Genomic DNA, 461,373 nt, shown 5'->3' on the forward strand with positions numbered 1-461,373 from the left:
TGAAGAAGGTTGCCTATTTTTTTTTATAGGAGTTCGAAAGATCCAATCCTCTTATTGCAACCGTTTTCAAACCTGGAGTAGGATAAGGAATGAGGTGAAGGAGCATGGACAAAAAAATGGCTGGCCGGTGCAGCGGTTTTATTGGTTTTATTGACTTATTTGTTTATCAGCTTTGCTCATCATTCCAGCAAAATGGGCAGTATCGTCAAAAAATTGGAGGGGCGTCCCGGGACCGGGGAACACCGTTATCATATCGTCCTGATCGAACAGGAGCGCTATAATCCGTATTGGGTCAGAGTAGAGAAAGGGGCGGATCAAGCCGCCAGTCAGCTCGGCATGGATATCGAATTTGCCGGAGCGATCCGCAACAACATGGAAGAGCAGCTCAGCCTGCTGGAAAAGGCGATCGCCGCCCGGGTCGATGCGATCATTGTACAAGGCTTAAATGAGGAGAATTTTACGCCGGTAATTGATAAAGCCGTCAGACGAGGCATACCGGTGATCACCATCGACACGGATGCCCCAGGCAGCAAACGGCTGGCTTACGTGGGCACGGACAATGAAGCAGCAGGAGAACGCCTTGGCCGGCTGATCGTGGAAACGAGCGGCGGCGCAGGTAAAGTCGGCGTCATCATCGGCAGCGATCAGGCCGAAAGCCAGCTGCAGCGGCTGAACGGGTTGAAGAAAGTAGTCGCCGACTACAAGGGGCTTGAGGTCGTTGAGGTGCGGAGCTCAAATATTTCACATATGCAGGCGATTCAGCAGGCGGCCAATATGCTGATGCGGCATCCTGACATTACCATTATGGTCGGAACGAGCGCAACGGATGCCATGGGAGTGCTGCAGGCGACGCAAAGCCTCAAGCGGGATTCGGTCAAAATTATCGGCTTTGATAACCAGAAAGAGACGCTGGATGCGATCAGCCGCGGCCAGATTGAAGCGAGTGTGGCGCAGCAGCCTTTTCTGATGGGCCAAATGGCAGTGCAGCTGCTGCACGAGCATTTTGAGGGTAAACAGCTGCAATCCGATTATTTTACCGATGTCAAAGTGCTGGACAAAAGCAATGCGCAGGAAGGAGAAAGCCTGTGACGATCCGTAAAAAGCTGTTTATTTTTATTCCGTTGATGGTGCTTCTCATGAGCTCGGTTTCTTTTTTTCTCTTTGAAAGTGGTAAAAATGTGCAGGAAAGCTATCACCTGATGATGAACCGGATTTTGCTGTATAAGGAAGTATCCAATGAGGTCGGGCTTAACATGCAGTCCTTGAACCGCTATATCATGCAGATGGATACGGACAGCCTGCCGGGCGTTGTGCAGCATCTGGATGCCGTAAAGCGGCTCCGCAAGGAGCTGGACAGTCTGGAGACGATCGGCAGCAGCGATCTGCCGCTCGTAAATTACCGCAACATCATTGATACCTTTCTGGAGCAGGTGGAAGGGATGATCGACCAGATTGAATATCAGGACTACAACACGATCGCCGGGGAATACATTGAAGCGGAGAAGTCGGAGCGTTTCATCCGGGAGGAAGCCCAAGAGCTGGTGGATATCGAACTTGAGCAGTACAAACCGATTTACCAGGAGATGATGGTGACGACCGAGAAATTGAACCGATACGGGATTCTTATGGTGATTAACGTAGCAGCGCTCAGCATCATGCTGGCCATGTGGCTGTCGAGCAGCATTATCGGACCGATTCGCCGCCTCGTCTCGACGGCCAAACAAATTGCCAAGGGACGTATGGATACGAAAGCGCCGGAAAGCGATAAAAACGATGAAATCAGCATCCTGTGCCGGGCTTTTAACGGAATGATCGACAATATTCAAAGGCTGATGGCGGAAAATATTCAAAGCCTGGAGAAGGACCGGCTTGTCAAAGAGCTCGAATTGAAAGCGTTGCAAAGTCAAATTAATCCCCATTTTTTGTTTAATACGCTAAATTCGATTTCCAGGCTTGCCTACATAGAAGGGGCTTCAAAAACGAGCGATCTGACCGTATCCGTCTCCCGGCTTCTCAGATACAATCTGCAGAAGCTAAATCAGGCGGTGCCGCTGCGTGAAGAGGTGGAGCATGTCACTGAATATATGAAGATCCAGAAAGCGAGGTTCCGAGACCGGATCGAATTTGTCATGGACATCGACGAACCGGCGCTCGTCGGCTTAATTCCCTGCTTAACGCTGCAGCCGATTCTTGAAAACGCCTTTGTGCATGGCATCGAACAAATGGAGGAAGGTGCGGTGCTGAAGCTCAGCATCAACTGCAGCGGGGATGCGGTACGCATCGAAATCAGGGACAACGGCGTTGGCATGAGCCGGGAAACGGCGGACATGCTGCTGAAATCCATCCGGGAAGATGCGCCCCGCATTGGCGGCGGCAAAAGCAAATCAACCGGGCTCGGAACACATAATGTGTTTAAGAGACTGCATTTATTTTTCGACGGGAAGGAACAAATTGAAATTGACAGTGCGGAGGGCGAAGGGACAGCGGTTATGTTCAAGCTGCCGTTTGTGACCATAGCTCCGTAGGCCGCAAAAAAGAGAAGGGGGAATAAGCATGTACAGCCTGCTGATCGCCGACGATGAAGCGCTGGAAAGGGAAGGCCTTGAGCTTATGATCCGGCACATGATGCCGGACACGTTTACGTTCCTGCATGCCGAGAACGGCCGGCGGGCGATCCAGATCGCCGAAGAGGAGCGGCCGGACTTTATTTTTATGGATATCAAAATGCCGGGCATTCAGGGCCTTGAGGCTGTCCGAGAAATTATGTCCAGATATCCGTCCACTAAAATCGTCATTATTACAGCACATGACTATTTTTCATATGCGAAGGAAGGTCTGGCGCTGGGTGTGCGCGGTTACCTGCTGAAGCCCGCAAGTCTGGCGGAAGTCCAGAATACGCTGACGATGCTGATTGCAGAGTCGGAAGAAGAGAAACGGGCGCGAAACGATCAGCTGGCCCTGCGGGAAAAGCTGTCCCAGCTGATGCCTCTGGCCGAAAATGAGCTGTCGCTGATGCTGATGCTGGAATGTGTCCAGGAAGTGGAGCTGGAGCAGCTGGCCGGATTGCTGAATTTGCAGTGGGAAAAAGGGTACGCCATGGCGCTTTCCTTCTCCCGCCGCTCCAGGAAGGAGCTGGAGACGTTCCAGCTCGTCAAGAAAGAGATTTACGAAGCCGTCAAGCAGCTGGCCAAACCGAATTTGTCCTGCCTGGTCAGCCCGGTGGTCGGCTATCAGATGGCGCTTTTCATTCCGTTTCCTTCCGGCAAACCGGGGTATTCACAGCGCGTCATCTCCTTGGAATGGGGAGAGAAGATCCGCGGGTTCATCGAAGAGCGGTTTCAGGTTCCGCTTTCCGTGGGCATCGGATCGATCCGCGAAGGTTGGGACGGCATGACCCGTTCCTACCGGGAGGCTGTGCGCGTCTGCGCGGATGACAGCGACATCGTCAGCGTTCGGCATTACGACGATATTACGCACAGCTCGGGCCAGAAAATCATTTCGCTGGATGATGAGAAAAAGCTGCTGGATGCTTTGCTGCGGCATGACAAGCAGGAAACGACGGAGCGTTTCAGTCTGCTGTTCGAGCGGCTTGAGCAAAGTGAACCCCGCTCGTTTCAGCGTCTGCGCGGGGAAGTGGTGGGCCTGCTGCTGTTCCTGAGCCGGGGGGTGCGCTACGGAGATAGCGCCGAGCTGATCTCCTCCCTCGGGGCAGCGGAGGATGCCGAAGCGCTTCACAGCGGTGCGCTGGTCTGGCTGAACGGATGGATCGACGGCATGAAGCAAGAGAAGGAGCAAAGCCGCTCCAGCGTGCTGCAGCGGGCGCTGCTTTATATCGGCGAGAAATACAAAGAAGATATTTCGATGGAAAGCAGCGCGGAATATGTGAACTTGAGTCCTTATTATTTCAGCAAGCTGTTTAAGCTGCAGACCGGCGAAACCTTTATCGATTATGTGACACGGCTGCGCATTGACGAAGCGAAGAGGCTGATTGCTGAGCAGAATCTCAGTCTGAAGGAAATTTGCTACGAGGTCGGGTACAACGATCCAAACTATTTCAGCCGCGTGTTCAAAAAGACAACGGGGATTACCCCAAGCGAATACCGCCAGCAGGCATGCGCCAAGTCCTTGTTAACTTAACAAGGACTTTTTTGTGCTGGAGCACTAAAAAATCCAGCAAAATCCAGTAATGGTATTTTCATTTCATTTAGGATCAAACAAGTGCAGGTGGAGAGCAAAGAAATGCGGGCATTTACGGCCCCTTTATCCTGCCGGCGGTGCTAAGATCATCAATGTGAAAGCGCAATCAATCCTATGATTTGGAAAAGGGGCGAAGGAACAGTGAGAAATTTCGGGTCTACTTTACGGTTAAGCTTGGCGTCCATTTTGCTCGCAACTACCCTGGCGGCATGCGGCGTTGTGTCAGACGGCAACAGTAAAAACTCCGCGAGCAGCGGGAACGGCGGGAATGCCAAAGACGATAAAATCGTCATCGGCTTGTCGCTGGACACTTTGAAAGAGGAACGCTGGCAGAAAGACCGCGACCTTTTTTCGGCAAAAGTCCAGGAACTGGGCGGAGAAGTCAAGGTGCTGGCCGCTAACGGCGATGACGCGGTGCAAATGAGCCAGGCGGAACAGCTGATCTCGCAAGGTGTAGACGTGCTGGTTGTCGTGGCCCACAATGCGGAAGCTACCGCGCCGATCGTGGAGAAAGCGCACAAGGAAGGCATCAAGGTCATTGCCTATGACCGTTTGATCAACAATGCGGACGTGGACTACTACATCTCCTTTGACAACGTCCGGGTTGGCGAGCTTCAAGCCCAGGCTGTTACCGAAGCTGCACCAAAAGGCAATATTGTCTATATCGGCGGGGCCGATACGGATAACAACGCGCACATGTTCAAAGAAGGTGCGATGAACGTGCTCAAACCGCTTGTAGATAAAGGCGACATCAAAATCGTATACGACCAGTTCTCTAAGGACTGGAAACCGGAAGAAGCTCTGAAAAACATGGAAAATGCGCTTACCGCCAATAAAAACGACATTCAAGGCGTGGTTGCTGCAAACGACGGCACTGCTGGCGGCGTGGTCCAAGCGTTGACCGCACAAGGCATGGCCGGCAAAATTCCGGTATCCGGACAAGACGCCGACCTGGCGGGCGTACAGCGGATCGCCGAAGGCAAACAGCTGATGACCGTTTACAAACCGATCAACCTGATTGCAACAACGGCCGCCGAAATGGCTGTATCCGCAGCAAAAGGTGAAGAGGTAAAAGCGGACAAAACCGTAAACAACGGAAAAATCGACGTCCCTTCTGTGCTGCTGGACCCGATTGCGGTAAACAAAGACAACCTGGATGTGGTCATCAAAGACGGCTTCCACAAGCTGGAAGAGGTTTATAAGAACGTTCCGAAGGACCAATGGCCAAAAGAATAAACCCAGCATAACAACGGTGCGGGCGCGGGTCCTATGCGAATCTCTTCATGAACCCAGGCGGTTTCAGAGGAGGATGGCGGCGGGTACGCGCCCTGCCGAATTACCGGGCCGGAAGGGGAGCTAAACCTATGCATGTGTTAGAAATGGTTAACATCACCAAAGAATTTCCCGGCGTGAAGGCTCTTGACCGCGTGAACTTCAAAGTGAAAAAAGGCGAAATTCACGCCCTGTGCGGCGAAAACGGAGCCGGTAAATCCACGCTGATGAAGGTGCTGAGCGGGCTTTATCCGTCGGGGACCTACAGCGGCGACATCGTCATCGGCGGGGAGAAAAAGCAGTTTCACAATATTACCGACGCCGAAAAAGCCGGAATCGCCATCATCCACCAGGAGCTGGCGCTCGTCAAGGAAATGACGGTCGGCGAAAATATTTTTCTGGGCTCCGAGCCTACGAAACATGGGGTCATCCAATGGGATGAACTCTATCACAACGCTTCGATCTGGCTGAAAAGAGTCGGGCTGAACCTTTCCCCGGATACGAAGATTGGCAGCCTGGGAATCGGGCAGCAGCAGCTGGTGGAAATCGCCAAAGCGCTGTCCAAACATACAAAAATCCTGATTCTGGACGAACCGACGGCCGCTCTCACGGAGAGCGAAGTCGCTATTTTGATGGATATTCTGAACCAGCTCCGTCGTGAGGAGGTGTCCTGTGTGTACATCTCGCATAAAATGCCGGAGGTTTTTGCGCTCGCGGATTCCATTACAGTTCTCCGGGACGGGCACACGGTGAAAACCCTGGACCGCCAGGAAACGAACGACGACCAGGTCGTATCTCTCATGGTTGGCCGCGAATTAACGGAGCGTTATCCAAGGGTAGAGCACGCCCCGGCGGAAACGGTGCTGGAAGTGCGGAATTATAACGTCTGGCATCCGGAAAAGCGCAGCCAAAAAGTCATCAAGGATGTGAACTTCGAGCTTCGCAAGGGCGAAATCCTCGGGATTGCCGGACTTATGGGGGCAGGACGGACCGAGCTTGTAAGCAGCCTGTTTGGGGCTTATCCGGGACGTTCCAGCGGCGAAGTGCGGATTAACGGCAAACCGGCCAAAATCCGTTCGGTGGCGGACGCCATCAAGTCGGGGATTGCGCTGGTCAGCGAGGACCGCAAACGCCAGGGGCTCGTGATGGGGATGGACGTCAAAACCAACACTACGCTGGCGACTATGCGCAAGGTGTCCAAAATGGGCGTCATCAATGTCAATGAGGAAATTAAATGGGGCCTTCAGTACGTGCAGGATTTGAAGACGAAAACCGCATCGCTGGAGACGCTGGTCGGTACGCTTTCAGGGGGGAACCAGCAAAAGGTAGTCATCGGCAAATGGCTGATGTCCGATCCTAAAATCCTGATCATGGACGAACCGACCCGCGGCATCGACGTCGGGGCGAAATATGAAATCTATCATTTAATGAACCGGCTGGTGGCGCAGGGCGTTGCCATTATTATGATTTCTTCGGAGCTGCCCGAGGTGCTTGGCATGAGCGACCGGATTCTGGTGATGAGCGAAGGGGAATTCGTCCGCGAATTCGATTGGCGGGAAGCGACGCAAGAAAATATTATGCAAGCCGCAACGGGAGGGAAATAAACATGATGCTTCAAAAGGATCTTCAAACACAGCAAAATGTCCCGGCAGCCAAAACGTCGCTCTGGAGCAGCCTGTTCGGGAAAATGGACGTGCGCGCTTATACTATGGTCGGTGCGCTTATCCTGATTTGGGCGCTTTTCGGCATTCTGGATCCTACGTTTTTGACTTCACGGAACTTGTCCAACCTGTTTACACAGATGTCCGTGACCTCCATTTTGGCTATCGGAATGGTGCTAGTGATCGTGGCGGGGCATATCGACCTTTCGGTAGGCTCCATCGTTGGTTTGACGGGCGGGATTGCCGCGATTTTCAGCAACTGGCTGGAGCTGCCGGCGTACCTTGTTATTCTTGTCACATTGGCAGCCGGTCTGGTGCTTGGACTAGTCCAAGGCTGGCTTGTTGCATATAAAATGATTCCGGCCTTTATCGTCACCCTGGGCGGCATGCTCGTCTTCCGCGGTATTTTGATGGGCGTTACCAAATCCACGACGATTCCGGTATCGGATTCTTTTATCGAAATGCTGGGCAACGCGTATTTTGCCTCCGGCTTTGGCATCATTCTTGGCCTGATCGCCGTGGCTTTTATTTTGTGGTCCACCTTCCGCAAACGCCGTTCTCGGCAGAAATACGGGTTTGAAGTGTCCCCGATCAGTGTGGATATTATCAAAGTTGTCGTATTGTCCCTGCTGGTGATTACGTTCGTACTGGTGATGAACGCCTATAAAGGAATTCCTTTCCCGATCATTTTTGTGATCGTGCTTGCGATCATCTTTTTCTTCCTGTCCACCAAAACCACATTCGGGCGCCATATTTACGCTTTGGGCGGCAACCCGGAAGCGGCCCGTTTGTCCGGCATCAATATCCGGTTCAAAACGATGATGATCTTTATGCTCAGCGGCCTGCTGGCTTCCATCGCGTCGATTGTCCTGACTTCCCGTCTCGCGTCCGCGACGATTACGGCCGGGAACATGGCCGAAATGGATGCGATCGCCGCTTGTGTAATCGGCGGAACTTCATTGATGGGCGGCGCGGGTACCGTTATCGGTGCGCTGATCGGCGCTTTGGTGATGACTTCGCTGGATAACGGGATGTCTTTGATGGGAATGGAATCGTTCTGGCAGTACGTGGTGAAAGGTTCAATTCTCGTCTTCGCCGTATGGCTCGACATTTCGAACCGCCGCAAGGGCGTAAGATAATTGCAAGTTGCTTGTTATAGTAAAGGATAAGACGGCATCTGAGGAGAGGATTCTCTTCAGATGCCGTTTTTGCTGTTCTTCTGCGCGAAACGAGCCGCTGCGGTGAGAGAAGTAAGGAAGGATACAACCCTCTGCCGGTCTAAAAAAGAAGCCGCTCACGGTTAAATTCGCTCTAGGCTTTCGATGCGAACCCACACGAACAGTGTGAATAGCCGAGAATATCCGTATTAGCCGCGAACGGCCTTAATAGCCGCGAATGGCTCTAAACGGCCAGAATGACTCGGACCTAGGCCAGCCTCCGCTGGACAGCCTGCAAGTCGGACCAGCGGATCACCCGGATGCCCTCCGCTTTGATTTTGTCCCAGGTTTGGGGATCCGTTAATAAGCCCATCTCGATACCGCGCCAGCGCCAATGCGGCGTAATCGCTTTAAGCTCGTCATTAACGGCGGAAGGGTGCATGATCAGCTCCGAGATGCCGGCAGACATTTGTTCGAGCGCGGCGAACAGCCTGGTCTTGGCTTCCGCATAGGAGGCGGTTTCCGGAGCATAAGGCCAATTAAGCAGATCGTCCGGGATCAGTACACCGTGATGATCGGCAAATTGGACGCTGCTTTCAGCCAGTTCGGCCAAAGCCGGGTCGGTGAAAGCTGCGGCGGCAGATCTGGGCAGACGCAGCGGGAGTCCATGTTTCGCTGCGGCCTCTATCAGGATTTGAACAAAATTGCGGCCGGTGGCCAGGCCAAACAAGCTGCCCATGTGGTTATCCAAATGAGTAGGGGCAATGCCCCAGGCCAAAGCTTTTGTGATCTGTGCGTTGATTTCGGCTTTTACTTCTTCCGGGTCGGCTTGAGCTTCAAAGGTTGGACAGTCAGAAGGGAAGAACCCGTCTTCGCCCCGCAGGGATGCAGACCGGCAGATATCGTTGAGCGGTCCCCATTTGTACGTTTCCCATTCACTGGTTAGGGTTAAATGAACGCCAACATCGCTATGGGCAAGCTGTCTGCCAAGTCTGGAAGCGTCAAGCGCCCACGGGCAGGTCATCATTACACTGGTTGAGACTGGCAAACCGCTTCGCAATAAACTGGCAATCCCGGCATTTGTGGCCTGACACATGCCGAAATCGTCGGCATTGATCAATAACAGACGGTCGGTTGGGTTAAAGCCTAACAGTTCGGAGGTTTTCATCTGGAATGGCTCCTTAAGTGGATTTCTCTTGATATATTTATGGACTTTTCCGCAGGGACATAACCTTTAAGTGGTATCCCAGCCTATACCCCATTTCTGAAGCCAGCCGCCCTGGCTGATGCTCAAGCTTTCATGTATCAGGATTTCAGTAAGACAAAACACCTTCAAGAAACGCGCCGTTTCGAAAGAAAGCAGCGGCGGACGACTTGAAGGTGTTTTTTTGGGGGAGCTGTGATCAAGAGATCAGTTCTATAAATTTGGCTGCCGCATTGGAAAGCGGGAGGCTGTGTTTGATCATGATCCCGACCTGGGAAGGCGGCATTTCCACATCGAGCTTGACCTCGAACAGCGAACCTTCCGCCAGTTCTCTGGCGATAAACTCCCGGGTGACATAAGAAATGCCCAGTCCTCTGCGGGCAAATTCAATCAGCAGGTCAACGCTGCCGACCTCGATTTCCGGTTTAATGCTGTAGCCGTACCTTTCAAAGAGTTCAGTAATGGCCATTCGAACCCGGCTGTTGCGGGAGAACAGAATAATCGGGTACTGCAGCAGCTCATCAATGCTGAGCACTTTGTCCTTCAGCTCGGCATATTGCTCCCCTGCGACAAAACAATCGTTCAGCTGGAAGCTTTCTTTGACCTCAAGCTGCGGATCAACAATTGGCATCCGCACGACGCCGAAATCAATTTTGCCTTCCTTCAGCACCGAAATGATCTCCGGGGTGGTGCCATGGTTTAAATGCAGCTTCACATTCGGGTACATGCGGTGAAAGTTCTCCAGATATGGCAGCAAATAATGTTTGAACAGCGAATCGCTGCCGCCGATCCGCAGCTCTCCGCTTTCCAGATTTTTTAGAGCTGCCATTTTCTCTTCCGCCAATGAAATCAGGATTTGAGACTGCTCGATATAAGAGTAGAGCATGGAGCCCTCCTGGGTGAGGATAACGCCTTTGGCGTTCCGGTGGAACAAGGGGATTCCAAAGCTGTCCTCCAGCTGTTTGATGGCATGGCTGACGCTTGGCTGGGTCAGAAACAACGCTTTGGCTGCTTGTGTGAGACTGCCTGTCTTGGCGGCCCAATAAAACACCTTGTATAACTCATAATTGTTAGTCATAGACACGATCTATATCTCCTGTGAAATATATTAATTACTTATATGGCATCTAAAAGTATTATAGTGGAGCTACAAACAAGAAACCAGAGCCTCATGGAGAAATTTATCCAAGCATACTCCGAGCTCATCAATGTATATACAGTCACCGTAGGAGTGTCCAACCAAGCTCTGCCGATATTGAAAGGAGTAAGAAGATGGAACCCGTAACCCTTGTTTTATTTGGAGCAACCGGCGATCTCGCCAAAAGAAAAATTTATCCGGCCCTTTATAATTTATACCTTGAACATAAGCTGCCGAACACCTTTTCCCTGGTAGGTCTCGGGAGAAGAGAATGGAGCGACGTGAAGTTCCGCCAGCAGGTCGAGCAATCGCTTCGTGAATTCTCCAGAAGCGGAGTCAAGGAAGGCGCCAACCTGGAAGCTTTTCTGCAGGCATTCCGCTACAGCGTCTTGAACATTGACCGCATGGAGGATTATTCAAAGCTTCTGTCGCTGGTGGAAGAGCGGGAACAAGCTTTGCAGCTGCCGCCAAACCGCTTGTTCTACCTGTCGGTAGGCCCGGAATATTTTGAAACGATTGCCGCCAATATTCATCAGAGCGGACTTGGTTCCGCCAAAGGCTGGAAACGGCTGGTCATTGAGAAACCGTTTGGTCATGACTTGCAGTCGGCAAGAGAATTAAATCAATATTTAAGCCATTTCTTTAAAGAAGAAGAAATTTACCGCATTGACCATTATCTCGGCAAACCGATGGTTCAGGGACTGGAGGCACTGTGGCAAGCCAATCCGGCCATTCAGGGGCTGCTTAAGAAGCAATACATCTCCAATGTGCAGATTACGGCAAGCGAAACTGTCGGCGTAGAGGAAAGAGCCGGATATTACGATCACGTAGGCGCACTGCGGGATATGGTCCAAAACCATATGCTCCAGCTGCTCATGATGACCGCCACCCAGCTGTCCGGAAAAAGCACGCCGGATCAAGTCAGCCTGAAGAAAAAGCTGGCCATGGAAGCTCTTGATCCGCTCCGCAAGCAGGACGTAAGCCAGCATGTGGTCCGTGGCCAATATGCCGCCGGCAGCCAGCGGGGGCTCCCGGTTCCCGGCTACAAAGCCGAACCCGGCATTCCGGCAGGTTCCACCAATGAAACGTTTGTGGCTGTGCGGATGCTGATCAACGATTTCTTCTGGCGCGGGGTGCCGTTCTATATTCGCACCGGCAAACGTATGGGAGAGAAAGCCACTCGGATTGTTATTGAGTTCAAAGAGCCGCTGGCCCAGCCCGCAGGCGAACAGAACGACAAGGCGAAACCCAACCTGCTGATCATTGAATTGGGCCCGAAAGAGCGGATCACAATGCAGCTTAATATGATGGATCTTGCCCATAAAGGAGGGCTAAAGCCGGTGGAAGTGGAGCTTTTGGCCGGTCAAACCGGTCTTCCGGAAGCGTATGAGAACCTGATTCATGATGCTTTGAATGGGGATTCCACTTATTTTGCGCATTGGGACGAGGTGGAGCTGTCCTGGAAATGGGTACAGCCTATTTTGGAGGCCTTTGAAGAGAATCTGATCCCTCTTTATGCTTATCCGGCCGGTTCCAGCGGGCCCCGGCAGGCTCATGAGCTGCTGGCTCAGGACGGCAACCGCTGGTGGCTGGACGCGGAAGAACCGGAGTTTGCCGAAGAGGAACCCGTTCAAGCCCGGGAGTATGCACAAAGCGTCAATCAATAAACATTAATCATATATCGACTAATAACATTGGAGGATTAGAGAAGTGAACAAACAGCAAATCGGAGTAGTTGGCCTGGCCGTTATGGGCAAAAATCTGGCCTTGAATATTGAAAGCAAAGGTTTTTCGGTAGCCTTGTACAATCGTTCCCCGGAGAAAACGAAAGAACTGCTGGCCGAAGCACCAGGCAGAAACTTTGTCGGTACCTACAGTATTGAAGAATTTGTGCAGTCCCTGGAAACGCCGCGCAAAATCCTGATCATGGTCAAAGCGGGCGCACCGACGGATGACACGATCAATCAGCTGGTTCCATTCTTGAGCAAAGGCGACATTCTGATCGACGGCGGCAATGCGCATTTCCCGGATACACAACGCCGAAATCAGGAGCTGGAAGCCCAAGGCATCCGTTTCATCGGGGCCGGCGTATCCGGCGGTGAAGAAGGAGCGCTTAAAGGACCGGCTATTATGCCTGGCGGCCAGCGTGATGCGTATGAGCTGGTTGAGCCTATCCTGACGGCTATTTCCGCTAAAGTAAATGGAGATCCTTGCTCGACTTATATCGGAGAGGGCGGAGCCGGACATTATGTGAAGATGGTGCATAACGGCATCGAATACGGCGACATGCAGCTGATCGGAGAAGCGTACCATTTGCTGAGAGATGTGCTGAACGTAAGTACCGATGAACTGCACAGCATTTTCAGCGAATGGAACAACGGCGAGCTCGACAGCTATCTGATCGAGATTACGGCAGACATTTTCTCCAAACAGGATCCATCCACCGGCAAACCGATGGTCGACATGATTCTGGATTCCGCCGGCCAGAAAGGAACGGGCAAATGGACCAGTGAAAGCGCTCTGGATCTCGGCGTTCCGCTCTCCATTATTACGGAGTCCGTCTTCGCCCGCTTTATTTCGGCCATGAAAGAGGAACGTGTGGCCGCCAGCAAGAAGCTGAACGGTCCGGCAGCGAAGGCATATGAAGGAGACCGCGCGGAATTTATCGAAGCGGTGCGCAAGGCTCTTTATGCAAGTAAAATTGCCTCCTATGCACAAGGTTTTGCTCAGATGAAGGCCGCTTCCGAGCACTATGGCTGGGGCTTGAATTACGGCAACATTGCGATGATTTTCCGCGGCGGCTGTATCATTCGCGCCCGTTTCCTGCAGAACATCAAAGACGCTTATGACCGTGATCCGGCGCTTAACAACCTGTTCCTGGACGAATATTTCGGTGGCGTGATCGAGAACTATCAGGAGGCCTGGCGTAAAGTCGTGGCCGTTGCCGTAACCCGGGGCATTCCGGTTCCGGCTTTCTCTTCGGCACTGGCTTATTATGACAGCTACCGGACGGAACGGCTGCCAGCCAACCTGCTGCAGGCGCAAAGAGACTATTTCGGCGCTCATACGTTTGAACGGGTAGACCAGCCGGGCAGCTTCCATTTTCAATGGATGCAAAATAACGAATAAAGAATGACAAATAACGAACAAGCCGTATATTCCGCTTGAAATGCGTTACTCAACAAGGCTTCTGAATGGCTTTCCGCCGTTTCAGGAGCCTTTTTTATTTTTTCGAATCAATCTTAATATGACAGCTTGTGTCCTATTAAGGCTGCTATATTAATCCCGTAAGCCAAACTTATTACAAGGAGAATGACAATGGAACATGTACAGAACAAAGTCGTTATCATTACAGGAGCCTCCAGCGGGATTGGAAAAGCCACTGCCTCATTACTGGCCCAATACGGGGCAAAAGTGGTGCTTGCCGCCAGACGGGAAGAGCGGCTGCTAGAGCTTGCAAATGAAATTAACACAAAGGGCGGAATCGCTGCTTATCTAAAGACCAACGTTTCGTCAGCAGAAGAGATGAACAAGCTGGTTCAGTTCGCAATTGCCCAATATGGACGTGTTGACGTATTGGTGAATAACGCAGGCATCATGCCCTTGTCTTCACTGAGCGAACTTAAGATCGAAGAATGGGACAAGATGATTGACGTGAACATTAAAGGCGTATTGTACGGAATCGCTGCCGTGCTGCCGGTTATGAGGGAGCAGAAATCAGGACATGTTGTGAACCTGTCGTCCATCTCCGGTTATCGGGTCGATCCGACGGCTGCCGTTTACTCGGGCACTAAATTTGCAGTCCGGGCAACAACTGAAGGCTTAAGACAGGAGGAATCTCCTGCTTCAGGCATTCGTACCACCCTTATTTCTCCAGGGGTGACAAACACAGAATTGGCAGAATCGATCAGTAGTCCCGAGATCAAAAGCTGGGTAGCAGAGATGAACAAAGTGGCCATTTCCCCTGACAGCATTGCCAGAGCAATCGCTTTTGCCATTAACGAACCGCAGGATGCAAGCGTGAATGAAATCATCATCCGGCCTACGGTTCAGCCCACTTAACGGATTATGCAGCGGCGAATTACCGAAGCTGGATGGATAAGTTTGAGAGGATAGAGAGGATAGCTAAGGTTCCGGCATGAGGGCGGCAAGGTGCATGGCTTGAAGTTTATGGTCTATACTCATAATGAGGTGAACCGAATTGCCGATCAGCCGACATTTTGAGATTATATATATTCTTCTTCAGAAAAAGACGGCCACCGCCGCTGAACTCGCCGAACGTCTTGAGGTTTCTACGAGAACGATCTACAGAGACATTGATCTGCTCAGCGCGGCCGGTATTCCGATATACAGCAGTAAAGGAAAAGGCGGCGGGATTTCGTTGATGGAAGGCTACGCTTTTCAAGCTTCCTTGCTGTCCAGCCGTGAACAAAATGATATTTTAATGGGTTTGCAGACCTTAAAGCTTATGCCGCTCTCTGGTACAGAGGAAGTGCTGGAGAAGCTGGCAGGGCTGTTTTGGAGAAAAAATCATAGCTGGCTTGAGGTGGACTTCACTCCTTGGGGGAGTGAAGATGACCGGCGCCAGATGTTCGAGCGGCTTCGTGATGCGATTGCCGAGAACCGTGTGATCAGGTTCCGCTATTATAATTCCGCCGGTAAAGAAAGCTCCAGGAAAGTGGAAGCCTTTCAGCTGATTTTTAAATCGAACGCCTGGTATTTGTCAGGTTATTGCTTGACGAGCGAAGATTTTCGCCTGTTTAAAATCAGCCGGATGAGGGACATCGTCGTTACGGATCAGACGTCTGAACCCAGGGCAGGAATATCGGCCGTCGAACATATCGAGGAACAGGTTGGAAGCGATATGACGGCTGTAACCCTGCGAATCTCCGCCCGCGGAGCTTACCGCATCTATGATGAATTTCCGGATGACGTCATTACGAAAAATGAAGACGGTTCTTATACGATACGAACCTATTTCCCGGTCAACGACTGGCTCGAAAGTTACCTGCTTTCTTATGGAACGCTTCTTGAGGAGATCCATCCCGAATCCCTGAGATCCAGACTCTTAAGCCGGCTGGATGAATTAAAAAGGAAATGGGCTTCGAATCCATAAAGATACAAACGGAGGGATTAATTTTGAAGACAGAAACGCTGCCGGAGGCCGTGCAAAGCTACATTGACGCCTCCAATGCCCATCATATCCAACATTACATTGATACCTTTTCGGAACATGCCGTTCTAATAGAAGAATCTATCGGCCGGGATTTGGCTGGCAAAGAAGAGATTAAAGATTATTTTGTCACCTATTTCGTAAAAACCTCGACGAATACCGAGATTCTTGAATATACGATCAACGGCCATACAGTGGACATGAAAGTCATGTTTAAAGGAAATTTCGCCGGAGGAGAGATCAGGGGATTATACCGGTTTGAATTAGCGGGAGGAAAGATTATTAAACTGACGGCCGATCTGGAATAGAATACGGGAGCAAACGAGCTGGTATCTGCCAGCTCGTTTTGTTAGTGTGCCACGCATGGCGATTAACTAGGTGGTGAAAGTCCACTGTGGGGGTTTGTAGTTACCAACCACTAGCCAAGAGCAAGGGTGTCCACCGCGAGGTGGAATCCAAAGGAAGCTGGAGGCAAACTTCCGGCCCAAGGAACACGAACATCATCAGGCATAGGATACGGGATGAGTCTGCTAAACAAGACGAAGTCCAATTAACTACACGGACGTACCAATGTAAATGATGTGGGTATATGGAAGGAAAGTGAATCGTCTTACCGTGGGAGGTCTCATGGACGTGAGGAGATGCACTTCGAATCACGGTTGAAACAAGATTTATCATGAGAAGTCAGCAGACGCCATAGTACCGCGAACAGTCGACGGTTCGAGGGAAGGGCTGAACCTTAGGAGGTGAAGTCAATGAAAGTTACCGAAACAGGAGCCAAGGGCAGCCAACTTCTAACGGAAGACTCTTTGCAAAAGAATAGTGCGGAACACGAAGGATATGCGGGAGTGCACAGTCCTGCGAGGATAACCGAAACCGACGACACCAACGCAACCGAGTCGAAGGACCGGTTGCTTGAGAAAATCGTTAGCAGGGACAACTTGAACGAAGCATTCAAGAGAGTCAAAGCGAACAAGGGATCGCACGGAATCGACGGGATGGGAGTAGATGAACTTCTACAATATCTCAGAGACAACGGCGAGACCATCAAGCAACTGATCTTGGGCGGCAAGTACCGCCCGAATCCCGTTCGAAGGGTAGAGATTCCCAAAGAGAACGGAAAGAAGAGAAACCTTGGCATCCCAACAGTGGTTGACCGAGTCATCCAGCAGGCAATCGCCCAAGTGCTTACGCCAATTTATGAGAGGCAGTTTTCAGACAACAGCTACGGATTCCGACCCAAACGGAGCGCACACCACGCGATGAAACGAAGCCAACAATACGTGCAAGAGGGATATCGTTACGTGGTGGATATGGACTTGGAGAAATACTTTGACACCGTCAACCAAAGCAAGCTTATCGAGGTGCTTTCAAGAACGATCAAAGACGGACGAGTGATCTCGCTCATCCATAAGTATCTCCGGGCGGGAGTCGTCGTGAAGCATAAGTTTGAGGACACGGAAATCGGCGTACCGCAGGGAGGGAACCTAAGTCCGATTCTCAGCAATATCATGCTGAATGAATTGGACAAGGAACTGGAAGCAAGAGGACATCGATTCGTGCGATACGCAGACGATATGCTCATATTCTGCCGGAGCAGGAGGAGTGCGGAGCGTACCCTGACGAAAATTCTCCCTTACATCGAGAAGAAGTTGTTTCTCAAGGTAAACCGGGAGAAAACGATTGTGGACGATGCGACAAAAGTTAAATTTCTTGGCTTCTCATTCTACCAGAGCAAAGGGGAAACGCGGGTCAGAATCCATCCCAAATCCGTATCCAAGATGAAAGCTAAAGTGAAAGAGCTAACGTCGAGAAGCAACGGAATGGGCAACACCGACCGGGCGCTGAAGCTTAGGCGTTACATCATGGGATGGGTAAATTATTTCAAGCTTGCTGACATGAAACAACTACTCCAAACCACTGATAAATGGATGAGAAGGCGTATCCGAATGGTCTTCTGGAAGCAATGGAAACGAGTGAGGACGAAACTCGAAAGGCTTATATCGCTCGGAATTCATGAACAGAAGGCGTGGGAATACGCAAACACAAGAAAGGGCTATTGGAGAATCTCCAATAGCCCAATCCTCTCGAAGTCCCTCGGTAACAATAGGCTGAAGAACCTCGGATTCCTTTTCTTTTCTGATTATTATCGACAAGTTACTGCGCATTCCTAATGGAACCGCCGTATACCGAACGGTACGTACGGTGGTGTGGGAGGTCGGCTGCCCAATTAATGGGTAGCCTCCTACCCGATTCGAAGAAACCCCCTAGTTGGACTAGGGGTTCAGGAAAGCTTATAGCTATGAGTAAAATTGGGAAAATCATTCGAGAGCTATGTGAGCGAAAAGGTGTGGAGATTCACGAAGCAGAGGCGTGCCCGGATCATATTCACATGTTGGTGAGCATCCCTCCAAAATTAAGTGTGTCGGAATTTATGGGATACTTAAAGGGGAAAAGTCCGCATATGATCTTCGATAAATTTGCCAATTTGAAGTATCGCTACGGCAATCGACAGTTTTGGTGTAGAGGATATTTTGTGGATACGGCAGAACGTAACAGGAAAGTGATCGCCGAATACATCCGGAATCAGCTAACGGAAGATAAGAACTACGAACAACTCACAATGAAAGAACTGTTCGACCCGTTTACGGGTGAGTCGGTAGGAAAGGGCAAGTAAAAAGCCCCTTTAGGGGTATGCCCGAGACCGCTCGCGGTTGGCAGACTTTCAGTACGCCTTTTAGGCACTTGCTAGCAATCATGCCCTTATAGGGTTGATGGAAGCCACCGGCTAAGCCGGTGGTTATGACTTTGAACGCTCCGGTCAAGCGCGGATTTACCTCCTTTGTCCTTCTTATAAAAATCTTGTCATTCCTTTTTAACTTTATTGAGATCGATGCCCAAGAAAGCTTTTATATAATGAACTCACGGATAAAAAAGGTGAAAGGATCGAGGGCATTGAAGAGGACAGAAGATTTTAAAGCGCAGGATGTGAGCTCCGATCGTTTCCTGCTGCCAAAGCGGCGGTATATGACAGGACTTGATGGATTAAGGGCGCTGGCCATATTGGCCGTCTTGATTTATCATCTCCGGCAGGAATGGCTTCCCGGAGGATTTCTTGGGGTAGCGGTATTTTTTACTTTGTCCGGTTATTTAATTACGGATATTCTGGCAAACGGCAAGGCAGCGGAGGATGGCGGCGGCACTCTCCGTTTATCGCTCAAAGAGTTCTGGATCCGGCGCGCAAGGAGGCTTCTGCCTGCTATGCTGATCGTAGTGTCAGCTGTAGTGGCAGGGGCCTGGCTTGGGGCTTCCTCTCCGTTACCAGAGCTTCGCGGCGATGTGCCTGCTGCTCTCCTTTACATAAGCAACTGGTGGTTTATCTTTCATAAAGTCTCCTATTTTGAATCCTTTGGTCCTCCTTCCCCATTAGGACATCTATGGTCTCTTGCGGTGGAAGAACAGTTCTATATCGTTTGGCCGATTATGCTTGCTGCCGGGCTCAAGTGGATTCGAAGCCGGATCTCGCTTGCAGGATGGGTACTGGGGCTCGCTGCCGTGTCGGCCGCGCTGATGGCGTTCTTGTATGAGCAGGGAACCGATCCGAGCCGTGTCTATTACGGTACGGATACACGCGGATTTGCGCTGTTAATCGGCGCAGCTTTGGCGCTGGTCTGGCCAAGCGGGAAGTTAAAACTGCAGGTTTCCCGGCGGGCCAGTCTTCTGCTGGATTCAGCCGGTATGATTAGTTTGGTGCTGCTTGGGTTTTGGACATATAACTCGGATCCCTATGATGATTTTCTTTATCGAGGCGGTTTGTTTGGAATTGCGTTTGTAAGTGCCGTTTTGATTGCCGTTTTAGCACATCCGGGAAGCCGGATTGGCGGCTGGTTCTCGGCCAGACCTCTGGTGTGGGTGGGCAGACGGGCTTACGGCTTATATCTCTGGCATTACCCGGTCATGATGCTGACCACTCCGCAGCTGGACAGCGGAGGCAGTCATTGGCTTAGATTGTTTCTGCAGCTGCTGGCAACTTTCCTGCTCGCCGCGGCGTCTTACCGATGGGTAGAGGACCCGATTCGGCAATCCGGATTTCGAGGCTGGCTTGCGGGCCTTTCCACCACAATGAACGTTTGGGGGAGATGGAAGCGGCTGCCGGCAGCTTCACTTTTATTTATCCTGTTTCTGGTTTTATTCAGCTTCATCCATTTATATTTGCCCCCGACCTTATTGGGATCAACGGATGCATCCGGGAAGTCTGGCTCCTCGACAACGGTGCTGCCGGTGTTTCAGAATAAACCCGAGCAGACCGGCAGTCATGAGGGAAAAGCCCCGTCCGAAACTGGCCCAACCGTCCCAACCAGCCAACAAACTACGGGCGGCGAAGGAGCGGGCACGGAGACAGCTTTGCCTCCAACCGTTGACGGACACTCACCGGAAGGGTCCCAAACCGCTGAGAACTCATCGGCAGTACAATCGTCGGAAGAACACTCATCGGAAGCAGGCCGTCCGCAAGAAGATACTTCCGATCAGCTGCAGGCTCCACAATCGGCGAACCAGCCGGATGATTCGGCTAAACCATCCAATGGGAAGCCTTCTAAAGAGAACCCTCATGGCACCGGCGGTGACATCACGGCCATCGGGGATTCCGTTATGCTGGATATTGAGGGCGATCTGCAGAAAATGTATCCGGACGCCGTTATAGACGGCAAAATCGGTCGCCAGATGGCGGATGTGCCGGCGGTTTTGCAGCGGTTAGCCGAAGAAGGACGACTAAGGGAGACGGTCGTTCTGGAGCTCGGCACAAACGGAGCTTTTTCAAACAAACAGATGAAGAAGGTTCTTGCCGCATTAAAAGATGCCAAGCGGATTTTGCTGGTGAATACACGTGTGCCGAGACCGTGGGAATCGGCTGTGAATCAAGCGCTTGATAAAATTTCGTCGACCGATGACCGGATACAAATCGTTGATTGGTATCAGGCGAGCGGTGGCCAAACCTCTTATTTTGAACAGGACGGTGTCCATTTAAAGCCTGAAGGGGCGGCTGCTTATACCCTGCTGTTAAACCAAGCTCTATCAGACAAATAGAATTGGTAGGAGAGGGAGATTTTACAAATAGTTAGAGAGATGGGATAATAAGATTTTAGTAGAGTAAAGGAGGGGTTTGTAGGAAATGAGGAAATGGAAATCGAGTTTAAAATGGCTGCTTCCTGCAGCAGCTTTGCTGCTGGTGCTGGCGGGCTGTCAGCCGGTCGGCGGGTTTGACGTAGACAAGATGCTCCTTGGCAATGCGGAGGTCAAGTCTGCCGAGTCTAATTTGAACCTTTCGCTGCATTTCGAGCCAAACAGCTCAGCAACGAAAGAAGATCAAGAGTGTATTGAACTTATTAATTCTTTGTCCCTCAAATTAGACAATGTCAAAATCCAGAATGCTTCTAAGCTGTCCGCGACAGGAGAACTGGACAGCAGCAAATTCCGTATTCCATTCAAGATTTCTTTGAATGAAGATGCCCTGGCTGTACAGCTGGAGGGAGCAAAAGAACCGTTCTATCTTCCTTTGACAGATGAAATGGCGAATACGGGCTTTAGCGGGCTGAACCCTGAGAAATCGCAGGAATTAGCCAAACAGATTCAGTCTTTTGTCATCAAACACCTGCCGAATCCATCCGTGATCGGTGTGTCCAAGGTGAACGAAACCATTCATGGGGAGCAGCTAAGCTTGACCAAACTTCATGCCGAGGTTTCTGGTGATGAGCTGACAGGGCTGCTTAAGACCTTCCTTGAAGCACTTTCCAATGACCAGGAAGGCCTCAAAACGCTGATCGGCGGCCTTTATGATAACCTGCTGCCGGTTCTGAAAGAAGAAGGTCTCACCAATCTTCAGAATCTGGATAGCGGACTTGGCAATGTTTCGCTGGATGATCGTGACGCTGTCATAGCCGAAACCTTCACTAAACTTCAAAAGGCGCTTGATCTTGTTGTGCTGAGCTATGACGAAACGGTCAATCAAATGTTTAAAGAACAGCCGGAGGCTGCAGCTGTCCTCAGCAAAGATACGAAATTAACAACGGATATTTATGTAGACAACAGCTACAAGCTCCGCAAACAGGACCTGGAGCTGAAGGTGAACCTGCCGCAATCGGGCGAGGTGCCTTTCAAGAGCTTTAGTTATAAGGTGTCCAGTGAGCAGTGGAATGTAAATGAAACCATTCAGGCGGATTTGTTAAACACGGATAACGGTGTTGACCTGTCGGGTGACTCGGTGACTCCGGGGACGATTCTCCGAAATCTGGACGCTCAATCGGAAATTTACAAGCTGTTCAGAAATGAATTGGGACTTACGAAAAGGCTGATCCCGATCGATCCGGAATATGATGATATCATCGTCAAACAAAATACAACCATGATTCCGCTTCGTTATCTGGCAGAAGATCTGGACGCAACGGTTCAGGTCAAGGACGGCAGCATAGTGGTTACTGAAGATCTTGACGGAGGTCAGTTGATCTTTAAGCCGGGGGCCGCAACTGCCGTTGTCAACGGAAACAATGTGAGCCTCCCGCAGCCGGTATTTGTCGATGCTTACGGCCGGGCTTACGCACCGCTGCGTGTATTGGCAGAGGGACTCCAAGCGCGTGTTGAATGGGATAACGAAGGCTCCCTCCACGTCGTTCGTAACTAAGCACCGAATAAATAAACAAACGAAAAACGGCACACCCCTGTCCAGGAAGCTCTGCAGGGAGTGTGCCGTTTTTGTATTGACCAGCCGCGGCTATAGGAGCATAATGAAACCTGAATGTTAAGGTCGGGAAGTCAGTCGGAATCGTTCCGGCAAATCTAAATAGCAAAAGATGTGATTTCATGTCCCAGGCTCTCGTGAAGCTGAAACCTGCTGCATTGTTAACGAAATATTTCTCCGGCAAGTCGATCAGCTATCCGCAGATGATTGCCCTTTTCATTCCGCTGCTTGTGGATCAAGCCTTTATAGTTGGTCTTAATTTGATTAATACAGCCATGATCAGTTCGTCGGGAGTTGCCGCTGTCAGCGCGGTAAACATGGTGGATTCCCTGAACATCTTTCTGATCAGCGTATTTGTTGCCGTGGCTACCGGCGGAACGGTGGTTGTCGCCCAATATAAGGGCAGCAACAACCCGAACATGGTCTCCAAATCTACGGCTGGAACCATTTCCTCCGTGGCTGTTCTGTCGCTGGGAATTGGTGTCTTGCTGGGCGTATTCCATATGCCTGCTCTGAATTTGCTCTTTGGTTCGGCCGAACAGGAGGTCTTTGATAACGCCAGGATTTATTTAATCGGCAGCAGCGCTTCGTATCTCGGCATCGGGATTGTGGAGGCGGTCTGCGGTGCGCTGCGGGGGATCGGCAGAAGCCGTGCGTCCCTTTTTTTGTCGCTGATCATGAATTTGTCTTATGTACTTTTGAATATTGTCTTTATTAATTTCCTGCATATGGGCGTAACAGGCCTGTCAGTCGCTATGAATGTGTCCCGTTATTTGGCTGCAGCCTGCGCCATTCTTTATCTGGTCAGAGTGGATACCAATCTGCAGGTGCGGATTATGGATATGATCCGGGTCAACTGGTCCATGTTTAAAAAGATTATGTTTATAGGTCTGCCGTTCGCGGCTGAACAGATGTTTTTTAACGGCGGAAAAATCCTGACCCAAATCTTTATTGTCAGCTTGGGCACCAACGCCATTGCAACCAATGCGATTTGCGGAACCTTGGCGAATGTGGTGCAGATTCCGGCCAACGCCTTGTCTCTTACTGTTATTACGGTTGTGGGGCAATGCATCGGCAGTAAAAACATTGATGACGCCAGAAAGTTCACGAAATCTTTCGTGTGGCTGTCATCCTTCTCATTTGTCCTGACTGGTGTGATCGTGATGTCCCTGTTTCATCCGCTTGTCTCAATGTTTCACCCGCCGCAGGAAATCGTGCATGATATCTTTGTTATAATGCTGATTAATTCCCTGATTCAGATCCCGCTATGGTCGATCAGTTTTATAGCGCCTTCTGCCCTGCGTGCGGCCGGAGACTCCAAATATACCTCCATCGTCTCCATGCTTTCCATGTGGCTGTTCCGTGTCGTGCTTGGCTATATCCTGGGTGTGATTTCACCGCTTGGCATTCTTGGGGTTTGGCTGGCCATGGAACTGGAATGGGGAATCCGCGGCTTCATCTTCATGCGTCGTTTTGCTGGCAACAAATGGTATCAGCATAAATTGATTGATTAAATTAGGCTTGATTTACCTGTACTAATCCACCCTCAACCGTCAAACAATGTAGGTACCGACAACGCTGAGTGGAGGGGACTGAGATGGGTACAGTGAAAAAACAAGGATTAAGCCGAACGGCAGGCTGGCTGGTTTTGGCTGCTTTAGGGGCCGCTTTGTTCATCCAGCCGGGCCCGGCCGGAGCGGCCGCGGCTGAAGCAGGAGAGCGGGTAAGACTTCCAGCTGGCATGCAGGTAGAACACGCGGTGCCTGCTCCTAAGGCATCCAAGAAGCTGGCCATCGTCATTGACGATCTGGGCAACGACATGGACGGAACGCAGGAAATCATGAACATGCCGATCAAATTGACGGTTGCAGTTATGCCTTTCATGCGGACTACGGAGCGGGATGCTCGAATGGCTCATGAACGCGGGTTTGATGTGCTGGTGCATCTGCCGATGGAACCTAATCACGGGAAGCCGGAATGGCTGGGCCCGGGCGCCATCATGAGTTCTTTAAGCGACAGTGAAGTCCGGACCCGTGTGGAACAGGCGATTGATAACGTTCCCTACGCGGTAGGCATCAACAACCATATGGGCTCCAAAATAACCGCCGATCCCCGAATCATGTCCATTGTGCTGGACGTTTGCCGGGAACGCGGTTTATTTTTCCTGGACAGCCGTACGAATTACAAAACGGTTGTGGGCAAGCTTTGCAAGGAGAAAGGCATGCCGGACATCGGCAATCAATTTTTTCTGGACGACCAATATAATCAGCAGCATATCAGCAAACAGATGGGCAAGGTGATGAACTGGATGAGAGATCATGACAGCTGCATCATCATCGGACACGTTGGTGTTCCGGGAACCAAAACAGCGGGGGTCATCCGCGGCTCAATCAAGCAGATGCCGCAGGATGTTGAATATGTAACGCTGAGCGAATTTGTCCGGAACCAAAGCGGCAATCCCATTTTGCGCGGATTATGGCCGTAACAGCTTATGATTCGAAGAAGTATCGGGCAATCCCCGACTCAATAGCTTGTGCCACCTTTGTTTTTCCCTGGGAAGAGTTTAGAAAGCTGCGGTCTTCCTCATTGCTGATAAAGCCGGTTTCGACGATAACGGCAGGGACCTCGGTATGATTCAGCAGATAAAAAGGTTTTCCGACTTCCGACTTCCGGGAACTATGATAGAGGTCGTTTAAGGGCTCCTGAATACAGGCAGCCAGCAGGGCGCTGCGTCCTTCATCCTGATGAAGAACGATTGGGCCCTTTCTTGCTTTGTTTTTGGACCAATTGACATGCAGGCTGACCACAATTGAAGTTTTCACTTCCTCACTGATTCGCTCCCTTTGAGCCAGATCTCGCATATGGCGGGACCGGCTGGCGTGCCAGCGGTTCTCATCGCTGAGCGCATAATCCCCGCTGCGGTTCAGGATAGCTCTGTAGCCCTCGCTGCGCAGCAGCATATACAGGCGCTGGGCGATTTCCAAATTGATATTTTTCTCCAGTATGTCACCGTGGGACGTCCCGCCGTCAATACCGCCATGCCCGGCATCAATCAGAATGACTGGTTTTGGGAAAGCATGGTGCGCGGGGTTGTCCTCCGTCTTGTCATCCGCTCGAACTGGAAGCGGCAGCAAGAGTGCAGAAGAAACCGACACCAGAAGCAGAATGGGAAGCCATTTGCTTTTACAACCTTTATTCATACCGTCCACCCTTTACAAGGATTTATTTGCCTTTAGCGTAAACAAACTATTGCTTGCTTATGCATCGGTTTAAACGACTTCTTTTTGTACACAATAAGAATAACGGCGGGGGCGGAATTCAAGTGATCGGGAAAGGAGGGTTTCAACATGGCTAAAGGAGACGAGCTGGTTCGTTATATAACCGAAAGGGTTGTTCATTATGTGGAAACGCCAAAGGAAGTGCGCAGAGTGCGCAAGCAAGTTAAAGAACCCTGGAGCACTAAATGGTTTGGCATGATCCCGGCTTCCTTGTCGATGTGGGGACAAGACGTATTCAAACGGAAACGGAGAAACATTCGCTGAGAAGATTACATGGGAAGTTAGATGAGAAAATGGCTTGAGGAGATTATAAATAGTTAAAGAGCTGTTTCCCGGACCAGGGGACTGACCCCCGTTTGTGAGACAGGGATCAAAACACCTTACAAGTTAAGCAGCCAGTTGTCGATAATTAATCGGTGACTGGTTGTTTAGTTTTGTTTGAATGCGAATTGAGTTATAGTAGGTAATGTAATCTCGAACGACCCTTTCAACGATTGCCGTCGTTGTACTCGTCAAACCTTCGAGATAGAACGTTTCAGACTTCAGCGTGGAATGAAACGATTCAATGGGGGCATTATCAGCGGGCGTTCCTTTGCGGGACATGCTCATGATAATGCCTTTTCCCTTTACAGCTTCCTGATACGCCAGAGAGGTGTAGACGCTGCCCTGATCGCTATGGAGCATCGCACCATGGGTGGGAGGAAGCTGATTCAGTGTATCTAGTACAAGTGCTGTATCTTGTTTGTCTGCTATACTGTACGCCACGATCTCCCCGTTATACAAGTCCAAAATGCTCGACAGATACAACAATTTTCCACCAAACGGCAAATAGGCGATATCCGTTACGAGTTTTTGCATCGGTGCGTCGGCCTGGAACTGCCGCTTTAATTGATGTTCTGCTACATGTGTTGGCTGTCCTGTTGGTTTTCGTCTCTTCATCCTGACTTGACACTGTAACCCCTCAAGCTGCATGATTCGCTGCACCCGTTTGTGATTGATAGATTGTTCCTTTTGAAGCAGTGCAGTAATCTTACGGTAGCCGTAACGGAATTTATGTTGGGCGCAAAGTTGACGAATCTTTTCGGTAAGCACACCTTCCCTCTTGGTGAGAAGAATTGTTTTCCAGCGATAGTATGTTGCGCGAGCAATTCCTAGCAGTTCACAAGCTTGCTTTACAGACACTTCTCCTCGAATAGATTCCATCCAGGCCACTACGGCCTTGGGTGACACCTCCTCTCCAAGTCCTTGTACTTTTTTAGCAGGTCCAGCTGTTGTCTTAGAAACCGATTTTCCGCCTTTACTTGTGCGAGCTCTGAGGTGTGCTCCGGGCCTTTTCCAAAGCTATACTGCTTACCGACAGGCTGCTCAAGCCGGTGGAGTTCCCCATTACGGTACCACGACATCCATACTTTAAGTTGAGTTACATTCCTAATTCCTAGCTTATCCATGACCTCTTTAACCGGAACCCCTGCCAATCTCATTTCAATGGCTTTCATCTTAACTTCTACCGGGTAGCTAACTCTTGTTGCCAACGAAAAAACACCTCCAAGCTTGTCTCCATATCTTACGACATGGTTGCATTCTCTTGAAGGTGTTTTTATTTGTCTCACGTTATGGGGTCAGTCCCCCAGACCGATCCGCCGGAAACAGCTCTTTTTATTTGGGAAGCCTATCACCTAAAAGCTGCAGTTTAATGGCCTGTCCAGGCTCTAAACTCGCCGGCTTTGGTTAAGGCGTCCAGCGAGATATAACGGGCCAGGTTCTCAGACTGGCTGATGCAGTACACGATCGGACGCGCTTTGGTCTCGTTGGCGGTCCCCGTCTGCCATAGCTGGTATCCGGAAATGGGAAGAGACTGGGCATAAGTTCGTGAAGCTCCCGAGGAGAAAAATACCCATTTGTCCGGCTGGTTCGGTACATCCGGTGAAACTTCCGTGCTGCCGGGGGCAGCAAACTGGGACGGGGAAAGCTTAAGGGGCTCGCCAGTCATCCATAACAGATTATCGTCCGGACGAAATAATCCGGTACTTTGCCGAGCAGGGACAGGGAAAGGGAGATGAACAACCTGTTTATTCTTTAAGCCGACACGTTCCAAAGCGACGGTTCCGCTTGATTCAGGAACCGGGAAGCCGTTTCTGCGTCCCAACCAGTCCGCATCAGTATCCGGCAGCGGCTCGCCGCCGGCTGCTTCATAATAGACAGCCGGCGTCTTGCCCTGTTTGTTGAAAACTCTCCACTGAGTGAGCGTAGGCCCGCCGTACATCGGCACCAAATTGTTCTGGCCGCTCAGGGAAAGCCGTTTTGGATTGTACAGGGGATCGGAACCATTGCCGTATTCGATGAGCGCCAATCCGCCTTCCGGTTTAGCGCCAATGATCAAATAACCTACGGGCGTACGGTCAGAGGACATGAGGCTGACCAGCCAGCCGTGGGTACCCGGTCCGAGCGGGTCGATGGCGACGACGCTTTGTTTCCATGCGCCGAAGCCCTCCTGCTCGCCCAGCGTCTGAATAAGCTCGCGGGCAAACAGCTGAACTTCAGCGGGAGCTGCTTTTGAACCGGATCCCGGTTCATTTAAACTGGAAGACAAAACCGCAGCAGCGGCAGGGGCAGCAACCTTTCCCACGACAGCGGGAGCAAGAAGCAAAGCTCCGAGCAGGAACAGCGATATTTTTTGGGCTAAGGCAAAACCTTTCATGACATCATCACCTGCACTTTTTTTAAGGATGGGTGAGACTTGTCCTTTAATAGGGATATGTTTCATTGTAGTTAAACGCAGCAAAAAAGGGTGTAAGACCCTGTCGGGAGCTGCGCTGCGCCGGCTTCTATTTTTGCTGTCTTTTAGCGACAGAAGTCAGGTTGTAGGCAGCAGGCTGGAACGGAGATGAAAGATGCCGCAGTTTACCGCGGAAACCTGGATACGGGGCTCAAACTGCCACCTGATTTCCTCGCGTCTGGCTTCATACTGCTGCTTCGCGCCCAATCGGGTCTCTTCGTTCTCGTCCTCGAGCAGATGGCTGTAATAGCTGTCCAGAATGTTCAGCTCCTCCTCCAGCCTTGCCCGTGCTTCTGCTGCCCAGCTGTCATCCAACTGCCGCAGATAAGCTTCAAGCTGCTGCTCGAGCCGGATTTTGCCTTCCTTAAGGGACAGGGAGGTGGGGATGATGCTGATGTTCTCAGGAAGCCGGCTCTGCAAAGGAAGGCGGGATACCCTGTCTCCAAAACGGGTATCCACGGTTCCGCTGGTCAGCGATATCCCGTAGTAGTGCAATTCTTCCCGTTTCATATCGCAAGCAAATTCGGCTTTAAAGCAAACGGCCAGCCACGGTTCATAGGCCGCTGGAAGCAGCGTTCTCCGCTGCAGCTGACCCGGATCTTCAAAGACATAAATGAAACTGCCTCCGCGCTTGGCTGCTTCGAACAGCTGCTGAAGCCGGGGGCTGCCAAACGACAAGTCTTCGCGCTGAATCCGGCCCGGCCCCAGAATCGGCAGAGGCCGGACAGCACCGAAATGGCGGCTCATAACCGAGTCCACTTCCGGCGCTGCCGCAGGGGTAATAGAATCGTACTGCTCCGGGTCAAAGACAAACGTGTAGGACATCGTTTCCGGTTCAACCCCGCAGCGGTCCACATACGCCCAGTAATAAGGCCGATTCGTGAGCTCGCGGTCCGCTTGGGGAGAGAGCTTGACGGTTACGTGATAAGCCGACTCCTCGCGGATCTCGCATTCCGTCGCTTCCAGATAAGCGCGGACATAATTCCGAATCTCCTTGGCTGTCATAGTCATGATTACGAACCTCCCAGCAATTCCTGCACCGGCGGCGTTTCGGCTTCTTCCTCCTGAACGGCCTCCAGCTCTTGTTTGATGGCGATCATCGACGAAGCCAGCGATTCGACTCCTTGTTTTATCTGCTCTTCGCTGTCCGCTTCAAGCAGAATTTTATAGAGACTTTTCTCCAGAGAACCTTGCTTCTCCAGCCGTTCCAGAATAACGTCGAGCCCGCCGATGACCATTTCGAACATGTTGATCTTCTCGTGCAGCAGGTTCAGGATATGCTCTTCGATGGTGCCGGTGGTGGATAAGTTGTAAATTTTGACGTCATTTTTCTGCCCGAGCCGATGAACACGTCCGATCCGCTGCTCGACCCGCATGGGATTCCACGGCAGATCGAAATTGATCATATGGTGGCAGAACTGCAGGTTGATGCCTTCGCCGCCGGCTTCGGTGGCGATCATGACCTGGGCGCGGCCGCGGAACAGGTCCATCATCCAGTCTTTTTTGCCCCGGTTCATATTCCCGCTATAAGGAACGGCGATCATCCCGCGGTCGCGGAAATATTTCAGCAGCGATTCCTGGGTCGCTCGGTATTCGGTAAAAATAATGACCTTTTCGCCCGGATCGATGCTCTGGATCAGCTCAAAGGTTTTTTTCGGCTTTCGTATTTGCCTTAATTGCTTTGATCGCATGAACGAGCTCCCATATCTTGTCGCGAAGCGGAGAGTCGGGAGCCAGCTTTTTCGACAGATTCACCAGCGTTACGAACACGGCATCCCGGCTGCTGCATACCTCGCGCTGCAGGGTGATTAGGGAGAACAGGCTGTTCAGATCGCCGCCGGCCGCCGTGTACTGCTCTTTAACGAATGCTGTCACGCCGTCATACAGCGCTTTTTCTTCGGCTGACAAGTCGAGATGAATATTGCGGACGATCCGTTTGGTGAAATCAAGCTGTCCGTCGCTGCGCCGGTTGCGGATCATAACCTTGGACAGCTCGCCGCGCAGCGCGTCTTCATTTTTCGGCTTCCGTTTATCCACTACAAAGTTGGCTGCAAATTCGTTCTGCTTGCCAAGCTGTCCCGGCTTGAGCAGGGTGATGAGATTAAACAGCTCGTCCAGATTGTTCTGTACAGGCGTGGCGGTCAGCAGCAGACAATATTTCTTGCGCAGGCCTAGCATGAATTGGTAGTTGGTCGTCTTTTTGTTCTTCAGCTTATGGGCTTCATCCACGATGACGAGATCATAGATTCCATTGTGCAAAATATCTTTATGCGGGTCCCGCTTGGCCGTATCCATGGAGGCCACGACGATGTCGGACTGCCAGGAATGCTCCTTCTTCTGGGCAATGGCAGGTATGCCGAATTTCTGATTCAGCTCCCGGACCCATTGCAGCACGAGAGAAGCAGGAACCAGAATCAATACTTTGCGGACCAGCCCGCGGATTAAATATTCCTTCAGAATAAGGCCGGCTTCAATCGTTTTCCCCAGACCGACTTCATCGGCCAAGATGGCCCGGCCGCGCATTTCAAACAACACTTTACGCGCCGTATCGACCTGGTGCGGCATTGGTTGAACGGCGGATAGGTGCTTTAGACACTGAAGTTCCTCGAAATGGGTGACAAGACCGGCTTGCTCCGCCTGCAGGGAAAGCCGCTGCAAACGGACATCGTCCCACGGCCCTCCTTTATCGAGGCGGGTCTGCAAATTCTCGTGCCAGCTTGGATCAAAAGTGATAGGCACACCGCTGTTTAGTGCCGGGATGTCCTGCACGCTCACTGTCTTAACAACCTCCTTTGTCTGCGAAACAAGAAACTTTGTAGAAGTAGTATGGACGAAATGGAAGAAGTTCATAACCGAAACTCGGGAAGGGCGGGCACGCCAAGCCGGCATAGCGGGTTTACCCGGCGCTGACGATGTTAACACCCGGTTAATATAACAGCGTTTTCCTCAGGTTCCTCCTTGGTCAGAACACGAAATGAACGTAAAGCGCCCGAATCGGCTTCATGATGATTTACAAATCTGATCAGCCGGATTAATACGGAACTTACATTTGAACGTTATTCTGTTTGATGTGGGAACGGTCTCACGTGGGAACGGTCTCATAGGAAAGCGAGGGTAAACGGTGAGCAACATTAAAGAGATTGCCCAATTGTCGGGCGTATCGAAATCTACGGTTTCAAGAGTTATCTCCGGCCGCGGCTATACGAGCCAGGAGGCCAGGGAGAAGGTTCTTAAAGTGATTCAAGAGCTGCAGTACAAACCAAACGCAGTAGCGCGGGCCATGGTGTCGCAGCGGACGAACAATATCGGCGTCCTAATTTACCGCAGTCAATATCCGGTAGCATCCCACCCCTTCTACGGAAAAATACTTGATGCCATCCTGGCCGCCTCGGCGCAGATGAATTATTCGGTATTCGTGACGACCGACCAGGAAATGTCGCTCCGGTCCGCTGATTTTATGCTCGAGAAAAGAGTGGACGGACTGATCCTGATCAGCCGGCTGGAACAAAACGTGATTGACCATATCGGCAAATTCGGCGTGCCTTATATCATGGTCAACGGCTCCACCGACGTTCCCGGCGTTATCCATATCGTCAACCGCGATCAGGACGGCGGGCGCGAGGCCGCCCGGCATTTGACAGGCCTCGGGCACAAACGGATCTTTATGCTGGCCGGTCCGCAGTCCCACCGGAGCCATCATTTCCGGCTGGAAGGCTTCAGGGCTTACCTGCATGAGCAGCGGTTTGATTGTCCGGAATCCTCGATCGCTTATGCCGGAGCTTCTACTTTTGCAGAAGGTTATCGAAGGATGGAAGAGAGCTGGGAGTTTTTTCAGGCAGAGGGATATACAGCTGTATTCGGCACCAACGATATGCTTGCGCTCGGCGCGATGAAGTTTCTGATGGAACGTTCCGTGAACGTGCCGGGACAAGTGGCCGTCATGGGCTTTGACGATATTGATATGGCTTCCCTGTTAACCCCTTCCCTGACCACAGTCAGAGTGGATACCGCTAAAATGGGACAGCTGGCCTGCCTGATGCTGGACAAGCTGATCCGGCAGGAAGCCGTCAAGGATACGTCCATTGAACTCGGACCCGAGCTGATCATCCGGTCTTCTACTTGGTCAGATAGAAGTCGGTCAGATAGAAGTTTATAGAAGAAAGGAGCGCTTTAAGAATGAGGTGGTATTTGAAAGCGGTAGGACCCAAAAAAATCCTTGAGTTTTTGCTGCTGGTCGTATTCGTCATTTTCTTCATGGGTCCTTTATTAAACCTGGCGATACTGGCGTTTACGGGGAAATGGAATTACCCGGACATGCTCCCACGGGAGTGGTCGCTGAAATGGTGGAGTTTTGTGCTTTCGCAGGACGGGATCGCCAAATCGATCGGGCTTTCCTTCGGAATAGCGGCCATTGTAACCGCTCTGTCAATTATTTTGTGTATCCCGGCCGCCTATGCGTTTGCAAGGATCCGGTTTCCGCTCAGCAGGTTTTTCTTGTTCTCGTTCCTGCTGACGCATGCCTTCCCGAAAATGGGACTTTACGTGTCGATCGCCGTGCTGTTCTACAAGGTTGGATTGATGAACACGCTGGCTGGTGTGGTGCTGATTCATATCATTAACGTCCTGATGTTCATGACCTGGATTCCGACCTCTTCCTTCCGGAACGTGCATACCGCCCAGGAGGAATCGGCGAGGGACGTAGGGGCAGGGCCGTTCCGCGTGTTTCGCAGCATTACGCTGCCTATGGCTATGCCGGGCATTATCGTCGCTTCGATATTCACTTTTCTGAACTCTCTGGATGAGGCGCAGGGAACCTATCTGGTCGGCGTGCCGAATTTTCGGACGATGCCCGTTGTCATGTATGGCATTATTACCGATTACCCGGCTTACGCAGGCGCAGTCTTTTCAATTATTTTGACCGCTCCTACGATTATCCTGCTGTTCGCCGCACAGAAATTCGTAAGCGCGGACGTGCTTTCAAGCGGTTTTCAAATCAAATAGGAAGTTTTGCAGGGCCTTATCCTGCCTACACAGCGTTCATTCCATTTTATAAACAGGAGGTCTTTATGCAGGCTCAATTATCGATCCAGAGATTGACCAAACGTTATAAAACCGGCGACGGCGTATCCGATATTTCGCTGGATGTGGCCAAAGGCGAGATGATTACGCTGCTCGGTCCCTCGGGCTGCGGAAAAACAACGGTGCTGCGCAGCATCGGCGGATTTCTGGATCCGGACTCCGGCGACATTTTGATCGAAGGCAAAAGCGTACTGTCCGCTCCACCGGAAAAACGCCCTACGTCCATGGTTTTCCAGGGTTATAACCTTTGGCCCCATATGACGGTTTATGACAACCTTGCTTTCGGCCTGAAAATCCGCAAGGTCAAAAAAGCGGAACGCGATAAAGCGATCTCCGAGGTGCTGGAGCTGGTTCGTCTGCCGGGAGCGGGGAATAAATACCCGGCCCAGCTGTCCGGCGGCCAGCAGCAGCGGATTGCCGTCGCGCGGTCGCTCCTGCTCAAGCCGTCCGTGCTGCTGCTCGATGAACCTTTCTCCGCGCTGGATGCCAAACTCCGCCACGAGATGCGCGAGGAGCTCCGCGAGATTCAGGCCGAGCTGGGGCTGACCATGGTTTTTGTCACCCATGATCAGGAAGAGGCCTTGTCTATTTCCGATCGGATCGTGGTCATGAATCATGGCCATATCGAGCAGATCGCAACACCGCAGGAAATTTACGATGCCCCGAAATCTCTGTACGTCGCTCAGTTTATAGGCAAAATGAACTTTTTGAAGGGGGTGGTCGCCGGAGGCGCAATTACGGCAGGTACATTAAATTTTCCCAATCCTCATTCGCTTTCAGGTCCCGTGACCGTTGCAATCCGGCCGGAGGATGTGGTGCTGGAGGTTGCGGAAGATAACAGGCTTGGGCTTATAGGGATCATCAAACAGATTATGGTGCTTGGACATTATGCCGAGGTTTCCGTTGATGTCCGGGAACAGGGTACAATCCGGGCGTTTCTGGCGCGCGACGACGTCAAAGAGCTGCTTCCCGGCCAGGAGGTTTCCGTTAAGTATTCTAAGATTCTGGCTTATCCCGAAGCATGAATTCAGTTCTCATCTCAAGATGAAATCTAATTTCCCCATTATGAGGAGGTATTCATTCCATGTTCAACAAGAAAACCGCTTTTACGCTGCTGACGAGTTTGGTTCTGGCCGGCTCCCTGCTTGCAGGCTGCGGCGATAAGAAAACGGCTGAATCAGCTCCGGCAGGCAGTGCAAGTGCAGGGGCGGGGACTCCGTCGGCAGCCCAGTCTTCAGATTTTTCTTTCTACTATACAGGTTCGCAGAATGTGGATGATTTGTGGAAGGCGCTTATTCCGATGTTTGAAGAGAAAAATCCGGACATCAAAGTAAAACCCGTTTACGTCGCTTCAGGCACGGCGGCCCAGCCTACCTACGATAAAATTCTGGCCGCCAGGCAGGCCGGCAAAGGTTCCGGCGGTGTTGACCTGTATGAAAGCGGGATTGATGACGTGACTAAAGGACAGAAAGATGACCTTTGGGATACTCTCGGCGCCGATCAAATCGCTAACCTGAACAATGTCGACCAGCAGACGCTGCAGGACGTTTCCAATCTGGCGATTCCATACCGTTCTTCCGCAGTTCTGCTTGCTTATAACAGCGACAAAGTCTCCAACCCGCCGAAAACATTGGACGAGCTGTACGACTGGATCCGCAGCAACCCGGAGAAATTTGCTTATAACGATCCTTCCACGGGCGGAGCAGGCAGCTCTTTCGTAACGACATCCATTTATAAATTCCTGCCTGAGGAGGCGATCCACAATTCTGACCCAAGCATTGAAAGCCAGTGGACGCAAGGTTTTGATCTTTTGAAAGACCTCGGCAAATATGTTTACGGCAAAGGCATCTATCCTAAGAAAAACCAGGGCACGCTTGACCTGCTGGCCAGCGGCGAAGTGGACATGATCCCGGCCTGGTCCGATATGGTGCTCGACCAGCTCGACAAAGGACAGCTTCCCTCCTCCATCAAAATGCAGCAGGTTACGCCCGGCTTTAACGGCGGCCCGACTTATCTGATGGTTCCTAAAGAGTCCACCAAGAAAGACGCCGTCTACAAATTCCTGGACTTTGTTTTGTCGCCGGAAGCTCAAGAAGTAGTGGTTAACAAAATGCACGGCTTCCCGGGCATCAAGCTGTCCAGTATGCCGCAGGAGATTCAGGATTCGTTTAAAGGCGCCTCCGAAGGCTTCCGGACCTTCAGCCTGGGCGATTTGGGCACGGAAATCAACAAAAGATGGCAAAGCGAAGTTGCTGCCCAATGAGCAAACCGTTCAAAAGGGGGATGCTGGGGTTAGCCTTGGTGCTCCCTTCCTTTCTAATCTTGGTGTTTATCGTCGTGCTGCCGATCATCGGTTCTTTGAAAGTAAGCCTTACGAATGAACAGGGCGGCTATGATTTCTCTAACTACCGCTACCTGTTCACCGATAAGCTGATGCGCTCCAACATTATTTTTACGCTTGAGGTGACTTTAGTCTCCTCGGTGCTTGTCCTGCTGATCAGTTACGCGCTCGCCGTCTATATGAGGTTTAATGACGGTTTGGCTGTTCGCTGGATACGCCGGATGTATATGATCCCGATATTTATACCGGCGGTAATCGCAACCTACGGCATGATTCAGCTGCTTGGCAATCACGGCTGGGCCGCCCGAATTTTGTACCATATGGGGGACGATAGTTTCCCTCGGATTATTTTTGATATGAAAGGCATCATCATCGCCAATTTGTGGTTCAACATTCCCTTTACAACCATGCTGCTCGGCTCCGCGTTATCTGGCGTTCCCGATGCCGTGATCGAAAGCGCAAAGGACGTAGGGGCGGGCAAGCTGCGGATCTTTTTCAAGCTGATTATCCCGCTGACTTATAAAACGCTTCTTGTAGCCGCTACTTTTGTATTTATGGGTGTCATCGGTTCGTTTACAGCGCCTTTCCTGGTCGGACCCAACGCGCCGCAAATGCTCGGAGTTTCGATGGAGCAGGTCTTCGGCGTCTTTCAGGACCGCCAGCTTGCAGCGGCTATGGCCTTTTTCACCTTCCTGCTCTGTTCGTTTATCGGTTATTTCTATATTCGATCGATGATCAAAGAAGAAGGGATGCGCCAGTCATGAGAACTTTATTGTTGGACGTGCAGGGCAAAGCGGCTCCCTGCTGCAGCAAATCGCATATCGCTTACCGCTTTTTCCTTCCCCGTCCCGGGGGCAGGCTGCTTCTGGATTTTGCCTATGGCCCCAACAATCTGGAGGACCCGGTGAAAGCTAAAGCTTTGATTGAAGAAAGTTTACGGACATACGTGGAAGAGGAGCTCCAGGATCAGGCGAAAGCCCGCTGGGAATCTTATCTTCCGCTCAAAAACCTGATCACCGTATCCGTGGACGGACCTGGTGGGCATCGCGGGGCTGCTCACCGGCATGATCCGGAGCAGCATTTATTTTTAAGCCGGAATGAGGCATCGCCGGGACTGGAACACGGAGAGTTAAGGCAGGGAATGTGGGAAGTGACTTTAAGTTTGCATGCCATTCTCACCGACTGGTGTGCCTATTCACTGCAAATTTGGCAGGAAGAGGAGGTTGCCCGATGAGCTGGCTGGCTTGCGAGCTGCATACGCATACGTTTCACAGCGATGGAAAACAATCTTTGCAGGAGCTTGCCGCAGGCGCCAAGTCGCTTGGTTTTGACTGTATCGCCCTGACGGATCACAACACCATGACGGGACTTGCGGACAAAGAGGAAGTCGAACGGGCAACCGGGATTTCCATTATTCCAGGGATGGAGTGGACGACGTTTTTCGGGCATATGGTCACGATCGGGCTTGACCGGTACGTCGATTGGCGGCCGGTGGGTCCGGGGGATCTGCACGCAGGACTCGCCAAGGTTCATGACCAAGGCGGGATTGCCGGCATGGCGCATCCTTTTCGACCGGGGAGCCCGATGTGCACGGGCTGTTATTGGGAATTCGAGGTCAGCGACTGGAACGATATCGATTATATTGAAGTCTGGTCAACCACTTTTGCACCGCTCAAAAACAACAACGCCAGAGCCTACCGGTTCTGGACGGACAAGTTAAACGAAGGATTTCGTTTGGCGGCCACTTCCGGTCGGGACTGGCATCATCAGGAGCCAACGGATGAGCCGTTGTCCGTCACCTACCTGCACCTTGAAGACAGCGATGCTCCCCTGAGAGACCGGGCGATCCGCGCCTTGTCGTCAGGAAGAGCTTCCGTGACGCTGGGACCGCGGCTTGATCTTCAAATCAGCCGGGACGGGAGGTCTTTCGGGATAGGCGACATAGTCCCCAGGTTTGACAGCAGCCGGCAACCGAATGACCAGCGGGACGCCCCCGTTTTGTCCTCCTCTGGTTTTTTCCCGGACCTGCCTTCACGGGTTCAAGTCCGGGCCGCTGCTGATTTTGCTGCGAGAAGCGGACATTGGGAGCTGCCGGAGCAGACCTTCACGATTAAGCTGGACAGTAATACAGGCGTTTTGTTTGAAGGTTCGCTGGATCGGGACAAACCGCTAACTACGGCTGAAATTTCACCGAACCAGCTGACATGGCTTCGCGCTGAATTATGGGGCATCATCCGCGGCGTAAGAACTTTAATTGCGTTTACGAACGCCGTTTATTTTGAGTAGAAGAAGGAGAGGGCCGGAATGAATCTTTATGCCGCAGGCAACACTTCTTTTCCTTTAATTACGGCTCATACAGGCTGTATGGGCACCTTGGACAATACGCTTGAATCCGTACGCAGAGGCATAGAGCTCGGCGCCGACGTGATCGAAGAGGATATACGGGTGACCCAAGACGGGGTTGCCGTTTTGGCGCATGATGATCTATGGACCGGAGCGGGCGGAGGACAAATCCGTATTTCGCAAACCCGCTATGCCGAACTTCGGAAGCTGGAGGTGGTGGCCCATCACGCCGGGAAAAAAGGGAGCATGTCCTTCAGCACGCTTGAGGACCTGTTAAGGATCATCCGATCATCCGGAAGAATGGCCAATCTCGATCTGAAAACCGATGAAGCCGTTGAAGCCGCAGCGGAGCTTGTCCGCAGACTGGACATGTTCGACCAGGTATTTTTGTCCGGGTGCGAAGCAGAGCGCGCCCGGCTTGCCGAAAGTCGGCAGCCTAAGCTGAATAAACTCCTGAATGCTGACGCCAAACTTTTTATGGCTGTGGCTTATGATCAGGCAGTCAAGCAAACCTGTCAGGATGCTCTGGCCGCCTCATGTTTCGGGATCAACATTTATCATGAATTTATAACCCCGGCGCTTGTGGAGCAAGCTGAGGTTTCGGGACTTGCGGTGTATGCCTGGACTGTAAACGAACCGGTGCTCATGGAGCTGTACGCCGATATGGGGGTAGCTTCCATAACCGCAAGGAATGTGGAAGCTCTGGTGCAGCTCAAGCTTAAGCGGTCCCCATAAGCAAAAGGGCTTGGCGCTTTGAACAAGAGCTGAAGTACGCGTATACACGCGTGCTTTTTTTTTGCAAGGATATGAATTTTTTTAGCTTAAAAATCAGATTGACAGAATTGCCATAATCTAACTATAATCTTAGCGAACAGATGGATGTAAGCGTTTTAACGTAAAGGGAATAGATTCTAAAGAATTCTAAAGCTCCAGTCTTCGCAGCTCCTGCTGGAAGGAAACCTTTTGGATGAGGATTTTTGGTTGGATTGAAATCGATTTCAGAAATCTCAATAAAAGGAGGTGAGGCGGACTGTAACCTCGGATCGTCTCCGTACCCCAGTTAAACATTTAAAGGAGGAACTGATCTTGAAAGTCAAAAAAGCCTTTTCGTTCATTTTCGCCTTCACCTTGATCTTCGGTTTGCTGCAATTTGGCAACCAGCCCAAAGCCGAAGCAGCAGCGATTGGAGCAAGCGACTTTTTGAAGACAAGCGGTACACTCGTTAAAAATAACTATGGGAACGGCAGCGTCGTCAGTCTTCACGGAACGAACCTGGGCGGTTGGCTGCTTGGGGAGAACTGGATGTCGCCGCTTGGCGGGACGGATGAGTGGACAGTCCGCTCCACGCTGATCAACCGTTTCGGCGAAGCCGCAACGGACAGTATTATCACAAGTTATCAGGATACCTGGATTCAGGCCGGCGATCTGGACAATATCAAGAACCTGGGGTTAAACCTCGTCCGTGTTCCGATCTATTGGGAGAATCTGATGAACCGGGACGGCTCCATGAAATCGGACAGCGTTTCGTTCCGGAAGCTGGATTGGCTCGTGTCTGAAGCGGGTGCCCGGGGGATTTATGTCATGCTGGACCTGCATGGCGTGCCGGGGAACATGAACGGCTGGCAAAGCGGGGGACGTGACGGGGCAAACGAGCTGTGGAGCAACCCGACCTATCAGGATTGGACGGTCAAAATCTGGCAGCGTCTCGCGAACCACTACAAAGGCAACCCGGTCATCGCCGGTTACGATCTGCTGAATGAGCCGGTGAGCAACAATTCCAGCCTCTCCATCAGCCAAATGTACGACCGGTTATACAAAGCGGTCCGAGCCATCGACCCTGACCATATCATCGTAGTGGAAGCTTTCGGTTACTGGAATAATATCGTAGCTCCTTCTACCTACGGCTGGACCAATACCGTTTATGAGCTCCACAACTACGATTGGAACGACAAGGACTATAACAGCCAGAACAACAGCATCAACCAATGGTTTGCGGATATCGCCTCGCATCAGCAGAGCTGGAATGTTCCTGTTTTTGCCGGTGAATTCACGTTGTTCGAGTTTAATGACTTATGGGAAAAATATCTGTCCGGTTTGGACGCGCTGAATGTCTCCTGGACGAATTGGACTTACAAAATTACGGGCGGCGGCAATTGGGGCCTGTATAACAACAACTCTAACCCGTTCCCGAATATCAACAGCGACAGTGTGGACACGATCAAAAGTAAATACGCCAAATTTGCGACGAGCTTTCATCAGAAGAATACCGCTCTGCAAAATATCGTAAAGGCCTATGCACAGCTGAACACGCCTTCCAGCATCAAAGCCGTAGCCAACGGCAAATACGTAACGGCTGAAAATTCCGGCAATGAGCCGCTGGTTGCGAACCGTGACTCGGTGGATGCGTGGGAGAAGTTCATCATGATTGCCAATGCGGACGGAACGGTCTCCTTTTTATCCATGGCCAACAATAAATATGTAACGGCAGACTTGAACCAGGGCGGCAGGCTGATTGCCAGAGCACAAGGGATTGCGGCCTGGGAGAAGTTCCGCAAGACCACCAATGCGGACGGAACCGTATCGTTCCAGGCGGTAGCCAATAACAAGTACGTTACCTGCGATCTGAACGCCGCAACACCGGTGCTTGTGGCAAGCCGAGACAGCGTTGGCGGCGCATGGGAGGCTTTTACGGTAACCACGGCTCCATAAGCCCGAGAGTCTGCAAGGCATCTTTCCCTTTCCTTTCCAGGGGAAGATGCCTTTTCTTTGGCGTTAGGTGTTGGACACTGGCACAAATATGAGGAGAGTCTACATAATTTTTAGGCTTAAGCCGAAAATAAAGACATCATACTATTTTGAACAAGAGGAAGAGGATGTTATGCAAAAGCTTGGTCGTAAACTTGTCTTTATTCTCGCGCTTGCTGCTTTGGCCACCATTCCAGTCCTAGGCGCTACCTCCGAGGCTCCAATCTATATGAAAAACAAAACGTATCTCCTGCAGTTAGCCAATCAGTCTCATTATAAGGTGCAGCATGCCGACATCGTGATGCTTGGTGATTCGCTGACCTTTAACGTACAGTGGAATGAACTGCTGGGGAGGAATGTTGCCAACCGGGGAATCGGCGGGGATTTCACCTCCGGTATGCTTAATCGGCTGGATTATGTCACCAATTTGACCCCTTATATGGTCTTTGTTATGGCGGGCATTAATGATATCACCAGCGGGAAAGTAACTCCGGAGGAGGCGTTTAACAACTATACCAGGATCCTTAATCGCCTTGAGGAGGAACAGATCACGCCTGCGATTACCCTTACTTTATATGTGGGGAAAGAAGTCAAGGACTACATAACGGTTAATCAAAATGTCCGCAAGCTGAACGACTACCTGAAGAATTATGCCAATGCCCACAAAATCCCCTATATTGACTTAAATGCAGTCCTAGCCCCGAACGGTTATTTGCTTTCTAATTATTCGATTGACGGCATTCATATTAATGGGGATGGCTATAATATTTGGGGAAATAAAGTAAACGCTTTGATTGATCAGGTCTTGAATTCGGAGCAGCACACCGCTGTGCAAAAATAACACAGGCCCCGGGGCAACCCGGGCTTGTGTTATTCTCTGATATCCTTTTTTTACTTAAATTAAAGAAATAGCTAATAAACTAAACAAACTTAAAGTCAACAGACCAGTTCCAAATCCCGGATAGCCAAAGTAGGGGAAAAAGGCAGAAGTAGTAACGCTGCCGCCCTCGGGACGCAAATAAACGTTATTTCGATCCACATCTACGATTGTCCCCCGATATTCCTTGCCGTCTCGGGTCAGGATTCTGACTTTTTTGTTTTTGTATCTCAAACAATGATAATACATCTGATCCAACATGAATGGCACCTCCTGTTTCTGTCAATGTATGAGGAATTCAGCTAATCGCCACGGCGGATAACGTAGGATAGATATAAATGTCTCAAATTTAGGTAGGTAGCATATTAGAAGAATAGGGCAGCTAGGGCAGCTTAGAATAAAATGAAATTGGAAAATTATGAGGGTTGCCAATCGCTTTGAGATCATGGTATATTCTTATTCCAGCCGCTTGAAGCAAATGGTTAAACAACCATGGTTGGCAGCCAATGATAAGATGCTTTTCTATTGAAAGTTTTAAATAAGCTGACTAAGCTTCAAAACTTTCAAGAAAAAAAGTGCTTGCCAAAATGCTGGAGAGATGATAAGATATAAGAGTTGCTGCTGAGAACGAAAGCGGCGACGGAATGACAAGTTTGATCTTTGAAAACTGAACAACGAGTGAGAAATAAATGAGATATTTTGGGACGAATTTGAAATCCATGTGGATTTCAAATTCGCTCCAATCTCGTCAGATTCAAAATGAGCTAAACAAACACTTTGAATGGAAAACCTACCGCCTTCGGGTGGCAGGGACCTTCCATCTTTATTGGAGAGTTTGATCCTGGCTCAGGACGAACGCTGGCGGCGTGCCTAATACATGCAAGTCGAGCGGAGTGGATCGGGAGCTTGCTCCTGATTCGCTTAGCGGCGGACGGGTGAGTAACACGTAGGCAACCTGCCTGCAAGACTGGGATAACTACCGGAAACGGTAGCTAATACCGGATACGCAAGAGAGTCGCATGACTTTCTTGGGAAAGACGGAGCAATCTGTCACTTGCGGATGGGCCTGCGGCGCATTAGCTAGTTGGTGAGGTAACGGCTCACCAAGGCGACGATGCGTAGCCGACCTGAGAGGGTGAACGGCCACACTGGGACTGAGACACGGCCCAGACTCCTACGGGAGGCAGCAGTAGGGAATCTTCCGCAATGGACGAAAGTCTGACGGAGCAACGCCGCGTGAGTGATGAAGGTTTTCGGATCGTAAAGCTCTGTTGCCAGGGAAGAACGTCGGGTAGAGTAACTGCTATCCGAGTGACGGTACCTGAGAAGAAAGCCCCGGCTAACTACGTGCCAGCAGCCGCGGTAATACGTAGGGGGCAAGCGTTGTCCGGAATTATTGGGCGTAAAGCGCGCGCAGGCGGCCATTTAAGTCTGGTGTTTAATCCCGGGGCTCAACTCCGGGTCGCACTGGAAACTGGGTGACTTGAGTGCAGAAGAGGAAAGTGGAATTCCACGTGTAGCGGTGAAATGCGTAGAGATGTGGAGGAACACCAGTGGCGAAGGCGACTTTCTGGGCTGTAACTGACGCTGAGGCGCGAAAGCGTGGGGAGCAAACAGGATTAGATACCCTGGTAGTCCACGCCGTAAACGATGAATGCTAGGTGTTAGGGGTTTCGATACCCTTGGTGCCGAAGTTAACACATTAAGCATTCCGCCTGGGGAGTACGGTCGCAAGACTGAAACTCAAAGGAATTGACGGGGACCCGCACAAGCAGTGGAGTATGTGGTTTAATTCGAAGCAACGCGAAGAACCTTACCAGGTCTTGACATCCCCCTGACCGGTCTAGAGATAGGCCTTTCCTTCGGGACAGGGGAGACAGGTGGTGCATGGTTGTCGTCAGCTCGTGTCGTGAGATGTTGGGTTAAGTCCCGCAACGAGCGCAACCCTTGACTTTAGTTGCCAGCAGGTAAGGCTGGGCACTCTAGAGTGACTGCCGGTGACAAACCGGAGGAAGGTGGGGATGACGTCAAATCATCATGCCCCTTATGACCTGGGCTACACACGTACTACAATGGCCGGTACAACGGGAAGCGAAAGAGCGATCTGGAGCGAATCTTTAGAAGCCGGTCTCAGTTCGGATTGCAGGCTGCAACTCGCCTGCATGAAGTCGGAATTGCTAGTAATCGCGGATCAGCATGCCGCGGTGAATACGTTCCCGGGTCTTGTACACACCGCCCGTCACACCACGAGAGTTTACAACACCCGAAGTCGGTGGGGTAACCCGCAAGGGAGCCAGCCGCCGAAGGTGGGGTAGACGATTGGGGTGAAGTCGTAACAAGGTAGCCGTATCGGAAGGTGCGGCTGGATCACCTCCTTTCTATGGAGTACCTCGCTTCCGCAGCGAAGCGGTACAAATATCGGTTAACCATGAGTTAACCAAAATATTCTCACTCGTTGGTCAGTTTTGAGAGCTCAAACTCTCAAAAACCGCAGTTTTCCGAAACTGCCTTGATCCTTGAAAACTGGATAACGAAACAACAAATGCGAATTAGAACATTCTTTTTTAGCTGAAACTTGTGATCTTAGAGAACAAGTGAAGTGCTAACTGTAGAGCGAGGCATTTTGGAGGCAATCGATCCTTTGTGAGTCGGTTTCACCCTTGATTCATTTCAAATAAGAAACCGGGGAACAACAGAGCGTGTTGACCCAAAATCCGAGCGATTTGGTTAAGCTACTAAGAGCACACGGAGGATGCCTAGGCGCTAGGAGCCGAAGAAGGACGTGGCGAACAACGATAAGGCCTCGGGGAGCTGTAAGCAAGCTTTGATCCGGGGATGTCCGAATGGGGAAACCCGGCTGGTGTAATAGCCAGTCACTCGTAACTGAATACATAGGTTGCGAAGAGGCAGACCAGGGGAACTGAAACATCTAAGTACCTTGAGGAAGAGAAAACAAGTAGTGATTCCGTCAGTAGCGGCGAGCGAACGCGGAAGAGCCTAAACCAAGAGGCTTGCCTCTTGGGGTTGTGGGACGTCTCACATGGAGTTACAAAGGAATAGGGTAGGCGAAGAGGTCTGGAAAGGCCCGCTAGAAGAGGTAAAAGCCCTGTAACCGAAAGTCTGTTCCCTCCGAGACGGATCCCGAGTAGTGCGGGGCACGTGAAACCCCGTATGAATCTGCCAGGACCATCTGGTAAGGCTAAATACTCCCTAGTGACCGATAGCGAAGCAGTACCGTGAGGGAAAGGTGAAAAGCACCCCGGAAGGGGAGTGAAAGAGAACCTGAAACCGTGTGCTTACAAGAAGTCAGAGCCCTATGATATTTTCCTTCGGAAAAATCACGGGTGATGGCGTGCCTTTTGTAGAATGAACCGGCGAGTTACGTTCCCGTGCAAGGTTAAGGTGAGAAGCCGTAGCCGCAGCGAAAGCGAGTCTGAATAGGGCGAGTATAGTACGTGGGCGTAGACCCGAAACCGTGTGATCTACCCCTGTCCAGGGTGAAGGTGCGGTAACACGCACTGGAGGCCCGAACCCACGAACGTTGAAAAGTTCGGGGATGAGGTGGGGGTAGCGGAGAAATTCCAATCGAACTCGGAGATAGCTGGTTCTCCCCGAAATAGCTTTAGGGCTAGCCTCGGTGGTACAGTCGTGGAGGTAGAGCACTGATTGGGTGCGGGGCCCGCAAGGGTTACCAAGCTCAGTCAAACTCCGAATGCCATAGACTGATTAACCGGGAGTCAGACAGTGAGTGCTAAGATCCATTGTCAAAAGGGAAACAGCCCAGACCATCAGCTAAGGTCCCCAAGTGTGTGTTAAGTGGGAAAGGATGTGGAGTTGCCCAGACAACCAGGATGTTGGCTTAGAAGCAGCCACCATTTAAAGAGTGCGTAATAGCTCACTGGTCGAGTGACTCTGCGCCGAAAATGTAACGGGGCTAAACACACCACCGAAGCTATGGCTTGATGCATTGCATCAGGGGTAGGGGAGCGTTGTATGTAGGTTGAAGGTGTACCGTAAGGAGCGCTGGACAGCATACAAGTGAGAATGCCGGTATGAGTAACGAAAAGATCAGTGAGAATCTGATCCGCCGAAAGCCTAAGGGTTCCTGAGGAAGGTTCGTCCGCTCAGGGTAAGTCGGGACCTAAGGCGAGGCCGACAGGCGTAGTCGAAGGACAACAGGTGGAAATTCCTGTACCACCGTAAACCGTTATGAGCGATGGGGTGACGCAGCAGGGTAGTGACGCGGACTGATGGATGTCCGTCCAAGCAGTGAGAGGGTAGCATAGGCAAATCCGTGCTACATAACCTTGGGCTGTGATGGGGAGCGAAAATTGCAGTAGCGAAGGTCATGATCTCACACTGCCAAGAAAAGCCTCTAGCCAGGTGAAGGTGCCCGTACCGTAAACCGACACAGGTAGGCGAGAAGAGAATTCTAAGGCGCGCGGAAGAACTCTCGTTAAGGAACTCGGCAAAATGACCCCGTAACTTCGGGAGAAGGGGTGCCTCGGTAGGGTGAATAGCCCGAGGGGGCCGCAGTGAAAAGGCCCAAGCGACTGTTTAGCAAAAACACAGGTCTGTGCGAAGCCGCAAGGCGAAGTATACGGGCTGACGCCTGCCCGGTGCTGGAAGGTTAAGGGGAGTGGTTAGGAGGTAACTCCGAAGCTATGAACTGAAGCCCCAGTAAACGGCGGCCGTAACTATAACGGTCCTAAGGTAGCGAAATTCCTTGTCAGGTAAATTCTGACCCGCACGAATGGCGTAACGACTTGGGCGCTGTCTCAACGAGAGATCCGGTGAAATTTTAATACCTGTGAAGATGCAGGTTACCCGCGACAAGACGGAAAGACCCCATGGAGCTTTACTGCAGCTTGATATTGGACTTTGATACGATTTGTACAGGATAGGTGGGAGCCTAGGAAGAGGGAGCGCAAGCTTCCTTGGAGGCGCCGTTGGGATACCACCCTGATCGTATCGGAGTTCTAACCTAGTACCGTGAACCGGTATGGGGACAGTGTCAGGTGGGCAGTTTGACTGGGGCGGTCGCCTCCTAAAGAGTAACGGAGGCGCCCCAAGGTTCCCTCAGAATGGTTGGAAATCATTCGAAGAGTGCAAAGGCAAAAGGGAGCTTGACTGCGAGACTGACAAGTCGAGCAGGGACGAAAGTCGGGCTTAGTGATCCGGTGGTACCGCATGGAAGGGCCATCGCTCAACGGATAAAAGCTACCCTGGGGATAACAGGCTTATCTCCCCCAAGAGTCCACATCGACGGGGAGGTTTGGCACCTCGATGTCGGCTCATCGCATCCTGGGGCTGAAGTAGGTCCCAAGGGTTGGGCTGTTCGCCCATTAAAGCGGTACGCGAGCTGGGTTCAGAACGTCGTGAGACAGTTCGGTCCCTATCTGTCGTGGGCGTAGGAAATTTGAGAGGAGCTGTCCTTAGTACGAGAGGACCGGGATGGACGCACCGCTGGTGCACCAGTTGTTCCGCCAGGAGCACAGCTGGGTAGCTAAGTGCGGAAGGGATAAGCGCTGAAAGCATCTAAGCGTGAAGCCCCCCTCAAGATGAGATTTCCCAATTAGTAAGACCCCTTGAAGACGACGAGGTAGATAGGCTGGAGGTGGAAGTGCAGCAATGCATGGAGCTGACCAGTACTAATCGGTCGAGGGCTTATCCAAAAAAGTACCCCACAAAGTGAAGAACAGCTTCGGTGCTGATTCCGAGTACTTTGGCGGGGACCCCGAGAACAACTAAATCGCAATTGATTGTTTCGTATCCAGTTTTCAGGTGATCAAACATCTGAACCGATTTTAAGCTGCATGTCCTTTCTAAGGTTTGATCTTTTGCTGAAGCGAAAGACGCGGAAGAGAAGCAGCGCAAAAATCATGTTTGGTGGCGATGGCGGAGGGGTTCCACACGTACCCATCCCGAACACGACCGTTAAGCCCTCCAGCGCCGATGGTACTTGGACCGCAGGGTCCTGGGAGAGTAGGACGCCGCCAAGCAAACCCTATATGGGTGTACATATAATAGCATGGCCCGTTGGTCAAGGGGTTAAGACACCTCCCTTTCACGGAGGTAACAGGGGTTCGAATCCCCTACGGGTCACCATTCTTCTCTTGGAACCGTGGTGTAGAGGCCTAACATGCCTGCCTGTCACGCAGGAGATCGCGGGTTCGAATCCCGTCGGTTCCGCCATTTATAAATAAATGGCAGCAGCAATTGAATATGCGGTCGTGGCGGAATTGGCAGACGCGCACGGTTCAGGTCCGTGTGGGCTAACCCCCGTGGAGGTTCGAGTCCTCTCGACCGCATACCTAATTTCGGGATGTAGCTCAGCTTGGTAGAGCACCTGGTTTGGGACCAGGGGGTCGCATGTTCGAATCGTGTCATCCCGACCATTTATAATGCGGGTGTAGTTCAATGGTAGAACTCCAGCCTTCCAAGCTGGTAGCGTGGGTTCGATTCCCATCACCCGCTCCAAATTTTAATCACTTAAAGCCTTTGCAGCGCAAAGGTTTTTTTGTTGCTTCAAATTGCTACAATAACTGAATGGCGTTTCAGCAGGGAGCGAACTTTTGTCTACTCAAAACCAAACAGACTTTTATCTTCAAAATTCTACATAGTTTGGCCAGTCAACAAACTAAGTTTTTATGTTATAATGACTCCAGAATCATCTGTCTGTTAAATACTCCTTTTTGTAAACGGTTACACTGGGGCAAAAAGGAAAGCAGATCAAGTCAGTTCAAGCAAACTCAATGAATAAAATGGGAGGGAACACGAAGATGGAGAAGAGGTTGGGGGCATTTGACTCCGGTATTTACCGGAATGTTTTTAAGGAGATGGGATTCTCTGAAGAGGAAATTGCCGCTCGGGTTGAGGATACCTGGACAAAGTTGTTTGAAGGTCCTGAGGAGACCCGGATCTACTATGAAGCAGGGGAAGACATGGGTTATCTGCTGGATACGGGAAACCTGGACGTTCGTACGGAAGGGATGTCCTACGGCATGATGATGGCGGTGCAGCTGGACCGCAAAGAGGTGTTCGACCGGATCTGGAAATGGACGCACACGTATATGTTTATGACGGAAGGGGAAAATGCCGGTTATTTCGCCTGGTCCTGCAATCCCGATGGTACACGGAGGTCTGATGGCCCTGCACCGGATGGCGAAGAGTATTTTGCGTTAGCTCTACTGTTTGCCTCACATCGCTGGGGGGATGGCTTCGCACCGTTTGATTACGGTAAGCAGGCGCGCGACCTGCTTCGGACTTGCCTGCACAAAGGCGAGAACGGAATCGGACAGCCGATGTGGAATCCGGATAATAAGCTGATTAAATTTATTCCGAATTGTGATTTTTCTGATCCTTCTTATCATCTTCCGCATTTCTATGAGCTGTTTGCTTTGTGGGCGTACCCCGAGGATCAGGCGTTCTGGAAGGAAGCCGTCACGGCGAGCCGGGCTTATCTTCATACGGCCTGCCATCCGGTCACCGGTCTGGCGCCCGAATATGCTTATTATGACGGGACGCCTAATGACACGCAGGGGTACGGGAAATTTTTCAGCGATGCTTACCGGGTGGCAGCCAACATCGGGTTGGATTATGAATGGTTTCGTGCAGATGAATGGCAGGTAGGGGAAGCGGACCGTATCCAGGCTTTTTTTGCGGATATTCAGCCCGATGACTACCGGAGATATACTATAGACGGGGAAGCTTTGGAGGAAAAATCATTGCACCCGGTAGGCCTGCTGGCCACCAATGCGATGGCTTCGCTGGCAGCAGCCGGCCCGCATGCTGAGAACGCTGTAAAATTACTATGGAACACCCCGGTGCGGACCGGCAGCCGCAGATATTATGACAACTGCCTTTATATGTTTGCCATTTTGGCTTTAAGCGGGAGTTATCGGATCTTTAAACCTTCAGCGGCTTCGAACTAACAGCAGAGCGGGTATTGGATTGCAGCGGGCTTGGACAGTTTGGTCGGATATGAGGAGATGACTGCCTGCAAAACCAACTGACGGAAGGAGGGGCATGGATGTATAAAGTCATTTTGGTGGAGGACGAGATTTTTGCCAGACAGGGACTGCGAAATCTGATTGATTGGAACAGCTGTGGGTACGAAGTCGTTGAAGAGGCGGACAACGGTGAAGAAGCGCTCGGAATGATCGAACTTATCAAGCCGGAGCTGGTTATTACCGACATCCGTATGCCGGTGCTCGACGGACTGGGATTGATCCAGGCGGTAAGGGATGCGGGCGATGCCGAAACCAAATTTATGATTATCAGTGGTTATGGTGATTTCCAATACGCCCAGAAAGCCATCAAATTCGGGGTAAAGGACTTTATCCTCAAACCGATCGACGAACAGGAGTTGACGGATTCACTGTCGCGTTTGTCCGCGGAGATCGGGAAAGAGAAGCAGAAGCGATCCGTCGGCCAAGAACAGAAAGCGCTTACTAAACTGCTTCGCGGAGAAGCAGCCCTGGAGGAAGTTGAGGAGATCGCCCGGATGGTGGCCCTGCCGCCGGACCGGCAGTACGGTTATCTGATTGCGGAGATGAACGATCTGGTCAACCCGCTGAAACGAGATGACGAAGCCAAGCAGCTTCGGGCGTTCCATCATGCGATTATCAACGAGTTCGCCGTATGGAACCCAGTGATTCAACCTCTACATCTGCATGAGCATCGGGTTGGGGTATACGGCTTTCCCGTGTGTCTGGATCCTGCTGCTCTTCCCGCCGGACAGCAGTCGCTCGTCCTTGAGGAGTTGGCTGCACGTTTGGCAGATCGCCTGAATGACAGTTTTCCTCAGCCCATTTATTGTTATGCCGGGGATGGAGTCCAGCCTCTGGCAGCAATCAACCACTGCTATTTAACGGCTATTGAAACAATGCAGTATAAATATGCTGCCCCAAATCTTCACGTTTTTACTTACGGGCAGATGAAGAAACTGACTTTACGTTATATGGAACTCGAATCGGGAGTTTACGCACATCTGCTTGAGCAGATAGAGGAGGGCAACCGGGAAGCGATGCTTGAAGCGGCCGACTCTATTTTTGCAGAGATCCAGCAGCGTGCATTTGCGCCCGAAGCCGTCCACAACGTCATTGCCAGGCTTGTATTTGGTGTTATCGGTTCCATCTCAGCTATGCAGGGCAACGAGCGGGAGCTTCATTCCCTGGAAGCAACGCTGCAGTGGCGAAATTACCCGGTAACTTTGCAAGGGCTTCAGGAACGCTTCCGTCATTTTATTGTGGAAAGTGCTGAAATGGCGGCTCGGCTGCGCAGGAATTATGTAAAGGGGGACATCATGAAGATCAAAAGCTATATCGAGCGGCATTACAATGAGGACATCAGCCTGAAGAGCATCGCAGCCCGCTTCTACATGAACCCCGTTTATTTAGGGCAGCTGTTCAAGAAAACATTTGGCGTTTATTTCAATGACTTCCTGCTGCAAATCCGTGTGGACAATGCCAAACGGCTGCTCCGTCAGACCGAGATGCGGGTATACGAAGTGGCCCGTCACGTTGGGTTTGACAATGCCGATTATTTTGTCTGCAAATTTGAAAAAGTAGAAGGCCGGACGCCTACTGCTTACCGGAATCAACTCTCCGCCAAATAAACGTACGGGGCCTGATTATGAAATTTAATTTTAACCATGTCCGTCTGAGGGGTAAAATGCTAATCCTTTACACGGTGGCCGTGTTTATCCCGATTGTGGTGACCAATATCGTGTTTTATCAGGTGACGACGCACAACGTCAAACAGCAGAAGATCAATGACATGTCGAAGGCGATGGAGCAGATCAGGAACGACTTTTTGGCCCAGATTGATGTGGCCGTAGGCATCTCTTCCGTCCTTTATGCGGATAACCTGCTGAACGATGCAGTTGAACAAACCTATGAAACGCCGTCTGAATACATCGATTCTTATTATGCTACCATCAGTCCGACCTTGTACCGTTATTCTCCGATCTACAAAGCTATTCAAAATATCTCGATTTACACCAACAATAATTCTGTCATCGGAGGCGGAGGCATACTTCCAATCACAGCCGGTGTCCGTCAGGAACCCTGGTTCCGGGCCGTCATGCAGACCACGGCTTCCTCGCCTGTTGTTGTCCGAAGCGTAAACTATACCTACAAAGGACCGGAAACAACTTATACGGTTGTCCGTAAGCTGAATTATTACAAATATCAGAATCTCCGAACCAAAGTATTAAAAATCGACATCAGCCTGGATACCGTCAGCGGCCTGTTCCGCAATTCGACGCTTCAAGGCAACCTGTATCTGGTCAACGACACAGGTATTATCGACTACGCCACCGATCCAGAGCTGAATTGGCAAGCAAGGAGAGTGTCGCTGAAGCAGCTCCCGGTTCCTTCCCACACGATTATCTTCAAAGAAGAATTCAATAATGTTAATTATTTGCGAGGTTGGCGCATTGAGGGGCATTTCCCTGAAAATGAACTGCTGAAGGACGTTTATCGTTCCCGGAACTTTGTCCTCTACCTGGCCATTCCGAACCTGCTTGTGCCTACCTTGTTCATCATCTGGTTCACTCGTTCCTTTAACAGACGGATTGTCCGCATTCTGAAGCATATGAAGAAAGTCAAAAACCATCATTTCGAAACGATCAAACATGAGCAATATCCGGATGAGATCGGACAGCTGACCGATGAATTCAACCGAATGACCCTGCAAATCCGAAAGCTCATTGACGATGTCTATATCGCGGACATTCAGCGCAAGGATTTGGAAATCAAACGCAAGCAGGCCCAGCTTCATGCGCTGCAGAGCCAGATTAATCCCCATTTCCTGTTTAATGCGCTGGAGACGATCCGGATGCGAAGTTTACTCAAGAAAGAGACGGAGACGGCCAAAATCATCCACAACATGGCAAAAATATTCCGCAAATCTTTGACTTGGGGCCGGGATCTTGTATTTGTGCGGGAGGAGCTGGAATTGATACATTGCTTTCTTGAAATCCAGAAATACCGGTTTGGCGACAAACTTCAATACGAGGTGGACATTGACGAAGCGGCTTACGGGTGCCTGATTCCGAAAATGACCATTTTGCCGTTTGTCGAAAATGCCAGCATCCATGGGATAGAGCCGCTCAAGGAAGGTGGACGAATTACGCTGCGCATCTGGTTGGAGGACGCCAAATTGATTGCTGAAGTGAAGGACAACGGAGCGGGGATTGAACAGGACCAGCTGTCCGAAATCAGGCATTCTTTGGCCAATGAGGAAGCAATGGGTGAACATATCGGCATCCGCAACGCTTATTATCGGCTGAAGCTCAATTATCGGGAGCAGCTGCATTTTGTACTTGGCAGCTCAGCCGGCGAAGGCACAACCGTACGGATCGAGCTGCCGGTCGAACAGGAAGGGATGTACAAAGAGGAGACGGACTGAAACGGCCGGGGAAATATCAAAAATCAGGGTACACCCTGATTCAGTAATTGTCCTCTCTGCCAAACGAAGAAAACCAAAGGTTTGGGCGAAAGCCCGGCTAAACAACCGAGCAAACATCTATGGTTTTCAAAGTACAGTATAAAGTTTGTCGGGTTATCAGAATATCCCCCGTTCTTTACAATGAAAGTGCTTACAATAAATAAATGAGCGAAAGGGGATAAAGACATTCATGGTCAGAAAGAAGCTTGCAATGTTAGGTTTGGCCCTTCTGATGACGGCCTCCTTGACTGCCTGCGGCGGTGGAGGAAACGGCGGGAAAAACAACGCCTCTTCGGCGGAGCCGTCCGGAAATGCCGGTGCTTCCAACTCGGCGAACAATACGGCACAGGAGGATAAGACGCCTGTAACCTTTACTTATTTTAATGCCAACTCCCAGGTACCTGACATTGACTCCAACAAGACTGAAATTGGCAAGAAGCTGGAGGAGCAAACGGGTGTCAACTTTAAGCTGCAGTTCCCGGTAGGGGATGTGAACACCAAAATCGGCACGATGATTGCGAGCGGCGATTATCCGGACGTACTCGCTCCGGATACGGCGATCGACAAGATTTTGGATGCCAAGGCTTTTATCCCGTTAAATGACCTGATCGAGCAATATGGTCCCAACATTAAAAGGGTATATGGCCCTTATTTTAACCAAATGAAGCAGGCGGACGGCAACATTTATTTCCTGCCGTTTTCCGCAGTTGTAGGTGATTACCTGCCTGCACCGACAATTGGTCAGGGAGCCTTTTTTATTCAGCGCCGTGTCCTGAAAGAGTTCGGTTATCCTAAAATCAAAACGCTGGATGAATACTTTGATTTAATCAAGAAATACAATGACGCACATAAAAGTGAAGGCCTCACAGGTTTTACCTCGCTTACTTACGACTGGCGGACGATGGGAATCTTTAATGCACCTATGCATCTCGCCGGCTACCCGAACGACGGGGACGTGATCGTGGATATGGCCACCCATAAAGCAAATGTATATGCGGACGACGATTACACCAAGCGGTGGCTTAAGAAGCTGAACGAAATCAACAACGAAGGCCTTTACGACAAGTCTTCTTTCGTTAATAACTATGACCAGTATCTGGCTAAAGTCTCATCCGGCAAAGTGCTCGGCTTCTTCGATTACGAATGGGAAGTGGACCAGGCGATTCAAAACATCCGCAAAACCGGCAATGACGACCTGGATTACATGCCTCTGCCGATCGTATTCGATCAAAATACAAAAGATCAGTATCTCGATCCTAACTCCTTTGTTGATAACCGTGGTGTAGGTATCACGACGAGCGCCAAAGACCCGGTTCGAATTATCAAGTTTTTCGATAACATGCTGAAGGAAGAGAATCAAATCATGATTCAGTGGGGCTTCAAAGGTGAAACCTACGAAGTGAACGATCAAGGCCGATTCTATCTGACTCCGGAGCAAATCGAAGCGCGCAAGGACAATGCGACCAATCAGAAGGTAGGTTTTACTTACTTTAATTACAGCTGGCCGATGTATGGTACAGCTTCTACGCTCAGTGACGGCAATGCTTACGCGGTCAATAGCCAGCCTGAAGTAGCCCAGGCTTCTTTTACGGAAGGCGACCGGAATATTCTTGAAAAATACGGCGTCAGAACGTTCTCCGAGCTGTTTGCAGCTCCGGATGATCGTCCTTGGTACCCAGCCTGGAGTATTTCTATAGAGCAGGGCTCTCCTGCGGAAATATTCCAGCAGAAGTCCAAGGATGTCAAACTCAAATATTTCCCGAAACTTGTGCTTGCCAAACCGGATCAGTTTGATGCGATCTGGGAGGAATATCTTAAGGAATTCGGCAAACTGGACGTCAAAGGTTTCGAGAGCACCATGGATGAACTGATCGCGGCCAAAATCGCCAAGGTGACGGGCACCGGGAACTAATCATCAGCCCGTTTCAACTTCTTGTCCGGCGGCTGCAAGTTGAAGGGTGGGCCTGGCTTCGGCCGGGCCCTGCCTTTCGAACTGCTCGGGTTCTATCTGAACTGGCCCGCACGCCAGCCGGCTTGATGACAGATTCGCATGCGATTGGGGGAGGAGAGAAGCCATGGATAATCAAACTGCCGCTGCGGCGGCTGGCACTCCTGTTGTGCCGAAACCTAGCCAACCTAAGGTTAAGGGAGCCAAACGATTTTTTAAGCTGCTGCTCAAGCAGAAGGCGCTGATTTGTATGTCTGTGCCTTTTGTCATCTGGATTTTTGTGTTCAAATATCTTCCGCTGTGGGGCTGGACGATCGCTTTCCAGCATTACCGGCCGAACCTCGGCATGTTCCAGCAGGAATGGGTCGGCTTGTCGCAGTTCAAATTTTTGTTCTCCGACGACTCTTTCATCCGTGTCATGCGCAATACGCTGGCTATGGCAGTCATCAAGCTGGTGCTTGGTTTCGTGACGGCTATCACGCTGGCGGTTCTGCTCAATGAACTGCGGCTCATTTTCTTCAAACGTTTTGTACAGACGATCAGCTATCTGCCGCATTTTATTTCCTGGGTTGTAGCGGCCAATCTGATTTCAACGGCGCTGTCCATCGACGGCGACGGAATCATCAATAAAGTGCTGGTGGGGCTGCATATTATCCCCGAGCCTATTATGTGGCTGGGAATCGGACCTTATTTCTGGGGAATACTCGGGATTTCCGAAGTCTGGAAGGATGTCGGCTGGAATACGATTGTATATCTGGCGGCGATGACGATGATCGACCCGTCGCAATATGAAGCGGCCGAGATTGATGGCGCGAACCGCTTCCAGCGGATTCTCAGAGTTACACTTCCGGGCTTGAAGCCGGTTATTATCATTTTGCTGATTATGAACCTGGGGAGCATTCTGGAAACGGGATTTGAACCTCAGTATTTGCTGGGCAACGGCATGAATGCGGAATACTCCGAGAACCTGGAGATCTTTGTACTGAAGTACGGGATTTCAATGGGCAATTTCTCGCTCGCCACAGCAGCCGGCATATTCAAGACAGTGGTCAGCTTTATTCTTCTATTCTCTGCTAATGCGCTGGCCAAACGAATGGGCGAGGAAAGATTGTTCTAGGAAAGGAGAGAAGGCTGATGGCTCAAACCATGCCTGCAAAAAAAGTGTATAAACGGTTCCGCTCACCCAGCGACCTTATTTTTGATACATTAAATATTATTTTCCTGGTTGGACTCGCTGTTGTTACGCTGTATCCCTTCATTAATACGTTAGCCGTTTCACTGAATGATGCGAGTGATTCCATTCGCGGCGGCATCTTCCTGTGGCCCCGTCAGTTCAGTCTGGAAAGCTACCAGTATGTATTTAAGGAAGCAACAATCTTTCATGCTACCTTGATTTCGATTCTCCGCACCGTGCTTGGTACGGTCATTACTGTATTTTCATCAGCAATGGTAGCTTATACGATCAGCCGTCCTGAGTTTGTCCTGCGCAAATTCGTAACGGTTATGTTCGTGCTCACGATGTACCTAAACGGCGGGCTGATTCCCAACTACCTGCTGATCCGCGATCTGCATCTGATCGGCAGCTTCTGGGTATACATTGTGCCAGGCATTATAGGCGTATTTAATATGATCGTCATCCGCTCCTTTATCGAAGGGCTGCCAGAAGGCATCATCGAATCTGCGCGAATAGACGGGGCGGGGGATTTCCGGACGTTTATGCAGATTGTGCTGCCGCTGTCTCTGCCCGCTTTGGCAACGGTAGCATTGTTTACGGGAGTTTACCAATGGAATTCCTGGTTTGATGTGTTCCTTTACAACTCCCAAGTGCCAAATCTGAGCACTCTGCAGTACGAGCTGATGCGGATGCTGGCCAACTCGAATTCCAACTCTTCGATGACCTCGGCTTCTGCTTTTGCCAACAGCGGCAACACTAACGCCAACTTTGTGACGCCGACCTCCATTCGGGCTACGATGACGATCGTGGCCAGCGTGCCGATGATCATCGTATATCCGTTCCTGCAAAAATACTTCGTTAAAGGCATGACACTCGGAGGGGTAAAAGGCTGAGAGCAGAAAATAAAAATAGCCGAACGTCAAGGCAGGTTAGCCCGGCGTCCGGCTATTCATGTTAAGCTTGCTGCTCTTTCGCGCTTTGCTGACGGGAGATGGCGAACAGGACCAGCCAAATCAGCAGAAAGCCTGTTAACTGGACAAGCGTAATCCGCTGATTGTAAACGATCCAGTTAATAATAACGCTGACCATCGGGAAGCTGAGCTCTGCCAAAGTAGCGATAGATGCTTTGGTGTTCTGCAGTCCTTTGTAATAAAGCAGCAAGCTGAGCAGGCCAGGCAGTACGGCCTGAAGAACAATATTAATGACAATACCGGCTACTGCGCCTTTATCGGCAGGAATATTCCAGGCATCGCCTTGATTTAAAGTAATGATGAACAGCAAGGGCAAGGCCAGAATAAAGCGTAGAGATGTGACCGTTTCGTATTGCATTTTGCCGACCATCAAACGGCCCATAACCGTGGAGCCTCCCCACAAAGCAGCGGCGCCCAAAGACAGCAGGCTTCCAACCTCAACAAATTCGCTGACATGATTAAAAGGGACGTGGAGTCCAAAAGTAAGCAGATAAGTACCGATTAAAGCCAGCAGCAGTAAAGGTCCAAAGCGTTTCGGAAGCGTCTCCCTCAAGAGAAGTCTTGCCAGGAGGATAGCGAACAGCGGCTGCAGCTTTTGCAGCAGCAGAACCGAGTTGAAGTTGACGGCTGTCGCCAAAGCCTGTGTGAATAAAATGGTAGCCAGTGCAGAGCCGCCCCAGGAGATAAACAGCAGGGCACCGATATGGCGGGCCTTCAGCCCTTTCATTTCAGAGCGGTGCGCCCATAGGACCGGGGCGGCGAACAGGAACAAAATAAGGTGCTCCAGAAGAACAATCTGCGAAGAAGTCAAATATTTGGACAACAGTATCCGGAAGATCGGGTCAACCCCCCAAAGGGCGGCCCCCAGAACAACCAGCCAGAAGCCGGTTCTGACACCGCGTCCACTGCGTAAGGGTAATGCTTGGTCAATACTAGACATAATAGCCTCCTGCGGATCTTAAAAAAGGAAAACCCCCGGCCGCCATACAGGCAAACGGGGGTTGATCAAATAAACATGTGATGAGCAGGTGAAATAAACCATGCCCAACATGATTATTGATGATCTTCTTCCATCCGGACTTTACCGTCGGCCTTGGATTTGCACCAAGTCAGTCGCTGCTGCCAGTTCGGCAGCAGCGAGTCGCGGGCTGAGCTCTGTAGGTGAGCATCACCGCCGGTTAGGAATTTCACCTTACCCCGAAGATCCTTAATAAATTTTTGTATTATACTTAATTTAAATATAAACGAAATCAAAAATGGAATATGTCAACTATATCATTGACAGGTTCAAATGCAAGTCATTTTTTAAAGTTCGCGTCCAATCCAGTCTGAAAGCTGCTGAATTGCCGTTTCGTTACGCCGGTAATAGGTCCATTGCCCACAACGTTTGGCTTCAAGCAAACCTGCACGCTGCAGCAAGGACAAGTATTGTGAAGTGGTTGACTGCGAAAGGCCGGCTTTATCCTGAAGAGACCCTACGCAAATACCGCCTGTAAAATCCAAATCGTGCAAATGTGCGGACTGGGCGGGAAAATGCTGCTCAGGATTCTTCAGCCACTGCAGCATTTGCAGTCTTGTCTCATTAGAGAGTGCTTTAAAGATTAATGTATAGTCCATAGATCCATTATATCGGTTCTTTTCGATATGTCAATTCGAAACGAAGGAAGAAAACAAGAGGCCTTATTTTAAGCTTCAAGGCACCTTTATTTATGGCTTATTGGCGCTGCTTGATTGGAGGCCATATAAAAACCCGGCATTTGCCGGGTTTTCGCCGTTGTATTTTTGTTGTGCTGGCTGGTCATATAGATGAGGCTAGCAGCCGCAGGTCAAATCTTGAATACTTGAATGGTCTTCTGCAGCTGGAAGACAGCTTGAGTCATCGCTTCCGTCTCCCGGGCCACATTCTCAATAGAAGATATTTGTTCATTCATGGCTGCGGATACCTGCTCGGTGCCGGCGGCGGACTGCTCGGTAATGGATGAAATGTTCTGAATGGACGATGAAATTTTATGAGAAGCTTCCAGCATCGATTCGCTCTCCTGGCTGAAGACGGCAATTTGTTCGGAAATATAAGCAACGCTGTCTACGATCTGGGCGAAAATCCGTTCGGCCTCCCGGATCATTTCATTTTGCATCCGGACGATTTCCTCGTTGGTATGTATATTAACGGTAGCCTGCTTGACATCCTGCTCAATGCTTTTCACCAGTTCAAACACCTTTTGCGTGGACGTAGTGGATTCCTCAGCCAGCTTGCGCACCTCCTGGGCTACTACGGCAAAACCCCGTCCATGCTCTCCGGCGCGGGCAGCCTCGATGGATGCGTTCAAAGACAGAAGATTGGTTTGTTCAGCGAGCTCGGAAATGGTTTTGGTAATCAGGGTAATACCTTGAGCATTTTGCGACAGCTTGTTGATGGATTGGGCTACCTGGCTGGTTGCTTCAACATTCCGTTTCATGCCTTCCGCTTGCTTCTCGACGGATTGGCGGCCTTCCTCAACAAGCTTCAGCGTTTGGGAAGATCGCTCGTTCATTTGACGTGCGGAGGTGGTATAATTGCCTACCTTGCTTTCGATCGACTGAATCGAATCCATCATATCGCTGACATCTTCAGAGATTTGGCTGGCGCCAACGGCAAGCTCGCTCGAGGACTTGGCCACCTGGTTCATCACCGTCTTCAGCTCCTGATGTTTATCGGCGAGTCCGCTGCTCGTATCCATGACCTGGCGGGTAATGGAGCTGACGTCGCCGAGCAGCTTTTTGAGCTTGTCCGTCATGCTGTTGAAGGTGCGGCTGATGTCGCCCATGGCGCCCGACTCCGGCACGGTTGCTGTAAAATCCCCTTTGGCAATCCGGGCCGTAACATTGGAGATATTGTCAAAAGTTGAAGAAAGCGTTCTCTCGAACAAGCGTGATAAAGGATAAGTGAGCGCGGACAGTACGACAACCAGGATGATGCCCAGCAGCCAATGCCCGGTCAGAATTAGTGCAATTAGAAAGGGAATGGAGAAGAGAACAGCGACAGCAAAGAAACCGGTTACAATTTTCTGTGACATGGATAGTTTCTGGAACCAGGACATAGAACGAATGACCCCCTCATAAAATAGATAGATTTTCCTATATTATACACTTGCCAGCCCTTTTGGTCTATGGATGTCGGCAGGTTCAGTTTTTCAATGAAAACGCTGTAAATAAGGTGAAACGGAGTTTTTTTTTCTGAAAAATCAATTGACTTTTGGATTGAAAAGAGTTTTAATATTTCGTGTGCGAAATGTTAAAGAGACTAAATATTCGAGTGGGAAAGGAATATGTCTTTGGAACAAGGGAACCAACTTCACGAGCTGGTCCAAGGGTTTCGTGAATTAAAGAGAGCCTTTCACCAGGTTGTATCAAAACAAGCTGAGAAGCTGGGCATCACGGGCATCCAGTTTTACGTGTTGTCCGCGCTTCGAGAGCAGCCCGAGCTTAGTATGTCCGATCTGGCCGAGCGGGTCCATTTGGGAAACAGTACACTCAGCGGTGTCATCGACCGGATGGAGAAAGCAGGTTATGTAGAGCGGAAGCGCTCCGATCTGGACCGCAGGACGGTCACCTTGCACTTGACCAATGAAGGAAGGGAGATTGAGGAGCGGACCAACCTTTTATATCAAAAGGCGATGGGCAAGATCAGCGACATACCGCAGGAAGAAATCACTCATTTAATAAGAACGTTTCGTTCTATTATAAATTTATTAGAAACAGAGAAAGAAGGAGAATAAACTACGATGAATGCAACACATCCTAGTGGAGCTTCGGTTCCGGTACTGAAAAAGGGTCCGATTGTTGCTGCGATTCTGATTGCAGCATTTGTGGCCTTGTTGAACCAAACCTTGATGAACGTGGCCTTGCCTCAAATGATGGGCGATCTGGGAGTAGGAGCAACTACGATCCAATGGCTCACTACCGGCTTTATGCTGGTGAACGGCGTTCTTGTCCCATTAAGTGCTTATCTGGTTCAAAGATTTACGACAAGACACCTGTTCCTGACGGCAACGATTTTATTCTCGATCGGTACGCTGATATGTGCTTTAGGCAACGATTTCTCGATGGTTATGGTCGGACGTATTGTTCAAGCGCTTGGCGCAGGCATTTTGCTTCCGCTGATGAACGTTATTTTCCTGACCATCTTCCCGATTGAGAAACGCGGTCAAGCGATGGGGATGATGGGGGTAGCGATGATCTTCGCCCCTGCCATTGGTCCTACTTTGTCCGGTTGGATCATTGAACATCATTCCTGGCATGTTCTCTTCTGGATTATCCTGCCGCTCGGCCTGATTTCGGTTCTGCTGGGTCTGCTGTTCATGAAAAATGTACTGCCCAACTCCAAAGCTAAACTGGAGTACCTGTCCGTAGTTCTTTCTACGCTGGGATTTGGCGGCATTTTGTACGGCTTCAGTGAAGCTGGCAGCAATGGCTGGGATTCCACTGAAGTTATTGTAAGTATTGTTGTTGGCGCTATAGCTTTGATCCTGTTTGTATGGCGCCAGTTTGTGGCTGAGAAGCCGCTGCTGGAAATGCGCGTATTCAAATACAACATGTACTCCCTAACAACAGTGATTAACGTCATTGTTACGATGGCGATGTATGCAGGCATGATCCTCTTGCCGATTTACCTGCAGACGATCCGCGGCTTTTCGCCGCTGGAATCCGGTTTGCTGCTCCTGCCAGGCTCGATTCTGATGGGGATCATGTCTCCAATCACCGGTATCATTTTCGATAAGATCGGTGCGAGATGGCTGGTTGTTATCGGTCTGATCATTACAGCAATTACTACCTACGAATTCAGTGACCTGACACAGAGCACCACTTATGGACATTTGATCTTTGTCTATACAGCCCGTATGTTCGGCATGTCCATGATCATGATGCCGGTTCAAACAGCGGGGCTGAACCAGCTGCCGGCCAAAATGAATGCGCACGGCGCAGCCATGTCCAACACACTGCGTACCATTGCCGGTGCGCTGGGAACGGCGTTCCTGGTAACCATCATGAACAGCCGGGCTACGCACCGCGGAACCGAACTGATTCAAGCCAGCGGTTTGAATCCTAAGGACCCGGCCAATGCTGAAGCCATCGGCAAGCTGACTCAGGATGCTACGATTTACGGCATCGACCAGGCGTTTATTGTCGCTACCTGGATTACGGTTGCTGCGCTGGTGTTGGCCTTCTTTATCAAGAGAGTGAACGTCAACAAGGAAGCCACTCCGCTGGAAACCAAAACGGTAGCTGCACCTTCCAAAGGCTGAGGCGTCACACAGTTTAATTTATAAAAAATAACAGCCGGCTCAGGAGCGTTTCCTGAGCCGGCTGTTATTTTGTTTTATGGAATCAATGCGGGATTCACAAGCTTAATGAAATTATTTTCCTGCTGCGGCTTCCAGATAACGTTTGATAAATTCAAGGGATTTGCCCGATAGCTCAGTTCCGCCGCGGATCCCTGCGATCATATCGGTTTTGCCCAAAGCCAGGTTGGCTGAAAGCGGACTGCTTGAAAGGTCGATGCCATATACATGAGAAGAGGTGTCGTCTTCCGTCTTCTGCTTTAATGCGGTTTCGCCGGTCAGCAGGGATTTTAATTCGCCGTTTGCGTAATCATCAAGCTTCTGCAGCGCTCCGCCTTGAGCCAGCCAGTCGAAAGTCGATTTATCCATGATATAAAGATCCGGTTTCTCGGTCATGACATCAATTTGGGCTTTCTGCTGCAAAGCTATCGCCATTTGCCCGGCATTTGTATTATCCATGGGCAGATAGGTTACATGGGCGGTTACCCGTTTCCAATCCGGGAAGGGAGCGAGGATGGACTGCTCCAAAGCTTCGCCAGCTTTGCTTCCGTCAGGCAAAACGAAGTTGCCGATAAACATGACCGAAAGATCAACCGGAGGGAGGCTTGCCAGTCTTTCCTGCTCTTGCTTATGATTGACGTATGTGGTGATGGCAACGATAATGACGACCAATGCCAGCAGCGACAACCAGATTTTGGTCCGGTGAAGCCGGAGGAAATCGTCGGTTTTCTCAGCGGCCCCAGCCCATTTGCCCCATTTGCGGAACCGCTCCTGCCGTTTCTGCTCGATGATCTTGTTGTCTTCGTAGTCGATGATGAAACGATAAGCACGGTTAATGGCTTCGAAGTCCTCCTCCGGCTCGGTTCCTTCCTGGGATCGGCCTCGGGAACGGGACCTTCGGACATACAGATCGTATTTCTTGTTCACTTCCTCCCGCGGTGCCCCTTCTTCGAGCCCAAGGGTTTGGTAGGCCTTTCTCAACTCGTCCATGTTTCTGCTCTCCTCTGTCTATTAAAAATGTTGCCTTAGCTTTATTATAATAGCTGTTATTTTTAAATGAAAACCCGGAAGCCGGGCTTTAAATCTTTGGATTCAGCTATTTACCATTTAGGCTCCTGGTATTATCATAAACAATTGAGAATGCGTTTACAAATAACCGGGGAAGAGGGGTTAGGCATGAGCATACTGGAAGAGCGCACGAAAGTGCTGTTTATTGGCGACAGCGTAACGGACTGCGGCAGGAATTACGAGGATCAGGCCAGTTTAGGTGCCGGATATGCTTTTCTGGCAGCGGCCGAATTTGGGCGGCGCTATCCGGAGAAGCAGGTGACTTTCCTTAATAGAGGAATAAGCGGACATCGGGTCAAGGATCTGGAAGAAAGATGGGATAGGGACTGCCTCCAGCTGAAGCCGGATTATGTTTCCATTCTGATCGGAATAAATGATACCTGGCGCAGATACGATCAAAATGATCCAACCTCCGTGGATAACTTTAAGGACGGTTACCGCCGTTTGATCGAGCGGACGCTCAACCAGGGCGTGAAGAAACTTATATTGATGGAACCCTTTGTTGTCCCCGTCCATGAAGAGCAGCAGGGCTGGTACGAAGATCTGAATCCGAAAATTCAGGCCGTACGGTCGCTGGCTAAGGAATTTGGAACGCTGTATGTACCGCTGGACGGATTAATTAATGCCGCAAGCACGGGGACAGGGGCAGCTTATTGGGCGGAAGATGGCGTTCATCCTTCCACAGCCGGACATGGCCTGATTGCCGATGCCTGGTTAAGCGTGGTTGGGGCCAAATAAGAGAGCTAATCCGGTGAAAAAAAGGAGCCGAAAAGTCAGATGACTCTTCTAGCCCCAAGATACATGCCGCTCCAATAACTGGAATCGAGATCACTGATCTGTACGCCCGGGTCCCCGTAGGTATGGATGAAGCTGCCGTTGCCGATGTAGATGCCGACGTGTCCGGCGATTTTATCGTCCTGGAAACGTCCGGGAACGGTGAAGAAGACGAGGTCGCCTGGCTGAAGCTCCGATTTCTTGACCGGAGTGCCGGTGTTTGCCTGATCTTTGGCCACCCTTGGCAGCTGGACGTTAAATTTGGCGAATACATGCTGAGTAAAGGACGAGCAGTCGAAGGTTCCGGTATCCTCATAATCATCGGAGCCAAACACATATTTTGTACCCATAAACGTTTTGGCGAAAGCAATCAGCTTGTCTACATCGGCAGTGCTCTGGATATGGATGCGAGGTGTTCTTCCGGGAATTACACGGTCGTCCGCAAGCCGTCCGGGGAACGGGGCAAAAATAATTTCCTGCTTGGGGCCGTTCCAGCCAATCTGGGTGCCGAGCAAGTCGCTCATGGCATTTCGTGTAAAATACAAATCGTCATTTCTGGCCTCAGGAGCATGGCTTAGAATCACGGGATGATTCATCGACATAGCCTCGGCCTGTCCGGCTTTGGCCCGGTAGAGGACGTCGGTAAAGCCGACCAGAAATTCATCGCCACGCCGGATGACATTTAATCCAAGCTGCTTGGCCGCAAGGGAAAGCGGAATTTGCTTCAATGTTGTAGAGCTGTCGTGGTACCCCTGCTTATTGTCAAAAGAGAGGGTTCTAGGACTGCTGCCTTTATCGGAGGCCGTTTTGTTGCCGGGATTGGAATGGCTGCAGGAGGTGGTCGAAAGGGCGATCAGCGCAGCCAGAGCTGCGGCGGATATTTTTTTTAGGGAAAAGGGTAATGTCATAAAGGTGCACTCCATTTCTAGAGAATAAGCTACTCCAGAAGTTTGTGATAATTAACCCGGAATTATGTAAGCAATGGACAAACGACTTGACTTGGAAGGAGCCAATTGAAATGAACCAATACCAGGCATATGAAGGAACCTATCAGGGGGAGAAAGCAGTTTGGCTGAAGGCGGGGCGTTATGAAGCGGTGCTGCTGCCCGAGACCGGCGGCAATCTGATTGCTTTCAAGGATGTCGAGAAGGGGTACAGCTTTCTGAGAGAACCCGAGGTAGGGAAGATCGAGGAATTTAAAACGTCTCCAGGCGTTTATGGCATTCCCGTATTATTCCCGCCAAACCGCTATGAAGACGGCAAGTTCCCTTGGAACGGGCAGACCCTTCAATTTCCGGTGAATGAAGAAGCTACAGGCAATCATTTGCATGGATTTCTACATACGGTTCCGTGGGAAGTAGAAGAGTTAGGGACAACCGAACAGGAAAGCTTCGTTACGGCTAAAATTCAGGTGGACGAGAACAGCAGGGTGTACGGCCATTTTCCGTTTGTATTTACGATGAAGCTGCGTTATTCGCTCAGCCAAGATGGCTTAAGCCAACATGTATTCATCAAAAACGACGGACAGCAGACCATGCCTCGTCTTCTCGCCTTCCACACGGCCATTAACGCTCCTTTCGCGAAAGAAAGCGATAGCAGCGACTATAAGGTGAAGCTGACCCTCGGAGATCGCTGGGAGCTGTCAGAACGGATGCTGCCGACAGGGCGTTATCAGAACTTGTCTGCTTTTGACCAGGGGCTCAAAGGAGAGGGCGTCTATCCGTTTGCAGAATCCATGGATAACCATTATACTGCCGTGCCGCAGCAGGGCCGCAACCGGATGGAGCTGACGGACAGCAGACTGAAGCTGACGCTCGTATATGATGTCGGTACTTCTTATAAACAGTGGATGATCTGGAATAACGGCGGGACACCGGGTTTCTTCTGTCCGGAACCGCAGATGAATCTGGTGAATGCACCCAATGTGGATCTTCCGGCTGAGGAGATTGGATTGTTTGGTCTTGAACCCGGGGAAATTTGGGAAGAAACGAGCCGTTTGTACGTGAAGGAAGCCAGATAACCAAAGCCTAATAATCAAAGACAAACAAGGCAAACAAAAAGACGTTCTCTACGCGGAGGACGTCTTTTGTGCGTATATGGGGATGGTCAACTAAAAGTGACGGGACGGACAACACAACTAGTAACGTTGACCTGCCGGGGAGGCTGCTCGAGTAAGCGGATTCTCCGTGGTGAGTAGATTCGAGCAAATAAAATCAGTGCGACAGCTGTTTCTTCACGTAACGCTGCAGCCAGGGAGCGACATTTAAAGTCTTCGGATAAGATTCCTTATCCTCAAAGCGCAGCATTTGATTCTCAATAGCGGACACTTTCTCTTTGTTCGCATAACATTGGTGAGCAACGCGGACAAAACAAGGATGGGTCAGCAGGCTGTTCTGTTCTTCGGCGGACAACTTCTTCTTTATGGTATAGTTTCGTCCGTAAAAGCTGACAAGTCCTTTGCTGCCCACCTTAAAGAAATAAGCATCTTCAACCGGTTCGAAATTTTCGTAAACATCCCTTTCCGGATAGGCTACATTCATCTTAAGAAAACCCCCTTCACAAGATGTGCTGTTAGCGCTTACAATTATAACATATTCGGTAGGCGGAAATAAGGTGTTTACAAATTTTTTTTGTGAAAAATGCTAAAAAATTTTATAAAGAAATCTGGGTTTTGGCGAAAAAGGCCTGCAGCGCAAACGAAGCTGCTCCCAGCACGCCGGAATCCAGCTTAAGGCGGGAGATTTCCAGGCTTACTCTCGCGTAATGAAAAGATAAAGATCTCTCTTTAACCGTGTCATACAGCGGTTTGGCAATCCAAGGTTCGATTAAAGCGATCCGGTTGCCGATAATGACGCGCTGAGGATTAAACAGATTGATTAAATTGGAGATGCCGATGCCCAGATGGCGGCCGACATGCTCCATAACGGCAATCACCTGAGGATCGCCGTCTTCGGCAAGCCGGATCAGATCCTCTAGGGCAGGCGGGTTGCCCCCCGTGTGCTTGCGCACGCTGTCAAGCTTGGCTGCTTCAAGCAGCAGCGCATTCTCTGAGGCATAAAGCTCCCAGCAGCCCTTGTTGCCGCAAGAGCAGGGTTCGCCGTCCAGCTTGATGGAGAAATGGCCGGCTTCTCCGGCAAATCCGGACGAACCCCGGTACAGGTGTCCTCCTAATAAGATGCCGGTTCCGATCCCGTGGCTGACACTGACGTATAAAAGATTGTCGGTATCCTGGGCCGCCCCGTATTTGTGTTCACCGACAGCGCCGGCATTGGCCTCATTGTCAATGACTACAGAAAGCTGCAGCTCCTCGGTCAGCATTTGCTGGAGGGGAACGCCCGACCAATGCAGGTTGGGGGCGAACAGGACGGAGCCCTGCTCATCCACGATGCCGGGCACACCAACGCCTACACCGATAATCCCGTAAGGGCTTTCCGGCGCACGTGCAGACAGCTCCCTGACGGCCCGAACAACAACCCCGCAAATATGTTCAGCCGAATTGGATTCCAGCTGAAACCAGCAGTGGTCCTTGATCGCTCCGCCGAGGTCGGTCAAAACGGCTGTCACCGAGTCGATCCGCACGTCTACGCCGATGGCATAACCGGCCTGCTCGTTAAACAGCAGCATAAGCGGCTTGCGTCCGCCGCTGGATTTGCCGGGTCCCATTTCGTGAACCAGATGTTCATCGATCAGTTCGTTGACGAGGCTGGAGACCGTTGTTTTATTAAGGCCGGTCAATTCTGAAACCTTGGCTCTGGAAATGGGGGAACGGCTGCGTATCATATCCAGCACAATTGACTTATTAATTTTCTTAACTAGGAACAAATCTCCGGTTTGCTTCATAAAATCCCCCTGAAGAGCATAAATAGTATAGGTTTGCAGCCGGTTACCCCCAGCGGGGGCGCCATGCAGGCAGCTATCCGATTATCGTTGTATAGTAAGTGTAAGGCTGCTGACGTTTTTTTTCAAATACTTTGTTTATCCAATAGACAAACTAACGATCCTGTATTATGATAATAAACGAAATCAGTTCAACATTTAATCTGGGAGGTTTTGAAATGAGTCATTTTTCTGATATTAATGTAATCGCTTACGAAGGTCCGTCCTCCAAAAACCCGCTTGCATTCAAACATTATAATCCTAAAGAAGTAGTAGCCGGCAAAACGATGGAAGAGCATCTGCGTTTCGCAACCGCTTACTGGCATACTTTTGTAGCTGACGGTACGGATATGTTCGGCCGCGGTACAGCGCTTCGTCCATGGGACAGCTACAGTGGCCTGGATCAAGCAAAATTCCGTGTGGAAGCTTCTTTTGAATTCTATGAGAAATTAGGCGTTCCATACTTCTGCTTCCACGATGTCGATATCGCACCGGAAGGCGATACCCTTCAGGAAACGAACAAAAACCTGGATGTTATCGTTGCGATGATGAAGGATTACATGAAGACCAGCAAAGCCAAACTGCTGTGGAATACGGCTAACATGTTCACCAATCCGCGTTACACGCATGGCGCCGGTACGTCCAGCAATGCTGTCGTTTATGCCCGTGCTGCTGCTCAAGTGAAAAAAGGCCTGGAAGTCGGCAAAGAGCTTGGCGCACAAAACTATGTATTCTGGGGCGGCCGCGAAGGTTATGAAACCCTGCTGAACACCGACATGGCGTTTGAGCTTGACAACCTGGCGCGCCTCTACCGCATGGCGATTGACTATGCGAAAGAAATCGGCTTTGATGCTCAATTCCTGATCGAACCAAAACCAAAAGAGCCAACCAAGCACCAATATGATTTCGATGCGGCCACAACGATTGCTTTCTTGTATCGCTACGATCTGAAAGATCATTTCAAACTGAACCTGGAAGCCAACCATGCTACGCTTGCCGGACATACGTTTGAGCATGAGCTGCGTGTTGCCCGCGACAACGGCGTGCTCGGTTCCCTTGACGCCAACCAAGGCGATGTGCTGCTCGGCTGGGATACGGACGAATTCCCGTACGATCTGTACACCACCACTTTGACTATGCATGAAGTGCTGAAGAACGGCGGCTTGGGTAAAGGCGGCGTAAACTTCGACGCTAAAGTGCGCCGCGGTTCCTTCGAGCCGGTTGACCTGTTCTATGCTCATATTGCGGGAATGGACGCTTATGCGAAAGGATTAAAAGTGGCTGCCAAAATGATCGAAGACAACTACTTCGAGAACATTGTTGCTGACCGCTACTCCAGCTTCAAGAGCGAAGTGGGCGAGTCCATCGTTTCCGGTAAAGCAACGTTGAAATCCTTGGAAGAATTTGCGCTGCAAAATAACCCTGTCAACAACAAATCCGGCCGTCTTGAGCTGATCCGCGCTACGCTGAACCAATACATCCTTGGAGATCTGTAAGCCGACAAGAGGCCGCTCTAAGGCTTGCAAAGGAGAAGGACTATGGAGTATGTAATAGGCATCGATTTGGGAACCAGCTCGGTCAAAGCCCTGCTGGTGAACCGCGAAGGCAAGGTTTGCGGCGAAGCATCGGAATCCTACCCGCTCATTACGCCTAAATCAGGCTATAGCGAGCAGGAGCCGGAGCAGTGGGTGGAGAAAAGCCTCTCCGCCCTCCGCAAGCTTGTCACGGACAGCGGAATTGAAGCAGGAGCCGTCAAGGGCATCAGCTTCTCGGGCCAGATGCACGGCCTTGTGCTGCTGGATGAGCAGCACAAGGTGCTGCGCAATGCCATTCTCTGGAATGATACCCGCACAACCAAGCAGTGCCGCCAGATTGAAGAGAAGCTTGGGGAGCAGCTGTTATCCGTCACCCGGAATCCGGCGCTTGAAGGCTTTACGCTGCCCAAAATCCTCTGGGTGCAGCAGCATGAACCGGAGCTGTTTGCGAAAGCTTCTGTGTTCCTGCTGCCGAAAGATTATTTGCGCTACCGCCTGACGGGCGAGCTGGGCATGGATTATTCGGATGCAGCGGGCACCTTGCTGCTGGACGTGGCCGGACGACGCTGGAGTCCGGAAGTGCTTGAGGCTTTTGGTTTGGACGAAAGCTTCTGTCCAAAGCTGGTTGCTTCGACGGAATGTGTAGGCACGCTGCTGCCTGAGATGGCGGAGCAAAGCGGGCTGACCACAGACGTCAAGGTGTTCGGCGGCGGGGCCGACAATGCCTGCGGCGCCACTGGCGCGGGTATTCTGGGGCCGGGCGAAACGCTGTGCAGCATCGGCACCTCCGGCGTGATCCTCTCCTACGAGGAGAATGCGTCGGCTGACTATGCAGGCAAGGTCCATTTCTTTAACCATGCGGAGCCGGATGCTTTTTACGCCATGGGAGTAACCCTGGCGGCCGGAAGCAGCCTTAGCTGGTTCCGGGATACATTTGCGTCGGGCATCTCGTTCGATGAGCTGCTGGCGGGTGCGGCCACGGTTCCGGCCGGAGCGGACGGTCTGCTGTTTACGCCGTATCTGTCCGGCGAACGTACACCGCATGCGGATTCTGCGATCCGAGGCAGCTTTATCGGCATGGACCTGCGCCATAAGAAAGAGCATTTTACCCGGGCGGTGATTGAGGGAATTACGTTCTCCTTGCGCGAGTCTATCGAAATCTTGCGCAGCGCCGGCAAACAGATCGATACGATCGTGTCGATCGGCGGAGGCGCCCGCAGCGAGCTGTGGCTGCAAATGCAGGCCGACATCTTCAACGCCGAGGTGGTCCGTCTGGAAAGCGAGCAGGGTCCGGCCATGGGAGCGGCTATGCTGGCCGCTGCCGGCCTGAACTGGTTCAGCTCCTTGAAGGAATGCGCCGGCCAATTTATCGGCAAAGCGGCCAGCTATCAGCCTTCAGGAGAACAGGTTAAGCTGTATAACGACTTATATCCTTTGTATAAAGACGTGTATACCAGCACCCAATCACTGAACCGCAAGCTGGGGCCGTTCCGCTCGTAGATAAGAATGCAAGATAAGAGGTCCAACCTTTTTCCACCTTTTTCCACCCCCCTTTCGTGTTATGAAGGCATTCATACAACGAAAGGGGGGTTTTTATGATTATGGCCATAAACCGGGCTGGGATTCAAACCGCCGCCTGCCGTTTAAGGCTTAATAAAGGAGAAATAATGGATCTCAGGGGAGGTGCTGTGCGATGAGAAAGCTGAGATGGGGGATTATGGGCACTGCCAGCGTGGCCCGCGATTCCGTAATTCCGGCGATTCGTGAATCCGAAACGGGGATTGTAGGAGCAGTGGCCAGCCGGGATTTGAGGAAGAGCAGAAAGCTGGCACAGGAGTTGGGCGGAGCCATCAAAGCGTACGGGCATTACGAAGAGCTGTTTGAAGACCCGGAAATAGAGGCCGTCTATATCCCGCTGCCCAATCATTTGCATGCTGAATGGAGCATCGCTGCCATGCAGGCCGGCAAACATGTCTTATGCGAGAAACCGGGCGCTTTGACCGCCGGTCAGTTCGCGGAGGTCCTGTCTGTTTCCGAGACGACAGGCAAACATTATGCAGAGGCGCTGATGTACCGCCATCACCCGCAGTTTAAGGAAGTCAGGCAGCGTATCCGGCAGGGGGCGATTGGCGAACTGCGGCTGATCCGGGGCTGCTTTACCTGCAGCAGCTCGGAAGCACAGGGCAACATCCGCTTTCGTCAGGAGTGGGGCGGAGGAGCGCTGTATGATCTTGCCGAGTATCCGCTCAGCGCAGCCCGCTGGCTGACCGGCAGGGAGCCGGAGGCCGTGACCGTACATGCCGTATATTCGGACGCGCATGGCGGTGTCGATATGACGGCTTCCGGGCTTGTGGAATTTCCGGACGGGGTTTCTTTGCTGTTCGACTGCGGTTTATGGAGCGAGGAGAGACGTTGTCTAGAAATTGTAGGGAGTGAGGGACGCATTGAAATCCCCCATGCTTTCTCGGGCAAGGAACAATCCGGTTATTTCTTGTATAAAGGCATGGAGACGAGTGAAAGCCGGGAACGTCCCTTAAACGCATATGTACTTGAAATCGACCATTTTGGCCGGATCGTGCTGGAGGGGAAGCAGCCGGATTTCACGGCGGCGGATGCGCTGGCGAATCTCCGTTTGCTGGACGCCTGCCGTCGGTCGGCCCGCGAGAAACGGCGGATCGTGCTGGAAACCGCTGCACAGCAAGGCGCCTCTTTGGCTCAAGGCATCTAAATATCAAGTTTGGGTTTGGTCTCAATGAAAACGAAGTGATATGATAAGATTAAGATGTAAATAAAGTCATATACTTATCATTTCGAGGAGGACATCTTGTGGCAAATTCCAACCCAAACCTATACTTGTTCATTGGTTCATATGCGGAGGCCGATGGACCTGGTGTATACGTGTACAAATTTAATGAAAGCACCGGCGAGCTGGCTCAGATTCAGGAGATTTCCGGCTTAAAAAATCCAACCTTCCTGAATGTGGATCCTTCGGCACATAAGCTTTACAGCATTGCGGAGACGGTCAACGCAGAAGGGAAAAAAGCCGGCGAAGCCGTTGCTTTCTCTATAGACCCGGCTACCGGCAGACTTGCCGAGCTGAACCGCAATATCAATATGGACAATACGCTCTGCCATATCCAGCGGGTGGATGAGTTCGGTTATGCCTTCGTTTCCAGCTACCACGGGGGGAAAGTCGGAGCTGTCAAACTGAATGAGGATGGGACCGTGGGAAAGCTGACGGACGAGAAACATCACGAGCCTTTGGAAGGTCAGCCCGCCGATGCGGTTTCCCATGTTCATTCGGCCTTCTTCAGCCCGGATAAAAAATATTTGTTGGTGAACGATCTTGGTCTGGATCTGATCCGCACCTATAAATTCGACGCGGCGTCCGGCACGCTGACGTTCCATGGAGATACCCGCACTGCCCAAGGCGCTGGCCCTCGTCATTTGGCCTTTCACCCTTCCAAGCCTTACGTCTTTGTGATCCATGAATTGAACTCTACCATCGTGTCCTACCGTTATGAGGCTGAAAGCGGAGCATTAACCGAAATTCAGTCCGTCTCTACGCTTCCGGCAGGCTTCGAGGGATCCAACGGAACAGCGGAAATCGCCGTTTCCAAGGATGGACGATTTGTTTACGGCTCCAACCGTGGACATGACAGCATCGTGATTATGGCTGTTGATCAGGCTACTGGCGAACTGAGCGTTGTGGATTATGTTTCGACAGAAGGCGGACACCCTCGCCATTTTGCCTTGACGCCAAGCGGGGATTATTTGATTGCCGCCAACCGGGACGGGAATAATCTTGTTGTCTTCAGCGTCAATAAGGAGACGGGGCTGATTCAGGCCACAGGGGTTACGGCTGCTGTATCCAAACCCGTTTGTGTGCAGCCTTTTTATCTGTAAGGTAAATACTGCTAGGTACTACCAAAAGCGGAAGCGGCGGAGGGATAACCCTGAGAGATGAACAAACAATGATGGAGCTGATTCTCGGCATTGCGGGCCGGGATGAGCGCGTGAGAGCAGCAGCATTAAACGGATCGCGGAGCAATCCAGCTGCTCCAAAGGATATTTTTCAAGATTATGATGTAGTCTATCTGGTTACAGAGGTCCAGTCCTTTATCCAGGATCCGGGCTGGATTGATGCGTTCGGAGAACGGATTATATCGCAGTGTCCTGAGCTGATGACGTTAGTTCCGCCTGAAGCCAACGGAAGATTTGTTTATTTGATGCTGCTGGCTGACGGCAATCGGATTGATCTGCGGCTGATTCCCGTTGAACAAGCGGAGGCTTATCTGCTGGAGGACAAGCTTACGGTTGTTTTGCTGGACAAGGATAACAGACTACCGGAACTGGCCATGCCATCGGATGAAGATTATCGGGTTCAACCTCCAACAGCCGAACTGTTCGCTGACTGCTGCAATGAGTTTTGGTGGGTGTCCACTTACGTAGCCAAGGGATTGTGGAGACGGGAAATACTTTATGCCCAGGACCATCTGAACGCTCATGTCCGGCCGATGCTGCTAAAAATGCTAAACTGGCAGGCAGGCATCCGGACGGATTTCTCTGTCAATACAGGCAAAAGCAGCAAATATCTGCAAGCTTACCTGCCTGAATCAGACTGGGAACAGCTGCTGGATACCTATGCCGGTGCCCATGAGGAGGACGTGTGGGAGGCTCTGTTTGCCATGACGGAGCTGTTTCGAAGCACGGCTAAACAAGTGGCTGAACATATGCAATATGGCTATCCGGAGGAGGACGACAGGAAAGTAACTGCTTATTTACGGCGAGTGTCGGAGCTTCCAAGGGATGCGGACCAGTTCACATGGGAATAAAAAGCAGCAAAGGAGCGCCAAGCGGCGCTCCTTTGTTTATATTGCTTAAAGTGACTATTATCAGCTTTATGGCGATTTGGCTTGATCTAGGAGAGTGTTACTGCTGCTCCTTCAGGAGACCGGATTCACGCACACCGTTCATAAAAGCCATAAACTGCGGGATATCCAGCTGCTGCGCTGCATCGGACAACGCTGTCTGCGGGTCCGGATGCACTTCAAGCATTACGCCGTCCGCTCCGGCAGCCAGGGCGGCTTTGGCGCATGGGAGCATAATGTCCTTGCGTCCGGTGGAGTGGGTAACGTCAACCATGACTGGCAGATGAGTTTCCTGTTTAAGGATCGGTACTGCGGAAATGTCGAGCGTATTGCGGGTCCATTTTTCATACGTGCGAATGCCCCGTTCAATCAGCATCAGATTGGAATTGCCGCTGACGGCAATGTATTCCGCAGCATGAACAAATTCCTCCAGCGTAGCTGCAATTCCGCGTTTAAGCAGTACAGGAATTTTGGCTTGGCCGGCTTCCTTCAGAAGCTCGAAGTTCTGCATATTGCGCGCGCCGATTTGAATGACGTCGATATAGTCGGCAGCAAGTTCGATATGCGCAGGATGGACGATTTCGCTGATCGTGACCAGCCCGAATTCATTGGCGACTTCCTTAAGCATTTTTAAACCTTCGATGCCAAGACCCTGGAAATCGTAAGGCGAGGTTCTTGGCTTGAAAGCTCCGCCGCGCATGACCTTGACACCGGCTTCTTTGAGAGCGGCAGCTACTGTGCGGAGCTGGTCATAAGACTCAACCGAGCACGGGCCGGCTACCATAACCTGCGTAGGTCCGCCGATCGTAATGCCTTTAAGGTCGATGATGGTGTTCTCCGGCTGGTTCTTGCGGCTGACGAGCAGCTGGCGTTTATGTTCTTCTTCCTGCAGATTCAGGGAAGCTTTGAAGATTTCCTTGAACAGCTGTTTGATTTCGGCATCTTTGAAGGGGCCTGGGTTGTGTTTGACCAGCTCCTCGAGCATTTCGCGTTCGCGTACCGGATCAAATTTGGGCACGCCTTGTTTTTCCTTGATTTCTCCGATGCTCCGGGCAACTTCGGCGCGGGCGTTAAGCAGGCGCAGAAGCTCCATGTTAATCTCGTCAAGCCGGGTGCGAAGCAGTTCCAGCGTTTCATTCATCCTAATCTCTCCTCTGTACATGAAAATATAATAACAGGCGTCAATCAAACTTGTAGGAAAATAAAAAAGCCGCCCATCAAGGGACGGCTGAAGCCGTGGTACCACCCTTGTTGGACAACTTGTGAAGTTTCCCGCTCAAATCACGATAACGGCGTGACCCCGGGCGATTCTACTAGGGAAGAGCCCATTCTAAGGGCTTCCGTTCAAAAAGCCTGCTCTGGAGTGAATTGGCGCATGGCATCCTCAGAGGGCTCTCAATCTGCGGCTCCTCATTCCCTGTTCAGGAAGCAAATTTTGCGTTACTAGTCTCCGTCAAAGCATTTATCAATGTTAACTCGGATTATAGGACGTTGCCGAATTGATGTCAAGGTTATCCTGGCCCAAAATTCATACGGAAAGAAAAACTGCCAGAAAAAAGTTGAGACCTTTTTGCGTTTAATGCGTAAAATAGGCTAAGACCTATTTTGATTCGAAGGAGCACACCCACGCATGACTTTTAAACAATTTTTCTACATACCTGGCGTTAGGCGGGTCATCGCTCTAATCTTTGTACTGCTTGCGCTCTACCTATTCAAAAGTATGCTCAACATTATTCTGCTGACCTTTATATTCACCTATTTAATCAACAGGCTGCATGGTTTTGTTATGAAGTTTGGAGGGCCTCGGTTAAAGTTAAGCAGGAAACTGGCTGTCATTGTCATTTATTTGGTATTAGTCGGCTTGCTGGCCAGCGGAATTTATAAATATTTGCCTCTCTTTATTAACGAGCTGAGCGATTTGGTCAATCAGGTGATTTCCTTCTATAACAAACCTCCGATTGATTTGCCGGACAATGTTGTCGTTAACTACTTAATGGAATCGCTGAAGGATATTGATCTGGCGAGTTACATTTCCGGCGGCTTTAATTTTCTATTGCATACGTTGTCCGACATTGGCAAGCTGAGCCTTAATTTATTTATAGCGCTAATTCTGAGTTTGTTCTTTATGCTTGAAAAAGAGAAGGTTACCCGTTTTACAGCCAATTTCCGTTCGAGTAAAGCGGCTTACATTTTTGAAGAGCTTGAATATTTCGGCAGCAAATTTGTCCATTCCTTCGGTAAAGTCATTGAGGTTCAATTTCTGATTGCGCTGGTGAATGCGACGCTGTCCACCTTGTTCCTGTGGATTCTCGGTTTTCCCAACCTGCTTGCTTTGGGCATCATGATTCTGCTGCTTGGTTTCGTGCCGGTTATGGGGGTGATCGTTTCCCTGATTCCGCTTTGCGCGATAGCGTTTAAGATTGGCGGGGCGGTCAAAATTATATATGTCCTGATTATGATTATTGTTCTTCATGCAATTGAGTCCTACGTGCTGAATCCGAAGTTCATGTCCAACAAAACGCATTTGCCGATCTTCTATACCTTTATGATCCTGATTGTTTCGGAGCATTTTTATGGCGTATGGGGATTGATTGTCGGCGTACCGGTCTTCATGTTCCTGCTGGATATTCTGGAGGTGCCGATTTCCGTTTCGCCGCCGCCAGCGGCAGAGCTTAAGACAGAACCAGCTAAAAGCCCGGATGAACCGGAAAGAAATGAATAATATTTCTCCCGCAGCTTCATCGTAAGACATTGTCTGAACGAAGGGGCGGGAGCTTATAACCATAGGGAAAGGCTGCCTAAGCAAGAAGACGGGCAGCTTTTTGTTTGCCGGAATGTCTCGCGGATGTTTTGCGTGATTGTTCGCTGGCTTTTTTATTGGAACCGTCATCTTTGTTCCTGTAAAATGAGACCAGGATGCAAGTGGCAGGGGAACGGGTAAGAATATTTAAGGATAAGAAAAATGAAAACGGACAACTTTAGGTTTATTACAAATAAAAGGAGCTGAGGATGATGAAGCAGGATGAAAGGGTGCTGGGCTTGGATATCGGTACTACAAGCCTTAAAGCCGTATTGTTTGGGCCAAACGGAACGATGATGGCCAAACACAGCTCGGAATACCCGCTGTATCAGCCGCAGCAGGATTGGGCCGAGCAGGATCCGGAGGAAATTCTGCAGGCGCTTGTAGATGCCGTTCGTCATGTGCTGCTTAAGAGCAAAGCCGATCCCAAGAAGATCATAGCCATTGGCTTCAGCGCAGCCATGCATTCGCTCATCGCCCTGGACGCTGACGGACAGCCGCTTACCCGTTCGCTCGTTTGGACGGATAACAGAAGCACCAGTCAAGCTGAGCGGTTAAAACAGCACGGCGGCCATGACATTTATCTGCGCACGGGCACACCGATTCATCCCATGTCTCCTCTATGCAAGCTGTTATGGATGAAGGAGGAAGACCCGGAGACCTTCCAGAAGTCGGCCATGTTCGTGGGGATCAAGGAATATTTGCTGTTCCGGTTATTCGGTACATATATCATGGATTATTCGATGGCTTCGGCTACAGGAATGTTTGAACTGTCAAAGCTTGATTGGGATGAGGGGGCGCTTAAGCTGCTTGAATTGGAGCGTTCCCGTCTGCCGCAGCCGGTTCCGACCACCCATATCCTTGAGGGCATGAACCAGACGCTGGCCGGCCATATGGGGCTGGATCCACAAACGCCGGTGGTCGTCGGGGCTAGTGACGGCGTTTTGGCGAACCTGGGGGTTGGCGCGATGGGTGAAGGGGAAGTAGCGGTCACGATCGGAACTAGCGGAGCCGTACGAATGATGACGGATAAGCCGCTGACGGATGGTCAGCAGAGGACTTTTTGTTATGCTTTGACCGAGAGGCATTGGGTGGTGGGAGGCCCTACCAATAACGGAGGCATCATGCTCAGATGGCTTCGCGACCAGTTTGGCTCGCCTGAAGTGGAGGTAGCCAAAAGGCTGAATATCGACCCTTACGATTTGATGATCCAATATGCTGAGAAGGTGCCGGCAGGTGCGGAGGGACTGCTGTTTCTGCCGTTTCTTACGGGGGAAAGAGCGCCAATCTGGAATCCGGACGCGAGGGGGTTGTTTTTCGGGATCAGCCTGCGGCATCAGAGGGAGCATTTTATCCGGGCTGTGCTTGAAGGCGTTATTTTCAGCATCTTCTCGATTGGTGTTGCCCTGCGGGACCTGGCCGGTCCGGCCACAAAAATTATCGCTTCCGGAGGTTTTGCCCGCTCAGCTGTATGGCGCCAGATTTTGTCCGACGTGATGGGCAAGGAGCTGCTGGTGCCGGAAGTGGAGGAGGCTTCGGCGCTTGGCGCCGCAGCTATCGCGTTATATGGCGTTAAGGATCTTGAGGCGCTGGAGGACGTGAAACATTGGGTCCGCATTTCGGAGACCCACAAACCGAATCTTCAGAACAGCGAGGTTTATCTGCAGCTCTTTGACATGTATGAACGGTTATACAGCAAGCTGAAATCCGAGTTTCAAGTTATGGCTGAATTCCAGCGCACAGGTGGTTTTATGCCGACGCCGGATCAATAAGGGGAAAATAAACAAGCCGCTGATTTCAAGCGGCTTGTTTAGAAGGCTGGGGGAGCAGGCTTAAGGCCTAACTCCTCCTAATTATCTTGGACGGCTGTCCAGGAGCGTTGTCACCGTTAGTTCGATTCCTGCATTTTGACTTCGTGTTGACGGAATATGCCGTCCGGAGCGCCGGTTTTGGAATCGCGTTGCTCGAGCTGTTTGCTCCAGTCGCGGTTAACGATTTCCTTGAATTTGGCAGGCAGGGCAGCTTTGAGTTTACCTGCCCGCTCGGCATCGATTTTGCCGTTTTGGACGGCCGAATCAATCCTTTTTGAGGTAGCTTCGGTCAATTTGCCGATATATTCGCTCTCCGACCAGCCTTTCTTCTCTTTCACGATCTGCATCAGGGTATGTCCGGCTTTCAGCTGGTTCACCAGCTCGGCTTTCTCCACTCCGATCAAGTCGGCTGTTGTCCGGACCGCATAGCCGGCAAAAAAAGGCTTGTGGTGATGCCGCTTATGCCCATGATCTTCACCGTCCTTCGGTGAAGCCTTGCTGGCATCCCAGTCAGCCGGAGGTGTTGCCGCGGTCTGGAGGGAAGCAGGAGCCTGTCCAAAAGCCTTTTGAGGCGCCGGCAGCAGTGCGGCCATCAGGGTAAGGCTGACGACTCCGGCTGCTAGGGCGGTTGCTTTCAGGTTCATCATGTTTTGTTCCACCTCTGTCATTAATTTTGTTCGCTCCATCCTTTATTGTTGACAAAAACCAACTTTTTACCTAAAAATCACCTTAAAATTAGATAAATTTTGTTTTTGGGATCTGAGCAGGGTAAGAGGTAAAATGATTTTTTAGGTGTGTCGGGAGGGTTACATTTGAATTTTGGCGCCAGAATGTTCAAAACTGGATTAGCGGTAACGCTGGCTTTATATGCATCGCTTTGGCTGCAAATGGGTTCGCCGGTCATTGCGGCTATTGCCGCTATTTTTGCGATGCAGCCCTCGATCTATCGTTCATGGAGGTATTTGATCGACCAGCTGCAGACCAATACGCTGGGGGCAGTTCTTGCGCTGCTGGCCGGCATGGTTTTCTCCTCAGAGCCGTTTGCGATTGGGATTGTATGTATACTTGTTATTATGATTTGTCTTAAGTTCAAAATGGGGGATACCATCGGCATTACTTTAGTAACCGTGGTGGCGGTTATGGAAGCTTCGGGGCAATGGGATTTTGCCGTGACCCGTTTTGTACTGAGCTTGATCGGCATCGTCTCGGCTTTTCTGATTAATGTCTTTGTTTTTCCGCCAAAGCCGAAGGTTCAATTCGTGTCGGAGGTGCGGAAAACCTTTGACCGTCTCTCTCTATTAATGCGGACAGCGGTATCGGATGAGATGAAGGATAATATTTTTAAAGATGAGCAGCGTGCCTTGGAGAACGATATCAATTCGATCAACGGGAAATACAAGCTGATGGAAGAGGATCAGAAGAAGCTGAAGAAGCCGAAGTTCGGCGTAAGCCGCCAGCTGGTCGTCTACAAGCAGATGCTTAATACACTGCGCAAAGGCTATGAAGTGATTGAGGCGACCCAGGAGCATTATTTCCAAGTCGGCCGGTCCAAAGAAATTGACCTTAAATTTGATCAGCAAATGGAGAAGCTGATTAAATTCCATGAACAAATCATGCTCAAATTCGATCATAAATTAAAGCCGGGATCGGTCGATTCGGATTGTATTCAGCAGGAGAACGATTTGTTCCTGAAAGAGATGCTGAGGTTATATAAAGAGGATGAGGATGGAACGCTTCGGCTTGCTATTGTGACCGCAGCGCTTTATGATTACGGACATCAGCTTGAACGTCTGAACCGGCTGGCCGGACATTCACCCGAGCATGCTGAGGCCTGAAGAACTACGCGCTTCGCCATAGATAGCTATCAGCCCGCCGCTATAATTAAAAAAAGTCCCGCCTATTGGCGGGACTTTAAAATTCATATTTGAATTCGAATGGAATTGATTAGACTGCCGTAAACTGATACAATAAAGAATGGACTGAAGAAATAAATTTTATGTGAAAATACTTCTGTTAGAATTTTATCACATAAATATATATTTGTCAATAGGCAACCTGGAGAAGAGGGGATGAATGGTTTGGATATGACCGAACAGACTCGGAAGGATGAACAAAACCGGGTTAATCACGTGGTGGAAGTGATCGATAAAAGAATTCAAGGATTGGAAAGTGAAGTGGGAAACGTCCGGACCGACGTGGTGGAGATGCGCCGTGATTTCTGGGACGATGTCACCATCAACTTTAGTGAAGCGGATGATGTGGGCGAGACCTCGACCAGCTTGCGTCAGCAGTCGGAGGTGCTGTCCGAACGGGAGAGAAGCCACAAGCATTCCTACGCGGCTTTGTCCAAGATGAAACGTCTGCGCCAATCCCCCTATTTCGGACGGATCGACTTTGCGGAGCGCGGAGAACCGGCAGATCAAATTTATTTAGGCATTGCCTCCTTGCTTGATCAGGACGACCAGACGTTTCTGGTTTATGACTGGCGTGCGCCGATCTCCAACTTGTATTATGACAGTACGCCAGGGCCGGCTTCTTATAAGACCCCTGTAGGGGAAATTGAGGGTGAAATGCTGCTGAAGCGTCAATTTGTGATCCGGGACGCTCAAATCAAGCTAATGTTTGATACAGGGGTGACAATTGGAGACGAACTGCTGCAGGAGGTGCTGGGAAGAAGCTCGGATGCCCAGATGAAAAGCATTGTAGCAACGATCCAGCGGGAGCAGAACCGGATCATCCGCAATGATCGCAGCCGGATGCTTATTGTTCAGGGAGCGGCTGGCAGCGGTAAAACTTCGGCAGCGCTGCAGCGGGTTGCTTATCTGTTGTACAAGTACCGCGAGCACCTGCAGGCGGATCAGGTCATTTTATTTTCCCCGAATCCTATGTTTAACAGTTATGTATCAACGGTGCTGCCGGAGCTTGGCGAGGAAAATATGCTGCAAACGACCTTCCAGGAGTATCTGGAGCATCGAATCGGCCGGGAATTCCAGTTGGAGGACCCGTTCGTACAGATGGAATATGTGCTGTCAGGAGAAAGCGGCAGCCCGGGATATGACGCTAGGATAGAAGGCATTCGCTACAAATCTTCGTCGCTGTATCTTCAGGCGATGAACGGCTACCGGAGCATGCTTGAAACCGAAGGAATGCTGTTCAGGCCGCTTCGCTTTCAGGGCAAAGAAATCATCAGCCGGGACCAGATCCGCGAGCGGTTCTACGCTTACGATTCCAGCATTACTTTGGCGAACCGCTGCGATTTGCTGCGGGAATGGCTGCTTAAGGAACTGGCTGATTTCAGCAAACGAGAGGTTGGGGAGCCTTGGGTAGAAGAGCAAATGCAGCTGCTGGACAGTGAAGATTATCAGATCGCTTATCAGCGCATGCGGCGGCAAAATCGCAAAAAAAAACCGTTCCTTCACCGACTATGAAGATGAAAAGCTGATTTTGGCCCGCATGGTCGTCAGCGATCGTTTGAAGCCGCTGCGAAGATGGGTGAAGGCGTTGCGTTTTGTGGATGTCAAAGGGCTGTATGCGCAGCTGTTTGCCAATAAAGCCGTTATGGAGCGGGCAAGCGGCGGCGATTTGCCGGCTTCCTGGGATGAGATCTGCCAATTCACCCTGGACAATTTGGAGAAAGGCGAGCTTGCCTACGAAGATGCAACTCCTTATCTTTATTTGCGGGAACAATTGCTGGGGTTCCGTTCCAACGGCAATATCCGTCATGTATTTATTGATGAGGCGCAGGATTATTCGCCTTTTCAGCTGTTTTTCCTGAAGCGATTGTTCCCGAGAGCGCGCATGACCGCGCTTGGCGACCTCAATCAGGCGATTTATGCCCATGGTTCCATCCTGCAGCAGACCTCCACGTTATTCCAGCTGTATGGAGAGGAAGAAACCGAGCAAATTACGCTGACTCAAAGCTACCGTTCAACCCGCCAAATCGTTGATTTCACGCGGCAAATGATCGAAGGCGGGGAGCAGATTGTTCCATTTAACCGGGATGGAGAGCTGCCGGAGGTCAGAATTGCGCACCAGCCGGATCACCTGAAAGCCGCGCTCTCGGCCGATCTGGACCGTTTGAAAGCGGAAGGCTACGAAACGATTGCCATTATTTGCAAAACGGCTGAAGAAAGCCGGATAACGTATGAATGGCTGAAGGAAGAGCATGCGCTGAAGCTGATCAAGAAAACAACGCTTTCCTTTGAGAAAGGCATCCATGTGATTCCGGCTTATCTGGCTAAGGGCGTGGAGTTTGATGCTGTGCTGATTTACGATGCCTCTGAGGAGCGGTACCGCCGTGAATCGGAAAGGAAGCTTTTTTATACGGCTTGTACGAGAGCCATGCACCTGCTTCATGTGTACAGTCTGGGAGAGCCGTCGCCGTTCATCCGATCTGTTAAACCTGCAGCTTATCGGACTGTTGAACTTGAGGCGACCCGGATAAACGGATAAACGGATAATAATGAGCGGAATGAACCACACTAACACGGATGTGTTCTTCACACATTTGAAAGGTGGTCTATTCAGTGGGCAACAATAAAGGGGCACTAATTGCGTTGGCTTCCATTCCGTTCATTATGACGCTCGGCAACTCGATGCTAATCCCGATTCTTCCGCAGATTTCGCAGGAACTCCGGATTAGTTCGTTCCAGGCAAGCATGTTGATTACGGTGTATGGGATCGTTGCCATTTTGCTCATTCCGGTAGCCGGTTATCTTTCGGATCGTCTGGGACGCAAGGCGGTGATTGTTCCCAGTCTGATTTTGGCCGGGGCTGGAGGAGCGGTGTGTGGAGCAGCAGTCTGGTTTGGAAGCGGCAAGCTGGTTTATTGGATTATTCTGGCGGGCCGGCTCATTCAGGGAATAGGCGCTGCCGGCGCTTTTCCAATCGTGATTCCATTCGTCGGTGATTTATTTAAAGATGATAAAGAAGTCAGTAAAGGTCTTGGCATAATCGAAACCTCGAATACATTCGGCAAGGTGATCAGCCCGATACTCGGAGCGGCGCTGGGCATGGTGTTATGGTACCTGCCTTTTATATCCATTCCGGTGTTATGCCTGATTTCGCTGCTTCTTGTTCTGTTTCTCGTGAAAAAACCAAAGAAAGCGAAAGAGGAGCCGAAGAGCCTTCGAGAGGTGCTTCATGCCGTCGGCGGGATTCTGAAAAAAGAAGGCCGCTGGCTTTATGCCATATTCGCCATTGGCGGCATCTGTATGTTCCTGCTGTTCGGGGTGCTTTCTTATTTGTCAGAGCAGCTTGAAGTGAAACATCATCTGCATGGGGTAGTCAAAGGCCTTGTTCTGGCCATCCCGCTGGCTGTTTTGTGTTTGGCTTCTTATATCACCGGGAAGAAGATTGGGAAAAACAAAACTGTAATGAAATGGTCCGGCGTCTCCGGCATGGTCTTGTCCACGGTTTCGTTGTTTGGCATCGGGCTGTTTAATAACATTTATTTTGTTATTGGCTGTCTGATTATTTGCGGTTCGGGGATAGGCGTTGTGCTGCCATGTACGGATTCTCTGATCACGGAAGGAATTGATCAGGAGATAAGGGGAACCGTGACTTCTTTGTACAACAGCATGCGGTTTATAGGGGTATCGTTTGGGCCTCCGGCTGTATCGCTGCTTGTAAATACGAGTCACAGGGTGATGTTTTTTGTGATTGCAGGTATTTCTTTGGTCGCGTTTGTGCTTATTCTGTTTGCGGTTAGACCCAAACCGGAGAAGAAGGAAGGCGGAGGACAAATCCCGCGCCCCGCTCCTTCGGGTTAATCTTAAACAGCTGGATGAGAGATCAGCCAGCTGTTTTTCTTTGTCCGCCCGGGATTAAAATCGTTAAGGCATAAAAAAACAGTTTTGCGGCCCGTCTGCTTTTGGTATGATAATACAGGCAAGTTTATTCTACGGCTCCGCTTCAATTTCGGCAGACGGCTGCCCTACATATGGTAGCTCCCGGAGGGAGCGTTAAGTACCCATTCCAGCATCAGTATCATATCGTCCAGACGTTCCAGCTGAGATTGCAAAGAAGGACGCTGGGATTCCTGGTCCGGCTGCAGCTGTGCAAGCCGGTCTTCTAGACGTTTCTTTTGCATAGCGAGTTCGTTGATTTTGGATTTAATTTGTTGTTCGGTTCTCATGGGTCACCTCATCGTTTCATTATCATCAATGATTATATCAATTGGCGGGCGAAAATAACATGGACCTGCAAGTATCGTGGAGGGTAAAAGACATGAATGGAAAACAAGCGGCGGGTTATCGCGCAGTCGAATGGGTGAAACCAGGCATGACGGTCGGGCTCGGAACGGGCTCTACGGCCTACTGGGCCATCCAGCGTATTGGAGAACGCGTAAAGGAAGGTTTGGAGATCAAGGCAATCGCCACTTCCAAGGCTTCCGAGAAGCTGGCCAGAGAATTAAATATTCCTTTGTTCGAAGCAGCGGATATTCCGCATATTGATCTAACGATTGACGGCGCGGATGAGGTGGATCCGCAAATGTGCCTGATCAAGGGCGGCGGCGGCGCGCTGCTTCGCGAGAAGATGGTCGCCTTGAAGAGCGACAAGCTGATCGTTGTTGCCGATGCCAGCAAAGATGTCCCCGTGCTGGGGATCTTTAAGCTGCCGATCGAGGTGGTTCCGTTCGCCTGCGAATGGACCTTAGAACATTTACGGAAGCAATATGACGTCCCTATGGAGTTCCGCCAACAGGACGGAAGTATTTATGTTACGGATAACGGCAACTATATTGTGGATGCTTCTTTTGGTAGAATTACAGATCCGGAGAAGCTGGCAGCTGAATTGAAGGCCATGACCGGTGTAGTTGACCATGGTCTGTTCGTCGGCATAGCCGAAACGGTAGTGCTTGGCAACGAAGACGGAACGGTAACCGTTCGCACCAGATAAAGGGAGACGGAAGAGTTTTTCTTCGTTCCGGGTAACATGATAAAATGAATAAGTAGTTTGCAATTTGCCATGAAGGATTAAAAAAACAGGGGGGATTCTTGTGCTGATTGATGCGAAACGAGACTTTGGTCTTGATCATTCCGAGGTCACGGAACTTCTGGAATTGGCTGTGCATGAGGACGAAGAAGCTTTGGCGGCTGCCAAGGCCCTGTATCAAGCCGAGGATAACGGTTATCTACTTCGCCTGTATCAGGAAGAAGGGGAAACGCTGGGTTTGATCGGGTTTCATATGGATCCGGAATCAGGCACGCTGACCATTCAGCACATCTGCGTCTTTCCCGAATATCGCAACCAGGGTTTTGGCCGTGGTTTAATATTGGAAGCTTTGATGGAGCAGTCGCCTGATACCATTAAAGCTGTAGTGGATGAAGAAGCAGCTGATTTTTATCGCAATATCGGATTTATTGTTACCAGCCATGGCGTCACTGCCTCGGGAGATGAACAGTTCTTGTGTGTCTACCATGCGGTGGAAAGGGAAGACGAGTTTTAAATTCCTGACAGGATTTATATCTAGGCAGGTATTATATAAGAAGCCGGCGGAGAGAACCGCCGGCTTCTTTGTCAGTACGCCCAGTATGGGCGCCATCTCTTGGGTGAATTGAAGTTTGATTATGAAGTTCGATGGGTTTCGTTCTACTGCAATTCCGTTTGCAATTCCGATTCCAATTGCACTTCTATTGTATTTCTGCGGCGCTTCTATAACGAGATTTTCTTGAGGTAGCTTCGCAGAGCAAACCCGCGTTCCTGGCGTTTCTTGTATTTCGGAAGCTGTCTATAAATCAGCAGGGCTTCCTCATAAGCGGATTTGGCGTCTTCCTTCCGTTCTAATCCCTGATAAAGCCGGCCGAGCAAATAATAAGCTTCAATGGAAGAGGATTGGATGCCCCGGAACTGTTCCGCATAATGCAGCGCTTTGGCCGGAGCTTCATTTCGAAAAGCCGATGCGAGCTTCAGATAGGGCTGGCCATACTGGACGCGCTCATTGAGTCCAAAAGCTTTCAGAATTCGCTGCTCTCCCTCCTCCAGCTGTCCCACTCCCAGTGAAGCCAGGCCGTAATCCGCCCAGAACTCCGCAGATTCCTCCGAATAAGCCAGGCTTTCGTCCAGGAGACGCATAGCTTCCCTGTATCGTTTCTGTTCTATCAGCAGGCGGGCTAGCTCGCGTTTGGAAGAGACGTCAAACGGGCTGGCTGCGATTTGTTGACGGAGCTTGGTTATATGGCGCCGCCGTTTGAACGGCTTGGTCAGACTGGGGAAGATGCCGACAAACCGTCTGTCCAGCAAATATACAACGATAAGAAGCACTAAAATAGCGAGCAAAGGATTACCTAATATTCGCCATAAAATAAAAAAAATAAACAGCTTGCCCATGACGACCTCCAAACTGACACATTTGGGGCCATTATACCATATTTTGAAAGCTGGCACCCGGCGAACGCACAAAATCCGGATCGTTGGATCGGGCAAGCTCGTTTTATGAAGAATAAAATTCTTCCTGTCATGGAAGATTAAACGAAATCCATGCATTTGTAGTGTCTCCTTTGTCTTCATTTTGAAATAACTTGATTATTTTAAAGGAAAGCTTTTTATTGTGTATAATATATAAATAACTTTAAAACGATAGCTGCCTAGCTATGATTAGCGGTCCAGGAAGAGAAATCCAATGGATTTCTTGCAGCTGCAGCATGTTCAAACCGCGGCCAGGCTTGAGCATATGACCAAAGCAGCAGAGGTGCTGCACGGCCTTTTGAAGGAGATGAACCGGCGGTCATCGCAGTCTGGTGGTGAATAGGGATTAAGGGTTGCTTGTGTACCGGCCATGTCGGTAGAGGAGATTATGCTCCAGTCCACCGCAAGGCTGTGTATCTCCTCTCCCCAGCCTCGGCGGGCGATCCGGCTGGTTTAAAGGCAGCGGTTCGGTATAAAAGAATAAGAATGTTGCAGGCAGGGTAATAACATAAGGGCTAGGTTCGAAAGGAGTGTAAAGCATACCAATGTACACTTTGGTTTTGTTAAGACATGGGGAAAGCGTATATAACCAGGGGAACCTGTTCACCGGCTGGACGGACGTAGATCTTTCGGAGAAAGGGATTCATGAAGCCCACGAAGCGGGCAAATTGATGCAGCGGGAAGGGCTGACCTTTGATGTGGCGTACACATCGTATCTGAAAAGAGCGATCAAAACGTTGTTTTTTGCACTTGAGGAGATGGATCTGCTGTGGATTCCCGTATATAAAACCTGGCAGCTGAACGAACGCCACTACGGGGCCCTTCAGGGACTCAGCAAGCTGGATACAGCCAAAAAATACGGCGATGAGCAGGTGATGTTATGGCGCCGAAGCTATGACGTGCTCCCTCCTTCGCTGACAAAAGACGACGAACGTTACCCGCGGAACGATATCCGCTACAAGGACGTGGAGGACAAATACATCCCGCTCACGGAAAGCCTGAAGGAAACGGTGGTCCGGGTTGAAGATTATTGGAACCGGGAGATTGCACCGCAGATCAAGGACGGCAAAAAAGTAATTATCGCCGCACATGGCAACAGTCTGAGAGCATTGATTAAATATTTGGAGAACATTGGCAACCAGGAAATTCTGGATTTGAACATTCCAACGGGAACGCCGCTTGTTTATAAGCTGGATGACGACTTGAAGCCAATAGATAAATATTACCTGGGCAGTGAAGAACGCACGGAACAGAAAATCGAGAAAGTGGCCGATCCGGGAAAAATCATGGAATAAAAGCTATGTCTGTTATGGCTTCCGTTCTTAGATCTCCCCAAGACTGGGGATATCTGCAGATAACGCCGGGAATTGAACATCTGCTGCTTTCTTGTCGGCCTTTGTTCCGGTATGCAGCAGTTGCTCATAATAAGAAATACGCGAAAATGAACAGGGCCCCCTCAGCGGGAGCCCTGTATTTTTATTATTGTGTTCCTTTAAGAGGGGGAGAACAGGCATTTAAATCATGATCGGAGTTGACCTCTCTACAGCGTGAGGGTCAGTACGCCGGCACAGCCTGAAACCTGGCGGTAGCTGGCTTTAAATCCAGCTTTGTTCAGCTTTGGCAGAAATTCATCAGCGGCTATATACCATTCTTCTTCATCCCAGCGATCGCCGGCTGCCAATCGGCAGCGCTCGCGATCCTGGGAGGTCCGGAATCCGATATCGCCGATCGCGATCACCCCGTCCTGCCGAAGACGTCCGGCGAATAGTCTGAGCAGCTGAATTTTTCGATCGTCGTCGACATGATGAAAAGCGTAAGTGGACAAGATGCAGGAGAAGGTAACCCCCATAATCGGCCCGGGAATCCCCTCCGCAAAATCAGCTTTATAGAATCGCCCTTTAGGCATACGTTCTGCAGCAATACGGAGCATTTCCTCGGAAAAGTCCAAACCTGTAATTTCATGGCCCTGCTCATATAACTCCTGACTTAACCGCCCTGTACCGATGCCGATATCCAAGATCGATAATGTGCTTCCCGCAGGGCGCTGATTTCTGCAATATTTCAACACTTCATCATAACCTTCAAAAGGGTATCCTTGCGTCCGGTCTACCGTTTGCTCATATTCCGGGGCCCATTGATTAAAACCTTGTTTGTCCATCGAACAGCACCTCGCCTTGTCTTTTGCTTCTCTATGAAATATAACATGGTAGTGCACGGAATGACGGGGAGAAAATGATTATAGCTAAACTCGAAAAAACCAAAGGGCAAAATAGACAAAAAAAGGACAAAAACCCTCGTAAAAAGCATGCTACAAGGGCTTTTGTCCGGGTGCCCATTCTCAGGACACCCATCATGGGAGAGGAGAAACCGGATGAAGATCTTATGGGGAAACGTAAGTCTTCTCCGCGGTTGTCTACGACATTTGGTGATGTCGATATCTTCATTATGTCCGGCGGATGCCGGAATATACATCGCCGCCCAAAAAAAGCCTGCGGCGGATCTCGGCTATTTTTCAAGCGGCCGTTGTTGTGGTACGATAACGACATAAATTGAGGACACGGCATGGCATGTGTGGATAGACAAGGAGAGAAGAAATGTGCGTGTAATTTCGGGAAGCGCCCGCGGAAGGGCGCTTAAAGCCGTTCCCGGTATGGGAACGAGGCCTACGACCGATAAGGTGAAGGAGGCTATCTTCAGCATCATCGGTCCTTATTTTGACGGGGGAAACGTGCTGGATTTGTTCGCCGGAACCGGCGGACTTGGCATTGAGGCGCTCAGCCGCGGCATGGACAAAGGTGTGTTTATCGACATGGATTATAAAGCACTCGAGACGATTAAAGCCAATCTAAAGCAGACCGGGTTGACTGCTCAAGCCGAGGTTTATAAAAATGACGCCGAACGGGCTTTAAAGGCTTTGGCCAAAAGAGAGATATGTTTTGATCTTGTTTTTCTTGATCCGCCTTATCGGTTGAAACACGGCACCGAGCTGATGCTGAAGCTGGAGGAATTGGGATTGGTGTCCGAGAACGCGGTGGTGATGCTCGAATATGAATCTTCCTATGAATACCCGGAAGAAGCAGGCGGTTTTCGCCTAACCAGAAAAGCCGTTTACGGCGAGACAGCCGTCTCCATTTACCGGAGGGAAACCGGACAAGCCCGGGTTCAGCCGGCGGTTCAGGGAGAAGATGCCGATCAGGATGAGACGAGCAGTGGAGAGGAGATTTTATGAGCACCGAGGAAAGAAACCTGTCTGATACAACCAGACCCCTTAGAGTAGCCGTATACCCCGGCAGCTTTGATCCGGTAACGATGGGGCATATCGATATTATCCAGCGGGCGGCGCGTCAGTTTGACATATTGATTGTGGCTGTCCTGAATAATTTAAGCAAGAAACCGCTGTTTACCGTCGAAGAGCGCAAGGATTTGTTGAGGCAGTCCACCCGGCATCTTCCCAATGTCGAGGTGGACAGCTTCCGTGACCTGCTTGTGAATTATATGAGAAACAAACAGGCTGACGTTATTGTAAGAGGTATCCGTTCTGTAACGGATTTTGAATATGAACTGCAAATGGCTTCAACAAACCAAAAGCTCAGCAGCGAGGTTGAGACGATTTTTATGATGACCAACCCCAAATATTCTTATCTAAGCTCCAGTGTAGTCAAAGAAATTGCCATGTTCCATGGGGACGTATCCACTTTGGTCCCGCCCGAGGTGGAAGCGGCATTAAAGGTTAAAACGGCAGAAAGAGCCTCGGATTCAAAGGTTTGATGGCTCAAAGGTCTGACGGCTCAAACCAGTGCCCGGATGAAATCCGGTCAGACTTGATGGCGCATCTTGCGTCTCCAAATGAAGGTGAACAGGATCATGGAGCCAAGCAGCAGGGCGAACAGAGCCGTTTGCCAGCCCAGCAATCCCCACAGGGGGAGCCCACCTGACAGTAAAAGATCCGATTGTGTCTTAAAGTCCGCCAGGCTGTCGCGGTAAGCGGGGACGGTATGCGGAAAGAGGCTGGTCACCGGGTTCCAGATAAGCAAAGTAATCAGATAGGCATAAGCGCCGTGCAGCAGTCTGGTGAGCAGAAATCCCCTGCTGCCGATGCCAGCCGGCTTGAGAACGGCCCTCACCTGAAAATAGCTGCATAAACCGCCCCAGCCCAGACCGGCTCCGATCAGGGCAGCCTGAAGCGCAGGGGAGCCTGGGCCGGATTCGGCCAGCCGGAAGCTGCCCAGATGGACTTCGAGCAGGCCAGGTATGATATAGTCGGGGAAACCTTTTGGCAGGACGCGGGAGATAACCTGTATGATCAAAGCAAAGATCAGCATGTAACCGCCTACGCTGAGCAGGGTCTGCACGGCAACAGATACGGTATCTCCAAGCAGTCTGCCGAAGCTGCGGCCGTCGAGGCGGCGCGCATTTTCAGTGCTGCGGATCACTTGACGGATTAGGGAGGTTTTCGTCGTCTGTCCGGCGGGTTTGCCTGGTGAAGCCGATGCGGATGTCGACACTGTTGCTGATGCTGTTGCGGTTGCGGAATCATGTGGTCGCCGCAGCCAGCCCATAGTGAGGCCTGCCGTAAGTCCTGCGGCAATATGAATGGCGGCCAGAAGCACGCCAAGCGCCGGAGTGTGCATAAATCCCGTACCGACAACAACAACAATCAGCATCGGATTGCAGAAATGAGCTGCCGCGGAAAGCCTGGCGGCTTCTCCTGCTGTCAGCTTATGCTGTCCGTGCAGCCTGGCAGCCGATTCAGCGGCAGCCGGGAAGCCGGCAATGAGGCCAAGGGGGAGCAGAAAGCCGCTTTCTCCAGGAATGCGGAATAACCGACGGGTCAAGGGATCAAACAAGGTTCCCAGGCCGTGGACCAGCCCGTAAGCTATCATCATTTCCGACAGGACAAGGAAGGGCAGCAAGGCGGGAAACACAATATGCCACCAGACCGTCAGCCCCTGCAAGGTGGCATCGAAAGCTTTGCCGGGATCATAAATGACGCAGACCACCAGGGTAACGGCGCATAAACCGAGCCAGAAGGTTGTCCATAGAGAGCCCTTGCTGCCCGGAGGCGTTTCAGGGGAAGTATTGTTCATGGGTTCAGCACCTCTTGAATAAAGGATGTTCATCCTAAATATAACGATATAAAGGTTGCAGGATTAAGCTATAGCAGCAGGAGAACGGGCTGCCTTAACGGCTGGTCCTAAATTAGATTATGCGGTTTGTCCATGGAACAGACCTAGCTGACGTCAGAGGAGTGAGAAGCGGCATGAAGAGAAAAGGATGGAGAGTGCTTCGCCCCGCGCTTGCCGGGGTTGTTTTTATCTTGATTGTGTATGTGCTGGTGTTTATGCCGCTGCCGTATATCATTTACCAGCCGGGAACGGCTGAGCAGGTAGGGCCGATGGTGTCGATCCCGGACGGGGACAAAGAAGAGAAAGGAACCTTCATGCTGACGACCGTCTCGTCCAGGTACGCTAATGTGGTTTACTATCTGGCTGCCAAGCTGGACAAAAATGCGGAGGTAGATCCAAAGCCCAAAAGGAACGAAGCCGAATATAACGCCCTGCAGGTCTCCTATATGACTGGTTCGCAATCAAGCGCCATTGAAGCCGCATATAAAAAAGCAGGCGTTCCTTATACCAATGAACCGCAGTATATTATGGTTCTGGGGCATGTGGACGGCGTAACGTCCAAAGGGGATTTCCAGGCGAACGACATCCTTGCCAGCGTGGACGGGAAAGAGGTAAAAACCTTTGAAGCGCTGTCGGCCATTCTGTCGGCCAAGAAGCCCGGAGAGCATGTGGACGTGAAGCTGATGAGAAACGGCAAAGAAATGGATCAGGACGTCGAGCTGGTGGAGCTTAAGGACGCTGAAACCGGGAAGATTCGCGCCGGTCTTGGCATTTCCATCGGTCAAAGAATCGATATCGTCAGTGCGGATGAGGGGAAAGCGGTCCATTTCGCAAAAACCGATATCGGCGGCCCGTCGGCCGGCCTGATGTTTACGCTCGAGATTTATAACCAGCTGACACCGGGGGATTTGAGCAAAGGGCACCGTATTGCCGGAACCGGCACGATTGATGCGGACGGCAATGTCGGGGAAATCGGCGGCGTCCAGTTCAAAATCGTCGCGGCGAACCGGGAGAAAGCGGAGGTGTTCTTCGTGCCGGAAGGCAATTATGCCGACGCGGAGAAAAAAGCGAAAAGCATCGGGACTTCGATGAAGCTGGTGCCGGTCAAAACGCTGGACGATGCTTTAAACTATCTCGATCAAATGAAAGCTGTAGGCGAATAAGGAAAATAAAATAAGCCGATCTGTTAAACAGCCGCCGCTAAAGGAGCATGGCTTAAAAGCTCAGCTCCTGAGCGGCGGCTGTTTATAATCGCGGAACCAATGGTCTGCGCCGGTTGCGGGCAGCAGGCTTTCATAGAGGGAGGCAGCCCGAATGTCGAGCTGCAAGCCGGGATAAGGTTGCGCCGGTGTCCGCGTGAGGACCGGCAGGGCTGCCGTTTGTTTCATCCTGGCGAGCAGCTGCCGGCCGGTCGGGCTAAAGCCGAGCACGCGGAGATATTCCGGCCCTTGGCCCAGCCTGGCCGGTGAAAGCTCCTCTTTGCGGTGGCCAAGCAAGAGGTGGACCAGCATGCGCTGCAGCTTCGTGCGCGTGTAACGGCGCGTCTTCAGCGCGTCCAGCAGCGCATCCACGGAGACGGCGCTCAGGCCCTGCAGGCTTCGCTGCAGCCTGTATTCCAAGCCTTCCGTCACCTCGTGGTATTGGGCGAGCTCCTGGGGGCTTTGCAGCAGGAGCTGCCGGAACAAGGGAGCACGGAAATGCTCCCAGTTGACCGGACCGCGCCCGGCCGCGAACTCGCGGGCGAGCAAATCCGCGGTCCAGGCGGGGATGTAAGGCCGGGCGGCGTCCAGCCCGCCCGGGCCGGCAAGCAGCCGGCGGACAGCGGTCGCGCTTGCGACAGCGCCTTCGCCGGGCTGTTCGTCGTGATACCCGGCGCCCTGGCGCGGGATCGACGACGGCCTGATCGCGCTGCCGAGCCGGCGCAGCGCGATCAGATAATGCAGCCCCAAACTGTTGTTGGGCTGCATCAGGATTTCGCGCGCCGCCGCCTGGCCCGGCGCGCCATCTCCGCGCGCGGCAAGCCGTGCCGCCGCGGCTGCGAAAGCGGCGGGGTAGCTGGCCCCGCCGCCCAGCTCCTCGGCGAGCGCGGATTTCAGCTCGCCGCTCTCGCCGTGCAGCAGCTCCGCCAGCGGCAGGAGCTGCGCCAAATCGCCCGCCTCGGTCCCGAAGCACAGGTCGGTGACGACGCCGGTTGCGTCAAGCAGCTTGACGGCACCGTACGCGAACCACTCGGCGGGCTGCACCGCATAAGCCACAGGCAGCTCCAGCACCAGGTCTGCGCCCGTGCGGAGCGCCATCTCCGCCCGTGTCCATTTGTCCACGACGGCCGGTTCTCCCCGCTGCAGGAAGCAGCCGCTCATGACGGCCACCGAAGCTTCGGCTCCGGTGATCCGTTTGGCTTCCCGGAAGTGATGGACATGCCCATTGTGCAGTGGGTTATATTCAACGATAAGACCAACGGTTCTCACGGCGGTAATCTCCTTTTTTGAACAGGGTTAAATCGAAACTTGCCTGCAGGGCGTCTTGCCCTGTTGAAGTATTTGTACTATAACATGATTAAACGGCGGTTTAAAACACGTCTAGAATAGACGGGTTTGCGGCATGCTAGCTTGAAGAACATATCAAGAGAATTCCTTGACAAATCTTTGATATGATCGGTATAATTATTTTTGTTTGTTTGGAGTGATGATCATGCACTTTCAATTTCGCAAAGTAGCATCCGCCGAAGGGCCGACAAAGTTTCACGAGTCTTTGGATGTATCGGATTTGATCAAGGGCCGCAAGGACGTTTCCTCGATTGCTCCGCTGGTGTCCGACCTGCAGCTGTATGCTGCCGGAGAGGATATGGTGGATGTTACAGGGACGCTGAAGACAGAGCTGCACGTAGCCTGCTCCAGATGCCTTACGCCCGTCGCCCGTGTCATTGATATCGACTTTAAGGAACGGTTTATACATGGACAGGAACCCGAGCAGGAACAAGACCTGGATGACAATGCCATCTATGTTGAAGACGAGAGTGTGGATCTCGTCCCCTACTTGGAGGAGAGTTTGATGCTGAATCTTCCGTTTGCGGTAGTCTGCAAGGACGATTGCAAGGGACTTTGCCCGGCATGCGGGACCAATCTCAACGAGCATGATTGCGGCTGCGATACAACTGCCGTTGATCCGCGCCTTGCGGCACTCAAAGATTTCTTTAAATGATAATTGCTGAAACACGCCTATAGGGTTGACTTAAATAAGGAGGTGGGAATCATGGCAGTACCTCAACGGAGAACGTCCAAAACGCGCCGCGACAAACGCCGCACGCATTTCAAATTGGCTGTACCGGGTATGGTAAAATGCGAACAATGTGGAGAATTGAAACTTGCTCACCACGTATGCAAAGTTTGCGGAACATACAAATCGAGAGAAATCATCAAAGCTTAGTTTTAAAGCTAAAGCTTCGTGAAGATCAGATTTAAGCCTGCGGGCGGTCCGATTCGGTGAAGACCGGTTTGGCCGCTGCTGGATAAGAAGAACAGCGCTTCACCTGACGGTGAAGTGCTGTTCTTTTGTTTGTTCAGCAAACGGTATGCGGGTTACTTCATATGGGGCGCTGCGCTGCCAAGGAAGCTGGGGAGTCGAAGTGATCATGAGGGGGCAGCCGGGAAACGGAAATTGCCGGGCGTTCCCTTTCTTTTTGCCGGAGGATGCTTTATACTGGTATTAGTACCTGGTTCTAACCAAGGGATGCGATGCGTGAAGATGATCAAAAATATAAGGCTGACAGCATGCCGGAGCAAAGGCGCTTAACGCCTTTTTGCCAAGAAGGAGGCGGCACCCATAGAACGTTTGCCAAAGAAGGCTCGGCAGCAGAAGCTTGCTTCAATTATAGAAGAAAATCCTTTTGTTACCGATCAGGAGTTGACCAGGCAGCTTAAGGTCAGTATCCAGACAATCCGGCTGGACCGGATGGAGCTCGGAATTCCGGAGCTGAGGGAAAGGCTCAAGCTGATGGCTGAGCGCTCGTACGACACCGTACGTTCGTTGTCGCTGGACGAGGTCATCGGTGAGGTGATTGATCTCCAGCTCGATAAAAGCGGGATTTCCATTTTCGAAATTCGGGAAGAGCATGTCTTCTCGCGGACAGGGATTGCCCGGGGGCATCATGTATTTGCCCAGGCCAACTCTCTGGCTGTTGCTGTGATTAATGATGAGATTGCTTTGACCTCGTCTGCCGACATCCGGTTTGTCCGTTCGGTTCATCTGGGTGAGAAGTGCATTGCCAAAGCTTATGTGCGCTCAGGCCAGGAGAATAAGGCGAAAGCCAAAGTCGAGGTTTTTACTTATGTAGGTGAAGAAATGGTGTTCCACGGTAACTTTATCATTTACCGTTCAGCGACAGGCGAACGGAGTGAAAGGGGGGCCTTGCATGCGGATAGCCATTGATGCGATGGGAGGAGATCATGCTCCTGCAAGCACGGTGGAAGGGGCGCTTGCCGCGGCCAATCAATGGAAAGATGTTGAAATCATTCTCGTAGGCGACCAGGCCGTGCTTGAGCCTTTGCTCAAGGAACGTCCTGCGAATCTGCTGATTCATCATGCCGGCGAAGTGATCGAAAGCGAAGATGAGCCGGTAAAGGCCGTCCGTAGGAAGAAAGACGCTTCTATGGTGGTTGCCGGGCGGATGGTGCGGGAAGGTGCTGCGGAAGCGATGATTTCCGCGGGCAACACTGGGGCGCTTATGACGACCGGTCTGCTTGTAGTTGGGCGCATGGAAGGCATTGAGCGTCCGGGGCTTGCTCCGATGCTGCCGACCATGGACGACAAAGGTGTGCTTGCTCTCGATCTGGGGGCGAACATGGATGCCAAACCCGAACATCTGGTTCAATATGCCCTGATGGGCAGCATTTACCGCCAGAAGGTTCATGGCATGCCTTCGCCGAGAGTAGGGCTGCTCAATGTCGGCACGGAAGAGATGAAGGGGAATGAGCTGACCAAAGCGGCGTACCCTCTGCTTAAGGAGCTTCCTATTCATTTTGTCGGCAATGTCGAATCCAGAGATGTGCTGAGCGGTGCCTGCGACGTGCTGGTGTGCGACGGATTTGCGGGGAATATTCTGCTGAAGGCTCTTGAAGGAACCGCAGGCGCTTTGTTCTCGGTACTCAAGCAGGAATTCAGCAAAAATCTCAAGACCAAGCTGGCGGCAGCGGTCATGATGCCTTCCCTTCGCAATTTGAAGGATAAAATGGACTACAAGGAGCATGGCGGCGCACCTCTGCTTGGGCTAAGCGGACTGGTCATCAAAGGCCACGGCTCGTCTGACGCCGGAGCGATCAAAAATGCGGTGCGCCAGGCTCGCGCAGCACTCCAGAGCAAGCTGACTGAAAGTATTACAAAGGAAATAACCGGGAGAGTGATACAGGGATGAATTTAAGGCCGGTAGGGATTGTCGGAACAGGCATGTATGTGCCCGAGAAGGTATTGACGAACGCCGACTTGGAAAAGATGGTGGAAACAAACGACGAATGGATTGTATCCCGGACCGGGATTCGTGAACGGCATATCGCTGCTCCTGAACAAGCGACATCGGACATGGCTTATGAAGCGGCTGTCCGCGCTTTGGACAAAGCGGGACTGGCTGCGGAAGAGCTGGATTTGATTATCGTGGCCACCATTACTCCGGATATGGCTTTTCCTTCCACGGCCTGCATTCTGCAGGAGAAGCTGGGGGCAAAAAAAGCGGCGGCTTTTGACCTGTCCGCGGCGTGCTCGGGGTTTGTCTATAGTCTGGCAACAGCCGTTAATTTCATCGGAAGCGGCATGTACGGCAATGCGCTGGTGATCGGTGCGGATACATTGTCCCGCATCACAGACTACACGGACCGGAACACATGCGTGCTGTTTGGTGACGGCGCGGGTGCAGTTGTGCTTGCACCGGTTCCTGAAGGCCGAGGGTTTAAATCTTTTGACCTGGGGGCAGAAGGAGCGGGAGGTCCTTTGCTGAATCTGGAGGCAGGCGGTTCCAGACTTCCTGCATCGGAGGATACCGTTAAGAATGGTAAACATTTTATTTATATGAACGGCCGGGAAGTGTTCAAATTTGCGGTACGCGTGATGAGCACGGCCACTGACGAAGTGCTTCGCAAAGCGGGTTTCAGCAAAGAGGACATTGACTTGTTCGTTCCTCATCAGGCGAATATCCGGATCATTCAATCTGCTATGCAGCGTCTCAATCTGCCCGAGGAGAAATGTGTGATCAACGTGGATAAATACGCCAATACTTCAGCGGCTTCGATTCCGCTTGCTCTGGTTGAGGCTGCTGAAGCGGGACGAATCAAGGAAGGCGACAAGGTGCTGCTGGTTGGCTTCGGCGGCGGTTTGACCTGGGGGGCGGCAACCATCGTCTGGTAAACCGGCCAACTCGATACAAGGGAGTAAAGGAGTAGACGAAATGGGGAAAATCGCATTTGTTTTTCCGGGACAGGGTTCCCAAACGGTTGGAATGGGCAAAGATATGTATGATGCTTCCGAGGTCTCAAAAGCATGGTTTGAGAAAGCGGACGACGTTCTTGGGTTCCGGTTGTCCAATTTGATCTTTGGAGGTCCTGAACAGGAGCTCAAAAAAAACGGCCAACACGCAGCCTGCGCTCTTGACAACCAGCTATGTGCTGCTGCAAGCTTTATTGGCGGAAGGTGTGAAAGCCGATTATGCGGCCGGTCACAGCCTCGGCGAATATACAGCCTTAACGGCTGCAGGGGTATTGTCCTTTGAAGACGCTGTAGCGCTGGTTCGGGCAAGAGGCGAGTTTATGGAGCAGGCGGTGCCAAGCGGCCAAGGAGCAATGGCGGCTGTGCTTGGCGGAGAACGCGAAGCGCTTGCCGGGCTTTGTGCCGATATTAGCGCCACAGGCGAACCGGTAGAGCTGGCCAATGTGAACTGTCCGGGACAAATCGTCGTTTCCGGCAGTGCGGCCGGTGTAGGCGCCGTCGTTGAGCGAGTGAAGGAAATCGGCGCAAAACGGGCTATCCCGCTGGAAGTAAGCGGTCCGTTCCATTCTTCTTTGATGAAAGAAGCCTCGCTCAAACTCGGGGACAAGCTTGCAGCGGTTCAGATGAAGGAAGTTCAGCTCCCGGTTGTGTTTAACGTAACTGCCGCACCGCTGGCAGAAGGACAGGAGATTGCCTCGCTGCTGGTAGAACAGGTTTATTCTCCGGTTCTATGGGAAGACAGCGTTCGTTATTTGATCGGGCAAGGAGTAGATACGTTCGTTGAAATCGGTCCGGGCAGTGTTCTGGCCGGCTTGATCAAGAAGATCGATAAATCTGTGCGCACCGTGAATGTCAACAGTCTGGAGAGCGTCAAGCAGGCGGTAGAAGCGCTGAATTCATAATTCATAATCATAATTCATAGTTAACCTCGTCCCTTCTTGACCATGGATTAAATGTCCTGCGTAAGCTTGAAGCGGCAATCCCGCCTGACGGCGGCTTAGCCTTGGCTGGCGGGCGTTTCAGGCTGCAGCAGCACCTTGGCCGATCGAGGCCGAAGGAGCAGGCTGACCGATTGTCCTGTACATACGGCAGCGATTAGGCGATAATATTTAAGTTCACGAAAGGAGACCCTATTTCATGACGAAGTCTCTTGAAGGCAAGTCGGCGCTTGTGACTGGCGCTTCCCGCGGGATTGGGCGCAGCATCGCTTTGGCGCTTGCCGAAGCAGGTGCGAATGTGGCAGTCAATTATGCGGGGAATGAAGCGGCGGCAGCCGGCGTAGTCAGCGAAATTGAGGCGATGGGCGTCAAGGCGTTTGCGGTTCAAGGCCATGTCGGAGACAGCAAGCAGTTTGAAGAAATGGTCAGCCGTACGCTTGAAACGTTTGGCAGCATTGACATTTTGGTCAATAACGCCGGAATTACCCGTGACAATCTCATTATGAGAATGAAGGAAGAGGATTTCGACAAGGTGATCGAAACGAATCTGAAAGGCGTGTTTAACGGCGTAAAAGCCGTAACCCGTCCGATGATGAAGCAGCGTTCCGGCCGGATTATCAACATTTCTTCGGTTGTCGGCTCCACCGGCAATCCGGGACAGGCGAATTACGTTGCCGCCAAAGCCGGTGTTATCGGCCTGACCAAGACGGCAGCTCAGGAGCTGGCTTCCCGAGGCATTACCGTGAACTGCGTATCTCCGGGTTTTATCGGTACCGATATGACCGATGAACTGCCGGAAGAGATCCGGACCAAGATTCTGGGCCAGATTCCGTTGTCGCGTCTCGGCAGACCAGAGGAAGTAGCCAGGGTTGTTTTATTCCTGGCTTCGGACGATGCCAGCTATATGACTGGACAAACCCTCCATGTGGACGGCGGAATGTACATGTAATCTCGCTTCGTCACATGAGTTTCACAGACTATGGCATTTTAACTTCAATTCTCGTATAATACCATGGAGGAGGTGAACCGGATGTCCGATGTATTTGAACGCGTAAAACGCATCGTTGTGGACCGTTTGGGTGCCGACGAGGCTGAAGTTACGCTTGAAGCGTCTTTTAAAGACGATTTGGGTGCTGATTCTCTCGACGTAGTTGAATTGGTTATGGAACTCGAAGACGAATTCGATCTGGAAATTTCAGATGAAGATGCAGAGAAGATTACGACCGTAGGTGAAGTTGTAAATTACATACAATCTCATACCTAAGTCATCTAAAAGTCCCGTACCTCCTTTTTAGCAGGCGGGACTTCTCCTCATTTTTATCGCCTTTTCAAGAGAATCACAGCAAATGACTATAATAATGACGACAATATTGCACATGACGTCTATACGAGGTGAGTGTGTTTGAAACATAGAGTAGTAGTAACGGGCATGGGAGTTGTAACGGCCCTTGGAGAAGATTTGAATACCTTGTGGGACAACCTGATGGCAGGCAAGTCGGGCGTCAGCCTGATCGAAGCCTTTGACGTCAGCGAGTATCCTACTCGTATTGCTGCTTCCGCCAAAGATTTTAACCCTGAGAATTATATGGACCGCAAGGAAGCCCGCAAGATGGATCGTTTCGTTCAATTTGCGGTAGCAGCCGGCTCCATGGCTCTGAAAGACAGCGGCCTTGAAATCGGCGGCAACGTTGACGCAGAACGGATCGGAGTTTCGATTGGTTCCGGCATCGGTGGTCTGGGTACTTGGGAAGATCAGCACAATATTTTGCTTGAAAAAGGCCCGAAACGGGTCAGCCCGTTCTTTATTCCGATGATGATCGCCAACATGGCGTCCGGCCAAATGTCGATCATGTTCGGAGCTAAAGGACCAAATACAACGCAGGTAACGGCCTGTGCAACCGGCAGCCATGCGATTGGCGACTCCATGCGCCTGATTCAGCGCGGGGATGCGGATGTGATGATCTGCGGCGGAGCGGAAGCAACGATCCGTCCAACGGGTCTCGCTGGCTTCTGTTCGATGCGCGCAATGTCTACCCGCAATGATGAGCCGGCGAAAGCCAGCCGCCCGTTTGATACGGACCGCGACGGTTTTGTTATGGGCGAAGGCTCCGGGGTACTGGTGTTGGAATCGCTGGAGCATGCCGAGGCCCGCGGAGCCAAGATTTATGCTGAAGTCATCGGCTACGGCTTGAGCGGGGACGCCCATCATATGACGGAGCCCGATCCGGACGGTGCGGCACGCTGCATGAAGATGGCGATCCGCGATGCCGGCATCGAGCCTAGCGAGATTGATTATATCAATGCCCATGGCACATCGACGCCAGTAGGCGACCGTTCTGAAACGAAAGCGGTTAAAGCGGCTCTTGGCGATCATGCTTATAAAGTAGCTGTAAGCTCAACGAAGTCGATGACGGGTCACTTGCTTGGTGCTGCCGGCGGTGTTGAGGCGGTCATTTGCGGATTGGCATTAAACCATGGCGTAATCCCTCCAACGATCAACCTGGACAACCAGGATCCGGAATGCGATCTGGATTATGTCCCTAACACACCAAGACAAGCGGATCTAAAGGTGGTTATGTCGAACTCCTTCGGTTTTGGCGGCCACAATGCCACCATTATTCTGAAGAAATTTGAAGCGTAAGGGAGTTTAGTCTGTTGAATGGAGATCTGAAGCAATTACAGCATAAACTTCATATTCAGTTCCACGACCGGCTGCTGCTGAAACAGGCTTTTACCCATGCGTCTTACGTAAATGAACATCGGTTCAGCCAGCATGCCGATAATGAACGGCTTGAATTTCTGGGTGATGCTGTGCTGGAGCTAACCGTTTCGGAATATCTGTATAGACTGTTTCCGGATCGTCCGGAAGGCGAGTTAACCAAACTCCGGGCGGCCATTGTCTGCGAGCCTTCGCTGGTGAAGCTGGCGGAGAGTCTCGAATTCGGACAATATGTGCTGCTAGGCAAAGGAGAAGAGCTGACCGGCGGCCGAACAAGACCCGCGCTGCTTGCGGACGTATTTGAATCGTTTGTGGGGGCGCTGTATCTCGATCAGGGGCTTGAGAGAGTTAAGGTTTTTCTGGATCAGCATGTGTTTCCGAAACTGGAGCTCGGCGGTGGCAAAATGCAAATTACCGACTACAAAACGGAGTTGCAGGAGCTTACTCAGCATCATAATCTGGGAGCGCTCGAATACCGGATTGTAGAGGAACGAGGGCCGGCTCATGAGCGGGAATTTGTATCTGAGGTGTTTATGGAAGGACGGAGTCTCGGCCGGGGAACCGGACGCTCGAAGAAGGAAGCGGAGCAGCAAGCTGCTGCGGTCGCCCTAAGAGAGCTTAGCTCGATTGAACAATAATTTGGAAGGCGCCTTCTCTTAGGAGAGGCGTCTTTTTCGTCCAGCACCGATTGCGGACCACGGGGTTTCTATTTTGATGATCCGTGGTGGAAACGGGTCGGCAGCCCTGTATTTGATCTGCAGCCGATTTTCTTGCAGCGAATGTCCAAAAGTGGTGGAAACCTGTGGTACAATAGGCTTTAGAGGTGATAGGGGACGTATGTTTTTGAAGAGGATAGAATTGGCCGGTTTTAAATCGTTCGCCGATAAAACGGAAATGGAATTTGTACGCGGCATTACGGCCGTAGTTGGACCCAATGGGAGCGGAAAAAGCAACATTTCCGACGGCATCCGCTGGGTGCTGGGCGAGCAAAGCGCCAAGTCGCTGCGCGGCGGCAAAATGGAGGATATTATTTTTGCCGGAAGCGACGCCCGCAAAGCGGTCAATTATGGAGAAGTATCCCTGACGCTGGACAACAGCGATCAGGCGCTTCCGCTGGATTTCAGCGAAGTAACGGTGACCCGCCGTGTTCACCGCAGCGGGGACAGCGAATATTTGATCAACAAACAGCCTTGCCGCCTGAAGGATATTACGGAGCTGTTTATGGATACCGGCATCGGCAAGGAAGCTTATTCGATTATCGGACAAGGCCGGATCGAAGAAATTCTGAGTACCCGTTCAGAAGACCGGCGGGGCATCTTTGAAGAGGCCTCGGGGATCGTGAAATACAAGTCCCGCAAGAGGGAAGCCCGCAAGAAGCTTGATGATACCGAGCAGAACCTGCTGCGGATTCATGACCTTGTTACCGAGCTTGAGGACCAGATCGGACCACTCAAGGAGCAGTCGGAGAAGGCGCTGCATTATAAAGAGCTGCGCAGCCAGCTCAAGGATAAAGAGATTTCGCTTTATATCCATCAAATCGAGCAGATTCACAAGTCTTGGAGCGAAGCGAACAGCAAGCTGGAGTCGCTGCGTGAAGAGCAGGCGGGGCTGGCGGCGATCGTTTCGGCGCATGATGCCAAGCTGGAGACGGAACGCTCCGCTCTTCGCAAGGTGGAGGAAGAGCTGGAAGCGCTGCAGCACAATTTGCTGGAGTACAGCCAAAACTTTGAGAAAAGCGAAGGCTACCGCGAGGTCCTGAAAGAGCGGCATAAGAACCTTACACAAAATCGCCAGCAGCTGTTGGAAACGCTGGGCGCCAGCGAAGAGATTTTCAAACGGCGGATGGAAGAGTTCGAATATGTGAAGCAGAAATATGAAACGGCCAAAGCGAATCTGGAAGAAGTACGGGCCATTCTTTCCGCCGAGGAGGCCAAGCTTGTCGGCGTCACCGGGGGAATCAGCAGCGCCCAGGAAGAGACGCTGAAAGGCGACCTGCTGCGGATTATGAACGACATGGCGCAGGCGCGAAATGACATTCGCAGTGGAGAACAGCAGAAGGAAGCGATCCAGCGCCGAATGTCCCGCTCCGAACAGGACGGCACCAAATGGCGCGAAGAGCAGGCCAGACTGCTGGCGGCCAAGCAGGAGCTTGAGAAGGTGCTCGAGCGTCATGCGAAAGAAATTGCCGAGCTGCGCAGCGGTTATATCACAGGCAGCGAGAAGGTCAATTCCCTGCAGAAGCTGCTGGAGGAAAGCCGCGAGAATTTGCGGCGCTGGGAGCAGAAACGCGAAGCCCTGGTATCCCGCCGCGACACGATGAAGGAAATGCAGGATGATTATGACGGCTTTCAGCACGGCGTTAAAGAGGTGCTCAAGGCCGCGCGCAAATCGGTTCTCCATGGGGTACATGGCGCAGTAGCCGAGCTGATGAACGTACCGGAGAGAATCGAACTTGCGGTGGAAACAGCGCTTGGCGCAGCCATGCAGCACATTGTCATGGAGAATGAGCAGGTATCCCGGCAGGCCATTACGTTTCTGAAGCAGCGCCAGCTGGGCCGTGCTACATTCCTGCCGCTGGATGTTATCAGACCGCGGCATATTTCGGAGAGCGATAAACGAAACGTGGAACAAATAGAAGGGTTTGTGGGCGTAGGCGCTGACTTGGTCGGCTTTGAACCCAAATACGCTTCCATCATCGGCAGTTTGCTGGGCAGCGTGATTATCGCCGAGAATCTGGAGAACGCCAACAAGATGGCTGCCCGTCTTCAATACCGTTTCCGGGTAGTTACGCTGGAAGGCGATGTCGTCAATGCCGGCGGCTCGATGACCGGGGGCAGCCAGCATCGCAAGAACAGCAATCTGCTGGGCCGGAATCGTCATTTGGAGCAGCTGGATGCCGACATCAAGCAGGGCGAAGCGATGATAGCCCAGCTGCGTCAAAGCCTGACCGAGCTGCGGAGCCAAATCCAGGAGGCTGAAGGCGAGCTGGAGCGGCTTCGCGAGGCCGGAGACCGCAAGCGCAGCGAAGAGCAGACGGCGGCAGGCGATCTTAAACAGCTTGAGCACGAATATCGCCACGTGACAGAGCAGTTTGAGCTTTACGGCCGGGAGCAGGGCGATTACGTGAAGGAGATGGAAGAGCTGGATCTGGCCGTGAAAGCGGCGGCGGAGAAGCTGACGCAGCTGGAGGCCGAGGAGCGGAAGGTTCAGCAGTCGATCGAGGCTGCCGAATTTGCCCGCAAGGCCAGCGAATCGGCCAAAGAGGAACTCCAGTCTCAGTTGACGGATTTGAAGATCCGTGAAGGCAAGCTGGAGCAGGAGACATTAGCGCTTCAAGACCGGTTCACACGGCTTGAAGAAGAGGTCACCTCACGCAAACGCGAGCTGGAGCAGAACCGCCGGATTTTGAAGTCGATTGAAGAGGATCTGAAACATAACGAGGAAGAAAGCGTTCGTCAGACCGAGCAGCTGAACGTGAATAAAATCAAGAAGCAGAGCACGAGTGAAGAGCTGGAGCTCAAGCGGGCTTCTAGAGCTGCTTTATCCCGCAAGCTGGAGGAAGGCGAAAGCGAAACGAAGGAGCAGCGGGCCGCTCTGAAGAGCGTAGACGAGAAGCTGCTGCAAACGGAAATCCAGGCCAACCGTCTCGACGTGGAGCTTGACAACATTTTGAAGAAACTTCTGGATGATTACGAGCTGACCTACGAGCGTGCGAAGCAGCTGTACGCCGTGCCGGAGGATGCGGAGCAGACCCAGGCAGCCGTCAGGGAACTCAAGCGGGCCATTTCCGCTTTGGGCGAAGTCAACCTGGGAGCCATCGAAGAATACGAACGGGTGTCCGAGCGGTATGAATTCCTGAATGAACAGAAAAATGATCTGGTCGAAGCGAAAGCCGCTTTGTACCAGGTGATCAAAGAAATGGACGAAGAGATGGCCAAGCGGTTTAAATCGACGTTTGATGCCATACGCAAGGAATTTGTGATCGTGTTCGCCAAGCTGTTTGGCGGCGGACGCGCCGACCTGGTGCTGATGGACCCTGAGAACCTGCTGGAGACGGGAATAGATATCGTTGCTCAGCCTCCAGGCAAGAAGCTGCAGAACCTGCAGCTTCTGTCCGGCGGGGAACGGGCCTTGACGGCGATGGCGCTTCTGTTCGCCATCTTGCAGGTCAAGCCGGTGCCATTCTGCGTGCTGGATGAGGTGGAAGCCGCCCTGGACGAAGCCAACGTGGTTCGTTTCGCCGAATATTTGCGCGAGTTCTCCGAACAGACCCAGTTTATTGTGGTTACCCACCGCAAAGGTACGATGGAGGAAGCGGATGTCCTTTACGGTGTGACGATGGAGGAAGGCGGCGTATCGAAGCTTGTCTCCGTCAAGCTGGAGGACGAAGAAGCAGAAATTGCTTAAGGGCTTGGGGAATGTCATAATATAGGCAGGAACCTATTTCAGATAAAGCAGATACAATAATATGGTACTCAGCTCCCTGTCTCTCGCAGCAGCTGCGGGAGTGGAGCGGAGATATGTAGGAGGATATAAATGAGTTTCTTCAAGAAACTGAAAGAAAGCATTGCATCCAAGACAGAATCCGTAACCCGGCAGTTTAAAGAGGGGCTGGAGAAAAGCCGTAAAGGATTCGTCGAGAAAGTAGCGGAGCTCGTTACCCGCCGCAAAAAGATTGATGAGGATTTCTTCGAAGAGCTGGAGGAAATTTTGATTGGCGCGGACGTAGGCGTGAATACGGTCATGGAGCTGATTGACGATCTGCGCAAGGAAGTGAAGCAGCGCAAAATCGAAGAAGCAGCGGAGCTTCAGCCGATCTTGTCGGAGAAGATCCGGGAACTGCTGCGCGGGGACGAAGACAATTCTATCCGGATGAACCCGGACGGCATTACGGTCATCTTGTTTGTCGGCGTCAACGGCGTCGGCAAAACGACCACGATCGGCAAGCTCGCGCACCGCTACAAGCAGCAGGGCAAAAAAGTGCTTATGGCGGCGGGCGATACGTTCCGTGCAGGCGCCATCGAGCAGCTTGAGGTTTGGGGGCAGCGGGTAGGCGTCGACGTGATCAAACAGCAAGCCGGTTCCGATCCGGCTGCAGTTATGTTTGATGCGGTGCAGGCGGCGAAGCAGCGCGGCGCGGATATTTTGCTGTGTGATACGGCTGGACGTCTGCAGAACAAAACAAACCTGATGGAAGAGCTGAACAAAATTTACCGCGTTATTCAGCGCGAAATTCCGGGTGCCCCGCATGAAGTGCTGATGGTGCTGGACGCTACAACCGGACAGAATGCGCTGAGCCAGGCGAAGCTGTTCGGGGAAAAAAGCGGCGTGACCGGTCTGGTGCTTACCAAGCTGGACGGAACCGCCAAAGGCGGCATCGTGGTGGCGATCCGCCAGGAGCTGAGCCTGCCGGTCAAATTCGTCGGTTTGGGTGAGAAGATGGACGATCTGCAGGAATTTGATTCGGAGCAGTTTGTTCATGGCCTGTTCTCCGGACTGATTGACGAGTCGGAACAAGATGAAAATGAAGAAGAGGCTGCGAATACCAACGTTTAATACAGGGTTGTCTTGCTGGTAAGGTAATCCCGGTCATCACCGGGATTACCTTTAATCATTTTGATGCCGTCACAAACGTCCAAGCAGCATAAGGGAAGGGAGTCGAAAATATGGCCAATACGCATACATTTTCAAGGCGGGAGGAAATGGCCAACGCGGTTACGCATGGCGTTGGTGCATTGCTTAGTGTGGCCGCGCTGGTCCTGCTGATCGTTTTTGCAAGCATGAAAGGGACGGCCTGGCATGTGGTCAGCTTTACGGTTTACGGGGTGAGCATGCTTCTGCTGTATTCCTGCTCAACACTTGTTCACGGCTTGAAAGAGGGCCGGGCCAAGGATTTATTTGAAATCTTTGACCATTCTTCGATCTATTTATTTATTGCTGGTACCTACACGCCTTTCCTTCTAGTAGCGACCCGGGGGCCGCTGAGCTGGACCTTGTTCGGAATCGTTTGGGGGATCGCCGCTGTAGGCGTTGTGTTCAAGGCCTTTTTTGTAAAAAAATTCCTGTTCATGTCTACGTTGTTCTACCTTGGCATGGGCTGGCTGATTGTGCTGATATGGCCGGAGCTTACGGCTGCGGTGCCGACGGCTGGCATGATGCTCTTGATGGTGGGAGGCGCACTATACACGCTCGGAACTTTGTTTTATGTATGGCGGGGTTTCCCTTATCACCATGCGGTTTGGCATCTGTTTGTGCTTGGCGGAAGCGTGCTGCATTTCCTCGCGATTTTGCTGTACCTGCTTCCGTGGCATTGAGGAAAAGTCCTGTTTTGCATCTTGATCGTAACAGCTGCTGGTTCCGAAAAACTGCATATTGATCAGCGAAAGAAGATGTTAAGGTTATTCGCTTGACATCTTCTTTGCTGTTCGGTATGATTAGTAACGTTGATTGCCTATGTAAAGTGATTTTCCTTGACGGAGGGAGTGCCCGAAATGAGTCAGGAGAATAGGCTGGAGAAGACGAACAGAGTCAATTTGTTATTTGACTTTTATGAACTTCTGCTGACAGAGAAGCAGCAGACCTTCCTTAAATATTATTTCCATGACGATTTCTCGCTTGGAGAAATCGCCGCTGAATTCGAGATTAGCCGCCAGGCGGTATACGAACATATCAAGCGGGCCGAACAGATGCTGGAAGCTTACGAGCAGAAGCTGGGACTGCTGGCCAAACAGCAGAAAGCGGATGAGGATCTCATCCGGCTTGAGAAGCTGCTTGAGGGCAGCGAGCTTTCGTCCGCCGATAAAGAACAGGCGCTTGCGATCGTCAAAGAGCTGCAGTCTTTATAGTTTGAAGCTGCAGTCTTAAGAAATTGGCCTGTTAACAAGCATTAAGTTACAATAAGAGGCATGAACAGCAGAAACAGATAGCAAACAGGAAAGTGAGGTGACCGGAAATGGCATTTGAAGGCTTAACAACACGTCTGCAGAATGTATTCAGCAAGCTGAGGGGCAAAGGCAAGGTTTCGGAGGAAGACGTCAACGAAGCGATGCGCGAAGTGCGGCTTGCCCTGCTGGAAGCGGACGTTAACTTTAAAGTCGTTAAGGAGTTCATATCCAAGGTCAAAGAGAAAGCTGTCGGCAGCGAGGTTATGGGCAGCTTTACTCCAGGCATGGTCATCATCGATATCGTCAACAAGGAATTGACCGAGCTGATGGGCGGCACGCAGGCGAAGCTGGCCCGCAGCAATAAACCGCCAACCGTCATCATGATGGCTGGCCTGCAGGGGGCCGGTAAGACCACCACCTCTGCCAAACTGGCCAAGATGCTGCTCAAAGGCAATCACCGGCCGCTGCTGGTAGCCGGCGATATTTATCGTCCTGCGGCCATCAAACAGCTCCAGGTGCTTGGAGAGCAGATTAAAGTCCCCGTGTTCTCCTTGGGCGACGGCATCAGTCCGGTTGAAATCGCCAGACAAGCTTTGGAACAGGCCAAAGAGAACGGCAACGATTATCTGATTATTGATACCGCCGGTCGTCTGCATGTGGACGAAGAGCTGATGGAAGAGCTCAAGCAGATCCATGCTACGGTAACGCCGGATGAGGTGCTGCTGGTGGTCGATGCGATGACCGGTCAGGATGCGGTAAATGTGGCGGAGAGCTTCCACGCCCAGCTTGAATTGACAGGGGTCGTATTGACGAAGCTGGACGGCGATACCCGCGGCGGTGCAGCGTTGTCCGTCAAAGCCGTTACAGGCTGTCCGATCAAGTTCGCATCGCTTGGTGAGAAGATTGACGCGCTTGAGCCGTTCCATCCGGAGCGGATGGCTTCCCGGATTCTCGGCATGGGCGATATGCTCTCCCTGATCGAGAAAGCTCAGTCGAGCATTGACGCAGACAAAGCTAAGGAAATGGAACGCAAGATGCGCAATGCCGAATTTACGTTCGATGATTTCCTAGAGCAGATGGATCAGGTGAAGAAGCTTGGACCGATTGACCAGATCATGGACATGATCCCGGGCATGGGCAAAGTGAAGCAGATGAAAGATGTGAAGGTTGACGAGAAACAAATGGGACGCGTCGAAGCCATCGTTCGTTCGATGACGAAGGAAGAGAAGCAGAATCCGGATCTGATCAACCACAGCCGGCGCAAGCGGATTGCGGCGGGCAGCGGCTCCAATTTGGCCGATGTCAACCGTCTGATCAAGCAGTTCGACGAGATGCGCCGGATGATGAAGCAGCTTTCAGACATGATGGGCGGTCCTAAATCCGGCAAAGCGGCGAAGATGCTGCGCGGCATGCAGGGCAAAGCAGGCAAGGGTATGAAGTTCCCTTTCCGTTAAACCGGCAGGGGAAGGAAATAGATAAACTCAGCTAGTGCTGAAGTGTTGATTCTTGTAAGGAGGTGAATGTTGAAATGGCAGTTCGTATTCGTTTGAAACGTATGGGTGCTCACAAAGCTCCTTTCTACCGTGTGGTGGTTTCGAATTCCCGTTCCCCACGTGACGGCCGCTTTATCGAAGAAATCGGTTACTACAACCCGACTACAGTACCGGCAGTAGTGAATATCGATGAAGAGAAAGCTCTGAAATGGTTGCAGGATGGCGCACAAGCTTCCGATACTGTTCGCAACTTGCTCAGCAAAGCGGGCGTTATGAAGAAGTTCCATGAGTCCAAATTGCAAAAATAATGGCTGATTTGGAGGGTCCTTTGTGGAGCAATTAGTCGGCGTTATTGCGAAGGCTTTAGTTGATCATCCGGAGGATGTCCGTGTAAGCGTCGTGGAGAAAGAGAATCTGATTGTTTATGAACTGACCGTACATCCTGATGATGTGGGGAAAGTGATCGGCAAGCAGGGCCGAATCGCCAAGGCGCTTCGCACGGTAGTGACTTCAGCAGCTGTAAAGATGGACAAACGGGTTACCGTGGACATCATATCTTAAGATATACGAAAGAGGGTTAGGATGTATGTCCTAGCCCTTTTTCGTACAAACATAAGAACGTATAACGTCGAGTCGTTTTAAATTTTGGACCTTATACTTTTTATATTTGCAGGGGGATGCCCGGTGTCTGGCAGCATCATTGCTGCGAGCCGCCTGTGTATCTCCGAATGAGAATGATGACTGCGAATTATCGAAAGCTATTTTTAGGAGGGTATTATGTCAGAAGCTTTATTATCGGTTGGCAAAATTGTCAATACACACGGCATTCGCGGTGAGCTTAAAATACTGTCCAGCACGGATTTTCCAGATGTCCGCTTTGCGGAAGGAAACCGCCTGCTGTTCGTAAATCCTGAGACCGGCCAGCAGGTACCGGTTACGGTGCAAATGTCCCGCCCCAATAAAGGGACCTTCATTCTGAAGTTCAAGGAATTCGGCAACATTAATGAAGTCGAGAAATATAAAGGCTGGGATCTCAAGGTAACCAAAGATCAGACCATTGAGCTTGAGCCGGACGAATATTATTTCCATGAAATCATTGGCTGTGAGGTCATTACAGAAGAAGGCGAAGCACTGGGGAGTATTACGGAGATTTTGCGGCCGGGCGCCAACGATGTCTGGGTAGTCAAAATGAAAAACGGCAAGCAGCTGCTGCTGCCGGTTATTGATGATGTAGTGCTCGACGTGGACGTACAAGCCAAACAGGTGAAAATCCATCTGATGGAAGGGTTGCTGTAAACGATGCGGGTAGATGTGCTGACGCTTTTTCCGGAAATGTTCACCGGCGTATTTGGCACGAGCATTTTGGGCAAAGCGCAGGAGAAGGGGATCGTTTCCCTAAATGCTATCAATTTCAGAGACTACTCTGAAAGCAAACACGGCACCGTTGACGATACTCCCTATGGCGGAGGAGGAGGCATGGTGCTGAAGCCGGAACCGATCTTCCGGGCGGTCGAAGCGCTGCTGAGCGAGCAGGCGGGGGAGAAAGTGAGCTTGGAGCAGAGGCCGGAGGGAGAGGTGCCTGATCCGGCAGGAACGCTGGCGGAAGCTGTCGATTCTTCTCTAGGCCAGGCGCGACAACGCGAGAGCGGGTCCAAGCGGCCGCCAAGGGTGATTTTGCTTTGTCCGCAGGGTGAGCCTTTTACGCAAGCGAAAGCGGAGGAGTTGGCCCGTGAGGACCATCTGATCATGATCTGCGGCCATTACGAAGGATATGATGAACGAATCCGCGAGCATCTGGTAACGGATGAAATCTCCGTCGGCGATTATGTGCTGACAGGCGGGGAGCTCCCAGCCATGGTGGTGACGGACAGCGTCATCCGTTTGCTCCCGGGCGTGCTCGGCAATGAGACCAGCGCGGTAACGGATTCGTTCAGCACGGGACTGCTGGAGTACCCGCATTATACCCGTCCGGTGGAATTCCGCGGCTGGAAGGTGCCGGATATTTTGCTCAGCGGCCATCACAGCAATATTGACGCCTGGCGCCGCAAAGAGGCTTTGAGACGTACCTGGAAGCGCCGCCCCGACCTGCTGGATAAGCTGGAGCTGACCCAGCAGGACAAGCTTTGGCTGAAGGAAATCCAAGCGTCTGAAGAGCCATAAGCACCGGCCTAGATAAAAGAGGACACCAGCGGGTGCCGGTGCGATTCTGGCCGCCATCAAGGTGATGGGCAATCAGATTACGGATGAGCATAGGGAGAAAGCGGACCAATTTTTTAACGGACACCGGTCCTATAACAACCATTAAACCAGCCGATTTATCGGTTGGTTTTTTGCGTTTCTGGAAGATGAGTGAAGACGCGATTTGGCAAGAAAGCTTGTGCGGCGTTTTAGGTTGGCCGGAATCGGGTAATGACATAAGGTCAGCGAATAAAGCAAGCAGTTGAGAGCAACAGGAGCAAGAAAGGATGGAATAGCAATGGCAGCACAGACAGAAGATTTTGAGACCGCAGGAAATCCGATTTCCGTGAACGAACTGGCCGACGCCTCCGATTTCTTTCAAACGGTGGACGATGTATTGGCCTATTACGCCAAAGAGCAGGATAAAGAAGACAAATGATCAATGTTGACTTTACCGGGCTTTAAAAAGCCTGCGGAATAGCTCAAACTTGGAACCAGTTGGATCTGAGGAAAAAGTTCAATCCAGAGTGAAGCATATGTGATGATGTCGAGGCTGCGCCAGTAGAGCAGTCCTACCCAACCAAAAGCTTTCTTAATCATGTGTAGAGAAAGAACCCCGCTGCTCCTAACGGATCAGTGGGGTTCTGCATGTTTTGTAAGCTGAAATCCAATTATATGGTTTGAAACATCGTTGTTTCGCGGGCATAATACGATTTGCGGCCTGTTTCGATATTCCGGATGCGTACATAGGTTTCGGTGTATTTCTCGACGACCCCTCGGCCTACTTCACAGTAGACGCCGGCAGGATCCTCCTGCCAGGCGGAGATGACTTTCTGGGAGAGGGCAGCGGCAAAAAAACTCTATATTAGCAATAATTGTATTAGGCATGGATAACTCCTTTTTTAGCTTGAAAATGGAATAAAATCAGGAATCACTTAAATAGATTGGACCGTTGTTAATTGTAACATTAAATCTTTATTCGGAAAACAGAAATCGTAGACCAAATTTATAGATTTTCTTTGTGAGAAAATTCATTTACAATTACTATAAAAAAGATAAGGAGAAAGGTTTACTATGTGGAAGGAATTTAAGGCGTTTGCCTTTAAAGGAAATGTGCTCGATTTGGCGATCGGCGTGGTGATCGGAGCGGCCTTTGGCAAAATCGTGACTTCGATCGTAAACGATCTGATTACCCCGATTATCGGTATTATCATTGGCGGGCTCAACTTCTCGGGTTTGGCTCTGGAGGTTGGCGACTCCAAAATTACATACGGCAACCTGATTCAAACAATCATTGATTTTCTGCTGACGGCAGCGTCTATTTTTCTATTCATCAAGCTGCTTGGCAGATTTAAAAAGAAAGAAGAGGAAAAACCGGCAGCTCCCCCTGTGCCAAGCCGTGAAGAAATGCTGCTGACGGAAATCCGGGATCTGCTGAAGCAGCAGCGGCAGGAATCTTAGAAGACTGATTATGTCTGAATCTGATCCCGAATAGCAAAAAAAGGATCTTCTCACTCGAGAACGATCCTTTTTTCTATTCCAGCATAGAAGGTAGTATTGATTTACTGAATCTCTCATAAAGTAAAGTGTTCATTTGCTAGACGCTCAGGTGAAACAAATAAAATATCAATACTGCCTTGAGACAAGTCTTCTTCAATTTCTGCTAACTCTTGTGCATTAAGTGAACTATCAATCGAAGCGGGCCTTTGCATTTATACTTTACCTAAAACTAGTAACATGGAAATGTGGTGAACGTTACACCTTTGAGGCAGCTAATCAAGACATAAAACAATACACTCGCATTGCTGATAATAAGACAATAAAAAAATCATTAAAAAATCTATACGTACATAACTACTTGCTATACAGAAGAGATCCAACAATTTATTGATGCTGAAAAGGCTAAATGGGAAGAAGAGGTTTTATCTCCTGTCATTGCTGAGCGTGACAGCTTGCTCCAATTTAAGCCCAAGTGGGGGAAGCTCTTCTTCTAGTTCTAGTAAATCCTCTTCTTCATCTTCTTCTAAGAACTCTTCGAGCCGCTCTTCCAAAGGTTCCTCTGCCCCCAAATCCACAGAGCCAACCTACAAAAAATCTAAGCTGAGTGTATTTATTAATGGGAAAAGAGCCGATTTCAATAGCGATTTAATCATTTATCAAAATACGAACATGGTTCCTCTTCGCGAAATAGCTGATCTGTTAGGAGCAACTTTCAGTTATGATCCAAGCAGCGGTGTCATTAGTGTAAGCAAAAATAACAACAAGGTCACATTTACAATGGGAAGCAAGAAAGTATATTACAATGGGGAAGCTGAAACCCTTAACGTGGCTCCAATGATTGTAAAAGGTGTCGCATATGTTCCCTTGCAAAGCCTTGTTAAAGGTCTTGGAGCTAGCTTAAAAGCTGATAGTTCCAACCAAACCCTTAGTATCTGCTTCTTTATTTATAGCTTTTGCAAAATCTGTCCCCTTAGCAGACAGAGTGAACTTCCCTGTAGATTCACTAAATGAGATTAGTTTATTCTAGGTCAAGATCAAATATGCTGGTGTTTTCCAAAAGATAATCCCATTGCTGCATGGTATACCTACTTAATTACACAAGTTGGAAACCCTAAAATCATTCGTAAGAATACAGAGTTAGCAGAATACGCGATATTGCACAGAGTAACTTACGAAATGGTGACTGATAAGGAGATTAAACCTGTTTGGAGTAACAGTAGCTTTTCACATCTTACAGAGAAATATATAAATGAAGATGAACTGTTATCTCTTCTGTCAAATGAAGATAATAGCGCTCGGGTAAAGGGCAAAATTTTACGAGCGCATGGAACATGTAACATGTATCTCAGAATTGAGAAGCGAAAGAATGGCATAGTAACAATTGATCTAAATAACCCAGGAAGTTACTATGTGGAGTATCTAACCCAACTGCTAAAAAGAACAAGTATGAGTTGGAGTTGTTTCACATACCCTACGATTGACCCCTACCACAATATTAAGGTCTTTATTAATACCAATGATGATAACGATTTAAAAAGTTTGGTTAAATCTGATTTTAGATGGATAACTATGAAGAAAATAAGAAAATTATAAATTGCGAAAACCTTCACAGAGAATATCTGATGAAGGTTTTTTCTGTTTTCGGGGCTAAGGACATAGGACAAGTCTTATTCCAATATAAATCACTAAAAAGAGTTAAAGGAGGAATAACTGTTGAAATTCACAGTTACTGAAGTTTACGGTAGTAAACCGATTTCAAATTGGATAGCCATAAAATTAACGGAGTTTGTGAAGCAAAAGTATGGCTTGGATATACAAGTGACAGTTAATACAAATACTGCAGAGAAATCGTCTCAGTTAGAATCTGCACAAAATCAATTAAGTCAAAGCTAACTGAATAATTTCAAGAGTATTTATTAACAACATATAACCCGTATAAAGCAAACTGAGGTTGTATATAAATGAGTAGTAACAGCGGTTTTTTTATAGGGGTGAGAGCATGCATCTTGAAAAGATTAGATGTGCAATCTATGCACGGGTCTCGACTGATCAGCAGGGGGATTCAATTGAAAATCAAGTAAGTCAATGTCAGGAATATATAAGCAGACTTGGGCAGCAGTACGATTACACTAATGTCATAATTTATAAAGATGAGGCCGTATCCGGCTACTACACGAGCGTATTTGACCGTGTTGAAATGAAAAAGGCAATTCAGGATGCTAAAAATAATCAGTTTAAATTGCTTGTTTTTAAAGAAGTAAGTCGGGTTGGACGTGATAAACAAGAAAATCCAGCCATTATCGGTATGTTTGAACAATATGGTGTAAGGGTTGTAGCCATCAATGATAACTATGATTCTTTAAACAAGGATAACATTACCTTTGACATATTATCCGTTCTCTCTGAGCAAGAATCCAAAAAGATATCATCTCGTGTAAGCAGCGCCAGAAAGCAAAAGGCACGCAGAGGACAATGGGGGGGAGAACCCCCCATTGGGTATAAAGTGAATCGTGAATCCAAACGACTTGAGATCGATCCGGATTTTAAGGATATTCCAATAAAAATATTTGAGCTCTATGTAGAAAAAGGAATGGGTACCTTTAAGGTAGCCGAATACTTAAATAATAAAGGCATAAAAACAAAAAATGGGAACCGTTGGAGCCGAGAGACAATTAATAAATTGCTTCGCAACCAGGCTTACATTGGAAGTGTAGTGTATGGGACAAGGAAAAATCAATTGCAGAGAGAATACGATGACCATGGAAAAATGTCAAAGAAGAAAGTTCAAATCAAGATAAACAAGACTGAATGGCAGATTGTGGAGGATGCTCATGAACCTCTAATTAAAAAGGACGTCTTTTATGCTGCCCAGCGAATCCTTTTATCTAAAAGTCATAATCGGGCTCCGCGAAGAGCCTATCACCCCCTGACTGGAATATTAAAATGTGGCAAATGTAACGAAGGCATGGTGTGCCAGAAAAGAACGTACAACTCCAAGGAATATAGGTATTATATCTGCAAAACTTACCATAAATATGGAAGGGATGTTTGTTCTCAGACGAACGTGAATGCTGATGAACTTGAGCGTGTAATCCTTGACTCTGTACGACAACGTTTGGACAAGCTTCCCAACGATCCCTTTGTGATGGTAGCGAACAAAAGTAAAGATATCGAGCGGATACAGAAAGAGATCAAAGTTAAACAACAAAACAAAGATAAGTGGAAAAAAGATCAGATCGATATTTTTAAACAACGGGATCTTTTCGATGAAGAAACATATCAACAGCAAATGCTTGATATTAAACGGCATATCCTTCTGCTTGATGAGGAAATTACAGTGATGGAAAAACAAATCGAAAGTTTAATGGACCAAATCGCTGAATCATCATCTTTAGAACATTATTTGGAGGAATTCAGGAAATTGGACATCGGTGGTCCAGGATCTATGTGTACCTCTGTCAATAGAGTAGACACAAAGAATCGAGAAAATTATGCGGCAGATCGGTACATACGTTCGCACTCATTGGGCGTAGAATACCCAATCGCGGAATGGATTCGTTTTCCATTGTAGAAGCAGGTAATATATTCAAAAATGCGTTTCTTGGCTTGCTTGCGTGTTTTGAACTTCTCCAAGTAGACAAGTTCTTTCTTAAGCACACTGTGGAACGATTCAATACACGCATTATCGTAGCAGTTCCCTTTGCGGCTCATACTGCCTTTCATCTTGTAGGTGCGCAGCCGCGCCTGGTAGTCATGAGAAGCGTACTGGCTGCCGCGATCCGAATGATGCAGAACCTCTTCGCACGGTCGCTGCTGGCTGTGGGCGCGGTCCAGCGCCGTTAACACGAGTTCTTTCGTCATTCGCTCATCCATGTGAAATCCAACGATTTTACGACTGTACAGGTCCATGATGCTTGCCAGGTATAGCCACCCCTCATCGGTCGGGATATACGTAATATCAGCCACCCAGGCCTTGTTTGGAGCGGACGGATTAAACTCGCGGTTCAACACGTTCTCTTGGACAGGCAGGTTGTGCTTCGAGTTGGTTGTGGCCTTGTATTTCTTCACCGTGCGAGAACGTAAACCCAGCTCCTTCATGATCCGAGCGACTGTTTTCTCGGACACTCGTATGCCCTGCTTGTGCAGTTCTTTTGCTACTTTGGGGCTTCCATATAATCGACGGGATTCTAGAAAGATACGACGGATCCGCCGCTCCAGCTTGCGACGTCGCTTTTCACGTTTGCTGGCTTTTCGCTGGGTCCATTTGTAATAGCCGCTTCGGGATACTTCAAAGGCTTCGCACATCTTCGAGACTCGGCACTTGAAGCGATGATCGTGGATGAAGGCATAGATCAGCGCCGGTCTTTGGCGAAGTAGTGCATCGCCTTTTTTAAGATGTCGTTCTCCTCTTCCAGATCACGAAGGCGTTTCTGAAGATCTCTCATTGCTTTATCGTCGGCTTTCAGTTGCCCACTGCCTGGAAAGGCCTGTGCGCCGTCTTTCTTGTATTCCGCCATCCAACGATACAGGGTGTTGTCGCTGATCCCCAGTTCGCGGGCGACCTGCGCCACCGCTTTCCCTTCTTCCTGGATCATCTGAATCGTTTGCAGTTTAAATTCTTTATCGTATTTTTTCGTCATGGTAGCACCTCGAATTTGGATAGATTCATTTTACCCGATTCTCGGTTCTCCATGTCTACTTTTTAGTCTAGCAGCAATGCGTGTGCTTTTGCATGATCTAATTAAGAGTATTAAGTTAACTGATCAACAAGTAGAGATAGAGTATAATTATGATTTTGAAAGCTAATTAGCATGTCTTTGTTAAAAAAATACTAAATGTCTTTGCAGCCATCCGAAGATGTCTGACTCGATAACTCGGCTGTAAAGACTTTCATATTATAGGCATCCCTTTTTCATTTTCATACTATATAGTTTATTCGAAATCAGTATTTGATAAAGGAGAGCTCATTTAAATATAATTATAAATTAGGAGTGGAAGGATGCTTTTTGAAATTACTGAAGAAATGGAGCAAAAGATAAATGAATGGGATTCCTGTAAAGCTACTGATGCTACAGGAGCAAAGTTTGCATATATTTTTATTCCAACAGGTGTAGGACTAGTGGTTAAAGTAAAATGTGATGTTTGTGATAGAGAGCTAGACCTGACAGAAGAGTAAGACTAGTATGAGCCTAGGAATTATGCTTTTCTGTATCGGAACTAGAAAGAGGTCCTATTATTGATATATAATCTTGACTAATATCCCGTAATACATAAATTGGGTTCCTTTTTTTAGCCGATAAACAATTGGCAATTTTAGAGAACAATCGGCAGTTTTATTTTTTTGAGTCCTATTCTCGATCAGGTAGGAGAGCTGTAAAATGAAAAAACGTCCTAAGGGAAAGGGCAGTAAAATGGGAGCTAATCATGTTCAACAGATTCCCCAAGCTGGCTGCTTCAAAGAAGTTGCTAAATCATCACAAAAACAGTTAAACGAACGTATTTATTGGGGACCTTCAGAGGATGGAGAAGACGTTGAGTACATTGAAACCCTGAGTGGTAAAGTTTCTAATCGAAAGCCTTCATTCTTACGTGAGCGTTTTGCAGTAATCTGAGGCCTTGAGCCGTAAGGATTTTCGGACATAAAAAAGGGACTTCACCCCAACTTGGAGAAGTTTTCAAGTGACCAAACCCAAAAACCTCAAGGATGGAGGAAGTCACTTTGTATATTCTCCAAGAATGTCTGTTTTCCTTCGAAGAACTTTTAAAAATTCAACCCAAGGAGAGATTGCCGATCTTCTTCAGCTCTCTCGATCTGAGACCGTATGCCAAGGAACTGAGAAGCCGTTCACCCCGAGGCGCTGAGGGATACTGCAGACAAGGTATTCTACGAGCACTCTTGGCTGCGCCGCTTGAAGGAATAAGTACCTTTTCAGGGTTGCATAAGCGTTTGGATACGGATCTCCGGTTTCGTTATCAGTGTGGTCTTCCGCTGGATCGAGAAGCTCCTTCCATATCCACATTAAGCCGAGTTTTCTCAGAACTGACGAGAAAGGACTTGGCAAAACGGCTTTTTGAGGATTTGGTCACACGCTGTCAGCAGGAAGGTATCATAGAAGGCAGTAACGTCGCCATAGACAGCGCCGCTCTCCGCGCTTACGAGAAAAAGCAGCCCAAACGCAAAAGCGAGCAAACGGGTAATGCGAACTGGGGCGCAAAAATTGATTCCTTCGGCAATAAAATCACATGGTTTGGTTACAAAATTCATCTGGCGGTCGATACGAAAAGTGAATTGCCGATCGCCTTGGAAGTAACGCCGGCGCATGTCAATGATGGAGAAATGGCGCCGGGCCTGATCGAGAAAACAGCGTCCAGGACGAGCACACGATTTTTCATACTCGATGCGGGCTACGACCAAATGAAAGTTTATGAGGCCGCCCGCAACGTCAAGGCACAAGCCATCATTCCCCTTAATCTTCGGGGGGAGAAGGAACCGCCTGCTGGCATGACCTCGAACGGAACACCGTGCTGTTCCATGGGTTATGCGATGACATACTGGGGAGTTGACGGCGATATGCATAAATTTCGCTGCCCGCATGCCACGGGTAAAGTCGACTGTCCGCTTGGCATGGCTGCCTGCTCGTCTTCAAACTATGGAATGGTCGTCAAAGTAAATGCGAAGGATGATCTCCGGCGATACAGCATCCCTCATCGGGATACAAAGCGTTGGAAGGAACTTTACAATGAACGAACCAGCGTAGAACGCTGCAACTCCCGATTGAAAACCTATTTGACGGCAGACGCCGCACATGTCCGGGGCATTCAGAAAGTCACAACTCACCAGTATTTGAATGCCATTGTTCTGCTTGCATCTGCGCTCGCCGTTTCTCATCATTCAAAACGGGCTGCCGCTTAAAAAACGAGCTGTTCTAAAATTCTGCAAGTCTGCCCTTTTCTTCATCCATATAATACCATTTTCGAAAATTACCCCTTAACGACAGTGAATATGCTATCGCTTCTTCTCTGAAACGGAATTATGCAAAACACTCACGTAAATAAAATGAGTACCTAGCTTCAGTTTTGTGTCTTTTTTATTGTAACACCCCCTAACTCGATTCTCAAAATACCCCATACGTTCACGGATTCAATTGGCTGTAAGAACTAGTTTATATCGAAAATGTAATTACCGCAGCTTTAGCCTTAGAATTAATTCGTTCTAGGACTAAAGCTGCTTTTTTATTACAATCCAATAATAATAGAATTAACGAAAGAGTCATTTACCATTTGTAAAATATGGTTATCTACTAAACTAGCATATCCACGATAAGAAAAGGCTGCATTAAGCAAATAAAAATCCCAATTCATTTATACCCATAGCAGGATAATGAGGAACATATTACCTATATGAGGTACAATAAATATAATATACCCTGATTCATAAGTACTAGAGATACATTGATTTCTTCATTTATTTAACTAAATCTAACGATTAAAGTTGAAAGGGGATATCCCAATTGCAAGATCTGTTACACAAGTTTCAAGACCGATTAACCGATTTAACAGCGAAGAATACCAGCTTTCGTCTCTAAAAATTACAAAAAAGTCATTTTGATGCTTTTCACTTTGCTAATTTGCCCGATGAGCAGGGATTCATGATATTAGATCAACTTAAGAATGAGAACATGATTCTAATGCCTGTCACATCTGTAGATGAAAAATTGAGTATTCATAGTCGATCATTGGCAAGCCTAAAACTGGAGATTGATTTAATTGAGCAAGAAACGGGAGCCAATGTATTTCATGTGGCATATGGCTTCCTAGAGGAATATTTAAATCCAGACTTTTATTTACGATCTCCAATCCTTTTTGTATCCAACTAAACTTGTTCGGGTGCAGGTAAATAAAGTGCTTCATTGGCCTTTGGAACTCGATGAGGAGGGAGCTCCATTTATTAATCGTTCTCTTGAGTTAGCTTTAAGGCGCTTAGGCAATGTAGATTTGTCCGAGTTATCTGTAGATTTGGAAATATCTGAACCTAGAGAACTATTGGATAAAGTCATTGAATAGGTTAAAAAAATAATTAGAAATAGATTGGGAGTCTAGTTAAACATGATTCCCTTCAAGATATGTGTCGTGCCGATATCCCCAATTATGGTACTGGTTTTGTTGTAAAACCATTCGTTATTATGGGTAAATTCCGGCAAAGCACGAGTCCTCTGTTGCTGGATTACGATTATTTATTTCAAAACCCACCCAAAGAGGGGATATTATCTACCATGTTGGGAGGTCAAGTAAACGACCTCATTAGAAGGAACAGCAATAATAAGTTAGAGGGATAAAAAAGTGCATATGAGGACAAAAGAACGCAATATATTACCATCTTCTCGACTACTTAATGTATTATTAGGTTGATATACTCAAATTATGATGGATAGATTTAGGAGTTTAATGTTAATATTACTTGAGAATTAGTTCTTTTTGTGGAAGGAGCACGAAACATGTACTGTACAAATTGTGGAAAAAAATTAAACTCTAAAAACTTATTTTGCGGTGAATGTGGACAAAAAGTAATTCAAACCGAATCGGGTTTGGTTGAAGAACAGGTATCCCAAATTCCCCCCATTGGAGAAAATGGCATAGCTAAAGATGTATCATCTGAGGATAGGCAAGATTCCATGGAATCCAAGAATACCAAAAATAGAAAGAATTCAAAGATGACTTATCCAAAATGGGTAATGATTTCGGCAGCAGTTTTAGTTCTTATAGGAGGAATATCAGGAGTATGGTATTGGAATTCATCTAAAGGTCCTTCCGATGTACAGGTTGTAACCGGTGCAAATCAAAATTCAAGTTCCAATAATGCCCCATCATTTAGCGAATCACCTAAGGAATCAACTAGCGAACCAACTGCTGAACCGAAAAATGTGGAATTAGAACCTGCGTTTATCCAAGTGAACCAAGTCGATTCATCTAATTATGAAAATGGCCAAGTCGATGTGTACTTTTCTCTTTTTTCTGATGATGCTTACTCTAATGCATTAGATTCAGAGAATTTGACTCGAGAAATGTTCAAAGTGAATGGTTCACCGGTAACTCAAGTTTCCAAGGTTAACGATATTGATACCGTTAGTGTGGATTTAGTAATAGACAAGAGCGGCAGTATGATGGACCCGCCAAATGAAATGACTGAACAATCCAAAATGGATCTAGTTCGGGGTGCTGCAATAGAATTTCTACATAATGTTCCTAGTAATAGCCGAGGACAATTTGGTTTATTAACCTTCTCTAGTTTCGCACCTGATGTTGCAGACATCTCATTTAATCCTAATCGAAAATATATTACCTCCTATTTAAGCACATTAGAGTCTGATAACGGCAAGACAGCTTTGTACGATTCGTTAACTAAAGCTTTATATGATACGAATTTACAAGATGGGCCAAAATACATAATAGCGTTTACTGACGGTGAAAATACGGAAGTTTCCGACTACGGTTCTTCAGCACAATCTGTTATCGACCTGTCAAAACAATTGGGTATACCTATCTATACGATTGGTTTTGGAGGTACTTCTTCAGATCTACAATGGATTTCTAATGAAACTGGAGGCAGCTATTTTTCAATCGATGAACAAGATGATCTTCAGTCAGAACTACAGAATATATATCAGAATGTATTTCAGAAGTATGTGAAGCAATATAAATTAACCTTTAAGCCGGCGCAAAACATCGGCCCAGGAGAGGATTTCCCAATTACAGTTGAGATGACTTCAAATACTTATACTGCGAAAACCTCGACATTAGAATATACACGTAAAATTGATGCAGAATCAATTCAAGTTATGAATGGATTGTTTGAATACCAAGTTAATTATGCTAATGCAGTGAACAATCTTGATTTTAGTTTGGTTAGCGATAATGTGATGAATAATTCGAATTTTTACCAGAATTTAAGAAATAGGATAGAAATAGATTATGTCAACTTAAGTAATCAGGGCATTCCGAAGATAATAGACCCCCTTGAGAATTACAGAACAGAGTCTATTGAGCAACAGCCTGATGGTAGATATAAAGTTAAATTTTTCAAGCTGTTTCCATTAGAATTAAATCAGGAACGGGTATATGAAGCAGATTTGAATACGTATACCTTAGTCCAAGATCCCCAATCCAGCAAATGGAAAGTTGGAGATTTTGGTAGAAGTGAATGTTCAATTTATAAAAACGAAACAGATCCAGGTTCAACATGCAAAAATGTAAACGGAACATCAGCATTGTATAGTGGTGATCCTTGGCCTAATAACTAGTTGTAAATAACAAGTATTCATAAACTATTGGAGTGATTAATCCATAATGAGATTATTCAGATTCTGCTTCATAGGGTGCTTATTAATAAGTATAACAGCGTGTAGTATCAATGATATTAAACCTGATGAGTCAGCATCTTTAGTGTTGAGACAGTCAACAGCCTCGGCTGAATTAGGGGATACAAATGTATCCCCTAGCAATACATTTGAAAATAACGCAGACTTAGTTCGACCCAAACAAAATACAACCAAAGAAACGGTTGAGAAACCAATTATTTGCATTGAAGCAGGCCATCAAAAAAAGGCGAATTTGAGTTTGGAGCCAAATGCCCCCGGCAGTAATAAAATGAAGGAAAAAGTAAGTGGAGGAACACAAGGAGTACAAACTAAAAAACCAGAGTATCAATTAAACTTGGAAGTTGCGAAGAAATTAGAGAGTGCTCTTACTGGGGACTTTGATGTTATTATGGTACGCGAAACAAACGAAGTCGACATTTCTAATAGCGAGCGAGCAATAATATGCAATAAAGCACAAGCAGACGTAATGATACGATTACATGCAGATGGGAGCGAGAATAGCAAAGTTAAAGGCATGACCTTTTTCTATCCGTCAATAGAAAACAAATATACAAAATCTATTTCAGAGGAAAGTAAAGAAATAGCTGAGGTTGTTTCAGGCCAAGTCGTTAGCAAAACCGGGGTTAAATTTAAAGGGGTTAAATCACGTGATAATCTTACCGGTTTCAACTGGTTAAAGGTGCCATCAATCCTTATTGAAATGGGTTTTATGACTAATAAAGACGAAGATGTCTTGCTTAGTACTTCAGATTACCAGGATAAAATTGTTTCAGGGATTAAACTAGGATTAATTGATTATTATTTTCATAAATAACAAGTCTAACGAAATTAGAAACAGTGATCTTGCATTTATATTATCAAAAGGGTGTGGCTATATTGAACAATTTCCAAAATCTACTGGGAGAAGGGTTATCGAAGCTCCAGGGTGGCATTGAGAACGGAAAACAGAAACTGCAGACGGTTCAAGAGATAAACGCATTAAACAAAAGCGCCAATGACCTTGTTAAAACAAAAAGTAAAATACTATCTGAACTTGGGCAGTTAGCTTACTTTAAAATAAGGGCAGGGCAAATCTCCGATTCTGAGATGCTTGAACTTATCCAAAATTTAGCCCAAATAGATCAAAAAATTTATACGTCTCTTAAACAATTAACAGAGTTGAAGGCATTAAAGCAACAAAATAATACTTGCGGTAACTGTGGAAACATAACAGATAGTACGGATAAATACTGTGGAACTTGCGGCTCAAAGATGGATATACAGGATGAGGTGCATAATTCTGTTGATCGGGTGTGCAATAATTGTGGTGAGTTTATTCCCCTCAATGCAAAATATTGCCCATGTTGTGGCATTAAAGTATTGGAACTAAAATCCCCATTCAAGGAAGTGTGAAGATGTATTGTAAGCACTGTGGTGCCAAGACAATGGATGGCGCATTATATTGTTATAACGATGGAAGTCCCTTGTTAGCGTTAAATGAAGAATTTATAATTCAGAAAGATTTAACTATTCATTATTGTAGTAAGTGCAGTTGTGAGAATGATAACCATAGTTTGTACTGTGTATCTTGCGGATCATCGCTGGAAAAAATAACTGATAGTTTTAAAACACACAGTTCTAATGTATTTGAATCTACAGCTCAGATAATTAGAGTAGATAAACGTACACTAGACACGTCGGGAAAGTTTTCGGTAATGAGAAAAATATGGAGCCCATTCTTATATTCAATAGTTGCATTGATTTTTTCATCATTTCTTTCTTGGACTCTCAGCACTGTATTAAACAATAAGCTTAGAACAATAATTATGTCCGAGCTGGACTATGGCCTTTCATCCGTCGTCCCGACAGAGATCACCAATAAACTAAAGCTGATCTCAACTACGGATATACTAATGCTTACTCATATGGTTGGGATTAGGTTAGACTTTGGTTCTTCGTTGTTTAATGTACATATTAAGACAAGTGGCGGATTGCTATTATTAATGATTATTCCGATGGTCACTTTGTTAATCGTAGGATATTGGTCGGGACGAAAATTGCCTAATAGCTCTCCGGCTGAAAGAGTAGCTTCATCTATCGTAGTCGCTATCGTCTATTCATTGTTATTTTCATTGGTCTCTCTATTAGCTGGTGCATCTGTGAATCAATATATATATGGTGAGAGGGTTTCTTTGACAACAAATTATAGCTTTGGTAGTGCATTACTACATGGCTTTATTATTAGCTTTGTATTTGTATCGTTAGGATCTCTATTAAGTTTACCCAAAGAATTAAAGAGCCTGGGTTCAAATCGTTCTTTTGGTATCTCCATAGCTAGGGCTCTTATAACAACATTTTTAGGTGTCATCGTATGTGCCTTTCTTTCTCTTGTTCTTCTCTCTTCAGATGAAGATTTTAGAAGTGATGAGTTGTCTGCATCTGAAAGATTAACTATCTCAACTGAATTTGGCGGATATTTTTGGGAAATGGCACATTTAAATAGTACCTCATTTACTGCAGAAGAAGGAGAAGGGGGGACTAGTCTTAAGTATTCTATATTAAAAGGATTTAAACTAACAGATTACCCTCATTATTTTTCTGATGATGAAAGTGATGAGGAAGGTCCTTTGACTATAAAGTTTGCATGGATTGTATATCTTGTCCCTGTATTTCTTCACATTTGGTCAGGAAGACAGCTAAGAAGGACAACCAGTGGTAAAGCAATACTCGAAGTGGCAGCCTATGCAGTTGGTATGGGGATTCTGACATTCATGCTAGCATATATTTTAAATTTCTCCCTCTATTCAGAGATATATGATTTTTTCAGTGTAACTATGGGTGTTTCGCTCATCAAGTCATTTTTTACGAGCGGTTTTATAGCATTACTAGGAGCAACCATAGGTTGGTTAGTCTTTGGTAGACTAAGTAAAATGGAGGATAGAACTATCAAAAATCAATTTATTTGATTTTCAGTCCAAATAGATAAATTTTAAGTGTTACAGATCTTTCTAAGAACTTTGTGAGTAGATCTCAGCCCAAACATTACGAGGACGGTGTGGGCTGTAGGTGAAATTTTCAACTCAAAGTAAATAATTCTCATGGGGGCGCTTCTGGAAATGACTGTTCTTACTTTCAATAGCTATTTTTCCAGGAAGATTTTAAGAAGCGGACATAAACATTATATAAACATTCAAATATAAGACAGAGAAGCACTCCAAAGAGCTGTTAATACAGTTTCAACGGAGTGCTTTTGATTTGAAAAGATTTAAACTGCGGAAGTTAGTAACCATCCTTGGGAATCAACTAAGAACTGCAGGAGGAAACGGTTGTGATACAATCTCTTCTTACTAATGTAAATATTTGGTTTCAGTTTTAAAGACCATAGCAGTACAATAGAACTAACTAAATGGTAAAGGAGTCTATTCTGTATGAGGTTTCAGAATTCTAATTTATTTAGACGTACTAAGCTAATTATTTTTACCTTACTTACTATAATAGTAAGCTTCCCAGCAATAACTACCTCCTCTACGGCTCAAGAACAGCCAGAAAGGTATAGGTATATGGTGGATATGGACGTTATTAACAAGTCTATAGTTAAAGTTCAAGCTAGTAAAGTGGATTATAATACCGGTTTGGCTAAGGTTGACAATTTAGAGTTTGATGACCCATCTCTAACAAAACATTTTTCACCTTCAGAGTATGTAGATACCTTTTATTCAACAGTAGTATCCACTCCTAAAGGAATAAAGGCCTACTCAGTAATGTATCAATCAATTGGTGGAAAAAGAATTAATACTATTTATGAGTTTGATTTTGATAATCAGACTCTCAGAAAGGTTAAAGATTCACTTAGCGATGTAACATTATATCCTGACTTGGGGATATATTTAGTTAGTGATAAAAATAGAAACTACTATTCATTAATAGATAATAAGTTGCTTTTTTCGGGTGGTACGATTCTTCGGCAACAAGAATTTACTAACATGGAATATTATATAGATCCTGCTCCCAAATCCATGAATTTCGCCATATATTACCCAGGAACTTGGTTTCAAAAACCCGATCCAAACAAGCAGTCATATTATCTGAATTATGGTGGCTTAAAAGGAGCAACAGTAAAGGTTAAAGCATTCAGTTCTTCTATAAGTACAGTTGATACCAAGGGGGTCGAGACATATAAAAGCTTTTACGGTGATCTTACACTTAAATTGATAGTGCCTCCCAGTAAAAATAGAAGTTATTATGCCATTAAAGGCGGGAAAAAAACATTATTAGTATCGGGAGAGTATGATCATATAAGGCCATATGTCTCCCCGAATCAGAAATATCTATTAATTATAGCTGAAAAAACTAAAGGCTTTACTGTTACATCTTCTAGAGTATATTTATATGATATGAAAACTTTAAAAAGTATTAGATCTTACGATTCCGAAGATCAATCTAGCGCAACTAAAGTTTACTGGATAACAAATGATATATATTTTATTGATTATTACAATTCGATAAATGATCGTAAACCAAATTATCTCCACGATGCTTCCAGTGGGGCGCTCCAACTAGTAAAGAACTCATCTGCTAGTGATCATTATTATTTTTATTATTGGGATAGCTTTCAAGATATAAAGATGGGTTATTTCCCGGATGTGCCTACATCTGTATCAGTAAATAAAGTCATTTTAAATTACACTAATTATCCTACATTCAAATTAAATGGCAAATATTATATACCTTTAGATGACTTTACCAGCACTTATAATATTAATTACATTATAAATGACAAAGACGTAAAGCTTCTTCGAAACGAAAGGGAGACAACTATTCCAAGAGATAGCATTTATTCACTCTGGGGAGAACAATTTATTCCTCTAGGTGATTGGAACAAAGAGCTTGGATTAAAAGTAATTAATGTTCAAATGTTTGTATCACATAATGAAATAACCATAAATGATGAGGACAAATAAGGTTTAGAAAGGATAACCGTTTATAAAAAAAGAGAGAGGTTTTAACTTGATGAAAAACACCAAAATACTATTTAAAATCGGAATTTCTTTTGTAATTACTATTTTTTTACAGGCCTGTTGATTAACCAAAATATGTAACTGAACTAACGTCATGATTCACTTGAATCCGTCGATGTAAACCAATGATCCATTCAACCGGCAATATTCCGAGCAGAAGGAAGCGAGTGAACTGAATAAAAGAAAGTGCTGGATGACGAGGAATCGTATGCTTCAGACCGTCGAACAGCCACTTCAGTAGGACAAAGACGATCAATGCGCAGAATAATTGACCGTAGACGGCATTCTCCGTCGTGCCAAATAACTTTGGGATGTTTAGATGTTGCTTGATCCAGCGAAAGAAGACCTCGATTTGCCAACGAGCTTTATAAATCAGTGCGATTTGTTCAGCCGTTATGCCCATCAAATCCGTCACGACGCGAATTTCTCTCCCCTCAAAATCTCGAAAGATGACTACACGGTGACGCTTCTCGGACCGACATTGCGTCGTGCCTAATTGACAGGTAATATCACGAATGACGGAAGAACCTTCGGAGAGTTCGCGTCGTAAGGCGCGTGGTTTCTCCAAATGAACGTTGTCACGCAATCGAATGACAAAGGATTGTCCTTCTTGCTTATAGCGATCCAATCGCTCCAGTTTGCCATAAGCCCGGTCCATGACCATAATATGAGCCTTGTTTTCGAGAAGTTCACCTATCGGTCCATCATGCTTAGAGCCTATGGTTTCCGTAACGTTAAGCGGTTGCATATTTCGATCCTGCAGGGCTACATGCAGTTTCACTCCAGCGCGTTCGCCGTGGTAAGGAGCCCACGGTAACCGTGTCTTTCCTACCGTTATGGTAGTAGAGTCAATGAGCAGCAATTCTTTGGGGAAGGCCAGTTTTCTCCGAGTTTCTCGATTACATTTGCGAACAAGGAGATGAAAAATCTCTTTAAACACAGCAAACGGAACCTCGGCAGCTTTGCCAGAAAAGCTAGAATAGTGGACTTTAGGCAACCCACTACGGCCTGCACAATCTGCACCGAAACGGTAGCCCGACCATTCCTCGCTTGCTGCGGCGCACCAGTATTGCAGTAAATGATAGACCGTGAATTTTCGAGCTTTGTCCGTGTATCCTACGGTTTTAACTACAAGCGCGACTTCTTCGGGAGTGAGTACGGATTGAAGGATTGTAGCAATCGTGATAGACTTTTTCATGGAGTCGTCACCTTTCGGTTGGTTTGTAGGGGTACAAACATTTTACCGAGTTGACGACTCTTTTTCTACCATTTAGTGGTTAATCAACAGGCTTGATTTTTTAGAGGAATAGTTCCTGGAGGTCTGATTTCAGTATTTTACTGAAGTAGACCTTTTTTTGTGTTTTTGCATATAACCAGGAAGGCTATACTTAAGCGCAGATATGGTGGAAAACTTACGGATAAACAAAAAAATTAGTCAATCTATTTTGAGGATTTGTAAGTGTTAATGAGAAAAGTGTTTTATGACTATGATTTTTAATGTTTAATTTTTAATTAATTCCTCAACTTTCGCAGCTCAAATCTCCAAACAATCCCTTGATATATCTGGGTAAACCGGAGATCCAATCCTGTAGTTGACAAAAAACAGATGCTTTATCTTTCTTCGTCTTCGCTTGGGACATGTCAAGAAATAAACGCATGAGCTGCTCAAGAGCAGTCTGGTAATCCAGATCACGGACTTCATCGGCAAAGAGGAAAAAGAGTCCTCCCAGTGTCCGGTCATCACTCGATTGACGTCGTTCGAATTCCATCGCCAAATAACGGCTAAATACAATCGTGGTATGGCTAATCAGTTGGTCAAAAGAGCGTCCTTGAAATTCCGTCCCTAGTTTTAAATAGCTTTTTGTGACTTTGAAAAAGGTCTCAATACTCCAGCGCATGCCATAAATTCGCACCATTTCAGCAGCATCCAGTGTGACATCTGTACTCAAAATCGCAAGCCATTCCCGTTTTTTATTCCGGTTGGCGACAAAAACAAGCTTCACGGGCAAACCGCAGGTCGTATGTACGATGGCAGAATCTTTGATATCTTTGGCATGCGATGGAGAGAGACTTTGAAAGACTTCGCGCAGGGTCATTCGCTTTCCCTGAACCAGATAGCGCTGCTTCATTTCTTTCACCATGCCAATTACGGGAAGGCCTTTGGCGGTAAGTTGACGAAGCAAGGGGGCCTGTGTAAACCAGCTATCCATAAGCACGTAGTTGGCGGTGAATCCTGCACTAAGCGCATGATCCAACAAAGCAACAACGGCATCCGGCTTCCGGGAAAAGGCCTCCATCCGGCGTTTGTACCCATGACTGCGTTTGGAGAGATTCGTGGCCATTTCGCATAACCGATTGGCCACTTTAGCGGAAGACAGCATGACAAAGTCGAGCGGCGCAAAGCTAAAACCGTCCGACCAGCCGAGCGTGAGCATCGTGTAGCCTTTGATGTATTTACCTGCGGCATGGTCAAACACACGGGCCAGCAGCTCTGCTTTTTTACTCCGGTTTCGGCTGAGCACCGAATCGTCTACGATAATCCTTACGCACTCAAGGGTTTAAGCCATTTTTCTAGGTGCGAAAGTTGAGTTAATTCCTAACTCTATATAGTTACTCCAACATTGAACCGGATAACCTGAAGACGAATGAGCGAAGTCGAAGGAGACGATAAATGTATCTAAAGGAGAAGAAGAGAATTCACTTGCTGTAAAACAGGAGTACTGAATATTGTGATAATTGTTGACGTATCTATAAAGCAACCTTAGTTATTTATGAAATACCCATGGACATGGGTATAACCATCAAAGCCGAAAGTAATGGCGATATTACCATTGAGGGGAAAAATATTAATGTGCGGGCTACTGGTGATGTCAAATTTGAGGGCTTAGAGTATGATTTTGCGTGAGCGGCTACTTTAGTCCTTCTAATTTATGTTAGGGAGAAGTGAAAATGAATATCTATGAAGCATTAAAAGGCGTTCCCAATAAAAAACGCCTTTATTTTTTGTGGAAATTTAGTTTACATTGGGATCAAACAAAGCGACCCAAAAGCGAAAAAGAATTTTTAAAAACTGTTGGAAATAAGACGCTGAATGGGTTCCTATCTTGGGAAAAAACGGAAGAATATAGGAATCTAGTGGCTATCTTACTTAATACACGCTTCGACAGCGATCTGGAAGATATTTATAACTCGCTTTCCGATAAGGCGAAAGAGGGCGACGAAAAAAGTATTAAGTTGCTTCTGCAGATTGGTAAGGAAATTAAAGGATTTGCCAGGGAAGCGGTAAGGCAACTAAAACAAGAAGACGATGACGAGGATGATTTAGTGTTGTAAGACAAAATGTAAGGAAATTTTGGTTTACAAAGTAAAACGAATTATGGTATCGCCCTTGTGGCCAATCTATTACTTGTACAAGCAATACCATATATTGTAGATGAGTGGCGTTTCCCGTCACTCTTTTTATCTTTTCGAAAGGATAATGTAAATGGCGTTAACCAAAAGGCAAAAAATTGATAAGATTATGAGTTCGTTTCCTCTATTTTGCAAGAATTTTGTCAAAATAGTAAATAATGATGGCGAACTTGTACCGTTTATATTAAATGACCAGCAACAATATTTTATTGACAATGCTGGCAAATATAATCTAATACTAAAGCCGAGACAGTTGGGATTTACAACGGCTTCGCTGGCCTACTGTCTGTGGATGGCAATCACAAATCCCAATACAAACTATTTAATTGTGTCTTATAAAGGTGATAGTGCAAAGGATTTGTTTGCGAAACTCAAACGAATGAACCAACATCTACCGAGAGATAAATACAATAATATTTTTCCCTCAACTGTGAGAGATAATCGCGACGAACTGGTTTTGAGCAATGGTAGTACAATCCGCAGCACAACAACGGGACATAAAGACCTAGGACGCGGGATGAATCTGATGATTGTGCTCCTGTCTGAGGCGGCTTTTTACGGTGATTTAGATGAGGTCTTACTATCGTTGGAGCCAGCCCTTCAAAAAACGGAAAAAAGCAAAATTGTATTGGAATCCACGGCAAATGGATTTAATCAATTCCAACAGCTATATGATCGGGCAACAAAAGGATTGAGTAAGTACAAAGCGTTCTTCTTCCCCTTTTACGCTTCGGCGTACGAAAAGCAATTCGCTTTTGATATCAAGGAAGCTGTAAACTGGTACAAATCCACAAATAGAGGACAACGGCTAAGTACAAGAGATTTAAGCCCCGAACAGAAGCAACTACATGATGCTGGATGCTCCCTCAATATGCTCATGTGGCGCGAATACATATTGCAAGATAAAGATAAGAATCAATTTTATCAAGAATACCCCGCTACAGATATCCAAGCGTTTATTAATACTGGTAGATCAATATTTGACCAAACTAGAATAGCAGATGCCATAAACTATATACTTCCCCCAATTACCAAAGAAGAAATCCTAAAACATGAGAATTTTCCAGATATTTTAAGACAATATATAGAAAAAGGATTGGAAATATATCATCTACCAAGACCGAAACAACGTATGTTTGCCGGAGTTGACGTTGCATCTGGTAGCGGTAATGACTATTCGACGATTAGCGTCTTTGGTGCGGATGGTCAACAATACGCATCATTTTTTAGGAATGATATCCCTGTATATAAGTTTACGGAGATCGTCCGAGAAATAGGGCTGTTTTTTAACTATGCCTTTCTGGTCATTGAGCGTAATGGATTTGGTACAAGTATTTTGGAACGCCTGAGAGAGGTAGAAAGTCCATACCTTAATTTATTTAAACATCGTCATTTTGACAAAGGTAAAACAAGGCTCCAACTGGGTTGGAATAGTAATAGCGTCACCAAAAATAAAGCAGTAACGGACGCAAAAGAGATGTTTGAGTGTCAATTAGTGCAAATTAATTGTAGAGAGACGTTAAAACAGATGCAGACTTTTGTAGATAAAGATGGCAAAGCAGAAAATAAATCCCGTACCCAACATGACGATTTAGTCATTTCGTTTATGCTTGCGATTCAAGGGATTAAAGCGAATAAATACTATGTTGAGGTGGGTTAATTGAGTAAAGATTATTGGTTTCTCGAGGAAGTTAATAGAGTTGATAATCAGCAAAGAGTAAATACAATCTTAAATATCAAAGAGTATCTAAGCGGCTATCATAAAATTTTAAACAAGCCTAACTACAGTTACAATGGCAAGGTATACGAACCGCGTAAAATCGTATTGCAATATGCTAAGACCATCCTTAATTTTAGCGTTGGCTATGTGATAGCTAATCCTATTACTCTAACAGGTGATAAGGCTGTGACTGATGCAATTAAGAGAGTCTATAAGCGTGGCAAGTATAATCAGGTTGACTATGATATATTGGACAAAATGACAAAATATGGGTTTGTTGCAGAATATATTTATATCGATAAGGGGCAAATCAAATCAAAATTGCTTGATCCTGCTGACTGCTATCCGGTGTATGATCATCACGGGGAGTATATCTCAATGATCGAGCACTATTGTGTGGACAATGTTAGCTATTATAATTTATACTATTCCGACAAACTAGAAAGGCATAGCGACGATGGCGGCGACATAAGACAGATCGGAAGCTATAGCAATCCTGCTGGCTTGCCTATTATCTATTGTAATCAAAGCGAGATAGGATATCTGGGACGATCAGATTTATTAGACATTTTGCCTATCCTTGACAATATGGAGGATTTACTAAGTAAGGCAATCAATAGCTATGATCATTATATAACAGGGATTCCGGTATTGCGGGGTCAACAACTTAAGGGTGATGGAATACCTAAGGATATTGTAGGTGGTGGAATTGTCCTGGATGATAATGCAGACTTCTTCTTTGCGCAGAACAAATTTGACCACCAAGCCTTTGAAACACTGTACAAGACGCTAACTAGTGCATTATTAGATATAGCGCATGTGCCAGCAATCAGTATGAGTAAGACGGATGTCAGCAATTTAAGCGAAGTTTCAATTCGTTTACTCTTTTCATTAGCGGATATGAAAGGTGCTTTGAATAGTAAATTCTTACGTGAAGGTATTGAGCAAAGATTTGATAAATTTAGAGTATTACTTGCTAGTATGGGGACAAAGTTTACTGATGAGCAATTTGACACATTGGGTATTGTATTCCAGTTTGCTAGACCGTCGAACGACAAGGAGATTGTCGAAAACCTAAAGACATTATACGAGATGCGGGGGATTAGCCTAGAAACGCTGCTAGAGTATAATCCATATGTGACAGACGTACAAGGAGAGCTAGATAAGATAACAAAAAATGGTAATCATGTAGAGGAACAATTATAATATTTGCATTGATTTATATAATTAAGCCCAAAAAGGTATATAGCTAAATTTTGCGCGCCTGTTACTATAAAGATTTAATATCTGGTACTAATGATAAAAAACAGGCGTAAAGTCTAAAAAACGTTCAAATTTTATATACTATTTGTAATTTTATGGTATTCTAGCTTATTTTTCTGTTGTCTTGGGATATCTACTATATAAGGTTTGTTGTGTAGTATTTGGAACACAATCTGGTGTAGTTAGTGGTCAGATTTTTGCGTATTTTCTGGAATTTTTACTGTTTTTGCTGCTGATTTGCACTATCTGTATGATCTGATGGAATGAAGGCTAGAATTGCTGGAGATTAAATTGGTAGGGTATATATAAATTAACAAATATATCCAGATACCCCTATCCCAAAAGTTGGGGGCTGAGCAGACCTAAATACACACCCCCGGAGAAAATCAGAAAAGGATAGATAAAAAGACTAGTATACATAGACCACTAACTATTTTTTTCATCTGATCCCATAGACTCATTTTGTCGAAAATGGTATCATGATGTGGAAAATATTAGGTTTGGAGGAATTGGGAAGTGAATAATAAAATCAAAATTGTTTCGGCTTTTCTCTGTGGTGCAGTTTTCTTTAGCGGGGTTTCTTATGCTGCAGAAAGTTTAAAAGCTATTCCAAAGAGTTTTAAATTTGTCGTTAATGGTGTAGAAAAAAAGCTGACTAATACACCAGTTGTGATAAATAACACTACATATCTTCCTGTTAGGGAAGTTGCAAACAGTTTAGGTTATAGTGTAAATCTCCAGCGCGATACGATCAGTTTTAATACCTCTAGCGGTACAACCGGTAATGTGGACTCTTCAAGTTTATATGACTATGAAAAAACAAAACTTGGGGGAATTAAGGGCACTATAACATGGCAATACAATAAATTTATTGGAACAAAAGCAGATGTCGGAGCTAATATTGCATTAATACCTGTAATACATAATGATAAATTAAGGGATTCACTTTTTACTTTAACTTTGTCCTCAATTCCCCAAGGTACTGATGGTATTTATACTGGAAAGGCAGACGGAAATGGAAACTATATTATTGAGGATATCCCAGCTGGAATGTACTATTTATTAATTGTTTCTAAAAATACTACAAGCGATGGAACAATATATGATTACGATAAGGAACTTCTGCAGTCAATTTTTGCTGGAGATTCTTGGACACAATTAGAATCAAAATTAAAGTTTTATAAATATAATTTAAAACTTGTCACAATTAAGGAAAATAAAATAATTACTGAGAGCAATGACTTTGGTTATTCTTATTTCTAAAACTTAATTTTTCGAGCCGCCAATCTTGGCGGTTTTTTTCTTTTCTAAAACGTTTTTGAACTAAAGGAGTATTCAAAATGACAAATATCGAACGTTTGCAACTCGAAACAAAAGGAATTTCTTTGACACCAGATCAACTATCCGTCTATCTTGTCGAAGAAGGGATTACGAATCCTGATGATGAATATGACGCTTCATCTAATACAGCAAAGCGAAAAATCTATTCTTCAGCGTTGGCGATATTAAATAGTGTTGCCAACAACCCAACGCTCATGAAGTCATATAAGCAAGACGATATTACTGTTTCTGATTTTGCCGATTCATTGCAAAACAGAATAGATCAGTTAGAGCGTAAAATTAGAACAATGACAATCAACGAATCCGATCATGGAAGTAATACGTTTATGCTGTTTGGCAATTAAGGAGTAGTATAATGATAAATCTATTTGATAATAATATAGATGATTTTACTTTCTTGCTGGATCAAATGGGCAGCGATGTATTAATTAATGATAATCCAGTTAAGGCCTTAATCACTAACACAAACCTAGAGCAAAACTATGATGATCGACGTATTTCTTCCTTATCGCCCCTTAAACGTGGTGATATTGTTGTTTATAGCGGCAAAAAATATATGATTATCAGCGAAGTCAATGGACAGAGATACAACAAATATAAGGGAATTATGAGGCATCTACCGCATCACATCATAGTCAATTCAAAATGTCGATTTTATTACCTAGATTGTTATATTAATACAAGCAATTTAGGTGTAATTGATGGGCGTGTACTGTCTATGCCAGATGGGGACATAACTGTAATTTCTAATGATGCAATTAAGGATTTTGACTTTAAAATTGATGCCAGGTTTCTTTTGTACGGTCAAGCGTTTAAAGTAACCGGCATTGACCGATTTAGCAAGCCGGGGATGCTCATACTCACTTGCGAGAAGGATTTAATCGATGAACAAGCGGATGATCTCATTAATGGCATTGCAGGAGGGTTAAGTTGTCCAGTTGATTTTGTGAGCAACGGCATTGAACTAACAGTAGGTAATACACATCAACTCAATTGGACAAGCGCAGAGGATGCACCTGTGAAGTTCTCTTCGTCAGACATAACCATTGCAACCGTAGACGCTAACGGCATTGTAACAGGAATTACAGCAGGTCAAGCGACAATTACTGTTGCTAACGCCACAAACGAGCGTATACGCGATACAGTAACGGTAACAGTCAAGGATACACCTGCGGGATATACAATTAGCCTGACAAGTACAGGCGATTTGGAGCAAATCAATAAGGGATACACAAGAACCTATAACGCCGTTGTAGCGGAGAGCAATAATGTAGTAAACGAACCGGTAAAGTGGGAACTGTTTGCTGATGATCAAGTATCAACAACAACGTTAGCGGAAATTACAAGTCAAACGGGTACATCATGCGTTGTTAAGGGCATAGCACTTGGTTATGTACAATTAAAGGTTAGTTTGGTTAGTGACCCAGTAGTGTACATTTGGCAACGGATTCGGGTGAAGAGTTTGATCTGAGAATAAAAAATACATTACTGTCTATTTAAATAATGAACACTATCTTCAAAATTAACTTGACCACTTTACTCTTCATTTTGAACCCTCTATAATTTTATTTAGTGGAATGAAAAGTTAGTGGTCATTTCCTTCTTAATAATGGAGAAATTCATCTTTCTGGGGCATAATCAGGATGCACATTTTATCTTGCTTTTGCCTCTCTAAATGTGATAAAATTCATTTGTTGTGAATTCGGTGGTCCTCTGCGGATAATGAGGGAGACATGGGAGTCTCCGGAAGAGGCAAGAACACCTGAGTGGAAGGAGGGAGTCATAGATGAATATCGTTCAAGCGATTACGCAGGAACAACTTCGCAAGGATATCCCGAGCTTTCGTCCTGGTGACACTTTGAAAGTGCACGTTAAGGTTATCGAGGGATCTCGTGAGCGTATCCAGTTGTTTGAAGGTGTTGTTATCAAGCGTCGCGGTGGTGGAATCAGCGAAACTTTTACAGTTCGTAAAATTTCCAATGGTGTAGGTGTGGAAAGAACTTTCCCGCTTCATTCCCCAAAACTCGATAAAATCGAAGTGGCTCGCCGTGGTAAAGTGCGTCGTGCGAAGCTGTACTATCTTCGTGAACTTCGTGGTAAAGCAGCGAGAATTAAAGAAGTGCGTCGTTAATTTATATTTACGACCAACAGGGGGCTTGTTTATCAAGCCCCCTTGCTTTATCTAAAAATAAACGTCAAACCGGCCGAACCCGGCTGTTTTGCATTTAATTGGATAAATGGGGGCGTGATTTTGATGGAGCAGTCATACCAGGAGCAGAAGCAATCCGGGCAGGTTCCGGATCAAAGGAAAAATGAAGCGGCCGAGTGGCTGAAAGCCATCATCATCGCCGTTGTGCTGGTTCTCCTGATCCGCTGGGTTCTGTTTACGCCCTTTATTGTAGACGGTCCTTCCATGCAGCCAAACTTTCATACCGGCGAAAGAATTATCGTCAATAAAGTCATTTATCATATAAGAAAGCCGAAACAAGGGGATGTCATCGTCTTCCATGTTCCGACTGAAGGACGAGACTTTATTAAACGGGTGATTGCAGTACCCGGTGATACGGTGAAGGTGGACGGCGATACAGTAACGGTCAACGGTAAAGTGCTGGATGAACCTTATTTGAAGGATGCGATTGCAGCGGCTCATCAGGAGAACAGGTTATATAATGACGATACTCAGGATCCGCGGCGTCACTTCCCAAATGAGCAGTTTACGGAAGGCACGGTGCCGAAGGGCCATTTGTTTGTTATGGGCGACAACCGCTCTGACAGCGAAGACAGCCGTATGATCGGTTACATACCGTACAAGGATATTGTGGGGCGCGCCGATCTTGTTTTCTGGCCGTTCAAGGATATACATTTTATAAGGCTTTAAGGGAAAAGTAAAAGGGAACTAGAGGTGAATAATCATGACAATCCAGTGGTTCCCCGGGCATATGACCAAGGCGCGGCGGCAGATTCAGGAGAAACTGGGGCTCATTGATGTAGTGATCGAGCTCGTGGATGCCAGACTGCCGCTCTCAAGCCGTAATCCGATGGTTGATGAAATTTTAAGCGGCAAGCCGAGAATGATCGTCTTGAACAAATCGGACTTGGCTGATCCGCAAATGACGAAGGAATGGCTGAATTATTTTACGGCAGAAGGTCATACGGCTCTGGAAGTAAATGCTTCAACCGGGCAAGGGACAAAAGATATTCCGAATAAAGCCAGAGAGCTGTTTAAGGAAAAAATTGAACGGCAAATCGCCAAAGGGATCAAACCGCGGCCTGTACGGGCGTTAATCGTAGGGATTCCCAATGTGGGCAAATCAACGCTGATTAACCGGCTTGCCGGCAGAAACATAGCGGTTACGGGCGACCGCCCGGGCGTAACCAAAGGCCAGCAGTGGATTAAGGTAGGTACCGAAATGGAACTCCTGGATACACCGGGAATTTTATGGCCTAAATTCGAGGATCAAAACGTAGGTTACCGCCTGGCGGTGACGGGTGCGATCAAAGAAGAAATCCTTAATGTGGAGGATATCGCATTTTTTGCAGTCAAATATTTGGCCCGTTATTATTGGGAGCCGCTTAAGGAACGTTATGGCCTGGAGCAGGCGCAGCCGCAGGATTTTGAGAATCCGGATGAAATCGTGGCAATCATGGAGGCGATCGGCCGGAAGAGGGGCTGCATTGTCAGCGGAGGCCGGGTCGATCTCGCGAAAGCCTCCGGCATTATTTTGCGTGAGCTGCGGGCTGGAAAGACAGGCCGTTATACGATGGAGTCTCCGTTCTGAAGACAGGCAGGATGATAGAGAAACATGCAGTCCCAAGCCGCCGGCTATGCCGGCGGCTTTTTGTGTGTGATCAAAAAACTGCAGGAACGGTCTTGCGTAACCGATATATAACTAGGAGTATTGGTAATGCTGAGCGGATTCGGCAAGGGCTAGGCCGGGTCGTTTCCATGTGTTAATCTAGTAATTAGTAAACGAGGAGAGTTTCGTTCAACGCGAAAGATAGGGGAAATCATGAGAAGAAAGTCGGGGATTATCGCTGCCGTGGCCATACTGGTTCTATTTGCAATTTTGGGTGGAGCTGTGACCCAGCAAAGAACCATTTTGAAAAACGACGTTCGTTTAATGTTAGTCAAGCTGAAGCTAATGCCGAATACCGGACAAAGCCCGGAGCTTCCTATTAAACACAAGCCTTCTGACGTGCCCACACCAAATGCGGTATATTACCGTGACGGAGTTATTGTTCTAATGTACCATGAGGTGACGAAAACACAAACGGATCCGAAGGCACTGCTGGCAAGCAAGTTCAAAGAACAGCTGGAACTGATGAAGGCCAATGGTTTTCATTGGATTACGATGGGTCAATATAGAGATTTTATTTTGCATCATGCCCCGGTGCCTGATAATGCCGTGCTGATGACTTTTGATGACGGTTATGAATCTTTTTATCAGGATGCCTACCCTTTGCTGCAGCAATACCAGGTTCCGGCGACCAATTTTGTCATTGTAAATACGATTGATAATCCGAAGCATCCCGGGATTCCCAAGCTGAATTGGAAACAGATTCAGGAGATGCACCGGCATGGGGTGGACTTTTTTAATCATACTTACGACTCTCACAGCTATGCTTATGCAGATGCCAAACACCGGGAAATCAGGGCGCTGCTGGCTGGGCCCGTCTATCAGGGGAAGGCTGACAAAGAGTCAACGGCACAGTTCGAAAGCCGGATTTATAAGGATTTGTTAAAAGCGCAAGTGAAGCTCCATGAAGAGGTAGGCAATACGTATGACGTGGTCGCTTTCCCGTATGGCGTTTTTTTCGGAAAATACGATCAAGATTTGCAGGAGCCTGGGCATTGATATTACGTTTACGGTTAAGCGGGGCATGAACCATGCCGGACAGCTAAACGGCTACCGGGTTAACGCCGGAGGGGCGGACAATGATCCTGCAGTTCTTGTGGAATATATGAAAGAAGGAGCCCCGGAACCGAAGCGGACGCAGACGCTGAACCGTCCCTATGATGTGCTTGGACCGGACGATAAGCTGAACCAGATGCTGACGAAACGGCCAAAAACCATTGTAAAACGAACAAAAGCAGCCGGTTGACCGGCTGCTGCTTCAGATTGAACCAAGAGGAGCTGCCGATGGAAGATTTACTGGTATATGAGAAAGAGTATTGGGGGAAATCCTACCGGCATATCGCCGGGATCGATGAGGTTGGAAGAGGTTGTTTGTTCGGGGATGTAGTTGCGGCTGCGGTTATTTTGCCGGAAGGTGTAATCCTGGACGGGGTCAACGATTCCAAGAAATTAAGCGCCAAAAAAAGGGAGCAGCTGTTTGAAGAAATCATGCAGACGGCTCTTGCGGTAGGAATCGGCTTCGTAGACGCGGCCACGATAGATAAGATCAACATTAAACAGGCGGCGCGGCTGGCGATGAAGCAGGCGGTTGAAGGCATGAAGGTAAGGCCGGATTTCCTGCTGGTGGACGCGGAAAAAGTAGATTTGCCGATCCCGCAAATGGCCATTATTAAAGGAGATGCGAACAGCCAGTCCATTGCTGCGGCATCCATTATTGCCAAGGTGACGAGAGACCGGTTGTGCCAAGGGGAATGGGAGGCCAGGTATCCTGAATATGGAATTGCTGTACATAAAGGTTATGCGACCAAGCTGCACAGGGAACAGCTGCTGCTGCTTGGACCAACGCCGATGCACCGGAGAAGTTTCTTGACGAATTTGTTCACTAAGCAGCAGGAGTTGTTCTGAGGGAATAGGGAGAGTGAGCAAATTCGGAAATAAGTCAGGAAAGGGGGAGAAAAGATGAATATCGGCCCAATAGTGAAGGGAGTTTTGGGCAAAAGCCAGCCTTCCGAAGCCAAAACGCTTGAGCTGCGGACAGGCCAGGTCGTGAGAGGGACGGTTCTCAGCGTATCCGACGATGGTACAGAGGCAGTCGTCGAGGTTCAGGGCGTCCGTTTAAAAGCGGCTCTTGAAACGCCTCTCCAGCAGGGTCAATCCATGATGATGCAGGTCCAGCCTCCCGGACAGGACGGTCTGACGGTGTTTAAGCCACTGCTGTCCGGAACTGCAGCGCCTGGCCAGGACGGCAATATGGAACAGCTGCTGAAGCTTGCGGGGCTGAGCGACAGCGGCGACAACCGGGAGCTCGTTCGGCTGATGCAGCAAGCAGGACTGCCTATTACAAGGGAGCAGGTGGAAGCTTTGGTCAGAACGCTGTCGGCCAGACCGGATGCCGTTCCTTTGCCGGAATGGGTCAATGCCGCAGCGGTAGCGGTCCAGCGTGGTCTTCCCTTAAGCGGTGAAGTGGTGGCCGGACTTCGCCAGGCTATATTTGGTCCGCCTGCTCATCAGCTGCTTGCTGCCTTGGAGGAGCAGCTTGCTTCGCTGCTGGATAGCCAGCCCGTTAAGGAAGGCGGACAGACGGCTCAAGGAGCCGGCGTCAAGGCGGAGGATGCAGCTGCATCCTCCCTGCGTCCATCTGCGGTGCAGACCGAAGGAACAAAGGCTGCGAGCGCTGTCCCGGCAGCGGGACAAGGCGAAGCGATGCCGGAAAGCGGGCCGGCCGGCGGAGCGTCTGCGGGCACCGCCAGAGCTGGGGTGGACGCTCTGCTGAATAAGCTGCAGAGCGTGCTCAGCGAGCTGCGCAGCGAGCTCGCAGCTGGAAAGGGCGACGTCCGCCCGGATCAGGCGGGAGTCGCCCGGGGAGCCGCAGCCGTAGCTGGGACGGCTGCGGGAGGAACAGCCGCGCCAGGCGAAGCGGCGCAGGCAGGTGCGCAGCCCGCGCCCGGCGGGGCTGCGGCAACCGGGTCCGCCCACGGCACGGAGTCGTGGGTGGCCCGGGTGCTGAAGCTGCTCGGTGCGGAGCACGAGCAGCAAGCGGGCCGGGCGCTGCTGCAGCAGGCAGCGCCGAAAGCGGCGGCGGCGGAATCCGCGCCGCCGGGCGGAGCGCCGTCCTTGCGCAGCGCGGACGGCGGCAGGGCAGCAGCAGGCGGCGAAGCCGCGCCTGCTGCTGCCGGGACAGCGCCGCCGGCCGCTGGCAGCGGCGCGCAGAGCCCCGGGGCGGCTGTGCCGGCCCCGGGGGCACCCGCCCTTGCCCCGGCGACGGCCGGGCAGGGCGGCCCTTCGCCTGCCGCCGCCGGAGCAGGCGATCCCGCGGGCGCGCCTGAGGCAGCGCCCGCAAACCCGCCGGCAGCGCAAAGCCCTACTGCCGGCCGCAGCGAACCAGCTCCGGGGACAGCGCCTTCCCCGGCAGAGCCTGCCGGCTCCCGGACTGCTCCAGCTCCGGCCCCTCTGCATGTGGCCGGCGACATTCCTGCGGGAGCCTCCGGACTGGGTTCCGGCTCGCCAAACGCAAGCGGCTCGCCGGCACAGACGCCAGCACAGGGAGATTCATCCGTGCTGGCCTTAAAGGACAATTTGAAAAGCATTCTGCTTCAAATTATAGATACCCCTGACGCGCCGCCGCAGCTGCAGGAGGCCGCAAAACAGATGGTGCAGCAGCTCACCGGCCAGCAGCTGCTGCTGAATACCGACCGCACGGCTCCTTTTGCCCAGGTCACGATGTTTTTGCCCTTTGAAGGGCCGGACGGCGGAGAAACCGCAACCATTCAGATTCAGTCGCGCAGAGGAAAAAAAGGCGAGCTGGACCCGGACAACTGCCGGTTATGGTTTGATTTGAACATGTCTGCGCTTGGCAAACTGATGGTGGACGTTCAGGTGGCCGACAAAAAAGTCATTCTGCAAATTCATAGTGAAGGCGAAGCCGTCGGAGCTTTTTTGGAAGGCAGGCAGGAGGAAATCGGGACGGCTATTCAGGAAGCCGGTTACCGCTTGGTGGCACTGAGAACCGCCTCCTATGTTACAGAGGAGGATAAGCCGGAGAATCCGGTGTCCCAGACAGGAGCCGCTTCCTATGCGCCTCCCGTTTATAGAGGGGTGGATTACCGGATATGAGCCATTTTGAACCCAAACCGGAAGAACCGCTTTACCGGAAGAAAGCTGTTGCTCTTAAATACGATCCTGCGGTTAATGATGCGCCTACCGTAGCAGCCAAAGGGCAAGGCTATATGGCGCAGCAGATCCTGGAACGCGCCGAAGAATTCGGCATACCGGTGCAGGAAGACGCCAATTTGGTAGAGGTTCTGTCCAAACTGGATCTGGATCAGCAGATCCCACCGGAGCTGTACACGCTTGTGGCGGAAATATTAAGTTTTATTTACCGGACCGATCGGGCGGCCAAAGAGGGTTCCGGTTATGGCTTATAAGGATCTGCGCAAAACGACTGGAGCGGCAGGCGAACAGGCGGCTGTGGAGCTGCTGCTTGCGGAGAATTACCGGATTCTCGCGCGCAACTGGCGCTGCCGAAGCGGAGAGCTGGATATTATTGCACTCAAGGACGGAGTCCTTGTCATTGTTGAGGTCCGGAGCCGAAGCGCGGGGGCTTTAAGGTTCGGTAGTCCGGCGGAATCGGTGAACCTCCGGAAGATCAGGCAGGTCCGGGACACGGCAGCCGTTTATCTGCACCAGACCGGACAATCACATTCTTCTGTCCGTTTTGATGTTGTGGCGGTGATTCTGGACAAAGCCGGTCAGCCGGTCAGCACGGAGCATATTATCGCCGCTTTCTAGCTTGTTAGGGACACGCTTGACTTTCCTGATATAGGAAGCTACAATCAAGTTGATAATGAATTGTGCGGAAGAATAAGGAAGCACCTTTTCTTGCAGCCATGTGCAGATACATGAATGCGGAAGGGGTGTTTTTTGTTATGTATGGCAAATTGTACAGCGCTTGCTTGTACGGCATCGACGGCGTTTTGATCGAGGTGGAGACCGACTTAAGCAGCGGACTGCCGATGGTGTCGATTATCGGACTGCCGGATACGGCGGTGCGGGAGGCGGTAGAACGTGTCAGATCTGCGGTCAAGAACTGCGGGTATACCTTCCCGCTGCAGAGGATTACGATCAACCTGGCTCCTGCTGATCTGCGAAAGGAAGGTTCGGCTTTTGATTTGGCAATTGCGCTTGGTCTGCTGCAGGCCAGCGGGCAAATTCAGCTCCCTGCCCCCGGGAAACTGATGATGATCGGGGAGCTGTCGCTGGATGGAGGACTCCGTCCGGTGACCGGCGTTCTGCCGATGGTCGATTTGGCGCGCAGGAAAGGTTTCGACTCTGTGCTGCTGCCGGCGGAGAATGCTGCAGAGGCCTTGCTGCTCGAGGGAATGAAGGTCTATGGCATTCAACATATGAGAGAGCTGGCTTTTCTGAACGAAGGAGCTCAAGCGAGTTCGGCCGATCCCGCTCATCCGTCCGTCTCATCGGTTTTAGAGGCCATGGACCCGTGGGATAAGCTGGAATATACGCGGGAGAGTCTGGCCCATGCGGCTCAGGGCCGGGAGCCGAGCCAAGCTGCGACGGCAGAGAATTTTAGCGATGTCATCGGTCAGAGACAGGTCAAACGAGCACTGGTCATTGCTGCTGCAGGCATGCACAATCTTATTTTGATCGGTCCGCCGGGCACGGGAAAAACGATGCTGATCCGCCGCTTGCCGGGAATCTTACCCGACTTGTCCGAGGAAGAAGCGCTGGAAGTGACCAAGATATACAGTGCGGCTGGAAAATTCAAGGAAGTTTCTCACGGTCTGCTGCGCAGGAGAGCCTTTCGGGCTCCCCACCACACCATTTCGGCGGGGGGATTGATCGGAGGCGGCGGAATTCCAAAGCCGGGGGAGGTCAGTCTTGCCCATAAAGGGGTTTTATTTCTGGATGAGCTGCCGGAATTTTCCCGCAATGTGCTCGAAGTGCTCCGCCAGCCGCTGGAGGAGCGGACAGTGACGATCAGCCGCTCCAGGGCGGCATTTACGTATCCGGCGCATTTTTTTGCTCGCTTCTTCGATGAATCCGTGCCACTGCGGCTTCTTCGGCAGCGAGCCCCCGCTCCCAGCCTGTACCTGTACGCCATGGCGGATCCGGCAGTATCGGTCGCGAATTTCGGGTCCGCTGCTGGATCGGATTGATCTACAGCTGGAGGTGTCCCGTCCTAAGGAACTGCTGGCAGAGGAACGTCCCATTTCCTCGGAGATGATGAAACAGCAGGTGCTGTTTGCCCAGGAAAGGCAGAGCCACAGGCTGCGCGATACAGGCCTCAGCTGGAACAGCGAGCTCACTGGAGCGAGACTCAGAAGGACCGTGAATCTTCACCGGGACGCCGAGCTGTTGATGAAATCGGCTTTTGAGCAGTTGGGACTCAGCATGCGGGCTTACGACCGGATCATCAAATTGGGGCGTACGATCGCGGATCTGGAGGATCGCGAGCAGGTGCATGCCGAGCATATTGCCGAAGCCATTCAGTATCGGCAGCTGGACAAAAAGCTGGTTCTTCCGGTTGGCGAATAGGCGGCGGTTTTTTTGCCGGAAAATAACGAATTCCAGCTTCAAGGAAAATGGCTTTGTATAAGCGTTGTAATCGTTCTCAAAACGGAATAGGTTTCATATCAAAAAGATTTGTATAATTCTTGAACTTTTTGAGGAAAGCGTTTTAAAAACGTGCTAAAATAAGTTGGGTTTATATTGATTACCCTCATAACCGTCCGTTGATAGGAGGATTCAAACCAGATGAATATCCATGAATATCAAGGAAAACAAGTATTGAAACAGTACGGTGTAGCCGTTCCGGAAGGCCATGTGGCTTTTACGGTCGAAGAAGCCGTCCAGGCGGCCGAGAAGCTGGGCACCCCGGTAGTGGTGGTCAAAGCCCAGATCCATGCAGGCGGCCGCGGCAAAGCGGGCGGAGTTAAAGTAGCCAAAGGACTCGACGAGGTAAGAAGTTATGCGCAGGAGCTGCTGGGCAAAGTGCTTGTTACCCATCAGACCGGCCCTGAAGGCAAAGAAGTGAAGCGACTGCTGATTGAGCAGGGCTGCGACATCAAGAAAGAATATTATATCGGCGTAGTGGTTGACCGTTCTACAGGGCGTGTGGTCATGATGGGCTCTGAAGAAGGCGGTACGGAAATTGAAGAAGTAGCCGCACAAAGTCCGGAGAAAATTTTTAAAGAAGTCATTGATCCGGCGATCGGCCTGCAAGGGTTCCAGGCTCGCCGTTTGGCTTTTGCCATTAACATTCCGAAAGAACTGGTGAACAAAGCCGTCAAGTTCATGCAGGCGCTCTATCAGGCCTTTGTGGACAAAGACTGCTCCATTGCCGAAATTAACCCGCTTGTGGTTACGGGAGACGGCGAAGTGCTGGCGCTGGATGCCAAATTGAATTTTGATTCCAATGCGCTGTTCCGCCATAAAGATATTTTGGCTTTGCGGGACCTGGAAGAAGAAGACGAGAAGGAAATCGAAGCCTCCAAATTCGACCTGAGTTATATAGCCCTTGACGGCAATATCGGCTGTATGGTGAACGGTGCAGGTCTGGCGATGGCAACGATGGATATTATTAAATATTACGGCGGCGAACCGGCCAACTTCCTCGATGTAGGGGGCGGTGCGACAGCTGAGAAGGTTACAGAGGCATTCAAAATCATTTTGTCCGACCAGCAGGTTAAAGGCATCTTCGTTAATATTTTTGGCGGCATTATGCGCTGTGACGTTATTGCCTCCGGTATTGTGGAAGCTGCGAAGCAGGTAGGGCTCAGCCGTCCGCTCGTTGTTCGCCTTGAAGGCACGAACGTAGCGCTTGGCAAGGATATTCTGGCCGATTCGGGCCTCGACATTGTGCCAGCGGATTCCATGGCGGATGGCGCGCGCAAAATCGTTGAACTGGTCTCGTAGGTTTATAAGTCATACCGGCCGGATTCGTGAAAGTTTCCTGGTTTAACTACGTTGAATTTGAAGGAGGCCTTTGATATGAGCATTTTGATTGACAAACATACGAAAGTCATCACCCAGGGGATAACGGGAGCTACAGGCTTGTTTCATACAAGAGGCGCTTTGGAATACGGAACGCAAATGGTCGGAGGCGTCACTCCGGGCAAAGGCGGAACGAACCTCGACATTGAGCTTGAAGGCGGTAAAGTTGTTACGCTGCCTATCTTTAACTCGGTTATCGAAGCCAAAGAGGCAACAGGCGCTACAGCGAGCGTGATCTATGTGCCGCCGGCTTTTGCCGCCGATTCGATCATTGAAGCCGTTGATGCCGAAATGGAGCTCGTGATATGTATTACGGAAGGAATCCCGGTACTCGACATGGTGAAGGTCAAACGGTTTATGGAAGGTAAAAATACCGTCCTGATCGGGCCTAACTGCCCTGGCGTGATTACGCCCGGAGCATGCAAAATCGGCATTATGCCGGGTTATATTCATCAACCGGGACATGTAGGTGTCGTTTCCCGGAGCGGAACTCTGACATATGAAGCGGTTCATCAGCTGTCAACGCGCGGATTGGGACAATCTACGGCAGTTGGTATCGGCGGGGACCCGGTGAAAGGCTCTGAGTTTATCGACATTTTGTCCCGTTTCAATGACGACCCGGACACCCATGCGGTGATTATGATCGGGGAAATCGGCGGTACAGCGGAAGAGGAAGCAGCCGAATGGGTCCGCGACCATATGACGAAACCTGTCGTAGGATTTATCGGCGGCGTTACCGCACCTCCTGGAAAAAGAATGGGTCACGCCGGCGCTATTATTTCCGGTGGTAAAGGTACGGCGAAAGAGAAAATCGAAAAGCTGGAATCGTGCGGCATTAAGGTCGCTCCTACACCAGCTGAAATGGGTTCGACGCTGATTGAGGTGCTGGAAGCGAAAGGGCTGCTCGAAGGCTGCACAACACATTAATCTCTGGCTGGATATCCCCTAGCATCCAAACAGCGGCTAGGATTTATGGTTATCGGCTCTCAAATAGGCATAAACAGGTAAAGGTAAGCAACCTTCCAACCGAATCCGGGTGGAGGGTTGCTTATTTGTGTCTGTCCAGGGGAATAAAGATGCAGGAAAGGTGCTGAAGCAAATGGAGAAAAGGGAACTCCTGATTGCGCTGGATGGAACCAGAGGAATCGGCTGGAAAACGATCGCGAAATTGTTGGAGCAGCCGGGGGATCTGTACAAGGCGGAATATTTTGACGGGGCCGAATGGGAACGCCGGGGATTGAAGCCGGCTGCTGCCCGGAATTTAAAGCAGGAGCTGGCTGCCGGGAAGCGGCAGGAGCGTTTAGAAACCATGCAGGCCAAAGGAATCGTTCCGGTTACGGTTTGGGACAGTGAATACCCCTTATTATTGAAGGAAATTTCTCAGCCGCCTTGGGTGCTGTATGCCATGGGTCAAATAGAACTGCTTAACGCCTTCTCCGTTGCCATGGTGGGCACCCGTGTTCCTACTGCTTATGGCCGCAAAATAGGCGAAATGCTGGCAGGTGCGCTGGCCGAGCAGGGGGTAAATGTGGTCAGCGGTTTGGCGCGGGGAATTGACGGCATATGCCATCAGGCAGCATTAAGAGCGGCAGGAGCTACGACCGCGGTCTTGGGAACGGCCATTGATCAGCCGTATCCTCCAGAGAACCGGTTTCTATATAAGGAGATTGCCGAAAAAGGTCTGATTGTGTCTGAATATCCGATAGGTACGCCGCCTCATCCCGGTCTGTTTCCACAGCGCAACCGGATCATTGCCGGATTAACCCGGGGAACGGTTGTGGTAGAGGCGGATGAGCGGAGCGGCTCCTTGATTACAGCCGATGCGGCGCTGGAGGCGAACCGGGATGTTTTTGCCGTACCGGGACCCGTCACTTCTCCAAAAAGCAGGGGGGCTTTGAACCTGATTAAACAAGGGGCGAAGCTGATCACACAAGCCGGCGATATTTTGGAGGAATACGGCTTTGCCCCAGCCGATAGGCTGTCCGAGGATGGAAACAAGTTGACAGATGATGAACGCCGCATATACCATATGTTGGAGCAGGGAAACCGAAGTTTTGATGAGCTGTTAGCCCTGAGCGGATGGGAGTTTGGACTTTTGCATTCAGTTCTGTTATCTTTAATCATAAAAAAGCAGGCAGCACAACTGCCGGGCTCTATTTATAAATTAATTTAAACGGATAATGCCAAACAAACGGAAGATATCAAGTATTTTTGCAAGGAAGAGAGGAGGGTTCTCCCATGGCGGATTCATTGGTTATCGTGGAATCACCGGCGAAAGCGAAAACGATCGGCAAATATTTGGGCAGTAAATTTATCGTGAAAGCTTCGATGGGCCATGTACGAGATTTGCCTAAAAGCCAAATCGGGGTTGAGGTTGAAAATGATTTTAATCCCAAATATATAACCATTCGCGGAAAAGGTTCCGTACTCAAGGAATTAAAGGACGCCAGAAAAAAAGTCAAAAAAGTTTATCTGGCGGCTGACCCCGATCGTGAAGGGGAGGCAATCGCCTGGCATTTGGCCCATGTGCTCGATTTGGAGGAGGGCGAAAGCTGCCGGGTCGTTTTCAATGAAATTACGAAGCAGGCCGTTAAAGATGCCTTCAAGACGCCGCGCAAGATCAACATGGATCTGGTAAACGCTCAGCAGGCCCGCCGTATTCTCGACCGGCTGGTGGGTTACAAGATCAGTCCTCTTTTATGGAAGAAAGTCAAAAAGGGACTGTCCGCCGGCCGCGTTCAATCGGTCGCCGTAAAAATCATTTTGGATCGCGAAAATGAAATTTCAGAGTTTGTGCCTGAAGAATACTGGAGTATTACCGCCGGATTAAAGACGGGCAGCACAGCTTTTGAAGCCAAGTTCCACAAGCTGGCTGGAGAGAAAAAGGAGCTTCGCAGCGAAGCGGATGTACAGGAAGTGCTTAAGGCGATTGAAAATGCCGAATATACGGTGGGAACCGTTAAGGAGAAAGAACGCCAAAGACACCCGGCTCCGCCTTTTACAACAAGTTCGCTTCAGCAGGAGGCGGCCCGCAAGCTGAATTTCCGTGCAGCCAAAACGATGTCCGTTGCCCAGCAGCTGTATGAGGGGGTTGACCTCGGCAAAGAAGGCACGGTTGGTCTTATTACCTACATGCGTACCGACTCTACCCGGATCGCCGAATCGGCGCAAGGAGAAGCCAAAGCTTATATCGTGGAAAAGTACGGAGAAACCTTTGCTCCGGAAACCCCGCGCCAATACTCCAAAAGAGCGGCCAACGCTCAAGATGCGCATGAGGCGATTCGGCCAACCTCGATTGAGCGGGATCCCGAGTCTGTCAAAGCTTTTATGAGCAAAGACCAATTCAAGCTCTATAAACTGGTTTGGGAACGGTTTATGGCGAGCCAAATGTCTTCGGCGATTTTAGATACGATGTCCGTGGACATTAAAGCCGGGGATGTGGTTTTCCGCGCGGTCGGCTCCAAAATCCGCTTTCAGGGGTTTATGAAGGTATATGTAGAAGGCAGCGATGACGGAACCGCTTCAGACGACGATAAATTTCTGCCGCCGCTTCATGAAGGTGACAAGCTGTCCCTGGAGAACATAGAGCCGAAACAGCATTTCACACAGCCGCCTCCAAGATACACGGAAGCCCGTCTGGTCAAGACGCTTGAGGAACTGGGCATAGGCAGGCCGAGTACGTATGCGCCTACGCTGGAAACGATCCAGAAGCGGGGTTACGTAGCCATCGAAGAGAAGAAGTTTGTGCCAACCGAGCTTGGTGAACTGGTCATTGAGCAGATGGAGCAGTTCTTCCCGGAAATTCTGGATGTTGAATTTACCGCCAATATGGAAGAGGATCTGGATCACGTTGAAGAAGGTTCCGAGGACTGGGTCCGCGTATTGGGAGAGTTCTATGAGTCTTTCGAGAAACGGCTTGAGGTTGCGGAAGAAGAAATGAAGGAAATCGAGATCGAAGATGAGGTTTCCGATGAGGTTTGTGAGAAATGCGGCAAACCGATGGTTTACAAACTGGGCCGCTTCGGTAAATTTCTGGCCTGCTCCGGGTTCCCGGACTGCCGGAATACGAAACCGATCGTGAAGGAAATCGGCGTCACCTGTCCGAAATGCAAGGAAGGGCATGTGGTGGAACGCCGCAGCAAGAAAGGCCGTGTCTTCTACGGTTGTAACCGTTATCCGGAGTGCGATTATGTTTCTTGGGATAAACCATCGGCCAAACCTTGTCCGGTTTGCGGCTCGCTCATGATCGAGAAACGCAATAAGCAGGGGATTAAGCTGCAGTGTACTTCCTGCGACCATACGGAAATGGTGGAAGAAGATAACGAAGAGGCAGCCGAGCTTTAACATAATGGGGGTTGTAACAATTGACAGAGACAAATAGGGTTACCGTGATTGGCGCAGGTTTGGCGGGCAGTGAAGCTGCCTGGCAGATTGCAAGCCGCGGTGTTCCCGTCACTTTATACGAGATGCGTCCGGTAGTGAAGACGCCGGCGCATCATACCAATCAATTTGCCGAGCTGGTTTGCAGTAATTCGCTTAGGGCTAACGGGCTGACAAATGCGGTGGGCGTACTTAAGGAAGAGATGCGTATGCTGAATTCGCTGGTGCTGGGAGCAGCGGATCGCAACGCGGTTCCGGCGGGTGGCGCGCTGGCTGTCGACCGGGAAGGTTTCTCGGGAGAAATCACCAGGACACTTCATGATCATCCGTTGGTAACGGTCATCAATGAAGAAATCCAGGAGATTCCCCGGGACGGGGTTGTCGTGATTGCGACAGGACCGTTGACCTCTCCGGCTTTATCCGAGAAGATCAAAGCGCTGATGGGCGAGGAATATTTTTATTTCTACGATGCGGCCGCTCCGATTATAGAAAAAGATTCCATCGACATGAACAAGGTGTACCTGGCTTCCCGTTATGATAAAGGGGAAGCTGCTTACCTCAATTGTCCGATGAATGAAGAGGAATTTAACGCTTTTTATGATGCGCTGATTTCAGCTGAAGTAGCCCAACTCAAGGAATTTGAGAAAGAGGTTTATTTCGAAGGCTGCATGCCGATCGAAGTGATGATGAAGCGCGGGAAACAGACCGCTTTGTTTGGCCCAATGAAGCCTGTAGGTTTGATTAACCCGCACACCGGAACTCTTCCTTACGCCGTTGTGCAGCTGCGTCAGGATAACGCAGCAGGCACATTGTACAACATGGTCGGTTTCCAGACCCACTTGAAATGGGGCGAACAGAAACGGGTCTTCTCGATGATCCCGGGACTTGAGAATGCTGAGTTTGTCCGTTATGGCGTCATGCATCGAAACACCTTTATTAATTCGCCAAAACTGATGCAGCCGACTTACCAGTTCAAGAGCCGTCCGACGTTGTTTTTTGCCGGGCAGATGACCGGGGTAGAGGGTTATGTGGAATCGGCTGCATCCGGACTTATAGCCGGCATTAATGCGGCTCGTGTAGCTTCCGGTCAGGATGGCATCGTGTTTCCGGAGGAAACTACATTAGGCAGTATGGCGCGTTATATTACGACTGCGGATTTCAAACATTTCCAGCCGATGAATGCCAACTTTGGCTTGTTCCCTAAGCTGGATACACGAATCAAACAAAAGAAAGAAAAATATGAAGCGCTGGCTCACCGCGCACTAAATACTTTACAAACGTTTATCACGGCTTCCGGACTTAAATAATCATAAGGAAGGTGCTTACGGATGGATTTATCTTTTCATGCCACAACGATTTGCGCTGTCCGGCATAACGGGCAATGCGCGATTGCAGGCGACGGTCAGGTGACGTTTGGCGAGAACGTCATCATGAAGCATACGGCCAAAAAGGTCCGCCGTTTATACCGCGGTCAGGTTTTGGCCGGCTTTGCCGGTTCAGTTGCGGATGCGATCACGCTTTTTGAAAAGTTTGAAGGCAAGCTGGAAGAGCACCATGGCAACCTGCAGCGGGCGGCTGTCGAGCTGGCGAAGGAATGGCGGCAGGACCGCGTACTGCGCAAGCTTGAAGCGCTTCTGATCGTCATGGATAAAAGCGGCATGCTGCTGATCTCCGGAGGCGGCGAAATTATCGAACCGGATGATGATGTACTGGCCATCGGCTCTGGCGGGAACTATGCTTTGTCCGCAGCGCGGGCGCTGAAGCGTCATGCCCAGAGTTTGAGCGCAAAAGAAATGGCCTTTGAAGCCCTGAAAGTCGCTGCAGATATATGCGTTTATACAAACCATAACATTATTGTTGAAGAGCTGTAATAGAATGAGAGATAAGGCGGTCTTTTAGACTGTCAAACTGGGGCCGGCTTTTTTCTGGTGGATTAGACTTCCTTACGAGAGAAGCCGGTCTTATTTTTCAGGAGGCACGAGGTATGAGAAATCAATCGCTAACGCCAAGAGAAATTGTGACCGAGCTGGATAAATATATTGTTGGACAGAAACAGGCCAAGAAGTCCGTAGCCGTTGCCCTTCGCAACCGTTATCGCCGGAGCCTGCTTCATGACGATGTAAGAGATGAAATTGTTCCGAAAAATATTTTGATGATTGGACCTACAGGCGTCGGGAAGACGGAAATCGCCCGCCGATTGGCCAAACTGGTAGGTGCCCCGTTTGTTAAGGTCGAAGCCACGAAATTCACAGAGGTGGGTTACGTAGGCCGGGATGTCGAATCCATGATACGTGATCTGATTGAAACCTCCATCCGAATGGTGAAAGCCGAGCGTACCGAACAAGTACAGGATAAGGCGGAAGAGCTTGCCAACGAACGTTTGATTCAGCTGCTGGCTCCTTCTACAGCCCAGAACAAGCAGCAGCGCAATCCATTTGAAATGCTGTTTGGCGGCGGATCGGGACAAACCCAGGAGCCGAATTCCGGAAAAGCTGAGGAAGAGAAAGACAGCCAGCTTGCAGAGAAACGGCGCCAAATCCGGTTTAAACTGCTATCGGGCAGCCTGGAAGATGAGATTGTTGAAATTGATGTGGAGGATACCACCCCTACGATGCTGGATATGCTGTCCGGTCAAGGCGGCGATCAAATGGGCATGAACATGCAGGAGATGCTGGGCAGCTTTATGCCGAAACGGACCAGAAAACGTAAGCTCAGCGTAAAGGAAGCCCGCAAGGTGTTGACCCAGGAAGAAGCCAACAAACTGATTGATCATGATGATCTGGTCCAGGAGGCGGTCGGCCGGGCGGAGCAGTCCGGGATTATTTTTATAGACGAGATCGACAAGGTGGCCAGCAAAGGGCAGGGATCCGGACCGGACGTTTCTAGAGAAGGCGTACAGCGGGACATTTTACCTATTGTTGAAGGTTCCACGGTTATGACCAAATACGGCCCGGTCAAGACGGATTATATCTTGTTCATAGCGGCCGGCGCTTTCCACGTCTCGAAACCTTCTGATCTGATTCCCGAGCTGCAGGGACGATTCCCGATTCGCGTTGAGCTCAGCAGTTTAAGTTTGGACGATTTTGTGTCTATTTTGACTGAACCACAGAATGCTTTGACGAAGCAATATGCTGACTTGCTGGCTACAGAAAATATCCAGATCGAATTCTCACCGGAGGCCATTCGAGAAATTGCATCAATTGCCGCTACGGTAAATGCCAATAATGAAAATATCGGCGCCCGCCGGCTTCATACTATATTGGAGAAGCTGCTGGAGGATTTGTCCTTCGAAGCGCCGGAGCTGACTTTGGAGCAATTTGTGATTACCCCTCAGTATGTGAGAGGCAAACTGGGGGATATTGCTGAGGATCGTGATCTGAGTCAATACATTTTGTAGGTGTCAAGCGTTCATAGAATATAAAAAAAGGAAAGAGACCGACCCATGTCCTGATGATCTAGGACGATGGTCGGTCTCTTGTTTTGTTTGACATGGTTTGGTCCTAACTGTGTCGGTTTATGGAAAAATATATAAGCAATTATTCAAAAATAATGATAAAATATACAAGATTGTGCCGGTTTTTCGCAAAAGATAGTCCTTTTTTCTTATTGTATTATATTACAAACAATAAGAAACTTAGGTTATAGGTAGTTGATCAATATTTTTCTATAATAGGACATAAGGAATAAATCAAATTTGTCCTAATTGTCGAGAAAAAGAGGAAAATATCGAAAAATGTTGAAATGTTAATAAGGGCCTAAAAAGATAGGGACATAGGAGGAGAGTGAAGAGATGCAGCTGCTGAATGGAGCAAACTTTGACCGCCTGCAAAATGCGATTCAAGCTTCCGATTTGAGGCAAAATGTAATCGCAAATAATATTGCCAATGTAGACACCCCAAAGTTTAAACGGTCGGATGTCTCTTTTGAGTCTTTGCTTCAGAACGAAATGAACAACGGGACGAAGCAATTGTCGGGACTGCGGACAGATCCCAGACATTTTGTAATAGGAGCTTCAACAAAAGTACCATCAGCTAAAGTAACAACAGATAACTCGACGACCATGAACAACAATCTGAACAATGTAGATATAGATCGTGAGATGTCCTTATTAGCGGAGAACCAATTGCGTTATAACTCTTACATAGAGGAGCTTAATTATCAGATTAAAATGATGAAGACAGCAGTGGGAGGCAATGTTTAATTATGAACATTAGCAACAGCTTTGGTATTAGTTCGTCAGCTCTGACCGCTCAGCGTTTGCGTATGGACGTTATTTCCTCCAACATTGCAAATGCAGAAACGACACGTGCTTCCGTGGTGAACGGAAAAGCAGTGCCTTACCGCCGGAAAATGGTGGTTCTTTCTTCGGATCAAACCCCTTTCAGTAACGTTCTGAACCAGGCAATGAATGGACAATCCTCGGCGGGGCAGGGGGTTAAGGTCAAAGCCATCGAGGAGGACCAATCTCCGTTCAAGCCGGTGTATGACCCTAATCATCCTGATGCGGATAGTGAAGGGTACGTGTATATGCCGAATGTCGATACGGTGAAAGAAATGGTCGATATGATTTCGGCATCCCGTTCTTATGAAGCTAACGTAACAGCTTTAAATGCATCGAAGAGCATGCTCACCAAAGCACTGCAAATCGGAAAATAATTCAAGACTTAGAGATTAGGAGGATTATATAAATGATTCAGAATATCAGCATACCTGCCGTACAGCAGCTTGAATTGATCAAACCACAGCCCGTTACAGACACTCCTACTCCGGCAGAGAGTCTTAACAGCTTTGGTTCCTATTTGAAGAATGCCATTGACGGTGTAGCGGCCCAGGAACAGAACGTTCAAACGCTTAATAACCAGTTTATGGCTGGTAAAGTTAATGTGGATCAGGTGATGATCGGATCGGAACAGGCTTTGCTTAGTTTACAGCTTACTACTCAAGTTCGTAACAAGGTAATTGAAGCCTATCAGGAAATTATGCGAACCCAAATGTAAGCACGAACAGTTAAGCCAAGTTTCGGATGAGGTGACAATGTGAATGAGAGAATCGCCCAGTATAGGGATAAGATTATCCAGTACTGGAACAATTTCAGCAAAAAGCAGAAAACGTTATTCCTATCTACGGCAGGGATTATCCTGCTGGCTATCATTCTTTTGACTGTACAATTCTCAAAGACGGAATATGAGGTTGCTTTTACCGGGCTTGATTCCACGGATGCGGCAGGAATTATGTCCTACTTGGATACAAAGGGGACGCCTTATAAACTCAGCAGCGATGGAAAAAGTATCTCCGTCCCAAGTACGGATGCCTCGCGGCTTAAAGTCGACATTGGTTCGCAGGGGATTATCCAAAGCGGGTCCATTGGTTTTGATAAGGCATTTGGCGGGAGCTCGAGTGTAATCGGGATGACTGACGAAGAGTTTAATGTCAAATATAAAAGCGCCTTGAACGGTGAGGTTGAACAGCTGCTAAAAAGAACGGGCGGCGTTCAAAATGCGAAGGTCCTGATCAACCTCCCGACTCAAAACGTGTTTGCAAGTGCGGACGAACAAGAAAAGGCCTCGGCATCGGTGGTCCTCGATTTCAAGCCTGGCTTTCGTCCTACACAAGATAATATCGACGGATACTTCAATTTAGTTAAGACCGCAGTACCAAATCTTCCGGTAGAAAATATTACAATCACCGGGGGCGACACCGAATTGCTTCCTTCAGGTCAAGGAGGAACATCCGGAACCCTCACGGGAGCCGTGCAGGAAAACCTGAACTTGCAGAAAAAATTTGAGAACGACGTAAGACAAAGCGTTAAACAATTTTTAAGCAAACTGACAGGTCCGGATAAAATCGAGGTGCTTGTTGCCTCCAAGTTGAACTTTGACCAAGTAAGCTCGAAGGAACAGCTGGTGACTCCGGTTGACGAAGAGAACATGAAAGGTATTGCGATCAGTGCCCAAACCGTTCAGAACACTTATTCCGGTTCGGGAAGCACGGATGGCGGAGTAGCAGGAACAGGGGGCAGCGATGTGCCGGGTTATCCTTCTTCAGCCTCAGGCAACAATACCAATTCGGAAGAGAACTCATCAACCATTAACTATGAAGTGAACCATATTACCAAGGATATCGTAGCAAGTCCCTATGTTGTAAAAGATTTAACCATTAATGTGCTGGTTGAACCACCAAATGGACAAACTTCTTTGGATAAAACCACACAAGACGCCATAGATAAAATTTTGAAGAATATAGTCGCTTCTTATTTGGCCGATTCAGGAACTACTTATACAGACGAGCAACTCAGTCAAAAAGTTTCGGTTTATGGACAAGCTTTTGAAGGAAGCAGTACGGCAGACAGCAAAACGGGTCTTTCCAGCTTGTGGATGTGGGGGCTTGGAGCCGTGGCGCTCCTCGCAGTCGGCGTAGCGGGTGTTCTCATCTTCAGAAACCGCAGACGTGCGCGGCTGGAGGCGGAAGTGGAGGATGTTCCGCTTCCGGTGGCGACGGAATACCCATCGATCAATCTGGAGAGCGTTACAAACGAGAACCAAGTCAGAAAGCAATTGGAGAATCTGGCCAAAAAGAAACCAGACGAGTTCGTCAATCTGCTCCGTACTTGGCTTGCTGAGGAATAGAGGTGATTTTCATTGTCTAAGTTGAGCACCCAGGGGTTGACGGGGAAGCAGAAAGCGGCAATCCTGCTGATTACATTAGGGCCGGAGGTTTCGGCCCAGATTTTCAAACATCTGAGAGACGAGGAAATTGAGCAGCTGACACTGGAAATCGCAAATGTGCGGAAAGTGGATTCAGTGGAAAAAGATATGGTTATGGCTGAGTTCCACCAAATCTGTTTGGCTCAGGAATATATTTCGCAGGGCGGCATCAACTACGCCAAAGATATTTTGGAGAAAGCGCTGGGCCAGCAGAAAGCGATGGATATCATCAATCGCCTGACGGCCACCTTGCAGGTTAGACCGTTCGATTTTGCGAGAAAAGCCGATCCGAATCAGATTCTGAATTTCATTCAGAACGAAAATGCACAGACAATCGCCCTTGTTCTATCCTATTTGCAGTTTGAGCAGGCAGCGGCGATTCTCTCTTCTCTTCCGCAAGAGAAGCAGGCTGAAGTGGCCAGAAGAATTGCGGTAATGGACAGCACGTCTCCGGAAGTTATCGCCCAGGTCGAACGTGTGCTTGAGCAAAAGCTTTCTTCAACAGTAACTCAGGACTACACATCGGCGGGCGGCATCGAATCGATTGTTCAGATTCTGAACGGCGTAGACCGCGGTACAGAAAGAACGATTCTGGATTCTCTGGAAATACAGGATCCCGAGCTGGCCGAGGAAATCAAGAAGCGGATGTTTGTATTCGAGGATATCGTCAATGTGGATAACCGCTCCATTCAGCGGATCATCCGGGATATTGACAATGCCGATCTGCAGCTTGCGCTCAAAGTGGCCAGCGAAGAGGTGCGGGAGGCGGTTTTCCGCAACATGTCCAAACGGATGTCGGAAACCTTCAAAGAAGAAATGGAATATATGGGTCCGGTGCGGCTGCGTGACGTTGAGGAAGCTCAGACCCGCATCGTAGCTACAATCAGAAGACTTGAGGAAGCCGGTGAAATTATCATCGCTCGCGGCGGAGGAGATGACATCATTGTCTAAATTGATCAAAGCTACCCAATATGTCCCACTGGATAACTTGAAGCAATTGGACCTCTCCAAACATTATGAATCAACTGCGCCTGAGCAGGCGGACCATGAACATTCGGAGCATGAAGCTGCTTATAGGCAAAGGGTCGAGGAAGCGGAACAGACCCGCGCGGAAATTTTGCAAGATGCCAAGGAGTTTGCCGAACGTCAGGTTCGTGAAGCTTCGGAGGAAGCGGAGCGGCTTATGGAAGAAGCCAAACAGCAGATTGAAGCCTGGTGGCAGGAGAGGAGGCAGCAGGATGAACAGCTGATCGAAGCTTCGAAGGCCGAAGGGTTTCACCAGGGCTATGAAGAAGGCCGTCAGCAGGTTGAACTCGAGCTGCAGCAGCAGATTGACCGGATGATGGGCGAAGCGCAAGCCGTGCTGACAGAAGCGCAGAGAAATAAAGAACAGATCATCCAGGAAGCAGAACCTTTTGTTGTTGCTCTCAGCTGTGAAATTGCCAGAAAAATCATTGATAAACAGCTGACGCTTGAACCCGAATATGCTCTGGACCTTATTGAACGGAGCCTGGCCCGCAAAAAAGAGCAGGGAACGTTAACGCTTTGCGTTTCACCTTCCCATTATTCTTTTGTTCAAGCGGCCAAAGAAGAACTATCGCTTGTTATTGACTCGCAGGCGGAGCTGCTGATTATTCCGGATTCCAGTGTAAAGGATCATGGCTGCGTCATCCGCTCTTCTTTCGGAAGCATTGATGCGAGAATCGATACGCAGTTGACAGAGATCAAAAAAGAATTGCTGCGAATCTCCCAGCACGCCGAAGATCAAAGAATGGATGATGACCATGTTTAATCTCGAGACCTACCTGGAGCATTTGAGAGAAATCGACCCTGTCCGGGTAAACGGCAAAGTGACGCAGGTTATCGGTTTGATGGTGGAGTCGGAAGGCCCGGATGCTAGCATCGGCGACGTTTGCGAAATCTATCCCGGCAAATCGGCTGCCCCGCTCAAAGCGGAGGTGGTTGGATTCCGTGACAATAAGGTGCTGCTGATGCCGCTTGGCGAGCTTCATTCCATTGGGCCGGGCTGCGATGTCGTCGGTACGGGCAAACCGCTTACCGTTCAAGTGGGATCGGAGCTGCTCGGCAAAGTGCTGGACGGGCTTGGCCAGCCTCTGGACGGTTCGCTGCTGCCATCGAGAATAGGACACTTCTCGACGCTGAACAAGCCGGTGAATCCGCTGGCGAAACCGCGTGTCAAGGACCCGATCAGCATTGGGGTCCGGGCCATCGACGGCTTGCTGACGATTGGCAAAGGCCAGCGGGTGGGGATTTTTGCCGGCTCCGGGGTTGGGAAAAGCACGCTGATGGGTATGATTGCCCGCAACACCTCGGCTGACGTCAACGTCATCGCCCTGATCGGGGAACGCGGAAGAGAAGTGCTTGATTTTATCGAGCGCGACCTGGGGCCGGAAGGTTTGGCTAGATCTGTAGTGATTGTGGCTACATCGGATCAGCCGGCATTGATCCGGATGAAGGGGGCGCTTATCGCAACAACGATTGCTGAATTTTTCCGGGATCGCGGTATGAATGTCATGCTTATGATGGACTCGGTTACCCGTTATGCGATGGCGCTCCGCGAGGTGGGGTTGGCCGTTGGAGAGCCGCCGGCGATGCGCGGCTATACGCCTTCGGTTTTTGCCGCTTTGCCAAAGCTGCTTGAACGGGCGGGAACCGGGAAGACGGGTTCCATTACCGCCTTTTATACCGTGCTGGTGGATGGAGACGACATGAATGAACCGATCGCCGATGCGGTTCGCGGGATTTTGGATGGCCATATCGTCCTGAACCGGAATATCGCCAACAAAGGTCATTTTCCGGCCATTGATATTTTGGCCAGCATCAGCCGGGTCATGAAGGATATTACGTCCGAAGAACAAATGGATGCAGCCAACAATTTGAAACGGATTATGTCGGTGTACAAGGAATCCGAAGATCTGATTAATATTGGGGCTTATCAAAAAGGTTCTAATGCGCAAATCGATGAAGCTATCGACTCTATTGAAAGAGTTTGGGAGTTTACGAAACAAAAGGTGAACGAGAAGGTCACGCTTGAGGAAGCAACGCAGCGTTTGATTGCCGAATTTTCAGGAGGATGATTGAATCGTGAAATTTAATTACGCCTTTCAAAAAATAGTTGACTTGAAGACCAACGAAAAAAACACAGGCGGAATGGATGCTTTCTGCGGCAATAGGCGTTCTGCAAAACGAAATGAGCAGTCTCGAGCAGCTGATGGAGGATAAACGGAAGCTGACAGCGGCCATTCAGGAGGAAGCTCAGAAGTCCTCCTCTTGTTTGAAACTTCAGGCCTTACAGCAATACTCCGATCATCTGGAGCGCTGCATTGCCCTGAAATCCAAAGATGTTGATTATGCTGAACAGAACGTGGAGAAAAACAAAGCCCATTTAAGCAGCAGAATGCTGGACGAGAAGGTTTGGCTAAAGGCAAAAGACAAGGCGCTTGACGCGTTCCGCCAGCAGATGCTTCTCAGGGAACAAAACGAGCTGGACGAGGTGGCGACCGTCCGGTTTGCCATGAGAGCCCGGTAATGTTGGTTCCGAGCTTTTTGGAGAGGAGGATTTCATTTTGGCGCAAGCAGAAATAGAAGAGAGAGAAACAAGCGGGGGATTTGGACGGTTTTTGTTTTTTGTTACACCTATCTTGTTTACGATAGTGCTGCTGGGCGTGCTGCTGACGCTGTTAAATAAGGATGTACAGAATAAGGCGTTAACGGCGCTTAACAAAGTTCCGTTCGTTAACCAGTGGGTGCCAGAACCGGTTAAGACGGAAGCTAAAGGGACAGCGGGAGCCGCCGAACAGGAGAAGAGCTCCGAAGCCACTATCAAAGAGCTTAAAAATCAGCTGGCGGAGCAGCAAAAGCAAATTCAGAAAGCGAATGAGCAGACTGCTGAACAAACGGAGAAGGTCAACGACCTGCAAGCCAAGCTGGATGAAGCTACAGAGCAAAAAAATGAGCAGGCTCAGCAGACCGCCAATGAAGCAGCTGATAACTATCAAAAGGAAGTCAAAAAGCTTGCCCAGCTTTATGGAGAAATGAATGCAGGCAAGGCGGCTAGCATCATGAGCAATTTGACGACCGAAGAGAACGTACTGCTGTTCAAAGCGATGAGCAATGAAAGCAAATCAGCCATTCTTGAGAAGATGGATCCGAAGCAGGCTGCTGAAATATCCATCCGACTGAAGGATGCGGAAACCTCGGAGGATTTGGCGATAGCCGCCCTTCAGTCAAGATTGAAAAAAGAGGAGAGCACCGGCGGTAAGAGCAGCTCGGGATCCACTGCGGCAACGGGACTGGACACTACACAGCTAAGCCAAACTTTTGCGACCATGGATCCGACCAAAGCGGCAAAGCTGCTGCTCCAGACCAATACGATTAGTCCTGATAAAACACTTTCGATCCTTCATGCCGTGGACGATGCGACCCGTTCGCGGATCCTGGCGGCGATGTCTGATGAAGATGATGCGGCTACAGCAAAAATTTTGAACCGGCTGGTCAGCAGCAAATAATAGCCGGTATTCCTTGAAAGGAGGTGATAACAATATGAGTTCGATTCAAAACACACCAGCCGCTTCGACAGCCGCGGCAGCATCCGGTGGTTCAACAGGAACAGCGGGGGCAGCAGCTTCTGCGGGTTCTGGAGCTGCTTCGGCTTCTGGCGCAGCAGCCGGGGCTTCCGGGACTGCAGCGGGCAGCAAAGCCGCGCAGGGAGCTACATTCAGCGGGACACTTATTCAGTTCATGGCAGGTATTCCGGCTGAAGCTGGCGACTCTACGCAGAAAGCCGGCAACCTTTCGGATGAAAACGCCGGTCTGCAGCTGGCAGCTTCTATCTTGGCTCTGCTGAACGGGGGGAAGCCGGCAGCTTCTGGAGAGGCGGAGACAAGCAGTCCAGGCACTAACGCAAGCGGGTTGTCCAAGGCGCTTGATGCTCTTGCCGACTTGCTGCAAAACTCCAAAGATCTTCAAGACTTGATAACAGCCGATCCGCAGCTCATGACGCAGCTTCAGCTGTGGATTCAGCAGGCGATGCAGCTGCTTCAAGGAATGGGCGATTTGCAGGCAGGAACAGCAAAAGGGGAATTACCTGCCGCAGCCGCTTCCACCCCGGGTTCTGGACTTTCCGAGTTGCCTCTGCTAGCCAAACAGCCGGATACCATTAAGTTTGCTTTGCTGGATATGATTCAATCTTTGAAGGAGCTTGCAGGTAACGCTGGTTCAGCAGGGATGACGTCCCAACTGAAAGGTTCGTTCGACCAGCTGGTGTCTTCTTTGCAGAAAACGCTGGGAATGCTGCAGAACCCTAATGTTCAAGCACAAAATCCGCAGCTGACTGTTCAAGCAGACAATGGGTTTGCTCCAGCCGATCCAACAACGGTCCAAGGCGATAAAACGGCAGATCGGCAGATACAGCCTGCCCAGCTTCTGTCCGTACAAACGGCTCAAACTACGGAGAACAACGCTTCTTCGCAAAACCAGTCTTCTGATCAGCCGCCTTTCTCGGGAACTAATGTGGTAACCGCCGGGCAGCTCCAGCTCAGAGACGGTATGGCTGCTGTGCAGAAAGCGCCAGCGCCTGTGCCGGTTGAACAGTTTGCCCAAGAAATGACGCGGTTTGTAGTGAGCAAACTTGATATCGTCAAGCTGCAGGGCGTTTCGGAAGCTAAGATCTCTTTAACTCCGGAGCATCTGGGACAAGTAGATATCCGCATTACTTTGCATAATGGACAGCTTGTGGCCCAGTTTGTAACTGAGCATGCTTTCGCCAAAGATTCGCTTGAACAGCAGATGTCTCAGCTTCGGACGGCGCTTCAATCCCAGGGGCTGCAGGTAGAGAAGCTTGAGGTGACGCAGAACAGTTCTTTATCTTCCCACATGTATCAAGACGGCAAGCAGTCGGGAAACGGCTCGCAGCAGCGTCAGAACAACCGCCGCCGTACAGGCGAGGAGGATGACGGATTAACAAGTCTCGATTCGATTGAGGAATGGAATGATTGGGTTAGAGAAGTGCAGGCCAAACAGGAGAACTACGGAAGTTCCTTTGTAGCTAAGGCCTAATCCAGTGATTCAGGCAAGGAGTATCGAAGGAAGGAGGAAACGATAATGGCAGACAGTATTCCTACAAATGTAAGCTGGCCGAATTATTCAGCTTCGAATGTTCAAACTGCGGCAGCCAAAGACACACAATCCTTAGGCAAAGACCAGTTCCTGAAAATTCTGATCACACAGCTGCAGAATCAGGATCCTATGCAGCCTATGGAAGACAAAGAGTTTATAGCGCAGATGGCTCAGTTTACTTCGGTAGAGCAGCTTGTCAATATTTCAAGCCAGCTGAACACCATGAGTTTGTCGCTGGGCAGCGTATCCAGTCTGATTGGCAAGGAAGCGACCTGGATGCAGGACAATTCCGATTCTTCGAAAGCTTACGTCATTGATGGCGATACAGCCAGTGACGATGGTTATACCTTAAAAGGCATCATTGATGGAATTGTGGTTCGCTCGGGCATTCAATACGCCAAAATTGGCAGCAATGAAGTTCCTGTAACCAAAATTCTGCAAATCGACAATCCTGACGATGCGGCCCCTTCGGGTGAAGACAACAGTAAGACGGGGGATCAGAGTGAGCAGAACCCGGCGGGGAGCGGCTTATGAGTGACTCCTTTACAGTAGGCCGGCTGTACCCCGGACGATTACAGCCAGGCTCGTTAACCCAGCCGGCAGTCAAGTCCAATTCCTCCGCTGCGGAAAGCTCTGCTTCCTTTCAGAACGTTCTGAATCAGGAGATGGTGCGGTTCAGCAATCATGCTGCCAAAAGACTGGAGCAGCGCGGCATTCAGCTGAGGCCGGAACAGCTTGGCCAAATCGGACAAGCCATTGATGACGCCGCAGCCAAAGGTTCAAAGGATTCGCTGATCTTAATGAAGGATATGGCTTTCATCGTAAATGTCGGGAATCGAACCGTTGTAACGGCCATGGATGGAAAAAGTATGAAAAACAATGTATTTACGCAGATCGACAGTGCCGTCATCATCCATTAATTTTAGCTGGCCCGGTTACGGAGAGCTAAACCATAGTTTGCTGATCGACTGATGCAAACTTCATCAACCTTTTTTAGGGAGGAAACAAAACAATGTTAAGATCCATGTATTCGGGCGTTTCGGGCATGCGGGGATTTCAAACCAAACTGGACGTTATCGGCAACAACATTGCCAATGTAAATACAGTTGGCTTTAAATCCGGCCGTGTAATGTTTAAAGATATTATGAGCCAAACCGTTTCGGGGGTTACAGCACCAGTTGATGGGGAATCCGCCGGCGTCAATGCAAAACAGATCGGCTTAGGTGTATCTATCGGTTCTATCGATACCCTACACACGGCCGGCAGTGCACAGACAACTAATAATCCGTTGGATCTTCGTCTGGATGGCGATGGATTTTTCCTGGTAAAAATGACGCCCGATCAAGATATGCCTTATTTAACACGGGCAGGAGACTTTCATATGGATGCGGCAGGCAACCTTGTCACTTCCGATGGATTGTTTGTTTGTGATTCTGCTGGGGATCCCATTACGATCGACACAGAGAATGTTACGGCGTTCACTATTTCCCAGGACGGCACAATTGTTCAAAAACTGGCTGATGGCACTACGGAAAATGGTGTTCAAGTTGGAGTGGGAAAGGTCGTCAACCCGGAAGGTCTTGAAAAAATTGGCGGCAACCTGTACCGGATGACGCTCAACGCTAACCCTGATGGTGAACTTGAGCCGACAACAGCAAATAATGCGGAAGTGGGCACGGGTGCCATTATCTCCGGACAGCTGGAAATGTCCAACGTCGACCTGACGGGCGAGTTTACGGAAATGATCGTAGCTCAACGTGGATTCCAGGCCAATTCCCGTATTATTACAACTTCTGACGAGGTACTGCAGGAAGTTGTAAACCTGAAACGGTAGTTTAACTAAATAGTCGGGGAGGGGAACCCCCCTTCCCCGCATTTTCGGGAGGCGCCATGATTTCAGTTACCAGAATTAACGGAACATCATTTTGGGTAAATGCCATTATGATTGAATCCGTGGAAGAAACACCGGACACTTACATAACTCTAGTGACCGGTAAGCGTTTGATCGTGTTGGAGAAAGCGGCGGAGGTACTGCAGAAAATCCAGGATTATTATAAGGAAATTGGTATGCATGCAGCTGCTATTAAAGTGCAACAAACGGAGGAATTATCATGAAAAAAATGTTTCCTTGGCTGATCACGATGCTGTTGTCGATAACGCTGATCGCGCTGGCAGCATTCCTGATCGTCAAACCCGGAACCAGCCCGGCAGGGGGAGATGCTTCGGCCAAAAAAACGGAAGCTGCCCACAAATTATCGGCTGACGAGATTGTGAAATTGACTTCCGTCATCGACGGCATTAAAACCAATTTGTCGGATCCCAGCTATATTCTGAGCATTAACTTTGCGTTTCAGCTGAACAATGAGAAGGCCAAAGCAGCTTTCGACAAAGTTGCAGAATATAAAGTGAAGCCGATCATTATTAAGACGCTGGCAGAGAAAAAGCCGGAGGAGCTGACGGGAGCTAAAGGAAAAGACCAACTTTGCACGGAGCTGCTGAACAAAATCGATCAAGTGCTGCCGGAAGGAAGCTTGTCCCAGATTGAAGTCACGGATTTCGTTATGTCCGCCATTTAGCATCAAGATAGGAGCTGCAAGTTTTGAAGGGGGTGAGATATTTTGGTAGACGTGTTATCGCAGAATGAAATTGACGCCTTGCTGGCGGCGCTCTCCTCGGGGGAAATGGATGCGGAGGAGCTTAAGAAGGAAGAAACTCAAAGAAAGATTCGCTCTTATGATTTTAAGCGTGCTGTTAGATTTTCCAAAGATCATATTCGTAGCTTGACTAGAATTCATGAGAATTTTGCGCGTTATTTAACCACTTATTTCTCGGCCCAGCTTCGGACTTTTGTTCAGATTAATGTCGTTCAGGTAGAACAGCTGCCTTATGATGAATTTATCCGCTCGATCCCTAAAATGACGATACTGAACATCTTTGAAGCAGAGCCGTTGGAAGGCCGGATGGTGCTTGAGGTTCATCCCAACGTGGCATATGCCATGGTAGACAGGCTTCTTGGCGGCACCGGAACCGCTCCTTCGAAAATCAATTCCTTGACGGAGATTGAAACCATTATTATGGAACGGATCTTTAGCCGGGCGTTTGAGAGTCTGCAGGAAGCATGGAAGACGGTCATTGACATCAGCCCCAGAATGGAAGGGCTGGAGACGAACCCGCAGTTTATGCAGATCGTTTCCCCCAACGAGACGATTGCGCTTATTTCGCTGAGCACCAAAATCGGGGATACAACCGGCATGATCAACCTTTGTATACCTCATGTCGTGATTGAACCCATAATGCCAAAGCTCTCGGTCCATCACTGGTTTGTCTCTCAGAAGAAATCCAGGGCGCCTGAAGAAGTAGAGGCTCTTCAATCCAGAGTCAGTAAGGCGAATTTGCCGATCGTTGCAGAATTAGGAGAGTCAAAGCTTACGATTCGGGAATTCCTTGGTTTGACAGTAGGCGATGTTATTTCTCTGGATAAGCCTGTTAATGAAGGCCTTTCTATTCGTGTAGGGGATCGGCTGAAATACAGAGGCAGTCCTGGTACGCTCAAAGATCGGGTTGCTGTTCAAATTGATGAGATTCTCAGTGAAGGAGTTGAAGAACTTGACGAGTAAAGATTATTTGTCCCAGGAAGAAATAGATGCGCTGCTGAAACAAGCCAGTCAGGAGACTCTTGAACCTACGGTTGATGATTATTTGACGGCGCTTGAGCAGGATGCGCTGGGGGAAATCGGGAACATTACTTTCGGCAGTGCAGCAACGGCCCTCTCGGCTTTGCTCAACCGGAAAGTGGACATCACCACACCAAAGGTGTCCATAATCAAACGCTCCGATTTTGATGAGGTATTTCCCAAACCACATGTAGCGGTTCACGTAACTTATGTAGATGGATTTGAGGGAATCAACTCACTCGTCATTAAAAAACGGGATGCACAAATCATCGCCGATTTAATGCTTGGGGGAGAAGGGAACCCGGCGGATGAAGAATTGAATGAAATTCACGTCAGTGCTGTGCAAGAAGCAATGAATCAAATGATGGGTTCGTCCGCAACGTCGATGTCTACAATTTTCAACCGATTTGTAAACATCTCTCCGCCTGCTATCGATATTTTGAATGTGGAGAACGGAGAAGGCGTTTCGAACCTTCCGCCCGATGAAGTTCTAATCAAAATCTCTTTCCGTCTGACTATCGGGGATTTGATTGATTCGACGATCATGCAGCTTCTTCCGGTGCAGTTCGCCAAAGAGATGGTGAGAAACCTGATTGGAGGCTCAGAACCGGAGCCGGCATCTTCTGCGAGCGAAACCGCCGCGGCTGTTGAAGCTCCTGAACGCTCTGCGCAAGCGTCAGCACCTGAGCAGGCTGCACCTGCACAACCTCAGGCGCATGCGCCTGCTCAGTCTCAGGCCCAGCAGATACCGCCGCAAATGCCGCAGCAGCAGGGGTACTATGATCCTAATGGGATGCCGCCGAATTACGGATATGCACAACCTCAGCATTATGGTGCACCTGCGGGACGAAATATCAATGTCCAGCCGGTACAGTTTTCCAATTTGCAGGCGCCGTCTTTCGATCATATCGATGAAAATAATTTAAACTTATTGATGGACATACCCCTTAAAGTCACCGTAGAATTAGGAAGAACCCAAAAGCAAATCAAAGATATCCTGGAACTGTCGCAGGGGTCCATCATCGAGCTGGACAAGCTGGCCGGCGAACCTGTCGACATTCTGGTAAATAACAAGTTGATCGCAAAAGGTGAGGTAGTCGTAATTGACGAAAACTTCGGCGTCCGTGTTACCGATATCGTCAGCCAATGGGACCGTATACAAAAATTACAATAGAGAAGATCTCAGGAGGGACTATTTTCCATGGCAAACCGAATTTTGATTGTAGACGATGCAGCATTTATGAGAATGATGATCCGCGACATTTTGACTAAAAACGGCTTTGAGGTCGTAGGTGAAGCGCAGGACGGATCTCAGGCGATTGAGAAATATAAAGAACTGCGTCCCGATTTGATTACAATGGACATCACGATGCCTGAAATGGACGGCATTGCCGCTTTGAAAGAAATCAAGAAAATCGACGCTTCCGCGAAAGTGATCATGTGTTCCGCGATGGGGCAGCAAGCGATGGTTATTGATGCGATTCAAGCAGGCGCCAAAGACTTTATCGTCAAACCATTCCAATCTGACCGGGTTATTGAAGCAATCAATAAAACATTGGGCGCTTAGGACTAAAGGTCATGTTTATTGGACTAGCAGCATCAGAAAACAACGGCATCGATGGTTATTCAAGCCCGATAGGCAATGTGTTTACAGTTATTGCGGTTCTGGCTGTCATTATTGTCCTCATCGTGCTGCTGATCCGGTTTCTAGGCAACCGAAATTTAGCCATGTCCAAAAGCCGTTCCATCCGAACGCTTGGTGCGGTGGGATTGGGTCCGAACAAATCGGTTCAGGTACTGGAAATTGGCGGTCGTATTTATGTCGTGGGTGTTGGGGAAGACGTAACGGTACTCGATAAAATTCTGGATCCGGCAGAAGCTGCTCTGCTTCTCCAGAGCTTTGAAGAAGCAAGTCCCGATTTCAAGAATTGGACTTCTGCCGTTTCTTCTTTCGCCGCCCGCTTTCGGAAAGAAGAGCCTCCTGTGGAGGAAGAAATAGACGAAGCTGCTTTTCACGAGGTGTTTGAGTCAAAGCTGAGAAAGCTGCCGAATCGCAAACAGCAGGTGAAGGATATCCTTCAGGAGGATCAATCTACAGATCGGTCGAGGGACTCATGAAAAAGAAGTTAGCTATCATTGCTTTGTTTATTATGCTTTTCAGTGTTGTTTCGGTAACGGCTTCTGCGGCCGATCCGATACCGAACATTAATATACAAGTCGGCGATTCTGACGGAAAGCCGGGCACCAGCTCGCTTTCCATTCTGCTGCTTGTAACGGTGCTCAGCGTAGCGCCGGCCATTTTGGTCCTGATGACGAGTTTTACCCGAATTGTGGTGGTGCTTGGGTTTGTTAGAAGTTCGCTGGGCACGCAGCAGGCCCCGCCCAATCAGGTTCTGGTAGGGCTTGCCCTCTTTATGACCTTGTTCATCATGAGTCCAACCTTGTCGGAGGTCAACCAGGTAGCTCTCCAGCCCTATCTGAAGGGGGAAATTAGTCAGACGGACGCGCTGGAGAAAGCCGCTGTTCCTATGAAGCAGTTTATGTATAAACATACCCGCGACAAGGATCTGCAGCTGTTTCTGAGCTACAGCAAGATGGAGCGGCCGAAAGAGGTCGAAGACATTCCGATTACGGTACTGGTTCCGGCTTACGCGATCAGTGAACTGAAGACGGCGTTTCAAATGGGATTTATGATTTATATTCCTTTTCTAATTATCGATATTGTCGTGTCCAGCACCTTGATGGCGATGGGGATGATGATGCTTCCACCGGTTATGATCTCGCTTCCGTTCAAAATATTGCTTTTTGTTCTGGTCGATGGATGGTATCTGGTCGTGAAGTCACTGCTTGAAAGCTTCGGCACTTCATAGCGAATCGACAGCAAGTCAAGGAAAGAAGCGAACTGGGGGTAACAAAGATGAATTCGCAATTTGTCATTGGACTGGCGGGGCAGGCCATTTATACGGTTCTTAAAGCCAGCGCGCCAATGCTCATTATTGCTCTGGTTGTCGGATTGATCATCAGTATTTTTCAGGCAACAACCCAAATTCAGGAGCAGACACTGGCATTCGTTCCTAAAATTGTAGCCGTTCTTGTCGCTATGCTTCTGTTTGGCCCCTGGATTCTGACCACCTTAGTGGATTTTACTTATAGCATTTTGAATAATTTGTCCCGCTATATCGGATAGGAACAATGACCTATGGAGATTATGCAGGCCTTACCTGTTTTTATGCTTATTTTTTGTCGAATCACCGCTTTTTTTGTTGTCGCACCTGTCTTTAGTGCGAGAACGGTGCCGAACACGTTTAAAGTGGGATTCTCAGGCATCTTGGCTGTATTGATTTTTTTGATCTATGGGACCAAACAAACGGTTCCTACGGATCTAACTTATATTCTGTTTATTTTACGGGAGATTTTGATCGGCCTGCTCATGGGGTACGTGGCAACCTTAATGTTCACGGTGATTACTATGGCGGGCGCTTTCCTGGATATTCAAATCGGTTTTGGCATCGCCAACGTGCTGGACCCGATGACAGGAGCCTCGGCACCCATTACGGGGAATTTCAAATATGCGATTGCTACTTTGTTTTTCCTGGGAATGAACGGTCATCATTATTTGATCCAGGCCATGCTGAAGAGCTATGATTGGATTCCTCTTTCCAATGACGTCTTTGCACGGACAGCGAGCGGGAGCATCAATGAGTTCTTGGTTAGCGCGTTCAGCCATTCCTTTATGCTGGCGTTTCAGATCGCTTCTCCGATTATCGTGGCTTTGTTCCTGACAGATGTTGCCCTTGGCTTTCTGGCCAAAACGGCACCGCAGTATAACATCTTTGTCATCGGTGTTCCGCTGAAAATCCTTGTCGGACTGGTTCTTCTGCTGGTATTCATGCCAAGTCTGGTGTATTCCTTCCAGCAGTTGTTTGAAACCTTGTTTAAGGCGCTGGAGAATCTGATGGGGACAATGGGAAGTAGGCCGTAAGAAGGAGAAAGGAAGGAATGGCCTTGGCACTCCGGTATACGCTTGATCTTCAGCTGTTTGCAGGGGAGAAAACGGAAAAAGCAACGCCAAAGAAAAAGCAGGATGCAAGGAAAAAAGGGCAGGTTGCCAAAAGCAACGATGTTTCAGCGGCGTTGGTTTTACTTTCTTCCTTTTTTGCTCTGCTGATGTTCGGCGGTTATTACAAACAGCATTTGGTCGATCTGTTTAAGGATTTTTTCCTGAACCGGCTTACTTTCGATGTGACCTCGCAAAGCGTGATGACCATGTTTGGCAATTTGGCGGTCCAGGTTGCGCTTATGCTTGCGCCGATCTTTGGTGTCGTCATGGTGGTTGGCATCCTGGCTAACTACATCCAGGTCGGTTTTTTACTGACAGGAGAATCTCTTAAGCCGAAGTTCAGCAAAATTGATCCGATCAAAGGGTTCAAAAATATTTTTTCGATGAGAAGTGTTATCGAGCTGCTTAAATCGATTTTTAAGCTGCTGGTCATCTTTGTTGTAGTTTATATCACCTTGTCCGGCTCAAGAGATGAAATTTCCAAGCTTGGAAATGTAAGCGTAGAGGCTGCTTTTAATTATACGGCCAAACTTGCTGTTGATCTTGGCATCAAAATTGGTGCGGCTTTATTGCTGCTCGCTTTTGCCGACTATATGTACCAGCGTTATTCCCATGCCAAAAGCTTGCGGATGAGCAAACAGGATATTAAAGACGAATATAAGAAAATGGAAGGCGATCCGCTTATTAAAGGCAAAATCCGCGAACGACAGCGCAGAATGGCCCTGCAGCGCATGATGCAGGAAATTCCGAAAGCGGATGTCATCATTACGAACCCTACACATTTTGCTGTAGCGCTTAAATATGACGGAAGTGAAATGGAGGCTCCTCAGGTGATCGCAAAAGGCCAGGATTACGTGGCTCTGCGAATTAAGGAAATAGCCAAGGAGCACGGCATTATAACGATGGAAAATAAGCCGCTCGCCCGCGCGCTGTTTCAAAGGACGGAAATCGGCGATTCGATTCCGGCGGATTTGTTCCAGGCGGTGGCCGAGGTTCTGGCCTATGTATATAAATTAAAAGGCAAAGTGAGATAGAAAGGGATCGGAGGCGATACAAATGAAAATTAAAGATATTTCGATTTTGGTAGGAATCATTGGCATCGTCCTGATGATGATTCTTCCGATCCCGAAGACGCTGCTTGACATTCTTCTGGTCATAAATATATCCATAGCCATGATGATCTTGCTCGTAGCCATGAATACCAAGGAAGCTTTGCAGTTTTCCATCTTCCCTTCCTTGCTGCTGATCACAACCATGTTCCGGCTGGCCCTTAACATCTCCACGACCAAACTGATTTTGGGACAAGCGGATGCAGGACATGTAGTGCGCACGTTCGGCAGCTGGATTTCCAGCGGGCAGCCCGTTATTGGATTCATAGTGTTTCTAATCCTGGTTGTGGTTCAGTTTATTGTGATCACAAGGGGCTCGGAGCGCGTAGCGGAAGTTGCCGCCAGATTCACCTTGGACGCTATGCCCGGCAAGCAGATGAGTATTGACGCCGATCTGAACGCAGGGCTAATTAACGAGCAGCAGGCGAAAGAGCGCCGTTCCAAAATCGAACGTGAAGCTGACTTCTACGGAGCTATGGATGGGGCAAGTAAATTCGTAAAAGGCGACGCCATCGCTTCGATTATTATTTTGTTCATCAACCTGATCGGCGGTTTCATCATTGGTATGGTCATGCACGGAATGGCCTTTTCCGACGCGCTGTCGACTTATTCGCTGCTGACGATTGGCGACGGTCTTGTCAGTCAGATCCCTGCGCTGCTGATTTCAACCTCCGCGGGTTTGATTGTGACTAGAGCATCCTCAGAGGGGAATTTGGCTGACGATATTACAGGCCAGTTGTTTGCTTTCCCCAAGCTGATTTATATCGTTGCCGTCATGATTGCGCTGCTCGGCCTCTTTACGCCAATTGGACCGATAGCTACCCTTCCGCTGGCCGGACTGCTTGCTTTTGCCGCGCGGCGGATGCAGACCAATTTCAGCAAGAAGGCTATCGAGCAGGAACAGCAGGAAGAAGAGCAGCAGATCGAAGAGGTTCGGAGCCCGGAGAGTGTGATCAACCTGCTGCAGGTGGATCCGATCGAATTCGAGTTCGGTTATGGACTGATTCCTTTGGCGGATACTTCCCAAGGGGGAGACCTGCTGGACCGGATCATCATGATCCGCAGACAATGTGCGCTTGAACTTGGACTTGTGGTGCCCGTGATCCGAATCCGCGACAATATTCAACTAAAACCGAATGAATATGTCATAAAAATTAAAGGGAATACCGTCGGTCGCGGGGAATTATTACTTAATCATTACCTGGCGATGAGTCCTGGATTTGACGATGATTCGATTACCGGGATTGATACTTTAGAACCGGCATTTGGTCTTCCGGCCCTATGGATCGACGAACCTACCAAAGAACGGGCCGAAATGTTGGGATATACGGTTGTGGATCCGCCGTCCGTTGTGGCGACCCATTTGACGGAGACGATCAAGAAACATGCCCATGAGCTGCTTGGCCGTCAGGAAACGAAAGCTCTTATCGACAATCTCAGAGAGAACTACCCGGTATTGGTGGACGATCTTATACCTTCTGTTCTGTCTATTGGGGACGTGCAGAAGGTGCTGGCAAAGCTGCTGCGGGAGAAAATTTCGATCCGCGATATGGTAACGATATTCGAAACGCTTGCCGATTACGGGCAGTATACGAAAGATCCCGATGTGCTGACGGAATATGTCCGGCAGGCATTATCCCGTCAAATTACCCAGCAGTTCACGAACCAGGGAGAAACGATGCAGGTGATCACTGTAGGGCCGTCCTTGGAGAAGAAAATAGCCGAAAGCGTTCAGCAGACGGATCAGGGCAGCTATGTTGCGCTTGACCCGGTGTCGACCCAGACGGTCTATCAGAAGCTGAACGAGCAGATTAACCGGCTGATCCAGTCCGGCCAGCAGCCTATCGTATTAACTTCGCCGACGATCCGGATGTACTTGAGGCAGGTCATGGAACGAACTTTGCAGGATGTTCCGGTGCTCTCCTATAGCGAACTGGAGCCTAATGTAGAGATTCAAAGTGTGGGAGTGGTCAACCTGTGAGAGTAAAACGTTATATCGTAGAGACCATGCCGGATGCCATGCTCAAAATCCGAAAGGACTTAGGCGGAGACGCCGTTATCCTCAGTACCAAAAAAATCAAGGTCGGCGGGTTTCTTGGCATGTTCGGCAAGGTGAAGCTGGAAGTGATCGCCGGGGTTGACGAGATGGAAGAGACGGAATCCCTGCCGCGAAGCAATCCGCCTGCTGCGAAACTTGACCCCATACAGCCGGCCAACCGCATGGCGGCTTCCTCTCCGCCCGGCGCTGTTCGTCAAGCGAATGGACGGGAACGGGAGGCAAGGGCCGCCGCTTCAGCCGCTGCCCAGCAAACAGCTGCCGGCCAAGCTTCTACTTCGGGGCGGGTAGGCGCGCAGGCATACCGCCGGGCCGCGGATTTGGCAGCGGGGGCAGCTTCTGGAGAAACGCCCCAAGCTCAAAGCAATATCCAAGTCCAAAACGTGCTGGAGGAGGCGCTGCCGGAAGCTGGGCTGGAAGTACAGAATGAGCGGCGTCCGAGCGGGCCGCGGACAAAAGAGCAGCAGGAGGGTGAAAGAGCTAGCTTCTTCCCGACTGAGCTGGCTGCGCCTTTAGAAACATTAACGGCTCAGCCAAGGGTTAAAGGGAAAGAAACCTCCGGTCCTGCTGCAGATGATTTGTTCAGAAAGCTGCTGCTAAATGATATTCAGCAAATGAAAGCAATGATGAACAAGCTGGCTAAGGAACAAAGTGATGAACGCATCCTTCCGGGCCCGCTGGATCAGCTCCTGAACCGCCTTAAAGCGCAGGAGGTAGAACCGGAGTTGGCGGAAAGCTGGATCGAACCGGTTTATGAGGCCTGGGAGGCTTCGGGCGAAAGCTTAGGAGAGCTTGAGCTGAAACAGAAGGTTCGTCGGGAAATCAGCCGTTTTCTTGAAACCCGGTTATCCGAAGGGATTTCCGATACGGCAAGAATGGTATATGTAGCGGGACCGACAGGCGTCGGCAAAACCACGACGATTGCCAAAATGGCTGCCGATCAAATTTTCCGCAAGCAGAAAAAAGTCGGTTTCATCACGGCGGATACTTACCGGATTTCTGCCGTAGAGCAGCTTAGGACATATGCGTCCATTCTGAATGTTCCGCTTGAGGTCGTGCAGTCGCCAGGCGACATGAAGAGAGCGGCCGCCCGATTGGAGAACTGCGATCTGATCTTTATGGATACAGCCGGAAGAAATTATCTGAACGAGCTTTATGTAGCAGAACTGCATAGTCTCTTAGCGGTGAAAGAACAGAGCGAAACCTGTCTGGTGTTGAGTCTGACCTCGAAGTCCAAGGATATGAAGACAATTTCAGAGCACTTCTCCAAATACGGTCTGGACAAGGTGATCTTCACCAAGCTGGATGAAACGGAGAGTTGCGGCAGCATGTTTAATCTGTTATCCCAGTATCCGCTGAAGCTGCTTTTCCTGACCAACGGCCAAAACGTGCCGGATGATCTCGTTTCGGTTGACCAGGAAATGTTGATCCATATGCTCCTGGGAGATGAAGGCGTATGAGTGATCAGGCAGAATCCTTAAGAGCCATGATTCAGTCGCGGGCGCTGCGGGAGAAGCAGGATGGGCCTGAAGTTCAGGCCAAATCCGCTAAAATCATTACGGTCAGCAGTGGAAAAGGTGGCGTCGGCAAGTCCAACTTCACTTTGAATCTGGCTTTAGGACTGCAAGCTCTGGGCAAAAAGGTGCTGCTCTTCGACGCAGATATCGGCATGGCCAATATTGATGTTTTGATGGGTGTACGGCCCAGGTATAGCCTCTATCATTTGCTCAAGGGCGAGAAGAAGATTTCAGAGATTGTGGAATACGGGCAAAACGGGCTGCCTTTTATTGCTGGCGGTTCGGGTTTGGCCGACTTGTTTTCCTTATCGGAGCAGGATCTAGAGTATTTCACTTCTCAAATCGAGGCGATTGCCGGGGAAATGGATTTTATCCTGTTTGATACGGGAGCAGGTTTATCCAAGGAAACGTTCAATTTTATCACGGCTGCGGATGAATGCCTGGTTGTTACGACACCCGAGCCTACTTCGATAACGGATGCCTACGCTTTGATCAAGGTGGTCAGCAGTACTCGTCCCGATGTGAAATTCCGGCTGGTCATCAACCGGGCGGAAGGGGAAAAAGAAGCGCGGTTTGTAGCGGATAAAATTACGCTGGTCGCGGAGCGTTTTCTGGATTTGAGCATTCCTTTGCTCGGCTATATTCACGATGAGCCATACGTCGTAAACGCCGTCAAACGGCAAATTCCATTTCTGGTAGCTTATCCACACTGCTCGGCTTCCAAGGATATCCGGCAGATAGCTCAAGCTTTTGCGGAAGACAAACAAGAAGTTAGGCAGGAAGGCGCTTTGACGGGAATCAAGGGTTTTTTACACAAGTGGCTGCGTACAAAATGATTCTTACAAGAACAGAGGTGGACTTATGAAACCTTATCGGATCTTGGTTGTCGATGATTCGCCTTTTATGCGTAAAATTATCACCGATCTTATTGAACAAGACCCTGCTTTCTGGGTGGAACGGACTGCAGCCAACGGTTTGGAAGCTGTGAAGCTGATTAAGGAGCTGTCCCCGGACCTCGTCACTATGGATGTCGAGATGCCGGAGATGAACGGTCTTGAAGCGCTGAAAAGCATTATGCATGAACATCCGGTTCCGGTTATCATGCTTTCCGGTATCAATGAACAGGGGATGCGGGAAACGATTATGGCGTTGGAGCTTGGCGCTTTTGATTTTATCCGCAAACCTTCCATCACCGGCAATTCGCAGAGCATCGCCGAAATCGGGGAAGCGCTCCGCATGCAAATCCAAGCTGCAATGGCCAGCCGGGAAAGACGCCTTGCCAGAGAAGAGGCGCTGCGAAAGCGGGCGGAGGAGCCGAAGGTGCCTCCGCAACCCCATATTGAATCTGCCGCAAAGACCACAAAATCAGCCAAATCTGAGCAGCTCCCCGGTTTATCGGCAGAGAGCGTCGGAAAAGTTAAAAACTCGGCCGCAACAAGCAAAGGACGAAGTCAAGCTCCAGAACCAAACAGCATGGCTGAGTCCAAAGTTGATCGCCGTGCTGTGGCGAAACCCAAAGGAACCGCTCCGGCTCCAGGGAAGGAAGCGCCGGTCAAACCAGCCCAATTCCCAAAGGTTTTGCCAAAGGAACGCTCAAAACCTAGTGTACCGGATCTTGAACCTTTGACAGCGCCAGCGGCTGCTCCGGATAAGGGGGCAAACATGCCAAGAAGGGCAGTTTCCTCAGGAGGGTACCAGCACATTGTGGCGGTCGGCTGCTCGACAGGAGGACCCAAAGCGCTTAAAGTGCTGCTTGAATCCATACCGGCAGAGTTCCCGGCTCCAATCGTGATTGTCCAGCACATGCCGCCGAACTTTACCAAATCTTTGGCCCAGCGCTTGAATAGTCTCAGCCCGATTACCGTGGTAGAGGCCGAAGAGGGAATGGTGCTGGAGAAAGGCACGGCCTACATTGCGCCAGGCGGGAAACATACGCGTGTTAAGCTGGGCGACGACGGCGTCTGCCGAATTGCTTTGGGCAATGATGAGCTGAGAAGCGGGCATCGCCCATCGGTGGATGTGTTGTTTGAATCCTTGCTGCCCCTCGGAGTGCTGCAGAGACATGTGGTGCTGATGACGGGCATGGGCAGTGATGGAGCCAAATCGATGAAACTGCTTTATGACAAAGGAGTAACCTCAACGATTGCAGAAAGTGAAGAAACCTGCGTCGTTTACGGGATGCCCCGTTCTGCTGTTGAACTCGGCTGCGTCACTTCGGTGCTGCCGCTTCAAGATATTGCACAAAAATTGGTTCAAATCGTGAAATAACAACTGATCCCTTGAGGAGGTGCTCGCTATGGACATGAATCAGTATTTATCCATGTTTATTGATGAGTCGAATGATCACTTGCAGTCCCTAAACGAAAACATGCTCGAGCTTGAGAACAACCCGGAAGACATTTCAATCGTTCAGGTTATTTTCCGATCAGCCCATACCCTTAAAGGCATGGCGGCGACAATGGGTTTCGAAGATTTGGCGTCCCTGACGCACCAAATGGAGAATGTCCTGGACTTGGTCCGCAACGACAAGCTGAAGATGCAGGATTTTATTTTTGACACCTTGTTTAAGAGCTTGGATGCCCTGCAATCGATGGTACAGGACATTATGGAAGGCGGCGAAGGCAAAGCCGATGTGACTTCCATTGTCAGCAATCTCCAGGCGATTGTCCGCGGAGAGAAGCCGGGAGAGGCTGCGGCGGCAAGTCCGGCTGGCGTTTCGTCCGCAGATAGCACGATGAAAGCAGCACTTGAGCTTGACGAGTTCCAGCAGTCGATATTGGAGCAGTCCATGGGTGAAGGCCATAAAGCTCATTACATCGAAGTAACGATTCGTGAAGATTGTCAATTGAAAGCAGTACGTGCATATATGGTGTTTGATCTTCTGGAACGTTTCGGGGAAGTAGTTAAATCTTATCCGACGGTACAGGACATTGAGCAAGAAAAGTTTGATAAAAGCTTCTCCTTGTATTACATAACCCAGAAGGAAGCGGCTGACCTCGAAAACATGATCATGAATGTTTCGGAGATCGGCTCTGCTGTTGTAACTCCTTTGGACAAGGAATCCTTGGCCCAGCTGGTCTCTTCGGCAAGCAGCCAGGCAGCAGCAGCAGTAGAAGCACCTGAAGCGCCAGCAGCACCGCAAGCAGCGGAGCCGGCTGTGGTTTCGAAACCTGCGGCGGCACCTGCCCAGTCTTCTAAAGAGGCCCCGGCGAGGAAACCGGCAGCGGGCGGAACGCCAGCGCCTTCTCGAACCATCCGGGTTGATATTGAACGTCTGGATGTACTGATGAACCTGTTCAGCGAACTTCTGATTGACCGCGTTCGGCTGGAGCAGCTGGCGGGAGAAATCAAACGCAATGACTTGACAGAAACGGTTGAGCATATGACACGGGTCAGCGGAGATTTGCAAAACGTTGTTTTGAAACTGCGCATGGTTCCGGTGGATACGGTATTTAACCGGTTCCCGCGTATGGTCCGTGACCTGGCCAAATCGCTGAACAAAAAAATCGATCTGGTCATTACGGGAGCAGAAACCGAGCTGGACCGTACGGTTATTGATGAAATCGGTGATCCGCTGGTCCATTTGCTACGAAATGCGGTTGACCATGGGGTAGAAACCATTGAAGAACGTGTGGCAGCCGGCAAACCGGACACCGGCACGATCCAGCTGAAGGCTTTCCACAGCGGCAACCATGTCTTTATTGAAATCACCGACGATGGACATGGCATTGACCGGGAGCGCGTAGCCGCCAAAGCCATTAAGAACGGCATCCTGACAAAAGAACAAGCTGACGCGATGAGCGATGATGAAGTGGCGCTGCTGCTGTTCGCACCGGGTTTTAGTACAGCCGAGAAAATTTCCGATATTTCCGGACGCGGGGTCGGCCTGGATGTCGTAAAATCCAAGATCGAGTCTTTGGGCGGCACCGTGCTGGTTACGTCGACGCTTGGACAAGGCTCCAAATTCTCCGTGCAGCTTCCGCTGACCTTGTCGATCATTGCGGCTATGCTGATCAAGACAGGAGACGAGAAGTATGCGATTCCGCTGTCTTCGATCGTGGAGACGGGTTTGATCAAACGTTCGCAAATCCGCGAAGTTCATGGCTACAAGATGATTCCTTACCGGAATTCCAATATTCCGATTATGTCTTTGAAACAGATTTTCGATATTCCTGGATTTGACGAAGAGAACGAAGAAGAAAGCGAAATTGTTGTCATCCGCAAAGGGGATCGTGTTGCCGCTTTGACGGTCGAAGAGTTTATCGGCCAAAGTGAAATTGTCATCAAGAACTTGGGGAAATACCTGCCTGCGGTTGAAGGCGTTGCCGGCGGAACGATTCTCGGTGACGGTCAGGTCGCTTTGATCATTGATCCGAACGCTTTTATCAAGTAGCAGGAATTGTTGAAATGCAGCATTTGAAGGATAAGATGAGGAGGAATTAATCATGGGACAGGAATTGAAAGTAATTGTATTTAAACTGGGTTCAGAAGAGTACGGAATTGATGTGGACAAGGTAGAAACAATTGAGCGGATGCTGCCGATTACGCGTGTGCCTAAAACCTATTCGTTTGTAAAAGGGGTAGTAAATCTGCGCGGCGTGGTGATTCCTGTTATTGATCTGCGCGGTCGTTTTGGACTGCCTGAAACCGAGGCAACCGACCAAACACGTATTGTCATTGTAAATGTAGAAGAGATGCAGGTCGGCTTTATCGTAGATTCGGCGAACGATGTTATTGATCTGGATACAGACGTTATTGATACGCCGCCGGAAGTGGTTGGCGGAGTCAAGGCGAAATATCTGGACGGAGTTGCCCGTATTTCGGATGATCGTCTGTTGATCATGCTGAACCTGTCCGAAGTGTTGAACAAAAGCGAAATTATTCAGCTCGAAGGCCTCGAGGCTTAAAGATTGAAAGATTTGTTTAAAGGTTTTGCCGATTTTAAAATGGACGTGCTGAAGGAAGTCGGTAATATCGGCGCGGGCAACGCCGCTACCGCCCTTTCACGTCTGCTGGACAAACCGATTGATATGGCTGTGCCGAAAGTGCAAATGCTCCCGTTTGACGCGATCGCGGACAAAGTGGGCGGGGCTGAAAATATCGTCCTGGCCGTCTTTTTCCGGGTTGAGGGCGAGGCCCCCGGCAATCTGTTTTTTATCCTGACTCCGGAGGCGGCCAAGAAACTGCTGCACCGGCTTGCTGCAATTGAAATTTCGGAGGACGATGGGTTCTCAGAGATGGAGTGGTCAGCTATCTCCGAGATCGGCAATATTCTGGCCGGCTCTTATCTGTCTTCTCTGGCTGACTTTACGAAGCTGAGCATGAGCCCTACCGTTCCTGCGGTTGCGACGGATATGGCTGGCGCAATTCTGAGCTATGGCTTGCTTCAATTTGGTCAGATGGGCAATGACGCGTTGTTGATTGATACTACCTTCATTGAAGGACAGCACGAAGTGGAGGGACAGTTTTTCCTTATACCGGATCCTGAATCATTCGACCAAATTTTTTCTGCTTTAGGAGTACCGTCGGAACATGATTGAAGAGCAGCCTATCGTTAAAGTCGGAATGGCTGAGATGGGAACCATCCGGTCGCATGGTTTGATCCGGACCACCGGGCTGGGTTCCTGTGTCGGCCTCACGTTATTTGATCCGGAGCTGCATCTGGCGGGGCTGGCTCATGTTATGCTTCCTTCGTCGGATATCGCCAAAGAGGGTTCCCTGAACCTGGCGAAATATGCGGACACTGCCATTCCGGCCCTGTACCAGCAGCTTCTGCAGATGGGAGCTTCGGCCCGGCGCCTCGTCGCCAAAATGGCGGGAGGTGCGCAAATGTTTGCTTTTGCAGGCGGAAATGATACGATGCGCATTGGTCCGCGGAATGTGGAATCCTGCAAGGCATGCCTGGACGGGCTTGGAATACCGCTTCTCGGAGAGGATACCGGCGGGAATTTTGGACGAACTATAGAGCTCGACTGTCAAACGGGTATATTATTTATACGCAGTGTACAAATGGGGATAAAGGAATTGTAGTTATGGCAGGAAAAATGCTTTTTAACTGGTTGTTTGGCGGCGTTGGTTTGATACTAACGTTTCTCGTTTCTTCATCTCATAACTTATTCATCACTTCATTGATACGGAGCCTTATTGCTTTCGTAATATGGTTCCTTCTGGCTTTCGCCATTCGCTGGATGTTGGGTCTGTCCAAAGCAGACCCCGTTTCCTTGGAAGAAAGGGCATCCGGAAGTGAAGAGGCAGAAAAAGGACTCCGAGTAGATTTGACTACACCGGACGAGCAGGAAGCTATAAACGACATGCTGAAACCCTCTGGAACCAAGGCATCCGAGAACAGCCAGGGAACGGCGGCGTTTGAGCCTCTGAAACCTCCGCGTCTGGTTAAAACGGCTGATCGGGATCCTGAAGAGTTGGCCAAAGCTGTCCGTCACCTGACAGAAGACTAGAGAGGGTGAAATTAAGTGAGCGAACGCAAAAATTCTCCTCTCGGCTACGCCGATTTGTGGGAGAGATGGAAGGAAAATGGCGATCTAGAAGCGAAGAAAGAACTGATAGAAAAGTATTTAAATATCGTAGATTATGTATCCGGCCGTTTGGCTGTTGGTCTTCCGAGGAATATTTCCAAGGATGACCTGTTCAGCAACGGAGTTATGGGACTTATGGATGCTATTGAAAAGTTTGATTATAAGAGAGGCCTCCAGTTTGAAACTTATGCTTCATGGAGAGTCAGAGGAGCCATTTTGGACGGTCTCCGTCAAGGAGACTGGGTTCCACGTTCGGTCAGAGAGAAAGCCAAAAGAATTGAAGAAGGTTATCAAAAGCTGGAACAGAAATATTTGCGGAGCGTCACCGATGAGGAAATGAGCCAGTACCTGGAAGTTTCTGAGCGGGAATTTCAGCAAATGCTCCAGGATGTAGCGGTTATGACGCTTTGCTCCTTGGAGGATCCCATTCGCGAGGAAGAATCTGAAACCCGGATGTCGATGCTGATCGACGATAAAGCCAAGAATCCGGATCATAAAGTACGCGAATTTTTTTTACAGGAATCATTAACTAAAGGAATCGAGAAGCTGACGGAGAAAGAACGTACCGTTGTCTCTTTATTATATTATGAGGACCTTTCCCTGAGTGAAATTGCCGAAGTCATGTCCCTGTCTCCTTCTCGGATTTCACAGCTTCATTCGAAAGCGATTTTGCGGCTTCGGGCTACTCTGGAGAAAAGCAGAAATTTGTTGATGCAGGAGGATTAAATTCACGTATCGAGAGTCATTGAGAGGGGGAATGGGTAATGAAGGAGCTTGCGGATCTGGAAAAGTTGGTAAATATAACCATTTCCGATGATAAGATGAATGCTTATCTGGAATTATTCGACACGAGCAGCGAGACGAATATCAGCGAAGATCAACTCCTAGCATTCATTAAAGCTAATGGCATCCATTTTGGAATACAACTAGAAAATGTCCAGCGGATTGTGCGCAATCCGGAGGACTATTCTCGCAGCCGTACCCCTATTGCTTTTGGTGAGGCCCCCCAGGACGGAGTGGACGGGAGAATTCAATATGCCTTCGATCTGGACAGCAAAGGTCTCCGTCCTTTGGAGACAGAGGATGGCAAAGTGGATTACAAGGAAGTCACTCGGCTTAACAACGTGACCCGGGGCCAGCTTATTGCTACGCGTGTATCCTCGCTGCCAGGCAGGCCGGGAATGGATGTTACCGGACAGGAAGTTCCTTTTAAACCCGGTAAGGAGGCTCGTTTTAAAGTTGGCAAAAATGTCGTTGTTACCGGAGAAGAAGAAGCCATGTATGCAGCGATCGACGGGCTTGTTACTTTGACTGACAAAGGAAAAATCAACGTTTTCCCCGTTTATGAAATTAATGGAGACGTGGATTACAGCATCGGCAATATTAATTTCGTGGGAACGGTGGTTGTCCGCGGAAATGTGCTGACCGGATTTAAAATCGTAGCCTCCGGAGATATCCGGGTTACGGGAGGCGTCGAAGGCGCCGAGCTGGAGGCCGGGGGATCGATTGAGATTGCCGGCGGCATTATCGGCTACCACAAAGGTCTGGTCAAAGCAGGTCACCATGTAAAAAGCTCGTTTATTCAGGACGGCAACGTGGAGGCCGGAGAAAATGTGGTGGTGTCGCAAAGCATCATGCATTCGAATGTAAGAGCCGGAACAGGCGTGCACTGCAGCGGCGCAAAAGGTTTGATTGTCGGCGGACATATACAGGCGGGAGAAACGGTAGAAGCCAGAACCATCGGCAATCCTATGTCTACTAATACGGTGATTGAAGTAGGTGTGCTTCCGGAGCTTCGGAATGAATTGTCCCAGCTGCGCGAGCAGCTGAAAGAACTGACCGCATCGCTGGACAAAACCGAAAAAGCTCTGGTGCTGCTTGATCAGCTGGCCTCGCAAGGAAAACTTACCAATGATAAATTGGCGATGCGTTCAAAGCTGATTTTATCCAAAAAGTCCTCTATGAGAGAACAATCCGAACTCAAGGAACGTATTCTTGACATCGAGAAGACGCTTGAGGATACCGGCAAAGCTAAAGTGAAGGTAATCAAAACGATTTATGGCGGCTCGAAAATCGTAATCGGAAGATATACCAAATTTATCAAAGATCCGATCACAAATATGAGTTTTTCGTATAGTGACGGCGATATTAGTATGACGGCTAATATTTAGGGTGTTTAATTTCAATTTGCAATCTTTCTATGTACCTAACTTTGTAAGCGTTGCAGCTCCAAAATCTAAACTTCTCTTTTTGGGGTGAAAGTGATGGATTTAAAACCGGTAGAATTGCAAATTGCAGTACCGCGGACTAGCGAAGCGGGCCGGATTCAGCAGGAGCAGCAGTTCAGGCCGACGGTTGATCAGCAGCAGCTGGCCGCTCAGAATGTAAAAGACAGCGAGCTGCAGAGAACAAGAAGCAGTGAGGTTGACGATTCTGCCAAATCCGAGCGGCGGGAACGCGAAAGCTCGGATTCTGCTGACCGTGATGAACGTCAGACCAGCCGGAACCGGGTCGAAGAGAAACAGGGCCAGCAGCCTGAGCCGCATTTGGCAGAGCATCCTTACAAGGGAAAACATATTGATTTCTCTTTCTAATTTGAAATACAAAGGTGAGAATATTGTCTTGGAGCCCTTGGGTTTATATTGTTTTGTTAGGGGCTGCAGCGATCCTGTACGGATGGATGCAGCCCAAAATCAGGAAGCAGCCAACCGCGGTGGGCGGACAAGCTGCTGATGTGGAAGAAACGCTGGAGCAGTATATGGCGGAAATGGAGCGGGATAATGAGGAAATTATTAGCCTGATCGCCGACATGAAGCAGGAGACGCTCTCCAAACAGCTGTCCCAGCAGGAACAGATTGTGGAACTTCGCCAAAGGCTGCAAAACTATGAACGCCAGCATCTGGTGCTTGAAACGCGTTTGGAGCAGCTGGAGAAATCGGCTGCAGGAGTCGCGGGTACAAGCGGGGGCAGAAACGTTGCCGAGGGTCTTAAGCCTGCAGCCGGCATCGTTCCTCAGCCCGAACCGCAAGCTATTGAGCAGCCTGCCGAAACACAGCCGCCGCAGCCAACCGTCCGGGAGCGTTATCCTGAATTGTTTGACCTGTATGATCAAGGGAAATCCATTGACACGGTGGCGAAAGCAACAGGAATGGCGCGCGGCGAAGTCCAGTTGATTCTGCAGCTCGCCAAAAGAGAGGAGTCCTCTCTATGATGCGTAATCGTCATTTTTTATTTGGGTTAGGAGCTGGACTGATTATCGGTGCCCTGCTGCTGCAGTTAATGAACGTTGCCCAAACACAGCCGCAAATGCTGAATACGGAAGAAGAAGTTCGGAATGCGGCCAAAGCTCTAGGGCTTAAGGTTTATGACAGCAGTGAACAGGTATACAGCGAACAGGAATGGAAAGAACGGGAGAACGGCGAACCTGCAGGGACGACTGCGTCGGCTCCTCCAAGTCCTAGTTCGCCTGAAGAACCTTCCGAACCGTCTACTCCTGCTGAACCTTCTACTCCTTCCAAGGCTGAAGCTCCCGCACCTTCTCCGGCGCCTGCAGAGATGGTGGATATCCGCATTCCGGCCGGTAGCACGCTTAGCCAGGTGGCTGACAGGCTGAAATCAGCCGGAGTAATTACGGATAAAGAGGCTTTTGTGCAGCTGGCTAAAAAATGGAATGCGACCCGCATAATCCAAACCGGCACCTTTACGTTTACCAAAGGAGAATCCTTTAAAAGCATCACCAACAAAATCACTAAAAAGAAATGATCCCTGAGGTTTTCAGATCATTTTGTTGGATTTTGTTGCAACGCCTATATTGTTATGATATATTAATTGATGGTGTTAAAACACACGGTGGACAGATTCCGTTAAGGGTGCTTTTCAGAACCGTCTGGAGAGTCTTGGCGGGAAATGAAGTCGCCGGAGGGGCATCAAATAAAACCAATTAGGAGGTGTGTGAAGATGGCAGTAATCTCCATGAAACAACTGCTTGAAGCAGGTGTTCATTTCGGTCACCAAACTCGTCGTTGGAACCCGAAAATGGATCGTTATATCTTCACTGAAAGAAACGGTATTTATATCATTGACCTGCAAAAAACGGTCAAAAAAGTTGAGGAAGCTTACAACTTTGTGAAAAGCATTGCTGAAGAGAACGGTACAATCCTGTTCGTCGGCACTAAGAAACAAGCACAAGATTCCGTTAAAGAAGAAGCTGAACGCGCTGGTCAATACTACATTAACCAACGTTGGCTCGGCGGTACTCTGACTAACTTCTCCACAATTCAAAAACGTATCGATCGTTTGAAAACTTTGGAGAAATGGGAAGAGGACGGCACTTTTGCAGTACTGCCTAAGAAAGAAGTCATCATTCTCCGCAAAGAGAAAGATCGTCTTGAGAAATTCCTCGGCGGTATCAAGAACATGAAAGGCCTGCCTAGCGCCTTGTTCGTAATCGACCCTCGTAAAGAGCGTATCGCAGTTGCGGAAGCTCGTAAATTGGGTATCCCAATCGTAGGTATCGTAGATACAAACTGCGATCCGGACGAAATCGATTATGTAATTCCAGGCAATGACGACGCTATCCGTGCCGTTAAATTGCTGACTGGCAAAATGGCAGATGCCGTAATCGAAGCTCATCAAGGCGAGCAAACAACTGCTTAATCTTGGCTTCGCCTATAAACCGATAAATTAAATGAAAAAGGGTGGTTGGTAGGTGCGAAAAACCTTTCACTACCCTTTTTTTAAAGCAAAAAATATATACACATTTTGGAGGTAATTTAAAATGGCAGTTGACGCAAAATCCGTAAAAGAACTTCGCGAAAAAACGGGCGCAGGTATGCTGGATTGTAAAAAAGCTTTGGAAGAAGCAGCTGGCGATCTGACAAAAGCAGCAGAAATTCTGCGCGAGAAAGGTCTGGCTGCAGCAGCAAACAAAGCTGGACGTATTGCTACTGAAGGTGTTGTTGAATCTTACATTCATGCCGGCGGACGTATCGGCGTGCTTGTGGAAATCAACTGCGAAACGGACTTCGTTGCCAAAACCGATCAATTCAAAGAATTTGCTCGTGACATCGCCATGCATATTGCGGCTGTAAGCCCTAAATATGTACGTCGTGAAGAAGTTCCAACCGAAGAGCTGGAGAAGGAAAAAGAAATCCTGAAAGCTCAAGCTTTGAACGAAGGCAAACCTGAGAAAATCGTTGAAAAAATGGTTGAAGGCCGTATCGGCAAGTTCTACGAAGAAATCTGCTTGCTGGATCAGCAGTTCGTTAAAGATCCGGACAAAACCATCGCTACACTGTTGAACGAAAAAATCAGCACAATCGGCGAAAATATCTCGATCCGTCGTTTTGTTCGTTACGAGCTGGGCGAAGGTTTGGAGAAAAAAGTCGATAACTTTGTTGAAGAAGTTATGGCTCAAGTTAAAAACTAATTGTAACTTTACATTTGTTTACTTACGAGATGGAACACGATGTGTTCCTTCTTTTTTAAAAACATAGAAAGCTTTGGGGTCCTGCGAAGCAAGTGATCCTGGGCATAGCCCTCCTAGCAGGGCGTTATAGAATATGATGTTGATCTGTTTAAGATCCCCACAAAGTAGTCTGCATAAGCTGAAGGGCATTTGCGCCATTTTGTGGGGTTATTTTAACCTGGGGCGGGTGTTGAGTCCGTCTTGTTGGAAAGTGGAGGGTATGCATTGGAACAGCCTATATTTAAACGCGTTGTACTTAAAGTAAGCGGGGAATCCCTCGCCGGTCAGAACGGTTACGGAATTGACGCAGAGACCATAACATCGATTGCGCAGCAGGTTAAAGATGTGGTAGAACTTGGCGTTCAGGTCGCTATCGTATGCGGCGGGGGCAATATTTGGCGCGGGATTGCTGGAAGCGCCAAAGGCATCGACCGCGCTACGGCCGACTATATGGGCATGCTTGCCACTCTGATGAATTCGCTTGCTCTGCAGGATGCGCTTGAGCAAATTGATGTGCCGACTCGTGTACAAACCTCAATTGCCATGCAGCAAATTGCTGAACCTTATATTCGCCGCCGGGCGATCCGGCATCTGGAGAAAGGCCGCGTCGTGATTTTTGCAGCCGGAACAGGAAATCCTTTCTTCTCCACGGATACTACCGCAGCACTGCGGGCCGCCGAGATTGAAGCAGAAGTCATCCTGATGGCCAAAAACAAAGTCGACGGCGTATACTCCGCAGATCCGTTTGTAGATCCGACGGCCGAGAAATACGAACAATTGACTTACCTTGAAGTCCTTAACAAAAACCTTGGAGTTATGGATTCCACCGCATCTTCTCTCTGTATGGACAACAACATTCCGCTGATTGTGTTCGCGATTACGGAACAAGGCAACATTAAACGGGTTGTGCTCGGAGAGAAAATCGGTACGATCGTAAAAGGGAGTGTAGACTAATGCCTCAATCGATTAAAAAAAGCGCTGAGGAACGGATGGAAAAAGCGATCCAGGCTTTGAAAAGAGACCTGGCAACCCTTCGGGCCGGCAGAGCAACCCCGTCGCTGCTTGACCGCATTCAGGTTGAATATTATGGAGCTCCAACTCCTGTGAATCAGCTTGCCAACATCAACACACCGGATTCCCGGACCCTGCTGATCCAGCCTTGGGATAAATCCTCGCTTGCGGATATCGAACGCGCCATTATGAAATCCGATCTTGGTTTAACGCCGGCGAATGACGGCACTTCGATCCGCCTTGTGATTCCAGCCCTGACAGAAGAACGCCGTCTGGAGCTAGTGAAAACGACCAAGAAATTCGGCGAAGAAGCCAAGGTGGCGATCCGGAACATCCGCCGCGACGCTAACGACGATATCAAAAAGTTGGAGAAGACGGATATTTCTGAAGACGAATCGCGTCGTCATCAGGAGGATATTCAGAAAACGACCGATAAGTTTATTGCAGAAGTAGATAAAGTTCTCGCTGCAAAAGAAAAAGAAATTATGGAAGTGTAAGAGACCAAACCGCCCCTCCTATTATGGTGGGGTTTTGTCTCTTTTTCGATGATACTGGAACGGTTGCCCAGCCCTTTAACGCCGCAAGAGTGCTAGAATGGCAGAAGAACGCTGCGGCTCAACAGGCGTAAGCGCCTGCCGTACTACTTGTCACCTTATGGAGGATTACAATGAAGAAATTATTTCGGCCAAGGTGGAAGCAAGATCAACAGGACACGCCTGTAATCCTGGACCCAGCCAACATTCCGGCGCATGTTGCCATTATCATGGACGGCAACGGCCGCTGGGCGAACCGGCGAGGAATGCCAAGAATTGTTGGACACCAGACAGGTATGAAGGCCGTGAAAAGAACCACAATTGCTGCCGATGAGCTGGGCATCAAATATTTGACCCTGTACGCTTTCTCGACAGAGAACTGGAAACGACCGAAAGATGAAGTGGACTTTCTGATGAAGCTTCCGCAGGAATTTCTGGCTCTTGAGCTGGATGAGCTGGTCGAGAAGAACGTGCAGGTCAAAATGATGGGCCATACAGACGGCCTTCCCAAATACACCATTGATGCGATGGAAGAAGCGGTCAGCCGGACCCGGGATAATACGGGGCTTGTTCTGAATTTTGCGCTGAATTACGGAAGCCGGAGAGAGATCGCGGAAAGCATCCGCAAAGCAGCGGAGGAAGTAGCGGAAGGCAAGCTGCTGCTGGAGGATTTGAACGAAGACTGGGTTTCATCCAGACTGCTGACGGCAGGCATGCCGGATCCGGATCTGCTGATCCGCACGGGCGGAGAAATTCGTCTCAGCAATTATATGCTCTGGCAGCTGGCTTACAGCGAATTATGGTTTACCGATGTCTATTGGCCTGAATTTGGCAAAGAGCATCTTGTTGCGGCGGTTGCTGAATACCAGCGGCGCACACGCCGGTACGGCGGTTTAACTTAAGCCTGGAGAAAGGAGGGACGGGATTGAAACAACGTTTGATCACAGGAATTATCGCAGGCGCCTTTTTTCTGGGATTATGTCTGGTTGGTGGAACACCTTTTAAATTGCTGATTCTGCTGATGGCACTTATCGGATATTATGAATTTGTCAAAATGACGGGAGAATCGCCTTGGAGTATTGCCTCATTTATCGGTTATATTGGGGTGGCCTTGTTTTTTCTGCCTTGGGGCAAGCTGCATCTGCCTCTGGATTGGGATTCGTCCGCTTTAATTTGGCTGCTGCTCCTGCTGTTTGTGTCAATCACGGTGTTCAGCAAAAACCGCTTTTCGATCAAGCAAGCCGCTTTGATGCTGTTAGGCGTCGTTTATGTCGGAGTTGGATTTTCCGCCATTTCCGGTATGCGCGGCTCTGAGGATGGACACGGCCTGTTTTGGACCTTTCTGCTCCTCTGCTCCATTTGGGCAAGCGATGCAGGGGCTTATTTCGTCGGAAAGGCTATTGGCAGAACAAAGCTGTGGCCGGCAATCAGTCCTAACAAAACCGTAGAAGGAGCTTTAGGCGGTGTTGTCATCGCGATTGTGGTGTCGGTTCTTTTTGCCATAAGCTCAGGCGGGCTGCTGGATTTTCCAAGAGCGGTTCTGATAGGGGCATGCGCGGCTGTGGTCGGACAGATTGGAGATCTTGTCCAATCCGCTTACAAACGAGTATACAGCATTAAAGATTCCGGAAATCTGCTGCCCGGACACGGGGGAATTCTGGATCGATGCGACAGCTGGATTATTGTTTTTTCCGTTTGTCCATTTCTTGACGCTGCTGCCCAGCTAGTACATATTCTCCAAACTAGGATATAGAGGTTATACAGATGAAAAAAATTGCAATTATTGGCTCAACCGGCTCCATTGGGACGCAAACGCTGGATGTGGCTGCGGCCCATCCTGATCAGTTTCAAGTCGAAGCGCTTGCGGGAGGCAGCAACATCCAACTTCTGCTGGAGCAGGTGCGGCAGTTCAGGCCGCGGATCGTTTCGGTTGGAACGGCTGGTCTGGCCGAGGAAATCAAACCCCATCTGCCGGCTGGAACCCGGCTTTATTGCGGGGGTGAAGGGTTGATCGAAGTTGCCGCCGGCTCCGATGCGGACATGGTCGTCACGGCGGTTGTGGGCAGCGTAGGACTGCGTTCCACCCTGGCGGCGATTGAAGCGGGCAAGCAGATTGGCCTGGCCAATAAAGAAACGCTGGTCACGGCTGGTCATTTGGTGATGGAACGGGCTGCGGCTAAAGGAGTGGCCATCCTGCCGGTCGACAGTGAGCATTCGGCCGTATTTCAGTGTCTGAACGGCGAGCGCAGAGCCGAAATTTCCAATATTACGCTGACGGCTTCCGGCGGCTCCTTCCGTGATTTAACCCGAGATCAGCTCAGCCACGTAACGGTGGAAGATGCTTTAAAGCATCCCAATTGGTCTATGGGCGCCAAGATTACTATTGATTCGGCGACTATGGTCAACAAAGGGCTGGAGGTCATCGAAGCCCACTGGCTGTTCGGCACGCCTTATGAACAAATCAAGGTGCTGCTGCATCCGGAGAGCATCGTTCATTCATATGTGGAGTTTGTGGATGGAAGCATCATGGCCCAGCTTGGCACCCCGGATATGCGGGTCCCTATCCAGTACGCCTTAACTTATCCGCAGCGGATGTCGGCACCGGGCAAAAGGTTATCCCTCGCTGAAGTTGGACAGCTGCATTTCCGTGAGATGGACTACGAACGTTTCCCATGTTTAAGACTAGCCTTTGAATGTGGTAAAATAGGGGGGACAGCTCCAACGGCTTACAACGCTGCCAATGAAATTGCGGTTGCCCGCTTTCTGAACAAAGAGATTTCCTTCCTGCAGATCGAGATGATCCTGGAACGTGTGCTTGAAGAGCACCAGGCGGCAGCGCACCCGGATTTGGACACCATTGAGGCGGTAGATGCGTGGGCCAGAAAGCAGGCTCGCCAATTGTCCTTCTAAACTTCTTTGGCGTTTCCCCGGCTTTAGCTGCCTGAGGCTGAAAGTTATTCTCTGAAAGTCATCGGCCGTTTGGACAGCCGGATGGGTATATCCGGGCTGTCACCATGATACACTTTTATAGACAAGGACGGTTTAGTGAGCTGACCTGGTTGCTGCAGAAAAATTACGCAGGTCGAACAGGAACGAGACCCGAAGGAGGATGCTTTCGATTGGAAATGCTGCAGATCATTATATTGACGGTGCTGATGTTTTTTCTCATCGTAACCGTTCATGAATGGGGACATTATTATTTCGCCAAACGCGCCGGGATTTTGGTGCGCGAGTTTGCGATCGGCTTCGGCCCAAAAATTTTTTCATACAAAAGAAACGAAACCCAGTTTACGCTGCGGCTGCTGCCTTTTGGCGGCTATGCCCGAATGGCGGGGGAAGATCCTGAATTGATTGAAATTGAGCCGGGTCAAACGGTAGCTGTCCGGCTGACCGGTAATGAAGTAACGAAAATCTACCTGGATCGTTTGGATACGCGGAAGAACGTCATTCGCGGCGAAGTATTGTCCGTCGATCTGGAAGAGAAGCTGAGCATCGAGCTTGATGTGGACGGCGAAAGTCAACGTTATCCGGTGCACAGACAAGCCATGCTTACAGTTAAAGGCAAAGATACGCAAATTGCGCCAAAAGACCGGCAGTATGGAAGCAAAACGGTGGGACAACGGGCCTTGGCGATATTCGCAGGTCCGGCGATGAACTTCATTTTGGCTTTCATTCTGTTTGCGCTCCACATTCAAATGGCAGGTATTCCTATGGACCCGACTCATCTGGAGATTGGTGAGGTATCCGAAGGAATGCCGGCCGCGGAGACCGGTTTGAAGAAAGGCGATATTATAGAAACCATCAATGGGGTAGCTGTTGGAACCGATGCGGAGAAGATGGTCGGCCTGATCAGCGCATCCCAGGATAAACAGATGACCTGGAAGATCCGCCGCGGCGATCAGGAGCTTGAGGTGAAAATAACCCCTCGCGCCATGGCGGGTCAGCAGGGCGGAAAGGTTGGCACAACGATCGTCAGCTATCAGCCTACCCGCAAGGCCGGTTTTGGCGAAACCTTCAGCACCGCCGGCGTTCAAATGGTAGATACGACGAAGATGATCTTCCAGGGCTTCCGCCAGCTGATCAATAAATTTTCGATGGATGATTTGGGAGGACCGGTGCGGACGGCTCAAGTAACTGGACAAATCGCCAAGCAGGGGATCGCCCAGCTGACACAGTGGGCGGGAATTCTAAGTTTGTATCTGGGGCTGTTTAACCTGTTCCCGATCCCGGCGCTTGATGGAAGCCGGCTTGTGTTCCTCGGTGTTGAGGCGCTGCGCGGCAAACCAATCGATCCGAACCGGGAAGGCATGGTCCACTTTATAGGGTTTGCGATGCTGTTCCTGTTGATGATTGCTGTAACTTACAATGATATATTAAGATTGATCAGCGGCTGATTCTAAGCTTTCGGGAGTCCGCGGCTGCGAAATAAAGCGCAGGGAAAAGCGGGATTGCAGCAGGAGAGTGCTGCGATCCCTGCCGCAAATCGGGCTTTCGGCAACAAACGGCCTTAAGGCAAGACACAAGGCGTGTGCCGGAAGCCTTTTTTAAATTACAGAATAGGTTGTTTGGTTTTATTGTTCAGGGGAGCTTGTGGCAATAAGGGGGAAGAGAAGTGAGCGGAGTGAACGACAAGAGAACACGACTGGAGCTGCTGATGAAGCAGGCCGATCTTTCAAGCGGCGTCATTGATCCTTATTTTCTGGATGGATTTATCGAGCAGGTTGAGGTCAGCCGGTCCAATAAAGAATGGAGAATCATAATTGCCAAAGAAACCTTGGTTCCGGCCCAGGTTTACCGGACCTTTTGCCTGCAAATCCGTGACCGGATGGAGCATATTGCCAAGATTACTTTCCAGTTCCGGTACGGTTCAAACCTGACGGCCAAAGAGGTAGTCGAGGAATATTGGAAGCTGTTTATTGAATGGGTGCAGCGTGAAATCCCTTCGGTAAACGGATGGATGGTTAGAGCCGTATTTGAAGTTGATGATGACCTTGTAACCGTGCAGCTCACGGATTCGATGTCGCTGGAGCTGGCGCGCAAGAAAGCCATTGACCGGGCCATTGTCGCTTTTTACGAAAGATATTTTGGATTGCCGCTGCGGGTGAAGCTGCAAACGGGTGAAAATAGCGCAGAAGCTTTCGAAGAATTCCAGCAGCGGGTGATGGAAGAGAACCGCGAAGCGATTCAGCAGCTGATGGAGAGCGTTGAGCAGGAGATTGCCCTGGAATCTGCGGAAGAAGACGGGGAAGAAGTCAAGCTGCAGATCGGATATGAGATCAAGGATCAGCCGGTTCCGCTGCAGAACATTCAGGATGAAGAGAAAAAAGCGACCATTCAAGGGACCATTTTTGGCCTGGACAGCAAAGAACTGCGCAATGGCAGCACGTTGTTTACCTTCTATTTGACCGATTTCACCGATTCCCTGCAGATGAAGATGTTTGCCAAAAACAAAGAGGATCTTAAAGTGATGGGCAAGCTTGCTAATGGCAAGTGGGTCAAAGCCCGCGGCCGCATCGAATATGACCGGTTCATGCAGGTGCCGGAGCTGGTTATGATCCCGTCTGATCTGCATGAGGTTGGTGCTCCTGCAGGACGTAAGGATCAGGCGGTCGAGAAGAGGGTTGAGTTCCATCTGCATACCACGATGAGTGCAATGGACGCGGTAACACCGATCGACCAATACGTCAAAATGGCGGCCAAATGGGGCCACAAAGCGATTGCCGTTACCGACCACGGCGGCGTGCAGAGCTTTCCGGATGCGGCGAAGGCCGCCAAGAAAAACGGGATTAAAATGATCTACGGCGTTGAAGCCAATGTAGTTAATGACGATGTTGCCGTCGTACTCAATCCAGAACCCCGCGAGCTTAAAACGGCGACTTATATCGTATTCGACATCGAAACCACCGGCTTGTCCGTTACGCAGAATAAAATCATTGAAGTAGCGGCGGTAAAAATGTTCGAGGGCAAGGAAATTGACCGGTATACGACTTTCGTGAACCCGCATGTCCGCATTCCTTACCATATTCAGCAGCTGACGAATATCAATGATGAGATGGTGCGGGATGCGCCGGATGCAGAGCCAGTGCTCAGAAAATTTGTCGAGTTTGCCGGAGACAGCATTCTGGTCGCGCATAACGCGCGGTTCGACGTCGGATTCATCAATGCCAAACTCAAGGAGCTTGGACTGAAGGAAATGGACAATCCGGTTCTGGATACGCTGGAGCTTGCGAGAATGCTGTTCCCTTCCATGAAGAACCACCGGCTCAATACGCTGGCCAACAAATATAAAGTTTCGTTGGAGAACCATCACCGCGCGATCGACGATACCCTTGCTTTGTGTGAGATTTTGAACAACCTGCTGTCGGACGCCGAGAAAATTCAGGGCCTTACGATGCTGGACCGTTTAAACGATTACGTCGGCAAGGACTTGTCCAATGTGCGGCCGTTCCACTGCGGGATCTACGCCTTAAACCAAGTCGGCAAAAAAAATCTGTTCAAGCTGGTTTCGCTTTCTCACACCGAACACTTTAACCGGGTGCCGACCATTCCGAGAACGCTGCTCCAGGAGCTGCGCGAAGGGCTGCTCGTCATTTCCGGCTGTGAGAAAGGAGAACTCTTCGAAACGGTGCTGAACAAGTCGGTTGAGGAAGCCGAGGCGGTAGCGGAGTTCTACGATGTGCTGGAGATTCAGCCGCTTACGATGTATATGCACCTGGTCGACAAGGGGCTGGTCGGCAGCGTGGAGGAGCTGGAGACGGCGATCCGCAAGGTTTGCGAGATCGGCGCCAAGCTGGGCAAACCGGTTATTGCCACCGGCAACGTGCATTATCTGGAGCCGCGCGACAAGCTGTTCCGCGACATTACGATCCACGGCATTACCGGCTTCAGCCCGCTGAAGGATATTCGCAAGCCGGATGCCCATTTCCGCACGACGGATGAAATGCTGGCCGAATTCAGCTTCCTGGGCGAAGAGAAAGCCATGGAGGTTGTCGTGACTAATACCTCGGAGCTGGCTGACCGCTTTGAGGAAATCCAGCTGTTCCCGGACAAGCTGTTTACGCCGATTATCGACGGGGCGGATGAGGAGATCCGCAATAAATGTTATGACACGGCAAGGTCCATTTACGGCGAGGATCTGCCGGAGGTCGTGGTAGCCCGGCTGGAGAAAGAGCTGGAGCCGATTATTAAATACGGTTTCTCGGCCAACTATCTGATCTCCGAACGTCTCGTTAAGAAATCCAACCAAGACGGCTATCTGGTTGGTTCCCGGGGTTCCGTCGGCTCGTCCGTCGTAGCTACTTTCCTGGGAATTTCGGAAGTTAATCCGCTGCCTGCCCATTACATTTGCCAGAATCCAGACTGCAGACACAGCGAGTGGTTCCTGGACGGCAGCGTACCCAGCGGATTCGACCTTCCAGACAAGGATTGCCCGAAATGCGGGAACAAGCTGAAAGGCGAAGGACAGGACATCCCGTTCGAAACGTTCCTGGGCTTTAAAGGCGACAAGGTTCCCGATATCGACTTGAACTTTTCTGGGGAATACCAGCCGCATGCGCATAATTATACGAAGGTGCTGTTCGGTGAAAAAAGCGTGTTCCGGGCCGGAACGATCGGTACGGTCGCCGAGAAGACCGCGTTTGGTTTCGCCAAGAAATACGAAGAGGAGCACGGCAAGAAGTGGCGCGGCGCCGAGCTGAACCGGCTTGCTGCCGGCTGTACGGGCGTTAAACGCAGTACCGGCCAGCATCCCGGCGGGATCGTGGTAGTCCCGGATTACATGGAAGTTGACGATATTACGCCGGTGCAGTATCCGGCCGATGATACAAGCTCGGAATGGAAAACGACCCACTTTGATTACCACGCTTTCGACGCCAACCTGCTCAAACTTGATATTCTGGGACACGATGATCCGACCATGATGCGGATGCTTCAGGATTTGACGGGTGTCGACCCGACAACGATTCCCATGAATGATCCGAAGGTTATGAGCATGTTCAACTCAACGGAAGCGCTTGGCGTTCGGCCGGATCAGATCCGCACGCCGGTAGCGACCTACGGCATTCCGGAGATGGGCACCAAATTTGTGCGTCAGATGCTGATCGAATCGCAGCCGTCCTCTTTTGCCGACTTGCTGCAGATTTCAGGATTGTCGCACGGGACGGGCGTTTGGCTCGGCAACGCCCAGGAATTGATCAAGAACGGGACTTGCAACATCAAAACCGTAATCGGCTGTCGTGACGATATTATGCTGTTCCTGATTTATAAAGCAGGCATGGATGCCAGCCTGGCCTTTAAAATTACGGAAAGCGTACGTAAAGGCAAAGGCCTGACACCGGAGTGGATTGAAGAAATGAAGCGCTGCAAGGTGCCGAACTGGTACATTGATTCCTGCCTCAAGATTCAGTACATGTTCCCGAAAGCCCACGCCGCAGCTTATGTTATCTCTGCTGTGCGTACAGCATATTTCAAGCTTTATCATCCAATTGAATATTATGCGACCTACTTCTCGGTCCGCGGTGAAGATTTTGATATTGAGCTATTCTGCCAAGGTTATGAAGCGATCAACCGGAAAATCGACGAAATCGAGCAAAAGGGCTTCCAGGCGCTGCCTAAGGAAAAAAGCATGCTGCCGATTTTGGAAATGGCGCTGGAAATGACGGCCCGGGGCTTCAGCTTCAAGAGCATTGATCTGTACCGTTCTGACGCTACAAAGTTTATCGTAGACGGGGATTCATTAATTCCTCCGTTTTCCGCACTGGCGGGAATCGGGGAGAACGCCGCCAAAAATATCGCGGCCGCCAAAGAGCAAGGCGAATTTTTGTCCATTGAGGATTTCCAGCAGAAATCCAAAGCGAGTAAAACGATTATTGAGCTGCTCGGACAGCTGGGCTGCTTCCGCGGCCTGCCGGAAAGCAATCAGCTTTCCTTGTTTTAACAATCTGCTGTAGTCCGGCAGAGCGCGAAACGGGCGTGGCATAAGGCTTTGCGGCTTTCCGGCCTGGCTCATTCACTTGTCACTATTTACGGAATATGTTATAATTCCATTGTCAATCATGAAGATAGAACCGTTGTTTAAAGAGTGGGGAAACCCACTCTTTAATCTTTGGTATAGATGAATGAGGGTATGGAGGTTGAAAGCTTGAGCACACCGAAGATCAAAGCGGCTGTGGAAGAAATGATTTTGCCCTATTTGGAGGATAACGGATTCGAGCTGGTCGATGTCGAGTACGTGAAGGAAGGCAGCAACTGGTTTCTTCGCGTCTTTGTTGACAAGGAAGGCGGCATTGATATCGATGACTGCGGTCGAATCAGCGAGGTTCTGAGCGAGAAGCTGGACAAGAACGACCCGATTCCTTCGGCTTATTTCCTGGAGGTTTCCTCTCCCGGCGCGGAGCGTCCGTTGAAGAAAGCGGAGGATGTCAAGAAGGCCGTCGGCAAAGACGTGTTTGTGACTACATACGAACCCGTGAACGGCCAGAAGGAATTCGAGGGACGCCTTCTTTCGTTTGAGCAGGAGGAGCTGCTGATTCAAGTCGGCAAGAAGGAGTACAGCATCCCATACGGCAAAGTCGCCAGTGCACGACTGGCTATTATTTTTTAAGGCGATCAGGTTAAACGGGGTATATTTTGAAAGGGGGAGCTTGAGGCAAATGAGTATGGATTTTATTGAAGCCTTAAATGAGTTGGAAAGAGAGAAAGGGATCAGCAAGGACATTCTGTTCGAAGCGATTGAAGCCGCGTTGATTTCTAGTTATAAGCGTAATTTCAATACGGCTCAGAATGTTCGTGTTGATATGAACCGCAACACCGGCGGTATCAAAGTGTTTGCACGCAAGCTGGTCGTTGAAGAAGTGCTGGATCCCCGCACGGAGATTTCGCTGCCGGCTGCGCGTGAAATCCATCCCGGATTTCAAATTGATGATGTAGCTGAAATTGAGGTTACCCCTCGCGATTTCGGACGTATCGCCGCGCAAACCGCCAAGCAGGTCGTGACCCAGCGTATCCGTGAAGCGGAACGCGGGCTGATTTATAACGCCTTCGTGGACAAAGAGGAAGATATCGTAACCGGTATCGTCCAGCGCCAGGATCTTCGCAATATTTACGTGGATCTCGGCAAAGTGGAAGCGCATCTTCCGCTCAACGAACTGATGCCGAATGAGAAATTCAAACACAACGACCGCATCAAAGCTTACATTACAAAAGTTGAGAATACGACAAAAGGTCCTCAAATCCTGTTATCCCGCAGTCATCCGGGCCTGCTAAAACGTTTGTTCGAGCTGGAGGTTCCGGAAATTTACGACGGTGTTGTGGAGATTAAATCGGTTGCACGCGAGGCGGGGTTCCGTTCCAAAATCGCCGTTTATTCCCGCAATGCTGAGGTTGATCCGGTGGGCTCGTGTGTAGGTCCCAAAGGCCAGCGCGTGCAAACGATCGTCAATGAGCTGCGCGGCGAGAAGATTGATATCGTGCGCTACTCCGATAATGTGGAGGAATATGTAGCAAATGCGCTCAGCCCGTCCAAGGTGCTGGAGGTACAGGTTTTTGAAGCCGAGAAGATGGCCCGCGTAATCGTGCCTGATTATCAGCTTTCCCTGGCCATCGGCATCAAAGGCCAGAACGCGCGCCTGGCTGCCAAGTTAACCGGCTGGAAGATTGATATCAAAAGTGAAACCCAGGCGGAAGAAGAATTTGGCAGACCGATTTCGGATGGCGAAGAAATGCCGCAGGATTCCGTCTCAGTTGATTAAGTTTGAGTAGGACGGGGGGCTAGGTCATGAAGACAAGAAAAGTGCCGCTGCGCAAATGTGTGGCATGCCAGCAGATGATGCCTAAGAAAGAGCTGATTCGGGTAGTCAAGACTCCTGAAGGCGAGATTATGATCGACCTCACCGGCAAGAAGTCAGGACGCGGAGCTTATTTGTGCGGAAGTGTAGCTTGCTTCAAGCTGGCGCACAAGAACCGTTCGCTCGACCGTGCACTGAAATCGCCGGTGCATTCGGACATTTATGAGCAGCTTGCTAAAGATTTCGTCGCCGTGGAAGAAGAGTTTATCAACTCCCGGAACGGGAGCGAAGATGATGAGTAGCAAAGCTTTGTCGCAGCTTGGGCTGGCTATGCGCGCCGGCAAAGTGATCACCGGGGATGAGATCGTGACTAAATCCATCCGCTCATCGGAAGCCAAGCTGGTCATTGTGGCTGGCGATGCTTCACTCAATACACGTAAGAAATTCCGCGACAAATGCGGAACTTATCAAGTTCCTTTGCTGATTGGATTTGATCGGGAAAGCCTTGGAGCCAGTGTGGGCAAGCCGGAAAGGGTGGTGCTCGCGCTGACGGATCAAGGATTCGCAAACCTATTGCGTAAAACCGTGAGTATGACGTCGGAGGTGGAGTATATTGAGTAAACAAGAGAACAAAGATAAACTGAGAGTGTACGAATATGCCAAGTCGCTAAATATGAGCAGTAAGGAAATTATCACCATTCTTAAACGCCTGGACATTCCTGTGAACAACCACATGAGTGTTATGGAGAATGACGCGGTCTCCAAGGTGGAACAATTTTTTAAAGATATTAAAAACAATGCAGCAGCCAAACGCGATAGTGCTGCCGCTTCGGGCGGAGGACAGGCGAAAGCGGCTTCTGTTTCTTCCTCGGGGAACGGAAGAACCCCGGAATCGAAGTCTCAAACGCAGGCAGGTCAAGACAATTCCGCTATAAGAAGCACCAGCAACAACAAAAATCAATCAGAAAAGCAGGTAAGCATGAATAACAATAAAACGACGAACCAAACGAAGAGCGCCGGAGTGGCGACACAAACCAGAAGCAATCAATCCAACGGCAGCAGTCAGAATAACAGCGGAAGTCGACCATCTTCCCAAGGGGGAGATCGTCAAGGTTCTGGACGTCCGCAAGGCCAGAACAACCGTCCCAACCCAAGCGGCGGTCCAAAACGTGGACCGCAGAACAGCGGCAGCCGTCCATCCCAGGGCGGAGGCCAAGGAGGAAATCGTCCGGCCCAAGGAGGCGGACAGGGCGGTGCGAACCGACCTCAGTCTTCAGCGAACCGCAGCGGCGGCGACTCAGGTCGTCCGGGCTCTACGCAGGACAGAGCAAGACGCGATGGCGGCGGCAACAACCGCGGCGGACAGAAACGTTTTGAAGATGGCAACAGAGGTGGTTTCCGCGGCGGCAACAATAATCGCGGTGGCAGAGGGGGCCGCGGCGGCAAAGGCGGTCAACAGCAGGAACGCCGGGAGAAAATTGACAATACGCCTAAGAAAATTATTGTCCGCGGCGAAATGACCGTCGGTGAAACAGCCAAACTGCTCCATAAAGATGCTTCTGAAGTGATTAAGAAGCTGATCTCTTTGGGAGTTATGGCGACGATCAACCAAGAGCTGGATATGGATACGATCCTGCTGCTTGCCGGTGATTTCGGTGTGGAAGTTGAAGTGAAGATACCGGTTGAAGATGACCGCTTTGAAACCTTGGAGGAAAATGACGATCCGGCCGATCTGGAAGTCCGTCCGCCGGTCGTTACGATCATGGGCCACGTTGACCATGGTAAAACGACATTGCTTGATACGATCCGCTCAACCAGCGTAACTGCTGGCGAAGCCGGCGGTATCACCCAGCATATCGGCGCTTACCAGGTTGAAATTAATCATAAGAAAATCACGTTCCTCGATACGCCGGGCCACGAAGCCTTTACAGCTATGCGTGCGCGCGGCGCTCAGGTAACAGATATGACGATAATTGTGGTAGCAGCCGATGACGGCGTTATGCCGCAGACGGTAGAGGCCATCAACCATGCCAAAGCGGCTGGCCTGCCGATCATTGTAGCGGTCAACAAAATCGACAAACCGGGTGCCAATCCGGACAAAGTCAAACAAGAGCTTACGGAATATGAACTGGTTCCGGAAGAATGGGGCGGGGATACGATCTTCGTTAACGTTTCAGCGAAACAGAAGCTCGGCATCGAAGAACTGCTCGAAATGATTCTGCTGGTCGCTGAAGTGAATGAATATAAAGCCAACCCGAATAAACGGGCCAGAGGTACGGTTATTGAAGCCGAGCTCGATAAAGGCCGCGGTCCTGTTGCCCGCGTACTCGTACAGCACGGTACGCTGAAGATCGGCGACGCGTTTGTAGCCGGCAACTGCTTCGGCCGCGTGCGTGCCATGGTGAACGACAAAGGCCGCCGCTTGAAGGAAGCAGGTCCTTCCACACCGGTAGAGATCACCGGGTTGACCGAGGTTCCAGGCGCGGGCGATCCGTTTATGGTGTTCGAGGACGAGCGCAAAGCCCGTTCCATCGCCGATAAACGTTCGATCACCCATCGTCAGTCCGAGCTTAACAGCAACACGCGTGTTACGCTGGATGATCTGTTTAATGCGATCAAAGAAGGCGAAATCAAAGACCTCAACGTGATTATCAAAGGTGACGTTCAAGGCTCCGTAGAAGCTTTGAAGAGCTCGCTGGCGAAGATCGAGGTTGAAGGCGTACGCGTTAAGATCATTCACAGCGGCGCTGGCGCTATCACCGAATCCGATATCATCCTGGCGGCGGCTTCGAATGCCATCGTAATCGGCTTTAACGTTCGTCCTGAAGCCCAGGCGAAATTGACAGCCGAGCAGGAGAAAGTAGACATCCGCTTGCATCGCGTTATCTATAACGTGATCGAAGAGATCGAACAGGCGATGAAAGGGATGCTTGATCCGGTCTTCAAGGAATCGGTTATCGGCCATGCCGAAGTGCGGAATACCTTTAAGATCAGTAAAGTCGGCACGATTGCCGGTTGTATGGTTACCTCCGGTAAAATTTCCCGCTCTGCTGAAGCGCGCCTGATCCGTGACGGCATCGTCATCTTTGAAGGCAAAATCGATTCCCTGAAACGCTTCAAAGACGACGCTAAAGAGGTTGCACAAGGCTACGAGTGCGGCATTACGCTTGACGGCTACAATGACCTTAAAGAGGGCGACACAATCGAAGCGTTCATTATGGAAGAGGTTAAACATTAATCTCAGCTATGTTCTTAGGAACGCCTGGACATGATAATTGAAAATGCGGTCTGACCGCTTTGATGAGCACCGGCTGGCAGTACGGCCGGTGCTTTCAAGATAGATAAAGAGGTGTTATTGATGGCAAATAATCGTCCTGGCCGAGTTGGCGAACAAATCAAAAAGGAACTCAGCCTGCTGATTCAAAATGAGCTGAAGGACCCGCGCATCGGTTTCGTAACCGTGACGGGCGTTGATGTGACCAACGATTTGTCCCAAGCCAAAGTTTATCTCAGCGTATTTGGCAGCGAGGAAGAGAAACAGGCTTCTCTGAAAGGTATTGAAAGAGCAAGCGGATTTCTGCGCAGTGAGCTCGGCAAATTAATCCGTTTGCGCCATACGCCGGAGCTGATCTTCAAATTCGACGAGTCCATCGAATACGGCAGTCATATTGAGAAGCTGCTCGGCGAGATTACGAAAGAAGATAAATAAGGAACTAAAGGAGAGGGCTATGCAGATTAGCGAACCGGAATTCCAGAGTGCTGTCGATTATATTAAGAAGCACGACGATTTTCTTATCGTATCGCATGTGCAGCCCGACGGAGACGCAGTCAGCTCTACCCTTGCGGTAGGCTGGCTTCTCTCATGTCTGGGCAAAAAATACGTTATGGTGAATGAAGGGCCTATCCCACGCCGCATGTCTTTCCTGTGGCATGCCGATCAAATTGTGGATCTGTCCGCCCTGCCTCTTTCGCGGACATATCAACATGTGATTTGCGTTGATTGCGCAGATTTCAAGAGAGTGGGCACAACCAAACAATATTTTGCGGAAGACGCCGTATTGCTGAATATTGACCACCATCCAACCAATGACGCCTATGGTGCGGTGAATGTCATCGTTCCGGGGGCAGCGGCTACGGCCGAAATTTTATTCGACCTTATAGCCCGCGTGGGAGTGGAATTGGATCAGGACGCTGCAACTGCAATCTACACCGGCATGTTGACCGATACTGGCGGATTCCGTTATTCGAATACTTCGCCGAAGGTGATGTCGATTGCTTCGAAGCTGCTGGAATACGGGATCGACGGCCCGTGGATTTCGGAGCACCTGCTGGAGCAGATGACTTATCCGCAGCTTCGAATTTTATCGATCGCTTTAAACAAATTGCAGCTTAGTGAAGACGGCAAATTGGCCTGGGTCAGCATTACAGATGCCGATATGCAGGCAGCCGGGGCGATCCATGAAGACCTTGAAGGCATCGTTAATTATCCGCGCAACATTACCGGCGTAGAGGTCGGCATGCTGTTTAAAGTCATTAACGACCAGGCTGTCAAGGTCAGCATGCGCTCGGCCGGCAAGGTTGACGTAGCTGCCGTGGCTCAAAGCTTCGGCGGGGGCGGGCATGTGCGCGCAGCTGGCGCCCGGCTTGAGGCTTCGCTGGAGGAAGCCGTTGCAGCAGTTGTAGAGCGGGTGAAGCAGGAGTTATGATGGAATACGAAGGTATTTTACCGGTTCTCAAGCCGGCTGGTTTCACCTCGCATGATGTAGTGGCCAAAACACGGGGCATTTTGAAAATGAAGCGGATCGGCCATACCGGAACGCTGGATCCTCAGGTTACCGGCGTACTGCCGCTTTGTCTGGGCAGGGCGACCCGGATGGTCGAATATTTACAGGAGCTGCCCAAAGAATATGAAGCTACTCTGGTGCTCGGTCTTGCAACGGATACGGAGGACATGACAGGAACCGTTACCCGGCAGCTTGACGAAGGTGTTCAAGTCAGCCTGGAGCAGGTTCAGCAGGCTTTGGGCTTATTCCGTGGAACCATCTCCCAGGTGCCTCCGATGTATTCGGCGCTGAAGCAGGACGGCAAACGGCTGTACGAGCTGGCCCGCGAAGGCAAAACGGTTGAACGCAAAGCGCGTGAGGTAACGATTCATGAGCTGGAGCTGACCGGGTTTAAGCCGGACCTTCCCTTTCCGGAGATTTCGATCCGCGTATTATGCTCAAAAGGAACCTACATCCGTACCTTGTGCGTGGATATCGGGGAGGCGCTTGGCATGCCGGCCGCCATGTCCGTGCTCAAAAGGACGATTTCGGCGGGGATTACGGATGAACGCTGCCTGACTTTTGAGGAGATTTCACGTTATGCAGCCGAAGGAACGCTGCAGCAGCATTTGATTCCGGTGGACGAGGCCGTAAGTCATTTGACGGCGGTGCAGGTTGCGGAAGAGAAAGTGAGAGCGGCGCTGCAGGGACAACGGTTGTCCCCATCGGTCGTTCAGCCGCTTCCGGAACGGGACGAGGTCATTCGGCTGTATGGTCCGGACCGGCGTTTTCTTGGCATCTATAAACGCGAAGCCGAATCGGGAGCGATTGCTCCGGTGAAGGTATTCGCCCAGAATCAATAGATAGAGTTTGTATGCCGGTTTGCCGGGACAATTTATTGGAATGCAGGTGAGAGGTTATGGAAACCGTAAATTTGTCTTATCCGTTAGCGGAGAAAGTGGTGGAACGTTTTGCGGTTCCGCAGGTGCTGGCCCTGGGCCAGTTCGACGGACTTCATTTGGGTCATATGAGCGTCATCAAGGCTGCGATTGCTTTAGCCAGGGAGGCTGGCATGCCTGCCGCGGTCATGACGTTTTATCCGCACCCCAAAGAAGTAATGAAAAAAGGGGATTACGACGGCTACTTGACCCCCCCGGCCGAGAAGGAGCGTCTACTCCGTGAGCTTGGCATCGATTATTTTTATGTCGTGGAATTTAATGAGACCTTCTCCAAGATAAGCCCGGAGCAATTTGTGGCCGGCATGCTGCTGCCGCTGCACATTCAAACGGCGGTGGTGGGTTTTGATTTTCATTTTGGACATAAAGGCGCAGGTGATGCGGATAAGCTCCGTGAGCTTGGCAAACCGCAGTTTAACGTACATACCGTGCCGCCTTTTTTAATAGAAGGGGAGAAGGTCAGCAGCTCCGGCATCCGCAAATGGCTGCATGAAGGACGGGTTGATCTTGCAGCGAACTGGTTCGGCCGTCCTTATGTTGTAAGGGGGAACGTCATCAACGGAGAGAAGAGAGGACGCACCATCGGCTTTCCGACAGCTAACGTTGAGCCTTCTGAACACTTTGTCCTGCCGGTGAAAGGCGTTTATGCGGTCAAGGCTCAGCTGAAGGGCGAGGATCGCTGGCTGCCGGGGGTTATGAACCTTGGAGTTAAACCTACCTTTCATGAAGGGGTGACCAAGCCATCGCTGGAGGTCCATCTCTTTGATTTCAGTCAGGATATTTACGGGCAGGAGCTCGCCATTGAACTGATCTCTTATATCCGGCCTGAACGGAAATTCTCCTCGATTGATGAATTGATTGCCCAGATCGGCCGCGATGCGGACACGGCTCGGGAATGGCTGTCATAGATAAAACTTCCATTCCCTGCAAGGAGAAACTTCCAATTCTTTAGGGTTACAAGTTTACTTTTATACTTGAAATGTGGTATACTTTTCGAAGTGTTCTTATGGAGCACATAACCTTAGCTTGGTTGTCCGTTCTCACCGGCGGCTACGAGGCTAACGGCGATTATAATGAAGGAGGTGAACAGGATGGCATTGACTCAAGAACGTAAAACTCAACTGATCGAAGCGCACAAAACTCACGAGTCCGATACAGGATCTCCAGAGGTGCAAATTGCTATCCTTACTGAGAACATCGTTAACTTGACTGACCACTTGCGTACACACAAGAAAGATCATCACTCCCGCCGTGGATTGCTGAAAATGGTCGGACAACGTCGTAAGCTTCTGGCTTACCTGAAAAACAAAGACGTTAAACGTTACAGTGCTTTGATCGAAAAACTCGGTCTGCGCCGCTAATTTTTAACCTTACTTTGGAAGCAGCCTGGTTGCCGCTGTTACCGCTCGTATGAAAGCGAACGGCGGCCTGCCTGGTTGCTTTTTAGCGTAGCCATGAATTACGCGATGTTTGCAGGAAATAATGGTATAGAACCGAATATAAAAGGTAACCTTTGAAGGAGGGATTTCATGGAGAAGCAAGTGAAAATGCAGCTTGGAGGAAGACCTCTTGTGCTGGAAACCGGCCGATTGGCCAAGCAGGCTAACGCGGCTGTCATGGTGCGCTACGGTGAAACGGCCGTGCTTTGTACGGTAACGGCGTCTTCGGAGCCGAAAGACCTCGACTTTTTCCCGCTTACGGTCAACTATGAAGAGAAGCTGTATGCGGTCGGCAAAATTCCAGGGGGCTTTATTAAACGCGAAGGACGTCCAAGCGAAAAAGCCATTCTGGCCAGCCGTTTGACAGACCGTCCGATTCGTCCGCTGTTTCCGGAAGGATTCCGCAATGACGTACAAATCGTGAATCTGGTCATGAGCGTGGATCAGGACTGTGAGCCTGAAATCGCCGCCATGATCGGTACTTCGGCAGCGCTGAGTATTTCCGATGTTCCATTTAACGGGCCGATCGGCGGCGTTGCGGTAGGACGCGTGAACGGCGAGTTTGTTATCAACCCGGACATCGCCCAGCAGGAAGCCAGCGACATGTATCTTGTGGTTGCAGGAACCAAAGATGCGATCATGATGGTAGAAGCGGAAGCCAATGAGGTTCCGGAAGAAGTGATGCTGGAAGCGATCATGTTTGGCCATGACGAAATCAAGAACATCGTAGCTGTCATCGAAGAGTTCGTACAGATTGCCGGCAAGGAGAAGATGGAAGTCAAACTCCATGCGGTGGATCCTGAAGTGAATCGTGCGGTTCGCGAATTTGCGGCGGAACGTTTGGTACAAGCGGTGAGAATCGCCGAGAAGCATGCCAGACAGGATGCGATCGACGCCATTAACGATGATGCCGTTACTTTCTTTGAGCAAGAGTACATAGAGACTCCAGAGCTCTTAAGCGATGTCAAAGAAGTGCTGCATGATATTGTCAAAGAAGAAGTGCGCCGTCTGATTACGCATGATAAAGTGCGTCCGGACGGTCGTAAGCTGAACGAAATCCGCCCGATTGAATGCGACATCAACCTGCTGCCGCGTACGCATGGCTCCGGCTTGTTCACACGTGGACAAACTCAGGCTCTCAGTATTTGTACGCTTGGCGCGCTTGGCGATGTACAGATTCTGGATGGTATCGATCTGGAAGAAACCAAACGGTTTATGCACCACTATAATTTCCCGCCGTTCAGCGTAGGCGAAGCTCGTCCGCTCCGCGCTCCTGGCCGCCGCGAAATCGGTCATGGCGCTTTGGGGGAACGTGCCCTTTCCAAGGTCATTCCTTCCGAAACGGAATTCCCTTACACGATTCGTCTGGTCTCCGAGGTACTCGAATCCAACGGTTCGACTTCCCAGGCTAGTATCTGCGCCAGTACGCTGGCCATGATGGATGCAGGCGTGCCGATTAAAGCTCCGGTAGCGGGTGTAGCAATGGGTCTGATCAAAGATAAAGACCATGTCTCCATCTTGACCGACATTCAAGGCATGGAAGACCATCTTGGCGACATGGACTTTAAAGTGGCCGGTACCAGAGAAGGCGTAACCGCCATTCAAATGGATATCAAAATCGACGGCATCGACCGCAAGATTTTGAATGAGGCGCTGGAGCAGGCAAGAGAAGGCCGGATGTTTATTTTGGATAAAATGACGGAAGTCATTTCCAAACCAAAAGAAAATCTGTCCCCTTATGCGCCTAAGATTATGGTTATGCAGATCAATCCGGACAAAATCCGCGATGTCATCGGCGCAGGCGGTAAAGTCATCAATAAAATCATTGAGGACACCGGCGTGAAGATTGATATCGAGCAGGATGGCCGTGTATTTATCGCTTCCTCCAACCCGGAAATGAACGATAAAGCCCGTGCGATCATCGAAGGTATCGTGAAGGAAGTAGTAGTCGGCGAAATTTATACCGGTACGGTTAAACGGATTGAGAAGTTTGGCGCGTTTGTGGAAATTTTGCCGGGTAAAGATGGTTTGGTGCACATTTCTCAATTGTCCACGGAACGTGTAGGCAAGGTAGAGGATGTGGTGGCCATCGGTGACGTAATCACAGTAAAAGTTACGGAAATCGATCAGCAGGGCCGGGTCAACCTTTCCCGCAAAGCTACCTTGACACCGGAAGCGGTTAAACAAGACTAAATTCAGCACACCAGTTATCCGCAGGGTGACCGGGAAAGAAAGAGACAGAACAACGATTCTGGCTCTTTTTTTGCGTTCTTTTGCCCGATTCATAATCCTTGGACCATCGTCATAATAATGGGACATACAGGTGAAAGGGAGAATGATCGGTGAATCCAAAGAGGGGTAAGGCGATAGCGGTCGTAGCGGGAGCTGGAGCGATTCTTCTGCTCGGACAAGCAGGAGGGCTGCGCGATTATATTCAGGAAAGCTGGTATCAAGGCGGACAGCCGCAGGCTGAAGCCGTGTTCGCTATGCAAGCGGATGATGAGTCGGGCCAGGAGGCCAATCTGAGGAAAGAAATTGAAGCTGAGGCGCTGAAATTAAATGAGCAGCCGATTGACGCTGTCGTTGACCGGGTCTGGAAGGCGGTACCAGGCTATAATGGCCGCGAAGTAGACGCCCAGGCCACCTATTTAAGAACGGTTGAGAAACGGAAGCTCGCTGAACCCGGCAGTGCCGAAGTGTCCAAAATCTATTATGTCTACCGGGAAATCAAACCGAAGATCTCGCTGGAGGATTTGGGGCCTCAGCCGATCTACAAAGGGAACCCGCATAAAAAAATGGCGGCTCTGATGATTAACGTTGCCTGGGGCAACGAGTACATAAAGCCGATGCTGGATACGCTTGATCAGGAGGGCGTTAAAGCAACTTTTTTCCTGGATGGAAGCTGGCTGAAAAAAAATCCCGAGATGGCCAAAGAAATTCAGGCGCGGGGACACGAAATCGAAAATCACGCCTATTCGCATCCGAACATGAGCCAGCTCAGCAAGGAACGGGCGACACTGGAAATCGTCAAAACCAAGCAGCTGCTCAAGGATACGCTCGGCGTCAATAATACCTGGTTCGCCCCGCCTTCAGGCGACTTCAATCAGCGTACGGTAGAAATTGCGGCAGCGCAGGGGCTGAAAACCGTCCTTTGGACGGTCGATACCGTAGATTGGAAAAACCCCGATCCGGCTTCGGTCATCGCTAAGATTTCCAGAAAAGCAGAGGCCGGTTCACTGATTCTGATGCACCCAACCGCCTCTTCCAAGGCTTCGCTGAAAGGCATCATCCAGGCGCTGAAAGCAAAGGGACTTAAGCCGGGAACCGTGGCCGAAACGTTGTCTTCCGACCGGTTAGACGATCCGGAAGGTTGAGTGCATCGCCTTTTTTTGGTACGATCAGTAAGACTCGCATCGGAAGATGCAATCATAACCCTGTTTATAATTTTGCCGCTGGCGACAGCAGGCAAGGAACTCTAGGAGGTCCTTTCGTGATCAAGACGCAGTTAAACAACGGCCTTAGAGTCGTGATGGAGAAAATTCCGACTTTTCGCTCCGTTTCCTTCGGCATCTGGGTGAAAACAGGATCCAGGAACGAAAAGATCGAGGAGAACGGCATTTCCCATTTTATCGAGCACATGCTCTTTAAAGGCACAGAACGTTTCAGCGCCAAAGACATTGCGGAGCAGTTCGACGCGATCGGCGGGAATGTGAACGCCTTTACTTCCAAAGAATATACGTGTTATTACTTCAAAGTGCTGGATCAGCATCTGGAGATTGCCATGGACGTGCTGGCGGACATGTTTTTCCATTCCCAGTTTGACGAGGAAGAGCTGAGAAAAGAGAAAAATGTTATCCTCGAAGAAATCTCCATGTATGAAGACACGCCGGATGATATGGTGCATGATCTTCTGGCTGAAGCAGCGTACGGCGGCCATTCTTTGGCTTTCCCGATTCTGGGTACGGAAGAACGTCTGCAGCCTATGGATTCGGCCAAGCTGCACCGGTATATGAAGGAGCATTATACGCTGGACAATACCGTGATCAGCATTGCCGGCAATTATGATGAGGGGATAATCGACCTGCTGGAGAAATATTTCGGCGGCTTCAACATCACTGGAGGCGAGCAGCAGCTGGTTGAGCCTGACTTTGTAGGCGACCTGCGATTTTACAGGAAAAAAACCGAACAGAATCATATCTGTCTAACCTTTCCGGGACTGCCAAGCGGCCATGACAAGCAGTATGCGATGCTGCTGCTCAACAATGCGCTCGGAGGCGGCATGAGCTCCAGACTGTTCCAGGAAATCCGGGAGAAACGCGGGCTTGCTTATTCCGTGTACTCCTATCATAGTTCCTATGCGGACAGCGGTTTATTTTCGATCTATGCGGGAACGGCCCCTAAGCAGACCAAAGAGGTTCTGGAATTGACGAAAGAGCTGCTGCTTGAGGTTCGTGACAAGGGTTTGACCGAAGATGAGCTGCATAAAGGCAAAGAGCAGATGAAAGGCAGCCTGATTCTGGGCTCGGAGGGCACGGGCAGCCGGATGAACCGTCTCGGCAAAAATGAACTGATGCTCGGCAAACACTACACGCTTGATGAAATCATCAGCCGGATCGAAGCGGTGAAGATGGAGGATATCGAGGACGTGATCGCCCGGATGTTCAAGCAGCCTTTTGCGCTAGCGATGGTGGGTGCTTCAGATAAAGTAATATCAGGATTAAGGAGAGATGAGCTTGTCGTATCTAGTACAAATTAATCGCCTTCCGGGAAATGAAGATATTGAACTTCCCCGTAAAATGTCCGAGCTGGCTTCCGGATTCGATCTTTATGCCGCTGTAGAGGAAGACTTCGTTCTGAAACCAGGGGAACGCGGGCTTGTGCCTACCGGCTTTGCGCTGGCGATGCCGGCAGGCCTCGAGGCTCAGATCCGGCCAAGAAGCGGCCTGGCGCTTAAAGCAGGCCTTACCTGCCTGAATACGCCGGGAACTATTGACGCGGATTATCGCGGCGAAATCAAGGTTCTGCTGATCAATCTCGGGCAGGAGCCGTTTACGATCAAACGCAACGAGCGGATCGCGCAGATGGTCTTCCAGGCGGTGCCGGCTGTTGAACTGCAGCAGGTAGACGTCTTGTCCGAAACGGTGCGCGGAAGCGGCGGCTTTGGCCATACCGGCCGGAATTAATTCATTTGCCTATCTTCCATATCTTGAACCACGATTAACCAAACCGTTTGTGTGCCGAGGGAACCTCTTGGCTGCACAAGCGGTTTTTTGCTGAGTGCGCCTGCCTCTCCGCCGGAGAAATCTGGCCTTCCTTCCGACCTTTGCGCAGGGCCCTCACCCCCGGCTCCTCCCCTGCATAAGATACATGGATAAAAGTTAGTCTGAAGGGAGTGACATCCAATAATGCTTACCGGACTGACGATTGTATTTCTGGGTGGCGATGCGCGCCAGCTGGAGGTAATCGGTAAGTGTGCCGAACTGGATGCTGCCGTCAAGCTTGCGGGGTTTGATCAGCTGAAGCCGCTGCCTCATGGGGTCTCGGGGGAGAAGCTGACCGAAGATCTGATGTCGGAAGCGGATGTGCTCATTTTGCCTGTACTCAGCTGCAGTGACACCGGAGTTGTAAGCACCTCATTCTCGGAAGAGAAGCCGGTGCTTAAAGAGGAGCTGATCGCTGCGCTGCCCAAGCATGCTTTGATCTACACAGGTGTGGCGAAGCCTTACCTGCTTAAACTGTGCGAGAAGTACGGCATAAAGGTCATTCAGGTGCTGGACCGGGACGATGTTGCCATTTACAATTCCATTCCTACCGCTGAAGGCGCGCTGATGCTGGCGATACAAAACACCGACATCACTATACATGGATCTACCTGCGCGGTGCTGGGCATGGGCAGGACGGGATTCACCATGGCAAGAACGCTGCAGGGGATCGGCGCTAAGGTGAAGATGGGCGTTAGAAGGAAAGAGCAGTTTGCCAGAGCGGAGGAACTCGGCTGGAACCCTTTTCTGACGCAGGATTTGGCCAATGAGGCGAGCGGTGTTGACTTGATTTTTAATACAATTCCGAATATGATTATCACAGCACAAGTCCTATCAAAATTATCGCCAAAGGCGGTTATTATCGATCTTGCTTCTGCCCCGGGCGGCACCGATTTCCGGTTTGCCGAGAAACGGGGCATCAAGGCGATTTTGGCGCCAGGTCTACCCGGAATTGTCGCTCCCCGCACGGCCGGAATCATTATGGCCAATTGTATTTGTCAATCATTGGAAGAGGAGTTAACGACACGGGGGGATGAACGGTGAATTTTGAAGGCAAAACGGTAGGCTATGCGCTTACGGGTTCACATTGTACGCTTGAAGAGGTTATGGAGCAGGTTTCACGATTTGTGCAGCTCGGGGCCAAGGTCATTCCAATCGCTTCGCCATCCGTAATGACTACGGATACGCGGTTTGGCACCTCCTTACACTGGCAAAAGCAGTTGAAAGAATTGACAGGGAATGATATCATTTCTTCAATTGTAGATGCAGAGCCGCTTGGACCCAAGAATATGCTGGATATTATTGTGATAGCTCCATGCACGGGGAATACGACAAGCAAGCTGGCCAACGCCATGACAGACAGTCCTGTCCTGATGGCGGCCAAAGGAATGCTGCGCAACCATAAACCGGTGGTCATTGCCATTTCCACGAATGACGGGCTTGGCTTAAACGCAGCGAATATCGCTAAATTGCTGGCGGCCAAAAATTTCTATTTTGTGCCGTTTGGCCAAGATAATCCGACCGGCAAGCCAAATTCGCTTGTGGCCGATATGAGTTTGATTCCTGAAGCTTGCTATGCCGCTTTGCAGGGCAAACAAATTCAGCCGATGCTGGTTCAGCGCGTTCAGGGCTGATCAATTTTTGCAGCCCTGCGAAACTGCAATTATATGTTATATAATAATTATTAGATAGTTGAGGGGAGACGCACCAGATGAGCAAAACGAGATGGAATGTCGCTGTAGTAGGAGCGACGGGAGCCGTTGGAGAACAAATCATAAAACTACTAGAGAAACGGGATTTTCCGGTAGGAAAGCTTAAGCTGCTGTCCTCCGCCCGTTCAGCGGGAACTGTCGTTACCTTTAAGGGACAGGAAATTGTCGTTGAGGAAGCTCGTCCGGATAGTTTTGAGGGCATCGACATTGCGCTGTTCAGCGCAGGCGGCGATGTCTCCAAGGAGCTTGCCCCTCATGCGGTTCGCCATGGCGCTGTATGTATTGACAACACCAACGCTTTTCGGATGGATGAAAATACACCGCTTGTTGTTCCCGAAGTCAACGCAGAGAAGATTTGGGAGCATAAAGGGATTATAGCCAACCCGAACTGCTCTACCATTCAAATGGTTGCGGCGCTTAAGCCGCTTTATGATAAGTTTGGCATTGACCGCATTATCGTATCGACCTATCAGGCCGTATCTGGTGCAGGAGCTCGCGCCATCGACGAAATGCGCCGTCAAACCAAAGAAATTCTGGAGAACGGCGCCACAACGCCTGACATTCTTCCGGTAGGCTCGCTGCCGGTGAAACATCAGATCGCGTTTAACGCCATTCCTCAAATCGATAAATTCCAGGACAACGGATATACCTTGGAAGAGATGAAAATGGTACGTGAAACCAAAAAAATCTTCGGTGATGATTCGGTACAAGTGACGGCAACCTGCGTTCGGATTCCTGTAGTATACGGTCACTCAGAATCGGTATACGTGGAACTCAAGCAGGATTTCGATCTGGAGGAAGTGAAGCAGCTGCTTTCGGAAGCGCCGGGCGTCGTGCTGGTGGATGATCCTTCCCAGCAGGCTTACCCGCTGGCTTCTGAAGCCGCCGGCAAAAATGAAGTGTTCGTCGGCCGCATTCGTCGCGATTTGACGAACAGCCGAGGCCTCAATCTTTGGATCGTGTCGGATAACCTCCTTAAAGGAGCCGCTTGGAACGCCGTTCAAATCGCCGAACAATTTGTAGCCAAATCTTAATTTGGGATATACAGGACCGGCCGAGAAATCGGCCGTTCTTTTCTTCATAACGATAAAAAAATAATACATCCATTCCTGACCCGGAATGAAAGTTGGTTCATCTAAGTTGGAGGTTGAGTTCCATGCGTGTTTTGGTGCAAAAGTTTGGCGGCACCTCTTTGGCTACGTCGGAAGCGAGAGAACATGTGCTTAAGCATATAACAAGAGAATTGGCGGACGGGTACCGCCTAGTGGTCGTTGTTTCGGCCATGGGCCGCAAAGGAGACCCTTATGCTACGGATACCCTGCTCGATTTAGCCGCGGCAAACGGCAACGCACTTCCGGCCAGGGAAAAGGATTTGTTGATGTGCTGCGGCGAAATCATATCAGCCGCTACCCTGTGCAGCCTGCTTGAAGCGAAAGGCATTTCGTCCACGGTATTAACCGGCGCTCAAGCCGGCTTCAGAACGGATGCGCATTTTGGCAGCGCCCGGATTCTGGACGTTGTGCCGGACCGGATTTTTAAAGAATTTGAAGACAAAAGCGTGGTGATCGTGACCGGGTTTCAGGGCGAAAGCGCCAGCGGCGATTTTACCACCCTTGGCCGGGGAGGAAGCGATACTTCGGCTACGGCGCTTGGAGCGGCTTTGCATGCCGAAATCGTAGATATCTACACAGACGTAAACGGTATTCTTACTGCAGACCCGCGGCTTGTCGAAGATGCCAAACCATTGGCTTATGTCAGCTATGCCGAAATTTGCAATATGGCCCATCAGGGAGCCAAGGTCATTCATCCGCGGGCTGTTGAAATTGCCATGCAGGCCGGTGTACCGGTGCGCGTCCGGTCGACGTTCAGTGACGAAAAAGGTACGCTTGTTGCGAATCCGGAAGGCTTCAAAGATGTCCAGGCGGGTGTGGTGGACCGCTTTGTAACGGGAATTGCTTATGTCGGCAATGTCACACAGATCATGGTGGAATCCGGCGAAGGAAGTTACAAGCTTCAATTGCAGGTGTTTAAAGCCATGGCAGAGAATGATATAAGTGTAGACTTTATTAACGTAACCCCAACTGGGGTCGTTTATACGGTTTTTGATTATGAAGCGGACAGAGCCGCCGACAAGCTCAGAGAGCTGGGGTTAAGTCCGAAGATCTTGACCGGCTGCGCCAAAGTATCCGTTATAGGCGGGGGAATTAACGGCGTTCCCGGGATTATGGCCAAAATCGTCGAAGCGCTGGCCGAGAAGGATATTCAGATTCTGCAGTCCGCGGACTCGAACACGACGATCTGGGTGTTGGTTCATAAGGAAGATATGGTGCAGGCCTTAAGGGCTCTTCATAAAAAATTTGAGCTTCATATCTAAAGCCGATTCATCGGCAGCTTAAAGAAAGTCAAACACAGATGAGGAGGACGAATTGTGGATTTCGGAAGATTAGTGACTGCGATGGTCACCCCCTTTGATGAAGCTGGGCAAATCGATTGGGACCAGACCGCAAAGCTTATAGATTATTTAGTGGAAAATCAGAAATCCGACACGCTTGTGATCAGCGGGACCACGGGCGAATCGCCAACACTGTCGACCGAGGAGAAGCTGCTTTTATTTGATTTTGCGGTCAAACATGCCGCAGGCCGCTGCAAAATTATCGCCGGTACCGGCACCAACTCCACCGAAGCTTCGATCAAGATGACCAAAGAGGCGGAAAAGCTTGGGGTGGACGGGGCTTTATTGGTGGTGCCTTATTACAATAAACCAAATCAGGAAGGCATGTTCCGCCATTTTGAAGCTATTGCAACCTCAACGACCCTGCCGATCATGCTGTATAACGTTCCAAGCCGGACGGTTGCCTGCTTAAGCACGGAAACCATTCTTCGCCTGGCTGAAATCCATAACATAGTAGCTGTTAAGGAGTGCGCCCCGCTTGAGCAGGTGGCTCAAGTGGTCTCGGCAGCGCCTGCCGGGTTTAGAGTCTATTCCGGAGAAGATGCCGCAACGCTGCCTGCCCTGGCGGTCGGAGGACACGGCATCGTTAGTGTTGCCAGCCATATTGCCGGTGCCGAGATGAAGGACATGATCGAAGCTTATCTGGGCGGCGAGGTGGCCAAAGCGGCGAAACTGCACCAGAGGCTGCTGCCGCTCTTTAAAGGGCTATTCGAGGCTCCGCACCCGGTTCCGAATCCGGTTGCCGTTAAGTTTGCCTTGAATGAACGCGGTATTTCAGTAGGTTCGGTCAGACTGCCTCTGGTTCCGGCGACGGAAGAAGAACAGCAATTTATCCGTTCGCTGCTTGCTGAACGAGTTTAAGGATTTATCCAAACTTTGGTTAATTAAAGTCCAAATAAAGGTCATGCTGTTAAAAACCGATGCTCCCTGCGGGGCATCGGTTTTTCTGTATCGAGACAAGGTAAGCAGGAATGGGAAGGAAGGCCGACTTGTGTTTTGACAAATTAATCATGTATAATGAGTTCAAGTGACTGGGTGCGGTATATTTTAGAAATTTAGTATAAGAACAAACTTCCACAGAAAATTCTACATGCGCATTGGGGCCGCCGGCAACGGAAGTTTATTCTTCAACTGCGTTTATGTTGTCTTTTAAGGGGAGTAGGTCCTTTTCTTATATCGTTTAACAAAATATGACGTCCAAATTTATAGGAGGGTTAGATCGTCTTGTCCAAAAAAAATAATAATGACAAACTAAGCATCTTCTCGCTCGGCGGCGTAGCCGAAATTGGGAAGAACATGTACGTAATTCAGTACGCCAATGACATCGTTGTCATTGATGCGGGCCTTAAGTTCCCTGAGGAGGACATGCTCGGCATCGACATCGTCATTCCCGATATCTCTTATTTGACTGAGAATCGCGATAAAGTCAGAGGGATCGTATTGACGCACGGGCACGAAGACCATATCGGCGGATTGCCGTACGTACTTAAAAATTTGAATGTTCCGGTTTACGGAACTAAGCTGACACTCGGACTAGTTGAGAACAAATTGAAAGAAGCCAACCTGTTGGGAGAAACCAAACGGATTCTGATTGATGCCGATTCGGAAATCCAGCTGGGAAGTACGCTGAAAGCAACGTTTTTTGCTACAAACCATAGTATTCCGGACTCGGTTGGCGTATGCGTAGAGACGCCGGAAGGCAATGTGGTCCACACGGGTGACTTTAAATTTGACCATACTCCAGTTAACGGTCAATTTGCGGATTTGCAGCGGATGGCTCAAATCGGCGCACGGGGCGTGCTTGCCCTGCTTTCTGACAGTACGAATGCTGAGAAGCCGGGCTTTACGCCATCGGAGAAGAGTGTCGGCGAAGTGCTCGATGATATCTTCAGCAAAGCCGAGCAACGGGTTGTCGTGGCAACCTTTGCGTCCAACGTACACCGGATCCAGCAGGTAATGAATGCCGCTTACAATACGGGGCGTAAAGTAACGATTATCGGCCGCAGTATGGTTAACGTAGTAGGAATCGCATCCGATCTGGGTTATCTTGAGGTACCGGACGGCTTGATTATCGAACCTGAAGAAGTCAATAAAATGGCTGCTGATCGTGTTGTGATTTTGTGCACGGGTTCTCAGGGCGAACCGATGTCCGCTTTGACACGAATGGCTCGTTCCACTCACCGTAAGGTGGATATTTTGCCGGGAGATACCGTTATCATTGCAGCTACTCCGGTTCCAGGCAACGAGAAATATGTAGGCCGTACCATTGACGAATTGTTCCGCCTTGGCGCAAATGTAATTTACAGCCGTTCCAATTCCGGCGTTCACGTATCCGGTCACGGCAGCCAGGAAGAATTGAAGCTGATGCTGAACCTGATGAAGCCAAAATATTTTATTCCGATTCACGGTGAACACCGGATGCTTCGCAGACACGCTTTGCTTGGCGAAAGCGTAGGCGTGGAGCATGAGAACATCTTCCTCATCGACATCGGCGATGTTGTTGAAATCCAAAACGGGGTTGCCCGCAAGGCAGGCAAAGTGCAGTCGGGCATCGTCCTGATTGACGGACTGGGCGTTGGTGATGTAGGAAACATCGTATTGCGTGACCGTAAGCTGCTGAGCCAGGATGGTATCCTTGTTGTAGTAGTTACGCTGAGCAAACAAGATGGCAAAATCGTCTCTGGTCCGGATATTATTTCCAGAGGTTTCGTATATGTTCGGGAATCCGAAGGTTTGCTGGATGAAGCGAACCGCATTGTAAGCAGCACGCTTGAGAAGCTGATGAGCGAGAAAGTCAACGAATGGGCATCGCTGAAAACCAATGTCAAGGATTCGCTTGGACGTTTCCTTTACGAGCAAACCCGCCGCAGACCGATGATTCTTCCAATTATTATGGAAGTTAATTAATGATCGGCTGCCAGCGTTATCACAGACCTCATTCTGCATAACCAGGCACACAGCCTCTTCTCCACCTTGAAGCATTGGATGGCTTCGGGGGAGAGGGGGCTTTTTTGCATGGCAACCTAAATTTGTCGGCATACTAAGCGGCGTAACGAAGCCGAAAGGAATGAGGACATGAGCGAACGATTTGTTATGAAAGATACAGAGAACGAAACTCCCGAACCGTCTCCGTCCCCTTCCCCTGCGCCTGCAGGGCCAGAGGGAACCGGTTCTCAAGTCATGGAAGCGATTCAGCAGCTGGGGCAAACCGCCGTCCCTGCAGCGGAAGCCTCCAATATATACTGCCTGACCATCATCGGCCAGATTGAAGGCCATATTATGCTGCCGCCGCAAAATAAAACAACCAAATATGAGCATCTGATTCCCCAGCTGGTAGCGGCCGAACAAAATCCGAAAATCGAAGGTATTCTGGTGATGCTGAACACGGTGGGCGGAGATGTCGAAGCCGGATTGGCGATTGCGGAAATGATCTCTTCGCTGACAAAACCGACCGTAACCGTAGTCATTGGCGGGGGGCACAGCATAGGGGTTCCGATTGCCGTCTCCTCCGACTATTCGCTGATTGCGGAAAGCGCTACGATGACCATTCACCCGATTCGCATGACAGGGCTTGTAATCGGGGTGCCGCAAACCTTTGAGTACATCGAGAAAATGCAGGAACGAGTCGTCAAATTCGTCACAAGCCACTCGGCGATTACGGAGAAGAAGTTCAAGGAGCTGATGTTCAAAACCGGCGAATTGAATCGGGATATCGGAACGGCCGTAGGCGGCTCGGATGCTGTGAAATACGGACTGATTGATGCGCTCGGCGGAATTGGAGACGCGATGCTTAAGCTGAACAGTTTGATCCAAGCCAAAAAGACACTTTCCGCTCAAGGGGGACTGCAGCAATGAGTATTTATACGATTGTGCCGGAAGAAGCGTTGTGGGAAGGGTATGAAACGCAAGAAAATTATGTGGAGCTGGAGCTTGGCGGTGTGCTTATGCAGGTGCGGTTGGAGGCGGATCATAAAGCGACCATCGTCCGGCTGCTGCGATGCGGTTTGGAGGATTATTTGAATCCGGCTTACGCGCCGGGACAAGAGATCGCCTTTATGCCTGTTTTGATGAAAAAGCCGTAACGGGCGCGGGATTCCTCTAGGTACCCTCCAGAGAATATGGTATAATATTCATCTGGAGGTGTTCCTGTGGCCGGTAAGAAACGCAAGAGAAAAAAGACAGCTTTAACCCGCATTTTAAAATATGAAATCTACGGGATCATCCTGATTACTTTGTCCATTATTGCCTTGTCAGGGGAAGCAGCGGTTGGCAGATCGCTGTCTAAAATGGCGGCCCTGATGTTGGGCAAATTTTATTTTGTCATTCCGCTTATCGGCATTTATGCCGGACTTACGGTGATGATTCAGCGCCATTGGCCCAATAAATGGACCAGCAGAAAAAGCGGCCTGGTATTGGTCGTGTTGTCTTTTGCGCTGATGAGCACGATTTCCGCCATGGAATTAAAGCTGACGCCTGTCGGGGCTTTAACGCCAAACCATATTTTTAACCAAACCCGGATTGATTTGCAGCAAGCGTTAAGTATGCCCGGGTATGGCGGGGCGGTATCTATCTTTAAATTGGATATCAGCGGCGGATACATAGGAGCGGCCGAATTTGCGCTGCTCAGCATGCTTTTTGGCCTGACCGGCAGCAAACTGATTTTAATTGTGATGTTTGCCATCAGTTTTATGCTTATTACGAATCTATCATTTGTAGAACTGGGAAGGCTGGTTCGGACCCGGGTGTTTAATCTGGGAGAAGTAATTTCCCGCAAATTGCGGACGCTCCGAGCGGTTCCCGCCGGGCAGAAGCGAAAGGCAAAGCCGGCTGCGGTCAAGGCGTCTGCTGCTCCGGCCTTTGATCCGGACGACGATGACGAGGATTACGATCCGGAGTCTGAAATTCCGTCTGGCCCGGCAGCTCCGAAGAAGCCGGTTTTCTTTCAGCTTCTTGGTTTTAAAGGCAATCGTCAGGAGCGGCAGCCATTGATGGATGAAGCCGATTTGGACGCTCCTTTTGAAGACAATGCCTCCCCGGCGATTATTACAGGGCCTGCTTCGGATACTGCTGATTCGGTAGACTGGAACGAGGTTAAGTTTAGCGGCGGGTTTGACCGTACTGAACCTGCGGCCGAGCTGAATCCGCGGCAGGAAGAAGAGCGGGGGTTGATTATTCGCGATTTCTTCGATCATATTCGCAAGGAGAATGGGGATTACGAGGATGATCATGAAGAGACATTTTATTCTTCTGTTGCGGAACATGGGAACCGAGTGGGACAAGACTATGGAGCGGGGGACGAATCAGGTTATGAAGGCCCTCAAGCTAACAGTCCGGTGAACCAGGAGCAGGAAGAAGTGTTCGGACAGCATGGGGAAGGTGCCTCTGGCATGGATCTTGAAGAAGAGGATACTCTGAATCCAGGGTCGGCAGCCATAAAGGAAGAGGGAACAGCAGGAGGCGCTGGAAGCGGTGAACATGCTGAGCAGCCGGCTCAGGCAGAACCGCCCAAACCCAAGCCTAAACCTTATAAGCTGCCGCCTTTCCGTCTGCTGGAGAGACCAAGCGACGGGAATAAAGGCGGAGATCAGGCCGATTATATGAATACGGCACGTAAGCTGGAGGCCACGCTGGAAAGCTTTGGAGTCAGAGCGCGGGTGCTTGAGGTTGTACGCGGACCTGCGGTGACGCGGTATGAAATCCAGCCGGATATCGGGGTCAAGGTCAGCCGGATTGTCAATTTGACCGACGATATTGCGCTTGCTTTGGCGGCCAAGGATATTCGGATGGAGGCGCCGATTCCCGGCAAGTCCGCTATCGGCATCGAGGTGCCGAACAGCGAGGTTTCAATCGTGACGATGCGGGAGGTAATGGAAACAGCGACCTTCCAGAAAGCCGAGTCCAAGCTGTCGATCGCTTTTGGCCGTGATATATCAGGGCAGACGATTGTGGGCAACCTGGCCAAGATGCCCCATTTGCTTGTAGCGGGTGCGACCGGTTCGGGGAAATCCGTATGTATTAACGGGATTATTACGAGTATTTTGTTTAAAGCCAAGCCGGATGAAGTGAAATTTATGATGGTCGATCCTAAAATGGTCGAGCTTAATGTATATAACGGCATTCCGCATCTGCTGGCACCGGTTGTGACCGATCCGAAGCGAGCCTCGCTGGCGCTCAAGAAAATTGTTGTCGAGATGGAGAAACGATATGAGAAGTTCTCCAAATCGGGCACCAGAAACATTGAAGGATACAACAATTTAATGAAAGACAATCCGGATGCCATCCTTCCTTATATCGTCGTTATTGTGGATGAGCTGGCCGATTTGATGATGGTTGCCGCAAATGACGTCGAGGATGCGATCGCACGTCTGGCGCAGATGGCGCGGGCTGCCGGCATTCATTTGATCATTGCCACCCAGCGCCCGTCTGTAGACGTTATTACCGGGGTGATTAAAGCCAACATTCCTTCGCGGATTGCGTTTGGGGTATCCTCGCAGGTCGATTCGCGCACCATCCTTGATATGGCCGGAGCCGAGAAGCTGCTGGGCCGCGGGGATATGCTGTTTATGCCGATGGGAGCGTCCAAGCCGGTCCGCGTTCAAGGGGCCTTCATGAGCGACCAGGAGGTGGAGACAATCGTCCAGTATGTCAGCAGCCAGGGTCAAGCCGAATATGACGAAAGTCTGGTGCCGGAAGTGGACGATACCCAGCAGGAGATGGAAGAAGTGTTGGATGAGCTTTATGATCAGGCAGTCCAGATTATTCTGGAGGCGAAGCAGGCCTCCGTTTCTCTGCTGCAGCGGAGAATGCGGATCGGGTATACCCGGGCCGCCCGCTTGATTGATTCCATGGAAGCCCGCGGCATAGTAGGCCCTTATGAGGGCAGCAAACCAAGGGAAGTGCTGGTGTCTGCCGAGCAGTATAATCAAAACCGCATAAGCTCCTGAGGATGCATGCATCAGCCTGGACAAAGGCCGCTTCAGCTTAAAGCTGGACGGCCTTTTTGCTTCGGCAAAAAGATGCATAGGAACCTGAACCTGTTGTCATACTAAAGTTACCCACACTTGGTTAAACCACAGAGAAAGGTAGAGCTAAAGCGTATGACAAATATGAAAAACTGGATTTCAGCCGGTTTGATGCTTACTCTTGTCGGCATGGTTTTGGGATCGTTATACTTCCATAAGCCGGAGAACAACGTTCCGCAAAACGGTCAGCCCGCTTCCGAATTGTCCAAACCCGCCTTCACTTCACAAGTGATGCAGGTTGGCGCATTTGGCCAGGATGTTTATGAATTGCAGGGACGTTTGAAATTCCTGGGTTTCTACAAGGGCAGCCTGGACAGCTATTATGGAACAGTAACCCGGGATGCTGTCTATACGTTCCAGAAGCAGTTTGGCATGAAGCCCGATGGTGTCGCCGGGGACAAAACGAAATTAAAGCTTTATAATGCTACAAAGAATTGGAAGCCGGAAGCTTCCTCTTATAACCCGAACCCGAATCATGGCGCTGCATCCGGAGCCGGTCAATCCGGCGGCGCGGGGGATGCAGCCAATGGAGGGGCACAAGAATCGGATAACGACTCTTCATTGGGTTCGGCCAACGCTTTGAATCTGACGGAAAATGACCTTAAAATTATGGCCAATGCCGTCAACGGCGAAGCCCGGGGCGAGCCGTTCGAAGGCCAGGTAGCAGTAGCGGCCGTTATTTTGAACCGGGTGAAATCGCCGAGTTTTCCAAACACGGTTTCCGGCGTTATTTTTCAACCGGGTGCATTTACCGCGGTAGCGGATGGGCAAATCTGGCTTACGCCTAACGAATCGTCCCGGAAAGCCGTCCGACAGGCACTTAACGGCTGGGATCCCTCCGGCGGATGTTTGTATTACTTCAACCCGGAAACGGCCACCTCGAAATGGATTTGGAGCCGTCCTCAAGTGAAGACGATCGGAAAACATATTTTTTGCATGTAACCATGCTTGGGCAGAAGCAGCCGGGAGTTCATCTTGGTTGCTTCTTTCCTGTTAATTGGTATAGAATGGAACTACATTTTCGGGACCATCTTAAATCAGTCTTTTGAAAAGGGGTTTTGACTCTTGACAACGATGCAGTTTGAACGAGGCGAAGTGAATCATATCCGGATTCATGTGCTGCCAACCAAACGTTTCAAAACTTTTGCCGTTTCGCTTTACGCCGGCATTCCACTGAAGGAAGAACAAGTGACGCCTACGGCCTTAACACCGTTTGTGCTGCGCAGAGGTACAGCTTCTTATCCGGAAACAACTCAGTTCCGCGAACAGCTAGAGCATATGTACGGCGCCGGGTTTGGCTTTGACGTATATAAGAGAGGTAATTATCAGCTGATTACGTTTCGTATGGATACGATTAATGACTCATTTGTGAAATCAGAGGATTCCCTTCTGGAGCAAACCTTTTCGTTCCTGGGTGAAGTCGTCACTAGGCCGCTTACAGAGAACGGAGCTTTCAAAGCATCTTATGTGAAAGCAGAGAAAGACAATGTGCGCAAGAAGCTGGAATCGATCATCAACGACAAGGCTAGATACGCGGCTGAACGTTGTATGGAGGAGATGTTTAAACAGGATGTTTACCGTCTAAATCCTCTGGGCAGCCGGGAGCAGCTGGAGAGCATTACCGAACAGAGCCTGTACCAGGCTTACGAAAAATGGCTGCAGCAGGCTCACCTGGATCTTTACGTGGTGGGGGATACTTCCCTGGAAGAAGTCTCAGCTTTGGTTAAGAAACATTTTCCGCTGAGTCGTTCCGCTTCCCCTTCTTATATCCCTGAAGAGGTGGAGTTTGAGCCAAGGGGAGTCAATAGTGTCACCGAGCGTTTGAATGTTAACCAGGGCAAACTGAACATGGGGCTCCGGACGCCGATCACTTATGGGGATGACCGTTATGCTTCGGCTTTGATGTACAGCGGAATCCTCGGGAGTTATCCGCATTCCAAGCTGTTCGTTAATGTACGGGAGAAAGCCAGCCTCGCTTATTACGCTTCTTCACGGTACGACGGGCATAAAGGATTGGCTACCATCCAGTCGGGGATTGAAATCCAGAATTATGAGAAAGCGCTGACCATCATTAAAGAGCAGCTTGAGAGCTTGCGGCAAGGCGAAATCAGCGAGCTTGAAATGAGCCAGACCAAAGCAATGATCCGCAACCAGCTGCGGGAAATGCAGGATTCGGCGTTCGAGATGATCGCTTATGATTTCAACCGTGTTTTGTCAGGCAAAGACCGTCCGGCGGAGCAGCTGCTGGAGCAGGTCGAAGCCGTTACCAAGCAGGATATCGTCAAGGCGGCGGAAACCTTCCATTTGGACACGATTTATTTCCTGACAGGACAGAAGGAGGAATAACCGGTGGAGAAGATTACTTACGATAAACTTCAGGAAACGCTCTATCATGAGAAAATGGAGAACGGGCTTGAGGTGTATGTACTGCCGAAACCCGGTTTCTCAAAAACATACGCCACCTTCTCAACCAAATACGGCTCGATCGACAATCATTTTAAAGTCGAAGGACAGGATGAAGTTAAGGTTCCCGACGGGATTGCTCATTTCCTGGAGCATAAAATGTTCGAGGAGCCGGAGGGGGATATTTTCTCCACCTTTGCTTCCCATGGTGCTTCCGCCAACGCGTTTACGAGCTTTAATCAAACCGTGTATTTGTTCTCGGCGACCGATTACGTATACGAGAACATTGAAACGCTGGTGAATTTCGTACAGAACCCCTATTTTACCGATCAGAACGTGGAGAAGGAGAAAGGCATTATCGGCCAGGAAATCAACATGTACCAGGACAATCCGGACTGGCGTGTTTACTTCGGATTGATCGAAGCTTTCTATAAGGTTCACCCGGTTCATATTGATATTGCCGGAACGGTTGAGTCCATCGGCACCATTACAAAGGAAACCTTGTACACCTGTTACAACGCTTTCTACCATCCTAGCAATATGCTGCTGTTTGTTGTGGGCGGAGTTGATCCGGAGCAGGTACTCAAGCGGGTCCGGGACAATCAGGCCGGCAAAAATTACAAGCCGCAGGGGAATATCGAACGTTTGTTTGATCAGGAACCTCATGCCGTAGCGGAAGCCAAAAAAGTCATCAAACTTCCGGTTTCTCTGCCGAAATGTCTGTTCGGCTTCAAGGATACCAAGGTCGGCTTGACGGGAGAGGCTTTGATCCGGCGCGACCTGGTCACCAAGCTGATGCTGGATCTGCTGTTTGGCTCGAGCACCAAGCTGTATCAGAAGCTGTATGATATGGAACTGATTTCGGACAGCTTCGGCCATGAATATAACAGTGATGAAAATTATTCGTTCTCGGCCGTCGGCGGAGATACACGCGATCCGGATTTGCTGCTGTCAACGGTGAAGGAAGAAGTAACCAAACTGGCAGGAAGCGGCTTTGAACGAACAGACTTTGAGCGGGCTGTGAAAAAGAAGATCGGCGGTCACCTGCGCATGCTGAATTCGCCGGAAAATATTGCCCATGAATTTACCCGCTACCGCTTCCGCGGAGGAGATTTGTTCTCCGTGGTTCAGCTGTACGAATCCATTACGCTGGATGAGGTGAATGAACGCCTGCGCGAGCACGCGGATTGGAACCAGCTGGCGGTATCGCTTGTGGTGAGTCCGGAGTGATTAACGGGGGAGAGAAGAACATCGGTGAAATGACCGTTCTGGTCACAGGCGGAAGCAGGGGGATTGGCGCCAAAATCGCCGAACGTTTCGCCGCGGTTGGCATGAATATCGTCATTCATTACAGCAAGTCGCACGAAGCGGCCAATGAAGTGGCCAGACGTTGCTTGGAGCTGGGGGCTAAAGTGTATACCGTATCCGCCGATTTGCGGAACAAGGAAGAGATTGCCCGAATGAAAAGCCGGCTCGAGGATCATGGCTTGCATCCGGATATTCTGGTCAACAATGCGGGTGTTGCCAAATACGGCATGCTGGCTGACGTGACGGAAGATGATTGGGATGAAGTGATGGATGTCAACCTTAAGGGGGTCTTCCTGTGCAGTCAGGCTTTTATGCCTTATATGGTAGGCCAGAAATACGGGCGGATTATTAATGTCAGCTCGATTTGGGGCATCTCTGGCGCTTCCTGCGAAGTCGTTTATTCGGCAGCCAAAGGCGGGGTAAATGCCTTTACGAAGGCGCTGGCCAAAGAGCTTGCTCCGTCCGGAGTAACGGTGAACGCCGTGGCTCCCGGTGCGGTGCAAACCGAGATGATGAGCGGCTTCTCGGAGGAAGAGATCAGGCAGCTGGAGGAAGAAATACCTGCGGGCAGACTGGCGACGGCCGAGGAAATCTCCTCGCTTGTGTATTTCCTGGCGCTGCCCGAGTCTGGGTATATCACGGGTCAGATCATCAGCCCAAACGGGGGCTGGATCACCTGATAGCTGCCGGGTTTAGACGCTTCTCGGCCCAACCCGGCAGGGGCCGATTTAAAAATCGCAGCCTGCGCCTGTTTATTTTACCACCTGCCTTGACCGTGTGGAGGCTGCATAAATAAGCTCCTTTTATCACATATTACGAGTGTTGACCCATTCCATTCGCTCAAGTGATAGGAGGAGTAAAACAATGTCATCTGTACTGAATAATTTCGATTCCTGGAAAAAGTTCCTTGGCGAGCGCATCAAACATGCCGAAAATTCCGGCATGAGTGAAGAAACGATTGCGAATCTGGCTTTTGAAATCGGGGGCTTCCTTGAAGATAAAGTTGATCCGCAAAATGCTTCCAACCGTGCGCTGAAAGAACTTTGGGAAGTCGGAGACGAAGAAGAGCGCAGAACCATTGCCCGTTTGATGGTGAAGCTGGCCAAGAAAAACGCATAACAAGCGGTTGGGTGATAAGCTACACGACTTCCGCTTTCATTCGGCTTTGGTCCCGAATCGTATACGGTCTGATATGCGGCGGAAAGCTCCCGGGAGGGAGCTTTTCGTATGTCTTGATTTTTATACCTCTGCTTGCCTTTCAATACCGTTTTCTATATCATTAAAAATGATGTGTTGTTCGTGAGTTATGGCGAGTTTGATCGGATGGGAAGGAATCATGTCCTCCATTGTCGAATGAAGTATGAGCAGGGGAAAGGGTGTAGGGTTTTGGGAGAACAACAACAGTGGTATCTAGAATATACCATACATAAGAATCGTCCAGGTCTTTTGGGGGATATTGCTTCCATGCTGGGGATGCTGGAGGTCAACATTTTAACCATCAATGGTGTCGAAGGAAAAACCCGGGGAATGCTGCTGGAAACGGATGATGAACGGAAAATCGCGCTGCTTGGCGACATGTTGAAAACCGTCGGCAGCGTTACTGTTTCAGCACTAAGACATCCTAAACTTGTAGATATTCTTGCTGTTCGCCACGGCCGGTATATAGACCGAGATTCCGATGATTTGAAAACTTTCCGGTTTACCCGCGACGAACTTGGGTTGCTTGTTGACTTTTTGGGTGAATTATTTAAAAGAGAAGGTCATCAAGTCATCGGCTTACGCGGAATGCCGAGAGTGGGCAAAACGGAATCGATTATTGCCGGCAGCGTCTGCGCCATGAAACACTGGACTTTTGTATCTTCAACTCTTCTGCGCCAAACGGTGCGTAGTCAGCTTTCGGAAGAAGAATGCAATCCATCAAATGTATTCATTATTGACGGGATTGTGAGTACTTTGCGTTCTAATGAGAAACACTACCAGTTACTGCAGCAGATTATGTCCATGCCTTCCACCAAGGTGGTTGAGCATCCGGACGTTTTTATGAAAGAATCCGAATACAATTATGACGATTTTGACATTATTATTGAATTGCGAAACAATCCGGATGAGGAAATCGTTTATGATACGTTTGTAACCATTTATAACGAAGAAATCTAGGGGCAGATTGAGCCATATTAAAAGCAGGAGGTGATGGTAAATGTCAGATTTAGGCCAGCAGCTTAAAGAAGCGCGTTTGGCACGCGGCTTATCGCTGGATGATGTTCAGGAAATGACAAAAATTAGAAAACGATATTTAGAGGCCATCGAGGCCGGTGATTATAAAGTTCTTCCAGGAAGTTTCTATGTTAGAGCGTTTATAAAAACATATGCAGAGGCTGTAGGCGTCAGCTCGGAGGAGCTGCTGAATGAACATCAGCAGACCGTTCCTTCCGCTGAGCCCGAACCGGTTATGGAGCCTGTCTTGCAGCGGAGAAGAACCAAAGCGTCTTCCGAAGGAAATTCCAAGTGGCTTTCCACCGTTCTTATGTGGTCCTTCCTGGTGATTATTGTTGCGGTTATTTATTTAGTGGTGATCAACAATAACAAAGGAGACAGCAATAAAACAGCAGACCCTACTCCGGTTACAAGCGGCGAAGTGTCGCCAAGCGACGCGGCAGCCGGGGTACCGTCGGCAAGCCCTGATCCGTCCGGTGCGGCAGGCGGCGGTCAGGCTTCGGTTCCGCCGACAGCTCCTCCTTCATCAGATCCCGCTTCCTCGGATGCAGCGGGGAATCCGGAAGGTTCGACTCCTCCGGCAACAGACGGTGTTGTCGTGACGCCGGACGGCAAAAAGGGCAGTGCTGTGCAGTTCCAGGTACAAAGCCCGAACGGGGCGCCTGTTCCCGTGCAGATCACGGCAAGCGGAGGCAAAAGCTGGGTGGAGGTTCGCCGGGTAGACAAAGACGGAGAGAAACTCTATTACCAAAACCTTGAAGATGGTCAAACCATTACTTATGATTTGGACAGCCAAGGCATGTTTGTCAAATCGGGCGCTTCTCCTTATACGACCATTACGGTTGGAGGGCAGCCGGTGGTGGATGAGCGAAATACGGCTAAAATCCAGTTGAACCTAGTATCTCCGGAAGATGCAGGGTCTGCTGGAGGCACAACGGATAACGCCGAGGGAACCGAAGGAACGTCCGCTCCATAAGGTCTTATCGCATAACCGTTTTCTTCATAGGAAAGAATAACATTGCAACTGCTTGGGTCAGCCGGCAATGATCTTGACTATGAAGAGAGGTGGGCATTGTGATAACAAGCTGGATTGTAGCAGGGATCGGGATCATCGTATCGCTGATCGGCTACTACCTCACGCCAAATGCTTGGGGATACGGAATATTGGGATTCGGGTTGGCTCATATTGTGCTTGGCGTTTTGAACATGTTCCGAACGCCGGAAAGAAGCACACATTAAACTGAAGGACTCCGGACAGGCGCTTTTCTAAAGGGAAAAGCGCCTGTTTTGTGTTTATGAAGCCGGTGAGGTGAGCTTGCCCGCATCCCGCTTTGTTTTTAATGAGGCGGGTTTCAAGAAAATGGACTTGCAACGTTGTTTTTCCTATAATAGATAACACAAAACAGAGAAAAGGATAGTGATTTTATGGCTTCAGAAAGCTCATTTGATATTGTCTCCAAATTTGATATGCAGGAGCTAACCAACGCGATTAATCAGACGGAACGCGAAATTGATAACCGCTTTGACTTCAAGAACAGCAAAAGCAGCCTGACGCTGGAGAAGGATGCCCTGGTGATTGCATCGGATGATGAATATAAGCTGGGGGCAGTCATTGATATTTTACAGTCCAAAATGATTAAACGCGGTTTGCCGATCAAAAATCTCGATTACGGCAAGGTTGAACCGGCGTCCCTCGGGACGGTCCGCCAGCGCATCAAACTGAAACAGGGGATTGAACAGGATGTGGCTAGAAAAATCAATACGCTCATCCGGGATTCGAAGCTGAAAGTAAAAAGCCAGATCCAAGGGGACTCGATTCGGGTCACCGGTAAAAGCAAAGACGATCTTCAATCGGTGATGGCTCTGCTTAGAAATGCCGACATCCAGCTGGATCTTCAATTTACAAACTTTAAGTAATCGGCAGACTCAAGTAGTCACAGCCCCCGAATGGGGTTAATGATGTGATGTAATGCTGTAATGATCTTCTCCGAGGGATATTTTGACTCTGATTTTGCCGTATATTATACTTGTTAAGATATATTTTGGGTGTTCTTAGTCTGCATCTTTGGGGGAAATTATCATGAACGGCTTAGGGTCGAAAGAAGCAAGGACAAATAAGATCCGGAACTTGTACGGGGAGGATGAGTTGTGAATTTACCGAATAAAATAACGTTGTCCCGGATTTTTTTAATTCCGCTGATGCTGGTGTTTCTGCTGATCGATGAGAAGAACTTCAGCAGCCTGCATTGGGGGAACTATAGCCTGCCGCTGAATCAGCTGATTGCAGCGCTGCTGTTTATTGTGGCCGCGAGCACGGACGGAATTGACGGCTATTTGGCTCGCAAAAATAATATGGTCACGAATCTTGGGAAATTGCTGGACCCTCTTGCCGATAAGCTTTTGGTTGCGGCGGTTCTGGTATCCTTGACTGCCATGGGCAAATGCAGCGCGTGGATTTCGGTTATTATTATCAGCCGGGAGTTCGCGGTAACCGGACTTCGCGAGGTTGCCCTGCTGGAGGGTTCGGTCATTGCGGCGAGCAAATGGGGCAAAGCCAAAACGATTACCCAAATTATTGCGATCAGCGCATTGCTGCTGAATAATTTCCCGTTTGAATGGATCAACATTCCGTTTGACGATATCGCGATTTGGCTTGCAGCCGTTATTACTATCTACTCCGGCATTGATTATTTTGTGAAGAATAAAAGCATCCTTTCTTTATCTAAAGTTTAAGCATTAAGGACAGCTTCACTATTTGCAGCAAAGGGGTTGGACAGAAGTGAAAGCCGAAATTATCGCTGTCGGAACCGAGCTTCTGCTTGGTCAAATTGTAAATACAAATGCACAGTATTTGTCACAGGAATTGGCCGCTCTCGGTATTGATGTTTATTTTCAGACCGTGGTCGGCGACAATATGGACCGCCTTCAGGAAGCGATTCGCACAGCGCAGAAGCGGGCGGACGTTTTGATCTTTACAGGAGGTCTGGGACCTACGCAGGACGATTTGACCAAAGATGCCCTTGCCGCCGTGCTCGGACGTTCCTTGCATTTGGACAGGCTGGCTATGGATCATGTTGAGCAGTTCTTTAAAGACCGTTCCCGTCCTATGACCGAAAATAATAAACGCCAGGCTTTGTCGATTGACGGGGCTTCGCCGCTTCCCAATTCGACCGGTCTTGCGATCGGCAATGCTTTATCGGAAGACGGCAAACATTACATACTGCTGCCAGGTCCGCCTAAGGAACTGATGCCGATGTTTGAAGAGCAGGTTAAAAACTGGATTCTTCAGCATGTGCTTACCGAGGAGAAACCCCTGTACTCCAGGATGCTGAAGTTTGCCGGAATTGGAGAATCCGCTCTTGAAACGGAATTGCTTGATCTGATTGAAGGCCAAAGCGATCCGACTCTGGCTCCTTATGCGAAAGAAAGCGAAGTGACGGTGCGGGTTTCTACCAAGGCTTTATCGGTTACAGAGGCAGAGGAGAAGCTGGATGCGCTTGAAGCTCAGATTCGTGCGCGGCTTCCCGAGAATCTTTATGCCAATGAAGATGTGCCGATTGAGAAAGTAATTGTCGATCTGCTTACAGAACACCATTTGACCGTGGCTGTTGCGGAAAGCTGTACAGGCGGCTTGCTGATGGGGAATCTGACGGCTATTCCCGGATGTGCAACGGTCTTTAAAGGCGGAATCGTTTGTTATTCCAACGACATGAAAGAGAAACTCCTGAATGTTCCTCATGATTTGCTGGAAGGGGAAGAGGCACCGGGGGCGGTCAGTAAGGAAACAGCCGAGGTGCTGGCCGAGCAGGTGCGGATGGTTATGGATGCCGATTTTGGTTTGTCGGTAACCGGCGTAGCCGGCCCGGCTTATTCCGAACGGAAACCCGTGGGTCTCGTTTATATCGGACTTTCCGAACGGGGCAAACCGACAACCACTTTCCAATTGAATTTGAAAGGCAATCGTGAGACGATCCGGCTCCGTTCGGCCAAGTCGATTCTTTACCAGCTTTGGCGCAGGCTGAACGAACGGGCTTTGGTTTGAACATGGAATAAGGAAAGTATTCCTGTTTTGCAATATGCAGGAGTTTCCTTTATAATGGTTTTAGCGGAAGAACCGCAGCAACTTTCCTTAAGATTGCTGCGGTTCTTTTTTATGGCACTGACAAACGTACCGGATTCAGGGCAAGGGTGCAATGCGGGCGAGCAAATGAAGGCAGGAGGCGAGCAACTTCAAAAAAACGAATGTATGTTCGAAAAATGCTTGGCAAAAGCTCTAAAACAAGGTATAATTTATGTAGGAAGAACGTTTGTATTTATTCTCATTAAGGATGTGAGCTGATTGTCAGATCGTCGTGCAGCGTTGGAAATGGCGCTTCGTCAAATAGAAAAACAATTCGGTAAAGGTTCCATTATGAAATTGGGAGAATCGACCCACATGCAAGTGGAAATCGTTCCCAGTGGCTCCTTGGCTTTAGATATTGCACTCGGCACCGGCGGGTTTCCCCGCGGCCGTATTATTGAAGTATATGGACCGGAATCCTCCGGTAAAACAACGGTAGCACTTCATGCTATTGCGGAAGTACAAAAGATTGGCGGACAAGCCGCTTTTATTGATGCGGAGCATGCGCTTGACCCTTCTTATGCCAACAAGCTTGGCGTAAATATTGATGAATTGCTGCTGTCTCAGCCGGATACGGGCGAGCAGGCACTGGAAATCGCCGAAGCGCTTGTACGCAGCGGTGCCGTTGATATCATTGTTATCGACTCCGTTGCGGCATTGGTGCCTAAAGCGGAAATTGAAGGCGAAATGGGCGACTCCCATGTTGGTCTTCAAGCAAGACTGATGTCCCAGGCTTTGCGTAAGTTGTCCGGGGCAATCAGCAAATCGAAGACGATCGCTATCTTTATTAACCAGTTGCGGGAGAAGGTTGGCGTTATGTTCGGCAATCCGGAGACCACTCCAGGCGGCCGGGCTTTGAAATTCTACTCCACGGTACGTCTTGATGTCCGCCGTATTGAGACGATTAAAATGGGCAACGACATGGTGGGGAACCGTACCCGGGTTAAAGTCGTGAAGAACAAGGTAGCTCCTCCTTTCAAACAAGCTGAGCTTGACATTATGTACGGCGAAGGTATTTCAAGAGAAGGAAGCATTGTCGACATTGGGGTCGAATTGGATATCGTAGACAAGAGTGGTGCCTGGTACTCCTATGCTGGCGAACGTTTGGGCCAAGGCCGGGAGAATGCCAAGCAGTTTTTGAAAGAGCATAAGGAGATTGCTGATGCCATCGAGCTTAAAATTCGTGAGGCAAGCAGCTTGACCACGGTTGTTCCTGCGGTTTCTGCAGAAGATGATGAAGCGGACCGACTGGAAGAACAGGCGCTTTTTGAAGCTGAATAAGACGTTTTCAATCCAGCGCTCTGTGGAAATCCCAGAGCGCTTTTTTGCATGCAATCAAATGGGAAACCAAGGGAGACGATCCGATGCCGGAACAGCAGGAAGAGCAAGCAGCTGACGTGTTGGCTTCTTTTCCGGAGCGCGAGCAGTTGGAAATTACCAGTGTGAAGCAGCTGCAAGGCTGGAAAAATAGACAAAGGTATCGCATTTGTTTTATGGAGCACTGTCTGGAAGTGCATGAGAATACGATGATCAAATTCCGCATGCTCAAAGGGGGGCTGTTCACCCGGACCGAGCTGGAAGAGATAGTTAAGGCCGATGAGAAACAACAGGCTTATGCGGCGGGGCTTGCTTATTTAGGAAGGAAACCCCGTACCAGGCATGAAGTGACGGTACGGCTTCAAGAGAAGGGCTGGAGCGAAAGGGTCGCCGTGCAAACGGCAGACCGGCTGGAGCGGGAAGGTTATCTGAATGATGCTGAGTACGCTGTAGAATGGGCTCAGCAGCGGCTTGAGGGCCAAGGCAAGGGTAAGCTGTGGATCAGGCAGGAACTGCGTCAGAAAGGCATCTCCAAGCCGTATATCGAAGCTGCACTGGAGCAGGTGGATGAAGAGGCCGAATTCGAAGCCGCACGGACGCTGGCCGAGAAGCGCTGGCAGCGGACGAATGGGGAACCGCAAGAGCGGAAACGTAAAATCGGAGCTTTCCTGATGCGCCGAGGATTTAAAGGAGGCGTCGTATCGAGGGTGATACGGGGCTTAGGCGAAACAGATGATGAATGGATGATTAACGAGGAGGAGGATTTCTGATCCTTCGCTCCCAAACAAAGGCGCGGCAACATGTCACAGCTTGACAATTTCTTTCGCGGAATAATAAAATGAACAAGAATCCTATAGACATTTTTCTTTCCAAAATGTAATTTCTATAATGATTCCTATCGTGTGTATCCTGTATTTGCCAATCTTCCGCGGGATATAGCCGAAGAAGCACATGGGCAGCATGTGCGACTTACTGAATCGTCTTGTTTTTCGATTCTTTGTATGAGAAGACTAAAGGGAAAAGTAATTTGACAACTGCACTCTCCCAAGGAATGCCTTGGAGAAAACAACGGGGAGGTGAAAGACATGATGCAAGTGTGGCTTTCGATCATTCTCGTTGTCGTCGCATTAATCTTTGGGTTCGGGATCGGATATTTTATCCGCAAATCTCTTGCAGAAGCTAAAATTTCCAGTGCAGAACATGCTGCGCTTCAGATCGTAGAAAACGCGAAGAAAGAAGCAGAAGCACTGAAGAAGGAAACGGTACTGGAAGCCAAGGATGAAATCCATAAGCTCCGGACCGAAGCTGATAAAGACATTCGTGAACGTCGGAATGAAGCCCAACGACAGGAAAGACGATTGTTGCAAAAAGAAGAGTCGCTGGATAAGAAAATTGAATCATTAGAACGCAAAGAAGAGCAAATGGTCGGCAAGGAGAAACGTATCGAAGAAACGCAGCAGCAGATTGAAATGCTGTACAAGAAACAGGTAGCTGAGCTGGAACGGATCTCCAACCTTACGATGGAAGATGCTCGCAGCATTATCCTGAACAATGTGGAGCAGGAAGTTCGCCATGAGACAGCCCAGATGATCAAAGACATCGAGCAGCAGGCCAAAGAGGAAGCGGACAAGAAATCCCGTGAAATCATCACGCTCGCGATTCAGCGCTGCGCGGCTGATCATGTAGCCGAAACCACGGTATCTGTGGTAACATTGCCGAACGAAGAAATGAAAGGCCGGATTATCGGTCGTGAGGGCCGCAACATCAGAGCCCTTGAAACGTTGACCGGTATTGATCTTATCATTGATGATACGCCGGAAGCGGTTATTTTGTCCGGATTTGATCCAATCCGCCGTGAGATTGCCCGCAATGCTCTTGAGAAGCTGGTTGCCGATGGACGGATCCATCCGGCCCGCATCGAAGAGATGGTGGAGAAATCCCGCCGCGAGGTAGACGAGCGGATTCGCGAATACGGCGAACAGGCAACGTTCGAGGTTGGTGTTCATGGTCTTCATCCGGATTTGATCAAAATCCTGGGACGTCTGAAGTTCCGGACAAGCTATGGCCAGAACGTGCTCAAGCATTCGATGGAAGTCGCTTATTTGGCCGGCCTTATGGCCGGAGAGCTTGGCGAAGACATCGTATTGGCCAAACGCGCAGGTCTGTTGCACGATATCGGCAAAGCGCTTGACCATGAGGTGGAAGGCTCCCACGTCGAGATCGGCGTAGAGCTTGCGAAGAAATACAAAGAGCATCCAGTGGTCATCAACAGTATCGCTTCCCACCATGGGGACGAAGAAGCGACCTCTGTGATTGCAATGCTTGTAGGCGCTGCTGACGCCTTGTCTGCAGCCCGTCCAGGAGCTCGCCGTGAAACGCTTGAAACGTATATCCGGCGGCTTGAGAAATTGGAGGAAATTTCCGAATCGTTTGAGGGCGTTGAGAAATCCTATGCAATCCAGGCTGGCCGTGAGGTACGGGTTATGGTGCAGCCGGAGAAGATCGACGACGCCGAAAGCTTCCGTCTTGCCCGCGACATTACGAAGACGATTGAGAATGAACTGGATTATCCGGGACATATTAAGGTCACCGTTATTCGCGAAACACGAGCGGTTGAATACGCCAAGTAAAGGAAATTGCCCAGGCGGCCCTTCAGGGCCGCCTGTTTCTTTTTTGTAAAAGCAAACGGCTCTTAGCCAAATGGAGAATCAGAGGAGGACTTAACGTTGAAGGTGCTGTTTATCGGAGACATCGTGGGGCAAACAGGACGCAAGGCACTTAAAGAAACGCTGCCTCAGCTCAAAAGCAAATACAACCCTGATATTATTATTGCGAACGGTGAAAATGCCGCTTCGGGAAGAGGGATTACGAAGTCGATAGCCAAGGATTTTTTTGAAATGGGCATTCATGGCTTGACCATGGGCAATCATACCTGGGATAACAAGGAGATCTTTGAATTTATAGACGATGAGCCGCGGATGATCAGACCGGCCAATTATCCGCCGGGAACTCCAGGCAGAGGATATACGGTTATCAGGAACGGCAATAAAGAGCTGGCGCTCATAAACCTGATGGGCCGTACCTTCCTGCCGCCGCTGGACTGCCCGTTCCGCGCAGCAGATGAAATTGTGGATCAGCTGAAGAAGAAACACAAGTTTATTTTTGTGGACTTCCATGCTGAAGCTACTTCAGAGAAAATTGCGATGGGCTGGCATCTGGACGGACGCGCCTCCGTAGTCGTAGGTACGCATACGCATGTGCAAAGCAATGACGACATCGTGCTGCCGGAAGGCACGGCTTATATTACCGATGTGGGTATGGTCGGCTCCAGAGAGGGCATCCTCGGCATGGAACGTGAAGCGGTGCTGCGCAAGTTCAAAACCCAGCTTCCTGTTCGTTTCCAGGTGTGCAATGGCAAATGGCAATTCCACGCTATTGTTGCCGATCTGGATGACCAGACTGGCAAAGCGAAGTCTATCCGCAAAATAAGGCTGCTCGAAGACGAATGGACGATGGATTAACAAGCCTGAGCGTGCTGTCAACCGGGTGGCCAAGGGTGTTGCTTGACTAACCGGCTCTGTGGAGTCTATAGCCGTGAACTGTAGATTCACGGCGCTGGGACGGGGCAGTGAGCGGAGACTCTTTTTTATCTGATCGCTTCCAAAAAGAAGGAATTATTCCAAATCTCCCGAATATGATCTAACAGATCATCTGTCAAGGTAGTGGAAACCAAACTATTAATCACAGGGAGGTACTTACCATGGAAGTATTAAAGGTTTCAGCAAAATCCAACCCCAACTCCGTTGCCGGTGCACTTGCGGGTGTGCTGAGAGAACGAGGCGCTGCTGAACTTCAGGCGATCGGTGCAGGTGCGCTTAATCAGGCCATCAAGGCGGTGGCCATTGCCCGTGGGTTTGTGGCTCCCAGCGGAGTCGATCTGATTTGTGTCCCTGCTTTTACGGATATTGTGATAGACGGAGAAGACCGGACAGCCATCAAGCTGATTGTGGAGCCGAGATGAAACCTTTTTAATCAACCTGTTTGCCGGGGGCAGACAGGTTTTTTGCATTTTCAACTATAATTTTTACTATAATGGAACTTAACACCGCTGGATGAGGGAGAGTTCAACCTGAATTTTGATGAAGGGTAGTGAAGGGATTGAAGTGGGGAATTATTGATTTTCATTGTGATGCCTTAAGCAAGCTGCAGGAGAACCCTAACATTCGGTTTGAGGAGGATGAGAGGCTGGATGTATCAGCCAAGAAACTTCGGCAGGGCGGAGTGGGCCTGCAGTGTTTTGCCGTATTCATCGACGATGAACAGGAGAAAGCCCGGATTGGGCGGGTGCTGGAGCAGATCAGCTTATACCGCACGGAGGTGGAGAAAGCCGGAATTCCGCTGATAACAAGCCGGCAGGAGCTGGCTTCCTTAAACGCCGCCGGAGGGGGAACCGGGGGGATGCTTTCACTGGAGGGCGCGCATGGACTTGAGGGCAACCTGAAATATGTGCAGAATTGCTATGATCTTGGCGTGCGGTTTCTGGGCATTACATGGAACCATGCCAACTGGGCTGCGGACGGCATTATGGAGCCGCGGGGCGGCGGCTTTACACAGAAGGGCCTTGAACTGATCAAGCTGTGCCATGAGCTGGGCATTATTTTGGATGTGTCCCATTTGTCGCTTAAAGGATTCTGGGAGCTGACCGAAGCGGCGGAGAAGGCCGGCAAGCCGTTTATCGCCTCGCATTCCAACAGCATTAACATTTGCGATCATCCGCGGAACCTGTCCGATGAGCAGATACGGACGATAGTCCGTCTCGGCGGAAGAATCGGCCTGACCTTTGTGCCTCCATTCGTCAAAGCTTCCGGTCCCGTCAAAATGACCGACCTTCTTCCGCATCTGGAGCATATGTGTTCCCTCGGGGCCGAAAATCATCTCATGTTTGGATCGGACTTCGACGGCATCGACGAACATATTGAAGGTTTGGAAAATGCCGCCTGCTACGTCAAATGGAAAGAGCTGCTGCTCAAATACTACGCAGAGCCGCTCGTAGACAAGTGGCTGAGCCTCAATGCGATGCGGTTTTTGCAAACCTGGCTCCCAGCAACAAAGAAAGCGCTTTAATCTATAACGAACCGAGAACGGTTTAATCGAAAACTACTATATGAATTAGGCGCGAAAACGCTTGCTTTTTACACCCCGCCGACATAAAATTGACATGATTATGAAACAGATATTTCATATTTTGGAGGGGGATGACCCCTCAGCAGCCTTGATTTTTGTGAAATAGTCATGCACTTATTAAATTCTTCTGATGCGATACGATTAAAGGGGTGGGCGGTTTGATTAGTCAATTGTCATGGAAAATCGGCGGGCAGCAGGGTGAAGGCGTAGAAAGTACGGATCGGATTTTTTCAACAGCTTTGAATCGTTTGGGGTATTATTTGTACGGCTACAGACATTTTTCATCCCGTATCAAAGGCGGACATACCAACAACAAGATCAGAATCAGCACCAGTCCGATCCGGGCCATTTCCGATGACTTGGACATTTTGGTGGCTTTCGACCAAGAAAGCATCGACCTCAATGCCCATGAGCTTTGTCAGGACGGGGTTATTGTGGCGGACGCCAAATTCAATCCAACCGTTCCTGATGGCAGCAGCGCCAAGCTGTTTGCAGTTCCTATTACAGCTATTGCAGAAGAACTTGGCACTTCCTTAATGAAAAACATGGTTGCTTCCGGAGCATCCTGGGCACTGCTCGGATTGCCGCTGGAGGTATTCAATAAAGCGGTTGAAGAAGAATTCGGCCGCAAAGGCCAAGCGATCGTCGACAAGAACGTTGAAGCGGTCAAACGCGGCGCCGAATACGTGCTTGAGCTGGCTGGCGGTCCGCTGGAGCGCTTCCAGCTGGAGCCGGCTGACGGCAAAGAGAAATTGTTTATGATCGGCAACGATGCCATCGGCCTTGGCGCCGTTGCGGCGGGCTGCCGGATCATGAGCGCGTATCCGATTACGCCCGCTTCGGAAATCATGGAATACCTGATCAAGAAGCTTCCGAAGTTTGGCGGCACCGTCGTGCAAACCGAAGACGAAATTGCAGCGATTACGATGGCGATTGGCGCCAACTATGCCGGGGTAAGAACGATGACGGCTTCCGCAGGTCCTGGTTTGTCCTTGATGATGGAAGCAATCGGCCTTGCGGGCATGACGGAAACGCCGGTTGTCATTGTTGACACTCAGCGCGGTGGACCGTCAACCGGTCTTCCGACCAAGCAGGAGCAGAGTGATATCAATGCGCTGATCTACGGCACGCATGGTGAAATTCCGAAGATTGTACTTGCACCAAGCTCGATCGAAGAATGTTTCTATGATACGATCCAGGCCTTTAATTTGGCTGAAAAATATCAAGTGCCGGTTATTCTGGCGACCGACCTGCAGCTTTCGCTTGGCAAGCAGTCTTGTGAGCTGCTTGATTACAGCAAAATCAAAATCGATCGCGGCGCGCTGGTGGAGGAAACGCCAGAACGTGAAGACGGCAGCTTGTTCAAACGTTATGAGCTGACCAACAGCGGCGTATCGCCGCGGATTATTCCAGGCAAGAAAAACGGCATTCATCACGTAACCGGCGTTGAGCATGACGAATCCGGCCGGCCATCTGAAAGCCCGGTGAACCGCCAGAATATGATGGATAAACGCCTTCGGAAGCTGGACGGCATTCAAGTCGACAATCCGATTCATGTACAGGCTCCGCACGAGAATCCGGACCTGTTGATTATCGGCATGGGTTCGACCGGCGGCACAATCGACCAAGCTCGCGTAAGACTGGAAGAAGACGGCATTACTACGAATCATATTACCGTTCGTTTGATGCACCCGTTCCCGGTTAATGAAATCACACCTTATCTGGAGAAAGCAAAAAAAGTGATTGTTCTCGAAAATAACGCAACCGGACAACTAGCCGGACTGATCAAGCTGAATGTCGGCTTCCGCGACAAAATCGTGAACATGCTCAAATATGACGGCACACCGTTCCTGCCGTCCGAAGTGTACAGCAAATGTTTGAAGGTCAATGAACAGTCAGCAGCAGAGAAACAAAGCGGGGAGTTGGTTAAAAATGGCAACTTTTAAAGAATTCCGCAACAACGTCAAGCCGAACTGGTGTCCCGGCTGCGGAGACTTCTCCGTACAGGCGGCTATCCAGCGTGCAGCAGCGAATGTCGGACTCGAGCCTGAGCAGCTGGCAGTCATTTCGGGAATCGGATGCTCCGGCCGGATTTCCGGTTACATCAACGCTTACGGCCTGCATGGCATCCATGGCCGTGCTCTTCCGATCGCCCAAGGCGTTAAGCTGGCGAACCGCGATCTGACGGTTATCGCCTCCGGCGGCGACGGCGACGGCTTTGCTATCGGGATGGGGCATACGATTCATGCGATCCGCCGCAACATCAATATCACTTACATCGTTATGGATAACCAGATTTACGGCCTGACGAAAGGCCAAACCTCCCCGCGCAGCGCAGAGGGCTTCAAAACAAAAAGCACCCCTGAAGGTTCGATTGAATCGGCGCTGTCACCGCTGGAGCTGGCTTTGTCCTCCGGAGCCACGTTTGTGGCCCAGTCGTTCTCAAGCGACCTCAAGCAGCTGACCGCTTTGATCGAGGAAGGCATCAAACACGAAGGTTTCTCTTTAATCAACGTCTTCAGCCCTTGCGTTACTTTCAATAAAGTAAACACTTACGACTGGTTTAAAGAGAACATCACCAATTTGGATACGGTAGAAGGTTATGATTCCAGCAACCGCATCCAAGCCATGACCAAACTGATGGAAACGGGAGGGCTGCTGACAGGGCTCATTTATCAGAATAAGGAACGGAAGAGCTACGAGGACCTCGTTCCGGGCTTCCGCCAAGAGCCGCTTGCAGCTCAAAACCCGGAAATTACCGCCGAAGAGTTTGATAAACTGGTGGCGGAGTTTAAATAAGAATATCGGGTTGGTTGATTAAAACCTAACCAAATTGTCACAAGGCACCCGAAGCGGGTGCCTTTGCCTTTTGTGTCGAAAGATGTATAATGGGTAAGGATGTTTTTTGTTGTGAAAAAAAGTACAGTAAAAAAGTACAGTAGGAGTGAACCCCACCATGAGTAAAATCGTATCTGTTGGCGTTTCCGGACGTCATGTCCACTTGACTCAGGAACATATTGAAATGTTGTTCGGCGAAGGTTATCAGCTGACTGAATTCAAACCTTTGTCCCAGCCCGGCCAATTTGCTGCAAATGAACAAGTTGCCGTGGTTGGACCTAAAGGCGAATTCGCTAAAGTCCGGATCCTTGGACCAGCCCGTCCTGCTTCCCAGGTTGAAATTTCCCGTACCGACTCCTTTGCAATCGGCGTACCTGCTCCGGTTCGTGAATCCGGCAACATTGAAGGTACCCCAGGCATTAAAATTAAAGGGCCAAAAGGTGAAATTGAACTGGATAAAGGAGTAATCGTGGCAGCTCGTCATATTCATTTCCATACTTCCGATGCCGCTAAATGGGGGATTGCGGACAAGCAGCTGCTTAAAGTGCGTGTAGGCGGCGAACGCGGCGTTGTGTTCGAGAACGTAATTGCCCGTGTTTCCGATTCTTTTGCCCTCGATATGCACATTGATACGGACGAAGCAAATGCAGCCGGCGTCAAAAACGGCGACAGCGCTGAAATCGTAGAATAAAAGCGTTAAATGGTCTGATAAACAGCAGCTCCGGAATTTTTCCGGGCTGCTGTTTTTGTTTTTTACAAAACGCCTGCAAAGACAGGATATGGATAAACACGGTGATGCGGCTAGAAATAGCAGTCCGTGCATGTTATAATTTGATGTAATGCATTTTTAAATAATTGTCCCGCGGGGATAAAGATAGACAGTAAGGAGTGAGCCGTTAATGGCTAAGGAGACAAAGGATTACTCCAAATATTTTGATTTCTCGGATGCCAAGATCATCTCTGAAGATGAGAACGGGAAAAAGATCCGGATTCGCGGCCGGGAAATCCATATTTTCTCCGAACCGAACCAGAAGCAGGAGAAGCAGCGCGGCAAGGAAGCGGTTCAGGTTCATTACGATACGGCTGTGCCTGAGGAGCTGAGCAGGCTGGGGGCGGGCAAACACTATATCGTATACACCTTCGGCTGCCAGATGAACGAACATGACTCGGAGACCATCAAAGGTCTGCTTGAGCAGATGGGTTATCAGCCGACCGAGGATCGTAAAGAAGCCGATATCATTCTGCTGAATACGTGCGCTATTCGCGAGAATGCGGAAGATAAAGTGTTTGGCGAACTGGGCCACCTCAAGCATCTGAAGACCGAAAAACCAGACATGCTGCTTGGCGTGTGCGGCTGTATGTCCCAGGAAGAGAACGTGGTTAACCGGATTCTTCAGAAGCACGGTTTCGTAGACATGATCTTCGGTACGCATAATATTCACCGCCTGCCTTTCCTGATTCAGGAATCGCTGATGAGCAAGGAAATGGTCGTGGACGTATGGTCCAAGGAAGGCGACATTATCGAAAATCTGCCTAAGAAACGCGAAGGCATGCGTGCATGGGTAAATATTATGTATGGCTGCGATAAGTTTTGCACGTACTGCATCGTGCCGTTTACCCGGGGCAAGGAGCGCAGCCGCCGTCCGGAGGACGTCATTGCCGAGGTTCGCGAGCTGGCGCGTCAGGGCTTCAAGGAAATTACGCTGCTGGGACAGAACGTGAATGCGTACGGCAAGGATTTTACCGATATGACGTATTCTTTCGCCGATTTGATGGATGATATCCATAAGATTGACATTCCGCGAATCCGCTTCACGACTTCTCATCCGCGTGATTTCGACGATGAGCTGGTGGCGGTTCTCGCCAAAGGCGGCAACCTGGTCGAGCATATCCATCTGCCGGTGCAGTCGGGCAGCACGGAAATGCTGAAAATGATGGGCCGGAAATATTCGCGCGAACATTATCTGGAGCTGGTGCGCAAGATCAAAGCCGCGATTCCGAACGTTTCCTTAACGACGGACATTATCGTAGGTTTCCCTGGCGAAACAGACGAGCAGTTTGAAGAAACGTTGTCGCTTGTCCGGGAAGTCGGCTATGACTCTGCTTATACGTTTATTTATTCCCCGCGTGAAGGAACACCTGCGGCTTCCATGAAGGATGACATTCCCATGCAGGTCAAGAAGGAACGCCTGTACCGGCTGAATCGCGCGATCGAAGAAAGCAGCCGCGCCATCAATGAACAGTTCAAAGGACAAATCGTTGAGGTGCTTGTTGAAGGCGAAAGCAAAAATAACGCCAAGGTGCTTGCGGGAAGAACCCGTACCAATAAACTGGTTCATTTTGAAGGGGGTCCGGAATTGATCGGCACTTTCGTTCATGTGGAAATTACCGATCCGATGACCTGGTACATCAAAGGTAAAATTGTCAGCAGCCCGGTGGCTGCCGTTTAATAAAGGATATACAAAGCAATATAAAGGGTTCAAAACGATTAACCCAAGATGCGAAAGGGAGGAATTCAAAGTGGCAGGATTGCAGGATATGTCTGACGCCCAAGGCGGAATTCCGGATTCCGCTTCGCGTATGTTTACCCGTAATGAAATTATGGAGAAATCGAGGGAGCTGGCAGAGCTGATCCGCGGAAGCGAGGAAGCGCAAATCTTCAAGCAGGCGGAGCAGCAAATCCAGGGCCATCAACGGGTCCAGTCGCTGATTGCGCAAATGAAGAAAAAGCAGAAGGAGATCGTGGCTTTCGAAAGCATGCGCAACCAGGAGATGGTGAGTCGGATCGAGAAAGAGATTGACGAACTGCAGGCCGAGATCGACGCGATTCCGCTTGTGACTGAATATCAGCAAAGTCAAGCGGACATGAACTATTTGCTTCAATTTGTAATGTCCGCGATCCAGGATACAGTCTCACAAAAGATTAACGTAGAATCCGGTAAGGAGGCTCCTCCAAGCCGGTGCGATTAAAGCAGCAGGCGAAGTGCGGGAGATAGCCTTCCGCACTTTTTGCTGTATGCAACCGTACAAACTTAATGCCATAAACTAATAGAACCTTACATACCCGCTGCGAGCTAAGCGGGGACTCAACAAGACAAACTTCAGGATTCAGGGGGAAAGCGGGACATGGACTGGACAGATATTTTAAATCGCAACAGCAAAACGTTTTGGGGATTTCTTGGCATGGAGCTGCTGCATGCGGACGCTGCAAGGGTAGATCTCGGCCTCGAGGTCAAAGAAAATCACTTGAATTCTATGGGCATCGTACATGGAGGCGTATTGTCTTCTTTGATGGACCAGGCGATGGGGATCCTCGTTACGGCCGCAAAAGGCGGAGTTGAGGGAGTAACAACTCATCTGAATGTGAATTTCCTTTCGGCCATGGGGACAGGCAAACTGATTGCCAGTGCTTATCCCGTGCACGAAACGTTCCGTACAATGACTATGCGAGCTGAGGTCCGTGACGAACAGGGACAGCTTGGCTGTGTGGCGACATCCACCTTCCGGCTTCCAAAAGCAAAAGCTTAAAATTAATCCGACAGTGTGGGTGATGGATAATGAACGATGACCAGGAGAAAGCCAAAAATTATAATCCTAAAAAATACCGGACACCGGATGGAATTCCTGCGGATATCGTCATGTTTACTTTAACCAAGCAGGAACGGCGTTCCTCAACCAAATCCTTGCCGCTTTTTGAGCTTAAGGTCATGCTCGTCCGCAGACGAAGCTGGCCTTTCGCAGGGGCTTACGCGCTGCCCGGCGGTTTCTCGCAGGAGAACGAATCGCTGTATGAGACCGCGAGCCGGGAGCTGCAGGAGGAGACAGGCGTCGACGGCGGCCATTTGGAATATTTAGGGGTTTACAGCACTCCGGGGCGAGATCCGCGCGGATGGATCATCTCGCATGCTTTTTATGCCCTGGTAGAAGAATGGGTGCTGGAGAAGCGCAAAGCGGCTGATGATGCTCAGGCGGTTGGCTTGTTTACCATCCAGCAGGCGCTTGAAGAGCTGGAGCTTGCCTTTGATCACAGGGAGATCATTAAAGATGCTTACCGGAGAATCCAGGAGCAGATGCTGCAGACGACGATAGCCAAGCAGTTTTTGCCTCCGCACTTTACGCTGAGCGAGCTTTATCAGGTCATTCGCACGGTTGTGCCTGATTTCGAAGAGCTGAACTTTATTCGTAAAGTGACGTCAACCCGAAGCAGACAAGGTATCCTGGAGGAAGTGGTGGACGATAACGGCAAACGGCTGGTGTCCAATCAATATTCCCAGCGCCCGGCTCAGCTCTACCGGTTTACGGATTTTACACCGCGCTTGAGTATTTATACTTAAACTGATTAAATATACAAGAGTACATTACGGCAGCCAATCCTGGACAGTGAGGAGCTGAGGGAAGATGAAAGCATTAATCGTGATTGATTTCACGAATGATTTTGTCGATGGAAGTTTGCCGGTGGGAGAACCTGCGATTGCGATTACTCCGGTCATAGCCCGGGTAACGGAGGCATTCGCAGCTAACGGCGATTATGTAGTGATGGCGGTGGATCTTCATGAGCAGAACGATAGCTATCACCCGGAAACCAAACTTTTTCCTCCCCATAATCTTAGGGGGACAGAAGGCCGGGAGCTGTATGGAGAATTAAAGGCGGTTTATGAGAAATACAAGGACCGGATTGAATGGATGGACAAAACGAGATACAGTGCTTTTTGCGGGACGGATCTGGAGCTGAAGCTCCGGGCCAGAGGAATTACGGAGGTTCATTTGATCGGCGTCTGCACGGATATTTGTGTGCTCCATACGGCCGTAGATGCTTATAATAAAGGATTTGCCATTACCGTGTATGAAGATGCGGTAGCCAGCTTTAACCAGGCCGGTCATGAATGGGCGCTTGGCCATTTTGCCGGCAGCTTGGGAGCGAAGGTGACAACAAGCTCGGAAGAGGTGAAGTAAGGATGGCGGCAGCAGAGAGAGGAAGAAATCAGATGCAAACAACAGGTTTGGCGCTGCATACGGATAAATACCAGATCAATATGCTTTATGCGCACTGGATGAATGGAAGCCATTTAAGAAAGGCCGTGTTTGAAGCTTATTTTCGCAAGCTTCCGTTCGGCAATGGCTACGCCGTATTTGCGGGGCTGGAACGGATTGTGAACTATCTGGTGAACCTTCGATTCACCGAAGAGGATCTGGCTTATTTGGCCAAACAGGAGGAAAATTATAAACCCGAGTTTCTGGAGATGCTGAGGGACTTCCGGTTTGGCGGCACCTTGCTGTCCATGAAGGAGGGCGCTTTGGTATTTCCGAATGAACCGTTGATCCGTGTAGAAGGCACCATTATGGAAGCCCAGCTCATTGAAACTGCGCTGCTGAATTTTATGAACTTCCAAACGCTGATCGCTACTAAAGCCTCCAGAATCAAGCAGGTGGCGCCTGATGACATTCTGCTGGAGTTCGGCACCAGACGGGCACAGGAAGCCGATGCAGCCATCTGGGGAGCAAGAGCGGCGTACATCGCCGGATTTGATGCTACGTCCAACATGCTGGCCGGGGAATATTTCGGGATCCCGACAAAAGGAACGCATGCCCACTCCTGGGTGCAAGGTTTCGAATCCGAAGAAGAGGCATTTGAGCTTTACGCCAAAGCGCTGCCGGACCAGGTGACACTGCTGGTTGATACGTATGATACGCTCAAAAGCGGTGTGCCTAATGCCATCAAAACAGCAAAATGGCTGGCTTCGCAGGGCAAAAGGATGAGCTCGATCCGGCTGGACAGCGGCGATTTGGCTTATTTATCGATTCAGGCCCGTAAAATGCTGGATGATGCCGGGCTCTCTTACGTCAAAATTGTCGCTTCCAACGACCTCGATGAGAACACCATCTTCAACCTGAAGGCTCAAGGCGCCCGGATTGATATATGGGGGATTGGAACTCAGCTGATTACGGCTGCGGACCAGCCTGCGCTGGGGGGCGTCTACAAGCTTGTAGAACGTCAAAAGGGCGATACGATGGTGCCTACGATCAAAATTTCAGCCAATCCGGAGAAAATCAGCACGCCAGGGAAAAAAGAAGTGTACCGGCTGCTCAGCCGCAGCGACAAAAAAGCTCTCGGCGATTATATCACCTACCCGTCCGAAACCATCCCGGAAGAGCGGAATAACAAACTTCGTTTGAAACACCCGCTGAATTCCACGCTGCAGAAGACGGTCAAGAACTTTGAGGTTATGCGGATGCTGGAGCCTATCTTTGAGCATGGACAGCTCGTCTACGAGCTGCCAAGTCTGGATCAGGTCCGGGATTACCATAAACAGCAGCTTTCGCTGTTCTGGCCGGAATATCTGCGCAAGCTCAACCCGGAAATCTACCGGATCAGCTTGAGCGAAGAGGTCTGGAATCAGCGTCAGTCGATGATTGAAGCTTATTTGGAGCAGCATGATGAATAAACGGGTTAGATGCAGATGAAGATGAAGATGAAACGGCTGGAGCCTATATGGGGCTGCGGCCGTTTTTCTTTTAACGATTCATTTGATTATTTCTCGGGAAAGCGCAGAAATCGCTAAGATCAGACGCTGCAGGAAGGGATTCGACAGAAGAGGCAAAACGAGCATAGTTTATGACGTAAAATAAAGCATGCTTAGCAGGTATAAATCCAGCTTATGGAAGGAAAACTGAGGTTATAAGCGGTATAAGCTTGCTGAACTTGATAGTCATGAAGTTTTATTAGGAAAGGATGATGTGCATGGGCAGCCAGAAACGATTTGACAAATGGACGGCCGGTCTGTTAGGTGCAGGAGTAATTGTCTCTGCCTGGTTCGTCCATGTGCCGCGAACGGAAGCCAGCCAGCCGCTGGCGGTATACGCTGAGCCTGTATACAGCAGCCTAATCCTCGTCAAGCAAGGGGCTTTGGAGGAACAGTCGGCAGACGGTTTCATGAGCAGTGAATTCTACGGCGGCAGTGAAACCTTGGATTTGTTGAAACAGCTAAGACAGGCATGCGCTCGCAGCGATTTGCGTCTGACTCATGAAACGAATTCCGAGGACCTGGACGGGAACCGGAGCACGAGCTTTTACGTGAATGGAGATTCCCATCACTATGTCGTTTTTTACCGTTATAACAGGGAAAGTACCCGATTGTCGAAAATTCGCAGCCTATACGGCACCGACAAAGACAGCCATAGCCCTTTGATTCGAACAGCCGGCAAGCTTGCACTGGTTTATGTATCAAGCGGCAGCGATAAGGACAAATACAACGACCGGCTGGAACCGATTTTTGACAGCTTGCTCAAAGAGATGAAATAAACTAAAAGCGTCCTCCGAACAAAAGGTTCGGAAGGCGCTTTTTTGATGTGCCCATTTTGTGTGCATCGTGAATGAAGTTATTTCTTATAAATCTCGCGCATGACGTGCCTTAGTTCCGGAAGGATGATCCGCTCCATGGCAAGCTTCACGGCGCCGGTTGAGCCGGGCATCGAGAATACAGCGGTTCCGTTTATGACACCGGCAACGGCCCGGCTTAAGATCGCTGCCGGCCCGATATCCTCGGTAAAGCTGAGATAACGGAAAATTTCGCCGAAACCGGGCAGTTCTTTCCCAAGCATGCTGCTAACGGCTTCATAGGTCGTATCGCGAGGAGCAATTCCGGTGCCTCCGCTTAAGAGAACCGCTTCAATCCGGTTGTCTTCTGCGGATTCGTGAAGCAGGTTGCGCAGCTCATCATATTCGTCTTTGACAATTCTATAATCGACGACAGCATAACCGTGTTCTTCAAGCAGCTTAAGCATCAGCTTGCCGCTGGCGTCATTTCCCTGGGTACGTGTATCCGACACCGTGATGACTTGGCAGGAGACGGAAGCAGGGGCTTCTGATTTGTGTTCATCTACTGATCTCATTTCGGTTACCTCTTTCTCTTGATTTCCGCAAATTTGGATTCCCGTCTATTTTAGCACAAGCCTTCCGTCAGCCGAAGCGGGTTTCTTGGCACGAAGCCGGTACTCCCGTTTGTTGCAATGTTCCGGCTGCTGTAGTAAACTCCGTGTCAGATCAAATAAAGGTTCAGCATTTGGAGGAGAAGTTGAAAATGAAAGCATCGGACGATACTTATGTAACCCCGATTTACATATTGTCAGGATTTCTGGGCAGCGGCAAAACAACGCTGCTGGCCCGATTGATCGATTACTGGCAGGAGGCCGGACTTAAGCCTGCAGTAATTATGAACGAGCTGGGAGACGTTAATCTGGACGGTCTGCTAGTCAAACAGGAGGTGCCGATGGAAGAAATGCTGGGCGGCTGTATCTGCTGCTCCATCCGCGGGGATCTTGGCGTAACCATCCATGAGCTGATCCAGCAGGAGCATCCGGATTTGATCGTTGTAGAGGCGACTGGAGCAGCCAATCCGATGGAGCTTCTGGACGGGGTGACGGAGACAGCGCTGTACATGAAGCTGGACATTAAACCGCTGATTACGGTAGTCGATTCCGCTTATCTGATGGAGCTGTTCGACCGCCAGCAAGGTAAAACCTATCGGCTTATGCAGGAGCAAATTCGCTGTGCATCCGTCCTGATTCTGAACAAAACGGATCGGCTTGAAAGCTCGCGGATGCAGGAGCTGGTGAAGCTGCTGAACCAATCCAATCCTTATGCCAGCAAGATCCCGGCTGTAAAATGCGAGGTGGATCTGAGGGAATTGCTGATTGAAGGTGAGGGGACTCAGCGTGCATTCGACCACGCCGGCGAAAGTCAGCATGCTCATCGTCATAATCAAAGCCACAGCCGCTTCCGTGGTCCTAGCCACCACGATCCTGCACATCCCTCTGAGCCCGGACAAGCCTCGGAAGAGCATGACCATCATCACACGCATAGTCATGTGATGGTCCATACGCATTACTTAAGCGGCCCAGTGAACAGTGAAGCCTTTGAACGGCTGGTTGCCGATTTGCCCCGGGATGTGTACCGGGCTAAGGGCGTACTCACTTTCTCCGATACCAACAACAGCCGCTTCTTATTTCAATATGCTTACAGGGAACCGGACTTTATGAAAATTACGCCGCAGGGCGACATTCCGGATGTCGTTGTTTTTATAGGCGAGCATTTTGATAAAGAAGAGTTGTCCCGAAAGCTGCATGCTCTTGAGGCCGGCACCCTTTCTATGGAATAGGCGCTGGTTGTCCATTTGTTTCAAAAAAGCTCTAACAAGGTAATAACACTACGTTGAAGTTAAAGGTTCAGCCTTATCAAGAATCCAAATCCAGAATGCTGCAGGAGGAGAACACGATGATGAATTCAAACCCTTATCGAGAGTGTATCGAAGCATGCCTGGAGTGCATGAATGCTTGTAATTATTGTTACATATCCAATTTGAAGGAATATGAGCTTGCCATGCTTAGAGATTGCATTCGCATGGATCGTGAATGTGCGGAAATCTGCATGTTTGCGGCTGATGCTTTGTCCCGCGAATCCGTTTTTGCGGCCGAGATCTGTCAGCTCTGTGCTAAAGTATGTATGGCTTGCGCCGAAGAATGCAGTAAACATGAACATGAACACTGTCAACAATGTGCCGAGGCATGCCGCCGCTGTGCGGATGCTTGCCTGTCCATGGCAGCTTAATGTTTTGGCTGCCTGGCAGGCAGGCCGCTTGTCAGGGCTCTTATGATCATGGGGCTAAATTCGCCAATTGGATAAATCCGGTTATTATCTGGTGAGAACTAGGAATGGACCGGGTTTATTTTTTTGCCTCCTACCGTTTAGAAACTCCCGAAAACGCTGCTCTATCAAGGGAAAATTTAACTCAGTAATTATGATAAAAGTTGTCAACAATATTCATGACGAAAGTGAATTTTCATTTGATTGAGAAAGAAAGCGCTTTGAATTAACATGGAATCAAGGATAAGACCTAATGAATTCTATCCTACCTAGTTTGATTTAAGGGGAGGCTCCTAAAATGGCAACATCTGCAGTAAGCGAAACTAAATCCAGAGGATTGAGGGTTGGCGTTCAAAAGTTCGGCCGTTTGCTGAGCGGTATGGTTATGCCGAATATCGGCGCTTTTATCGCTTGGGGTTTAATTACGGCCCTGTTCATCCCTACGGGCTGGATTCCGAATGAATATCTGGCAAAACTGGTTGATCCGACGATCAAATATTTGCTTCCACTCCTGATCGGTTATACCGGCGGGGAAATGATCCACGGGAAACGCGGTGCCGTAATCGGCGCGATTGCGACCATGGGCGTCATCATCGGTTCCGACATTCCGATGTTCCTTGGTGCGATGCTGGTCGGTCCGATTGCCGCCTGGATCCTGAAACAGTTCGACCGTGCGATTGAAGGCAAAATCCGTGCCGGCTTCGAAATGCTGGTCAACAACTTCTCGATCGGTATTATCGGCGGTTTGATCATGCTGGGCACGTATTCCGGTATCGGTCCTGCCGTAGAAGCCTTGACTACGCTTCTGTCAAACGGCGTGGAATTCCTGGTGAACAGAAACCTGCTTCCGCTGGTCAACATTATCATTGAACCTGCGAAAGTGCTGTTCTTGAACAATGCAATCAACCACGGCATCTTGAGTCCAATTGCCGTAGAAGAATCTGTACGTACGGGCAAATCGATTCTGTTTATGCTCGAATCGAACCCAGGACCTGGTCTTGGCGTACTGCTGGCCTACTGCTTGGTTGGCAGAGGTTCGGCCAAACAATCTGCTCCAGGCGCTGTGATTATTCACTTCCTGGGCGGTATTCATGAAATCTATTTCCCTTACATCTTGATGAACCCTCGCCTGATCCTGGCTGTTATGGCCGGCGGCGTATCCGGTACCTTTATGTTCCAACTGCTCGGTGCAGGTTTGACTGGCCCGGCTTCTCCAGGCAGTATCATCGCTTATTTCCTGGTAACGCCAAAAGGCGGTTACCTGCCGATGCTTGCCGGTGTAATTGTAGCAGCAGTCGTATCGTTCCTTCTGTCGGTATTGCTGCTTAAAACAACGAAACAGAAAGAGAACGACAACATTGAAGAAGCGGCAGCCAAAATGAAAGACATGAAAGCTGCCGGCGTAACTAAAACAGCTGCCGAAACAACTGGCGCAGACCAAGCGATCAGCGATGCTGCGGTTCAATTGGATCCTGAGGATGTTCATAAAATCGTATTTGCCTGCGACGCAGGTATGGGTTCAAGTGCGATGGGCGCTTCGGTGCTTAGAAAGAAAATGCAGCAGGCAGGTGTGGATGTAACGGTTGTAAACTCAGCTATCAGTGAAATCCCTTCTGATGCGGATATCGTCATCACACAGAAAACGTTGACAGACCGGGCGAAAGCAAAAATTCCTACAGCTGAACATATTTCCATCGACAACTTCCTGAAGAGTCCTGAATATGACAAGCTTGTAGATCGCCTTAAAGGTTAATGAGATGAACAAGAGAAAGCGCCGGCGGAAGCCGGCGTTATTCTCCATTTTTACAGGAGGTGCGGCGTGAACAAACTCACCGCAAGGCAAAGGCAGATTGTGACGTTTTTGCTTGAAAGGAAAGAGGAAACGACAGCCGCCGAAATTGCCGAAACAGCTCGGGTGAGTGTCAGAACCGTTCACCGGGAGATGGAGGGGCTGGAGCAGTTTCTGGCCGACTTTGATCTCCACCTTAAGAAGAAGTCAGGCAAAGGAATTGAGCTTGAAGGGGCTCAGGCGTCCATGGATAAGCTCGCCGCTATGCTAAAAGAAGAAAAACCTTCTGAATATACGGTAGAGGAACGAAAGATTTATATTCTGGTTTCCCTGCTTCATGCCGATGAGCCTGTCAAGCTGTTTACACTGGCTCATGCCTTAAAAGTAACGGTTCCCACAGTGACCAATGATCTCAATGAGCTTGAGCTCTGGATCAAAAGGTTTCGGCTGGAGCTGATCCGCCGGCGCGGATACGGCGTGGAGATCGAAGGCCGGGAGGAAGACAAACGAAGAGCGATCTGCCATTTGGCCGAAGAAAATCTAGATCCTTCCGATTTGGTAGGCGCAGGCGACAATCATCCCCCGCTGCTGCAGAAGCTGCTGAATCTGGCGGGCAAAGAATATTTTATGTTCGTGGAAAGCGCCTTGTGGAACAGAGGTTCAAAATGGCTGGATGAATTAAGCGAGAAGGCTTATACCCATCTGCTTATTTCCTTGTCCGTAGCCGTGTCCAGAATTCTTCAGGACAAAAAAGTGGAAGATAACAACGGCGGTTCAGGGTTTTACGGCTTCCGGCCAAGAAATTTGGAGGATGCCCAGGCCATTGTCAAAGAGCTGTCGGAAGTGCTGGATATTCCATTCTGCAGCTTTGAGACCAATTATATTGCCCTTCTGCTGGATGCCCTTCAGGATTCGGCTGCTTCGGAATATTTGACGCAGGCTGATCTTCTTCATATGGAAATTGTTCAGCAGCTTATTATGCGTGTGGCCGAGAAAACCGGTTATCCGCTGCAAGGCGACAAGTCCCTGCGGGAAGGACTGCTCCAGCATATCGATCCAGCGCTCAAAAGACTTCAGGAAGGCTCGAGAATCCGAAATCCGCTGCTGGCCTCCATAAGAAAGGACTACGAACCTTTGTTTCAGACGGTTAAAGAGGCTGTATCCGATCTGGATTCGGCCCTGGATGTCCCTGATGAAGAAATCGGCTTTCTGGTGATGCATTTTGGCGCTTCAATTGAACGGCTGAAAAGACTTCAGCAGGATGTCAGGGCCATCCTCGTATGCAGCAGCGGAATCGGCTCGGCTAAACTGCTCGCCACAAGGCTGGCCAAAGAAATTCCGCAAATCGAAATCGTTAGAAACAGCTCCTGGTATGAAGCGGCCAGAATTCCCGAAGAAGATTATGATCTCATCATTTCAACCATTGATTTGCCGCTTCCGCAAAACCGTTACATTCGGCTTAGTCCTCTGCTTACCCGGGAAGACATCGAGAAGCTGATTGACTACATCAAAAACACAACCTTCAAGCAAATGGATTCCGGACGTAAGGCCGGGCGCCCTGAAGAGAGGTCGGAGGAGAATTCCAGCTGGGCAGTGGGACGGATTAAATCGCTCCAAACCACACTGACTGAGATTCTGGTCCTGCTCGAGCAATTTCGGCTTGGTGCTATTGATACAACAGGTCAAGATTTGCGTTATGCCCTGCTGGAAGCATGCCGGGCGCTTGCGGAGGATTCGATCCTGGATGATCCCGACGAGGTGACCAATCTTCTGCTGGAGAGAGAATTACTGGGCAGTTTGATAATTCCCGACAGCTCTCTTGCGCTGTTCCATACGCGCAGCGCCCACATTTTGCAGCCTTCCTTGTCCCTGTACAGACTGAGTCAGCCTGTTCAAATGGACGGAGAAACCGATATTCAGGTCATGTTGATCATGCTGGGACCTCGGGAGCTGCCGAAAGAATCGCTTGAGATCTTGAGCGAAATCAGCGCTCTTCTGCTCTGGCCGGATTTAATCCGGCTGATGGAGCAGGGGAGCGAGCAAGACATCAAACAGTTCCTAGGAACTGAGCTGATGGAATTCTTCAAAAACAAAGTATAGACAAAGGTGGAGTTAAACATGAGTATACTGTCAAAAGAGAAAATTTTGTTGTCTGCAGCAGCAAAAGATAAATATGAAGCTATTCGCATTGCCGGCGAACTGCTGGTCAAAGCTGGCCATGTCGAACCGGCTTATGTGGATCGTATGATCGACCGTGAAAATATTGTATCGACCTATATGGGCAATGGTCTGGCAATCCCTCATGGAACTAAAGAAGGCAAAGACCTGATTCATTCGACCGGCTTGTCGATCGTTCGTTTCCCGGATGGCGTTGACTTTGACGGAGATGAACCGGCTTTTGTGGTTATCGGCATCGCAGGTGCCGGCGGCGACCATATGCAAATTCTGACCAACGTGGCTATGATCTTCAGTGAAGATGAAAGCTTGGAGCAGGTCATGAATGCTCCTACTGAAGAAGCCATCATGGCGATCTTTGAAGGAGGCCTTGAAGACTGATGAAAGCCGTACATTTTGGAGCAGGCAATATCGGACGCGGTTTTATCGGACTGCTGCTATCCCAGGCAGGTTATGAAGTAACGTTTCTGGACGTTAACGAAAATTTGGTGAGCCATCTCAAGCAGAAACGCGAATATCCGGTTGTGCTGGCCAGCGATCAGCGCGAAACGATCATCGTTCGCAACGTAACGGGCATCAACAGTGCCACGGAAACAGAAGCGGCGGTTCAAGCCGTGGCTGAAGCTGACATCATTACAACGGCGGTGGGCGTTAACATTCTGAAGTTTATTGCTCCGACCATTGCGGAAGGTTTGAAAAAACGTCTGTCCAGCGGTTCTCCGGCTCCGCTGCATATCATTGCCTGTGAAAATGCCATCGGAGGCAGCACCCAGCTTAAAGAGCATGTGTATGGTCTGCTTGACGAAGCTACACGCAGCAAGGCGGACAGTCTAGTAGCTTTCCCGGATGCGGCTGTTGACCGGATCGTTCCGCTCCAGCAGCACGACAATCCGCTTGAAGTGGAAGTGGAACCTTTTTACGAATGGGCTGTTGACACGTCCCAAATGATTCCAGGCTATACGCCGATTGAAGGCGTACATTATGTGGACCGGCTTGAGCCTTACATCGAACGTAAATTGTTCACAGTTAATACCGGTCACTGTTCAGCAGCTTACCGCGGTTATCTGAAGGGGTATGAACTGATCCAGGAAGCGATGGACGATCAGCAAATCGCGGATGAGCTGTACGGAGTTCTGAAAGAAACAGGCGCCGTGATGGTAGCTAAACATGGCTTTGACGCAGCGGAACATGAAGCCTATATTCAAAAAATTATGGAGCGCTTCCGCAATCCGGCGCTCAAAGATGAAGTGACGCGGATCGGCAGATCGCCAATCCGCAAGCTGTCGCCGAACGACCGTCTGGTGTCTCCGGCGCTGCAGGCTTTTGACCGCGGTTTGTCTTATGACGGATTAGCCAAATCCATGGCAACTGCCCTGCTGTTTGACGTTCAGGAGGACCCGGAAGCTGTGCAGATCCAGCAGACGCTGAACGAACGAGGGGCCTCCGAAACCTTGACTCATTTTACCGGAATCCCGGCAGATCATCCGGTGCATCAGGCGGCCATCAAGCATTATGAGCAGCTGAAGCAAGCCGTTAAATAAGGCTGGCTAAGAATAGAATAGAAATTTCGTTTTAAACGGAGACGAAGCCTCCGCGCGGCAGCGCAGGGGCTTCTTGTTTTTTCGGGGAGGACTATGCACTTTAGTCTATGTTATGATAGATGCAGCTATAAGAAGAAGCAAGGCATACATTCGTTGAACTTAGGGATACAATGATTCATTTTGACGAGTTGTGGGATTATAATCAGCCTGAACAAACAGAGCAGAAATTTATTGGGATTGCGGAGCAGGTTAAGGATAACGGGAATCTTGGATACATAGCGGAATTATGGACTCAGATCGCCAGGGCGCAAGGTCTTCAAGGCAGGTTTGAAACCGCCAACGCTTCACTGGACCGGGTCCTTTCCCTACTGAAGGAAAAAGAGCTTCCGAGAGCCCACATTCGTTACTTGCTGGAAAGGGGAAGGGTGTTTAACTCTTCAGGCCATCCAGCCCAAGCTGTGCCTTTATTCGAAGAGGCCTGGCTCCTGGCCCGTTTCCATGCTGAGCCTGATTATGCGGTGGATGCCGCCCACATGCTGGGTATTGCAGAAGCGGATGCTGCCGCAAGAATGGCGTGGAATTTACGGGCCTTAGACTATGCGGAGAAACATCCGGAAGCAGAGCGCTGGTTAGGTTCCCTATACAATAATATCGGCTGGGCTCAAGTAGAGGCGGGACAGCTCGAGCAGGCTTATGCTATGTTTGGCAGGGCTCTTGCATTCAGGGAGCAGCAGGGGAACGAAGAATTGATAAACATCGCCAAGTGGTGTCGGGCAAAAGTATTGCGATTAATGGGGCGGGTAGCGGAAGCGCTTGAGATCCAAATCTCCTTGTACCATGACGCCATGCAGCATAAAGGACCCAGCGGGTATAATTGCGAAGAGATCGCGGAGTGCCTTCTAGCGGCTGGCAGACGGGATGAATCACGCGAGTATTTCAGGAAAGCGTATGAACTTCTTTCGCAGGATGTATGGTTGGCCGGGCATGAAGCTGAACGGCTGGCAAGGATCGGAGAACTGGCCCAATAGACCAATAAGTCATGGTTGTCATTAGGAATTTCTGGTTTCAGGGAGGGGGAGGTTTATGCCTTATCGCAGCAGTCGTCAGCAGCTTATGGAGCAGCAGCAGTCTAAAGAATTGTTTTCTTATTTCGGTCTGGCCGTCTATTATGGACAGGCTTTGGAGCAGCAGCTGGTCAACCTGATTATGATGATGAAGCTGGCGGAAGGAAAGGTGCCTGCCGAAGAGGATTTGGAGGAGCTGTATCACCGCAAGCTCGGCAATTCCCTCGGCCAGCTGGTGAATGAGATCCGGCACCATTTTACTTTCACGGAGGAAGAGACGGAAGAGCTGGTGTCCATCTGGAAAGACCGCAACCGGATTGTCCATGACTATTTCAAGGAACGGATACTTGAAACCTTCAGCGAAGAAGGCCGGAAAGCGATGATTCAGGAGCTGAAGCAGTTCAAAGACCGGGCCAAACGGCTGGAGGACAAGCTCCAGCATTACACGCAGCAGCTGTATGAGCAGGTGGAAGGGCTGGACCACATTCAAACATAAAAAGGCTGATCCCTCGAAGGGTTCAGCCTTTTTGATATGAAAGAAAAAATCGGGGGAGGAACGGATTCGAACTTTCCTGTTGTATAACTGTGCTTAGTTCGGATTCTTAGGATAAATTCGGCAGCGGCGAAGCTGTTGGCCGTTTGGATTCATCGGCTGCTCCGGCGGAGCCGGCGGCAGGTGCAGACGATCCCTGAGCTTCCGGATTGCTGGAGCCGGAGCTGCCTTCCTGAACTTGCCCGGAACCATTCTCGGCAGCATCCGTAATGCCGCCCTGCAGGCGATACATCTGATAATAACGTCCGCCGAGGGCAAGAAGCTCATCGTGGGAGCCTCGTTCCACGACTTCACCTTTGTGCAGCACCAGAATCTGGTCGGCGCTGCGGATGGTGGAGAGGCGGTGGGCGATGATAAACGTCGTGCGCCCTTTCTTCAGCACCTCAAGCGCGGATTGGATCAGCGCTTCGGTTTCGGTATCGATGTTGGCCGTAGCTTCATCGAGAATCAGGATGGCTGGGTCGAAAGCCAGCGCCCGGGCAAAGGAAATCAGCTGACGTTCGCCTGCGGAGAGCGTGCTGCCTTTCTCCACGACCGGTTCGTCAAGTCCGCCCGGCAAATGGGCCAGGATGCGGTCGGCGCCTACATCCTTCAGCGCTTTCTCGACCGTTTCGCGGGAGATCCGGCCGTCGCCTAAGCTGACGTTGCTGGCGATCGTTCCGGTGAACAGATAAGGATCCTGCAGGACGATGCCCATATGCTGGCGGATCCACTGCTTCGGCAGGCTGGTGACCTCCTGTCCGTCGATGCGGATGGAGCCTTTCTGCGGATCATAGAACCGGAACAGCAGGTTGATGATCGAACTTTTTCCTGAACCGGTGTGGCCGACCAGCGCTACGGTTTCTCCCTGCTTGGCGGTGAAGCTGATATGCTTCAGCACATAATCTTTTTTATAGGCAAAAGAAACGTCATCGAATTCCACATTCCCTTTGTAACGCGGCATGCCGCCGTCCGTCACATCCACGCCAGGCTGATCCATCAGCTCGAATACCCGGCCTGCAGATACGAGAGAGGAGTCAAGCGCTGCCAGTTGATTGACCATGCCAGTAATCGGCTGGAACAAACGGCCGAGAACGTCTACAAACGCATACAATACGCCCAGCGATACAATGCCGGTTGCGGATAAATAACCGCCTCCGAAATACCAGAGTACAACCGCAAACGCCAGATTTCGGATCACGTTAACCAGGTTGTGCGAGGTCAAGGCGTTCAGGTTCAGCATTTTATTCTGGTGTTTCATATAATCGTCGTTTAAGGCCTCGAATTCATCGCTTGTTTGCTCCTGGCGGCGGAATACGCGGATTACCGGCATGCCCTGGATGGACTCGTTGATAATCGCGTTGATTTCGCTCAGCCGTGAGCGGATGATCGTGTTGTACCGGGTCGCGAACTTGCGGTACAGCACTACCCAGGCCGCGATGATCGGAATGACAAACAAACAGATGAGGCCAAGCCGGAAATCGAGCAGGAACAGGGCCACATATACGCCGAGCATATTGATGATGCCGGAGAAGAAGTTGGATAATACGGCGATAAACAAATCTTTGACGGCTTCTGTATCGTTCGTCACCCGGGAGACGACTTTACCGGCGGGAAGATTATCGAAATAATTGACCGGCAGCTTTTGGATATGTTTGTACACGTCGATACGCAGCTTCTGGATGACTTTGTTGGCGGATGACTGCAGCCAGTAGGTCTTCCCGAACTCCATGATGATGGAGATGAGCAGGAAGCCGAAATAAGCGAGAACCAGTGTCCGAATGCCCGGCAGCTCAGGTTTGTAGAAGGCATACAGCTCTTTGGCCGAGAGCTTTACAGCCGGATACTGCAGGGTTTCGCCGCCTTTGGAAATGGTCAGCACGCCGCCCTCAAAGGAACGTTCGCCCGTCGTGTCCGGGACTGCTCCTTCAACGAAATAAAACGGCCGGCCGGCTTGGAGCAGGTGCACCTCGCCGCCTTTGGTTTCGTCCGCGGCAAAACGGTCGCCGCGTTTATACAGCTTGCCGTTGTAGCTGACCGTTTCGCTGGAAGCCGTGTTGGTTTCGTAAAAAGGTTTCTCAATCGCCAGCATATGATTGTCGATCATGTTCCTGGCGATAAACGGGCCTGCCAAGTCGGCAGCCACACCAATCGCCAGCATGACCAGCGCCAAAATAAACGTCCTTTTGGCGGTTAAAGCGTATTTAAACAAGGCCTTGCCTGTTTTGGTTTTCATGTGGGGAAACACCTCTCTAGTCTGTCAGGTTCGATTCAACCTGCTGCCGTTCATATTGTTCGCGGTACCAGCCGCCTTTGGCCAGCAGCTCTTCATGGGTTCCTTCCTCGACGATCCGGCCTTTCTCGAGCACAACAATGTGGTCGGCGTGTTCAATCGCGGAGAGCCGGTGCGTGGCGATCAAGGTTGTTTTGCCGGAGCGTTTGCTGCGGATATTCTCAATGATCCGTGCTTCGGTTCGGGCATCGACGGCGGATAAAGCATCGTCAAGGATCAGAATTTCCGGGTCGGCGATAAAGGCCCGGGCCAGCGAGACGCGCTGCTTCTGCCCGCCGGAAAGGGCTACGCCTTTCTCGCCGACCAGCGTCTCCAGGCCGTCGGACAACGTATGCAGGTCGCCGTCGAAGGAGGCGGTGCGGATGGCGTCCATGATCAGCTCGTCATCGGCATTAGGCCGTCCGTACTGGATATTCTGGCGGACCGTCTTGGAGAAAAGAATCTGCTCCTGCGGCACGTAGCCGATCCAGCTGTGCAGCTGATCTTTGGCGATCGACGGCATCGGAACGCCGGAGATGAGCAACTCGCCGGTGCCCAGCGGGTATTCGTGCAGCAGCTGCTTCAGCAGCGTCGATTTGCCGGCACCGGTCCGTCCGACAACGCCCAGCGTTTCGCCGCGCTTCAGGTTCAGCCGGATCTGCTCCAGGTTGTTTACAGTCGAAGTCGGATAACGGAACGTCACGTCACGAAATTCAATGGAATCCGGAGCAGCCACAGGTACGGGATGTTCGGCGTCTTCCACGTCCGGCTTCACGCTGAGCGTTTCGTTGACGCGGTCCAGCGAAGCCCCGCCGCGCTGCATGATGTTGATCAATTCGCCGATGGCGAACATCGGCCAGATCATCATCCCTAGATACATATTAAAAGAGACAAGGTTGCCCAGCGTCAGCTCATTGTGGAACACAAGATACATGCCGTACGTCAAGCTGATTACATAACTCAGGCCTACGCAGAGGCGGATTGTCGGCTCGAAATAAGCGTCGACTTTGGCCACGGCCAGATTTTTCTGGTAAACGTCATTGGTGATGTTCTCAAACCGGGCTTCATCGTTGCGCTCCTGCACATAAGCTCGGATAACGCGTACGCCGGCTACCGATTCAAGCACCTGATCGTTCATATCGCCAAAGGCATCTTGGGCAAGCGTATATCGCTCGTGAATGATTTTGCCGTAGATTTTCATTGCGAGAGCAATGAAAGGAAGCGGAATTATCGCTGCGAGCGTCAGCTTCCAGCTGATCAGTGTAGCCATCGCCACGAAGATCGTCGCCAGATAAGCGGTCGAATCGGTTAGGGTCAGCATGCCAAAGCCGGCCGTCTGGGCCACGGAACGCAAGTCGTTGGTGGCGCGGGCCATCAGGTCGCCGGTCCGGCTCCGTTCGAAGAACGGCGGCGTCATCCGCAGCAGATGGTTCATAAACCGGGTGCGCAGCAGCCGTTCCACCAGATTAGAGCCGCCGAACAGCTTGTGCATCCAAACATAAGTAATCAGATAGATCAGAACCAGCAGGCCCACGATCGATAAAATGTACATCGTCAGCAAATTCCACGTGATAGAGCCGCTGACGATGTCGTCAATAGCGCTGCCGAGCAGCCGTGGGGGGGCCAGCTCCAATACGCCGACCACAATCAGGAAGATAAGCCCGATCGTGTAGCGTTGTTTCTCCCGGCGGAAGAACCAGCCCAAATTTTTTAATACCGAGAACATGAATCAAAACCCTCCTCTTGAGTCTTCTCCGTCTGTCTAACCTTTTCATCATCAGATACGGATTACGGTGTTTAATCGGGCCTGCAGCTGTTCTTTGTGGTCTGCCTGCAGAACCCTGAAAAATAAAAAGGGACACATCGTCCTATGACGATATGTCCCTGGATAACCTAAACATATGCCGGATTACGATTGTAAGCAACCGTATCCGCATGCCTCGGCCTAGAAAGGCCGGTCTTGGGTCGAGACGTGCAGCTCTTCTGATAAATTCCCTGAACCTCGCTTGCGGGATTGCTTCGGTATTTAATTGTTTCAGCCGATCGGCCATATCATGTTTATCGTAAACAATATGATTAAACATCGAGCGCACCCTTTCTTCCACATGGGAATTTTTGATAAATTAGTCTGACACAAGAATCTTAACACCGCATTTTCCAAATTGTCAAACGTAAAAAATAATTATAATAAAATTCCCCGGTTTGGCAAACAGGAGCGTCATGGGCTAAAATAAGGGTACAAATAGAAAAGACAGCCTGTTTAAGGAAGTGCAAAACGGGTTGATTGAGAAGGAGAGACTCGCATGATTCATGTTGCTGAGGATGCAGCCAGATGGTATAAGAAAGAACTGAATCTTGCCGAAGGGCAATCAGTCCGCTTCTTTGCCCGTTACAGCGCAGGCGGACACATTCATCCCGGATTTTCACTTGGCATTGATACGGAGGAGCCTAAGAAGCCTGGCATATCTACAAATGTAGACGGTATTCGTTTCTATATGGAAGAGCAGGATTTGTGGTATTTAGACGGCTACGATTTGAAAGTCAGCTATGATGCCGAAAGTGACGATATCATTTACGAATACGTGCAGTGACCTGTAGAATAGAGAGTTACGAGGGACAGGTACGGCCCAAAAAAGCCCGCGCACACGCGGGCTTTTTCATGGCTTTTTACAGGATGAAAGAATGTTAACGTCTATAACCTGCGCCTAGCTGAAGACATTGTCTTCCATGGCGAATTCGAAATCCTGAATATCAAAAACCTGAACAGGCACTTCGGCTTCAATAATCCGGCGGATCAGCTCGAACTGGTCCGTCAGAATCGGGGCGTTCTCCTTTTGGGCCGTCAGGATGATTTCCGTTTCAATGGGGTCGAGGTATTCGCCGTATTGTTCGTTGTCCACCGCATTAACAACCGTCCAAGTTATATGCTCATCGAGCAGGATGGACGCGGTTTTTCCCCAGGGCATGACCAGGATCTTCTCCAGCCTTTTGCGGTTCAAGGGTTCTTCCATATAGGCGATCAGCTCATTGATCTTGTCTTTCACGTAACGGTCGTCTTCCGGATCATTCATGAGCGGTTCGGTGCTGTCTCGGAATTCATACAATTCCATGATCGTGTTGTAAGGCACAATATATTCTACGGGGCTGGAAGGTGCCAAAAGTTCACCGTATATCGCGACCATTACAGCTTCAATGACAAATCGGCGTGTCATGGTTACCCTCCTAAAGCGATTACATCAGAATTCGGCTTGGGCCGTACAAGCAGAGCATAACTGCAAGTTTTACTAAGGAGTATAACATACAAGGGAAGTGCACTCAATTGAATCCGTTTAAAGCTTATTTTGTTTTTGTAAAACCTTATTGGAAATGGATATTACTTACGCTGCTGATCGGACTGCTGAAATTTGGGATTCCGTCGCTGCTGCCTCTATTATTAAAATATGTGGTCGATGATCTGCTCATGAATGCGCAGCTGACGCCGGCGGAAAGGATTCGCGGGCTGGGAATGGCGCTGGGCGCGGCGATGTTCCTGTTTGTTGTGGTCAGGGGGCCGGTCGAATACCTGCGCCAATATTTTGCCCAGTTTATAACCGCCAGGATCTTGTTTGATCTGCGCAGCCGGCTTTATGATCACCTGCAGAAGCTGTCGCTCCGTTATTACCAGAATACGAAGGTTGGTGAAATCATTTCGCGGTTCATCAACGATGCCGAGCAGACCAAAAACATCGTTGAAGTCGGCATGATGAACGTGTGGCTGGATTTGTTCACCTTGACTTTTGTGCTTGGTTTTATGCTTTATCTGGACCCAATCCTGACGCTCGTTTCGATTTCGGTCCTGCCGCTGTATGCCCTATCCGTAAATCTGCTCTATAAACGGCTGAAAAAGCTTACCAAAGACCGCTCCGCTGCGCTTGCGGGCATCCAGGCTTATCTGCACGAGCGGATGCAGGGCATCACCGTGATCCGCAGCTTTGCACTGGAACGTCATGAAGACCAGCGGTTCCGCGGCATCAACGGACGTTATCTGGACAAGGCGCTCAATCAAAGCCGCTGGAATGCCTGGACATTTGCGATTACCAATACGCTGACCGATATTGCCCCGCTGCTCGTCATCGGGTATGGCGGCTACCATGTTATTCAAGGCGGGCTGACGCTGGGCACGTTTGTGGCATTTTTTGGTTATCTCGACCGTTTGTACGCGCCGCTTAGACGTCTGATCAACTCTTCAACCGTGCTGACCCAAGCCTCGGCGTCCTGGGAACGGGTTAAAGAGCTGCTGGATCAACCGTATGATATGGTGGATGCCAAGGAAGCCAAGAGGCTTCCGGACGGGCAGACGAGCCTTGTCTTTGACAAGGTCTGGTTTAAATATCAGCCGGATCAGGATTGGGTGCTGAGGGATATTACCTTGGAGATTAAACCTGGGCAGACCGTCGCTTTCGTCGGGATGAGCGGGGGCGGCAAATCGTCTCTGGTCGGCCTAATTCCAAGGTTTTATGATGTTCAGGAAGGGGCGATTTATGTTGGCGGAACCGACGTAAAGCAGCTGACCATGCACAGCCTGCGCAGCCGGATCGGCATGGTGCTGCAGGAGAATTTCCTGTTCAGTGGTTCGGTCAAGGACAATATTTTGCTTGGCAGGCCGGGGGCCGGCGAAGAGGAAATCGTGGATGCAGCGAAGGCGGCTAACGCACATGATTTCATCATGCAGCTGCCAGCCGGTTATGACACGGAGGTCGGAGAGCGGGGCGTGAAGCTTTCGGGCGGTCAGAAGCAGCGGATTGCGATAGCCCGGGTATTCCTAAAGAACCCGTCGGTGCTGATTCTGGACGAAGCAACTTCGGCGCTGGATCTGGAGTCCGAGAATCTTATCCAGCAGTCGCTGCAGAGCTTGTCCGAGAGCCGGACTACGCTGATCGTGGCTCACCGGCTGTCCACGATCACGCATGCGGACCGGATTTATGTGATGAACCATGGCGAGATTGCCGAAAGCGGCACCCATGCCGAGCTGATGGAGCAGGGCGGCATTTATAGCCGGCTTTATAATATCCAGCATTTGAATCTGAATGAACAAGAGAGCAGCCTGCAGCTGGCTTCCACAGCAAATGAACAAAGCTAGAGTAAAGAAAAGAAGATCAAGTAAAGAGGATCCAGGAGTCCCCTCCTGACAAAATAAAAACCGGAACCTCCCCTGATCGAATCAGGCGGGTGCTTCCGGTTTTTTGATAGGAATCGTTTTGAAATGAATCGTTTGGCCGTCCGTCAGCAGTTAAAGAATCATCCCCGTCCGATCAAAAGGGACAGAATACCGGCGGCGATCAGCGGACCGACAGGTACCCCTTTGAAGAAAGCAACCCCCAGCACAGTACCGATCAGCAGGCCCGTCACAAGGATCGGCTGGCCGGCCATCAGGCTGGCGCCGCGGCCGCCCAGATAAGCGACGAGCATGCCGACAGCAATGGCCAGCAGCGACTTCCAGTTCAGGAAGGACTGCCAGACCGCATCAAGCGGAATTTTGCCGCTGGCCAGCGGGGTCATGACACCGATCGTAAGGATCAGAATGCCGATGGTCAGGCCGTATTTCTCCAGAAACGGGAATGCGGACTGAAGTTTGGTGACCCGCAGAAACAGCAGCACCAGCACCGCTACCGTAATCGGCATGTTGCTGCTGAAGATGCCGAGTGCGGCCAGAGCCAGCAGCAGCAGGGCCGTGACGTCAATTTGCGCCATAAGGAGCCTCCGCCGTATTGCGGATGCGGACCGCTTCCGCACGCCGGGCGGCAATATGGGCAGCGATCAGCTTGCCGTGTCCGCGGCCGGTTTCAATGAAAACTTCATTGGCATTCCGTCCGGAAGCGACAACGCCCGCCACATACAGGCCGGGCACATTGCTCTCCATGGTGGCCGGATCAAAGACCGGCTTATCCTGATCTTCGGACATCTCGATGCCCGAGGCGGACAGCAGGCCGCGGTCGGGACGGAAGCCGGTCATCGCTACGACAAAGTCATTGGCTAGTTGCTCGTGGCTTCCATTCTCCAGCGATTCTACGACAACGTGGTCAGCCTGAATCTCTACTACGCGGGACCGGGTGATTGTGCGGATTTTGCCCTTATTCACCAGCCCGTCGAACAAAGGTCGGACCCACGGCTTGATGTTGCCGGACAAATCGTCGCCCCGGTAAATGACGGTAACGTCCGCGCCAACCCGCTCCAGTTCCATGGCAGCATCCACCGCTGAATTGCTGCCGCCGATGACGGCGACCTTCATGCCTGCATAAGGATGGGCCTCCCGGAAATAATGGGTCACCTTGTCGCTGTTTTCCCCGGGGATTCCCAGCATATTCGGATGATCGAAATAGCCGGAGGAGACAACCACGTTCCGGGCTTTCAGAACGCGGCTTTCGCCAAATCGCCGCCGGGTTTTGATCGTGAAGGTGCCGTCCTGTTCCCTGGCAATGGATTCGGCTTCTTCATATGTAGCAATGCGCAGTCCATAATGATCCGCAACCTTGCGGTAATAAACAAGCGCTTCGTGGCGATACGGCTTCTCATTGGAGCAAGGGAACGGAATATCGCCAATCTCCAGCAGCTCGGCTGTGCTGAAGAACTGCATGTTAACCGGATATAAGAAAATGGAATGAACAATGTTGTGTTTCTCTACAATAAGAGCCGACAGCCCCTGCTTCTGGCACTCAATAGCCGCAGACAGACCGCAGGGCCCCGCTCCGATAATAATTACGTCTTCCATGTTAGAAATCCTCCTTGTGCACAGGCTGCTTGGCAGCTTTGAAAATTAAGCATGTAACCATTCTAGCTTATTACTGTATATTTTCAAACCGTATCGGCTTGACACTGCGGTGGATTTTCTCTAAAATCTGATTAGATGATTATCTAATCAATTTGATTCTAAGGGGTTTTGTGTGATGCAGCTTGAGAAGATAGTAGCTTACCATAAAGCGATGGGTGATCCGACGCGGATTCGGATGCTGATGCTGCTGGCCGAGCAGGAGCGGAGCGGGCAGGAGCTTGCCGAGCTGCTTCATCTGTCACAGCCCACGATCACTCACCATGCGGCTAAACTGCGCGAAGCGGCGCTGATCAAGGAACGCAGGGACAGAAATACGGTTTATTTCCAGGTGAACCCTTATTTCATAGAGCAGGGAGCTGCGGCGTCAGTGGCCAATATTTTAAATCGAACAGGAGGAGGGCAAGCCATGGAAGATACAACACAGCAATCGGATCAGGAGACACTCAAACAGTCGGTTTTGCGCAATTTTTTCGCCAAAGACGGCCGTTTGAAGCAGATTCCGGCTCAGCTTAAGAAGAAGGTTATTGTACTGGAACATTTGGCTGAGCAGCTTACGCCGGGACGCAAATACGAAGAGAAAGAAATCAACGAATTTATCAAGCAGTACCATGAGGATTTCGCAACGCTGCGCAGAGAATTCATTATGCATCAGTTCATGTACCGGGAGGAGGGGGTCTATGAACTGAACCCAAAAACGATGTGGACCTCCTGGCAGCAGCTCCGCTAGAAAGCTTTCATCGGCCGTTCTATGAACGTTTTATGGCGGTTGCTTTAAAGAGGGACTTTCGGCGAAAAACAGGGTATAATATAAGTGTAAGCGTTTTCTATTAACGGTTTGGCAAAGGAGGTTAAGGTCATGCTGTTTTGGAAGAAGACTAAGAAAGCTGCGGAACCGGTTGAAGTAACGCTGGAGCAGGTCCGCAGAGCCGTTCTGCAGTACGAGGATGACACACCGGAGACGATCAACCGGCTGACGCTGGTTCAGCCCGACGGCAGTCTCGATACGAACCGGCTGGCTCGTTATTTGGGCGGTCCAAGCAAACACAAATTTTATTTATCCCGTGAAACATTTGAAATATTTGAAGAAGCCGAACGCCACATTCCTTATTATCTGGACCTGGTGCAGATGGCGGTGGACGATTACGTAAACGAAACCGGTAAACTTCCGCTGGTGAAAGGCTCCATGGAAGGAGAAGTCGATTACCGGGCGCTGATGCAGGATCATTATCTAAAAGAGCTGCCGCCGCTGCCGCTCTATTTAACGGATCAAGAGCTGATGCTCAGCCGGCATCCGGTTTCAATCGAATAAAGGTCTGGAGAACTCCCGCGAGACGCTGCCCGTCTTTCGGGAGTTTTTTTACGTGTGCTGCTTACTAAACGAAAAAATATGTATATTTGTACATATAAAATGACCTATGTTACATCCTTTTGCCTTCCATATGGTGATATAATCAAAAAACGGGTAATTTCTTCATGGAACGGAAGCTAACAAACAGGGAGGTGGCACCATGAATTTGCCCTGGAAAAAGAACCTCTATGTGCTTTGGTGCGGCGTCTTCTGCACAAGTACGGCTTATTCAATGGTCATCCCTTTTCTGACGTTGTTTATCAATAAGGATTTGGGGGTAGAATCGAATGTGTCATTTTGGTCGGGCCTGCTATTTGGCGTAACCTTTTTGGCAAGTGCGCTGATCGCGCCCTTTTGGGGTTCGCTCGCTGACAAATACGGCCGCAAACCGATGCTGCTGCGTTCGGGTTTCAGCTTGTGTGCGGTTTATCTGCTGATGGCGGTCGTCCAGAATCCTTATGAGCTGCTGGTCGTCCGCATTTTGTCGGGTTTGCTTGCCGGTTACGTTCCCTCGGCCATTGCTCTGGTGGGAACCAACACGCCGGAGAAGCATGTCGGCTACGCACTCGGCATTATGGCAACGGCCGGGGCGTCGGGCAGCATTGTAGGCCCGCTGCTGGGCGGTGTGCTGAGCAAATTTATCGGCTACAGGGAATGTTTCCTGGTTGCCGCATTTGTGGTACTCCTGTCTGCAATCATTGCCTGGATCGGAGCGAAGGAAGAGAACTTCGACCGCAATCGGACACGGTCGCATGTGAGGGATGATTTGAAGGAGGCTTCCGCTAACCGTCCATTGATGCGCCAGCTTGGTGTAGTCTTGATTGTAACGGCTTCGGTCATGGTGCTTGAGCCGCTGCTGACGCTTTATGTGCTGGAGCTTGGCTCCTCGCATGACAATGCTTCGTTAAGCTCCGGCGTGATTTTCTCTGCAGTGGGCGTAGCCACGGTGGTTGCCGCTCCGATCTGGGGGAAAATCGGCCAGAAGATCGGTTACGAACGGACCTTGATGATCGGCCTTCTTGGCGGCGGCCTGGGCAATGTGCTGCAGCTGCTGTTCCACAATCTGGTCGGCTTCGGCATTTTGCGGTTTGTTTACGGGCTTTTCTTTGCCGCGGTATATCCGGGTCTGAATGCTTTGATCGTCAAGGCGACAACACCGGAATTTCGCGGACGCGCCTTTAGCCTGAATCAGTCGTCCAGCCAGCTGGGCAATATGGTCGGTCCGATTGCGGGCGGCACGTTAGGGGCTTATATCCCGATTCCGATAGTTTTCCTGCTCAACGGGGTGCTGCTTACGGCAACGGCCGGTACGCTAAAGCTAAAGCAGCTTAAAGGGCGCAGAACCAAAGATGAGGCGGCGGACATTTAATTTACGATAAAAATTTTCCTTGAGCGTTTGACAGCAAGCGCCATCCTTCGATACGGCGAGGGATGGCGCTTTTGCCTGGTCATTGGGAATGCCGTCGATTGGTCTCGCAAAGGCCGGTTGGCGCAGGAGAAGGACGGCAGGAGAGGGCGTTTTAAAACGATCTGAACGGTTAAATAAGAAATACCAGAAGGACAGGAAAATTGTTCCTGCTGGGCAGGTATATATCAGGATGAGGGGGGCTTACTATGGCCATTGACCGTTTTATTCTGAGAAAGCTCGAACAATGCGAGGAAGAAAAGATCAGACGCAATCTGCTGAACCTGTTTCTGATCCGGATCGAACAAGCCTGGCATAAAGAAGAAGCCCACAGAACGGCAGTGTAACCGTAAGCTGCGGGCTTCCTCAAACTCCTAACAGAATGCAATCAAATCTGCTTTCCAAGTCTACTTTCCCTATTTAATGAAGAAAGATTAGTAAAGCGATAGCGCCAAGGAATCAAATTCGCTTTTGCTGTGCAGAATGGCTTCCGAACCTTCGATTTCAATGCTAATCAAAGAAGTCAAACACTTTTTCAGCGCTTGCTTGCCGTTGCGAATTTTATGATCGAGCGCGTTTGTCAGCAATTTAAGAGTACGTTGCATAGGTTGTTTGTTCTCGGAGCTGAAATAGACGGGAATGAGTTTGTTATCAAAATGAATGACCGTTTTCACTCTAATCACCTCTATAGTTTTAATTTCATTAATTAAATTGTAAAACCTTTTGCTTAAAACTAGCTTAAGAAAATATAACAAATTGATTAAATACTAGAAGGAGACGGCGCTGGGTCGTCTCTTCTTGCTGTTTGTTTACCCTTTGCCGAGGGCAACGACACTTTTTTTCAGCTCGCTATACTTTAGTAACGAATGAAGCTGCCGCTTGGTTTCGTTTTTTTTAGAAGATTAGGTGAAAAAATAGTGAACGAGGGAAAGAACATTCTTCATAGAATTAGTCTGCGTCTTGAGCTGTTTCTCCCCCAAAAAAAGAAGAAGCCCGCAGCTTCAGCTTTCAATCGCTGAACTGCAGGCCTCCCGGGGTAAATCAATCAGATGGTTTCGGTTGTTTAAGGCTTGACAGGAAGTCCGTTCGCTTCGCGAATGAGGGAGAAATATTGATCGCCCCTTACAATTTCGAATTCCGGTCCCAGCTCTTTAGTCATGGCGGCGACATCCGATGGTGTCAGGCTCCAGGCCAGCAGTCCGAGCGAGACGAACAATGGGGATTTGCCATCCCAGCCGGCTTTGGCTTGCTCCAGAATGCGGAGGCCATCCTGAACGGTGCTGATGCCCTGAATGGTTGATACCGGCAGGGACTGATTCAGAATATCAACTCCATAGCGATCTTCCCAGCTCAGGAACAGTCCTGGCGCCTTGTAATACTGCTCATAGTCCTTGGCGTAGGAGGAGCCTAGCGGCACGTTCTCCCCGTTGATCCGGTTAAGCACATACGTGAGATTCATACCGGATTTCTGCAGATATTTGTAGGATTGCTTCAGAAAATCATCAAAGCTCGCTTGAGGCCAGGCTGACGGATAAAAATATCCTGCTCCGGAAGGTCCAGCCATCATGAAATCGTTCGCGGTAGCCGTCTTCTGGTAATAGTTGAGAATGGCTGGAGCCGCGTCATACAGCAGCGGGCTAGAGGTCCAGTTGATCGGAACCTGGCCGCGGGCCGGATCGTCCCATAAAATACGCATGCGATGCTGATTGTATTGGAAATTGTCGCCTTCGCTGAACGTGTAGGTCACATAGATTTTATTGTCCAATTTAGGGTTGGCTGGCGTTTGCGGACGGGTTGGCTGTATTTGGGTGCCGGAGAAGACGGTCATGTTGGAGAACCAGTCGGCGGCCAGCACATAAACGCCGTGATTGGAGGTCACCTCCACAGAGTTGAACTCGCCGGCTGTATCATTGCTGAACCAGCCGAGATAAGGTGTGCCCGGTTTAACGCTGGAAAGGATTTTTTCAAACAAAGCTTTCTGCTTCGGATCGTTCACTTCCAGCCAGAATACCATCGCTTTGTTGGCAACCGCGTAGTCGCGCAGGTAGCCGTAAGGCTCCTTCTGTTCGGAGGAGAGCGGCTGAACGTTGCCGGCGGACACTTTATATTGGTTCCACATAACAACGGAAGCCGTCAGCTCCTGAGTTCCAGCCGGAGGTGTGAACCGGTAAACAAAATAATTTCCGCCATCGGCAAAACGGTGCCCGCCATCCCCGGCGGAAATCTGCGAGCCTTGACGGTCGTACAGGAAGGGTTCTTCTTCCGGCGTGCCCGGAACAAATTGAGCAATGATCTTGCCGTCCGCTTTGACGGTAATCTCATGTACGGCCGATCCCCAGCCATCCTGCGTAAAGGCATCGTCAAAACGCAGATATACGGAATCATTACCTAAGAAGCGGGTCAGATCCAGATCATAGGAAGCCTTGTTGCTGGCATCGCGGATTTGCTCCGTTTCCTGGGCGATTGTCTCAAACGATTCGGGCAGGCCCGGCGGAATTTTGATGGAGGTGTCGGGGCTTAAGCCGACCAGCATCCGATGGGTTGTCTGGTTCCACAGATGTTCGTATTGCCAGGTGTAAGCGTCCAGCCGGTCCTTGAATTTGCCGCGTAAATCTTCAAGCACCTTCAGCTTATAGGGAGCGGCTTGCAGCTTGGCAGCCAGTTCAGGTCCGGCGACGACAGCGTCTTTCAGCCCTGCCAGGGTTGTCGCCACGTTGATGGAGTCCGGAACCTGCGGATCATAAATAATCAGGCCTTTGACTTCGTTTTTGTATTTCTTAACAAGCTGCCATGGATCCTTGTGCAGAACATAAGGAACGTGGAGATCGTTCAGCCAGGTTGTTTTGCCCTCTTCTTCGTTCTCCAGCAAATAAATCCGAGGTTCCGCACGGTTTACGATGCCCTGCAAGGTACTCAGCAGCAGCCGGATATCGCCGGTTTCATCGATCACATCGGCAACATCTAGATGTTTTACGTCTGCAAAGTTTGGAAGCGCTTGCGATAATGGCCAGCTAATTTGATTTTTTTTCGATAAAAGGGTAGAGGATTGTGCAGATGTTGAGGTGTTGCCAAAGGTTAAAGACAATGTACAACAGATAACGAAACATGCAAACGCGATTTTTCGAATCAAGTTCGTTCACCTCATGTCCTCGTATTGGGGGCCATCGTTTGGAGATTTCCGTCAGCCAGGCACAAGTTCCCTCCTTTCCGGCCGTCATTTACAGGTACAAACGACAACGCCTGATGAATATGTTAAATATATCTAATATGTATTGTCAAGTAAGTGTCCAAGCTTTCAAGTCATTGACTAAATGACATAAATGATATAACGTAAAGACAGGAAAGAGAGAAACAAGTGAGGAGATCCATATGATGCGAAACGAACGAAAACCGTTATATATGCAGATTCAGCAGTATTTTAAAGACTTGATCCTCAGCGGAAAGCTGAAAGAAGACGATAAAATCCCTTCAGAGAAGGAATTGATGGACCAGTTTGATGTCAGCCGGATCACCGTAGCGAACGCGCTGACGCAGCTGGCGAAGGACGGGTGGATTTACCGTATTCCGGGCAAAGGCAGCTTTGTCAGCGAAGGCATCGGCGAGCTGGTGCCCCGTCACAGCCAGCAAGAGGCAGGAGCCGTGGGGCATCCGGAAGGCGTTGGAGCGGGCTTTTCGCAGCCCGAGGGAACATTTGCCGCGAACGGAGAACACACGCTGCTTGGAGCCGAGACCTATCCTTATACGGGCGAGACCTCCAAAACGATCGGACTGGTTATGCCGCAGCTCGTAGATTATTTCGCCATTCGTCTGCTGCAGGGGATCAATAACATTATTGAAAACAGTCCATACACCCTCCAGATCGTGTTGACGTACAATTCCATCGACCGGGAGAAAGCGGCGATACGCGATCTGATTCGCAAAGGCGCCTCCGGATTGATCATTTTTCCCTCGGATGCGGAAATGTACAACGAGGAGATTTTGTCCCTGAAGCTGCAAGGATTCCCGTTTGTGCTGATTGACCGTTATCTGCCAGGCGTAGCCACTAACGTGGCGCGCAGCGACGGATTGATTGGCGGACAGCTGGCCGTTGATTATTTGTGGGAGCTTGGACACCGCGACATCGCTATCTGCTCCGATTCCCCGCTGCCGACCATTACGGTTGAGGACCGGATCAACGGTTATATGGAGGCCTTGAAGCAGAAAGAAGCGATGATTAATCCCGCTTTGATCTTAACCGATTTCAAAGTGGATTACAGCGGAATCGACAAGAAGCACCCTTTGTACCGTTTTATCAAAAATCAAATCGCTACCGCCTATATTACGCTGAACGGCCGGCTTGGCCTGCACATTTATTCCATATGCAAGGAGCTTGGCCTCAAGGTGCCGGAGGATGTCTCCATCCTGACGTTTGATGATCCGTCTCCAGGCTTGCACGAGTGGATTTATTTCTCGCATATCTCGCAGTCGGAAATCGAGATGGGAGAGGCGGCGGCCAACCTTTTGCTGGAGCTGTTCGAGAACAACGAACCTAAAGATCAAGGTTATACCAAGGTAATCCTCCAGCCTAAATTGATCGAAAGTCAATCGACGGGGCCGCTGCGAAGACAACAATAATTTCGCGGACGGCAAGCTGCGCCGGGAAGAAATCCTTCAATGCTTGATTAATCGCAAAGACACTTGCCCTCCAGGAGCAGGTGTCTTTTTTTTGAAAAAAATCAGCAATAAATGACATATATTATCTTGACTTAAATGACATAAATAATTATATTTAATAATACAATTTGATTAGTTGTTTCACACAGGCTCTTACAGAAATGAAATCAGTAGGGAGGTTGCTTGGACTATGGAGAAAACGGCAGGACGGGAGGGAAGGCCCTCTTTCAACCGGCGTATGGGCAGACATAAGGATGCCTGGATCGCAGCCGTAATTCTGGTTCCGATGTTTCTGTTTTGGCTGGTGGTATCGGGTTTTCCAACCTTGTTTGGTTTTGCGCTCGGCTTTTTTGAGTGGATCGGGCTGGCGGATACGCCCAACTTTATCTGGTTTGACAATTTTATCGACTTCTTCAAAAACCCGGTCTATACGGATGCCTTATGGAGGTCGATATGGCTTGGCGGCCTCGTCACATTCATCACGCTGGCTGCGGGTTTCGGGGCGGCGCTGCTGATGAATATGCCGCTTTTCGGCAAAGGCTTCTATCGCTCGATTTGGTACATTCCGGCAGTTACGGCGACGGTGGCCACCACGCAGGTATTTAACATTTTTCTGGATACCAATAACGGCGTGATCAACAACATCCTTAAAGCGATGGGCAAAGAACCGATCGTGTGGCAGTATTCCGTTGGCTGGGGCATTTTCTGGATCGTGGTTTATTCGGTCTGGAAAGGCGTGGGAGGAGCGGCGCTGATCTGGCTGGCGGGACTGCAATCCGTCGACGTCTCGCTTTATGAAGCGGCCGAAATCGACGGGGCTGGTCGTCTTAACAAGCTGCGGTATGTCACCTTGCCAGGCTTGAAGCCGATCGCGACCTATATCGTGATCACCAGCCTGATCGGCGCGATTCAAATTTATGAACAGGTGCTGTTTATTACCAACGGCGGGCCATACGGGCAGACGGAAGTGCTGGTCTTCCGGATTTACCGCGACGGGTTCTGGGATTTCAATCTCGGCATGGCCGGAGCGTCTTCTCTGATTATGGCTTTGATCGTCATGGTGGCCACCGTACTGTATTACAATTGGTCAACCAAATCCGACAAACGGACGACGATACCGATTAAGCCGGTAATACGCAAAGGAAAGAGGGGGGAGAGCCATGTCCGCAACGCGAAAGGAGAATTTTAAAAATCAGTTCAAACCCGCTTACCTCATTGGACATATTCTGCTGCTTGGCATTGGCCTTATTTTGCTCTACCCATTGATCTTTATGGTGCTAGCCGGGTTCTTTACGAAAACGGAGTTTACATCCACTGTACTAAGCATATTTCCGATTCCCAAGCAACCGACTCTGGAAAACTTCAAAGAGCTCATTATAGGCTCGGCGGATTCCTCGGTGGCCATGTATTTCAGAAATTCAGTCATCCGGACTGTTTACAATACGCTGTGGGCTATATTGACTTCGTTCCTGGCCGGTTACGTATTTGCCCGCTTGAAATTCAAAGGGCGTGAAGCGATCTTCCTGATTCTGCTGGCGACACAAATGATTCCGGGCACGCTGGCCATTATCCCGACTTATCTGGAGTTCGCCAGATTTCCGTTTGCCGGGGGGAATAACCCGTTTACCGGAGGAACAGGGATACTCAACTCTTGGTGGGTTTATTTGATTGGCGGCCCTAGCATCAATATAATGGGCACCTTCCTGGTGAAGCAGTCGCTGGAGAAAGTGCCGCTGGAGATCGACGAGGCGGCGATTATGGACGGGGCCGGCACTTTCCGGCTGATCTTTCAAATTCTGTTCCCGCTGCAGCTCCCGATTATGGCTTTTATCGCGATCACGACGGCGCTGGGAACCTGGAATGACTTCATTACCCCTTTCTTTTATACAACCAGCGATAACTTGCAAACGCTTCCAGCAGCCATTACGCGGATTTCATCCGTTGGGGCCAGCCCGGGTGCTGTAATCGATTATCCGATGATCATCACCTTAAGCATGGGGATCACGATTCCGGCCCTGCTTATCTTCGCTTTTTTCCAAAAATACATCGTCCAAGGCTTGGCCAATACCGGTATCAAAGGATAATGATCCTTTTGCATACACATTCAAAATGTCAGGGAGGGTTCAGCATGTTAAAGAAAAAAATGTCCTTGATTATTCTTTCGTTTATGCTCACTGTTGGTTTGACCGCTTGCGGAGGAGGAGGGGGCGGTGGCGGAAATGCCCAAGGCAGTGACCAGCCGGCGGACAGCCAGAGCGCGGACAGCTCCGGAAAGGATACTTCTTCGCCAGGAGGCACAACGATCACTGTGCTGAACGAAGGTGCGGTCGCCGTCGGCGTGGGTGCGCTGAGCGATTTGCTGGAGAAGAAAAAGAAGTCGCTCATCGCTGATGAAGCGCAGAATCCGCGAGTTGTAGCGGAAGATTTCAGCTATACGCCCGGAAGTCCGCTCAAGGCAGCCGTCTTCCCGTATTTCTACCAGTCGATCATGCTCAAGAAAATGCAGGAGCAAAACGTCACGGTGAAGATGGAGGATTGGGGCTGGGGCGAACAGCTGATTCAAAAAGAAACGGCCGGTTTCCTGGCGAAAAACATACCGGATATTATCGTCGGGGAAACCCAAATGCCGGGTTTTGCCCAGCAGGGCCTGCTTGAGCCGTTCCCGGACGATATGGCGCAGGAAATCCGCGACAACGTGGCGCCGGCAGCCTGGAAACCGATGGAGTACGACGGAAAGATTTACGGCTTTGCTTCCCAGCCGGGCGTAAGCAGCCTGTTCTGGAACAAAAAGCTGGTTAAGGAAGCAGGGCTTGACTCGGACAAAGCACCGACCACCTGGGATGAACTGCTTGCGGACGTGCAGAAAGTAACAGAGGCCGGGAAGGGCAAATTTTACGGCGGGGGCGTCTACGCCGGACCAAACGCAGGCGGCTATTTGCGATACGGAACGCTTATAGTCATCAATGGCGGCGGCTTTGCGGATGATCAAGGCCAGCCGACCTTTAACTCCGATGCCAATGTAGAAACCGTTAAATTCCTGAAGCAGCTGAACGCGGCCCATCCGGCTGGCCTCATGGCCAACACGAATGAAGGAACGTATTTCGATGCGTTCAAAAAAGGGCAAATTGCTTATTTGATCGACGGACCTTGGCGTGCGGTTGAAAGCTCGCAAATCGGCATTGATTACGGCATGGCTCAAATCCCGCTTTCACCAAAGGGCAAGCCGGGCAACCTTACGATCGGCGCGGCCTTCCATTCGGTGCCGAAGGATGCCAAAAACAAAGAAGCCGCTTTTGCTTATATCCGTGCGATGTACAGCGAGGATATCCAGCAGCTGATCGCCGATACGGGCGTCCGTTCGCCGGTGCTCAAATCCGTTGCCGAGAAGGATGAATACAAGACTGACCATCCTGAAATGTACCAGCACTATTTGGCCATGTCCGGCAATGTGCAGGGACTGCCGACTTTTGCCAAGGAAGACTCCAAAGTCTGGCAGCTGTTTGGTGACGCGGTAACCAAATCGCTGATGACGAACGGCGATATCAAGTCGATTCTGGACGATGCGCAGAAGAGAGCGGAGGCCATAACGAAATAAATTTCATTGAAAGAGTGATGCAGCATGCCTTATGAAACAAATCCGATCATGACCCAGAAAGCGAAGGGACGGCTGTCCAGACTCCGGGATTACATTTATGAGCCGATAGCCTCTTTGACTGTCAACGCTTGGGTAACGAAAGAACCGGTGACCTATGACCAGCGAATGTCAGGCAGACCGCTTGAACTTAAGCCCGGCGACAGGTGGGGAGAGCTTTGGGACTGCGCCTGGTTTCATTTCCGGGGACAGGTGCCAGGTTCGGCCCAAGGCTGCAAAGTAGTGCTGCTTATCGACATCAACGGGGAATTATGCCTGGTGGACGAAGCCGGAACCCCGCGCCAAGGTTTAACCAATGTGAGCTCCGAATTCGATTACAGCTTGGGAATGCCCGGCAAACGGGTTGTGGATATCAGCGCTGCGGCTCAAGGCGGGGAAGTCATCGATTTGTGGGGAGACGGCGGCTGCAACGATTTGTTTGGCCGCTTCCGCAGCGGAACGTTGAAAGAAGCTTGTATAGCCATATGCCATGAAGAAGCACGCCTTTTGTATTACGACCTGGAGGTGCTGATCGAGCTGGCCGAGCAGCTGCCGGATTCGAGCGCCAGAAAGGCGCGGGTGCTGCAAAACGTATATGAGGCAGCGAATCTGCTCGCCGAGATTACCGAAGATACCGTACAGCTGGCCAGAGCCAAGCTGGCGCCGGAACTTGCGAAGCAGGGCGGCGATCCCGTCTTAACCGTCAGCGCAATCGGGCACGCGCATATCGATCTTGCCTGGCTGTGGCCGATCCGCGAAACGATCCGCAAGGGTGCCAGAACCTTCTCCACCGCGCTGCGCAATATGGAGAAATACCCGGATTACATGTTCGGCGCCAGCCAGCCGCAGCTGTATGCGTGGATGAAGGAGCATTACCCGCAGCTATATGCAGAGGTGCAGGAACGTGTCAAGGAAGGGCGCTGGGAGGCACAGGGCGCCATGTGGGTAGAGCCGGATACCAATATATCCGGCGGTGAAGCGCTTGTGCGGCAAATCCTGTACGGGAAACGTTTTTTTAAGCAGGAATTCGGCAAGGACATGAAGGTGTTGTGGCTGCCTGATGTATTCGGTTATACGGGAAGCCTGCCGCAGCTGCTCAAGAAATCCGGAGTGGACTATATGATGACCCAAAAGCTGTCATGGAGCGTCTATAATACCCATCCGCATCACAGCTTCCTATGGGAAGGCATCGATGGCACGAAGGTGTTGACTCATCTGCCGCCGGAGGACACTTACAACGGTCCTGCGGCTCCGCGGTCGCTTGCCAAAATCGAGCAAAGCTACCTCGATCGCGGTGTTTCGGAGCATGCGCTCATGCTGTTCGGCATCGGCGATGGCGGCGGCGGTCCGGGAGAAGAACATTTGGAACGGCTGGCCCGGGAGCGGAATTTGCTGGGGCTGCTGCCGGTGGTGCAGGAACCTGCGGTCACTTTTTTTCATCGGCTGGAGCGGGAAACTTCCCGCTTCCAGACCTACCGCGGGGAGCTGTATCTGGAGAAACACCAAGGGACGCTGACTACTCAAGCCCGCAACAAATGGTACAACCGCAAGCTGGAGAAAGCATTGCGGGAGCTGGAGTTCGCGGCTTCATTGCTTTGGTCTCTGGGCGGCGGGGAAGACGTTTATCCGGCCGAACGGCTTGAGGCGGTCTGGAAGGAAATGCTATTGTACCAATTCCACGATATTTTGCCCGGCTCCTCGATCACAAGAGTGTATGACGAGTCGCTGGAGCGTTACGGCAAGCTGCTGGCAGAAGTGCAAGCGATGATTGCCGATATTTACGGGCGATTGGCCGGTTTGTCCGGCGGAGCGGCCGGAACGCCTATCCTGTTCAACTCCTTGCCGTGGGTGCGGCGGGAATGGGTGCAATACGGTGGCAGTTGGCATTTCGTGCAGGTGCCGGGCATGGGCTGGCATTCGCTTGCGGCAGCTAAAACGGAGCAGCCAGACGCCCCGCTTATCGCGGAGGATTTCAGGCTGGAGAACGAGCGGCTGTCGGTCCGATTTGCTGAAGACGGCAGCATCGTATCGCTGTACGATAAGGCGGCCGCACGGGAAACGCTGCAGCCGGGTGCGAAGGCCAATGTGTTTACGCTTTACCATGATGACGGGGATGCCTGGGATTTCCCGCGCGATTACCGCGAGATGTTCGCCGGCACGATGAAGCTGGAGCGGGTGCAGGGTTTCGTGTCCGGACCTCGCGCTGTAGTCGAGCAGGAGTATCGGTTCGGGGAATCGACCCTGAAGCAGATCATTAGTTTGGAGCAAAACGGGGAGTTGCTGAGGTTCGATACCGAAGCGGACTGGCGCGAAGCGGGCAAAATGCTGCGGGTCGCTTTTCCCGTGCAGGTGGCGGCCGATCAAGTGAACTGTGAAATTCAGTTCGGGGTGCTAAAGCGGCCGACGACCCGCAACAATGCGATCGAGTTTGCACGCGATGAAATATGTGCCCATCATTACATCGACTTGTCGCAGCCGGATTACGGCGTAGCGCTGCTAAACGACAGCAAATACGGACACAGCGCGGAGAACGGTGTTCTGGACCTGAACCTGCTGCGCAGTCCGTCTTACCCTGATCCGAAAGCGGATCAGGCCGAGCACAAATTTACTTATGCCGTATATCCGCATTCGGGCGATTTCATTCAGGCTGGCGTTTACCGCAAAGGGTACGAGCTGAACATTCCGCTCACTGTAGCTGAAGCGCAGGAATCAAGCGCGCAAGAAGCGGAATTTATTCAACCGTTTAGCCTGGTGCGGCTTGATCATCCCAACCTTATGCTGGAGGCCGTCAAAAAAGCCGAAGACAGCGATCATTTGATTCTGCGGCTGTATGAGACGGCAGGTGCCGGAGCCGAAACCAGCTTGTCTATGGGACTGAATTGCCGGACGATTGAGGAGGCTGATTTGCTGGAGAATCCGGTAGGACTGCTGGCGGAACAGACGAATGAAATAAAATTGTCCTTTACGCCGTTTGAAATTAAGACAATTCGTGTGGCATTTGCCTAAAGGAAGGAGGAGTTCAGGCAGTGACAGGGAGAACACGGAAGGAAGAACGAACCGGATTTCAAGAGGGCAGTACCTTCGGACCTGCGTATGATCTGCAGGTGGATTTCGTGATGGTATACGGCATTAACGAATCCATGCCGCGGCGGATCCGCGAATGGGCGGAGCGGGGTTACCGGGTTCACCTGATGACCGGGGTATCCTGGGGCGGCTACCAGGATTATCTAAACGGCAAGGTGGACGGCCGTCCGCACTGGGATGAAGCGCAGAAATACCATGACGGTGAAACGATTATCCATGGGACTTCAGCGGACATTCCTTATATGGTGCCAACGATAAGTTATGCCGACTTTCTGGTGGAACGGATTCGTCCCGCCGTGGATGCGGGCGTGGAGGCCATCCATTTGGAAGAGCCGGAATTCTGGGTGGAGGGCGGTTACTCCGAGGCCTTTAAACGCGAATGGCAAAATTACTACAACGAGCCTTGGATTCCGCCCCATGCTTCAGAGGATGCGCAGTACCGCGCTTCCAAGCTCAAGGCTTATTTGTATACCCGCTGCCTCGACCGCATCTGCTCAGCGCTCAAGGAATATTCATTAGTCCGGTATAATCGGCCGCTGCGATTTTTTGTCCCGACACACAGCTTGATCAACTATACCCAATGGCGGATTGTCAGCCCGGAATCGAGGCTGCTCGATTTGCCTTCGGTTAACGGCTATATCGCTCAAATTTGGACGGGAACGTCGCGCACGGCTAATGTCTACGAAGGCAAACGCGCGGAACGGACGTTTGAGACGGCATTTTTGGAGTACGGCATCATGCAGGAGCTGGTGCGGGGAACCGACCGAAGCATGTGGTTTCTCCATGATCCGATCGAAGACGATCCGAAACGGACCTGGGCGGATTACCGGGAGAATTACATCAAGACGCTGACAGCCTCGCTGCTTCATCCCGGAATTGCCCGGTATGAGGTGGCCCCTTGGCCTAGGAGAATCTTCGAAGGGCAGTATCCTTCGGAAGACGGCAACGGCAGGGAAGGCATCCCGGAGGATTACGCAAGCGTGCTGCTTACCGTCATGCATACTTTAGGCTACATGGAGCAGGAAGACGTTCAGGTCTATGGCAATCCCGCCGTTACCGGCGTATTTCTGGCCGATTCGGCGATGTTTCAGCGCAAGCAAATCGGGACGGAGACGGCCGGCTTCATGATGAAATACGACGGCACCAATGAAGTGGAGCTTACGGATGAAGCTGCTGTGGAGCTGCTCAATCTTTCGGAATTTTACGGCTTGACCTTGCCGCTGATCAAGCATGGCCTGCCGGTAAGGCCGGTGCAGCTTGATAACGTGCGACGGTTTCCGGGGTATCTGGACGACTATCGTGTACTCATATTGAGTTATGAATTCATGAAACCGGAATATCCGGATCTGCATAATGCTTTGGCCCAGTGGGTGCAAGAAGGCGGCGCGCTGGTCTATGTCGGCGATGACAGCGATCCATACCACGGAGTCCGGGAATGGTGGAACCAGGGGAAACGCCGATACGCCACGCCAAGAGAGCATTTGTTCGAATGCCTGGGCTTGAGCCCGGCCCACACCCCGGAAGGCATCACCCGAGTAGGAAGCGGCCTTGTCTCTTATATGCGTGTGCGGCCGGAACGGCTCGCGCAAAGCGCCGAAGAAGCGGAACGCCTGCGGACTGCGGTGCGGGAGGCGATGGCGGCCCTGGAGAGTACCTCCGAAACGGAGGAAGCGGACCCAAGCGGGCAAGACCGGATTGTACACTGGAACTGGGAGGCGCTGAATTATTACCGGATTCGCCGCGGGCCCTATGTGATTGCATCGGTAATGAGCGAATCGGTAAGCGATACGCCGCTTACGCTGAAGGGCCAATACGTAGATTTGCTCGAAGCGGGATTGCCCGTGAAAGAGCAGGTGACCATCCTGCCGGGGAAGCAGGCTTTCTTGTACGACCTGGAATACGCCGGGCAGCCAAGCAGCGCGATCATCGCCGCATCTTCAAGGATCGTAGATTATTTCGAGGATAAACATCACCTTTCATTTACGGCTAAGGGGCCGCGTCCGCTGAAAGCGGCCGCGAGAATTCGCTGCGAAGCAGAGCCGGCAGCCGTCAAAGCAGGAGCGGCTGAACTGAAATACGAATATGATCCGGCGTCGCAAACCCTGCTGATTGCTTACGAGCATGGGGATGAAGGCACACGCATTACCATTACAAAATAAGTTTATGGCCCGGCACATAACCGGGTCCATTCTTTGGAGGCAGATCTCTTATGACAATCACTTTACGCCCACCCGCAGTCCCGTTAGTTACCATTGATCCTTATTTCAGCGTCTGGTCGATGGCCGACCGTCTAACCGGCGACTTCACCCGGCATTGGACGGGTAAGCGGAATGCGCTGACCGGGCTGATCCGCATCGATGGAACACCTTGGAGGTTCGCCGGTTTAACTGAGCCGAATCCGGAAAATTATTATGCGGAGCCGGAAGCTATGCAGCAAACGGAACTTCAGGTTACCCCGCTGTCCACCTCTTACACCTTTGAGGCGGGAGGCATTGCGCTGGAGGTTGTATTTACCAGCCCGCTGCTGCCCGATTCCTTGGAGCTTCTGTCGCGGCCGGCGTCTTATGTATCCTTTCGGGTACGTTCCCTGGATGGTAATCCGCATGCCGTGCAGCTTTATATCGACGTGACCGGAGAATGGTGCGTGAACACCAGCGAGCAAAAGGTTGTACTGGGGCAGGAGCAAAATGAATATTTGACGATTATGGCGGCGAGCAACGCGGAGCAGCAGGTTTTGAACGCTTCGGGAGACGATCTGCGGATCGACTGGGGCCGCTTGATGCTGGCGGTGAAGCAGGCGCCTGACATGCAGACATGGATAGGACCGGCGGAAGTCCGCAAGTCGTTTGTACGCACCGGTGAGCTCAAGGCAGGCAGCAAGACACCTTCACCGAATGAGGCGCAGACGGTTCGCGATACCCAGCCGGTGCTGGCAGCCGTTTGGAATTGCGGCGAGGTTGACGGCAAGGCAGGGAAATCGCAGCTGATTGTGCTTGCGTATGACGATGTTTATTCGATCGAATATTTTGGGCGCAGGCTTGAGGCGTATTGGAAGAAAGACGGCCAAACCACGATGGGAATGATTGAACACGCATTTCGGGAGTATTCGGACATCCTTCTGCGCTGCGAAGCGTTTGACCGGCAGCTGCAGGCGGATGCCGTGCGTTCCGGTGGAGAGAAATACGCCGACATTTTGTCCCTGTCCTACCGGCAGGCGATCGCAGCGCATAAGCTTGTGCTTGATCCGGAAGGCCAGCCGCTGTTCATGTCCAAAGAATGCTTCAGCAACGGTTGTATCGCTACGGTCGATGTCAGCTATCCTTCGATTCCGCTTTTTCTGCTGTACCAGCCGGAGCTTGTCCGCGGAATGATGCGGCCTATCTTAAAATATGCGGCAAGCGAAGCTTGGCCGTTTGAATTTGCTCCCCATGACGTCGGCCAATATCCGCTCGCTAACGGTCAGGTGTACGGGGAGAATGCGCGAGAGGCCCAAATGCCGGTCGAGGAATGCGGCAATATGCTGGTGATGGCAGCGGCGGTCAGCCTGGCCGACGGACAATGGGAGTTTGCGGCGGAGCACCGCGAGCTGTTGTCCCGGTGGGCGGATTATTTGCTCGAATACGGGCTTGATCCGGAGAATCAGCTGTGCACCGATGATTTCGCCGGCCATTTGGCCCGCAATGCCAACCTGTCGGCCAAAGCGATCATGGGAGTGGCCAGCTACTCCTTATTGTGCAGGCAGCTGGGCGATTCTGCCGAAGCGGACCGTTACCTGCAGGCGGCTAGGGACATGGCCAGCCAGTGGACGAAACTTGCGGAGGATCAAAGCGAGGGAAGCACGCATACCAAATTGGTATTTGGCGAGGAAGGGGAAGGCACCTGGAGCTTGAAATACAATCTGGTATGGGATCTTATTTTCGGAACGAATCTCTTTGATCCATCCCTTGTTCGCCGGGAAACGGCCTGGTATTTGGAGAAGCAAAACCGCTACGGCGTGCCGCTGGATAACCGTGAAGCTTACACCAAAGGGGACTGGCTCGTCTGGGCTGCTTCGCTGGCGGAGGAGCGGAAGGACTTCGAGCAGATCATTGCGCCGCTTTGGGACTTTCTGAATGAAACCCCGGACCGCGTACCGTTCTCGGACTGGTACGATACGATTACGGCCCGGCAGATCGGTTTCCAGCACCGCAGCGTGGTCGGCGGGATGTTTATCAAGCTGCTGAAGGACCAAGGAATTTCTAAGAAGTGAATAGGCAAGAACGGGGTGGGGGGCAGCCTTCACCCCTACTTTCATTCGTTCCACCATTCCTAGGAGCCGTTGCAACCGGAGCTGTAGGACTAAAGCCGCCAATAGAGCCCAAGCTGAAGGGCTTTTTTTATTAGCGTGCCTAAAGATAGGGATGTCTAGGGCTTGGAACGCTTTCATGAACAGGTGTTGCGCCCAAGAGACTATTTTTGTGGGCCGTTTGTAATGGATTTACAAATTTGACTGCCCTTTAGCAGGAAAAACAATGGTATGATGATAGAGAAATTCAGAAGGAACAGGTGCACTAGATTATGATATTAACTTTAATAGATGGAAGAACAAATTCTCAGGTATGCGATGTAGATGTCCCGGAGGGATTGAGCGCTGACGGCTTCTTGAAACAGTGGATGCTGGAATGGGCTCCCGAGGAGGCTCGGCAAGCGGACATTTATTTATTAGAAGGAAAAGAATCAGGAGGAAACTGGTTCCCGATTCCAAGCGGCATGCTGCTTGCAGACAGTGGGTTGCAGGAAGGGGCATTTCTGCGGGTGAAAAATATTTATAGCACGGTTCCCGTTTCTGTCCCGGAAGAAAGCAGCCTGCCCCTGTTTCGGGAACGGGACGTGTAGGAGGGCGAGCTATGGGCATTGTTTATCAAAGATCCCCCCGGATCAGACAGGAAATAGAACCAAGCAGGCAGCAGCTGCCGGCTCCGTCTCAGGTAACGGCTAAACCGGCTGTAGGTCTTCCGTGGTTGGTTCTGTCGACACTCGCGCTTTTAAGCGGATTCGGTATACTGATCTACGTACTGGCTAAAGGAGATGCAGCCGAAGGGGCAAGCCGCTTTATTTTGTGGATGTCCAGCCTGGTGCTGGTGTTAGCAGGAGCCGTCCCGGCGGGGTACCTGTTTTATGCCAGGAAGAAATATGCCTGGGCGCTGCATCAAAAGGAACAAGTGTATGCTGAGCTGCTAAACCGGTTTGAATCGGAATGGCGCACTAAAGCAAATGAGCAGCGGGAAGTCCTGGAACAAATTCACGGGGATTTTGTACGGTCTGAAAGCATCGTAAGAAGAAGAGCGCCGTCCCTGTGGGAAAGATCTTTAACCGAGCCGGACTTCCTGCATCTGCGGGTCGGTACGGGCGAAGTTCCGGCCGCCTGTACGTTCTCGCTTCCGAGTACGGAACCTCAAGGAGATCCGCAGCGATGGTATGAACAAGCCCGCAGGCTGGTCGAGCGGACAGGCTCTATTTCGGACAGTCCGGTTGCCGTTCCGCTGTCAGGGGCGGGCGTGATCGGCATTGTGGGAGATTTGGCGTCCTGTCTTCAGGTTCTGCGGAATCTCCTTGTCCAGCTGACCGTACGCCACTCGCCGGATGAGGTGAGAGTTTCGGCCTTTTTCAGGGAAGAGCAGCTGGGCCGCTGGGAGTGGATGCGCTGGTTCCCGCACTTATGGGAGGTAGACGGCCATTTCAGGCGTATGGCTTGTACATCTGGGGATAAGCAGCAATTAGCCGACTATTTGCAAAGGGAATTAAGAAGGCGTTTTGACCGTTCTGCAGGCTCTGTGAGTTCCAAAGGGGCGGAAGAACCCGCAAAAGATATTGTGCTGCTGTCCGACCCCGAGGTCCTGGACCATAAACTGCTTTATGCCATGCTGACGGAGACGGGGGAACTGGCCGGGGCGCATACCGTTATTTTGGCCCGTTCCGTGGATCAGCTTCCGAGACAATGCCGGCTGATTGTGGAATGCGAAGCTGAGCAGGGCAGTTATTTATGGAAAAAAGAAGACGGGCAAGTGGAAAGCCGCACGTTCCAGCTGGACCGGATTTCTACCGAGCAAAGCGAACATCTGGCCCGGCTGATGGCCCGAATCAAGCTGAAAAGCGCTAAAGCGGACCTGCTGCCGGAACGGATTGGCCTGCTGGGATTGCTTGGACTGGAAGAGCTTTCTTCCGGTTCCATCGCAGAGGCCTGGAGGTCGGGCAGACTGCCGATAGGACTTCCGGTTCCGCTTGGAGTAAGGACTGGCGGCGAAATCTTCAGCTTAAATCTGCATGACCGGATCGATTTGGGCGGACAAGGACCGCACGGTTTGATCGCGGGAACGACCGGGTCGGGGAAAAGCGCGCTGCTGCAGTCGCTTGTAGCTTCGGCCGCCGTCAACTATCATCCGCATGATGCCGCGTTCCTGCTGATCGACTACAAGGGCGGCGGAATGTCGGGAGCTTTGCGGGACCTGCCGCATGTCGTCGGTTCTTTAACCAATCTGGATGGACGGCTGGTCGAAAGGGCCAAAGCGGCCTTGAGGGCGGAGCTTGTGTCCAGGCAGAAGAAGCTGAAGGCGGCTGGAGGACTGGAGCATATTGACGAATATTATAGGCTGGGAGCGCCCGAGGGGCCTCTGCCTCATCTTTTTGTCATCGTCGATGAGTTTGCGGAGCTCAAGATGGATTATCCGGATTTTATTGACGAGCTCATCAGCGTAGCCTCCATCGGACGGACGCTGGGACTTCATTTGATTCTGGCGACCCAGAAGCCTGGCGGAGTGGTTGACGACAAGATATGGAGCAATGCCCGCTTCCGGATCTGCTTGCGGGTAGAGTCCGAAAGCGACAGCCGGGAAATGCTCAAAATGCCGGATGCGGCTCATCTGACCGTATCGGGCCGGGGATTTGTGCAGGTTGGCCCGGATTGGACTGAAGAGGTGCAGTTTGCCTGGCCGGGAGCCGTTTATGCGGCTCACTCCGATCGGACTCCTGACCTGGACGCCGGACTCCGGATGCATAAGGTTCTGCTAAACGGTGTCCGTCAGCCGGTTGGCCACGCAGGAACACCGGAGGCAAGCCAGGCAGCGCCGGCTCTGTCCCGCAGACGTGAGCTGGACGTTCTCGCCGAGACACTAGAGCGGGCTGCAGCGGACCAAGGCATCCAACGTTTGCAAGGTCCTTGGCTGCCGCCTTTGCCTGAGCAGCTTGATTTGGACAAGCTGGATTTGCAGGTTCAGGCCAGGGAGCCGCTGGTGGCAGTTGTTGGTCTTGCCGACGATGTGTCCGGGCAGCGTCAATTTGCAGCGGCTCTTTCGTTGAAAGCCGGTCACACAGCGATTTACGGGATGCCGGGTTCAGGCAAGACAACGCTGCTGCAAACGCTCCTGTTGTCTTTGCTGCATGATTCGAATAACGGCTGGCATGGATATTTGATAGATATGGGAAGAATGCTGGGCGATTTTGCGGTTCTGCCCCAGGTGGGAGCGGTTATCGCTCCGGACGAAAGCGACCGGCTGCCGAGGTTGTTTCGTTATCTCAAACGAACGGCAGCAGAGCGGCGCGAGCTGCTGGCAAGCGCCGGCCTGAAGCGCGCGGATCAATACCGGGGTGTTTTTGGCAGGAAGCTGGAGGATATCGTGCTGGTTATCGACGATTATCGTTTGTTTCATACCCGTTTCCTGGGGGAAACGGAAGGGCTTGATGAATTGCTGAGAGAAGGTCCGGCTGCGGGGATCTATGTCGTCCTCACGGCAAGCCGCGTCGGGGATATCCCGGAGAAGACGCGCAGTCTGATTTCGCAGGCGGCTGCGCTGGAGCTTGCCGATCCAGGCGATTATTATTTCGTGGTCGGCAAAACGGCGGGCCGGGCCGCTTCGATTCGCGGCCGGGGGTATTTGAAAGGTTACCCTCCGCTCGAATTCCAGACCGCGCTGCCGGTACCCGGAGCGGATGAATATGAACGGGCGGAGCGGCTGCGGGCGGAGCTTAGCCGGATTGCGGAAGACTGGAAAGGCAGCAGGGCCCCGCGGATTCCTTCCACCCCTTCAAAGGTGAATTTAAGGGAACTGCTGCCGATTGGCAGACAGTTTGGCTTGAATCCGGCAGCGGTAGCCGTGCCGGTTGGTCTTGAAGCGGAGGACTTGACTCCGGTGGCTGTCCAGCTCGGCAGCGGCCCGCATTTTATCGTAGGGGCTCCGATAGGGGGAGGCAAAACGACCTTCCTGCAAAGCTGGATTCTTTCGTTAGCCTGGCATGCTGCTCCCGAGCAGCTGGCCGTTTATATTTTGGAAGCCAGACCGGCTCAGCCGGACAGCCCGCACCTATCCCTGTTATCCCGTCTGCCGCATGTGCGGGGAATCGGTGTGGGCGAAAGCGGGGCTGCTGAAATTATCAGCCGGATTCAGGAGGATATCCAAGCTTCGGCGCAAGGCGGTCAGCCGCGTCCGGCAACGCTGCTCGTCATCGACGATGCCGATTGGCTGGCGCGCAGAATCAATGATTTTACGGTGAAAGAGGGGTTGACGGAACTCGTAAGGGGAAGCCGGGATAGCGGCCTGCACGTGGTGCTCTCCGGAGTCCCGGGAGATTTTCCAACCTTTGGAGCTGATTGGTTCACCGAAGTGAAAGCCTGTCAAACCGGCTTTATGTTTGGAACCAAAGATCCTGCAGACTTGGCATTCATGCGGATTCCGATCAAGGAATCGGCGTCAGGGCCGGGTGAACTGCCTGTGCTTCCGCCGGGAGAAGGGTTTTACGTGAACCGCAGGTATCGGAGAATGAAAGCTGCAGTGCCTTTTGATAAAGTTTGGACGCCGGAGAAATGGGTGGACCGGGTTTGTGACCAATGGGAGGTAAGCGTATGAAGGGAGGTGACCTCATGCTGGCTGCAAACGAAATACGCAAAGCTGCGATCAACCTCGAAACGAAAGAGCTGTTTTTCCTTGCCGGAATATTAGGGTCGGATCGTCTGCTCGGGGTGGAAGATCCTTTTCTGGGCTATTTGACCGACGAAATTGCGGCTGAATGGGAGAACGTGAAGCGGGCCCTTTTGACCAAAGGGTATTTGACTCTCGGCGATTCGGAAGATGAATTAACCATGGCGCCCGAAGTGTTCGCCAGAGTGGCCATTGCCGGCTTTGCAGAGCGGGCCTGCTGGGTGAGGTATGAGCATGCTTCGGAATCGTTTGAAGGCTACCTGCATATTACGAATGAGAAAGTGGTAGAGGTAGCCCGAGGCGATGAATCCGATTCCTTCTATACTTTGAAGGAGCTCGGCAATGTGCAGGCGGCTGCGGATTTGCTGGTAGAAAGGATGAAGTGGAAAGAGGAGTCTTTGTCCGACTTGCCAGCGCTGCTGCTTTCGCGCAGAAAATTTAACGACCTTTACGAGAGCAGCAAAACGATGGATATTGAAGAGCTGAGCCATGAGCTGTCTCAATCTACAGGCGATATTGAAGCCTCCTGGGCGCTCGCAAAATGTTTGAAGGACCGGGTATGTGAAGGGGAGCTCCAGCTTTCCATCTGGAATGAAGATGGCTGGGAAAGTCAAGGGGCCGCCTTTATTGTAGGTCAGACGATGAACTGGCTGATCCGGATGAGCTTGCGGGACGAAGAGGATTGGCTGGTGGCGACGCCGGCCACAAAGAAACAATTTCAGGACATGCTGCTGCTGTGGTTGGAACAGCCGCCAGAAACCGATGAAAGGGGATAATTATGCGTATTAGTATAGAACCCGAACAGCTCCGTTCTGCAGGCAGCGGCCTGCAGCGCTCCGCCGAGCAGCTGCATACGATTGCCGAGCATTTGAACCGGATGCTGTATTCGTTCAGTCAGGAAAATGAATCGGCATGGGCAGCCGTCATGGCCAAATGGGAACAGGCCCGCCTGTTATCCGAACAGTTTGGACAAGAGCTGTTCCGTTTAGGGCAAGGGCTGCAGGTTCGTTCCGCTGCCTATGACGAAGAGGACCGGCATTTCGGCAGCACCTTCGCAAGAGGGACCGGCTCCTACGGACAGGCCGCCAGCTTGTACCGGACGCTCCGGCTGGGGACGGACTCGCTGATCCTGCCTTCGGCCAAATTTTCCCCGGGAGTGATCAGCAATCCAAGGTCGGCTGTTGATGCCGTACGCAGGGAATGGCATGAAACGAGATACGGCCATCAAGAGCTTAAAGGTACTTGGGACAGCGGCGAACCGGCGGACTCGGGGCAGCCAGACACTCTTAGATGGTCTTCGGGGAACCACACTACTCCATTCTCAGGTCTGACCCGTAAAAAAATGGCGGAAAAAATGATCCTGAATGAAGCCGCCTTAAATCCACAGCCGTGGGTGTTTACGAACCCGGCTTCCGGTTTGTAGCGGACAAGCGGCGCAAGCGCTGCTGATTCAGTTAGAGCCAAGGTGGGTAAAAAGCAATAAAAAAAGGTTTTGTGCCTTGTCCAAAGGATTCTAAGGAAGGGAGAAAGTCAATGGCAGGCAGAATCATGGTGAATCCGGAACAAATTGAAGAGATGGCGCGTCAATTTCTTCAGGGAGGCGAGCAAAGCCGCCAGATCATTGCCGGTTTAACCCAAATGGTCAACAGCTTGGAACAGGAATGGGAAGGATTATCCAAGCAGCGTTTCTTCCATGAGTTCCAGGAAGCGGACAAACAAATGCAAGCTTTTGTGTCTATGCTGGAATCGATCGGCGAAGAGCTGGCAGCGATGTCAAACAAGTTCAGGGCTCTGGATCAGACACGTTTCTAAAACAGCAGCAAGCGGGCGCGCAGCCCGGTACATATAAATCAAGCAATAACGCCAGTCCGTTATTTTCAAATTGGCAGGCGAAAGGGAAGAAAGAGGGAAACAGGAATGGCTTTTCATCCGAATCCGGGAGACCGACTTCAAATTGGCGGTGTAAATTACATAATTGGAACGCATCCGGTTGCGCCGGGCATGGCGTATGCCCAGGCCGGACGCCAGGGCGTCGTCTACCAGCTGATCCCGGAGAACGGTGAAGCCCGCCTGACGATGGCGCTGAAAATCTTTCTGCCCAAATTCAGGCTGCCTTCCCGCGTCCATTTGTCGCAGACAATGGAGGAGTTCAGCCAGCTGCAGGGCTTGAAGGTTTGCAAGCGGGAAGTCTTGACCCCGGAGCGTAACGGGGAGCTGATAGCGGAATATCCGGATCTGCTTTACGCCGTCCTTATGCCGTGGATTCATGGCGGGACCTGGATGGATGTGCTGGGGGGACGAGAGACGATGTCACCTGCCGACAGTCTGCATGCGGCCCGTCTCCTGTCATCGGTAGGATCGGCTATGGAACAAAGAGGTATTGCCCACTGCGATCTCTCCGCTCCAAACGTGATGTTCACTGGAAGCGGACCGTTCGACATCGAGCTGGTGGATGTGGAGCAGATGTTCAGTCCGCGTCTGGACCCGCCCGATCTGCTGCTCGGCGGATCGCCGGGGTATGCATCCGCCCGCGTCTCTGCTCATCATCCGCAGGCGGCCTGGAATGCTTATGCGGACAGGTTTCCGGGAGCGGTCATGATGGCTGAGATGCTGGGCTGGTGCGATCCGGAAGTCCGTGGCCAGGCTTGGGGTGAAAGCTATTTCGATCCGGAAGAGATGCAGCGGCCCTGCGAACGATACCAGCTGCTGAACCGCACCCTTGAGGACAAATGGGGGAAGGAAATAGCCGAGCTGTTTGCCAGAGCGTGGGGCAGCGGTGATTCCAGGTTCTGTCCGACCTTTGGCGAGTGGGTGATCGCGTTAACGAAGGCGGCCGGGCGTCTGCAGGAGCTGGAACAGAAAGCAGCGGTTGTTCCGCACCAGGAGGCTGCCAAACAACAGGGCTCCAGGGATGGGCTGCGCGCCATGCAGCTTTTGCCGGAAGCGAATGAAACGGACAGCCGGGATCATGAACAGGAACTGGCCGCAGTCTCCCGGTTTGGGACGGAGCAGCAGGCTGCCCTGCTGACGGTACAAGCCAGGAAGCAGGAGCAGGAAGGGAAAACGGCGGAAGCGCTGAATCTGTATTTACAAGCCCAAAAGGCTGCTTCACAAGGCAGCCATCTTTACGTCGAAGTTACCGCCGCAGTAGAAGGTTTGCTGCAGGTTCTGAAGAACCAGGCTCTGAATCACCAAGCCGGGCAAGATCTGGAGCAGGTTTCGCAGGCTGAGAACCTTGGGCAAGGCGAAGCTGAACAACAAGGCGGCCGTTGGAAAATCACTGGAGCACCAAAGGCGGCCGCCAGGGAGAAGTCCGCTCCTATGCGCATTCGCTCCCGCCGGTTATTGTGGTGGGGAAGCGGGATCGCAGCAGCGGTTCTGGTTCTGGTACTGGGATTGCTGCTGACGGATCACGAGTCCTCAGGACATCAGCCGTCGATGGCGGATTCACCGGCTGCATCGCCGTTGCCGACGGCCGGTGCTTCTACCTCTTCGGGGACTGCGCAGGTTTCCGCTTCACCGGATGATGAAGGCAAGGATGAGGCCCAGGAAGAAGCGGAACGTTTAGCGGCTGCCAAAGCGGAGCAGGAGAGACAGGCCAAAATCAAGGCGGCCCTCCAGAAGCAATATGACCAGCAGGCGGCCTATAACAAATATCTGGAATGGAAAAAAAAGAAAGAGCTTCTTCAGGCTCAAGAGAAAGCTGCTGCTGAAGAAGCGGCCCGCAAGGCGGCTGAGAAAAAGGCCGCAGAAGAAGAGGAGCGCAAGAAACGGGAGGCCCAGCAGGCCAAACAGGCTGCGCAGCTTAAAGCGGTTCGCGATCAAAAAGCCATGAAGATGATCGCTTATTACAACTCGGCGTACAATGCCCAGATGGGCGGACACCGCGATATGGCCGAGAAATATTGCCGTGACTTCCTTGAGATTTATAACACGGACGCCCAGTATTTTGTGAAGACAGGTGCGATCGGCAAACGTGTCGGCCATATCTATAAATATCTGCAAAACACGGCTTACACCCTGCCGGATGTATAGGGAGCCGAGCCGAGTCAAATCAAGACAGAAAGCACAATGAAGAAGGGGACAAGCATGACCTATACCGTACAAGCCTCACAGCGCACACCCGCTTTGATCATTTATCTGATTGATATCAGCGCCTCCATGAACATGATGATGGAAGGAACAAGAAGAATGGATATCGTCTACGAGGCGCTTTCCATGGCCATCCGCCAAATGGTGTTCCGTTCCACCAAAGGAAACAGACTGACTCCCAGATACCGGGTAGCCATGCTTGCGTACAGCGATGAGGTGTATGATCTGCTTGGAGGCGTGAAAGGGATCGATGAAATTGCCGCGCTCGGGACGCTTCCCTGGATGTCGCCCAAGCGGTTCTCGGACAGCGCCAAAGCTTTCCTGCAGGCCGAAAAAATTCTACGGGACGAGCTGCCTTATATGCAGGATTGTCCGGCCCCTTTAATTTGTCATATGACTGATGGCGTGCATACCGGTGCTGACCCGCTGCCGGTTGCCCGCCGAATTATGGATATGGCTGTGCCCGACGGGAAGGTGCTGATCGAAAATATATTTATCACCGATCATCTCCTGGAGGAACCGATCACGGAGCCGAGAAGGTGGGGCGGGATCACCGCTCAGACGAAGCTGAAGGATGATCATGCTGAGCTGCTCAGGCAGATGTCTTCGCCCCTGCCGCCGAGTTATCGGGAAATGCTGCTTGAAGCAGACTATCAGCTGTCCGAAGAGGCTCTGATGCTCCTGCCCGGAACCTGTGCCGAGCTGGTGTCCGTCGGGTTTCAAATGTCCGCGGCCACGCCGGTCAGATAGGAGGAGCGCATGAGACAGTCATCCCGGGGAAAAAGCGCAGACGGCTGCAGCCAGCCCTCCGAGCTGTTTGCATGGATCAGCAGCCAGGATAAAGTGCAGCCGGTTGCTTCATGGACGGACAGGCGGCTCACCTGCCGCTACAGCTACAGCCCTTCCTCCGAAAGCAGCAGCTACGGGGAGCCGGGCCAGGATTTTGGCGCGGTGGCGGTTCACGGGGATGCCGTACGCTTTGTTTTATGCGACGGCGTTTCGTTGAGCTATAGAGGTGATTTTGGCGCAAAGCTGCTGGGTGAAGGTTTGTTTGAATGGCTCCGCGGGTTTCCAGGCATGGAGATCGAGCCGGCCGTCCGGCTGCTCAAGGAATTGTCCTACAAGGCTGGTAAAGCTTTGGAACGTCTGGAGCTGCCAGCAGAGCTGCCGCCAATGCTGAAGGATGTCTTGCTGGAGAAGCGAAGCCGGGGCACGGCGGCCATGTTTGCCTGCGGTTACCTGATTAGGCCGACCCGTGAGCGGGAAGGAAAATTGTGGCTGATGTGGCAGGGGGATTTGCGGATCCGCTTTTGGCTGGCTGGACAGGAACAACGCCTGCTTCCCGAGACCAGCTTCCGAACGGAGGAAAGATGGACCAGCCTTAATCCCGGGTGCGGCTCAGAGCTTTTGGCAGCGGCAAAATCTCCCCATATGGCGGCCCTTCCGCTTTCGGCTAAGGAAAGCGGCGGACTGCTGCTTTATACGGACGGACTCCAGGTATTGGATGCAGCCGGGCTGCCCTTATCCGGCAGCGAGCTGACGTCTGCTCTGAACGGCGGAGCAGCAGGCTGGCTGGAGGATGACGCTTCGCTGCTGGAAGTGAGCTGGAGCGGGACAGAGCCGGACGGAAAGAACGGCAAACGATTTCAAAAACATTAAAAAAGGGAAACAGGCAGACCTTGAATACCGGGATTCCTGACGGCGTTGTACCGGAGGAAACCGCGGACAAGGTCTGCATATTTTTTATTAGATCGATTGTAAAGGGAATTGCGACGGAAAACTTGTGCTCAAGACAGCGCAAAACAAAAGAAACTGGTGGCCCTAAAACAGCAACACACCAGCTTTTCGGCATTCGGTTGTCCTTTATTCTTTCGCTGTCCCAAACGATTCTGCAGCTGCCGATAGATAATAAGCTAAACCGGTTTGCTGACTTTCGAGCATTTGAAGATGAAAGTCATCACTTAGAAAAAATCGAGTCTGTACTGAAAAATCTTGAGCAGATATTTTATGGCCATGCTCATTCATAAATTCAAGATGGCATCGGATCAAATTTCTTATTTTCTCGTCATTATATTTTACGCCTTCTCTTAATGAGTCAGCCATTTGGTTCATGAATGTCATAGCTTCAACTGCTTGTTCATTCATTTCCTGAACCTCCGCCGGTGCAACCTCAATAGGCCCCACTCCATAAGATTCCTTTAAAGATTGATTTTGCTCGGCAAGCGCTTTGTTCCATTCTTCCGCGTTCTCAAAACCCTTGAACATTTCTTTGTTATCCATGGTTCTCCCCTCCCGTATGCTTCCGATGGATTTTCGCAAGGTTTGAATGATGGCATCCAGCCTATGTTGGCGACTGAGAAGCAGCTCCTCCTGCTGGGAAAGAATGGATAGCCGATCCGAATGATGTTGCAAAATGTCCTTAATTTGATCCAAGGAAAAATCCAATTCTCTGAAAAATAAAATTTCTTGCAAACGTTCCAACTCTTTCGTTCCATATAATCGGTATCCTGCTTCGCTTATCTTGCTTGGATTGAGGAGACCGATCTTGTGATAATGATGCAGCGTTTTGATCGTAACCTTGGATAGCTCCGACACTTCTTTTACCGTATACAGCATTTCACCGCTCCTTTCCTTACACAGCTTAAAGTCTCCCCTAAGAGGAAAGTCAAGATGAAATTATTTTAGAAAATAGTATGGACCCTCCCCTTCCAGAAGGCCTTAAGATGCATTCAGTTAAATGACAAGGGAGGGAACTATACATTTCAGGACTTAATCAACTGCTACGTAATGGATTTGTTCGAGCTGTTATCGCTTCCACGCTGTTTTCTCAAATGGGGTCAGCCTTCCGGTATGAAGCTGTTTAAAATTCATGTACGGGACGAGGATGCGCAAGCCTGTATGTCTTTGCTGCAATCCTTAACTTCTGCCTTTATGGTTCTTGGCCCAATTCTGGGAACTTTGGTGTATGAGCAATTCGGAATTGAAATTTCAATATTTGCGACTTGCATTTGCTTTCTTATATCCGCATTGGCCTTAGTCTTCATCCCATCCGATCAAAAGCAGCCAAAAAATCTAGAGTCCAAATCATCTTCCCTATTGCGAGAGATGGGGGATGGGGTTCGGTTTGTGCTCCTAAACAAGCTACTCTTAAAGCTCAGTATGTTTCATGTTGGTGGGGCTAGGGGTGGGGTTAATTTCGTCGCTGGCTGTCTTCCTAGTTACCGAGAAGTTGGACTTGCCTGCCGAAGCTTTGAAATGGATAAGCCTACCGTATGGATTAGGCGCAATTATAGGAGGGATCGCAACTTTTGCCCTCGCAACCAAGATCACCCCGCGGCGCCTACTCCAGACGGGTCTACTTGTCAACGGTATGGGGATCATCCTAGCGGGACTGTCTACCAAGCTATGGATAACAATGACGGCCCAATTTATCATTGCCCTCCTGCAACCGGCTATATTTGTCGGGAATAACGCCCTGGTCATGCAGCATACCGACCAGAACTTTATAGGTCGGGTGATGGGAATCCGCACTCCGCTTATGACTGGAGCAATGCTTCTTATGATGAGTGCTGCAGGTGTTTTGAAAAATACGCTTTCTCTTATCCTAGTGTACTTGTTAGCTGGACTCTGTTTTTTTGCAGGACTACTAATTACTGTTCCGAAAGGGTCCCGGTAGTTTCCGTTTGAATCTTTTATAGAAGCTCTGCCGCATTTTAGCATTTTAGCCTGGCCATCCATCATTAGAAAAAAACTCCTTTATTTAGGCCTTGTGATTTAGCAGCCATTCCTTTTGGGTAATACTGAGTTACCAGGAAAGCGATCTGAAAGTCATCGTGATCAACAATATAGGAATAAAATCAACAAGATAAAAAAAGGAGCGTGCGTCCATGACAGGAACAAACCAGACAGTTCAACGCTTTAGCGGCAAAACAGCGATTGTGACTGGCGCGGGTTCGGGAATCGGGAAAGCAACAGCCATCCAGCTGGCAAGGGAAGGAGCGAAGGTGGCGCTTTTTGATCTGAACGATCAGCGGATTGCGGAGACTGAAAATGAGATCAATCAAATTTTCCAGGGGGTATCCCGTGCGTTTGACGTGGACGTCTCCGATGAAGCCCGAGTGGCGAAAGCGATCAAGGAAGCTGCGGCTTATTTTGGCGGGGTGGACATTTTGTTTGCCAATGCGGGGATTAACGGGGCCTGGGGACCGATTGAGGATATGCGTCTAGAAGATTGGGAGCAAACGCTGCGGATCAACTTAAACGGCACCTTCCTTTCCGTCAAACATACAATTCCTTATATGAAAAAGAAAGGAGCCGGCAGCATTATCATTACCAGCTCCATCAACGGACTTGACCGTTTTGCCGGCTGGGGCGCCTCGGCTTACAGCACTACCAAAGCAGGACAGGTGGCTTTTGCCAAAATGGCGGCGCTGGAGCTGGCTAAATTCAAAATCCGCGTCAATGTCATCAGCCCGGGGGCAATCGCGACCAATGTCGACGAATCAACCAAAATCAGCGACGAGCTGAAAGAGATCGTTATTCCGGTCGAATATCCAGAGGGCAGCCAGCCGCTTGCCGACGGTCCGGGCCAGCCGGAGGATGTTGCTGAACTGGTCTGCTTCCTTGCCTCGGATGCCTCCAAACATATTACGGGGGCACGGGTGCGGATTGATGGGGCGGAAGCGTTGTTATAGAACTGTGCTCTGCTGCGCAGCCATACACGGGTAATGAATTTAAAAGCCGGGTAAGGGAATTTACATCATTCCTTTATCCGGCTTTTTTTGAATGTTGTAGAAACACAGTGCTAGGGAGTATGGGCCAGCAGCTGCTGAACCATCTGCGAGGTCAACGTAAAGGGCGATTTCGAGATTAGGTCCAGCGTAAATCCTGTAACCAGCTCTGAGGCCTGAACGGGCTCGGGCCGGTCGATCAGCCCGCTGATATAAGCCAGCCAGCCGATAACCCTCTCTGCGGGAAGGCCGGAACGGCGAAGCTGGACCAGGCTGAGATCGCCATGGCGTTTGGCGAGCCGCCGCCCGTCTTCCCCCATAAGCAAAGGCGCATGGGCAAACTGCGGCGGCGGCCAGCCAAAGGCCTCATAAAGAGCCAGCTGCCGGGGGGTTGAATCGAGAAGATCGCTGCCGCGCAGCACATGGGTAATGCCCATCGCAGCGTCGTCTACGGTCACGGCGAGCTGGTAAGAATACATGCCGTCCGCTCTTTTTACGATAAAATCTCCGCCGCTGGCCTCAGGAAAAAGCTGAACCCCGGCAATGCCGTCTTGGACCTCATATTGCTCGTCCTGGAGTGCAAACCGGATCGAAGGCCTTTTATAAAGGGCCCGTTCCTCGCGTTCCTGGGGTGTCAGCTTTCGGCAGGTTCCCGGATAAACAGGGCCTTCCGAGGCCAGGCCATGAGGAGCCCCGGCAATTTGCAGCAGCTCGGCCCGGCTGCAGTAGCAGGGATACAGGCGCCCTTTATGCTCCAGCTCCTGCAGGGCCTGCTCATACCGGTCCAGCCGTTCGCTTTGCGTATAAGGTCCGTAATTTCCTCCCTGACCGGGTCCTTCATCCCAATTCAGGCCAAGCCACTTCATATCGGCGATAATTTGCTCGACTAATTCGGGTTTGGAGCGCTGCAGGTCAATATCTTCTATCCGCAGCACAAATGCGCCGTTCGCAGCGCGGACCTGGAGCCAGGACAGCAGAGCGATTTTGGCATTGCCCAAATGCATCGTTCCCGATGGCGTAGGGGCAAAACGTCCTCTTATCATGGTGCGATCACTTCCTAATATAGCTTTACTCTAAAGTCGAATCATGGCTTTCAACCGGAGCTGCTGCCGCGGCTTCGCCGTCCCGGCTCCAGCTGTTCACGTCTTTCTATCATATCAAATCAAGGATCGCCCTGCATGGCTTGGTTTCCGGTTTTGACAGGTTCAGAGCCCCCGCTTATGATTAGGGATTAGGAAAGTGGATATGGAAACAGCAAGCACAGGAAGAAGAGGAGAAACAAGAAATGAGATTACCGGTTGATGAATGTCTGCCCGAACTGGCCCTGGTGCTTGAGAAAGGCGAAAATGCCGTTCTGATCGCCGAACCTGGTGCGGGCAAAACAACGAGAACGCCGCTTGCCCTGTTAAAGGAATCCTGGCTGGACGGCCAGGGCATTCTGATGCTGGAGCCGCGGCGTCTGGCGGCGCGGTCCGCCGCCGCTTATATGGCCCGCGAGCTGGGAGAGCAGGTTGGCGAAACGGTTGGCTACCGCATCCGCATGGAGAGCCGGACCAGCCCTCAAACCCGCATTACGGTAGTTACCGAAGGGATTTTAACATTAATGCTGCAAAATGATCCGGCTTTGATTGGCACCGGACTGATTATATTTGATGAATTTCATGAGCGGAATCTGCACTCCGATCTTGGGCTGGCGCTCGCCAGACAAAGCCAGCAGCTGCTGCGCGAGGATCTGCGAATTTTGGTCATGTCGGCCACGCTGAAGGAAGGGCCGGTTTCGGCGTTGCTGGGCGGAGCCCCGGTCATCCGCAGTCAGGGCCGGGTTTATCCGGTGGAGACCCGCTACCTGACAGAACGGAACGAAACCCCGCTTGAGGTTTTGGTGCAGCGCACCGTTCTCGGGGCTCTTCAGGAGCACACAGGGAATATGCTGGTCTTTCTGCCCGGCATCCGCGAAATTCGCAGGGCGGAGCAGAAGCTCGCGGCCGTTGATCTAGCTGGTGCCCAAGTGGTCCCGCTGTACGGAGCGATGACGCAGGAGCAGCAGCAGGAAGCGATTAAAGCTTTGCCGGACGGACAGCGAAAGATCGTGCTGGCTACGTCGATTGCGGAGTCCAGCTTGACCGTGGAAGGCATCACGGTCGTCATCGACAGCGGCCTGCGGCGGACGGAGCTGTTCTCGCCCCGAACCGGGATGGGGCGGCTGACCACGGTGCGGGCGGCCCGGGATTCGGCCGACCAGCGCCGTGGACGCGCGGGCCGGACCGCGCCCGGCGTGTGTTACCGCCTGTGGACGGAAGAGGACGACAGGCAGCTCAAGGAAGAGACGCCTCCGGAGATGCTGGAGGCGGATCTGGCACCGCTTGCGTTAGCGCTTGCGGTGTGGGGTTCGCCCCCGTCCGAGCTGGATTGGCTGACTCCGCCCCCGGCAGGAGGGTATGCCGGGGCGGTCCAGCTGCTCCAGGCGCTTGGCGCGCTGGACGAGGACGGGAGGCTCACCGGGGCCGGCCGGGAAATGGCCGGCCTCGGCCTGCATCCGCGCCTTGGCCGGATGCTGCTGGAAACCAGACGCCTCGGGTACGGGCGTCTGGCCTGCCTGCTCGCCGCGCTGCTCGAGGATTCCCGCCAGCTTCGCCTGGGCGGGAATGACGCCGACGTGCGGCGGGCCCTTGCCGCGCTGCTGGCTGCAGAGCGCGGCGCGGCAGGGCCAGGCGCGGGGCTGGACGCGCCTGGGGGAACCGCAGCGGCGGCGGAGCTGCAGCCGCTGCTGCGCCAAAGCCGGCGCTGGGCGAAGCAGCTGGGCGCCGGCCCAGGGCCGCTTCCGCAGGTTCCGGAAGCGGAAGCGGTCTGCGGACTCCTGCTGTCGTTCGCCTTCCCTGACCGGATCGGCCAGCTCCGTCCCGGCGGCCGTTATCTGCTGAGCGGCGGCCGCGGCGCCGCTCTGCCCGCCGCTTCGCCGCTGGCCGGCAGCCCATACCTTGTGGCCGCCGAAGTGGATGACGAAGGGACGGAAGGCCGCATCGTCTGGGCTGCCCCGCTGGAGGCGGATCACATGGAAACCTACTGGCGTCCACAGATGAAGGAATTCAAACGGGTCGTCTGGGGCGAGGCTACCGAATCGGTCAGAGCCTGGCGCACGGTGATGCTGGGTGCGGTTGTTTACCAGAAGACGCCCGATCCGAAGCCTTCCAGAGAGGATGTGCTGCAAGCGCTGCTGGGGACTATTGCCGGCGGCGGAATAGGCCTGTTGCCGTGGAACGCCAAATCTCGCCAGCTGCAGGCGCGCATTCAGTTTCTGGCTCGTTACGCCCCCTCCGGCGATTGGCCGGATGTCTCCGACGAGTCGCTGCAGCGTCAGGCCGCTGAATGGATCGGACCTTATGCCGCCGGCTTCAGGCGCAAAGCGGATCTGCAGAAGCTGAATCTGGTGCAGATGCTGGAAAGCCTATTGACTTGGGAGCAGAAGCGCCAGCTGGACCAGGAAGCTCCTGCCTGGATTCAGGTGCCGAGCGGCTCGAGGATCGCCGTGGTTTACGAAGGCCCGCAGGCTCCTTATATTTCGGTCAAGCTTCAGGAGATGTTTGGGCAGCTGGATACGCCGAGACTGGCCTTTGGGCGGGTTCCCTTGACCCTCCATCTGCTGTCGCCGGCGGCTCGTCCGGTTCAGGTCACCTCGGATCTGCGCAGCTTCTGGGAGCATACCTATTTCGAGGTCAAAAAAGACCTGAAAGGCCGTTACCCCAAACATTATTGGCCGGACGACCCGTTTGCGGCGGAAGCCACCCGAAGAGTTCGGCCAGGCGGCGGCAAATAACCTCGTTTAGGCCAATAAAACGTTTAATCTTGTTCCTCCGGGGTAAAAGTAGGATGTACGACCTACTTTTAGGGAGGCGATTCATATGGCTAAAAAAATCGTAGGTGTGTTTGAAACGGAAAGAGAAGCTACTGCTGCCATTTCGGCACTGCAGCAGGAAGGATATAACGCGGAAGGCATTTCCGTCATAACCCGGGACCGCCGGGACAGCGAAGCGATTGCCGAAGATACGGGTACCAAAGCCCCCGAAGGCGTAACCGCGGGAGCGGCGACCGGCGGTGTTCTGGGCGGAGTAACCGGTCTGCTGGCGGGTTTGGGTCTGCTTGCTATTCCGGGAATCGGCCCGATTCTGGCGGCAGGCCCTATAGCGGCGACCTTAACCGGAGCGGTAGTCGGCGCAGGTGCAGGCGGTTTGGTAGGCGGTCTTGTTGGGCTGGGCATTCCGGAGGAGGAAGCCCGGGAATACGAGAACTATATCAATGAAGGGAAGATACTTGTTCTGGTTGATGAAGACGAAGCAGAACGCCAGACCCGGGTTTATGATGCCTTCAGAGACAACCGGGCCATCAATGCCCACAGGTTTGATAACGTCGATCCGCGTCAAATCGGGGCCAATGCCCAAGCTGGCGTTAACGATTACAGAACCGACGGCTATACACATAAATAACGGGTTTGTCCGATCCAGTCAAAAGGCTGCCCTCCGCGTTTTTCTGCTGCGGAGGGCAGCCTTTTGCGGTCTGGAATGCCTTTATAACTAACGCTTTTCACGCTCTAATGCTCTTAATGAATCAATTTGCTTCTTTTCGCTTTTTTGACGAAATTCGAAGAAACGGAGTTAATGATCTCCTTTAACCCGATCCCTATCGCAAGAGCGCTGGCTGCGAACAATAGCAGCATCAAAGCGGAGGAGCCGACGATATCCCACAGGATGCCGCCGACCGCTTCCCGCATCATCCGGATCGCATAAGTGAAAGGCAGGAAGGGATAAACCGCCTGAAAGAAAGGCGGGGTGACCTGAATCGGGAAAGTTCCGCCCGACCCGGCAAGCTGAAGCACCAGCAGGACAATCGCCATCGCTTTGCCGACGTTGCCGAAGACGGAGACCAGCGTATAGATCATCAGCATAAACACGCTGCTGAGCAGGATGCCAAAGACGACAAACCAGACCGGTTCTGCTGCATAAGTGCCCAGCAGGAGCAGATCGCCGGCCGTCACAAACAGGGACTGCAGCACAGCAAGCGTCCAAAAGGTAAGGAACCGTCCGAAATAAACCTCGTAGCTCCGGTAAGTGAGCCCGGGTTCATGCACTTCGACAGTCAGCAATGAAACCAGCAGCAGTCCGCCGACCCAAAGGGAAAGCGTGGAGAAGAAAGGCGACATCGCCGACCCGTAATTTGGAATAGGAAACAGCTGATGTTCGGATAACGTGACAGGCTGGGCAAAAAACTCGCTTTCCTTCTGGAAATTCAGCTTCAGCAGATCGATCAGGCTTTGCAGGTCGCCTTCCGTCTCAAGGGAGCGCAGCCGGTCCGCCAGCTCATGGACCTTCTGCTCGGCTTCCGGAAGCTGCCGGCTCAGCATGGACAACTCCTTGCTGCCGAGACGAATGCCCTGTGCGGCATCGGTCAGGATATGGCTGACTTCAGGCAGGGTGGACTTGGCGTCCTTGAGCAGGTCTCCGGCTTCTTTAGCAGAAGCCCGGGCGTTGTCTACGGCCCCGAGCAAAGCAGGCTGAATCTCGCCCTCAAAGCGGTCCAGCAGATCCTTTGCGGCTGCTGCCGTTTCACGGGATAGCGCTGCAAAGGAATCCAGCTCTTCCGGAGAAAGGGCGTTTCCGGCTTTGGCGGCTTCAAGCAGCGAACGATTTAGCTGTTCCAGCCGGGTCAATTTTCCGATCATTTGGTCGACCTTGTCCGCAGTCCGCCCTAAGGTAGAGGAAGCTGCCGAGGATTGGCCGCGGCTTGACAGGCTCCAGCTTTTTAGCTGGGTCAGCAGCTCGGACAAACTTTCCGAGGCCTGACGGACGGCGGCTAAGGCGGTTTGGTTTTGCTCCAGCCGGGAGACGGCTTCGGTAACGGCACCTGATTCATTAGCTTCCTTCAGCATTTCCGCCAGGGCAGCAGCATTCGTAGCCGTCTGCTCCACCTGCGACAAAACGGATTTGGCCGCCGGTCCGGAGGATGCGATGACGTTTTGGCTGTTGTCCAGAAACGCGGACAAGGCCGAAGTGACCTTAAGTCCTTGATCGGCCAGGTGTTTGGCCTGAGGCAGCGCCTGCTGGACGCGGGTGACGATGCCTCCCGCTTCGTTTAAATCGGAAGACGCCGTTTTGGCCGCCTGGTTGATTTCCGGGAAACGGCTTTCCAGCTTGAGAACCAGCGAAGTAAGCTTATGAATGAACGGCAGCTGCTCCTGAAGCTCGGCGCCAAGCTGGTTAAACACCTTAAAGATCGCGCCGTTAGCCGTTTGTACGAAATTTCGGCTGACCTCCTCCACAATTGAACTGGCGCCTTGGGAGGTGATTTTAGGCGCTACGGCGTTTATTTTCTCGTTCACCGTATATTGGATTTCCGCTTTCTGCGGGTTCTCCGTTAATACCGAAGCGATCCGCTGGGAGAAATCGGACGGAATTTCGATCGAGGCGTAGAATTCGCCCCGTTTAACGCCGCTGAGCGCGGCTTCCGGCGTGGTGAACACCCAGCCGATGCTGTGATTCTCTTTCAGGGAGCTGATAATTTCGTTTCCCGCGTTAATCGATTTTCCCTGAACGGTTGCCCCTTTATCCACGCTGGCAACGGCCACGCTGAGCCCTTTGGTTTGACCGTAAGGGTCCCAAGAGGCCAGGATATTAAACCAGGCGTAAAGGGACGGCAGAAGCACAAGCCCTCCGATAACCAGAGCGGCTGCCCAATTGCCGGTGATTCTGCGAATGTCCCGGGCATATAGGGAAAATATTTTATTCATAAGGACCTCCGGCTATTTTTTCCTTATTGTTTGTGAGCGCGGCGAATTGTATGCCTGATAGTACCGGGAGAAAACAGCGAAAAAGGAAAGAAGGTCGGGAGGCCCGATTTTTTGTATTGACGAATACAAATGCCTGTTTTATGATGGACACAACAAAAGCAAATCTTTCTGACGGCGTGTTACCATGACGTATAAATGGGCATGAGCCAAGGAAAACTTCCCTTTAATTCCAAAGGCGTAAGTTTATCCTTGGCTCTTTTTGTTTTGCTGTAGGGAAGGATAGAAGAAGATCCGGGGTTTTTACCTTAAAAGGGGGCGGTGGCGATGAAGGAAGCTGAAATATTACAGGTCCAGCGGATCATCGGCAACAATGTCGTCATGGCAAACACGGTAAACACCAACAAGGAATATGTACTGCTGGGAAAAGGCATCGGGTTTATCGTAAAAAACGAAGGCACGATTGACGTTAACGATCCAAGAATCGAGAAGAGGTTCCGTCTGGAGGACCGCGAGCAGTGGAGTCAATATCAAAGCATTCTGGAAGATTTTGATCCAAAGGTCATAGAGATTACGGATAAAATCATCGAACATATTTCCAGGGAATTTCCGGGCAAACTGAATGACAAGGTGTATTTGGCGCTTCCAAGCCATCTTCAGTTTACGATTTACCGGATCCGGCACGGGATGGATATCATCAACCCCTTTTTGCTTGAAACCAAGCTTTCTTTTCCCAAAGAATATGAGATCGCTTCCAAGATTGCGGATATGATCGGACAGGAATTTGAGCTGGAAATTCCGGAAGATGAAATCGGCTTCCTGACTTACCATGTTTATTCGGCGGCCAGCGATGTTCCGGTCGGACAGCTCGTTAAAGCATCGAATATTGTTGGAAGGCTGATTGAAGCGATTCAGCAGGAGAAGAACATCCATTTCGATCAAGGCAGCTTAAGCCATGTGCGCCTGATGCTGCATCTTCGTTATTCGATCGAGCGGATTCTGCAGGGGACCTCGGTTGATAATCCCTTTGTTAATCACATCCGATTTGAATACCGGGAAGAATATGCCCTTGCCCAGAAGCTGGGCCGGATTATGGCCGAGGAGCTGGATAAGAAGGTGCCGGAAGAAGAGATTTGCTACATGGCGATGCATTTATACCGGCTGTTCCAAAGAATCCGCCGATAGAATTTGCTTAAGCCGTCTATCAAAAAAATTCAACCTAGTTATTGGAAACAGGAGGAGCAAAGATGTTCTCAAAATGGAGAAAAAAAAGTAATAGTAACCAAGCTGTTGAAATCGTGGCTCCCGTAAGCGGCGAAGCTGTCGCTTTATCCGCCGTGCCGGACGAAGCGTTTGCCGCCGGGCATATGGGCCAGGGGATCGCTATCGAGCCAAACGAAGGCAAGCTGATTGCTCCCTTTAATGGTACTGTAGCGCATGTGATCAAGTCAAATCACGCGCTTATCCTCGAGCAGGAAGGCACAGGACTGCAATTCCTGTTTCATATAGGCATTAACACCGTTGCCCTGAAGGGCGAAGGGTTTACCAGCCATGTTGCGGCCTCCGATAAGGTGAAGCAGGGCCAGCTGTTGATCGAATTCGATCTTGAGCAGATCAAAGCTGCGGGTTATCCGGTGATCACTCCGGTTATAGTCACCAATGCGGACGAATTGACCGAAAGCATGGAAACCAATACGGGTACGGTGACAGCCGGCCAGGATGTCCTTTTAAAACTGGTTTTACGAAAATAATATAGATGAAAGGGTGTTGAACACATGTTGGCTTTTCTCCAGAAAATCGGGAAATCCCTCATGCTTCCGGTTGCCACGCTGCCGGCGGCGGCAATTCTGCTGCGTTTTGGCAACATCGATTACGTCAAGGATTTCCATTTTGGCGAGATAGGCAAATTTTTAAACCAATACGTCGCGCCTTTCCTGGCTGCCGGCGGGGGGACGATTTTTGACAACCTGCCGATGATTTTTGCCATCGGGGTTGCCATCGGTTTGGCCGGAGATGCGGTAGCCGCCTTGTCTGCGGCGATCGGTTATCTGATCCTGCTGCAGGTACTGGCCAAAGTCCCTACAGTATTTACCGGTATCATGAGCGCCGATGCCAAACTCGACATGGGCGTACTCGGCGGTATCTTTACCGGCTGTATTGCAGCTTTCTTGTACAAAAAATACTACAATATCAAGCTTCCCGACTGGCTCGGCTTCTTCGGAGGCAAACGTTTTGTTCCGATGGTTACCTCAGCGGCAATGGTGGTATCGGGCATTATTTTCGGTCTGATCTGGGGACCGGTTCAAGAGGCGCTGGATACGTTCGGCAACTGGATTGTGGATCTTGGCGGTGTTGGAGCAGGCATTTACATGCTGGCCAACCGTCTGCTTGTTCCTTTTGGCCTTCATCATATCATCAACTCGATCGCTTGGTTCCAAATCGGCGACTTTACGGATGCGGCAGGCAAAGTCATTCATGGCGACCTGAACCGTTTCTTTGCAGGAGACAAAACGGCGGGTATGTTTATGACCGGGTTCTTCCCGATCATGATGTTTGCGCTGCCTGGTGCCGCGCTGGCCATCATTCATACGGCAAGACCGGAAAGAAGAAAAGCGGTTGCCTCGATCTTTATTGGAGCAGCCGTGGCTTCCTTCCTGACAGGGATCACAGAACCGCTTGAGTTCTCCTTTATGTTTGTTGCGCCGTTTCTGTATGTGATCCATGCGATTCTGACCGGCGTTGCCGGATTCGTTATGTACACGCTTGGCGTGAAGCTGGGCTTCGGGTTCTCAGCCGGATTTATCGACTATGCGCTGAACTTCCCGCTTTCCACGAAGCCATGGGTGCTGATTCCGGTAGGACTTGTGTTTGCGGTTGTTTATTACTTCTTGTTCCGGATCATCATTGTCAAAATGAACCTGAAGACGCCAGGAAGAGAAGACGACGTCGAGTTGTCCGCAACGGGCGAAACGGCTTTGGCCGATGCAGTAGCTTCTGCGGACAGCCAAGCAGCCAAAATTTTGGCGGCGATCGGCGGGGCGGACAATGTGGAATCCGTGGATGCATGTATTACCCGTCTTCGTCTGGTTGTTAAAGACGATCAAGCCGTCAGCGATCCAACGCTGCGCGGATTGGGCGCTTCCGGTGTCATGCGTCTTGGCAAAGGTGCAGTCCAGGTCGTCTTTGGCCCTAAATCCGAAGCGATCAAGGATGAAATCAAGAAACTTCTATAAAATAACCTTTGCTGCACTCGGCTTATGGAGAGTGCAGCTTCCTCGACCGGCGCTCGCATGAGCGCCGGTTTTTTTACGGGGGAGAACGGCTGCTTCTGCCTCATCTTTTTGCCATAAAGCTATTATTGTCGTATATTCGTTAAGAACGGACCATCTGGTCACGAACGGAAATGTTGTAAAGATTGCCAGCTGGAGGATTTGTTCTTATGTCCTATAAACTAACCAAATGGTTGATTCTGCTGTTCCCCCCGCTGCTGGTCGGATTATGGGAGCTTGTGCGTCATACGCTGCTGATGCCTTATTTTTCGATGAGTGCGGGCAATGTGGTGACGCCGATTCTGCTCTTTCTGATCAGCTTGATGCTGCTGCTTCCGCTGTTCTCGCGGATGGAGAGGTTTCAGGAGGAGCTGCAGCAGGAACGCGCCGTTAAAGCTAAACTTGAGGCTCGGGAGCAGCTTGCCAGTGAGCTTCATGACGGCATTGCCCAGTCGTTGTTTCTTTTGGCGGTCAAGCTGGAGAAAGCGGAGAAGCAGCAGCTCCGCGGTGAAGAAATCCCGCTGGACGAGCTGCGCAAAACGGTTCATACCGTCAATGATTATGTCCGGCAGTCCATCTCCAATCTACGGTATTCGGTTGATGAAATGCTGGATGAAGGGGAGACGCTGCCCGGCTTGATCGCGGGTCTGGGCAAAGAAATTCAGATGAAGGTGCACATGCAGTGGCGGCTGGCCGAAGGCCGGTTGACGGTCCAGGAGAAGATTGAACTGCTGGCCTGTGTCCGCGAAGCGGTCATGAACGCCCGGAAGCACTCCGGCCAAGCCGAGGTATACATAGAAGCGGCGGCTGAGGATACAGGCTGGAAAGTTGAGATCCGGGACCAGGGGAAAGGTATCGCGCCCGGCGAAATGGACAAGTCCGGTACATACGGACTGAGAATTGTACGCGAACGCGCAGCAAAGATGGGCTGGCAGGTCCAGCTGGACAGCAGGGAAGGATCAACAAGCGTCATCCTATATAAGCCGTAATAAGTGATTGCTAAAGGAGAGCCAGTAACATGAAAGCAAGAATTCTTGTGGTTGACGATCATGCGCATGCAAGGGAAGGAATCTGTGAAATTCTGGCCGAGGATTCGGCTTTTGAAGTGATCGGCACGGCATCAGGCGGCCGGGAAGCCATCGCATTAACCGAGCAGTACATGCCGGACTTGATTATTATGGATATCGGCATGCCGGATATGGACGGTCTGGAGGCCACCAGGACGATCAAGCTGCGATTCCCGTATATCAAAATCGTACTCGTAACAGTGTCTGACGACGCAGCTTATTTATTTGAGGCCTTAAAGCAGGGGGCGCAGGGATTTTTGCTTAAAAATCTGTCTCCGTCCACCTGGATCGAATATCTGCATGCCGTTCTAAACGACGAGGCGATGTTTTCAAGCGAGCTGGCCCTGCAGATTCTGCGTGAAATTCCGGCAGCAGCCCGGTCCGAGATAGAGGGAGAACACCCGCTTACCGTACGCGAACGGGAAATTTTGCAGTGGGTAGCGCAAGGCATGACCAACCGCGAGGTAGCGCAGGTACTGGAAATTTCCGACCAAACGGTTAAAAATCATCTGAAAAACATCATGCACAAGCTGCAGCTGGAGAACCGGGTCCAGCTAACCCGGTATGCCGTGGAGCGGGGCTGGGTCAAAGCCAGACGGGACGGCAAGGAGCAGCGGCGGAAGCGGTAAAGCATTCATCAAACCCATAACGACCATCCCTTTCATCGGCGGGAGGGTCGTTATTTTTTAAACGAGCCGATTACCGAAAGCCTCCTAATTCTATTATTACAACATATGAAAAATTCACAACAAGAACCCCGATTTTCTCACCCCATCTAGTTTCTGCGATTCTCATCCTCTTCAGCTCCCTTGATTCTAAAACCTAGGAACAAGGACCGAATTGCGCCTGTTTCGAAAGTTTCATATAATTATAGAGATGGAAAATTTTTCACGGCAAAAAGGAGGATGGAACATGGCTTTTATGATCGCCCAGCGGGCTTTCCTGAAATTGTATCTATTAAAGCTGGTAGAAGAGCACCGAGGTTACGGGTATCAGATGCTGGAAGAGCTGAAGACGGAATTCGCCCCTCAGGGCTACGTTCCTCCTCAAAGCGAAATTTACCGGGCTCTGCATGAACTGGTGCAGGAAGGGATTTTATACCGGACGAAGAAGCTGAAGGGCGGAGATCCCGGCGTCGACTTTCAAGAAATCGTGTTATATCATTTCACGGATGTCGGGATGGAGAAAGCACAGCTGTACCGCAAGCAGGTTAAAACGGATTTGGACCGGTGCCTGGGCATTTTGAACAAGGCGGCTCGCGATCATTTTTCCTGAGCAAAAAATATAGGTTGACAAGTGACGAATAACCACTTACTATACTAATGAAAGTTATAAAATAAAATTTAGTTATTTCCAGGAGGGAAATCATGTCACACGTTTTGTTTATTAAAGCTAACGGTCGTCCGGCCGAGCAATCCGTTTCCGTTAAACTGTATGAAAGCTTCCTGCACAGCTACAAAGCTGCACATCCAGAAGATGCAGTGACTGAGCTTGACCTGTTTGCTGCTGATCTTCCATACTATGATAACGACATGCTGACTGGTTTGTACAAGCTGGGCAACGATATCCCGGCGACTCATGCCGAGCAAAAAGCCGCTGACCTGGCGAACACTTACCTGGATCAGTTCCTGGCTGCTGACAAAGTAGTTATCGCGTTCCCGCTCTGGAACTTCACGATTCCTGCTCAATTGCTTACTTACCTGTTCTACCTGAACCAAGCTGGCAAAACGTTCAAATATACAGCTGAAGGTCCTGTAGGCTTGGTAGGCGAGAAAAAAGTTGTCCTGCTCAACGCACGCGGTGGCGTTTATTCCGAAGGCCCTATGGCCGGTCTGGAAATGTCCCTGAACTATGTGAAGAACGTTCTTGCTTTCTGGGGTATTCAAAACCCTGAAACTGTAGTGGTTGAAGGCCACAACCAATTTGCCGACCGTGCTGAAGCCATCATCGGCGAAGGCGTTAAACAAGCAGCTGAACTGGCTTCCAAGTTCTAATAGAACGAAGTTAAGCTGGATCTGCGTTGCCTGTATAATAACGGGCGCAGCTAATTAAAATAGGGAGAGAGTTGTCTTCGGACGGCTCTCTTTTTTTGTTTTTCCGGACGGCTTACGGCGCTTTGTGGACTTCCTGAAAAAGAATCAACTTGTCAATACATGGTGAATACAATTATACTCAGTTATATTTTAGAAGGAGCTGCAGACATCATGGACATGAACTGGGAAATCGTCTTGAAAATGGGGATTGCGCTTCTGTTCGGCTTATTGATCGGAATAGACCGGCAGCTCAAACAGAAGCCGCTTGGCATCAAAACAAGTATGGTGATTTCGATTGCCAGCTGCTTGATTACGATCGTGTCGATCGAATCCTTTCATAAATTTGCCGGACCGGAGCATCCGAATATGGATCCGATGCGCCTGGCGGCCCAGATTGTCAGCGGAATCGGCTTTCTGGGTGCGGGCGTCATTCTGCGCAGAAACAACGATGCCATATCCGGCTTAACTTCTGCTGCATTGATCTGGGCCGCCTCGGGACTGGGCATAGCCGTCGGCGCCGGCTTCTATGAGGAAGCGGCCGTTGCGGTGGTGCTGCTGATCATTTCGGTCAACTTTGTCCCTTATATGATCAAAATGGTAGGCCCAAACAAGCTGAACAAGCGGGACGTCAATATTAAAATCGTGCTTAAAACCAACGAGGCTTTGAGCGATATGATCCGGAGAATCGAAAATACTCATTTCGTCAAGCTGGAGGACAAAACGACGGAGCACCGGATTCGTCATTTGAAGATCAAGGACCTGGACGGCGAGCGCCAACAGGTAAGTATGGTTTTATCGGCACAGCGCAAGGAATTTGCTACGGAGATTTATTATTTTATCCGTCATCTCGATTATGTAATTAGTGTAGAAGTGGAACAATTATAGATTGACAACCGGCCCCTCCGAAATTATACTTACTTACAAAAGGTAACAAACTATATGGAGGTGTGCGGTTACTATGCTTTCCCCTTTATTCCTGGCCCACGGGTCACCGATGCTGGCGATTGAAGATAAGCCTTATACCCGTTTCCTGAAGCAGCTGGGCAGCGGAATAAAACCTGATTTTGTGGTGATCTTTACCGCTCATTGGGAAGAGGACAAGGTTACGGTTTCTTCTCACAACGGCGTCTATGATACGATTTATGATTTCTATGGTTTCCCGGATGAATTGTACAAGGTCCAATATCCGGCTAAAGGAAGCGTCGAAGCGGCTTCCCAGGTGACTGACAAGCTGACCCAGCAGGGAATTGCCTGGACAACGGACGAACAGCGGGGACTCGATCATGGCTCCTGGACCATGCTCCATCATATGTTCCCGGCGGCAGATGTGCCTGTCGTCCAGGTTTCAGTCAACCCGTATCTGCCTCCTGCCGCGCAGCATCAGATCGGGGCGGCGCTTCGCGAGCTGGCGCAGCAGAACGTTCTGATCATCGGCAGCGGCGTGACGGTGCACAATTTGAGAGCCGTCAACTGGGGAGCGTCCAAGCCGGACCCTTGGGCTGTGGAATTCGACGACTGGCTGATCCAGCAAATAAAGGCCGGAGACCTCCAGCAATTATTCCGTTACCGCTCTGAAGCTCCTCATGCCGAGCTGGCAGTTCCCCGGGCCGAGCATTTTGTGCCCCTGTACATTGCCATGGGGGCAGGGGATTTGTCCCGGACGGAAGTCATTTACCGCGACTACGAATTTGGCAATTTGAGCTATATGTGCTTGAAGTTCTAAACGCATATAAGAAATCTGCACGGCAGCCGATCCATTGGCTGCCGTGTTCTTTTTTTGGGGGAGGGAGGAACAGACCAGGCTGGGAATAGAAGCCGAATTTCCTGGCCAGCGGGAACGTGTTAGAATAGAAGCTATCAAAGAACTAAAGGATGGTTGTTTCCGTTGGATAAACAAATTCTGATTGTGGATGATGACGATAAAATTGCGAGATTGATTGAAATTTATCTGGTCAATGAAGGGTTCACGGTTGCTAAAGCTGCCGACGGCTACCGTGCGCTTGAGATTATGGAGAAGGAAGAGGTCCAGCTGATCATTCTCGACGTGATGATGCCCGGCCTGGACGGAATCGACGTATGTATCCGGATCCGCGAGAATCATACAACGCCAATTCTGATGCTGAGCGCCAAAGACAGCGACATGGATAAAATCAACGGGCTGATGACGGGGGCAGACGACTATATGGTCAAGCCGTTTAATCCGCTCGAGCTGGTAGCCCGGGTGAAGTCGCTGCTGCGCCGTTCCTCCTATCAAAGCGCGGCGGCACCGGCTTCAGAGCATATTATTAAAATCGGACCTTTGCATTGCGACAAGGAGACCCATACGGCAACGGTGTACGGTTCTCCGGTCAAGCTGACGCCTATAGAGTTCGGGATCCTGTATTTGCTGGCCAGCCATCCGGGGAGGGTGTTCAGTTCTGAAGAAATTTTTGAGCTGATCTGGAAGGATAAATATTTTGATTCCAACAACTCGGTTACCGTGCATATCAGCCGTCTTCGGGACAAGCTCGAGAAAGAGATGGAAGGCGAGAAGCTGATTCATACGGTATGGGGGGTAGGTTATAAACTTGAAGGCTAGCTTACGTGTGCTTGCATGGCTGTTCTGGACTGCTATTACGTCCGTAATCGCCTTTCTGCTATTCATCCTGCTGGCGAAATCGGTTTTTATGTTCTATCCTTCGATCAACGTTCAGTCGATCCTGGTTTGGGTCAACCGTTACATCGGTTATCCGGAGGCTTATTATTACGCCGCTGTTCCGATCGTACTTCTGTTCTCGATTTATTTCTTCCGGCGTGAAATGCGGCGCAGGGAGCGGAGTTATCTGGATCAGCTGATTGAAGAAGTGCATTTGATCGGCCATGTGGGCCCGGATCATAAAATTACGGTTCGATCGATCGGCCAGCTCGGGCAGCTGGCAGCGGACATCAACAGCATGCTGGAGCGTCTGAAGCTGTCTGTGGAAGAAGAGCGGCGCGCCGAACAAACCAAAAACGAGCTGATCACGAATATTTCGCATGATTTGCGGACTCCGCTCACGACAATTACCGGTTATCTGGGACTGGTCGATCAGGATAAATACAGAGATGAAGTTGAACTGCGTTATTACATGAATATGGCTTACGAAGAATCGATCCGTTTGAAAAAGCTGATGGAGGACCTGTTCGAATATACCCGCCTCAGCAACAAAGGCAACAACATGCAGTGGACCCGCATTAACGTTGCGGAAATGCTGAACCAGCTGGTTGCACAATTCGGCTGGCAGCTTCATGAGCACGGCATGGAAGCTAGACTGGCCATTGAAGGCCAATTGGTTATCTGGGCGGACGGCGACAAGCTGAGAAGGGTTTACGAGAATTTGATTACCAATGCGATTCGTTATGGACAGGACGGATATTACCTGGATATCCGCGGCCGCGTGCAGGGCGATGAAATCGTCACCGAGGTGGTCAACTATGGAGAGCCGATTCCGCAGCGGGATTTGCCGTATTTGTTCGAGCGTTTCTACCGGGTCGAGAAATCCAGGGCCCAGCATACGGGCGGATCGGGCATTGGACTGGCCATTGCCAAAAATATCGTCGAGCTTCATCACGGCAGCATTTCGGCTGACAGCGACGAGGAGCGGACGATCTTTACGGTCCGTCTGCCTCAGAAGTTTAACCGCCCGGAGCCCGAGAACACGTAGAAGTGGGGCGGAATGTTACGGATTTGAGCAAATCTTAATAAATTCTTTATAATTTCTTAGCGGTACAGTAAGCTCTGATCCTCATAATAGAAGCTGAGCCTGGGGCAACCTGGGGCAAGCGGCGCCAGTGCGGCGCCTGGATTGGATCAGAGGAGGAAATCGTATGAAATCTGACAGTCTGGATAAAATCTACAGGGAATATCAGATGGACGTATACCGTTATTTATTAGGATTATGCAAAGATCATTTTACAGCCGAAGATTTGATGCAGGAGACATTTTGCCGTGCTTTTATACATTTGGACCAAACACAGAACGAGAAGGTAAAACCTTGGCTGATCCGCGTGGCTTACCATGCTTTTATAGATAAAACGCGCAAAGACAGCCGTATGAAAACCTATGACTCCGACTATTTCCGCTCGCTGCCGGATTTGGACACGCCGGAAGCGCAGCTTATGCAGTCGGAGAATAAAGAGCAGCTGTATGCACGGCTTGGACGCCTTTCCGAGCAGCAGCAGGAGGCCATTCATCTCTACGATATTCAGGGTTATTCCTACCGTGAGGCCTCGGAGATGATGGGCATGAAGCTATCGCGTTACAAAATTGTTTTGTACAGGGCCCGGCAGCGGCTTAAGCAGGACTGCATGAACGGTGGACAGTCTTTTCTGGAGGTTATATAGTTTTTAATATAGGGGTACGGATTCTGGCAGAGAAAGGGGCGAACAGCTGTGAGCAGGCATTATGCCGTGGAGTCGCTGAATGTAGGCAAACCCCGGCTGCTGAAAGCAAACGCAAAGGAAGTTATGTCCGGGTTTAACAAACAGGCCACCGAGGAACCGCTGTATTTGTCAGCGACCCAGCTGGAAGGGGACGGGCAAGGCGACACGGTACACCATGGCGGGGCCGATAAAGCGGTGTGCGTATACTGCTTCAAGCATTACCCGTATTGGGAAGAACGGCTTGGCCTGACTTTGCAGCCTGGGGCGTTCGGCGAGAACGTCACGCTTCATGATTTGACCGAAGAAGAGATCCATATCGGCGATATTTTCAAATGGGGAGAAGCGGTCGTCCAGGTCAGTCAGCCCAGACAACCCTGTTATAAAATTGCCGCTTTCCACGGCATTCCGGAATTGACCGTTTATGTGGAACAAACCGGCTATACCGGATTTTATCTGCGGGTTCTGGAGCCGGGCACAGTGAGCCGAAAAGACGGCTTGCTTTTATTGGACAAGGCCCCGCAGGAAATAACGGTGGCCTATGCTAATCATATTAAATACCGCAGCAAGACGGACAAGGAAGGAATTGAACGGATTCTGGCCGTCCAGGCTTTGTCGGACAGCTGGCGAAGCTCGCTGGCGAAGCGGCTGGAGAAGCTTGGATAATCGGCCGCCCCGATTTATTTTTTAATCTTATTTTTTACACTTGAAAGCAACGTAAATAGAAGAGGGTGCCTTTACCAATCTGGTAAGGGCGCCCTTTCTTTTTTATAAAAAAGCCATGATAAACGAGGTTTGAACAAGGTTGGACGTTAGCCTATAATGATGGATGATTTTGGAATCCCCTTTGAAAAAAGGGGCAAAATGAATAAAAGGAGGAAATGAAAAGGTGGAGCAAACAGATGGCCAAATAGGCGGGGAGTCAGCGATAGAAGAAACGGATTCCCTGTATTGGATCAAGAGGCTGAGACAAACAAGCGAGGAGATTTTTCTGCACAGCTACAGGGTGGCAACGGTCGCGGAGCTGATTGGAGAAAAGCTGGGGCTGTCGGATGCCGAGCTGGGGGATCTTCGCAGAGGATGTTTTCTGCATGATATTGGAAAGGTGATGATCCCTGGGGACGTGCTTTACAAAGCCGGACCGCTAAGCGAAATGGAGCGCAAGATGCTGAATCTTCATCCTGTGCTTGGAGAGCTGATTGTCTCGACGATTCAGGGACTGGGTCCAGCTGTTGCAGCGACGGTAGCTTCCCACCACGAAAGATGGGACGGGGAGGGGTATCCGAATCAATTGAAGGGAGATCATATCCCGCTTTATGCGCGTATTTGCAGTATTGCCGATGCGTTTGACCATTTACTTCAAGAACGTACCGTACATAAGAGGAAAGCGTTAGAGGAAGCAAAAAGCAGATTGGAGCAAGGACGCAATCAGGAATTTGACGCAGCGTTAATTTCGATCTTTGTAAACCTACCGAACGAGATGCTTAGCATTTATTCTTTATGACGGTAAGACAAACATCAGCTGCGTCTATAAGACCCCTGCTTCACTTTAGCACCAAAAAGGTTCATAATAGGTAAAGTAAACCATATCAACAAGGAGGATTTGTTAAATGGCTAATTCACTTCAGGACAGAGTTGCACTAAATAACGGCGTACAAATGCCTTGGTTTGGTCTTGGCGTCTTTAAGGTGAAGGAAGGCAGCGAAGTGGTGGAATCGGTGAAAGCGGCGATTAAAAATGGTTACCGCAGCATCGATACAGCGGCCGTTTACAAAAATGAAGAAGGCGTTGGACAAGGTGTTGCTGAAGCGATGAAAGAATACGGCGTTTCGCGGGAAGAGCTGTTCATCACTTCAAAGGTATGGAACTCGGATCAGGGGTACCAAAGCACACTCGATGCTTTTGAGCTTTCTTTGAAGAAATTAGGGCTGGATTATCTGGATCTTTATTTGATCCATTGGCCGGTGAAAGACAAATACAAAGAGACCTGGAAAGCACTCGAGAAAATTTATAAAGACGGGAAAGTGCGGGCTATCGGCGTAAGTAATTTCCATGTTCATCATCTGGAGGACCTGCTGAGCGAAGCGTCTATCGTGCCGGCCGTAGACCAAATTGAATTCCATCCGTATTTGTCCCAGCCGGAGCTGCGCGAATATGCGCCAAAGAAAGGCATCCGCCTGGAAGCTTGGTCGCCGCTCGCCCAAGGGCATATTCTGAAAGACGAGGTCATTGGCAAAATCGCTGCAAATCACGGGAAAACGCCGGCACAAGTGGTGCTTCGCTGGGATCTGCATCATGAGGTGGTTACGATTCCTAAATCGGTACACGAAGAGCGGATCATCGAAAATGCGAATATTTTTGATTTCGCGCTGAGCGACAGCGAGATGGAAGCGATTGATGCTCTGAACAAAAATGAACGGGTAGGTTCAGACCCGGATAACTTTAATTTTTAAGCTCTCAGAACAAATGGAATAACAGCGGCTTCAAGCTGTACAGCGAACCGGTGCGGAGAATGTCTTCCGCCCGGTTCGTTGTTGTTTTATACTGCTGAATTCCAAACAAAATGGTATATTTAAGAAAGAAAATAAGCCGAAGGTTTAAAAGATCCGCTGCCGGACGGCTGCATATCCTGTAACCAGCAGGCAAACGACATATGGGGAGGCAAAGGGCATAAGTTATCATTTATATTTAGAACAGCGGTTAAAAGCATTTCCGAATTTGGTTTGAATGAAGCCAAGCCGAGAGGCTTGATCTGTATGGATCTATCAAACCAAATGGAGGAATAATTACATGATTAACATCAGAAAAATGAATTTGGAACAATCCGGTATGCTGGCGCAAATTGACCGCTCCGAATATATTCGCAAGATCTACAGACAAACAGCGAATGGGCTTGAAGAAGAGAATGCGGGCCATGATTGCGCAAGCTGGGATGAATCCTCTTTGAGAAAGCTGGAGCAGCGTTTTCAAGAGGAATTGCGGTCCGGAGGAGCGGGGTTTGGAGCTTTTGAAGGCGAGCGCTTGGTCGGCTTTGCTGTGCTTGCGCATCAATTCCGCGGCCCCAACAGGGACAGGCTGCAGCTGGATCTGATGTATGTGACCCGTTCCCACCGCAGACAGGGGCTTGGCCGCAGGTTAATGGACGAAGTGAAGAAGGAAGCAGTCCGGCGTGGAGCCCGTTATCTGTATATATCGTCTACGGAAACTGATTCGGCCGTGAACTTCTACCGGAGTTCGGGCAGTGAACCCGTGGAGTCAGTCGATAAAGAATTGTTTGCGTTGGAGCCGGAGGACATCCATATGATCATCGAATTGGACAAAAACGAAACAAAGCTGCCCGGTGCCGGATTTGGAGGAGACGATATTGAGAAGCAATAAAGGGTATTTTTATTTCTTGGTTTGGATTGTGGTTGCAGTTCTGCTGCTTTATTATGGGAATTCCTGGCTGACGCAAATGAAGCACCGGACGAATGTTACCGGCGACAGCAATTTCGCCGTTATCGGTGAAACGGCTTATGCTTTGGTGCTCGGCGCGTGCCTGAGCCTGCTCGTAGGGCTGCCCGGCCGCTTCAAGCCGCACAAGCCGCTGCTGCTGGCTTTGTTTGCGCCATGCTTTGTTCTGTTTATTTATGCTGTAGCGGGACAATACATCAAATTGCCGGAAATTCCCTGGTATGAGGAGGTCACCCGGTACGAGGGACGATTCTTGTTCGGCGTCGTAAGCGGGTTCTCGCTGATTCATGGTTTATTTGAAAGCAGGAGAAGATAAACAGACAGGAGGCGATGAACATGTCATTTGCGAACAAGAAGGTAGTGGTGACAGGAGCAGGGCAAGGGATCGGCAAAGGAGTTGCCGAGGCTTATGCCAAAGCGGGAGCTTATGTCATACTGGCTGACATCGATGCAGAGCTTGGGGCAGCTGCTGCGGCGGCCATCCGGCAGGAGGGCGGCCAAGCCGAGTTTGTTGTATGTGACGTTAAATCCGAGGTTTCGGTCCAAGCGCTGATGGAACAGGCGGCCGGTGAAGACGAGGCTTTGGACATTCTGATCAATAACGCCGGGTTGGGCATTTGGAAATCGCCGCTGGAGCTGGAACTAGACGAATGGGATCATGTCTTGAACACCAATGCCCGGGGCTGCTTCCTTTGTGCCCGTGAAGCGGCCAAATATATGAGGAAATCCGGGGGAGGTTCGATTGTGAATCTCGCTTCGACCCGGGCGCTTATGTCGGAACCGAACAGCGAAGCTTATGCGGCTTCCAAAGGCGCTATCGTCGCATTGAGTCATGCGCTTGCGGTTTCGCTGGGTCCGGACGGCATTACGGTCAACTGCATCAGTCCGGGGTGGATTGAGAACGGGGATTATGAAGCCCTGCGTCCGGAGGACCATCAGCAGCATCCGGCCGGACGGGTCGGCAAAGCGGACGATATTGCCCGCGCCTGCCTCTATTTGACTTCCCCGGATAACGACTTTGTCACCGGCGTAAATCTCGTTGTTGACGGCGGCATGACACGTAAAATGATTTATGAGGAGTAGCAAACACTGAGCGGCTCAAAAGCAACAAGCTGGCACCGGGATGACCGGGCCAGCTTTTTTTAGTGTGCCACGCATGGCGATTAACTAGGTGGTGAAAGTCCACTGTGGGGGTTTGTAGTTACCAACCACTAGCCAAGAGCAAGGGTGTCCACCGCGAGGTGGAATCCAAAGGAAGCTGGAGGCAAACTTCCGGCCCAAGGAACACGAACATCATCAGGCATAGGATACGGGATGAGTCTGCTAAACAAGACGAAGTCCAATTAACTACACGGACGTACCAATGTAAATGATGTGGGTATATGGAAGGAAAGTGAATCGTCTTACCGTGGGAGGTCTCATGGACGTGAGGAGATGCACTTCGAATCACGGTTGAAACAAGATTTATCATGAGAAGTCAGCAGACGCCATAGTACCGCGAACAGTCGACGGTTCGAGGGAAGGGCTGAACCTTAGGAGGTGAAGTCAATGAAAGTTACCGAAACAGGAGCCAAGGGCAGCCAACTTCTAACGGAAGACTCTTTGCAAAAGAATAGTGCGGAACACGAAGGATATGCGGGAGTGCACAGTCCTGCGAGGATAACCGAAACCGACGACACCAACGCAACCGAGTCGAAGGACCGGTTGCTTGAGAAAATCGTTAGCAGGGACAACTTGAACGAAGCATTCAAGAGAGTCAAAGCGAACAAGGGATCGCACGGAATCGACGGGATGGGAGTAGATGAACTTCTACAATATCTCAGAGACAACGGCGAGACCATCAAGCAACTGATCTTGGGCGGCAAGTACCGCCCGAATCCCGTTCGAAGGGTAGAGATTCCCAAAGAGAACGGAAAGAAGAGAAACCTTGGCATCCCAACAGTGGTTGACCGAGTCATCCAGCAGGCAATCGCCCAAGTGCTTACGCCAATTTATGAGAGGCAGTTTTCAGACAACAGCTACGGATTCCGACCCAAACGGAGCGCACACCACGCGATGAAACGAAGCCAACAATACGTGCAAGAGGGATATCGTTACGTGGTGGATATGGACTTGGAGAAATACTTTGACACCGTCAACCAAAGCAAGCTTATCGAGGTGCTTTCAAGAACGATCAAAGACGGACGAGTGATCTCGCTCATCCATAAGTATCTCCGGGCGGGAGTCGTCGTGAAGCATAAGTTTGAGGACACGGAAATCGGCGTACCGCAGGGAGGGAACCTAAGTCCGATTCTCAGCAATATCATGCTGAATGAATTGGACAAGGAACTGGAAGCAAGAGGACATCGATTCGTGCGATACGCAGACGATATGCTCATATTCTGCCGGAGCAGGAGGAGTGCGGAGCGTACCCTGACGAAAATTCTCCCTTACATCGAGAAGAAGTTGTTTCTCAAGGTAAACCGGGAGAAAACGATTGTGGACGATGCGACAAAAGTTAAATTTCTTGGCTTCTCATTCTACCAGAGCAAAGGGGAAACGCGGGTCAGAATCCATCCCAAATCCGTATCCAAGATGAAAGCTAAAGTGAAAGAGCTAACGTCGAGAAGCAACGGAATGGGCAACACCGACCGGGCGCTGAAGCTTAGGCGTTACATCATGGGATGGGTAAATTATTTCAAGCTTGCTGACATGAAACAACTACTCCAAACCACTGATAAATGGATGAGAAGGCGTATCCGAATGGTCTTCTGGAAGCAATGGAAACGAGTGAGGACGAAACTCGAAAGGCTTATATCGCTCGGAATTCATGAACAGAAGGCGTGGGAATACGCAAACACAAGAAAGGGCTATTGGAGAATCTCCAATAGCCCAATCCTCTCGAAGTCCCTCGGTAACAATAGGCTGAAGAACCTCGGATTCCTTTTCTTTTCTGATTATTATCGACAAGTTACTGCGCATTCCTAATGGAACCGCCGTATACCGAACGGTACGTACGGTGGTGTGGGAGGTCGGCTGCCCAATTAATGGGTAGCCTCCTACCCGATTTGAAACGAATCAGGATAAAGGCATTTGGACTGCCCGGATGCGGCTTCCATTTGGCCTTGCGCCCAAAGACCTGATGAAATTAGAGAAGAAGATGATCAGCTTGAATGTTAACCCTTGCAGAAAAGGTCTAGACTTGGCTTAAGGCCGTTATTAACGAGAGGGAGGTGGTTCCTATGACAGAGCAGCTATACGTTGGCAGTGTATTCGCTGCAGGTTTGTTATCTTTTTTCTCGCCCTGCATATTGCCTCTGCTTCCGGTCTATCTGGCTTACCTGGGCAGCTCGGGGACGGAAGGCGCCAGCCATAACGGTGCAAAGCCAGGAGCTTCCAGCTTTTCTCCTTTGCTGGCCCTTAGAACCTTGGTGTTTATTCTCGGGTTGTCCACCGTTTTTGTGCTGCTCGGGTTTGGAGCCGGGGCGCTTGGCAGCGTACTGAACAGCTCCGTTTTCATTACGGTCTGCGGCATCGTAGTCATTCTCTTTGGTTTTTATCAAACCGGTGTGGTCCAACTTCCTTTTCTGGAGCGGGAGAAAAAAATCCAGGCCGATTTGCAAAAGACGCGCGGATGGGCGGGAGCCTACATGCTAGGCTTTACGTTCAGCTTTGGCTGGACGCCTTGCATCGGGCCGGTACTGGCTGCGGTGATCAGCTTGTCCGCCAGCGGAGGGTCCTGGCTGCCCGGAGTAACCTATATGGGGATTTATGCCTTGGGTCTGGCCGTTCCTTTCCTGATCCTGTCGTTGTTCTCCAGTCTGCTGCTGACCCGGATACGCGCGGTTTATAAGCATATGAACAAACTGAAGATCCTGTCCGGGGTTGTTTTGATGATTATGGGACTGCTGCTGGTAACGAACAAGCTGAATGCGATTACCGCTTATTTTCAATTTTAGAAGGAGTGAAGACAGATGAACGGCAAACGGAAGAGATGGATATGGGGAGCGGCGGCAGCGGCGGCATTAATCCTTGTGGCCCTGGGCAGCCAGAGCTTGGGTAAGCCGGGAGGAATCTCCCTGAACCGGTCGGTGAGCGCTGCGGAGACGAGCGGCCAAACGGTGAATCAAGGACGGCCCGCCCCCAATTTTAATCTAAAGGATACAAAAGGCAACGCCGTGTCTCTGGCCGATTTTAAGGGCGAGAAGGTTTATGTGAAATTCTGGGCCTCCTGGTGTCCGATCTGCCTGGCCGGTTTGGATGAAATCAACCAGCTGTCGGGCCAGCAGCATGATTACAAAGTGCTGACCATCGTCAGTCCCGGCTATAACGGGGAGCAGTCTGAAGCCGATTTTGTCAGCTGGTTCTCCAAACGGGGATACGACAACATGGAGGTGCTGCTGGACGAAGGCGGCTCTTTAGCCAAACAATTTGGCGTCCGCGGTTATCCAACTTCCTTTTACATCGGTTCAGACGGCGTGCTTGCTAAAAGTGTTCCGGGACATAACCCGAACGACCTGATTGCCCAAACGATTGATTCCATTCACTAATGGACTGTTAATGGGTCGAGATGAACTATAAATGTTGAAGGAGGATTACGATGAAACGAATGAGGCTGGGTTTTGGTTTGGCAAGTGCTTTGTTTCTGATCATGGCGATTACGGCTTGTTCCCCTTATAATCAAATTAACGGGGCTGCTGAAAGCGTTGCGGCTGCGGCCGGAAGCGCTTTTGAAAGCAGTCCCCGGGTGACGACGGTTTCGCTGCCTAACCCGAACAAGGATGTGGACTATTCCCACAGCGAGCTGCGTCAAATCTATTTGGCCGGCGGCTGCTTCTGGGGAGTGGAGGCTTATATTTCTCGGATTTACGGCGTAAGCGATGCTGTCAATGGTTATGCCAACGGTACGGGGGAGAATCCGACCTATGAGGATGTGGTGAGAGGGGACCGCGGATTTGCGGAAACTGTCAAAGTCACGTATGACCCGTCCCGTGTATCGCTAAAAATGCTGCTGGAGGATTACTTTAAAGTTATTGACCCTACCAGCGTGAATAAACAGGGCAACGACCGCGGCGTCAATTACCGCACGGGTGTTTATTATGAAGATCAACAGGATCTGCCGGTTATTCAAGAGGTTGTTGCTGCTGAGCAAGCCAAATACGACAAGAAGATTGTGACAGAGGTTCTGCCGCTGAGCAATTTCTATATGGCGGAGGAATACCATCAGGACTATTTGGAGAAACATCCTGACGGCTACTGTCATATCGACCTCGGAATCCTGAAAGATCAAAAGGTAGAGATCGATCCCGCCAAGTATCCAAGACCAAGCAACGAGGAATTGAAGCAAAAGCTGACGAAGGAGCAATATCAGGTAGCGGTGCTGGGAGATACGGAACACGCTTTCTCCAATGCTTATTGGGATAACTACGATCCCGGTATTTACGTGGATGTTGTGACCGGGGAGCCGCTGTTCTCCAGTGCCGACAAATACGATTCGGGCTGCGGCTGGCCGAGCTTCACGAAACCGATCATTCCGGAGGTTGTGAATTATAAGGAAGATACCAGCTTTGGTCTGGTCCGCACAGAAGTAAGAAGCCGCGCGGGAAATACCCATCTGGGTCACGTCTTTGACGACGGACCTGCGGATAAAGGCGGCAAGAGATACTGCATCGACAGCGCGTCGATCCGTTTCGTGCCTGAAGCTGATATGGATAAAGAGGGATACGGCGATTTGATTAGCCTTGTAAAATGAAGTTAAGGAGTCTGCTGGGGCATGTACAAACTGCTGATCGTGGAGGATGAAGAACTCATCCGGAGCGGAATTAAACGTTTTGTCCCGTTCGAGGAATTAAACATTGCCGAGATTTATGAGGCGGAGAACGGGGAGGAGGGGCTGGTTATTTTTCAGGAGCGCAAGCCCGATCTTGTGCTCCTTGACATTAATATGCCCCGGATGAACGGATTGGATTTTGCCGCAAAAATCAAAGAATGGAAACCCGGGGTCAAGATCGCGATCATTACCGGGTACGATTATTATGATTATGCGGTAGCCGCGCTGAAATTGGGCGTTGATGACTATGTGCTTAAGCCGGTATCGCGTGGCGATGTTTTTGAAGTGTTAGGCAAATTGGTGCAGAAATTCAAAGATGAAGTACAGCAGGCGGAAGTTCTGGCCCTGCTGAAGGAACTCCAATCAAACGGCAGCCAGCAGGAGGAAGCAGAAACGGGCGGCGAGAAGAAGCTGATCGCGCAAGTGATAGGAGAGCATTTGGCTAACCCGGAGTTTTCATTAACGATGCTGGCTGAACAGATCGGGTACAGCCCGGGGTATATGAGTACGCTGTTTAAAAGACTTTATAATGTATCTTTTCAGGATTATATGGCCCATGAGAGGCTGGAGCGCGCCAAGCTCCAGCTTTTGACTTCAAACAAAAAAATTTACGAAATCTCCGAGGAGGTTGGCTTTGACAATCCCAACTATTTCAGCTCCTCGTTCAAGAAGAAATTCGGCATGTCGCCGCTTCAATATCGCGAAAGGATTAAAGAAGGATGAGGCTGTTCGTTCGCTCGCTTCAATTTCGTATCTCCTGGATTTATATCCTGATCAGCATTCTTGGCATAGGAGTTACCGGTTCCGTGCTGTATGCAGGTATTTCTCGCGTTGTACTGCAGGAATCGGTAGACTCCAGCCAAATGGCTATTTCCAAGGGCGGGACCTATATCGTCATGTATCTCGACCGTTTGGAGGTGCTTGCCAAGACGCTGGCTGATAACCCGCAAACCAAGCGTACCTTGGCTTCCAAGGACAAAACCGGTGAGCAGGATGTGCTCATTTCCATCGACAATGTTAGGAAGACGGACCCTTTTATCAAATCGATTATTGTCATTGGCAAAGACGGCTATGTGCTGTCCAACGAAAAAAGTTTGAATATGACACGTTCATCCAATATGATGAAAGAGCCATGGTATGCAGCAGCCGTTCACAGCAGGGTTCCTGCTTTGACTTCCGCACGGATGCAGAATTTTTCGATGAACAAAACGGATTGGGTAATCTCGATGAGCCAGGAAATCCGTGATGACTCAGGTCGAAATCTGGGCGTTGTTCTGCTGGACGTGGAATACAAAGGGTTTGAAGATTATCTGAACAAGCTGAATCTGGGAAACGAAGGTTATGTCTATATTCTGAACGATCAGAATGAAGTGGTCTATAACAAGGATGTCTCCTATTATACCGATCCTGCCAAACGTCAGCGGTTAATTGCTTTGAAAGAGGGTCCCCAGGGTTACGATAAAGAACAAAACAGGCTTGTTTATCAAACCAGGCTGGAAGGGACGGACTGGACTCTGGTAGGCGTGAGCTCCTTGGACGGACTTCGGCAGGTCCGAGTTCAGCTGCAGCGGACTTTTCTGATGATAGCTGCTGCTCTGCTGGTATTGATTCTCCTTACATCCCCTTGGATTGCCAAGGGAATTACTCGTCCTGTCCGGAGACTGGAGTCCGCCATGCAGCAGGTGCAGGGAGGGCTTCTGGCGATCCGTGTTCCCGAAACGGGAGTCACGGAAGTACAGGGGCTGGCCCGCCATTTCAACGTGATGGTCCAGGAAATCAGGCAGCTGCTGAAGGATAAGGAAGCTAAAGAGCAGGCATTGCGGCTTCATGAACTGAGCGTCCTGCACAGTCAAATCAATCCGCATTTTCTTTATAATACGCTGGACACAATCGTCTGGATGGCTGAATTTCAGGACATGGACAGAGTCATTGCTACAACTAAAGCCTTGGCGGAATTTTTTCAATTGTCCTTGAGCGGGGGCAGTGAATTTACCACCATCGAGAAAGAGCTGGCCCATGTCTCGCAGTATCTGTTCATTCAGAAGGAACGATACGGAGACAAGCTTTCCTATGAGATCAGCAGTGACTCCTCGGTGAAAGAAATCACAATCCCTAAACTTATTCTTCAGCCCTTGGCAGAAAATGCGTTATACCATGGGATCAGGGAAAAGAGCGGCCCTGGTCAGATAGAAATCCGGTGCGGGAAGACGGAAGATGGAAGAATCGAATTCATCGTCAAGGACGACGGAGCGGGATTCGATCCGGCCCGGCTTGGACAGATTTCCGGAAGCTCCAGGCTGGGCGGCGTTGGCATCCGAAATGTGGATGAACGCTTGAAGCTTTATTATGGTCCCCATTATGGCATTGAATTGCATTCCTCTCCAGGGAAGGGGACAGAAGTTACCATAAGTATCCCAGATCCGCAAAATAAGAAAGGAGAACTAGAATTATGAACGTGAAATCGATTTCTACAACTTTAGATAGCTCTTCTGCCTTGAACCGTGTCAAGCTTCCTTTCTGGAGTCTTCCGCGAAAGATTTTATTGATCCTGTTGGCCATGTTTATTGTCATGGTTGCTGTTCTGAGCACGGTGGTCCACCGCCAGGACCGGGCGCTTATTATGGATCAAAGCCTGGAGCGTGCCGAAACGATTATCCGTACTCTGGACGCGTTAATCAGCGACAGCAGCCAGGTTGATATGCTCCAGCCGTATATTCTGGAACAGCTTAAAATGCAGCCCGATATTCGAACGATGTCCATCTATGAAGCAGCAGAAGACGGCAAGGTGATTGCGGCTAAGGAGCAAGCCATGCTGGGCACTCCGATTTCACCTGAAATTCTGAATGCTGCAACAGCAGATCAGCAAATCCAGAATTACCATTCAAAAGAATTGGAACTTATAGCCCCAATACATATTGGCAGTATGCCGGCATATGTCATCCAAGTTCTCTTTTCTTTAGAAAAAGAGTTCAAATCCGCTAATGATTTGTTGGTGGACACCATCGTAACAGGTCTTGTAGTGCTGGCTATTTTCGGCCTCTTATTGTTCCTTCTGGTTAAACAGATGGTATCCAATCCGATTCGCCAGGTTATGGTCGTGGCCCAGGAGATCTCCGAAGGAAATCTGCTGGCTGAAATACCGGACACCCGCAGGAAAGACGAAATCGGCATGCTGTTCCAAACCTTTACGAAAATGACGGACAGTCTCCGTTATTTGATCGGAAACGTTCGTTTTGGAACCTCACAGGTCAGCTTGGCGGTGAATCGCCTGGTTGAGAGAGCAGAGACAACCGAAACAGCTGCGCTTGAAATCTCCGCTAACGTCAAGGAGCTTTCTGCCGGCAGCGATATGCAGCTGGGATTAGCGGAAGACAATGCAGAAGCTATGGAGGAAATGGCGTCCGGAGTGCTGCGGATTGCCGACTCCTCGCTGCGGGTGGCCGATACAAGCGAAGAGGCAAGCCGGCTGGCCCATAGAGGGGACGAGTCGCTGCAGCACAATGTGGAGCAGATGAAACGGATTGGACAAACGGTACAAATGCTGAACCAGGCGCTCCATTCCCTGACTGGCAAAACGCAGAAAATCGAAGAAATCGTGCAGTTAATCAATGAAATATCCGCTCAAACCAACCTGCTGGCCTTAAATGCGGCAATAGAAGCCGCAAGAGCAGGCGATGCGGGCAGAGGGTTCGGGGTGGTAGCCGATGAAATTCGCAAGCTGGCTGAACAAACCGAGAACTCGACTCATGAAATCTCCGGGCTGGTTCAATCGATCCGGGACGATTCCGTATCATCCCTGAATTCGATGGAAGCCGTAAACGGCGAGGTAGGAGACGGAATTAAGCTGACGGAAGAAGCCGGTGTAATTTTTAAACATATTTTAGAGAAAATTGAAGAGGTCACGGCCCACATTCAGGAAGTTTCTTCAGCTTCCCAGCAGATTTCCGCCGGAACTGAAGAGACGGCAGCCGCTACCTCCGAAACCTCCAGAATTGCCCGCGCTGCTTCCGAGAAAGCCCATGTGTCCTCGGACAATGTAGCGGACCAGCTGAACCAAATTAATGAGATCAAGAAATTAACCGACCAAGTTAAAATGCTTATGAATAATTTGCGAGAATCAGAGTCTGCATTTAAAATTTGATGCAGCTTCTGCGGCCTGCGGAATCCCGAAACGTTTGGGGACTTCCACAGGTCTTTTTTTATTTCGTTATTAGCTTTCCGAGATCTGGTTAAAAATAAAGAAGGATGAGAATCTTAACTCTTTAGGTTGTCAGATTCCGGAGCTCGCGGCTAGAAGGAGGCGAAAGACATGAAGGAGCGATGGTGGAAAGAAAGTGTAGTTTATCAGATTTATCCGGTCAGCTTTCGGGATACCAACGGCGACGGCATTGGCGATCTGCGCGGCATCACGTCCAAATTGGACTATTTGAAGGACCTTGGCGTCGATGTGATCTGGGTATGCCCGATTTATAAATCGCCCAATCATGATAATGGCTACGATATAAGCGATTATTGTGACATTATGAAAGAGTTTGGCACTATGGAGGATTTCGACCGGATGCTGCGTGAAATTCATGCCCGCGGCATGAAACTTATGATGGATCTGGTCTTGAATCATACCTCCGACGAACATCCGTGGTTTCTGGAATCCGCTTCCTCCACAGATAATGCGAAACGGGATTATTATATTTGGCGCAAAGGCAAAAATGATGGGCCGCCAAACAACTGGGAGTCTTATTTCAGCGGCTCGGTGTGGGAATATGACGACAAGACGGATGAATATTACCTTCATCTCTACTCGAAACACCAGCCGGATCTCAATTGGGAGAATCAGACCGTAATCGACGAGCTGCACAATATGGTGCATTGGTGGCTGAAAAAAGGGGTGGACGGCTTCCGGTTTGATGCGATTGCCCATATCGTCAAAGCGCAAGGTTTCCCAGACGCCTTTAATCCGTATAACACCAAAACCGTACGGGCGTACGAGCTTTTTTCCAATTTGGAGAAAGTACACACGCTGCTTCAGAACCTGAATGATAAGGTGCTCTATTTCTACGATATTATGACGGTTGGCGAAACTTCAGGTCTTGGGCCGGAACAGGCGCTCGATTATGTGGGGGATACACGGCGGGAGCTCAATATGGTTTTTCAGTTTGAACATATGTTTCTGGACGCCATGTCGGCCGGAAGCGGGAAATGGGATTATAAACCCTGGAACCTGCTGGATTTGAAGAAAGTCATGAGTCTTTGGCAGACGGTTCTTCATAATAAGGGCTGGAATGCCAACTATCTGAATAATCACGATCAGCCCAGATCGGTAAGCCGTTTTGGCAATGACGGGGAATTTCGGGTGGAATCGGCCAAAATGCTGGCGACGTTTATCCATACGCTTGAAGGTACGCCTTACATTTACCAGGGGGAAGAGATCGGCATGACGAATGCTGATTTCACCTCCATTGAGGATTACAGGGATGTGGAGACCCTCAACTTCTATCAGGAACAGCAGCTGGAGGGCATACCTGAAGAGGAACTGCTGCAGAAGATCAAACGAAAAAGCCGCGATAATGCAAGAACGCCGATGCAGTGGGATGACAGCGAACATGGCGGCTTCACGACCGGGACACCTTGGATCAAGGTGAACGGCAATTATAAGGAGATCAACGTAGCCAAGGCCGTTAAGGACCCGGATTCCATTTACCATTATTACCGCAAGCTGATTGCTTTGCGCAAGGAGCATAAAGTGATCGTTTATGGCGAATACAGACTTTTGCTGCCGCTGCATCCGGAGATTTACGCTTATACCCGGACGCTGGAGGAGGATGGACTGCTGGTGCTGCTGAACTTCTTTGACGGAGAGCCAGTGTGTGAACTGCCAGGCGATATCCGGGGTAAGCAGCTGGAGCTGCTGATATCCAATTACCAGCCGCAGCCGGGAGAGTCTATCGATAAGCTGAGGCTCCGTCCCTATGAAGCCCGAGTCTATAAGTTTAAAGTATGAGGATGGAAATGAATGCCGGATACAGGAGCGAGGGAGAAATGATGTATGATTGCTTGATCATAGGAGGAGGTATGGCAGGGCTGCAGGCGGCCATCCAGCTAGGCCGCTATTCCGTCCATCGGATTCTTGTGGTAGATGCGGGAAAAGGCCGCTCTACGTTGTGCCGGGAGTATCACAACCTGCTTGGTTTCCCGGACGGGATTTCCGGCGAGGAGCTGCGGAGCAGGGGCAGACGGCAGGCCGAGTCATTTGGGGTTGAGTTTGCGGAAGATCGGATTGTGCAGGCCGAGAAGGCCGGGGAAGGCTTCCGGTTCACCGGGGCTGCAGGCCGCCGCTATGAATCCCGTACCGTACTGCTGGCCACCGGTCTGTTGGACCGTTATCCGGACATTCCTGGGCTGGAGACAACCTTCGGGCGCAGCGTCTATGTGTGCCCGGATTGTGACGGCTATGAAATTCAGGATCGGGACACGCTGGTTATCGGATCGGGCAATCCAGGCGCCGACATGGCGCTGCTCATGGCTGAACGGGCCAGAAGCCTGATCTACATTAATCATGAGAAAACCCATGTGGATGAGGAGAAACACCGTCTGATGCATCAAGCCGGTATTCGTTACATGGAGCAGGAAGTGACCGAGATTATTCATGAAAATGATGGATACATCCAGGGCGCCATGCTGGAAGACGGCTCCTTGGTGGAGGCCGAGCGGGGGTTCATCGCTTTTGGCGGCAACCATGTCCATTCGGAGTTGGCAGAGCAGCTTGGGGTTGAACTCCATCACAATCGGCACGTGGAGGCGAATCCCCGTTCCAAAATGACGAATGTGGAACACGTGTGGGCTGCCGGCGATCTTGGCGTCCATTCCGAGCTCGTTACGGCAGCCATGGGAGACGGGGCTATTGCGGCGGTCTGGATCAACAAAACGCTTCGCAAGCTGAAGCAGGAACAAACAGGCAGCTGAAGGGAGAAACGCCCCATAGAAAATATACAAAAAGCCGGAAACCGCAAGCACTGCGGTCCGGCTTTTGTTTATAGCAGACTGGTTATCTCGGTTATCGATGAATATCAACTTCAGCCTCGGACCATTAACCTCAGGGTCCGCCGATCAGGTTCTGCGGTTCTCTACGCTTTTCATCCGGTTCTGGTCATCATCCTGACGATCGGTACTGAACTCTTGTCCGGCCTCCACTTCTCCGTCTTCTGAGACGGCCCTGGCAAAGTTGGCAAATTCCTGTTTCTGCTGAATCAATTCCTGCTTGTGCTTGAGCAACTCATTCGGATCTTGAGTAGTCATTTAGAACTCCTCCTTTGAAGTTTCGGTGCACTTTTATTATTACCCGGGGAAGGGCGGGACAAACTTTTCCGGGTGCAGAATGAACGTTTTATGATATATTGGTGATATTTAAACCAGCAGCAGGCAAGAGGCCTTACCCCTTGCTTTGACGTGTAGCGGAGGAGAGAAGAAATGTCAGAACTTATTTATGAAATCAAAGACGCTGAGCTCAGCGATCTGGGGAGAATCGTCGAGATCTACAATTCGACAATTGAGGGGCGTCAGGTTACAGCCGATCTGGAGACGATTACGACCGAGAGCCGGGTTCCCTGGTTCGAGCAGCACAGTCCGGAACACCGTCCGTTATGGGTGCTGACGATTGACGGGCATATCGCGGCCTGGCTCAGCTTCCAGTCTTTCTATGGAAGACCGGCGTATCTGGGAACGGCGGAGATCAGCATATATATTGCCGAAGAATACCGTTCAAAGGGGCTTGGCAGCGTTCTCGTACGTCATGCGATTAACAAATGCCCGGAGATCGGCGTACATACCCTGCTCGGATTTGTGTTCGGCCATAACGAGCCAAGCCTGCGGCTGCTTCGCAAATTCGGCTTTGAAACCTGGGGCCATTTGCCGAGGGTGGCGAATATGGACGGTATTGAAAGAGATTTGATCATCGTAGGGCTGCGGGTAGCAGAATAAAAAAAGAAAACCGTCCGGACCTCTCCGGACGGTTATTTTTAGTGTGACACGCATGGCGATTAACTAGGTGGTGAAAGTCCACTGTGGGGGTTTGTAGTTACCAACCACTAGCCAAGAGCAAGGGTGTCCACCGCGAGGTGGAATCCAAAGGAAGCTGGAGGCAAACTTCCGGCCCAAGGAACACGAACATCATCAGGCATAGGATACGGGATGAGTCTGCTAAACAAGACGAAGTCCAATTAACTACACGGACGTACCAATGTAAATGATGTGGGTATATGGAAGGAAAGTGAATCGTCTTACCGTGGGAGGTCTCATGGACGTGAGGAGATGCACTTCGAATCACGGTTGAAACAAGATTTATCATGAGAAGTCAGCAGACGCCATAGTACCGCGAACAGTCGACGGTTCGAGGGAAGGGCTGAACCTTAGGAGGTGAAGTCAATGAAAGTTACCGAAACAGGAGCCAAGGGCAGCCAACTTCTAACGGAAGACTCTTTGCAAAAGAATAGTGCGGAACACGAAGGATATGCGGGAGTGCACAGTCCTGCGAGGATAACCGAAACCGACGACACCAACGCAACCGAGTCGAAGGACCGGTTGCTTGAGAAAATCGTTAGCAGGGACAACTTGAACGAAGCATTCAAGAGAGTCAAAGCGAACAAGGGATCGCACGGAATCGACGGGATGGGAGTAGATGAACTTCTACAATATCTCAGAGACAACGGCGAGACCATCAAGCAACTGATCTTGGGCGGCAAGTACCGCCCGAATCCCGTTCGAAGGGTAGAGATTCCCAAAGAGAACGGAAAGAAGAGAAACCTTGGCATCCCAACAGTGGTTGACCGAGTCATCCAGCAGGCAATCGCCCAAGTGCTTACGCCAATTTATGAGAGGCAGTTTTCAGACAACAGCTACGGATTCCGACCCAAACGGAGCGCACACCACGCGATGAAACGAAGCCAACAATACGTGCAAGAGGGATATCGTTACGTGGTGGATATGGACTTGGAGAAATACTTTGACACCGTCAACCAAAGCAAGCTTATCGAGGTGCTTTCAAGAACGATCAAAGACGGACGAGTGATCTCGCTCATCCATAAGTATCTCCGGGCGGGAGTCGTCGTGAAGCATAAGTTTGAGGACACGGAAATCGGCGTACCGCAGGGAGGGAACCTAAGTCCGATTCTCAGCAATATCATGCTGAATGAATTGGACAAGGAACTGGAAGCAAGAGGACATCGATTCGTGCGATACGCAGACGATATGCTCATATTCTGCCGGAGCAGGAGGAGTGCGGAGCGTACCCTGACGAAAATTCTCCCTTACATCGAGAAGAAGTTGTTTCTCAAGGTAAACCGGGAGAAAACGATTGTGGACGATGCGACAAAAGTTAAATTTCTTGGCTTCTCATTCTACCAGAGCAAAGGGGAAACGCGGGTCAGAATCCATCCCAAATCCGTATCCAAGATGAAAGCTAAAGTGAAAGAGCTAACGTCGAGAAGCAACGGAATGGGCAACACCGACCGGGCGCTGAAGCTTAGGCGTTACATCATGGGATGGGTAAATTATTTCAAGCTTGCTGACATGAAACAACTACTCCAAACCACTGATAAATGGATGAGAAGGCGTATCCGAATGGTCTTCTGGAAGCAATGGAAACGAGTGAGGACGAAACTCGAAAGGCTTATATCGCTCGGAATTCATGAACAGAAGGCGTGGGAATACGCAAACACAAGAAAGGGCTATTGGAGAATCTCCAATAGCCCAATCCTCTCGAAGTCCCTCGGTAACAATAGGCTGAAGAACCTCGGATTCCTTTTCTTTTCTGATTATTATCGACAAGTTACTGCGCATTCCTAATGGAACCGCCGTATACCGAACGGTACGTACGGTGGTGTGGGAGGTCGGCTGCCCAATTAATGGGTAGCCTCCTACCCGATTCTTAAGCGGCAGAATTTGCCGATTCCGCTTTTTTTTCCTCTCCTGTACAGCATAATAAGTAGAGCGGAGCCGGCAAAAGCGGCGCTTACCAGCCAAAGCGGGATACGCGGATCAATCGTATAAGCCCAGCCGCCAATAATACCGGCAGGAGAGGTGAGCAGCAAAATAAACACAGAAAGCATGGAGAACATCTTGGCCCTCTTCTCATCGTCAATCGCATTCTGGACAGCCGCTTCCAGATAAGGCGAACTGATCATTAGCCCGACTGCCGACAGCACGGTGCTGATGCCCACCCAAACCAGGCTGCCGGTCGGATAAACCACCAGCATGACATTGGACGCAACGGACAACAAGAAGCCGGCAGTCATGGCCCGCGTCTCCGCTGAGGATGAAATCTTCGGCATGATCAGCCATAAGGCCAGCAGCATGACGGCCGAAGAAACGGCCGGGAACAGAGATATAATGCCACTTCCAATATGTAGATAGTCTGCAAGATACAGGGATAGGTAAGTCGTTTTAAGTGTAGCCTGGAAATTAAACAGGATATAAACCCCGAAGATCAGCAGCAGGCTTCTGCTGCGCAGAATTTCCCCAATCGATCCCCAGTAATCCATCAGGATTTCTTTGAATCCCAGCTCCCGGGTTTCCTTCATCTTCCGAAGACCGATTTCTGTCTCCCGGGTCGTCAAATGACGGCCGATAAATTGAATTGTCATCAGGATGCAGGCCAGCACGTACATGATCCGTACGCCGCTCACCAATCCGTAATGGGCGACAAGAAGTCCGCCCAGCGGAGCAAACAATCCTCCGATTACACTAATAATCTGCAGCAGCGTAAATACATAAGTCCGTTCATGTGGTTTGGAATCCTCGACGATCAGGCAGTAGAAAGCCGTATTCGGGACACGCTGGAATCCATTCAGCAGTGCAGCAGTGACAAACAGCCAGAAGTTATGCGAGACGGCCCATAGCAGCGTGGCCAATGTCCAGCTGAGCAGGTCGAAATACAGAATTGCCCCTTTTCTGCCCATCCGGTCCGTCAAATAACCGCTGATCAGAGAGGAGAAAACCTGCACGATCAAACCGATCGTCGTAATTAAACCGATGGCGGTCTCCGTTAATCCCAACTCGTACATATACAAAGTAGCGTAGGTGGTAAACATGCTGTAAGGAATCAGAAAAAGCGGCTCGAAGGCCAGACTTCCCCGGCTGTTCCCTTTAAGCCGGGTAAAAATAGGTCTCATTCGTTAAATCCCCCGGTCAATGAAAGCTGAATTGGTCTAAGCTGGCAAAACTATGTAAATGTTACTATAGTCTCTCCAAAAGTACAACCAGCATTTTTAGACATGTTTCCTAAGAAGCCAAAGTTGTTATTGGCCCGTAACCGGGTAATGTATAACACAGACGAGGAGCCAAGAACAGAAGATGCTGGACGGGAGGTGTTCCTCGGGGCCTGCGTGGAATTAAGGCCCTTGAGGAGAATAAATGGACATCATCAAACTAATCACGGTCATTTTGCTTATTTTATGTACGGCTTTTTTTGTAGCATCCGAATATTCGGTCATCCGGGTGCGAATATCGCGAATCGATCAGCTGGCGGCAGCGGGGAACAAGAAAGCGGCGGCCGTTCAAAACATTCTAAGCAAGCTGGACGAATATCTGTCAGCCTGTCAGCTGGGCAACACCTTAACCGCCCTGGCTTTGGGCTGGCTCGGGGAATCTACGATTGAGCATTTGCTTGCGCCGGTCTTCGAGCTGCTGCACGTCCCGGCATCCATTGAATCCGTGCTTTCCTTTCTTATAGCGTTTATGCTGCTGACTTTCTTTGAGGTGGTGGTCGGCGAGCTTGTGCCAAAATCTTTTGCGATTCAGATGGCTGAGCCGATGGCGATGTTTTTCAGCCGGCCGCTCATTATTTTCTATAAAATCACTTATCCGATCAACTGGTTTCTAAGCCGTTCATCCCGCCTGATTACCGGCTGGTTCGGGGTTAAGCCGGCCGGAGAACACGAAACGGTGCAGACGGAAGCGGAGCTGCGGCTGGCGCTATCTGAGGGCTACAAAAGCGGACAGATCAATCCCTTTGAATACCGTTATCTGAACAACATATTTGAACTGGACAAACTGGCCGTGCAGGGCATTATGGTTCCGAGAACCGAGATCAAGTCGGTTCCCCGGGATATGCGGCTGGCGGATTTCCTGGAAAATGAGAATAGCTCGCGTTTTGCTTATTATCCGGTTACCCTCAATCATGACAAGGACCGGATTGTAGGGATCGTGGATACACGCGAGCTGCTCGGAAGTTTTATTCGCAGGCAGTCGGTCGGTTCCGAACTGGTCGGCCAATTCTCCAAACCTGTCATTCATGTGATTGACACAATTAGAGCCCAGAATTTGCTGCTGAAGATGCAGCAAGAAGGCATCAAAATGGCGGTGCTGCAGGACGAGTTTGGCGGAACGACAGGGATCGTCACCATTGAGGATATCATCGAAAGCATTATCGGCGAGATTGGGGACGAGCCTTATTCGCCCGATCAGGAAGATGAGATCATCAAGCTGGAAGAAGGCTTATACCGAATCAATCCCAAAGTCCCGCTGCATGAAATCAATAACCGGCTGCATGCAGAACTGGAAACCGGCGAGGCCCATACGCTCGGGGGCTGGATGCTGACCCGGAAATACGATATTGCAGCGGGCGGCAGTCTCCGTTCGCGAAAATATATCTTCACCGTCAAGGAGATGGACCGCGGCCAATTAAAGTGGATCGAAGCCCGTCGGTTGTCTCGAGAGGAGCAGGCCGATATAAGCAAATGAACCTTCATTTCACTGTGCTTGCTGGTCCTGTTCAAAAGCAGCCACGGAATCGGCACTAGGATATACGTAAGGAATCGAAGGCGGCGCGGCAGCGTTGATGGACGAAGCATCTATTCTTAACACCTGCTGGCCGCTGATTGTCTCCAGGTTGATCTTCCCTGTCACTTTCACCCAGGTATCCTTGTCAAAGGAAGCGGCATTGGCAGGCGATTTGACCATAACGCCAAACGGAAGCGCATCCGCCGTGCAGCATAAGACAAGGAACCGTCCGACGGCAAATTCGCCGTCTGATTGTCCGAGCGAATCGTCTTTATACACAAAACCGGTCAAGGAAATCGATTTACCGATGAAATCCTCTTTAAACAGTTCAATAGCTCCAATCGTCTCGGAGTAAATATCCGGGGTGACGTTAATAACCGGCTCCGCATAAAGAAGAGTCGCAAGCCTGGCAAACTCTTCGTTATATGCATCTGGAGCAGCGAAGACCTTGGCCGGTTGAGCTGCCGTTTTGGCAGATTTGGGTTTGGATGCAGCCTGCTGCGCCGCTTCTCCAGCAGCCGGTCTGAGAGCGGCTTTCTCTTTGCTGACATGCTCATCCTGAAGCGGGGAGGTCAGCGAGAAGCCTTTAGTCGAAGCAGCCGCGCTGCCAAGGGCGCGGTTGGGCAGCAAAGCGCCGAAGGCGACAGGCAGCAGGAACAGCACATATATAGCGCCTCTCTTAAACGCGGATTTGGGCATCTCGTGATTGCAGCCGCAGACCGCCGGGTCATCCTCCGGCGCAATCGCCCGGTAAGCGGTAAATACGGCCATAAGCCCGAGCAGAATCGGACAGAGCAGGATCCATTTTTCCATGCGGGGGGCCAGGTAGTAATGAAGTGCATCAGTTTTGACCAGACTGCCAATGTAGAAAGCCAAAGCAAACATCAGAACGGCCTGAAAGCCGTCATGCAGTCTGGATGAAGGGGAAACGTTCATAACGAGCCTCCTTCCGGCATAAAAGAATCATACACGAATTAAGAAATCAGGAACCGGTCCGTAAGCAGACAGCCGACCAGCACCAAGGGAGGGACAATCAGCATCAGACCGATCACAAATTTGGTTTTAAAGGCTGAGAGCAGCATCAGCATGTTCTTGAAATCCAGCATAGGTCCAAGCACCAGAAAGGACAACAGGGCTCCATGCGAAAAGGTATGCATAAACGTGGAGGCCACGAAGGCGTCCGAGGTAGAGCACAGCGATAAAATAAAGCCCAGCCCCATCATGAAGGCGTAGGATGCTGCAGGCCCGCTGCTGTAGGCAGCCAGCGCATCGCGTGAGACAAAGGTCTGAAGAGCGGCAGTGATCAAGCAGCCGACGATCAGGTATTTGCCCGCATCGAGGAAGTCATCAGCGGCATGCTGGAACAAGGCGGCCGTCCGGGTCTTCAGCGAGTGGCCGCCGCCGAACCATTTCACCTCAGTATGCTGATGACCGGAGCTGTTTGCCAGCGTGTAGCGGAGCGGATTCTTGCGTACGGTCAAATATAAAATGAAGCCAGCAGCCGAAGCGACGAATAGGGCGATGCCGAGCCGTGCGTAGACCATCTCCGGGTGCCCCTGGAAAGCCAGGGCGGTCGCGCCAAAGACGATCGGATTTACGATCGGGCCGGACAGCAGAAAAACGGTGGCCACATAAGCGGGCATGCCTTTTTGCACCAGCCTTCTGACCAAGGGGATCATGCCGCATTCGCATACGGGAAACAGCGCCCCGAGCAGGCAGGCCATGGCAATGCCGGCTGCGGGATTTTTCGGCCATTTGCGCGCCAGGAAATCCTCCGGCATGATAAGATGAATCATAGAAGAAACGAGTGCTCCAAAAAGGATAAAAGGCACCGCTTCGAGAAATATACCAAGGAAATGATTTTTAAATGTGGCCAAACCGGCGCTGCCGGCCAAGGCGTTTATTTGAGGCGCCATGACGATCAGGCAAGCCAAAAATAAAGAGAAAGGGAGGAGCAGGGAAACCCGTTTTAAAACCGCAGCAGCATTCATCCATCCACACTCCGATTAAGCTTTTAGAATTCTTGTCCTCTATCAATTGTATTTAAGCTCCAGGTCGAATATGACTATCCATTCTAGCATTCTCTTTTTTTGTAAACCAGCCGAATTACTGCCTTTTGATTTGTTCATTTGTTAGCTGCCGATTAATGAAAGCACACACAGGTTAAACATCAATATCTACACCTTCGGGCCATAAGGCTCCCCAGTCATGTAGAACAAGGTACACTTGCCAACCAGACAAACCGGTTGATCTGCGGTTAGGTTCTATGATCCATGGAAAAATTCGAATGCATAAAGAAACTGGAGGAGGCAGGGCAGAATGAAAAAAGAAGTCGTAGCTATGCTGTTAGCCGGCGGACAAGGGAAACGTCTGAAAGGGTTGACCCGGTCTCTCGCCAAGCCGGCGGTTTATTTTGGCGGCACCTACCGGATCATTGATTTCCCGCTTAGCAATTGCACCCATTCCGGCATCGACACGGTTGGCGTTCTGACTCAATACGAGCCGCTTGTCCTGCATTCCTATATCGGGGTAGGCAGCGATTGGGATCTGGACCGCAGGGGAGGCGGAGTTTACGTGCTGCCTCCGCATGAGAGGGAGGACGGAAGCAGCTGGTACCAGGGAACGGCAGATGCCATTTACCGGAACCTGAATTTTATCGAGCAATTCGACCCCGAACATGTGCTGGTCCTTTCCGGCGACCATATTTACAAAATGGATTATAACGAAATGCTCCGTTTCCATAAGGAGAAGGATTCGGACTGTACGATCTCCGTTATCGACGTAACGGTCCAGGAAGCAACGCGGTTCGGCATTCTGAATACCCGTGAGGATTTAAGTATTTACGAGTTTGAAGAGAAACCGCAAGCGCCCAAAAGCACGCTGGCTTCCATGGGCATCTATTTGTTCAAGTGGGATGTGCTGAAGCGATTTCTGATCGAAGACAAAAAGATTGAGACGTCTTCTTATGACTTCGGAAAGGATATTATTCCGCTCCTGCTGGCGAACCAGAAGAAGCTGTATGCTTATCCGTTTGACGGCTACTGGAAAGACGTTGGCACCATCCAAAGCCTTTGGCAAGCCAATATGGACCTGCTGTGCGAGGAGCCTGAGCTGAATTTGAACGATCCTTTCTGGCGCATATATACGAAAAGCCCTAACCAGCCGGCCGAGTTTATCGCTCCGGACGCAAAGCTGAGCAATTGCATGATTAATGAAGGCTGCGTTGTTCACGGCGAAGTGAAGCATTCGATCTTATTTTACGGCGTAGAGGTGGGGGAAGGCAGCGTGATCAAAGATTCCGTGATTCATCCGAAAGTGAAAATCGGACGAAACGTCCGTATTTATAAAGCGATCGTCAATGAGAACATGGTGATTCCGGACGGAACCGTTATCGGTTCTGAAGACTCGGACGAAATCGTGCTGGTCAACTCCGATGACCCGGCAGTCAGCCCGGAAGCCGGAAGAGAGGCGATGAAACGATGAAGGATTTGATCGGTGTCATTAATTTGGACGATGAGCTGGACCAGTTGAATGAACTGACCTATTTTCGCTGCGGCGCGGCCGTGCCTTTTGCCGGACGTTACCGGCTGATCGATTTTGTGTTGTCCAATATGACTAACGCCGGAATTGTCGATATCGCTTTGTTTGTCCGCCGGAAATACCGCTCGTTGATGGACCATTTGGGGGAAGGGAAATCGTGGGATCTGGACCGCAATCACGGCGGATTGTTCATTTTGCCTCCTGACTGGAACGACCCGACGGACATTTCATTAGGGGATCTGCAGCATGTCCACAACAATCTGGATTTCTTCTACCGCAGTTCGGGCAGCTGTATGGTGCATTCCGGAAGCCGCCATATCAGCAAAGTCAATCTGCGCGAGGTCTATAAGCAGCATAAGGAAAGCGGCGCGGATATTACCCTCGTATACAAACCGGTTGCAGAGCTCCGTCCGGAGCACGAAGCCTGCCTCAGGATTGAAGCGGATGAGCAGGGCCAAGTGACCGATATTCATCACGAGCTTAATCATCCGAACGTGTACATGGAATTGTTTATCATGGACAAATATAAATATTTAGAGCTGGTCAAGGACTGTATCGCCCATGGAAAAAGTCAGTTCTTCCGGGATGCCATCCAGGAGAACCGGGATCGTCTGAAGATCGGAGCCTACAGATACACCGGCTATCATGCCGTGATCAATTCGGTCGAAAGCTATTTCGCCAACAGCATGGAGCTGCTGCAGCGGGAGCCCTATGAAGACCTGTTCCGGGAGAACCCGATCCGTACCAAAATCAAATATGAGGTTCCGGCCAAATATCTGGAGCAAGCGGATGTCAGAGGTTCGCTGGTAGCGAACGGCTGCATGATTGCCGGCCAGGTCGAGAACAGCATCCTCTTTCGCGGGGTTCAGGTCGGCAAGGGAGCCCGCATATCCAATTCCATTCTGATGCAGAAATGCATCATTGAAGAGAACGCGGTGATTGAGAATGTCATTATGGATAAAGATGTCCATTTGTCCCGTGGAGTAACGCTTGTGGGAGATTCCAGGAAACCGTTTGTCATTGCGAAGAGCAGCCATATTTAAGGAAGCGCGCAGTCAGGAGGAATTGATCTTGTTCAAGGATAAAGAAAGTTTCAAGCATGCGTTCACGAGGCAGCTGGTGGGCAAGCTGGGCGTACCGCTGGAGGAAGCGACAGAGTCCGACGTTTACAAAATCCTCAGCGGCATGATCCGCGAGCACATCGGCAAGGACTGGGCCCGAACTAATACTGTCTATAAAGAACAACAGGAGAAGCAGGTTTATTATTTCTCCATGGAATTTCTGATCGGGCGGCTGCTGGGCAACAATCTGCTGAATCTAGGCGTATTGAACATGGTGAGGGAAGGCCTTGCGGAGCTAGGCTACCCTTTCGAGGAAGTCGAAGAGCAGGAAAGCGATGCAGGACTGGGGAACGGCGGACTCGGCAGGCTGGCGGCCTGCTTCCTTGATTCCCTAGCGTCGCTGCAATATGCCGGGCACGGCACAGGCATCCGGTACAAATACGGCCTGTTTGAACAGAAGATTCTGGACGGCAACCAGGTGGAGCTGCCGGACTACTGGCTGCAGAAAGGCAATGAGTGGGAGATCCGCAGGCCGGATAAACAGGTGGAGGTTCGGTTCTGGGGGAATGTCGTCACTCGCGAGGTTCAGGGGCGCCTGATCTTCGAGACCGTTCAATATGAAGCGGTAAGGGCTGTGCCGTATGATGTGCCGATTATCGGCTTTGGGCATCCTCACATCAATACGCTCCGTCTCTGGAGTGCCGAATCGATGATGGACCCGTTCCGCCAACCTTCCAGCCAGGAAGGCAGCTACTACCGTTACCTGGATTACAACCGGTCCGTGGAGTCGATCTCCGAGTTTCTGTATCCGGACGATTCCCATTATGAAGGCAAGCTTCTTCGGCTCAAACAACAGTATTTCTTGTGCTCCGCAGGTGTACAGAGTGTGCTTCGTACGTTTGGAAAGCTGAATCTGCCGCTGACGGAGCTGCCGGACAAGGTGGCCATTCAAATCAATGATACCCATCCGACGCTGGTAATCCCCGAGATGATGCGGATCTTGATCGATGATAACGGCTTCGGCTGGGATGAGGCCTGGGATATTACAAACAAAGTTGTAGGATACACCAACCATACCATTCTAAGCGAGGCGCTCGAGAAATGGCCACAGCAGATGGTCAAGGAGCTGCTTCCGCGGATTTATATGATTATTGAGGAGATTGACCGCCGGTTCCGAATCCAGTTGAACGAACGTTATCCGGATCAGCCTGACCGCACAGCTCGCATGGCGATTATGGAAAATAATCAGATCCGGATGGCTCACCTGGCCATTTACGGGGGGCATTCGATCAACGGTGTAGCGGCGCTGCATACGGACATTTTGAAGAAACGTGAAATGAAGGACTTTTACGAGCTGTATCCGGAACGCTTCAATAATAAAACCAACGGAATTACGCACCGCCGCTGGCTGATGTATGCGAATCCCGGCTTGGCTGCTTTAGTGTCCGACTGCATTGGCACCAGGTGGATCAAACATCCGCAGGAGCTTAACAGCCTGATTAAATGCTGCGAGGACAGCGGGTTCCAGAGCGAAATTGCCCGGGTCAAGAAACGGAACAAAGAGAAGCTTGCCGAGTACATTCTGGAAAAGCAGGGGATCGTGGTCAATCCGGACTCCCTGTTCGATATTCAGGTCAAACGGCTTCACGCCTACAAACGACAGCTGCTCAATGTGTTCCACATCATCCATTTGTATAATCAGCTGAAGGAGAATCCGCAGATGGATTTCGTGCCGCGTACTTTTATCTTCGGCGCAAAGGCCGCTCCAAGCTATTACCTGGCCAAACGGATCATCAAACTGATTAACACCGTAGCGTCGAGGATCAACAACGATAAGTCAGTGAATGAGGTTCTGAAGGTGATTTTCCTGGAAAATTATTCGGTCTCCCTTGCCGAGAAAATCATTCCGGCCGCCGACGTCAGTGAACAAATCTCGACGGCCAGCAAGGAAGCGTCGGGTACCGGCAACATGAAGTTTATGATGAATGGGGCCTTGACGGTCGGCACCCTGGATGGGGCCAATGTAGAGATGCATGAAATGCTGGGTGACGACAACATGTTTATCTTTGGACTCAGCGCCGAACAGGTGCAGAATTTCTATCAATACGGCGGTTATTCGGCATGGGATATCTACAACAGCGATTCACGGATTCACGAGGTCATGGACCAGCTGATTACGCCAGGCCCCCTGGGTTTCCAGGAGAACGAATTCCGGGATATCTATCAGTCGATCCTGGACCATAATGATGAATATTTTGTGCTGAAGGATTTCCCGAGTTATATTGAAGCTCATTTGAACGTCGATCTGGCTTACCGCAATCAACCGGATTGGCAGAAGAAAGCGATTCTGAATATCGCTCATTCCGGCAAATTCTCCAGCGACTGCACCGTCCGTGAATATGCGTCCGAAATCTGGAGGCTGAACCCGGTGCGCAGGAACGTTAAATAACAGGAACAGAAGGTTAAGCCGTTTCTTGCTGAATGCTCATAGAAGCTTGAAAGAGGGAGGCGCCCGGGGCAGCAAAAGGCTTCAGGGCAGCCTCTTTCTGACTATTGCTGAAAAAAGATTGACGATGAGAATGATTATCAATAAAATGGAAGCTATATGGTTTATATCAGCTTGTCATACTTACATACTGACAGCAGGGCAGATAGGAGCAGATGGATGATGGAAGCAACCTCATCAAGTTATGCGGAGACAGTGCCTGAAGGCACACCGCAGGAGAATAAACCGAAAGGACGGCCGCTAGCGGCGGTCACCATTCTGATAGGCGGAGCAGCGTTGCTTGTGCTGGCACTGCTGTTCTCGATTTCGGTGGGATCCATCTCTATCCCGCTCGGGACCGTTTGGCAAGCTTTGTTTCACTTTAATCCGGATAACATGGATCATCAGGTTATTCGTGAGGTCAGGCTTCCCAGAGCTTTGGCCGGCGTACTGGTCGGAGCTGGATTGTCCGTGTCTGGAGCTGTCATGCAGGGGATGACCCGCAATCCGATTGCCGATCCGGGGCTGCTGGGGCTGAATGCCGGGGCAGGTTTTGTGCTTGCGGCCGTGTTTGCCTTTTATCCGAATATGTCTTATACGACTTTGATTTTATATTCCTTTCTGGGAGCAGGCATCGGGGCCGGGCTCGTATTCGGCATCGGCTCCTTGTCTAAAGCGGGACTGACGCCGATGAGGCTGGCGCTGTCGGGAGCTGCCGTCAGTGCGCTGCTGTCCGCTTTGGCTGAAGGGATCGCTGTTTATTTCAAAATCGGACAGGATCTGGCTTTCTGGTATGCGGGCGGCCTGTCCGGCATTCACTGGACCCAGGTCAACATAATGTTCCCCTGGGTGGCTGCCGCTTTGATCGGGGCACTGTGTTTATCCCGTTCGATTACGGTATTAAGCCTGGGAGACGAGGTATCCTCCGGCCTCGGACAGCGCAACGGCCTGATTCGTCTGGGCGGTACGCTGGTTGTACTGGTGCTGGCCGGCGCAGCGGTTTCCGCAGTAGGGGCCATCGGCTTCCTTGGCCTGCTGATTCCACATATTGTCCGTTATCTGGTCGGTGTCGATTACCGGTGGGTGATTCCGTGCTCGGGAATGTTCGGGGCCTTGCTGATTGTTGTTGCAGATATTGGAGCAAGGATCATTAATCCGCTGCAGGAAGTGCCGGTCGGCGGTCTGATCGCTATCATTGGCGTTCCCTACTTTCTGTACCTTGTACGGAAGGGAGGCCGCGGAATCCGATGAACATGCCTCCTTACGGGCATCTGGCCCAAAGATCCAAAAAAGCAATCTGGATTGGACTGATCCTGATTGCAGCGATCATCGCCGTGTTTCTGCTCAGCATGAACCTGGGTGCAGTTCGAATGACGCCCCAGGAGGTCATCCAAACCTTGTTTGGGGGCGGTGATGCCCGGCAGCAGCTTGTCCTGTTTAAGCTTCGACTGCCGCGGATCGTGATCGCGCTGCTGATCGGGGCAGGGCTTGCCGCCTCCGGGGCCGTTATGCAGGGCTTGACCCGCAATCCGCTGGCCGAGCCAGGCATCCTGGGAATCAACGCCGGGTCCGGACTCGCCATCATGCTGTATGCTGCCTATTTCCCGGTGGCAACGTTGGGCACGGCGTTTATGATGCCGCTTTGCGCGCTCGCCGGAGCTGGCCTAACCGCTGTGCTGATCTACAGTTTGGCCTTCAAAAAGTCCGAAGGGCTGTCTCCGACCAGTCTGGTTCTAAACGGTATCGGCATTGCCGCCGGCATCAGCGCGGCGATGATCGTGATTGCCGTCCGGCTCACTCCCGAGAAATATCAATCGGTTTATATCTGGCTGGCCGGCAGCATCAGCGGGACTACCTGGAATTACGTGCTCGCTTTGCTGCCCTGGATCCTTGTTCTCGTTCCATACATTCTCTACAAAGCCCGCGTGCTGAATGTGCTTGTGCTGGGGGATAAGACGGCTTTGGGGCTGGGAGCCAATCTGGATAAGGATCGTTTTGGCCTCTTAGCCGCGGCTGTCGGCCTTGCAGCAGCAAGCGTCGCGTCGGGCGGCGCCATCAGCTTTGTTGGTCTGATCGGTCCGCATTTGGCCAGACGGCTTGTCGGTCCGAACCACAAACAGCTGCTGCCGATATCAGCGCTGCTGGGCGCTTTGCTTGTGCTGGTCGGTGACACGATCGGCCGCTCGGTGATGCATACCGGTGAAGTTCCGACCGGCATTGTGGTCGCCATCATCGGCGCTCCGTATTTTCTTTATTTGCTGGCCAAAGCCAAAGCTTGACGAGAGAGCAGCAAGGCTTGTCCGCTATTCAAGCCGCCGTTCCGCTTAAGGAATTGGACGGCTTTACTTTATTTATTCAAGAAATATAGGCTTCAGGAAGAGGTATCGCTGTCCTTTAAGCAGTTCTGCCTGCGAGTAAATTTAACGCCCGTTCCTATTCATTTTGCACGAAGTGGATATAGAAGTGGATATAATGGAAGAGAGACTTATAAGAGAAAAAGGAGGAGCCTGTCCGTCCCATGGAAATATTTTTTAGCGTTCTGATCTTGCTGGGGCTGATCGGCTTATCGAATCTGTTAAACCGGTTTGCGCCATTTGTGCCGGTGCCTTTGTTTCAGATTGCGCTCGGCGCGCTGATCAGCATTATCCCGCCTCATCTTCATCTTCCGCTTAATCCGGAATTGTTTTTTGTGCTGTTTATCGCCCCGCTGCTTTATAATGACGGCAAAAAAAACGCCGCGCGACGAGCTGTGGAGCCTGCGTGCGCCTATACTGCTCATGGCTTTGGGCCTCGTCTTCGCGACCGTGCTGGTGGCGGGTTATTTCATCCATTTCCGCATTCCGTCCATTCCGCTGGCGGCGGCCTTTGCGCTGGCGGCGATCCTGTCGCCAACCGATGCAGTGGCGGTCAGCTCGATTGCGAGCAGAATCAAGCTGCCTAGAAGAATCATGCGCCTGCTGGAGGGCGAATCGCTGATGAACGACGCCTCCGGTCTAGTCGCCTTTAAGTTTGCAGTAGCGGCCGCAGTGACCGGCTTGTTTTCGCTGGCTGATGCTACGCTGAGCTTCTTCCTGATCGCGCTCGGCGGTCTGCTTGTAGGCGCAGTGCTGGCCCTGCTGATCTTCCGTCTTCAGGGCTGGATCCGCAGCCTGGGCATGGAGGATGTCACGCTGCTGATGCTGGTGCAGATCCTCACCCCGTTCCTGATTTACCTGATCGCCGAAGAGATCGGGGTTTCCGGGATTCTTGCCGTTGTGGCGGCAGGTCTGGTTCATTCGATAGATACGGACCGGATCAGCTCGCCCCATTACCGGCTCCGCATTACATCGGACAGTACGTGGTCGGTTATTTTATTTCTGCTGAACGGCCTTGTATTTGTCATTCTCGGGCTGCAGCTGCCCGATGTGGGCAGGGTTATTTTCAAGGATCCGTCCTTTAGCAATGGGCAGGTTCTCGGTTATATCGTTGAAATCTCTCTGCTGCTGCTTGTCCTGCGTTTTGTGTGGGTATACCTGTTCTGGCGGGTGGGCAACGGCGATAACCAGGAGCATAACGAGCTGGATAAAAACCGCTTAAAGACTTCGTTGTTAACCTCTCTGTCAGGAGTCCGGGGGACGGTTACTTTGGCCGGTGCCTTTTCCATTCCTTTTATGCTGGGCAACGGGAGTTCGTTCCCGGAACGAAACCTGATTATCTTCATTGCGGCCGGTGTGATTCTGTTCTCGCTGCTGACAGCCAGCATCGTGCTGCCGCTGCTCGCCCGCGATCCGAATGTGGAGGAGGATCAGGAGGAGAAGCAGCAGGAGCTGACGGCCCGGGTTGCACTGCTGCAGAAAGCCATTGCCGTGACCAAAGAAGAAATGACCACGGACAACCAAAGGGCAGCTATGGAGCTCATTTCCTATTACAATCAGGAAATTCGTGAAATGCAGACCCTGGTTGCGGATGATATTGATCAATTCCGGGAGACGGAATGCGAGATCCGGCTGCTTGGGGTAAGGGCTGAAAGAGCCGAAATTGAATCGCTGCTTGAGCGAGGAGAGATTGAGGAGCAGGTGGCTTCGAAATTTTTTGATATGATTGATGAAATGGAGTATATGCTGACGACCCGCAGGAAGTTCGGCATGAGATTTTCTTTCTTCCGGCTCCTCTTCCGCCGGCTGTTCAACAAGCTGTTCCGTTCTTCAGCTGTAACGCGGGAGAAAGCGAAGCTGGGAGAATATAAAGAGGCCAAACTCAAAACCTGCCAGGCGGCGATCCAAGCCATTTCCAATAATCTGTGCGTTGAGAACCGGACGATCTCCACAGGGGTCATTTCCCGCTATAAGGAACTGATATACCGGCTCAGTTCTTCCAGGGAGGCTGGTGAATCGCCGGAATTGAAAGCCTATAAGAAAGAGCTGCGAATGAAGGCTGTGCAAGCGGAACGGGATGAGGTGCAGAACATGTATGAGAAGGGCAGCATCTCCCGTTCCGTAGCCAACAAGCTCCGCCAGTTCGTGAATATGGTGGAGGCGTCTTTGCTCGATGAAGAGCCGGAGCACGGGTAAGCGGCACGGGTGATCCTAATAAGAACAACAACCGCAGGGCATGACCCTGCGGTTGTTTCTTTTAATATACTTGTCCGTGCATTTATTCCCGCGTATGGATGTTTTTACTGCCCGACCTGCTTCTGCTGCTCCAGCACCTTCTTGTGCGAAGGCAAAAGCAGGGACGACAGGACAATGGCAAGACCGATAAAGAAGATCAAAATAAAAACAAGATGCATGCCATGGGCCAAAGCGATGCTGCTGACCTTATCGTTCACAGTGGAAGTTCCTTCCGCTGCCGGTCGTTCGCTCCCCAGGACGGCGCTGTTAAAAATCGAGCCGAACACCGCAATCCCGACCGTTTGACCAATCGACCGCATCAGGGTATTGGAAGCGGTAGCCGCTCCCCGCATCTGCCAGCCGACGGCAGATTGGATCAGCACGGTAGTCGGTGTAGTGGCATATCCCATGCCAAAACCCATCACGATCATGATGCCAACAAAATACCAATACGGCGAACCGAGCTCCAGAGCCAGCAGCCAGGTGCCTCCAAGAGCAATCAGTACGGAGCCGGCAACGGCGGTCAGCTTGGATCCGATCTTGTACATATATCTTCCGGCAAACGTAGCCGCCAGAGGCCAGGCGATCGACATCGGCATCAAGGTCAGGCCGGAGCTGGTTGCGCTATGTCCGAGAATGCTTTGAATCCACATCGGCAGGTATACGTTCACCCCGATAATCACCGCGCTGGACAGGAAGCTGACGAGATTCGAAACCGAAATCACCGGAATCCGGAATAGCGATGGAGGAAGCATCGGTTCTTTGACCTTGGATTCGATCAAGCCGAACAACACCAGGAAGACCAGCGCAACCGCAAATAGGGCATAAATTGGAGCGGAGTTCCAGGCATATTTCTGTCCTTCACCGGCATTCAGCAGCGCATACAAAAGTGATGAAATGCCGATGGTAAACGTAAGAGCTCCCCAATAGTCGATATTTCGGCTTTCTTTCTTCTCCAATGACTCATGGAAATAGACGATGATGAGGAAGAGGGAGACCAGACCGATGGGCAGGTTGATATAAAAGATCCAGCGCCAGCTGACCTGGTCCACAAAAAATCCGCCGACCAGCGGACCCAGCAAACCGGCGATTCCCCAGACCGAGCTGAATACGCCCTGCATCTTGGCACGTTGTTCGCCGGGAAAAAGATCTCCGATGATCGTGAATGTCAAAGGCATCACCGCACCGGCTCCAACGCCCTGCAGGGCACGGAACCAGATCAATTGACTCATCGTTTGCGCAGCGCCGGATAACATTGAACCGGCCACAAATAGAACAACGCCGATGATAAAAATGCTTTTTCGGCCAAATAAATCAGCCAGTTTGCCGTAAATCGGAGTGGTGACTGAAGTGGTTAAAGTATAGATGGCAAATACCCAGCTGATTAAAGATAATCCGCTGAGCTCGTTCACGATTTCCGGCGTTGCCGTACTGACGACCGTGACGTCGATAGCAACCAGCAGGATGGCAACCAGCATAGCGAGGGTTACCATTTTACGATTGGTCGTTTTCTTGGACATGTTCTGCTCTCCTTAGTGCGATTCTGCAGTTCTTGTTTTCTCCGTATCCGTACGTTACTATTAAGCGGAGAATCATCCCACTTATGATAAGCGGGGAGTTTTTCGATTGTCAATGCTATCCATTTAAGCAGGCAGGATAGAGAACGATTCTTGGGAAGGAATCAAACCTTGCAGGAGAAGAAAAAAGCAACCCGTCCCGTGCGGCGGGATGCCGCCGAGAACAAGGTGAAATCTGTCTCGATTTGATTCAGGATCATATTGCAGGTTTGCTTGCAGATATTGAAGCTTATTTAATAAGTAACCGGACCGCTTCCCCGGCAGATAGGATGAAGGGAGTTCTAAACTTGTTTGCCGGCTTCCGTGAAAATAAAATGCAGCTGCCCAAAGGGGTGGAGACCGCAGCCTTCCCCCCTGACAAGCCGCTGGCCGGAACCTCGTTCTACCACGATATACACCACATTTTCGTCAGTCTAATAGAGGAAATGGACGGCAAGCAACCGGCTAAAGCCAGCAGCGCTTTCAGGGCCGATCTGCTGCTCACGGCTTTCCGGAGCGATATATAAGGCTTCCAGAGAGAAGTCCGGAGTATTCGCCGGGGCAGCTGGCCAAGCAGGTTTATTGGACTCTTTTTGATTGATAAATCCCCTGGTTTTGTCTGTTCATGGTTCAGATCCCGGCCGTGCCCGGCGTTTCAGTTCAAGAGATCCCGGTTTAAAAAAGCTTGATCCCTTCAAACATGAAGTGTTCTTGGGGAATACGTTCTCACTCTGCATGATAATGATCATATTGTGAACAAGAAGGTCTGCGCGAAACTGCCGATCCGGCAGGCGTACAGCTCATAAAGGGGAGGAAACTCGACATTGTCCGTACAGAAGGAAAGGCAAATGACCAGCAATTATGGTGATCCTGTCATTACCGGAGGCGTAAGTGTGTTTGACCCCGCCTTTGATGGGGCTTATTTCTATGAAGGAAATGATCTGGGGGCCGTTTATACGAAGGAGAGAACCCATTTTCGCTTGTGGGCTCCGACAGCCGGGGAAGCATGGGTATATTTGTATGACAGCTGGGATTCGGCTGCTGCGGATAAAAGGCGGATGCGCAGGGATGTTCAGGGAACCTGGGTGCTTGAAGCCGATGGGAATCTGGCCGGCCTTTATTATACTTATGCGGTCCAAATAGGCGATGAACGGCATGAAGCCGTCGATCCGTACGCAAGAGCGGTAGGCGTCAACGGAGACCGGGGCTGTATTCTTGCGCTTGAAGATACAAATCCCGAGAGATGGACGGAGGATAAACCGCCTCTTGCTTCGCATCTGGATGCGGTCATTTATGAAATCCATGTCCGGGATGCCACCATTCATCCGGCCAGCGGTGTTCTGCATAAAGGGAAATACCTTGGTTTATGCGAAAGCGGCGCTATAGGGCCGGGAGGGATTCCGACGGGGCTGGATCATATCGTCCAGATGGGCGTTACGCATGTACAGCTGCTGCCCGTTTATGATTACGCAACGGAAAGCGTTGATGAAACCCGGCTGGATGAAGCGCAATACAACTGGGGGTATGATCCTAAAAATTATAACGTCCCGGAAGGCTCTTATGCGACGAATCCTTATGATCCGGCCGCGCGGATCAGGGAACTGAAGCAGCTCGTACAGACCTTTCATGACCGCGGGCTCCGGGTAGTGATGGATGTTGTCTACAATCATGTGTATGACGGCCATTTGATCCATTTCAGCCAGCTTGTACCGGGTTATTACCTGCGGTATACGGCTGACCGGAAGTTCTCCAATGGTTCGGGCTGCGGCAATGATATAGCTTCGGAGCGTCCGATGGTGTCCAAATTCATTGTCGATTCAGTTCTCTATTGGGCCAAGGAATATCACATCGACGGGTTCCGCTTCGATTTGATGGGTCTGCTCGATATCGACACGATGAATGAGCTCCGCCGGCGCCTGGATGAGCTTGATCCGTCGATCTTGCTGTACGGGGAAGGCTGGAATATCCCGACGGAGCTGTCGCCGGAGCGGCAGGCCGCGATGGCCAATGCCGGCCGTCTGCCGGGCATTGGCCATTTCAGTGACCTGATCCGCAATGCGGTAAAGGGCAACGTGTTTGATCCCCGAGACGGAGGATTTATAACCGGGACTGGAGGTCTGGAGAATGAAATCCGCAAGGCGGTTGTCGGAAGCATCCCTTACAATGAAGAAATCAAAGGTTTTGCTCTCGAGCCAGTCCAATCCGTGAATTATGTGGAATGCCATGACAATTATACGATGTGGGATAAAATTGTGCTTGCGACCGGCAGCGATTCCGCTTTGCTTCGGGCCGCCATGCACCGTCTGGGCACCGCAATTGTCTTAACGAGCCAGGGACTTCCGTTTATTCATGCGGGCCAGGAGTTCCTCCGCACCAAAGACGGCGTGGAGAACAGCTACAACGCTGGCGATCTGGTCAACCGGCTGGACTGGGACCGCTGCAATGTACATCAGGAGGATGTTGCTTATGTGCGGGAGCTGATCGCTTTTCGCAAGGAACATCCGGCTTTCCGGCTGCCTAACGCCGATCTGATCCGCCGCCATCTGCATTTTGAGCTTTCGCCATACCACTCTATTGCTTATACGCTCAGGGATCATGCGGGAGGCGACCCGGATCAGCATTTATTTGTTATTTATAACGCTAATCGAGACAAAATAACGGTAGAATTGCCTGCATGTGGAAAATGGGAGTCCCGCTTCGGCGAATCGTGGATCTCCAGCCTTTCGGGCACCAGACTTGAAATGGAAGGCATCGGCATGGTGGTGCTGGGCATCCGGTAAAGGCCAAGGCCGGGCAATGCGGGCATAGGGAAGGAATAATGGAATGATAGAGACAACAAGCAAACCAACCGGCTGCGCCAGCCGGCCGCTGCGGTTAGGCGTATTGGATCTGGTGCCGCAGGCGGAAGGGGCAGCGGCGGAGCAGGCCGTTGCCGAGGCTGTTTTATTGGCCCGGTTAGCGGAGCAATCCGGTTACGGGCGGTACTGGGCGGCGGAGCACCACGATCTTCCGGGTCTGGCCTGCGCCGCGCCCGAAGTGCTGCTGGCCCATATCGGCGCGGTGACCCGCCATATCCGGCTGGGCACGGGGGCGCTGCTGCTGCCGCATTACAGCCCGTTGAAGGTTGCAGAAACATTTCGTCTGCTATCGGCGCTTCTGCCTGGCCGGGTGGATCTGGGGATCGGCCGGGCTCCAGGTGGTCCGGCCCATGCCTCGATGGCGCTGAGCGGAAATTTCCTGCAGCGTGTCTATGGCATGGAGCAGTCGGTTCAAGCTTTGATCGAGCTGCTTGAAGGCACTTATGTTTATGAAGGCCATCCTGTCCAGGCCAATCCGGTTCCTTCAACCGAGCCTGCGCTGTGGATGCTCGGCACGGCCAGCAAAAGCGCGGTATACGCCGCACGGAATGGCTGCGGGTTTGTATTTGGCGCTTTTATGAGTGATGAAGAGCCGTCCGAGGTTTTGGCTTCTTACCGGAAGGCTTTTGTCCCCTCAAGGAGGCTGGCCGAACCCCAAACCCTGGTAGCTGTGAGTCTGCTCTGCGCAGATACGGCAGCGGAAGCAGCTGAACTGGCCAAGGAGAGCCGAAACCCGCGTCCGGAAGGCTCGGAGCAGCCGCAGCGGAAGCATCAGATTCATGGGACGGCCGAGGAGGCGGCTGCCGCCCTGCAGAAGTGGCAGCGGGAATACGGCAATGACGAGTTTCTGGTCATGAATCCGGTTTGGAATTACGAAGCCAGAAGGCGTTCCTTTGAACTGCTGGCGGCTTGCGTTCTTAATCATAACGACAGGTAAGGGCAGTCCGAACAAAAAAGCACAGGGAAGTTAAGGATCCCTGTGCTTAAACTTGCAAATAGGCTAACGACACGCTTGCGGTCCGTTTGGTTAATGCTTATGGGCTCTAAGCACCCGGATGCAGGAATGCTGCTTGGCGCTTAAAGGTTTAATATAGTGGGGTTTAATGATGCAGCGTTTGCGTCTGCCGGGACAGCGGCGGCCCGGGCGAGCTACCTGCACGCCAAACTTCCGCAGCGCCCGGTCGACAGGGAAGGAAATGGACAGCGTGCCGTTGTCAGAACCGGCAAAGTTGACGGCGGCAGCGTAGTTCTTTCTCCTGGTCAGCCAAACCGAGCCGGAGTCACCGGCCAGAGACACGGGTTTAACCCCGCGGATAATGCTTTGGTTCTTGAATGGAACGACGTCTAGTCCGCCGAAGCCATCGTAAGAAATGTTGACATCCGTATTGACGGATTCAACGGTCCCATAGACGAGACCAGTGGTGCGGCCGATCTTCTTGAACCGGTCTCCCACTTTGTAAGAAGTGACGCTGCCCGGAAGCACGCCAAATTTGGCGTAGCGCGGCGACAGCAGGGACCGGCGAAGCGGAATCGACAGCGCCGCATCAAGATAGTTCGGTCTCTTGCCGCTCAGCTTCACAAAGCGGTAAAGCCTTCCGATTTTATCGTATTTGAGGGTCCCGCCGTCCGCTCCGCCGGGCTGCAGCGTTGCGGAGAAGCCGGCCGTGTTGTTCCGGTTAAGCACATGGTTATTGCTCAGTACATAGAGGCAGCCTTTCTTGTCTGTTACAATCAGTCCGGCAGTGCCGGATTCGAGTTCGGTCCCGATGCTGTAGCCGGCAACAACCGGCCGGATGCGCCGCTGAAACGGTGTGCCGGAGGCGTGCATCCGGAAGCGTTTGGCGTGGACGTAGCGAACCGGAACGGATATTTTTTTTCCGTTGTAGCGGATAGTATGGCTTTGCTTATAAGGCTTCCTGCTCCGTTTGTTCTTTGATGTATTGGAGAAAGCTCCAGTATAAACAATAACAGCGGCACCGCGCCCCGGTTTACCCGGATCACTGTAGCCTACTCCGACCCCATGGATGCCCGGCTGCTTTAAAAGCTGTTTGGATAAACGCTCCTTCAGCCGGTTTGCTGCCCGAAAATCAGCCAACATCTATCACCTTCTTTATGAATGTACTACAGTTTATGAAGGGGCCGTGGAATGGTGAGGCGAATGTTCTAACATTTTGCGGAGAGAACGGCTGAAGGAAAGGCCTGAAATCGGGTAAAAAAAGATAGATTGAAGATTATTGAAACCTTGTTCCGGGCTCATGCGTATTATCTTGTATTTTTAATATTTTGAAGGAGATGTTGTTTTCGTGGATAGTGACAGGCTTGGGTTAAAATTAGTTATGGTCGTTCTGCTGATCGCTTTGTCGGCGTTTTTTGTAGCCGTGGAATTTGCCGCGGTGCGGATGCGCCAAAGCCGGGTGGATCAATTAATAGCAGAAGGCAAAAGAAATGCTTTATCGGTTAAGAAGGTGTTAAATCATCTGGACGGCTATTTATCGGCCTGCCAGCTCGGCATCACCATTACCTCTCTCGGACTTGGTTTTCTCGGCGAGTCCACGGTAGAGAAGCTGCTGCATCCTTTGTTTCACGCGATGCACCTGCCGGATTCGGTAAGCAGCGTTATTTCGTTGATTTTGGCTTTTGCCCTTATTACGTATTTCCATGTCGTTGTTGGCGAGCTTGCTCCAAAGACAGTAGCCATTCGCAAAACGGAAACCATCATGCTGCTTACGGCAGGTGCGATTATCTGGTTTAACCGTATCATGTTCCCGTTTATCTGGCTGCTCAACGGTTCGGCTAACCAGCTCGTCAAGCTGTTTGGAATCAAACCGGCTTCCGAGCACGAAGAAGCTCACTCGGAGGAGGAGCTGCAAATTATTTTAAGTGAAAGTTATGAGAGCGGGAAAATTAATCAAGCCGAATACGGGTATGTCAGCCGGATATTTGCTTTCGATAATATGCTGGCCAAAGAAATCATGGTGCCCCGTACGGATATGATTTGTTTATATACAAACTTGAGCCGTGAAGAGAATTTAAGCATTATCAAGGAGCAGCAGTATACCCGGTTTCCGGTGGTCAAGGACAACAAAGACCATGTGATCGGGATCATCAATACGAAGCAGTTTTTCCTTAAATATGACGATCAGCCGGATTTGGACGTTTCGACCCTGATTCAGCCTGTATTGTCCGTTGCTGAAACGATACCGATTAACGACCTGCTGAAGAAGATGCAGAAGGAGCGAACCCATATTGCGATTCTGATTGATGAATATGGCGGAACTTCGGGGATGGTAACGATTGAGGACATCCTGGAAGAGATCGTCGGTGAGATCCGTGACGAGTTTGACGGTGAGGAAGAAGAAACCGTCCGTATTCTGGATCATGATCATATTATCGTGGACGGCAAACTTTCCTTGAACCAGCTTTCGCGTTATCTGCCGATTGAGCTGGGTGATGAGGAGTGGGACACGGTCGGCGGCTGGCTGTATGCCCATCACGAAATGCTGGAGGAAGGCGAACAGTTCCAGCATGATGGTTATCTCTTTACTGTTCTGGAGCGCGAGAATACCCGCTATCTCCGGATTGAAATCCAGGCAAAACGGATAGAAGAAGAGGAAGAGGAAGCTGAAGCCGATTCGAGCAGGAATAGCAGGAATAACGAGTAGGACTTTTACTTTTGAACTTCATATAAAACTTGGAAAAGCGGCATGCCCGGTTGGTAAGATTCACGGGTGTGCCGCTTTTCTGTGTTCACTGTCGTTTTATAGCCCCGTTATAAGCGCTGATATACCGGGTCAGCCTTTAACGGCGCCGGCCACAACGCCTTTGACAATGTATTTTTGCAGGAAAATAAACACGATGATTGAAGGCAGCACCGCCATCACCATAGCTGTCATGGCATACTGCCAATCGGACGTGTATTGTCCGACAAAGGTGTAGGCGGCAAGCGTAAGTGTTTTCGTATCCGGCGAGCCGTTAACCATGAGGAGCGGGAGCAGGAAGTCGTTCCAGATCCACATCACGTCGATGATGATTACCGTCGTCGTCACGGATTTCAGCAGCGGGAAAATAACCGAAAAGAACAGCCGGAACCCCGAGGCCCCGTCAATTACGGCGCTTTCGTCGATCTCCTTCGGAATGCCTTTCACAAACCCGTGATAGATGAACATAGCGAGCGGAGCGCCGAACCCCCAATACATAAGCCCAAGGCCCCAGGTGCTTTCGGATAGGTGCAGGTTTTTGGCCATTTGCAGTACGGTCAGCATGATCGACTGAAACGGAATGAGCATCGGCATGATGCACAGGAAATAAATCAGCGCACTCCATTTGGTCTTGGTCCGGGCAAGCTTATAGGCCCCGATCGAAGAAACAAAAATGATCCCCGCAAGGCCAAGAATTGTGATGACTGCATTGTTCAGGAACAGACGAGGGTAATTGATATATTTCCAAACGTAAGAATAGTTTTCGAACGCCAGATTTTTCGGCAGCGCGATCACGTCGGTCATCAGCTCGGAGAAGCTTTTCAGCGAATTAATGAGCGTAAGAAACAGCGGGTACAGAAACAGCAGCGACAAAACGACCATGATGATTTCGAGCGCAATACGCCCCGTCTTTCTTTTCGCCATCAGGCTTCAACCTCCCTGCGTTTAAAGATCGTCAGCTGCAGAATCGTAATGATCAGCACGGCCACAAACAGAATAAGCGCTTTCGCTGTCCCGTAACCGTAAAGGTTATTCTGGAACGTATCCCGGTAGATGTCGTAAGCCACGCTGTAGGTGGTTCCGCCGGGTCCGCCGCCGGTCAAGGACAAGATGACGTCAAACACCTTAATCGAGTTGGTCAGGGCCATAAATACCGAGATCGTGACGGAAGGGGCAAGCAGGGGCAGCGTAATGTTGAAAAATCTCCGGACAGGACCCGCCCCGTCCACCGTTGCGGCCTCCTTGAGATCATCCGGCACGCTCTGCAGGCCGGCGATATAAATCACCATATAAAAGCCGATCGACTGCCAGATCGAAACGGCCAGGATCGAAACAAAAGCCAGTCCAGGCTCCCCAAGCCAGCTGAGGCCGAATATTTTCCAGCCCGTGCTGTCTCCAAGCGATTCAAAGCCCTGCATAAAGATAAACTTCCAGATGAAACCGACGATCACCAGGCTGAGGATATAGGGGATAAAAAAGGCTGCCCGCAGCCAGGCCGAGGTCTTCAGCTTCATGTCGAGCACTACGGCGAGCAGGATCGCCAGCACATTGATAATTACAATGTACAGAACCGCGTATTTCAAGGTAAACCAGGCGGCGCTGCTGAAGTTGGAATCCCCCATAAAAATATCTTTGAAATTATCCAGTCCGATAAATTTCGGATGTTTGGAAATGCCGTTCCATTTCGTCAGGGAATAACGGATCGTCATAACGAAAGGAACATAGAAGACTACTGCGACACAGATCAGAACCGGCAAAGTGAACAGGCCGAATTCCAGCTTCTCCGACCATTTTCTGCCCAGGTTGCGCATGTTGACACCTCTTTCTCCAGACTTCGGCGACAGGCGGCTCCGGAGGGAGACCGCTCTGTTGACTCTTGCTTTTCATTTACAATGATTATAGATTAGGGGTATTAAGCGACCAATGGATTTAAGAAATCAGTTAGGGGTAAAAAGGTGAACTGAGGGCAGAGGGTGTGACAAAAGATGAAAGCGTTTAACAATCCGCTGGTAAAAGGAATTGTGGAGGTAAGGGAGCGAATAAGGCGAAGATTAGTCCATAAGCTGGTGCTGGTATTTACCTTGATTATCGTGCTGCTCGTCGGGTCTTTGTCCGTCATCTCCTATCAGATGATTCAGCGCGAATCAGTGGGCAGCAGCGTTGCCAGCACGTCGAACAATTTGCTGCTGGTCAACCGGAATTTGGAGGCGTTTCTATCCGGAATAGAAGAGCTGTCGCTGCCGAAAATTCAGTACGACCAGCTGATCAACGCCGTGCTGACCGAACAAACGGAGTATTCCTCCAGACTGTATTTGGAGCAGTATTTAAAAAATCTGTTCTTCGCCCGCAAGGATCTGGAGGCGATTAATATGTACATCCCGTCTGACCGCAAATATTATTCGATCACCCGGGAGCAGTATGATACTAGAGTCCGAGCGGTGTACGATGATAAGGTTCCGGACCAGGCCTGGTACCGACGGGCTATGGACAGCAGGGAAAACCGGCTGTTTCAATCGTTTGTGGCTGGTGGAAGCGATGGCGGTACAGGGGCAGAAGAAAGGGAAAAGGAAAACTATGGGAGCGCATACGATTCTTTTGCCAAAACCAGCTTTATGGCGTATCACCGCGTGCTGCGTTCTATTTCGACCCGCCAGCCTCAGGTTGTTTTTTCGTTCTATTTCAACACGAAAGCCGCTGATGAAATCATGAAGGATATTCCTTTCGCCGAAGGGGAACATTTGCTGCTGCTAGGACCGGACGGCACGCCTTTTTATACCGACAATTCCGCCTATTACCGCGGGCTGAGACAAGGAAACCTGCTGGAACGCATTCCAGGCACAGGCTCAGGTCAGCTGACCTGGCGTGAGGCGGACAGCAAATATCTGGTTGTCTACAACGTAGGGGAGCAGTACGGCTGGAAGCTGGTTAAACCTATCCCTTACAGCATGATTTACGAAACGGCGAACCAAACAAGGAATCTGAGTTTGGGCATTGGTCTGATTTTATTTATGATCGGAGTTGTCCTTGTTGTAATCATTACCAATGCGATTACAAGACCGCTGAAGAAGCTCGCGTTTCAGATGAGGAGATTTAGCGAAGGCTCCTTTGACGCGGAGACAGAGGTCAAGGGCCGGGATGAGGTGGCTTATTTGAGCCGGCATTTCAATATGATGGTCCGCAGGACCAATGATCTGATTAACGAACGGTACAAAATGAAGCTGACAGAGAAAAACGCTATTCTTAAAGCTCTTGAGGCGGAAATCAATCCGCATTTCCTGTACAATGCGCTGCAGGCAATTTCCACAAAAGCATTGAAAAACGGCATGTTTGATATCTCCGATATGGTGGAGGCGCTGGCGCTGACGCTGCGCTACTGTATCAGCGGCCGCGACATCGTGACGGCACGTGAGGAGCTGGAGCATGTGGAACGTTATTTAACGCTGCAGAAAGCACGTTTCGGCAGCAGGCTTGAGGTGGAGGTCCGCTGGGCGGAAGAACTGCTGGAACTAAACCTTCCAAAGCTGTCCTTGCAGTCTCTTGTCGAAAATTCAATTAAACACGGCTTGGAGCGTGTCCGGGATCATGTCCGGATTACAATTGAAGCATCGGCGAACGAAGAGGAGGCCCTAATTTCGGTCACGGACAACGGCCCGGGAATGACCGGAGACAGACTGAACCAGGTGCTGCAGTCTCTGGAGACCGACTGGGAAGAACGCGATGGGGGGAGCATTGGCTTAAAAAATTTGAACACAAGGCTTAAACTCCTGTTTGGTGAAGCTTCGGAGCTTGCGATTGAATCCGGCGTTGGGCAAACCAAATTGACGATGCGGATACCGGAGGGGGGCAGCGGATATGTACAAAGTGCTGATTATTGATGACGAAGAGCCGTTAAGAGAGGCCATCCGAATCTTGGGGGAATGGGACTCCTTAGGCGTGGATACGATCCTGGAGGCGGAAGACGGGGAAAGCGGTCTGCTTTTGCTGCGGCAGCAGCAGGTAGATCTGGTGATGGTAGATATGAAGATGCCAGGCATAAGCGGTCCCGAGCTGCTGCAAATTCTGGAACAGGATTTCCCGGATTTGCCGAGCATAGTGATCAGCGGGTATAACGATTTTGAATTTACCCGGCAGGCGATTAAGTCCAAGTCGGTAGACTATCTGCTCAAACCGGTAAACCGGGGAGAGCTGAACCAGGCGATGCACAAAGCAGTCGAGCAGCTGGAGGCCAGACGCAGAAGCGAGAACGACAACATTAACCGGGGGATCAGGCTGAATATGTCCCTGCCCAAATTGAAGGAGAATATTTACCTGTCTTTGCTGGATAGGACCTTTCATCCGGCAGGCAAGCAGGATCTGCTGGCTATGATCGGCGCGGGGAAGGCGGACAGTATTTATGGGGTCGGCGTTATCCGCATCCTAAATCTGGATGAAACGGCGAACAGCCGCTTTCACGGTGAAATCGGGCTGCTGCATTTCGCTGTTTCCAATATGGTGAACAATGCTTCCGGACCCGGGCTGCAAAGCTTCTGCTTTGCCAATCCGCGGCAGATGCGGGAAATGATCACCGTGTTTAATATGGAAAAGGGGACCGAAGCGGACCTGGCATTTCAATCAGAGCTGCTGCTTAAGCAGATCCACGCCGCGCTGCGGGATCTGCTTGGAATCCGGTCCGTTATGGGGGTGGGCCGCCCCTGCAGGGACATGTTCCATATGGCCGATGCCTTCGAAGCTGCAAAGGCCGCCGTGCTGCAGATGAATTTCCAGCAGGCGGCCGGAGCGGCGAATGCCATTTTTACATCTGCACCTGTACCTACGTCTGCACCTGGAACTTCATCAGGATCGCCGGGGAGAACCGAGCAAACGCCCGAGGTGCCGTCTCTCATCAGCAGGCTGCCTCTGCTTCGCAGCGCGCTGGAGGCCGGAAACCTGAATCAGGCGAAGACGGTGCTGGCCGATTTTCTGCGTGCCCTTGGGGAGCGGAAAAGCTGCCGTCTGGGTGACGCCGACCGTGCTGTCCAGGACTTTCATCTCCTGCTTCGGGATACGGCGCTTTCGCTGGGCGTTTCGCCTGACAAGCTTCCCCGAGAGGGAGAAGAGAAGTTCAGCTTTGGCGGATTCAGCCGGGATTACTCGAATTTTACGGAGTTTGGGGAATTGCTGGAGCGGATGCTGGAGTATTATGTTGGCGTTATCCGCGGTCAGGCTGGCGTCCAGGGGCGTTTTGACGCTGAGGATATCAAGGCTTATATCGATACCCATTACTTCGAAGATTTCAAAATTTCGTTGTTTACCGAAAAATATTATTTAAGCCGCGAATACCTCATGAAGCGTTTCAAGCAGCAGTTCGGCTGCGGCATTCATGAATATACGCAGAAGGTGAGAATGGAGAAAGCGAAGGAAATGCTGGGCGATCCTTCTTTAAAGATCCAGGAAATCTCGGAAATGCTCGGCTATCGTGATAAGAACTACTTCAGCAAGGCTTTCCGCAACTATTACCGGATGTCCCCGACAGAGTTCCGGCTGTTCAGCTCTTCAAAATGATGCGCCACTTTTTTACCCTCAACTCATCACATAACTGCATTTTGTAACTCAGCAGGCTTTAATACAATAATCTACGAAATGCAAATAAATCCAAAGTCATTGAAACGGGGGCGTATTCATGTTTAAGAGATTGACGGCGGTAACGGCCAGTCTTGTGCTCATGACGGGGCTGCTTGCGGCCTGCGGAGGCGGTTCCAATAATGTTGGCAGCAGCAGCGCAGGGAACGCATCGAATAACGGAGGAGCCGCGGATTCTTCCAAACCGGTTACGATCAATATGTTTACGGCATCACCAGAGTATACGGATGCTTTTAACGCGTATATTGAAGAGTACAAGAAAGTGAAGCCCAACGTAACGATCAACCTCGAAATTATGCAATCCGATTATAATACCGTTTTGAAATCCAGAATAGCCGCAGGCAGTACGCCGGATGTGTTCCAGACGACGGCTGGCGGGGACATCGACACTTTTGCCGACTACAGCGCGGATTTAACGAATGAACCTCTGGCGCAGGCGATGACCGACGCGGTCAGAAGCAACATGACCTCCTCCGACGGAAAAGTGCTTGGCCTTCCTGTCAAAGGCAACTTGTTTGCCCTGATCTATAACAAAAAGCTGCTGGCTGATGCGGGCATAACTTCCGTTCCAAAAACGACGGCCGAGCTGGAGGAAGCCATTACCAAACTGGAGGTCAAAGGCATTACGCCATTTGCAAACGCATACAAGGAATGGTGGGTGTGGAAGCATATCTTCCAGCACTTCGTAGATGCGGCAGCGGAAGATGCAGGCACCAGCGCCAAGGATTTAGTCCAAAGCTTCATCGACGGTAAAACGACCTTTAAAGACCACCCTGTGCTGTACGACAACTTCTTTAACTTCATCGACCTGACCGTCAAACACGGAACGGACAAACCGCTGGAGCGGGACAGCAATGCAGAGGTCAGCGATTTTGCGGCAGGCAAAGCGGCCTTCATGACGGGTAAAGGCGCATGGGACGAAGAAGCGATCAAGAAGATCAACCCCGACATCGAGATCGGTATTGCAGGATATCCGGTGAGCGATAAACCAGAGCAGTCCGTTATCATTACAGGCGCTGACCAGGCGCTGCGCATCAACAAGGATTCCAAGGTGGTTAAAGAAACAATCGAATTCTTCAACTGGCTCTATACTTCGGATTACGGTAAAAACTGGTTCTCCCAAGTTGCCAAGGTAATTCCACCTATTAAAGACGCTCCTTTGCCGGACCTGGATATGCCGAAGCAAATGGATGAGATCCTGAAGACGGAGAAATCCGGCGATTTGTCCATCAACTATTCACTCGATACGTTCCATCAGAAGTTCGGTGAAATCATGCAGGCCTACATTGGCGGGAACAAAACGAAAGACCAGGCTGTCGATGAAATTCAAAAAGCTTGGCAGCAGTTCGGCTCTGCCCAATAATTCTGCTCGATATTCCTATCCTTTCTCACCTGACTCAGCACGGCTTGGCGTGCTGGGTCAGTATGCTATTCAGATCAAAGAGAGGAGCTAGAACCCTTATGCCAATCCATCAGGATATTCCATCTTTATCATCCCCAGGATTGTTATTCTTCAGCGAAAACGGTCTTGCCCTGCAGCTGGAAATTACGGACAGCAAAGATGTCCGCCTGCTTCACTTTGGGCGTCTGCCCGCCGCTCCCGATACGTCCGCAGAGGACGAAGACCTGGCTCGGAGCAACGGGCAGCCTGCTGTCCATTCAGAACAGCTTCTATTATATGAACGACTATCGGATGTACAGAAGCCTTTCTGCAGGCTGCTGGAGCTTCAGCTTACCGGAGAGGACAGGGCCGAATACCACGGCCGGACCCACCGGGCATCCTATCCGGGGCTCCGGATGGAATATGCAAGCCACGCGGATTACAGAAATAAGCAGGGCCGCAAGCTGGAGTTCGTGCTGCTCGATCCAGTTACGGAACTTAGAGCCACACAGCATTTTCAGTTTCTGGACGGTGTCAGCCATGTCGTGCGCTGCTGGACGGAGCTTCAGAATGAAGGGAAAGACGCTGTCTCCGTGGAGTATATTTCGTCGTTTGCTTTCTCGGGGTTGGATCAGGAGGGTACTGCGGCGCGAGACGATAAAATGTGCCTTACCTTGGCATACAACGGCTGGCAGAGCGAGCTCCAATGGCGGACCTATACCCTGCCCGAGCTGGGGATGCCGCAGATGACCGACCGCAGCTCCAAAAGGATAACAGGAAGCAATACGGGTTCCTGGTCTGCTGCCGAGCTGATTCCTATGGCCGTGCTGCAGAACACGGACTCGCACACCGCCTACTTCTGGCAGATTGAACACAATGGCTCCTGGCACTGGGAGCTGTTCGAACAGGGCAACCTGCTGAGCCTGCTTGCAGGCGGACCAAATGAACATGACAACCATTGGTGGAAAAAGCTTGAGCCCGGCGAAAGCTTCGCCAGCGTCGTGGTGGCAGCCGGCTCGGTCTGCGGCGGCTTCGAGGAAGCAGCACAGCGCTTGACGGAATACCGCCGCCGCATCCGCCGGCCTAACGAGGACAACCGGCTGCTGCCTGTTATTTTTAACGATTATATGAACTGCCTCTGGGGAAAGCCGACGACGGAACAGCTGCTGCCGCTGATCGACAGCGCCGCTGAAACGGGCTGCGAGGTATTTTGCATCGATGCCGGCTGGTATGCAGACGGGCTCTGGTGGGATGAAGTCGGCGAATGGCTGCCGTCCCGGGAGCGGTTCCCGGAAGGGCTGCCGTTTGTCCTGAAAAAGATCCGCGATAAGGGGATGGTGCCGGGACTGTGGCTGGAACTCGAAGTAATGGGCATTAACAGCCTGAAGCTTGCGGATACCGACGACAGCTGGTTTTTTATGCGTCATGGCAAACGGGTAAAAGACCGGAGCCGTTATCAGCTGGATTACCGGAATCCGGAGGTTCGCGCGTATGCAGACAGGGTTATCAGCAGGCTCGTAGAGGAATACGGAGTAGGATACATTAAAATGGATTACAATATCAATTCGGGCGTTGGGACGGAGCTTGAGGCCGACAGCTTCGGCGATGGTCTGCTGGCGCATAACCGGGCATATCTGGCGTGGCTGGACGGCGTATTTGCCAAATATCCGGACCTGATTATCGAGAACTGCTCCAGCGGCGGCATGCGGATGGACTATGCGATGTTAAGCCGCCACAGCATCCAGTCTACCAGTGACCAGGAGAACTATTTAAATTATGCTCTCATTGCGGCCGGATGTCCGGGTGCGCTGACGCCGGAGCAGGCAGCTGTCTGGTCTTATCCGCTCCGGGAAGGGGATGATGAGGAAGTTATTTTTAACATGGTCAACGCCATGCTGCTCCGAATTCACCAAAGCGGCCATTTGGCCGAGCTCAGTCCGGAACGCAGAACACTCGTCCAAGAAGGGATTGATTATTATAAAAAGATTCGTGGTTTCATACCCGAGGCTCTTCCTTTCTGGCCGCTCGGCCTGCCCGATCCCGGTGCGGCGTATGCCAGTCTGGGGTTAAAAGCTGGTGATCGTATGTTTATCGCAGTCTGGCAGCTGAAGGATACTGAAGAAGCCTGCCTCCTCTCGCTGCCGGGCTTGTACGGTCAAGATGTGCAGCTGTTCAAGTGCGCTTACCCAAAGCAAGCGGCCGATACGGTGTATACGTGGGATCATGAATGGAATCGCTTTATGGTTCAACTGCCTGGTGCGGGCACAGCAAGATTGTTTGAATTCGTAACAGGCTGAAGGGAAAAAATAAAGTTTAAAAACAAGCCTCGCTTCTTCTGGCATGAAGTGGCCGGGGCTTGTTTTCTTTCATGGATACCGCAAGACCGGCGAAAGAGGATAAAGAAGAGGGTATGGAGCGGTCAAGAATAGGGTAATGAATGAATAGCATATACTAATTAAACCGGGCGGTACTGTCTTTGGGGCCGCTGTGTTAAATTGACAATGAAAAAGGCGACCCTAAAAGGATCACCTGAAATATACACATATTGTACTCATATAAAAAATATGTTATAATGATGGATAGCGATAAAAATACCGTCTGAATCACTGCTTTATTTTCCATCATCATACCATATTTTATGCGGTTTTGTCAAACGGTGACTTTAGAAATCCGCTTTTTATTGTTCTCATTCAGGAGGAGGGGAGCCTGCCAATGGCTAACGATCAACATATAGAATCCGAATTGACCCTTGAACAGGTGAAAGAACAACTGATTGAACAAGGCAAATCGTCCTCTTCGATAACTTCCAAAGAGATTGCAGACAAATTGGCTCCGTTTGATCAGGAACAAGAACAAATTGATGAATTTATGGATCAGCTGTCCGAAATGGGCATCGATGTTGGCGGCGAGCTCGAAGAAGAATCCGGATCGGAGGATACCGAGCTGGAAGACTTCAAGATCGATGACTTGAATCTGCCTCCGGGGATGAAGATCAATGACCCAGTCCGGATGTACCTGAAAGAAATCGGCCGCGTGCCCCTTTTGTCGGCTCAGGAAGAAATCGAGCTTGCCAAACGGATCGATCAGGGCGACGAGGAAGCGAAACGCAGGCTTGCCGAAGCGAATCTGCGTCTTGTAGTCAGCATAGCCCGCCGCTATGTGGGACGCAGCATGCAGTTCCTGGATTTGATCCAGGAAGGCAACATGGGATTGATTAAAGCGGTTGAGAAGTTCGACTATTCGAAGGGCTTTAAATTCAGTACGTACGCTACCTGGTGGATTCGTCAGGCCATTACGCGCGCCATTGCTGACCAAGCCCGGACGATCCGGATTCCGGTCCACATGGTGGAGACGATCAACAAGCTGATTCGGGTGTCCCGCCAGCTGCTGCAGGATTTGGGCCGCGAACCGACGCCGGAGGAAATTGCCAAAGAGATGGACTTAACGCCGGATAAAGTCCGTGAGATTATGAAGGTTGCGCAGGAACCGGTATCGCTGGAAACGCCGATCGGCGAAGAGAACGATTCCAATCTGGGCGATTTCATTGAGGACTCCGATGCGCCTGCCCCAGCCGATGCAGCGGCTTATGAGCTGCTTAAGGAGCAGCTGGAGGATGTGCTCGACACGCTGACAGAACGCGAGGAGAATGTGCTCCGCTTGCGGTTCGGCCTCGATGACGGCCGTACCCGTACCCTGGAGGAAGTCGGCAAGGAATTTGGCGTAACGCGCGAACGTATCCGGCAGATCGAAGCGAAAGCGCTTCGTAAGCTGAGACATCCAAGCCGCAGCAAACGGCTCAAGGATTTTCTGGAATAACAGCTCAAGATAAGACAAAAAAGCGGAATTTAAAACGGCATGGGAAAACAATCCTGTGCCGTTTGTTTTTTTGTTTGGGGCTCACGCGGGTTGCGGTTAAGAGGTTTATCTTCTGCAAACCAGACCTAGTCCTGAAAGGTTTATCCATCCAGCAGACGCAGTTCCTGTGCAGCAATCAGGCCTGCGTGCGTGAGGAAACGTTCAGCTTGCCGTACACCCGCGAGAGATAGACGCGAACAGTCCCTTCCGAAAGAGCCAGCGCTTTGGCGATTTGCTTATTGGTGGCTCCCTGGCGAAGCATGATCAGCAGATCCATTTCGCTGCGGTTCAGAGGTTCGAGCAAGCCAGGTTTCCTTGTCCTTGCTTCGTTCTCCGCCTCAGGAACCGGGAACAGGCCGAATGGTCTACCGCTCTATTGGCATATCCGCATTTAAATTCAAGCAAAGCCTGCAGCGCGGATATTTCCACAAGGCTTGCGAGCTGCTGCTCTCTCTCGGCCTGGGGCTTCAGCAGTTCAAGCAGTTGAAGCCCTTCCTTCTCCTTGCGCTGTTTGCCAAGCAGACGAACCAGCGTCAAATATTGAAATTCCAGGCTGTAGACAGGTTTGTCTTTGGCGGAAATCCCCAATAGGCTGACTGCTTGCTTGGCTTCCGCCAGCTTGTTCTGCTGCAGATACAGCCTTGCCCGCTGCGCCTGCAGAAAGGGAAGCCAGGCCGTTCCAGACAAGTAGATTGATCAAGGAATCGTGCCAGCCGCGGGCTTCAAGCACTCCCGTAAAACGGGTGCCGACCGTTTCCGTCGTTTTGGAAAGCATGCCTTTCATCCCCATGGAGGTTTTTCTTACCAAGGGTTCCCGGCGGTTATAATCAAACCCGAAATACAGCGGATTTCGGGGCACAAGATGCTCTATAATACTTTCGCTGAAGGAAAGCCACTTCTGAAGGTCTCCGTCCATAAACATAAGATTGGAGCGCACGAATAACACCCCGCTCAGCAGTTCTTCCCGCCGTGATGGCTCCTCCAGTTTCCTGCATGTCCTTTCAAGCTGCTCCAACAGGTCTCCGGCCTGCCTGAGCCCCTCTGTCAGCACAAGCACAAAAGCGTGATACAAAGCCAGCTCCAAAGAGGTTTTGTGCTCTTCGGGAATTCTTTCCATACAGCCCAGCAAGGTGGAAAGCTCGCCCAGTTCTAGTGCGGCTGGAAAATGCTGCTCGAGATACTTCTCGGCCAGCACGTATGCTCTCCCGGCGAGGGCTTGGTCGATCGCTTCGTCCATCAATCCATGGTCTGCAAAAGCCCGGGCGGCTTTCAACCGCAGCTGGACAGCACCTTCCGGGTTCTCATGGACAAGCCGGTCCTGCAGAAACCGGGCGAACAGGTGGTGGTAACGAAACCAGCGGCCTTGTTCGTCAAGAGGAACGAGGAACAGATTCATCTGCTGTACGGTTTCAAGCAACTGCCGGCTGCCGGGCTGCCCGGTGATTCGCATGCAAATGGCCGCGTCCATACGCGGCAGGATTGACGTGCTCAGCAGAAATGAACAAATCGAGTCCGGCAGCTTGGAGAAGACTTCATGAATAAATAATCGGATACCTGCCGATGGTTCTCCGGGAAATCATAATCAGGCCGCTGCAGTCTTGTTTCGTAGCGCAGCGCAAGCGAAGCCAGCTGCATGCCCGTAATCCATCCCTCTGTCTGCCCAGCCGCTCCAGCTACTGCTTGGCTTGAACGGTAAGCTCGCTGGGAAGCTTCATAACCTCCTGGTAATAAAGCGCAGCTTCCGCTTCGTTGAACTGCAGTTCGGTCATTGAAATTTCGGTCAGCTGTGCTTTGGCCGTCCATTTAATGGTCGGGAACGGCAGCTGGGTGCGTGTCGAAATGAGCATATGAATCTGTTCGGGCAAATATTGCAGAAAATAAGCTAAACCTTACTGAACGGTCTTGTCCATAATCAAATGAAAGTCATCCATAACCAGCACAACGGGTTTATTTTGTTCCGTCAGCGCATTGATCAGCGCATCAAGGAATACTTCCGGCGACAGATCTGGCACACTCCCTGCCAATTGCATCAGCTTCCGGTCAGGCGGATCGGAGTAGGCCACAGCCAGAGTATAAGCGACATAACGCCAAAAGCGGCGGGATCGTTGTCTCTTTCATCCAGCGAGATCCAGGCGCTGGCTTGTCCGCTGGAGCGAACCCACTCAGCCATCAGCGTCGTTTTTCCGTAACCTGCAGGGGCATGAATGAGTGTAAGCCGACCGTTTGTGTTTTCCTGGAGGACTTGCAGCAGCCGCTTGCGTTTGACCAGATTATTTTTTAGAACCGGTAAAGCGATTTTTGTTTTAAGAAAAAGAGAATCGGCAGAAAGCGACATAATTTTTCCCCTCACTGTCCGTTTGCTTATTCATTTCTATCATAATATGAAAAATTGACGAAAAGTTAACGTTTGTCAATCGTTTGCTGCCTTTTCTTCTGTTAGCATGTGCGTTGTGCGCTTCATCGTAGGGGCAATTGCTAGAACAGGCATTGAAAGGAGAAAACGGACAAATGAGACGATGGATGCAAACAGCTGTATGCGCGGCATTGGTTATTATGCTGACTATTCAGGATGTGGGGGTGTTGACGCCTGGTCCTGTTTCTGCGGCTGCTGCCACGGAAGCTCCAACGGCTCCCCAGCTCAAGGCAGGCTACTATCATAGCGTATCGCTGGTCAGCGGAGGGACGGTTTATACCTGGGGACAAGACAGTTACGGCCAGCTGGGCAACAATTCTACGGTCTCGGGAATAGCTTCGCCAGTGGGGGTTAAAAAGTTGACAGGAATCGTCGATGTGGACTCCGGTGTGCGCAGCTCCATAGCATTAAAGCAGGACGGGACCGTTTGGATGTGGGGAGGCAACATGAACGGCCAACTTGGAATCGGTTCGACGGCAATTTCATCCGTGCCTGTTCAGGTACCTGGTTTGCGTTCTATTTCCGCCATTTCTGGAGGCATCGGGTACCACAGTATGGCGCTGGCCAGCGACGGCACTGTGTGGACCTGGGGCGAAAATAAATATGCCCAGCTTGGCGATGGCACAAGAACGAACTGGACAACTCCCGTACAAGCGTCCAATCTTGAGCATATAACGGCTATAGCTGGTGGGGGTTACCACAGCTTGGCTTTGGACGACAACGGAAATGTCTGGGGCTGGGGAGACAACAGTCAGGGACAGCTTGGCCAAGGCAACAAAACGTTGACTACCCGCCCTTTGCAGGTGGCCGGCATCACCGGTGTTAAGCTGATAGCCGCCGGCGGCTTTCATAGTTTGGCGATGCGCAAGGACGGTGTAGTCTGGGGCTGGGGCCTGGTTTATTACATTGAAATTGATCCCGGCGCATTTACGGCTGAAGAAGGCAAGGATTATGACGGCATGCAAGGTGTGGACGGCTGGTCCTTTACGACAGCCTCCGATGAAACGGACCCCGGCAGTCCGGGGACAGGCCCTTTTGATACGGCGTTAAGCTCGCTTCGCTTGACATCGGTTTCGGATTCTGTAAGGCTTGATCCGGCATTTGAACGGAACCGTTATCAGTATTCGGCCGATGTAGCGTATTCTGCCGCTGCTGTAACGATAGCCGGAGAGGTTTAGGATAACCGGGTTTCCGTGACGGTCAGCGTGTACAGCGGCAGCGGGAGTGTGGAGCCGACAGCCGGACCGGTCGGAATGGTTCCTGGCGTGCCAAGCCCGGCTTTCCCGATTGCGGTGGGCGCTAACCGGATCGAGCTGACCGTTGCCGCGCCTGACACATCAGTATCGAAATATACCATTTTCCTTACCCGGGCCGCGGAGGCAACACCGGATCAGCCGCCGGTTGTCCTACCTCCGTCCGGAGGCGATCCGGTTCCTGAAAGAAGTGCTCCGCAGCCGCCACCGATCGCAGAACCGCAAGACGTTCAGATTTTGCTAGACGGAAGTCAAACGCCTGAGCTCGGCGGGTTAGCCTCTGGCAGCATTGCGGAAGTGGACGGGCGAACGGTTGCAACCGTTAAGCTGGATGCCGTCAAGCTGCAAGGGGTATTGAACCAGCTGGGGACGGCGGAGAATCCGGAGGTGGCCGTTGCCTCTGTGCAAGCTGCGGATCAATTCCGGTTCGAGCTTCCCAAAGCTTTGCTGGCGACTTTGCGGAGCTGGCACGGAGGAACGATGGAGCAGGAGACGCCGCTTGGCGGCTTGCGACTTCCATTCTCGGAGCTCGGCACGTTTGGCCGGGACAACCTGCAAGAAGGAGCGGAAGTCTCATCGGGAGGCGGAGTCACGGTGCTTCTATCCCGGAGCGCTCAAGATACGCTGGAACGTATGCAGAGGGCAGCCGGGCCTTGCGCATATACGTCAGCCCTTGGATGTTGCCGTGCAGTTCTCAAGCGGGAGCGGGACGGCCTCGCTTTCCGGCTTTGGCGCTTATGCTGCGCTGGAAATTCCGCTTTTGGACGGAGATGTCGTAGGTGGAATAAGCGGCCGGAACGAAACGGATGGCCCCGCCGCTCCTACAGCTGCCGTAAAATTGCAGCCGGATGGCTCTTTATTACCGGTGCCTCTGTTCATCAGCGGGGATGCGGCCAACATCAGCAGCTTGAGTACGGGAAGCTTCATGCTGGTGCAAAAACGAGTGGAGTTCTCCGATGTCCCGGCCGGCCATTTTGCGGAAAAAGCTGTTTATGACTTAGCGTCGCGCCTAATCCTGCAAGGCTATCAAGTGAATGAACCGATTGCCGGATTGTCGGAGGGGGCTGATCGGTTTGAGCCGGGCCAACCCGTCACAAGAGCCGAATTTGCGCAAGTTATGGTTCGTGCGCTCGGTCTTGCAGGGGAAGCCCCGCAGAGTTCGTCCTTTGCGGATGTGGAACCCGGAGCCTGGTATGCTGCAGCGACCGACCTGGCTCAGCAATACGGGATTTTGCAGGGGTACGCGGATGGAACTTATCATCCCGGAAATGTTCTTACACGCCAGGAAGCGATGGCGATCATCGCGCGCTCCATGAAATTGGCCGGGGTGGAGATTAAGGCTGAGGCGCAGGAGTTGGACGGTTTTGCGGATGGCAAGCTGGTTTCGGCGTGGGCGCAGCCTGCAGCAGCAGCATTGGTGAAGGCAGGAATTATAGCGGGGAACGGCTCCGAGCTCCAGCCCTTTGATCCGATAACAAGGGGAGAACTGGCGGTTATGATCCGGCGGCGGCTGATTCAAACCTCGCTTATCAATGGGGATGACTGAATTTTTTTTGTCCCCCAGCGTCCCCCTTTTCTGTTTTGCGATAGCAGCAGTGGGAGCGCAGGTCCGGATTTAAAGCGGAAAAGCCTTCAAAGCCACGTTCTAGTGGGGTTGAAGGCTTTTTTGTCAGGATTATAATTTGCAATTTGGTTCAATTGGTTCAAATGGAAAAAATTTTTTTCGACCAAGCTGTCGGCGCCTTGATGTCAGGCTTCAGCGTAGCACCGTCCTTCTAAGTTTCATCGTTAGAACGGTCCCGGCCTGCAAGGTTTTGGTCTGAAGGTTTCGAATTGGAGGAGGACGAGTCTGAGCGTTTTGATTTTGAACGTCTGAGACGAAATCTCTCGGACAGGGTCCCTTTAACCTGCAGGGTGTTCTCATTTGCAGCTCGCTGCTTCTCCTGTTCGAAGCTTCCCGGATTAAACGGCGGCACTACAAATTCTTCCTGCGGCAATGTAATCCATTTCTGCAAATAGCCCTGCTGAATCAGCTCTTTAATTAAGATCAGCAGGATGGGCGAAAGAATAAGTCCTGCTACCCCAAACAAAGACATAGAAACAATGGCAAAGGACAACATCAGATAAGCGGATGAAACTCCGATCGAATTGCCGGTGACCTTGGGTTCAAGCAGTTGTCGGACAACCAGCACGATCGCAAGCAAAACAATCAGGCCGATGGCCAGCGGGGTATTTCCGATAATAAACAGATAAATGATCCAGGGCACAAGTATGGTGGAAACGCCCAGCAGCGGGAGAATGTCAAATACAGCGCAGATAAGCGCCATAGTTAACGCATTGCCGGAGCCTAAAATAAACAATCCGATCAACACGAGCACAAAAGTAATGGACATCAGAATGAATTGAGCTTTCAAATAAGATCCAATCGCCCGGAAGACATGTGCGCGCAGAAAATCAAAGGCGATTTTGATGGTTTTAGGTGTCTTCTCATAGGCGATACGACGCCAGTCTTTAATCTCCATGCTTAGGAAAAAAGCCAAAATGATGGCGATGCCAAAGTTGGCCATAAACGAAGAGAAGGATCCCAGCGTATTAAAGAGATAGGACAACATCACCTTCAACCATTTGGTCAAAAGGTTGGTGGCGTCTGCAAAATAGCCGTTCAGCTTGTCCGTTACGCCTGGTGGGAGCCCGTTCAGCCTGTCCTGCAAATAGGCGGTTGTGCTCTGGAAGTGATCCTGAAGCATGGCTGCATAGCTTGGAAGATTGTCGTACAAATGGTTGATTTGAATGGCGATCAGAAAGCCGGCTCCAAACAGGAGGCCCAGCAGCACGACGAGGAACAGAATAACGGAAATCGCTGAAGCAAAAGGTTTCTTCATCCCTTTCCGGTTCAGAAACCTAGCCAAGGGTTCGATCAGCATAAAGACAAAGAAAGACAGGAATACCGGTGCCGCCAGCTGGTACAGTTTGCTGAATAGAAACATGACCAGATATACAGTAAGCACAATTAAAGCAATGTCAAAGATGGTACGCCAATATTTTTTATATAAGGGCAGCATATTCCTAATTTCCAACTCCTTAGGCGGTATTGTTCTTTATTGTACACGATCTAAATTGGAAAAGCATTCCCAAAGGGAAAAACTTGGCGGCAGTGTGATGTAACGCATGGATAGACGCAATTTTAAACATTTATATTTAAAAGGAAGAAGAACTTCAGAATCAAAGGGGCGGACATCATGCTGAAGATTAAAAAGGCGGATTGGTTATTGATCGCGATTGTCCTGCTGGCAGTGGCCGGTTATTTTGGCGGGAAAGCGCTGTTTGAAAGGGCCGATGCTTACGCCGGAGGGAAGCTGGAGGCCCGGATTACGGTGAACGGAGAACTGTACAAGCAGGTTCCCTTGACGCAGGAAGAACAAATTATTGATATGCAGACCAAATACGGACATAACGTTCTAAAGGTCTATGATAACGGAATTCGCATGACGGTATCGGACGCTCCGCTTCCCATTGCTTTGAAAATGGGCTTTATCTCCAAGCCGGGCGAACGGATCATTTGCGTGCCCAACCGGGTGCTGGTTGAAATCGTTGCCGCAGGTGCAGATCCAAGCAGCGGAGGAACGGATGAGCCGGGGAACGGACTGGATGCTGTCGTGAATTAACCGGAGACTTTGAAAAAAGAGCAGGCCGCATCGTGAGGATGCGGCCTGTTTGTCGTCCGGTTGACAAAAACAACCGGAGTGACGTATATTTCTATTTAATCGTAATAATTACGATTAAGACTTAGAAGTCTCAGCCCGGTTTTGCCGGGATGGGAACTATCCGTTTTTTTAGCTAATCAAGCAAGAGAAGAAAGGAGCTTCCTAACAAACATGAGTGTATTATTAGAAACGCAGGCCAAGAGGGGGACCCGGGTACCGGTCACTGTGTTAAGCGGCTATTTAGGTTCAGGCAAAACAACGGTGCTGAATCATGTTCTGCAAAATCGTAAGGGTCTGAAGGTTGCCGTGATCGTCAACGATATGAGCGAGGTCAACGTGGATGCGGCGCTCGTGCGCGGCGAAGGCCATTTATCGAGAACCCATGAGAAGCTGGTCGAGCTTTCTAATGGCTGCATTTGCTGCACCCTTCGGGAAGACTTGCTCCGAGAGGTCAAAGAACTGGCCGAATCCGGTCGGTTTGATTATATTCTGATCGAATCGACCGGCATCGGCGAACCTGTGCCGGTGGCTCAGACTTTCACGTACGCGGACGAGGAGCTGGGCATCGACCTGACTTCGCTGGCGAAGCTCGATTGCTTGGTTACCGTTGTGGATGCTGCGCGGTTCTGGCATGACTTCGGCTCGGGTGAAAGCCTACTGGATCGGGGGGAAGCGGCAGGGGAAGAAGATACCAGGGATGTGGCGGATCTGCTGATTGACCAGATTGAAACCTGTGATGTGCTGCTGCTGAACAAATGCGACCTGGTGGCAGAAGAGGACCTTGTCAAACTTGAGCGGGTGATTCGGAACCTTCAGCCGAACGCCAAGCTGATTCGTATTGTGCGCGGGGAGGTGGACCCGGGGGAAATTCTGAACACGGGTCTGTTTGACTGGGAAACCGCAAGCCAAAGTGAAGCCTGGCAGGAAGAGCTTGTTAAAGAAAACCATGTGCCGGAAACGGATGAATACGGGATCGGTTCGTTTGTGTACCGGCGCAGAAGGCCGTTTCACCCTGAGCGGCTCGCGGCTTTTATGAGCGAATGGCCTCAGGAAATCGTAAGGGCGAAAGGGACGGTATGGCTTGGAGCTAAGGAGGATATGGCCGCGATGTTAAGTCAGGCGGGGCCTTCAATCCAGTTTGGACCTGGCGGTTATTGGGTTGCCGGATTACCGGAAGGAGAACGGAGGGAGATGCTGGAGACCGAACCGGAGATTTTGCAGCACTGGGATGAGGTCTGGGGAGACCGATTGACCGAGTTGGTGCTGATCGGGATTGGATATGACCGCTCGGAAGTCGAAGCCCGATTGGATCAATGCTTGCTGACAGAGCTGGAAATGGGACAGGACTGGTCCACTTTCATTAATCCTCTTCCATGGAGCAGTTGACATCGAATGAGGGTTCGGCTAATATAAGTAAGTTGAATTCGTAATTATTACGATTATTATATGAAGATATGCGGAAGTTTAAAATTGTGAGGAGGCGACCATAATGCGAGTGACTGTTACTCTTGCTTGCACCGAATGTGGGGATCGTAACTATACGACCACTAAAAATAAAAGAAATCATCCTGAGCGCATGGAGCTGCGCAAATATTGCCCGCGTCTCAAGAAATACACGATTCACCGGGAAACCCGCTAAATCAATTCAGAAAAGAGTTGAACCGTTTTGATCCTGTCATCTATGCGCAATGTGGTTTTTGGTTACGGAAATGAACCTGTCGTTGAAAATATATCGCTGGACATCATGGCCGGGGAGTTCCTCGGCATTACCGGTCCAAACGGCGCGGCCAAGTCAACTATTCTCAAGCTCCTGCTTGGCTTGCTCAAGCCGTGGAGCGGGACCGTTCAACTCCACCCCGAGGTTCTGGAGGAAGGCAAGCTGGTCATCGGCTACGTGCCTCAGCAGGTAGCCTCCTTTAACAGCGGGTTCCCCAGCAAGGTGATCGAGCTCGTTCGCTCCGGCTGTTACTCCCGGCTGGGGCTGTTTCGCAGATTCAGCAGCGAACAGGAAGCTATCGTTGAGAAAAGTTTGAAGCAGGTCGGCATGTGGGAGCACCGCGACGCCCGCATCGGCGAGTTGTCCGGCGGGCAGAAGCAGCGGATCTGTATTGCAAGAGCACTGGCGCAGCAGCCGAACGTGCTTATTTTGGATGAGCCCACTACGGGGATGGACCTTCAAAGCCGGATCGGGTTCTACGAATTAATGAAGCATTATGTGAAGGTCCACCGTCTTACGGTCATCATGGTTACTCATGGCCTGGACGAGATGAGCGCCTATCTGGACCGGGTAATCTCGCTGGAGCGAAAGGAAAGTGAAGAGTGGAAATGTTTGACTACGAGTTCATGCAGCGTGCGTTTTGGGCCGGAGGTTTCATAGGGATTATAGCCCCGATTCTGGGCGTTTATTTGATGCTTAGAAGGCAGGCGCTCATTGCGGACACGTTGTCGCACGTTTCCTTGGCCGGGGTGGCACTCGGTTCGGTGCTTCATTTAAATCCGGTAGTGAGCGGTTTTGTTGTGGCTATTGCCGGCGGTTTGGTGATCGAGCAGCTGCGCCGAACCTATCTGACTTACAGTGAAGTGCCGGTCGCCATCATCATGACTTCGGGTTTGGCGCTGGCCGTCCTGTTAATGAGCCTCAAGAGCAATTTGAATAAAAGCTTCAGCGCTTATTTGTTCGGCTCAATTGTGGCCGTTAATGAACAGCAGTTATGGATTATCGGTTTTGTTGCTTTGATTGGCCTTATTTTCTTTATCGTCTTCCGGCGCCCGTTGTACAACTTAACCTTTGATGAGGAAACAGCACAGATTGGCGGCGTGCATGTTCGCCTGTTATCCTTCTCCTTCTCGGTACTGACGGGGATGACGGTTGCTTCCGCCATGCCGATCGTTGGAGTGCTGCTTGTTTCTTCCTTAATGGTGCTGCCGGCCGCATTGGCCTTAAAGATTTCAAGAGGATTTCTATCCGCGGTAATCATTGCGGTTGTAGCAGGGTTGACCGGCATATTCAGCGGACTTTCGGCTTCCTATTATATAAACACCCCTCCGGGGGGGACGATATCCTTGATTCTGCTTCTGTTCTTCCTGGCCGGATTGGCCGTGCAGAAGATTCTTGTCCGCTCCAAACGGCGCAGACGGGTTATCAGATCTTCCTCTTAAGTATAGATAGGATAGGGCGAACTTTTTTACTTTGAATTTGAAAAATAAAGCCTTACCCGTTGCAACAACGGGATAAGGCTTGTTTGATTTGCGCCACAGCGCCACGGCCGCTGAACCTGGCGGAAGACTTGCTGATGCTCAAGAACGTATGCGGTCCTGACGGATCAGAGCTTCCCATTGTTTGACCGATTCATCGGGCTGCACATGGAGACCGATAACAACAATATAACCTGAACCGGGATAACGGGAAGCCTCATAAGAGAACCGTCCTCCAGCATATTGAACAAGCATTGTTCCCAGGCCGTCCAGCTTTACATAACCTTTGGCGCGGACAATTTGTCCGGGAAGCCCGGAAAGGAAATGCTCCAGCTCCTCCCGTGAGAAGTAGCGGTCGCCTGTGCAAGGAAGCGTAAAGGTTTGAACCGCGGAGAAAGAAGCGTTAGCGGATTCGGAGCCGCCGGCTTGATGCTCATGCTGATGGTCATGGTTATGGGCATGCTGGTGCTGAGGAGGGGGCTGAACCACATGGAAATGTTGGATTGAATGGGGAAGGGAATTCCCCGGCTGCAGCTGTGGCGTGGGCACCATACCCTCCAGCAGCTTGCGAACATCCAGGTCGGCCTTTTGGGTCTTGTGCACGGCAGCCGTGGCATTGCAGCGGCGAACCATGTTTATCACTTTGGCGAGCTGAGCTTCAGAGGACAAATCCGTTTTGTTGACAAGGATTAAATCAGCTGATTCGATCTGCTGGCGCAGCGTCCGGACAAGCTGTTTGTCGGATGCAAAAACACTGCTGTAGTCCAGTGCATGCTCAGCATCCAGGATGGTAATGCTATGTTCGATTGTTAAACGGTCGGCAAATGCAGGCTGTGACAATAGCTCGGCAATTTCAACGGGATTGGCGACGCCGGTCAGCTCGATGAAGAGAATATCGGGACTGCTGCTTAGCAAAGTGAGCAAGCTGCGGGCCAGATCTTCTTTTTTGCTGCAGCAGATACAGCCGTCCAGCAGCTTTTCAATCGGGAAGCGGGTTTGCTCATTCAGCAGAATTCCGTCTACATCCTGCCGTCCCAATTCGTTCATCAGAATACCGGGCTTTAAAGCGCGCCGCCGAGCTTCCATCAGCAGTTTGACCAGCAGGGTTGTTTTCCCGCTGCCCAGAAAGCCGCTTAATAAAATTACTGGCGTTTTGTTCTCCATCATTGATGATCTCCTGTCTTTGGTTTTCTATTTCCGAGTTCTCTATTCATTTATACGTAACCTTTACGAATAAAATGTTATTTTTTATTCTCCATAAAAAAGCTTACGTGTCGTTAGCTGAAGCTATATCATTTCTCACTATATGAAGAATTAAATGTGTCAAAAATTAGACATTTCGATTGACGAATTTTGACTGAAGGTGTAAGATAACTAAGTCGGATACGCAATAACGATACGTAACCTGATATCATAAATATAGTTACTATAGAGCTATAGAGAGAGTGGAGGTAAAAATAGAATGGACGCTATGACTTTTGTTTTGTTTGGCGCGACTGGGGATTTGGCGAAACGTAAAATCTATCCTGCGCTGTACAATCTTTTCCTGGATGGCAAATTGGCTTCGTCATTCACAGTTATTGGTCTGGGCCGTAGAGAAATAGCAGACCCAGATTTTCAAGCTAGTGTGAAAGACTCGCTGAAGAACTTCTCCAGAAAACCGATTGATCCAAGCCATATTGATTCTTTCCTTAGTGCTTTCCATTACAGTGCCTTGAATGTCAACAATGTGGATGACTTCAAGAAACTGCTTGGTGTTGCGCAAAAGTATGAAAGTGAATTGGGAATTCCTGAAAACCGTCTTTTCTATCTTTCGGTTGCTCCAGAATTTTTTGAAACGATTGCTGACAACATCAAAGCCAGCGGTCTTGGAGATACTAAAGGCTGGAAACGCCTCATTATCGAAAAACCTTTCGGTCACGACCTCGAATCGGCTCGTTCGCTTCAAGCGAACCTGAACCGTTCTTTCGAAGAAGAAGAAGTGTTCCGTATTGACCATTACTTGGGCAAACCTATGGTTCAGAACCTCGAAGTTCTTGGTTTTGCTAACCCTGTGCTTCAAGCGCTTTGGAACAACCGTTATATCGCCAACGTGCAGATTACGGCCAATGAGCTTGTAGGGGTAGAAGACAGAGCCGGTTACTACGATACTTCCGGTGCCATTCGCGATATGTTCCAGAACCACATGATGCAGCTGCTCATGATGGTTACGATGCATCTTCCTCACCGCAGCACGCCTGAAGAAGTTCGTGCGAAGAAGAAAAACATCATCAAATCGCTTCGCCCGATCAGCAAGGATAAAATCAATACCCAAATCATCCGCGGCCAATATGGACCAGGCTTTGTTAAAGGCGTGGAAGTTCCAGGCTACAGAGACGAGAACGGTATTGGACCGGATTCCCATAATGACACTTACGTTGCCGCTCGTCTGAAGCTGGAAACGCCTTTCTGGGAAGGAGTTCCTTTCTACATCCGTACCGGCAAACGCACGGGTGAGAAATCGACTCGTATTGTCATCGAATTCAAAGAGCCGCTTAAGGCTTCGACATTCCCGGATGAAGTGATCCCTCCAAACCTGCTTACTATTGAGGTCAATCCTGAAGAAAGAATTACGCTTCAGCTGAACATGAAAGATAAAAACAATTCTAAACATCTTGAGCCAGTTGTGATGGAATTCGGTGGAAGCTCCAAAGAAACTCCTGAAGCTTACGAGAATCTTATTTATGATGCGCTGCTTGGCGACTCCACCTTCTTTGCGCATTGGGACGAAGTGGAATTGTCCTGGGCTTGGGTACAACCTGTCCTCGACGCTTTTGCAGCCAATGAGGTACCGCTTCATTTCTATCCTGCCGGCAGCGACGGCCCGGACGCGGCTCACGAACTGCTTGCGCAAGACGGCTACAAGTGGTGGTAAGCTAATCCCCTTGCGGGTAATTGCTAAATATAGATGTTTTTCTTTAGCTAGCCAATTTATTTAACATATTTAGGAGGTTTCTTCAAATGAAAGTAGGATTAGTCGGACTAGGTAAAATGGGCTTGAACCTTGGTAAAAACCTGATGGACCACAAACATGAAGTAGTTGCTTTTGACCTGAACCAGGCAGCAATTGCTGAAATGGTTGAATATGGCGCCAAAGGGGCTTCCACGATTGCTGAACTGATTGCGGCTATGCCGACACCACGCGTATTGTGGGTTATGGTTCCGCATCAGGTTGTAGACAATGTATTGGACGAAGCTGCTCCGCTTCTGAGCGCCGGCGACATCATCATCGAAGGCGGCAACAGCCATTACAAAGAATCCAAAGCTCGTTATGAGAAACTGAAAGCTTCCGGTATCCATTTCATGGACGCAGGTACTTCCGGCGGTATGGAAGGCGCTCGTAACGGCGCTTGCTACATGATCGGCGGCGACCCAGAGGCTTGGGAAGTTGTTGAACCGATCTTCCGTGATACGGCTGTAGAAAATGGTTACCTGTATGCAGGTCCATCCGGCAGCGGGCACTTCCTGAAAATGGTTCACAACGGTGTCGAATACGGCATGATGGCCTCCATCGGCGAAGGCTTCGAAGTTCTTGAGAAGAGCAACTACGAATTCGACTACGAAAAAGTTGCCCGCGTTTGGAACAACGGTTCCGTAATCCGCTCCTGGCTGATGGAACTGACTGAAAAAGCGTTCTCCAAAGACAGCAACTTGGATGAGCTTAAAGGTGTTATGCACTCCTCCGGCGAAGGCAAATGGACGATCGAAGAAGCGCTTGACCTTCAAGCGGCTACTCCGGTTATCGCAATGTCCCTGCTTATGCGTTACCGTTCCCTGGAAGCCGATACGTTCCAAGGCAAAGTGGTTGCGGCCCTGCGCAATGAGTTTGGTGGCCACGCTGTAGAGAAGAAATAAAGAATAGGCAAAAAAACGGCAGTCCCTCTATGGAGGGGCTGCCGTTTTTGCATGTATTCAGCATGAGTCAGGGGCGAAAGAAGGCCTACAAGGGGAGATGTACACTAAACGTAGTGCCTTCGCCGACACGGGTCTGCACCTTGATTGTACCGCCGTGGGCTTCAACCATGGACAGGCTGATCGCAAGGCCCAGGCCGGCTCCTCCGCGCTTGCGCGCTCTGGAAACGTCGCTGCGGTAGAAGCGTTCAAAGACATGCGGCAGATGTTCTTCTTCGATCCCGGGACCGTTGTCGCTGACGGACAAAACGGCTTCCTGGCCGGATCGGCGCAGCCCTACGTGAATCGTTCCGGTTTCGGGATCCGTATGCTGCACGGCGTTCTGAAACAGGTTAAGCACCACCTGCTTCAGCTTGTCTTTGTCTACATAACCCTGAAGGCCGGGGGCCAGAGAGAAGGAAACCTCTCTTTGACCGGACAAAATGCGAAGGTGGGGTTTCATTTCCTGCACCAGCTCGTCCAAGAAAGTGCCGGTTAACGTTAATTCCGGCGCCCGATCCAGCTTGGCCAGCATAAGCAGATCCTCGATCAGCTTTTTCATCCGGATGGATTCGCCATGCATGCTGTTCAGTGCTGAAGTGAGCTGCTCGGGACGGAGGGAGGAAGAGCGCAGAAGCACTTCCAGAAAGCCGTGAATGGAAGTCAGCGGCGTCCGCAGTTCATGGGAAGCGTCAGCCGTAAAGCGGCGCATTTGCTCTTTGGCTTCCCGTTCGGCTTCAAAGGAGAGCTCCAGCCGCTCCAGCATGCCATTAAAAGAGGAGGACAGCCTGTCGATTTCCTCCTGACCCAGCTGTTCGGGAACACGCTGCTTCAGATTGCCCGCATCGGTAGCGGCCACTGCCCGAATAATCTGATTCAATGGAACCAGCGTCCGGCGGATTAGCGGCATGTACAGCAGCAGCCCTCCGGCCATGGCTAGCAGGGAAAGGACCAGAAAGATTACCAGCTGGCGCATGGCCACGTCCACCAGCGGACCTGTTTCCGTGCCCATTTGGACCAGCCCGGTAATTCGTTCCCCCTCCGTGCTTCCACCCCCTTCCGGCGCCCCGCCAAAGCCCCCTCTTCCAGGAATGACCGGGCTGTCGGCAGGCCGGAATACAACCAGCTGGTCATTGCCTCTGGAGTCCCTGACGATCCGATATTTGATCTTCTCCCGGGATTTCCATTGCTTGAGGATACTTTCGTATTCGGAAGCGGACAACACGGGGTAGCCTGTTTCGGTAGACTGCGTAAGGCTGACATAAGAACCGTCTTCCTGAATGTAGCCAAGCGAGGTATCCGTCGGCGTAAACAGGATAGGACGGTAATTTCTTGTCTGATTCTGATTAGGCGGCTGCTTCTGCTGTTCCCGTTTAACGAGCAGATCAACCGGCATGGAGCGAAGCTGGTTCTCCATCGTCTCCGCGCGGCTGTTGTATAGAAAGTTCTTCATCACCAAATATTGTACCCCGCCGATCAGCAGCAGGAGCGTCGCCAGAATGAACAGCGATCTCGCCAGCAGCTGCGCTCTGAGCGAAGCGGGCGAAACGATCCGTCTCAACCAAGCCGGTCCGGGCAGCCTCATGTCAGGTCAACCCGGTATCCGGCCCCGCGGAGCGTCCGAATCAGGCGGTGTTCCTTATCGCCGAGCTTGTCCCTTAACGAGCGGATATAGACCTCCACGATATTTTCTTCTCCGCCGAAGTCGTAACCCCATACCTTGTCCAGAATCAGGGTTTTGCTTAGCACTATGCCATGATTCAGCACCATATACCGAAGCAGCTCATGCTCGGTTGGGGACAGCTCCAGCACTTTGCCCTGGAATCCGATTTCCTTGCGTTTATCATCAATCCGAAACGGGCCGATCGCGACTTCTCCGAATAAAGTTGGGAACTGGTTGCGAAGCCGGGCTTGAATGCGGGCCAGCAGCTCTTCAAAGCTGAAAGGCTTGACGACATAATCGTCGGCGCCCAGTTTGAGGCCTTTGACTTTGTCATCGACCTCGTCTTTGGCGGTCAGCATGATCACGGCAGCCTGGCTGCCGTTTTTCTTCAGAATCCGGCAGACTTCAAATCCGTCCATCCCCGGCATCATGACGTCAAGAATGACGATATGAGGGGAGAACGTTTCAGCAGCTGCTACAGCCGTTATTCCGTCAGGCGCCGTGGCAACCTCGTACCCTTCATTCACAAGCCCCATCTCCAGAAACTGCAAAATGTGGGGCTCGTCGTCCACCAGCAGAACTTTAATTTCTTTGTCCATATCATTCACCTTCAGTTGGATTCTTACTAACCACACCTCTAATACTTCTATTATGAAGCCTGGCGCTGAGTTCTGCCTTAATCGAAACTGAAAAAATGCTGAATAAAACGTCTTTCTTTCAGCTAACTTTCAGCTTTCTTTCATATGCGCCTCAGGTAACAAAGGCACAATGGAAACTGCCGGGCCGACCCGTCTAAACATGGTCTGAACAGGCTCTAATACAAGTTGATTATCTGCATAAAGAAAGAGGTCAAGCTATGGAGACAATGAAAGAAAGAAGGAATTCAACACGAAGGGTGGATTATTTCCTGCTGGCCAGCATGCTGGTTGCAGCTTTTCTGAATATCTACCTGATTTGGACAGATAAATATGCTAATACGTATTATACGACAGCGGTAGCCAGCATGATGAAAAACATGCATAACTTCTTCTATGGCACGCTCGACAGCGGCGGATTTGTCACTGTGGATAAACCGCCTTTGACGTTTATGATTCAGACGATTTTTGCTTTTATCTTCGGACTGCATGGCTGGAGCGTCATCTTGCCACAAGCGCTCGCCGGCGTGGGCTCGGTGCTGCTGGTTTACCTGCTTGTTAAGCCAAACTTCGGGAGCGGGGCGGCCAGAATCGCAGCTTTGGTCATGGCCTGCACGCCCGTAGCGGTATCGGTCAGCAGAACAAATAATATCGACAGTATGCTTGTTTTTGCGCTGCTGCTCGCAGTATGGTTCCTGTTTAAAGGCGTCAAGCAGCATAAAAGGTGGGCCGTGATCGTCGGCTTCGGACTGGTCGGCGTTGGTTTCAACATCAAGATGCTCGAAGCTTACATGGTTCTTCCGGCTTTTTATTTCTTCTACATACTGGCCGGAGCCGGAGGCTGGAGGAAAAAAGCGGTCACTTTAGCTTTGTCTACAGTCGTTTGTGCTGTGATTTCCTTATCCTGGGCGGTGATTGTGGATTCCGTGCCGGAAGATCAGCGCCCTTACATCGGCAGCAGTGAAACCAATTCGGTCCTGGATCTGGCCTTTGGATATAATGGGATATCGCGTTTAACGGGCGACCGCAGTCCCGGCGGGGGCGGGGGCCGATCGGACCGGGGACTGGAGTTTGGCCTAGGGACGGGAACGGGGACGGCGGATGGATCGGGCTCCGGCGGTTTTGCCGGAACGAGGGCCGGCATTAGGAGCGGTGAAAGCCGTAATGGTTCTGCCGGTGTAGAAGGCGGGCAATCAGACGGCGGACGCGGTTTCGGCGGCGTAAACGGAGGCGATTTCGGGAATCCCGGCTTTACCGGGGAGAGACCGACCATGAATTTTGGCGGAGGCGGAGCGTTTAATACCGGAACAAAAGGGCCGCTGCGTTTGTTTCAGTCCGAGCTATCGGGACAAGCGAGCTGGATGCTGCCCTTTGTGCTGTTCGGCTGTACGGCTTTGTTTGCAAGCTTCCGGATTCGGCATATGAGCTGGAAACATAAAGAGGTTTTGTTTTGGCTGGCCTGGCTGATCCCGGTGATGGGATTCTTCAGCATGGCCGGATTTTTTCACCAATATTATCTGATCATGATGGCTCCTCCGATTGCAGCTCTGACTGGCGCGGGCTGGTCGGAGATGGCCCGGCAGTGGAGAGAACGGGACAGCTGGAAAGCCTGGCTGCTGCCCGCAGCCGTTCTGCTGACAGCGGCATTCTCCTGGTATATCGTACATCCGTATGATTCGGTTATCGGCAAGGGCTGGTCTGTTGCCATCCTTGTTACGGGCGTGCTTGCGACCCTGTGGCTGACTGTAGGTCTGCTGAATGCTTCTTTATCAAAAATGCCTGCTGTGCTTGGCTTCCTGATTTTGCTGATCGGCCCGATGTATTGGGCGTTTACGCCTATTATTTACGGGCAGAGCAGCATGACACCGGCAGCCGGTCCCGGATTGACTGCAGGTTTAGGCCGGTTTGGCGGTTTTGGAGATTTTCCGAATTTCGCCGGCCGGCGTAATGCGGATACTTCCGCTATGAGCGCAAACAGCGAACGGAATTCGGCAAACGGCAGCGGAGACAACTCGTGGGCAGCGGTTGATGACAGCGGTGCAACAAGAAATCCCTGGAATCCGGGAGTCGGTTTTCCTGCTGCGGGCGGCACGGAAGCCGGCGGAGACAGCAGCCGCGGCTTAACCCGGGGAGCTTCTGCTCCGGGAGAGGGGGTCAGTCTGAATGAAAACTTGTACCAATATCTGAAAGATCATAACACCGGTCAGAAATATTTGTTGGCGGCTACGGATTATACGACACTTGCTCCTTATATCATTGAAAAAGGCGAAACCGTGATCAGTTTGGGCGGTTTCAGTGGATCGGACCCGGTGCTCAGCGTGGAAAGGCTGCAGGAGCTGATCAACTCCGGACAGCTTAAATATATCTACTTGTCTGGCGGCCGGGGGGGCAACAGCACGCTCACCCAATGGATTGAGGATCATGGCACCGAAGTTCCGTCCAGCGAATGGGGGGAAGAAACCGGCCAGGCTTCGAATGGAGACCAGGCTGGAGGCCAAGGCCAAACCGGCGGATTCGGTTTTGGCCGCGAGGGCACGTTGTATGCATTCTCGCCTGAGCAAGGAGAGTGAGTCCAATGACAACCTGGGGTGCAGCAAGAGGCCATGATGTTGTTTGCTGCGCGTTATTTACGGCTTTGCTTTGCCGGCCTAGAATGGGCTCCTTTATCAGTCCGGTGCGGATATCTGACGGATTCGGATTCAACGGATCATGTTATTGCTTATTTAAATGAGCTGGTGCGCAACAAAAGCAGGCTTGATCACGTCTTACATTCATAAGGATTGTTGAATTAGATTACAGAGAGAAATAGAGAGATAAATTAGAAAGATTAAATAGAAAAAGAGTAATGAATACTCGTACAAAGAGATGACAAGAAAAGGTTAGCAGGCGGAAAGACTCAAATACGGGTTGCCAAAAAATAGCCGCGCAAGCGGCGGGAACGAGGAGGAGCAGGCGCCATAAAAGGCGGCCTGCTCTTCTTGGTTTTACCGGCTTCCCACAAGCACGGCATATCCCAATTCCTGTCCATAGTCGCGGATAAAGGCTTGATTCTGCTCAAAGAACTGGATAACCTCGGGATTTGTCAGCTGGCTGATATCCATGATCTGGTGGGGATCGTACCAGGCCGCCGACTGGGCTCCGAACAGCTGGGGAGATTTGCCTTCACCGGCCCAGACCATCGGCTGCCGGAAACCCGCAGCGCGAAGCCGTTCAACCCATTCTCCTACTGTAGGGAGAGAATCGATTCCGTATAACCCGCGCATCCGTTCTTCCAGCTGTTGGTTGGGTCTGGTCGCGAACAGCTCCCGGTCAAACAGCTTCCCTCCGGGAGCAAGCACTCTCGCATATTCGTTTAAAGCCGTATCCGGCTCCACGAAAATTGTCACCGATTCGGCAAATACAAAATCAAAGGTTTTATCCTGAAAGGGGAGATGGAGAACATCCCCCTCGAGGAATTGGACTTCGACCTCCTCGACTCTGGCCCGTGCTCGGGCTTTGGCCAGCATTCGCGGGTTCTGATCGACCGCAGTGACCATGAAGCCAAGGCTGGCCAGGTAACAGGCAGTACGGCCCGTGCCGCAGCCTACTTCCAGTAATTTGGCTCCCGGAGGCACCTGGATGCTCTCGAGCAGCTTAACCGTTCCTTCAAATCCCCCAGGATGAGCGGCACCTTCCCCGGTTAACGCAATAATTTCAGCATAATTCATTCCTGAGAGCCCCTTTCTGTATTCAGCTATGGCAAACGACCTGGCTTGGAGGATAACTGGGATTCCATCGTTTAACGTATTCGAATGAACGGAATATACTGTTATGAATCTGACTAGCAAAGGAGGAAAATCCGTGCAACTGATCCAGCCGCTTAATAAAGAAGGCTGCAAGCCGTACATCGGCCAGCATGTGTGCGCAGTCCTTCACGATGGAACTCAGATCCATGGCGTTATCAGCAACGTGACGGACAAAGGGATCGAATTTAACGGTGCCGCCAGAAGCGCCGAAGTGCTGTCCAAGAATCCTCAAAAAGCCAAAAAGCAGCTTCAGCAAGCCCATCAGAAAAGCAAAGTCAAAACCCGGTCGAAGGGGAAAGTATCGGCTTACGGCCCAGGACCATACGGAGCCCCTTATGGCGCTCTGGATCGGCTACACTAAGTTGGACAATGAAAATAAGGGCTTGTAGAATAGACCTATCATACGAAGGAGCGGATCTCTACAATGCCAAAACAACGACGTACCTTTACTGCAGAATTTAAGCGACAAATGGTACAGCTTTATGAGAATGGGAAGTCCAGGGCAGCGATTGTGGAGGAATACGACCTCACAGCTTCCGCTTTAGACCGTTGGATTATTCAGGCTCAGACAACGGGTTCCTTTAAGGAAAAGGATAATCGTTCATCAGAAGAAACCGAACTGATGGCGTTACGAAAAGAGAACCAACGTCTGAAGATGGAGGTAGATATTTTAAAGCAAGCGGCGCTGATCATGGGACGAAAGTAGCTATCATTCGGAATAACCTGGATAAATACTCGGTATCAGCATTGTGTAACGTCCTGCAAATTGCAAGAAGTACGTACTATTATGAAGCCAAAGAACGACCGAATGAAGATGGGTTATCAAAGGCTATTGTGGAAATCTTCTATAAGAACCGAAAAGCCTACGGTACACGAAAGATCAAAACCAAGCTCCAGGAACAAGGACTCATCGTGTCTAGACGCCGTATTGGCCGAATCATGCGTGAGCAAGGCCTGGTCTCCACCTATACCATTGCCCAGTTTAAGCCCCACAAAACGGCCTGTAATGAGGCGGCAACGACGAATGTGTTAGCTCGTGAGTTTGACCAGGCTGAAATTAAGCGCTTCGTGGTCAGCGATCTAACGTATGTGAAGGTAGGGCACCGTTGGCACTACATTTGCGTCCTCATCGACCTGTTCAATCGAGAGATCATTGGCCATAGTGCAGGTCCACATAAGGACGCTGCTCTGGTTTCGCGCGCCTTTGCTACGGTAGAAGGTGACCTGAGCCAAATCCAGTGGTTTCATACGGACCGTGGAAGTGAGTTTAAAAACCAGAAGATGGACGAGCTTCTGGAAACCTTTGAGATCAGTCGATCGTTAAGCGCGAAGGGTTGTCCTTATGACAACGCTGTAGCGGAAGCAACCTACAAGGTCATGAAAACGGAGTTCATCCATCAGATGGAGTTCCAGAGCCTCGATCACCTGCAGTTGGAACTATACGACTATGTTAACTGGTTTAACAAGCATCGAATTCATGGATCATTGGGGTACATGACGCCTGTTCAGTACCGTCAAGTAGCCCTTAAAAAAGCTGTCTGATTTAATGTTGACAATCCACTCCGTATGGATACGGTTATGGCTATGGAGGCGCATATGCTCTGGATTGGGCGGCGATCGCCCTCTTGTTTCTGATCCCGTTCCTGTTTATTTAAGCGGGAGCAGGAGTCTGGTTTGGCGCTTCATTCCAAAGACAAGAAACCCTTTCTTGTCTTTCTTTTTTTCCGGAGGGGAAAGGGGAAAGAACCGGTCTTTTTGTTCCTAATCCATATATACATAAATTAGCGACAAATCATGCTTGAGAACATCGTTAAGGAGGAGAATTATGCTGGACAATAGGGCGGTTTCCGAACAAATGGACCATGGCTTTGGTTCTCTGTCTGAGGAGTTATGCGGCGATATCGTTTCCGTGCTTGGCGTGTCGCGTGTACCCTGGATATTCCGGGCACTCGAAACCTTCGGGTTAACGAAGGAAGCTTGGTCAGCCGTCCGGATGAACCTGATGTCGGAGGAGGCAGAGGAAGCGGCAAAGCTGCTCCGTACTCATCGGCTGGGGGTTCCGCCGCTCTTGATCGATTGGCGCAATTTATACAGTCCCGGCTCGTTTGAGCACCTGAGAAGCCTGGTTAACGCCAGCTATGAGTCTAATCCCCGACTGCTGCTGATGGTCAGCTTATGGGTCGAGGGGCTTAGCGGCCGCTCTATTCGCGGGAGAAAGGGGCGGGAAACGGGGGGAGAACCGGTAGCCGTCTCTGCCCGGCGTGAAGAAGCAAAGCTGCCGCTTAAAGGGGGAAAAGGCGCACCGAAAGCCGGTCCTATTGAAAACGCTTTATCTTCCAGATTGCTAATGAATGAAATCGCTGAATATCATACGCTGTGGGGAATGCCGGATGACTACAGCGCTCTGATTCTGTATCCGGAATTTCTGCGCATCCACTGGGGAAGCTTGAAACCGCATCTCAAATCATCCGGTTATGCAGCAGCGAAACGCCAGATCGTTGCCGAAGCTTCCATGAAGGTGCATGAGCTGCCTTACGCGGCGGATCTTAGCGGCTGGTTTGCCGAGTCGGAACAAACCTTTGGAGACCGTGAACAGGGGGAAACGGATAAAGCCCGTTTATTGGAGCTTCTGTATTTGCTTCAAGACCAACTGGCCGGACTTCTGTTGGAAATATCGTTTATCCGCAGCAGCCTGCATTAACAGGAGATGGATTAAATGAAAACACGCAAACACGGTTCCCGTAACTTTGGGAACCGTGTTTGCGTGCGGCATGGGAGCGGCCTGCCAACCGGCTTGTTCCTGCTGCTTCGCCGAAACTTAATCCTGCTTGCCTTCGATTGAACAGAGCAGAATGCCGGCGGCCAGGCCCAGGCGGGGATCAAACCGCTGCGGATTAACCGCCGTGAAATCGCAGTGAACCTTGGTCACGAGCGGGTTGATATTTTGCGTATAGGCATGGGCCTTCTGACCGTCGATCTCGACATGATAGCTTTGCGGCAGAATATGAATGAACCGCCTGAGCAGGGCGAGAAAGGAATTGTCCTCTTTAATCCTGCCTGTTTCGCTGTCATCCGGTGCTAAAATGATCCATTCGTCTTTGAGGATGGACTTAAAGCCGCGTCTGCGCAAAGAGCCGATTCTCTCCCCGGTAACCGAATCGGTGACATCGTAAGTGGCCGAGAAATCAACCACCCCGCGGGCCCGGATGCGAAGCAGCTCTTCGGCCATCGTATCATCCTTGTACAGCCCGATGTCTTCTTTAAATTTAAAAGCCTTCATCTCCGAATAAAGGATCAGCTGCTCGTTCTCGTCATAAATATGATATTTGGTGCCTAATAGAGAAAAAACTTTCTTCCGGATCACGTATTTGTTACGGATGAATTGGGGATTCATGTCGCTGCATTCCTCCTGTTTCAGATCTCTATGTATACAGGTCTATCATCTCATAATCCGGCTTGGTCTGCCATAACAGGCAGAGGAAGATTTTTGAATTTATTTGAAGCTGAACTTGCATTTCGGGGCCTTCAACATCGCCGAAGCGGTTTCGGCAGTGTTTGGTTATTTTCACAGAATCGTAAATTTAGGGTTTTGATGATCTTCTTGTATAATGGATTCTGACTTGATTTACATCTCTACATCGGTTTACGGAAGGAAGGCCAAACAAGATGAGCTGGGGAATTGGACTGCGCAATATTAAAACCGGTATCGCGATTTGCATTTGTTTGTTGATCGCGGTTATTTTCAAACTGAATTCACCGTTTTACGCGGCAATCGCTACCATTATATCTATGGAGAATACTATCACAAACTCCTTTGCAGCCGGACGGCACCGGACGATGGGAACGCTGGTGGGGGCGCTTATCGGCGCTTGCTTTGCGTTTGTTGATCCTGGAAACGTGCTGTTATGCGCCATTGGCGTGGTTATCGTCATCTATGTCTGCAATTTGCTGCATTGGAACAAGTCGGTTTCGATCGGGTGTATCGTTTTTCTGGCGGTTATGCTGAATTTGGGCAGCAACGGGGCCAATCCATGGGCATATGGCTTACATCGGATCATTGATACTTTAATTGGTATTTCCGTGGCAGTTGCGGTAAATTATCTGATCTTTCCGCCTCGGCTGGAGGAGAGATTGGAGCAGAAACGCGTGGCGTTTGCAGAGCGGCTGTCTACGGAATTCAAAAAGATAACCGAAAGAGGCGAAACGGCCGATCTGCCTGGACTGCGGGCCGAGCTGATTAGCCTAGAGCAGGCTTTCGAGCAGTGGAAGAACGAAATCCACCCCCGGAAGGTTACCTCCCAGGCGACGAATCAGACAGCGGAAGTATTGGCTTCTTACCGCCATATCTATGAGCATCTGGTCATCATGCAGCGGCTAAGGGAAGAACTGGGCATTTCAGCAGGCAAAGCCGATTTAGTGACCGGCGCCGAGCAGGCCGAATCTTCGGAGAGTTCGCTCCCTACTGTCGGCCCTTTCCCTATGGAGGATTCACAGCTGGAGCGGCAGAGGCTGAATGAACAATCGGAGATCGTCTACAGTTATCACAGAACCTGGATCTATCAGGAATTGCGAAGACAGGGGCTGCCTGTGCCGGACCTTCAAACGCTGCAATCTGCAAGGTCCAAGCCGGGCCGCATATAGATTTGCCCGCTATGCCCCCTGCTCTCAAGTAAGCCCGCTCCTGTTTCCTTAGTGGTGAATATATTAGAAACGTAAGAGTATATTCGCTGAAACAGGAAGGGGCATTGGCTGGGATGGGGTATATACAGGAATTGAGAGCTCTCGTCGGGACAAGGCCTTTGATCATGAATGGTTCTTGCGTTGTTCTTCTTGATGCGTATGACAGGCTGCTGCTCCAGCGCCGTAAGGATAATGCCCTTTGGGGGCTTCCCGGGGGCGCGATGGAGATCGGGGAAAGTTATGAGGATACCGCGCGCCGCGAGCTGCTGGAGGAGACCGGCCTTCGGGCTGGCTGCTTGAGCATGCTGGGTCTTTATTCGGGAAAAGATTTACACTTCCGGTATCCTAACGGAGATGAAGTGTTTTTGATATTTGCAGCTTACCTTTGCACCGATTATGAAGGCGAGCTTCAAGATGGAGCCGACGAAGTGCTTGAGGCTGGATTTTTTGAGCTGAACCGCCTGCCTGGTGCTATTCATCCGCCAGACTGGCCGGTGATCCGGAAATTGATTGCGGAGATGCCGAAGTGATGGCAGGAGTCCCGGGTTTAAATGGAAGGTTGCTGCACTCTGTGGAGGGCGGCGGCCTTTTTGTATATGAGGGGGGGATCAGCAAGCAGGAATTGGAATGGCGAGAGAAGAAGTTAATCTAACTCAAGATCTTGAAGCAGAAAAAAGCATGAACAGCCGTTCGGCCATTTAGGAATGGGGGAGAAATTTTGCTTGCACCGCTTATAGTTCTAGTTGTTTTGGCTTGTCTGGTTTCAGCCTTTATACCGTTTGGAGGGATCTTGGTTACTTCCGTTCTATTTGCTGTAGTTGTTCTTCAGTATCAGAAAATAAACAGGATTCACGAAGAGCTCCAGGAAATCCGGAAACATTTAGGCCTTATGAAACCTGAAGAGAAAGAAGAATATGAAATAGAACAGCAAATTAAAGAAGTTGATCAGCTGGATGACATGTCGAGAGAACAAAGGAATCAGAAAATCGAAGAAGAATTAGCGAATGCTGGGGACCCCGATAAAAAAGATTAGAGTATCCCGCTATTTGCCGGAAGACTGCAAGTGGCATGTCCCTTATAAAGAACATCTCTAAAACTGCATAATGCACAATATTCCTTCATGCAGGTCCTGTGTTATGATAGGAATACCAAATTATTCCGATTTGAGGTGTCTCATGTTAACTTTGCATAACAAGCTAAAGATGGGCTGGGCATGGCTTATCTTTATTTTTGCCGTTTTGGCACTGGGCAGCAATCATGTTTATGGCTACTCCTTATTGGACAGCTTCTTGGATTTCATTGGAATTGGCAGCTGGACTGATGATGAAAAGCTGCGCGTGCATATTACAGCTCTCGTCACCCTTCCTTTGCTGATTCTGGGCGTTATTCAATCGGTGCGTCATTTAAAGGGGAGATACCCTCATATTTTCGGTCTATTATTTGTTTCGATTGGAGTTTGGATCGCGATCTATCCTGCGCTAACGGGGCGGCTTGTCCAGTTAGGGGAATGGCTTGTCAAATAATTACCCATTTTGTATCGAAGGAGTTATGAATGAATCTGCAGATCAAACAGAATTTGAAGAACAGTTATGACGACAAAGCCGTTCTGAGGGATCAATCGGAGCTTCCGGCTTGGAAATTGAAGGAGATGAAGGACTTCCTGGTTTTCTTTGATGAAGGCGAAGAATCGCGGATCTTAGACCTCGGAGCGGGAACCGGTCAGCACAGCTTGTACATGAAGGAGCGGGGCCTAGAGGTTACGTGTATTGATCTAAGCTCTAACATGGTGGAACTATGTCTTCAAAAAGGACTTAAAGCTTATGAAATGGATTTTTATCATATCCATTTTGAAGATAACCATTTTAATGGCATTTGGGCTATGAATACCCTTCTTCACGTTCCCAAGCAGGATTTGCTCCAGGTTCTGGAGGGAGTCCGGAGAGTGTTGAAACCGGGCGGTTTATTCTATATGGGCGTATACGGCGGATATAACAGCGAAGGCATCTGGGACGAGGACACTTATTCGCCTAAGCGCTTTTTTTCTTTTTATGATGAGGTCTCGATGAAAGAGATGGTTTCTCAGGTCTTTAAACTTGAGTCATTCAAGACAGTTTCTTTAGATGGAATGGAGTTGGACTTCCAAGGCATGATTTTGAGAAAAGAATAGGATTTGAGAATAGAAACAAGAAGGTGGGGGTCCTCCTGAAAGATTCAAGTGTACAGGCTGTTTTTCTGGATCGGGATGGAACGCTGGGTGGCACGGATCACGTGCTCTTACCTGGTCAGCTGGAGTTGTTCCCGTTTGTGCAGGAATCGATCCATAGATTAAAAGCAGCCGGAATTTGGGTTTATTCCTTCACTAATCAGCCGTTAATTGCCCGCGGAGAGGCTGTAAGAGAGGATTTTGAACAGGAACTGCTTTCCTTTGGATTCGATAAAGTTTATTTATGCCCCCATGAACATGGAGAGGGCTGTTTGTGCAGGAAACCGGCTACCGGCATGCTTATGCAGGCTGCGAATGAAAACGGTCTGGATTTGAAGCAGTGTGTGGTAATCGGCGATAGATGGAAGGATATGGTCGCTGCGTATGAAGCCGGATGTAACCGTGTTCTTGTAAAGACGGGAGCTGGTCAGCGTGAATGGGACAAATATCAAAACGATGAATTCTTCGGCAGCTGGAAAGCAGCTGTTCCGCACTTTATAGCGGAAGATTTGAACGACGCCGTGAGATGGGTATTTGAAAGAAGCTAAGAGGAAAAACGTTACATACGGAGGGTTTATCCATGGACATTCAAGCCAAACCATCCGCTTTCGTGAACTGGGGAGGGCATCATGTAAAGCTGACCTGGTTCTCGAAGGTTTACCCGGAAGATTTAAGCAAGGTGACAAGCGTCCACGGATTTTGTGTGGAAGCTGGCAAAGTTCTGCTGGTGCAGCTTAAAGAACGAGGTTTTGATTTTCCGGGAGGACATGTGGAGCTTGGCGAGACGCCTGAAGAAGCGTTCCACCGTGAGGCGTATGAAGAGGGGTATGTCAGAGGTGCAATTCAATATCTTGGCATGATCGAGGTCAGCCATGAAGAAAATCCTTTATTTGACCCTTACGGAAGGTATCCTTTGGTGGGTTACCAGCTTTTTTACAGAATGGACGTCACAGAGCGGCTGCCTTTTGGCCGGGAACATGAATCAGTAACCCGCATTTGGGTTGAACCGGCGGAAATGCCTTTTGTGATTATGGACCATGAATTAGCGATGATCGCCTTAAATGAAGCGACAGAAATCCGTAATTCAATTGCAGAATAAGGGGTAAAAAGCTATGCCGCTGCCGCGCAAGAAATCAAAGAGTAGATTTTCGAGGTGAACCATGGACCGTCTTCAACTGATTAGACAAAAGGAAAAAGAATATCATGACGAAGCTTATAAACAATTTGAACTCTTTCAACCTGGCTCATGGCTGCACAAGCCTGTCCAAACCATTATGGAATTGTTAGTCCATTTTAAGGAGAAGGATGAACTCCGTGTGCTCGATTTAGGCTGCGGGGTAGGCAGGAACAGCATTCCGATTGCTCAAAGTCTGGAGTATAAACCGGGAGAAGTTGTAGCTGTCGATTTGCTGGAATCGGCGGTTGCCAAGCTGCAAAGCTATAGCAGGCAGTATGGAGTGGAGGACCGGATTCGTCCGGTGTTATCTGATATTTCAGCTTACCCCATTGCCGAGCGTTATTTTGACCTGATTTTTTCGGTGTCGGCTCTGGAGCATTTGGATTCCGAGGCTAACTGGTCCGAGGTTATTAAGAGAATGAAGCAGGGCACCAAACCGGGTGGCCTAAATGCCATCATCATGAGTACGTCAGTCAGAGAAACGGTGGAGGATACAGGCGATGAACTTGATCCCATGTATGAGCTAATGTTCAGCACAGAATCGCTGCTTCAGAAGCTCGAAGGACTTTATGCTGGCTGGGAGGTTTTGAAGCAGACGGTGAAGCCTTATGCGGTGCAAATCAAGAGGGACGGCCGGGCGATTAAGCTGGAGAGTGACGTGGTGACCTGGGTGGTCCAGAGAACCGGGGCTTGAAGACATAGGAAGAGCCGTTTGGAAATTAAGGGAATAAACAGTCAAATAACAGATAAATAAGCAGGCCAATAAACACTTAATATGGAGATATGGAGGTTTCTATGAATAAACCCTGGTCGGAAGAAGTGCCGGTTGTTCAGTTTAGGGTTGCAAGACCGACGCACCAAATAGACAAAATCAAGGAATTTTACACAAAAGGTTTGGGTTTTGAAATTGTGGGTTCCTTTTCCGGCCATGAGGGATACGATGGGGTGATGATTGGACTCCCTGGTGTAGATTATCATTTGGAGTTTACCCAGTATGAGGAAGCATCGCCGGTACCGCCTCCGTCCGAAGATAATTTGCTTGTCTTTTATATCCCGGATTTGGAAGCCAGGAATGCTATCGTAGAGCGATTGCAGGAGATGGGGTATCCGGGGGTTGAGCCTGAGAACCCGTACTGGAAGCATAATGGCGTAACGATTTGTGATCCAGACGGCTGGAGAATTGTCCTGCAAAATACGAGAGGTATAACCAAATAAAGAGAACAAGCGCATCTGCTTAATGACCCGGGCATATAATGGGAAAAGTGCTGTTCGGAAATTTAAGCAGAGGTGATGATGAGATGCAGGTGCTTGAAGTCGCTGTTATACACGTTAAACCGGGGAAGATTAATGATTTTGAGAGCAGTGTCCGGAAAGCGTCGCGAATTATCTCTAACGCCAAAGGTTATGTCAGCCACGAGCTGCAGAAATGTGTAGAGCAGGACAACCAATATATTTTATTGGTCAAATGGGAGTCGATTAAGCACAACTTGATTGGCTTCCGGACCTCGCCGGAATATGAAGAATGGAAATCATTGCTGCAGCCTTACTTCGACACAGAGCCGGATGTGGGTCATTACATTAACATTAATCTAAAAAGCTAGTTGGAGCTGTTGTATATCAGGAGTGAGTTTGTGCATGCCTAGATCGTCTTATTTCAAAAACCCGTACTTGCGTCTTGTTCTTCTGGCCGTATTTGTGATCTATGGTCTGATTATGATCAAATTGCTTTTCCTGAGGGGGGCATCCTACCAGTGGAAGGTCTACGATTACAACCTGGTCCCGTTCAGGACGATCAAACGGTATATTATGCATAAAGATCGGTTCAATTTTGATACCTGGTTCAAGAACTTGTTTGGGAATATTGTTCTATTTATTCCGTTAGGCGTGTTTCCTCCGCTGCTTCGAGAAAAATTTTTCAGATTTAAACCGTTTATTCTCCTGGTCGTATCGATTCTGTTAGCGGTTGAACTCGTCCAGCTGTTTACAAGGGTTGGAAGCTTTGATGTGGATGATCTGATTCTGAATTTGTTCGGAGCCTTGATCGGTTTTCTTCTCGTTAAATTTTGTACAAAGCACTAGACCATTTGTAAAAGGCTTAAATATACGTATCCGAGGAGGAGTTAGTTTTGCACCCGATTCTAAATGAAATTGGTACGGTATTTATTCCGGTGAGCGATATTGAAGCGGCTCGTGACTGGTACTCGGGTATTTTGGGCGTCCAGCCGGAGGGGGAGATCCAGTTTGGCCATCTTTATGTGCTTCCCATGAAGGGGACAAGCATCGTATTGGACAGCAAAATTTACGCGGAGGATCGCATTTACAAAACTCCGGCTTTTCATTTGAATACCCCGGATATTGAAGCAGCGTACAGCTTCATGAAGGATATGAAGGTTGATTTGATCACAGGTATCGAGCATAACCACTGGTTCAACTTCAAGGACCCAGACGGGAATCTGCTGATGGTCTGCAAGTGTTAACCTGTCCCTCTCAGCGAATTTTCAGAATTTTCTTATCTAAAATTAAGCCTTGTTTCAGCGGAGGTTAAGCCGGCCTGACTAAAATATAAATACATACCCCCTATAAAAAATAGATTGGCTGCCCCGGAATTGTGGTTATTTTGGAGCAGCTCTTTTTTTGCCTTCATGATTCTTGAAAATAAGTTGGCTGAGAAACACAAATCTTGACATTGCACCTCCATGTAACTAAAATGGTTACAACGGTGGTGTTGCACATGAAGCAGATAAGCACAAGGTTTTCCATAGCGGTTCACACGCTTTCTTTGATTGCTTTAAATCCAAATGAATGTACAGGCGATTATATTGCCTCAAGCGTGAACACAAATCCGGTTGTGATCCGGAGAATCATGGGCATGCTGAAGAAAGCCGGGCTGATTGACGTCCGTGTGGGCGTCGGCGGCGCTTCTCTATTAAAGAATCCGGAGGAAATATCGCTGCTGGAGGTTTATCGGGCAGTTAACGCAGCTGAAGAAAATCAGTTGTTTCGAATCCACGAGAATTCCAATATTAAGTGTCCGGTTGGCCGGAATATCGAAGCGGTTCTGCAAACGGAGTTCCTTGAAGCCCAACGGGCCATGGAACAAAGGCTGGCACAAACTACGCTGCAGGATTTAAGGGGCAAATTTGTGTGACATGCAGCGTGCCAAAACAAAGTGTGCTGCTCCAGCAAGCTGAAGTTTTGGAACTACGTCGAAAGACGTTTTTTTCATAGATAAGTTGTAATTGATATTGTTATAACAAAAATACTTACATCAAATATAAGGGAGGAATTGTAAATGAAATTATTAGTTACAGGCGCAACAGGCAAATTAGGTACCAAAGTCATGGAGTTTTTGTTGAAAAGGGTTCCTGTAGACCAGCTGGCGGTCAGCGTCCGCAATCCGGAGAAGGCGGACCATCTCCGCGCACGCGGAGTAGAGGTTCGTCACGGTGATTTCGATCAGCCGGCAACTTTGGATCAAGCATTTGCCGGGATTGACCGGCTGTTGATCATTTCCGCTGATGGAGACAATGATACGCGGATCCGCCAGCATACAAACGCGGTAGAAGCTGCTGCACGCGCCAAAGTAGGTTTTATCGCTTATACCAGCCTGGGCAAAGCCAGCGAAAGCCAGCTGTTCCTGGCTCCGGTACACCGCGTTACGGAAGAAGTTATTCTGAAAACCGGTATTCCATATTCCTTCTTGCGGAACAATTGGTATTTGGAAAATGAAACCTCCAGCATTCAAGGTGTATTGGCTGGGGCCCCATGGGTCACTTCGGCCGGTAATGGCCGGGTTGGCTGGGCGCTGCAGCAGGACTACGCTGAAGCCGCGGCGGCGGTATTGGCTGGCGAAGGCCATGAAAATACCATCTATGAGCTTTCCGGGAAACCGCTAAGCCAGGAAGAGCTGGCTGCTTCGCTGAGCCAAGTCATCGGTAAAGAGGTGCCTGTACAAAGCGTAAATGACGAGGCTTATGCTGAAATCATGAAGGGGGCCGGCGTTCCTGAACCCGTCATTCCTTTCCTGCTTGCGATTCAAAAAGGCATTCGCGATGGAGAACTGGATATCGAAAGCAGCGATTTCGAGAAAGTGCTTGGCCATCCAGTGACGCCTACCCAGCAAGGTTTGAAGCAGATCGTCCAGCAAATCCAGGCTTCCGGCAACTGATTTCAGGCCTACAAAAGACTATGAGACCGGTCTCCTTGCAGGAGGCCGTTTTTTATATGTGCCAAATTCCAAGTCCTGACCGCTGTGGATTTGGGTTCAATTTCAATTTGAGTGAAGAGAAGGGACTGCCCCGGTTACGGAGAATACAACAAGATAACCAACACATTCTACTTATAAATCCTACTTGTAAAGGAGACGCTTGCCGATGAGCAACCGAATAAAATGTGCAGTTCTGGATGACTACCAGAAGGTAGCTGAACAAATGGCCGACTGGTCTTTGCTGAGAGACCAGGTGGAGGTCACATTCTTTCAGCAGCATATAGAGGGCGAAGCCGAAGCTGCCCGGCTGCTGCAGCATTTTGAGATCATTGTCATCATGCGTGAACGGACACCCTTTCGGGCGTCTTTGCTTGCGCGCCTGCCTAAACTGAAATTGTTGGTCACGACCGGAATGCGTAATGCGTCGGTTGATATGGCTGCTGCAGCTGCCCAAGGCATCGTAGTATGCGGAACGGGCGGTTATTCGGAGCCGCCTGTAGAGCTGGCCTGGGCGCTCATTTTAGGGTTGGCGCGGAACCTTGTACGGGAACATCAAGCTGTGCAGACCAACGGCCCATGGCAGCAGACGATAGGCAGAGATTTGTTTGGCAGTACGCTGGGACTGATTGGACTTGGAAAAATCGGCAGCAGGATGGCGCTTATTGCCCAAGCCTTTGGTATGAAGGTCGTGGCCTGGAGTCAAAATCTAACGGCCGAGCAGGCCGAAGCATCAGGAGCCAGGCTGGCGGCCTCTTTGGAAGAACTGCTCCAGGAAAGCGATTTTGTCTCGATTCATCTGGTGCTCAGCGACAGAACGCGGGGGTTGATCGGTGCTTCCGAGCTGAAGCAGATGCGGCGTTCCGCCTATTTAATCAATACTTCAAGAGCCTCGATTGTCGATCAGAAAGCTCTGCTAAATGCGTTGGAACAAGGAGCTATCGCCGGTGCCGGGCTGGATGTATACGAGACGGAGCCGCTGCCGTTAGATGACGAGCTTCGGACGCTGCCCAACGTGCTGCTTGCTCCTCATCTGGGTTATGTGACTTACCGTAATTACGAGACTTATTATCGTGACGCTGTTGAAGATATAGCAGCATTTCTCGCAGGGCAGCCTGTCCGCCAGTTAGGATGAAAATCCGCCGAATCTATGATAAAATTTTCAGAAAAAGCAGGGGCTGGCAAAAAGAGGGAGAATAGAAAAGAGGAAGAAAAGAGCTTTGCGAAAGCTATTTGCAAATCCTAAATTAAAATTTTGTTGGAGGGTGAAGTCTATGTTCGATCTTCAAAGTTTGCTGTTCACCCGGTTTCAAGATATTCAAAAAAGAATGCTGCTCGCTTTGGAGCAGCTGGATGATAAGCAGGTTAACTGGCGTCCGAATGCGGCCAGCAACAGCATTGCCAACTTGATCATTCATATCAGCGGAAACATCAAAGAACGTATAGGAAGCGGCATGAACAACATCCCGTTTGCGAGAGACCGGGATGCGGAATTCGAAGACTTGACCCGGACGCAATCGGAGTTGGTGGCCATCATCAATCAGGCTTTTACCGAAGTGAACGATACGCTGAATGCGATGGACGAGGAAAGCTTCAAGCAAACTCAAGAAGTCCGGGGCCAGCAGCGCAGCCATCTGGAAACCTTTATTCAAACTGCAACCCACTTGGCCGAGCATTTGGGTCAAATCCTCTACATTGCCAAAATGCTGAAGAATGAGGACTACGTTTCAACTTCTACGCCGAAGAAGAAATCCTGACAGGCCTTCAAGCAGGCTTGGCCAGGTTCAGCTAATAAGGCATTCGCGGAAAAGGGGTTTGTACATGTATCAGTTTAGATCGCTGCAGGATCGTGGACTTGCCAGTTGGACCACGAAGCTTTTGGATTACCCTTTTGCCACGAAAGAGGATATCGCCGGGTTTCGGGGGAAGCTGATTCGCTTGTTCGGCAAGCCTGCTTTTCAATCCGCGAATATGAGCGAAGCCTTTGAGTACGTTATTGAAGCCAGGGACGAGGATAGGAATGTCTGGATTTTGACGGCTTATGAAGGCCCGGCGGGTCCGGCTCTTGGCGGGAATCAGAGCAATGAAGGCATACTTGCTGCTGCCAGGCAGCTCAATCAGGTTCTGGCTTTAACTTCACCCGCCGATTTTGAGGAGGCCTTGCGGGATGAAACAGGTCAAGAATTCATCTATGGCTGCACACAGGGAACTTGTTATTTCCGAAGGAATCCGACTTAACCATTCCTCCTGCCCTCTGGCAGATAAAGCTGGACTCGAACGCAACCAATGAGTACGGGAAAGGGAAATCGCCATGTATTTGCAAGAGCTGACCAAGCTGCAAGATAAAATCAAACATCCGGAACAATATCCGTTTAATATTCCTTCGATCCGCAGCCTGGATAAATTGGTTTTCCGGAAGAAAGTAACTTTTTTTGTTGGGGAAAATGGTTCGGGCAAATCTACGCTTCTCGAAGCGATCGCCTACCAATGCGGGTTTAATACGGCAGGAGGGAGCAGGAACAACACTTACGATCTGGCTGCCTCGGAAGCAAGGCTTGGCGATTATATCCGCCTGTCCTGGATGCCCAAGATCACTTCGGGATTTTTTCTGCGGGCAGAATCCTATTATCAATTTGCCAATCATATTGATGAAATCGCCCGGGAATGCCCTGATGTTTATAACGCTTATGGCGGAAAATCGCTGCACGAACAGTCGCACGGCGAGTCTTTTTTTGCGCTGTTCAAGCACCGGTTTGGCCGAAGAGGCATTTATCTGCTTGACGAACCGGAAGCCGCGTTGTCTCCGACCCGGCAGCTGGCTTTCTTAAGTCTGATTCACGAGCTCCAGAAGGAGGCCCAGCTGATCATCGCGACTCATTCGCCGATTCTGCTCGGATATCCGGAGGCCGGGATTTATTCCTTCGGCACAAGGATCAAGCCGATCCGTTATGAGGAAACGGAGCATTATCAGGTCACCCGGCGGTTTCTGGAGAACCGGAATATGTATTTAAAGGAGCTGCTGGATTGACGGGAGACTCCAAGCATGTCATGTCAATTGTAAGGAGAGAAGATGATAGTGGAACTTGAGATCAGGCTGAAACGGCCGGACGAGCCGGCTCCTTACCCTTTATTGTTGTCTGCTGACCCATCTCGGCGATGCGTGGATGATTATCTGCGGAAGGGGAATTGTTATCTGGCCTGGTTAAAGGAAGAGCTGGTCGGAGAATTTGTGATGGTTCGGACAGGACCGGACATTTGTGAAATTATGAATTTGGCGGTGAAAGAAGAGTTCCAAGGACAAGGTTATGCGAAGAAAATGATTGCTTATGCCTGCGGGCAGGCGCGTGAACAGGGCTGCACAAGCCTTGAAATTGGAACGGGGAATTCGAGCTTGAACCAGCTTGCGCTTTATCAGAAATGCGGTTTCAGGATTATAGGGATCCAGCAGGATTTTTTTATTAACCATTATGAAGAAGCCATTTATGAGAATGGGATCAGATGCCGTGATTTGCTCAGATTAAGGATGGAATTGTAGGTGCTGTTAATTGGTCTTCAACGAAGATGAACTGCAATTATTAAGGAAGAAGCAGGGCGTGACCAAAAGGAGCTTGATTACGGCAGCGCTGGTTACCCTATCTGCTGTAGCCGCGAGCTTATACGGGATTGTGCATACGGAGAGCCACGTGATTAATACCTCTCTGTGCACAAATAAAGTTCTGAGCATCAAGGTTCAGCCTAACGGCCCTTATGAGCTGGTCTATTTTGAACGGGATTGCGGCAGGGCTGAAGGCCCCAATTATCAGGTTTCCATTCTCCGGCAGGGGGCGAAGCTGCGCAATGAGCCGGGGAATCTTTTTATTTCGGACACTAAATTCCATGCCGATTGGTTGAATTCAGTTACCGTAACCATAATGGACGACCCGGACGGGAAATATAGACGGAAGAGAAGCTTTAAAGGCATACATATTAAATATCAGTGACTGAAGGTACGCTCAGATCCTGCTTTAAGGATAGGCTGAGGAAGGAAGGTAGACGACTGCCCGAATAAACAAGGAGGAACAAATGTCGATTGTTATTTTTATATTTTTGGTGCCTATGATGCTCGGTCTGTATTTCGTTACTCTTGCAATCTGGGAGCTTCGAGTGGGAACGGATCGCCAAAGGTTTATCAGGCTGATGTTCGGCGGGTTGGTGCTTATTTTTATTGCTCCCCTAATGCTGGGAGGAAGCGGGCTTGGCTTTTTACAGATGTTAAACGGCAGTAATTAATTCGGCTGATGTTAAACGACAGAATGAAAGGAGATTGAGCGTATGACCGGAGCTATAGACGTTTATCGCGGAGATTATTTGGAGAGCACACATGAAGTCCATATAGCGGTTGTAGATGGGGCGGGAAATTTGTTGTATGCCTATGGAGATCCCTACCGCCCGACGTTTCCCCGCTCTTCCATGAAACCTTTTCAGGCCGTACCGATTATTGAAACCGGCACTGCAGCCGCACTGGATTTTTCTTTGTCCGATTTGGCTTTAAGCTGTTCTTCGCACAGCGGTGAACCGGTTCACCGGGCAGCCGTTCTTGATATTTTGCGGAGGGCAGGTCTCAAGGAAGAAGCGCTTCAATGCGGCACACATGTGCCCCGGGACAAAGCAAGTTATCTGGAGCTTGTTCGACAGGGCGGCGATCTGACCCCTGTATACAGCAATTGTTCGGGCAAACATGCCGGCATGCTGGCAACTGCCGTGTACATGAATGAGGATACCGCGAGCTACCGCGAGGTTCAGCATCCGGTTCAGCAGCGCATTCTGGAGGTTCTGTCCGATGTTTGCAGCTTTCCGGTATCGGAGATCGCTTTCAGTGTGGATGGCTGCGGCGTCCCGGTACACCGGATCCCTTTACTTAACGCTGCGTGGGGTTATGCCCGCTTGGCCAATCCCTCCGGACTCGGGCCTCGCCGAGCCGAAGCTTTGCGTATGATCGGTCAAGCGATGATCGCTCATCCGGAGATGGTGGCGGGCCAAAACCGTTTTGACACGGATGTGATGCGGGCCTTCCGGGGAAACCTAGTTTCCAAGACAGGTGCCGAAGGTGTACAATGTCTGGGAATTGTAAATTCCGGGATCGGAATTGCGGTGAAGACGGAGGATGGGACGGCCCGGGCAACGAGCGTCGCTGCGATGGAAGTGCTGAAGCAGCTTGGTGTTGGGGATGAAGGGATTTACAAAGAGCTTGAAACTTATCTTCATATGCCGGTGACAAATGCACGGAAGGAGAAAATCGGCGTCATCAAAGCCAATTTTACACTAAATCGAATTCATTAAGGCTTGGAGGTCAATGAGAATTTATGTCAGATCCATTTATTTTTAACTTAATGGGCACTGCCCGCCAAAATATCGCCAAATTAATGGACAATGTAGCTGTAGAGCAGCGTGCGATTGTGCCGCAAGGTTTCAACAATAATCTTCACTGGCAGATCGGTCACATTGTAACCGTGGCGGAACGTCTGACCTACAGCCTGAGAGGAGAACCTTCCCAGCTGCCGGGGGAATACATGCTGTTTTTTAATACGGGAACCAAACCGGCGGACTGGACCAGTGAACCCCCTGCGTGGGAAGATATACTGGCTGTTATGGAAAGTCAATTGATCCGCATCCGGGACGTTTTTGGAGAGCGTTTGGATGAAGGGCTTGCGAACCATAACAATTTTGCTGGTGCCAAAACGTTCCGTAACCTGCTGGAGTTGAATGTTGCCCATGAAAATTCCCATGTTGGCATGATTAATGCCATGATAAGGGTTCTGAAACAATCCTAAACAAGCGATATTCGGAATGGAGCGGCTAGGAACGGCTTTAGCCCTTGATGCTCTAGTCCAGCAGCTGACTTTACAATCAGCCCCGATGAGTCCATCGGGGCTATTGCTGCAGAAATTTTAGAGATTAAGCTCCGAAGGAATACACGGCTTAAAGGGAAAGCTGCTTAAATACGGATTAAATGGTGAATGGAAAACCTGAGCATGCAACAGAGATTACATGGCTTGGAGATACTCTTTAGAAGGAGGACAATGTGAATGAACAAGGTGAATCAGGAAATGGACCGATTGGACAGCTTGCTGCCGGAGTGGGTCGAGAACAGCAGGCCGGAGAGCGCTCATGGACGGGTAGCCGTCTATATTCCGGAATTATCGAAAGCTCAGTGGGATTTGCTTGGAATCAGCGTGTTGAATGCGGATGGACGTTATTCAGAAGCGGGCGACACGGAATTTTGTTTTACGCTGCAGAGTATATCCAAAGTCTTTACGCTCATTCTGGCGTTAATGGATCATGGAGAAGAGGCGGTATTTGCCAAAGTAGGCAAAGAGCCAACGGGCGATAATTTTAATTCCATGATGAAGCTGGAGCTGATTCAGCCAGCGATTCCTTTTAATCCGCTGATTAATGCCGGTGCGATTGTCATTTCCTCGCTTATTCAAGGCGATTCGGCGCAGCAGAAGTCGGAACGTATTCTGCAGTTTTTCCGAAAGCTGGCCGGCAACGAACATCTGACAGTAGATTCGGAGGTCTACCGCTCTGAACGGGAAACCGGGCATTTGAATCGTTCCATGGCTTATTTCCTGCTGGACAAAGGGATATTGGAAGGCAATGTGGAGGAGGTGCTGGACGTATATTTCCGTCACTGCTCCATTCAGGTTAAGACGGCCGATTTAGCAAGAATGGCTTTGGTTTTGGCTTATAACGGCCTTAATCCGCTAACGGGAGAGCAGCTGATTCCCCGGCGTTATGTACAGATTGCCAAAACCTTTATGATCACATGCGGCATGTACAACGGATCGGGCGAATTTGCCATTGGGGCCGGGATGCCGGCGAAAAGCGGTGTTTCCGGCGGCATCTTGACTTTTGTTCCTGGGCGTCTGGGCATCGGCGTGGTTGGTCCTTCCTTGAATGCCAAAGGCAACAGCATTGCAGGCGTGCATTTGCTCGAACGGCTGTCCCGCGAATTTGATTGGAGCATGTTTTAAAGCTTAGGAAAGATAAAATGGTTTGACATAAATACGGTGGGGGGGTATATTGGAGTCGAGAAGAAGAGGAAAGGAAGGTCCTGAATCATGGAAGCAGACACAGATACCACTCCCCAAGAAACACTCCCTGAAGAAAAGCTTAATAAAGCAAATAATAATGGAGAAACCGTCTCGCAAGAAACGGGGACTCAAGAAATACAAGCCGGAACCACAGCCCTATCGCCGGAGCTGGAGTTAAAGAAAGTATCGATGCAGATTACAGGCATGACCTGTGCCGCTTGTGCGGCCCGGATTGAGAAAGGTTTAGCGAAGATGCCGGGTGTGAAAGTAGCCAACGTTAACTTTGCAATGGAGCGGGCGAACGTGACTTATGATCCTGCCGCAATCAAGGTGCCTCAGCTGGAAGAGAAGGTGGAGAAGCTGGGTTACGGCACAGTCAAGGAAACTGCCGATCTCCAGCTGATTGGCATGTACTGCGCCGCCTGCGCCAACCGGATTGAGAGAACGATCGGCAAGCTGCCTGGCGTGGCCAGCTCGAACGTCAATTATGCACTGGAGACGGCGCGGGTCGAATTTAATCCCGCCGAGATCTCGATAGCTGATATTCAACAGCGGGTAGAGAAGCTGGGCTATCAGGCCATTCCGAAAGAGGAGCCCGGCAAGCAGGCCGAGCATCGGGAACGGGCGATTGCCAAGCAAAAGCTGAAGCTGGGAATATCGATCCTCTTGTCGCTCCCGCTGCTTTGGGGAATGGTCAGCCATTTTGCTTTCCTGTCCTGGATTTGGATGCCGGAGGTGCTGATGAATCCTTGGGTTCAGCTGGCTTTTGCGACTCCGGTTCAATTTTACATCGGCGCACAGTTTTATATCGGGGCCTACAAAGCGATCCGCAACGGCAGCGCAAACATGGATGTGCTGGTAGCTCTGGGCACCTCGGCAGCTTATTTCTACAGTTTATATCTGACTCTGGACTGGGCGGCAGCGGGGAACGACGCCATGCATCATACCCCCTCCCTGTATTTTGAGACAAGTGCGGTCCTGATTACGCTGGTGATCCTGGGCAAGCTGCTGGAAGCGCTGGCTAAAGGACGTTCGTCCGAAGCGATTAAAACGCTGATGGGACTGCGGGCCAAAACCGCAATCGTTGTGAGGGACGGCGAGGAATTTCATGTGCCGGTGGAGCAGGTGATGAAAGGCGACCTGGTGGTTGTGCGGCCGGGCGATAAAATCCCGGTAGATGGCGAGGTTATAGAAGGCGCTTCAGCAGTAGATGAATCCATGCTGACCGGAGAAAGCCTGCCGGTGGATAAACGTCCCGGTGATCCTGTAATCGGCGCTACGGTCAACAAAAACGGCTCGCTCAAAATCCGGGCCTCCAAGGTAGGGCAGGAGACGGCCCTTTCGCAGATCATCCGGATTGTGGAAGAAGCGCAAGGCTCCAAAGCTCCAATCCAGCGGATTGCGGATGTGATTTCAGGTATTTTTGTACCGATTGTAGTCGGGATTGCCGTTCTTGCTTTCCTGGTCTGGTATTTCCTGGTTTCCCCAGGCGACTTTGCTCATGCGCTTGAAATTGGCATTGCCGTGCTGGTCATCGCTTGTCCTTGTGCTTTGGGGCTTGCGACACCAACTTCAATTATGGCTGGTTCCGGCCGGGCGGCTGAATTTGGGATTCTGTTTAAAGGCGGCGAATATCTGGAATCTACGCAAAGCATTGATACGGTTGTCTTAGACAAAACAGGTACAGTAACACAGGGCAAACCGTCTTTGACTGACGTGGAGCCTGCCGCTGCGGTTAAGGAACAGGAATTTCTGGAATGGATCGCAGCAGCCGAACGAAATTCCGAGCATCCGCTGGCTGAGGCTATTGTCTCAGGGGCGAAAGAGCGGGGCATCACCGCAGGGCAGTCAGACGCCTTTGAAGCTATTCCGGGCTACGGGATTGAAGCGGTTGCCGGAGGTCGGCAGCTGGCGGTTGGCACCCGCAAGCTGATGAGCAAACACGGGATCCTCATCAGCGATAGTGTCAGCCAGCGAATGACCGAGCTGGAACAGGCCGGCAAGACGGTGATGCTGGTAGCGGCAGACGGACAATATGCCGGCCTTGTCGCCGTAGCCGACACGATTAAACCTACCTCGTCGCGGGCCGTAGCTGGTCTAAAAGCACTCGGCATCGAAACGATTATGGTTACGGGAGATAATGAACGGACGGCCAAAGCTATTGCAGCGGGAGCAGGCATCGAACGGGTCTTCGCAGAAGTGCTGCCTGAAGGAAAAGCCGAGATTATCCGCCGTCTGCAGCAAGAGGGACGAAAAGTTGCGATGGTGGGTGACGGCATTAACGATGCTCCAGCCTTGGCCGTAGCCGACATCGGCATGGCGATTGGTACAGGGACGGACGTGGCGATTGAAGCGGCGGACATCACCTTAATGCACGGCGATCTAAACCATATATTGGCGGCTATTTCCGTAAGCAAGAAGACGATGCGCAACATCCGCCAGAATCTGTTCTGGGCGCTTGGCTACAATGCGATCGGCATACCGATTGCCGCGATCGGTCTGTTGGCGCCCTGGGTAGCCGGAGCAGCAATGGCGCTGAGCTCGGTTTCAGTCGTTGCCAATTCGCTGCGGCTGCAGCGGCTCAAGCTGTAAAGCCAAAAGACGTTTAACCCACTATCCCCCCTGAACATGGACCCCTGACACGGACAAAAGGTCCCGGAAAAGAAATCTATCGATTTCCTTCCGGGACCTTTTTGTGCATGGAATTCTCTAGCCTTCAAACGCCCACTTAAAAGCCTTTATATTGAGGCTCTTCTTGTTCCAATTGCTGTACGCGGGTGGAAACTTGATCAATGATCATTTGAGTTTGCTGAGCAGCGTTTGTGAACAAGTCTTTCGCTTGTTGGTTTTGAGTGCTCAAAGCAAACGTCTCCAGACTCGCCTGGGCGCTTTTCAGCGAAGCTACGCAGGTTTTGACTTGGGAAGCTACGGTCATGGTCATTCACCTCCAACTGACATGGAATTAAGCAACGATTAATAATGTGGCGATTCGGTCCAGTTAATATACATATAGAGATAAAAATGAAAATATATAGCATGTTTCTTTCGAACCTTATTGTGCGCATAATTATCAGAATTCAGGCAATAATTCCATTGATCTTTGTTCACTGGAGAAGAAGGGGGTTCTTGGCATGCCGCAATGGGTGGAGATCATTATCAGGACCTTGATCACGGTTGTTTTCTTATTCCTGCTCACAAGGTTGCTGGGCAAAAGACAGATCTCACAATTATCATTCTTTGAATACATTACCGGGATTACAATCGGGGATATCGCTTCGGCGATCTCGCTTAATATCCATGAGAAATGGTATTTGGCCGCAATCTCCCTAACCGTTTGGGTGTTGGTTTCGCTCGGGATTGAATTTGTTCAGCTTAAGAGCCAGCGGGTGAGAGGCTGGTTGGACGGCAAGGGAACCATATTAATCAAGGATGGCAAAGTGATGGAAGACAACTTGAAGAAGGAGCGGCTGACCAACGAAGAGCTTCTGGAACAGCTTCGCAAGAAAAGTGTGTTCCGCGTAGCCGAAGTTCAATTTGCGGTTATGGAGCCCAATGGCGAAATCAACGTCCTGCTCAAGAAAGAATACCAGCCGCTCACGCCTTCTGATCTAGGGGTCAAGGTGGCACCGGAAAGCGAACCTCAGACCGTCATTCTGGATGGGAAAATCATGGACGAGCCTCTTGCCACCGCAGGCTTCAACCACAGATGGCTGAACACCGAGCTGGAGAAGCAAGGCGTGTCTATCGACAATGTGTTTATCGGTCAGGTAGACACCTATGGCCAGCTGTTCATAGATACATTCGACGACAAGCTGAAGGTGCCGGAGCCGCAGGAGAAACCCGCACTGCTGGCTACACTCAAGAAATGCGAAGCTGATCTCGAGATGTTTGCATTATCGACAAATAACAAAGAAAGCAAATCCTTGTATGAGCAATGTTCCAAAGAGATGCAGAAGGTCATTGACGGCATTCGGCCGCTGCTGATCAGTTAGGGGGAATTCCTATGGCGGATAAGAAAAAGAAAAAGCTGACACCGGTTCAGCAGGAGTACCAGACACTGGCCAGCCATATAGAACCCAAACGTCCGGTAGCCGTCAACTGCCTGCGGGCTTTCCTGTCCGGAGGCCTGATCTGCGTGATTGGGCAAGCTATTGAAGAGATGTTTGTCCATTGGGGCGGGTTTAGCCGTCAAACGGCCGGCGGGCCAACCGTGGCCGTGCTAATTCTTATTTCGGTTATCCTGACCAGCTGCGGCGTTTATGACAAACTGGCGCAATGGGCGGGAGCGGGTACGGCGGTGCCGGTAACCGGGTTTGCCAATTCCATGTCATCCAGCGCAATTGAACATCGTTCGGAGGGGCTGGTGCTCGGCGTAGGCGCAAGCATGTTCCAGCTGGCGGGGTCCGTGATTGTGTTTGGTGTTGCGGCAGCTTTTATTATCGGAGTTATTCACGTCATCATAGATCTGGTGTAAGAGAAAGGAGGGAACCACAACCATGCTTAAAGGACACCAAAGCTGGGTCTTTGAGAACAAGCCCGCTATTCTGGGAACCGCTACGATTGTTGGTCCTTTTGAAGGCCAGGGGCCGCTGGCGGAAGACTTCGACATCATTCACGGGGAGCTTACACTTGGGCAGGATAGCTGGGAGAAAGCCGAGAAGACGCTGATTGAAGAGGCGGCCAACAAAGCGATCGAGAAGGCCGGTTTGACCAAGGAGCAGGTGCATTTCTATTTCGGCGGCGACTTGATGAATCAGATTATCAGCAGCAGCTTCTCGGCCCGGACGCTTGCTATTCCTTATTTCGGGATGTTCGGCGCCTGCTCCACCTCGATGGAGACGCTGGCCATGAGCGCTTACGTTGTCAATTCCGGCGGGGCCGACTATGTTCTGGCCGCGACAGGCAGTCACAACGCCAGTGCTGAGAAGCAGTTTCGTTATCCAACGGAATATGGTTCTCAGAAACCGCCGACCGCCCAGTTTACGGTGACAGGAGCCGGAGCTGCAGTTATCTCCAAAGAAGGATACGGCCCGGTCGTCACTTCTGCCACTATAGGCCGGGTCATTGATATGGGGATCACGGATCCGTTTAATATGGGAGCCGCCATGGCGCCCGCGGCCGTGGACACAATTGAAGCTCATTTCCGGGATTTGCAGATTGAACCGGGTTATTATGATATGATCGTAACCGGAGATTTGTCCAAAGTCGGCTATACAATTGCCAATGAATTGTTTGAGAAGCACCGTTTTCCTATCAAACAGACGAATTACCAGGATTGCGGCATGATGATCTATGATTATGAAACGCAGTCGGTTCAAGCGGGGGCCAGCGGCTGCGGCTGCTCGGCGGTCGTTACGTACGGTCATTTGCTGAAAAAAATGCTCCGCGGCGAAATCAATCGCCTCCTGGTGGTCGCCACCGGCGCGCTGCTGTCCCCGCTCTCCTTCCAGCAGGGCGAAAGCATCCCCTGCATCGCCCATGCGGTATCCATTGAAGCCGGCCGATAAATTTCCTTAAAAAAGGATTGACCTTGACGCAGCGTCAACGTGTACGCTTGATTTGTCAGGAGGGGATCAGATGGAATATACGATTCGGCAGATGGCAAAGTTAGCCGGCATCAGCACCCGCACCTTGCGATATTACGATGAAATCGGGCTGTTGAAGCCGGCGGGAATAACAGCAGCCGGCTACAGGCTTTACGGGCAGGCCGAGGTGGATCGGCTTCAGCAGCTTTTATTTTACCGGGAGCTTGGTGTAGGTCTGGAGAACATCCGAGAGATTCTGGATTCCCCTTCTTTCGACGCCGTTCAGGCGCTGAAACAGCATCGCGAGCAGCTTCTGAAGCAAAGGCAGCGGCTTGATCAGCTGATCGCCAATGTGGAGAAGACGCTGGCGAATCAAGAAGGGAGAATGGAAATGACGGACCGCGACAAGTTTGAAGGATTTAAGCAGAAAATGATCGATGACAATGAACAAAACTACGGTAAAGAAATCCGCGAGAAATACGGAGACGAAGCCGTAGAGGCCTCTAACGCCAAACTGCAGCAGATGAGCGAGCAGGAATGGAACGAGCTCAAGACGCTGGAGCACGAGCTGGCTTCACGCCTTGCTTTGGCTTTCCAAACGGGGAATCCGGAGGGGGAACTGGCGCAGCAGGCGGCGGAGCTGCACAAGAGGTGGCTGATGTATTACTGGACGGCTTACAGCAAAGAAGCCCATGCGGGTCTTGCCGATATGTATGTGGCAGATGAGCGTTTTACCGCCTACTATGACAAGGAACAGCCCGGCACAGCTGCCTTCCTCAGAGAGGCCATTCATATTTTTACGGGTGTTCAGCATTAAGGTGTTTCAACTATCCATCCCAAGGTTAATGAAGAACAAGTGGGAAGTGGTAGCACATCAATTCACACGTAGGAAAGACATGTTAAACGTGTATTCCGAAAGGTAGTTGATTATCCATGAACACTCGATTGAGGAAAAATAACCGAAGGCTTCGGAGGTTGTTAATCGGTAAAGGGCCCTAGCGATTGGAAAATGGCTTAGGCTTATCCGTACTATTTTGTATATGATCGCTTCCCACTATAAAAGACTCTGCGGCGGACGCCGCAGGGTCTTTCCCTTTTTTTAGGGTAGTGAATATCAATCCGGCTTTGTGAAATGTTATAATCAGGAAAAAAAGCTAAGGAGGCTGCCGGCATGAACCGAAGCATCATCTCAATGCCCTCGGCTTGGGGGCGGAATGTGGAGCATCGTTATTATTGGGGCGGCAGTGCCAACAGGACGGACGGTGTCAGCAAGGGGAGCACGGATGGAGCTAAGCTGGCGGTGATTTTTCCCGGGAAAGCCTATCCTTGTACCATGCCGCTGCTCTATTATGCAGCGCAGAGCGCTCTTGAACACGGCTGCGACGTGCTGGAGCTGGAATACGGATTTCAAAGCGCCAGAACGGCTTTTGAGCTGGAGGATTTGAATATTTTGCTGTATGAATGCAAGCATGCTATGGATCAAATCAAACACAAATATGAGCAAATGGTTTTTGTCAGCAAAAGCATTGGTACGCTCGTCGCCGGACAAATCGGTGAAATGCTGGGCCAAGATGCTGTACGCCAGCTGTTTCTGACGCCGATGGACGGAACGCTGCCATTTATTCAGAGCTCGCGCTGCACGGTCATATACGGTACGGGGGATTCGGTGTTTAGCCCGGCCAGCGTTAAGGCGGCAGGAGAAGCAGAACGCGCGGAGGTGCACAGCTTTGAAGGAGCCGATCATATGCTCGGTTTGGGGAACGTCCAGCAATCATTATCGGTTTTGTGTGAGACATGTGTCCTTTACGATCAATTTTTTGCCGGGTTACAATGAACCGGACTTGAGACCCGAGAGGAATGACAGCTTATGATGTCCAGACTGATCCGAAAAATACCGAACCGATGGCTGGTCTGGATGTATGTCCGGTTTCCGATTAAAGGGATGAAAGACTGGCTGGTCTACCGGTCGCAAAGCAAGTTTCTTATGGCTGTTCTGGCCGTTGTGACCAACGAGGCCGGGGAAGTGCTGCTGCTTAAGCATACATATCGGAAAGATCCGTGGGGTATTCCCGGCGGCTGGATGCAGCACGAAAGCCCGAAAGAGGCGCTTGAGCGGGAGATTTTTGAGGAAACAGCCTTTAAGGTCCAAGTCGATGGAATGGCGAAACCGGTTTATGCCACGAAACCCCACCGGATAGAGCTGCTTTACAAAGCCCGTTTCTTGTCGGGGACGTTCCGGCCCAATGAAGAAATATCCGCTTACCAATTTTGCAAAGTCGGGGAATGGCCGGCAGGTCTGCCGGAAAGCCAGGTTAATCTGATCCAGGCGGTTTTGGAAGAAGAGCGGGTGTGACAGCCAAGTTAATTACACTACAGAATGCAGCAGAAATGCAGCCGCAGAAGGAGATCCGCTACGATGGGAAAATACACTACGATTTTGTTTGATGCCGATGATACGTTATATGACTATGTGCAGTCCGAAACGCATGCCCTGACCCGCACGTTCGAGGAAGCGGGACTGGAATCGACAGAGCAGCTATTTGCCAGCTACAAGCTGATTAACGGCAAGCTTTGGAAGGAGCTGGAGCAGGGGCTCGTGAAGATCGGCGAGCTGCGCACGGAACGTTTTAGGAGATTGCTTGAGCAGGAACATTTGGTGATTGAAATGAATGAGGAAGACCTGAGCAATACGTATGTGAAATATTTGAGCGAAGGGATTTTCCTGCTGCCAGGGGCGGTTGAGCTGTGCAGATACTTGGGTTTAAACGGGTACCGGATGGCCATTGTGACCAACGGGATTCGCGAAGTCCAGCTGAGCCGGATCGGCGGCTCCGAACTGAAGGATGTGTTTGAGGAGATTATTATTTCGGAGGACACGGGATATCAGAAGCCTCATACCGGCTTCTTCGATTACGCATTTGACAAACTGAAGCTTACGGATAAGGAATCGGTGCTGATCGTCGGGGATTCGTTAACCTCGGATATTCAAGGCGGAGTAAACTACGGGATTGATACCTGCTGGTTTAATCCTAAAGGCCTTCCGAATACGTCGCAGGCCAAACCGAAATACGAGATCCGCGATTTAAGCGAGCTGATTGCCATCGTAAGCGAATAGGCCGGAGGATTCAGGAATGCCAAGCACGCAGCGGAAGAAAATCGTCTTCACCGGCGGGGGCTCCGCCGGCCACGTCTCGGTCAATTTGGCTTTAATCCCGTCCATGCAGGAGCGGGGTTTCGAGACGTATTATATCGGCTCACACAGCGGAATTGAAGCCGGGCTTATCGCCGGGCTTCCGAATGTTCCTTACACGGGCATATCAACGGGAAAGTTAAGGCGTTATCTGGATATGGAGAATCTGAAAGACCCTTTCCGGATAATAAAAGGCGTGGCTGAAGCACACCGCGCCATCCGGACCCTGAAACCGGATATCGTATTTTCCAAAGGCGGATTTGTATCCGTCCCGGTTGTTCTGGCCGCTTCTTTAAACCGGGTACCCGTCATTATCCATGAATCGGATATCACGCCGGGTCTGGCCAACCGGATTGCCCTGCCTTTTGCCCGGAAGGTTTGCGTAACTTTTCCGGAAGCAGCCCGGCATGTGAAGAACGGCAAAGCCGTCCATGTCGGAGCGATTGTGCGCGATGAACTGTTCAGCGGGTCGGCAGCAAGAGGAAGGGCATTCTGCGGTTTGTCAGCTGGCAAACCTATTATGGTCTGTATGGGCGGAAGTTTGGGCTCCGCCAAGCTGAACCGGGTGATCCGAAATAATCTGGAGAAGCTGCTGCCTCATTTCCAGATCGTTCACCTGTGCGGTAAAGGACAAACGGACCCGGGACTCGATAAGAAAGGTTATGCCCAATTTGAATATATAACAGAGCAGCTGCCGGATGTGCTGGCCGCAGCAGATCTTGTGGTTTCAAGGGCGGGCTCCAATTCCATCTTTGAATTTCTGGCGTTAAACAAACCTATGCTGCTTATTCCGCTCTCCAAAGCGGCGAGCCGCGGCGACCAGCTCTTGAATGCGGAATCGTTCCGTTCGGCGGGTTACGCGGACGTTCTCCTTGAGGAAGATATCACCGATATCCGTTTTGTGCACGCTGTTCAGCAGCTATATCATAACCGCGGAGAAATAAAAGCCCGTATGAAGAGCCATGATAATCAGGCTTCGCTTCGGACGGTTCTGGAGCTTATTATGCAAACGGTCCGATGACGTGGCCGGTGACGTGGAGCATGATTCTTTTTTAGGTTAGCAGCCCTGCTAATCTTAAAAAAACCACAACTATCACCAAGTCCCTGAATGTGACGGTCACTGAAAACCGCGGCCGTTATTCGGGAGAAACGGCAACCTGGAAATTTGTTTTTAAACTCCAAAAGATATAGTTAAGCATTCTACAACCTGAATCACTTAATTTAGCATAAGCCAGTCTTAACCCGGTTTCTTCCCAGCCTTACGGTAAGAAGCCGAGTTTTATATATATCTGTTGAATGAGGTGAGAGAGATGAGTGAAGTCGTCAAAAGCTATTATGATGAAAATGCCGGACAGGAATGGGAGCGGCTGAATCGTCCATACAGCGGGATTGAATTCCGGAGCACAAAACATCTGATTCAGAAATATTTTCCTGAGAAAGGCCGGGTTTGCGATATTGGGTCCGGGCCGGGGCGTTATGCCGTGGAACTGCTGAAGCAGGGCTACAATGTCACTTTGTTTGAGCTGTCCCCGAAAGAACTCGAGCTTGCAGCCGCGCATATTGACCGGCTGGGTTTGAAAGCGGGTGGATTTATTTGCGGGGATGCACGTGAACTTCGAGGAATGGAGAATGGACATTTTGAAGCCGCATTGGTGTTAGGACCGCTGTATCATATCCTGGAGGAACAGGAGAGGCTCCGGGTGATTCAAGAGGCTTACAGGGTTCTGAAGCCCGGGGGGATCGTTTTGTTTGGTTATATCAATTCGTGGGGGGCGCTAAAGGCCGGAGTTACGGAATTCAGTGAATCCTTCCGGGAACTGGATAAGATTTATGATTATTTAACTGAACTAAAGCTGGATGAGAGCCGAGGGTTTACGGAATGTTACTTCACGGTCCCGCCTCAAGCCCTTAAAGAGGTGCAGACAGGCGGCTTTGAAATTCTTTCTTATGCTGGTGCTGAAGGTTTCCTGGCTGGCACGCAGACGGAGATTGGCCGGTTATACCGCGAGGACCGGGTAGTCTATGATAATCTGCTCCAGGCAGCGTCTGAAACCTGTGAAGCTCCTCAATTCAGGGATGCGACCGAGCATCTTCTTGTAGTGGCAAGAAAGCCGGCAGGGGAATAAACCCAATTCAGGAACGGGCATACTACCTTCATTAATCTAAGAGTGGAGGGCCAATGTGAAGACCATAGCCGATGCTGTTGTGGAAGTGTTGATTAATGCCGGAGTCAAAAGAATCTATGGAATCGTCGGGGACTCGCTGAATAACATGACTGATGCTATCCGTAAAAATGGTCAGATCGAATGGATTCATGTCCGCCATGAAGAAGTCGGAGCGTTTGCCGCCGGTGCCGATGCGTTGCTGGAAGGCAGTCTTGCTGTCTGCGCCGGAAGCAGCGGACCCGGGCATTTACATTTGATTAACGGCCTGTATGAATGCAACCGGTCCCGGGTACCCGTGCTGGCTATTGCAGCTCACATCCCCAGCGATGAATTCGGGAGCGAATATTTCCAGGCTACACATCCCGAGCATGTCTTTGGGGAGTGCAGCCACTATTGTGAAGTGATCACTACCCCCCGGCAGGTTCCGCGGACGGTGACCATGGCGATTCAGCAGGCTATCGCCAATCAGGGCGTGTCCGTAATCGTTCTCCCGGGGGATGTAGCGGCGCTGGCAGCGGAGAAAAATCCGGTGCCCGAGCACGTCATGTACCCCAGCAAACCTGTCGTGCATCCGTCCGAGGAGGAAATCGGCAAGCTGGCGTCTTACTTAAACAAGGGCAAAAAAATCACCCTGCTGTGCGGGGCAGGCTGCAGAGGGGCGCACGACAAACTGATGGAATTATGCAGCCGTCTCCAGGCCCCGATGGTGGTAGCCCTGCGGGGGAAAGAATATTTGGAGTATGAGAACCCGTATTATGTCGGGCTGACCGGTCTCATCGGCTATTCCTCCGGTTACCACGCCATGATGGACTGTGACGTGCTGCTGATGCTCGGCACGGATTTCCCGTATCGGCAGTTTTATCCGGAGCATGCAGCGGTGCTCCAGGTGGATATCCAGCCGGCTCACCTGGGGCGAAGAACGCATTTGGCGTATGGGGTTTGCGGAGACGTCGGCGCCACGATCGACCGTCTGCTGCCGCTGCTTACGGAAGAACATGACTCAGCTCACCTGAATAAATCCACCGAACGGTATGCCAAGGTTAGGCAGGGACTTGATGAGCTGGCCGTTGGTACACCCGGCCGCAAACCGATTCACCCGCAGTACGTAACCCGCCTGGTCAGTGAGCTGGCAAAGGAAGATGCCGTGTTCACCTGCGATGTGGGGACGCCTACCGTATGGTCCGCCCGTTATTTACAAATGAACGGTCAGCGGAGGCTGCTGGGCTCCTTTAACCATGGAACCATGGCAAACGCGCTGCCTCAGGCGATCGGGGCACAGGTAGCTCAGCCCGACCGCCAGGTCATCTCATTATCCGGAGACGGCGGTTTAGCCATGCTGATGGGGGATCTGCTTACCCTGAAACAATATCAGCTGCCTGTCAAGGTGATCGTTTTCAACAACGGAGCATTAGGTTTTGTTGAGCTGGAGATGAAAGCCGCCGGCTTTCTGGAAAGTGGCACCGAACTGGTCAATCCGAATTTCGCCGAGGTAGCCCAAGCTATTGGGCTTGCAGGCATCAGGGTGGAAGACCCGGCGGAGCTGGAGGAAGCTCTGACCCGTGCTTTTGCAGAAGAGGGACCGGTGCTGGTCGATGTGGTCGTCAACCGACAGGAATTGTCGATGCCGCCGAACATTACGTTTAAGCAGGCACAAGGCTTTGGACTCTGGATGATGAAGGCCGTATTAAGCGGGCGCGGTGACGAACTCGTCGAGCTGGCCAAGACGAATTTAATCCATTAAATCGGTTTGAACAGGCCTCCAGGCTTATTTCCATTTGGATATAAGCCTTTTTCATTGCTTTCCTGCCTCGGTAAAAGGTTTCTCTCCGCCAGGTTTTGCGTTAATATGAAAAGCAGTGGGTTTTCGGCAGACCATTACCGCACTTGGCATGCGGATCAATCGTCGCGCCATAGAGGGAGAGGTATGGTAGAGAATGGAGCAGCATAAAATGGTCATAAAACAGGCCGAGCTTTTCGTCCGGGAGCAGCTTGGCTCCGACAGGAGCGGGCATGACTGGTGGCATATCGACCGGGTCAGAAAGATGGCCCTGGAGCTGGCCGGTCTTGAGGGAGCGGATCCGTTCGTCTGTGAGCTGGCCGCCTTATTGCATGATGTGGCCGACGAAAAACTTAATGAAAGTAAAGAAGCCGGACTGGAGAAGGTAGACAGCTGGTTAAGCATGCATCTAAGCGGCAATCCATATGAGCCTGTTATCTCGCATATTAGGTCTATTATTTCCACGATGTCCTATAACGGGGGGAGCAACCCGCCGATGACAACGCTGGAAGGCAAAGTAGTCCAGGACGCCGACAGGCTGGACGCGATCGGAGCGATCGGCATTGCAAGGGCTTTTGCTTACGGCGGCTCAAAGGGGCGTTCCATGCACGAGCCCGGCAAGGATTTTACCGGCATTTCCTACCGCAGCGAGGAGAATACGACGGTGCACCATTTCTACGAAAAGCTGCTGAAGCTGAAGGACCTGATGAATACCGAGCACGCCCGCAGGCTGGCCCAGAAAAGGCACCAGGTAATGGAACAGTTTTTGGAGCAGTTTTATAAAGAATGGGAAGCGGTCGACGGCAGGAATGCCTGACAGGCCTAATATTAAGGGAAACACAGGTGATCGAAGTGAGAATTGCTTTTTTTGATTCGGGAATCGGAGGACTCACAGTTTTAAGCGAAGCGATCCGGAGGCTGCCTGCCGAGGATTTTCTATATTTTGCCGATACCCTTCATGTTCCTTACGGAACCAAATCGCTGGCGGAAGTGAACCAATATGTCAAAGAGTCGGTTCATGCGATTATGCAGGAAGAAATCAAGGCGCTGGTCGTCGCTTGCAACACGGGTACCAGTGCGGCTATTTCCGAGCTCCGGGAAATGTATTCCATTCCGATTATCGGCATGGAGCCGGCGGTCAAGCCTGCCGTAGAAAAGAGTCTGGGAAAGGGAAGACGGGTTCTGGTCTTTGCTACCCCCCTTACCTTGAGCCAAGTTAAATATACCGAACTGGTAGCCCGGGTGGATGATCATTCGATCGTGGATTCTTTTCCTCTGCCCGAGCTGGTGCCTTATTGTGAAAGCCTGAACTTTGATCCGGTTGAGATCGGCCATTATTTCAGGACCAAGCTGGCGCCGCTGGATTTAAATCAATACGGCACGGTTGTGCTGGGCTGCACACATTATCCGTTCTACAGGGACATCCTTCAAGATGTGCTTCCGGCACATCTTGAGCTGATCGACGGCAGCAAAGGAACGGTCAAAAGATTAATCTCGATGCTGGACGAACGGAATTTGCTTGGCTCGCGGGGAACCGGCAGCATTAAGCTGATGTGCTCCGAATCCAATCCCGAGTATGTAGTTAAAATGGAGAAAGCGCTGGCCTATCTTCAGCAGAAAAGCCCTGCGAAGTAGCGGTTTGGCAGAACATCAGCCCTGTATAGTCGACTACTAGAGTGCGATATCCATATAACAGCAGCAAAAAGTAGACGGAACGCAAGATGTTCACGTCTACTTTTTGTTATGCCGCAAAGGGGTTATCCGCCCAAACCTACCTATATTCAATAGACATCCTTGCAGTAGCGTTTGCTGCGCTTCAGCTCGTTCAGATAATGCTCTGCCTGCTCGGCGGTTAATCCGCCATGCTCGCGGATCATCTCCAGGAGTGTCTTGTCCACGGAGCGGGCCATTTCGGCCGCATCTCCGCATACATAAAGATAAGCGCCGCCATCCAGCCAGTTCCAAAGCTCGGCGCCGTGCTCAGCCATCCGGTGCTGGACGTAGACCTTCTCGGGCTGATCCCTGGAGAACGCAGTGTCCAGGCGATGCAGCAGGTGTTTGTTCTGGTACGCCTCGAGTTCGTCCTGATAATAGAAATCCAGCGCAGCATAGTGTTCGCCGAAAAACAACCAGCTGCGCCCCGCAGCCCGCAGCGCTTCCCGTTCCTGCAGGAACCCGCGGAAGGGGGCGATGCCGGTGCCTGGCCCGACCATAATGAGGTCGGCATGCGGATCAGCAGGAGGACGGAAGTGAGGGTTCTTATGAATGAAGACGGGAACCTTATCGCCCGGCTGCAGCAAGTCGGCCAGAAACGTGGAGCACACGCCTTTTCGCAGTCTTCCGGCATGTTCATAGCGAACCGTTGAGACGGTGATGTGCACCTCCTGCGGGTAAAGCCTTGAGCTGGAGGAGATCGAATAAAGCCGGGGCTGAAGGGGGCGAAGGTGCTGAATCCACTCGCTGGCGGTGACCGCGGCCGGAAATTCCTGCAGCAGATCTATGAGCTGACGATGGCGGAGCCATAGGGTTTGCTCATCAGCCTCTAGGCGGTCAGCCAGCTTGCCCCGATATGTTTCCCTCGGATTGGCCCGAATGTAATCAAGCATCCCCGGCGTAACCCGGTGTATATCATAACGGTGTACAAGGGCATCTCTGAGGGTCATGGATTCGTGGTTTACGATGACCTCATAAGAAGCTTCGAAACCGAGCAGTTCAAGCAGCTCATCTGCAAGCTGCGGGCAGTTGGAGGGCCAAATGCCAAGCGCGTCTCCGGCTTCGTAGGTCAAACCGCTGCCGCTGAGGTCAAAGGCGTACTGGCGAGTTTCCTTAAGCGATCCCGGCCGATTGAGCAGCCGATTCAGCAGCAGCCGTGCCGGAAAAGGTTTCTGCCTGCTGTACCTGGCTGATACATTGGCCGATTCAGCGGCCGATTCAGCCCTTTCGGAGGCAGCCGCATGCAGCAGGCGGACAGAAGCCTCGGCGGCTTGGCTGCTCCTGTTGGGTGAAGCCAAGGAAGAAGAGGGCGCTTGGATTTCGGCAAGCAAAGGAGGGATCACGGACAGCCAGCGATCTATCTCCTCCTGATAATCCCGGTCACAGCAGGTGCATGCCAGGATTCGCTTAGCGCCAAGCTCCTGCAGCCGGCTATCCAGTTTTCTCCCAAACTCGCAGAAGGTGTCGTAACTTGAATCACCAAAAGCCAGAACCGCATAGTTCAGCTGTTCTAAACGAGGGGCATCTACAGCCTTTAAAGCCTGGAAAAAGGCAGCCCCCTGATCCGGCGGATCTCCCGCTCCAAACGTGCTGACGGAGAATAAGACAAACGACTCCTGAGCCAGTTCCTGTACGGTGATGCCGTTCATGCCGACAAGCTGCACGTCAATGCCTTGTTGCTTGAGTTTGCCGGCGCTGTAGGCGGCGGCTTCTTCCGCATTTCCGGTTTGCGAGGCCCATACCATCGTGACCGGCCGGATCGAAGCGGCGGAAAACGGCAAAGGCTCAAGAACGGACGGAGCCAAAGTGGACGGGCCGGGTGCGGGCTGTTCATGCTCACGGGTTTGTGTTATGTCTTCTGCAAAGAGACCTGCCAGCAGACCGTTGACCCAAACCCGCTTTAAGGGGTCCAAATCCGCCGAAGGGGGGAGGGAAGGAACCTTTTTAAAGGAAAAATGGCTTCCCATGCCCTTCAGAAATCCCGAAAGGTAGGCCTGATCGCTTTCTGTCAGCTCCATCTTCTGTGAAGACGGGATACCGAGCATGCTGGAGAGAACGGCGATTTTGTCCTGGCGCATGCCGTCACTGGACGGATTGCTCAAGCGGGACGGCTGCGAGGTATCCGGTGCCGACGGCTGAGTCTCCGCCTTGACCAAAGATACGGCGCAATGCTTGAGCTCTGGCTGCAGGGAGACAGGATCGACTGCATCCAGCGTAACTTCATTGATGGCCAGCTTGCTGCCGTAGAGATCGTTCCAATGGATCGGGGCGAAGCAGCTTCCTGGCTGCACCCGGTCTGTAAGCACCGCAGGGAGAAGGGCTTTTCCTCTCCGTGAAGCAATCTCGACCAGATTTCCCTCCTGAATGCGAAGCTGCCGGGCGTCTTCCGGATGGATTTCAAGGAAAGGACCAGGATTGAGTTTATTCAGCTTGGCGACCTTCCCGGTTTTGGTCAAGGTATGCCATTGATGCTGCACTCTCCCGGTATTAAGCACAAAAGGGAAGTCCTCATCCGGCAGTTCCGCCGGAGGAAGATAAGGGCGAGCCCAGAAGACGGCCCGTCCATGCTCCGTCGGGAATCTCAGCCTTTGCTGTTTATTGGCCTGGGTCTGCGTTTGTGCCTGCGGAAATCGATACCGGATGGGGTTGCGTCTCTGCGGGTGTTCCGGATGAGGACCGCAAGGCCACTGGATAGGGCCTTCCTGCAGAGAAACATAGTCTGCGCCTCTCAAGTCGTAGCCTGTGGCCGGGTTCCAGGCCGCCTGGATCTCCTCGTACACCTGACGGGCGGAAGTATAAGAGAAAGCTTCGCTAAAACCCATGGCGCAGGCTACCCTGGCGATAAGCTGCCAATCGGGAAGAGCCTCGCCGGGCGGTTCAACCGCCTTCTGCATCAAGGTTACGTTCCGTTCGGAGTTGACCATTACGCCTTCGCCTTCGGCCCATAGAGCACCGGGCAGCATAAGGTCGGCATAACGGTTCGTTTCAGTATCGATGAAAGCGTCCTGGGTGATGACCAGTTCGGCCGCCTGCAGGCCCTCAAGCACTTTGCGCCGGTTAGGCACCGTTGCGGCTGGATTGGTACAGATCATCCAGCAGGCTTTAATCTCTCCGGCGATCATGCGTTCGAACATCGAGATGGTTCCTGGCTGAACCTCCGCCCGGAGCGATCCGCGGGGAAGCCCCCACAAGCGTTCGGTATGCTCGCGGTCCGCCTCGTCCAGCAAAGTACGCTGGCCGGGCAGGCCCGGTCCCATATAGCCCATTTCCCTGCCGCCCATAGCGTTGGGCTGGCCGGTCAGCGAGAAAGGGCCGCTTCCGGGACGGCAGATCGCCCCCGTCGCCAGATGCAGATTGCATATCGCATTTGTATGCCATGTGCCGTGTGTGCTTTGATTTAATCCCATCGTCCATAAAGACATCCAGTTGGAAGAACGGCCGATCCAGTCCGCCGCTTTCCGGAGGTCCTCTACAGGAATCCCGGTCCAGTCCGCTACCCGCTGAGGAGGATAGTCCTCAAGAAAGGAGGACAGAGTTTCAAAGCCCACCGTATGGTCCATGATAAACGATTCATCGATATCCCCCTTCTGAAGGAGCAGGTGGAGCAGGCCGTTCAGCAGGGCCAAATCGGTACCCGGTTTGATGCGGAGATACAGGTCTGCTTTCTCGGCGGTTGCCGTACGCCTTGGATCGACGACGATCAGCTTGGCGCCGGCTTTGACGCGGTCCATCATGCGAAGGAAGAGGATTGGGTGACAGTCCGCCATATTGGCGCCGATAACGAAGAAGAGCTCTGCCTGATCCAAGTCGTCGTAAGAGCCCGGCGGCCCGTCTGCTCCAAGAGACAGCTTGTAGCCGCTGGCTGCGCTGGCCATGCACAGCCTGGAATTGGCTTCGATATTCGAGGTCCGGATAAATCCTTTGGCCAGCTTGTTGACCAGATATTGCGCTTCGAGCGACATTTGTCCGGACACGTAAAACGATACGGCATCCGGACCATGCTCGCGGACAATCGCTTTGAGGCGATCCGCGGTCTCTTGTATGGCTGCGTCAAGGCCTATCGGTTCAGGGGTGGCTTGGCGGGAGCGGCGCACCAGCGCCGCAGACAGTCTCCCTGAATCTGTTACGGGAATCGCGGCCGTACTGCCTTTTGTGCAAAGCCGTCCGCGGTTGGCCGGATGCTCCGGATCTCCTTTTATCCGAATAATCTGCTCGTCCTCAACCTCCATAATAATCCCGCAGCCTACGCCGCAGTAGGGGCACACACTTCGGACTTGACGGACATTCATCAGTCATCACCACCATCGGAAGAATTCATGCTTAGAAGTTTACACCCGACTGCGCTGCGGCCCAGCTTCTCTTCCAGGAACGGGTTACCGCGTAGAAGACGAGGGTGGTCAAGAGCACGATGGAGCCGACCACCAGGAATCCGGCAACTTGGGAACCGGTATGCTCCTTTAACGGGCCAAGTACATAGGAGGGAAGGAGATAACCGCCAAGACCGCCTGCTGCGCCAACAATACCTGTAATAACGCCGATTTCGCTGGAGAACCGCTGAGGAATGATCTGGAAGACGGAGCCGTTGCCCATACCGAGGCAGGCCATCATAACGCTGGTATAGCACAGCATCACTACAAAAGAGCCGGGCATAGAAGCAATTGCGAAGGCGGATGCGGTTATAACGCTAAAGAGAATGAGCAGCAGCCGGATTCCGCCAATCCGGTCGGCGATCCAGCCGCCTATGGGGCGGAAGAAACTGCCGGCAATGACCGTAACGGTAACAAGATAGCCGACTTCCACTTTGGTCAGGCCGCCAGGATACACATGATCTCCGTATACGTCGTAGAAGAAGATGTTGGCATAATTGGCGAAGCCGACAAAACCGCCAAACGTGATGGCATAAAACATCGAGAACCACCATGTATCTGCATGCTTGAACACACTCAAATAACTTTTGAGAGGTTTGGGTGCCGGAGCATTGGGAGCATCTTTGACGAGCACAGCATAGACCGCCATGATAATGCCCAGCGGGATCAGGGCCAGTCCAAACACACTGTGCCAGCCGTAAGTTTCCGCGATTTGCGGACCAAAGAAGGTAGCTAAAGCGGTTCCGCTGTTGCCTGCGCCGGCAATGCCCATGGCAAGACCTTGATACTGCGGCGGATACCAGCGGCTGGCAAGGGATAGAGAGACAGCAAAGCTGGCTCCGGCAAAGCCGAGCAGAAACCCGATCACGTGGACCTGGAGAAGACTGCTTCCTCCCAGCCAGCCCCACAGGAGCGGGATAATCGTCAGGAACATACCGGTTAAACCGGCCTTCTTACAGCCGATCCGATCGGCCAAGATGCCCATGGGAATTCGAAATACGGAACCTCCGAGTACCGGAATGGCCACCATAGCCGCCTTTTGGGTGTCGCTCAGGCCGAAATCCCGGGTAATAAACAGCGAAAGGGCCCCGCACATCACCCAAATCATGAAGCTCACATCGAAATACAAGAAAGCTGACAATAAACTAGGAAAATGACCTGCCTTGCGAAAGCTCTGGACTTTCATCTCCAAACTCCTCCTTGTCATTTCTGTATTTGTTTTGCATTTGCAACAAAAAAAGCCGACGAACTCAATCCGCACAAACACGGATTAGGGTTAATCGGCTTCGTTGCCAAAGTCAGACACTCCATTGTGGCTGGCTTTTCTTTATGAAAATCTTTAATGACAATATAATGGCTTTTCAGAACAGTGTCAATATAGTTGACACAAATTAAATTAAATTTGATTTAATATCAAAAAAAACTGATTAACATGTAATGAAAGCTAACAGAATATTGGGGATCCCCAGCCAGTTGTTAGCTCAAATGCTCGAAAGCTTCGGATCAATCAGAAGTTTAGCTCCCTACTGGAATCGGTTCATCCGGCGTTTCCTGCACAAGTCTGGCTTTGGAGAAGCCGCAGGTCCAGGTGCGGTAATATTGCGAATTTTTGCCGTAGGAATTGTCGATCAGCACATGGGGTTTGTCCATCAGGCAGGCCAGAATATGGCCGTGAAGCCTGGAGGTATGAATCTCCCGGTAGGAACCGAACAGCTTCACGGCTTTGCCGAGCAGATAGTCGGTGTATTTGTACCAGAACAAACGGGTTGGCAGGGAGCCGCCGAGCTTCTTGTCCAGCCGGCAGAAGCGGGTCAGATGGTGGGTTACCCGGCTTTCTGCATGCGTAAACAGCGAATCCCAGTCACGGCAGTCGCGCGGATCCAGGTCGGCGGCGTAGGGCTGATCACCGGCTTCAATGTCTGTGCGGAGAAAATATAACCGATCCTTCTCTACTTTGGTATTCGGCAGAATCGGCCACAGCTGATGCGCCATATCCGGCGACAAATAGACACGGCACCGGTTAAACTTCCGTTTAGCCAGCTCGTATCCGGCCTGATCGCGCACGAACAGATGAAGATCCGGATGAGCATTAAAGATAGCCGCGGAACGATCGTAGTTGGCTTCACGGCTGAAATAAATGGTCTGAGGCATCACGACAACACGATGGTCCGGGAAGCGCTTAACGACCTGTTCGCGGATTTCCTGGTGATGAACGTACAAATCGCCGAAATTGCCGCCGCCATGAAGGACAAAAATGCTGCCGGGAGCGGGCTTCAGATCCTCCGGGAAATCAAACAGATTATAACGGGCAAGGATGCGGATGCCGTAATCTTTGAAAAACTTTTCAGTGCCTTTCATGATCAGCATATCGCCGCCGTTGTTATGAAGCGGGTAATCCACGTAATAAATGTTTGAACCGGCCGGGATTGCCTCCAGAATGCCGGCGAGCTTTTCTTTTAATTTAGCCATTGGATGCATAGTCTAACGCCTCCTCGTTGGATGGTTTCTGCGCGGAAGAAGGGCTCTTCCGCTTATTTCGGATCATCTGCCGTACAAAAGCGAAGTCGCCGGAATCGAACAGGATCCGGCTAAGCGGAACTTTAAAGAAGACGGGGAAGGACAGCACGGATACGGCCAGCCGGACCAATGCTCCACACAGCAGGGCCATGGCAATGCCCGGAAGTCCAAGCCAAGGGGTAAATACAAAAAACAAAGCTGCCGTAACCAGGTAGGCCGCAATCTGCCGAACCAGCACAAGGCCAGGACGTCCAAGGGCATTGAAGGCTGAAGCCAAAATCCAGGAGCCGCCCCCGATAATGCATTCCAGCGACAGCAGGTAAAAGGTAGAGGCTCCGGCGAGGAAGGTGCTGCCGTAGAGCAGGCCAAGCATAAAGCGGCCGACAAACAAGCTGGGCACGATAATCACCGCCATGCCCAGCATGGAGATGCGGAAGGCCCGGCCGATTTTTTCGATAATCACCTTGTTCTCCATGCCCGTCACCTTCGGGAAGATTACGTTTGTGATGGCATTCTGCACGACATTAAACACACGGGACAGAGCATAAACGACGGAATAAAGCCCGAAGTCAGCCGGAGAGAGCAGAGCGACGATCACAATTTTATCCGTCTGATTGCTGAGCGTTCCCATCAAATCCATCCCGTACACTCTGGCCCCATAACTGTAGAAAGGCCGCAGGATCGGCCGTTCCACCGATAAGGTAAAAGAGCGCAGCTGCAGATGCTTCCTTAGCCGGATCAGCGCCCAAAGCAGCGTGAGCACCCCTGCGCCGAGGCTGACTGCTGAGGCTGCGGCCACATTCAGCGAGCCGAGCTGCCAAAGCGCAAGCAGGATGCAGAAATTGACAAACGGAACAAGAAACAGCAGCCCGTTATAGACCCCGAAGTTGTCCAGGCTCTGGGCAAGGGCAATGACTAAATTGGTCAGGACCGTGAGGGGAATGGCCGCCAGCGTATACAGCTGGGCGACCCTGATGATGCCCGGATCATAGTTTGCGAGCCACGCCGGCATGCAGAGCCAGGCTGCGGCTCCGGCCAGGAGGGCGGCCGGAAGCTGGATGCGCAGCGCGAGGGAGAGGAGCTGGGGTACGCTGCCGGTCTTATTTTTCAAATTGTAAATAAGCGAGGTAGGAAGGCCGAAACCGATCAGGCTGCCCAGCAGGGCTGGCCAGAACAGCACGGCGGACAATTCTCCTTTGCCGCTAGCGCCTAGCATGCGTGCGGTGAGGATAGAGGTTAAGGTCGTGATCATGAGGACAAACAAATTGTTAAAGCTGGTTCGCATGATCGTTTTAGCCAGGCTGTTACCGCTGAACAATTGTTTGGCTGCAGCAATGGGTTGCATGGTGGCAGCCTCCTTTCTCGACTGCGGATCAGTCGGTCAAATATTCCCGGTATTTATTTTTGAACGGGTTCAGCACAAAGCCGATGCCTTTGATATAGCCGAGCGCCGCTCCCATGTTCCGTTTAAGCGTCTCTTTGCCAGTCAGGTAAAGCAGCGTCCACATTAAAGCCAGGTATCCGGAAGCTCCGGCTTTGCGCATATTCAGCAAATAATAATGATTGACGGCTGTAGCCATAGCTACCTTGCCAGCCCTGTCGCGGGAGCGCGGCGACTCGTGGTGGAGAATTTTCAGCTGCGGATTAATGACAAGTTTGCCGTATTTGGAGGCCAGCGCACACATGTACAGATCGTCGCCTACTGCGTAGCTCGTCATCCAGGGATAGGGAAGCATATCGCGAAGCGATTCGCGTTTGAAGGACATATTGCAGCCGTGAAAAATTTCCGTTTCAAACATCGTGTCCGTCTCGTTCCAGTACAGCAGGGAGCCGGCGAGACTGCTGGGTGACAGCTTGCCCGGCGAAGTCGACATCTGACAGGTCAATACGCCCAGCAGCCTGCCCAGCGGGGTGGTATGAAGTCCTTTCGCTACGCCGCCGACGCCGACGATGCTTTCATCCTGCAAGTACGTGTTCATCAGCTTGCGGATATAAAGCGGGTCATCCAGCTCGGCATCATCGTCCAAATAGAGCACGACATCATGGTGGGCCAGGGTCAACGCTTCATACCGCGACAGCCATACCCCCGGTCGCGTCTTCTTGTAGTAGACCAGCTCAGCACGTTTCAAACGCTGGGCAATCTCGCGGTAATAATTAAGCACCTCTTGCGGAATATCGCCATCATCGACGATAATCCATTCGAGCGCCGTATCGTCAATTTGACGCTGCGCGGCGATCGACTCCAGGCAGCGGGTCAGATCCGGCACCCGGTTCCGGGTTGGAATAATGATCGAAACGTCAAACATAAAACACGTTCCCCTCCTTCTACAGCCGGATGGCTGAGGCGCCAAGCCGTTTATATTTGATGCCCGAATAAATGCCCCATAAATGCAGCATGCAGCAAATGGCAAAGAAACGGGCGAACAGGTCGCTGGAGCGGCTGCCGCCCGTCTTGGCCCGGTAGACGCTCATCGCTTTCCCGAAGGCAAGCTTCCGCATATAGGGAATAAAGCTGGAGTTTCTGGCAGCCGAAGTGAGCCGCAGGGCCTCGCCGATTTTGTCCCGGCTGCCGCCCGACTTGTAGATTTGGGTGATGCAGGCATTCATCAAATCGTACAGAAGCACCGGCAGGACAGGCTCCACCTCGGAGGCAAGGCCGGCCCGGGCAGCATATTGTTTAAACCGCTCTACCAGTGTGACATAACGGGCACCCATTTCCGGATTCGGGATCTTCATAATCGAGCCTTCCCGCTGCAGGTAATAATAGAAGGAACGGTTAAGGGAAGTGATCCGGCCGGCATGGCAGAGGACATACAAGTTAAACATCAGGTCCTCGGAGAAGATCTCCTTGTTTGGCTCAAACCGCACGGCATGTTCTTCGATCAGGGACCGGCGATACAGCTTGTTCCAGACTTCATGACCGTGTTCGTAGGTGAACAGATAGCGGTACATGTACTCTGCAAGGCCTAATTCCCGCACATTTACCGTTTCTTCACCAAGGTTCAGATATTTCCGCTCCGTATAATCGGCATAAACTTTATCATAGTTGCAAACGACGATATCGCTTTGAGTATCTTCCGCCAGCCGGACCATATGTTCAAACAGATCCGGTGCAACCCAGTCGTCGGAATCCACAAAAGCAAGATAATCACCTGTTGCCGCATCCATACCTGTATTTCTGGCGGATGACAAGCCTCCGTTGGCCTGAACCAGCGGACGGATCCGGGTGTCCTTCCGCGCATATTCGTTAATAATTGCCTGACTGCCGTCTCTCGTTCCGTCATTGACGACGATGATTTCCAGATTGGAATATGTTTGTCCGCATATGGAATCCAGACATTTCCGCAAAAAGGCTTCGACATTATACACCGGAACAATTACGCTTACCAGCCGTTCCATCGGTCTACCACGCTCCGTTCCTGTCCGTCTTCCTGCCCCGGCCATCCATCGTTGTAGGCACGGGTTCAAGGGTTCTAGAGGATTTCAGTGTCAGTTTACTATTCAGGCATGGGAACGTACATACCACTTTTGTGTACTTTTAGAGGTGCTAAACGAACCATCCGCCTTATGTGGATTTATGACATATGGGGTTGTTGAGTATGATATAATCGGAATTAATGTTAGATTTTGCGAAATAAGGGCGCGAGCGAAAGGAAGAGGGACGGTATCGTTCCAAGCTTCCGGATGTACAATGTGGAAAGCTGGCTACAGCCAATCATTGGAGGGAAAAGAATCAATGAAGCAACCGGCGGGTTTTTGGATTCGGCGGAATTGTCAGCGCAATTATGGTTGGGGTTAGAGAGGACAAACGGGCTATTCATGATTTTATTGCGGGCACTCAGGTCGTATATGATTAATCGGTTGATGTGAAAAAAAAAGCGTCCGCTGCCGACCCAAAGGTTGGCAGCGGACGCTTTTTGTTTGAGCCTGGATCAATGGCGGTTACGGATTCAGCAGCTTTTTGACATCGGCATTGACTGCGCTGACGTCCACGGTGGAGACGGCGTTGTCGCTCAGCTTATATTTCTGCTTGAGCTTCAGGATGCGGTAGACGTGCTGGTCTATTTCCTGCTCGGCAAGCTTGCCGCTGCCTGCGGCCTTCCGCAGCGCTTCAATTACAGCGGTTTCGCGATCTGTATCATGTCCGACGAGCACGATATCGCTGCCGGCTTGAATAGACCTGACCGCCGCTTCGGCGATCCCGTAATGTTTGACAATGCCGCCCATGGTCAAATCATCGGTAATAACTACGCCGTCGAAACCCAGTTTGTCCCGCAGCAAACCGGTGATCATCTGTTTGGACAAGGAAGCGGGATAGTCAGGGTCAATTTTAGGGATCAGCAGGTGAGCGACCATCACCATGTCCGTTCCCTGCTTTACAGCGGCCTGAAAAGGCAGCAGCTCAAAGGCTTCGAGCTGTTTCAGGGATTTGTTCACAACAGGCAGCTCCAGATGGGAATCCACCGAAGTATCACCATGTCCGGGAAAATGTTTGATTACCGCGGCAATGCCTTCGGATTGGAGGCCTTTAAGCACAGCGGTTCCGTTTTTGATGACTGCATCCGCGTCCGCTCCATAAGACCGGTCCCCGATAACCGGGTTATTGGGGTTGCTGTTGATGTCCATCACAGGCGCGAAATCGAGATTAAATCCGACTGATTTAATCTCTTCGCCGAGCGCTTGACCGATGCCGGTCGCATAAGCGGTGCTGTTCTTTTGCCCGATGTCCTTGGCCGTCGGGATTTTAAGATAAGGCTCCGGCATGCGGCTGACCCGCCCGCCTTCCTGGTCGGTGCTGAGCCAAAGCGCGGCTGGATTCGGTTTGTTTGCTTTCTTGAGCTGGTTAAGGAAAGTCAAAGTTTGATTGGCGTTTGTAATGTTGGGTTTATACAAAATAAATCCGCCAACCTTGTAGGTTTCGATCATTTTCCTGGCGTCTGCCTGCAGCTCAGTTCCGTCGAGGCCGACGATCACCATCTGGCCGATTTTCTCATTCAGGGTCATGTTGTCCAGCTGGGCTTGTACCGGATCTTCCGGTTTGCCAGGGGCTTCGGACGGTTGCTCAGAGACGTTGGGCACCGCCGCAGAAGATGCTGGTGAAGCAGGAGTGGACGGACCAGCCCCTGCTGTAGACGCCGTTGGTGCTGGCGATTGTACAGATTCAGCTTGCTGGCCTCCTGATCTGGCGCAGCCTCCGGCCAATAACCCCATAGACAATGCGGCCAGCAGGAGAACCGCTTTCGGATAAGTCATCAGACTAAAAAACCTCCTTACTGTAAATAGGCATGCCACCAGCTATAGGCTCACTTTCTGCTGCATGCGTTGTTTATTATAACTTACGGACGTTTAAGAACAGAAATCTGTTGCAGCCCGGATGCCAGACAGTAGACAAGTTGGGTATGTAGTGCGAGAATAAAAACTATTCGGAAAAAGCGCGTACTCCGCAAAAGCCGCTTGCTGTTCGGAAATTACGCAGGAGAGATTCAAAGGGGGATACCTAACATGTACACGATAACGGAAATGTCGATAGAGGATTATGAGGGAGCTTACCGTCTATGGGAGATTACGCCGGGGATGGGGCTCAGCTCGGCTGATTCCAGGACAGCGATCGCTTCTTTTTTAAGCCGGAATGAAGGATTAAGTTATGTCTGCAGGCAGGGTGAACAAGTTGTCGGCACGGTACTGTGCGGTCATGACGGCAGGAGAGGGTTCCTCTACCATGTTGCGGTAGACCAGAAGCACAGGGGGCAGGCGCTGGCTGGGCAGCTAGTGGCCAGGAGCTTGTCCGGACTGAAAGAGCAGGGCATTGAGAAATGCCACCTGATGGTGATTCAAGACAACGAAGTGGGGAAACACTTCTGGTCGAAGACAGGCTGGCAGTTAAGGGATCAAATTTTGTTTTATTCGCATCATACCTAAAGGAGGCCGCAATGGACAGGAATTCTACGGAGCAGGGAGTGGCGGCGGCGTCCGGAGCAGAACCGGCCGAGCTGGCCCAATCAAGACGTATTTTATTTGTGGTTATTTTAGGCATGCTTTCGGCGATCGGTCCTTTTTCACTGGATATGTATTTGCCAGCGCTGCCGAAAATGGCTGGAGAGCTGCATACCGGGACTTCGGCTGTGCAGCTTAGCCTGACATTCTGCATGCTGGGGCTGGCGCTTGGACAGCTGCTGGCGGGTCCGCTCAGCGACACGATGGGGCGCCGCAAGCCTTTGATTGCCGCGATGGCTCTTTATGCTGTGTCTTCGCTGCTTTGCGCGTTTAGCCCCACTATTACCGTTCTCGTTATTCTTCGGTTTATTCAGGGACTTTCAGGTGCAGCCGGGATTGTTATTTCCCGTGCCGTGGTACGTGATTTATTTTCAGGCAAAGAGCTGACGAGATTCTTCTCCCAGTTGATGCTGATCAACGGGGCAGCTCCGATTGTAGCTCCGGTGCTGGGAGGGCAATTTTTGAGATTTATGTCCTGGAAAGGCGTGTTTGTTTTCTTGTTTATCTTGGGACTTGTGCTGCTGCTGGCCGTCCTGCTGGGTCTGCCGGAGACGCTGCCGAAGCAGCGGCGCCACAGCGGCGGCTTGTCCAGCACGCTCCGGACCTTTGGACAATTCGGCAAAGACCGTTTGTTTGTCGGCTATGTGCTGTCCATGGGGCTGGTGTCTGCGGGCATGTTCTCATATATTTCCGGTTCTTCGTTTGTGCTGCAGAACCTGTACAGCGTATCTGCTCAAAGCTACAGTTTGATCTTTGCCCTAAACGGATTGGGAATTATCGTGGCATCCCAGGTTACCGGCCGGCTGGCTTTAACCCAAGATGTCCGCAAACTGTTTGTTATCGGACTGGGGATTGCTTTGGCGGGAAGCGTCGGTTTGCTGCTCACCATTTTGCTGGACGGCGGGCTTCTTGCCGTGATCTGCTGTTTGTTCCTCATTGTATCGAGCGTCGGGGTTGTCAGCACAACGTCCACTTCATTGGCGCTGCAAAATGCAGGGGCGGCAGCCGGCAGCGCATCCGCACTCCTTGGTCTTCTCCAGTTCGTATTCGGTGCGGCAGCTTCGCCGCTTACGGGACTTGGCGGCAGTGCAACGGCGGTACCTATGGCATTGACGATCTTCACTGCCGAGGTCTTGGCCGTATTGAGCTGCATCGTGCTGATTCGAGGGCGGAAAGCGAAGAATAGATAAGCAGAAATATAGAAATACGCGTTGATAGCCGGCGGGAATCCCGCCGGCTTTTTCTGTTCGGATGTTTTGGAGGGATGAAGCTTCTGCCCTGTTTTAAGAGGAAGCGGTTCCCCTTAATGGAAAAGGGGTACTGCTTTTATTTTCGCAGTATTAATTGTAAGATTAATAGATGTAAATAATTTAATAAATCCTTGTAAATGGAAAGTGAATGTGGCGATGAAAACCTTTTTGCAGCTGAATACTATTTTTCTCAGCATGATCATGGAAGCTATTCCGTTTGTACTGCTTGGCGTTATTGTTTCGGGTGTGATTCAAATTTTCTTAAAGGAAACGACAATCGCCCGGATTATGCCTAGAAACCGTGTTTGGTCCACCCTGCTTGGCTGCGGACTCGGCATCTGCTTTCCCGCCTGCGAATGCGGGATTGTCCCGATCACGAACCGGCTCCTGCGCAAAGGCGTTCCTCTGCATGCCGGAATTGCTTTTATGCTGACAGGTCCGATCATTAACCCGGTTGTGCTGTTTGCTACTTATATCGCTTTCGGAAATGATTGGAGGATGGCGGCAATCCGGGCGGGCATGTCGATTGTTGTTGCCTTTGTTGTAGCGGTTGTTCTGTCGATGCTGTTCCCTGTTCTTCCGTTCCGGACTGGAAATCAGGCGCTGTCCGGAAGTGAAGGCCTGGTGGCTGCCACTTCTGAAGCTCCATCCGGCCCAGCTCCGAAGATTCCGCTGCGCCGCGAGCTGATGATGGTGATGGAGCATGCGATTGAGGAATTTTTCTCCGTCGGTAAATATTTGGTGATCGGTGCTTTTATTGCGGCCAGCATGCAAACCTTTCTTCCGACCTCGACCCTGCTCCATTTGGGAAGCAATCCGGTGACAGCGTCGCTGGTCATGATTGTGTTGGCTTTTGTTATGTCGCTCTGCTCGGAAGCCGACGCATTTATCGCTTCGTCGTTCCGCAGCACGTTCTCGACGGGGGCTTTATCCGCTTTCCTTGTATTTGGACCTATGGTTGATATTAAAAACACTTTGATGCTGCTTGGCGTATTCAAAGGCAGATTTGTAGCGGTACTTATCGGTCTGGTGGCGGTTTGTACGCTTCTGTCGTCGCTGGTGGTGGGGAGGTTGTTTGGATGACCCGGTTATATGTGCTGCTGGGATTTATTTTTTTGTTTGTGCAGCTTCATCTAAGCGGCAACCTGAACAAATATGTCAATCTGAAATATGCTTATTTATCCGTAAGTGCAATTGTGTTATTATCCCTGCTGGCCGTCTTTGAATTTACAAGGCTGGTGATCCGGGAACGCCGTCAGCGCGGGCTGGCTGAACAGGAGCTGGTCCATCCACATCACGCGCATAGTCACGAGCACAGCCATGCACACAATCACGAATATACGGGTGTCCTCGAATCCAATGCGGAGCTTTTGCAGGGATTTGATCACGGGCACGCGCACGGCCCTTCCACCCGCTGGGGGAAGAGGCTGGCGTACCTGGTGCTGGTCGTTCCGATCCTGACGGGCGTGCTGCTTCCGGTGGCTACCCTGGATTCCAGCTTTGTCAAAGCGAAAGGGTTCTCATTTCCTTCCGTTCAGGATACGCCGGACAACCCCGGCTTTCACCAGTTCCTGAAGCCGGACACCAGCGTGTTCTACGGCAAAGACAGCTATACGAAGATCTCCCGCAAGGAGCTGGGGGAATTCAGCGGATTAAGTTCCGTAGACTTGACGGACAAAACTTATTTGAAAGGCATGGAAGCCATTTATAATTTCCCGGATCCATTTATGGGGAAGACGATATCCTTCAACGGGTTTATTTATAAAGGCGAGCAGGTCAGCGATCACGAATATTTTGTGTTTCGGTTCGGCTTTATTCACTGCGTGGCGGATTCCGGCGTGTTCGGCATGCTCGTTGACTTCCCGGAAGGGACGGAGCTTGAGGACGACCAGTGGGTGCATGTCTCCGGCAAGCTGAATACGGAATGGTATCAGCCCTTCAAACAGACTATTCCGGTGCTGAAGGCCGACAAGTGGGAGAAGATTGATGCGCCGGAGGATCCTTACGTATACCGCATTTTTTAAGCTTCCTTATTCTCAAATTTTATTACTTGCTTTAGAAAGGAAACGTTATGAACAAGCTTTCATTCAGACCTTTAACCACGCGGCCGGTCTTGTACAGCGTAGTGCTGCTGCTCTTAAAGCTGCTGCTCCTGCGTTACTTCTTATTCCGCGACATTATGTGGAGCAAGGTGGGCGCCGACCTGTTTGCGCTCTGGCTTCTGCTTGCCGTGTTTGAACTCCTTATTCCGGCCAAGTGGGGCAAATACGTATACTTCGGATTAAACGCGCTTGTTTCCCTCATATTGTTCGCTTCAACGCTGTATTATGCGCATTTTGGATCGGTTCCGACTTATACGGCGCTTCAGCAGCTGCATCAAGTGCTGCAAATCAAAGCCAGTGTACAGTCAACCATCCGGCCGGAATATTATCTCTACTTCCTGGATCTGCCGATCCTGCTGATCGTTTGGCTGGTTCGGCGCAGAAAGGCGGCGCCTGCCGCACGCAAAAGCGTCGTTTGGAGAGCCGGGGTACTGGTCACCGCGATCGCCTGTTTTTTCCTGTCGGAACGAAGCATACAAAACAGCGACTCGATCGTCAATGAAATCGTGCAGGTTGAGCATTTGGGATTTATGGATTATCAGGTGGCGGCAGCGATCAAAACGAGCAAGGAAGATGCCTTGATCCGCAACGGGAACATTGAGGATACGGTCAAAAAGATTCATGATCTCCAGAGCACCTATGTCTATAATGATAAAACCGGCGGAGGAGCGGTTTCCGTTACCCCTGCTCATTTTGGTGCTGCCAAAGGCAAAAATCTGATTGTGATCCAGATGGAAGCCTTTCAGAATTTCCCGATCAACCTGAAAATAGGAGGTCAGGAGGTTACGCCCAACCTGAACAAGCTGATCGGCTCAAGCTATTATTTCCCTTATGTGTACCAGCAGATCGGGCAGGGCAATACGTCGGACGCTGAATTTATGTCCAATACCTCGATCTATCCGACAGGCACGATTCCGATGTCTACCGGCTTCGGGGACCGGGCATTGCCAAGCCTGCCGCGTCTGTTGGAGAACCATGGTTATGAAGCTGATACCTTCCACGTTAATGATGTTACATTCTGGGATCGGATCAAGCTTTATCCGGCTTTGCATTTTGACCATTATTTCGACAAGCCTTATTACAATAACGATCACTTTAATGATTTTGGCGCCTCCGATGAAGAGCTGTATCGGGTTGCGGTGAACCATATGAAAGAAATCGCCGACAGCGGCAAACCTTTCTATACCCAGCTGATTACGGTTTCCAGCCATTTTCCGTTTAAAGTGCCGGAGGACCGCAAGAAAATCCAGATGCCGGATTCGCTGAAGGATACGCAGCTTGGCGATTATCTTACAGCTGTGAATTATACGGACTATGCTGTTGGGACGTTGATCGAAAGGCTTAAGCAGGAGGGGCTGTGGGACAATTCGGTGCTGGTGCTCTATGGCGATCATTTCGGTCTCCAGCCGGACCAGAATGATCCGCAGTGGGTCGAATCCCAGCTCGGCATCAAATACGACTCCAGAGTCTCGCGATTTAATATTCCTTTTATCATTCATTTGCCGGGAGAACAGCAGGGGCAGGTGGTCGATCAGGTTGGCGGACAGCTGGATATGATGCCGACGATCGCGAATCTGCTCGGCGTTTCGCTGCAGCAGGAGCAGTTTACGGCGTTTGGGCACGACCTGCTTAACATTGACCACAACGTGTTTGGCATGCGCTATTATCTGCCGACCGGTTCGTTCTTTAACGATGACGTTCTGTTCGTATCCGGGACCGGCTTTGACGACGGTACGGCGATTTCTCTCAAGACGCTGGAGCCTGTAACGGACTTTGAGAAATACCGCAAGGATTATGATTATATTCTCAAGCTGATGGGCTTGTCGGATGAATATGTGAAGCTCTTGCCGAAACGTGAGCCGGGGAACGAATAGATCCCCCAATACTAACAGATCCTTTAGAAGCCGGACATCCATAGGGGTGTCCGGTTTTTATGTGTGTATAAATTGCCATAAAGGATGGAAAAATACGGGGAAATATAAAACCAGCAAAGGAGAGTGCGGATGGAAGCTTTTCTGGAATCATTAAAGACCGAGCTCAGCGGCAGTACCGATGTCGTTTACCAAACCTTTCAAATCCACGGCACTCCTTGTACGCTGGTTTTTATTCCTTCGATCGTGAACATGGAAACCTTCGACCGGGAAGTCCGGGTAGCCCTGAAAGAGGAAGCGACAGCCAAAGATTCGGATATAGAGCAGTTTGCCGATCGGATTGAGAAAGGCATTATGTTCTCGATTCCTTGCCTGAAGTCAGAGGGGGTTCAGAAAGCGGCTTTTCTGATTGTACAAGGGAAAGCGCTTCTTTATGTCCCTGGAGTCAACGGTTTCTATTATTTTGAGGTAACCTCTTATCAGAAACGGGCGGTATCGGAGTCGCAGAACGAGCTGGTCGTGATCGGCCCCCAGGAGGCATTTAACGAAGATATTCATACGAACATTTCCCTGCTCCGGCACAAAATAAAACATCCGGATCTGAAAATGAAGGCATACACGATCGGCGAATACTCCCAAACCTCCGTTTATGTTTTTTATATTGAAGGAGTTGCCGAAAAAAGCAAGCTGGACGAACTCGACGCCAAAATCAAGCAAATTTCGATCGACGGTGTAATGGGAATCAGCTATCTGGCGGAGCATATCAAGGAGAAAATAACCCCTTTCCCTCAGTTTCAATATACCGAAAGGCCGGATTCGGTCGCGGCATCCCTCCTGGAAGGGAGATTCGCCATGCTGATTGACGGGACGCCTTCCGCATTGATAGCACCAGTAACGATGTTTCCCTGCTTCAATCCTCCGAGGACTATTACCAAAGTTATTTCGCAGGGAGCTGGATTCGGACTATCCGTTTCTTCTTCGCGGTGGTTTCCATGCTGCTGCCGTCCCTTTACGTTGCTGTTACTACCTTTCAACCTGAGATCATTCCGACAGCGCTGCTGATTACGATCGCTTCATCTCGTGAAAATTTGCCTTTCTCCGCTTTGACTGAAGCGTTGGTTATGGAATTAACCTTTGAAGCCTTGCGCGAGGCAGGCACACGGATCCCTAAACCAGTAGGATCGACGGTGTCGATCATCGGCGGTATCGTAATTGGACAAGCGGCCGTACAAGCCGGGATTGTGTCCGCCCCGATGATTATTGTCGTTTCCATAACGGGGATCGCTTCTTATATCATTCCGCATCTGGAGCTGGGGTTAGCTTTCCGGCTCATACGCTTCCCGCTGCTTCTTATGGGAGGAACGCTGGGGCTGCTTGGCGTGTTTGTTGCAACGTTTGTCGTTTACGGTCATTTGGCCAACATCCGTTCTTTCGGAACGCCGTATCTGTCACCGGTAGCACCGCTTGTGTTCAAAGACTGGAAAGACATCTTTGTCCGGCTGCCTTCTCCTTTTATGAATAAACGAACAAAAGCCTACACCCGGAAAAATACAAGGAGACAAACATGATTGGTCTGCTGCGATTATTTACGATGTTGTTGGTGATGGTTATACTGCTCACCGGCTGCTGGTCCAAAGCCGAGCTTAACGAAGGGTTGTTTATTGACGGCATTTATTTGGATAAAGGGCAGAAGGAGGGGGAAGTTCAGCTCTCTGTCAGCACTTTTATAACGGCAAAGCTGAAGGAAGGAGAAGCGAGCGGCGAACCCTTTGCCGTTATAACCAAATCAGGCGATAACATCCCGGATGCTTTTTCATCAATTCAGAAGGATTTGACACGACAGATCGATTTCAGTCATGTGCAGATCGTGCTGGTATCCGAGGAATATGCCAAGCTGGGCCTTGGCGAGATGTTCGACTGGTTCAAACGCGAGCCCGGAATTGAGCTTAATACCTATATTTTATCTGTTGAGGGAAAGGCCAAAGATATTGCTCAGATGACGCCGATCACCGAACAGCTCCCAGCGGACGTATTCAAACGTTTCTCTGTTCAAAACTACATGCTGAATTCGACGGTCAAACAGTGTCTGATCGCTTCGGAATCGGGGATGGGCTTTGCAATGACCGCCCTGAAATACGGGGATAAGAAGGTAGCAAGCGAAAATGGGGAAACGGAACGCTGGGCAGGGATTAAAGGGGTGGATGTATTCGGAGACCGAGCCTTGAAAGGGGAACTGAACATCGATCAAGGCCGGGCGATTTCCTGGGGCTTGGGCAAGTTCAGACACCAGGTCTATACGGTAAACTGGGACGAAGGAAGGAGTAAAGCAAGCGTGTTATTAACCCGCCTTCGCGCGAAGTTGATATATAAAGGGGAAGATGAGGACGGTCCCCTCTTCAAGATTGTTCTGAAAGGCAGAGGCAACCTGCGATCGAGTGTGGAGTCGAACGCAATTATTCTGGCTCTGCTGGAGAAGAAAGTCATCAAGGATATGGAGAAAGCTTTGGCCAACACGAAGGAGTGGGGGGCAGATGTGCTGAATTTAGGGATGCTGATGGAATGGAACAGCCCGAAGCAGTGGGAGTCTTGCAAAGATTGGTGGGCGGAGGTTTACCGGAGCAAAGCCAAATTTGAGATCGGCGCCAACATTGCAATAACGAACCAGGGATCCATGCGATAGATCCTTTATAACGAGAGGGGTTAAAGATGCAGACAACATCCTGGCAGCTGTTCAGGTTTGCTTATGTGTTTCTCTATTCGCAGTCCGCGATTTTCCTCGTTCCCAATTTGATTGCCTCTTCAGGTTACCAAGGCTGGATAGCTGTTCTCGGCGGCTTTGCTCTCAGTGTTGCTGTTCTCTGGTGCACTTATAGTGTTGGCAAGCTGGGCAAAGATAAACCCTGGTACATGTTCGGCCAGCAGGTGGTAGGAAAGTGGATGCATAAAGGATTTCTGTTTCTTGTGTTTGGCTGGCTGATTTATTATGCGGCGCTGGAGCTTGAGAACTTCAGTAAATTTTTTGGCTCGATCTATATGAGAGAGACACCTGGATGGGCGATTGTTCTTATTGTGGCTGCTGCCGTCCTCTATACCTCACGTTTAGGTTTTACCACGCTGGTTTATATGTCGGAAGGGATTTTCCTGATTACCGTTCCGGTTATTGCGATCCTTGTCGGTTTGTTTTTTCCGCAGGCCGATTTCCGGATGCTCCCGGCGCTGATTCACTACCACAATCCCGGACTGGCATTTAGAGATTCGGTGACCGTGGCCGCTTGGCTGGCGGAATGGGTAACTTTTCTGTATATAGCACCGGACTTCAAGTTTGAAAGGAAAGTCTTCAGGAATTTATTTTGGGCCGAAATTCTGACGGCTGTGTCGCTTCTGCTCGGCTGGCTGTTTATTCTTCTCAATTTCCGGCCTTATTTGGGGGGACAGGTGGAGTATCCTTATATGGAGCTGATCCGAGGCACTTCCAAAGCCGGAATGACCGGCAATATGGACAGCATCTTCATTGCGATCTGGGCGGCTTCGATGTTTATCCATAACTCTTTTTTGATTTATGCCGCTTCAAAAACCGCCCGCCAGCTGTTTGGTTTAAAAAAAATAAAGGGAGTAACTCCATTTGTGCTGGGCTTGGCCGTTCTGATTGCTTGTCTTTATGCGCGCAACCCGGTCGTCTTTGCCGAACACTATAATTCGATATGGCTCGCGCATCTCTGGATCGGGTTAGAATCTATTCCGGCCATTTATTACGCAGTTTCCCTGCTCCGCTGGAAGAAGTTCTGGGGGAGCGGCGTCAAGGCTAAACAGCAGGCTTCTGAAGGCTCGTAGCTCCTTTTCTTAAGCTGAAATAGAAGACTGTCTTCCCCGGATGTATTTTCGGAGTTTCGGAGGAAAGAGAGTCTTTTTTTAATGGGGGCGGCACAGTATACTGGAATAGGTTTCTTATCTTATTCTAATTGATAGCTAAAAGGAGCGTGCGGCATGGAAGATTACACAGCGCTGTTAGACGAGCTTCTCCGTCAGGAGCAGGAGCTGCAGTTTACCCAATTCAGCAACAACACGGCAGTTCGATTAGGGAATCTGATTCTGGACAAGGCCTTTGCCGAAGGCAAACAAATTACAGTCGATATCCGCAAGAATGGCATGCTTCTGTTTCATGCCAAAATGAATGACAACGGTTTAGGCAACGACCGGTGGATCGCGCGCAAAATCAATGTCGTTCATCATTACGAACACAGCTCCTATTACATACACGTCCGGATGAAGGCGGGAAATACAACGATCCAGGACAGCGATTTTATCGACCCTATGGAATATGCGGCAGAAGGTGGGAGCTTCCCGATCCTGATTAGAAATGTGGGGATGGTCGGCACGATCACCGTTTCTGGCCTGCAGGGCCATGAAGACCATGAGATGGTCGTAGCTTCGCTGCAAAAACTGCTCAACGTTTAAGCCCGGCCTTTAACTCCCGGTGCGGAGCGAACGGCTGTCCAGGAAATTTAAGTCCTCGCATATAAATCCCAATAATGTGCATACTAAATTCTGCCTTGCCTGTTAAAGAGTAGCACCACGCTCTAACAGGCAAGGCGTCGTTTTATACCGGAATAAAGTTGTACATCCAGAGGAGGATTTCTATGCTGACCCTAGGCCTTATTCTGATTCTCATTGTCTTGATCGCGGCTGCCGTTTACGGATTTACTTATGTTTATCCGTCATTTGGCGTGCCTGTTCACCGCTACAGGCTCAGCCCTTTTGAGCAGTCCGAGCAATTTAAGCAGGGGAAGTTTCAGAATCGGATTCCAACCCAATCGCTGGACGCCTCCGTTCCGAGCTTCTTCTCCCTATTTGCGGATCATTTGAAAAGCAAGCCGGAACGCCGTCCGCCGCACGCATTGCCGGTTATGAAGTCGAATCCGGACCGTCTCCCTATGCCCTTAACGGATTCGGTCACCTGGCTGGGCCACTCAAGCGTTTGGTTAAGGCTTGGCGGGAGACAGGTTCTCCTGGACCCTATGCTCGGCATGTATTCCTCTCCGCTGCCGGGATTTGGCGCCAAACGCTTTGAAAGCAAACCCCAAATAGAAGCCGGAGATTTGCCGCCGGTGGACGCTGTTTTTCTCTCGCACGATCATTTCGACCATCTCGATTACAGCACGATCCTGCAATTAGCAGGCAAGGTGGGACGATACTTTGTACCGCTTGGCGTGGGCAGCAGACTGGTTCGGTTCGGTATCCAGCGCGAGCTCATTCAGGAATGTGACTGGTGGGAAGAAGTAGAATGGCAGGGGATCCGGGCGGTTTGCACGCCTGCTCGCCATTTTTCGGGCCGGGCGCTGTTTGACAAGAATGCAACCCTCTGGTGCTCCTGGGTACTGATGGACTCGGCGAGCCGTGTCTATTTCAGCGGGGACAGCGGTTACGACGAGCACTTCAAGAAAATCGGGGACCTGTACGGCCCATTTGATTTAACCCTGATCGAATGCGGGCAATACGATCCCCGCTGGGAGCAGATCCATATGATGCCGGAGCAGACTGTACAGGCGCATAAGGATTTGAAGGGCAAAAGGCTGCTGCCCATCCACTGGGCGGGTTTTGCTTTGGCTATGCACGGCTGGACCGAACCGGTCGAACGGGCAGCTGAAGAAGCGGAGCGTTCCGGAGTCGAGCTGGTCTTTCCGCGAATCGGGGAATCCGTATCCCTGAAGGCAGAAGCTCCGGGCCCCCGGGAGAAATGGTGGAGAACCGTTTGAAATTCCTCCTTGCCAATTTCAGGAGATTCGGATATATTAAATTTGAACTTCATAATGGAACACGGGTGCTGGATGAAGTCCGGCTGAGATAGGAGCCTTATGCTCCTGACCGTTAATCTGATCCAGGTAATGCTGGCGTAGAGAAATCATCCGAATTGTTATGACCATTCGTGTTATTCTCGAATGGTCTTTTTTATTTCGGCCGCGGGGAGCAAGCACAGCTGCTTCCCGCGGATTCTCCGCCTGGCTGTAGCGCTTGGGAAAAGGAGGAGGCAGACGAAATGGGAATCCAAACGATGGATGGCCTTCACCGGCTGGTGGAGAAGCGACAAGACGAGCTGTTTCAGATCCTGGAACGGCTTATTTCTTGTCCAACGGTAAGCCCGCCGGCCCGCAATACGATGGGGGCACAGCAATATGTGGCCGACCTGCTGGAATCCATCGGGTTTGAAGCGGAGCTGTGGGAGGTTTATCCCGGCGATCCGAATGTAACGGCCGTTAAGAAGGGAAGCGCATCAGACCGGTATAACAGCCTGCTGCTGAACGGCCATATCGACGTCGCAGAAGTCGGGGACACCGGCGCGTGGGAACGAAACCCGTTTAAGCTGGTGATCGAGGATGGCCGCGCCTATGGCCGGGGAGCTAGCGACATGAAAGGCGGCCTTGCAGCTTTGCTGTTTGCTTTCAAGCTGCTGCATGAGGAAGGAATCGAGCTTAAAGGCGATCTTCACTTTCATTCCGTCATCGGCGAGGAGTCGGGCGAGGCGGGAACAAGGGCCTGCATGGAAAAGGGCTGCAGCGCAGATTTTGCCGTAGTGGCTGATGGCAGCGGCTGCAGGATTCAAGGACAAGGCGGCGTCATTACCGGCTGGGTTACGGTGCAGAGTCCGGTAACGCAGCATGACGGGCTTCGCTCGCGAATGATTCATGCGGGCGGGGGAGTCAAGGGCGCAAGCGCGATTGAGAAGATGATGAAGCTCATTCAGGGCCTGCAGGAGCTGGAGCGCCACTGGGCCGTCACCAAAAGTTATCCCGGCTTTGCACCGGGCAGCAACACAATCAATCCGGCCGTGATCGAAGGCGGCCGGCATGCGGCTTTTATTGCCGATCGCTGCGCGCTATGGATCACCGTTCATTTTTATCCCAATGAGGATTACGATTCGGTGACGGCAGAGATTGAAGATCATCTGCTGCGGGTCGCTGCGGCCGATCCCTGGCTGAAAGACCATCCGCCGGTATTCAAATGGGGCGGCAGGTCGATGATCGAAGATCGCGGCGAAATCTTCCCCGCGCTGGAGCTGGATACGCAGAATCCAGGTTTATTATCGCTGGCTGACTGGCATCGCCGTACTCATGGGAGTTTGCCCGAAGTCGGCATGAATCCGAGTGTGACAGATGCAGGCTGGATCGGCCGGGCCGGCATTCCGACGGTCATCTATGGACCAGGCGAGCTGGAGCAGGCCCATGCGGTCAATGAAAGCATATCCGTCCGGCAGCTCGTGGATTATGCGAAGGTCATGATCGGATTTATCACCGAATATTGTGAAACACCCAAAGGGAAGGGGAATGGGAAATGACGAAGACCGACCAAACGGCACAAGCCGCTGCGGCATGGACTCCGGCTGAGCATGAACAGGCGGAAAGTCCGGGACGGGGCAGGTTTACAGCCCGGCTTCACCGGTCTGTCCAGCGTGTCTGGGCCGGCTGCCATGCGCATCCTTTTCTGGAGGAGCTGAGAAGCGGAAGTTTGCCTCTGGACGTGTTTGCTTACTATATGAAACAGGATTACGTATTCCTCAAGGACTATGTCAAAATGTTTGCCTTGGGCAGTCTTAAAGCCCGGGACCTGGAGACAATGGGGAAATTCGCGGACCTGCTGCAGCAGACCTTGAATGTCGAAATGGAGCTGCACCGCCAATATGCCGAGAGGTTTGGCATCACCCGCGATGAGCTGGAAGCGACTGAGCCCGCACCGGTCACCCTGGCTTACACCAAATATATGCTGGACGCCGGCGCCCAGGGGACGCTCGGCGATGTTGTTGCTTCCCTGCTGCCGTGTATGTGGAGCTACAGTGAAATCGGCAGCGAAGCGGTCCGTCTCCATCCGGAATGTTTGGATCATGACCTCTACCGGGAATGGTTTGTCATGTACAGCTCGGACGAGTTTCGAAGTTTGGCCGATTGGTGTGTTCAGCTGATGGACCAGCTTGCCGAGGGACTTCCCGAGCGTGAGCTGGCCAGGCTGGAGGAACGGTTTGTCACGACCTCCCGGTTTGAGTATATGTTCTGGGATATGGCTTACCGCAAAGCCGCGTGGGACTTATGAGCATCAAGGAAACGGCTGGCCTTCCGTGCCTTTCGGTGCAGGAGCTGAGCTACGCCTTTGCCAAAGACAAACCGCTGTTTTGCAAGCTCAGCTTTGATCTGGCGGAAGGGGAATTTGTTTCGCTTCTGGCGCAGAGCGGTATGGGCAAAACGACTTTATTCCGTTTGATTGCCGGGCTGCTTAAACCGCAGAAGGGCGAAATTTATGCCCCTAAGCAGCAGATCGGCTATATGCCGCAAAGAGATTGCCTGATGCCCTGGCGGTCAGTGCTGGATAATGCCGCCGTAGGGCTTGAGGTCAAGGGCCTGTCTAAACGGGAGGCCAGACGACAGGCGTTCGAGCTGCTGCCGGAATTTGGCCTCGAAGGGACCGAACGCCGCATGCCGCATGAGCTGTCGGGCGGTATGCGGCAGCGTGTCTCCTTCATGCGCAGCCTGCTGGCCGGAGGGCGCCTGCTTCTGCTGGATGAGCCGTTCAGCGCTCTGGACGCGATGACCCGCATCAGCATGCAGGAGTGGCTGCTTCAAATCTGGGAGAAGCACCGGCCGACGATTCTGTTCATCACCCATGACGTAGATGAGGCTCTGCTGCTGTCGGACCGCCTGCTCATCGCTTCACATGCGCCGGTCTCCCGGCTGCATGGTCTTAAAGTCGGTCAGCCAAGACCCCGCAGCTACGAGACGCTGCTGACGCCGCCTTTTATAGATTTGAAGCAGCGGGTGCTTGAGCTGCTGCGTCCGGGGATGCCGTCACCCGAAGGAGCTTCGGCGCACAAGGAGGGGTGGGAATGAAGCGAATTCGCGATGTCTCCCCGTTTGTTCTGATGCTCGTGCTGGTGGCGGTGCTTTGGGAAGCCGCGACGACCTATCTGAATATTCCGCATTACATCATTCCCAAATTATCGGATGTGTTTCTTTCCCTGTGGGATAACCGCGGTCTGCTGGCCAAACATGCGGGAGTTACGTTTGGAGAATCCCTTTTGGGCCTGGCCTTCTCTATCGTGTTTGGCGTTCTGGCCGCGGTTTGGATCGAAGCCTCCGGCTTGGCCCAGAAAACGCTGTATCCGCTCATCATCGCTTCCCAAAGTGTTCCGATCATTGCCTTGTCGCCGATTATGGTGATGTGGTTCGGCTATGAGATCTGGAGCAAGGTGGCCGTCGTGATTTTGTTTACCTTCTTCCCGATCGCGGTAAATACGGCAGATGGCTTCCGCAGCGCGGATGCCGGCATCGGCGAGGTGCTGCGGACGATGGGAGCCGGCAGCAGACAGCTGTTCCTGAAGTGGAAGCTGCCCTCGGCCTGGCCGGGATTCTTCACGGGGCTCAAGCTATCTGCTACATACAGCGTAGGGGGCGCGACTTTGGGGGAATGGCTGGGCGGCGAATCCGGATTAGGCGTTTATACCAAAAGAGCTTCCAATATGCTTCGCGGCGATGCCGTGTTTTCCGGCGTGCTGCTTCTCGCGGCAATGGGCATGCTGATGTTTGCTGCGGCTCATCTGCTTGGCCGGATCTGTATGGCAAAGAGAAGAGAGCGCACATGACTGCTCTCTATTTATTTTTCTGAAAAGGGGAACGAAAAAAAGATGAACAAAGCTCTGCGATTTCATAAAAGCAGGCATCGGAATAATGACGGAAGGCGCCTAAAACTGGTACTCTTAACTATATGGCTTTGTTTGGCCGCAGGTCTCAGCGGATGTTCCGCCAATAAGTCGGCAGGCTCGGGACTTACCGAGGTAAACGTTTTGCTTGACTGGTACCCGAATGCGGTCCATTCCTTTTTGTTCGCCGCCGAGCAGGAGGGATACTTTGAACAAGAAGGCCTGAAGGTGAATCTGGAGACGCCGGCGGATACGAATGATGCGATCAAATTGCTGGCAGCGGGGAAAGCGGATCTTGCCATCAGCTACCAAATGCAGATTGCCCAGTCCCGGGCGGAGGATATTCCGGTCGTGTCCGTGGCAGCCCTCGTCCGCCACCCGCTGGATCAAATCTTTGTGCGTGAGGATTCGGACATTAAAAGTCCAAAGGATCTAGCCGGGAAAAAAATTGGTTATCCGTCAACACCTCTGAACGAAGCGATGGTGAACACGATGGTGGCCAGCGACGGCGGCGATCCTTCCCAGGTCAAATATACCGATATCGGCTGGGATTTGATTCCGGCCATGACGACCGGCAAGGTGGATGCCATTATCGGCGGTTATATCAACCATGAGAAGCTGCTCATCGAGAAGGAAGGCATTCCGCTGCGGACATTTGATCCGGCGGATTACGGGGTGCCTGATAATTATGAATTGGTGCTGGCGGCCAGTGAAGACGGGCTTGCCAAACACGAAGACACCATCCGCAAATTTCTGAAAGCCGCCGCTAAAGGGCAGGCGTACACCGTGCAGAACCCGGATCAGGCGCTGAATATTCTGCTGGAGCATGAGAACAAGGATTTTCCGCTCGATCCGGAGGTCGAGAAGCAGAGCTTGAATATTCTGCTGCCTATGATGGATGACGGGTCGGCCGGCTTCGGCGAGCAGACGGAGGCTTCATGGGAAGCAGTCATTCAGTGGCTGAAGGACCATGGACAAATCAAAGCAGACACAACGATCAAGGCACAGGATGCATTCCGCAATCTAGGCGTTTAGCACCGCAGCAGACTTGGACAGAACAATGACCGATGGTCCAGCCCCCCTGCTGCAGCTATGCCTAGAGGCGTCGCCCGTTCGGAGCAAGGAACTCCGAGGAATTCAGGGATTGGCGCCGGCCGGGAATGCAGGCCTGAGGAAGAGAGGCATAGATGCTGGAGAGATATTCAAGACAAATGTTATTCGCGCCGATTGGAGAGCAGGGCCAGCGGACTTTGATGAGCAAGTCCATATTAATCGTCGGAATGGGAGCGCTCGGGACAGTGCTGGCAAACCATATGGTTCGTTCAGGCGTAGGCAGGGTCCGTATGGTGGACCGCGATTATGTCGAACCGAGCAACCTGCAGCGGCAGATGCTTTATGACGAGGAAGATGCCGAGCAAGGGCTTCCGAAAGTCATTGCGGCCAAACATAAACTTAGCCGGATCAACTCCTCCGTGGAGCTGGAGGCCGTGTTCTCTGATGTAACGGCTGCAAATATCGAAGGGTTGCTTAGCGGCGTAGACCTCGTTCTGGATGGAACCGACAATTTTCAGACCCGGTTTCTGCTGAACGACGCCTGCTATCGTCAAGGCATCCCGTTCGTGTATGGCGGAGCCGTCAGCTCGCGCGGGATGAACGCCATATTTGTACCGGGGGTAACGCCTTGTTTGCGCTGTTTCATTTCCTCGGCCGACGGCGGAGGACAGACCTGTGACACCATCGGTGTTATTTCACCGATCGTGGACATTGTAGCCTCTTATCAGGCTGCCGAAGCGCTGAAGTTCCTAGTAGGAGCAGCCGAGCAGCGGCGGGGCAGCCTGCTTACGCTGGATATCTGGCAGAACCAGTATTTCGAAATGAAGCTGGGCAAGCCGAAGGAGAACTGCCCTTGCTGTGGTCTCAAGCAGTATCCGGCGCTGGACCAGCAGGCGGAGGAAATGGTCTCGCTGTGCGGACGCGAATCGGTGCAGATTTCGGGGCATGAGCCTTTTGAGCTGGAAGCGTGGAAGGACCGGTTATCTCCGGCTGTCAAAGAGACGAAACTGAATCCTTATTTGCTCCGCGCCGAGCTCCATGAAGGACAGCGGCTTGTGCTGTTTGCCGATGGACGAGTCCTCGTCCAGGGAACGGATGATTTGATCCGGGCCAAAACCTTATATGCCCGGTATATTGGCGGCTGACAATACGGCTTGCAAAGAGGATCAAATGAGGTTCGGATGGGATCAGAGATCAGATTAGGCATTAGTTGGGGAAAGGAGAGGAAGGGATTGAAAGATTTCAGATTATATGCCATTACGGGCGAGCAGTTCCATCCAGGCAGGGATTTAATCGAGGTGATGGAGGAAGCGATTATGGGCGGGGCGGATATCCTTCAGCTCCGCGACAAGCACAGCGGGCGAGAAGAGCTGCTGCGCAAAGCCAAGGATTTGCGGGTGTTGACCCGGAAGCATGGCGTGACGTTTATCGTCAATGACCATGTGGACATTGCCCTCGAAGCTGAGGCAGACGGCATTCATCTGGGTCAAGGCGATATGCCGCTCACCGAGGCACGCAAGCTCGTCGGCGGCAAAATCATTGGCATCTCCACACACGCGATTGAAGAGGCGCTTGCTGCGGAAGAGCAGGGAGCGGATTACATCGGGGTTGGCCCGGTGTATCCGACAGCTACGAAGGCGGAAGCGGCTCCGGTTAGCTTGTCCTATGTGCGTGAAGTGGCAGCGCGCATCCGGATTCCGTTTGTAGCGATTGGAGGGATCAAGCTGGACAATGTGGATGCCGTCCTGGCGGCCGGAACGACTAGAATTTGTGCGGTTAGCGAAATTGTAGGCAGCAGCGACGTAGCGGGTACCTGCCGGGCCTTCATCCGCAAGATTGAGGAGAGCAGGTCGCGCATATGGAGCTGATCATTAACGGGACGACCCGGGAGCTAGAGGCTGAAACGTTGGCGGATGTGGTAGAGCTGCTCGGGCTGACCGGGAAGCCGGTCGTAGCTGAAGCAGACGGACTGGTCGTAACTTCAGAGGCGTGGGCGTCCACTGCGGTCAGACCGGGAATGAGCATCGAGCTGGTTCATTTTGTAGGAGGGGGTTAATCGCGATGAGTGGAGGAATTAATCCTTCTTCGCCTTTTGGCGGAGTTAAGCAGACAGCCGGGAGGGATACTTGGAGAATAGGGGAAACCACGCTGACTTCGCGTTTTTTCCTGGGTACAGGCTTATTCCCGAATCCTTATGTACAGATGGAAGCGATAGCGGCTTCCGGAGCGGAGGTGCTGACCTTTGCGATCCGTCGGGTGAATCTGGAGGCAGCCGAAGATGACTCGATCCTGCAGCATCTGCAGGACCGGAGCTTCATTTATCTGCCGAACACCTCGGGGGCGCGAACGGCGGAGGAAGCGGTGCGGATCGCACGGCTGGCCAGAGCATCCGGATTGAGCGACTGGGTGAAGGTGGAGATCAGCGCGAACGAACGGACGCTGCTGCCTGACCCGATCGAAACGCTGAAAGCGACTGAAATTCTGGTCAAGGAGGGTTTTACGGTTCTGCCATACATTTCGGATGATCCGATCATCTGCAAGAAGCTGGAAGAGGCGGGGGCTGCCGCGATTATGCCGGGCGCGGCTCCGATTGGAACAGGACTGGGACTGCTGAATCCTTACAACATCGGGTTAATTGTGGAAGAGAGCCGTGTACCGGTTATCGTGGATGCGGGGCTTGGAACGGCTAGCGATGTCACCCAAGCGATGGAACTGGGGGTATCCGGTGTACTGATGAATACGCCTGTCGCCAAAGCCAAAAATCCGGCCGGGATGGCCGAAGCGATGAAGCTGGCTATTGCCGCGGGCAGGCTGGCCTATTTGTCGGGACGGATGTCCAAGAAGCGGTATGCATCGGCGAGCAGCGGACTCGATTCCTTTAAGCTTCAATAAGACAAGGTCTTAGAGCGGGAGTGAAAGCACATGAAGCAGCGAATTATGGTGATGGGCGGCGGTGTAGTGGGTCTGGCCAGCGCTTTTGAACTGGCCAGCCGCGGTTACGCGGTAACGGTCCTGGAGACCGGACGCTGCGGGGGGCAAGCTTCGGGCGCTGCCGCAGGCATGCTGGCTCCGTATTCGGAGAATCTGGAGTTCCCGGA

At 50.7% G+C, this 461,373-nt stretch carries 413 protein-coding genes, 5 tRNA genes, 3 rRNA genes, 11 pseudogenes and 2 riboswitches (1 of these 434 only partly in view); of the genes and pseudogenes, 367 read left to right on the forward strand and 65 right to left on the reverse strand.

Features of this window, described 5'->3' with window-relative positions:
• Positions 1-150: 150 nt before the first annotated feature.
• From AWM70_RS04220 to AWM70_RS04245, 6 genes are all read left to right on the forward strand, one after another.
• Positions 151-1,089: a sugar-binding protein gene (locus AWM70_RS04220; RefSeq protein WP_237167824.1), complete on the forward strand. Its 939-nt coding sequence runs from the start codon at positions 151-153 to the stop codon at positions 1,087-1,089.
• Positions 1,086-2,525 (forward strand): sensor histidine kinase, encoded by a 1,440-nt coding sequence (locus AWM70_RS04225; protein ID WP_068694486.1) that lies wholly within the window; start codon positions 1,086-1,088, stop codon positions 2,523-2,525. Before AWM70_RS04220 ends, AWM70_RS04225 begins: the two co-directional genes overlap by 4 nt.
• Positions 2,526-2,553: 28 nt before the next feature.
• On the forward strand, positions 2,554-4,137 hold the full coding sequence (locus tag AWM70_RS04230) for a helix-turn-helix domain-containing protein (protein WP_068694487.1): 1,584 nt from the start codon (positions 2,554-2,556) through the stop codon (positions 4,135-4,137).
• 201 nt (positions 4,138-4,338) lie between these two features.
• Entirely contained in the window at positions 4,339-5,433 is a 1,095-nt protein-coding gene (xylF, locus tag AWM70_RS04235) for a D-xylose ABC transporter substrate-binding protein (protein WP_237167825.1), read from the forward strand.
• 128 nt (positions 5,434-5,561) lie between these two features.
• Complete coding sequence (locus AWM70_RS04240; protein WP_068694489.1) at positions 5,562-7,073, forward strand: xylose ABC transporter ATP-binding protein; 1,512 nt, start codon at positions 5,562-5,564, stop codon at positions 7,071-7,073.
• Between the two features lie 2 nt (positions 7,074-7,075).
• Positions 7,076-8,269: a sugar ABC transporter permease gene (locus tag AWM70_RS04245; protein ID WP_083180123.1), complete on the forward strand. Its 1,194-nt coding sequence runs from the start codon at positions 7,076-7,078 to the stop codon at positions 8,267-8,269.
• Between the two features lie 286 nt (positions 8,270-8,555).
• Here the strand turns inward: AWM70_RS04245 and AWM70_RS04250 are convergent, their stop codons facing one another.
• Complete coding sequence (locus tag AWM70_RS04250) at positions 8,556-9,455, reverse strand: polysaccharide deacetylase family protein (protein WP_068694490.1); 900 nt, start codon at positions 9,453-9,455, stop codon at positions 8,556-8,558.
• A gap of 235 nt (positions 9,456-9,690) precedes the next feature.
• Positions 9,691-10,569, reverse strand: coding sequence for a LysR family transcriptional regulator (locus AWM70_RS04255; RefSeq protein WP_068694491.1), 879 nt, complete (start codon positions 10,567-10,569; stop codon positions 9,691-9,693).
• A gap of 194 nt (positions 10,570-10,763) precedes the next feature.
• On the opposite strand from AWM70_RS04255, the gene zwf (AWM70_RS04260) reads away from it, so the two are divergent.
• The 11 genes and pseudogenes from zwf (AWM70_RS04260) (at position 10,764) to AWM70_RS04310 (ending at position 25,020) form a co-directional block, all read left to right on the forward strand.
• Complete coding sequence (gene zwf / locus AWM70_RS04260) at positions 10,764-12,296, forward strand: glucose-6-phosphate dehydrogenase (protein ID WP_068694492.1); 1,533 nt, start codon at positions 10,764-10,766, stop codon at positions 12,294-12,296.
• Between the two features lie 43 nt (positions 12,297-12,339).
• Positions 12,340-13,758 (forward strand): NADP-dependent phosphogluconate dehydrogenase, encoded by a 1,419-nt coding sequence (gene gndA / locus AWM70_RS04265; RefSeq protein WP_068694493.1) that lies wholly within the window; start codon positions 12,340-12,342, stop codon positions 13,756-13,758.
• Positions 13,759-13,947: 189 nt separating this feature from the next.
• A complete protein-coding gene (locus AWM70_RS04270) occupies positions 13,948-14,691 on the forward strand; it encodes an SDR family oxidoreductase (RefSeq protein WP_068694494.1) in 744 nt (247 codons plus the stop codon).
• A 139-nt stretch (positions 14,692-14,830) separates the two neighbouring features.
• Positions 14,831-15,745 carry a helix-turn-helix transcriptional regulator gene (locus AWM70_RS04275; protein ID WP_068694495.1) on the forward strand — a complete coding sequence of 305 codons (915 nt, stop codon included), beginning with the start codon at positions 14,831-14,833 and terminating at the stop codon, positions 15,743-15,745.
• A 23-nt stretch (positions 15,746-15,768) separates the two neighbouring features.
• Positions 15,769-16,110 (forward strand): nuclear transport factor 2 family protein, encoded by a 342-nt coding sequence (locus AWM70_RS04280; protein ID WP_068694496.1) that lies wholly within the window; start codon positions 15,769-15,771, stop codon positions 16,108-16,110.
• 447 nt (positions 16,111-16,557) lie between these two features.
• Positions 16,558-17,976: a group II intron reverse transcriptase/maturase gene (ltrA, locus tag AWM70_RS04285; protein ID WP_068693838.1), complete on the forward strand. Its 1,419-nt coding sequence runs from the start codon at positions 16,558-16,560 to the stop codon at positions 17,974-17,976.
• A gap of 137 nt (positions 17,977-18,113) precedes the next feature.
• Positions 18,114-18,479, forward strand: a pseudogene (gene tnpA / locus AWM70_RS04290) (IS200/IS605 family transposase); the annotation flags it as partial.
• A gap of 278 nt (positions 18,480-18,757) precedes the next feature.
• Complete coding sequence (locus AWM70_RS04295) at positions 18,758-20,887, forward strand: acyltransferase family protein (RefSeq protein WP_237167826.1); 2,130 nt, start codon at positions 18,758-18,760, stop codon at positions 20,885-20,887.
• A gap of 85 nt (positions 20,888-20,972) precedes the next feature.
• On the forward strand, positions 20,973-22,478 hold the full coding sequence (locus AWM70_RS04300) for a copper amine oxidase N-terminal domain-containing protein (protein WP_068694498.1): 1,506 nt from the start codon (positions 20,973-20,975) through the stop codon (positions 22,476-22,478).
• Between the two features lie 179 nt (positions 22,479-22,657).
• A complete protein-coding gene (locus AWM70_RS04305; RefSeq protein WP_068694499.1) occupies positions 22,658-24,049 on the forward strand; it encodes an MATE family efflux transporter in 1,392 nt (463 codons plus the stop codon).
• 83 nt (positions 24,050-24,132) lie between these two features.
• On the forward strand, positions 24,133-25,020 hold the full coding sequence (locus tag AWM70_RS04310; protein WP_068694500.1) for a divergent polysaccharide deacetylase family protein: 888 nt from the start codon (positions 24,133-24,135) through the stop codon (positions 25,018-25,020).
• Between the two features lie 4 nt (positions 25,021-25,024).
• Here the strand turns inward: AWM70_RS04310 and AWM70_RS04315 are convergent, their stop codons facing one another.
• Positions 25,025-25,735, reverse strand: a complete 711-nt coding sequence (locus AWM70_RS04315; protein ID WP_068694501.1) for an N-acetylmuramoyl-L-alanine amidase family protein — start codon at positions 25,733-25,735, stop codon at positions 25,025-25,027.
• Positions 25,736-25,882: 147 nt separating this feature from the next.
• Here AWM70_RS04315 and AWM70_RS04320 point away from each other — a divergent pair, with 147 nt between their 5' ends.
• A complete protein-coding gene (locus AWM70_RS04320) occupies positions 25,883-26,077 on the forward strand; it encodes a YqzE family protein (RefSeq protein WP_068694502.1) in 195 nt (64 codons plus the stop codon).
• A gap of 123 nt (positions 26,078-26,200) precedes the next feature.
• Here AWM70_RS04320 and AWM70_RS04325 read toward each other — a convergent pair.
• The 4 genes and pseudogenes from AWM70_RS04325 to AWM70_RS04345 form a co-directional block, all read right to left on the reverse strand.
• Positions 26,201-27,345 (reverse strand): IS3 family transposase gene (locus tag AWM70_RS04325; RefSeq protein ID WP_099093066.1). Its coding sequence is split into 2 segments (ribosomal slippage): positions 26,201-27,072 and positions 27,072-27,345, totalling 1,146 coding nucleotides; the frame shifts between segments, so codons are not numbered across the junction.
• 158 nt (positions 27,346-27,503) lie between these two features.
• Positions 27,504-28,511, reverse strand: coding sequence for a hypothetical protein (locus AWM70_RS04335; RefSeq protein WP_068694505.1), 1,008 nt, complete (start codon positions 28,509-28,511; stop codon positions 27,504-27,506).
• A gap of 156 nt (positions 28,512-28,667) precedes the next feature.
• Positions 28,668-29,600, reverse strand: coding sequence for a YqhG family protein (locus AWM70_RS04340; RefSeq protein WP_068694506.1), 933 nt, complete (start codon positions 29,598-29,600; stop codon positions 28,668-28,670).
• Between the two features lie 2 nt (positions 29,601-29,602).
• A pseudogene (locus tag AWM70_RS04345) lies at positions 29,603-31,439 on the reverse strand (DEAD/DEAH box helicase).
• Between the two features lie 271 nt (positions 31,440-31,710).
• On the opposite strand from AWM70_RS04345, the gene AWM70_RS04350 reads away from it, so the two are divergent.
• The 10 genes from AWM70_RS04350 to AWM70_RS04395 all read left to right on the forward strand — a co-directional run bounded on the left by AWM70_RS04350 (position 31,711) and on the right by AWM70_RS04395 (position 41,938).
• Positions 31,711-32,745 (forward strand): LacI family DNA-binding transcriptional regulator, encoded by a 1,035-nt coding sequence (locus tag AWM70_RS04350; protein ID WP_068694507.1) that lies wholly within the window; start codon positions 31,711-31,713, stop codon positions 32,743-32,745.
• 20 nt (positions 32,746-32,765) lie between these two features.
• A complete protein-coding gene (locus AWM70_RS04355; RefSeq protein WP_068694508.1) occupies positions 32,766-33,590 on the forward strand; it encodes an ABC transporter permease in 825 nt (274 codons plus the stop codon).
• Between the two features lie 65 nt (positions 33,591-33,655).
• Positions 33,656-34,693, forward strand: a complete 1,038-nt coding sequence (locus AWM70_RS04360; protein ID WP_068694509.1) for an ABC transporter ATP-binding protein — start codon at positions 33,656-33,658, stop codon at positions 34,691-34,693.
• A 59-nt stretch (positions 34,694-34,752) separates the two neighbouring features.
• Complete coding sequence (locus tag AWM70_RS04365; protein ID WP_068694510.1) at positions 34,753-35,931, forward strand: extracellular solute-binding protein; 1,179 nt, start codon at positions 34,753-34,755, stop codon at positions 35,929-35,931.
• Positions 35,928-36,773: an ABC transporter permease gene (locus tag AWM70_RS04370; protein WP_068694511.1), complete on the forward strand. Its 846-nt coding sequence runs from the start codon at positions 35,928-35,930 to the stop codon at positions 36,771-36,773. The genes AWM70_RS04365 and AWM70_RS04370 overlap by 4 nt, the downstream gene beginning before the upstream one ends.
• Entirely contained in the window at positions 36,770-37,243 is a 474-nt protein-coding gene (locus AWM70_RS04375; RefSeq protein WP_068694512.1) for a hypothetical protein, read from the forward strand. The genes AWM70_RS04370 and AWM70_RS04375 overlap by 4 nt, the downstream gene beginning before the upstream one ends.
• Complete coding sequence (locus tag AWM70_RS04380; RefSeq protein ID WP_068694513.1) at positions 37,240-38,295, forward strand: CehA/McbA family metallohydrolase; 1,056 nt, start codon at positions 37,240-37,242, stop codon at positions 38,293-38,295. The genes AWM70_RS04375 and AWM70_RS04380 overlap by 4 nt, the downstream gene beginning before the upstream one ends.
• A gap of 18 nt (positions 38,296-38,313) precedes the next feature.
• On the forward strand, positions 38,314-39,087 hold the full coding sequence (locus AWM70_RS04385; RefSeq protein WP_068694514.1) for a glycerophosphodiester phosphodiesterase: 774 nt from the start codon (positions 38,314-38,316) through the stop codon (positions 39,085-39,087).
• A gap of 351 nt (positions 39,088-39,438) precedes the next feature.
• Positions 39,439-41,061, forward strand: coding sequence for a cellulase family glycosylhydrolase (locus tag AWM70_RS04390; RefSeq protein WP_083180124.1), 1,623 nt, complete (start codon positions 39,439-39,441; stop codon positions 41,059-41,061).
• A gap of 169 nt (positions 41,062-41,230) precedes the next feature.
• Complete coding sequence (locus AWM70_RS04395) at positions 41,231-41,938, forward strand: GDSL-type esterase/lipase family protein (RefSeq protein ID WP_068694515.1); 708 nt, start codon at positions 41,231-41,233, stop codon at positions 41,936-41,938.
• A gap of 54 nt (positions 41,939-41,992) precedes the next feature.
• Here the strand turns inward: AWM70_RS04395 and AWM70_RS04400 are convergent, their stop codons facing one another.
• Positions 41,993-42,235, reverse strand: a complete 243-nt coding sequence (locus tag AWM70_RS04400) for an LSm family protein (protein ID WP_068694516.1) — start codon at positions 42,233-42,235, stop codon at positions 41,993-41,995.
• A gap of 562 nt (positions 42,236-42,797) precedes the next feature.
• Between AWM70_RS04400 and AWM70_RS04405 the strand changes: the two genes are divergently transcribed.
• From AWM70_RS04405 to AWM70_RS04470, 14 genes are all read left to right on the forward strand, one after another.
• Positions 42,798-44,352, forward strand: a 16S ribosomal RNA gene (locus AWM70_RS04405).
• A gap of 347 nt (positions 44,353-44,699) precedes the next feature.
• A 23S ribosomal RNA gene (locus AWM70_RS04410) occupies positions 44,700-47,649 on the forward strand.
• Positions 47,650-47,859: 210 nt separating this feature from the next.
• A 5S ribosomal RNA gene (gene rrf / locus AWM70_RS04415) occupies positions 47,860-47,976 on the forward strand.
• Together the 16S, 23S and 5S rRNA genes with 5 tRNA genes alongside form the textbook arrangement of a ribosomal RNA operon.
• Positions 47,977-48,007: 31 nt before the next feature.
• A tRNA-Glu gene (locus tag AWM70_RS04420) sits at positions 48,008-48,082 on the forward strand.
• 10 nt (positions 48,083-48,092) lie between these two features.
• Positions 48,093-48,169 (forward strand) — tRNA-Asp (locus tag AWM70_RS04425).
• 32 nt (positions 48,170-48,201) lie between these two features.
• Positions 48,202-48,285, forward strand: a tRNA-Leu gene (locus AWM70_RS04430).
• 10 nt (positions 48,286-48,295) lie between these two features.
• Positions 48,296-48,372: transfer RNA gene (locus AWM70_RS04435), tRNA-Pro, on the forward strand.
• 8 nt (positions 48,373-48,380) lie between these two features.
• A tRNA-Gly gene (locus AWM70_RS04440) sits at positions 48,381-48,454 on the forward strand.
• A 302-nt stretch (positions 48,455-48,756) separates the two neighbouring features.
• On the forward strand, positions 48,757-49,908 hold the full coding sequence (locus AWM70_RS04445) for a family 8 glycosyl hydrolase (protein WP_068694517.1): 1,152 nt from the start codon (positions 48,757-48,759) through the stop codon (positions 49,906-49,908).
• Positions 49,909-50,006: 98 nt separating this feature from the next.
• Positions 50,007-51,593, forward strand: coding sequence for a response regulator (locus tag AWM70_RS04450; RefSeq protein ID WP_068694518.1), 1,587 nt, complete (start codon positions 50,007-50,009; stop codon positions 51,591-51,593).
• Positions 51,594-51,610: 17 nt separating this feature from the next.
• A complete protein-coding gene (locus AWM70_RS04455; protein ID WP_068694519.1) occupies positions 51,611-53,389 on the forward strand; it encodes a cache domain-containing sensor histidine kinase in 1,779 nt (592 codons plus the stop codon).
• Positions 53,390-53,618: 229 nt separating this feature from the next.
• Complete coding sequence (locus AWM70_RS04460) at positions 53,619-55,340, forward strand: ABC transporter substrate-binding protein (protein ID WP_068694520.1); 1,722 nt, start codon at positions 53,619-53,621, stop codon at positions 55,338-55,340.
• Between the two features lie 163 nt (positions 55,341-55,503).
• Positions 55,504-56,493: an ABC transporter permease gene (locus AWM70_RS04465; RefSeq protein ID WP_083180126.1), complete on the forward strand. Its 990-nt coding sequence runs from the start codon at positions 55,504-55,506 to the stop codon at positions 56,491-56,493.
• A 17-nt stretch (positions 56,494-56,510) separates the two neighbouring features.
• Positions 56,511-57,443, forward strand: coding sequence for a carbohydrate ABC transporter permease (locus AWM70_RS04470; protein WP_068694521.1), 933 nt, complete (start codon positions 56,511-56,513; stop codon positions 57,441-57,443).
• 61 nt (positions 57,444-57,504) lie between these two features.
• Here the strand turns inward: AWM70_RS04470 and AWM70_RS04475 are convergent, their stop codons facing one another.
• From AWM70_RS04475 to AWM70_RS04485, 3 genes are all read right to left on the reverse strand, one after another.
• Positions 57,505-58,461 carry a DMT family transporter gene (locus AWM70_RS04475; RefSeq protein WP_068694522.1) on the reverse strand — a complete coding sequence of 319 codons (957 nt, stop codon included), beginning with the start codon at positions 58,459-58,461 and terminating at the stop codon, positions 57,505-57,507.
• A gap of 118 nt (positions 58,462-58,579) precedes the next feature.
• A riboswitch (FMN riboswitch) is annotated at positions 58,580-58,730 on the reverse strand.
• A gap of 96 nt (positions 58,731-58,826) precedes the next feature.
• Positions 58,827-59,138, reverse strand: a complete 312-nt coding sequence (locus tag AWM70_RS04480) for an ArsR/SmtB family transcription factor (protein ID WP_068694523.1) — start codon at positions 59,136-59,138, stop codon at positions 58,827-58,829.
• Positions 59,139-59,347: 209 nt separating this feature from the next.
• Entirely contained in the window at positions 59,348-60,598 is a 1,251-nt protein-coding gene (locus tag AWM70_RS04485) for a methyl-accepting chemotaxis protein (RefSeq protein ID WP_068694524.1), read from the reverse strand.
• 234 nt (positions 60,599-60,832) lie between these two features.
• Between AWM70_RS04485 and AWM70_RS04490 the strand changes: the two genes are divergently transcribed.
• Together AWM70_RS04490 and AWM70_RS04495 are read left to right on the forward strand one after the other, a co-directional pair.
• Positions 60,833-61,276 carry a MarR family winged helix-turn-helix transcriptional regulator gene (locus tag AWM70_RS04490; RefSeq protein WP_169823399.1) on the forward strand — a complete coding sequence of 148 codons (444 nt, stop codon included), beginning with the start codon at positions 60,833-60,835 and terminating at the stop codon, positions 61,274-61,276.
• A gap of 6 nt (positions 61,277-61,282) precedes the next feature.
• A complete protein-coding gene (locus AWM70_RS04495) occupies positions 61,283-62,803 on the forward strand; it encodes a DHA2 family efflux MFS transporter permease subunit (protein ID WP_068694526.1) in 1,521 nt (506 codons plus the stop codon).
• 111 nt (positions 62,804-62,914) lie between these two features.
• Here the strand turns inward: AWM70_RS04495 and AWM70_RS04500 are convergent, their stop codons facing one another.
• Complete coding sequence (locus AWM70_RS04500; RefSeq protein WP_068694527.1) at positions 62,915-63,829, reverse strand: extracellular solute-binding protein; 915 nt, start codon at positions 63,827-63,829, stop codon at positions 62,915-62,917.
• 186 nt (positions 63,830-64,015) lie between these two features.
• Between AWM70_RS04500 and AWM70_RS04505 the strand changes: the two genes are divergently transcribed.
• On the forward strand, positions 64,016-64,645 hold the full coding sequence (locus AWM70_RS04505) for an SGNH/GDSL hydrolase family protein (RefSeq protein WP_068694528.1): 630 nt from the start codon (positions 64,016-64,018) through the stop codon (positions 64,643-64,645).
• Positions 64,646-64,680: 35 nt separating this feature from the next.
• On the opposite strand, the gene AWM70_RS04510 is transcribed toward AWM70_RS04505, so the two are convergent.
• On the reverse strand, positions 64,681-65,589 hold the full coding sequence (locus tag AWM70_RS04510; protein WP_068694529.1) for a C40 family peptidase: 909 nt from the start codon (positions 65,587-65,589) through the stop codon (positions 64,681-64,683).
• A 110-nt stretch (positions 65,590-65,699) separates the two neighbouring features.
• Here AWM70_RS04510 and AWM70_RS04515 point away from each other — a divergent pair, with 110 nt between their 5' ends.
• The gene (locus AWM70_RS04515; protein ID WP_068694530.1) at positions 65,700-66,701 is read left to right on the forward strand and encodes an aldose 1-epimerase; all 1,002 of its coding nucleotides are present in this window, start codon (positions 65,700-65,702) and stop codon (positions 66,699-66,701) included.
• 193 nt (positions 66,702-66,894) lie between these two features.
• Here the strand turns inward: AWM70_RS04515 and AWM70_RS04520 are convergent, their stop codons facing one another.
• Both AWM70_RS04520 and AWM70_RS04525 read right to left on the reverse strand, forming a co-directional pair.
• Positions 66,895-67,221: a hypothetical protein gene (locus AWM70_RS04520; protein ID WP_068694531.1), complete on the reverse strand. Its 327-nt coding sequence runs from the start codon at positions 67,219-67,221 to the stop codon at positions 66,895-66,897.
• Positions 67,222-67,333: 112 nt separating this feature from the next.
• Entirely contained in the window at positions 67,334-68,521 is a 1,188-nt protein-coding gene (locus AWM70_RS04525; RefSeq protein WP_068694532.1) for an ROK family protein, read from the reverse strand.
• Between the two features lie 215 nt (positions 68,522-68,736).
• On the opposite strand from AWM70_RS04525, the gene xylA reads away from it, so the two are divergent.
• The 5 genes from xylA to AWM70_RS04550 all read left to right on the forward strand — a co-directional run bounded on the left by xylA (position 68,737) and on the right by AWM70_RS04550 (position 74,927).
• On the forward strand, positions 68,737-70,053 hold the full coding sequence (gene xylA / locus AWM70_RS04530; protein ID WP_068694533.1) for a xylose isomerase: 1,317 nt from the start codon (positions 68,737-68,739) through the stop codon (positions 70,051-70,053).
• Between the two features lie 42 nt (positions 70,054-70,095).
• Positions 70,096-71,592, forward strand: coding sequence for a xylulokinase (xylB, locus tag AWM70_RS04535; protein ID WP_068694534.1), 1,497 nt, complete (start codon positions 70,096-70,098; stop codon positions 71,590-71,592).
• Between the two features lie 193 nt (positions 71,593-71,785).
• Entirely contained in the window at positions 71,786-72,820 is a 1,035-nt protein-coding gene (locus AWM70_RS04540) for a Gfo/Idh/MocA family protein (protein ID WP_068694535.1), read from the forward strand.
• Between the two features lie 98 nt (positions 72,821-72,918).
• On the forward strand, positions 72,919-73,998 hold the full coding sequence (locus tag AWM70_RS04545) for a lactonase family protein (RefSeq protein ID WP_068694536.1): 1,080 nt from the start codon (positions 72,919-72,921) through the stop codon (positions 73,996-73,998).
• A gap of 50 nt (positions 73,999-74,048) precedes the next feature.
• Entirely contained in the window at positions 74,049-74,927 is an 879-nt protein-coding gene (locus AWM70_RS04550) for an aminoglycoside 6-adenylyltransferase (RefSeq protein ID WP_068694537.1), read from the forward strand.
• 97 nt (positions 74,928-75,024) lie between these two features.
• Here AWM70_RS04550 and AWM70_RS04555 read toward each other — a convergent pair whose 3' ends face one another.
• Entirely contained in the window at positions 75,025-76,104 is a 1,080-nt protein-coding gene (locus AWM70_RS04555; protein ID WP_068694538.1) for a bifunctional 3-deoxy-7-phosphoheptulonate synthase/chorismate mutase, read from the reverse strand.
• A gap of 489 nt (positions 76,105-76,593) precedes the next feature.
• Here AWM70_RS04555 and AWM70_RS04560 point away from each other — a divergent pair, with 489 nt between their 5' ends.
• Positions 76,594-77,685, forward strand: coding sequence for an AI-2E family transporter (locus AWM70_RS04560; protein ID WP_068694539.1), 1,092 nt, complete (start codon positions 76,594-76,596; stop codon positions 77,683-77,685).
• 290 nt (positions 77,686-77,975) lie between these two features.
• The gene (locus tag AWM70_RS04565; protein WP_068694540.1) at positions 77,976-79,535 is read left to right on the forward strand and encodes a gluconokinase; all 1,560 of its coding nucleotides are present in this window, start codon (positions 77,976-77,978) and stop codon (positions 79,533-79,535) included.
• A 116-nt stretch (positions 79,536-79,651) separates the two neighbouring features.
• On the opposite strand, the gene AWM70_RS04570 is transcribed toward AWM70_RS04565, so the two are convergent.
• Positions 79,652-80,221: a hypothetical protein gene (locus AWM70_RS04570; RefSeq protein WP_068694541.1), complete on the reverse strand. Its 570-nt coding sequence runs from the start codon at positions 80,219-80,221 to the stop codon at positions 79,652-79,654.
• A gap of 165 nt (positions 80,222-80,386) precedes the next feature.
• On the opposite strand from AWM70_RS04570, the gene AWM70_RS04575 reads away from it, so the two are divergent.
• The 3 genes and pseudogenes from AWM70_RS04575 (at position 80,387) to AWM70_RS04585 (ending at position 85,345) form a co-directional block, all read left to right on the forward strand.
• Complete coding sequence (locus AWM70_RS04575) at positions 80,387-81,409, forward strand: FUSC family protein (RefSeq protein WP_068694542.1); 1,023 nt, start codon at positions 80,387-80,389, stop codon at positions 81,407-81,409.
• A gap of 249 nt (positions 81,410-81,658) precedes the next feature.
• Positions 81,659-84,026, forward strand: a pseudogene (gene helD / locus AWM70_RS04580) (RNA polymerase recycling motor HelD).
• A 74-nt stretch (positions 84,027-84,100) separates the two neighbouring features.
• Positions 84,101-85,345, forward strand: a complete 1,245-nt coding sequence (locus AWM70_RS04585) for a bacillibactin exporter BcbE (protein ID WP_068694543.1) — start codon at positions 84,101-84,103, stop codon at positions 85,343-85,345.
• A gap of 164 nt (positions 85,346-85,509) precedes the next feature.
• On the opposite strand, the gene AWM70_RS04590 is transcribed toward AWM70_RS04585, so the two are convergent.
• On the reverse strand, positions 85,510-85,710 hold the full coding sequence (locus AWM70_RS04590) for a hypothetical protein (protein WP_068694544.1): 201 nt from the start codon (positions 85,708-85,710) through the stop codon (positions 85,510-85,512).
• A 92-nt stretch (positions 85,711-85,802) separates the two neighbouring features.
• Here AWM70_RS04590 and rpiA point away from each other — a divergent pair, with 92 nt between their 5' ends.
• Both rpiA and AWM70_RS04600 read left to right on the forward strand, forming a co-directional pair.
• Entirely contained in the window at positions 85,803-86,474 is a 672-nt protein-coding gene (rpiA, locus tag AWM70_RS04595) for a ribose-5-phosphate isomerase RpiA (RefSeq protein ID WP_068694545.1), read from the forward strand.
• Positions 86,475-86,574: 100 nt separating this feature from the next.
• On the forward strand, positions 86,575-87,024 hold the full coding sequence (locus tag AWM70_RS04600; protein WP_237167827.1) for a GNAT family N-acetyltransferase: 450 nt from the start codon (positions 86,575-86,577) through the stop codon (positions 87,022-87,024).
• Between the two features lie 206 nt (positions 87,025-87,230).
• Here the strand turns inward: AWM70_RS04600 and AWM70_RS04605 are convergent, their stop codons facing one another.
• Positions 87,231-87,905 (reverse strand): tetratricopeptide repeat protein, encoded by a 675-nt coding sequence (locus AWM70_RS04605; RefSeq protein WP_068700369.1) that lies wholly within the window; start codon positions 87,903-87,905, stop codon positions 87,231-87,233.
• A 292-nt stretch (positions 87,906-88,197) separates the two neighbouring features.
• Here AWM70_RS04605 and AWM70_RS24085 point away from each other — a divergent pair, with 292 nt between their 5' ends.
• Positions 88,198-88,326, forward strand: a complete 129-nt coding sequence (locus AWM70_RS24085; RefSeq protein ID WP_257784537.1) for a hypothetical protein — start codon at positions 88,198-88,200, stop codon at positions 88,324-88,326.
• Between the two features lie 202 nt (positions 88,327-88,528).
• Entirely contained in the window at positions 88,529-89,278 is a 750-nt protein-coding gene (gene gpmA / locus AWM70_RS04610; RefSeq protein WP_068694546.1) for a 2,3-diphosphoglycerate-dependent phosphoglycerate mutase, read from the forward strand.
• A 245-nt stretch (positions 89,279-89,523) separates the two neighbouring features.
• Here the strand turns inward: gpmA and AWM70_RS04615 are convergent, their stop codons facing one another.
• Positions 89,524-90,141 (reverse strand): class I SAM-dependent methyltransferase, encoded by a 618-nt coding sequence (locus AWM70_RS04615; protein WP_068694547.1) that lies wholly within the window; start codon positions 90,139-90,141, stop codon positions 89,524-89,526.
• 438 nt (positions 90,142-90,579) lie between these two features.
• On the opposite strand from AWM70_RS04615, the gene rsmD reads away from it, so the two are divergent.
• Both rsmD and coaD read left to right on the forward strand, forming a co-directional pair.
• On the forward strand, positions 90,580-91,212 hold the full coding sequence (rsmD, locus tag AWM70_RS04625; protein WP_083180128.1) for a 16S rRNA (guanine(966)-N(2))-methyltransferase RsmD: 633 nt from the start codon (positions 90,580-90,582) through the stop codon (positions 91,210-91,212).
• On the forward strand, positions 91,209-91,751 hold the full coding sequence (gene coaD, locus AWM70_RS04630; protein WP_068694549.1) for a pantetheine-phosphate adenylyltransferase: 543 nt from the start codon (positions 91,209-91,211) through the stop codon (positions 91,749-91,751). Before rsmD ends, coaD begins: the two co-directional genes overlap by 4 nt.
• Positions 91,752-91,798: 47 nt before the next feature.
• Here the strand turns inward: coaD and AWM70_RS04635 are convergent, their stop codons facing one another.
• Complete coding sequence (locus AWM70_RS04635) at positions 91,799-93,070, reverse strand: hypothetical protein (protein WP_068694550.1); 1,272 nt, start codon at positions 93,068-93,070, stop codon at positions 91,799-91,801.
• A gap of 173 nt (positions 93,071-93,243) precedes the next feature.
• Here AWM70_RS04635 and AWM70_RS04640 point away from each other — a divergent pair, with 173 nt between their 5' ends.
• Positions 93,244-94,272 (forward strand): SepM family pheromone-processing serine protease, encoded by a 1,029-nt coding sequence (locus AWM70_RS04640; RefSeq protein ID WP_068694551.1) that lies wholly within the window; start codon positions 93,244-93,246, stop codon positions 94,270-94,272.
• 60 nt (positions 94,273-94,332) lie between these two features.
• Here AWM70_RS04640 and AWM70_RS04645 read toward each other — a convergent pair whose 3' ends face one another.
• Positions 94,333-95,577: a nucleotidyltransferase gene (locus tag AWM70_RS04645; RefSeq protein WP_068694552.1), complete on the reverse strand. Its 1,245-nt coding sequence runs from the start codon at positions 95,575-95,577 to the stop codon at positions 94,333-94,335.
• A gap of 223 nt (positions 95,578-95,800) precedes the next feature.
• Here AWM70_RS04645 and AWM70_RS04650 point away from each other — a divergent pair, with 223 nt between their 5' ends.
• Together AWM70_RS04650 and rpmF are read left to right on the forward strand one after the other, a co-directional pair.
• On the forward strand, positions 95,801-96,310 hold the full coding sequence (locus AWM70_RS04650; protein WP_068694553.1) for a YceD family protein: 510 nt from the start codon (positions 95,801-95,803) through the stop codon (positions 96,308-96,310).
• A 51-nt stretch (positions 96,311-96,361) separates the two neighbouring features.
• Complete coding sequence (gene rpmF, locus AWM70_RS22565; protein WP_083180129.1) at positions 96,362-96,535, forward strand: 50S ribosomal protein L32; 174 nt, start codon at positions 96,362-96,364, stop codon at positions 96,533-96,535.
• 8 nt (positions 96,536-96,543) lie between these two features.
• On the opposite strand, the gene AWM70_RS24090 is transcribed toward rpmF, so the two are convergent.
• A complete protein-coding gene (locus AWM70_RS24090) occupies positions 96,544-96,675 on the reverse strand; it encodes a hypothetical protein (protein ID WP_257784538.1) in 132 nt (43 codons plus the stop codon).
• Positions 96,676-96,940: 265 nt separating this feature from the next.
• Between AWM70_RS24090 and fapR the strand changes: the two genes are divergently transcribed.
• From fapR to AWM70_RS04755, 22 genes and pseudogenes are all read left to right on the forward strand, one after another.
• Entirely contained in the window at positions 96,941-97,537 is a 597-nt protein-coding gene (fapR, locus tag AWM70_RS04655) for a transcription factor FapR (RefSeq protein WP_068694554.1), read from the forward strand.
• On the forward strand, positions 97,521-98,519 hold the full coding sequence (gene plsX, locus AWM70_RS04660; protein WP_068694555.1) for a phosphate acyltransferase PlsX: 999 nt from the start codon (positions 97,521-97,523) through the stop codon (positions 98,517-98,519). The genes fapR and plsX overlap by 17 nt, the downstream gene beginning before the upstream one ends.
• Positions 98,516-99,502, forward strand: coding sequence for a beta-ketoacyl-ACP synthase III (locus AWM70_RS04665; RefSeq protein WP_068694556.1), 987 nt, complete (start codon positions 98,516-98,518; stop codon positions 99,500-99,502). Before plsX ends, AWM70_RS04665 begins: the two co-directional genes overlap by 4 nt.
• A gap of 40 nt (positions 99,503-99,542) precedes the next feature.
• A pseudogene (fabD, locus tag AWM70_RS04670) lies at positions 99,543-100,482 on the forward strand (ACP S-malonyltransferase).
• A 235-nt stretch (positions 100,483-100,717) separates the two neighbouring features.
• Entirely contained in the window at positions 100,718-101,467 is a 750-nt protein-coding gene (fabG, locus tag AWM70_RS04675) for a 3-oxoacyl-[acyl-carrier-protein] reductase (protein ID WP_068694557.1), read from the forward strand.
• Between the two features lie 81 nt (positions 101,468-101,548).
• Positions 101,549-101,782, forward strand: a complete 234-nt coding sequence (gene acpP, locus AWM70_RS04680; protein ID WP_068694558.1) for an acyl carrier protein — start codon at positions 101,549-101,551, stop codon at positions 101,780-101,782.
• 138 nt (positions 101,783-101,920) lie between these two features.
• The gene (gene fabF, locus AWM70_RS04685; RefSeq protein ID WP_068694559.1) at positions 101,921-103,159 is read left to right on the forward strand and encodes a beta-ketoacyl-ACP synthase II; all 1,239 of its coding nucleotides are present in this window, start codon (positions 101,921-101,923) and stop codon (positions 103,157-103,159) included.
• A 14-nt stretch (positions 103,160-103,173) separates the two neighbouring features.
• Positions 103,174-103,875: a ribonuclease III gene (gene rnc, locus AWM70_RS04690; RefSeq protein ID WP_068694560.1), complete on the forward strand. Its 702-nt coding sequence runs from the start codon at positions 103,174-103,176 to the stop codon at positions 103,873-103,875.
• A 199-nt stretch (positions 103,876-104,074) separates the two neighbouring features.
• On the forward strand, positions 104,075-107,644 hold the full coding sequence (smc, locus tag AWM70_RS04695) for a chromosome segregation protein SMC (RefSeq protein ID WP_068694561.1): 3,570 nt from the start codon (positions 104,075-104,077) through the stop codon (positions 107,642-107,644).
• Between the two features lie 129 nt (positions 107,645-107,773).
• The gene (gene ftsY, locus AWM70_RS04700) at positions 107,774-108,793 is read left to right on the forward strand and encodes a signal recognition particle-docking protein FtsY (RefSeq protein ID WP_068694562.1); all 1,020 of its coding nucleotides are present in this window, start codon (positions 107,774-107,776) and stop codon (positions 108,791-108,793) included.
• 110 nt (positions 108,794-108,903) lie between these two features.
• Positions 108,904-109,551: a PAQR family membrane homeostasis protein TrhA gene (gene trhA, locus AWM70_RS04705; protein ID WP_068694563.1), complete on the forward strand. Its 648-nt coding sequence runs from the start codon at positions 108,904-108,906 to the stop codon at positions 109,549-109,551.
• 177 nt (positions 109,552-109,728) lie between these two features.
• On the forward strand, positions 109,729-110,082 hold the full coding sequence (ylxM, locus tag AWM70_RS04710; protein ID WP_068694564.1) for a YlxM family DNA-binding protein: 354 nt from the start codon (positions 109,729-109,731) through the stop codon (positions 110,080-110,082).
• A gap of 107 nt (positions 110,083-110,189) precedes the next feature.
• A complete protein-coding gene (ffh, locus tag AWM70_RS04715; RefSeq protein ID WP_068694565.1) occupies positions 110,190-111,575 on the forward strand; it encodes a signal recognition particle protein in 1,386 nt (461 codons plus the stop codon).
• Between the two features lie 74 nt (positions 111,576-111,649).
• Positions 111,650-111,922 carry a 30S ribosomal protein S16 gene (gene rpsP, locus AWM70_RS04720; protein WP_068694566.1) on the forward strand — a complete coding sequence of 91 codons (273 nt, stop codon included), beginning with the start codon at positions 111,650-111,652 and terminating at the stop codon, positions 111,920-111,922.
• A gap of 22 nt (positions 111,923-111,944) precedes the next feature.
• Entirely contained in the window at positions 111,945-112,175 is a 231-nt protein-coding gene (locus AWM70_RS04725) for a KH domain-containing protein (RefSeq protein ID WP_068694567.1), read from the forward strand.
• Between the two features lie 216 nt (positions 112,176-112,391).
• A complete protein-coding gene (gene rimM / locus AWM70_RS04730; RefSeq protein ID WP_068694568.1) occupies positions 112,392-112,910 on the forward strand; it encodes a ribosome maturation factor RimM in 519 nt (172 codons plus the stop codon).
• 3 nt (positions 112,911-112,913) lie between these two features.
• On the forward strand, positions 112,914-113,774 hold the full coding sequence (gene trmD, locus AWM70_RS04735) for a tRNA (guanosine(37)-N1)-methyltransferase TrmD (RefSeq protein ID WP_068694569.1): 861 nt from the start codon (positions 112,914-112,916) through the stop codon (positions 113,772-113,774).
• Between the two features lie 316 nt (positions 113,775-114,090).
• Complete coding sequence (locus AWM70_RS23405; protein ID WP_169823400.1) at positions 114,091-114,231, forward strand: hypothetical protein; 141 nt, start codon at positions 114,091-114,093, stop codon at positions 114,229-114,231.
• Positions 114,232-114,866: 635 nt separating this feature from the next.
• Entirely contained in the window at positions 114,867-115,253 is a 387-nt protein-coding gene (gene mscL, locus AWM70_RS04740) for a large conductance mechanosensitive channel protein MscL (protein ID WP_068694570.1), read from the forward strand.
• 483 nt (positions 115,254-115,736) lie between these two features.
• The gene (locus AWM70_RS23070; RefSeq protein WP_237167894.1) at positions 115,737-116,303 is read left to right on the forward strand and encodes a copper amine oxidase N-terminal domain-containing protein; all 567 of its coding nucleotides are present in this window, start codon (positions 115,737-115,739) and stop codon (positions 116,301-116,303) included.
• 702 nt (positions 116,304-117,005) lie between these two features.
• Complete coding sequence (locus tag AWM70_RS04750; RefSeq protein ID WP_068694572.1) at positions 117,006-117,185, forward strand: hypothetical protein; 180 nt, start codon at positions 117,006-117,008, stop codon at positions 117,183-117,185.
• A gap of 106 nt (positions 117,186-117,291) precedes the next feature.
• Positions 117,292-118,863 (forward strand): recombinase family protein, encoded by a 1,572-nt coding sequence (locus AWM70_RS04755; protein ID WP_068694573.1) that lies wholly within the window; start codon positions 117,292-117,294, stop codon positions 118,861-118,863.
• On the opposite strand, the gene AWM70_RS22580 is transcribed toward AWM70_RS04755, so the two are convergent.
• A protein-coding gene (locus AWM70_RS22580) for an IS3 family transposase (protein WP_248931314.1) occupies positions 118,782-119,932 on the reverse strand; the annotation gives its coding sequence in 2 pieces (ribosomal slippage) (positions 118,782-119,677 and positions 119,677-119,932; 1,152 coding nt in all). The two genes, AWM70_RS04755 and AWM70_RS22580, sit on opposite strands and share 82 nt — an antisense overlap.
• Before the next feature lie 359 nt (positions 119,933-120,291).
• Between AWM70_RS22580 and AWM70_RS23410 the strand changes: the two genes are divergently transcribed.
• The 9 genes from AWM70_RS23410 (at position 120,292) to AWM70_RS04805 (ending at position 130,608) form a co-directional block, all read left to right on the forward strand.
• The gene (locus AWM70_RS23410) at positions 120,292-120,468 is read left to right on the forward strand and encodes a hypothetical protein (protein ID WP_169823402.1); all 177 of its coding nucleotides are present in this window, start codon (positions 120,292-120,294) and stop codon (positions 120,466-120,468) included.
• Between the two features lie 202 nt (positions 120,469-120,670).
• Positions 120,671-120,904: a hypothetical protein gene (locus AWM70_RS04770; RefSeq protein ID WP_068694575.1), complete on the forward strand. Its 234-nt coding sequence runs from the start codon at positions 120,671-120,673 to the stop codon at positions 120,902-120,904.
• A gap of 107 nt (positions 120,905-121,011) precedes the next feature.
• Positions 121,012-122,205: a transposase gene (locus AWM70_RS04775; RefSeq protein WP_016311143.1), complete on the forward strand. Its 1,194-nt coding sequence runs from the start codon at positions 121,012-121,014 to the stop codon at positions 122,203-122,205.
• Positions 122,206-122,980: 775 nt separating this feature from the next.
• Complete coding sequence (locus AWM70_RS24265; RefSeq protein ID WP_418303209.1) at positions 122,981-123,169, forward strand: DUF4011 domain-containing protein; 189 nt, start codon at positions 122,981-122,983, stop codon at positions 123,167-123,169.
• Positions 123,170-123,787: 618 nt separating this feature from the next.
• Positions 123,788-125,590, forward strand: coding sequence for a VWA domain-containing protein (locus AWM70_RS04785; protein WP_068694577.1), 1,803 nt, complete (start codon positions 123,788-123,790; stop codon positions 125,588-125,590).
• A 46-nt stretch (positions 125,591-125,636) separates the two neighbouring features.
• Positions 125,637-126,482 carry an N-acetylmuramoyl-L-alanine amidase family protein gene (locus AWM70_RS04790; RefSeq protein ID WP_083180130.1) on the forward strand — a complete coding sequence of 282 codons (846 nt, stop codon included), beginning with the start codon at positions 125,637-125,639 and terminating at the stop codon, positions 126,480-126,482.
• 53 nt (positions 126,483-126,535) lie between these two features.
• Positions 126,536-127,060, forward strand: coding sequence for a zinc ribbon domain-containing protein (locus AWM70_RS04795; RefSeq protein ID WP_169823403.1), 525 nt, complete (start codon positions 126,536-126,538; stop codon positions 127,058-127,060).
• A 500-nt stretch (positions 127,061-127,560) separates the two neighbouring features.
• Entirely contained in the window at positions 127,561-128,613 is a 1,053-nt protein-coding gene (locus tag AWM70_RS04800) for a DUF7978 family protein (RefSeq protein ID WP_169823404.1), read from the forward strand.
• A 462-nt stretch (positions 128,614-129,075) separates the two neighbouring features.
• Complete coding sequence (locus AWM70_RS04805) at positions 129,076-130,608, forward strand: hypothetical protein (RefSeq protein WP_068694580.1); 1,533 nt, start codon at positions 129,076-129,078, stop codon at positions 130,606-130,608.
• A gap of 121 nt (positions 130,609-130,729) precedes the next feature.
• Here AWM70_RS04805 and AWM70_RS04810 read toward each other — a convergent pair whose 3' ends face one another.
• Together AWM70_RS04810 and AWM70_RS04815 are read right to left on the reverse strand one after the other, a co-directional pair.
• Positions 130,730-131,863: an IS4 family transposase gene (locus AWM70_RS04810; RefSeq protein ID WP_068694581.1), complete on the reverse strand. Its 1,134-nt coding sequence runs from the start codon at positions 131,861-131,863 to the stop codon at positions 130,730-130,732.
• A gap of 322 nt (positions 131,864-132,185) precedes the next feature.
• Positions 132,186-133,202 (reverse strand): annotated as a pseudogene (locus tag AWM70_RS04815) (IS4 family transposase); the annotation flags it as partial.
• A gap of 412 nt (positions 133,203-133,614) precedes the next feature.
• Between AWM70_RS04815 and AWM70_RS04820 the strand changes: the two are divergent.
• The 120 genes and pseudogenes from AWM70_RS04820 (at position 133,615) to AWM70_RS05410 (ending at position 254,525) form a co-directional block, all read left to right on the forward strand.
• Positions 133,615-133,998: a hypothetical protein gene (locus AWM70_RS04820; RefSeq protein ID WP_068694582.1), complete on the forward strand. Its 384-nt coding sequence runs from the start codon at positions 133,615-133,617 to the stop codon at positions 133,996-133,998.
• A gap of 151 nt (positions 133,999-134,149) precedes the next feature.
• Positions 134,150-135,736: a terminase large subunit domain-containing protein gene (locus AWM70_RS04825; RefSeq protein WP_068694583.1), complete on the forward strand. Its 1,587-nt coding sequence runs from the start codon at positions 134,150-134,152 to the stop codon at positions 135,734-135,736.
• Positions 135,737-137,002, forward strand: a complete 1,266-nt coding sequence (locus AWM70_RS04830; protein WP_068694584.1) for a phage portal protein — start codon at positions 135,737-135,739, stop codon at positions 137,000-137,002. It begins immediately after the preceding gene.
• Positions 137,003-137,575: 573 nt separating this feature from the next.
• Positions 137,576-138,322, forward strand: a complete 747-nt coding sequence (locus tag AWM70_RS04835) for a stalk domain-containing protein (RefSeq protein ID WP_068694585.1) — start codon at positions 137,576-137,578, stop codon at positions 138,320-138,322.
• Positions 138,323-138,399: 77 nt separating this feature from the next.
• Positions 138,400-138,744 (forward strand): hypothetical protein, encoded by a 345-nt coding sequence (locus tag AWM70_RS04840; protein WP_068694586.1) that lies wholly within the window; start codon positions 138,400-138,402, stop codon positions 138,742-138,744.
• An 11-nt stretch (positions 138,745-138,755) separates the two neighbouring features.
• Complete coding sequence (locus AWM70_RS04845; protein ID WP_068694587.1) at positions 138,756-139,871, forward strand: Ig-like domain-containing protein; 1,116 nt, start codon at positions 138,756-138,758, stop codon at positions 139,869-139,871.
• Positions 139,872-140,186: 315 nt separating this feature from the next.
• The gene (gene rplS, locus AWM70_RS04850; protein ID WP_068619397.1) at positions 140,187-140,531 is read left to right on the forward strand and encodes a 50S ribosomal protein L19; all 345 of its coding nucleotides are present in this window, start codon (positions 140,187-140,189) and stop codon (positions 140,529-140,531) included.
• Between the two features lie 123 nt (positions 140,532-140,654).
• Positions 140,655-141,278, forward strand: coding sequence for a signal peptidase I (lepB, locus tag AWM70_RS04855; protein ID WP_068694588.1), 624 nt, complete (start codon positions 140,655-140,657; stop codon positions 141,276-141,278).
• A 34-nt stretch (positions 141,279-141,312) separates the two neighbouring features.
• A complete protein-coding gene (gene ylqF, locus AWM70_RS04860; RefSeq protein WP_068694589.1) occupies positions 141,313-142,179 on the forward strand; it encodes a ribosome biogenesis GTPase YlqF in 867 nt (288 codons plus the stop codon).
• Between the two features lie 231 nt (positions 142,180-142,410).
• Entirely contained in the window at positions 142,411-143,256 is an 846-nt protein-coding gene (locus tag AWM70_RS04865; protein WP_068694590.1) for a polysaccharide deacetylase family protein, read from the forward strand.
• Positions 143,204-143,503, forward strand: a complete 300-nt coding sequence (locus AWM70_RS23720) for a hypothetical protein (RefSeq protein ID WP_068694591.1) — start codon at positions 143,204-143,206, stop codon at positions 143,501-143,503. Before AWM70_RS04865 ends, AWM70_RS23720 begins: the two co-directional genes overlap by 53 nt.
• 17 nt (positions 143,504-143,520) lie before the next feature.
• Positions 143,521-144,162, forward strand: a complete 642-nt coding sequence (locus AWM70_RS04875) for a ribonuclease HII (RefSeq protein WP_099093135.1) — start codon at positions 143,521-143,523, stop codon at positions 144,160-144,162.
• 54 nt (positions 144,163-144,216) lie between these two features.
• Entirely contained in the window at positions 144,217-146,370 is a 2,154-nt protein-coding gene (locus AWM70_RS04880; RefSeq protein ID WP_068694593.1) for a hypothetical protein, read from the forward strand.
• Positions 146,367-146,681, forward strand: coding sequence for an EscU/YscU/HrcU family type III secretion system export apparatus switch protein (locus tag AWM70_RS04885; RefSeq protein ID WP_068694594.1), 315 nt, complete (start codon positions 146,367-146,369; stop codon positions 146,679-146,681). Before AWM70_RS04880 ends, AWM70_RS04885 begins: the two co-directional genes overlap by 4 nt.
• Positions 146,671-147,045, forward strand: coding sequence for a YraN family protein (locus tag AWM70_RS04890; RefSeq protein WP_068694595.1), 375 nt, complete (start codon positions 146,671-146,673; stop codon positions 147,043-147,045). The genes AWM70_RS04885 and AWM70_RS04890 overlap by 11 nt, the downstream gene beginning before the upstream one ends.
• 137 nt (positions 147,046-147,182) lie before the next feature.
• Positions 147,183-148,809 (forward strand): annotated as a pseudogene (locus AWM70_RS04895) (YifB family Mg chelatase-like AAA ATPase).
• A 219-nt stretch (positions 148,810-149,028) separates the two neighbouring features.
• Positions 149,029-150,189, forward strand: a complete 1,161-nt coding sequence (sucC, locus tag AWM70_RS04900; RefSeq protein WP_068694596.1) for an ADP-forming succinate--CoA ligase subunit beta — start codon at positions 149,029-149,031, stop codon at positions 150,187-150,189.
• A 75-nt stretch (positions 150,190-150,264) separates the two neighbouring features.
• Positions 150,265-151,194 (forward strand): succinate--CoA ligase subunit alpha, encoded by a 930-nt coding sequence (gene sucD, locus AWM70_RS04905; protein WP_068694597.1) that lies wholly within the window; start codon positions 150,265-150,267, stop codon positions 151,192-151,194.
• A 172-nt stretch (positions 151,195-151,366) separates the two neighbouring features.
• Positions 151,367-152,440, forward strand: coding sequence for a DNA-processing protein DprA (dprA, locus tag AWM70_RS04910; RefSeq protein WP_068700375.1), 1,074 nt, complete (start codon positions 151,367-151,369; stop codon positions 152,438-152,440).
• A 65-nt stretch (positions 152,441-152,505) separates the two neighbouring features.
• Complete coding sequence (gene topA, locus AWM70_RS04915; RefSeq protein ID WP_068694598.1) at positions 152,506-154,611, forward strand: type I DNA topoisomerase; 2,106 nt, start codon at positions 152,506-152,508, stop codon at positions 154,609-154,611.
• Positions 154,612-154,631: 20 nt separating this feature from the next.
• Positions 154,632-155,954: an FADH(2)-oxidizing methylenetetrahydrofolate--tRNA-(uracil(54)-C(5))-methyltransferase TrmFO gene (gene trmFO, locus AWM70_RS04920; RefSeq protein ID WP_068694599.1), complete on the forward strand. Its 1,323-nt coding sequence runs from the start codon at positions 154,632-154,634 to the stop codon at positions 155,952-155,954.
• A gap of 21 nt (positions 155,955-155,975) precedes the next feature.
• Positions 155,976-156,518 carry an ATP-dependent protease subunit HslV gene (hslV, locus tag AWM70_RS04925; protein ID WP_068694600.1) on the forward strand — a complete coding sequence of 181 codons (543 nt, stop codon included), beginning with the start codon at positions 155,976-155,978 and terminating at the stop codon, positions 156,516-156,518.
• Positions 156,519-156,631: 113 nt separating this feature from the next.
• The gene (hslU, locus tag AWM70_RS04930; RefSeq protein WP_068694601.1) at positions 156,632-158,044 is read left to right on the forward strand and encodes an ATP-dependent protease ATPase subunit HslU; all 1,413 of its coding nucleotides are present in this window, start codon (positions 156,632-156,634) and stop codon (positions 158,042-158,044) included.
• A 393-nt stretch (positions 158,045-158,437) separates the two neighbouring features.
• The gene (gene flgB / locus AWM70_RS04935; RefSeq protein ID WP_068694602.1) at positions 158,438-158,848 is read left to right on the forward strand and encodes a flagellar basal body rod protein FlgB; all 411 of its coding nucleotides are present in this window, start codon (positions 158,438-158,440) and stop codon (positions 158,846-158,848) included.
• A 2-nt stretch (positions 158,849-158,850) separates the two neighbouring features.
• The gene (gene flgC / locus AWM70_RS04940) at positions 158,851-159,303 is read left to right on the forward strand and encodes a flagellar basal body rod protein FlgC (RefSeq protein ID WP_068694603.1); all 453 of its coding nucleotides are present in this window, start codon (positions 158,851-158,853) and stop codon (positions 159,301-159,303) included.
• A 32-nt stretch (positions 159,304-159,335) separates the two neighbouring features.
• Positions 159,336-159,644, forward strand: a complete 309-nt coding sequence (gene fliE / locus AWM70_RS04945; protein WP_068694604.1) for a flagellar hook-basal body complex protein FliE — start codon at positions 159,336-159,338, stop codon at positions 159,642-159,644.
• 39 nt (positions 159,645-159,683) lie between these two features.
• The gene (gene fliF, locus AWM70_RS04950; protein ID WP_068694605.1) at positions 159,684-161,273 is read left to right on the forward strand and encodes a flagellar basal-body MS-ring/collar protein FliF; all 1,590 of its coding nucleotides are present in this window, start codon (positions 159,684-159,686) and stop codon (positions 161,271-161,273) included.
• Between the two features lie 21 nt (positions 161,274-161,294).
• Positions 161,295-162,302 (forward strand): flagellar motor switch protein FliG, encoded by a 1,008-nt coding sequence (gene fliG / locus AWM70_RS04955; protein WP_418303210.1) that lies wholly within the window; start codon positions 161,295-161,297, stop codon positions 162,300-162,302.
• Positions 162,295-163,143 carry a FliH/SctL family protein gene (locus AWM70_RS04960; RefSeq protein WP_068694607.1) on the forward strand — a complete coding sequence of 283 codons (849 nt, stop codon included), beginning with the start codon at positions 162,295-162,297 and terminating at the stop codon, positions 163,141-163,143. Before fliG ends, AWM70_RS04960 begins: the two co-directional genes overlap by 8 nt.
• Complete coding sequence (gene fliI / locus AWM70_RS04965; protein ID WP_418303200.1) at positions 163,136-164,449, forward strand: flagellar protein export ATPase FliI; 1,314 nt, start codon at positions 163,136-163,138, stop codon at positions 164,447-164,449. Before AWM70_RS04960 ends, fliI begins: the two co-directional genes overlap by 8 nt.
• 7 nt (positions 164,450-164,456) lie before the next feature.
• Positions 164,457-164,901: pseudogene (gene fliJ / locus AWM70_RS04970) on the forward strand (flagellar export protein FliJ).
• Positions 164,902-164,938: 37 nt separating this feature from the next.
• Positions 164,939-165,880 (forward strand): MotE family protein, encoded by a 942-nt coding sequence (locus tag AWM70_RS04975; protein WP_068694608.1) that lies wholly within the window; start codon positions 164,939-164,941, stop codon positions 165,878-165,880.
• Between the two features lie 34 nt (positions 165,881-165,914).
• Positions 165,915-167,429 carry a flagellar hook-length control protein FliK gene (locus tag AWM70_RS04980; RefSeq protein ID WP_068694609.1) on the forward strand — a complete coding sequence of 505 codons (1,515 nt, stop codon included), beginning with the start codon at positions 165,915-165,917 and terminating at the stop codon, positions 167,427-167,429.
• A 45-nt stretch (positions 167,430-167,474) separates the two neighbouring features.
• Positions 167,475-168,023: a flagellar hook capping FlgD N-terminal domain-containing protein gene (locus AWM70_RS04985; protein ID WP_068694610.1), complete on the forward strand. Its 549-nt coding sequence runs from the start codon at positions 167,475-167,477 to the stop codon at positions 168,021-168,023.
• On the forward strand, positions 168,020-168,409 hold the full coding sequence (locus tag AWM70_RS04990) for a TIGR02530 family flagellar biosynthesis protein (RefSeq protein WP_068694611.1): 390 nt from the start codon (positions 168,020-168,022) through the stop codon (positions 168,407-168,409). Before AWM70_RS04985 ends, AWM70_RS04990 begins: the two co-directional genes overlap by 4 nt.
• Positions 168,410-168,501: 92 nt before the next feature.
• Complete coding sequence (gene flgG / locus AWM70_RS04995; RefSeq protein WP_068694612.1) at positions 168,502-169,323, forward strand: flagellar basal body rod protein FlgG; 822 nt, start codon at positions 168,502-168,504, stop codon at positions 169,321-169,323.
• Between the two features lie 56 nt (positions 169,324-169,379).
• Positions 169,380-169,604, forward strand: coding sequence for a flagellar FlbD family protein (locus AWM70_RS05000; RefSeq protein ID WP_068694613.1), 225 nt, complete (start codon positions 169,380-169,382; stop codon positions 169,602-169,604).
• Positions 169,601-170,065, forward strand: a complete 465-nt coding sequence (locus AWM70_RS05005; protein ID WP_068694614.1) for a flagellar basal body-associated FliL family protein — start codon at positions 169,601-169,603, stop codon at positions 170,063-170,065. The genes AWM70_RS05000 and AWM70_RS05005 overlap by 4 nt, the downstream gene beginning before the upstream one ends.
• Positions 170,066-170,107: 42 nt before the next feature.
• Positions 170,108-171,106 (forward strand): flagellar motor switch protein FliM, encoded by a 999-nt coding sequence (fliM, locus tag AWM70_RS05010; RefSeq protein ID WP_068694615.1) that lies wholly within the window; start codon positions 170,108-170,110, stop codon positions 171,104-171,106.
• Positions 171,096-172,337 (forward strand): flagellar motor switch phosphatase FliY, encoded by a 1,242-nt coding sequence (fliY, locus tag AWM70_RS05015; RefSeq protein ID WP_068694616.1) that lies wholly within the window; start codon positions 171,096-171,098, stop codon positions 172,335-172,337. Before fliM ends, fliY begins: the two co-directional genes overlap by 11 nt.
• 27 nt (positions 172,338-172,364) lie before the next feature.
• Complete coding sequence (locus tag AWM70_RS05020; RefSeq protein ID WP_068694617.1) at positions 172,365-172,730, forward strand: response regulator; 366 nt, start codon at positions 172,365-172,367, stop codon at positions 172,728-172,730.
• Positions 172,731-172,741: 11 nt separating this feature from the next.
• Positions 172,742-173,281: a flagellar biosynthetic protein FliO gene (locus AWM70_RS05025; RefSeq protein ID WP_083180131.1), complete on the forward strand. Its 540-nt coding sequence runs from the start codon at positions 172,742-172,744 to the stop codon at positions 173,279-173,281.
• Positions 173,282-173,313: 32 nt separating this feature from the next.
• Positions 173,314-174,033, forward strand: coding sequence for a flagellar type III secretion system pore protein FliP (gene fliP / locus AWM70_RS05030; protein WP_418303211.1), 720 nt, complete (start codon positions 173,314-173,316; stop codon positions 174,031-174,033).
• Between the two features lie 47 nt (positions 174,034-174,080).
• Positions 174,081-174,350 carry a flagellar biosynthesis protein FliQ gene (fliQ, locus tag AWM70_RS05035; RefSeq protein ID WP_068694619.1) on the forward strand — a complete coding sequence of 90 codons (270 nt, stop codon included), beginning with the start codon at positions 174,081-174,083 and terminating at the stop codon, positions 174,348-174,350.
• Positions 174,351-174,362: 12 nt separating this feature from the next.
• The gene (gene fliR / locus AWM70_RS05040) at positions 174,363-175,145 is read left to right on the forward strand and encodes a flagellar biosynthetic protein FliR (protein WP_068694620.1); all 783 of its coding nucleotides are present in this window, start codon (positions 174,363-174,365) and stop codon (positions 175,143-175,145) included.
• A gap of 17 nt (positions 175,146-175,162) precedes the next feature.
• The gene (gene flhB, locus AWM70_RS05045; protein WP_068694621.1) at positions 175,163-176,257 is read left to right on the forward strand and encodes a flagellar biosynthesis protein FlhB; all 1,095 of its coding nucleotides are present in this window, start codon (positions 175,163-175,165) and stop codon (positions 176,255-176,257) included.
• A 22-nt stretch (positions 176,258-176,279) separates the two neighbouring features.
• Positions 176,280-178,313, forward strand: coding sequence for a flagellar biosynthesis protein FlhA (gene flhA, locus AWM70_RS05050; RefSeq protein WP_068694622.1), 2,034 nt, complete (start codon positions 176,280-176,282; stop codon positions 178,311-178,313).
• Positions 178,310-179,848 (forward strand): flagellar biosynthesis GTPase FlhF, encoded by a 1,539-nt coding sequence (gene flhF, locus AWM70_RS05055; protein WP_068694623.1) that lies wholly within the window; start codon positions 178,310-178,312, stop codon positions 179,846-179,848. The genes flhA and flhF overlap by 4 nt, the downstream gene beginning before the upstream one ends.
• Positions 179,845-180,741 carry a MinD/ParA family protein gene (locus AWM70_RS05060; RefSeq protein ID WP_068694624.1) on the forward strand — a complete coding sequence of 299 codons (897 nt, stop codon included), beginning with the start codon at positions 179,845-179,847 and terminating at the stop codon, positions 180,739-180,741. Before flhF ends, AWM70_RS05060 begins: the two co-directional genes overlap by 4 nt.
• A 25-nt stretch (positions 180,742-180,766) precedes the next feature.
• Positions 180,767-182,173 (forward strand): protein-glutamate methylesterase/protein-glutamine glutaminase, encoded by a 1,407-nt coding sequence (locus AWM70_RS05065; protein ID WP_068694625.1) that lies wholly within the window; start codon positions 180,767-180,769, stop codon positions 182,171-182,173.
• Positions 182,174-182,201: 28 nt separating this feature from the next.
• A complete protein-coding gene (locus AWM70_RS05070) occupies positions 182,202-184,298 on the forward strand; it encodes a chemotaxis protein CheA (RefSeq protein ID WP_068694626.1) in 2,097 nt (698 codons plus the stop codon).
• A 52-nt stretch (positions 184,299-184,350) separates the two neighbouring features.
• A complete protein-coding gene (locus tag AWM70_RS05075) occupies positions 184,351-184,812 on the forward strand; it encodes a chemotaxis protein CheW (protein ID WP_068694627.1) in 462 nt (153 codons plus the stop codon).
• 39 nt (positions 184,813-184,851) lie between these two features.
• Positions 184,852-185,445 (forward strand): chemotaxis protein CheC, encoded by a 594-nt coding sequence (locus AWM70_RS05080; protein ID WP_068700380.1) that lies wholly within the window; start codon positions 184,852-184,854, stop codon positions 185,443-185,445.
• Positions 185,438-185,935 carry a chemotaxis protein CheD gene (locus AWM70_RS05085; RefSeq protein WP_068694628.1) on the forward strand — a complete coding sequence of 166 codons (498 nt, stop codon included), beginning with the start codon at positions 185,438-185,440 and terminating at the stop codon, positions 185,933-185,935. Before AWM70_RS05080 ends, AWM70_RS05085 begins: the two co-directional genes overlap by 8 nt.
• 2 nt (positions 185,936-185,937) lie before the next feature.
• Positions 185,938-186,363 (forward strand): hypothetical protein, encoded by a 426-nt coding sequence (locus tag AWM70_RS05090; protein WP_068694629.1) that lies wholly within the window; start codon positions 185,938-185,940, stop codon positions 186,361-186,363.
• Positions 186,364-186,378: 15 nt separating this feature from the next.
• Positions 186,379-187,167 (forward strand): FliA/WhiG family RNA polymerase sigma factor, encoded by a 789-nt coding sequence (locus AWM70_RS05095; RefSeq protein ID WP_068694630.1) that lies wholly within the window; start codon positions 186,379-186,381, stop codon positions 187,165-187,167.
• Positions 187,168-187,205: 38 nt separating this feature from the next.
• A complete protein-coding gene (locus tag AWM70_RS05100) occupies positions 187,206-188,612 on the forward strand; it encodes a FapA family protein (RefSeq protein ID WP_068694631.1) in 1,407 nt (468 codons plus the stop codon).
• A gap of 93 nt (positions 188,613-188,705) precedes the next feature.
• On the forward strand, positions 188,706-189,035 hold the full coding sequence (locus AWM70_RS05105; RefSeq protein WP_068694632.1) for a hypothetical protein: 330 nt from the start codon (positions 188,706-188,708) through the stop codon (positions 189,033-189,035).
• A 14-nt stretch (positions 189,036-189,049) separates the two neighbouring features.
• A complete protein-coding gene (locus tag AWM70_RS05110) occupies positions 189,050-189,652 on the forward strand; it encodes a hypothetical protein (protein WP_237167828.1) in 603 nt (200 codons plus the stop codon).
• Complete coding sequence (locus AWM70_RS05115) at positions 189,649-190,203, forward strand: endolytic transglycosylase MltG (RefSeq protein WP_068694633.1); 555 nt, start codon at positions 189,649-189,651, stop codon at positions 190,201-190,203. Before AWM70_RS05110 ends, AWM70_RS05115 begins: the two co-directional genes overlap by 4 nt.
• Positions 190,204-190,398: 195 nt before the next feature.
• Positions 190,399-191,097, forward strand: coding sequence for a 30S ribosomal protein S2 (gene rpsB, locus AWM70_RS05120; protein ID WP_068694634.1), 699 nt, complete (start codon positions 190,399-190,401; stop codon positions 191,095-191,097).
• Between the two features lie 121 nt (positions 191,098-191,218).
• A complete protein-coding gene (tsf, locus tag AWM70_RS05125; RefSeq protein ID WP_068694635.1) occupies positions 191,219-191,869 on the forward strand; it encodes a translation elongation factor Ts in 651 nt (216 codons plus the stop codon).
• 264 nt (positions 191,870-192,133) lie between these two features.
• Positions 192,134-192,862 (forward strand): UMP kinase, encoded by a 729-nt coding sequence (gene pyrH, locus AWM70_RS05130; RefSeq protein WP_068694636.1) that lies wholly within the window; start codon positions 192,134-192,136, stop codon positions 192,860-192,862.
• Complete coding sequence (frr, locus tag AWM70_RS05135) at positions 192,862-193,416, forward strand: ribosome recycling factor (RefSeq protein ID WP_068694637.1); 555 nt, start codon at positions 192,862-192,864, stop codon at positions 193,414-193,416. Before pyrH ends, frr begins: the two co-directional genes overlap by 1 nt.
• Before the next feature lie 170 nt (positions 193,417-193,586).
• Positions 193,587-194,354: an undecaprenyl pyrophosphate synthase gene (locus AWM70_RS05140; RefSeq protein WP_068694638.1), complete on the forward strand. Its 768-nt coding sequence runs from the start codon at positions 193,587-193,589 to the stop codon at positions 194,352-194,354.
• 23 nt (positions 194,355-194,377) lie between these two features.
• A pseudogene (locus AWM70_RS05145) lies at positions 194,378-195,179 on the forward strand (phosphatidate cytidylyltransferase).
• Between the two features lie 37 nt (positions 195,180-195,216).
• The gene (locus AWM70_RS05150) at positions 195,217-196,362 is read left to right on the forward strand and encodes a 1-deoxy-D-xylulose-5-phosphate reductoisomerase (protein ID WP_068694639.1); all 1,146 of its coding nucleotides are present in this window, start codon (positions 195,217-195,219) and stop codon (positions 196,360-196,362) included.
• 209 nt (positions 196,363-196,571) lie between these two features.
• Positions 196,572-197,846: an RIP metalloprotease RseP gene (gene rseP, locus AWM70_RS05155; RefSeq protein WP_068694640.1), complete on the forward strand. Its 1,275-nt coding sequence runs from the start codon at positions 196,572-196,574 to the stop codon at positions 197,844-197,846.
• A 260-nt stretch (positions 197,847-198,106) separates the two neighbouring features.
• Entirely contained in the window at positions 198,107-202,387 is a 4,281-nt protein-coding gene (locus tag AWM70_RS05160) for a PolC-type DNA polymerase III (protein ID WP_068700384.1), read from the forward strand.
• Between the two features lie 204 nt (positions 202,388-202,591).
• Positions 202,592-203,053, forward strand: coding sequence for a ribosome maturation factor RimP (gene rimP / locus AWM70_RS05165; protein ID WP_068694641.1), 462 nt, complete (start codon positions 202,592-202,594; stop codon positions 203,051-203,053).
• 49 nt (positions 203,054-203,102) lie between these two features.
• The gene (gene nusA, locus AWM70_RS05170) at positions 203,103-204,200 is read left to right on the forward strand and encodes a transcription termination factor NusA (RefSeq protein WP_068694642.1); all 1,098 of its coding nucleotides are present in this window, start codon (positions 203,103-203,105) and stop codon (positions 204,198-204,200) included.
• A 26-nt stretch (positions 204,201-204,226) separates the two neighbouring features.
• Positions 204,227-204,538, forward strand: coding sequence for an RNase P modulator RnpM (rnpM, locus tag AWM70_RS05175; protein WP_068694643.1), 312 nt, complete (start codon positions 204,227-204,229; stop codon positions 204,536-204,538).
• Positions 204,528-204,857 carry a L7Ae/L30e/S12e/Gadd45 family ribosomal protein gene (locus AWM70_RS05180; protein WP_068694644.1) on the forward strand — a complete coding sequence of 110 codons (330 nt, stop codon included), beginning with the start codon at positions 204,528-204,530 and terminating at the stop codon, positions 204,855-204,857. The genes rnpM and AWM70_RS05180 overlap by 11 nt, the downstream gene beginning before the upstream one ends.
• Complete coding sequence (gene infB, locus AWM70_RS05185; protein WP_068694645.1) at positions 204,850-207,474, forward strand: translation initiation factor IF-2; 2,625 nt, start codon at positions 204,850-204,852, stop codon at positions 207,472-207,474. The genes AWM70_RS05180 and infB overlap by 8 nt, the downstream gene beginning before the upstream one ends.
• A gap of 120 nt (positions 207,475-207,594) precedes the next feature.
• Positions 207,595-207,945, forward strand: coding sequence for a 30S ribosome-binding factor RbfA (gene rbfA / locus AWM70_RS05190; protein WP_068694646.1), 351 nt, complete (start codon positions 207,595-207,597; stop codon positions 207,943-207,945).
• A 19-nt stretch (positions 207,946-207,964) separates the two neighbouring features.
• A complete protein-coding gene (locus AWM70_RS05195; RefSeq protein ID WP_068694647.1) occupies positions 207,965-208,942 on the forward strand; it encodes a DHH family phosphoesterase in 978 nt (325 codons plus the stop codon).
• The gene (gene truB, locus AWM70_RS05200) at positions 208,939-209,862 is read left to right on the forward strand and encodes a tRNA pseudouridine(55) synthase TruB (RefSeq protein WP_068694648.1); all 924 of its coding nucleotides are present in this window, start codon (positions 208,939-208,941) and stop codon (positions 209,860-209,862) included. The genes AWM70_RS05195 and truB overlap by 4 nt, the downstream gene beginning before the upstream one ends.
• 56 nt (positions 209,863-209,918) lie before the next feature.
• Positions 209,919-210,863 carry a bifunctional riboflavin kinase/FAD synthetase gene (locus tag AWM70_RS05205; protein ID WP_068694649.1) on the forward strand — a complete coding sequence of 315 codons (945 nt, stop codon included), beginning with the start codon at positions 209,919-209,921 and terminating at the stop codon, positions 210,861-210,863.
• Between the two features lie 183 nt (positions 210,864-211,046).
• Positions 211,047-211,316 carry a 30S ribosomal protein S15 gene (gene rpsO, locus AWM70_RS05210; RefSeq protein ID WP_068694650.1) on the forward strand — a complete coding sequence of 90 codons (270 nt, stop codon included), beginning with the start codon at positions 211,047-211,049 and terminating at the stop codon, positions 211,314-211,316.
• Between the two features lie 168 nt (positions 211,317-211,484).
• Positions 211,485-213,587, forward strand: a complete 2,103-nt coding sequence (gene pnp / locus AWM70_RS05215; protein WP_068694651.1) for a polyribonucleotide nucleotidyltransferase — start codon at positions 211,485-211,487, stop codon at positions 213,585-213,587.
• A gap of 149 nt (positions 213,588-213,736) precedes the next feature.
• Positions 213,737-214,768 (forward strand): polysaccharide deacetylase family protein, encoded by a 1,032-nt coding sequence (locus AWM70_RS05220; protein WP_068694652.1) that lies wholly within the window; start codon positions 213,737-213,739, stop codon positions 214,766-214,768.
• Between the two features lie 116 nt (positions 214,769-214,884).
• The gene (locus tag AWM70_RS05225; RefSeq protein WP_068694653.1) at positions 214,885-216,150 is read left to right on the forward strand and encodes a M16 family metallopeptidase; all 1,266 of its coding nucleotides are present in this window, start codon (positions 214,885-214,887) and stop codon (positions 216,148-216,150) included.
• Positions 216,122-216,577, forward strand: a complete 456-nt coding sequence (gene dut, locus AWM70_RS05230) for a dUTP diphosphatase (protein ID WP_068694654.1) — start codon at positions 216,122-216,124, stop codon at positions 216,575-216,577. The genes AWM70_RS05225 and dut overlap by 29 nt, the downstream gene beginning before the upstream one ends.
• Before the next feature lie 222 nt (positions 216,578-216,799).
• Positions 216,800-217,699 (forward strand): dipicolinate synthase subunit DpsA, encoded by a 900-nt coding sequence (dpsA, locus tag AWM70_RS05235; protein ID WP_068694655.1) that lies wholly within the window; start codon positions 216,800-216,802, stop codon positions 217,697-217,699.
• Entirely contained in the window at positions 217,696-218,289 is a 594-nt protein-coding gene (locus tag AWM70_RS05240; protein WP_068694656.1) for a dipicolinate synthase subunit B, read from the forward strand. The genes dpsA and AWM70_RS05240 overlap by 4 nt, the downstream gene beginning before the upstream one ends.
• 77 nt (positions 218,290-218,366) lie before the next feature.
• Positions 218,367-219,401 (forward strand): aspartate-semialdehyde dehydrogenase, encoded by a 1,035-nt coding sequence (locus AWM70_RS05245; RefSeq protein ID WP_068694657.1) that lies wholly within the window; start codon positions 218,367-218,369, stop codon positions 219,399-219,401.
• A gap of 122 nt (positions 219,402-219,523) precedes the next feature.
• Entirely contained in the window at positions 219,524-220,741 is a 1,218-nt protein-coding gene (dapG, locus tag AWM70_RS05250; protein WP_068694658.1) for an aspartate kinase, read from the forward strand.
• 51 nt (positions 220,742-220,792) lie between these two features.
• Complete coding sequence (gene dapA, locus AWM70_RS05255) at positions 220,793-221,680, forward strand: 4-hydroxy-tetrahydrodipicolinate synthase (protein ID WP_206093448.1); 888 nt, start codon at positions 220,793-220,795, stop codon at positions 221,678-221,680.
• A 363-nt stretch (positions 221,681-222,043) separates the two neighbouring features.
• Positions 222,044-223,726 carry a ribonuclease J gene (locus tag AWM70_RS05260; protein ID WP_068694660.1) on the forward strand — a complete coding sequence of 561 codons (1,683 nt, stop codon included), beginning with the start codon at positions 222,044-222,046 and terminating at the stop codon, positions 223,724-223,726.
• Between the two features lie 186 nt (positions 223,727-223,912).
• A complete protein-coding gene (locus tag AWM70_RS05265) occupies positions 223,913-224,674 on the forward strand; it encodes a ClpP family protease (protein ID WP_083180528.1) in 762 nt (253 codons plus the stop codon).
• Entirely contained in the window at positions 224,671-224,901 is a 231-nt protein-coding gene (locus AWM70_RS05270; RefSeq protein WP_068694662.1) for a YlzJ-like family protein, read from the forward strand. The genes AWM70_RS05265 and AWM70_RS05270 overlap by 4 nt, the downstream gene beginning before the upstream one ends.
• 66 nt (positions 224,902-224,967) lie before the next feature.
• Positions 224,968-227,763 (forward strand): DNA translocase FtsK, encoded by a 2,796-nt coding sequence (locus tag AWM70_RS05275; protein ID WP_068694663.1) that lies wholly within the window; start codon positions 224,968-224,970, stop codon positions 227,761-227,763.
• A 153-nt stretch (positions 227,764-227,916) separates the two neighbouring features.
• Entirely contained in the window at positions 227,917-228,783 is an 867-nt protein-coding gene (sleB, locus tag AWM70_RS05280; protein ID WP_068694664.1) for a spore cortex-lytic enzyme, read from the forward strand.
• Positions 228,784-228,906: 123 nt separating this feature from the next.
• Positions 228,907-230,187, forward strand: a complete 1,281-nt coding sequence (yfmF, locus tag AWM70_RS05285; RefSeq protein WP_068694665.1) for an EF-P 5-aminopentanol modification-associated protein YfmF — start codon at positions 228,907-228,909, stop codon at positions 230,185-230,187.
• 3 nt (positions 230,188-230,190) lie between these two features.
• Positions 230,191-231,474, forward strand: coding sequence for an EF-P 5-aminopentanol modification-associated protein YfmH (gene yfmH / locus AWM70_RS05290; RefSeq protein ID WP_068694666.1), 1,284 nt, complete (start codon positions 230,191-230,193; stop codon positions 231,472-231,474).
• A gap of 29 nt (positions 231,475-231,503) precedes the next feature.
• Entirely contained in the window at positions 231,504-232,232 is a 729-nt protein-coding gene (gene ymfI, locus AWM70_RS05295; RefSeq protein ID WP_068700386.1) for an elongation factor P 5-aminopentanone reductase, read from the forward strand.
• Positions 232,233-232,416: 184 nt separating this feature from the next.
• Complete coding sequence (locus AWM70_RS05300; RefSeq protein WP_068694667.1) at positions 232,417-232,671, forward strand: DUF3243 domain-containing protein; 255 nt, start codon at positions 232,417-232,419, stop codon at positions 232,669-232,671.
• A 234-nt stretch (positions 232,672-232,905) separates the two neighbouring features.
• Entirely contained in the window at positions 232,906-233,709 is an 804-nt protein-coding gene (locus AWM70_RS05305; RefSeq protein ID WP_068694668.1) for a DUF3388 domain-containing protein, read from the forward strand.
• 40 nt (positions 233,710-233,749) lie between these two features.
• Positions 233,750-234,742 carry a RodZ domain-containing protein gene (locus tag AWM70_RS05310; protein ID WP_068694669.1) on the forward strand — a complete coding sequence of 331 codons (993 nt, stop codon included), beginning with the start codon at positions 233,750-233,752 and terminating at the stop codon, positions 234,740-234,742.
• Between the two features lie 98 nt (positions 234,743-234,840).
• Positions 234,841-235,005: a hypothetical protein gene (locus tag AWM70_RS23415; RefSeq protein WP_169823405.1), complete on the forward strand. Its 165-nt coding sequence runs from the start codon at positions 234,841-234,843 to the stop codon at positions 235,003-235,005.
• 186 nt (positions 235,006-235,191) lie between these two features.
• A complete protein-coding gene (locus tag AWM70_RS05315) occupies positions 235,192-235,683 on the forward strand; it encodes a YajQ family cyclic di-GMP-binding protein (protein ID WP_068694670.1) in 492 nt (163 codons plus the stop codon).
• 231 nt (positions 235,684-235,914) lie between these two features.
• On the forward strand, positions 235,915-236,499 hold the full coding sequence (pgsA, locus tag AWM70_RS05320) for a CDP-diacylglycerol--glycerol-3-phosphate 3-phosphatidyltransferase (RefSeq protein ID WP_068694671.1): 585 nt from the start codon (positions 235,915-235,917) through the stop codon (positions 236,497-236,499).
• A gap of 46 nt (positions 236,500-236,545) precedes the next feature.
• Entirely contained in the window at positions 236,546-237,808 is a 1,263-nt protein-coding gene (locus tag AWM70_RS05325; RefSeq protein WP_068694672.1) for a competence/damage-inducible protein A, read from the forward strand.
• Positions 237,809-237,862: 54 nt separating this feature from the next.
• Positions 237,863-238,105, forward strand: a complete 243-nt coding sequence (locus AWM70_RS05330) for a hypothetical protein (protein ID WP_068694673.1) — start codon at positions 237,863-237,865, stop codon at positions 238,103-238,105.
• A complete protein-coding gene (gene recA, locus AWM70_RS05335) occupies positions 238,106-239,167 on the forward strand; it encodes a recombinase RecA (protein ID WP_068694674.1) in 1,062 nt (353 codons plus the stop codon).
• 83 nt (positions 239,168-239,250) lie between these two features.
• A complete protein-coding gene (locus AWM70_RS05340; protein WP_068694675.1) occupies positions 239,251-239,973 on the forward strand; it encodes a regulatory protein RecX in 723 nt (240 codons plus the stop codon).
• Positions 239,974-240,291: 318 nt separating this feature from the next.
• Positions 240,292-241,833: a ribonuclease Y gene (gene rny, locus AWM70_RS05345; RefSeq protein ID WP_068700388.1), complete on the forward strand. Its 1,542-nt coding sequence runs from the start codon at positions 240,292-240,294 to the stop codon at positions 241,831-241,833.
• Between the two features lie 96 nt (positions 241,834-241,929).
• Complete coding sequence (locus AWM70_RS05350; protein ID WP_068694676.1) at positions 241,930-242,724, forward strand: TIGR00282 family metallophosphoesterase; 795 nt, start codon at positions 241,930-241,932, stop codon at positions 242,722-242,724.
• Positions 242,725-242,963: 239 nt separating this feature from the next.
• Positions 242,964-243,224, forward strand: a complete 261-nt coding sequence (locus AWM70_RS05355) for a stage V sporulation protein S (RefSeq protein ID WP_005550495.1) — start codon at positions 242,964-242,966, stop codon at positions 243,222-243,224.
• Positions 243,225-243,352: 128 nt separating this feature from the next.
• Positions 243,353-244,327 (forward strand): dipeptidase, encoded by a 975-nt coding sequence (locus AWM70_RS05360; protein ID WP_335582146.1) that lies wholly within the window; start codon positions 243,353-243,355, stop codon positions 244,325-244,327.
• Positions 244,328-244,545: 218 nt separating this feature from the next.
• A complete protein-coding gene (locus tag AWM70_RS05365) occupies positions 244,546-246,333 on the forward strand; it encodes a 2-oxoacid:acceptor oxidoreductase subunit alpha (protein ID WP_068694678.1) in 1,788 nt (595 codons plus the stop codon).
• Positions 246,320-247,186 carry a 2-oxoacid:ferredoxin oxidoreductase subunit beta gene (locus tag AWM70_RS05370; RefSeq protein ID WP_068694679.1) on the forward strand — a complete coding sequence of 289 codons (867 nt, stop codon included), beginning with the start codon at positions 246,320-246,322 and terminating at the stop codon, positions 247,184-247,186. Before AWM70_RS05365 ends, AWM70_RS05370 begins: the two co-directional genes overlap by 14 nt.
• Positions 247,187-247,343: 157 nt before the next feature.
• Entirely contained in the window at positions 247,344-247,916 is a 573-nt protein-coding gene (gene pduL, locus AWM70_RS05375) for a phosphate propanoyltransferase (RefSeq protein ID WP_068694680.1), read from the forward strand.
• 208 nt (positions 247,917-248,124) lie between these two features.
• The gene (miaB, locus tag AWM70_RS05380) at positions 248,125-249,675 is read left to right on the forward strand and encodes a tRNA (N6-isopentenyl adenosine(37)-C2)-methylthiotransferase MiaB (RefSeq protein WP_068694681.1); all 1,551 of its coding nucleotides are present in this window, start codon (positions 248,125-248,127) and stop codon (positions 249,673-249,675) included.
• Between the two features lie 130 nt (positions 249,676-249,805).
• Positions 249,806-250,195: a YlbF/YmcA family competence regulator gene (locus tag AWM70_RS05385; protein ID WP_418303212.1), complete on the forward strand. Its 390-nt coding sequence runs from the start codon at positions 249,806-249,808 to the stop codon at positions 250,193-250,195.
• A gap of 156 nt (positions 250,196-250,351) precedes the next feature.
• Entirely contained in the window at positions 250,352-250,753 is a 402-nt protein-coding gene (locus AWM70_RS05390) for a PaaI family thioesterase (protein ID WP_068694682.1), read from the forward strand.
• Positions 250,754-250,782: 29 nt separating this feature from the next.
• On the forward strand, positions 250,783-251,559 hold the full coding sequence (locus AWM70_RS05395) for an NUDIX hydrolase (protein ID WP_068694683.1): 777 nt from the start codon (positions 250,783-250,785) through the stop codon (positions 251,557-251,559).
• 64 nt (positions 251,560-251,623) lie between these two features.
• Positions 251,624-252,178, forward strand: a complete 555-nt coding sequence (locus AWM70_RS05400; protein ID WP_068694684.1) for a cysteine hydrolase family protein — start codon at positions 251,624-251,626, stop codon at positions 252,176-252,178.
• 32 nt (positions 252,179-252,210) lie between these two features.
• The gene (locus AWM70_RS05405) at positions 252,211-253,668 is read left to right on the forward strand and encodes a nicotinate phosphoribosyltransferase (RefSeq protein WP_068700392.1); all 1,458 of its coding nucleotides are present in this window, start codon (positions 252,211-252,213) and stop codon (positions 253,666-253,668) included.
• 296 nt (positions 253,669-253,964) lie between these two features.
• Complete coding sequence (locus AWM70_RS05410) at positions 253,965-254,525, forward strand: hypothetical protein (protein WP_068694685.1); 561 nt, start codon at positions 253,965-253,967, stop codon at positions 254,523-254,525.
• 77 nt (positions 254,526-254,602) lie between these two features.
• Here AWM70_RS05410 and AWM70_RS05415 read toward each other — a convergent pair whose 3' ends face one another.
• The gene (locus tag AWM70_RS05415; RefSeq protein WP_068694686.1) at positions 254,603-255,115 is read right to left on the reverse strand and encodes a MogA/MoaB family molybdenum cofactor biosynthesis protein; all 513 of its coding nucleotides are present in this window, start codon (positions 255,113-255,115) and stop codon (positions 254,603-254,605) included.
• 188 nt (positions 255,116-255,303) lie between these two features.
• Between AWM70_RS05415 and AWM70_RS05420 the strand changes: the two genes are divergently transcribed.
• The 8 genes from AWM70_RS05420 to AWM70_RS05455 all read left to right on the forward strand — a co-directional run bounded on the left by AWM70_RS05420 (position 255,304) and on the right by AWM70_RS05455 (position 263,930).
• Positions 255,304-256,380 (forward strand): CobW family GTP-binding protein, encoded by a 1,077-nt coding sequence (locus AWM70_RS05420; protein ID WP_068694687.1) that lies wholly within the window; start codon positions 255,304-255,306, stop codon positions 256,378-256,380.
• A 116-nt stretch (positions 256,381-256,496) separates the two neighbouring features.
• A complete protein-coding gene (locus AWM70_RS05425; RefSeq protein ID WP_068694688.1) occupies positions 256,497-256,829 on the forward strand; it encodes a four-helix bundle copper-binding protein in 333 nt (110 codons plus the stop codon).
• Between the two features lie 334 nt (positions 256,830-257,163).
• Positions 257,164-258,618 (forward strand): PTS mannitol transporter subunit IIBC, encoded by a 1,455-nt coding sequence (locus AWM70_RS05430; RefSeq protein WP_068694689.1) that lies wholly within the window; start codon positions 257,164-257,166, stop codon positions 258,616-258,618.
• 66 nt (positions 258,619-258,684) lie between these two features.
• The gene (locus AWM70_RS05435; protein ID WP_068694690.1) at positions 258,685-260,754 is read left to right on the forward strand and encodes a BglG family transcription antiterminator; all 2,070 of its coding nucleotides are present in this window, start codon (positions 258,685-258,687) and stop codon (positions 260,752-260,754) included.
• 18 nt (positions 260,755-260,772) lie between these two features.
• Positions 260,773-261,210, forward strand: coding sequence for a PTS mannitol transporter subunit IIA (locus AWM70_RS05440; protein WP_068694691.1), 438 nt, complete (start codon positions 260,773-260,775; stop codon positions 261,208-261,210).
• Complete coding sequence (locus tag AWM70_RS05445; protein WP_068694692.1) at positions 261,210-262,370, forward strand: mannitol-1-phosphate 5-dehydrogenase; 1,161 nt, start codon at positions 261,210-261,212, stop codon at positions 262,368-262,370. Before AWM70_RS05440 ends, AWM70_RS05445 begins: the two co-directional genes overlap by 1 nt.
• Before the next feature lie 170 nt (positions 262,371-262,540).
• The gene (locus AWM70_RS05450; RefSeq protein ID WP_068694693.1) at positions 262,541-263,398 is read left to right on the forward strand and encodes a tetratricopeptide repeat protein; all 858 of its coding nucleotides are present in this window, start codon (positions 262,541-262,543) and stop codon (positions 263,396-263,398) included.
• Between the two features lie 55 nt (positions 263,399-263,453).
• Positions 263,454-263,930 carry a hypothetical protein gene (locus AWM70_RS05455; RefSeq protein ID WP_068694694.1) on the forward strand — a complete coding sequence of 159 codons (477 nt, stop codon included), beginning with the start codon at positions 263,454-263,456 and terminating at the stop codon, positions 263,928-263,930.
• A 106-nt stretch (positions 263,931-264,036) separates the two neighbouring features.
• Here AWM70_RS05455 and AWM70_RS05460 read toward each other — a convergent pair whose 3' ends face one another.
• Both AWM70_RS05460 and AWM70_RS05465 read right to left on the reverse strand, forming a co-directional pair.
• A complete protein-coding gene (locus AWM70_RS05460) occupies positions 264,037-266,202 on the reverse strand; it encodes an ABC transporter ATP-binding protein (protein WP_068694695.1) in 2,166 nt (721 codons plus the stop codon).
• A gap of 16 nt (positions 266,203-266,218) precedes the next feature.
• Positions 266,219-267,964: an ABC transporter ATP-binding protein gene (locus AWM70_RS05465; RefSeq protein WP_068694696.1), complete on the reverse strand. Its 1,746-nt coding sequence runs from the start codon at positions 267,962-267,964 to the stop codon at positions 266,219-266,221.
• Between the two features lie 577 nt (positions 267,965-268,541).
• On the opposite strand from AWM70_RS05465, the gene AWM70_RS05470 reads away from it, so the two are divergent.
• On the forward strand, positions 268,542-268,829 hold the full coding sequence (locus tag AWM70_RS05470; protein WP_068694697.1) for a HesB/YadR/YfhF family protein: 288 nt from the start codon (positions 268,542-268,544) through the stop codon (positions 268,827-268,829).
• Between the two features lie 114 nt (positions 268,830-268,943).
• Here the strand turns inward: AWM70_RS05470 and AWM70_RS05475 are convergent, their stop codons facing one another.
• Positions 268,944-269,450, reverse strand: a complete 507-nt coding sequence (locus tag AWM70_RS05475; protein WP_068694698.1) for an ADP-heptose synthase — start codon at positions 269,448-269,450, stop codon at positions 268,944-268,946.
• A gap of 107 nt (positions 269,451-269,557) precedes the next feature.
• Between AWM70_RS05475 and AWM70_RS05480 the strand changes: the two genes are divergently transcribed.
• Positions 269,558-271,357: an ABC transporter ATP-binding protein gene (locus AWM70_RS05480; protein ID WP_068694699.1), complete on the forward strand. Its 1,800-nt coding sequence runs from the start codon at positions 269,558-269,560 to the stop codon at positions 271,355-271,357.
• 158 nt (positions 271,358-271,515) lie between these two features.
• Here the strand turns inward: AWM70_RS05480 and AWM70_RS05485 are convergent, their stop codons facing one another.
• Both AWM70_RS05485 and AWM70_RS05490 read right to left on the reverse strand, forming a co-directional pair.
• Positions 271,516-271,968: a DUF441 domain-containing protein gene (locus tag AWM70_RS05485; RefSeq protein WP_418303201.1), complete on the reverse strand. Its 453-nt coding sequence runs from the start codon at positions 271,966-271,968 to the stop codon at positions 271,516-271,518.
• Positions 271,955-272,986, reverse strand: a complete 1,032-nt coding sequence (locus AWM70_RS05490; RefSeq protein WP_068694700.1) for a YpdA family putative bacillithiol disulfide reductase — start codon at positions 272,984-272,986, stop codon at positions 271,955-271,957. Before AWM70_RS05490 ends, AWM70_RS05485 begins: the two co-directional genes overlap by 14 nt.
• A 175-nt stretch (positions 272,987-273,161) precedes the next feature.
• Here AWM70_RS05490 and AWM70_RS05495 point away from each other — a divergent pair, with 175 nt between their 5' ends.
• The 4 genes from AWM70_RS05495 to AWM70_RS23420 all read left to right on the forward strand — a co-directional run bounded on the left by AWM70_RS05495 (position 273,162) and on the right by AWM70_RS23420 (position 276,146).
• On the forward strand, positions 273,162-273,773 hold the full coding sequence (locus AWM70_RS05495; RefSeq protein ID WP_068694701.1) for a DUF2087 domain-containing protein: 612 nt from the start codon (positions 273,162-273,164) through the stop codon (positions 273,771-273,773).
• 129 nt (positions 273,774-273,902) lie between these two features.
• Positions 273,903-274,355: a DUF3939 domain-containing protein gene (locus AWM70_RS05500; protein WP_068694702.1), complete on the forward strand. Its 453-nt coding sequence runs from the start codon at positions 273,903-273,905 to the stop codon at positions 274,353-274,355.
• Between the two features lie 199 nt (positions 274,356-274,554).
• Entirely contained in the window at positions 274,555-275,763 is a 1,209-nt protein-coding gene (locus AWM70_RS05505; RefSeq protein WP_068694703.1) for an MFS transporter, read from the forward strand.
• Between the two features lie 245 nt (positions 275,764-276,008).
• Entirely contained in the window at positions 276,009-276,146 is a 138-nt protein-coding gene (locus tag AWM70_RS23420; protein ID WP_169823406.1) for a hypothetical protein, read from the forward strand.
• A gap of 87 nt (positions 276,147-276,233) precedes the next feature.
• Here AWM70_RS23420 and AWM70_RS05510 read toward each other — a convergent pair whose 3' ends face one another.
• Together AWM70_RS05510 and AWM70_RS05515 are read right to left on the reverse strand one after the other, a co-directional pair.
• Positions 276,234-276,473, reverse strand: coding sequence for a hypothetical protein (locus AWM70_RS05510; RefSeq protein WP_068694704.1), 240 nt, complete (start codon positions 276,471-276,473; stop codon positions 276,234-276,236).
• A 389-nt stretch (positions 276,474-276,862) separates the two neighbouring features.
• Entirely contained in the window at positions 276,863-278,749 is a 1,887-nt protein-coding gene (locus AWM70_RS05515; RefSeq protein ID WP_237167829.1) for a GxGYxYP domain-containing protein, read from the reverse strand.
• Between the two features lie 422 nt (positions 278,750-279,171).
• Between AWM70_RS05515 and AWM70_RS05520 the strand changes: the two genes are divergently transcribed.
• From AWM70_RS05520 to AWM70_RS05590, 15 genes are all read left to right on the forward strand, one after another.
• Positions 279,172-280,413, forward strand: a complete 1,242-nt coding sequence (locus tag AWM70_RS05520) for a GntR family transcriptional regulator (RefSeq protein WP_099093068.1) — start codon at positions 279,172-279,174, stop codon at positions 280,411-280,413.
• A 229-nt stretch (positions 280,414-280,642) separates the two neighbouring features.
• Positions 280,643-281,641, forward strand: a complete 999-nt coding sequence (locus AWM70_RS05525; protein WP_068694707.1) for a carbohydrate ABC transporter permease — start codon at positions 280,643-280,645, stop codon at positions 281,639-281,641.
• Positions 281,613-282,536, forward strand: a complete 924-nt coding sequence (locus AWM70_RS05530) for a carbohydrate ABC transporter permease (RefSeq protein WP_068694708.1) — start codon at positions 281,613-281,615, stop codon at positions 282,534-282,536. The genes AWM70_RS05525 and AWM70_RS05530 overlap by 29 nt, the downstream gene beginning before the upstream one ends.
• Before the next feature lie 44 nt (positions 282,537-282,580).
• Complete coding sequence (locus tag AWM70_RS05535; protein WP_068694709.1) at positions 282,581-284,047, forward strand: extracellular solute-binding protein; 1,467 nt, start codon at positions 282,581-282,583, stop codon at positions 284,045-284,047.
• Between the two features lie 24 nt (positions 284,048-284,071).
• A complete protein-coding gene (locus tag AWM70_RS05540; RefSeq protein WP_068694710.1) occupies positions 284,072-287,089 on the forward strand; it encodes an alpha-mannosidase in 3,018 nt (1,005 codons plus the stop codon).
• Positions 287,090-287,109: 20 nt separating this feature from the next.
• Positions 287,110-289,326 carry a hypothetical protein gene (locus AWM70_RS05545; protein ID WP_068694711.1) on the forward strand — a complete coding sequence of 739 codons (2,217 nt, stop codon included), beginning with the start codon at positions 287,110-287,112 and terminating at the stop codon, positions 289,324-289,326.
• A 50-nt stretch (positions 289,327-289,376) separates the two neighbouring features.
• Entirely contained in the window at positions 289,377-291,416 is a 2,040-nt protein-coding gene (locus AWM70_RS05550) for a glutaminase family protein (protein ID WP_068694712.1), read from the forward strand.
• Positions 291,417-291,724: 308 nt separating this feature from the next.
• A complete protein-coding gene (locus AWM70_RS05555) occupies positions 291,725-292,042 on the forward strand; it encodes a hypothetical protein (protein ID WP_151208728.1) in 318 nt (105 codons plus the stop codon).
• Positions 292,043-292,053: 11 nt separating this feature from the next.
• Positions 292,054-296,046: a type VII secretion protein EssC gene (gene essC / locus AWM70_RS05560; protein ID WP_068694714.1), complete on the forward strand. Its 3,993-nt coding sequence runs from the start codon at positions 292,054-292,056 to the stop codon at positions 296,044-296,046.
• Complete coding sequence (locus tag AWM70_RS05565) at positions 296,043-296,894, forward strand: hypothetical protein (protein WP_237167830.1); 852 nt, start codon at positions 296,043-296,045, stop codon at positions 296,892-296,894. Before essC ends, AWM70_RS05565 begins: the two co-directional genes overlap by 4 nt.
• 2 nt (positions 296,895-296,896) lie before the next feature.
• On the forward strand, positions 296,897-297,541 hold the full coding sequence (locus AWM70_RS05570; RefSeq protein WP_068694715.1) for a WXG100 family type VII secretion target: 645 nt from the start codon (positions 296,897-296,899) through the stop codon (positions 297,539-297,541).
• 110 nt (positions 297,542-297,651) lie between these two features.
• Entirely contained in the window at positions 297,652-297,930 is a 279-nt protein-coding gene (locus AWM70_RS05575) for a WXG100 family type VII secretion target (protein ID WP_068694716.1), read from the forward strand.
• A gap of 105 nt (positions 297,931-298,035) precedes the next feature.
• A complete protein-coding gene (locus tag AWM70_RS05580) occupies positions 298,036-300,153 on the forward strand; it encodes a serine/threonine-protein kinase (RefSeq protein WP_068694717.1) in 2,118 nt (705 codons plus the stop codon).
• A 54-nt stretch (positions 300,154-300,207) separates the two neighbouring features.
• A complete protein-coding gene (locus AWM70_RS05585) occupies positions 300,208-300,960 on the forward strand; it encodes a vWA domain-containing protein (RefSeq protein ID WP_068694718.1) in 753 nt (250 codons plus the stop codon).
• Positions 300,961-300,969: 9 nt separating this feature from the next.
• The gene (locus AWM70_RS05590; RefSeq protein WP_068694719.1) at positions 300,970-301,869 is read left to right on the forward strand and encodes a PP2C family serine/threonine-protein phosphatase; all 900 of its coding nucleotides are present in this window, start codon (positions 300,970-300,972) and stop codon (positions 301,867-301,869) included.
• A 204-nt stretch (positions 301,870-302,073) separates the two neighbouring features.
• Here AWM70_RS05590 and AWM70_RS05595 read toward each other — a convergent pair whose 3' ends face one another.
• Complete coding sequence (locus AWM70_RS05595) at positions 302,074-302,826, reverse strand: MerR family transcriptional regulator (RefSeq protein ID WP_068694720.1); 753 nt, start codon at positions 302,824-302,826, stop codon at positions 302,074-302,076.
• A gap of 550 nt (positions 302,827-303,376) precedes the next feature.
• On the opposite strand from AWM70_RS05595, the gene AWM70_RS23725 reads away from it, so the two are divergent.
• Positions 303,377-303,886, forward strand: a complete 510-nt coding sequence (locus tag AWM70_RS23725) for an MFS transporter (RefSeq protein ID WP_237167831.1) — start codon at positions 303,377-303,379, stop codon at positions 303,884-303,886.
• 211 nt (positions 303,887-304,097) lie between these two features.
• On the forward strand, positions 304,098-304,904 hold the full coding sequence (locus AWM70_RS05605) for an SDR family oxidoreductase (RefSeq protein WP_068694722.1): 807 nt from the start codon (positions 304,098-304,100) through the stop codon (positions 304,902-304,904).
• A 110-nt stretch (positions 304,905-305,014) separates the two neighbouring features.
• On the opposite strand, the gene gluQRS is transcribed toward AWM70_RS05605, so the two are convergent.
• Positions 305,015-305,983 (reverse strand): tRNA glutamyl-Q(34) synthetase GluQRS, encoded by a 969-nt coding sequence (gluQRS, locus tag AWM70_RS05610; RefSeq protein WP_068694723.1) that lies wholly within the window; start codon positions 305,981-305,983, stop codon positions 305,015-305,017.
• A gap of 242 nt (positions 305,984-306,225) precedes the next feature.
• On the opposite strand from gluQRS, the gene hrpB reads away from it, so the two are divergent.
• Entirely contained in the window at positions 306,226-308,754 is a 2,529-nt protein-coding gene (hrpB, locus tag AWM70_RS05615) for an ATP-dependent helicase HrpB (RefSeq protein ID WP_068694724.1), read from the forward strand.
• An 85-nt stretch (positions 308,755-308,839) separates the two neighbouring features.
• Positions 308,840-309,421 carry a general stress protein gene (locus AWM70_RS05620; protein WP_083180134.1) on the forward strand — a complete coding sequence of 194 codons (582 nt, stop codon included), beginning with the start codon at positions 308,840-308,842 and terminating at the stop codon, positions 309,419-309,421.
• Between the two features lie 113 nt (positions 309,422-309,534).
• On the opposite strand, the gene AWM70_RS05625 is transcribed toward AWM70_RS05620, so the two are convergent.
• Complete coding sequence (locus tag AWM70_RS05625) at positions 309,535-311,718, reverse strand: YhgE/Pip domain-containing protein (protein WP_068694725.1); 2,184 nt, start codon at positions 311,716-311,718, stop codon at positions 309,535-309,537.
• Between the two features lie 324 nt (positions 311,719-312,042).
• Between AWM70_RS05625 and AWM70_RS05630 the strand changes: the two genes are divergently transcribed.
• The 27 genes from AWM70_RS05630 (at position 312,043) to AWM70_RS05765 (ending at position 338,704) form a co-directional block, all read left to right on the forward strand.
• Complete coding sequence (locus AWM70_RS05630) at positions 312,043-312,900, forward strand: PRD domain-containing protein (RefSeq protein ID WP_068694726.1); 858 nt, start codon at positions 312,043-312,045, stop codon at positions 312,898-312,900.
• Positions 312,901-312,962: 62 nt separating this feature from the next.
• Positions 312,963-313,466 (forward strand): PTS sugar transporter subunit IIA, encoded by a 504-nt coding sequence (locus AWM70_RS05635; RefSeq protein WP_068694727.1) that lies wholly within the window; start codon positions 312,963-312,965, stop codon positions 313,464-313,466.
• A 24-nt stretch (positions 313,467-313,490) separates the two neighbouring features.
• Positions 313,491-314,948 carry an N-acetylglucosamine-specific PTS transporter subunit IIBC gene (nagE, locus tag AWM70_RS05640; protein WP_068694728.1) on the forward strand — a complete coding sequence of 486 codons (1,458 nt, stop codon included), beginning with the start codon at positions 313,491-313,493 and terminating at the stop codon, positions 314,946-314,948.
• A gap of 206 nt (positions 314,949-315,154) precedes the next feature.
• On the forward strand, positions 315,155-315,973 hold the full coding sequence (locus tag AWM70_RS05645) for a sensor histidine kinase (RefSeq protein WP_068694729.1): 819 nt from the start codon (positions 315,155-315,157) through the stop codon (positions 315,971-315,973).
• 29 nt (positions 315,974-316,002) lie between these two features.
• A complete protein-coding gene (locus AWM70_RS05650) occupies positions 316,003-316,680 on the forward strand; it encodes a response regulator (RefSeq protein WP_068694730.1) in 678 nt (225 codons plus the stop codon).
• A 283-nt stretch (positions 316,681-316,963) separates the two neighbouring features.
• Entirely contained in the window at positions 316,964-317,326 is a 363-nt protein-coding gene (locus AWM70_RS05655; protein ID WP_068694731.1) for a replication termination protein, read from the forward strand.
• A gap of 92 nt (positions 317,327-317,418) precedes the next feature.
• Complete coding sequence (locus AWM70_RS05660) at positions 317,419-318,045, forward strand: FMN-dependent NADH-azoreductase (protein ID WP_068694732.1); 627 nt, start codon at positions 317,419-317,421, stop codon at positions 318,043-318,045.
• 216 nt (positions 318,046-318,261) lie between these two features.
• Positions 318,262-318,969 carry an MgtC/SapB family protein gene (locus AWM70_RS05665; RefSeq protein ID WP_068700398.1) on the forward strand — a complete coding sequence of 236 codons (708 nt, stop codon included), beginning with the start codon at positions 318,262-318,264 and terminating at the stop codon, positions 318,967-318,969.
• Between the two features lie 73 nt (positions 318,970-319,042).
• Positions 319,043-319,807, forward strand: a complete 765-nt coding sequence (locus AWM70_RS05670; RefSeq protein WP_068694733.1) for a DODA-type extradiol aromatic ring-opening family dioxygenase — start codon at positions 319,043-319,045, stop codon at positions 319,805-319,807.
• Positions 319,808-319,969: 162 nt separating this feature from the next.
• Positions 319,970-320,662: a response regulator transcription factor gene (locus tag AWM70_RS05675; RefSeq protein WP_068694734.1), complete on the forward strand. Its 693-nt coding sequence runs from the start codon at positions 319,970-319,972 to the stop codon at positions 320,660-320,662.
• Entirely contained in the window at positions 320,652-321,767 is a 1,116-nt protein-coding gene (locus tag AWM70_RS05680) for a sensor histidine kinase (protein WP_068694735.1), read from the forward strand. Before AWM70_RS05675 ends, AWM70_RS05680 begins: the two co-directional genes overlap by 11 nt.
• Before the next feature lie 163 nt (positions 321,768-321,930).
• Positions 321,931-322,446 (forward strand): sigma-70 family RNA polymerase sigma factor, encoded by a 516-nt coding sequence (locus tag AWM70_RS05685; RefSeq protein ID WP_068694736.1) that lies wholly within the window; start codon positions 321,931-321,933, stop codon positions 322,444-322,446.
• Positions 322,447-322,494: 48 nt separating this feature from the next.
• The gene (locus AWM70_RS05690; protein ID WP_068694737.1) at positions 322,495-323,148 is read left to right on the forward strand and encodes an MOSC domain-containing protein; all 654 of its coding nucleotides are present in this window, start codon (positions 322,495-322,497) and stop codon (positions 323,146-323,148) included.
• Between the two features lie 223 nt (positions 323,149-323,371).
• A complete protein-coding gene (locus AWM70_RS05695; RefSeq protein WP_068694738.1) occupies positions 323,372-323,986 on the forward strand; it encodes an HD-GYP domain-containing protein in 615 nt (204 codons plus the stop codon).
• A 106-nt stretch (positions 323,987-324,092) separates the two neighbouring features.
• A complete protein-coding gene (locus AWM70_RS05700) occupies positions 324,093-324,935 on the forward strand; it encodes an aldo/keto reductase (RefSeq protein WP_068694739.1) in 843 nt (280 codons plus the stop codon).
• A 337-nt stretch (positions 324,936-325,272) separates the two neighbouring features.
• Positions 325,273-325,860, forward strand: coding sequence for a GNAT family N-acetyltransferase (locus tag AWM70_RS05710; RefSeq protein ID WP_068694741.1), 588 nt, complete (start codon positions 325,273-325,275; stop codon positions 325,858-325,860).
• Positions 325,847-326,251 (forward strand): hypothetical protein, encoded by a 405-nt coding sequence (locus AWM70_RS05715; RefSeq protein WP_068694742.1) that lies wholly within the window; start codon positions 325,847-325,849, stop codon positions 326,249-326,251. The genes AWM70_RS05710 and AWM70_RS05715 overlap by 14 nt, the downstream gene beginning before the upstream one ends.
• Positions 326,252-326,271: 20 nt before the next feature.
• Positions 326,272-327,018: an SDR family NAD(P)-dependent oxidoreductase gene (locus AWM70_RS05720; RefSeq protein ID WP_068694743.1), complete on the forward strand. Its 747-nt coding sequence runs from the start codon at positions 326,272-326,274 to the stop codon at positions 327,016-327,018.
• Between the two features lie 465 nt (positions 327,019-327,483).
• On the forward strand, positions 327,484-328,902 hold the full coding sequence (ltrA, locus tag AWM70_RS05725; RefSeq protein ID WP_068693838.1) for a group II intron reverse transcriptase/maturase: 1,419 nt from the start codon (positions 327,484-327,486) through the stop codon (positions 328,900-328,902).
• 254 nt (positions 328,903-329,156) lie between these two features.
• A complete protein-coding gene (locus AWM70_RS05730) occupies positions 329,157-329,873 on the forward strand; it encodes a cytochrome c biogenesis CcdA family protein (protein ID WP_068694744.1) in 717 nt (238 codons plus the stop codon).
• A 15-nt stretch (positions 329,874-329,888) separates the two neighbouring features.
• Entirely contained in the window at positions 329,889-330,464 is a 576-nt protein-coding gene (locus AWM70_RS05735) for a TlpA family protein disulfide reductase (protein WP_083180136.1), read from the forward strand.
• 50 nt (positions 330,465-330,514) lie between these two features.
• Complete coding sequence (msrB, locus tag AWM70_RS05740; protein ID WP_068694745.1) at positions 330,515-331,666, forward strand: peptide-methionine (R)-S-oxide reductase MsrB; 1,152 nt, start codon at positions 330,515-330,517, stop codon at positions 331,664-331,666.
• Positions 331,667-331,687: 21 nt separating this feature from the next.
• Positions 331,688-332,467, forward strand: a complete 780-nt coding sequence (locus AWM70_RS05745; protein WP_068694746.1) for a response regulator transcription factor — start codon at positions 331,688-331,690, stop codon at positions 332,465-332,467.
• Positions 332,464-334,197, forward strand: coding sequence for a sensor histidine kinase (locus tag AWM70_RS05750; RefSeq protein WP_068694747.1), 1,734 nt, complete (start codon positions 332,464-332,466; stop codon positions 334,195-334,197). Before AWM70_RS05745 ends, AWM70_RS05750 begins: the two co-directional genes overlap by 4 nt.
• Positions 334,194-335,885, forward strand: coding sequence for a methyl-accepting chemotaxis protein (locus AWM70_RS05755; protein ID WP_068694748.1), 1,692 nt, complete (start codon positions 334,194-334,196; stop codon positions 335,883-335,885). The genes AWM70_RS05750 and AWM70_RS05755 overlap by 4 nt, the downstream gene beginning before the upstream one ends.
• Before the next feature lie 168 nt (positions 335,886-336,053).
• A complete protein-coding gene (locus tag AWM70_RS05760; protein ID WP_068694749.1) occupies positions 336,054-337,742 on the forward strand; it encodes a glycoside hydrolase family 13 protein in 1,689 nt (562 codons plus the stop codon).
• 38 nt (positions 337,743-337,780) lie between these two features.
• Positions 337,781-338,704 (forward strand): NAD(P)/FAD-dependent oxidoreductase, encoded by a 924-nt coding sequence (locus AWM70_RS05765; protein WP_068694750.1) that lies wholly within the window; start codon positions 337,781-337,783, stop codon positions 338,702-338,704.
• Positions 338,705-338,848: 144 nt separating this feature from the next.
• On the opposite strand, the gene AWM70_RS05770 is transcribed toward AWM70_RS05765, so the two are convergent.
• Positions 338,849-339,037, reverse strand: coding sequence for a hypothetical protein (locus AWM70_RS05770; protein ID WP_068694751.1), 189 nt, complete (start codon positions 339,035-339,037; stop codon positions 338,849-338,851).
• 171 nt (positions 339,038-339,208) lie between these two features.
• Here AWM70_RS05770 and AWM70_RS05775 point away from each other — a divergent pair, with 171 nt between their 5' ends.
• Together AWM70_RS05775 and ltrA (AWM70_RS05780) are read left to right on the forward strand one after the other, a co-directional pair.
• The gene (locus AWM70_RS05775) at positions 339,209-339,718 is read left to right on the forward strand and encodes a GNAT family N-acetyltransferase (protein WP_068694752.1); all 510 of its coding nucleotides are present in this window, start codon (positions 339,209-339,211) and stop codon (positions 339,716-339,718) included.
• A gap of 444 nt (positions 339,719-340,162) precedes the next feature.
• On the forward strand, positions 340,163-341,581 hold the full coding sequence (gene ltrA / locus AWM70_RS05780; protein ID WP_068693838.1) for a group II intron reverse transcriptase/maturase: 1,419 nt from the start codon (positions 340,163-340,165) through the stop codon (positions 341,579-341,581).
• Between the two features lie 71 nt (positions 341,582-341,652).
• On the opposite strand, the gene AWM70_RS05785 is transcribed toward ltrA (AWM70_RS05780), so the two are convergent.
• Complete coding sequence (locus AWM70_RS05785) at positions 341,653-342,906, reverse strand: MFS transporter (protein WP_068694753.1); 1,254 nt, start codon at positions 342,904-342,906, stop codon at positions 341,653-341,655.
• A gap of 241 nt (positions 342,907-343,147) precedes the next feature.
• On the opposite strand from AWM70_RS05785, the gene AWM70_RS05790 reads away from it, so the two are divergent.
• Complete coding sequence (locus AWM70_RS05790) at positions 343,148-344,476, forward strand: hemolysin family protein (protein ID WP_068694754.1); 1,329 nt, start codon at positions 343,148-343,150, stop codon at positions 344,474-344,476.
• Between the two features lie 9 nt (positions 344,477-344,485).
• On the opposite strand, the gene AWM70_RS05795 is transcribed toward AWM70_RS05790, so the two are convergent.
• Together AWM70_RS05795 and AWM70_RS05800 are read right to left on the reverse strand one after the other, a co-directional pair.
• On the reverse strand, positions 344,486-345,451 hold the full coding sequence (locus tag AWM70_RS05795; RefSeq protein WP_068694755.1) for a TIGR03943 family putative permease subunit: 966 nt from the start codon (positions 345,449-345,451) through the stop codon (positions 344,486-344,488).
• A gap of 38 nt (positions 345,452-345,489) precedes the next feature.
• Positions 345,490-346,506 carry a permease gene (locus AWM70_RS05800; RefSeq protein ID WP_068694756.1) on the reverse strand — a complete coding sequence of 339 codons (1,017 nt, stop codon included), beginning with the start codon at positions 346,504-346,506 and terminating at the stop codon, positions 345,490-345,492.
• A 328-nt stretch (positions 346,507-346,834) separates the two neighbouring features.
• Between AWM70_RS05800 and AWM70_RS05805 the strand changes: the two genes are divergently transcribed.
• From AWM70_RS05805 to AWM70_RS05835, 6 genes and pseudogenes are all read left to right on the forward strand, one after another.
• Positions 346,835-347,998 carry a glucose-1-phosphate adenylyltransferase gene (locus tag AWM70_RS05805; RefSeq protein ID WP_068694757.1) on the forward strand — a complete coding sequence of 388 codons (1,164 nt, stop codon included), beginning with the start codon at positions 346,835-346,837 and terminating at the stop codon, positions 347,996-347,998.
• On the forward strand, positions 347,995-349,098 hold the full coding sequence (glgD, locus tag AWM70_RS05810; RefSeq protein WP_068694758.1) for a glucose-1-phosphate adenylyltransferase subunit GlgD: 1,104 nt from the start codon (positions 347,995-347,997) through the stop codon (positions 349,096-349,098). Before AWM70_RS05805 ends, glgD begins: the two co-directional genes overlap by 4 nt.
• A gap of 28 nt (positions 349,099-349,126) precedes the next feature.
• Entirely contained in the window at positions 349,127-351,565 is a 2,439-nt protein-coding gene (locus AWM70_RS05815) for a glycogen/starch/alpha-glucan phosphorylase (protein WP_068694759.1), read from the forward strand.
• A gap of 216 nt (positions 351,566-351,781) precedes the next feature.
• The gene (locus AWM70_RS05825) at positions 351,782-352,852 is read left to right on the forward strand and encodes a FecCD family ABC transporter permease (RefSeq protein WP_068694761.1); all 1,071 of its coding nucleotides are present in this window, start codon (positions 351,782-351,784) and stop codon (positions 352,850-352,852) included.
• Complete coding sequence (locus AWM70_RS05830) at positions 352,849-353,880, forward strand: FecCD family ABC transporter permease (RefSeq protein WP_068694762.1); 1,032 nt, start codon at positions 352,849-352,851, stop codon at positions 353,878-353,880. The genes AWM70_RS05825 and AWM70_RS05830 overlap by 4 nt, the downstream gene beginning before the upstream one ends.
• Positions 353,881-354,119: 239 nt before the next feature.
• Positions 354,120-356,151 (forward strand): annotated as a pseudogene (locus tag AWM70_RS05835) (Na+/H+ antiporter).
• A gap of 104 nt (positions 356,152-356,255) precedes the next feature.
• Here the strand turns inward: AWM70_RS05835 and AWM70_RS05840 are convergent.
• Complete coding sequence (locus AWM70_RS05840; protein WP_068694763.1) at positions 356,256-357,710, reverse strand: MDR family MFS transporter; 1,455 nt, start codon at positions 357,708-357,710, stop codon at positions 356,256-356,258.
• Positions 357,711-358,036: 326 nt separating this feature from the next.
• On the opposite strand from AWM70_RS05840, the gene AWM70_RS05845 reads away from it, so the two are divergent.
• The 3 genes from AWM70_RS05845 to AWM70_RS05855 all read left to right on the forward strand — a co-directional run bounded on the left by AWM70_RS05845 (position 358,037) and on the right by AWM70_RS05855 (position 361,541).
• The gene (locus tag AWM70_RS05845; RefSeq protein WP_169823407.1) at positions 358,037-358,273 is read left to right on the forward strand and encodes a hypothetical protein; all 237 of its coding nucleotides are present in this window, start codon (positions 358,037-358,039) and stop codon (positions 358,271-358,273) included.
• Positions 358,274-358,594: 321 nt separating this feature from the next.
• Positions 358,595-360,526, forward strand: a complete 1,932-nt coding sequence (pulA, locus tag AWM70_RS05850; protein ID WP_169823408.1) for a type I pullulanase — start codon at positions 358,595-358,597, stop codon at positions 360,524-360,526.
• Positions 360,527-360,569: 43 nt separating this feature from the next.
• Positions 360,570-361,541, forward strand: a complete 972-nt coding sequence (locus tag AWM70_RS05855; protein ID WP_068694766.1) for an MsnO8 family LLM class oxidoreductase — start codon at positions 360,570-360,572, stop codon at positions 361,539-361,541.
• 90 nt (positions 361,542-361,631) lie between these two features.
• Here AWM70_RS05855 and AWM70_RS05860 read toward each other — a convergent pair whose 3' ends face one another.
• A complete protein-coding gene (locus AWM70_RS05860; RefSeq protein WP_099093069.1) occupies positions 361,632-362,702 on the reverse strand; it encodes a chymotrypsin family serine protease in 1,071 nt (356 codons plus the stop codon).
• Positions 362,703-362,907: 205 nt separating this feature from the next.
• Here AWM70_RS05860 and AWM70_RS05865 point away from each other — a divergent pair, with 205 nt between their 5' ends.
• Complete coding sequence (locus AWM70_RS05865) at positions 362,908-364,266, forward strand: hemolysin family protein (protein ID WP_068694767.1); 1,359 nt, start codon at positions 362,908-362,910, stop codon at positions 364,264-364,266.
• 129 nt (positions 364,267-364,395) lie between these two features.
• Here AWM70_RS05865 and AWM70_RS05870 read toward each other — a convergent pair whose 3' ends face one another.
• Positions 364,396-365,226 (reverse strand): carbohydrate ABC transporter permease, encoded by an 831-nt coding sequence (locus AWM70_RS05870; RefSeq protein WP_068694768.1) that lies wholly within the window; start codon positions 365,224-365,226, stop codon positions 364,396-364,398.
• Positions 365,226-366,113, reverse strand: a complete 888-nt coding sequence (locus AWM70_RS05875) for a carbohydrate ABC transporter permease (RefSeq protein WP_068694769.1) — start codon at positions 366,111-366,113, stop codon at positions 365,226-365,228. Before AWM70_RS05875 ends, AWM70_RS05870 begins: the two co-directional genes overlap by 1 nt.
• 174 nt (positions 366,114-366,287) lie before the next feature.
• Here AWM70_RS05875 and AWM70_RS05880 point away from each other — a divergent pair, with 174 nt between their 5' ends.
• From AWM70_RS05880 to rpoD, 5 genes are all read left to right on the forward strand, one after another.
• Complete coding sequence (locus tag AWM70_RS05880) at positions 366,288-368,177, forward strand: sensor histidine kinase (RefSeq protein WP_068694770.1); 1,890 nt, start codon at positions 366,288-366,290, stop codon at positions 368,175-368,177.
• Positions 368,155-369,843, forward strand: coding sequence for a response regulator transcription factor (locus tag AWM70_RS05885; RefSeq protein WP_068694771.1), 1,689 nt, complete (start codon positions 368,155-368,157; stop codon positions 369,841-369,843). Before AWM70_RS05880 ends, AWM70_RS05885 begins: the two co-directional genes overlap by 23 nt.
• A gap of 118 nt (positions 369,844-369,961) precedes the next feature.
• Positions 369,962-371,284, forward strand: coding sequence for an ABC transporter substrate-binding protein (locus AWM70_RS05890; RefSeq protein ID WP_068694772.1), 1,323 nt, complete (start codon positions 369,962-369,964; stop codon positions 371,282-371,284).
• Between the two features lie 98 nt (positions 371,285-371,382).
• The gene (locus tag AWM70_RS05895) at positions 371,383-373,599 is read left to right on the forward strand and encodes a glycoside hydrolase family 36 protein (protein WP_068694773.1); all 2,217 of its coding nucleotides are present in this window, start codon (positions 371,383-371,385) and stop codon (positions 373,597-373,599) included.
• Positions 373,600-374,014: 415 nt separating this feature from the next.
• A complete protein-coding gene (gene rpoD, locus AWM70_RS05900; protein ID WP_068694774.1) occupies positions 374,015-375,118 on the forward strand; it encodes an RNA polymerase sigma factor RpoD in 1,104 nt (367 codons plus the stop codon).
• 175 nt (positions 375,119-375,293) lie between these two features.
• On the opposite strand, the gene AWM70_RS23730 is transcribed toward rpoD, so the two are convergent.
• The 6 genes from AWM70_RS23730 to AWM70_RS23755 form a co-directional block, all read right to left on the reverse strand.
• Positions 375,294-375,461, reverse strand: a complete 168-nt coding sequence (locus tag AWM70_RS23730) for a response regulator transcription factor (protein ID WP_237167832.1) — start codon at positions 375,459-375,461, stop codon at positions 375,294-375,296.
• Positions 375,462-375,632: 171 nt separating this feature from the next.
• Positions 375,633-376,709, reverse strand: coding sequence for a winged helix-turn-helix domain-containing protein (locus tag AWM70_RS24270; RefSeq protein ID WP_472461939.1), 1,077 nt, complete (start codon positions 376,707-376,709; stop codon positions 375,633-375,635).
• On the reverse strand, positions 376,646-376,792 hold the full coding sequence (locus tag AWM70_RS23745) for a hypothetical protein (RefSeq protein ID WP_237167835.1): 147 nt from the start codon (positions 376,790-376,792) through the stop codon (positions 376,646-376,648). Before AWM70_RS23745 ends, AWM70_RS24270 begins: the two co-directional genes overlap by 64 nt.
• 38 nt (positions 376,793-376,830) lie before the next feature.
• Complete coding sequence (locus AWM70_RS23750) at positions 376,831-377,004, reverse strand: hypothetical protein (protein ID WP_237167836.1); 174 nt, start codon at positions 377,002-377,004, stop codon at positions 376,831-376,833.
• Positions 377,005-377,046: 42 nt separating this feature from the next.
• A complete protein-coding gene (locus AWM70_RS24095) occupies positions 377,047-377,169 on the reverse strand; it encodes a hypothetical protein (protein WP_257784539.1) in 123 nt (40 codons plus the stop codon).
• Positions 377,170-377,186: 17 nt separating this feature from the next.
• Positions 377,187-377,492 carry a hypothetical protein gene (locus AWM70_RS23755; protein WP_237167837.1) on the reverse strand — a complete coding sequence of 102 codons (306 nt, stop codon included), beginning with the start codon at positions 377,490-377,492 and terminating at the stop codon, positions 377,187-377,189.
• A gap of 173 nt (positions 377,493-377,665) precedes the next feature.
• Between AWM70_RS23755 and AWM70_RS05910 the strand changes: the two genes are divergently transcribed.
• Genes AWM70_RS05910 through AWM70_RS05925 form a run of 3 tightly spaced genes read left to right on the forward strand, consistent with a single transcriptional unit; the run spans position 377,666 to position 380,369 of the window.
• Positions 377,666-378,748 carry an RCC1 domain-containing protein gene (locus tag AWM70_RS05910; RefSeq protein ID WP_068694775.1) on the forward strand — a complete coding sequence of 361 codons (1,083 nt, stop codon included), beginning with the start codon at positions 377,666-377,668 and terminating at the stop codon, positions 378,746-378,748.
• Positions 378,749-378,763: 15 nt separating this feature from the next.
• On the forward strand, positions 378,764-379,819 hold the full coding sequence (locus AWM70_RS23225; RefSeq protein WP_151208729.1) for a hypothetical protein: 1,056 nt from the start codon (positions 378,764-378,766) through the stop codon (positions 379,817-379,819).
• Positions 379,749-380,369, forward strand: a complete 621-nt coding sequence (locus tag AWM70_RS05925; RefSeq protein ID WP_151208730.1) for an S-layer homology domain-containing protein — start codon at positions 379,749-379,751, stop codon at positions 380,367-380,369. The genes AWM70_RS23225 and AWM70_RS05925 overlap by 71 nt, the downstream gene beginning before the upstream one ends.
• A gap of 229 nt (positions 380,370-380,598) precedes the next feature.
• On the opposite strand, the gene ytvI is transcribed toward AWM70_RS05925, so the two are convergent.
• Positions 380,599-381,885, reverse strand: coding sequence for a sporulation integral membrane protein YtvI (gene ytvI / locus AWM70_RS05930; protein ID WP_083180137.1), 1,287 nt, complete (start codon positions 381,883-381,885; stop codon positions 380,599-380,601).
• Positions 381,886-382,062: 177 nt separating this feature from the next.
• Here ytvI and AWM70_RS05935 point away from each other — a divergent pair, with 177 nt between their 5' ends.
• From AWM70_RS05935 to AWM70_RS05950, 5 genes are all read left to right on the forward strand, one after another.
• A complete protein-coding gene (locus AWM70_RS05935) occupies positions 382,063-382,488 on the forward strand; it encodes a NusG domain II-containing protein (protein WP_083180138.1) in 426 nt (141 codons plus the stop codon).
• Between the two features lie 210 nt (positions 382,489-382,698).
• A complete protein-coding gene (locus tag AWM70_RS05940) occupies positions 382,699-383,913 on the forward strand; it encodes a GTP-binding protein (RefSeq protein ID WP_068694779.1) in 1,215 nt (404 codons plus the stop codon).
• A gap of 103 nt (positions 383,914-384,016) precedes the next feature.
• Positions 384,017-384,166 (forward strand): 50S ribosomal protein L33, encoded by a 150-nt coding sequence (rpmG, locus tag AWM70_RS22600; RefSeq protein ID WP_083180139.1) that lies wholly within the window; start codon positions 384,017-384,019, stop codon positions 384,164-384,166.
• 27 nt (positions 384,167-384,193) lie between these two features.
• Positions 384,194-384,904, forward strand: a complete 711-nt coding sequence (locus AWM70_RS05945) for a metal ABC transporter ATP-binding protein (protein ID WP_068694780.1) — start codon at positions 384,194-384,196, stop codon at positions 384,902-384,904.
• Complete coding sequence (locus tag AWM70_RS05950) at positions 384,847-385,686, forward strand: metal ABC transporter permease (RefSeq protein WP_068694781.1); 840 nt, start codon at positions 384,847-384,849, stop codon at positions 385,684-385,686. Before AWM70_RS05945 ends, AWM70_RS05950 begins: the two co-directional genes overlap by 58 nt.
• A gap of 138 nt (positions 385,687-385,824) precedes the next feature.
• On the opposite strand, the gene AWM70_RS05955 is transcribed toward AWM70_RS05950, so the two are convergent.
• Entirely contained in the window at positions 385,825-386,889 is a 1,065-nt protein-coding gene (locus AWM70_RS05955) for a CobW family GTP-binding protein (protein ID WP_237167838.1), read from the reverse strand.
• Positions 386,890-387,184: 295 nt separating this feature from the next.
• Here AWM70_RS05955 and zwf (AWM70_RS05960) point away from each other — a divergent pair, with 295 nt between their 5' ends.
• Both zwf (AWM70_RS05960) and gnd read left to right on the forward strand, forming a co-directional pair.
• On the forward strand, positions 387,185-388,636 hold the full coding sequence (zwf, locus tag AWM70_RS05960; RefSeq protein ID WP_068694782.1) for a glucose-6-phosphate dehydrogenase: 1,452 nt from the start codon (positions 387,185-387,187) through the stop codon (positions 388,634-388,636).
• Between the two features lie 86 nt (positions 388,637-388,722).
• On the forward strand, positions 388,723-389,616 hold the full coding sequence (gnd, locus tag AWM70_RS05965; protein ID WP_068694783.1) for a phosphogluconate dehydrogenase (NAD(+)-dependent, decarboxylating): 894 nt from the start codon (positions 388,723-388,725) through the stop codon (positions 389,614-389,616).
• 85 nt (positions 389,617-389,701) lie between these two features.
• On the opposite strand, the gene AWM70_RS05970 is transcribed toward gnd, so the two are convergent.
• Together AWM70_RS05970 and AWM70_RS05975 are read right to left on the reverse strand one after the other, a co-directional pair.
• Entirely contained in the window at positions 389,702-391,237 is a 1,536-nt protein-coding gene (locus tag AWM70_RS05970; protein WP_068694784.1) for a sensor histidine kinase, read from the reverse strand.
• Complete coding sequence (locus AWM70_RS05975) at positions 391,234-391,914, reverse strand: response regulator transcription factor (RefSeq protein WP_083180140.1); 681 nt, start codon at positions 391,912-391,914, stop codon at positions 391,234-391,236. Before AWM70_RS05975 ends, AWM70_RS05970 begins: the two co-directional genes overlap by 4 nt.
• 257 nt (positions 391,915-392,171) lie before the next feature.
• Here AWM70_RS05975 and AWM70_RS05980 point away from each other — a divergent pair, with 257 nt between their 5' ends.
• The gene (locus AWM70_RS05980; RefSeq protein ID WP_237167839.1) at positions 392,172-394,520 is read left to right on the forward strand and encodes an ArnT family glycosyltransferase; all 2,349 of its coding nucleotides are present in this window, start codon (positions 392,172-392,174) and stop codon (positions 394,518-394,520) included.
• A gap of 414 nt (positions 394,521-394,934) precedes the next feature.
• On the opposite strand, the gene AWM70_RS05990 is transcribed toward AWM70_RS05980, so the two are convergent.
• A complete protein-coding gene (locus AWM70_RS05990; RefSeq protein ID WP_068694786.1) occupies positions 394,935-395,657 on the reverse strand; it encodes a class I SAM-dependent methyltransferase in 723 nt (240 codons plus the stop codon).
• Between the two features lie 133 nt (positions 395,658-395,790).
• Between AWM70_RS05990 and AWM70_RS05995 the strand changes: the two genes are divergently transcribed.
• From AWM70_RS05995 to AWM70_RS24100, 4 genes are all read left to right on the forward strand, one after another.
• Positions 395,791-396,096, forward strand: a complete 306-nt coding sequence (locus AWM70_RS05995; protein ID WP_068694787.1) for a hypothetical protein — start codon at positions 395,791-395,793, stop codon at positions 396,094-396,096.
• Positions 396,097-396,159: 63 nt separating this feature from the next.
• Positions 396,160-397,277 (forward strand): IS3 family transposase gene (locus AWM70_RS06005; RefSeq protein ID WP_206093401.1). Its coding sequence is split into 2 segments (ribosomal slippage): positions 396,160-396,406 and positions 396,406-397,277, totalling 1,119 coding nucleotides; the frame shifts between segments, so codons are not numbered across the junction.
• A 283-nt stretch (positions 397,278-397,560) separates the two neighbouring features.
• The gene (locus tag AWM70_RS06010) at positions 397,561-398,436 is read left to right on the forward strand and encodes a halocarboxylic acid dehydrogenase DehI family protein (protein ID WP_068694788.1); all 876 of its coding nucleotides are present in this window, start codon (positions 397,561-397,563) and stop codon (positions 398,434-398,436) included.
• 15 nt (positions 398,437-398,451) lie between these two features.
• Entirely contained in the window at positions 398,452-398,577 is a 126-nt protein-coding gene (locus AWM70_RS24100) for a hypothetical protein (protein ID WP_257784540.1), read from the forward strand.
• Here the strand turns inward: AWM70_RS24100 and AWM70_RS06015 are convergent.
• Positions 398,554-399,129, reverse strand: a complete 576-nt coding sequence (locus tag AWM70_RS06015; RefSeq protein ID WP_068694789.1) for an LURP-one-related family protein — start codon at positions 399,127-399,129, stop codon at positions 398,554-398,556. The two genes, AWM70_RS24100 and AWM70_RS06015, sit on opposite strands and share 24 nt — an antisense overlap.
• Before the next feature lie 272 nt (positions 399,130-399,401).
• On the opposite strand from AWM70_RS06015, the gene AWM70_RS06020 reads away from it, so the two are divergent.
• The 25 genes from AWM70_RS06020 to AWM70_RS06140 all read left to right on the forward strand — a co-directional run bounded on the left by AWM70_RS06020 (position 399,402) and on the right by AWM70_RS06140 (position 417,664).
• The gene (locus tag AWM70_RS06020; protein WP_068694790.1) at positions 399,402-400,376 is read left to right on the forward strand and encodes an FUSC family protein; all 975 of its coding nucleotides are present in this window, start codon (positions 399,402-399,404) and stop codon (positions 400,374-400,376) included.
• Between the two features lie 164 nt (positions 400,377-400,540).
• Positions 400,541-400,945, forward strand: a complete 405-nt coding sequence (locus AWM70_RS06025; protein WP_237167840.1) for an NUDIX hydrolase — start codon at positions 400,541-400,543, stop codon at positions 400,943-400,945.
• A gap of 188 nt (positions 400,946-401,133) precedes the next feature.
• A complete protein-coding gene (locus tag AWM70_RS06030; protein WP_068694792.1) occupies positions 401,134-401,448 on the forward strand; it encodes a hypothetical protein in 315 nt (104 codons plus the stop codon).
• 142 nt (positions 401,449-401,590) lie between these two features.
• Entirely contained in the window at positions 401,591-401,938 is a 348-nt protein-coding gene (locus AWM70_RS06035) for a hypothetical protein (RefSeq protein WP_068694793.1), read from the forward strand.
• A 29-nt stretch (positions 401,939-401,967) separates the two neighbouring features.
• A complete protein-coding gene (locus AWM70_RS06040) occupies positions 401,968-402,582 on the forward strand; it encodes a class I SAM-dependent methyltransferase (protein ID WP_068694794.1) in 615 nt (204 codons plus the stop codon).
• 23 nt (positions 402,583-402,605) lie between these two features.
• On the forward strand, positions 402,606-403,166 hold the full coding sequence (locus AWM70_RS06045) for an HAD-IIIA family hydrolase (RefSeq protein WP_237167841.1): 561 nt from the start codon (positions 402,606-402,608) through the stop codon (positions 403,164-403,166).
• Between the two features lie 32 nt (positions 403,167-403,198).
• Entirely contained in the window at positions 403,199-403,717 is a 519-nt protein-coding gene (locus AWM70_RS06050; RefSeq protein WP_068694795.1) for an NUDIX hydrolase, read from the forward strand.
• A gap of 175 nt (positions 403,718-403,892) precedes the next feature.
• Complete coding sequence (locus AWM70_RS06055) at positions 403,893-404,489, forward strand: class I SAM-dependent methyltransferase (RefSeq protein ID WP_237167842.1); 597 nt, start codon at positions 403,893-403,895, stop codon at positions 404,487-404,489.
• A 101-nt stretch (positions 404,490-404,590) separates the two neighbouring features.
• On the forward strand, positions 404,591-405,010 hold the full coding sequence (locus AWM70_RS06060; protein WP_068694797.1) for a VOC family protein: 420 nt from the start codon (positions 404,591-404,593) through the stop codon (positions 405,008-405,010).
• Between the two features lie 38 nt (positions 405,011-405,048).
• Entirely contained in the window at positions 405,049-405,396 is a 348-nt protein-coding gene (locus AWM70_RS06065; protein ID WP_068694798.1) for an antibiotic biosynthesis monooxygenase family protein, read from the forward strand.
• Between the two features lie 34 nt (positions 405,397-405,430).
• Positions 405,431-405,874, forward strand: a complete 444-nt coding sequence (locus tag AWM70_RS06070) for a VanZ family protein (protein WP_068694799.1) — start codon at positions 405,431-405,433, stop codon at positions 405,872-405,874.
• A gap of 47 nt (positions 405,875-405,921) precedes the next feature.
• Positions 405,922-406,272: a VOC family protein gene (locus tag AWM70_RS06075; protein ID WP_068694800.1), complete on the forward strand. Its 351-nt coding sequence runs from the start codon at positions 405,922-405,924 to the stop codon at positions 406,270-406,272.
• A 254-nt stretch (positions 406,273-406,526) separates the two neighbouring features.
• The gene (locus AWM70_RS06080) at positions 406,527-406,943 is read left to right on the forward strand and encodes an Rrf2 family transcriptional regulator (protein ID WP_068694801.1); all 417 of its coding nucleotides are present in this window, start codon (positions 406,527-406,529) and stop codon (positions 406,941-406,943) included.
• A 144-nt stretch (positions 406,944-407,087) separates the two neighbouring features.
• A complete protein-coding gene (locus tag AWM70_RS06085) occupies positions 407,088-407,963 on the forward strand; it encodes an SDR family oxidoreductase (protein ID WP_068694802.1) in 876 nt (291 codons plus the stop codon).
• A 205-nt stretch (positions 407,964-408,168) separates the two neighbouring features.
• Positions 408,169-409,134: a D-2-hydroxyacid dehydrogenase family protein gene (locus tag AWM70_RS06090; protein ID WP_068694803.1), complete on the forward strand. Its 966-nt coding sequence runs from the start codon at positions 408,169-408,171 to the stop codon at positions 409,132-409,134.
• Between the two features lie 139 nt (positions 409,135-409,273).
• Positions 409,274-409,756, forward strand: coding sequence for a DUF1572 family protein (locus tag AWM70_RS06095; RefSeq protein WP_068694804.1), 483 nt, complete (start codon positions 409,274-409,276; stop codon positions 409,754-409,756).
• 64 nt (positions 409,757-409,820) lie between these two features.
• Positions 409,821-410,237, forward strand: a complete 417-nt coding sequence (locus tag AWM70_RS06100; protein WP_068694805.1) for a hypothetical protein — start codon at positions 409,821-409,823, stop codon at positions 410,235-410,237.
• 73 nt (positions 410,238-410,310) lie between these two features.
• Positions 410,311-411,027: an AAA family ATPase gene (locus AWM70_RS06105; RefSeq protein WP_068694806.1), complete on the forward strand. Its 717-nt coding sequence runs from the start codon at positions 410,311-410,313 to the stop codon at positions 411,025-411,027.
• A 42-nt stretch (positions 411,028-411,069) separates the two neighbouring features.
• Positions 411,070-411,534, forward strand: coding sequence for a GNAT family N-acetyltransferase (locus AWM70_RS06110; RefSeq protein ID WP_068694807.1), 465 nt, complete (start codon positions 411,070-411,072; stop codon positions 411,532-411,534).
• A 58-nt stretch (positions 411,535-411,592) separates the two neighbouring features.
• Positions 411,593-411,979: a hypothetical protein gene (locus AWM70_RS06115; protein ID WP_151208731.1), complete on the forward strand. Its 387-nt coding sequence runs from the start codon at positions 411,593-411,595 to the stop codon at positions 411,977-411,979.
• 82 nt (positions 411,980-412,061) lie between these two features.
• A complete protein-coding gene (locus AWM70_RS06120; RefSeq protein ID WP_068694809.1) occupies positions 412,062-412,268 on the forward strand; it encodes a hypothetical protein in 207 nt (68 codons plus the stop codon).
• A gap of 42 nt (positions 412,269-412,310) precedes the next feature.
• On the forward strand, positions 412,311-413,318 hold the full coding sequence (locus AWM70_RS06125; protein WP_068694810.1) for an asparaginase: 1,008 nt from the start codon (positions 412,311-412,313) through the stop codon (positions 413,316-413,318).
• Between the two features lie 23 nt (positions 413,319-413,341).
• A complete protein-coding gene (locus AWM70_RS06130; protein ID WP_068694811.1) occupies positions 413,342-413,809 on the forward strand; it encodes a DinB family protein in 468 nt (155 codons plus the stop codon).
• 255 nt (positions 413,810-414,064) lie between these two features.
• Complete coding sequence (gene glsA / locus AWM70_RS06135; protein WP_068694812.1) at positions 414,065-415,012, forward strand: glutaminase A; 948 nt, start codon at positions 414,065-414,067, stop codon at positions 415,010-415,012.
• A gap of 249 nt (positions 415,013-415,261) precedes the next feature.
• Positions 415,262-417,664: a heavy metal translocating P-type ATPase gene (locus AWM70_RS06140; protein ID WP_068700411.1), complete on the forward strand. Its 2,403-nt coding sequence runs from the start codon at positions 415,262-415,264 to the stop codon at positions 417,662-417,664.
• 136 nt (positions 417,665-417,800) lie between these two features.
• Here AWM70_RS06140 and AWM70_RS06145 read toward each other — a convergent pair whose 3' ends face one another.
• On the reverse strand, positions 417,801-418,007 hold the full coding sequence (locus AWM70_RS06145) for a DUF1657 domain-containing protein (RefSeq protein ID WP_068694813.1): 207 nt from the start codon (positions 418,005-418,007) through the stop codon (positions 417,801-417,803).
• A gap of 196 nt (positions 418,008-418,203) precedes the next feature.
• Between AWM70_RS06145 and AWM70_RS06150 the strand changes: the two genes are divergently transcribed.
• From AWM70_RS06150 to murI, 12 genes are all read left to right on the forward strand, one after another.
• On the forward strand, positions 418,204-419,064 hold the full coding sequence (locus AWM70_RS06150) for a DUF421 domain-containing protein (protein ID WP_068694814.1): 861 nt from the start codon (positions 418,204-418,206) through the stop codon (positions 419,062-419,064).
• An 11-nt stretch (positions 419,065-419,075) separates the two neighbouring features.
• Positions 419,076-419,546 (forward strand): stage V sporulation protein AC, encoded by a 471-nt coding sequence (gene spoVAC, locus AWM70_RS06155; protein ID WP_068694815.1) that lies wholly within the window; start codon positions 419,076-419,078, stop codon positions 419,544-419,546.
• 22 nt (positions 419,547-419,568) lie between these two features.
• Positions 419,569-420,579, forward strand: a complete 1,011-nt coding sequence (gene spoVAD, locus AWM70_RS06160; protein WP_068694816.1) for a stage V sporulation protein AD — start codon at positions 419,569-419,571, stop codon at positions 420,577-420,579.
• A 70-nt stretch (positions 420,580-420,649) separates the two neighbouring features.
• Positions 420,650-421,414: a MerR family transcriptional regulator gene (locus AWM70_RS06165; protein ID WP_068694817.1), complete on the forward strand. Its 765-nt coding sequence runs from the start codon at positions 420,650-420,652 to the stop codon at positions 421,412-421,414.
• A gap of 354 nt (positions 421,415-421,768) precedes the next feature.
• Positions 421,769-422,431: an alpha/beta hydrolase gene (locus AWM70_RS06170; protein ID WP_068694818.1), complete on the forward strand. Its 663-nt coding sequence runs from the start codon at positions 421,769-421,771 to the stop codon at positions 422,429-422,431.
• A 33-nt stretch (positions 422,432-422,464) separates the two neighbouring features.
• Positions 422,465-422,950 carry an NUDIX hydrolase gene (locus tag AWM70_RS06175; protein ID WP_068694819.1) on the forward strand — a complete coding sequence of 162 codons (486 nt, stop codon included), beginning with the start codon at positions 422,465-422,467 and terminating at the stop codon, positions 422,948-422,950.
• Between the two features lie 63 nt (positions 422,951-423,013).
• Positions 423,014-423,712 carry a YjjG family noncanonical pyrimidine nucleotidase gene (locus AWM70_RS06180; RefSeq protein ID WP_068694820.1) on the forward strand — a complete coding sequence of 233 codons (699 nt, stop codon included), beginning with the start codon at positions 423,014-423,016 and terminating at the stop codon, positions 423,710-423,712.
• A 16-nt stretch (positions 423,713-423,728) separates the two neighbouring features.
• Positions 423,729-424,808, forward strand: coding sequence for an undecaprenyldiphospho-muramoylpentapeptide beta-N-acetylglucosaminyltransferase (locus AWM70_RS06185; RefSeq protein WP_068694821.1), 1,080 nt, complete (start codon positions 423,729-423,731; stop codon positions 424,806-424,808).
• Between the two features lie 289 nt (positions 424,809-425,097).
• Positions 425,098-425,913 carry a class I SAM-dependent methyltransferase gene (locus tag AWM70_RS06190; protein WP_068694822.1) on the forward strand — a complete coding sequence of 272 codons (816 nt, stop codon included), beginning with the start codon at positions 425,098-425,100 and terminating at the stop codon, positions 425,911-425,913.
• A 55-nt stretch (positions 425,914-425,968) separates the two neighbouring features.
• Positions 425,969-427,693, forward strand: a complete 1,725-nt coding sequence (gene poxB, locus AWM70_RS06195; RefSeq protein ID WP_068694823.1) for a ubiquinone-dependent pyruvate dehydrogenase — start codon at positions 425,969-425,971, stop codon at positions 427,691-427,693.
• 208 nt (positions 427,694-427,901) lie between these two features.
• Positions 427,902-428,546: an HD domain-containing protein gene (locus AWM70_RS06200; RefSeq protein ID WP_237167843.1), complete on the forward strand. Its 645-nt coding sequence runs from the start codon at positions 427,902-427,904 to the stop codon at positions 428,544-428,546.
• 35 nt (positions 428,547-428,581) lie between these two features.
• A complete protein-coding gene (gene murI / locus AWM70_RS06205; protein ID WP_068700412.1) occupies positions 428,582-429,364 on the forward strand; it encodes a glutamate racemase in 783 nt (260 codons plus the stop codon).
• A gap of 146 nt (positions 429,365-429,510) precedes the next feature.
• Here murI and AWM70_RS06210 read toward each other — a convergent pair whose 3' ends face one another.
• The 6 genes from AWM70_RS06210 to AWM70_RS06235 all read right to left on the reverse strand — a co-directional run bounded on the left by AWM70_RS06210 (position 429,511) and on the right by AWM70_RS06235 (position 439,725).
• Positions 429,511-433,731, reverse strand: coding sequence for a sulfite reductase subunit alpha (locus tag AWM70_RS06210; RefSeq protein WP_068694825.1), 4,221 nt, complete (start codon positions 433,729-433,731; stop codon positions 429,511-429,513).
• Positions 433,732-433,762: 31 nt separating this feature from the next.
• On the reverse strand, positions 433,763-434,995 hold the full coding sequence (locus tag AWM70_RS06215; RefSeq protein ID WP_068694826.1) for a nitrate/nitrite transporter: 1,233 nt from the start codon (positions 434,993-434,995) through the stop codon (positions 433,763-433,765).
• Between the two features lie 329 nt (positions 434,996-435,324).
• Positions 435,325-436,287 (reverse strand): polysaccharide pyruvyl transferase family protein, encoded by a 963-nt coding sequence (locus AWM70_RS06220; RefSeq protein ID WP_068694827.1) that lies wholly within the window; start codon positions 436,285-436,287, stop codon positions 435,325-435,327.
• Entirely contained in the window at positions 436,271-437,671 is a 1,401-nt protein-coding gene (locus AWM70_RS06225; RefSeq protein ID WP_068694828.1) for a lipopolysaccharide biosynthesis protein, read from the reverse strand. Before AWM70_RS06225 ends, AWM70_RS06220 begins: the two co-directional genes overlap by 17 nt.
• Before the next feature lie 28 nt (positions 437,672-437,699).
• A complete protein-coding gene (locus AWM70_RS06230) occupies positions 437,700-438,632 on the reverse strand; it encodes a glycosyltransferase family A protein (RefSeq protein WP_068694829.1) in 933 nt (310 codons plus the stop codon).
• Positions 438,633-438,651: 19 nt separating this feature from the next.
• Positions 438,652-439,725, reverse strand: a complete 1,074-nt coding sequence (locus AWM70_RS06235) for a glycosyltransferase (RefSeq protein WP_068694830.1) — start codon at positions 439,723-439,725, stop codon at positions 438,652-438,654.
• 356 nt (positions 439,726-440,081) lie between these two features.
• On the opposite strand from AWM70_RS06235, the pseudogene AWM70_RS23760 reads away from it, so the two are divergent.
• Positions 440,082-440,183, forward strand: a pseudogene (locus AWM70_RS23760) (RDD family protein); the annotation flags it as partial.
• 85 nt (positions 440,184-440,268) lie between these two features.
• On the opposite strand, the gene nagZ reads toward AWM70_RS23760, so the two are convergent.
• Complete coding sequence (gene nagZ, locus AWM70_RS06245; protein ID WP_068694832.1) at positions 440,269-441,579, reverse strand: beta-N-acetylhexosaminidase; 1,311 nt, start codon at positions 441,577-441,579, stop codon at positions 440,269-440,271.
• A 249-nt stretch (positions 441,580-441,828) separates the two neighbouring features.
• On the opposite strand from nagZ, the gene AWM70_RS06250 reads away from it, so the two are divergent.
• From AWM70_RS06250 to thiO, 20 genes and pseudogenes are all read left to right on the forward strand, one after another.
• On the forward strand, positions 441,829-442,245 hold the full coding sequence (locus AWM70_RS06250; RefSeq protein ID WP_068694833.1) for a GNAT family N-acetyltransferase: 417 nt from the start codon (positions 441,829-441,831) through the stop codon (positions 442,243-442,245).
• A gap of 113 nt (positions 442,246-442,358) precedes the next feature.
• Positions 442,359-443,510, forward strand: a complete 1,152-nt coding sequence (locus AWM70_RS06255; protein ID WP_237167897.1) for a multidrug effflux MFS transporter — start codon at positions 442,359-442,361, stop codon at positions 443,508-443,510.
• Between the two features lie 216 nt (positions 443,511-443,726).
• On the forward strand, positions 443,727-444,653 hold the full coding sequence (locus tag AWM70_RS06260) for a permease (RefSeq protein WP_068694834.1): 927 nt from the start codon (positions 443,727-443,729) through the stop codon (positions 444,651-444,653).
• The gene (locus AWM70_RS06265) at positions 444,650-445,594 is read left to right on the forward strand and encodes a TIGR03943 family putative permease subunit (RefSeq protein WP_068694835.1); all 945 of its coding nucleotides are present in this window, start codon (positions 444,650-444,652) and stop codon (positions 445,592-445,594) included. The genes AWM70_RS06260 and AWM70_RS06265 overlap by 4 nt, the downstream gene beginning before the upstream one ends.
• Positions 445,595-445,641: 47 nt before the next feature.
• Positions 445,642-447,546 carry an LTA synthase family protein gene (locus AWM70_RS06270; RefSeq protein WP_068694836.1) on the forward strand — a complete coding sequence of 635 codons (1,905 nt, stop codon included), beginning with the start codon at positions 445,642-445,644 and terminating at the stop codon, positions 447,544-447,546.
• A 129-nt stretch (positions 447,547-447,675) separates the two neighbouring features.
• A pseudogene (locus tag AWM70_RS06275) lies at positions 447,676-449,111 on the forward strand (spore germination protein).
• The gene (locus AWM70_RS06280; protein WP_068694837.1) at positions 449,108-450,223 is read left to right on the forward strand and encodes a Ger(x)C family spore germination protein; all 1,116 of its coding nucleotides are present in this window, start codon (positions 449,108-449,110) and stop codon (positions 450,221-450,223) included. The pseudogene AWM70_RS06275 and the gene AWM70_RS06280 overlap by 4 nt, the downstream one beginning before the upstream one ends.
• A 26-nt stretch (positions 450,224-450,249) precedes the next feature.
• Entirely contained in the window at positions 450,250-451,374 is a 1,125-nt protein-coding gene (locus tag AWM70_RS06285) for a GerAB/ArcD/ProY family transporter (protein ID WP_068694838.1), read from the forward strand.
• Between the two features lie 153 nt (positions 451,375-451,527).
• Complete coding sequence (locus tag AWM70_RS06290) at positions 451,528-451,998, forward strand: heme-degrading domain-containing protein (protein WP_068694839.1); 471 nt, start codon at positions 451,528-451,530, stop codon at positions 451,996-451,998.
• A 182-nt stretch (positions 451,999-452,180) separates the two neighbouring features.
• A complete protein-coding gene (locus AWM70_RS06295) occupies positions 452,181-453,296 on the forward strand; it encodes an MBL fold metallo-hydrolase (RefSeq protein WP_068694840.1) in 1,116 nt (371 codons plus the stop codon).
• Positions 453,297-453,347: 51 nt separating this feature from the next.
• Positions 453,348-453,457, forward strand: a riboswitch (TPP riboswitch).
• A gap of 120 nt (positions 453,458-453,577) precedes the next feature.
• Positions 453,578-454,873, forward strand: coding sequence for an acetylornithine deacetylase (locus AWM70_RS06300; RefSeq protein WP_237167844.1), 1,296 nt, complete (start codon positions 453,578-453,580; stop codon positions 454,871-454,873).
• Positions 454,870-455,622 carry a thiaminase II gene (gene tenA / locus AWM70_RS06305; RefSeq protein ID WP_068694841.1) on the forward strand — a complete coding sequence of 251 codons (753 nt, stop codon included), beginning with the start codon at positions 454,870-454,872 and terminating at the stop codon, positions 455,620-455,622. The genes AWM70_RS06300 and tenA overlap by 4 nt, the downstream gene beginning before the upstream one ends.
• Entirely contained in the window at positions 455,619-456,413 is a 795-nt protein-coding gene (locus AWM70_RS06310) for an ABC transporter ATP-binding protein (RefSeq protein ID WP_068694842.1), read from the forward strand. Before tenA ends, AWM70_RS06310 begins: the two co-directional genes overlap by 4 nt.
• Positions 456,410-457,165, forward strand: a complete 756-nt coding sequence (locus AWM70_RS06315; RefSeq protein WP_068694843.1) for an ABC transporter permease — start codon at positions 456,410-456,412, stop codon at positions 457,163-457,165. The genes AWM70_RS06310 and AWM70_RS06315 overlap by 4 nt, the downstream gene beginning before the upstream one ends.
• Positions 457,166-457,366: 201 nt before the next feature.
• A complete protein-coding gene (locus AWM70_RS06320) occupies positions 457,367-458,257 on the forward strand; it encodes an ABC transporter substrate-binding protein (RefSeq protein ID WP_237167845.1) in 891 nt (296 codons plus the stop codon).
• 152 nt (positions 458,258-458,409) lie between these two features.
• Positions 458,410-459,420: a ThiF family adenylyltransferase gene (locus AWM70_RS06325; RefSeq protein WP_068694845.1), complete on the forward strand. Its 1,011-nt coding sequence runs from the start codon at positions 458,410-458,412 to the stop codon at positions 459,418-459,420.
• Positions 459,421-459,507: 87 nt separating this feature from the next.
• Entirely contained in the window at positions 459,508-460,143 is a 636-nt protein-coding gene (thiE, locus tag AWM70_RS06330) for a thiamine phosphate synthase (protein WP_068694846.1), read from the forward strand.
• The gene (gene thiS / locus AWM70_RS06335; protein WP_068694847.1) at positions 460,134-460,331 is read left to right on the forward strand and encodes a sulfur carrier protein ThiS; all 198 of its coding nucleotides are present in this window, start codon (positions 460,134-460,136) and stop codon (positions 460,329-460,331) included. The genes thiE and thiS overlap by 10 nt, the downstream gene beginning before the upstream one ends.
• Positions 460,332-460,336: 5 nt before the next feature.
• Positions 460,337-461,167, forward strand: a complete 831-nt coding sequence (locus AWM70_RS06340; protein WP_083180144.1) for a thiazole synthase — start codon at positions 460,337-460,339, stop codon at positions 461,165-461,167.
• Positions 461,168-461,197: 30 nt separating this feature from the next.
• Positions 461,198-461,373, forward strand: partial view of a glycine oxidase ThiO gene (thiO, locus tag AWM70_RS06345; protein WP_068694848.1) — the 5' end (the start) only. Its footprint extends 955 nt past the window's final position; the window shows 176 of its 1,131 coding nt (coding positions 1-176); the start codon lies at positions 461,198-461,200; the stop codon falls past the right edge of the window.

The organism is Paenibacillus yonginensis (assembly GCF_001685395.1).
Classification (GTDB): Bacteria; Bacillota; Bacilli; order Paenibacillales; family Paenibacillaceae; genus Fontibacillus; species Fontibacillus yonginensis.

What these genes read in the sequence shown, in the direction of transcription:
- AWM70_RS04230 (WP_068694487.1), top strand. Translation starts at nt 2,554, where the DNA reads ATGTACAGCCTGCTGATCGCCGACGATGAAGCGCTGGAAAGGGAAGGC.
- AWM70_RS04240 (WP_068694489.1), top strand. Translation starts at nt 5,562, where the DNA reads ATGCATGTGTTAGAAATGGTTAACATCACCAAAGAATTTCCCGGCGTG.
- AWM70_RS04245 (WP_083180123.1), top strand. Translation starts at nt 7,076, where the DNA reads ATGATGCTTCAAAAGGATCTTCAAACACAGCAAAATGTCCCGGCAGCC.
- AWM70_RS04250 (WP_068694490.1), bottom strand. Translation starts at nt 9,455, where the DNA reads ATGAAAACCTCCGAACTGTTAGGCTTTAACCCAACCGACCGTCTGTTA.
- AWM70_RS04255 (WP_068694491.1), bottom strand. Translation starts at nt 10,569, where the DNA reads ATGACTAACAATTATGAGTTATACAAGGTGTTTTATTGGGCCGCCAAG.
- zwf (WP_068694492.1), top strand. Translation starts at nt 10,764, where the DNA reads ATGGAACCCGTAACCCTTGTTTTATTTGGAGCAACCGGCGATCTCGCC.
- AWM70_RS04270 (WP_068694494.1), top strand. Translation starts at nt 13,948, where the DNA reads ATGGAACATGTACAGAACAAAGTCGTTATCATTACAGGAGCCTCCAGC.
- ltrA (WP_068693838.1), top strand. Translation starts at nt 16,558, where the DNA reads ATGAAAGTTACCGAAACAGGAGCCAAGGGCAGCCAACTTCTAACGGAA.
- AWM70_RS04300 (WP_068694498.1), top strand. Translation starts at nt 20,973, where the DNA reads ATGAGGAAATGGAAATCGAGTTTAAAATGGCTGCTTCCTGCAGCAGCT.
- AWM70_RS04305 (WP_068694499.1), top strand. Translation starts at nt 22,658, where the DNA reads ATGTCCCAGGCTCTCGTGAAGCTGAAACCTGCTGCATTGTTAACGAAA.
- AWM70_RS04310 (WP_068694500.1), top strand. Translation starts at nt 24,133, where the DNA reads ATGGGTACAGTGAAAAAACAAGGATTAAGCCGAACGGCAGGCTGGCTG.
- AWM70_RS04315 (WP_068694501.1), bottom strand. Translation starts at nt 25,735, where the DNA reads ATGAATAAAGGTTGTAAAAGCAAATGGCTTCCCATTCTGCTTCTGGTG.
- AWM70_RS04320 (WP_068694502.1), top strand. Translation starts at nt 25,883, where the DNA reads ATGGCTAAAGGAGACGAGCTGGTTCGTTATATAACCGAAAGGGTTGTT.
- AWM70_RS04335 (WP_068694505.1), bottom strand. Translation starts at nt 28,511, where the DNA reads ATGAAAGGTTTTGCCTTAGCCCAAAAAATATCGCTGTTCCTGCTCGGA.
- AWM70_RS04340 (WP_068694506.1), bottom strand. Translation starts at nt 29,600, where the DNA reads ATGACTATGACAGCCAAGGAGATTCGGAATTATGTCCGCGCTTATCTG.
- AWM70_RS04355 (WP_068694508.1), top strand. Translation starts at nt 32,766, where the DNA reads ATGAGGTGGTATTTGAAAGCGGTAGGACCCAAAAAAATCCTTGAGTTT.
- AWM70_RS04360 (WP_068694509.1), top strand. Translation starts at nt 33,656, where the DNA reads ATGCAGGCTCAATTATCGATCCAGAGATTGACCAAACGTTATAAAACC.
- AWM70_RS04365 (WP_068694510.1), top strand. Translation starts at nt 34,753, where the DNA reads ATGTTCAACAAGAAAACCGCTTTTACGCTGCTGACGAGTTTGGTTCTG.
- AWM70_RS04370 (WP_068694511.1), top strand. Translation starts at nt 35,928, where the DNA reads ATGAGCAAACCGTTCAAAAGGGGGATGCTGGGGTTAGCCTTGGTGCTC.
- AWM70_RS04375 (WP_068694512.1), top strand. Translation starts at nt 36,770, where the DNA reads ATGAGAACTTTATTGTTGGACGTGCAGGGCAAAGCGGCTCCCTGCTGC.
- AWM70_RS04380 (WP_068694513.1), top strand. Translation starts at nt 37,240, where the DNA reads ATGAGCTGGCTGGCTTGCGAGCTGCATACGCATACGTTTCACAGCGAT.
- AWM70_RS04385 (WP_068694514.1), top strand. Translation starts at nt 38,314, where the DNA reads ATGAATCTTTATGCCGCAGGCAACACTTCTTTTCCTTTAATTACGGCT.
- AWM70_RS04395 (WP_068694515.1), top strand. Translation starts at nt 41,231, where the DNA reads ATGCAAAAGCTTGGTCGTAAACTTGTCTTTATTCTCGCGCTTGCTGCT.
- AWM70_RS04400 (WP_068694516.1), bottom strand. Translation starts at nt 42,235, where the DNA reads ATGTTGGATCAGATGTATTATCATTGTTTGAGATACAAAAACAAAAAA.
- AWM70_RS04445 (WP_068694517.1), top strand. Translation starts at nt 48,757, where the DNA reads ATGGAGAAGAGGTTGGGGGCATTTGACTCCGGTATTTACCGGAATGTT.
- AWM70_RS04450 (WP_068694518.1), top strand. Translation starts at nt 50,007, where the DNA reads ATGTATAAAGTCATTTTGGTGGAGGACGAGATTTTTGCCAGACAGGGA.
- AWM70_RS04455 (WP_068694519.1), top strand. Translation starts at nt 51,611, where the DNA reads ATGAAATTTAATTTTAACCATGTCCGTCTGAGGGGTAAAATGCTAATC.
- AWM70_RS04460 (WP_068694520.1), top strand. Translation starts at nt 53,619, where the DNA reads ATGGTCAGAAAGAAGCTTGCAATGTTAGGTTTGGCCCTTCTGATGACG.
- AWM70_RS04465 (WP_083180126.1), top strand. Translation starts at nt 55,504, where the DNA reads ATGGATAATCAAACTGCCGCTGCGGCGGCTGGCACTCCTGTTGTGCCG.
- AWM70_RS04470 (WP_068694521.1), top strand. Translation starts at nt 56,511, where the DNA reads ATGGCTCAAACCATGCCTGCAAAAAAAGTGTATAAACGGTTCCGCTCA.
- AWM70_RS04475 (WP_068694522.1), bottom strand. Translation starts at nt 58,461, where the DNA reads ATGTCTAGTATTGACCAAGCATTACCCTTACGCAGTGGACGCGGTGTC.
- AWM70_RS04480 (WP_068694523.1), bottom strand. Translation starts at nt 59,138, where the DNA reads ATGGACTATACATTAATCTTTAAAGCACTCTCTAATGAGACAAGACTG.
- AWM70_RS04485 (WP_068694524.1), bottom strand. Translation starts at nt 60,598, where the DNA reads ATGTCCTGGTTCCAGAAACTATCCATGTCACAGAAAATTGTAACCGGT.
- AWM70_RS04495 (WP_068694526.1), top strand. Translation starts at nt 61,283, where the DNA reads ATGAATGCAACACATCCTAGTGGAGCTTCGGTTCCGGTACTGAAAAAG.
- AWM70_RS04500 (WP_068694527.1), bottom strand. Translation starts at nt 63,829, where the DNA reads ATGGACGAGTTGAGAAAGGCCTACCAAACCCTTGGGCTCGAAGAAGGG.
- AWM70_RS04505 (WP_068694528.1), top strand. Translation starts at nt 64,016, where the DNA reads ATGAGCATACTGGAAGAGCGCACGAAAGTGCTGTTTATTGGCGACAGC.
- AWM70_RS04510 (WP_068694529.1), bottom strand. Translation starts at nt 65,589, where the DNA reads ATGACATTACCCTTTTCCCTAAAAAAAATATCCGCCGCAGCTCTGGCT.
- AWM70_RS04515 (WP_068694530.1), top strand. Translation starts at nt 65,700, where the DNA reads ATGAACCAATACCAGGCATATGAAGGAACCTATCAGGGGGAGAAAGCA.
- AWM70_RS04520 (WP_068694531.1), bottom strand. Translation starts at nt 67,221, where the DNA reads ATGAATGTAGCCTATCCGGAAAGGGATGTTTACGAAAATTTCGAACCG.
- AWM70_RS04525 (WP_068694532.1), bottom strand. Translation starts at nt 68,521, where the DNA reads ATGAAGCAAACCGGAGATTTGTTCCTAGTTAAGAAAATTAATAAGTCA.
- xylA (WP_068694533.1), top strand. Translation starts at nt 68,737, where the DNA reads ATGAGTCATTTTTCTGATATTAATGTAATCGCTTACGAAGGTCCGTCC.
- xylB (WP_068694534.1), top strand. Translation starts at nt 70,096, where the DNA reads ATGGAGTATGTAATAGGCATCGATTTGGGAACCAGCTCGGTCAAAGCC.
- AWM70_RS04540 (WP_068694535.1), top strand. Translation starts at nt 71,786, where the DNA reads ATGAGAAAGCTGAGATGGGGGATTATGGGCACTGCCAGCGTGGCCCGC.
- AWM70_RS04555 (WP_068694538.1), bottom strand. Translation starts at nt 76,104, where the DNA reads ATGAATGAAACGCTGGAACTGCTTCGCACCCGGCTTGACGAGATTAAC.
- AWM70_RS04560 (WP_068694539.1), top strand. Translation starts at nt 76,594, where the DNA reads ATGACTTTTAAACAATTTTTCTACATACCTGGCGTTAGGCGGGTCATC.
- AWM70_RS04565 (WP_068694540.1), top strand. Translation starts at nt 77,976, where the DNA reads ATGAAGCAGGATGAAAGGGTGCTGGGCTTGGATATCGGTACTACAAGC.
- AWM70_RS04570 (WP_068694541.1), bottom strand. Translation starts at nt 80,221, where the DNA reads ATGATGAACCTGAAAGCAACCGCCCTAGCAGCCGGAGTCGTCAGCCTT.
- AWM70_RS04590 (WP_068694544.1), bottom strand. Translation starts at nt 85,710, where the DNA reads ATGAGAACCGAACAACAAATTAAATCCAAAATCAACGAACTCGCTATG.
- rpiA (WP_068694545.1), top strand. Translation starts at nt 85,803, where the DNA reads ATGAATGGAAAACAAGCGGCGGGTTATCGCGCAGTCGAATGGGTGAAA.
- AWM70_RS04605 (WP_068700369.1), bottom strand. Translation starts at nt 87,905, where the DNA reads ATGGGCAAGCTGTTTATTTTTTTTATTTTATGGCGAATATTAGGTAAT.
- AWM70_RS24085 (WP_257784537.1), top strand. Translation starts at nt 88,198, where the DNA reads ATGGATTTCTTGCAGCTGCAGCATGTTCAAACCGCGGCCAGGCTTGAG.
- gpmA (WP_068694546.1), top strand. Translation starts at nt 88,529, where the DNA reads ATGTACACTTTGGTTTTGTTAAGACATGGGGAAAGCGTATATAACCAG.
- AWM70_RS04615 (WP_068694547.1), bottom strand. Translation starts at nt 90,141, where the DNA reads ATGGACAAACAAGGTTTTAATCAATGGGCCCCGGAATATGAGCAAACG.
- coaD (WP_068694549.1), top strand. Translation starts at nt 91,209, where the DNA reads ATGAGCACCGAGGAAAGAAACCTGTCTGATACAACCAGACCCCTTAGA.
- AWM70_RS04635 (WP_068694550.1), bottom strand. Translation starts at nt 93,070, where the DNA reads ATGAACAATACTTCCCCTGAAACGCCTCCGGGCAGCAAGGGCTCTCTA.
- AWM70_RS04640 (WP_068694551.1), top strand. Translation starts at nt 93,244, where the DNA reads ATGAAGAGAAAAGGATGGAGAGTGCTTCGCCCCGCGCTTGCCGGGGTT.
- AWM70_RS04650 (WP_068694553.1), top strand. Translation starts at nt 95,801, where the DNA reads ATGCACTTTCAATTTCGCAAAGTAGCATCCGCCGAAGGGCCGACAAAG.
- rpmF (WP_083180129.1), top strand. Translation starts at nt 96,362, where the DNA reads ATGGCAGTACCTCAACGGAGAACGTCCAAAACGCGCCGCGACAAACGC.
- plsX (WP_068694555.1), top strand. Translation starts at nt 97,521, where the DNA reads ATGCGGATAGCCATTGATGCGATGGGAGGAGATCATGCTCCTGCAAGC.
- AWM70_RS04665 (WP_068694556.1), top strand. Translation starts at nt 98,516, where the DNA reads ATGAATTTAAGGCCGGTAGGGATTGTCGGAACAGGCATGTATGTGCCC.
- fabG (WP_068694557.1), top strand. Translation starts at nt 100,718, where the DNA reads ATGACGAAGTCTCTTGAAGGCAAGTCGGCGCTTGTGACTGGCGCTTCC.
- acpP (WP_068694558.1), top strand. Translation starts at nt 101,549, where the DNA reads ATGTCCGATGTATTTGAACGCGTAAAACGCATCGTTGTGGACCGTTTG.
- smc (WP_068694561.1), top strand. Translation starts at nt 104,075, where the DNA reads ATGTTTTTGAAGAGGATAGAATTGGCCGGTTTTAAATCGTTCGCCGAT.
- ftsY (WP_068694562.1), top strand. Translation starts at nt 107,774, where the DNA reads ATGAGTTTCTTCAAGAAACTGAAAGAAAGCATTGCATCCAAGACAGAA.
- trhA (WP_068694563.1), top strand. Translation starts at nt 108,904, where the DNA reads ATGGCCAATACGCATACATTTTCAAGGCGGGAGGAAATGGCCAACGCG.
- ylxM (WP_068694564.1), top strand. Translation starts at nt 109,729, where the DNA reads ATGAGTCAGGAGAATAGGCTGGAGAAGACGAACAGAGTCAATTTGTTA.
- ffh (WP_068694565.1), top strand. Translation starts at nt 110,190, where the DNA reads ATGGCATTTGAAGGCTTAACAACACGTCTGCAGAATGTATTCAGCAAG.
- rpsP (WP_068694566.1), top strand. Translation starts at nt 111,650, where the DNA reads ATGGCAGTTCGTATTCGTTTGAAACGTATGGGTGCTCACAAAGCTCCT.
- rimM (WP_068694568.1), top strand. Translation starts at nt 112,392, where the DNA reads ATGTCAGAAGCTTTATTATCGGTTGGCAAAATTGTCAATACACACGGC.
- trmD (WP_068694569.1), top strand. Translation starts at nt 112,914, where the DNA reads ATGCGGGTAGATGTGCTGACGCTTTTTCCGGAAATGTTCACCGGCGTA.
- AWM70_RS23405 (WP_169823400.1), top strand. Translation starts at nt 114,091, where the DNA reads ATGGCAGCACAGACAGAAGATTTTGAGACCGCAGGAAATCCGATTTCC.
- mscL (WP_068694570.1), top strand. Translation starts at nt 114,867, where the DNA reads ATGTGGAAGGAATTTAAGGCGTTTGCCTTTAAAGGAAATGTGCTCGAT.
- AWM70_RS04755 (WP_068694573.1), top strand. Translation starts at nt 117,292, where the DNA reads ATGCATCTTGAAAAGATTAGATGTGCAATCTATGCACGGGTCTCGACT.
- AWM70_RS23410 (WP_169823402.1), top strand. Translation starts at nt 120,292, where the DNA reads ATGCTTTTTGAAATTACTGAAGAAATGGAGCAAAAGATAAATGAATGG.
- AWM70_RS04770 (WP_068694575.1), top strand. Translation starts at nt 120,671, where the DNA reads ATGAAAAAACGTCCTAAGGGAAAGGGCAGTAAAATGGGAGCTAATCAT.
- AWM70_RS24265 (WP_418303209.1), top strand. Translation starts at nt 122,981, where the DNA reads ATGCCTGTCACATCTGTAGATGAAAAATTGAGTATTCATAGTCGATCA.
- AWM70_RS04785 (WP_068694577.1), top strand. Translation starts at nt 123,788, where the DNA reads ATGTACTGTACAAATTGTGGAAAAAAATTAAACTCTAAAAACTTATTT.
- AWM70_RS04790 (WP_083180130.1), top strand. Translation starts at nt 125,637, where the DNA reads ATGAGATTATTCAGATTCTGCTTCATAGGGTGCTTATTAATAAGTATA.
- AWM70_RS04800 (WP_169823404.1), top strand. Translation starts at nt 127,561, where the DNA reads ATGCTTACTCATATGGTTGGGATTAGGTTAGACTTTGGTTCTTCGTTG.
- AWM70_RS04805 (WP_068694580.1), top strand. Translation starts at nt 129,076, where the DNA reads ATGAGGTTTCAGAATTCTAATTTATTTAGACGTACTAAGCTAATTATT.
- AWM70_RS04810 (WP_068694581.1), bottom strand. Translation starts at nt 131,863, where the DNA reads ATGAAAAAGTCTATCACGATTGCTACAATCCTTCAATCCGTACTCACT.
- AWM70_RS04820 (WP_068694582.1), top strand. Translation starts at nt 133,615, where the DNA reads ATGAATATCTATGAAGCATTAAAAGGCGTTCCCAATAAAAAACGCCTT.
- AWM70_RS04825 (WP_068694583.1), top strand. Translation starts at nt 134,150, where the DNA reads ATGGCGTTAACCAAAAGGCAAAAAATTGATAAGATTATGAGTTCGTTT.
- AWM70_RS04840 (WP_068694586.1), top strand. Translation starts at nt 138,400, where the DNA reads ATGACAAATATCGAACGTTTGCAACTCGAAACAAAAGGAATTTCTTTG.
- AWM70_RS04845 (WP_068694587.1), top strand. Translation starts at nt 138,756, where the DNA reads ATGATAAATCTATTTGATAATAATATAGATGATTTTACTTTCTTGCTG.
- rplS (WP_068619397.1), top strand. Translation starts at nt 140,187, where the DNA reads ATGAATATCGTTCAAGCGATTACGCAGGAACAACTTCGCAAGGATATC.
- lepB (WP_068694588.1), top strand. Translation starts at nt 140,655, where the DNA reads ATGGAGCAGTCATACCAGGAGCAGAAGCAATCCGGGCAGGTTCCGGAT.
- ylqF (WP_068694589.1), top strand. Translation starts at nt 141,313, where the DNA reads ATGACAATCCAGTGGTTCCCCGGGCATATGACCAAGGCGCGGCGGCAG.
- AWM70_RS04865 (WP_068694590.1), top strand. Translation starts at nt 142,411, where the DNA reads ATGAGAAGAAAGTCGGGGATTATCGCTGCCGTGGCCATACTGGTTCTA.
- AWM70_RS23720 (WP_068694591.1), top strand. Translation starts at nt 143,204, where the DNA reads ATGGCGTTTTTTTCGGAAAATACGATCAAGATTTGCAGGAGCCTGGGC.
- AWM70_RS04880 (WP_068694593.1), top strand. Translation starts at nt 144,217, where the DNA reads ATGAATATCGGCCCAATAGTGAAGGGAGTTTTGGGCAAAAGCCAGCCT.
- AWM70_RS04885 (WP_068694594.1), top strand. Translation starts at nt 146,367, where the DNA reads ATGAGCCATTTTGAACCCAAACCGGAAGAACCGCTTTACCGGAAGAAA.
- AWM70_RS04890 (WP_068694595.1), top strand. Translation starts at nt 146,671, where the DNA reads ATGGCTTATAAGGATCTGCGCAAAACGACTGGAGCGGCAGGCGAACAG.
- sucC (WP_068694596.1), top strand. Translation starts at nt 149,029, where the DNA reads ATGAATATCCATGAATATCAAGGAAAACAAGTATTGAAACAGTACGGT.
- sucD (WP_068694597.1), top strand. Translation starts at nt 150,265, where the DNA reads ATGAGCATTTTGATTGACAAACATACGAAAGTCATCACCCAGGGGATA.
- dprA (WP_068700375.1), top strand. Translation starts at nt 151,367, where the DNA reads ATGGAGAAAAGGGAACTCCTGATTGCGCTGGATGGAACCAGAGGAATC.
- topA (WP_068694598.1), top strand. Translation starts at nt 152,506, where the DNA reads ATGGCGGATTCATTGGTTATCGTGGAATCACCGGCGAAAGCGAAAACG.
- hslV (WP_068694600.1), top strand. Translation starts at nt 155,976, where the DNA reads ATGGATTTATCTTTTCATGCCACAACGATTTGCGCTGTCCGGCATAAC.
- hslU (WP_068694601.1), top strand. Translation starts at nt 156,632, where the DNA reads ATGAGAAATCAATCGCTAACGCCAAGAGAAATTGTGACCGAGCTGGAT.
- flgB (WP_068694602.1), top strand. Translation starts at nt 158,438, where the DNA reads ATGCAGCTGCTGAATGGAGCAAACTTTGACCGCCTGCAAAATGCGATT.
- flgC (WP_068694603.1), top strand. Translation starts at nt 158,851, where the DNA reads ATGAACATTAGCAACAGCTTTGGTATTAGTTCGTCAGCTCTGACCGCT.
- fliE (WP_068694604.1), top strand. Translation starts at nt 159,336, where the DNA reads ATGATTCAGAATATCAGCATACCTGCCGTACAGCAGCTTGAATTGATC.
- fliI (WP_418303200.1), top strand. Translation starts at nt 163,136, where the DNA reads ATGTTTAATCTCGAGACCTACCTGGAGCATTTGAGAGAAATCGACCCT.
- AWM70_RS04980 (WP_068694609.1), top strand. Translation starts at nt 165,915, where the DNA reads ATGAGTTCGATTCAAAACACACCAGCCGCTTCGACAGCCGCGGCAGCA.
- AWM70_RS04985 (WP_068694610.1), top strand. Translation starts at nt 167,475, where the DNA reads ATGGCAGACAGTATTCCTACAAATGTAAGCTGGCCGAATTATTCAGCT.
- AWM70_RS04990 (WP_068694611.1), top strand. Translation starts at nt 168,020, where the DNA reads ATGAGTGACTCCTTTACAGTAGGCCGGCTGTACCCCGGACGATTACAG.
- flgG (WP_068694612.1), top strand. Translation starts at nt 168,502, where the DNA reads ATGTTAAGATCCATGTATTCGGGCGTTTCGGGCATGCGGGGATTTCAA.
- AWM70_RS05000 (WP_068694613.1), top strand. Translation starts at nt 169,380, where the DNA reads ATGATTTCAGTTACCAGAATTAACGGAACATCATTTTGGGTAAATGCC.
- AWM70_RS05005 (WP_068694614.1), top strand. Translation starts at nt 169,601, where the DNA reads ATGAAAAAAATGTTTCCTTGGCTGATCACGATGCTGTTGTCGATAACG.
- AWM70_RS05020 (WP_068694617.1), top strand. Translation starts at nt 172,365, where the DNA reads ATGGCAAACCGAATTTTGATTGTAGACGATGCAGCATTTATGAGAATG.
- AWM70_RS05025 (WP_083180131.1), top strand. Translation starts at nt 172,742, where the DNA reads ATGTTTATTGGACTAGCAGCATCAGAAAACAACGGCATCGATGGTTAT.
- fliP (WP_418303211.1), top strand. Translation starts at nt 173,314, where the DNA reads ATGCTTTTCAGTGTTGTTTCGGTAACGGCTTCTGCGGCCGATCCGATA.
- fliQ (WP_068694619.1), top strand. Translation starts at nt 174,081, where the DNA reads ATGAATTCGCAATTTGTCATTGGACTGGCGGGGCAGGCCATTTATACG.
- fliR (WP_068694620.1), top strand. Translation starts at nt 174,363, where the DNA reads ATGGAGATTATGCAGGCCTTACCTGTTTTTATGCTTATTTTTTGTCGA.
- flhB (WP_068694621.1), top strand. Translation starts at nt 175,163, where the DNA reads ATGGCCTTGGCACTCCGGTATACGCTTGATCTTCAGCTGTTTGCAGGG.
- flhA (WP_068694622.1), top strand. Translation starts at nt 176,280, where the DNA reads ATGAAAATTAAAGATATTTCGATTTTGGTAGGAATCATTGGCATCGTC.
- AWM70_RS05060 (WP_068694624.1), top strand. Translation starts at nt 179,845, where the DNA reads ATGAGTGATCAGGCAGAATCCTTAAGAGCCATGATTCAGTCGCGGGCG.
- AWM70_RS05065 (WP_068694625.1), top strand. Translation starts at nt 180,767, where the DNA reads ATGAAACCTTATCGGATCTTGGTTGTCGATGATTCGCCTTTTATGCGT.
- AWM70_RS05070 (WP_068694626.1), top strand. Translation starts at nt 182,202, where the DNA reads ATGGACATGAATCAGTATTTATCCATGTTTATTGATGAGTCGAATGAT.
- AWM70_RS05075 (WP_068694627.1), top strand. Translation starts at nt 184,351, where the DNA reads ATGGGACAGGAATTGAAAGTAATTGTATTTAAACTGGGTTCAGAAGAG.
- AWM70_RS05080 (WP_068700380.1), top strand. Translation starts at nt 184,852, where the DNA reads ATGGACGTGCTGAAGGAAGTCGGTAATATCGGCGCGGGCAACGCCGCT.
- AWM70_RS05085 (WP_068694628.1), top strand. Translation starts at nt 185,438, where the DNA reads ATGATTGAAGAGCAGCCTATCGTTAAAGTCGGAATGGCTGAGATGGGA.
- AWM70_RS05090 (WP_068694629.1), top strand. Translation starts at nt 185,938, where the DNA reads ATGGCAGGAAAAATGCTTTTTAACTGGTTGTTTGGCGGCGTTGGTTTG.
- AWM70_RS05100 (WP_068694631.1), top strand. Translation starts at nt 187,206, where the DNA reads ATGAAGGAGCTTGCGGATCTGGAAAAGTTGGTAAATATAACCATTTCC.
- AWM70_RS05105 (WP_068694632.1), top strand. Translation starts at nt 188,706, where the DNA reads ATGGATTTAAAACCGGTAGAATTGCAAATTGCAGTACCGCGGACTAGC.
- AWM70_RS05115 (WP_068694633.1), top strand. Translation starts at nt 189,649, where the DNA reads ATGATGCGTAATCGTCATTTTTTATTTGGGTTAGGAGCTGGACTGATT.
- rpsB (WP_068694634.1), top strand. Translation starts at nt 190,399, where the DNA reads ATGGCAGTAATCTCCATGAAACAACTGCTTGAAGCAGGTGTTCATTTC.
- tsf (WP_068694635.1), top strand. Translation starts at nt 191,219, where the DNA reads ATGGCAGTTGACGCAAAATCCGTAAAAGAACTTCGCGAAAAAACGGGC.
- frr (WP_068694637.1), top strand. Translation starts at nt 192,862, where the DNA reads ATGCCTCAATCGATTAAAAAAAGCGCTGAGGAACGGATGGAAAAAGCG.
- AWM70_RS05140 (WP_068694638.1), top strand. Translation starts at nt 193,587, where the DNA reads ATGAAGAAATTATTTCGGCCAAGGTGGAAGCAAGATCAACAGGACACG.
- AWM70_RS05150 (WP_068694639.1), top strand. Translation starts at nt 195,217, where the DNA reads ATGAAAAAAATTGCAATTATTGGCTCAACCGGCTCCATTGGGACGCAA.
- AWM70_RS05160 (WP_068700384.1), top strand. Translation starts at nt 198,107, where the DNA reads ATGAAGCAGGCCGATCTTTCAAGCGGCGTCATTGATCCTTATTTTCTG.
- nusA (WP_068694642.1), top strand. Translation starts at nt 203,103, where the DNA reads ATGAGTATGGATTTTATTGAAGCCTTAAATGAGTTGGAAAGAGAGAAA.
- rnpM (WP_068694643.1), top strand. Translation starts at nt 204,227, where the DNA reads ATGAAGACAAGAAAAGTGCCGCTGCGCAAATGTGTGGCATGCCAGCAG.
- AWM70_RS05180 (WP_068694644.1), top strand. Translation starts at nt 204,528, where the DNA reads ATGATGAGTAGCAAAGCTTTGTCGCAGCTTGGGCTGGCTATGCGCGCC.
- rbfA (WP_068694646.1), top strand. Translation starts at nt 207,595, where the DNA reads ATGGCAAATAATCGTCCTGGCCGAGTTGGCGAACAAATCAAAAAGGAA.
- AWM70_RS05195 (WP_068694647.1), top strand. Translation starts at nt 207,965, where the DNA reads ATGCAGATTAGCGAACCGGAATTCCAGAGTGCTGTCGATTATATTAAG.
- truB (WP_068694648.1), top strand. Translation starts at nt 208,939, where the DNA reads ATGATGGAATACGAAGGTATTTTACCGGTTCTCAAGCCGGCTGGTTTC.
- AWM70_RS05205 (WP_068694649.1), top strand. Translation starts at nt 209,919, where the DNA reads ATGGAAACCGTAAATTTGTCTTATCCGTTAGCGGAGAAAGTGGTGGAA.
- rpsO (WP_068694650.1), top strand. Translation starts at nt 211,047, where the DNA reads ATGGCATTGACTCAAGAACGTAAAACTCAACTGATCGAAGCGCACAAA.
- pnp (WP_068694651.1), top strand. Translation starts at nt 211,485, where the DNA reads ATGGAGAAGCAAGTGAAAATGCAGCTTGGAGGAAGACCTCTTGTGCTG.
- dut (WP_068694654.1), top strand. Translation starts at nt 216,122, where the DNA reads ATGAGCTTGTCGTATCTAGTACAAATTAATCGCCTTCCGGGAAATGAA.
- dpsA (WP_068694655.1), top strand. Translation starts at nt 216,800, where the DNA reads ATGCTTACCGGACTGACGATTGTATTTCTGGGTGGCGATGCGCGCCAG.
- AWM70_RS05245 (WP_068694657.1), top strand. Translation starts at nt 218,367, where the DNA reads ATGAGCAAAACGAGATGGAATGTCGCTGTAGTAGGAGCGACGGGAGCC.
- dapG (WP_068694658.1), top strand. Translation starts at nt 219,524, where the DNA reads ATGCGTGTTTTGGTGCAAAAGTTTGGCGGCACCTCTTTGGCTACGTCG.
- AWM70_RS05265 (WP_083180528.1), top strand. Translation starts at nt 223,913, where the DNA reads ATGAAAGATACAGAGAACGAAACTCCCGAACCGTCTCCGTCCCCTTCC.
- AWM70_RS05270 (WP_068694662.1), top strand. Translation starts at nt 224,671, where the DNA reads ATGAGTATTTATACGATTGTGCCGGAAGAAGCGTTGTGGGAAGGGTAT.
- sleB (WP_068694664.1), top strand. Translation starts at nt 227,917, where the DNA reads ATGACAAATATGAAAAACTGGATTTCAGCCGGTTTGATGCTTACTCTT.
- ymfI (WP_068700386.1), top strand. Translation starts at nt 231,504, where the DNA reads ATGACCGTTCTGGTCACAGGCGGAAGCAGGGGGATTGGCGCCAAAATC.
- AWM70_RS05300 (WP_068694667.1), top strand. Translation starts at nt 232,417, where the DNA reads ATGTCATCTGTACTGAATAATTTCGATTCCTGGAAAAAGTTCCTTGGC.
- AWM70_RS05305 (WP_068694668.1), top strand. Translation starts at nt 232,906, where the DNA reads ATGAAGTATGAGCAGGGGAAAGGGTGTAGGGTTTTGGGAGAACAACAA.
- AWM70_RS05310 (WP_068694669.1), top strand. Translation starts at nt 233,750, where the DNA reads ATGTCAGATTTAGGCCAGCAGCTTAAAGAAGCGCGTTTGGCACGCGGC.
- AWM70_RS05315 (WP_068694670.1), top strand. Translation starts at nt 235,192, where the DNA reads ATGGCTTCAGAAAGCTCATTTGATATTGTCTCCAAATTTGATATGCAG.
- AWM70_RS05330 (WP_068694673.1), top strand. Translation starts at nt 237,863, where the DNA reads ATGGTTTTAGCGGAAGAACCGCAGCAACTTTCCTTAAGATTGCTGCGG.
- AWM70_RS05340 (WP_068694675.1), top strand. Translation starts at nt 239,251, where the DNA reads ATGCCGGAACAGCAGGAAGAGCAAGCAGCTGACGTGTTGGCTTCTTTT.
- rny (WP_068700388.1), top strand. Translation starts at nt 240,292, where the DNA reads ATGCAAGTGTGGCTTTCGATCATTCTCGTTGTCGTCGCATTAATCTTT.
- AWM70_RS05355 (WP_005550495.1), top strand. Translation starts at nt 242,964, where the DNA reads ATGGAAGTATTAAAGGTTTCAGCAAAATCCAACCCCAACTCCGTTGCC.
- AWM70_RS05370 (WP_068694679.1), top strand. Translation starts at nt 246,320, where the DNA reads ATGGCAACTTTTAAAGAATTCCGCAACAACGTCAAGCCGAACTGGTGT.
- pduL (WP_068694680.1), top strand. Translation starts at nt 247,344, where the DNA reads ATGAGTAAAATCGTATCTGTTGGCGTTTCCGGACGTCATGTCCACTTG.
- miaB (WP_068694681.1), top strand. Translation starts at nt 248,125, where the DNA reads ATGGCTAAGGAGACAAAGGATTACTCCAAATATTTTGATTTCTCGGAT.
- AWM70_RS05385 (WP_418303212.1), top strand. Translation starts at nt 249,806, where the DNA reads ATGTTTACCCGTAATGAAATTATGGAGAAATCGAGGGAGCTGGCAGAG.
- AWM70_RS05390 (WP_068694682.1), top strand. Translation starts at nt 250,352, where the DNA reads ATGGACTGGACAGATATTTTAAATCGCAACAGCAAAACGTTTTGGGGA.
- AWM70_RS05395 (WP_068694683.1), top strand. Translation starts at nt 250,783, where the DNA reads ATGAACGATGACCAGGAGAAAGCCAAAAATTATAATCCTAAAAAATAC.
- AWM70_RS05400 (WP_068694684.1), top strand. Translation starts at nt 251,624, where the DNA reads ATGAAAGCATTAATCGTGATTGATTTCACGAATGATTTTGTCGATGGA.
- AWM70_RS05405 (WP_068700392.1), top strand. Translation starts at nt 252,211, where the DNA reads ATGCAAACAACAGGTTTGGCGCTGCATACGGATAAATACCAGATCAAT.
- AWM70_RS05410 (WP_068694685.1), top strand. Translation starts at nt 253,965, where the DNA reads ATGGGCAGCCAGAAACGATTTGACAAATGGACGGCCGGTCTGTTAGGT.
- AWM70_RS05415 (WP_068694686.1), bottom strand. Translation starts at nt 255,115, where the DNA reads ATGAGATCAGTAGATGAACACAAATCAGAAGCCCCTGCTTCCGTCTCC.
- AWM70_RS05420 (WP_068694687.1), top strand. Translation starts at nt 255,304, where the DNA reads ATGAAAGCATCGGACGATACTTATGTAACCCCGATTTACATATTGTCA.
- AWM70_RS05425 (WP_068694688.1), top strand. Translation starts at nt 256,497, where the DNA reads ATGATGAATTCAAACCCTTATCGAGAGTGTATCGAAGCATGCCTGGAG.
- AWM70_RS05430 (WP_068694689.1), top strand. Translation starts at nt 257,164, where the DNA reads ATGGCAACATCTGCAGTAAGCGAAACTAAATCCAGAGGATTGAGGGTT.
- AWM70_RS05440 (WP_068694691.1), top strand. Translation starts at nt 260,773, where the DNA reads ATGAGTATACTGTCAAAAGAGAAAATTTTGTTGTCTGCAGCAGCAAAA.
- AWM70_RS05445 (WP_068694692.1), top strand. Translation starts at nt 261,210, where the DNA reads ATGAAAGCCGTACATTTTGGAGCAGGCAATATCGGACGCGGTTTTATC.
- AWM70_RS05450 (WP_068694693.1), top strand. Translation starts at nt 262,541, where the DNA reads ATGATTCATTTTGACGAGTTGTGGGATTATAATCAGCCTGAACAAACA.
- AWM70_RS05455 (WP_068694694.1), top strand. Translation starts at nt 263,454, where the DNA reads ATGCCTTATCGCAGCAGTCGTCAGCAGCTTATGGAGCAGCAGCAGTCT.
- AWM70_RS05460 (WP_068694695.1), bottom strand. Translation starts at nt 266,202, where the DNA reads ATGAAAACCAAAACAGGCAAGGCCTTGTTTAAATACGCTTTAACCGCC.
- AWM70_RS05465 (WP_068694696.1), bottom strand. Translation starts at nt 267,964, where the DNA reads ATGTTCTCGGTATTAAAAAATTTGGGCTGGTTCTTCCGCCGGGAGAAA.
- AWM70_RS05470 (WP_068694697.1), top strand. Translation starts at nt 268,542, where the DNA reads ATGATTCATGTTGCTGAGGATGCAGCCAGATGGTATAAGAAAGAACTG.
- AWM70_RS05475 (WP_068694698.1), bottom strand. Translation starts at nt 269,450, where the DNA reads ATGACACGCCGATTTGTCATTGAAGCTGTAATGGTCGCGATATACGGT.
- AWM70_RS05485 (WP_418303201.1), bottom strand. Translation starts at nt 271,968, where the DNA reads ATGGCGCAAATTGACGTCACGGCCCTGCTGCTGCTGGCTCTGGCCGCA.
- AWM70_RS05490 (WP_068694700.1), bottom strand. Translation starts at nt 272,986, where the DNA reads ATGGAAGACGTAATTATTATCGGAGCGGGGCCCTGCGGTCTGTCTGCG.
- AWM70_RS05495 (WP_068694701.1), top strand. Translation starts at nt 273,162, where the DNA reads ATGCAGCTTGAGAAGATAGTAGCTTACCATAAAGCGATGGGTGATCCG.
- AWM70_RS05500 (WP_068694702.1), top strand. Translation starts at nt 273,903, where the DNA reads ATGCTGTTTTGGAAGAAGACTAAGAAAGCTGCGGAACCGGTTGAAGTA.
- AWM70_RS05505 (WP_068694703.1), top strand. Translation starts at nt 274,555, where the DNA reads ATGAATTTGCCCTGGAAAAAGAACCTCTATGTGCTTTGGTGCGGCGTC.
- AWM70_RS23420 (WP_169823406.1), top strand. Translation starts at nt 276,009, where the DNA reads ATGGCCATTGACCGTTTTATTCTGAGAAAGCTCGAACAATGCGAGGAA.
- AWM70_RS05520 (WP_099093068.1), top strand. Translation starts at nt 279,172, where the DNA reads ATGCGAAACGAACGAAAACCGTTATATATGCAGATTCAGCAGTATTTT.
- AWM70_RS05525 (WP_068694707.1), top strand. Translation starts at nt 280,643, where the DNA reads ATGGAGAAAACGGCAGGACGGGAGGGAAGGCCCTCTTTCAACCGGCGT.
- AWM70_RS05530 (WP_068694708.1), top strand. Translation starts at nt 281,613, where the DNA reads ATGTCCGCAACGCGAAAGGAGAATTTTAAAAATCAGTTCAAACCCGCT.
- AWM70_RS05535 (WP_068694709.1), top strand. Translation starts at nt 282,581, where the DNA reads ATGTTAAAGAAAAAAATGTCCTTGATTATTCTTTCGTTTATGCTCACT.
- AWM70_RS05540 (WP_068694710.1), top strand. Translation starts at nt 284,072, where the DNA reads ATGCCTTATGAAACAAATCCGATCATGACCCAGAAAGCGAAGGGACGG.
- AWM70_RS05550 (WP_068694712.1), top strand. Translation starts at nt 289,377, where the DNA reads ATGACAATCACTTTACGCCCACCCGCAGTCCCGTTAGTTACCATTGAT.
- AWM70_RS05555 (WP_151208728.1), top strand. Translation starts at nt 291,725, where the DNA reads ATGATATTAACTTTAATAGATGGAAGAACAAATTCTCAGGTATGCGAT.
- essC (WP_068694714.1), top strand. Translation starts at nt 292,054, where the DNA reads ATGGGCATTGTTTATCAAAGATCCCCCCGGATCAGACAGGAAATAGAA.
- AWM70_RS05565 (WP_237167830.1), top strand. Translation starts at nt 296,043, where the DNA reads ATGAAGGGAGGTGACCTCATGCTGGCTGCAAACGAAATACGCAAAGCT.
- AWM70_RS05570 (WP_068694715.1), top strand. Translation starts at nt 296,897, where the DNA reads ATGCGTATTAGTATAGAACCCGAACAGCTCCGTTCTGCAGGCAGCGGC.
- AWM70_RS05575 (WP_068694716.1), top strand. Translation starts at nt 297,652, where the DNA reads ATGGCAGGCAGAATCATGGTGAATCCGGAACAAATTGAAGAGATGGCG.
- AWM70_RS05580 (WP_068694717.1), top strand. Translation starts at nt 298,036, where the DNA reads ATGGCTTTTCATCCGAATCCGGGAGACCGACTTCAAATTGGCGGTGTA.
- AWM70_RS05585 (WP_068694718.1), top strand. Translation starts at nt 300,208, where the DNA reads ATGACCTATACCGTACAAGCCTCACAGCGCACACCCGCTTTGATCATT.
- AWM70_RS05590 (WP_068694719.1), top strand. Translation starts at nt 300,970, where the DNA reads ATGAGACAGTCATCCCGGGGAAAAAGCGCAGACGGCTGCAGCCAGCCC.
- AWM70_RS05595 (WP_068694720.1), bottom strand. Translation starts at nt 302,826, where the DNA reads ATGCTGTATACGGTAAAAGAAGTGTCGGAGCTATCCAAGGTTACGATC.
- AWM70_RS23725 (WP_237167831.1), top strand. Translation starts at nt 303,377, where the DNA reads ATGTTGGTGGGGCTAGGGGTGGGGTTAATTTCGTCGCTGGCTGTCTTC.
- AWM70_RS05605 (WP_068694722.1), top strand. Translation starts at nt 304,098, where the DNA reads ATGACAGGAACAAACCAGACAGTTCAACGCTTTAGCGGCAAAACAGCG.
- gluQRS (WP_068694723.1), bottom strand. Translation starts at nt 305,983, where the DNA reads ATGATAAGAGGACGTTTTGCCCCTACGCCATCGGGAACGATGCATTTG.
- hrpB (WP_068694724.1), top strand. Translation starts at nt 306,226, where the DNA reads ATGAGATTACCGGTTGATGAATGTCTGCCCGAACTGGCCCTGGTGCTT.
- AWM70_RS05620 (WP_083180134.1), top strand. Translation starts at nt 308,840, where the DNA reads ATGGCTAAAAAAATCGTAGGTGTGTTTGAAACGGAAAGAGAAGCTACT.
- AWM70_RS05625 (WP_068694725.1), bottom strand. Translation starts at nt 311,718, where the DNA reads ATGAATAAAATATTTTCCCTATATGCCCGGGACATTCGCAGAATCACC.
- AWM70_RS05630 (WP_068694726.1), top strand. Translation starts at nt 312,043, where the DNA reads ATGAAGGAAGCTGAAATATTACAGGTCCAGCGGATCATCGGCAACAAT.
- AWM70_RS05635 (WP_068694727.1), top strand. Translation starts at nt 312,963, where the DNA reads ATGTTCTCAAAATGGAGAAAAAAAAGTAATAGTAACCAAGCTGTTGAA.
- nagE (WP_068694728.1), top strand. Translation starts at nt 313,491, where the DNA reads ATGTTGGCTTTTCTCCAGAAAATCGGGAAATCCCTCATGCTTCCGGTT.
- AWM70_RS05645 (WP_068694729.1), top strand. Translation starts at nt 315,155, where the DNA reads ATGTCCTATAAACTAACCAAATGGTTGATTCTGCTGTTCCCCCCGCTG.
- AWM70_RS05650 (WP_068694730.1), top strand. Translation starts at nt 316,003, where the DNA reads ATGAAAGCAAGAATTCTTGTGGTTGACGATCATGCGCATGCAAGGGAA.
- AWM70_RS05655 (WP_068694731.1), top strand. Translation starts at nt 316,964, where the DNA reads ATGGCTTTTATGATCGCCCAGCGGGCTTTCCTGAAATTGTATCTATTA.
- AWM70_RS05660 (WP_068694732.1), top strand. Translation starts at nt 317,419, where the DNA reads ATGTCACACGTTTTGTTTATTAAAGCTAACGGTCGTCCGGCCGAGCAA.
- AWM70_RS05665 (WP_068700398.1), top strand. Translation starts at nt 318,262, where the DNA reads ATGAACTGGGAAATCGTCTTGAAAATGGGGATTGCGCTTCTGTTCGGC.
- AWM70_RS05670 (WP_068694733.1), top strand. Translation starts at nt 319,043, where the DNA reads ATGCTTTCCCCTTTATTCCTGGCCCACGGGTCACCGATGCTGGCGATT.
- AWM70_RS05685 (WP_068694736.1), top strand. Translation starts at nt 321,931, where the DNA reads ATGAAATCTGACAGTCTGGATAAAATCTACAGGGAATATCAGATGGAC.
- AWM70_RS05700 (WP_068694739.1), top strand. Translation starts at nt 324,093, where the DNA reads ATGGCTAATTCACTTCAGGACAGAGTTGCACTAAATAACGGCGTACAA.
- AWM70_RS05710 (WP_068694741.1), top strand. Translation starts at nt 325,273, where the DNA reads ATGATTAACATCAGAAAAATGAATTTGGAACAATCCGGTATGCTGGCG.
- AWM70_RS05720 (WP_068694743.1), top strand. Translation starts at nt 326,272, where the DNA reads ATGTCATTTGCGAACAAGAAGGTAGTGGTGACAGGAGCAGGGCAAGGG.
- ltrA (WP_068693838.1), top strand. Translation starts at nt 327,484, where the DNA reads ATGAAAGTTACCGAAACAGGAGCCAAGGGCAGCCAACTTCTAACGGAA.
- AWM70_RS05730 (WP_068694744.1), top strand. Translation starts at nt 329,157, where the DNA reads ATGACAGAGCAGCTATACGTTGGCAGTGTATTCGCTGCAGGTTTGTTA.
- AWM70_RS05735 (WP_083180136.1), top strand. Translation starts at nt 329,889, where the DNA reads ATGAACGGCAAACGGAAGAGATGGATATGGGGAGCGGCGGCAGCGGCG.
- msrB (WP_068694745.1), top strand. Translation starts at nt 330,515, where the DNA reads ATGAAACGAATGAGGCTGGGTTTTGGTTTGGCAAGTGCTTTGTTTCTG.
- AWM70_RS05745 (WP_068694746.1), top strand. Translation starts at nt 331,688, where the DNA reads ATGTACAAACTGCTGATCGTGGAGGATGAAGAACTCATCCGGAGCGGA.
- AWM70_RS05750 (WP_068694747.1), top strand. Translation starts at nt 332,464, where the DNA reads ATGAGGCTGTTCGTTCGCTCGCTTCAATTTCGTATCTCCTGGATTTAT.
- AWM70_RS05755 (WP_068694748.1), top strand. Translation starts at nt 334,194, where the DNA reads ATGAACGTGAAATCGATTTCTACAACTTTAGATAGCTCTTCTGCCTTG.
- AWM70_RS05760 (WP_068694749.1), top strand. Translation starts at nt 336,054, where the DNA reads ATGAAGGAGCGATGGTGGAAAGAAAGTGTAGTTTATCAGATTTATCCG.
- AWM70_RS05765 (WP_068694750.1), top strand. Translation starts at nt 337,781, where the DNA reads ATGATGTATGATTGCTTGATCATAGGAGGAGGTATGGCAGGGCTGCAG.
- AWM70_RS05770 (WP_068694751.1), bottom strand. Translation starts at nt 339,037, where the DNA reads ATGACTACTCAAGATCCGAATGAGTTGCTCAAGCACAAGCAGGAATTG.
- AWM70_RS05775 (WP_068694752.1), top strand. Translation starts at nt 339,209, where the DNA reads ATGTCAGAACTTATTTATGAAATCAAAGACGCTGAGCTCAGCGATCTG.
- ltrA (WP_068693838.1), top strand. Translation starts at nt 340,163, where the DNA reads ATGAAAGTTACCGAAACAGGAGCCAAGGGCAGCCAACTTCTAACGGAA.
- AWM70_RS05785 (WP_068694753.1), bottom strand. Translation starts at nt 342,906, where the DNA reads ATGAGACCTATTTTTACCCGGCTTAAAGGGAACAGCCGGGGAAGTCTG.
- AWM70_RS05790 (WP_068694754.1), top strand. Translation starts at nt 343,148, where the DNA reads ATGGACATCATCAAACTAATCACGGTCATTTTGCTTATTTTATGTACG.
- AWM70_RS05795 (WP_068694755.1), bottom strand. Translation starts at nt 345,451, where the DNA reads ATGAACGTTTCCCCTTCATCCAGACTGCATGACGGCTTTCAGGCCGTT.
- AWM70_RS05800 (WP_068694756.1), bottom strand. Translation starts at nt 346,506, where the DNA reads ATGAATGCTGCTGCGGTTTTAAAACGGGTTTCCCTGCTCCTCCCTTTC.
- AWM70_RS05805 (WP_068694757.1), top strand. Translation starts at nt 346,835, where the DNA reads ATGAAAAAAGAAGTCGTAGCTATGCTGTTAGCCGGCGGACAAGGGAAA.
- glgD (WP_068694758.1), top strand. Translation starts at nt 347,995, where the DNA reads ATGAAGGATTTGATCGGTGTCATTAATTTGGACGATGAGCTGGACCAG.
- AWM70_RS05825 (WP_068694761.1), top strand. Translation starts at nt 351,782, where the DNA reads ATGATGGAAGCAACCTCATCAAGTTATGCGGAGACAGTGCCTGAAGGC.
- AWM70_RS05830 (WP_068694762.1), top strand. Translation starts at nt 352,849, where the DNA reads ATGAACATGCCTCCTTACGGGCATCTGGCCCAAAGATCCAAAAAAGCA.
- AWM70_RS05840 (WP_068694763.1), bottom strand. Translation starts at nt 357,710, where the DNA reads ATGTCCAAGAAAACGACCAATCGTAAAATGGTAACCCTCGCTATGCTG.
- AWM70_RS05845 (WP_169823407.1), top strand. Translation starts at nt 358,037, where the DNA reads ATGAAGGGAGTTCTAAACTTGTTTGCCGGCTTCCGTGAAAATAAAATG.
- pulA (WP_169823408.1), top strand. Translation starts at nt 358,595, where the DNA reads ATGACCAGCAATTATGGTGATCCTGTCATTACCGGAGGCGTAAGTGTG.
- AWM70_RS05855 (WP_068694766.1), top strand. Translation starts at nt 360,570, where the DNA reads ATGATAGAGACAACAAGCAAACCAACCGGCTGCGCCAGCCGGCCGCTG.
- AWM70_RS05860 (WP_099093069.1), bottom strand. Translation starts at nt 362,702, where the DNA reads ATGTTGGCTGATTTTCGGGCAGCAAACCGGCTGAAGGAGCGTTTATCC.
- AWM70_RS05870 (WP_068694768.1), bottom strand. Translation starts at nt 365,226, where the DNA reads ATGGCGAAAAGAAAGACGGGGCGTATTGCGCTCGAAATCATCATGGTC.
- AWM70_RS05875 (WP_068694769.1), bottom strand. Translation starts at nt 366,113, where the DNA reads ATGCGCAACCTGGGCAGAAAATGGTCGGAGAAGCTGGAATTCGGCCTG.
- AWM70_RS05880 (WP_068694770.1), top strand. Translation starts at nt 366,288, where the DNA reads ATGAAAGCGTTTAACAATCCGCTGGTAAAAGGAATTGTGGAGGTAAGG.
- AWM70_RS05885 (WP_068694771.1), top strand. Translation starts at nt 368,155, where the DNA reads ATGTACAAAGTGCTGATTATTGATGACGAAGAGCCGTTAAGAGAGGCC.
- AWM70_RS05890 (WP_068694772.1), top strand. Translation starts at nt 369,962, where the DNA reads ATGTTTAAGAGATTGACGGCGGTAACGGCCAGTCTTGTGCTCATGACG.
- AWM70_RS05895 (WP_068694773.1), top strand. Translation starts at nt 371,383, where the DNA reads ATGCCAATCCATCAGGATATTCCATCTTTATCATCCCCAGGATTGTTA.
- rpoD (WP_068694774.1), top strand. Translation starts at nt 374,015, where the DNA reads ATGGCTAACGATCAACATATAGAATCCGAATTGACCCTTGAACAGGTG.
- AWM70_RS23745 (WP_237167835.1), bottom strand. Translation starts at nt 376,792, where the DNA reads ATGCAGCTGGCTTCGCTTGCGCTGCGCTACGAAACAAGACTGCAGCGG.
- AWM70_RS23750 (WP_237167836.1), bottom strand. Translation starts at nt 377,004, where the DNA reads ATGCTCATTTCGACACGCACCCAGCTGCCGTTCCCGACCATTAAATGG.
- AWM70_RS23755 (WP_237167837.1), bottom strand. Translation starts at nt 377,492, where the DNA reads ATGTCGCTTTCTGCCGATTCTCTTTTTCTTAAAACAAAAATCGCTTTA.
- AWM70_RS05910 (WP_068694775.1), top strand. Translation starts at nt 377,666, where the DNA reads ATGAGACGATGGATGCAAACAGCTGTATGCGCGGCATTGGTTATTATG.
- AWM70_RS05925 (WP_151208730.1), top strand. Translation starts at nt 379,749, where the DNA reads ATGCTGGTGCAAAAACGAGTGGAGTTCTCCGATGTCCCGGCCGGCCAT.
- ytvI (WP_083180137.1), bottom strand. Translation starts at nt 381,885, where the DNA reads ATGCTGCCCTTATATAAAAAATATTGGCGTACCATCTTTGACATTGCT.
- AWM70_RS05935 (WP_083180138.1), top strand. Translation starts at nt 382,063, where the DNA reads ATGCTGAAGATTAAAAAGGCGGATTGGTTATTGATCGCGATTGTCCTG.
- AWM70_RS05940 (WP_068694779.1), top strand. Translation starts at nt 382,699, where the DNA reads ATGAGTGTATTATTAGAAACGCAGGCCAAGAGGGGGACCCGGGTACCG.
- rpmG (WP_083180139.1), top strand. Translation starts at nt 384,017, where the DNA reads ATGCGAGTGACTGTTACTCTTGCTTGCACCGAATGTGGGGATCGTAAC.
- AWM70_RS05955 (WP_237167838.1), bottom strand. Translation starts at nt 386,889, where the DNA reads ATGATGGAGAACAAAACGCCAGTAATTTTATTAAGCGGCTTTCTGGGC.
- zwf (WP_068694782.1), top strand. Translation starts at nt 387,185, where the DNA reads ATGGACGCTATGACTTTTGTTTTGTTTGGCGCGACTGGGGATTTGGCG.
- gnd (WP_068694783.1), top strand. Translation starts at nt 388,723, where the DNA reads ATGAAAGTAGGATTAGTCGGACTAGGTAAAATGGGCTTGAACCTTGGT.
- AWM70_RS05970 (WP_068694784.1), bottom strand. Translation starts at nt 391,237, where the DNA reads ATGAGGCTGCCCGGACCGGCTTGGTTGAGACGGATCGTTTCGCCCGCT.
- AWM70_RS05975 (WP_083180140.1), bottom strand. Translation starts at nt 391,914, where the DNA reads ATGGACAAAGAAATTAAAGTTCTGCTGGTGGACGACGAGCCCCACATT.
- AWM70_RS05980 (WP_237167839.1), top strand. Translation starts at nt 392,172, where the DNA reads ATGGAGACAATGAAAGAAAGAAGGAATTCAACACGAAGGGTGGATTAT.
- AWM70_RS05990 (WP_068694786.1), bottom strand. Translation starts at nt 395,657, where the DNA reads ATGAATTATGCTGAAATTATTGCGTTAACCGGGGAAGGTGCCGCTCAT.
- AWM70_RS06010 (WP_068694788.1), top strand. Translation starts at nt 397,561, where the DNA reads ATGCTGGACAATAGGGCGGTTTCCGAACAAATGGACCATGGCTTTGGT.
- AWM70_RS24100 (WP_257784540.1), top strand. Translation starts at nt 398,452, where the DNA reads ATGAAAACACGCAAACACGGTTCCCGTAACTTTGGGAACCGTGTTTGC.
- AWM70_RS06015 (WP_068694789.1), bottom strand. Translation starts at nt 399,129, where the DNA reads ATGAATCCCCAATTCATCCGTAACAAATACGTGATCCGGAAGAAAGTT.
- AWM70_RS06020 (WP_068694790.1), top strand. Translation starts at nt 399,402, where the DNA reads ATGAGCTGGGGAATTGGACTGCGCAATATTAAAACCGGTATCGCGATT.
- AWM70_RS06025 (WP_237167840.1), top strand. Translation starts at nt 400,541, where the DNA reads ATGAATGGTTCTTGCGTTGTTCTTCTTGATGCGTATGACAGGCTGCTG.
- AWM70_RS06035 (WP_068694793.1), top strand. Translation starts at nt 401,591, where the DNA reads ATGTTAACTTTGCATAACAAGCTAAAGATGGGCTGGGCATGGCTTATC.
- AWM70_RS06040 (WP_068694794.1), top strand. Translation starts at nt 401,968, where the DNA reads ATGAATCTGCAGATCAAACAGAATTTGAAGAACAGTTATGACGACAAA.
- AWM70_RS06050 (WP_068694795.1), top strand. Translation starts at nt 403,199, where the DNA reads ATGGACATTCAAGCCAAACCATCCGCTTTCGTGAACTGGGGAGGGCAT.
- AWM70_RS06055 (WP_237167842.1), top strand. Translation starts at nt 403,893, where the DNA reads ATGGAATTGTTAGTCCATTTTAAGGAGAAGGATGAACTCCGTGTGCTC.
- AWM70_RS06060 (WP_068694797.1), top strand. Translation starts at nt 404,591, where the DNA reads ATGAATAAACCCTGGTCGGAAGAAGTGCCGGTTGTTCAGTTTAGGGTT.
- AWM70_RS06065 (WP_068694798.1), top strand. Translation starts at nt 405,049, where the DNA reads ATGGGAAAAGTGCTGTTCGGAAATTTAAGCAGAGGTGATGATGAGATG.
- AWM70_RS06070 (WP_068694799.1), top strand. Translation starts at nt 405,431, where the DNA reads ATGCCTAGATCGTCTTATTTCAAAAACCCGTACTTGCGTCTTGTTCTT.
- AWM70_RS06080 (WP_068694801.1), top strand. Translation starts at nt 406,527, where the DNA reads ATGAAGCAGATAAGCACAAGGTTTTCCATAGCGGTTCACACGCTTTCT.
- AWM70_RS06085 (WP_068694802.1), top strand. Translation starts at nt 407,088, where the DNA reads ATGAAATTATTAGTTACAGGCGCAACAGGCAAATTAGGTACCAAAGTC.
- AWM70_RS06090 (WP_068694803.1), top strand. Translation starts at nt 408,169, where the DNA reads ATGAGCAACCGAATAAAATGTGCAGTTCTGGATGACTACCAGAAGGTA.
- AWM70_RS06095 (WP_068694804.1), top strand. Translation starts at nt 409,274, where the DNA reads ATGTTCGATCTTCAAAGTTTGCTGTTCACCCGGTTTCAAGATATTCAA.
- AWM70_RS06100 (WP_068694805.1), top strand. Translation starts at nt 409,821, where the DNA reads ATGTATCAGTTTAGATCGCTGCAGGATCGTGGACTTGCCAGTTGGACC.
- AWM70_RS06105 (WP_068694806.1), top strand. Translation starts at nt 410,311, where the DNA reads ATGTATTTGCAAGAGCTGACCAAGCTGCAAGATAAAATCAAACATCCG.
- AWM70_RS06110 (WP_068694807.1), top strand. Translation starts at nt 411,070, where the DNA reads ATGATAGTGGAACTTGAGATCAGGCTGAAACGGCCGGACGAGCCGGCT.
- AWM70_RS06120 (WP_068694809.1), top strand. Translation starts at nt 412,062, where the DNA reads ATGTCGATTGTTATTTTTATATTTTTGGTGCCTATGATGCTCGGTCTG.
- AWM70_RS06125 (WP_068694810.1), top strand. Translation starts at nt 412,311, where the DNA reads ATGACCGGAGCTATAGACGTTTATCGCGGAGATTATTTGGAGAGCACA.
- AWM70_RS06130 (WP_068694811.1), top strand. Translation starts at nt 413,342, where the DNA reads ATGTCAGATCCATTTATTTTTAACTTAATGGGCACTGCCCGCCAAAAT.
- glsA (WP_068694812.1), top strand. Translation starts at nt 414,065, where the DNA reads ATGAACAAGGTGAATCAGGAAATGGACCGATTGGACAGCTTGCTGCCG.
- AWM70_RS06140 (WP_068700411.1), top strand. Translation starts at nt 415,262, where the DNA reads ATGCAGATTACAGGCATGACCTGTGCCGCTTGTGCGGCCCGGATTGAG.
- AWM70_RS06145 (WP_068694813.1), bottom strand. Translation starts at nt 418,007, where the DNA reads ATGACCGTAGCTTCCCAAGTCAAAACCTGCGTAGCTTCGCTGAAAAGC.
- AWM70_RS06150 (WP_068694814.1), top strand. Translation starts at nt 418,204, where the DNA reads ATGCCGCAATGGGTGGAGATCATTATCAGGACCTTGATCACGGTTGTT.
- spoVAC (WP_068694815.1), top strand. Translation starts at nt 419,076, where the DNA reads ATGGCGGATAAGAAAAAGAAAAAGCTGACACCGGTTCAGCAGGAGTAC.
- spoVAD (WP_068694816.1), top strand. Translation starts at nt 419,569, where the DNA reads ATGCTTAAAGGACACCAAAGCTGGGTCTTTGAGAACAAGCCCGCTATT.
- AWM70_RS06165 (WP_068694817.1), top strand. Translation starts at nt 420,650, where the DNA reads ATGGAATATACGATTCGGCAGATGGCAAAGTTAGCCGGCATCAGCACC.
- AWM70_RS06170 (WP_068694818.1), top strand. Translation starts at nt 421,769, where the DNA reads ATGAACCGAAGCATCATCTCAATGCCCTCGGCTTGGGGGCGGAATGTG.
- AWM70_RS06175 (WP_068694819.1), top strand. Translation starts at nt 422,465, where the DNA reads ATGATGTCCAGACTGATCCGAAAAATACCGAACCGATGGCTGGTCTGG.
- AWM70_RS06180 (WP_068694820.1), top strand. Translation starts at nt 423,014, where the DNA reads ATGGGAAAATACACTACGATTTTGTTTGATGCCGATGATACGTTATAT.
- AWM70_RS06185 (WP_068694821.1), top strand. Translation starts at nt 423,729, where the DNA reads ATGCCAAGCACGCAGCGGAAGAAAATCGTCTTCACCGGCGGGGGCTCC.
- AWM70_RS06190 (WP_068694822.1), top strand. Translation starts at nt 425,098, where the DNA reads ATGAGTGAAGTCGTCAAAAGCTATTATGATGAAAATGCCGGACAGGAA.
- AWM70_RS06200 (WP_237167843.1), top strand. Translation starts at nt 427,902, where the DNA reads ATGGTCATAAAACAGGCCGAGCTTTTCGTCCGGGAGCAGCTTGGCTCC.
- AWM70_RS06210 (WP_068694825.1), bottom strand. Translation starts at nt 433,731, where the DNA reads ATGAATGTCCGTCAAGTCCGAAGTGTGTGCCCCTACTGCGGCGTAGGC.
- AWM70_RS06215 (WP_068694826.1), bottom strand. Translation starts at nt 434,995, where the DNA reads ATGAAAGTCCAGAGCTTTCGCAAGGCAGGTCATTTTCCTAGTTTATTG.
- AWM70_RS06220 (WP_068694827.1), bottom strand. Translation starts at nt 436,287, where the DNA reads ATGCATCCAATGGCTAAATTAAAAGAAAAGCTCGCCGGCATTCTGGAG.
- AWM70_RS06225 (WP_068694828.1), bottom strand. Translation starts at nt 437,671, where the DNA reads ATGCAACCCATTGCTGCAGCCAAACAATTGTTCAGCGGTAACAGCCTG.
- AWM70_RS06230 (WP_068694829.1), bottom strand. Translation starts at nt 438,632, where the DNA reads ATGTTTGACGTTTCGATCATTATTCCAACCCGGAACCGGGTGCCGGAT.
- AWM70_RS06235 (WP_068694830.1), bottom strand. Translation starts at nt 439,725, where the DNA reads ATGGAACGGCTGGTAAGCGTAATTGTTCCGGTGTATAATGTCGAAGCC.
- nagZ (WP_068694832.1), bottom strand. Translation starts at nt 441,579, where the DNA reads ATGACTTATCCGAAAGCGGTTCTCCTGCTGGCCGCATTGTCTATGGGG.
- AWM70_RS06250 (WP_068694833.1), top strand. Translation starts at nt 441,829, where the DNA reads ATGTACACGATAACGGAAATGTCGATAGAGGATTATGAGGGAGCTTAC.
- AWM70_RS06255 (WP_237167897.1), top strand. Translation starts at nt 442,359, where the DNA reads ATGCTTTCGGCGATCGGTCCTTTTTCACTGGATATGTATTTGCCAGCG.
- AWM70_RS06260 (WP_068694834.1), top strand. Translation starts at nt 443,727, where the DNA reads ATGAAAACCTTTTTGCAGCTGAATACTATTTTTCTCAGCATGATCATG.
- AWM70_RS06265 (WP_068694835.1), top strand. Translation starts at nt 444,650, where the DNA reads ATGACCCGGTTATATGTGCTGCTGGGATTTATTTTTTTGTTTGTGCAG.
- AWM70_RS06270 (WP_068694836.1), top strand. Translation starts at nt 445,642, where the DNA reads ATGAACAAGCTTTCATTCAGACCTTTAACCACGCGGCCGGTCTTGTAC.
- AWM70_RS06280 (WP_068694837.1), top strand. Translation starts at nt 449,108, where the DNA reads ATGATTGGTCTGCTGCGATTATTTACGATGTTGTTGGTGATGGTTATA.
- AWM70_RS06285 (WP_068694838.1), top strand. Translation starts at nt 450,250, where the DNA reads ATGCAGACAACATCCTGGCAGCTGTTCAGGTTTGCTTATGTGTTTCTC.
- AWM70_RS06290 (WP_068694839.1), top strand. Translation starts at nt 451,528, where the DNA reads ATGGAAGATTACACAGCGCTGTTAGACGAGCTTCTCCGTCAGGAGCAG.
- AWM70_RS06295 (WP_068694840.1), top strand. Translation starts at nt 452,181, where the DNA reads ATGCTGACCCTAGGCCTTATTCTGATTCTCATTGTCTTGATCGCGGCT.
- AWM70_RS06300 (WP_237167844.1), top strand. Translation starts at nt 453,578, where the DNA reads ATGGGAATCCAAACGATGGATGGCCTTCACCGGCTGGTGGAGAAGCGA.
- tenA (WP_068694841.1), top strand. Translation starts at nt 454,870, where the DNA reads ATGACGAAGACCGACCAAACGGCACAAGCCGCTGCGGCATGGACTCCG.
- AWM70_RS06310 (WP_068694842.1), top strand. Translation starts at nt 455,619, where the DNA reads ATGAGCATCAAGGAAACGGCTGGCCTTCCGTGCCTTTCGGTGCAGGAG.
- AWM70_RS06315 (WP_068694843.1), top strand. Translation starts at nt 456,410, where the DNA reads ATGAAGCGAATTCGCGATGTCTCCCCGTTTGTTCTGATGCTCGTGCTG.
- AWM70_RS06325 (WP_068694845.1), top strand. Translation starts at nt 458,410, where the DNA reads ATGCTGGAGAGATATTCAAGACAAATGTTATTCGCGCCGATTGGAGAG.
- thiS (WP_068694847.1), top strand. Translation starts at nt 460,134, where the DNA reads ATGGAGCTGATCATTAACGGGACGACCCGGGAGCTAGAGGCTGAAACG.
- AWM70_RS06340 (WP_083180144.1), top strand. Translation starts at nt 460,337, where the DNA reads ATGAGTGGAGGAATTAATCCTTCTTCGCCTTTTGGCGGAGTTAAGCAG.